The following is a 345,609-nucleotide window of genomic DNA, read 5'->3' on the forward strand; positions in this document are numbered from 1 at the left end:
GACGTCCACCATGGCAACGGTACCGAAGCCGCGCTGAGCAACGACCCTCGCGTGCTGATGTGCGGCTTCTTCCAGCACCCGTTCTACCCGCACAGCGGGACCGATCACCCGGCGCCGAACATGCTGAACCAGCCAGTGCCCGCCTACACGACCGGCAACGCGATCCGCGAGCTGGTGGAAAACGTCTGGCTGCCGCGCCTGCACGAGTTCAAGCCGCAACTGATCCTGATCTCCGCCGGCTTCGACGCCCACCGCGAAGACGACCTGGGCCAGATGGGCCTGGTCGAGGCGGACTATGCCTGGATTACGACGCAGCTGGTGACGGTGGCGCAGGCGCACGCCCAGGGGCGCGTCGTGAGCAGCCTGGAGGGTGGCTACAACCTGTCGGCGCTGGGCCGCAGCGTGACCGCGCACATCCGGGCGCTGGCGGGCATCTGACGCCTCGGCCGCGCCAGGCGGCCCGGATCCTGGCCGGTCTGCCGGGCCGGGCGGCAGAGATCCTGACCCTTCTGCCGGGCCGTATCCCCCCTTCAGGATCGTCCAGGCAAATGGCGGCATAATAAAGGGCTGATAAAGATTCTTTTGGTAATCCCCCGGGCGTTTGCTGCCGGGGCCCAACTCGAGAGGCCGCTTCATGAAGGTGCTGGTGCCAGTCAAGCGTGTGGTTGACTACAACGTCAAGGTACGCGTCAAGTCCGATCAATCGGGCGTGGACATCGCGAACGTCAAGATGTCGATGAACCCGTTCGACGAGATCGCCGTCGAAGAGGCCACGCGCCTCAAGGAAAAGGGCGTGGCGACCGAAGTCGTGGCCGTGTCTTGCGGCGTGACGCAAAGCCAGGAAACGCTGCGTACCGCCATGGCCATCGGCGCCGACCGCGCGATCCTGGTCGAATCGACCGTCGAACTGCAGCCGCTGGCTGTCGCCAAGCTGCTCAAGGCGCTGGTCGACAAGGAACAGCCGCAGCTGGTGATCCTGGGCAAGCAGGCGATCGACGACGATTCGAACCAGACCGGCCAGATGCTGGCGGCGCTGCTGGGCTGGCCGCAAGCCACGTTCGCCAGCAAGGTCGAAGTTGCCGACGGCAAGGCCACGGTCACCCGCGAAGTCGACGGTGGCCTGGAAACCCTGTCATTGACGCTGCCGGCCGTGATCACGACCGACCTGCGCCTGAATGAGCCGCGGTATGTCACGCTGCCCAACATCATGAAGGCCAAGAAGAAGCCGCTGGAAACCGTCAAGCCGGAAGACCTGGGCGTGGATGTGGCGCCGCGCCTGAAGACACTCAAGGTGTCCGAGCCGCCTGCGCGGCAGGCCGGTGTGAAGGTGGCCAACGTCGCGGCGTTGGTCGACAAGCTCAAGAACGAAGCCAAGGTGGTATGACAATCATGACAACGCTCGTCATTGCAGAACACGATAACGCCAGCATCAAGCCCGCCACGCTGAACGCCGTCACGGCGGCCGTCAAGATCGGCGGCGACATCCACGTGCTGATCGCCGGATCGGGCGCGCAGGCTGCCGCGGATGCCGCCGCGCAAGTGGCCGGTGTGACCAAGGTCCTGCTGGCCGACGCCCCGGCGTTTGCCGAAGGCCTGGCCGAAAACGTGGCCGAGCAGGTGCTCGCTGTTGCGGGCAGCAACCAGTACAGCCACCTGCTGTTCACTGCGACTGCCTACGGCAAGAACATTGCCCCGCGCGTGGCGGCCAAGCTGGACGTGGCCCAGGTGTCCGACATCATTGCCGTCGAATCGCCGGACACCTTCCAGCGTCCGATCTATGCCGGCAACGCGATTGCCACGGTGCAATCGGCCGATCCGGTCAAGGTGATTACCGTCCGGACCACCGCGTTCGACGGCGCGGCCGCCACCGGTGGCTCGGCCACGGTCGAAACGCTGTCGGCCGTGGGCGACGCCGGCAAGGCTGCCTTTGTGGGCCGTGAAGTCGCCAAGAGCGATCGTCCGGAACTGACCGCCGCCAAGGCGGTGGTCTCGGGTGGCCGCGGCATGGGCAACGCCGACAACTTCAAGCTGCTCGAGCCGCTGGCCGACAAGCTGGGCGCAGCCATGGGTGCATCGCGCGCCGCGGTGGACGCAGGCTACGCGCCGAACGACTGGCAGGTGGGCCAGACCGGCAAGATCGTGGCGCCGCAGCTGTATGTGGCCATCGGTATTTCGGGCGCCATCCAGCACCTGGCCGGCATGAAGGACTCCAAGGTCATCGTGGCGATCAACAAGGATGCCGAGGCGCCGATCTTTGGCGTGGCCGACTACGGTCTGGTCGCTGACCTGTTCACGGCCGTGCCGGAGCTGGTGCAGGCCCTGTAATGGCCCACGTGGATCGCGTCGCCTGACCCGATCCGCGCACGCTGCACGATCCCGCCGCCGGTCCATCGCCTTGGACCGGCGCGTTTGTTTTCAGCGCGTTTTTTTCTACCCGCCGGGCGGAGGATGAGCATGGCTTTTGTCGCACCGTTACGAGATATCCGCTTCGTTCTCAATGAGCTCGCGGGGCTCGACAAGGTGCGGCAGCTGCCCGGCGGCGACGACATCGCTCCGGAAATCGTCGATGCCGTCCTTGAAGAAAACGCGCGGCTGCTGCAGGACGCCGTCGCGCCGCTGAACCATCCGGCCGACCGCCAGCCCGCCACGCTGGCGGGCGGCGTGGTCACCACGTCCCCCGGCTTCAAGGCCGCCTTCCGCGAATTCGTGACCGGCGGCTGGCAAGGGCTGTCCCATCCAACGGAATTCGGCGGACAGGGACTGCCCAAGCTGCTGGCCACCCCGTGCGTCGAAAACCTGAATGCAGCCAGCCTGTCATTCGGGCTGTGTCCGCTGCTGACCGACGGCGCCATCGAAGTCCTGCTGACCGCCGGTACGCCTGCCCAGCGCGCCCTGTATGTGCCCAGGCTGGTGGATGGCACGTGGACCGGCACCATGAACCTGACCGAGCCGCAGGCCGGGTCCGATCTGTCGCAGGTGCGTACTCGTGCCGTGCCCCAGGGCGATGGCACCTATCGCCTGTTCGGGCAAAAAATCTACATCACCTATGGCGAGCATGACCTTGCCGAGAACATCGTGCACATGGTCCTTGCGCGGCTGCCCGATGCGCCGGAAGGCGTCAAGGGCATCTCGCTGTTCATGGTGCCGAAGTTCCTGGTCAACGACGACGGCTCGCTGGGTGCGCGCAACGACGTGTGGTGCGCATCGCTCGAGCACAAGCTGGGCATCAAGGCGAGCCCGACGGCCGTGCTGCTGTATGGCGACAACCAGGGTGACGTGGGCGCAGGCGCCGTGGGCACCTTGATCGGCACCGAACATCGCGGCCTGGAAACCATGTTCATCATGATGAACGCGGCCCGGTTTGCAGTGGGCGTGCAGGGCGTCGCGATCTCTGAGCGCGCCATGCAGCAGGCCGTGTCCTACGCGCGCGATCGTGTGCAGAGCCGCGCGGTGGAAGGGTCCGCCGGGCCGGTGGCGATCGTGCAGCACCCCGACGTGCGCCGCAACCTGATGACGATGCGGGCGCTGACGCAGGCGTCGCGCGCCATGGCCTACGTGGCGGCGGGCGCCTTCGATTTTGCGCACCGGCATCCGGATGCCGAGACGCGCCAGAAGAATCAGGCCTTGTATGAATACATGGTGCCGATCATCAAGGGCTTTGCCACCGAGATGGCCATCGAGGTCACCTCGACAGGGGTGCAGGTGCATGGCGGCATGGGCTTCATCGAAGAGACGGGCGCCGCGCAGCACTATCGCGACGCACGCATCCTGGCCATCTACGAAGGCACCACCGCCATCCAGGCCAATGACCTGGTCGGACGCAAGACCGTGCGCGACCAGGGCGCCGTGGCGCGCGGCGTGATCGCGGCGATGCGCGAGACCCATGCGGCCTTGCTCTCGACGCCGGCCACCGCGGCAGCCCATGCCGACCTGGCCGACCTGAGCGACATCGCTCGATTCCTGGCTACGGGCATTGCCGACCTGGAAGCCTGCGTGGACTATGTCGTCAGGCAGGCCAAGGCGCAGCCGCGCGAGGTCCACGCCGGCAGCGTGCCCTATCTGATGCTATCGGGCTACGTGCATGGCGGCTGGCAGATGGCGCGCGCCGCCGTGGTGTGCCGCGATCGCATGGCCGCCGGGGATCTCGAACCCTTCCTTACCGGCAAGCTGGCGACGGCCCGCTTCTATTGCTCTAACATCCTGCCTCGCGCCAGTGCCCTTCGCACGGCGATTCTTGAAGGCAGCGCAGGTGTGCTCGCCCTCGACCCGGACCAATTCTGATCATGCAACCCACCATTTATCACAACCCGGCCTGCGGCACCTCGCGGACCACGCTCGCGCTGCTGGAGTCGCTGGGCTACGAGCCCACGGTCATCGAATACCTGAAGACGCCGCCGTCGCGCGACACGCTGTCTGGCCTTGCCCGCCAGGGCGGCATGGAAGTCCGCGATCTGGTCCGCCAGAAAGAGGCGCTGTATGTCGAAATGGGCCTGAACGATCCGGCCGTGACCGATGAACAACTGCTCGATGCCATGGTGGACAACCCCATCCTGATCAACCGGCCTATCGTGTCGACCAAGCTGGGCGTGCGCCTGTGCCGCCCGGCCGAACTCGTGCGCGAGATCCTGCCCCCGCCCGAAGAGACGCCCGTCAACACCGAGGGTTGACGCCGCCTTTCACCTTCATCCTGCTGTCACGCAGCGCGCCCACACTCCCGAGACTTCAATTTCGGGAATGGTCATGGCCGACTCCACTGCTTTGTCACGCCGTCGTTTCTTCCGGCGTGTGGCCGCTGGCACCGCATCGGTGTCGGCGACCCTCAGTCTGGCTGCCTGTGGCGGCGGCGATGACGCCGATCCCGCGCTGGGTTTTACCCACGGGGTCGCCAGCGGCGATCCGCTGTCCAACCGTCTGGTGATCTGGACGCGCGCCGTGCCCGAGGGCAATGGCGAGGGTGACGTCTCTGTCGACTGGCAGGTTGCCACCGACGACGCGTTCACCGCGGTGGTCCGCTCCGGATCGGCCACCACCAATGCGTCCCGCGACTTCACCGTCAAGGTCGACGTGGACGGCTTGTCGCCCGCCACCGTCTACCGCTATCGCTTCCGCAAGGGCGATCGGACCTCGCCAGTTGGCAAGGGCAAGACGCTGCCGGTCGGCAAGGTCGATGCTGTCCGCCTTGCCGTGGTGTCGTGCTCCAACTACCCGGCCGGCTACTTCCATGTCTATGCCGAGGTCGCCAAGCGCACGGACCTGGATGCCGCCGTCCACCTGGGCGACTACATCTACGAATACGCCAGCACGGGCTACGCATCGGAAAAGGCAGTGGCCCTGGGCCGCGTGTCGGACCCCGCCAACGAAATCGTCGTGCTGGCCGACTACCGCCGCCGCTACGCGCAATACCGCAGCGACCCGGACCTGCAGAAGGCGCATGCCGCCCTGGCCTTCATTACCGTGTGGGACGACCACGAGATTACCAACGACACGTGGACGGACGGCGCCGAAAACCACCAGCCCGCCACCGAAGGCGACTTTGCCTTGCGCAAGGCCGCGGCCATCCGGGCGTACCACGAGTGGCTGCCCACCCGTGAACAGAGCCCGCTGAACAAGATCTACCGCAGCTTTGATTTTGGCGAGCTGATGTCGCTGCACATGCTCGACACGCGGGTCATTGCCCGGAACAAGCAGCTGGACTACAGCACCTACTTTCCGGCGCTGCTTGGCAATCCGGATCCGGTTGCGGGCGTGCAGGCCTTCTTGGCGCAATTTGCCGGTGACGTGTCCAAGGCCGACCGGCAACTGCTGGGCGCCGAGCAGACCACCTGGCTGCAGCAGCGCATGAGCGCGTCCAAAGCCACCTGGCAGGTGCTTGGACAGCAAGTGCTGATGGGCGCCGTGCAGATCCCCTTGCCGGTGCTGCTGGGCCTGCTCGAAGGCGCCGGACAGCTTGGCAACGTGCAGATCCCGGCCACCATCAAGCTGGACCCGGTCGCCTACCTGACCTTGCTGGGCCGCCAGGCCGCCGGGGATCCGACCCTGACCGCCGCGCAAAAGGCGCTGCTGTCCTTGCCGTCGATCCCCTACAACCTGGATTCCTGGGATGGGTATTGGGCCGCGCGCGAAACGGTATTTGAAATCGCGCGTGCGCTGGACAAAAACCTGGTCGTTCTGGCGGGCGATACCCACAACGCCTGGTCCAGCGATCTGCGGGTCGGCGCCGGCAGCTTTGCCGGAACGCCGGTGGGGGTGGAATTCGCGACCTCATCCGTCACGTCGCCGGGCTTCGAGGAATACCTGGGCGCCGGCTTCCCGGCCGACCAGCTGGCCTTTGCCTTGACCTCGCTGGCCAATCTCAACACCCTGGGCGCGGGCGTGCGGCTGGCCGGATCGCTCAAGTATGCCGAGACAGCCAAACGCGGCTATCTGGTCATGACCGTGACGGCAACAGAAGCCCGGTCGGACTGGTACGTGGTGGATACGGTGCAGGCCAAGACCTACCAGACGTCCTTGAACAAGAGCCTGCGGGCCTTGCCGGGGGCGGCAAACCGCAAGCTGGTCGCGGTTTGAGTCTGCCAGGCAGCACCTGAAACAACGGCCCGGACAACGTGATGTTGCCGGGCCGTTGTCATAGGTGTGCCGGAAAGGGGCACGCGCCTATCCGTCCATCAATGCCGCACTCCCAGCCGCGCCGCCGCTCCCTGGCCTTGTTCCCGACGGCTCTGCGACCATTCCATGACGGTCTTGAGCACCAGCGTCAGCAGCGCCATGCAGGCCAGCAGACCCGCGGCGGTGAACGCTCCCACGGTCTTGTAATCGTCGTTCAGCTGTTCCACCAGCAGCGGCAGGTTCACCGTCTGCCCGCGAATCGCGCCTGACACGACCGAGACCGCGCCGAACTCACCCACGGCGCGTGCATTGGTGATCACGACGCCATACAGCAGCGCCCACTTGATATTGGGCAGCGTGACACGCCGGAAGATCTGCCATCCGCCTGCGCCCAAGGTCAGCGCAGCCTGTTCTTCGTCGCTGCCTTGCGCCTGCATCAGCGGAATCAGGATGCGCGCAACGAACGGCGACGTGACGAAAATCGTGACCATGACGATGCCGGGCCACGCGAACATCAACTGGATGTCATGGGCCGAGAACCACGCGCCCAGGGCGCTTTCGCTGCCGTAGATCACCAGATAGCACAGGCCCGCGACCACCGGAGAGGTGGCATAGGGAATGTCGATCAGGGTGACCAGCAGCTTGCGTCCGCGAAATTCATAGTGCGTCACGCACCAGGCCAGCAGGATGCCAAACACCAGGTTGACCGGGACCGTGATCGCCGCGGTGAACAGCGTCAGCTGGATCGCGTGGACCATATCCGGATCCGCCAGGTTGTGCGCGACCGCCGCCCAGCCCGCACTGAAGGCCTTGGCAAAGATGATGACGAGCGGAAGAATCAGCAGCACCACGACGCAGACCAGGCCTGCCGCCACCAATGACCATTGTTGCCAACCACGAGGTTTCTGCATGGCTAGCCCCTGCGTTGCCAGGAAAGGAATCGGCCTTGCAGCAGCTGCAGCGTGAACAGCAGCACCAGCGAGGCCAGCAGCACCACCGACGCGATGGCGGCCGCCGACGGGTAATTGAATTCGGCCAGGCGCACGAAGATCATGAGTGACGTGATTTCGGTCTCGAAGGGCATGTTGCCCGCGATCAGGATCACCGCGCCGAATTCGCCCAGGCTGCGAATGAAGGCCTGCGATGCCCCGGTTACCAGGGCCGGCACCAGCGACGGCAGAATCACGCGCCAGAAGGTCTGCGCGCGTGTGGCGCCCAGCGTATGCGCGGCTTCTTCGTATTCCGGGCCGACGTCCTGCAGCACGGGCTGCACGGCGCGCACCACGAAAGGCAGGCTGGTGAAGATCATGGCGATCACGATGCCCGGAAAGGCGTAGGCGATCTTGATGTCGAACATCGCGAAGTACTGGCCTATCCAGCCGTTGGCGGCAAACAGCGCGGCCATGGTCAGGCCGGCCACCGCGGTCGGCAACGCAAAGGGCAGGTCGACCAGCGTGTCGATCAGCTTGCGTCCCGGGAAGTCATAGCGGGTGATGATCCAGGCCAGAAGCAGCCCCACCCCGGTCACGATGATGGTCGAGTACAGGGCGCCCAGTGCGGTTACCTTGTAGCTCGCCACCACCCGGGGGTCGGAAATGGCGCCCCAGAATTCCTGCCATGACATGCCGCTCGTATAGATGAACAGCGCCGACAGCGGCAGCAAAATGACCAGGCTCAAAAACAACACGCTCAGACCAAAGCTGAGCGTGAATCCCGGCAGCGTGGGATGCCGGGTAAAAAACACGGTTGATCGGGGCACCAGGTGTCCTATTCCTCGTCGGGCGTTGAAGTCCCGAGATTATCGTCCCTGAGCGAGCAGCTGGTCGAGAATGCCGTTCGAACCGAAGTGGGTCTTGGTGATGTTGTCCCACGAACCGAACAACTCTTCCGCGCGAAGCAGCTTGACGGCGGGGAACTGGCTTGCCGTCGCCTTCACGACCTCAGGGTTGTGGACACGATAATAAAACGTCGTGAGCTGTGTTTGGGCTTCCTTGGTGTAAAGATAGTTCAGGTAGGCCGTCGCTTCCTTGCGGGTGCCCTTGGCATCGACCACCTTGTCCACCACCGCCACCGGAAATTCAGCCAGGATGCTGACCGGGGGCACGACCACTTCGTAGCCTGCGCTCTTGAACTCGTTTTTGATGTTGTTGACTTCCGATTCGAAGCTCGGCAACACGTCGCCCTGCGCGCGTTCGGCAAAGCTGACGGTCGCGCCGCGGCCACCGGTGTCGAACACGGCAACGTTCTTGAGCAGCTTGCCCACGAACGCCTTGGTCTTGGCATCGTCACCCTTGGTCTGCTGGTTGGCGTACAGCCAGGCGGCCAGATAGGTGTAGCGGGCGTTGCCCGACGTCTTGGGGTTGGGGAACACCAGCTTCACGTCATCGCGCACCAGGTCGTCCCACGACTTGATGTTCTTGGGGTTGCCCTTGCGCACCAGGAAGGCGATGGTGCTGTAGAACGGCGAGCTGTTGTTGGCGAACTTCTTTTGCCAATCCTTGGCCAGCAGGTTGCGGTCGGCCAGGAAGTCGACGTCGGTGACCTGGTTGAAAGTGACCACGTCGGCCTTCAGGCCCTGCAGGATGGCCTGCGCCTGACGCGACGAGCCGCCATGCGACTGGTTGATGACCAGGGTTTCGCCGCTCTGGGCCTTGTAGGCGGCGATGAACTTCGGATTGACGGCTTCGAACAGTTCACGCGCCACATCATAGGAGCTGTTGAGCAGGGCTTTTTCCTGGGCGTGCGCCGTGCCGCCAGCAAAGGCGGCCACGGTGACGGCGCTCAACGCGATGAATTTCTTGAACATGAACTCGGGTTCCTTGATGGACTGCGAATGAATTGAAAATGAGGGGGAGAGAGGGGATATGGGTCAGTGCGAGCCCAGCGGCGGCACATGCCCGGCCAGCGGGGGCGTACGGCAGACGGCGACCGGGACACGCCAGCGCGCGCGGCGCCGCAGCGCGGCCAGCAGCTTCAGGCCCTGAGGCCAGTCGCCATACCCCGATGCAACGTTGATGTGGCCAGCGTCTTCCAGCACTTCAAGGCGGCTGCCCCACGCATCGGCAAAACGGCGGGCACGATCCAGCGAGCAATAGGGATCATTGGTGCTTGCCACGACCACGCTCGGGTAGGGCAGGGTATGCAGGGGCACCGGACGAAAACTGTGCAGGGTAGCGGGCGCCCCGGGCCGTTCCACATCGGCCGGCGCGACCAGCAATGCGCCGGCAACCTTGTCGCGAATGCCTAGTGGCAGATGCGCCACCGTCACGCAGCCCAGGCTGTGGGCAATCAGCAGCGGCGGGCGATTCGAGGCCTCGATCGCGGCCGACAGTTCAGCAACCCAGTCCGCCACGCGCGGCGTTTCCCAGTCGGCCTGCGCCACGCGGCTGGCGCGTGGCAGGCTGGCTTCCCAGACGCTTTGCCAGTGCTCGGGGCCGGAATTGCGCCAGCCAGGGACGATGAGGGGTTGTAGACGCATGGGGTGCATCATCCTCGTTGTCTTCATTACTTGGAACGAAGATTTACTCTTTTGTTTATTACTACAAGTTCTGTAGGCCGCTACCCCTTGCAAGCCGCCAAAACGCGCTGGCGGCCCTTTGCCTGGCATATCGATATGTGCAAGTATTGGTTCGCCGGCGCGCGTCCAGCCTCCAGAATTGCTTGCTGCGATCGCCCCGTTGCGACAGTCTTAACGACAAAACCATTACGTGGAGAACAACATGTCGACATTACGCCTCGGTGATACCGCCCCCGACTTCGAGCAGGACTCGTCCAAGGGCCGCATCACATTCCATGAGTATCTCGGCGACAGCTGGGGTGTGCTTTTTTCGCACCCCGCGGACTTCACCCCCGTGTGCACGACCGAGCTGGGCTACACGTCCAAGCTGGCGCAAGAGTTCGCCAAGCGCAACGTGAAGGTGCTGGCGCTGTCGGTGGACGAAGCCGCGTCGCACCAGAAGTGGATCGGCGACATCAACGAAACCCAGAACACCACCGTGGACTTTCCGATCCTGGCCGACGCCGATCGCAAGGTGTCCACGCTGTATGACATGATCCATCCCAACGCCAGCGCGACCGCCACGGTCCGTTCGGTGTTCGTGATCGACCCGGCCAAGAAGGTCCGCCTGACCATTACCTATCCGGCCAGCACCGGCCGCAATTTCGATGAGATCCTGCGCGTCATCGATTCGCTGCAGCTGACCGACCAGTACAGCGTCGCCACGCCGGTGAACTGGAAAGATGGCGAGGACGTGATCATCCTGCCGTCGATCCAGGATCCTGAAGTCATCAAGTCGAAGTTCCCGAAGGGTCACACGGTCGTCAAGCCTTACCTGCGCACGACACCACAACCCAACAAGTAATCGGTCGAATCCTGTTCCATGGCAGAGCGCCTCTCGACGGCTGGGCATTGTCCTGATAGGGTCACGGTCTTGTGCTTTGACCTCTCGCTTCACCACCCAATCTTCGATCAATAGGGATCTGCTGATGAACAACAACGACGACCTCGGCAAACTGATTTTGCGCCTGACGCTGGGCATCCTGATTCTGCTGCACGGCATCAACAAGGTATTCAACGGCGTCGGTGGCGCCGAGGGCATGCTTGCGTCGCACGGGCTGCCGGCTTTCGTGGCCTACGGTGCGTACGTGGGCGAAGTGCTGGCACCGATCCTTCTGATTTTGGGCATCTATGCCCGTGTTGGCGGCGTGCTGGTGGTCATCAACATGCTGTTCGCGATCTTTCTGGCGCATAGCGGCCAGCTGGGCACCATCACCAAGACAGGCGGCTGGGCGCTGGAACTCCAGGCCTTCTTCCTGTTCACGGGTCTGGCCATCGCCTTCCTGGGCGCAGGCCGCTACAGCATCGGTGGCAAGACGGGCAAGCTGAACTGAAGCAGGGTGGGCGGCCAGCGCCGCCTGCGTGAGTCGAAAGCCGGCGTTCGAAAGAACGCCGGCTTTTTATTTTCCTTTCATTGCCCTTTATTGCTCGCTACACGGCGTCGGGCGCCTGGCGCACGCCGGGGCACCGGGCAAGACCGCGGCGCGCACCAGGGCGGGCTTGGCCGGCTACCAGCTTGCGGTCTTCTTCCAGAGGTGGTGCCTTGTGCGCAGGTGATGTCCAGCGACCGTCTGCCCATGGCCTTATGTGCTCAGCGCATAAAGACAGGAATGTTCTAACGCACTCCTTCCATATGGTTTTAAGGAATAAACAATAAGCAAAGAGTTCGTTCCCTTGCTGCGCCGCGTCACCGATGATGTCGGCTCGACAATAAAAGCGGCGGAAGCGGCCGTCACGTGTCGCCCGGGGTGGCTGGCCAGGACCTTCGTGACCTTTCCCTTCTGGCGCGCGAGTCGTCGCCGCGTGAGCCTGCCGAACATCAAGTGGGGCCTGCTGTATGGCGTGATTCTGTGCAATGGGCGCGCCATGGGAGAATTCGAGGCGGTGTCGGTCGTCTCCGGACAGATCCGGGACGAGACCAACACCATCCCGTTGCACGTCGAGATTCTGTACAACGAACATGCCTGCCAGGCGTCCTTTGCGGTGGCCTCCATGCTGGCGCGGGTGACCCTGGTATTGAAATCATTGGTCGAGTGGCGATCGTCGCGGCAGGGCGCCCAGGCCGGCCTGCCCGCCGAGTACCCCGGTCCGGCCGCCAGCGCCGTGCCCGGCCCGGGCGCCGCCGCGGTTCGACCGCAGACCGTTGCCGCGTGAACGGCACAAGGATTCCTCATGAGTATCGAAGTCCGCAATCTGTCCAAAGCCTTCGGGTCCTTCAAGGCGCTCGACGACATTTCGCTGCATATCGAATCGGGCGAACTGGTCGCGCTGCTGGGCCCGTCCGGCTGTGGGAAGACCACACTGCTGCGCATCATCGCGGGTCTGGAAACGGCCGATCAGGGCAGCGTGCTGTTTTCGGGCGAAGACGCGACCGACGTGCACGTGCGTGAACGCCAGGTCGGTTTCGTGTTCCAGCACTACGCCCTGTTCCGGCACATGACCGTGTTCGAGAACGTGGCGTTCGGCCTGCGCGTCAAGCCGCGCAGCATCCGCCCGAGCGAAGCCGAGATCCGCGAGAAGGTCCATCGCCTGCTCAATCTGGTGCAGCTCGATTGGCTGTCGGATCGTTACCCGTCGCAACTGTCGGGCGGACAGCGTCAACGTATCGCGCTGGCGCGTGCATTGGCGGTTGAGCCCCGCGTCCTGCTGCTGGACGAGCCTTTCGGCGCACTGGACGCCAAGGTGCGCAAGGAACTGCGCCGCTGGTTGCGCCGCCTGCATGACGAACTGCATGTGGCCAGCGTGTTCGTGACGCACGACCAGGAAGAAGCCCTGGAAGTGGCCGACCGCGTGGTGCTGATGAACTCCGGCAAGATCGAACAGGTCGGCACGCCGCGTGAAGTGTGGGAACGGCCTGCCACGCCGTTCGTGTATGGCTTCCTGGGCGACGTGAACCAGTTCCATGGCCGCGCCCATGGCGGTGTGGTCGACGTCGAAGGCTATGCGCTCAAGACGCCGGAACACGCCACGGCGCAGGACGCGAAAGCCACGGCCTATGTGCGGCCGCACGAGTTCGACGTGCGCCGCGGCGCCGTGGGCGACGAAGGCATTGTCACGACGTTTTCGCGCGCGTATCTGTCGGGCCCCAGCGCCTATCTGGAACTGGTGCGCGATGGCCGCGACAACCCGATCGAAGTCGAAATTCCGGTTTCCGAATTCCAGCAACTCAATCCGCAGAACGGCGAAACGCTGGTCATCCGGCCACGCAACGCCCAGGTATTTTTGACATGAGCACGACATTGCATGAAAGTGGCGCGGCCGTAGGCAACGCGACAGGGACCTCGGCCCCCGCCGCGCCACGCTCGCCGGCCGCCGCCGATGCACGCTACGACACCCTGGTCGCGACCCTGCGCGAGATTGCCGCCGACCACCCTGACGTGGTGCTGGCGTCTTCGCTTGCCGCCGAAGACATGGTGCTGACCCATGCCATTTACGCCAATGACATTCCGATCGAGATCTTCACGCTCGACACCGGCCGGCTCAACCCCGAAACGCTGGGCATGATCGACACGATCACGGCCCATTACGGCAAGACGATCCGCGTGGTCCGCCCCGATCCGGCGGCGGTCGACCAGTACGTGACCGATTACGGCGCGAACGCCTTCTACGAAAGCGTGCCGCTGCGCAAGGCCTGTTGCGAGATCCGCAAGGTGGTGCCGCTGCGCGGCGCGCTGGCGGGGCACAGCGCGTGGATCACGGGGCAGCGGCGGGAACAGGCCGTGACTCGCGGTGACTTGCCCGAGCGGGAACACGACCCCGTGTTCGGCCTCGAAAAGTACAACCCCCTGGTGCTGTGGACGCAAGACGACGTGTGGCAGACGCTGCGCCGTCTGGGCGTGCCCACCAATCCCCTGCATGACCGGGGCTATCCGTCCATCGGGTGCGAACCCTGTACCCGCGCCATCCGCCCCGGCGAAGACCTGCGTGCCGGCCGCTGGTGGTGGGAGTCATCCGACTCCAAGGAATGCGGGCTGCATGCCGGCAATGTGTCGGCCATTCCCGTCTCTGTTGATTTCTCGAAGCGTTCAGGCTGAATCATGTCCATTACTCTGACCCCCACGCGCAGCCATCTCGACTGGCTGGAAGCGCAGGCCATCTTCATCATGCGTGAAGTGGCGGCCGAATGCGCCAAACCCGTGCTGCTGTTTTCCGGCGGCAAGGATTCCTGCGTGCTGCTGCGGCTGGCCGAAAAGGCCTTTCGCCCGGGCGCCTTTCCCTTTCCGATGATGCACATCGACACAGGGCATAACTTCGAAGAAGTCATCACCTTCCGCGACGCCCGCGCCGCGGAACTGAACGAGACCCTGATCGTGCGCAGCGTGGAAGATTCCATGAAGCGCGGATCGGTCGTGCTGCGCAAGGAAACCGATTCGCGCAATGCCGCACAGGCGGTGACGCTGCTCGAAGCGATCGAAGAATTCGGCTTTGACGCGTGCATTGGCGGTGCGCGCCGCGATGAAGAAAAGGCGCGCGCCAAGGAACGCATCTTTTCGTTCCGCGACGAGTTCGGCCAGTGGAACCCGAAGGCGCAGCGGCCCGAACTTTGGAGTCTGTACAACACGCGCGTCCACAAGGGCGAGAACATGCGGGTGTTCCCGATCTCGAACTGGACCGAGCTGGATGTGTGGCAATACATCGCCCGCGAAAACCTGGCGTTGCCGTCGATCTATTACGCGCATCAACGCGACGTGATCCGCCGCAAGGGTCTGCTGGTGCCCGTCACGCCGATCACGCCGCCGGCCGACGGCGAAACGATCGAGAACGTGACGGTGCGCTTTCGTACCGTGGGCGATATCTCGTGCACGTGCCCGGTTGCGTCCGATGCCGCCGATCCGTACGCGATCATTGCCGAGACGGCGGTGACCGACATTACCGAACGCGGCGCGACCCGCATGGACGACCAGACCTCCGAGGCCTCGATGGAGCGCCGCAAAAAAGAAGGCTATTTCTGATGAACGTGATGACCGATCCCGCATTCTTTTCAACGGAAGATACCGGTGTGCTGCGCCTGATCACGGCCGGCTCGGTGGACGACGGCAAGTCGACCCTGATCGGCCGCCTGCTGTACGACAGCAAAGGCATCTTTGCCGACCAGCTCGATGCGATGTCGCGTGCCAAGTACAAACGCACCGTGGGCGACACCATCGACCTGTCGCTGCTGACCGATGGCCTGGAAGCCGAACGCGAGCAGGGCATCACCATCGATGTCGCGTACCGCTATTTTTCGACACCCAAACGCAAGTTCATCATTGCCGATGCGCCGGGGCACGAGCAGTACACGCGCAACATGGTGACGGGCGCCTCGACGTCAGACGTGGCCATCATCCTGATCGACGCCACCCGCGTGATCGACGGGCAACTGCTGGCGCAGACGCGCCGCCACAGCATGCTGGTCAAACTGCTGGGCCTGCAGCATGTGGTTGTCGCCGTCAACAAAATGGACCTGGTGGGCTGGGATGCCGCCGTCTTCAACCGGATCCGCGAAGCCTATTCGGTATTCGCAGGCAAGCTGGGCATTGCGCATTTCCATGTGCTGCCGCTGTCGGCGCTGACCGGCGACAACGTCGTGACGCGGTCGGTCAACACGCCGTGGTTCGACGGTGAGCCTTTGCTGGCCCTGCTTGAATCGCTGGAAGTGCGCGAAGGCACCGATCACCATGCACTGCGTTTCCCCATCCAGATGGTGGCGCGTCATGGCGGCGATCGCGCGGACGACTTCCGTGGCTACATGGGCCAGGTCGCCAGCGGCACCTTGCGCCGTGGCGATCGTATCGTCGTGCAGCCGGCTGGTACCGAAGCCACCGTGAAAGACCTGGTGACCTTTGATGGGTCGGTCGACGTCGCGATTGCCGGTGATGCCGTCACCGTGGTGTTGAATGAAGACGTGGATGCGTCGCGGGGCGACGTGCTGTCCCATGTCGAAACCGCAGGCACGGTCACGCGTGAGTTCGACGCCGAGATCTGCTGGCTCGATACCCAGGCGCTGAACCCGGCCCGCAAGTACCTGCTCAAGCAAGGCACGCGGTTGACGTCGGCCAAGGTCAAGGCCGTGGTGTCACGCCGGGACATTCACGAACTGCTGGACGTGCAGGATGGCAATGTGTCGCTGTCCATGAATGACATTGGCCGCGTGGTGATCGCCACGCGCGATCCGCTGGTGGTCGATCTCTATGACGAGATCGCGACTACGGGCGCTTTCATCCTGATCGACGAGGCCACCCACCAGACGGCTGCGGCGGGCATGGTGCGCAAGGCCATTGCCGACTGACGGAGCCTGAGCCCCCGGGGGCTGCATGGTAAAAAGGGCTGGCGCGTAAGACCTGATGTGACGGGTCGCACGCGCCAGCCCTTGTCTTTTGTGTGGAGCGTTCTATCGTGGCTTTGCCCGTGGGAGAAATCCTGAGTCTTGCCAATGTGCTCGTCGACGTGTCCGGCAAGTTGATGAAGAGCTACAAGAACCGCAAGCGTATCGCGGCGCCCGATCCCAGTGCCGATCCGAAGGACCAGGTGCACAGCCTGGTCGAACAGCTGCATCAGCTGGAAGCCGTGCAGGAAAAGCAGGCCGAACTGATTCTTCAGCTGACTGAACAGATGCAGAGCGTGACCCAGGCCCTGGCGGTGCAGGACCAGCGCACGCGGCGCGCGAACTGGGCGCTGGTGGCCGCCCTTGTGGCGCTGGGAGTCAGCGTGGCGGCGTGGTGGATGACGAGGTAGCGGGCGGGGCGCAAGGCGCCGTCGACGACACTGCAGAAGTCGCCGCCGCGGACGCTGCAGGCGGCTCGGGCCGCAGCCACAACCAGCTGGCCACGATCACCATTACCCCTGTTCCAAGCGCCGCATACCCCCAGTGACTGGCGGTCGCGAACAGCAAGGCCGCACACAGCATCATCATCACGGTGCCGCTCCATTTGGCGCGGCGGCTGACCGAACGGTGCGCGCGCCAGTCGCGGATCATGGGGCCGAACAGGCGATGGCCTTCCAGCCATGCGGCCAGGCGCGGCGACCCGCGTGATGCCAGCGCCGCTGCCATCAGAATGAACACCGTAGTGGGCAGGCCCGGCACGAAGATGCCGATCACCCCCAAGGCCAGGCACAGCAGCGCGCCCACCAGCAACACGAAACGCACCACGGCATTCGGATGCGTCATGCGGGGCGCCGCGCCAGCGCGGAATCAGAGTCAGGATCAGGCATCGCGCCCGGTCTCTGGCCGCAGCCACTTCTGGAACAGCCGCGTCGGCATGGCGGGCGTGATCCACCACTTGCGCTGGATGTTGTCCCACTGCGCGCCGAGCTGCTTGGCGGCGTCTTTCTCATCGTAGGGCACGTCCAGATAGACTCGTGCGGCAAGTTGCGGTGGCACCGCGGGTGCGCGGGGCGTGGCCGCCGCAGCGGGCGGGGGCGGCGCTGCCCGCATCGGCGCGGCATGGGCTGCCGCTGTCCTGGCCGCCCGCACTGCCGACGCCGGCCGAGCTTCCAGCCGCATGGCCTGGACGTACGGATGGGCTTCGCCCGCCGGTGTGAACAGCGTCAAGCTATCACTGGCTCGGGTGATCGCCACATAAAACAGCCGCCGTTCTTCACCCGGCTCGGCGCGGGCATCGGGAAACTCGCCGCGCGCCAGCCAGGGCAGCAGCACATGCTTCCATTCCTTGCCCTTGGCATCGCGCACGGTCGACAGGGTCAGTCGCTGGGCATGTTTCTTCAACGCGCCCGACCGGGCCTGCGCCTTGTCCAGGGACGCCAGGAACTGACCGGCATCCAGCCCCGTGCGCGCCGCGTAGGCAATGAAGCCGGCGATGGACCGGCTGACGGCATCGGCCTGGTGTTGATGCACGAACAGCCGGCGCGTGGTGTCGGCAATGTTCAGGTGCGTCGCGGCGTGTGCCAGCAGGCGCCCCGCGTTCCAGTTGCCGCGCTCGGCAATCAGCGCATCGCACACGGCGGCGAACCGTTCGCGCCAGCGCCGCGTCACGGCATCGGGCGCGTACTCGCCATCGTCACTGCGCGTCAGCTGACCGCGATGAAAGTCGCGCAAGGTATCGGGCTGGCGGGCAATGGTGCGCTCGGCGTCGGTCCACTCGGCTTCCGAATAGCGCAGGCCGGCAAACATGCCCAGCGCCCGCAACACGCCGCGGACCTCGGCTGGCGCTGTCACCGGTGCGATCGTCCCCTGCACGATGTGCAGGATGCCGCGCAGCATCATGACTTCGACGCGGTGAAAGTAGCTGGAAAAACCCTCGGTCTGATACGGCACGCCATGTTCGATCAGCGTGTTTTCCAGTTCGATGCTCTGGTGGTGATCGCGCAGCAGCACCGCGCAATCGTTCCAGCGCGCGTCGGCCGACGCCTGGTTCAACTGCATCAGTGCATCCAGAGCTTTCATTGCGCCGTCGCCGTCGGCCTGCGCGTCATACGTCGTCACCCGCACGTCGGTGTCGGTGGCACGGGACGAGGTGAAAGGCTGGCCGGTCAGCGCGGCCGCGCCCGCGCTCAGCGTGGCGCCGCAGCGGAATGATGCGGTCAATGGCAGCCGCTCGGTGCCGGGGAACCGCGCCAGGAAGCCTTCTCCCATGTAGCGCGGATCGGCGCCATTCCAGGTGTGAATGACCTGCTCGCGGTCGCCCGCCGCAATGATGCGGGTGCCCGGGGTCGTCAGGTGCGCCAGCAGATCGACGTGGCCCGCGTTCGCATCGTGCCACTCGTCGGCCACGATCAGGGCGTGGCGGGGCAGTTCGGGGGATCCTGTCTCCACCGCCAGGATCCCCAGCGCGTCATACACCAGGTCCTGTTCGCTCTGGAATGCAAAGCTGCCGTAGTCCATGCAACGCGTGCGCTCGTAGTGACGGCAGATGGCGACCAGCCCGCGCGGCAGGTCCAGGCTTTCGGCGATCTCATTGTCGGGCTCGTCCTCGAAGCGCCGCATGGCCAGCGTGCCCTTCATGCGCGACATCTGGTTCAGCAGGATTTCGGCGTGCAGATTGCTCAGGTCGTAGCTGTAGTCGGGGTCGGCGTCCGGCGCTTCGGACGCGAGTTCAATCGCTTCGAACAGATAGGGGCGGACGGCTTCGGCCGATTCCAGGTACACCGAGGCCCCGTCGATGGCGCCGGTTTCCTGCCAATGATCCAGCAGGCTCTTTGCGTACGCGGGGTAGGTGGCGACCTGGACCTGCCGCGATGCGCTGGCCTGGGCAAGCCGCTGGCGAAACACCTGCTCGGCAGCGGGCGTGAACACCAGCACCAGAATGTCGCGCGCCGGCATGCCCTGGCGTTCACGATGGGCAACGCAGTGGGCGAGGGTGGTGGTCTTGCCCGAACCCGCCACGGCGCCGATCAGCAGGGCGCGTCCGGGGTGGCCGATGATCTGGCGTTGTTCGGGGGTCAGCAAAAGAGAGGCCATGCGCAGAAGTGTAATTCAGCCCCGGCGCAGGCGGCCCGGCGGTCGAGGCTCTCAGTCGGGCATCGGCAGGTCGTTGAAGTGCTTGAATTCCTGCAGCGAAAACGATGTCTGGACCTGCTTGACGCTGGGCAACCCGTGCAGTTTCTGCTGCAGCAATTCAGAATACGCATCCAGGTCTTTGGCCACGACCATCAGCAGGAAATCGGACGGGCCCGATACCCCATGAAACATCACGACTTCTGGGATCGCCTGGACGGCCTCGACAAATTGTGCCGAACACGCATCGTTCTGGAAGTCGATGCTGATGCTGACGAAGGCCACCACGCCATAGCCCAATGCGCGCCGGTTCAGGCGCGCGTGGTAACCGGCGATCAGGCCTGACGTTTCCATCTGGCGGATCCGTCGCCAGCAGGGCGACTGCGACAAGCCGGTCATTTGCGCCAGTTCCCCTGTGGTCAGCCGGGCATTCTGTTGAAGCGCGACCAGCAATTGCCGGTCGACGTCGTCGGTGGGTACTCGCATAGTCATCTCCGTCTGTCCGCGCCGTTTGAATAACTTATCCAATCAAGTGTAGCTTGCGGGTGCGATTGCGCAAAATAAGCGGATTCGTTGAATAGTGCAGATGGGTCATGCTACGATCCAGCGACGCCCGGCCAGGCCGCTCGCCTGCCGCTTTCTCCTGGCGTCGCCCCTTTTCCAGGAACGACGAGGTCACCATGAAGTTGAAGAATGCTGTCAAGACATTGACCTGTGGCGCCGCGGCGCTGGCGCTGCTGACCGCCGCGTCTGTCACGTTCGCGCAGTCGGCGCCGATCCGTATCCTCGTCGGTTTTCCGCCGGGCGGCAGCACCGACGTGATCGCGCGTCACCTGGCCGTCGGCATGCAGCATGAATTGAATCGCACCGTGGTGGTCGAAAACCGTGCCGGCGCGGGCGGCCAGATCGCCGCGCAGGCGCTCAAAGGTTCGCGTCCCGATGGCCAGACCCTGTTTTTGTCGAACAGCCATACCGTGTCGATGATCCCGCTGACGCTGCTCAATCCAGGCTTCGAAATCAAGGACTTCACACCGGTCGGACTGGTTGCGGTCAATCCCGACGTGTTTGCCATCAACCCCGCCGTGGTGGGCTCGCCGACCGCGGGCCTGCGCGAATTCGCAAGCTGGGCCAAGGCCAATCCGGGCAAGGGCAACGTAGGCGTACCGGCCCCTGCCAGCGCGCCTGACTTTGCCGTGGGTGTCATTGCCAATGCCCTGGGTACTGACCTGAAGTCGGTGCCCTACCGCGGCGACGGCCCCGTCGCCCAGGACCTGGTCGCCGGCCAGATCGCAGCTGGCATCGGTTCGGTCGGCGCCATGCTCCAGTTCGCCAAGGCAGGCAAAGTCCACATTGCGGCTGTCAATGGCACGCAGCGCCTCGCCCTGCTGCCCGACGTCCCGACCTACGCCGAGCAGGGCGTGACGGGCTATGAAGAAGTCATCTTCACAGCCATGTTCGCGCCGGCTGGCACGCCCGCCGAGACCGTGCAGGCCTACAACGCCGCCATCACCAAGATCGTCAAGTCGCCCGACTTCATTGAAAAGCTGAGCGCGCTCGGCATCTCGGCTCAGGCCAGCACGTCGGCCGAGCTGGGTGACCGCGTCGCCCGGACCAATCGCGCGTGGTCCACCATGGTCAAGAACGCCGGCTACAAACCGATGTGATGGGTTGGATGACCGTGCCGCTGAATGACGCCGAGCGCGAAAGCGAGTACTCGCCCAGTTCGTGCATTGGCGGCAACTACGCGCCGTTCCTGCAGGCGTATGCCGACCTGAGCGCCCAGGCGCTCGGCCGGCATGCCGTGCGGCGCGATCTGGCCTACGGCGTCGATGCGGCGCAGCGGCTGGACCTCTTCCTGCCCGCGCACGACGATGGCGCCGTGGCCGCCGCCGCCGCCCGTCCGGCCCTGCTCGTGTTCATCCACGGCGGGTACTGGCAGGAACTGTCCAAGGATCAGTCCTTGTTTGCTGCGCCGGGCGCCCTGGCGGCGGGGGCGGCGTTTGCCGCGCTGGACTACACGCTGGCGCCGCACGCCACCGTGCATGACATGGTCATCGAATGCCGCACGGCGCTGCGCTGGCTGCATGCGCACGCCGACGAATTCGGCTACGACGCGTCGCGTATCGTCGTGGCCGGCAGTTCGGCCGGCGCGCATCTGGCCGCAATGACGGGTCTGCGGTCCTGGGCCGACGACGCCGACTTGCCGGCGGGTGTCCCGTCGGCGGCGCTGCTGGTGTCGGGGGTGTATGACCTGGCGCCGCTGATCGGTACCTCGATCAACGATGCGTTGTCGCTCAGCCCGTCCGATATCCCGGCCATCAGCCCGCTGCACTTGTCTGCGCACGGCGCGCCGCCGGCCGTTGTCTGCTGGGGCGAGGTCGAGACCCGCGAATTCAAGCGTCAAAGCCAGGCGTATGCTGACGTGCTGGCAGCCGCCGGGTCCTTGACGAACCGCTTCGAGATTCCGGACCGCAATCATTTCGATGTCATCATCGACCTGACCACGCCCGGCACCTTGCTGGGGGATGCTTGCCTGTCCTGGTTGCGCGCGCCCCGCTGACGGCATGTGCGCCTACGCGCGCGCGGCCCAGTGCCGTCCCCGGACGGCGCTTTCCTTTGTGTTTGACGGATTTCCCATGAAAGAACAGTTGATCGAAGACCTGCGCGCCCTGTTGGGTGACGAGGCCGTCCTGACCGGAGACGCGGTGACCGGCCGCAGCGCGGGCGCCTTTCGGCCCGACGCGCTGACCGCCTATGCGCTGGTGCGCCCCAAGACCACCGTTGAGGTCGCCGAGGTCATGAAGCGGTGCGCGGCCGTCGGCCAGGCCGTGGTGACCCACGGTGGACTGACGGGACTCGTGCGCGGCGCCGATGCGTCGCCCGATGAATTGATCCTGTCGATGGAACGCATGACCCGCATCGAGGGGATCGACGTGGCCGGCCGCACCATGACGGTCGAAGCCGGGGTGACCCTGCAGCAGATCCAGGAAGCGGCCGCCGCCGTGGACCTGTACTACGGCGTGGACTACGGCGCGCGCGGCACGGCAACCATCGGCGGCGGCATTGCCACCAATGCGGGCGGCAACCGCGTGATCCGCTTCGGCATGACGCGCGCCTCGGTGCTGGGCCTGGAAGCCGTGCTGGCCGATGGCCGCGTGATCTCGTCGATGAACACCATGATGAAGAACAACTCGGGCTACGACCTGAAGCAGTTGTTCATCGGCAGCGAAGGCACCCTGGGCGTCGTGACGCGCGCGGTGATCCGTCTGCATGAAATGCCAGCCAGCCAGTGCACGGCGCTGGTGGCGGCCACCGACTTCGACGCCGTGGTGCGGCTGCTCAAGCACATGGACCGCAAGCTGGGCGGGCAACTGGCCGCCTTCGAACTGATGTGGCAGGCCTACTTCGATCTGGTCTCCACGCCGCCCGCCCAGGGCCGGTCGCCCTTTGCCGAACGCTATCCGTTCTATGTGCTGCTCGAATCGCTGGGCGCCGATCAGGAAGCCGACAGCGTGCGCTTCATGCAGGCGCTGGAAGACGCCATGGCCGACGGACTGATCGTCGACGCCACGGTGGCCCAGTCGCTGGACCAGCGCGACGCGCTCTGGCGCATGCGAGACAGCGTCGAAGAGATGTTCAAGTTCGGCAAGTCCTTCAACTACGACGTGTCCTTGCCCGTGTCCGAAATGCGGGCCTACGCCGACGGCGTGTCGGCCGCCGCCCAGGCCAACTGGCCGCAAGGCCGCTGCTGGATTTTTGGCCACATGGGCGACGGCAATCTGCATGTGTCGTTCTCGGTTGGCGACGGGTCGGACGCCACCAAGCACCGGATCGACGAGATCGTGTACGGCCCGTTGGCCGCCTTCCGTGGCGCCGTGTCGGCTGAACACGGCATCGGCCTCGACAAGCGCGCCTGGCTGGGCGTGTCGCGCACCGACGAAGAACTGGCGCTGATGCGGCAACTGAAGGACTTCCTGGATCCGCAGGGCCTGCTCAATCCTGGCAAGGTGGTCTGAAGGGCATCCGGGGCAGGGCGATTTTGTCCTGCCGGCACTTGCGGTTGGTACTGTATGGATATACAGTTCTTCCATGGACGACGCCCCCTTTTCCCCTGCTGATGCTTTCCCGCCCGATGTGGCCGAAGAACCTGCCTGGCAGCCGCTTCGGCCCCTGCCGTTCAAGGGGCGGGGCGCGGTCAGGAACGTGGAGCATCGTTTTGAAAACGACGCGCGCCAGGCTGCAGACGATGGGTGGGACAGCGGCTGGAACGGCGGTCGCGCCGACAGCGCCTGGGCCGGGCCGGGTGGCGGGAACACCGGTCGTGCCGATGGGGCAGGGCAGGCGCAGGCGGGCCGGCGAGTGGGTCCGGCTGCCGTGGCGGCCCGAGGGCCTGGAGCGCATGAAGTGCCTCAAGTGCCCGAAGCGCCTGAAGTGCAGGCTGCCCAGCCGTTTGACGATGCGCTGCCCCCGCTGCGCACCACCGTTACGGTGGAACGCGCCCGGCAGATCCTTTCGCGCAACGATTCGCCCGACATTCCTTTCGATCGCGCCATCAATCCCTACCGGGGCTGCGAGCACGGCTGCGTCTACTGTTTTGCGCGACCTACCCATGCCTATCTTGGGTGGTCGCCGGGCCTGGACTTCGAGACCCGGCTCATCGCCAAGGAAAACGCGGTGGATGCCCTGCGGCGCGAGTTGTCACGGCCGGGTTATCAGGTCGAGCCCATCAACATTGGCGCGGCCACCGACGCCTACCAGCCCATCGAACGGCAGTGGAAGCTGACCCGGGGGCTGCTCGAACTGCTGCTGGAAACACGGCACCCCGTCACGATCGTGACGAAGGGCGCGCTGCTGACGCGCGACGTCGACCTTCTGGCTGCGCTGGCCGAGCGCAACCTGGTGGCCGTGTACGTGTCGGTGCCCACGCTGGACCCCGATGTGGCGCGCAAGCTGGAACCGCGCGCGGCTGCGCCGCATCGGCGGATCGAGGCCGTGCGGACCCTGAGTTCCGTGGGCGTGCCGGTGGGGGTGTCGCTGGCGCCCGTCATTCCCTTCATTACCGACGACCAGATGGAACATGTGCTGGCCGCCGCCCAGGACGCCGGGGCGCGCACGGCGTTCTACACCATGTTGCGGCTGCCGTGGGAGGTCAAGACGATCTTCAGCGACTGGCTCGAGGCGCACTTTCCCGACCGGGCGGCGCGGGTGCTGCATCGGATCGAAGACCTGCGCGGCGGCAAGCAGAACGATCCGCGCTTTGGCACCCGGATGCGCGGCGAAGGCATCTGGGCGGAACTGTATGCGCAGCGTTTCGCGGCCGGCCTGCGCAAGGCCGGCATGGTGCGGGAACGGGTGGAACTGGATCGGACGGCGTTCGTGGCGCCTGCAAGGGCAGTCAGTGTGCGCGCGACCCGCAAGTCAGGTGTGGTTGGCCCGGCAGGCCCGGCGCCGCAATTGTCCTTGTTCGCATGACAGGCGCGGCTGGCGGCGTTCGCGTCCGCCCGCCGTGCTGCCGACCGGGCAGGCCGAGCCAGCATCGCCTGAAGAGAAGGGCGCCGTGGGTCAACGCATCGCCCTTTCACGCACGGCGCTTAAAAAAAGCGGCCTTCGAACACTGCCTGGAAGAACAGCGCGAGGCCCGTCACCAGAATGCTGCTGCCAACCGCCAGCGTGAAAATGGCCACGAGCACGGGCAGCCAGCCGGTGTGGCTGCGCCGCGTCTGGCCGGCGTTGTAGCGGGCATCGAACTTTTCGTCCGGGGTCAGGCACAGCACCAGCGCGTGGATGAAGCCGCCCACGACCGGGATCAGGAACAGGAAAAAGGCGGGCGAAAAATACCAGAATTCGGCGCGCAAGGCGGTGCCCACGGTCAGCAGCGAAAATGCGAGCACCAGCCAGGCGCGCGGCAGGCCCAGGTACCAGAGCTGGGCGCCGGTGCACCCAAGCACCGCAGCAAGCAGTCCGGCCACCGCCTTGTGCCGGAAGTGGCTGGCGGGACGCACGACAGGCGCGCCGCCCGCAGGCACGGCCGGCGAGGGGCCTGCCGAAGAACCGCTGTCCGCCGCATCGCCTGCCGGGAAACCGGCCGTTGAAGGGCCGGTGTTCTGAACGGTGGCGGCTGCGGCTGCGGAGCCCGCGGTGCCAGGTGGGCGCGACGCAGGGGTGGTGCTGGGCGAAATGTGGTGGGAATCCATCGGTGAACACCTTGATTTACAAGGACTTTACCTGATGCCGGCTTGCAGGTGGGGTCAGAGCACGCTATACTTTTCGGCTGTTTGCAAGTCAACCCTCTTTTTTAGGATTACCTACCATGGTGGTGATTCGTATGTCGCGCGGCGGTTCCAAGAAGCGCCCATTTTACAATCTGGTCGCTACGGATTCGCGCAACCGCCGTGACGGCCGTTTCATCGAACGCGTGGGTTTCTACAACCCGGTCGCTTCGGAAGGCGAAGAAAGCCTGCGTATCGCGCTTGACCGCGTCGAATACTGGAAGCAGAACGGCGCCCAGCTGTCGCCAGTCGTTGCCCGTCTGGTCAAGGGTTACGGCGAGAAGGTTGCTCCGGCAGCCTGAGTTTGAAGGCTTTGGGTCCGAAGGCTTTGGGTTCGAAGGCTTTGGGTTCGAAGGCTCTGGGTTTGAAGACCCCGGGTGTGAAAGCCTCGGGCGTAAAAGCCCTGGGTTGCCAGGTTCAGTGGCCGATGAATTGCGTCGGCCGGTTGATCCCAACGACCGCATGGCCGCTGCCGTCAGCGTGTGTACCCGCTGCGCCGCGGCTCCGGTCCTGGCTCGCGTTCAATCAGTGATCCATTCCCCGCTCAAGGTACGCCATGTCCGATGATCGTGACGCCGGCGCACCGACGCCAGACGCCACCGCACCTGCCGACCTGATCGAGGTCGGCCATATTGTGGAAGCGCTGGGGGTGCGAGGTGGGCTGAAGGTCCAACCGTACTCGTCGCAACCCGACACCCTGCTTGCGGCAAAAGTGTGGTGGCTGCGCAAGACGCCCAAGGGCGCTCAGCCGGTTGCGGGTGCGCAGGTTTTGAAAGTATCGGTACTGAACGCGAAACGGCACGGTGCAACCGTGTCGGCAACGTGGGCAGGTGTGAATGATCGCGATCAGGCGCAAGCCTGGCGCGGCTGGTCGGTCCTGGTGCCGCGCAGCCAGTTTCCGGCGCCTGCCGAGGGCGAGTTCTACTGGGTCGATCTGATTGGCTGCCAGTTGCTCGGCCTGGGTGAAGATGATCCGAAAACCGGCGAAGCGCCCAAGATCGTGTTGGGCAATGTGGTGGATGTGACCGACAACGGTGCGCATTCGATCCTGCGGGTCGAACGTGTGTCGCCCGATGACGCCACCCAGCCGCTGCTCGATGCGAAAGGCAAGGTCCAGGAAATCCTGGTGCCGTTCGTCGATGCGTTCATCCGCAACGTCGATCTGTCCGGCCGCGTGATCGACAGCGATTGGCCCGCGGATTTCTGACGTGAACGGCGGCGAGTCCCGCGACGCAATTCCAGGCGTCGCCGCCGACGTAGCGACGGAATCCCCGCTGTCACCGGCGGCAGGTTTGCGTTTCGATGTCGTCACGTTGTTCGGCCCGATGTTTTCGGCGGTGACCGAGCAGGGCGTGACGGGTCGGGCACATACGCAAAGCCGGTGGCGCCTGAATACGTGGAATCCTCGGGATTTCACGACCGATGTGCATCGCACGGTCGATGATCGCCCCTACGGTGGCGGTCCTGGCATGGTGATGCGGGTCGACCCGCTCGAAAAGGCGGTGGCGGCGATCCAGGCGGATCGGGCCTCCGCAGCAGTACCCGTGATCCTGATGTCGCCGCAAGGCCGACGTTTCGATCAGGCCCGCGCCCAGGCGCTGGCCGACAGTCCAGGCGCGATCCTGGTGTGCGGGCGGTATGAAGGCATCGACCAGCGATTCATCGACCGGTGGGTGACCGAAGAAATCTCGCTGGGCGACTTCGTGTTGTCAGGCGGGGAAATCGCCGCATTGGCGGTCGTGGATGCCACCGTGCGCTTGTTGCCGGGTGTGCTGAACGACGGCGAATCGGCAGTACAGGATTCGTTCAACGAACACCTGTCCGGCCTGCTGGATTGTCCGCATTACACCCGGCCGGAAGTGTTCGACGGCGTGCCAGTACCCGACGTGCTGATGTCGGGCCACCACGCCAACATCGTCGTATGGCGCCGGCGCCAGTCGCTGGAAGCCACGGCGCGCAAGCGGCCCGATCTGATCGTGGCGGCGCGCGAGCGGGGCTGGCTCAGCCGCGACGACGAAAAATTTCTGTCGAGCCTCACACGGCGCGACGGGAAACAAGATGGCAGGCGTTGACTTCGGTAAACGCCTGCCGGACGCAGATCTGCCGGGCATTGGCCCGGCGGGGTTTAACCCCATCCTCTGGAAGCGGTGGCACACGCCATAACACTTGGCCGCTTTGAATGATGGTTGACGGAGTAGTAAAGATGAATCTGATCCAGATCCTGGAACAAGAAGAAGTCGCCCGCTTGATGGAAAACAAGACCATCCCCGCATTCGCTCCTGGCGATACGGTTGTGGTCAACGTCAATGTGGTTGAAGGTACGCGCAAGCGCGTTCAGGCATACGAAGGCGTGGTCATCGCCCGTCGTAACCGTGGCCTGAATTCGTCGTTCATCGTTCGCAAGATTTCGTCTGGCGAAGGTGTCGAGCGTACGTTCCAGTTGTATGCACCTACCATTGCCTCGATCGAAGTCAAGCGTCGTGGCGATGTGCGTCGTGCCAAGCTGTACTACCTGCGCTTCCGCTCGGGCAAGTCGGCACGGATCAAGGAAAAGCTGGTTCGCAACAGCTCGGCGGCACAAGCCGCGGCAGCTGCAGCAGCCAAGGCGTCGGCGCAGTAATTCCGACGTCCGTCCTTGGACGCAGTGGTAAAAATGGCCTCCGGTTTCGGAGGCCATTTTTGTATCTGGCCCCCCCTTGGCGCTATGCGCCTCCCCCAGGGGCGACACCAGCGGACTGGCGGAGCCAGATCCGCGGTGTCCTGGTGGGGGTGCGCTAGTGCCCCAAGGTGTTCTGGGCTGTGCTGTGGCGCCGTTGTTGTCATATCTGCTTACGCGCTTTGGCGCGTTGCAGTCGTTTTGCGATAAGACTGCCGTATCCTTCTGCCATGTCCCGTTCCGACGCTTCCGACTCCTCCCTGTTCCCGCCGCCAGGCGGTGATGCCGGCACGGCGCCGGCGGCCGATCGCACGGTGACCTTGCCGGCGCGTCGCAAGCCACTTGGCCCCGGCTTTGATCCCGCTTCGCAGCCCTGGGAAATCAATCCCACCGGCCTGCAAGCCGTTCCACCCGACCGCCTGACGGCCATGGCCTTGCGAGCGCGGTTTGCCCGGCCGCCTGCCTGGACGCCCGAGTCCGCCGAGACCTGGTCCACCCGGTTTCCGGGGCCCGAGACCGGGCTGCGGCTGGCGTCGGTGCTGGTGCCGTTGGTGATGCGGCCAGCGGGCCTGCAGGTGATGCTGACCCAGCGCACCGCGCACCTGCACGATCACGCAGGGCAGGTGAGCTTTCCCGGCGGGCGCGTTGAAAAGACGGACGCGTCGGTCATTGCCGCCGCGCTGCGCGAGGCGCAAGAGGAAACCGGCCTGCCGCCCGGGAAGGTCGAGGTGATCGGGCAGTTGCCGGACTACGTGACCAGCACCGGCTACAACATCGTTCCGCTGGTGGGGCTGGTGCAGCCGGACTTCGATCCGGTTCCCAATCCCTTCGAGGTGGCCGAGGTCTTTGAGGTGCCGCTGGCTTTCCTGATGGATCCCGCCAATCACCGTGTGCACCGGGTGGCGTTGCCCCACAACGGCAGCCATACGTATTTTTCCATGCCCTATGGAAAGTATTTTGTGTGGGGCGCGACGGCGGGCATGCTGCACAATCTCTATCGTTTCCTCGACGCCTGACACCCGGTGCGCGGTCGGCCACCGCGTGGGGTGCGCAGGCCATCTCCCCGATCGACCCGATGCCCGCTAGAATCCGCCTATGAGCTTCTTTGCCCTTTTACTCGCCTTCCTCGCCGAACAGATCCGCCCCTTGCCACGCAACAATGCGGTGCACGAGGCTGCTCGAAGTCTGATCCGCTGGGCCGGTCATGCCCTGGACGCCGGGAACGCCAGTTACGCCGCGTTTGCCTGGGCGCTGGCTGTGGTGGTGCCCACATTGTTCGTGTGGGCGCTGGGCTCGCTGATGTGGGCCATTCATCCGATCTTTTCCTTGCTGTTCCACGTGCTGGTGCTGTGGTTCACGCTGGGCTTTCGTCAGTTCAGCCATTACTTCACCGAATTGCAGCTGGCGCTGGCGCGCGGCGATCTGCCGCTGGCCCGGCGGCATCTGCATGACTGGATGCGCAGCACCGACGAGACCTGGACCCGAGATACGCTGACCCTGCCGGAGATCTGCCGCACGGCGATCGAAGAGGGCGTGGTGGCATCGCACCGTAACGTGTATGGGGTGCTGTTCTGGTATGCCGTCCTGCCGGGTCCGGCGGGTGCGGCCTTGTACCGGCTGGCCGGCATGGCCCGTCACGAATGGGCAGCCCGGCCCGACGCCTTCGGCAACGCGGCGCGCCGTGCCTTTGCGGTACTGGACTGGATTCCTGCCCGCATGACGGCGATCGGGTTTGCGATTGTCGGCAACTTTGAAGAAGCCTTGTACGGCTGGCGCCAGCGCGCGGCCTTGTGGCCCGATCCGCAGCGGGGCATTGTCGTGGAAAGCGCGGCGGGCGCACTCGGCGTGCGGCTCACGCCGCTGCCGGCCAAACCGCTACTGCTGACCGCCACGGCGGTCTCGGCCACGGCGGTCCCGACCGCACCCTGGGGCACTTCTCCCGCCAGCACGCCTCCCGCCAGCACGCCCCCGGCCAGCACGCTCCCGCCTGACGCTGTGCCCCCGGTCGGCGGCGTGCCTCCCGACATGGCGTCGGCAGCGGCAGCGGCCACCGCAAGCGATGCAGGCGCAGCAAGTGACCTGCCGGATGACGCCGAGCGGCGCCTGCCGGATCCCCCGGCGCTCCATGCCGCGGTCGGTTTGCTCTGGCGGTCGGTCGTTCTGTGGATGTTCCTGCTATTACTGCTGTCGCTGGCGGGCTGGGCCACCTGACACCGTCGCCGGAACATGGCCATCTACGTTCCACTTGTCGGAAGGTAAATGAGAGTCAGCCCTGATCGTTTCGGCCCGTTACGCAACCGTGTGCGGAGCACGTCTCCAGATGTAATCGAAGGCGGCCGCGTGCCGCCTTCGTAATTCCTACCGAACCACACAGTGTGCCCGGTAAAGCCAGGTATCTGCATGCAACCCCCCGGCGCTGTCCGCCAGCGCCACACGGCAAGGGTCAGGACCTGTCTGAGATCCACCCCGTGTAAGGCTTTGCCCTGCTGGACAATTGAATGCGTGTGATTTGCATGCCGGGTGCAGGGAGGCGGAAGAGTTCGTTACAGCGCTCCAAGAGACGCAGGTATATCGTTGATCGGGTCAACACCTCATCTCTTGGAGCACAACATGGATATGCCAGTCAAGAACGACGCGACCCAACAGAACGGCTCGCAAGAAAAATTCCAGTTCGACCTTGAAGCCGTGCGCGCCAAGGCACGCCAGAACCTGGAATCCGGCGCGATCACGCAGGCGTACGCCGGCAACCGCGAAGAGATCATCAAGATCTTGAACGAAGCGCTCGCGACCGAGCTGGTCTGTGTGCTGCGCTACAAGCGCCACTATTTCATGGCCAAGGGCATCCATTCGGAAGCCGTGGCCGCCGAGTTTGCCGAGCATGCCTCGCAGGAACAGGAACACGCCGATTCGATCGCCGAGCGTATCGTTCAGCTGGGCGGCGAGCCCGACTTCAACCCGTCGACCCTGCTCGAGCGCAGCCATGCCCAGTACGTGCCGGGCAATTCGCTGCAGGACATGATTCGCGAAGACCTGGTGGCCGAGCGTATCGCCATCGACAGCTACAAGGCCATGGTCGACTACATCGGCGCCGATGATCCGACCACCCGCCGCATGCTGGAGCAGATCCTGGCCGTGGAAGAAGAGCACGCCGACGACATGTCGGACCTGCTGGAACTGAACTGAGCAGGCGCCGTACGGACCGCCGCCGGGCGGAATGCCATCGACCCTGGTCGATCGTGCATTGCGCCGGGTCGCCGGCGGTTCGGCCGAGAGGGTCAGGCGCTGACAGCAACGGCCGCCAGGGTGGCGGCCGGCAGATCGAAGGTGTAGCCCTGGCCAAAGTGCGCGCCAAGCGCCGCCAGGGTCTGTGCGGTTACAGGATTGTCGATTCGGGTGAATACGATCTGGGTCGCGACATGTTCAGCCGCCCGCAGTAATGGGGGTACCTGCTGCTCGAGCGGGCCCAGGGTGCGCACATCCACCTTCATTACGTCAGGCGCATACGCCTTGATCCGCGCCACGGCCAGGGCAGCGCCCGATGCCTGCAGCGCGATACCGAATCCATGATGGCGGTAATTACGGATCAGCTGACCTGCCAGGTCCGCGTCGTACGTTGCCGTGTCGGGCAGCTGCAGCACGATGGCATGGCCACCCCCTGAAAGCGCTTCCGGCTGGCCGGCAAGCCGCGGGATGGCGGTCGCTACCCCCATGGCGTCCAGCATGTCGCGGAAGGCATGGCCATGGTCTTGCACAATGGCGGCCAACAGGCGGCCATGCACGCGCAGGTGCAGCGGAACCCCGCTGCCTTCCTGGGACACATAATTGACGGTATGCACGACACGGCACAGGCGGTCCAGCCAGACCACCGTGGCGTCTTCGGCTGCGCGCGAAAACAGACCCCAGGGGCTGATCGTATCGCCCGACTGTCCGCGGGAGCGGGCATAGGCATCGTAGGCCACCACGGGCTGGGGCGCAGAAAAATCGGGGGCGACTGCGGCGCCCAGGCGCACGATGCGCTGGAAGCCGCTGGCCAGATCGAATTCGTAGAAGCGGCCCACGACCGTGCCGTCAGCTGTCATCCGCAGCGCCTTGCGCAGATCCGGGTAGTCGCGCAGGGCGTCAATCAGGGCTTGGGGAGAAGGTTGGGTCATCAATCGGTTCCGCGCGCGATGGCACAGTGCAACGCGCGCAGTGCAAGGCGCAAAGGTCGACAGGCTACGCGAGCCGGCTCGCCTGGCGAACGATCGATTTGGTTGAAGGATATAACTAGCGCGCAGGACCCGAAGCCCTGCGCGAGCCGGTCTGCGCACCCGCCTGGCGGCATGCCGGGCCGGTGCCCCGTGCCCCGGCCCCATTAATACCGCACGGCGCTCTCGTTTTCGGCCAGCACCCGCATGTACAGCGCATGGCGATATTCACTGATTTCGCCGTGCTTGAGCGCTTCCAGCACGCCACAACCCGGCTCATGCCGATGCGTGCAGTTGTAGAAGCGGCATTGCTCGGTAAACGGCTTGAATTCCGGAAAACCGTTGATGATGTCTTCGGGCGTCAGGTGCTGCAGGCCGAAGGCCTGGAAGCCGGGCGAGTCGATCAGGTCGCCGCCCGGAGCGAGGGCGTCGGGCAGGTGGTAGAGCCGGGTGCTGGTCGTGGTGTGGCGGCCGGCGCCCAGGGCGATCGAATGTTCCTGCGTCGGCGCCAGGGCTTCGGGAATCAATGCGTTCAGCAGGGTCGATTTGCCCATGCCGCTTTGCCCCAGCAGCAGGGTGGTGACACCTGCCAGGCGCGGCGCCAGCGTGGCGCGGGTGGCGTCGATATCGTGCGCGCTCAACTCGATCACCGGCACACCCAGCGCGGCGATGCGCGCCAGACGCTGGCGGGCGACCGGCAGCCGCGTCACCTTGTCCACCTTGTTCAGGATCACGCAGGGCGTGATGTTGGCGCTCCACGCGCCGACCAGGGCACGTCCGACCAGGTCGTCCGCAAAGTCGGGTTCGGTTGCCACGACGATCAGCAACTGATCGACGTTGGCGGCAAACTGCTTGGTGCGGAAATCGTCGGACCGGTACAGCAGGTTGCGGCGGGGCACGATGGTGTTGATCGCGCCTTCGGCCTTGCCCTCGATCGCGATGTCCACCACGTCACCCACGGCAGCGGCGCCGCGTTTGCCGCGCGGGTAGCACTGGCGGCGCGATCCATCGGGAAATTCCACCGTGTAATGGCGGCCGAAGGCTTCGACCACGCGTCCGCGAACGATGGTGGCGTCGGTGGGCCGGGCGGGCGCGGCAGCCTTGGGTCGGCTCACCGGGTGGCGCTCGCGACGCGGCAGGCGCGGGATGTCGAAAAGGGCAGACCTGTCATGCGGACTCCGGAGTGGGGATGGCGCCGTGCGCCAGGGGCGATGCCGCCCCGTGATCGATCAGCCGCCGGATCCGCACGCTGGCGGGCGGGTGGCTGTCGTAGAACGCCGAATGCACCGGATCGGGGGTCAGGGTCGCGGCGTTGTCGTCATAAAGTTTGACCAGCGCCGATACCAGGTCGTTGGCGTTGGCGTGTTCGGTCGCGTATCGGTCGGCTTCGAATTCATGCTTGCGCGAATACCAGCTGCCCAACGGCGTGAACGGGAAGCTGAACACCGGCGCCACCAGAAAGAACAGGATCAGGGCCAGAGCGCTGTTGCTGCCGGTCAAGGACGGCTCGACACCCAGGCCGGTGTAGAACCACACCTTGCTCGACAACCAGCCCAGCAGCGCAAAACCGGCCAGGGTCAGCGCAAAGCTGAAGACCAGGCGTTTGAGGATATGCCGGTGCGTGAAGTGGCCCAGTTCGTGGGCAAGCACGGCTTCGATTTCTTCGGGCAGCAGGCGGGCAAGCAGCGTGTCGAAGAACACGATGCGTTTGCCTTTGCCAAAGCCTGTGAAGTAGGCGTTGCCGTGCGCCGACCGCTTCGAGCCGTCCATGACGAACAGGCCGTTGAGCGAAAAGCCGCAACGTGTCGCGAGCCGGTCGATCCGGTCCACCAGCGTGTCGTCGGCCAGTGGCGTGAACGAGTTGAACATGGGCGCGATCACGGTCGGAAACAGCAGCAGCAGGGTGACGTTGAACACCATCCACACGCCCCAGGCCCACAGCCACCAGAGCGGCCCGGCGGTGCCCATCAACCAAAGGATCGCAGCGACCAGCGGCAGGCCCAGCGCCACCGACAGCACCAGCCCCTTGATGGCGTCGGCCACGAAGAGCCGCCAGGTCATGCGGTTGAAGCCGAAGCGGGCTTCGAGCCGGAACTGCCGCCACAGAGTGAAGGGCAGGCCAAGCAGGCCCAGCACGCCCGACACCAGCGCGATCAGCACCAGTTGCCGCGCGAAGTCGCCGTCCACCAGACGCGAGGCCAGCACGTCGAGCGCCTGCAGCCCGCCCAGCAAGGTGAGTGCGAGCAGCACCACGGCATCGAACACCACCGCGAACATGTCGAAACGGACGCGCGCGACCGTGTAATCGGCAGCGCGGGCATGGCTGTGAAGGCCGATGCGGCCGGCGAATTCGGCGGGGACGTCGCCGCGATGACGCACCACGTGGCGGGTCTGCCGGGTAGACAGCCAGAGCCTCAACGCAACGCCCAGCAGGAGCAGGAAGACGAACAGCAGGGTGAACACAGGCTTCGCTCAATCGAAAGTGGGGCACGCACGGGCATGCAGGGACAGGCACGTGGGCGCGGACAAACTGTATGTCGGGGCACAGGGCGCGAAAAGCCAGGGGCATCGCGCAATTGCTGCAGGCGTTCGCGGCGGCGTGTGAGAAAATCGCGGATTGCGTGGCGCACTGCGCCGCCGGCGACCGTCCGGCCGTGGTGCCTGTGACCTCAGGCCTCAGCCCCATGGCTTGGGCATCATGCCTTTGACGCCGCGCCGTCAACCTTTCGCCCGGAGTACCGATTATATGGCCTTGAACGAAAACCACCTGGTCTGGCTGGACATGGAAATGACCGGCCTGGATCCGGCAAAAGAACGCATCATCGAGGTGGCCGTGGTCGTGACCGACGCGCAGCTCGAGGTCGTGGCCGAAGGTCCGGTGCTGGCCATCCATCAATCCGACGAACTGCTCGACGCGATGGACGCCTGGAACAAGGGCACGCATGGCCGCAGCGGCCTGATCGAACGCGTCAAGGCGTCGACCGTGACCGAAGCCGATGCCGAAACGCAGTTGCTGGACTTCCTGTCGCAGTACGTGCCGCCGGGCAAGTCGCCCCTGTGCGGCAATACGATCAGCCAGGACCGCCGCTTCATGTTCAGCTACATGCCGCGTTTCGAGGCCTTCTTCCACTATCGCAACCTGGACGTCAGCACGCTCAAGGAACTGTGCCGCCGCTGGAAGCCCGAGATCTACAAGGGCTTTCAGAAAAAGAGTAAGCACGAAGCGCTGGCCGATATCTACGAGTCGATCGACGAGCTGAAGTACTACCGCGAGCACTTCCTGAAGGCCTGACGCCGGGTGGATCTTTTCCTGCGGATTGCCGGCATCATCACGCCGGTTTTCCTGATCGTGCTCGCGGGATGGTGGTACGGACGAACGCGCCATCCGGACATGGCGACCTTCAACCGGATCTGCCTGGAAGTGCTGACGCCGGCGCTGGTGTTTTCGGCGCTGGCCGCCAAGGACTTCGATATTCGCGGCCAGTGGCCGCTGATGCTGGCCGCGGTGGGCATGGTGGCGGGGTCGGGGCTGCTGTCGTGGCCGTTTGCCCGGCTGCTGGGGGTGCGGCCACGCGCCTTGCTGCCGCCCATGATGTTCATCAATTCCGGGAACATGGGCCTGCCGCTGGCCTTGCTGGCGCTGGGCCCGACCGGCATGGCGCCCGCTGTCGCCTTTTTCATCGTGACCAATACGCTGCACTTCTCGCTGGGGGTCAAGATCCTGAGCCGGGAAGCGTCGGTGCGGGTGCTGTTGCTGTCGCCCCTGATGATCGCGACGGCGCTGGGACTGGTGTTCGCATTCACCCGGATCCCGGTGTCGCCCTGGATCATGACCGGCCTGAAGATGCTGGGCGACGCGGCGATTCCGATGCTGCTGTTTTCGCTGGGCGTGCGCCTGACGCATATGTCGATGCGCGGCTGGCGGATCGGCATGGCCAGCGCGGTGCTGCGGCCGGCGATCGGCATTGCGCTGGCGTTCCCGCTGATGTGGCTGCTGCCGCTGGACAGCGTGCAGCGCACTCTGCTGTTCCTGTACGCGGCCCTGCCGCCCGCGGTGATCAACTATCTCTTTGCGGAGCAGTACAACGCCGAGCCCGACAAGGTCGCATCCATGGTCATGATCGGCAATGCGATGGCGGTGGTGTTCGTGCCGGTCGGGCTGTGGCTGGGGTTGCGGGCGGGGTGACGGTATAGCGGGTGAAGCGACGCGCAGCGGACTTACGCCGCCCCCCGCACCGCCAGCTTGCGCACGATGCGTTGATACCAGACCTGCAGCAGCGACCCCGAGATCAGCATGCTGAACGCCGCCATCAGCCACATGCTGCCTGCACCGGGGGGCGCGCCGGGCATGAAGCGGTCGACCACGCCGGCCAGCGATCCGGCGCCCGGCCCGAACGCCAGGTACCAGCCGCCGGTCAGGCCAATGCCCCACAGCGCGCCGGCCTGGATGCACATTGGAATCACGGCCACCTTGTAGGCGCGCAGCAGGTAGGCAGTCATGCATTGCAGGGCGTCGGCCAGGTGGAACAGCGTCAGCAGGTTCAGCAAGCCCAGCGCCACCAGGGCCACCTTCGGGTCGTTGGTGTAGGCCCCCACGATTGCCTGGCGCCCGACCAGCATCACCAATACGGTCAGCACCGCGCCCGTCATGGCCAGCCGCAGGCCGGTCGCGCCGATGCGCCGGGCGCGCGGGTAGTCACCGGCGCCAATCGCCTGCGCCGTCAATGCGCCCGTGGCCACGCCCAGCGCCATTGGCATCATGAAACAGACCGCCGCCAGGTTGGACATGATCTGGTGCCCGCCGGTTGCGAACACGCCTTCGCGCGCCACCAGCAAGGCCATGAACGTGAACGATGTGACTTCGATCAGGTAGGACGCGCCCATCGGCACGCCCAGGTGCAGCAGTTCGCCCAAGGCCTTCCAGTCGGGCCGGCCGATGCGCATTGAAAAGCGGCGGTAGAACGGGTCGCGCAGCAGGATCGCAGCGCTGATGCCGAGGCTGATCCAGTAGACCAGCGCGGTCGACAAACCCGCGCCGACGGCGCCCATGTCCGGCGCACCCAGGTTGCCGTAGATGAAGATCCAGTTGAAGATGAACTTGAGTCCGACCCCCAGCAGGTTGATCATCATCACGACCTTGGGGCGTGAGACGGCCGTGTTCAGGGCGTACACCGTCCGGAACACCAGGCCTGCCGGCAGCGCAATGGCCAGCATCATCAGGTAGCCGCTGACCTGGTCGCGCACCTCGGGCGACACGTCGCCCGACATCGACAGCCACACGTCCGGGAACATCATGGCCGTGGCGCCCAGGGCCGACAGTCCCAGTGCGAGCCACACGCCCTGGCCCCAGGTGTGCCCGATGCGGTCGAGCCGCCCGGCGCCAAAATGCTGCGCAATGATAGGGATGAGTGCGTGCAGCACGCCCATCAGTCCGACAAATACGGTGATGTAGATGGAGACCGCCAGGGCCATGGCGGCCAATGCCGTGGGCGATGCGTGCCCCGTCATGGCCGTGTCCAGCACGCCGAAGGCCATGCCGGCCCATTGGCCGACGAGCACCGGCCAGCCTTGCTGCAGGATCAGGCGGGCCGTGCGGCGGAAGGTGGCCGGGCCCGTCACGCCGGGGGCGGCAAGGCGGCCGGGCGAGGCGGGCGAGGCAGGTGAGGCAGGTGAGGCGGGCGACGCGGCTGCCGGGGCAGCCACCGCTTCCGCGGGTGCGGCGGCAGACGGTTCGACGATCGGGTCCGTACCCGACGGCGGCGTGGTCGAGGCGTTCATTTGCGTCCGCCGTTACCCGGCGCCGTTCTCAGGAGCATGAAGTACTCGCGTTCGTTGGCATTGCGGCGCGAGTCGGACGCACGACCGCCTTCCCACAGCACCGTGGCGCCCGCGTAATCGCCCTGACCGACGGCGTGCCACAGCGTGCTCGCATTGCCTTGCAACAGCAGCAGCGGGCAGTCCGCCGATCGTTCGAACAGCAGGCCGTCGAACACCGCAAACGACGCCCGCTGCGGCAGGCCCAGGCCCGCGCTGCGCACGCATTCGCCGCCGCGCGTGGCGCCGCCGCCCGTGCCGGTCGCGCGGCCGGTGCGGCCCGCGCCTGCCTTCCCGGCCGGTATTTCGGCCAGGGCGGCGGCCAGGCTGCCGGACACCTCGCGGTAGCTCTTGCTGTAATTGATCGACGGCAGCCACAGCGTCATCAGCAGCAGCCAGCTGACCACCACGCCGCCCGCCGACAGCACCGTGCCGCGCCACAGGCCGGTGGGCCGCTCGCGCAGGCGCCAGACGACCAGGGCGATCCACGCCAGGGTGCTGACGACGGCGATCGCCAAGGCGAGCAGGGACAATTCGGCTTCGTACCCGGGCGTCTGGCGCGCGATGTTGCGGGCAATCTTGGGCGGCACGCCGGTCATGATGGCGATCCAGCCCAGCCAGATCACGGCCAACGCAAACGAAAACACCATCACCGCAAACCAGTCCAGGGCGTTGATCAGCCCGCGCCGCAGCGTTGGCAGGGCCAGGGCGGCCAGCATGGCGCTGGGAATCACGAAGGCCAGGAACTCGGCGTCGAGCGGCGTGCGGGTGACCAGCAGCATCAGTGCCGCGCCGATCAGCATGGCCAGGGGAATCTGGATGTGCGGCGCGCCGACAAAGCCGCGCCAGCGCCAGATGGTCAGCAGCACCAGTGGCCAGGTCGGCCACAGGAACCACAGCAGATTGCGGAAGGCGGCGCTGGCGCCCGGCCCGGTCAGGATGCCAAGCACGCTGGCGTTCCAGCTCCACCAGCCGCGCATCCAGTAGGGATTGAGTTCCGACGCCGGGATCCACCACGCCAGCGAAATGGCCAGGGCGATCGGCAGGCTGAGCAGCGCCATCCACTTGACTGACGGCCGCAGCACGGCGCAGCGCCAGCCGGCCAGCATCACGCCGATCAGCAGCGGCGCCAGCGCCGGAAAGCCGCGCGACAGGAACGCGCCGCCCAGCGCGATGCCCAGCGTCACGGCGCCCCAGCGGGGGTGGTCCAGCATGCGGGTCAGCGAATAGAACGCAAAGGCCCCGAACGCCAGCGCGGCGGGTTCGGCCGATGTTTCATGGCTGCGCCACAGCACGCCCAGGGTGCCCACCAGCAGCAGCAAGGAGGCGTCGGCCAGCATGCGGCCATAGTCGCGCGCGCCGGGCTGGCCGCCAAAGGGCAGGGCCAGCGGCTGCGCTTCGGCGCGGCGGCCAAGCAGGTAAGCCCCGTACCAGAGGCTGGACGAGGTGATGCCGAACCAGATCAGATTGGGAATGCGGCTGGCGACGATGCCGCCGACCAGCGGCTGCAGCAGCATCATGGACAGCGCGCCCAGCCAGGTAGGCAGGGGACCTTCCTGGGTGACGGCGATGCCGGCCACTTCGGGCGTGAGCCACTGGCGCCAGTTGCCGTTCACGGCGGACCACATCTGCGCGTAGCCGATGACGTCTTCGGACTTCCACGGCTCGCGGGTGATCAGGCCCGCCAGGATGTAGATCAGGCACAGACCCAGCAAGCCCCAACGCGGCAGCTTGGTCGTCGCCGTGGCGGTGAGCCGGGCGGGATTGGGCTGATGAGAATCGGCGTAGCGCGCTGGGGAAGTGGACATAAAACCTGACCGATAAAGCATGTCGACGTGCGACGCACGCCGATGGTCCGGCCAGCGCGCGCGGTCTTGCTCAGGTGCGCGCTGCCGGGTGGCGGAGAAACGCCGCCCGCAAGTGGAAGGATCCACCGGTCGGGCGGAGCAAAAAAGGCAGCCGCGAGGCTGCCTTTTTCATTGAAACGCAGCGCAGGGCCGCGGTTTCATCGCCGTCCCGCAGACTTATTCGGCGGCGGGCTTGGTCTCGGCCACGACTGCAGCCGGCTTGACGGCCGACGTGTTCGCAAAACGTGCGCGGAACTTTTCAACGCGGCCCGTTTCAACGATACGCGTTTGCGCGCCGGTGTAGAACGGGTGCGATTCGGAAGTCACGTCGCACTTGAAGAGCGGGTAGGTCTTGCCTTCGAATTCGATCGACTCACGCGAGTTCAGGGTCGAACGGGTAATGAACTTGGCACCGGTTTGCAGGTCCTGGAACAGGACTTCGCGGTATTCGGGGTGAACGCCTGCTTTCATGGCATTTTCCTTGGGTTGTGCGGGTCGCCAGCCGGAAGAATGTTGCCGCAGGGTCGGCTGCGTGTACGCGGATCAGTGCTGATCGCGCCAGTGCCAACCCGGCAAACGTTCCAACAACGTGCCCAGTTTCGATAAGTAAGCCTTAGATTATCGCGGGAAAACGCGCCGGCTGCAACTGGCGGGGCGAAATGTTGTAGCACAGGGAGGTCAGGCTGTCGACGCGTGGGGAAGGGGGGCGCGTGACCGGCACGCGCCGGGTCACGACTCAGCGCGCCACGATCTCGGTGACGTCGCCCTGTTGTTCCAGCCGCACGGGCAGCATTCCGGGCAGCGCCGCGGCAAAATCCTTGAACTGTTTCACGCCATACGTGCCGTCCACTGTCAGGGCGCTCACGGCCGACTGGCGCACGACCAGCCCGGTGCGCCCGTAACGTTCGAACTCGGCCACCGCCCGAGCCAGCGGCGTGTTCTTGAACACGATCCGCCCCTGACGCCAGGCGGTGATCTCGCTGGCCGGCAGATTCGCGATCGTTCCGAGCCGACCCTTTTCGTCTGCTGTCAGCCGCTGACCGGCGCTCAGGTCGCGCGGCGCGTAGTCCTGGCCGCCGTCCTGGGAACTGGATGCCATCATCTCCGACGACGCGGTGCTCGTGACCTTGACGGTGCCGGCTTCCACCGAGATGACCGTTCTGCCGGCTTCCATGCCCGTCTTGGACTGGCCGACCGAATAGATCGCGTCCGTGCCTTCGACCTGCGCGGCGCCGGCCAGCACATAGAACGGCTGCTCGCGGTTTGGCTTGATGTCGAACGACGCGCGGCCTTCTTCGACCAGCATGACCCGCCGGTTGCTGTACAGCCGGGCGTTCACGCTGGTGGCGGTGTCCAGTTGCAGCACGGTCTTGTCGGCGTCCACATCGGCGTCGGGCAGGGTGACCGTGACCGTCTGCCCGCGGTCGGCCACGTAGTTCTGTGTGTAGCCTGGCGAACTGCGCCAGGTCTGCCAGCCTATCCAGCCGCCGCCCAGCATGCCGGCCACGACGGCAAACGCCGCCGCGCCGATCGCCAGGCGGGCGAGGGGGGAATTGGGACGATCGCTGTCGTCGCGGGAAGGGTTGGATACTGTCATGGGGCAATCTGCACGATGGAAGCTAGCCTGCCATCGTAGCGGAATAGACGTTCAGGCCGCCCCGACCCCGCAATCCGTCCACCGGGCCCCACCCCGCGCCCGGCTGCTGCCGGCTCAGTCCAGCTTGATGCCCGACGCCTTGACGATCTCGCCCCACTTGGCCGTCTCGGCATCACGGAACGTGGCGAATTCGGCCGCCGTGCCGCCCAGGGGCTCGCCGCCCGATGCCGCCAGCTCTTCGCGGAAGGCCGGGTTGGCCAGCACGTCGTTCAGCGTCTTGTTCAGCTTGGCGGATACGTCCGCCGGCAATCCCGGCGGCGCCACCAGGCCGAACCATGCGGTGGAGGAAAAGCCCTGAACGGTTTCCGCAATGGCCGGAATGTCGTTCAGTCCCTTGACCCGCTTCGGCGACGCTACGCCCAGGGCCCGCATGCGGTCGGCCTTGACGTAAGGCAGGGTGCTGGGCGAGTTGTCGAACATCACCAGGATCGTCCCGCCCATCAGGTCGGTCGCGGCGGGTGCGCTGCCGCGATACGGGATGTGCATCAGGTTGACGCCCGCCTTGGTCTTGAGCAGTTCCATGGTCAGGTGGCTGGTCGTGCCGTTGCCCTGCGAGCCGTACGACACCTTGCCAGGGTTGGCCTTGGTGTAGGCGATCAGCTCGGCCACGGTCTTGAAGGGCGCAGACGGATTGGCCACCAGCATGATAGGCACGGCGCACACCAGGGCGATCGGCGTAAAGCCGGTCACGGGGTTGTAGCCCGGGTCTTTGTACAGATGCTGGTTGATGCTGAGCGGACCGGCGGTCGACAGCAGCAGGGTGTAGCCGTCGGGCTGGGCCCGCGACACGGCCTGGGCGCCGATGTTGCCGCCAGCGCCCGGACGGTTTTCAACCACGATGGTCTGCTTGAGCTCGCTGCCCATGCGCGCGGCCAGCTGGCGCGCGATCAGGTCGGTGGTGCCGCCCGCGGGAAACGGGACGACCATCGTCACGGGTTTGTCGGGGAAAGCGGCCTGGGCCGTGTGCAGCATGCTGGCAAGCGCCAGCCCGGCGGCAAGGGCGCCAAGGCGGTGGGTCAAGGGCAAGGTCAACGAAGTCTCCTGGTGATGTTTTTTGTCGTTTTGGGAATGTCAGATCTCGAAGCCGTACAGCCGCGACGGGTTCTCGACCAGCATGCGGTGCTGCATGGCCGGATCGGGCGCCCACAGCGGGATCAGATCGACAATGTCGCCGTCGTTGGGCATGGGGCCGACGTGGATCGGGTGCGGCCAGTTGGTGCCCCAGATCATCCGGTCGGGCCGCGCCGCGATCACCGCGTGGATCAGGGGCAGCATGTCGCGGTGCGGATAGGGCTCGCTGGACAGGCGGTACAGGCTGGCCAGCTTCACCCAGCAGCGGCCGGTGGCCAGCAGATCCAGCACGGTCCTGAACGCCGGCGAGTCCACGCCTTCGTCGGCACGGATGCGCGCCAGGTGGTCCAGCACGTAATCGCAGGGCAGGGCGCGCAGGCGGTCGGCCACGTCGACCAGTTCCGACGACGCATGAAAGTGCAGCAGCAGATGCCAGCCCAGTTCCCTGGCCTCGTCGGCCAGGGCTTCCAGCGCATCGAAGCCGACGCCGCCCGACACCACCGTGGACATGCGGTAGCCGCGCACGCCCCGGTCGTGCAGGGCCTGGCGTTGCGCCAGCGGCATGCCCGGCGGCGTGACCAGAATCGCGCGGATCCTGCCGTCCAGCCGGTCCAGGGCATCCAGCGTGGCCGCGTTGTCGGTCCCGTGCGCGCCGCCATGCACGATCACGCCGCGATCGATGCGCAGGGTGTCCAGCAAGTCCACATACTGTTCCAGCGTGCAGTCTTCAGGCGTGTAGCTGCGCTCGGGCGACAACGGAAAGCGCGCCTGCGGCCCGAACACGTGGGCATGCGTGTCGACGGCATGGCGCGGCATGACGAAGGTGGGCGTGCGGGTGGCCCGGTCGGGGCCCTGGCAGGGTTTCATGGTGTGCCCTCAGTCGGTAAAGCGCATGGTGACGGCGCCCAGGTCGCTGTAGCGCGCCTCGATATGGTCGCCGGGGGCAACCGCGATGGCTTCGGTGATGGCGCCGGCCAGAATGAAGGTGCCCGCCTTGAGCGCAATGCCGCGCACGCCCAGCAGGTTCGCCAGCATGGCCACGCTTTCGGCCGAATTGCCCAGCACGGCATCGCCGGTGCCCGACGCGACGACCTCGCCATTCTTGACGATCTCCACCTTGATCGACGCCAGGTCCAGGCCCGCCACGGGCCGTGTCGTGGTCCCGGCCACGAAGCGCGCCGCTGACGTGTTGTCGGCCACCACGCTTTTCAGGTCGAAGCGGAAGTTTTCATAGCGCGAGTCGATGATCTCGACCGCCGGCAACACGTGATCGGTCGCGGCCAGCACGTCTTCCATGCGCACGCCGGGGCCGATCAGATCCTGCTTGAGCACAAAGGCGATTTCGGCTTCGACTTTGGGATGGATCAGGCGCGCGCAGGAAATGTCGCCGCCATCCTGCACCCGGCCGTAGTCGGTCAGGAAGCCATAGACGGGGTCTTCGACGCCCATCTGCTTCATTTTGGCGTACGACGTCAGGCCCATCTTCAGCCCGGCAATGGTGACGCCGGCCGCTTCTTTGCGGGCGCGCAGCGCGTCCTGGATGGCGTAGGCGTCATGCCAGTCCATTTCGGGATAGTCGTCGGTGATCTTGGCGATCGGGGCGGCGTCCAGTTCGGCGGTGTCGAGCCGCAGGGCAAGTTCGTCGACGATGTCGTTTTCAATGGCCATGGCGTGCTCAGTTGGGGGTAGGCGTGGAAGCGGAAGCACCTGCGGCCGCGCGTTCGCGGTCGATGATCTTGGCAATGAATTCGGCGCCGCGGTTGGCGGCGGACACGCCGCGGAACACGTAGGCCAGGTTCACCACGGACTGCAGTTCGGCCCAGGTGGCGCCGGCCTTGCGCGCGGCCACGCCATGCATGAAAGCGGCATCGCTCAGTTCGACGACCAGCATGCCGAACAGCATGAGTTGTGTCTGCTTGGGATCGAAGGCGGAGTTTTCGATGGCATGCGCACGCACCTTTTCCTGCATGTCGAGGATGGTCGGGTCGAGCGCGCCGGTCAGATGCAGGCGGGCTTCCACGCGCGGCGGAAGAAAGCCGATCATGTCGCGATAGCCGGCGGCGCGGTCTTCCAGGGTGGCGACGGTATCGGCATAGGGGCCGACGGCGTCGATGATGGGGGTGGGGTCGAGGCGGGCAGCAGCCATGGAAGCTCCAGGAGGCGGCGCGCAGGGCGCGGCGCAGGGAAAGAGAGGTCGGGGTGAGGGCGAGAACGCGTTCGGCGAGACGATCGAGCATCAGGTCGACGACAAGATCGAGGACCCGGTCGACGACACGATCGACCACCTGATCGATTCTATCGATGGAATCAGTTTAATCGATTCTTTTTGGTTTCATCGAAAAATTGGGCCGGGTTGCGGGGAAACGCTAGAATGGCGGTTGCAGGCGGCACCGCCCTGTGCCGATCTGTCAGACCCGATTTCCCGTCGTGCTTGCGTGCTTTGCCAAAGATGTTTCGCCTGATTTAATGACCGCTTCTTCACCTTCGTCGCCTGCCGCGACGGCCTCCGACGCCACGCCGCCGTCGGCGCCCCTTGCCGGGACGTCGCCCGCCGCAGCGCTTGCCACGTCTTCCGCCACGCTCACTACCACGCTGGCCGAGGCCCTGCGCGCATCGATTCTTGATGGCGTCCTGTTGCCTGACACCAAGTTGCGCCTGGACGATCTGCGGGAGCAATACGCCGTCAGTCTGAGCCCGCTGCGGGAAGCCCTGGCGCGGCTGGGCGCCGAAGGGTTGGTGGTGCCGACCGACAAGAAGGGGTACCGGGTTGCGCCCGTGTCAGCCGCCGACCTGGAGGAAGTCACCGCCTTGCGGGTCAATCTGGAGGTATGGGCGCTCGGCGAATCGATCCGCAAGGGGGATGACCGCTGGGAAGACGCCCTGGTGGCGACCCACCACCGGCTGACGCGGCTGGAAGGGGGCGACCGTAGCGGGGACCGCCTGATCGCCTGGGAAAAAGCGCATCGCGCCTATCACATCACCTTGTTTTCGGCCTGTGGGATGCCGGTGCTGCTGCGCTTTTGCAATACGCTGCACGACCTGAGCGACCGCTACCGCCGGCTGTTCCTGGCCCGCAAGGCGCCCGACCGCGACGTGCCGGGCGAGCACGCGGCCATCTACCAGGCGGCCCTGGCCCGCGACGCCGCAGGGGCCACCGAGATCCTGCGGCAGCACTTGCAGCGCACCGGGACCAACCTGCTGCGGGAACTGACGGGCCGCGAAGGCTGATCAGGTCACCGGGGCCGGGTTGAACAGCACCAGTGCGTTATGCAGCTTCCAGTGCTCGGCCCATGTCTTCTTGCGGCCGCTGGCCACGTCCAGCATGAACTGGAACATTTCCCAGCCCACGTCGGCAATCGTCTTTTCGCCCGTCGCGATCGTCCCGGCATTGATGTCCATCAGGTCGTGCCAGCGTTTGGCCAGGTCGGCGCGCGTGGCCACCTTGATCACCGGCACCTGCGCCAGGCCATACGGTGTGCCACGGCCGGTGGTAAACACATGCAGGTTCATGCCCGCGGCCAGTTGCAGCGTGCCACAGATGAAATCGCTGGCTGGCGTGGCCGCGTAGATTAGGCCTTTCTGCTTGACCTTTTCGCCTGGTGCGATCACGCCCGAAATGGGGGAGGTACCGCTCTTGACGATGGACCCCATCGCCTTCTCCACGATGTTCGACAGGCCGCCTTTCTTGTTGCCCGGCGTCGTGTTGGCGCTGCGGTCGACCCGGCCCTGGCTCAGGTAGGCGTCGTACCAGGCCATTTCGCGGATCATGGCTTCGGCCACTTCGGGCGTGCTGGCGCGGGCAGTGAGCTGGTCGATGCCGTCGCGCACTTCGGTCACTTCGGAAAACATGACCGTTGCACCCGCCCGCACCAGCAGATCGGTGCAGTAGCCGACTGCCGGATTGGCGGTGACGCCCGAAAACGCGTCGCTGCCGCCGCATTGCACCCCCACCACCAGTTCGCTGGCGGGTACGGTCTCGCGGCGGCGGGCGTTCAGGCGGGTCAGGTGGATTTCGGCCTGCCGCAAGATCGAATCGACCATCGACATGAAGCCCACGTGCGCGTCGTCCTGCAGACAGACCACGTCCAGGGGCGCTTCGGTGGCGTGCGAGTCCGTTCCCGTCAGCCGTGATTGCTCGACCACCGCGATCGATCCAGGCGGCAGCAGGCGTTCGGGCTGCAGCTTTTCACAGCCCAGGCTCACCACCATGACTTCGCCGCCAAAATTCGGATTCAGGCTGATGTTGCGCAGCGTGCGGATCGGGATGATGGCATCGGGCGCATCGATGGCCACGCCGCAGCCGTAGCCGTGTTCCAGGGCGACCACATCGTCCACATTCGGAAAGCGCGGCAGCAATTCGGCCTTGATGCGCTGGACCGCAAAATCGGTCACGCCGGCCACGCACTGCACGGTCTGCGTGATCGCCAGGATATTGCGCGTGCCGACCGACCCGTCCGGATTGCGATAGCCCTCGAAGGTATAGCCTTCAAGGGGCGGCGCGGGTTCGGGTTTGATGGTGGCGATCGGCAGGCCGGTCAGCTCGCGCGCGGCCGGCATGGCCAGCAGGCGTTCGTGCACCCACATGCCGGCTTTCAGGTCCTTGAGCGCATAGCCGATCACCACGTTGTAGCGGCGCACTTCGCCGCCTTCCGGGATGTCGACCAGTGCGACCTTGTGGGCCTGGGGCACCTTGTCGACCAGCGTCAGCCCCGATGGAAAGACGGTACCCGGCGGCAGGCCACCGTCATTCACCACGATTGCCACGTTGTCGCGCGGGTCCATGGTGATGCACAGGGGCACGGTGCCAAGGGTCGCTTGGGTGGAAAGGTCAGCCATGATGCGATGTCCGAAAGCGTAAATGCATAAGAAGGAAGGCAAAGGTGGCGCGCGAGCTGCGTCTCAGGCCGGCCGGGCCAGCCAAATCGGCCGACTGGACCCGTGCGCCCTGTTCAAGGGCGCACGCCGGTTTCGGCGGCCTCGCGGGTCCAGTGCTGCGCCTTCTCGCTCAGGCTCAGGCCCAGCCCCGGCCGCGTGGGCACGAGCATGCGGCCGCCCTGGATCTCCAGCCGTTCATTGAACAGCGGTTCCAGCCAGTCGAAGTGTTCCACCCAGGGCTCGGTCGGGTACACCGCGCCCAGGTGCACATGCAGTTCCATGGCAAAGTGCGGGCCCAGGCTCAGCCCCGCCTGCTCGGCCTGCGCCGCCACCTTCAGAAAAGGGGTAATGCCGCCCACGCGCGGCGCGTCGGGCATCAGGTAATCGGCCGCGCGATGGCGGATCAGCTCGCCATGTTCGGCGGCGCTGGTCAGCATTTCACCGGTGGCGATCGGCGTGTCGAAGGCTGCGGCGAGGGCCGCATGGCCTTCGAAGTCGTAGGCGTCCAGCGGTTCTTCGATCCAGATCAGGTTGAACTGTTCGAAGATGCGGCACATGCGCTGCGCGGTCGGCCGGTCCCATTGCTGGTTGGCGTCGACCATCAGCGGCACGTGGTCGCCAAGATGCTTGCGAACGGTCTCGACCCGCTTGATGTCGGCCGCCAGATCCGGCTGTCCGACCTTGAGCTTGATGCCGCCAATGCCGCGTTCCATCGATGCCTGCGCATTGACCACCAATTGGTCGATGGGGGTGTGCAGAAAGCCGCCCGAGGTGTTGTAGCACTGCACCGAACCGCGCTGCGAGCCCAGCAGTTTCGACAGGGGCAGTCCGGCGCGCCGCGCCTTCAGGTCGTACAGCGCCACATCAAACGCGCCAATGGCCTGCACGCCCATGCCGCTGCGACCCACCGACGCCCCCGCCCAGCACAGCTTGGTCCAGAGCCGGGCGATGTCGCTCGGATCTTCGCCAATCAGTGCCGGCGCGATTTCCTTGGCATGCGCAAACTGCCCCGGGCCGCCCGCCCGCTTGGCGTAGCTGAAGCCCAGGCCCCGATGCCCGTCCCGCGTTTCGATCTCGGCAAACAGCATGGCGATTTCGGTCATCGGCTTCTGGCGGCCGGTCAGCACCTTGGCGTCGCTGATCGGGTTGGCAAGCGGCAGATAACACGACGAGACACGCACCCAGGCGATGCGGTCGTCGTAGGCAGGGGAGTCAGAAGGCAAGGGCGAAGTCATGCAGATTCTTCCGTTAGCGGGGTCAGGTAGAGGCGGGCAGGGCGGTCATGGCGTCAGTTACGCAGCGCGGGCAACGCCGGGTGACTGACTCGACGCGGTCGTCCGACCTGGCGAGTCGGCGTGGTGCCTCGACGTCATTGCTCGACTCACTCGATCGAAATCTTGCCGGTCTCGATCACCTGCTTCCACCGCGTGTATTCCTTGCGCTGGAATTCGGCAAACTGGGCTGGGGTATTCGTGACCATCTCGAAACCGATGGACGTGAACTGCTCCTTGACCTTGGGATCGTTCAGCGCTTCGACAAAGGCAGCATGGGCCTTGTCGCGCACGGCGGGCGACAGGCCCTTGGGCGCGACGATGGCTTGCCACGATGTGACGTCCACGTTCTGGATGCCGGCTTCCGACAGGGTCGGCACGTCAGGCAACACGGCCGAACGCGTCGGGCTGGCAATCGCCAGCGCGCGCATCTTGCCACCCTTGATGTAGCCGACCACCGAATTGATGTTCTGGAACGAGGCATCGACCTGGCTGCCCATCAAGGCCAGGTGCGCAGGTGCGCCGCCCTTGTACGGAATGTGCGAGCCCGACGTGCCGGTCTGCTGCCAGAACAATTCGGTGGTCAGGTGATCGCTGGTGCCGTTGCCGGCCGACGCAAACGTCATCTTGCCGGGATTGGCCTTCTCGTACGCAATGATGTCGGCCACGCTTTTGTGCGGCGAATTGGTCGGCACGACCAGGATGTTCGGCGACTGCACCGCCACCGTGATCAGGTCGAAGTCCTTCATCGGGTCGTACTGCATGCCCTTGATCAGGTGCGGCGTGATCACCAGCGGCCCGAGCGACGTCACCAGGAAGGTATGGCCATCGGGCGCAGCGCGCTTCACGATGGCCGCGCCAATGGTGCCCGTGGCGCCTGCCTTGTTGTCCACCACGAACGTCTGCTTGAACTTTTCCGTCAGGATCGGGCTGATGGCACGGGCCACCTGGTCGGTCGACCCACCGGGCGGGAAGGGCACGACCAGCGTGATCGGCGTATCGGGCCAGGTGCTTGCCTGGGCGTGTGCATGGGACTGCGCGTGGACCGGTGCATGGGCGGTCAAGGCGGTCAGGCCAATGGCCAGGGCGCTCATCAAGAATTTCATAAGGTGTCTCCGGGTGACGCCGCGGGCGTCGTTGGCTTGGTCTTGTAGGTGGTGCGAATGGCGCAACGAGGGCGTTATGACAACGTTGTCATTTCTGCGAATGATATCGTTGTCATTTTTGCTGGTCAAGCTCGTGCGGCTAGGGGTTTTCGTCAGTCTGCCGCGCGTACGGCGCGTGCCCGTCTCCCCGTCCGGGTGCGCAAAACGACTTCTGGTAAGGTTCGCGCTTGTTTGCAGGCCTGCCTTGACCCTTGAATGCGATGACCCCCGTGACCCCATCCAAAGCCGCCACTCTTCATGACGTCGCCCGCGAGGCCGGGGTGTCGCTGATCACCGCGTCGCGCGCGCTGAGCAATCCCGGGGTCGTCTCGGCAAAGACCATCGCCAAGGTCCAGGCGGCGGTCGAGGCCACCGGCTACATCCCCAATTTGCTGGCCGGCGGCCTGAAGTCCAAACGCAGCTTGATGGTGGCGGGGGTGGTGCCGGCCCTGGCCGTCTCGCAATTCCTGCCTACCGTGCAGTCGCTGACCAACGAACTGGGCGCGGCCGGGTACCAGCTGCTGCTGGGGCAGACCAACTACGACGCCGAGGTCGAAGCCTCGGTGCTGAACACCATGATCGGCCGCCAGCCCGATGGCATCGTCATTACCGGTCTCGTGCAATCCGAAGCCGCGCGCGACAAGCTGCGCCGGTCCCGGATTCCTGTCGTGGAAACCTGGGACCTGTCCGACGAACCCATCGACAAGCTGGTGGGCTTTTCGCACCAGAAAGTCGGCGCCGCGGTCGGCAGCTACTTTTTGGAGAAGGGCTGGACCCATATCGGCATCGCCAGCGGCAGCGACCACCGCGCCCGCATGCGCCGTGACGGCTTCATCGCCGCCCTGGGCCGTGATGTGCCCACGGCCTTCGTGTCACCGCCCAGCAATCTGGAACGCGGCCGCCGGGCCCTGGCGGACCTGCTGGCGCTCGACCCCCGCCTTGACGCCGTCTGCTGCAGTTCAGACCAGCTGGCCCACGGCGTCATGGTCGAAGCCCAGGCGCGCGGCCTGCGCATTCCGCAAGACCTTGCCATCTGCGGCTTCGGCAACGCCGACTTCAGCGCGCACATGGTGCCCTCGATCACCACCGTCCACGTCGACGGCCCCGACATCGGCCGCCTGGCCGCCCGCCTCATCATCGACCACTGCCGTGGAGCGCCGATCGCGGAATCGATCATCGACGTGGGCTTCAGGATCGTGGAGCGGGAATCGACGGCCCGGTAAAGGAAATAAAACGGCAATAAAAAAGGCCACCCTTGCGGATGGCCTTGTCGACACGGCGCGGTCAGGCGCCGGGATCAGGCAATTACTTGCCTTGCTTCATCAGATCGAAGAACTCCGAGTTGTTCTTGGTCGAGCGCATCTTGTCGAGGATGAATTCCATCGACTGCACTTCGTCCATGTCGAAGATGAACTTGCGCAGGACCCAGACCTTGGCCAGCACGTCCGGCTTGATCAGCAGTTCTTCGCGGCGGGTGCCCGACTTGTTCAGGTTCATGGCCGGGTAGACACGCTTTTCGGCCAGGCGGCGTTCAAGGTGGACTTCGGAGTTGCCCGTGCCCTTGAATTCTTCATAGATCACGTCGTCCATGCGGCTGCCGGTTTCGATCAGCGCGGTGCCGATGATGGTCAGCGAGCCGCCTTCTTCGATGTTGCGCGCCGCGCCAAAGAAGCGCTTGGGGCGCTGCAGGGCGTTGGCGTCGACACCACCGGTCAGGACCTTGCCCGACGCAGGCACGACCGTGTTGTACGCGCGGGCCAGGCGGGTGATCGAGTCCAGCAGGATCACGACGTCTTTTTTCAGTTCGACCAGGCGCTTGGCCTTTTCGATGACCATTTCGGCGACCTGCACGTGACGCGTGGCGGGTTCGTCGAACGTCGAGGCGACCACTTCGCCGCGCACCGAGCGCTGCATTTCGGTCACTTCTTCCGGACGCTCGTCGATCATCAGCACGATCATGGTGATGTCGGGGTGGTTGGACGTGATGGCGTGCGCAATGTGCTGCATCATCACCGTCTTGCCGGACTTCGGGCTGGCGACCAGCAGGCCGCGCTGGCCTTTGCCGATCGGCGAGAAGATGTCCATGATCCGGCCGGTCAGGTTCTCTTCGCTCTTGATGTCGCGTTCGAGGCGCAGCGGCTTGTTCGGGTGCAGCGGCGTCAGGTTTTCAAACATGATGCGGTGCTTCATGCTTTCGGGCGCCTGGCCGTTCACCTTGTCGACCTTGACCAGGGCAAAGTAGCGCTCGCCGTCTTTGGGCGTGCGCACTTCGCCTTCGATCGAGTCGCCGGTGTGCAGATTGAAACGGCGGATCTGCGACGGCGAGATATAGATGTCGTCGGTACTGGCAAGGTAGGAAGTGTCGGGCGACCGCAGGAAGCCGAAGCCGTCGGGCAGCACTTCGAGTACGCCGTCGCCGAAAATCGGCTCACCTTGCTTCGCCCGGCGCTTCATGATGGCGAACATCAGTTCTTGCTTGCGCAGACGGCTCGCGTTCTCGATTTCGAGCGTGGCGGCCAGTTCAAGCAGCTGCGAAACGTGCTGCGCCTTGAGTTCGTTGAGATGCATCTCGGGTAAAGCTCCGGGAGGAGTTCTGGTAATGGTTCGCCCTGGGAGGGCATAGCGCGTCGCCTGCGCCACGGTGACCGGATCGGCTTGCAGCCGTTCCCCGGGAACCCGTGGGCGGGTGCGGATGTTTTCTTGGACTGGGTAGTCTGCCGGGGGTGATCCCCCGGCGGGAGGCCCCGGGCGAAAAGCCTCGGAGCTTCCTGGGGTCATACGTATATGCCGCGCCTGGGTAAGGCGCTCAAGTCCGTCGCGTCAGATGGCGCTGTCGATGAAGGCCGTCAGTTGGGACTTGGAAAGCGCGCCGACCTTGGTCGCGACGACCTGGCCGTCTTTGAACAGCATCAGCGTCGGGATGCCGCGGATGCCGTACTTGGCGGCCGTGGCGTTGTTGTCGTCGACGTTCAGCTTGGCAATGGTGATCTTGCCCTGATAGGTGCCCGCGGCTTCTTCAAGGATCGGGGCAATCATCTTGCAGGGACCACACCACTCGGCCCAGTAGTCTACAAGGACCGGACCCGATGCCTGGATTACGTCGGCATCGAAGCTGGAGTCGCTCACGTGCTTGATCGCGTCGCTCATGGTTTTCCTTCTGGGGGTGTGCGTGATGCGCCGGGGGTCGTTGCTGTCACGCGGTAAGAATGGATGGAGAGGGTTGCTTGTGGTCGTGAACTCAGGTTGCCGTGATCAGCTGCCTGAACTTCAGCTGCATGAACTTCAGCTGCCTGAACTCGGATTCCAGGTCATTGCGGGTGCGAACGTGCGCGGGCCTGACGGGATAACCCCGGGAGCACGTGGTGACTGCAGGTGCAAGACTGGGGAGGGGCAGGTGGGCGCCGGAATCGGTCGCGGCGAAGAGCCCGAGATGCCTTAATGGTAACCGTAAAAAAGCGGTTTTTCAAAGCGACGGCGGCAACGCCCGACAAATTGTCGTCTTTGGCAGGCAAGGGCAGGGAAAATGCGCGGGGGCAGCGTTGGGAATCCGCCACGGCGCGGGCCCGAAATGCCGGTTTGCCGACCTGCTACAATTCACCCCGGCGGGCCCCTTCGCATGGCGGAGCGGTGAACCTGGTCAGGTCGGGAACGAAGCAGCCACAGCTGTATCCCGTCAGTGCCGAAGTCAGGCTCGCCACCTCATTTCACGGACCTCTGCGTTATCGCAGCGGTCCGTTTTCATTTGGGGCCGGGCCGACTTTTTGCAAGTCGTGGGCGACGGTTGTGTTTTGCCCTTTTTGCCTCATCTTCACGCTGGCGCCCCGCCGTGCCTTGCCTGCACGCCGCCTGGCGCCTTGCTCCCCCCTCACTTCTTTCCCCGCGGCTACAATCCCTGCATGACTTATCTGGTGCTGGCTCGCAAATGGCGGCCGCGTTCGTTTGAAACGCTGGTCGGACAAGAACACGTAGTACGTGCGCTTTCGCACGCGCTCACCACGCAGCGGCTGCATCACGCCTGGCTGTTCACGGGCACGCGGGGCGTGGGCAAGACGACGCTGTCCCGGATCCTGGCCAAGTCGCTCAATTGCGAGACGGGCATCACGCCGACGCCGTGTGGCGTCTGCCGCGCCTGCACCGAGATCGATGCGGGGCGTTTCGTCGACTATCTGGAGCTCGACGCGGCGTCCAACCGCGGCGTCGACGAAATGACCCAGCTGCTGGAACAGGCGGTGTATTCGCCGACATCCGGCCGCTTCAAGGTCTACATGATCGACGAAGTCCACATGCTGACCGGGCACGCGTTCAACGCCATGCTCAAGACGCTGGAAGAGCCGCCGCCGCACGTCAAATTCATCCTGGCCACCACCGATCCGCAAAAGATTCCCGTGACGGTGCTGAGCCGCTGCCTGCAGTTCAACCTGAAGCAGATGCCGCCGGAATCGATCGTCGGCCACCTCGATCACGTGCTGCAGGAAGAGCAGATGCCCTTCGAGACCGGGGCGCTGCGGTTGATCGGCCAGGCCGCGCGCGGGTCGATGCGCGACGCGCTGTCCCTGACCGACCAGGCCATCGCGTACAGCGCGGGCAATCTTTCGGAAGAGGCCGTGCGCGGCATGCTGGGCACCATCGATCAGCGCCACCTGGTGCGCCTGCTCGACGCCGTGGCGTTGGCCGACGGCCCGGGCGTGGTGGCGGTGGCCGACGAATTGTCCTTGCGCAGCCTGTCGTATGCCGGCGCGCTGGCCGACCTGGCGGTGCTGCTGTCGCGCGTTGCGCTGGCGCAGCGGGTGTCGGGCACGGTGCCCGACGAAGATCCGCTGGCGGCCGATATCGCGCGCCTGGCGTCGACCCTGTCGCCTGATCACGTGCAGCTGTTCTATTCGGTGGCGGTGCACAGCCGCGCCGAACTGCCGCTGGCCCCCGATGAATATGCGGGCTTTGTGATGGCGTGCCTGCGGATGCTGGCGTTTACCGCCGAGCCCGGCGACACGCCGCCGCCCATGGCCACGCCATCCAAACCGGCCGCAACCCGCGCGGCGCCGCTGCGTTCGCCGTCGCCGGTGGCCGCGACGAGCGCGCCGGTCGCGCCTCGGAGTGGCGTGGCGACGTCGGGCGCGGCGTCCACGCCCGCAGCGGGCGTTTCGCCAGTGGCGGCTGCGCCTGCCGAACTGGCGCCAGCTGCTACGGCTGGATTGCCCTCGGCGGTGCCGGCTGGTCTGGCATCGCCTGCGGCTGAAGTTTCCGCCCCCGCCGCGGCGCCTGCGAAGCTGTCGCCCAGGGCGATGGCATTGCAAGCGGCCAACGCCGCGTTGCAGCGGTCCGCCGGGCCGGGTGGTTCGCGCGGCGCGTCGTCGCGGGCAGCCGCGGCAGCCAAGCCGGCTGAACCGGTAGTTGCGCCGGCTGTGAAAGCCGTCGATGTTGCTCCGGTTGCGCAGCGTGCCGCCGCCGTCGAGCCCGCTGCCGCAGCGGAACGTGCGACGACGGTAGAGCCCGTCACCCTAACCGAGCCTGCGACGGCAGGACAGCCGGTCACTGCAACCGAGCCTGTGACGGCAACGCAGCCTGGGCCGGCAACGCAGTCTGGGCCGGCAACACAGCCTGGGCCGGCAACACACCCCGCCGCCGCAACGCAGCCTGCTGCGGCCGTTGACCTTGCGGCTCCCGCCAAAACTGCTGCACCCGAAGCGGCCGTACCTGTCGAGCCCGCTGCGGCAGTCGAACCCGCTGCGGCAGTCGAACCTGCTGCGGCACCCCAGCCGACTCTCGCGCCAGCGCCCCAGCTGTCCGAAATGGACGCGTTCGAAGCCTATGCCTCGCAGGGTCCGGACGACGACTTCGACGGGTATTCGGGGGCGCCGCCGGAAGACGCCTACGACGATTACCCGACCACGGGCAAGACGACGGCAACGCGTCCGGCTGGCAATCGGGGCGCCGCGCCGCGCGGCGCAGGACCCGCGGCTTCAACTGCGCCGGGCCGAGCGGCCCCGCCAGCCCGCTCGCCTGCCGCTGCACGCGGCGGATCGCCGACGGCTGTGCCTGCCGCCCTGCGCAGCGCATCGCCCGCGGCCAGCCCCGCGCGCGATGCGGCGCCATCGCCCCCGGCCGCCCCAACGCGCGATGCGGCGCCGTCGCCGCGTGCCGCCACGGCATCCAACGACGCCGACAGCACGCTCCGCGCTGCCGACCGCAACACGCCTGTGGCGGGTGCACCGGCCGCCACGCCGTCCGATGCCCCCGCTGGCTCCATCACCCTGACCGAATCCTGGGCGACGCTTGCGGCCCGCCTGCCGCTGCGCGGCCTGGCGGCGCAGCTGGCGCAGCAAAGCGAATGGGTCGGTGTGGAGGGCGCGACGATCGTGTTGCGCGTCGCCACGCGTACGCTGTCGGAAGGGGCGGGCGTGGAACGCCTTCGCGTCGTCCTGGAAGCGCATTTCGGCACGGCCGTCAGGCTGCGGTTCGAGATCGGAAAAACCGGCGACAATACGGCCTATGCCGCCGCGGTGTCCGAGCGTCAGGCACGGCAGGTAGCGGCGGAACAGACCATTATGGCGGACCCCTTCGTACGGGATCTGCTCGACCAATTCGGTGGAAAAATCGTCCCGGACTCGATCCGTCCGGTGACCCCCGACACTCAACAAGGAACTCCATCATGATGAAAGGACAACTCGCCGGCCTGATGCGTCAAGCGCAGCAGATGCAGGAAAACATGAAGAAGGCCCAGGAAGCGCTGGCCGACATCCAGGTCGAAGGCGCCGCGGGCGGTGGTCTCGTCAAGGTCGTCGTGACCTGCCGCAATGACGTCAAGCGCGTCAGCATCGACCCCAGCCTGCTGTCCGAAGACAAGGAAATGCTGGAAGACCTCATCGCCGCCGCGTTCAACGACGCGCTGCGCAAGGCCGAGGCCACCAGCCAGGAAAAGATGGCGTCGGTCACGCAAGGCATGCCGCTGCCACCGGGCATGAAGCTGCCCTTCTGATTGCCGGACGCCGTTGATGGCTACTGACAGAACCTCCGGACCGGCGCCGCTGGCCATGCTGGTGGACGCGCTCAAGCGTCTGCCCGGCGTGGGCGTGAAGTCGGCCCAGCGCATGGCCTACCACCTGCTGCAGCACGACCCGCACGGGGCGCGCCAGCTGGGCCAGGCGCTGACCGACGCGGTACAGCGCCTGCGGCATTGCGCGCGCTGCAATACGTTTACCGAGTCGGAAATCTGCGAGACCTGTCAGAGCCCGCGCCGCGACCCGACGCTGCTGTGCATTGTCGAGACGCCGGCCGACCAGAACATGATCGAAGCCAGCCACAGCTACCAGGGGCTGTACTTCGTGTTGATGGGGCGCTTGTCGCCGCTGGAAGGCATCGGGCCGCGCGAAATCAGTTTCGACCGGCTGCTGGAGCGGGCCGCCGACGGCATCGTGAAAGAGGTGATCCTGGCGACCAATTTCACGACCGAAGGCGAAACGACGGCGCATTACCTGGCTGAACTGCTGCGGGCGCGCGGTCTGAACGTCACGCGCCTGGCGCGCGGCGTGCCTGCCGGCAGTGAACTCGAATACGTGGATGCCGGCACGATCGCATGGGCCCTGATGGACCGCCGCGCGTCGTGACGCTGTTCCCGTTCATTGAACCAGACCTCGACACCGACGTGTCGGCCACGGCCTCGGGCCAGGGAAGATTGCCATGACCATGGTGCTGTGGTGCGTGCTCATTGCCGGGATGCTGCATATCGTTTGTGCAGGCATCGCCAAGTACGGGGCCAAGGGCTTCGACAACAACAATCCGCGTCAGTGGATGGGCACGCTGGAAGGCTACCGCGCGCGGGCCGATGCGGCCCAGGCCAATACGCTGGAAGCCCTGCCGTTCTTTTTCATTGCGGTGGCGCTGGCGGTCTATACCAATGCGCCGCTCGGCACGTTGCAGATGCTGATGGTGGCGTGGCTGCTCGCCCGCGTCGCCTACATCTGGTTCTATATCCGCGACAAGGCCACGCTGCGATCGATCGTGTGGACCGTGGCGCTGGCGATCAATATCGGGATTCTGTTTTCGGGCCGTATCTGACCGCAACCTGAGCGCAATCGAAAAAGGCCGGATGGCGCGTTGAACGCCATCCGGCCTTTTTTCTTGAAGCGACCCGGCTTATGCGGTGGCGGCAGCCCCGAGCAACCCATCCAGCTTGCGCGCATCGGCCGCAAACGCGCGAATGCCTTCCGACAGTTTCTCGGTCGCCATGGCGTCTTCGTTCAGCATCGTACGGAAGGTGATCTCGTCCGCCGTGATGCGTTCCGGCTTGGCCTGGGCCGCGCGTTCCGGCGTCAGGCGCAGGGGCACGTCGCCCTCGGCCTGTTCCAGTTCGGCCAGCAGCTCGGTGCTGATGGTCAGCAGGTCGGACCCCGCCAATGCCGTGATCTGGCCCACGTTACGGAAACTCGCGCCCATGATTTCGGTCGGAATCCCGTAGGTCTTGTAGTACTCATAGATCCGGCTGACCGATTTGACGCCTGGATCGTCGATGCCGGCGTTGGCGGCTTCGTCCCAGTCCTTGCCGGCGCTTTTCTTGTACCAGTCGTAGATGCGGCCCACGAACGGCGAGATCAGCTGTGCTCCGGCGTCGGCGCAGGCGACGGCCTGCACCAGCGAGAACAGCAGGGTCATGTTGCAGCGGATCCCTTCGGCCTGCAGCACGCGGGCGGCCTGGATGCCTTCCCAGGTCGATGCGATCTTGATCAGCACGCGTTCGCGCGGAATGCCGGCGGCTTCGTACCAGGAAATGATGGTGCGGCCGCGCTCGACGGTGCCGCGGGTATCGAACGACAGGCGTGCATCGACTTCGGTCGATACTCTGCCGGGAACGATCTTCAGGATTTCGGTGCCAAACGAGACCAGCAGCCGGTCCATCACGTGCGTCAGCGACTCGTTGCGATAGTCGCGCACGGCACGGTCGAGCAGGGGGCGATAGGCCTCTTTCTGAACGGCTTTCAGGATCAGCGACGGGTTGGTCGTGGCGTCGGTCGGACGGAAGGCGCGCATGGATTCGAAGTCGCCCGTGTCGGCGACGACGACGGTATGCTGGCGCAAGGATTCAAGCTGGTTCAACTCATTTGCTCCGTTAGTAGGGGTGTCTGATGGGGTATACTTGTAAGGTTTAACGTTTTCATTTCACGCCTCCCCCCCTAGCGCGTATCTATTCCGCTGCAGCTCAACTTGGCCCCTCCTTGTGGAGGACCCCATGGGGGAGGACTCGACTCGGAGATCTTCTCTTGTTGCCGTCTCTCTTTCCCGAGACTACCCCCGCAATTCTGGCGCTTGCCGATGGCACGATCTTTCGTGGCATCTCGATTGGCGCGTCGGGACATACCGTGGGCGAAGTCGTCTTCAATACTGCGATTACCGGCTACCAGGAGATTGTTACCGATCCAAGCTACAGCCGGCAGATCGTGACGCTCACCTATCCACACATCGGCAATACCGGCGTGACGTCGGAAGACGATGAAGCTAGCAGAATACATGCGGCTGGACTGGTGGTGCGCGACTATTCATTGATGGTTTCGAATTTCCGTTCGGAACGCTCGCTGGGTGATTACCTGAAGGACCAGAACGTCGTCGGCATCGCCGGGATCGATACCCGCAAGCTGACGCGTATCCTGCGCGAGAAGGGCGCTCAGGCAGGCTGCATCCTGGTCGGCGACGACGCCGAGGAAGCGCTGCGCCTGGCGCGCGAATTCCCCGGGATGGCGGGCATGGATCTCGCCAAGGTCGTGACGGTCAAGGACAGCTACACCTGGTCGGACAGCGTCTGGAAACTGGGCGAAGGCCACAGCACGCCCGCACCCGGCAAGTTTCACGTGGTGGCGATGGACTTCGGCGTGAAGCGCAACATTCTGCGCCTGCTGGTGGAACATGGCTGCCGCGTCACGGTGGTGCCCGCGCAGACGTCGGCGGAAGAGGTGCTGGCCTTGAACCCCGACGGCCTGTTCCTGGCGAACGGCCCCGGCGATCCGGAACCGTGCGACTACGCCGTCGCGGTCACCAAAGAATTCCTTGAGCGCCAGAAGCCGGTGTTCGGCATCTGCCTGGGCCACCAGATCCTGGGCCTGGCGGTGGGCGCCAACACGCTCAAGATGAAGTTCGGTCATCACGGCGCGAACCACCCCGTGCACGACGTGATTTCGGGCCGGGTCTTCATCACCAGTCAGAACCACGGATTTGCCGTCGATCCGGCCACCTTGCCGCCCAACGTGCGTGTCACGCATGTGTCGCTCTTTGACGGGTCGCTGCAGGGGTTCGAGCTGACCGACCGGCCGGCGTTCTGCTTCCAGGGCCACCCGGAAGCCAGCCCCGGACCGCATGACATCGTCATGCTGTTCGAGCGCTTCGCCCAAATGATGCAACACAGCAAGCAACAAGGTTAAGGCGAGTTATGCCCAAGCGGACAGACATCAAAAGTATTCTCATCATCGGCGCCGGCCCGATCGTCATCGGTCAGGCCTGCGAATTCGACTACTCCGGCGCCCAGGCCTGCAAGGCACTGAAGGCCGAGGGCTACAAGGTCATCCTGGTCAACAGCAATCCGGCCACGATCATGACGGACCCGGAAACGGCCGACGTCACCTACATCGAGCCGATCACCTGGCAAGTCGTCGAAAAGATCATCGAGAAAGAACGTCCTGACGCGGTCCTGCCCACCATGGGCGGCCAGACCGCGCTCAACTGCGCGCTCGACCTCGACAAGCACGGCGTGCTTGCCAAGTACAACGTCGAACTCATCGGCGCGAACGCTCACGCCATCGAGAAGGCCGAAGACCGCCAGAAGTTCAAGGAAGCGATGAACAGCATCGGCCTGGAATCGGCACGCTCGGGCGTGGCGCATTCCATGGAAGAAGCCTGGGCCATGCAGCGCAAGATCGCGATCGAGGGCAACACGCTCGGCTTTCCGGTCGTGATCCGGCCCAGCTTCACGCTGGGCGGAACGGGCGGCGGCATTGCCTACAACGCCGAAGAATTCGAGACCATCTGCCGCGGCGGCCTGGAAGCGTCTCCGACCAGCGAACTGCTGATCGAAGAGTCGCTGCTCGGCTGGAAGGAATTCGAGATGGAAGTCGTGCGCGACAGCGCCGACAACTGCATCATCGTCTGCTCGATCGAAAACCTGGACCCCATGGGGATTCACACGGGTGATTCGATCACGGTGGCGCCGGCGCAGACCCTGACCGACAAAGAATATCAATTGATGCGCAACGCCTCGATCGCGGTGCTGCGCGAGATCGGCGTTGATACCGGTGGTTCGAACGTGCAGTTCGCGGTCAACCCGGCCAACGGCCGCATGATCGTGATCGAGATGAACCCGCGCGTGTCGCGCTCGTCCGCGCTGGCTTCCAAGGCGACGGGTTTCCCGATCGCCAAGATCGCGGCCAAGCTGGCCGTGGGCTACACGCTGGACGAACTGCGCAACGAGATCACCGGCGGCGCGACCCCGGCCTCGTTCGAGCCGACCATCGATTACGTCGTCACCAAGGTGCCGCGTTTCGCGTTTGAAAAATTCCCGCAAAGCGATTCCCACCTGACCACGCAGATGAAGTCGGTGGGCGAAGTGATGGCCATCGGCCGCACTTTCCAGGAATCGTTCCAGAAAGCCATGCGCGGCCTGGAAGTCGGCGTGGATGGCCTGAACCAGAAGACGACCGACCGCGAGCGGATCGAAGTCGAACTGGGCGAGCCGGGTCCGGAACGCATCTGGTTCGTGGGCGACGCGTTTGCCCAGGGCTTCTCGCTCGAAGAAGTGCAGACCCTGACGCACATCGACAACTGGTTCCTGTCGCAGATCAAGGAAATCGTCGACATCGAACTGGCGTTGGAAAAGAAGACGCTGGCCGATCTGGACCGCAACACCATCTGGCAACTGAAGCGCAAGGGTTTCTCGGATCGCCGCCTGGCCTATCTGCTGGACACGACCGAAACCGAAGTGCGCAAGCTGCGTCACCAGTACGACGTGCGCCCGGTGTACAAGCGCGTCGACACCTGCGCCGCCGAATTCGCAACCAATACCGCCTACATGTATTCGACCTATGAGGAAGAGTGCGAGGCGAACCCGACCGACAAGAAGAAGATCATCGTGCTGGGTGGCGGTCCGAACCGGATCGGCCAGGGCATCGAATTCGACTATTGCTGCGTCCATGCGGCCATGGCCCTGCGTGATGCGGGCTATGAAACCATCATGGTCAACTGCAATCCGGAAACCGTGTCGACCGACTACGACACGTCGGACCGCCTGTACTTCGAGCCGCTCACGTTGGAAGACGTGCTGGAAATCGTCGACAAGGAAAAGCCGGTCGGCATGATCGTCCAGTATGGCGGGCAGACGCCGCTCAAGCTGGCCAAGGCGCTGGAAGCCAACGGCGTGCCGATCATCGGCACCAGTCCCGAATCGATCGACATCGCCGAAGACCGCGAACGCTTCCAGAAGCTGCTGAACAAGCTGGGCCTGCTGCAACCGCCGAACCGTACCGCCCGCACCGAATCCGAAGCCCTGGCGCATGCCCAGGACATCGGCTATCCGCTGGTGGTGCGCCCAAGCTACGTGCTGGGCGGCCGCGCGATGGAAATCGTGCACGAACAGAAGGACCTGGAGCGCTACATGCGCGAAGCGGTCAAGGTCAGCAATGACTCGCCCGTGCTGCTGGATCGCTTCCTGAACGACGCGATCGAAGTGGACGTGGACTGCCTGTCCGATGGCAAGCGTGTCTTCATTGGCGGCGTGATGCAGCACATCGAACAGGCCGGCGTCCATTCGGGCGACTCGGCATGCTCGTTGCCGCCGTACTCGCTGTCGAACGAACTGATCGAAGAGATCAAACGGCAGACCGCCGTCATGGCGCGGGCGCTGAACGTGATCGGCCTGATGAACGTGCAGTTCGCGGTCCAGGGCGGCACCGTCTATGTGCTCGAAGTGAACCCGCGCGCCTCGCGCACAGTGCCCTTCGTGTCCAAGGCGACGTCGCTGCAACTGGCCAAGATCGGCGCGTTGGCCATGGCGGGCAAGAGCCTGGACGAGCAGGGCCTCGGCGCGGAAGTCGTGCCGCCGTACTTCTCGGTCAAGGAAGCCGTGTTCCCGTTCGTGAAGTTCCCGGGCGTCGACACCATTCTCGGCCCAGAGATGAAGTCGACCGGCGAAGTCATGGGCGTGGGCACCACCTTCGGTGAAGCCTTCGTCAAGTCGCAACTGGCTGCCAGCGTTCGCCTGCCCGAAAGCGGCACGGCATTCATCAGCGTCAAGAACGAAGACAAGGTCAAGGCCGTGACCGTGGCGCAGGGCCTGCACAAGCTGGGCTTCTCGCTGGTGGCCACGCGCGGTACGGCGGCGGCGATCGAAGCGGCCGGCGTGCCGGTGCGTATCGTCAACAAGGTGACCGAAGGCCGCCCGAACATCGTCGACATGGTCAAGAACGGGGATATCTCGCTGGTGATCAACACCGTCGAGGAACGCCGCAATGCCATCGCCGATTCGCGGGCGATTCGCGTGGCCGCCCTGGCTTCGCGCGTGACCTACTACACGACCATCGCGGGCGCCTGGGCTGCCGTGGAAGGCATGCAGTACATGCGTGAAGGTGGCGGTCTGCAGGTGTACTCGCTGCAGGAACTGCACGCAGGGCTCGACATTAAATAAACGTCGTTTTGCCCCCTGACAAAGGCCCCGCAAGGGGCTTTTGTCATTTGGGGCCCGGATTCCGAGTACTGGGACGAAACGCTGGTGCTGTAATCCGTAAAAGGTCCTGCCCGAGGGAAGTTTCGCGGGCGTGGCTGGAAAAACGACAAAGGCGCCGCAAGGCGCCTTTGTTTTGGGGGGAACCCCGCCCGTACGAAAGCCGCTGCTACGGTTGAGCGTGCCGCGCCCTACGGTCCGTCAGGGATAGGGAAGAATCCCGCATTCTTGGCCGGAACGCTTGCGTCATCCGCCAAGTTTCAGGACAATCTCTGTTGATCGCCCCGGTTCTGATCGAACCGGGGTTTTGTTTTTCCGTCCGCCGCCCGGCACGCCTCTGCATGAGCAGGTGTCTTCCCGGCCCGCGGACATCCACCAGAAAGTGAAGGAAGTAGAACATGGCTGCCATTCCGCTGACCGTGCGCGGTGCCGAGCGCCTGAAGCAGGAACTGCATCGTCTGAAGACGGTGGAGCGTCCTGCGGTGATCAACGCCATCTCCGAAGCGCGTGCCCAGGGCGACCTGTCCGAAAACGCCGAGTACGATGCCGCGAAAGAAAAGCAGGGCTTCATCGAAGGGCGAATCCAGGATCTGGAAAGCAAGCTGTCGAACGCACAACTGATCGACCCGACCGAACTCGACGCCGACGGCCGTATCGTCTTTGGCGCGACGGTCGACCTGGAAGACCTCGAATCGAACGAAAAAGTGACCTACCAGGTGGTAGGCGACGACGAGGCCGACATCCGCGTCAACATGATCTCGATCTCCAGCCCGATCGCGCGCGCGCTGATCGGCAAGTCCGAAGGCGACGTGGCTGAAGTGCAGGCGCCGTCAGGCGTGCGCGAGTACGAGATCCTGAACGTCCGTTATATCTGAGCCGATAGGGTTCGGGTCCACGCAGGTCGCCGCTTAGCCGGCGGCCAACCGCCGTGCGAACGCCGGCAACCCCGTGCATCGCAACGGGTCGTCAACAAAGATGAGGTCAGGGAAGAAAGTCCGCCCACCCCGCGTCACGGTCTGCCGTGCGGGGGAGGGCGGTCACGGCGCGCTTATCTGTCGCCGCGGGTCTTGCGGGGCGCGCCGCTGCGGGCGCCGGCGCGCAGCGACAGCGCGCTGCGGGCCGAACCTGGCTTGGTGAACGACGTCGCTTTCTTGCGGGCGGCGCCCAGCGTCGAAGTCAGGCCGCCATCGGTACGGCGTGGTGCGCTCTTGCGCGCGGCGCCACGGGCCGAACCGGCCTCGTCGTGCAGCGAAGGACGCGTCTTTTTCTCGGTCGCGCCCAGGTAACGTTCGCGGGCGGTGATGGGGCCGGTGGTGCGCTCGACCTTTTCGGTACGCTTGCGCTCGGGGGCGGGCTTGCCGGCCTGGGCCTGGCGTTTGGGCACGTGCGGCTCGCTGGCCTTGCGATGCGTATTCAGGCCAAGGGTCGACACGTCGAAACCGGCCTTCTTGTCCAGGAAGGCCTTGCCTTCCGGGTCGGATTCGGTCGGGCGATACAGAATCAGGATCTTGCCCAGGTGGTGAACCGGGGCGCAGGCAAGCTGGTCGCAGATCTGGTGCAGGATCTCTTCGCGGGCGGCGCGGTCTTCACCGCCGGCGCGCACCTTGATCAGGCCGTGGGCCGACAGGTTGCGGTCGATTTCCTGCAATACCGATGCCGACAGACCCTTGTCGCCCAGCAGGACGACGGGTTTGAGGGGATGGGCGGCGGCGCGCAGGGCGCTGCGTGTTTGGGATGTAATGTCAAGGACGGGCATGGCGCGATTGTACGGGACGGCGCGTCAGGACGCAGGATTCTTTGTCCGCAGTATGCTTGCGGGTGGGCGATTTCGCCAAATTAGTGGGTTTGAGCGCGGCGAACGCCATAAACGGGTCGCCGCCATAAAGAACAGATGGCAAAAAAGAACAAGTTTTCCACCGCCTGGCTGCACCAGCACATCAACGATCCGTATGTGAAGCAGGCGCAGCAGAAGGGATACCGCGCGCGGGCGGCTTTCAAGCTCACCGAGATCCTCGACACCGAAAAGCTGCTGCGGCCGGGCGATATCGTGGTCGACCTGGGCTCGGCACCCGGCAGTTGGTCGCAGGTGGTGCGCGAACGGCTGGTCGGACCGCAGGGCGTGTTGCGTGGACGCATCCTTGCGTTGGATATCCTCCCGATGGAGCCTGTCGCCGACGTCGAGTTTCTGCAGGGGGACTTTCGCGAAGATGCCGTTATGCAACAACTCGAAATGTTGCTGGGTAATCAGGTCGTAGACCTTGTAATTTCAGACATGGCCCCCAATCTTTCGGGAGTGGGCGTGGCCGACGCCGCCCGGATGGAACATGTATGCGACCTTGCCCGCGAGTTCGCGATTGCCCATCTGAAACCCGACGGTGCGTTGGTGGTAAAGGCCTTTCACGGTAGCGGGTTTTCCCAGATCGTGAAGAGCTTCAAGGATACTTTTCATCGGGTGGTCGAACGCAAGCCGAAAGCCTCGCGGTCGAACTCCTCCGAAACGTTCCTGGTTGGCCGGGGCTTGAAGGTCAGCCGGGTGCGAGCAGAGTAGAATTTGGCAATCTGTTTCAGGCAATCAGAGTCAGGCAATGAATTTCAACCGCCGGGTATGTTCCGGGCGGTTGGCCGGTCGGCAATACGAGTAGGAGATCGACCTTGAACAATATGTTCTCCAAAGTCGCGGTCTGGATGGTGATCGCGTTTGTTTTGTTCACGGTCTTCAAGCAATTTGAAGGCCGTGCTCGCCCGCAGGATACGGTGTCGTACTCCCAGTTCATGGAAGAGGCGAAGGCAGGTCGTATCCAGAAGGTCGACGTCCAGGGCGATATCCTGAACGTTACGCCGGCCGACGGCCGTCCCTACTCCATCACGTCTCCCGGCGACCTCTGGCTGGTGGGCGACCTGATGAAGTACGGCGTGCAGGTGTCCGGCAAGCCCAAGGAAGAGCCGTCTCTGCTGATGAGCCTGTTCGTCTCGTGGTTCCCGATGCTGCTGCTGATCGGCGTATGGATATTCTTCATGCGGCAGATGCAGGGTGGAGGACGCGGCGGCGCGTTCAATTTCGGCAAGTCGCGTGCGCGGATGCTGGACGAGAACACCAACTCGGTCACGTTTGCCGACGTGGCCGGCTGTGACGAAGCCAAGGAAGACGTGCAGGAACTGGTCGACTTCCTGCGCGACCCCACCAAGTTCCAGAAGCTGGGCGGCCGGATTCCCCGCGGCGTGCTGATGGTGGGCTCGCCAGGTACGGGCAAGACGCTGCTGGCTCGTGCCATTGCAGGCGAAGCCAAGGTGCCGTTCTTCAGCATTTCCGGCTCGGACTTCGTTGAAATGTTCGTCGGCGTGGGCGCGGCCCGTGTCCGCGACATGTTCGAAAATGCCAAGAAGCAGTCGCCTTGCATCATCTTCATCGACGAAATCGATGCGGTGGGTCGCCAGCGCGGCGCCGGCCTGGGTGGCGGCAACGACGAGCGCGAACAGACGCTGAACCAGATGCTGGTGGAAATGGACGGCTTCGAGACGAGCACGGGCATCATCGTGATCGCCGCGACGAACCGTCCGGACGTGCTGGACCCTGCACTGCTGCGTCCGGGCCGTTTCGACCGCCAGGTCGTGGTGCCGCTGCCCGATATTCGTGGCCGCGACCAGATCCTGAAGGTCCACATGCGCAAGGTGCCGGTCAATACCGACGTCGACGCAACGGTGCTGGCCCGTGGTACGCCTGGATTCTCGGGCGCCGACCTGGCCAACCTGGTGAACGAAGCCGCGCTGTTCGCAGCCCGCCGCAACGGCCGTACGGTCGAAATGTCGGACTTCGAAAAGGCCAAGGACAAGATCATCATGGGCGCCGAGCGCCGCTCGCTGGTCATGCCTGAAGAGGAACGCCGCAACACCGCGTACCACGAGTCGGGCCACGCGATCGTTGCCCGCATGCTGCCCAAGACCGATCCCGTGCACAAGGTCACCATCATTCCCCGTGGCCGTGCCCTGGGCGTGACGATGCAGCTGCCGGAAATCGACCGGTACAGCATGGACAAGGAGCGCATGCTCAACACCATCTCGGTGCTGTTCGGTGGCCGGATCGCCGAAGAAGTGTTCATGCACCAGATGACCACGGGCGCATCCAACGACTTCGAACGTGCCACGGCCATTGCCCGTGACATGGTGACGCGCTACGGCATGACCGACACGCTCGGCACCATGGTGTACGCCGAAAACGAAGGGGAAGTGTTCCTGGGTCGCAGCATCACCAAGACGACGCAGATGTCCGAGTCGACTATGCAAAAGGTCGATACCGAGATCCGCCGCATCATCGACGAGCAGTACGGCGTTGCGCGCAAGATCCTGGAAGACAACCGCGACAAGGTCGAAGTGATGACCAAGGCTCTGCTCGAATGGGAAACCATCGATATGGACCAGATCAACGACATCATCGAAGGCCGCCCACCGCGTCCGCCGAAGGTGACGGAGTCGAGCAACACGCCCACGCCGCCGACGACGCCCGGGGTCACCCCGAACGCGCACGCGCCGGCCTGATGTTCCTGCCCTGTGCATCGGTCGGGTCCTGCCTGAAAGGCTAGGCCGGACCGGTGCCACGGCAGTCAGCATGTCCTGCTACGGCCTATTGCGGATCTTCTGCAATAGGCCGTCGTCGTTTCAGCAGCTGCCGATCCGGCGGTACTGCGCGGCACGGCACTGCGCAGCACGGCACTGCCTTACCCTTCTTTCCCACTCCGTCCCTTTGCTGATCCACCTTCCGGAATGATCGATCTTCCCGCTTCTGCCTCCGTGCTCCACTGCGGCCGCTACGCCCTCGACCTCTCGCGCCCGCGTGTGATGGGCATCGTCAACCTGACGCCCGACTCGTTTTCCGACGGCGGGCGGCACGCCACGGTCGATGCGGGCGTCGCCCACGCGCGGCAACTGCTGGCCGAAGGCGCCGACATCCTGGACCTCGGGGGTGAATCGACGCGGCCCGGCGCGGCAGAGGTGGCGGAGGCTGACGAACTGGCCCGCGTTCTGCCGGTGATCGAGGCGCTGCGCGAATGTGGGGTGCCGCTGTCCATCGACACCGCCAAGCCGGCCGTGATGCGCGCGGCCCTGGCGGCCGGGGCCGACATGATCAACGACATCTGGGGGTTTCGGCAGCCGGGCGCGCTGGAAGCGGTCGCGGGCAGCGCGTGCGGCCTGTGCGCCATGCACATGCAGGGCGAGCCGCGCACCATGCAGGCCGCGCCCGAGTACGATGACGTCGTGGAAGACGTGCTGCGGTTCCTGCGGGACCAGGCCGCGCGGCTGGAAGCGGCCGGCGTGGCCCGGGGCCGGATCAGCCTGGATCCCGGTTTCGGGTTCGGCAAGACCGTGCCGCAGAACTATCGACTGCTGCGCGAACTGGACCGTATCGTCGCGCTCGGCTATCCGGTCCTCATCGGCGTCTCACGCAAAAGCATGATCGGTGCGGTGACCGGTAAGGCGGTGGAGGACCGAATGGCGGGGAGCGTGGCCGCTGCCCTGTCAGCCGTGCAGCGGGGGGCGAGAATCGTACGTGTGCACGATGTCGCTGCAACCGTGGATGCGCTAAAAATCTGGGGAACAGTGGAAACTGTCGCCACACCATAACTTCTGCACGCATCGCGCGCAGAACAGACGTTGCAGACGCTGCAAAGAATAAGGACGGCACATGGCGACGAGTCGCAAATATTTTGGTACCGACGGCATCCGCGGGGAAGTCGGCGGTCCGGTCATCAACGCGGAGTTCGCACTCCGGCTGGGGTATGCCGCCGGCCGCGTGCTGGCGCAGCGGGGGGCCAACGGCAAGCGGCCGGAAGTCCTGATCGGCAAGGACACGCGGATTTCCGGCTACATGCTGGAATCGGCGCTTGAAGCGGGCCTGTCGGCTGCGGGCGTGGACGTGTTGCTGGCGGGGCCGATGCCTACGCCCGCCGTCGCCTACCTGACACGCGCCTTGCGCCTGTCGGCGGGCATTGTCATCAGCGCCTCGCACAATCCGTATTTCGACAACGGCATCAAGTTCTTTTCGGACCGCGGCATGAAGCTCGCCGACGAGGTCGAACTGCGGATCGAAGAAGCCCTGGAGCAACCCGTGGGCTGCGAGCCGTCCGAAACCCTGGGCAAGGCGCGCCGCCTGTCGGACGCCAACGGCCGGTACATCGAATTCTGCAAGGGCAGCTTTCCGTCCGACCTGAGCCTGAACGGCTTGCGCATTGTCGTGGACGGTGCGCATGGCGCCGCCTACCAGATCGCGCCCAGTGTCTTCGAAGAACTGGGTGCGACGGTCATCGCCGTCGGCTGCAAGCCCGATGGCATGAACATCAATGCCGGCGTGGGCGCGACGCACGTCGAGGCCCTGGTGCGCGAGGTCAAGGCGCACCAGGCCGACCTGGGCATTGCGCTGGACGGTGACGCCGACCGGTTGCAAATGGTCGATGCCGACGGCCGGTCCTTCAATGGCGATGAGCTGCTGTATGTGATCGTGCGCGAACGGCTGTCGGCTGGCCCGGTCGCCGGGGTGGTCGGCACGCTCATGACCAATTATGCGTTCGAAAAGCAGATGGCCGCCCTGAATGTGGGCTTCGCTCGCGCCGCGGTGGGGGACCGGTACGTCATGGAACTGATGCAGGAACGCGGCTGGTTGTATGGCGGCGAGGCATCGGGCCATGTGATCTGTCTGGACCGCCACACGACCGGCGACGGCATCGTGGCGGCCCTGCAGGTGCTGGCCGCCATGCAGCGCGCCGGCAAGTCCCTGGCCGAGTTGCTGGAACCGCTGCGCCTGTTTCCGCAGAAGCTGGTCAACGTCCCGCTGGCCGAAGGCGTGGATTGGGCGTCGCACGCTGGTCTGGCGGCCGCCACCCGCGAGGCCGAGGCGCGTGTGGCCGGCCGCGGCCGCGTGCTGATCCGCGCGTCGGGCACCGAGCCCAAGCTGCGCCTGATGGTCGAAGCCGAAGACGAAGCCCTGGTGGATGATTGCCTGGCGCTGCTCGAGGGCAGCCTCAAGTGAGCCGGCGCACGCATTCGAACGACAACAAGGACCACAACAAGGACCACAACAAGGACGACAACAAGGACAAGGACGACGCCACCGGCGCCGGACGCAAGCCGGTCATCCTTCCGGGCGACACGGCCTGTCAAGGTCCGGTCACTCAATCGTCGCAGAATGAGGACCCTTTGTCCCTGATCGAAACGGATTCCATGAACTTGCTCCTTTGGCGCCACGCCGAGGCCGAAGACGGCCACGACGACATGCAGCGTGCCCTGACCAAACGCGGCCGCAAGCAGGCGGAGCTGGGCGCGGCCTGGCTGCGCCAGCACGCGCCCGCCGACCTCAAGGTGCTGGTCAGCCCGGCCGTGCGCACCCGGCAGACTGCCGATGCACTCAAGCTGGACTACACCGTGATGCCGGATCTGGCCCCGGATGCCGAGCCGGCCAACGTGCTGGCCGCATCGGGCTGGCCGTTTGCCTCGACGTCGGTGCTCGTCATCGGCCACCAGCCGACCCTGGGCCGGGTCGCCAGCACGCTGCTGGCGGGCGAGGACCTGCCCTGGACGCTCAAGAAGGGCGGCATCTGGTGGCTGGCCCGCCGTCAGCGGGACGAAGATTTCCAGGTCGTCGTGCGCGCCGTCGTCAATCCCGAACTGCTGTAAGCGCGCCGGGCGCCAGCCCGATGCGGCATCCTGATGCGGCATCCCCCCGCAGCATCCCCCCGCGGCCGTGGCGTTTTCACGGCCGCGTCACATCCCGGTCAAGGAACTGCAACGCAAACCCCCGACACTAGTTCAACTAGCCAAGGGGAGTGCGTACATGCTCGAGTTCAGCCGCATCGAAGCCCGTCGTCCGATTCCGGATGTCGCTCACCACCGTATTTCCGAACCTGCGCAGACCACGGGCTTTGCCGTGGGTCTGGCGCGGTCGTGGAGCGAGGTCGAGGCCGCGCAGCGACTACGCTATGAAGTCTTTACCGAAGACATGGGCGCCATCTTCCCGAACGCCGTGAACGGCGTCGACGAAGACCGTTTCGACGCCTGGTGTGAACACCTGATCGTGCGCGAACTGACGACCGGCCGCGTCGTCGGCACCTACCGCATCCTGGGCCCCAAGCAGGCCCGCCAGGCGGGCAATTACTACTCCGAATCCGAATTCGACCTGACGGGCCTGGCGTCCATCCGGTCTGAACTGGTCGAGTTCGGACGCTCGTGTACCCACCGCGATTACCGCAGCGGCGCCGTCATCATGCTGCTGTGGTCGGGGCTGGCCGAGTTCCTGCGCCGCGCCAACTACCGCTACGTGCTGGGCTGCGCCAGCGTCAGCCTGCGCGATGACGGTGCGACGGCGGCAGGGGTGTACCGGGCGGTGGCCGAGCAACTGGCCTTTCCCGGCCCCTTGCAGGTATCGCCCCTGCACCGCCTGCCAGTGGAACGGCTCGACGCCGATCTGCCGACACGGGTGCCGCCGCTGATCAAGGGCTATCTGAAACTGGGTGCCCGCGTGTGCGGCGAGCCTGCCTGGGATCCGGACTTCAACACCGCAGACTTTCCGATGCTGTTGTCGGTGGATACGATGGACGACCGCTATCGCCGCCACTTCAACCTGGCCCCGGGGGTCGCCCAGCCTTCGCAGCAGACCGCGAATTCAGCTGAGCTTCAGGTGCAAGCGTGACGACCTGGCGGCGGGTCCCGGCGCCGGGCCTCGCTCCCATGGGCCGGCGGGCGGCGCTGCGGCGTCAGCTGCGCCGCCAGTGGCGGCGCGCCGGACTGCGCTTCATGCGGCACACGACCGGCGGCCTGCGTTCAGAGCTCAAGCAGCTCGAACGTAAAGCCTACCTTGCTCCATTCTGACTCTTCGGCGCGAAGGGTAAAGTCGGTCAGCGGGTGATCCTTCAGCCAGCCGGCCTCGACCTTGACGGTGACCGACCGATCCCGCAAGGACACCGTGACCGGCAGGCTGTCCAGGTCTTCCCGGCGGCGGAACAGCACGGCGGCCAGGCGCAGGCACAGAATCGCCACCCACTGCGCGTCAGTGCGCACCAGCGATTGCAGCTTGCCGAGCTTGCCGAGGTGTCCCAGGGTCAGCAACGCCAGCTGGCGCTGGTCCTGCCGCGAAAACCCCGGCATGTCGGCGTTTTCCAGCACGTAGGCCGTGTGCTTGTGGTACGTGTTGTGAGCGATCGACAGGCCCAGTTCATGCAGGTCGGCCGCCCAGCCCAGCGCACTTTCCAGTTCTTCGAAGCCCGGCGTATTGGCCGGGACCAGGCTGGCGAACATGGCCAGCGCGGCCGTCTTGACGCGGGTGGCCTGGGCCACGTCGATCTCGTAGCGCACCATGAACTGGCGCACCGTGTCGTCGCGCTTGTCGGTTTCGGCGTCCCGGCCCAGCAGGTCGTACAGCACGCCCAGACGCAGCGCGCCGTCGGCCGTGTTCATCGAATCGATGCCCAGTTCGTCGAACACCGCGCTCATGATCGCCAGTCCGCCCGGCAGCACCGAATAGCGGTCCACCTTGGCGCCCAGCAACTGCGCCCGGTCAACCGTGCCCGCCTTGATCAGGCGTTCCTTGAGTTTGTCGAGGCCGCGGCGCGTGATGCCCTGGTCCGAAAACCCGGATTCGACCAGGATCGTGCCCAGCGCCTTGCCGGTGCCCGACGACCCGAAGGCTTCCTTCCAGCCGGTGCGCCGGTATTGCTTGGCGATCACTTCCAGTTCGCGGCGCGCGGCCAGTTCCGCCTGCTTCATGCCGTGGGCGTCGATCACGCCGTCGGGAAAGTAGGCGCGGCTGTAGCTGACACAGCCCATGTACAGCGATTCCATCAGTTCCGGTTCGAAGCCGTTGCCGATGATGAATTCGGTGGATCCGCCGCCGATGTCGACCACCAGGCGTTTTTCGGAAGAGGGCGGCAGCGAGTGCGCAACGCCCGAAAAGATCAGGCGGGCCTCTTCGCGGCCGGCGATGACCTCGATCGGAAAGCCCAGGGCGGCTTCGGCGCGTGGCAAAAAGTCCGACACGTTGCGCGCCACCCGGAAGGTATTGGTCGCGACGGCGCGCACGCGGTCCGGATGGAAGCTGCGCAGGCGTTCGCCGAATCGTTCCAGCACCGAAATCGCCCTATCGATGGCTTCGGGACCGAGCGTCTTGTCGGGGCCCAGGCCGGCCGCCAGGCGCACGGTTTCTTTCAACCGGTCGACCTGGTAGACCTGCGCCGTCTCGCCATCGCGCGCGATACGACCGATAAGGAGCCTGAAGCTGTTGGAGCCGAGGTCGACGGCGGCGAGCATGGAATTCATAGGGTGGGTAACCGGCAAGGTGACGTTCCCGGGGGATAGGGGCGGGAGCGCAAGATTAAGTGATTGCTGTGACAGGATCATGTCTTTGTCATAGGCTAGTCATCATTTTGACGCAAAATGGACCGCTGCTTCGGGGTGTGCCCGGAGCCAGCCTCTTTTCGGACCGTCTATGGCATCACGTTTGCCCGTCAACGAACTCTTCCTGAACCGTGAATTGGCACTGCTCAAATTCAACGAGCGGGTGCTGGCGCTGGCCGAAGACGAACGCACGCCCCTGCTCGAGCGCCTGCGTTTCGTCTGTATCGTCAGCTCCAACCTCGACGAGTTCTTTGAAATCCGGGTGGCCGCGCTGAACGAGCAGCTTAGCCAGAATCCGAGGGTAAAGGGGCTGGATGGCCGCACTCCCGAAGAAGTGTTTCAGACGGTGTCCGCCGGCGCCCATGCGCTGATCGACCGGCAATACGCCTTGCTCAACCAGGTGATCCTGCCCCGCTTGCAGGGCGAGGGCGTCATGCTGCACATGGCCCAGACCTGGACCGACGCGCAGCGGGAGTGGGCGCACGAGGTCTTCCAGATGGACGTGATGCCGCTGCTCACGCCGATCGGCCTGGATCCGGCCCACCCGTTTCCCCGCGTCTTCAACAAAAGCCTGAACTTTGCGGTGCAACTGACCGGCCGCGATGCCTTCGGCCGCAATGCCGCCATCGCGATCGTGCAGGCGCCGCGCGCGCTGCCGCGGCTGACGCAGATGCCGCCCGAGCTGTCGGGCCATCCGCATGGCTACGTCATGCTCACTTCCTTCATGCAGGCTTTTGTTGGCGACCTGTTCCCCGGCATGAAGGTCAACGGCTGCTACCAGTGGCGCGTCACCCGCAACAGTGACCTGTTTGTCGATGACGAAGAAATCACCAATCTGCGGCACGCCCTGCAAGGCGAATTGACGCAGCGCCACTTTGGCAACGGCGTGCGCCTGGAACTGGCGGACTCGACGCCGCCCGACCTGCAGCAGTTCCTGCTCAAGGAATTCTCTTTGCAGCCGCGTGACGCCTACCGCGTGGACGGCCCGGTCAACCTGTCGCGGCTGATGCAGCTCGTCGACCTGGTGGACCGCCCGGACCTGAAGTTCGCCGAATTCCGCGCCGCCGTGCCGCCGCCTTTTGACGAACGCTCGCTCACACCCGACGCCATGTTCCGGGCGATTTCCGAGCATGACCGCCTGTTGCACCACCCGTACGAGTCCTTCCAGCCCGTCATCGACTTTCTGACCGCGGCTGCCGCGGATCCTGCGGTGGTCGCCATCAAGCAGACCATCTACCGTACCGGCGAAGATTCCGAACTGATGCGCCTGCTGCTGGCTGCGGCCAAGTCAGGCAAGGAAGTGACGGTGGTCGTGGAGTTGATGGCGCGTTTTGACGAGCAGACCAACATCAACTGGGCGTCGCGCCTTGAAGAGGTCGGCGCGCACGTGGTGTACGGCGTGGTGGGGCACAAGACCCACGCCAAGATGGCGCTGGTGCTGCGCCATGAAAAGGGCCGCATCCGCCGCTACGGCCACCTGGGCACCGGCAATTACCATCCGCGCACCGCAAGGCTGTACACGGATTTCGGGATGTTCACGGCCGATCCGCGCATCTGCGAGGACATGGACCAGATCTTTGCGCAGCTGACTGGCCTGGGCGAGCAGCGCAAGCTCAAGGCGCTGCTGCAGGCCCCGTTCTCGCTCCATGAAACCATGGTGTCGATGATCCGGCGCGAAGTGCGGCATGCCAAGGCGGGCAAGAAAGCCAGGGTGATGGCCAAGATGAACTCGCTGCTTGAGCCGACCATTATTGAAGAGCTGTACAAGGCCAGCCAGGCCGGGGTGCAGGTCGACCTGGTGGTGCGCGGCGTGTGCACCCTGCGCGCCGGGGTGCCGGGCCTGTCCGACAACATTACCGTGCGTTCACTGGTTGGCCGATTCCTGGAGCATTCGCGGGTTTTCTATTTCCTGAACGACGGGCAGGAGGCGGTCTACTTGGCGTCGGCCGATTGGATGGACCGCAATTTCTTCCGGCGGGTCGAAGTCGCGTTTCCGGTGTTCGACCCCGCGCTGAAGAAGCGCGTGGTCGATGAGGCGTTCAATTTCGCATTGCGGGATACGCAGCTGGCATGGATCCAGCAGCCCGACGGCGATTACGTCCGGATCAAGAGCCGCCGCAAGCCCATGAACCTGCACACGCACCTGATGACGCAGATCGGCGGGCATGTGGCGGTGTCGGAATAGGGCAATGCGGCTGGGAAGCAACAGGCGCGGGTAACAGGCCCGGGGTACAGGCCCGTGGCACAGGCCCGTGGCACAGGCCTGGCGCCCGCGCCGGACGACTGGCTCAGGCCAAGGCAGGGTTTTCGCCTACGTCGTTCATGACTGTCACGGTCATGTCATATTGCCTGGGTATTCTGCATGAGTACGCTGTCTTTCCCCCACCCAACGCAGAGGGTCCTGCAATGTTCAAGCACGTATTCAAGCAAGTTTCGGTCGCTGTCGCTTTCGGTCTGGCATCTGTCGCCGTCCATGCAGCCGACATCACCGGCGCTGGCGCATCGTTCCCGTACCCCATCTACGCCAAGTGGGCGTCCGACTACAAGGCTGCCACGGGCAACACGGTCAACTATCAGTCCATCGGTTCGGGCGGCGGCCAGAAGCAGATCATCGCCAAGACTGTCGATTTCGGCGCCTCGGATGATCCGATGAGCGGTGCGGACCTCGACAAGAACGGCCTGCTCCAATTTCCCGCAGTGATCGGCGGCATCGTGCCGGTGGTCAACCTGCAAGGCATCACTCCGGGCCAACTGAAGTTCACCGGCGAACTGCTGGCAAACATCTACCTGGGCAAGGTCAAGAAGTGGAATGACCCGGCCATCGCCCAGCTGAACCCCGGCGTGACGCTGCCAGCCACCGACATCATCGTCGTCTACCGTTCGGACGGCTCGGGCACCACCTTCGGCTGGACCAACTACCTGTCGAAAGTCTCCGCCGACTGGAAGTCGACCGTCGGTGAAGGCAAGGCCGTGAAGTGGCCTGCTGGCCAGGGCGGCAAGGGCAACGAAGGCGTCGCCAACTACGTGAAGCAATTCGCCGGTTCGATCGGCTACGTCGAATACGCCTACGCCAAGCAGAACAAGCTGTCGCACGGCCAGGTGCAGAACAAGGACGGCAAGTTCGTCCAGCCGGAAGAAGAGGCATTTGCTGCCGCTGCCGCCGGCGCCGACTGGAAGAGCGCGCCAGGCATGGGCGTGATCCTGAACAACGAACCGGGCGCCAAGGCCTGGCCGATCACCAGCGCGACGTTCATCCTGGTCCACAAGACCCAGGACAAGCCCGCGCAGGCCGCCGAAGTCCTGAAGTTCTTCGACTGGGCGTTCAAGAACGGCAAGAAGTCGGCTTCGGAAATGGATTACGTGGCACTGCCTGACGCCGTGACCACCCAGATCCGCGGTCTGTGGAAGTCGGACATCAAGGACACGAGCGGCAAGGCCGTCTTCTAAGTTCTGGCTGTCAGCATGATCGGGAGCACTGTCCTGCACCTGGGGCGTGCTCCCGTGTCGTGTGTCCCACCTGCACGTCGTTTTACCCCTGCAACACCCCAGAATTCGTCCCTATTCATCTCCTTTGGGTGGCCGTTCCGGCATCTCATACCCTTGACGGGAAGCACCGATGAGCGCGGTCCTTGATAACATGCCCGGCGTACGCCGAGGAAACTCGGTCCCAGTAACTACCGGGAACACGCCCCCGATGAAGAAAAGCAACAACGCGTTGATGGATGCGCTGTTCAAGAACGTCACCCGACTCGCGGCCTTCCTGGTCCTGAGCCTGCTGGCCGCCATCCTCGTATCCCTTGTCTTCGGCAGTCAGATCACGCTGTCCAAGTACGGCCTGAACTTCCTGACCTCGTCCGAGTGGGACCCTGTCAATAACGAGTACGGCGCCCTGGTGCCTATCGTCGGCACCTTGCTGACCTCGTTCATTGCCCTGGTCATTGCCGTGCCGGTGTCCTTCGGCATCGCCATGTTCCTGACCGAACTGTCGCCGACCTGGTTGCGCCGCCCCCTGGGCACCGCGATCGAAATGCTGGCCGCGATCCCGTCGATCATCTACGGCATGTGGGGCCTGTTCGTCTTCGCCCCGCTGTTCCAGACCTATGTGCAGCCGACGCTGATCAACACGCTGGGCAACATCCCGGGCGCAGGCATCCTGTTCCAGGGTCCGGCCTTCGGTATCGGCGTGTTCACCGCCGGCATCATCCTCGCCGTCATGATCATCCCGTTCATTACCGCCGTGATGCGCGACGTGTTCGAACTGGTCCCGGCGCTCCTGAAGGAATCGGCCTACGGCCTGGGCGCAACGACCTGGGAAGTGGTGTCGCGAGTCGTACTGCCCTTCACGAGAGTGGGTGTGGTCGGCGGCATCATGCTGGGCCTGGGCCGGGCATTGGGCGAGACGATGGCCGTCACGTTCGTGATCGGCAACGCCTACCGGCTCTCGACCTCGGTGTTCGCACCGGGCAACTCGATCGCCTCGTCGCTCGCCAACGAGTTCGCCGAAGCGTCGGACGATGTCCACCTGTCCGCCCTGATCGAACTCGGTTTGATTCTGTTCCTCATCACGACCATCGTGCTGACCTTCTCCAGGCTCATGCTGTTGCGCCTGTCGAAGAGCGAAGGCATCAAGAGCTAAGCGACCATGATCCCGACCATTATCAACATGCAAAATCCGGTGTACCGTCGCCGGAGCACCACCAACAAGGTCATGCTCGCCCTGTCGGCGGCGGCCCTGATGTTCGGCCTGTTCTGGCTGTTCTGGATCATCCTGACGCTGCTCACCAAGGGCGCCAGCGCGATGGCCTTTACGCTGTTCACTGAAATCACGCCACCTCCCGGCCAGAACGGCGGGCTGATGAACGCGATCGTCGGCAGTGTCATGATGGCCGGCATGGGCACGCTGATCGGCACGCCGATCGGTATCCTGGCCGGCACCTACCTGGCTGAATTCGGCCAGCGCGGCTGGCTGGCGCCCGCCACGCGCTTCATCAATGACGTGCTGCTGTCGGCTCCGTCCATCGTGATCGGCCTGTTCATCTACACCGTGTATGTCGCCCAGGTGCGGCACTTCTCGGGATGGGCCGGCGCCCTGGCCCTGGCCGTGATCGTGATCCCGGTGGTCGTGCGCACCACCGACGACATGCTCAAGCTCGTGCCGAACAGCCTGCGTGAGGCCTGCGCCGCGCTGGGCTGCCCGCAGTGGAAGATGGTCACCATGGTCTGCTACCGCGCTGCCCGTTCGGGCATCGTGACCGGCATTCTCCTGGCCGTGGCCCGCATTTCGGGTGAGACCGCACCGCTGCTGTTCACCGCCCTCAACAACCAGTTCATGTCGTTGAACATGAATGGCCCGATGTCGAACCTGCCCGTCACGATCTTCCAGTTCGCGATGAGCCCGTTCGCCGACTGGCAACGCCTGGCCTGGGCCGGCGCGACGCTGATCACGCTGCTGGTGCTGGCGATCAACATCGCCGCCCGCATCATGTTCCGCAAGCAGGCAGCCTGAGCCCATGCCCGCCATTCACTCGACATCTTCGATCCAGACCCCTCGTAACGGACCCGCCATGGACATCCACACCTTGCCCGCCAAGCTCGAAGTCAAGAACCTGAACTTCTACTACGGCAAGTTCCACGCCCTGCGCAACGTTAACCTGACCATTCCGGAAAAGAAGGTCACCGCGTTCATCGGACCGTCGGGCTGCGGCAAATCGACCCTGCTCCGCACCTTCAACCGCATGTTCGAGCTTTATCCCGAACAGCGCGCCGAAGGCGAGATCAACATGGACGGCGAAAACCTGCTGACGTCCAACATGGACATCTCGCTGGTTCGCGCCAAGGTCGGCATGGTGTTCCAGAAGCCGACGCCGTTCCCCATGAGCATCTACGAAAACATTGCTTTCGGCGTGCGCCTGTTCGAGAACCTGAGCAAGGGCGAAATGGACGAGCGCGTGGAATGGGCCCTGACCAAGGCCGCGCTGTGGGAAGAAGCCAAGAACAAGCTGAACCAGAGCGGCCACAGCCTGTCGGGCGGCCAGCAGCAGCGTCTGTGCATCGCCCGCGGCATCGCCATCAAGCCGCAAGTGCTGCTGCTGGATGAGCCATGCTCGGCACTGGATCCGATCTCGACCGCCAAGATCGAAGAGCTGATCGCCGAACTGAAGGACGACTACACCGTCGTCATCGTGACCCACAACATGCAGCAGGCGGCACGTTGCTCGGACTTCACGGCCTACATGTACCTGGGCGAGCTGATCGAATTCGGCGTGACCGACCAGGTCTTCATCAAGCCGACCAAGAAGGCAACAGAAGACTACATTACCGGCCGCTTTGGCTGACTATCGGTTTTTGACAGTAGCGTGGCACGTTACTGTGCGCGGAACTTGCTTTTGCCCAGCTGCCAGTGCTATACTTTTTTTCTGCCTGAAAGGGTAGTGAAAAAAGTACGACCACTACGCGACTCGCCGAGCTTAATATGGCGGACGCAAAGTACTTCGGAGTGTAGCGCAGCCCGGTAGCGCATCTGCTTTGGGAGCAGAGGGTCCAAGGTTCGAATCCTTGTACTCCGACCAATTTGAAAGCCCGTCTTCTGAAAAGTCGACGGGCTTTCGTTCGTCTGGGCAGCAGATTCAGCACGACAGCGGCAGGACGGCTGAGTATCATCTCGGCCACCTCTTGCCCCCGTTGACTGCCACGCCATGACGCGCCCCGCGACGTCCACCCACCGCATGCCTCTGATGGACGCCATCAAGGCCGCCGGCTGCCTGGCCGTCGTCGCGCACCACCTGGCCTTTTACGGGCCGATGTCCGACGTGGCGTATCCGCTGTCGCAACCCTTGTTCGACGGGCTGTATGCGTATGGCCGGATGGCGGTGCAGGCCTTTCTGGTGGTGGCGGGGTTTTTGTGTGCGATGCAGCTGGGGCCGCAGGGCGGGGCGAGTGCGTCCACCTTTCCCTGGCGCGCCATCGGCAAACGCTATCTGCGCCTGGTCGTGCCGCTTGCCGCCGCCTTGACGCTGGCGATTGTCTGCAACGGCATCGCGCGGCGCTGGATGACGCATGAATCCATTTCGGCGGTGCCCAATCCCTGGCAGCTGTTCGCGCACGTGCTGTTTCTGCAAGACCTGGTGGATCAGGAGGCCTTGTCGGCGGGCGTCTGGTATCTGGCTGTCGATTTCCAGCTGTTCACGATGATGGCGCTGATGCTGGCGATCACCGCGCGGGCCGGGCTCCGCAGCATGGGTATGGTGGCGATTGCCGGGCTGACGTGGGCCTCGTTGATCGCGTTCAATCGCGACGATCTGTGGGACGAGACCGGTCTGTATTACCTGGCCTATTACGGCCTGGGCGCATTGGTGTTCTGGGCAACCGAACCGTCGGTGAGGCGCCCGCAGGTCTGGTTGGGGCTGCTGGCGGCCTGCGTGGTGGCGGCCTTGCTGGTGGACTACCGGGTGCGGATTGTCGTGGCCGCGGCGGTGGCGGGGCTGCTGGCCTGGGCCCGGTGGTCGGGCGGGCTGGCGCGCTGGCAAGTGCCCGACATCGTGTCCTGGCTCGGGCGCATTTCCTTTTCCATCTTTCTGGTGCACTTTCCGGTGTGCCTGGTGATCAACGCGGCCGTGTCACGCTTCCTGCCTGCCACGCCCCTGATCAACGCCTTGGGCCTGATCGCAGCATTCTTCTGCAGCATTGCGGCCGGCGCGGTGTTCTACCGGCTGGTCGAAGGGCGGCGGTTCAACGCGTGGGAGCAGGGCGGGGTGGTCGCCCTGTTCTTGGGGGTGGGGTTGGCCGCATGGAAACTCGGCTGGTAGAGCGGCACCGGACCGGACCCGCGCGGCAGCGGGCAGGCGATAACACTGCGCGCGACCTTCACGGTCACCGCCCCGGCAGGGTGATTTCGCTCACCCCCGGATGCACCCACCGCAAACATTCCCGCGTCGCATCGATGCACCCGCCGTCCTTGTACACGCCCTGCGGCTCGCGCAGCTTCAGCATCATCGAATAGATGCGCTCCACCGCCTGCGGGTCGGCCATCGTCTCGCGCACGCGTTCGTCCACGATGTCATCGTTCACGGCCAGCGACCCGTCCGGCTTGCGATAGGTCGCGTCCCGCCAGTGATAGATCTCCAGGCACTTGCGCTGCAAGGAAAATACCTTGGTCGGTGTCCAGAAATTGTTGAACAGGCCGTTGCCCAGGTAAAAGATCCAGGACCCTTCATAGCCTTCCACGTCCGATGAAAACGGATCGGGGTTGCGGAACCATAGCCGGTCGCCGGGCACGTAGAACTTGAGCGGCAGCGGCGCATCCATGGTCCCGTATTCACGCAGAAATACTTCGTGGAATTCACCGGACACAATCGCGCGCGTTTCCCATTGCCGCTGCAGATCCTCGGCAAGCTGCGGGTTGCAGACGGCCAGCTCGCGCGCCAGTCCGATCAGCGCGACGTATTCGGTGGCGCGGTAACAGGAAAACGACCATTTTCGTTCGCCATGATCGGGCTGGGTGGCCTTCTGCAAGGCCTCGCGCAGCGCCTTGCCGGGCTTGACGGTAAAGCCGCGCTCGTCGCTGTAGTCCCACCAGTCCATGGGCCGCTCGGCGTCGACCGTGTCAAAGGCCAGCACCGCTTGCCGCGCCGCTTCGACGATATACCGGCGGATGCGGATCGACGACAGCAGCTCGGGCACGTGCGGAAAGACAAAGGTGACGGGCGACGCCAGCATGGCCACGGCCACTTCGGTCTCGAGGTCCTGCGGACGGGCAAGGGTGTCCAGTCCCAGTTCATCATGCAAGCGGGTCGTGTCGTAGCCCGGTGTCCAGGCTTCGAACAGGTCGGGCCGCAAGGTCAGGCGCAGACCCGGCCGGTCGCTGTCCGACGCGTGCCGCAGCTCGGCGACCTCTTCCAGTCCGTGGACCCGCAACCAGTCCATCACGTCGTGTTCGGCCTCGGCGCGCGCTTGCGTGGTCCCGGCCAACACCAGGATGCCGCCGTCCGCCTGGACTGATCCGCCCTTGATATCCGTCATGCCCTGCTCCCCGCCACTAGCGATCGTTGTCGGTAGGTTGTAGTCAAGTTGCGCGCGATTTGCCAGCACGCAAATCTCACCGAGTCATGACAATTTTGTTCAAAAGGCAAAAGCGGGGATGGCCGCACACTGCCGATACAATGCCTTTCCACCGCCACGCTCACCTAGGGGCAGCCATGCGCGCCGATCTACAGTCACTGGACATCCATCACCTGACGGTGCTGAGTCTGCTCCTGCAGCACTGCAGCGTGACCAAGGTGGCCGAAAAGACGGGTCAGGCGCAGCCCGCAATCAGCCGGATGCTGGTCCGCCTGCGCAAGGTGACGGGCGACCCTCTGCTGGTGCGCAGCGGCATCCGCATGGTGCTGACGGAACGCGCGGTCGCGATGCGCGAACCGCTGCAGGAAATCCTGGCCCAGGTGGCGCGCATCGAAGTCGGCACCAATTTCGCGCCAGACCTGTCCGACAAGGAATTCCGGATCGCCTGCGCCGACTGCATTCCCACCTTGCTGCTGCCGCAAATCATCGCGCGGCTGACCAGCGCCGGGCGCCGCATCCGCGCGAAGCTGCGGCTGATCGATCCCGCCTTTGACGTGGCGCGCGCGCTGGAAGAAGGTGAGCTGGACCTGGTGATCAACAACAGCCCCAATCCGCGCGAAGACCTGCGCATCGGCCGCCTGTACACCGACGAAGTGGTCTGCATGATGCGATCCGGCCACCCGCTGGCAGGCGAGGCCCGTCTGTCATTGGCGCGCTACCTGAACATGCAACACCTGGCGCCACAACCCAGTTCGCTTCGCGAAATGGGACCGGTGGACGGCGAACTGGCCAAGGTGGGCTATCGCCGCGTGATCTCGGCCACCGTGCCCGAGTTCAATCTGGCGCCCTACGTGTTGCTGTCCACGGACCTAGTCTTTACCACCGGCCGCGTGTTTGCCGAGCACTACGCCAAGCTGCTGCCGGTCACGATCGTGCCGGCCCCGCTTGAATTTCCGCCGATGCGCTTCTATCAGCTGTGGCACGAACGCAATCACGCGAGCGATTCGAATCGCTGGCTGCGACAGCAGGTCAGCGATGCGGTGCGCGAATTGGTCGTTGATCCGCAGCATGGCGATCGCGGCATCCTGACCCCCGCAGTAGCCGCCGAGGCCTGACTCATACCACTTGCGTTATGTACTGTATGGTGGCCGCGAGGCTGCCGCCTTCCCCGGATGCCGCATAGACTGCCTTATCGGTCTCTTATGCCGGTGTGACATCAGGAAGCGCACCACGTCGGTGTGCACCACTTTGGGGAATGGCAATGTCTATACGTCGTTGGTGGCCCGTGGCAGTAGCCACGCTGTTGACCGCAGCAAATGCGCACGCCGCAGAAAAGCTCACCTTCCTCACCAGCTGGAAGGCCCAGGCAGAACACGGTGGCTACTACCAGGCACTGGCCAAGGGCCACTACCAGGCCTGTGGCATCGACGTGAACATCCGCCAGGGCGGCCCCGCCATCGATGGCAAACAGCTGTTCGTGGCCGGCGCCGTCGACATGATGATGGCCTCGTTCAGCGACACCGCCTTCCAGGTCAATGAAGCCGGCTTCGCGGGCAAGGCCGTGATGTCGTCGTTCCAGAAAAGCCCGCAGATCCTGATGACGCATGCCGGCAATGGCATCGAAAAAATGGAAGACATGCGCGGCAAGCCCGTCATGGTGTCGGCTTCGTCGCGCACCAGCTTCTGGCCCTTCCTGCGCAACAAGTTCGGCTTCACCGATGCCCAACTGCGCGCCTATACCGGCCAGCTCGCTCCGTGGCTGCTCGATCCCACCGGCATCCAGCAAGGCCTGCTGACCAACGAGCCGTATCGCGTGCAGACCGAAACGGGCAAGTCGCCCAAGACCTTCCTGCTGGCCGACTACGGCTATGAGGCCTACAGCTCGGTCGTGATCGCGAGCAAGAAGATGATCGACGAAAAGCCGCAGGTCGTGCAGTGCTTCGTGTCGGCCACCCGCAAGGGCTGGGAAGAGTTCTTCGTGGATCCCAAGCCGGCCATTGCCCTGATCAAGCAGAACAACCCCGAGAACACCGACGACCTGATCGCCTATGCCATCCGCACGATGAAGTCGGCTGGCATCGTCGAGTCCGCCGATACGGCCAAGGGCGGCATTGGCACCATGACCGACGCGCGCTGGAAATCGCACTTCGACATGCTGGCGTCGGCCGGCCTGATCTCGAAGACGCTGGACTACAAGAGTGCGTACACCCTGCAGTTCGTGAACGCGAAGTAAGAGGGAGCCTGCCATGATCGTGACGAAACAAGCCGTGCTGCGCCGCTTCTGGTATGCGGTGATGCCCGTGTCCTTGCTCGACGAAGGGCAGCAGGGATTCACGCTGCTGGGCGAAAAGATCGTGCTGTGGAAGACCGCCGAAGGCAAGATCGCCTGCCTGCAGGACCGGTGCTGCCACCGCACGGCCAAGCTGTCCCTGGGTTTCGTTGAGAACGACAACATTGTCTGCGGCTATCACGGCTGGACGTTCGACACGGCAGGCGCCTGCGTGCGCATTCCCCAGCGGCCCGATGAACCCATCTCTGCGAAACATTGCGTGAAGGCGTTTCGGGCCGAAGAAAAGTACGGCTATGTGTGGGTCGCGCTCGACGATCCGCTGACCGGCATTCCCGAGATCCCCGAAGCCGCGCTGCCGGGCTTTCGCCAGGTGCCCGAGTTCTACGAGCCCTGGAAAATCGGCGCCCTGCGCCTGATGGAAAATTCCTTCGACTCGGCGCATGTGGCCTATGTGCACCGCGAAACCTTTGGCGACGTGGCCCAGCCCGAAGTCGGCGCGCGTGAAGTCGAAGTCAGCGACTTCGGTTTCGATTCAGCCTACGACTCGCCGGTCGTGGTGCGCGGCGACACGGCGCAGAAAGCGGTAGTGACCGCCGATGGCCGCACGGTCCGTCACACCCACTCGACCTGGTACATGCCGTTTGCGCGCCGCACCGCCATTCGCTATCCCCATGGCCTGCAGCATGTGCTGATCACCTGTGCCACGCCCATGGACGATGGCAACACCATGGTCGTGCAGTGGGTCTATCGCAATGACACCGAAGCCGATGTGGCGTCGGCCGACGTGGTCGCCTTCGACCGCGCGGTCACGCTCGAAGATCAGTTGATCCTTGAAAGCTGCGAGCCCGATGTGCCGCTCTCGACGCAGGACGGCGAAGAACTGCACATGCCATCGGACCGTCCCGGCCTGATCATGCGCCGCATGCTGTCGCAACTGCTGCGCGAGCACGGCGAAACCGAACAGCGAGCCTTCGCATGAGCACACCTGCCAACAGCCTGCCCGGGGCCGCCGTGCGCGGCGTCGCGCCGCCTGCATCGGTCGCCGCTGGCGCCGCCGCCGCGTCATCGCCGTCGGGGGCCCTGCCTTCCACGCCGACCGGCACGGCCATCAAGGCCCCGTCCAAGTGGCGCACCCGCGCACCCAACATCCTGCTGCCGCTGATGACCGGCGTGGCCTTCCTGCTGCTGTGGGAATGGCTCGTCACCATCAACAACATTCCCAAGTTCGTCCTGCCATCGCCGTCGTTGATTTTCCAGACGCTGATTGCCGACCACGAGGCCCTGTTTCGCGCGCTGCGCTTCACGGCCGCGATCACGCTCAGCGCTTTCTTCCTGGCCTTGATCAGTGGCCTGGCCGTGGGTGTGCTGCTGACCCAGAGCCGTTCACTGGAACTGGCGTTCTGGCCGTACGCCGTGGTGCTGCAGGTCACGCCATCGATCGCCATCGCGCCGCTGATCATCATCTGGGTGGGCCTGGACCGCCTGTGGCTTGCACTGCTGTTGCTGGCGTGGATCGTGGCCTTCTTCCCGATCCTGTCGAACACGGCGATCGGGCTGAAGTCGGTCGATCATGGCCTGCGCAATGTGTTCGAGCTGTATGGCGCCTCGCGCTGGAAGCGCTTCCGTTATCTGCAGTTGCCGTCGGCCTTGCCCTACATCCTGGCAGGCGTGCGGATCTCAGCCGGCCTGTCGGTCATCGGCGCGGTCGTGGCCGAGTTCATGGCGGGCAGCGGGACCGCCACCGGCCTGGCGTGGACGATTGTGGAAAGCGGGAATCTGCTGAACATCCCGCGTATGTTCGCCGCCTTGCTGATGCTGTCGGTGTTCGGCATCGGCATCTGGTATGCGACGGCCTTTATCCAGTGGCTGCTGCTGCATCGCTGGCATGAAAGCGAAACCAAACAGGAGAATTGATCATGTCCGCCGCGACGTCCGCAGTAACGAGATCCGGCTTTCCCCGCCGCCAGTGGGTCGACATGACGACCGAGGAATTTGCGGCGCTGACGCCCGACACGGTCGCGGTGCTGCCCGTGGCCGCGATCGAGCAACACGGCCCGCACCTGCCGGTCTTCGTCGATGCCTGCATCAATGCCGGCGTGGTCGAACGCACGCTCAAACTCCTGCCCGATGACCTGCCCGTCACCTTCCTGCCGGCCCAGACTATCGGCAAGTCGAATGAACACCAGGCCTTTCCCGGCACGCTGACCCTGCGCGCCGAGACACTGATCCAGCTGTGGACCGACATTGCCGAAAGCGTGTATCGCGCCGGCATCCGCAAGCTGGTGCTGTTCAACTCGCATGGCGGGCAGCCGCAGGTCATGGACATCGTGGCGCGTGACCTGCGCGTGCGGCTCGACATGTTCGTGGTGACGGCGGCGACCTGGAGCTTTGGTTCCGTGCCCGATCAGTATCCGCCCGATGAAAAGACCTACGGCATCCATGGCGGGTCGAGCGAGACGTCGATGATGCTGGCGCTGCGGCCCGACCTGGTGCGACTGGACAAGGCGCAGGACTTCAAGCCGCTCGGTATTGAGCTTGCTCAGGAATATCGCTACCTGAATGCCGAAGGCCGGGTGGGCTTCGGCTGGCAGACGCAGGACCTGCACCCGGCCGGCGCCTGCGGCAACGCGCTCGACGCCGATGCCGAGCGTGGCAACGAGAGCCTGGATCATGCGGCGCGCGGCTTTGCGACGCTGCTGCAGGAAGTCCATCGTTATCCCCTGGAACGTATGAGGTCCCGCGCATGATCGCCGCCGTCCCCACGCTCGCCGCCGTGAACACGGCGGCCCCGCATGCTCCCCACGTCCCTGCCTCTACCAAGCCCCTGGTGCGGCTGCGCGGAGTCGACAAGGTCTATGCCAACGGCACGCTGGCCGTGCAGAACCTGAACCTGGATATCCGGGCCAACGAATTCATCAGCCTGCTCGGCCCGTCGGGCTGCGGCAAGTCCACCGCGCTGCGGATGATCGCGGGCCTGGGCGAACACAGCCGCGGCGAAATCGACTGGCCCACCGCCCGCTACGATGCGCGCGGCCGGCCCATTCGCGAGATTGGCTTCGTGTTCCAGGAGCCCACGCTGATGCCGTGGGCGACGGTGTTCGATAACGTCTACCTGCCCCTGATGTTGAAAGACATCCCACGCGCCGAAGTGGTTGACCGTGTCAACAGTACGCTCGACATGGTGGGGCTGCTCGGGTTCGCCAACTCGCATCCACGCGAATTGTCGGGCGGCATGAAGATGCGCGTGTCCATTGCCCGGGCGCTCGTCACGCAGCCCAAGCTGTTGTTGATGGATGAGCCCTTTGCCGCGCTGGATGAGATCACTCGCTCAAAATTGAACAACGACCTGCTCGACATCTGGCAGCGCGCGCAATGCACCGTGGTCTTCGTGACGCACAGCATCTACGAAAGCGTGTACTTGTCGAACCGCATCGTGGTGCTGGCCGCGCGGCCGGGCCGCATGATCGGTGAACTGGCCGTGGACACGCCGTACCCGCGCACCAATGATTTCCGGCTGACGCCCGAATACATCGCCCATTGCCGCGCGGTGTCCGACATGCTGGACCTTGCCATGTATGGCGCTGCGCCCGCAGCGACGCTTGCTTCGGATCATTCGCATGCCGGCTAAGTCTCTTCCGCTGGGTTCGTCATCGCGCAATCAATGGCAGGTGTCGCGCGAGTCGGCCAATCTGGTGCGGGTGCCCGCCGCGCCGCAGCCGGTCAGCTTCGACGCCACGCCGCAGTCGCTCACGATCGACCTGCGTCGCATGGCGATCGTCGTCGTCGACATGCAGAACGACTTCTGCCACCCGGATGGGTGGTTGGCATCGATCGGCGTGGATGTGGCGGCGGCGCGCACGCCCATCACGCCGCTGGCCACGCTGTTGCCGGCATTGCGCCAGGCCGACGTGCCGGTGGTGTGGGTGAATTGGGGCAACCGCCCCGACAAACTGAACCTGAGCCCGTCGCTGCTGCATGTCTACAAGCCGACAGGCGAGGGCGTCGGCCTGGGCGACCCCTTGCCATCCAATGGCGCGCCGGTCCTGCAGGCCGGATCATGGGCCGCCGCCGTGGTCGACGAACTGGCGCCGCAAGCCGGCGATGTCGAGGTGGCCAAGTACCGCATGAGCGGCTTCTGGGACACGCCGCTCGATTCGATCCTGCGCAACCTGGGCGTGACGACCTTGCTGTTTGCCGGCGTCAATGTCGACCAGTGTGTGCTGTGCACCCTGCAGGACGCGAATTTCCTGGGCTACGACTGCGTGCTGCTCGACGACTGCTCGGCCACCACGTCGCCGGCCTTCTGCGCCGATGCCACCCGCTACAACGTCAATCAATGTTTCGGCTTTGTCGCCGAGTCCACCGCCTTGCTGCAAGGGATGTCAGCATGAACGTGCCAGCAGCCATCAAGAAATCCATGGGGGCCTGCCCGGCCTTCCGTATCTCCAGCGGGGACACCAATTACTTTGCCCTGGTTTTCGACCGCGAAGGCGAAGACTGCGACCTTGTTGCCGTGGTCGAGATCTTCGAGCCCGGTGGCCGCACGCCGCCCAACGGCCACCTGCGCGCGCACGAAATGTTCTTTGTGCTGGAAGGTGAGGGCGATGCCTATGCCAATGGCGAATGCACGCGTATTGCCAAGGGCGATGCGCTGATGATCAAGCCGGGCACCGCGCACGCGATTGAAAACGTTGGTGCCGGCAAGCTGTATTGCCTGACGGTGATGGTGCCCGATGAAGACTTCGCGGCGCTGATCCGGTCTGGCATTCCAGTCAAGCTGCAGGAAGACGATCTGCGGGTGTTGGGCGGCTTGCGCTGAACGTCTGCAGGACTGCCGCCCATGCGGTGTCGCGCAGTTTTTGCCAGCCTCGGGAATTTTTTTCACGTCCATGACAGGGCGCTAACGCAACTTCCGCAGGCGTGAATGGCTTGGCATGAAGCGTGCATGAGGGGTGTCATGGATGACCTGCACCCGATCCCGAGCCAGCACGAGATTGCTGAGATCCCCGCCGACGCGGCCCTGCACTGCCAGGTAGGCGGGTTGACGTACGTCGATGACCGGCTGCCGGGCATCTCGCGCAAGATCGTGCGCAAGCACTTCCAGTACTTCGACCCGAACGGACAACGCATCACGGACCAGGCCGAGATCAAGCGCATCAACGCGCTGGTGATTCCGCCCGCGTACACGAATGTGTGGATCTGCCCGGACCCCGACGGCCACATCCAGGCCACGGGGCGCGACGCGCGCGGTCGCAAGCAGTACCGTTATCACCCCCGCTGGCACGAAGTGCGCGACGCGAACAAATACGAGCAGCTGTCCGAATTCGGGCATGCCCTGCCGCGCATCCGCAAGCACGTGGACGCCAGTCTGGCGAGCAGCGGCCTGTCGCAAGAAAAGGTCATGGCGGTGGTGGTCCGCTTGCTCGAAACCACGCTGATCCGCATTGGCACAAGCCGCTATGCCAAGGTCAACCGGTCCTACGGGTTGACGACCATGCGGCGCCAGCATGCGTCGGTGCAGGGCGGCCGTATCCGCTTCAAGTTTCGCGGCAAGAGCGGTGTCGAGCACGACGTCACGCTGACCGACCGGCGCGTCGCCAACATCGTCAAACGATGCATGGAAATTCCCGGCCACGACCTGTTCCACTACCGCGACGACGACGGCACGATCCGGCACATCGATTCTGGCACCGTCAACGCCTACCTGCGCGAGGTGGGCAAGGGCGAGTTCACGGCCAAGCACTTTCGCACGTGGGGCGGGTCGGTCATTGCGCTGGCGGCCCTGCAACGCATTCCCTTCACCAGTGCCGATGATGCCCGCAAGGTGGTGGTCGCGGTCATCAAGGACGTCGCCAAACGGCTTGGCAATACGCCTGCCGTGTGCCGGTCCTGCTATATCCATCCGGCCATCATCGACGCCTACCTGCGCGGCGACATGCCGCCTCCACCCAAGCTGGCCAGCCCCCGGGGCTTGAGCATCGATGAGCGCAGGCTTTTGCATTTTCTGGAAAGCACCCAGGCCCAAAGCTGATTCCGCCGCAGGTATGGAAGTTGCGATTGCTGAGCTGTACGACTCATCAATCGCATTGCCAACGGCAAGGAGAGCCATATGGGATCATCCCTGGAAGGTAGCAGCGTCGCCGTTCTGGTCATGGATAATTTCGAGCAGGTCGAGATGACCAGCCCGCGCCAGGCGCTGGAGGCTGCCGGCGCCAAAGTGGTCGTCATATCGAAAAAAGCGGGGCAGGTCACCGGCATGAATCACGACGTCAAGGCCAACAGTTTTCCGGTCGACCTGACATTTGACGATGCCGACCCCGATCAATTCGCCGCGGTGGTGTTGCCCGGTGGCGTATTCAACTCAGATTCGATCCGCACGGAAACCGGCGCGCAGCGCTTCGTGCAGAACATGCATGAACAGGGCAAGCCGATTGCCGTCATCTGCCATGGGGCATGGTTGCTGGTGTCGGCGGGACTGGTCGATGGCAAGAACATGACCAGCTGGCCGTCGCTGCAAGATGACATCCGCAATGCGGGTGGCGACTGGATGGACGAAGAAGTGGTGCTGGATGGCAACCTGATCAGCAGCCGCAAGCCGGACGACCTGCCCGCCTTCAATGCCAAGCTGATCGAAGCGCTGGGTGCGAGCCAGGCGCAGATTCCTGCTGCAGGGATGCCCACCTGATCGGTTGCCTGCCCGGGGGATACGATACAATTCGGCCCTTCCGCAGATCTGCCCTTAGCTCAGTTGGATAGAGCAACAGCCTTCTAAGCTGTGGGTCGGGGGTTCGATTCCCTCAGGGCAGGCCACCGACTTCCTGTTCCGCCACCGCGCCTTCGCGGTGGTGCGACCGAAAAAACCGCCACATCAACGCCGACGCATCCGGCCCCCGCCGCGCATGGAAACGATGCGCCGGGTCGCCGCCCGCCCAGGCGTGATCCAGCTGCGCGATCTCACACACCCGCACGACCGTTTTGTTGCCGCGCCGATAGTCCAGGCGGCGGTAGGCGTCGGGCGTCGACACGGCCAGGTCCGTCGCGACCGGCGCTTCGTTGTCCATCCCGTTCACATGCAGGAATTGCCGCGTCAATTGCTCGGCGTTCCGAGGTGCGACCACCGGATCCCGCATGCCTTGCAGGATCACCGCAGGAAGGGCGGCGTCGTGTTCCAGGTGCCCCGGGCGCGTATTGGCGCCCAGCACCCCTGCCAGCAAGGACAGCGGGTCACGCAGCGTGCCGCGCCGCATGGTGCTCAGCCCCGCCGACGTGCTGCTGGCCGCGCCCACCACCGCCCCCGAATGCATTCCCACTGCCGCGAACCGATGCGCATGCCGCAAGGCGACGAGCGCCGCCATGCCGGCGCCGGCGGACATGCCGGCCACATACCGTCGTTCAGGATCCAGTCGGTATTGCTGAGTTACGCTGTCCGCAAGGTTGGCGATGGCATCGGCTTCGGCCGCACCTGCACCGGCTTCAGGCTGGAACCAGCGCCAGCACCGGTGGGACTGGGCCCCGCGCGACTGCTGTGGATACAGCACGGCGAAGCCCTCGCGTTCTGCCAGCCGGTTCATGCGGGTCCCCGCCGCAAGGTCGCTCGCACTCTGGCTACAGCCATGGAGCATGACGACCAGCGGCAAGCCCACTGCGGGCCGGCTGGATGGCAGATAGACGAAATAGTCCAGGCGGCCGATCAGCTCGCCCTGCATGGGCGGGGTGGAAAACACACCCGCGACCCAGGTACCGGTGGCAGCCGCTGCCACCGGCGCAATGGGCACCGGACGCCGTGCGCTGCGTTGCAAGGGCGACCGGGCCAGCGTGCCGCTGCTGAGCGTGCCCTGACTGGCTTCCGCGGCCGTGCGTTTGCGCAAAGTCGTCGGGGCAATGCTGGCCTTCGTCGCGGTGGGCTTGGGCACGCTGGCCTTGAGCGCCTTGGCGTTGGCGGCCGCGGTCTTTGTCGCCGTGGTCGTGGCGAGCTTCATGGCACGACGTTGCAGCCGCGCAATGCCGGTCGCGGCGTCGAGCATCAGTCGTGTCAGTGAGCGGCTTCTTCTGGCCATGGAGATTCCCGGGGGTCGGCACAAGGTGGCCTGATTGGTATTGTCGGCTATCTGCTGCCGGATGGTGCACTGCGGTGACCAACGGACACCTTGCCGCATCCGCGCCACGGCGGGCACAAAGTCGTAAGGATTTATCTTGATGGGCAGCGTCGTATCGACATGTCACGATCGCTGTTCCAGTCATCCGGGGGCCTTGCCCCCAAGGTGGTGATCAATCACCGCCGGCGGCATGGGATTCAGGCGGGCCACTCCGGGCCGCCAGTCGCACGCCGCGTTTGAAAGGAGTCAACCATGTCACATGGCGCAGGCGAAAGCTACAAGGGGTATTTCATCAAGACCGTGGCCAGGCCAGTCAATCCCCACAGTTCGGTCTCAGTGCTGTTCGAAGGCTCGGCCAGCGTGTCGCAAGACCCCGCCGCAAGCTACGAGGACATCGTCCCCGAAGCGCATCTGGGTGAAGACCAGGTCTTTGGCACCGAATTCGAAGCGCACCGCCACGCGGAACGCGCGGCGCGCAAGTTCATCGATGGTCTGAGGCAGGAAGCGAGAAGCGCCTGACGACAGGTGGCTGACGACAGGCGGCTGACCACAAGAACCTGACCACAAGCGCCTGACGCGTGCGATGCGCGGCGCACGCGGCTGCTTGCGGCACGCAGGCGGCAGGTGCTCGTGCGACACTTTTTGGGCCGCCAACCAGCCCCGATCCAGCATTTCCCATCCTGGGAGTTTCCCTAGGGTGGATTACCGGAAACTTCGGCGCGACCAAGCTTTTGCTCCGGAAATCTCGCAAGCAACGGCTGCATGGACGACGCCTTCGCCCTGCATTATCTGCATAGTCGCGCTACTTTTCACGCGTGGACTCGGTAAATTGCGCCACCTGCGGGTAAATTATGCGCGCCAAAATGCGGCGACTAGGGAAAACACGAAGGTTTCGGTGCCATCCTTGGGATAAGTCCTGGAAAATCAAGCACTTGGATTCATCGCAAATACCACTGCACGCGGCTAATTAAAAAAAGCGAAAAGCCCTTGAGGTTTTTCACAAACATTGTTGTACAGTAGCGGTACGCAAACGCAAACCGGTTGACGAGAAGGGCTTCGAGCCCCATAGTCAACTGGCAAGATTTTCAAGTGACGCGGTTTTGTTCAGTGTGGTTGCCTTTAACGGTACTTCAGTTGGCCTATTGCCCTTCCTTGATTTCTTCTTGCGGTTCCGAGCATTTGCTCACCTAAACTCCAAGGAAGTACAGCATGGCCACAGGCATCGTTAAATGGTTCAACGACGACAAAGGTTTCGGGTTCATCATGCCCGATGACGGCGGCAAAGACCTTTTCGCCCACTTTTCGGAAATTCAAGCAGAAGGTCGCAAGACTCTGCTGGAAAACCAAAAGGTGAGCTTTGAGGCGACCCAAGGTCCTAAGGGCCCGCAAGCCTCGAAGATCCGCCCGCTGTAAGCATTAGCTGCCAGCCCTGCGCTGTCGGCACTGGTCCCTAGGGTCCAGTCGCTCTACAAGTCGTCGGTCCAAAAAGCTCCTCCGGGAGCTTTTTGTTATTGTGTGCGGGGCAGATGTCTCGATGCCGGACGCTGGGCAAATTTGAGTGTTCCGCATTGCCAAGTTCCCAAAAATTAGCTAGAATGCACTTCTTCGCTGCTCAAGCCTGCTTGGGCAAATAAAGCGTGAGGCAGTAAGTAGTGCAGAGTTATCAGTAAAGCAGTTGGTAGTAAGCAGTACGTGTTGACAGCGGTGGCTGTAGCTCAGTTGGTAGAGTCCCGGATTGTGATTCCGGTTGTCGTGGGTTCGAGCCCCATCAGTCACCCCAGTTTCTTCAAGCGTACCGTTCTCAGCAGTCCTCAGGCCGATCGGCCACCTCCCGCGTTTCGCTTTCACCATTCCCCTCTTTGTAAATCACCCCGTTGCCGGCTGTGTACGTCCTGCGTGTCTCCATGCTTGCCGAGCGCCAAAGCTGCCATCGCTGGTAAATAACACTGCAGATCAAGCCGCCATCGCGCCTGGAATACGGGCAATGCCTGCCGCCCTGGCGCGGTTGTGTCCGAAGGTTGCGGCAAGTGCAAAAGGGCGCAGGCGCGCCTGCACGCCGCCATCGAAGTGGTTAAGATGGCGCCTGCGTTGACGGGCCGTCCGTCAGCGGCTCGCGCTGACGATTCCATTCCGGTTTCGGGGGCGCGAATGCGCTGCACTGCAGCGTTCCAACGCGGTGCGACAGGTATGGATCTTGCATTTTCCTTGCGCGCGCCCGCCGCGGCGTGTCATTCGAGGAGATGGGATTTGAATCAGGCTTTGCCCCGCCGTGTGCTGATTGTCGACAATTATGTCAGCGCCGCGGAAGCGCTCGCGGAAGCGTGCAGCGATCATCATGATGTGCGTTTCGTTGGCGGCGGATCGGCTGCAATGGAAATGGCGCTGTCGTGGCGTCCCCGCGTGATGGTCCTGGATATCGACATGCCGGCTCCCAACGGGCTGGATGTCGCGACCATGATCCGAGAGACCTCTCATCTCGATCCCATCATGTTGATCGCCGTGACCGGGCGCGACGCCGCGTTTGACCGGGAAGAAGCCCTTGCGCACGGCTTCGACAGTTATCTGACGAAGCCGGTGGATGTCGATCTGCTGCTGACGCTGATCGCGGGTGCGGAGTAGGCTGGGGCCGGGCGAATAGCCGGGCAGGGAATGGCGCGATGAGCGCCGTTTACAGCGCTGCGGCCTTGGCGGGCAGCTTGTTCGCCGCGGGCGCGGCGGCCGGAGCGGGGGCATCGAGCCTTGCGCGGCCGTTGGGCAGCACCGGAGCGACTTCGGGCCGGATGACGGTCAGGTTGTTCTGCATCATGTAGTCGTTCATTTCGCGCCAGCCCAGAAAGATTGCGGCCTTGGGCATGTTGGGATTGAACGTATAACAATCTTCGAGTGCGCGGCCGGCCTGGCGGCAGGCGCCGCCGATGGCCTTGCCTTCGGCTTCCTTGCGGGCTTCGAGTTTCGACACAGGTTGCAGGCCGACATAGTCGCAACCGGCGAGGCCGCCCAGGACGGCCAGCAGCACGCCCTGGTGCAGCGGGCGTACGATGGAACGCAGGATGGAAGTCTGGGACATGGCTAAGGCGGATATCGATGTCGTCATAGGGGCTTTATCGGACGCCATAGCGTGGAACTGTAGGGCCGCCTTCTCTAAACTTGTGCCAACCCTTGCCGATAAGTGAGTGATGCACCGTCATATCCCTCCTCACCTGCCCGCCGACGGCGCGCCAGGCAGCCTGACTCTCGAAGACTGGGACGCCCTTGCGCGTTCCGGCCTGTTTGCCGGTACCACCGCCGAACAACGGCTGCTGGTCGAACCGTTCGCGTGCACGCGGCACCTGGCCCACGGGGCCTTCCTGCTGCAGCCGGGCGAAGCCAACAGCAACATCTACGTGCTGGTCGAAGGGCAACTGGGCGCCTACCGCGACGCGGCCACGCAGCGCATGCTGGCCCGGTTTGTTCCAGGTGATGCGGTGGGCGAGCACGCCCTGATCGGTCAGGACGGCGGCACGGTGTACGTAGCGGCGCAGTGGCCGTCGCGGCTGGTCGTCCTGGATGCGGCCGCGCTGCGCACGGTGATCGACGCCGTGCCGCGCGTGGCCATCAACGTGCTGGACATGTTGAGCGAGCGGCTGCGGGCCATGAACCTGCGCCTGGAACCCGAAGAGCAAGCCGAGTCCATGGATTTCATGGCGAAGCACGACGCCGTGACGGGACTGCACAACCGCCGCTGGATGTCGGACGCCTTCCAGTCCGAGATCGCGCAGTCGCAGCAGGTCGGGCAACTGCTGCACCTGATGCTGATGGATATCGACCACTTCGACCGTTTCAATCAGGCGCTGGGGCGCAACGCAGGGGACGCCATCCTGCGCCAGCTGGCCGATCTGATCCGGCAAGTGCTGCCCGGGATCGAGACCCTGGTGCGCGTGTCGGGCGACCGCTTCGCGGCGCTGCTGTCCGACGTCACCCTGAATGAAGCCGTGGCGGCGTGCGACCGCCTCCGCAATCACATTGCGGGCCGTCAGTTTGCCTTGCGGGGTCACATCGCCACGCAGATCACCGTGTCGATCGGCATCACGCCCGCGGGCAATGACCTGGATACGGCGCTGTCCAACGCTGCGATTGCACTGTCACGGGCCAAGGAACGCGGTCGCAACCTGGTGGAGTCCTTTCCCACCTAGCCTCCGGGCGGCCCGATGGCCGCTGCCGGTGTATCCTTCGGGTCGGCTTCCAGCGGGGGGAGCAGGGCGCTGCCGCGCCCTCTTGCCGCACCAATCTCTACAGGGTCACCGTGGTATCAGATTCCTCATCGACCGGGGCGCCGGCCTCGGCCGCGCTCGCGGCGGTGCGTCGCGCACCGCAGTTCGTGGTGCTCGACGCCTGCGTGCTCATGTCGTCCATCCTGCGCCCTGTGCTGCTGGACGTCGCCGACGCCGGTTTTTTCCAGCCGGTCTGGAGTGCCCGCATCGGCCACGAATGGCGGCGCAACGCCGCCCGCATCTGGGCGGTGGCGCCCGAGCAGCTCGATGCCCAATGGGCGGAGATGACCGAGCGCTTTCCCGCGGCTGACCCGGGCGATCTGACTGCCTACGAGGCGGGCCTGCGCTATAGCGATGAAAAGGATTGGCACGTGATTGCCGCCGGACTGGCAAGCCGGGCGCGCAGCACGAGCCAGATGACGCCCGAGGTGCGGGTGCTGACCTGGAACCTGAAAGACTTCAACAAGGGCGAATTGAAGCGCCAGGGCCTGACGGCGTGGGACCCGGACCGTCAGCTGTCGGCCTGGCTCGAGCAGTCGCCCGAGCGCATGCTGCCGCTGCTGCTGACCGTGCGCACGCACGCGTTGGCGCGTGGTCGCGACGAGCCGATTGCCCAGACCCTGAAGCGCGAACGGCTGTTCCGCTGCGGGCGCCTTCTGGCCGCGATGGAAGGAGTGGCGGCATGACGCTCGTCTATATCGTGATGGCGACCCTGGTCAGTGGTGTGGTGTCGGCCCTGGTGGCCGGCTGGCTCGGCTTCCGGTATTTTTCGCGTTTTCTGCATGAGATGGTCAGCTTTTCGGTCGGCGTCCTGCTGTCCGTTGCGCTGCTGCACACGCTGCCCGAAGCGTTCGAGTCCGAGGCCGACACGCGCACCCTGTTTGCGTTGCTGCTGGGCGGCCTGCTGATCTTTTTCATGCTCGAAAAAGTGGCGCTGCTGCGGCACAACCATCACCACGAACACGATGGGCACCATCACCCGGCGGGGCACGATGCACACGAAGCCGGACGGGGCGGAATGGCCGTGCTGGTGGGTGACGGCCTGCACAACTTCTGCGACGGCATCCTGATCGCCGCCGCATTCCTGGCCGACCCCAAGCTGGGTGTGCTGACGGCCCTGTCGATCGCTGCGCACGAAGTGCCGCAGGAACTGGGCGATTTCATCATCCTGGTCAATGCCGGCCTGACCCGCAAACGTGCCCTGCTCTTCAACGTCTTGTCCAGCATGATGGCGATTCTGGGGGGCGTGCTGGGCTATTTCCTGCTGGAAAGCTCGCAGGCCCTGCTGCCTTACGTGCTGGTGGTGGCCGCCAGCAGCTTCATCTACATTGCCGTGGCCGACCTGATGCCGCAGATGCAGAAGCGGACCAGCCTGCGCGACAGCCTTCCGCAGTTCGTGCTGGTCGGGGCGGGCGTGGCCATCGTCTACACCTTGACGGTCCTGTTCCACGCGCATTGAGCAGGGGCAGGGCAGGTGCAGCGGCCCCTGGCCCCACCTGACCCTGGCCCACCTGGCCCTAGGCAGCCGGCGCTTCTTCTTCCGGACGCACCCGCGTCGTCAACAATTCTCCGTGGTGCTCCAGCACCGGGTAGGCTGCTGCGGCCACCAGGTGCGTGTTGACTCGCCGCAGGTCGCGCAGCACGTCCAGGTGCATCCCGCTCGTTTCCGAACTGTCGATACGACCGGCGCGCAGACGCGCAAAGTGGGCGTGGGTCGCTTCGGTTTCCATGATCCGGAAGACATCCTTTTCGGCTGCCAGCATGCGGGCGGCGCGGGCGTCGTCGGTCATGAACAAGGACCCGGCCAGCTGCAGGTTGGTGGCCAGGCGATCCAGCATGGCTGTCATCTCGGCCTGCCCCTCGGGCGAAAACCGCAGGCCGCGCTTGAGCCGTTTGGTGGCCTGGGCCAGCAGGTTCTTTTCGATCACGTCGCCGGCATGTTCCATATTCGTGATGAAGGTGATGATTTCGCTTGCCCGGCGCCGGTCGTCCGCCGTCATCTCGTCCGGATCCAGCGCCGACACATAGGTCTTGATCGCGGTGTTCAGGCGGTCCAGCACGTCGTCCTGGCGCTTGCCCTCGGCGATCCGGTTGCGGTCACCCTTTACGAACGCATCGCGCGTAAAGGCCAGCATGCTCTGCAGGGTGTCGGCCATGCGCAGCGCCTCGCGGGCGGCGTGGCCCAGTGCCACGATGGGCATCTCGCGGGCCGCGCTATCCAGGTAGCGCGGGCGGCCGGGGTCGGACGGATCGTCATTGGCCGGCAGCCACCGCCTCAGCAATTTTGCGTAAGGCGTGAGCAAAGGCAGGCACAGCACGGCCAGGCCGACGTTGAACAGGGTGTGGAAGTTGGCGACCGCGCGCGCATGGCCGCCCCCAAGCCCGCTCACCCATGGCTGGATGACGTCCAGCAAGGACAGGACGGCCACGGCGCCCACGCCGCGCACCACGAAGTTGCCGAGGGGCAACCGGCGGGCAACCGGATCGTCCTTGGCCGACCCTTCCAGCAGCGGGTTGATGGCCGTGCCCAGGTTGGCGCCAAGCACCAGCGCAAACGCCGTATCGGGCGGCACGATACCCTGCGTGGCAAGCGACATCACCAGCACCACGACCGCGACGCTGGAATGCGCCGCCCAGGCCAGTACTGCCGCAATCACCATGGCCAGCCCGGTCTGCGACGCCAGGGCACGCAGGCCGGTGCGCAGCGCAGGCAGGTCGCGGTAAGGCTCGAGCAGGCCTACCAACAGGTGCAATGACATCAGCAGCAGGCCCAGGCCGATCATCACGCGGCCCAGGTCGCGCGTCATGCTGGCTTGGCTGCGGCGGAACATGACGACGCCGATCAGCACCAGAATGGGCGCGACGGGCGAGATGTCGAAGGACAGCAATTGCACGATCAGCGTCGTGCCTACGTTGGCGCCCAGCATCGCGCCCAGGGCCGGGACCAGGCCCACCAGGCCGCTGGCCGCAAAGCCCGCCACCATCAGGCCCGTGGCCGTGCTGCTCTGCAGGATGGCGGTGACGCCCATGCCTGCAAAAAATCCGTAGAAACGGTTGGCCAGCGCAATCCCCAGCGCCGTGCGCAGGCGGGGCCCGAAGGCGCGCTGGATGCCGGTCTGGACCATGTGGACGCCCCACAGCAGCAGCGCCACATAGCCCGCCAGGTCGAGCAAGGTAATCAGAATAGTCATTGAACCGTCAATCGGCGCGCACCGGGCGCGCCGTCATCACTCCTTGAAGATCTTTGCGGCTGGCGCAGACCCTGCGCTCAGGCGCAGGCCGCACCACCTCGCGCGCGCATCAATGCATGTACCAGCCGTGGCTGACCACGAAGGACTGCCCCGTAAAGGCCGCCGACGGGAAAGTCGCCAGGAACAGCACCGTGTCGGTCACGTCCTGCAGCGTCGTGAATTCGCCGTCGACCGTGTTGCCCAGCATGACCTTGCTGATGACTTCTGCCTCGCTGATGCCAAGGCTCGCGGCCTGTTCGGGAATCTGCTTGTCCACCAGCGGCGTGCGCACGAAGCCCGGGCAGACGACGTGGGATCGCACGTTGTGCGGGGCGCCTTCCTTGGCCAGCACCCGGTTCAGGCCAAGCAGGCCGTGCTTGGCGGTCACGTAGGCCGACTTGAGGGGCGATGCGAGGTGGGAGTGGACCGAGCCCGTGTAGATCACGATGCCGCCGCGGTTGTCTTTGTACATGTGCTTCAGGGCCGCCTTGGTCGTCAGGAAGGCGCCATCGACATGGATGGCCATGACTTTCTTCCAGTCCGAGTACGCGAACTCGTGGATGGGCGCCACGACCTGGATGCCGGCGTTCGAGATCAGGATGTCGATGCTGCCATAGGCATCGACCACCTGCTGCGTCCCGGCTTCGACGGCTGCTTCATCGGTGACGTCGATCGCCACGCCCATGGCCTTGCCGCCCGCGGCTTCCAGTTCCGCCGCCACGGCCTGCGCCGCGGCAAGATTGATGTCGGCGATGGCAACGGCCGCACCGGCCTTGCTCAGCCCGATCGCGATGTCCTTGCCGATACCGCTGGCGCCGCCGGTCACGATGGCGACTTTTCCCTGGAGCTGCATGGTGTGTTCCTTGGTGAGGAGGTTGAAGAGGGGTACCGAGGGTGCCGCGGCGCGGTGCTGCCGGGCGCCCGCGCAAGACGAGCCCGCCGGCGGGTTCAGTCCGCCAGCGCCTCGGCCACGAGCGCGTAGCTGCGCACCCGCGATGCGTGGTCGTGAATGGTGGACGTAATGACGAGTTCCTCGGCATGCGTCGCGGCCGCCAGGGCCCCGAGCGATTCGCGCAGCTGGTCGGGGGTGCCGATGTGGATGCGGCTGCGGTTGTACTGGCGCAGGCCTTCTTCCTGGGCGGTGTATCGATAGGCCAGGGCCTCTTCCACGCTGGGCACCGGTTCGCCGCGCCGGCCGCTGCGGGTGCGCATCATCGTCAGGTCGGCCGTGGCGGCCAGGCGCGTGGCGTCTTCTTGCGTCTCGGCGCAGACCACCGACACGCCCAGCATGGCCTTGGGGTATTGCCCCAGGGCCGACGCGCGGAAGCGGTCGCGGTACAGGTGCATGGCTTCTTGCGCATGTTCCGACACGATGTGATGGGCATAAACAAAGCCCAGGCCGTTGGCGGCTGCAACCTGCGCGCCGTAGGTGCTCGACCCCAGGATCCAGATCGGCGGGCAGGCCACGCCCATGGGCGCGGCGCGCACGCGGGCATGCGGATGGCCTTCGGGCATCACGTCCTTCAGATAGCCCACCAGGTCGGCCAGCTGCTGCGGAAAGTTGTCGCTGTCATCGGCATTGCGCCGCAAGGCGCTGGCCGTGATGGGGTCGGTGCCTGGCGCACGCCCCAGACCCAGATCGATCCGGGTCGGGAACATGGCTTCGAGCATGCGGAACAGTTCGGCTACTTTCAGCGGGCTGTGATTGGGCAGCATGATGCCGCCCGAGCCCACCCGCAGCGTTGTCGTGGCAGCGGCCACGCGCGCAATCAGCAGTTCAGGCGCCGAGCAGGCCAGCATCGCGGTGTTGTGATGCTCGGCGAACCAGTAGCGGTGATACCCGAAGGTTTCGACCGCCTGGGCCAGTGCAATGCTGTTGGCGATGGCATCGGACGGCGTGAACCCCGATGGCACGGGGCACAGATCGAGTACGGAAAGCTTGAGCGACATGAGGCAGTGCCATTCGACGGGGATGCAGAGAGTGTGAACCCGCTGTGGTTTTCCCGCAACCCGAGAGCCGTGTCAGGGCGTTGCGCCGATCGCCACCGGCCGGCCGGGGTCGGCGCACCACTCGCTCCACGATCCGGGATAGAGCGCAGACCCGTTCAGCCCGGCGTGTTCCATGGCGAGGATGTTGTGGCAAGCCGAGACGCCCGACCCGCATTGATGGATCACCTGGTCTGCCGGCACTTGGCCTAGCAGGGCCGCGAATTCCTGTTGCAGGACGGCGGCCGGCTTGAACGTGCCGTCGGGCTGCAGGTTTTCCTGGAAGGGCCGATTCAAGGCGCCCGGAATGTGGCCCGCCACCGGGTCCAGCGGCTCCGTCTCGCCGCGGTAGCGAGCGCCCGCACGCGCATCCACGACCGTGGCAGCGCGGGTGCGCAGATTGGCCAGCATGTCTTGCGTGCTGACGGTGGGGCCCAGGGGCGGCTGTGCAGGGGCAGACGACATCAGGGATTGCGCGCCAGCTTGCTCCGCGGTCGTGCCCGCGCTGCCCGGCATGGCAGGGCCGGCCGTCATCTGCTGTTGCTGCTGGACTGCGCTGTCGGCGTGGGCGATCGCGTCATCGTTCACAGGACCGCTGTCGACCGGGAAGCCGCCTGCCTCCCACCCTTTGAAGCCACCATCGAGCACCGCCACGCCGGCATGACCCAGCCAGCGCAGCATCCACCAGAAGCGGCCCGCGGATTGCCCGGTGTGGTCATCGTGCACGATCACCTGGGTATCGGGGCTGATGCCCAGCTGCGCGACCAGTTTGCGGAACGTATCGGGATCGGGAAGAGGATGCCGCCCGTTCTGGCCGGTATGCCGGCCGGCCAGCTGGGTGTCCAGGTCGACGAAGCGGGCGCCGGGGATACGCGAGCGCGCGTGCGCGTCGCGTCCGTGGGCCGGGTTCATGAGGTCGTGGCGGCTGTCGATGACGAGCCAGTTCGGCTGGCCCAGATGGGCGGCCAGTTCCTTGGCGGAAATCAGGGTGGTGAACATGACGCTTCCTTGGCGGGAGGAGGTGAGAGCCGGGCGCGTCGATGCGTGCCTATCTGGACGCGGCCGACACTGCCATCGTACGCCAGGTCGACACCAGCCCCGCCGCGGCGATCAGGACAATGCCTAACCACGCGAAGCCATCGGGCGAATCGTGCCAGAACAAAAAGCCCAGCAGCACCGAAAACGGAATCGTGGCGTACTGCAGGACGGCCGACAGCGCGGCGGACCCCTGGCTGAATGCCCGCGTCATGGCGAACTGGCCAAACAGGCCGCTCAACCCCACGCCCAGCAGCAGCGCCCAGCCGCCCCAGGTTGGCGCCACCCAGCCGGTGGCCGCGGTGGCCGCCCCGCCGGTCAGCACGGTGCTGAGCGAGAAGAACAGCACGATGCGCCATTCGGCTTCCCCCGCGCGGCCCAGGCTGCGCACCTGCATGACGGCCAGCGCGGTGGCGCCGCCGGCCAGCAGGCCGAGCAGCGAAGCCAGCCACTGGGCGTTGTCGACGTCGGGCCGCAGGATGGCGATCACGCCCACGAAGCCCAGCGCCACCGCGAACAGCCGCAGGCGGTCTTCGCGCAAACTGCCCTGGAACATCATCCAGGCCGCGATGAACAGGGGGGAGGTGTAATTGAGCGTGATGGCGGTGGCCAGGGGCAGCCGCGACATGGCGTAGAACGAGAGGCAGATCGACGCCACGCCCGCGATGTTGCGCATGACGTGGGACCGCCAGGTGGTCGGAATGATGGGCTTGCCTGCCCACAGCGCCCAGCCCAGGATGCCGACGGCGGTAGGAACGCCGCGAAACAGAATGATCTGCGAAAGCGGAACTTCGGTCGACACCAGTTTGACGAACATGGACATGATCGCGAACATCAGGGAGGCGAACAACATCCAGAGTGCTTGCATTGGCGTAGGCGGAAAAAAAGGCGTGGAGCGGAGGCGTGTGACGATTGTAGCCCTGTACGAGGGTATCTACGGGGGAACCCCAGGATGCTTATGTCCGGGCTCCGGCTCTTGAACCTTGCGCGACCGTTACCATATACGTCTGTGACGGGCGGGCGCTGCGGGGCGCTGGCCCGATTGATCGAAGGTTCTCGGAGAATTTACCCCTCATGAAACGCATTGTGCTTTTCATCATGACCAACATCGCCGTCATGCTCGTGCTGACGGCGACCCTGAGTATTCTGGGTGTCGGCCGCTTCATGGACGCCAACGGCCTGAATATCCAGTCGCTGGCCATTTTCTCGCTGGTGGTCGGTTTCACCGGCGCCATCATCTCGCTGCTTCTGAGCAAGAAGATGGCGCTCTGGAGCACGGGCGCCCGGGTGCTGGATCCGAACGCGCCGGTGAATCGCGAAGAGATCTGGCTGCTCGACACCGTCAACCAGCTGGCTGACCGGGCCGGTATCGGCCGGCCGACCGTTGCCATCTATGAAGGCGAACCCAATGCCTTTGCAACAGGCGCGTTCAAGAACGAGGCGCTGGTGGCCGTGTCGACCGGGCTGCTGCGCGGCATGACCGAAGAAGAAGTGTCCGCCGTGCTGGCGCACGAAGTCGCGCACATTGCCAACGGCGACATGGTCACGCTGACCCTGATCCAGGGCGTCGTGAACACTTTCGTCGTGTTCCTGGCGCGGGTGGTCGGTTACTTCGTCGACCGCGTGCTGCTCAAGAACGAGCGTGGGGGTGGCATCGGCTACTTTGCGACGGTGATCGTCTGTGAACTGGCCTTCGGCATCGTGGCGTCGATCATCGTGGCCTGGTTCTCGCGCCAGCGTGAGTTCCGTGCCGATGCCGGCTCGGCCCACCTGCTGGGATCGCGTGAACCGATGATCCGGGCCCTGGCCCGCCTCGGGAACATGGCTCCTGGCGAATTGCCCAAGAACTTCCAGGCGTCGGGTATCTCGAGCGGCGGCGCGATCTCGGCTATATTCGCCTCGCATCCGCCGATCGAGGATCGCATCCGCGCCCTTATGGCGGGCGGACAGCCTCGCTGATCGGTTACTTCGCCCGGGCAGGCATGCCCGGGCGTTGCACTGCCAGGCCCCGCGTGTCGGGGCCTGATCGTTTTCAGGGCGCCTTGATCACCTGGGCGCTTCGGGATCCGCCGGTATGCTTCGCCGTTGGTCCTCGCCGTTGTTCCTCGCCCTTGTTCCTCTCACCCTTGTTCCTTGCCGCGGTCCCGTGCCATTGCCCCCGGTTCCGCACCACCGTCCCCCTCAGGTTGCCCAGCATGACCGCCACATCCCCGACACCTTCCCGTACCGAAGCCCGCGATGCCAGCGAAGCCCGCGACGATGCGAACCGCCAGCCCGTGGACGACTTCCTGGCGCTGGCCCGGCAGGCGCTGGCGGACGGCACCGTGGTGACCTTGGTGCTGGCCGGGTACCGGGGGGACGGCGACCTGAAACGGGTGCAGGCGCGCGCGGTCGTGTTGAAGGACCTGCCCATGCTGTCGCTGCTGTACCGGCACGCGACGAAGGACATCACCAAGAACTTTCCGGTCGAAGAGGGGCTGCAGACGCTGCGCGCCCTGCTGGGCAGCGACTTTCGCAACGCGCAACTGACCACCCGCACGCAGGATATCCAGCTGGCCTTCAGCAAGAAAGGGAAGGCCACCTTGCGGGTCGGTAAGGCGCAGCAGACAGGTGCAGGCGCGGCAGAAGGGGAAAACACGGAGCCGTCCACCACCGGCCACAACCGCGAAAAGCACCGCTACCTGGACCTGGACCGGCCTTTCCTGGTCGAGCTGGGCGTGACCGATCGCGACCATAAGCTCGTGCCGGCCATGTCGCGCAAATGGAAGCAGATCAACAAGTTCATCGAAGTGTTCGCGGCAGCCTTGTCGGCGTCGCCCGCGGCGGCTTCCCGCGAGGGATCCGGCCCGATCCGCGTTGCCGATTTTGGCTCGGGCAAGGGCTATCTGACCTTCGCCATCCATGACTACCTGCAAGGCGTGCTGGGCAGACCGACGCAGGTGACCGGGGTCGAACTGCGTCAGGAACTCGTCGACCTGTGCAATGGCGCGATCGAACGCCTGGGGCTGCAAGGTCTGAACTTTGACGCTGGCGACGTGCGCAGCTATGCGCCACAGCCGCTCGACGTCATGATCGCGCTGCATGCCTGCGATATCGCGACCGACTACGCGATCCACATGGGCATACGCGCAGGCGCGTCGGTCATCATGTGTTCCCCGTGCTGCCACAAGGAAGTGCGGCCGCAATTGCTCAGTCCGCATCCGCTGCGGCCCATCCTGCAGCATGGCGTCCACCTGGGTCAGGAAGCCGAAATGCTCACGGATGGCATCCGGGCGCTGCTGCTGGATGCCGCAGGCTACGACACGCAGGTGTTCGAGTTCATTTCGCTGGAACATACCAACAAGAACAAGATGATCCTGGCCGTCAAACGCGCCACGCCCAAGCCGCCCGAACCGGTGCTGGCGCAGATCGACGAGATCAAGCGCTTCTACGGTATCAAGGCGCAGTGCCTGGAAACCCTGTTGAAAGCCGACGCCCTGGTCTGAGGAGGCCGCATGCCTGCCGAACGTATCGTAGTGAACGCGCCTGACGGCGCCTGCCCGGCGTATGTAGTCAGTCCCGCTGAGGGCTCCGCAGCCGCTGCGCCTTGGCCTGCGGTTATTTTCTACGGCGATGCAGGTGGCCTTCGGCCGGCCATGGTCGAGATGGCCGACACGGTGGCCGCCGCGGGCTATCTGGTGCTGGTGCCCGACGTGTACTACCGCGTCGGGCCCTACACACCCCTGGTGCCCAAGGAAGTGTTTGCAGGTGACGTCGGCGCCGTTCTCGGGCCGCTGATGAGCACCACCGGCAACGACAAGGCGGCCGGCGACACCGAGGCGTTTCTGGCGTGGCTGGATGCGCGAGAGGACGTGCGCAAGGGCAAGGTCGGGGCGGTGGGCTTTTGTATGTGCGGTGGCATGGCCCTGTCCGCCGCGGCAGCATGGCCGGACCGTTTCGGTGCGGTGGCGAGCTTTCACGGTGGCAATCTTGCGTCCGATGACCCCGCCAGCCCGCACCTGCGCGTGGGCGCCATACAGGGCGACGTTTATATTGCCAGCGCCGAACGGGACGAGTTCTATCCCCCGGCCATGGCGGCGCGATTCGAAGCTGCGTTGAATGAGGCTGGCGTGACCTATACGGCTGAAGAATATGCAGGCGCATCGCACGGCTGGATGGTCCCGGACTTTCCGGTATATGACGCAAACTGCGCAGAACGCGGATGGACAGCGCTGATAGCGTTGTTCGATCGAACACTCAAGCCATCATGATGAAGCCGGAATGAAAAACGGCCCCGTCGGAGGACCGACGGGGCCGTTCTGCAAACTACCGAGCGCCAGCAGCGGCACGGCGTGCCACTGCCAGAGTCAGGTGCCGATTAACGGCCCTTGACGCGCAGGTCGTTCTTGACGCTTTCCACGCCTTCAACCGAGCGGGTGACCGCGACGGCACGAGCGATCTGCTCGCTGGAATCCACGAAGCCCGACAGTTGGACCGTCTTGCGGAACGTCTCGACGTTGATGTCAACGGAGCGGATGTCCTTCGTTTCCAGCAGCTTGGCCTTCACTTTTGCGGTGATGGCGGCGTCAGCCGAGTATTCGCCAGCGGATTGCTGCGTGCGGGTCTGTGCGCAACCGGCCATCACAGTCGAAGTACCGATAATGCCAGCGATCAAAAGGGTACGGAAGTTCATGGTTGATTCTCCTTGGTAATGCTTATTTTCGAAATACGCCGCCGAGCAGCGACAATACTGCGAGGACGATGAATATAAAGAACAGAATCTTGGCGATGGAGGCGGCGCCGGCAGCGATACCGCCAAAGCCCAGGACTGCCGCGATTATCGCGATAATGAAGAAGACGACAGCATAATGCAGCATGTTCCCTCCCACCTTACTCATACCGGACCAGGGCGGATACTGAACCCGCTTGATTCTGGTACTTCCCCAATTACATGGCTGCGCCAAGGTTTCGTACAGAACGACCCGCTTCCAGGTCGGTGATCTTCAACTGCCATGCGGCTTTTGAAAAATTATCAAACCCTGAAGCGATGTGTAAAAGTTACGCTGCGGCCCGGGTTTTGGCAAGGCGGCTGTGTGTGGATTTGTAATGGCCTATCGCCCGGATTCCATTAAACCGTCGCAAAAGCCGCGCCCGGGCGACGTTACGACCTGACACCGGTTCGATATACCTGCGTAAACCAGAAAAAAAGGCGTCCGTTGTTTCGGACGCCTTTGCGACGGTTGGTCAGGAAAGTTACTGATCTGCTAGAGATTTTCCGGTTCGTTCATGGCAGAGCGATACCACTCATGGAAATGCTGCATGCCGTCTTCCATGGGCGATTGATACGGACCGACCTCGTTCGTGCCGCGTTCGAGCAGGATGCGGCGGCCTGCATCCATGCGCTCGGCGATCTCGTCGTCTTCCACGGCCGTTTCCATATAGGCAGCCTGCTGGGCCTCGACGAACTCGCGCTCGAAGTGGACGATGTCTTCGGGGTAATAGAACTCGACGATGTTCACGGTCTCTTGCGGGCCCTTGGGATACAGCGTCGACAGCACGAGCGTGTGCGGGTACAGCTCGATCATGTGGGTCGGGAAATGCGTGACCCAGATGGCGCCGAAGTCAGGCGGCTCGCCATTGCGGTATTCCAGCACCTTGTCGTGCCAGCGCTGATAGACCGTCGAGCCGGGGTGTTCGAGGTCCTGGTGCACCCCGACCTTCTGCAAACTGTAGAAGTCGTTGAATTCCCAGCTCAGGTCATCGCACGTCACGAAGCGGCCGAGTCCGGGATGGAAGGGGCCGACGTGATAGTCCTCAAGGTAGACCTCGATGAAGGTCTTCCAGTTGTAGTGGCAGACGTGCGTTTCCACCCGGTCGAGCACATAGTCGGACAGGTCGAATTCCGGGCGGCCAAGCAAGGCGGATAGTTCGCGACCCGCGTGCCGGTCACCCAGGCGCGGGGCCTCGAACAAGGACCCGTTCCAGTCCTGCAGCGCGAACCGTTCCAGGTTCAGGCACGGGTTTTCGCCGAACAGCGGCGCGCCGATCAGCTTGCCTTGCCCGTTGTACGTCCAGCGATGCAGCGGGCAGACAATATTGCCGGTGACGCCCAGATTGCCGGTACTGGGCGCGTCGGCATACCGCCGGGCGCCCTCGCTGCCCACGGATCCCTTGCCCAGCATGACCGCCTGCCGGTGACGGCAGACATTGGAGACGAGTTCGACACCGTGCTGGTTGCGCACCAGCACGCGGCCATCGTTTTCCTGAGAGAGGGTCCGGTAATCACCGACTTCCGGGAGATTGTTCCGATGCCCGACGTAGTTGGGCGACCGGTTGAAAATGGACTGCATTTCGCGCTTGAAGCGCGCGTCATCAAAATAGGCACTGACAGGAAGCTGCGCTCGGCTCGCTGCCACGTGTTCCACGCGACCGATATCGGTCATGACTTCCCTCCGCGTGAGTGGTAGAGCCGGCCTCAACAAGGGATCCCCCCCTTACGCAACCTGGGGAGGCATGGTGGTATTCCCGTGTGTGTTGTACCGGCGCGAAGAAAATGATCTGGCCGATCAAGCTTGGTATTGTACCCAGTCCTTGTCTATAAGTCCGGCAGCCGGCTTTTTCAAGGGCGCACGTGGACGCATCTGCTCACACGCCTGAGCGGACCCGATCAATTACAATTGCGGGTTCGACTCTCCATGAGTTTGCAGGAGGCTTAATGGCCGAAAGTTTGGACCCCCTCGCAGGGGACGCCGTGCCGATGGATTCGGGCGCTGCCGCGGGCGAAACGAAGGACGCTGCGCCGGGCAAGGACGCTGCAAAGCCCGCCGCAAAGGCCGCCGCGCGCAAGGCCGCTGCCGCCGCGCCTGCGCTGCCGCAGGATTTCGAGACGGCGCTGGCCGAGCTCGAAGGACTGGTCGCGCGCATGGAAGACGGCTCCCTGCCGCTTGAAGCGTCGCTGCTGTCGTACAAGCGCGGCGTGGACCTGGTGCGAGTGTGCCAGGAGCGCTTGGCGCGCGCCGAAAACCAGGTCAAGGTCCTGGAAGGCGAACTGCTTCGTCCAATCGAAGACAGCGAGGATTGAGCACGATGAAGGCGGATTTCCAGACGTGGATGGGCACCTGCGGCGAACGGGTCGAGATGGCCCTGGCGCGGGTGCTGCCACCGGCTGAACTGGCCCCGACCCGCTTGCATGAAGCCATGCGGTATGCGGCGCTGGGCGGCGGCAAGCGCGTGCGGCCCATGCTGGTGTACGCGGCGGGCGAAGCCTGCGGCGCCACCCCTGCAGCCGACATGGCGCTCGACGGCGCAGCGGCCGCGGTCGAATTCATCCACGTGTATTCCCTGGTCCACGACGACATGCCCTGCATGGACGACGACGCGCTGCGGCGCGGCCGTCCGACGGTGCATGTCCAGTACGACGAAGCCTGCGCGCTGCTGGTCGGCGACGCCCTGCAGACGCTGGCGTTCGATGTGCTGTCCCAACTGCCGCTTGCGCCGGCCCTGACGGTGCAGGCCATACAGGTCCTGTCGCAGGCGTCCGGCAGCGCGGGCATGGCGGGGGGCCAGGCGATCGATCTCATGAACGTCGGGCAGCAGCTCTCGCTGGCCGAACTCGAAGGCATGCACCGCCTGAAAACGGGTGCCTTGCTGCGCGCAAGCGCCGCCCTGGGCGGCATCGTCACGGCTGCCACGTCGGAACAGCGCCGGGCGCTCGACGCCTATACGCACGCCGTCGGCCTGGCCTTCCAGGTCGTCGATGACATCCTGGATGTGACCGCCGATTCAGGCCAGCTTGGCAAGACGGCCGGCAAGGATGCCGCCGCCGACAAGCCTACCTACGTGTCGCACCTTGGGCTGGACGAGGCCCGCAGCCTGGCCGAAAGCCTTCGGCAGCAGGCGCATGCCGCTTTGGCACCCTTCAATGGAGCGGCCCAGCGCCTCGCGGAGCTGGCTGACTTCATCGTGCTGCGCGACCGATAACGGAGACATCGCCAACCATGTCCACAGATCTGCTCAATCGTATCCAGTCGCCCGCCGACCTTCGCGCGCTCGACCGCCGTGACCTGACGCAAGTGGCCGACGAGCTGCGTGCCTTCGTCCTCGAGTCGGTGTCGCGCACGGGCGGCCACCTGTCGTCCAATCTCGGCACGGTCGAACTGACGATTGCCCTGCATTATGTTTTCGACACGCCTCATGACCGCATCGTGTGGGACGTGGGTCACCAGACCTATCCGCACAAGATCCTGACCGGCCGCCGTGACAGTATGGCCACGCTGCGGCAGGCGGGCGGCATTTCAGGCTTTCCGAAGCGGACGGAATCCGAGTACGACGCGTTCGGCACGGCCCATTCGTCGACCTCGATCTCGGCGGCGCTCGGCATGGCAGTCGCGTCACGCAATGCAGGCATGGACCGGCAGCACATTGCCGTGATCGGCGACGGATCGATGTCGGCCGGCATGGCCTTCGAAGCGCTGAACAACGGCGGCGTCACGTCCGACATCAACCTGCTGGTGATCCTGAACGACAACGATATGTCGATCTCGCCGCCGGTCGGGGCGCTGAACCGCTACCTGGCGCGTCTGATGTCGGGGCGCTTCTACGCGGCTGCCAAGAATGTCAGCAAGGCCGTGCTGGCGCACGTGCCGCCGGTGCTTGAACTGGCGCGCCGCCTGGAAGAGCATGCCAAGGGCATGGTCACGCCGGCCACGCTGTTCGAAGAACTGGGCTTCAACTATGTCGGCCCGATCGACGGGCACGACCTGGAATCGCTGGTGCCGACGCTGCAGAACATGCGCAAGCTGACCGGCCCGCGCTTTTTGCACGTGGTGACGCGCAAGGGGCAGGGCTACAAGCTGGCCGAAGCGGATCCGGTGCTGTATCACGGCCCTGGCAAGTTCGACCCGGCTGTCGGCATCCGCAAGCCCGGCACGCCGCCCAAGCAGACCTTTACCCAGGTATTTGGCGACTGGCTGTGCGATACCGCCGCGGCCGACATCCGCCTGGTCGGCATCACGCCTGCCATGCGCGAAGGCAGCGGCATGGTCGAGTTCGAACAGCGCTTTCCGAACCGGTACTTCGACGTCGGCATCGCGGAACAGCATGCCGTCACGTTCGCGGCCGGGATCGCCTGCGAAGGGCAAAAGCCCGTGGTTGCGATCTATTCGACCTTCCTGCAGCGCGGTTACGACCAGCTGGTGCACGACGTCGCGCTGCAGAACCTGGATGTCACGTTCGCGCTCGACCGTGCCGGTCTGGTCGGCGCCGACGGGGCAACCCACGCCGGCAATTACGACATTGCCTTCCTGCGCTGCATCCCGAACATGGTGATCGCCACGCCGTCCGACGAAGCGGAGTGCCGCCTGCTGCTGTCCACCTGTTACGAACACATCGGCCCATCGTCGGTGCGCTATCCGCGCGGCGCGGGCCGGGGCGCGATGCCTGCCAGGACGCTGGACACCGTGCCGGTCGGCAAGGGCGTCGTGCGCCGCGAGTCGTCCTCGGCGGCGGCGGACCGTGGCGTCGTCATCCTGGCCTTCGGCACGTTGCTGGTGCCCGCCATGGCGGCCGCCGACGCGCTCGACGCCACCGTGGTCGACATGCGTTTCGTCAAGCCGCTGGACCGCGATCTGGTGCTGGAACTGGCAGCCCGGCATGCGGCGATCGTCACCATCGAAGAAGGCTGCCTGATGGGCGGCGCAGGCAGCGCCGTGACCGAGGCGCTGAATGCGGCGGGGGTGACCATGCCGGTGCTGCAATTGGGATTGCCCGATCAGTTCGTCGATCATGGTGACCAGGCCACCTTGCTCGCCGGACTGGGGCTGGACGCGAAGGGGATCGAGGCGTCGATCCGTACGCGGTTCGCGAAGGTGCTCGCCGTGCCGGCTACCGCTGCAGCCCCGCAGGCCAAGGTGGCAGCCGCCTGACGGGTGGTGGTTCGGCTGGCTTGTTTCGGTCGCGCCATGCACAACGGCCCGGTATCACGTCGATACCGGGCCGTTTTTTATCGGGCCGTCTTGTCGCGGCCGTCAGGGTGGCGGCGTATTGGTCGTTGAATGGGTCGTTGATTGGGTCGTTGATTGGCTCGTCAACGTGGCGCGCCGGTCAGTCGCGAAAGTTTTCGTAGCCCAGCGGCAGATCGGTCACTTCTTTCTTCAGCAAGGCGATCGCGGTCTGCAGGTCGTCGCGTTTGGCGCCCTGGATACGGACCGTGTCGCCCTGGATGCTGGCCTGCACCTTGATCTTGCTGGCCTTGATCTGGGCCACGATCTTTTTGGCGGCGTCTTGCGGCACGCCGTCCCGGACGGTCAGGACCTGCTTGACCTTGTCACCGCCGATCTTCTCGACCTTGCCGTGGTCCAGGAAACGCACGTCCACATTGCGTTTGGTCATCTTGCCCAGCAGCACGTCCAGCACCTGGCCCAGCTGGAAATCGCTGTCGGCATACAGGGTCACTTCCTTGTCCGCATGCTCCACCTTGGCGGCCGAGCCCTTGAAATCGAAACGCGTGCCGATTTCCTTCATGCTCTGGTCGACGGCATTTTTCAGCTCGACCTGGTTGGGTTTGCAAACGACATCGAATGTAGGCATCTTTGGCTCCCTTGGCTTCTTCTTGGCGGCGTGGCGCGAATCGGCATTCGCCGCGATACCCGCAATTGTAGTCAAGTAAGATGGACGGTCGCGGCGCCAGCGCTTCCCGGCCCCGGTATCTTTGATCGTCATCCCTAGAATCGCCCGTGACCTCGTCCTTTCCCCCGCCCGCACCGCAGAATCTTTCCGCCTTCAACACCTTCGGCCTTGCCAGTCGCGCCGCCGCCTACGTACGTCTGGATGACCCCGCGCAGCTGCCGGCCCTGGCCTCGCTGGCCGGCACCTACCCGTCGCTGTTCGTGCTGGGCGGCGGCAGCAACGTCGTGCTGCCAGCTACGGTCTCGGGCCTGGTCGCGCACATCGCCACCCGCGGCATTCGCCGTCTCGTTGACAAGGACGGCAGTCGGATCGTCGAAGCTGCCGCTGGCGAAAACTGGCACGACTTCGTTACCTTCTGCACTGGCCAGGGCTGGGATGGTCTGGAAAACCTGGCGCTGATCCCGGGCACCGTGGGTGCGTCGCCGGTCCAGAATATCGGCGCGTACGGCGTCGAACTGATGGACCGTTTCGACAGCCTGACCGCCTATGACCTGCAGACCCGGCAGTGGGTCGACATGGACGCGGCCGCCTGCGGCTTCGCCTATCGCGACAGCCGCTTCAAGGCCGAACCCGGCCGCTGGATCGTCAGCGCCGTGCGCTTTCGCCTGCCGCTTGCGTGGCAGCCGGTCATCGACTATCCCGACCTGCAGCGTCACCCCCGCCTGGCCGCCACGACGCCCACCGCCCGCGCCATCTTCGACGCCGTCTGCGAAATCCGCCGCAACAAGCTGCCTGATCCCGCCGTGATTGGCAACGCCGGCAGCTTCTTCAAGAACCCGGTCGTACCGGCCGGTCAGTACGCGGAACTCAAGGCGCTCTTTCCCGAGCTGGTCGCCTACGCCCAGCCCGACGGGCAATGGAAACTGGCCGCCGGCTGGCTGATCGATCAATGCGGATGGAAAGGGCGCGACCTGGGCCGCGCCGGTGTCCATGCCCGCCAGGCCCTGGTGCTGGTGAACCGGGGCGGGGCGCAAGCGGCCGATATCCTGGCGCTGGCCGAGGCGATCAGGAAGGACGTGGCCTTGCGCTATGGCGTGCAGCTGGAAGCCGAGCCGGTGGTGGTCGGCGGCGGGCAGTAAGCAAGCCCGGCCGGCAAGGCGTGCCGGCAGGGCGCGGCGGCAATTACGGTAGATCGCCCGGCTCACGCCGCGCGGTGCCCGACAGGTGACGGCGTATCGAGCGCGCCCAGGCACATGACTGCCCGCGGCAGATCGGCAATCGAGTCCACGACCAGATGCGCGCCGGCGGCGTACAACCGCGCCGCCGCCTTTTCACGCACAGCGCTGAGCGCTTCGGGCGAGAGTGCGTCCAGTTCCTCCAGGGTCAGCCCCGCTTCGTTGCCTGACAGGGCCAGGCCGACGCACCACATGCCGGCGTTGCGTCCTTCTTCGATCCCCGGCGCGGTGTCGTCGACCTTGATGCACTTGCGCACGTCGCCCACGCCCAAGGCCAGCACGTTGGCCAATGCCATGTAGGGACCGGGGCGGCCGCCTGCAGGCAGGTCATCGCCCGCCACGGCGTGGTCGGGGGCAATGCCTTGCGCGGCGGCGAGCGGAAGCAATACGTCGAGCACCTGGCGTGGGTAGCCCGAACACGACCCGATCTTGAGTCCCTGGTCGCGCAGCCACGCCAGGGTGGCGACGGCGCCCGGGATCGGTGCGGAATAGTCGCCCACCTTCTCGATCTGCATGGGCATGAAGCGGTGGTAGATGGCGTCGATATCAGCGTCTGTCGCAGCCCGGCCGCACTGCGCCCGCCATTGCGTGGCGATGGCAGGTGTCTGCAGCAGCGTCCGGATATGGTCGCGTTTGGACAGGCCCATGGGGCCGCGCGCCTGGTCCAGCGTGACCATGATGCCGAAGGCGGCAAAGGCTTCGACGAAGATCTGCGTGGGCGCAAGCGACCCGACATCGACCAGGGTGCCCGCCCAGTCGAAGATGACGGCGTCGAAGCGCCCAGGGGGCAGGGAAGGAAGCAGGGCGGATTGAGGCATGGCGTGAGGCTTTCAAATAAGGAGGAATGAGGACGTGAATTGGAAGGGCGGGAAGCTCGGGCGCATGGGGCGAGGGCCATGAAGCGCATCGGCAGGAAGCCAAGGGGCGCTTGAAGCTTGGCCCCAGGTCAGGCGGCCGTGATGAAGTTGCGGCCGCGCGGGCCGCGCAGCGCGTCGTCGATGCGGTGATGCCAGTCGCCGGCGCTGATGCCGTAGTGCTGCGGGTCGGTGCTGACGCCGACGCTTTCCAGGAAGGCGGTCAGGCCGGCGATGGCGGTGGGCCCGTCATGCGTGTGGAAGATGGCGCACAGATGCAGGTCGACATCGGCGTCGTGGCCGAGCGCCATGGTCATGATGCGGGGCAGGCTGAAGGAACACGCAATGCCATGCGCCACGCCATGTTCCAGGGTGATGTCGTACGACAGCGAATGCGCAAGCGCCGTGCGGGTGTTCGAAAAGGCCAGTCCGGCCTGCAGGGCAGCGGTCGCCAGGTGGTCCCGCAGGTCGACCCGACCGGGCGACGCCAGCAGTTCGGGCAGGACCTGCACGATGCGCCGCGCCGCGGTCACAGCCAGCGCCATGGATACCGGATTGCGATTGACGTTCCAGATCGACTCCAGCGCATGCGACAGCGCGTCCAGGCCGCTGGCCACGGTGGCGGCCCGGGGCAGGGTCGTCATCAGGGTGGCGTCGATGACGGCGGCTTCGGGCCAGGTCCAGGGCAGGTGCAGCGACAGCTTGCGGCCGCTGGCGTGGTCCCACACGGTGGCCCAGGGCGTGACTTCGCTGCCAGTGCCGGCGGTGGTCGGAACGGCGATCAGCTGCCGGTGACCCTGGCTGGGGGGAAGGGCGCCGCCCTGCATGGCGGCCAGCAGCGCGTCGAAGCGCCCGCCTTGCGTGCGGGTCAGCATGACTTTGGCGCAATCGATGGCGCTGCCGCCACCGAGTGCGATGACGCATTCCGCATCCGGGTGATCGCGCCACAGCCGCTCGTACATCGGCGCCAGCCAGGCGACATCGGGATTGGGCGCGATGCCGGTTTCGACGGCGACCAGCCGGTCCTGCAGCAGGGTGCGCAGTCTGTCGACCAGGCCCAGGGCGACGGCTTCAGGAAAGGCGATCAGGATGGCGCGGCGTTGGCCGAGCAAATCGGGAAGCGCCTGGAGCGCGCCTGCACCGGCATGCACGTCGACAGGATTGTGATAAGACCACATGGAAAGAGCTCGCAAAGACCCGCTGCGAGGGTTCGTGTGAACCCGCAGGCATCGGAAAAAAGGGGGGCGCCGGGAAGGCGGGGAACGAGGTGGCCGAAGGTGGCGGCGGGTGGCGGCATGTGCCGCCGCCGTACTGGCCGCCCGATTGGTTGACCGGACCGGCCGACCTGACCCGACGACACAATCGGCCGACCTGATGCACAGACCTGATCAGCCGATCTGTTCAGCCAATACCGTCAGCCGTGCCGGCCGTTGTGCTGGATACGGTGCCGCAGCCGGTTCGAGACCGCATCCGCCGCAATGACCATGACGGTGATCACGATGATGCAGGTCGCGGTTTCCTGATATCGAAACAGTTTCAGGCTGCTGACCAGTTCGAAGCCCAGGCCGCCGGCGCCGACCATGCCGAGCACCGTGGCGGATCGCAGATTGACTTCGAAGCGATACAGCACGACGGCGATCCAGGCGGTGATCACCTGCGGCAGCACGGCAAACACGATGACCTGCAGCGGCCGGGCGCCCGTGGCGCGCAGCGCTTCGACCGGTCCCTGGTCGATCTCTTCGATCGCCTCGGCAAAGAACTTGCCGAGCATGCCGGCGCCGTGCAGCGCCAGGGCCAGAACTCCCGGGAAAGGGCCCAGCCCCACCGCCGATACGAACACCAGGGCCAGAATCAGTTCGTTGATGCTGCGCACGATATTCATGCCCTGACGTGTGATGCGGTAAGCCCAGCGGTTGCTCTGCAGATTGCGCGCCGCCAGGAAAGACAGCGGGACCGCCGGCACCACCGCCAGCAAGGTGCCCCAGATGGCGATCTGTATCGTCTCGATGGCAGGCGCCCATAACCGGCCCAGAATGCTCCAGTCAGGCGGCATGGTGCGTCCGGCAAAATCCAGGATCTGCGGCAGGCCGGATGCCAGTTCACCCCAGCTCAGCTGCGCTCCGCCGGCGCTCCACTGCAACGCCCATACGGCGGCGGCGACGGCGATGCCCAGGGTCAGCCAGGATTGTGTCGAACGCGGGCTGGGCCCGGTCCAGGTATAGGACGTGGTGTCGCTTCTCATGATCCCTCCGCCAGCGCGGGAGTGAATGGCACGGCGTGCGCCCCGCGTGCGGGTTGCGCGGCGGTCTGCGGCGCGGATTGATAGATCCGTGCAATGTCGGCGTCGCCCAGCGAGGCCGAATCGCCGTTGAAGACCACGCGGCCATGCGCCAGACCCACAATCCGGTCGGCGAATTCACGCGCGTAGTCCACCTGGTGAAGATTGCAGACCACCGTAATGCCGAGGTCGCGCGACGCATCACGCAGATACTGCAGCACCCGGCGCGCCGAATGCGGGTCCAGGCTGGCGACCGGTTCGTCCGCCAGGATCACTTGCGGGCGCTGCGCCAGGGCGCGGGCAATGCCGACGCGTTGCATCTGCCCGCCAGACAGCGAATCGGTGCGCGCATGCGCCTTCTGCTCCAGCCCCACCCGGGCCAGGCATTCCTGGGCCAGGGCAATGTCGCTGCGCCGGAACAGGTGCAGGATCGAGGCCAGCGTGGACACGGAACCCAGCCGGCCGGTCAGCACGTTCTTGAGCGCCGTCAGCCGCGGCACCACGTGGTGGTGCTGGAAAATCATGGCGACCTGGCGGCGCAAGGCAGCCGGATCCGGACAGCACACGGCATCCAGGTCGCCCATGCGCAGTTCGCCTGAATCGGCCACGGTCAGCCGGTTCATGCATCGCAGCAGGGTGGATTTGCCGGCGCCCGATTCGCCCAGCACCACCAGGAATTCGCCCGCCGCGGCATCCAGATCAACGCCGCGCAGCACGGCGTTGTCGCCATAGTGTTTGGTCAGTGCGCGGATGCGGATCACTTCATGCTCCTGAGGTCCAGCTTGAGCACCTTGGCCGTGTCGCGCACCACGTCATAGGCGGCGTCGCTCGTGGGCTGGAAGCCGTTCAGCACGCCCTGGTCACCCCACGGAAGATCCTTGACGTTGGCCAGCGCCTGCTGCAGCTTGGCCTTGAGCGCCGGGTCCAGATCCTTGCGCCACACCATCGGCGATTCAGGAATGGGGTCCGACGACCACACGACCTGGATATCGTCGCTCTTGACCTGGCCCTTTGCGATCGCGCTGGCCAGAATGCGGTCCGCGACGGCAGCCGCATCCACTTTCTTGTTGGCGACGGCCAGGATGCTGGCGTCGTGCGAGCCCGAAAAAATCACGCGGCCAAAGAATTTGTCGGGGTCGATGCCCGTGCGCATCAGGCCTGCCTTGGGAAACAGGTGGCCCGACGCGGACGTGGGATCGACGAACGCAAAGTTGCGGCCCTTCAGGTCTGCGGGCTTGGAAATGCCGCTGTCCTTGCGCGCGATGATGACGCTTTTGTAGGCGCTTTGCCCCGTCTTCTTGGTGACGGCGACGGCAAACGCCTCGACGTTGGCCATCGAACTGGCCAGCACGTACGAAAAGGGGCCAAGGTAGGCGACGTCGAGTTTTTTGGAGCGCAGCGCTTCGATCACGCCGTTGTAGTCCGTGGCCACGAAAGGCTTGACCGGCATGCCCATCTGGTCGCGCAACTGGTCGAGCACCTGGCGGCTGCTCTCGATCATCGCCTGCGAGTCTTCGGCGGGAATCAGTCCGATGGACAGCGCGTCGGCGGCAAGCGCGGGCGCCGGCGCGGTGGCCACCCCGATCAGCAGCAGGGCAGCGGCAAGGCGGCGGGTCATGGGAAGCAGGCGGGTCATCGTGGTCTCGTCGGTGTCTGTTGGCGTGTCGACAAGGCTACGGACCGCGTGTGACACGGCGATATCAAGACAATCACAAATTTGTCATCGATCCATTGATAGGATCTATGGATGACCACCGCCCGCATCCGCGCCTTCCTTGCCGTTGCCCAGCATGGCAGCTTCAGTGCGGCCGCCCGCGCCGTCGGGCTGAGCCAGCCGACCCTGACAACCCAAGTCCAGGCGCTGGAACGCCTGCATGACGTCCAGCTTTTTCATCGCCGGGGCCACCAGGTCCACATGACCAGCGTCGGACAGCGGCTGTTGCCGATCGCCCGCCAACTGGCCAGCCTGGAAGCCGACGCCTACAACCTGCTGCATGACAGCGGCGAATTGAATGGGGGCGACCTGAAGCTGGGCGCGGTGGGCCCGTTTCATGTGATCGAGATGGTGGCGGCCTACCGGCAGCGCTACCCGCGGGTGGACGTGTCGATCCGCATGGGCAATTCCTCTGCCGTGTTCAACGACCTGCAGACCTACGCGGTGGATATCGGCGTGCTGGCGCGTTTCCATGACGCCGAAGGCTACAGCGCGACGCCCTATGCCCGTCATGCGCTGATCCTGTTCGTGCACCGTGACCACGCCTGGAGCGGCCGGCGATCGGTGCCGCTGGACGCCCTGCATGGTCAGCCGCTATTGCAGCGGGAAGAAGGATCGAGCACGCGCCGCGCGCTGGGCGACGCCATGGCGGCGGCCGGGGTGGTGCCTCGAATCGTCATGGAAATCGGCAGCCGGGAAGCGCTGCGCGAAGCGGCGGCGCGCGGCATTGGTATCGGCGCCGTGTCCGAAGCGGAGTTCATTCCCGACGAGCGGCTGGTGCCGCTGCGGATCGATGGTGACCCGGCGGTGACCGAAACCTATCTGTATTGCCTGGAAGAGCGCAGGCAGACCCGCATCCTGCGCTCGTTCTTCGAAGTGGTAGGCCCGCTGCACCGCAAGGGTGCGATGTAGGCGGGAGGCACCCGGCGGCCCGCGTGCTTACGCCGCCATCGCGTACCGCTGAACGAACCCTTGCAGCATCTGCTGCGCGTGCGGCGTGGGTTGCAGTTCCGCCCGCAAGGTCGGGACGTCGAAGCCTTCTGCGCCCAGCTTGGGTTCGTAGTGGTTCAGGTAGGTGGTCATCACGCCCGTGCAGAACTCGGGGTGATATTGCGTCGACAGCATGTGTTCGTTGTAGCGCACGATCTGATGCGGATCGTGCGACGACCTGGCCAGCACCTGCGCGCCCGGGGGCAGTTGCAGCACGCTTTGCTGGTGGATGAGGTGGGCGTAGAAGCGGCTGGGCAGATCGCCGATCAGCGGGTCGCCCTGGGCGCCTTCCAGCAGTTCGACGGCCTGGGTGCCGACTTCGCGGCCTTGCGGGTGGTAGCCGACCTTGCCGCCCAGTGCGTGCGCGATCAGCTGGTGGCCGTAGCAGATGCCCAGAATGGGCAGGCTGACGGCAACGGCGCCGCGGATCCAGGCCGCGGTGCGTTCGCTCCAGTCGGCGCCATCGGTCACCATGGCGGGCGACCCGGTGATCAGTGCTGCACAGTACCGCTCGGGCGCTTCCAGCGTCTCGCCCTCGTGGACGGCAACGACGCGGATCTCAGCGTCCGACAAGCCCGCCGCGTTGCGGATCATCTGGCTGAAATTGCCGTGACGCGTGTGGATGGCGTCGGGCGGAAGCCCGGTCTGGATGATGACGATGGGAAGGCGCACTGCCTGGGACATCTCGACCACCTGTTGGCACATGGAAAATCGGCTGGCACGGACAATTCGGTGTCCATGCACCATCAAACCTGAATATTCGGGAATGCAAAAGCGGGACGGCACAAGGTGTCTGCACAATCCAACGCCCCATACACAATCGGCGGCCCCGAAGGGCCGCCGATTGACGTTGCCCTGAGCGGGGCGGTGACGCGGTAGAACGGACGATCAGCCCCGCTGGCGGCGGGCGTTTTCGGCGATGCGCATGCGCAGCGCGTTCAACTTGATGAAGCCGCCGGCGTCGGCCTGGTTGTAGGCGCCGCCGTCATCGTCGAACGTCGCGATGGTCTGATCGAACAGCGTGTTCTTCGAGTCGCGCGCGACGGTATACACGTTGCCCTTGTACAGCTTGACCCGCACCCAGCCGTTCACGGCCGCCTGCGTATGGTCGATCAGGATCTGCAAGGCCTTGCGCTCGGGGCTCCACCAGTAGCCGTTATAGATCAGGCTGGCGTAGCGAGGCATCAGGTCGTCCTTCAGGTGGGCGACTTCGCGGTCCAGCGTGATCGATTCGATGGCACGATGGGCGCGGAGCATGATGGTGCCCCCCGGGGTTTCGTAGCAGCCGCGCGACTTCATGCCGACGTAGCGGTTTTCGACCAGGTCCAGACGGCCGATGCCGTGCTTGCCGCCGATCTCGTTCAGCGCGGTCAGCACTTCGGCAGGCGTCATGCGCTTGCCGTTCAGGCCGACGATGTCGCCGCCTTCGTATTCGATGTCCAGGTACTCGGCCGCATCGGGCGCTTCTTCAGGCGACACCGTCCAGCGCCACATGGCGGCTTCGGCTTCGGCCTTGGGGTCTTCGAGGTGGCGACCTTCGTAGCTGATGTGCAGCAGGTTCGCGTCCATGGAGTAGGGCGCGCCGCCTTGCTTGTGCTTCATGTCGATGGCGATACCGGCCGCTTCGGCGTAGGCCAGCAGCTTTTCGCGCGACAGCAGGTCCCATTCGCGCCAGGGGGCGATCACCTTGATGCCCGGTTCCAGCGCGTAATAGCCCAGTTCGAAACGCACCTGGTCATTGCCCTTGCCGGTCGCGCCATGCGACACGGTGTCGGCGCCGACCTGGCGGGCGATTTCGATCTGGCGCTTGGCGATCAGCGGCCGAGCGATCGAGGTACCCAGCAGGTACTCACCTTCGTAGACGGTGTTGGCGCGGAACATGGGATACACGAAGTCGCGCACGAACTCTTCACGCAGGTCGTCGATGAAGATGTTCTCGGGCTTGATGCCGAATTTGATGGCTTTGGCGCGTGCAGGCTCGACTTCTTCACCCTGGCCGATGTCGGCGGTGAAGGTGACGATTTCGCAGTTGTAGGTATCCTGCAGCCACTTGAGGATGACAGAGGTGTCGAGGCCGCCAGAGTAGGCGAGGACGACCTTATTTACTTCGCTCATTGATATTCCCAGACATGGACGTGAGCGCCGCGCAGGGGAGGGGCGCGGTGCGGCTAAGCGGCCGGTCGAGGTCACCGAGGTGCATGCGGCTGCTGACAGCCTGACATACGCCCGGGATCAAACAATCGCCCCCCGGCGTAAACAGGGCGATCGTTGATTGTACTCAAGCGATGCGGGTGCGGGGCCGGATCACAGTCTTAATTGTGCAATGAACAACAATTCGGGCTTGCCCGGGGGTGGGCAAGGCCATCAGGAAGGGCGGGCTGTTGAGACGGCTGGTGCGTCGGCCGCGCCCCGGCTGCTGCGTGCGTGGGGTTTCCTGCCGGCCCGGTCCCCGATCAGTCCAGTCTGCCCAGCAGCAGGAATTCCATCAGGGCCTTCTGGACATGGAGGCGGTTTTCGGCCTCGTCCCAGACCACGCTTTGCGGGCCGTCGATGACGTCGGCGGTGACTTCTTCACCCCGGTGCGCCGGCAGGCAGTGCATGAAGATGGCGTCGGGATCGGCCACGTTCATCATGTCGGTATCGACGCACCAGTCGGCAAAGGCCTCGCGCCGCTCTTCGTTTTCGGCTTCAAACCCCATGCTGGTCCAGACGTCGGTCGTGACCAGGTGCGCGCCCTTGCAGGCGTCCATGGGATCGGTGAACTGCTTGAGCCGTTCGGTGGTGATCAGGCCGGCGCGTTCGGGTTCGACTTCGTATCCGGGCGGCGTGGACACGTTCAGGTTGAAGTCGAGCAGTTCGGCGGCCTGCAGCCACGTGTTGCACATATTGTTCGAATCGCCGATCCACGCGACCGTCTTGCCCTGGATCGGGCCGGAATGCTCGATGTAGGTGAAGATGTCGGCCAGGATCTGGCACGGATGGAATTCGTTGGTCAGCCCGTTGATGACTGGCACGCGCGAAAATTGCGCGAAACGTTCGATCTTGGTCTGCTCGTAGGTGCGGATCATGACGATGTCGACCATGCGCGAGATGACCTGCGCCGAGTCTTCGACCGGTTCGGAACGGCCGAGCTGCGAGTCGCCCGTCGTCAGGTGGATGACCGAGCCGCCCAGCTGATACATGCCGGCTTCAAACGACACCCGGGTGCGGGTGCTGGCCTTCTCGAAGACCATGGCCAGGGTACGGTCGTGCAGGGTCAGGTGCGGTTCGTAGTTCTTGAACTTGCGCTTGATGAGCGCGGCGCGGTCGAACAGGTAGTCGAGGTCGCTGCGGTCGAAGTCGGTGAATTCAAGAAAGTGACGGATGGGCGCGGTGTTCTTGCCCTTGGCTGTCAGGCCGATGTTGGCCGGGACTGCGGTGCCGGATGGTGCGGTGCCGGGTGTTGCGGAAGGGGACTGCTGGGTAGGTACGGTCATGCGGCGCCTCCGACGGAACTGCCGAATCAGCGGGCAGGGGCACAGGTGTACCGCGCGGGCTATCGACTCATCGGCTTCGTTTTCACGGGAAGCCGACATGATACCCGACGGCGCAGGGCAATCCCATGACGGGCGTGGGTGTTTTGGTCCTGGCGTGGCCGGGCACGGGGCCTTCGGCAAAGCCGCAGGCGGGTTTCGGGCTGGCAATACGGTACAATCCCTGACTGCCTCGTTCGAGGTCGTCCCCTCATTTCCCCTGTTGATCAATGGCTGACAGCGTTAGGCGTTTCATTATCCAAGGCAAGACTTCCAGCGGCAGCACGTTCCGTCCAAGCGACTGGGCCGAGCGTCTGGCGGGGGTCATGTCGGCATTCCGGCCGCCTGGCAGCGTCGCCAACCACCTGACCTATTCTCCGTACGTCGTGCCCAGGCACATCGACGGGGTCAAGTGCGTGGTGGTCGATCCCCGCCTGCGGGATCTGGAGCCGCTCGCCTGGCAGTTCGTGATCGACTTTGCCCGCGACAACGACCTGACGACAGTGGAAGCGTATGTGGACAAGCCGCCGGTAAAGTGAACGGGCGGGGCGGTCTGTGCGGCCGAAAAGAAAAAAGCTACGCCGCGGCGTAGCTTTTTTTCGTCATGCTTTCTTCGTCCTGCGTTGCTGCATTCTGCGTTTCTGCGTCCGGCACCGGTGCGGCCTGCGCGCACAAACGCCCAGCGGGCAACCGCATGACTGCTGGTTGCCCGCCGGGCGTGGATACAAGCTCACTGCAAAAGCTCACTGCAAAAGCATCACTGCAGGAGCTTTACCGCAAGTACTTCACCGCAACTTCAAGCGTTGCCGGCTGACTGAGTCGTGCCGGCAGGCCAGAACCTCAGGCCATTGCCTTGACGGCGGAGGCCAGGCGGCTCTTGTGGCGCGATGCCTTGTTCTTGTGAATGATTTGCTTGTCCGCAATGCGGTCGATCACGCTGGTGGTCTTTTGATAGACCTCGGTGGCCGCAGCCTTGTCACCGGCTTCGATGGCCTGGCGAACGCGTTTGATCGAGGTGCGCAGCATCGAGCGCAGGCTGGAGTTGTGCTTGTTGCGAACGACAGCTTGACGTGCGCGCTTGCGTGCTTGGGCGGTATTTGCCATGAGAATTCCGTATCGAGTAAGGCGAAGACATGTCTTGCAGCAAACGGTCTGGCGGGCCAAGTACCCTGAAGTACGGCAGAGCACGGCACGCGCCAGCAAGGCACCGGACAGGAGCTTCGCGAAGCCAAAGACTATAGCGGCAAATGCCCGTAAAATCAAGCCGACGCATCTCCACCACAACTGCCGCGCCTGCTCGCGGATCGAAAGGCTTTTATGAATCTGCTACGCGCGGCAGCGACCGTCAGTAGTTATACCCTGTTGTCCCGCGTGACCGGCTTGATCCGCGATGTGTTGATTGCCCGGGCCTTTGGCGCCGGAAGCATTACCGACGCGTTCTGGGTGGCCTTCCGGATTCCCAACCTGTTGCGTCGGCTGTTTGCCGAAGGCGCATTTGCGCAGGCCTTCGTTCCCATTCTTGGCGAAACCAAGTCCACCCGGACCACGGAAGAGGCGCGGGTGCTGCTCGACCGGGTTGCGTCCCTGCTGACCTTCGTGCTGATCGGCGTGACGCTGGTCGGCATCATTGCCGCGCCCCTGGTGGTCAGCGCCATGGGCAGCGGCCTGCGAGGCGCCGACCGCGCGTCGGATTTCGACGCGGCGGTGTGGATGACACGGGTAATGTTTCCGTACATCACCTGCATGTCGCTGGTGGCGTTTGCGTCGGGCGTGCTGAACACCTGGCGCCACTTTGCCGTGCCGGCGATCACCCCGGTGCTGCTGAACCTGTCGATGATCGCGGCCAGCATTTTCCTGGCTCCCCGGCTGGACACGCCGATCTACGCGCTGGCCATTGGCGTGGTGATCGGTGGCGTGCTCCAGCTGGCGGTGCAGTTTACGGCCCTGGCCCGGCTGGGCCTGAAGCCACGGATCTCGTTCCGCCTGAAAACCGCGTGGGCCGATCCAACCGTCAAGCGCATCATGCGGCAGATGCTGCCCGCAACGGTGGGCGTGTCGGTCGCGCAGCTGTCCTTGTTGATCAACACCAATATCGCCACGTGGCTCGCGCCCGGCAGCGTGACCTGGCTGTCGTTCGCCGACCGCCTCATGGAATTTCCGACCGCCCTGCTGGGCGCGGCGCTGAGCACGGTGCTGCTGCCCAGCCTGTCGCAGGCGCACGCCGCCGGCCGCAAGGAAGACTACAGCGCGCTGCTGGATTGGGGCCTGCGGCTGACGTTGCTGCTGGGTCTGCCGGCGGGGCTGGGACTGGCGCTGATGTCGGAAGGGCTGGTGAGCACGCTGTTCCACTACGGCGCGTTCAACGCGTCCGACGTGGCCCAGACGCGCATGGCGGTGATCGCGTACGCCGTGGGCCTGCTGGGCCTGCTGGCGGTCAAGATCCTGGCGCCGGGCTTCTACGCGCGGCAAGACATCCGCACGCCGGTCAAGATCGCGCTGGCCGTGCTGGTCGCGACGCAGTGCCTGAACCTGATCTTCGTGCCCTACCTGCACCATGCCGGCCTGGCGCTGTCGATCGGGCTGGGCGCCTGCATCAACGCGCTGGCCCTGCTGACCGGCCTGCGCCGCCGCGGCGTCTACGTGCCGTCGAAAGGGTGGGGCCCCTTCTTCATCAAACTGCTCGTCGCCCTCGCCGTCATGGGCGCCGCCCTGGCCGGCGCCAACACCTTCATCGACTGGCTCGCCCTGCAGCAACACGCATGGCTGCGCGTAGGCCTCCTGCTGGCCATGGTCTCAGGCGCGGGCGTGGTGTATTTCGCCGTGCTGTTCACCCTGGGCTTCCGCCCCAACCAATTCAAGAAAGGTGGAACGCCGTTGGCCTGAACGGTACGCAAAAGCCAAACTGCCCCGCAGTCCAACCGAAACCGTGGCCACCAAGCGCAAGTCGCAAAGCGACGAGCCGATCAGACAAGGGACACAGCGGAACCGGCTTGACTCAAACCATAGAACCTCCGCCGGTCCGCCAGTGTCGCCCCTGGGGGAGGCGCGAAGCGCCCAGGGGGGGGCAACACTCCCCGCCTACAGCATGCCCACCATCAGCAACGCGACGATATTGATGATCTTGATCAACGGGTTGATCGCCGGACCTGCCGTGTCCTTGTAGGGATCGCCCACGGTATCGCCGGTCACCGCGGCCTTGTGCGCCTCGGACCCCTTGCCGCCGTGGTGGCCTTCTTCGATATATTTCTTGGCGTTGTCCCACGCGCCGCCGCCGGTGCACATCGATACGGCCAGGAAGAAGCCGGTCACGATGGCGCCCATCAGCATGCCGCCCACCGCCATCCGCGCGGCTTCCGGTCCCATCAGCACCCGGATCACGATCGCCAGCAGAATGGGTGCGAAGATGGGCAGGGCAGACGGGATCATCATTTCCTTGATGGCCGCCTTGGTCAGCATGTCGACTGCCTTGCCGTATTCGGGCTTGGCGGTGCCTTCCATGATCCCCGGAATCTCACGGAACTGGCGGCGCACTTCCACCACCACCGCGCCGGCCGACCGGCCGACGGCTTCCATCGCCATGGCCGCGAAAAGGAAGGGCAGCAGGCCGCCGATCAACAGGCCAACGATCACCGCCGGTTCGGCCAGTGAAAACTCCACGGCCTTGCCTGCGGCTTCCAGGCCGTGCGTGAAGTCGGCAAACAGCACCAGCGCCGCCAGTCCGGCCGATCCGATCGCATAGCCCTTGGTGACGGCCTTGGTGGTATTGCCGACGGCATCCAGGGGATCGGTCACGGCGCGCACCGACTCGGGCAACTGGGCCATTTCGGCAATGCCGCCCGCGTTGTCGGTAATGGGGCCGTAGGCATCCAGCGCGACGATGATGCCGGCCATCGACAGCATGGACGTGGCCGCGATCGCAATGCCGTACAGGCCGGCCAGGGCATAGGAGGCGATGATCGCCAGGCACACCAGGATCACCGGGGCGGCGGTCGACTTCATGGACACGGCCAGTCCGGCAATCACGTTGGTGCCGTGGCCGGTGGTGGATGCCTGCGCCACCGCGCGCACGGGGCCGTATTCGGTGCCGGTGTAGTACTCGGTCACCCACACCAGCAAGCCGGTCAGCACCAGGCCGACCACCGTGCTGCCGAACAGCCGCAGCAGGCTTTCAGTGTCGCCCAGCGCGCTGCCTTGGAACACCAGCGCGGTGATCGGATAGAAGGCCACCAGCGCCAGTACGCCGGCCACGATCAGCCCGCGGTACAGCGCCGCCATGATGCGTTTGCCCGGCCGCATCTTGACCGCGGCGCAGCCGACAATCGATGCAATGATCGAAAAGCCACCCAGCGCCAGGGGATACAGCACGGCTTCCAGGGGCGCTTCGACAATCACCAGCGACCCCAGCAGCATGGTGGCGATCAGCGTGACGGCATACGTTTCGAACAGATCGGCGGCCATGCCGGCACAATCGCCGACGTTGTCCCCCACGTTGTCGGCGATGACGGCAGGATTGCGGGGGTCGTCTTCCGGAATGCCGGCTTCGACCTTGCCCACCAGGTCGGCGCCCACGTCGGCGCCTTTGGTGAAGATGCCGCCACCCAGCCGCGCAAAGATGGAAATCAGCGACGCGCCAAAGGCCAGGCCGATCAGCGGCCGCAAGGCGTCATGCAGGCTGGTGATCTCGGGCGAGACGGGCCGCGTCAGCAGCCACCACAAGCTGGCCGCAATGCCGATGATGCCCAGCCCCACCACCAGCATGCCGGTCACCGCCCCGCCGCGGAACGCGATGGCCAGGGCCGGATCCAGTCCACGGGTGGCCGCCTGGGCCGTCCGCACGTTGGTGCGCACCGAGATGTTCATGCCGATGAAGCCCGCTGCCCCGGACAACACGGCGCCGACCAGGAAGCCGACTGCGCAGGCCCAGCCCAGACCCGGCACCAGGCCGATGATCAGGAACAGGACCACGCCGACGACGGCGATGGTGGTGTATTGGCGGTTGAGGTAGGCCTGCGCGCCTTGCTGGATGGCAGCGGCGATTTCCTGCATTCGGGGATTGCCGGCGTCTTGCCTGAGAATCCAGCGGATGGAATAAGCCCCGTACAGGACGGCAAGAATGCCGCAAAGCAGCGGAAACGCGAGACCCCAGGCCATATGACTCCTCCTTGTTGTTGTCACTGCCTATCCGCGGAAGACCGCGGAGCACATCAAACCAACAACCGTCGAGGGCCCGCGTGGGGCCGGGCCGGCGCGGCGCGCCAGCCTGAATCAAGAAGGGCAGCGCTTTCGCGCTGCCCTGGAAGTCACTGCATGAGGTGCCGGCTTATTTCACCGCCTCGAACAGTTTCGTCTTGATGTCGTCCACGCTTCCCACGCCAGCAATCTTGCGATACTGCGGTGCGCCGGGCTCGCCCGAGTCGGCCCATTGCGAGTAGTAGTCGATCAAGGGCCGGGTCTGGTCGCGATAGACCGCCAGGCGCTTGCGCACGGTGTCTTCCTTGTCGTCGTCGCGCTGGACGAGCGGCTCGCCGGTCACGTCATCGACGTTCTCGACCTTGGGCGGGTTGAACCGGGTGTGATAGGTCCGGCCGCTGGACAGGTGCACGCGGCGGCCGCTCATGCGTTCGATGATTTCGTTTTCGGGCACGTCGACTTCAACCACGTAGTCGATCGCCACGCCGGCCTGCTTCATGGCGTCGGCCTGCGGAATCGTGCGGGGAAAGCCGTCGAAAAGGTAGCCCTTGGCGCAGTCGGCCTCGAGCAGACGGTCCTTGACGAGGCCGATGATGATGTCGTCCGACACCAGGCCACCCGCGTCCATGACTTTCTTGGCCTCGATTCCCAAAGGCGTGCCTGCCTTGACGGCGGCCCGCAGCATGTCGCCGGTAGAGATCTGGGGAATGCCGAATCGTTCCTTGAGAAACGCGGCCTGAGTGCCTTTGCCGGCGCCGGGCGCTCCGAGCAAGATTAGACGCATTGATGCTTCCTGGTGGTGTTTGAATAATGGCTGACCGGATCACTGCGATCGGGCGAGGCCCTCGTTACAAGGGCAATGCTCGTCATTTTAGTTCGAATGCACGCAGTGAAACAGCATTGTGCGAATGGTGCAGAGAAGTGATGGTCAAAAGCTGCGATCGATGCATGTCGATCGCCCCCCAGCCCTGGACGCTCTCGTGCCCAAAAATCCTGTCCAAAACTTACCTTACGCTGAAGGGCCGGTCAAATCCCTGGACTACGGAGAGACCCGTAGATCGCCGGGCTGCGCCACCAGAACGCGCACCTGATCCAGGTCGGCCTGGGTGTCGACGCCGGGCGCGGGCGCGTGCTCGGTCAGGTGCACCTGGATCGAAAACCCGTGTTCCATGGCGCGCAGCTGTTCCAGCGATTCCCAGCGTTCCAGCGCGCCTTGCGACAGGGCGGGAAATCGGCGCAGGAAACCGGCGCGGTATGCATAGAGGCCAATGTGGCGCAGTGCGGGCAGGCCGGGCGCAAGCACCTGCTCGCCGCTCGCGAGTGCGTCACGGGCCCACGGGATCGGCGCGCGCGAAAAATACAGGGCGCGGCCATGCGTGTCGCAGACCACTTTGACCATGTTCGGATTGAACAGCTCGTCAGCTGATTGCAGCGGATGGGCGGCGGTGGCGATGGCGGCCGACGGGTGGCGGGCAAGCGCCTGGGCCACGTCGGCGACCAGCGTGGGGGAAATCAGCGGTTCGTCGCCCTGGATGTTGACGACGATGTGGTCGTCTGCCAGCCCGAGCTGCACACAGACTTCGGCCAGGCGGTCGGTGCCGGTGGGATGGTCCTCGCGCGTCATGAGGGCGCGAAAGCCGTGTGCTTCGACGGCCTTGGCAATCTCGGCGTCGTCGGTTGCGACGACCACGTCGGCGGCGCCGCTGGCGCGCGCCTTTTCGGCCACCCAGACGACCATGGGCTTGCCGCCGATGTCGGCGAGCATCTTGCCGGGCAGCCGCGTGGAACGGGCGCGGGCCGGGATCACAGCGAGAAAATTCATGGCGGAAGCATCAGCCTTAGGGGAAACATGGGCGCCGGGCCGTGAGCCAACCAGCCCGGGCCGGGGCGGGTCAAGGCAGGGCTGCGATGTCGGCTTCGTTGAGCACGCGCGCTTCGGATTCCAGCATGACGGGAATGCCGTCACGGATCGGGAAGGCCAGGCGCTGGGCCTTGCTCACCAGTTCCTGGCGGGTGCGGTCGTAGTGCAGCGGTCCTTTGCTGAGCGGGCAGACGAGGATGTCAAGCAGGCGTGTGTCCATGGAGTCGGGTATCCAGCCAGTCGAAGAATGTGGGATCGGACAGGTGCGCCGATACGGAAACCGCCCAGATGCGCGGATCGTTCAGATGCCCGCATTTTACGGCGTCCTTGTCGGTCACGAGCAGCAGGTCGACCGCCATATCCGAAAAAGGCGAGGTGGCGTAGTCGAAATGGTCGGGCAAGGCACGGGTGACGACGGGATCGATGCCGGCCTGGCGCAGGGTGGCAAAGAATCGGTCGGGGTGGCCGATGCCGGCGGCGGCGCCGATGCGGAGCGGCGCGGCAGCGTGGGGGTCGCCGGGGCGGGCGGAATGGACTCGGTGGTCGGGATGGGCTGCGCTGCCGGGATGGCCTGCGTCGCCTGGATGGCCTGCGTCATGGGAGTGCTCTGCGCTGTCGCGATGGCCTGCGTCGCCGGAATGGCCCGTCAGCCAGGTCAGCGGGCGGATCTCGCCATCGGTCACGCGGCGCAGGTGCGTCGCCACCAGACGCATGGTCATCCGGCGGGGTCGCGGAGCGGCGGCGTTGGCGCCCGGCAGGGTCGGCGATCCGGTGGGCGCGGGCAGGGACGGAGCGATGTCTGCAGGCGTGCCGGTTTCAGCCGCAGCCCCCGCCGCAGCCTCCGCCGCAGCCGCGGCCGCGGTGCCCGTCAGATTCGTCACGATCACGTCCACCGTGTTCTGCCGCGACGCCGGCTCCCGCAGCGGGCCGGCGGGCAGCAGGCGGCCATTGCCCACGCCCCGCGCGTCCTGCACGATCACCTCGACATCGCGCGCCAATGCCAGATGCTGCAGGCCGTCGTCCGACACGATCACATCGACCAGGGGAAAGTCGCGCCGAAGCGCCTGAGCGGCGAGCGCCCGGCGGGGATGCACCGCGACAGGAACGCTCGCTTCGCGAGCGATCAGGGCGGGTTCGTCGCCGAACAGGGCCGCATCCAGCGGGCCCTGGCCGGTGCGAGGCGTATTCGCGGATTCTTTCTCGAAGGGCAGGGCGCCATACCCGCGGCTGATCACACCCGGCGTCCAGCCGCGGGCGCGCAGGCCTTCCAGGGTGGCCAGCAGGAAAGGGGTCTTGCCGGTGCCGCCGACATACAGGTTGCCGATCACGATCACCGGCACGTCGATCCGGGTCGCCTGCTTCCAGCCCCTGCGGTAGGCGGTGCGTTTGCCGGCGACGACGGCGCCGGTCAGCCACGACAGGGGGGTCAGCAGTGACGCCAGCCACCCGCCGGTCTGCCACTGTCGCTGCAGCAGGTCTTTCATCGGCCGTTCATGACGCGCAGAAGCGCCGGACGCCCGGCGGCCGTCGCGATGGCCCGCAAGCCAGCTCCCCCGCCCACCCCATCAGCGCTTGGCGCCCGCGTTCGTGCGCGTGGTGAAGCCGACGCGTGCGATACCGGCCAGGCGGGCGGCCTCCATGGCGTTGACCACCGACTGGTGCGTGGCGCCCGCGTCGGCGTCGATCACCAGCGACGGCTCCGTGCGCCCCTGGACCGCGGCGCGCAAGGCCTGCGACAGCGTCTCGGCATCGCGGTACTGCAGCGCGCGGCCGTTCAGCGCATAGCGTCCGTCGGCGGCGACCGTGACGGTCACCTGCGGCGGCGCGGCGCGGGTTTCATTGCTGGCGGTGGGCAGCGTGATCGACAGCTGGCTGAACTTCGAAAACGAAGTCGAGGCCGCCAGGAAGATCATGATCACCAGCAGCACGTCGATCAGCGGGATCAGGTTGATCTCGGGATCCTCGATGTGGCGTCTTCTGCGAAAATTCATGGCACGTCGCCTTGCGTCAGGCCGAGCAGCGGCAGGTCACTCGTCATGCAGGGTGTCCACCAGGCGGATCGCCGCCTGCTCCAGGTCGTGCAGGTAGTCTTCGATGCGGGTGCGCAGGTAGCGATAGAAAACCATGGCCGGGATGGCAATGAAGATGCCAAAGCCCGTGTTGTACAGTGCCACCGAGATGCCCCTGGCCAGGGTCGACGGATCGTTGCCTACCGGCGAATAGGCCCCGAAGATGTCGATCATGCCGACCACGGTGCCGAACAGTCCCATCAGCGGCGCCACCGCGGCGATGGTGCCGATGGCGCCCACATGGCGGCCGAGGTCGTGGGCCACCGAATGGCCGGTGGCTTCCAGGGCTTCCTGCGTCGCGGACCGCGAGCGATTGCGATGGCGCAGGCCAGTTGCCAGGATGCGTCCCAGCGGGGAACTGGCGTCGAGCTTGTCGATGATGTCGGGCGTGATGCGCTTTTTCTGCACCAGCCCGATCACGTCCTCCAGGACGGCGGGAGGAAGGACACGCGTGCGACGCAGCGCGAGCAGGCGTTCGACGATCAGGGTCAGGGCGAGGAAAGACGTGGCGATGAGCGGCCAGATCGGCCAGCCCGCGTCGCGAATGATGGCGAGCAAAGATGCTCTCCTTATGCAGTGAAGGCGAGAATGTACGGCCCGGCGGGGCCCGATAGCAAGCTGACCACCGTCTGAAAGTATCCACAGATTCTGTGGATAATGGTGTGCACAAGTCGGCTCCCGGCCTGGAACCATGCGGCTCCAGCTAGGGTGCCTGCGTTGTGGGCTATGGGCGCCATGCATAAATTTTCAATGAAATCAAAAGCTTATTCGGTTGGGACAGGGCGTATGACAGAGAAATTACTTGACAACCACGACTGGCGCGCCTGTGGACAGGTTCTCGCCCGGAAAGCCTCATGAGCGCTACGTTTGCGGGCGCACACGACGGAATGTCGCGGGAAATTCTCACAATCTCTCAGCTCAACCGCGCGGTCGCGAGCTTGCTGGAACGCAGCATCCCCCTGATGTGGGTGCGCGGCGAGGTCTCGAACTTCACGGCGGCGGCCTCGGGCCATTGGTATTTCACCCTGAAAGACGGCACCGCCGCGGCCCGGGGCGTCATGTTCCGCGGCCGGGCCAGCCTGGTGGGCTTTACGCCCCGCAATGGCGACCAGATCGAGGTTCGTTGCAAGGTGTCGCTGTACGAGCCGCGCGGCGATTACCAGTTGCAGGTCGAGGCCATGCGCCGCGCCGGGCAGGGTGACCTGTTCGAGGCGTTCGTGCGCCTGAAGGAAAAGCTGTCGGCCGAAGGGTTGTTCGACGCGGACCGCAAGCGGGTACCGGTGGCGCTGCCCCAGGCGATCGGGGTGATCACGTCGCTGCAGGCGGCGGCGCTGCGCGATGTGCTGACGGCGCTGGCGCGCCGCGCGCCGCACGTGCCGGTGATCGTGTACCCGGCCCCCGTCCAGGGCGACGAGGCGGCCGGCCGGCTGGTGCAGGCCATCGTGACCGCCAACCGCCGCAAGGAAGTCGACACCCTGTTGCTGGTGCGGGGCGGCGGGAGCATCGAGGATCTCTGGAGCTTCAACAACGAAGCGCTGGCGCGGGCGATCCACGACAGCGACATCACGATCATCTGCGGCGTGGGCCATGAAACCGATTTCACCATCGCCGATTTCGTGGCCGACCTGCGCGCGCCGACGCCGACAGCGGCCGCGGAGCTGGCCTGCCTGCCGCAGTCGCAGTGGCTGGCGCGGGTCGCCCAGGCCGCATCGACCCTGACCCGCCTGCAACAGCGCCGGCTGGAACGGATGGCCCAGCGGGTGGACCGGCTGGCCGGCCAGTTGGTCTCGCCCCGTCAGCGGCTGGAACGCCAGCGTGAACGCCTGGCAACCCTGTCGCGTGACCTGTCGGGCGCCTGGCGCCATCTGCAGCGTGACCGCGCCGGTCACGTGGCGCTGCTGCGCCAGCGGCTGACGACCGAACTGCCAGACCCCGGCGCCTGCCAGGTGCAGGTGCGCGAACTGGGCCGTCGGCTGCGTCTGGCGGAAGCGGCCTACCTGTCGCGCCTGGCTGCGCGCGTCGACGGCCGGCTGGACCAGTTGCGCGCCCTGGGGCCGCAGCAGACCCTGGCGCGAGGCTACGCCATTGCCCGCGACGGCCGTGGCCGCATCGTGCGCGAAGCCGCCGCCCTGCAAGTGGGCGAGACGGTCGACCTGCACTTTTCCGAAGGGTCAGCCAAGGCGAAAGTGGCGCAGATCGCGCCCGACCTGCCGCTCGGTTAGGATCTTTTTGCCCAGCCTTAACCATTCGTCACGCGGGGGCATGACCCCTTTACGCGACAGTTGCCGATAAAATGCGGCGCTGTACCCCCTTGCTGTACCCCAAACACCACACAGGAGCTCTCAGATGGAACATACCCTTCCGCCGTTGCCATATCCCATGGATGCTCTGGCGCCGCACATCTCCAAGGAAACCCTGGAGTTCCACTACGGCAAGCACCACCAGACCTACGTCACGAACCTGAACAACCTGATCAAGGGCACCGAGTTCGAAAACGCGTCGCTCGAAGACATCATCAAGAAGTCGTCGGGTGGCGTGTTCAACAACGCCGCGCAGGTCTGGAACCACACGTTCTACTGGAACAGCCTGTCGCCCAACGGCGGCGGTGATGCATCGGGCGCCCTGGGCGACGCCATCAAGGCAAAGTGGGGCGATCTGGCCGCATTCAAGGAAGCCTTCAACAAGTCCGCCGCCGGCAACTTCGGTTCGGGCTGGACCTGGCTGGTGAAGAAGGCCGACGGTTCGGTTGATATCGTCAACACCAGCAACGCCGCGACGCCGCTGACCACGTCCGACGTGCCGCTGCTGACCTGTGATGTGTGGGAACACGCCTACTACATCGACTACCGCAATGCCCGTCCCAAGTACCTGGAAAACTTCTGGGCGCTGGTGAACTGGGACTTCGCGGCCAAGAACCTCGGCTGATTCCAGGGGCGATGCATGACTGACGCCGGAACGGGAAGCCTTCCTTCCGGCGCACGAAGCGACGCGCGGTGCATGGACCTTGCCTCTGGCAGTGTCCGCGCGCCGCGCTTTTTTTTGCGCTTGGTTGGTTTGCGCTCGTGTGGTTCCCACCCGAGCTTTTCGTACTCCTGACAGGCAGGACATTTCCGTGGCGCCACGCCGTTTCGATCCGCTGCGCACCCGCGCGCGCGGCACCCTTCGCCGCAAGCATCGGCAGATGCGGCGCGTTTCCCACAAAACCTTCCGGTATGCCCTGGTGCTGTGCGGCGCCGCGCTGGTCGCCTTGCTGTCACTCGCGTTTGCGTGGATGGCCGAAGTCGCACTGGCGTGGAATACGCGGTGGACCACGGCCGCGCCGTGGGCTGCGCTGATTGTGCTGCCCTGCGCGCTGGCGGCGATCCGCTGGCTGACGCTGCGGCTGGCGCCCTATGCACGCGGCAGCGGCATCCCGCAGGTGATCGCGTCCACCACCTTGCCGGTCGAAACCGGGCAAGCCGGGCTGGTGTCGCTGCGGCAGGCGCTGTGGAAGATTCCGTTGACTGCCGCCGCCTTGCTGGCGGGCGCATCGGTGGGCCGCGAAGGGCCGTCGGTGCAGGTCGGTGCGGCCGCCATGCTGGCCTGGGGCCGGTACTGGCAGGCCCGGGCGGGCGTGCGGCTGGGCTTTCGCGCGCATGAACTGGTGGCCGCGGGCGCGGCCGGCGGGCTGGCGGCGGCGTTCAACACACCGCTTGCCGGGGTGGTGTTCGCGATTGAAGAACTGGGCCGTGGGGCCGGCGTGCGGTGGGATCGGCTGGCGCTGTCCGGCGTGCTCTGTTCGGGGTTCATCGCGCTGGCCATCGCCGGCAACAACCCGTATTTCCACATTGACGATCCCATGCAATGGGCAAGCGCGGCCTGGGGCTGGACCCTGGCCTGCGCCCTGGTGAATGGAGTGCTCGGCGGCCTGTTCGCGGCCACCCTGATCCGGGGCCCGGCGGGCGTGGTGCCGACGGCCTGGCGTGCGTGGGTCGTGGCGCACCCGGTGCGGCTGGCGTTCGTGTGCGGCATCGTGGTGGCCGTGCTGGGATGGCTGACGCATGGCGAAACCTACGGCACGGGTTATGAGGCGTCGGCGGCCTTGCTCAATGGTCATCCGATCGAATCGCCGGGCTTCGGCATCGCCAAATGGGTGGCTACCGTCGCTTCGTACTTTGCGGGCATTCCCGGCGGCATCTTCACCCCCGCGCTGGCGATCGGCGCCGGCATCGGCGAGCACCTGGTGCAACTGGCCGGCCCGGTGGCCGACCCCCGCACCCTAGCATTGCTCTCGATGGCCGCCTTCCTGGCCGCCGCGACGCAAGCCCCGATCACCGCCAGCGTGATCGTGATGGAGATGACGCGCAGCCAGGACCTGATGTTCCAACTGCTGGTCGCCACCTTGCTCGCATCCCTGGTGTCGCGGCAATTCTGCCCCCGGCCCTTCTACCATGCGGTGGCGCTGCGTTTTCGCAAAGAAGCCATTGCCGATGCGCCGCGAGCGTCAAGCCCATAACTGTAAGTTATTGCTCGCGGCGCTTTCCAAACGCCCGGCTTTGCGCCTTAATACGCCTGGGGAAATTGGGCACATTGGTGCCGACCGGGGAGACGTATGGGCTGGAAAGCAGGCAGGACGGCGGCCGTGGCCGTCGTATGCGGAGTGGTCGTGGCCGCGGCGGGGGCCGCGTGGTGGTGGAACGGGTCGCGATCGGGGGATGACGGCGGGACCGCCACCGTGGTCGAGGGCGGAGCCAGCAGCGATACCTTCGTGGCCCTGGATTGCAAGGCCCGCCTGTTCGACGAATCACCCGCCCTGGCCGTGACGTTTTCCCAGCCCGTGGACCAACGCCAGCGTTTTGACAACTATCTGCAGGTGTCCGACCTGGGCGCGTTCAACGCGGCCGATGCCGATACCGCAGCCGTGTCCGGCAAACCTGTCGCGACCGACGAAGTCGCCGCAGGCAATGTCGCCAAGGGCAGCTGGGTGGTCGGTGACAACCCCCGCGTCGTGTACTTCCCGGCCATCCAGCCCCAGCGCAAATACAAGATCGGCATCAGCAGCGGGCTGAAGAACGCGTCGGGCCAGACACTCGACAGCCTGAGCACGTGCGAAGTGGCCAGTGAAGCCATGCCGCCGTCCTTCTATTTCGCCAGCAAGGGCGTGGTGCTGCCCGCCGGCCAGAACGGCGGATTGCCGGTCGTGACCGTGAACACGCCGGAAGTGGACGTCCAGTTCCTGCGGGTCGATGCCGCCAATCTGCCGACCTTCTATGAAAGCGCGCTGGGCGTGCGGGGCCCGGCCAAAGTCGCCGAAGCCGATGCCAATGCCGACGTGGACGCGGGCTCCGAGTACGACAACGATTACGGCGGTAACACCGGGCTGAAGGGCACCGTCAGCCTGTGGGATCTGGATCGCCTGAAGTCCATGTCGCGCAGCGTCTACCAGGGCCGCTTCCTGGCCGATGCCACGCCCAACCGGCGGCATGTCACGTTCCTGCCAGTGGAAACCATCAAGGAATTGAAAGAGCCCGGCATCTACGTGGCCGTCATGACGCAGCCGGGGCGCTTTCGCGACGAGTACCAGGTCACGTACTTCTACGTGACTGACGTGGGCCTGCATGCGCGCCGGTATCCGAATCAGCTGGACGCGTTTGCCACGTCACTGAAAAGCGGCAAGGCGGTGGGCGATGTGGAATTCGAATTGCTTGATGGCCAGGCCAAATCGCTGGGCAAGGCCAAGGCCGACGGGCAGGGTCATGCCGTATTCACGGGCGATGTCGACGCCGCGCGGGTGCTGCTGGGCCGCCGTGGCAATGAGATGTCCGTGGTGGCGCTGCAGGAACCTGCGCTGGACCTGTCGGAATTCGACGTGGGCGGCTATCCGTCGCGCAACAACAAGCTGTTCGTGTATGCGGGCCGCGACTTGTACCGGCCGGGTGAACGCTTCGACGTCTCGGTGCTGGCGCGCAATCCCGATGGCGCGCCGGTCGCGGCCATGCCGCTGACCGCCACCCTGAAGCGCCCCGATGGCCGCGTGATGCAGACGGCCGTGTGGCGCCCGCAATCCAACCTGCCTGGATATGTGCAACAGCCGATCGTGCTGCCTGCCGATGCGCAGACCGGCAGCTGGCTGCTTGAAGTGCGGCTGGATCCGGCCGCCCGCAGCGCCGACGCCTCGTGGAAATTCCAGGTCGAAGAATTCCTGCCCGAACGCATGAAGCTGGACCTGCAGTCGCGCCAGCAAATCCTGTCGCCGGGTGAACAACTGAAGGTGCAGGTGCGGGGCGACTATCTGTACGGATCGCCTGCCGCGGGCAACCGCGTGCTGGGTGTGGTGTCGGTGCAGCGCGACCGGCAGGCCCTGCCGACGCAATTGCCGGGCTTCATCTTTGGCGACTTTGCCGATGACAGCCGCAAGCAGCGCAAGGACCTGGAAGAAACCGAGCTGGACGAACATGGCGCCGTGACGTTGACGGTGCCGCTGGATGTGGACGGCACGCATTCGCCCATGAAAGTGAAGACCAGCGTGAGCCTGCTGGAGTCCGGCGGGCGGCCCGTGGTGCGATCGATCGATCGCACCGTGTGGCCGGCCAAGGCGCTGATTGCCGTGCGGCCGATGTTCGACCGCGACGTGGCGCGCGAAGGCGCCCTGGCCGAATTCGAAGCCGTGCGGGTGGATGCCGCCGGCAAGTTCGTGCCGCTGGACAGTGCGCAGCTGCGTCTGTACCGCGAGGAGCGTCAATACTACTGGCGCTTCGATGACCAGCGCGGCTGGAACAGTGGCTTTACCGAAAACGAAGACCTGATCGATTCGCGGACGATTGCGCTGCGCGATCGCATCAAGCTGGGCCTGCCGGTCAAGTATGGCCGCTATCGCCTGGAGATCAGCGACCCGGACACCGGCGAGACGATGCGCTATCGCTTCTATGCCGGCTGGGGCGCGCAAGATGCCGAAGACATGGGCAACCGCCCGGACCGCGTGCAGCTGAAGCTGGACAAGGCGCCGGTGCGGGAGGGCGACGATGTGACGTTGACCATCACGCCGCCGCATGACGGCGAAGCCTTGATCGCGGTCGAAGGCGACAAGGTCTTGTGGTCGGAGCGCACCTCGGTCAAGGCGTCGGGAAGCACCATCACGATTCCGGTCGGCAAGGACTGGAAGCGGCATGACCTGTACGTGTCGGTGGCCGTGTTCCGGCCTGGCAGCGAAGGCGATCGGGTCACGCCCGCGCGTGCGCTGGGCCTGATCCATCTGCCGCTGGCGCGCGATGATCGCAAGTTGTCGGTCGCGCTGACGGCGCCGCCCAAGGTCCTGCCCGAAAAACGCACGACCGTGAAGGTCAAGGTGGGCAACCTGGACAAGCGCGCGTCCGAAGCGGCCGATCAGTCGGCGTACGTGACGGTATCCGCCGTGGACCTGGGCATCCTCAACATCACGCGGTATACCTCGCCGGATCCGTTCGATTTCTTCTTCGGCAAACACCGCTACGCACCGGAATTGCTGGACCTGTACGGCAAGCTGATCGAAAAGATGGACGGCACGCAGGGCAAGCTGAAGTGGGGCGGTGACGCAGCGTCGCGTGATACCCGCAGCCTGCCGACCAAGGTGCGGCTGGTCGATCTGTTCAGCGGGCCGGTCAAGCTCGACGCCAACGGGGAAGCGAACGTGCCGCTCGACCTGCCCGACTTCAACGGCACGTTGCGCATCATGGCCACGGCCTTCACGCAGGACCGTTACGGCAACGCGCAGGCCGACATGGTCGTGGCCGCACCCATCGTGGCCGAGCTGTCCACGCCGCGATTCATCAGCCCGGGAGACGACGTCACCCTGGCGCTGGACGTGACCAACCTGAGCGGCGGGCCACAGAATCTGTCGATCCGGCTGGAAGGGCTGGACCCGGTACGCGTTCGCGACGGCGCGCGCACGGTCAGCCTGGCCGACAAGCAACGCACCACGCTGCGTTTTGGCGCCGAAGCCACGGGCGCCTATGGTCTGGGGCGCCTGCGTCTGGTGGTGGACGGCGCACCGGCGGCGGGGTCGACCGAACCGCTGCACATCGTGCGCGAATCGCTGCTGCAGGTGCAGCCTGCCGTGCCGGCGGAACGTGAAGTCAAGCGCGCCCGCATCGAACCGGGCGACAGTTTCCGGCTCGAGCCGACCTGGACTTCGCGCTTCTACAACGAGTCGGTGACCGTGGGCATGTCGGTCTCGAACCGGCCGCCGTTCAACATCGGCCGCCTGGTGCAGGGCCTGCTGGACTATCCCTATGGGTGCCTGGAGCAGACCGCCAGCGCCGCCTACCCGCACGTGTTCATCGACGAAGCGCAGGCCAAGGCGTATGGCCTGACGCCGCGCACGCGCGCCGAACGCGAACGCATGCTGGAAGGCGCGATTGCGCGGATCGCCGGACAGCAGAAGGCATCGGGCGGCTTTACGCTCTGGGGCGATGGCGCGCAGGAGGTCTGGCTGAGCGCTTACGTGACCGGCTTCCTGCAGGACGCGCGCAGCAACGGCTTCAACGTGCCCGACACCATGGCTCGGCGCGGCCAGGAATGGCTGCTGGCGCAACTGCAGCAGGGTGTGGCGAACATTCCGGCGCTGCCTGCCAATCTGCAGAAGGACCTGGCCGTGGGCACACGCCTGCGCGACACCGACTATGACTCGCTGCGCAACGGCCATCGCCGCTTTGCCGAACTGGCCAACGCGGCGTATGTGCTGGCCCGTGACCAGAAGGCGCCGCTATCGACCCTGCGCGTGCTGCACGACAGCTTCCGCAATCGCGCGCGGTCACCGCTGCCCTTGGTGCATCTGGCCGTGGCATTGAAGCTGATGGGCGATGAAGCGCGGTCCAAGGTGGCGCTGGACGACGCCATGGCGCGACCCTATGGCATTGACGCCGGGCGCGGGGGTGGGTATGGCGAATGGCTGGGGGACTACGGATCGCCGGTGCGAGACATGGCCATGAGTTATGCGCTGATGGCGCAGAACAACCTGACCCACCCGCGCCGCGAAGTCATGCTGAACGACCTGGCCGGACGCCTGGCAGGGCGTCCCTACCTGTCGACGCAGGAGCAGCTGGCGCTGTTCCTGGCGGCCCGCGCAGCCGGTGGCCAGAACGACGCGCCCTGGACCGCGGTGCTGCGCAACGGCGCCCAGGACGAGACCCTGACGTCGCGGACCAGCGAATCGCGTACGGTGGCGGGCAACCAGCTGCAGCAGGGCGTCGAGGTCATCAACCAGGGCACCGGTGTGCTGTTTGTCGAGGCCGACATCCAGGGCTATCCGACAGCGCCGGCCGAACCCAAGTCCAATGGCGTGCGCATCGTGCGGACCTGGTACGAGTCCGATGGCAAAGCGTGGACGGGCCGCAGCCTGAAGACCGGCGATACCCTGATCGTCAAGCTGGATGCCACGGCGGACCGGCGCATTGAAGACGGTCTGATCGTCGATCGCGTGCCGGCCGGCTTCGAGGTCGAAAACCTGAACCTGACGCAGGGCGCCGGGCTGGAGAACTGGTCGATCGGCGGCAAGGACGTTGCCGAAGCCTTGAACGATCCGGCCATCAAGCACCGTGAATACCGCGATGACCGCTACGTGGCCGCCGTGCGTATCCAGGGCACCGTCACGGTGTTCTACAAGGTTCGTGTGGTGACGCCCGGACGCTTCGTGGTGCCGGCGCCGGTGGTCGAGGACATGTACCGGCCGGATGTGCGCGGGGTGGGCACGCAGAGCGCCGGCCTGGTGATCCAGGACCCGCGCGCCGCGGCGGGCGGCGCGCGCTAAGGCGCCGGGGAAGGCCATGCGCCGCCCGACCCGCGTCGTCCTGGCCATGGGCCTGGCATCCGTCATCGGCTTGCTGGGACTGGACCTGGCCTTCCCGCTGCCGCGCGCCGCGCTCGCGCGGCCTGACGGGGGGCTGGTCGTCACGGCCGAAGACGGCACCCCGCTGCGCACCTATCCCAGCGCGGACGGCGTGTGGCGCTATCCGGTGGCGGCTGACCAGGTATCGCCGCTGTATTACGACGCCTTGCTCACCTTTGAAGACCGCTGGTTCTATTGGCACCCGGGCGTCAACCCGGTAGCCATGGCGCGTGCGGCCTGGCAGTGGGCACGCAGCGGACGGGTCGTGTCGGGCGGGTCGACGTTGACGATGCAGGTGGCCCGCATGGTCGATCCGCGCCTGCATTATGGCGACCGCAGCCTGCGCGGCAAGCTGCGGCAGGTGCTGCGCGCGCTGCAGCTGGAATGGCATTTGTCCAAGGCGCAGATCCTGGCGCTGTACCTGAACCACGCGCCCATGGGCGGGATCGTCGAAGGCGTCGAAATGGCGAGCCGCGCGTACCTGGGCAAGCCGTCTTCGCAACTGAGCCATGCCGAAGCCGCGCTGCTGACGGCGCTGCCCCAGGCGCCTTCCCGCCTGCGCCCCGACCGCGCGCCCGCTGCCGCTCAGGCCGCGCGCGACAAGGTGCTGGATCGCCTGCGGGATCTGCATACCTGGGACGCCGCCACGGTGGCTGACGCGCGCATCGAACAGGTGATCGTGCAGCCGCTGCGTGCACGTTGGCTGGCGCCGCTGGCGGCGGAGCGGCTGCGGCAAAACACACGGGCCGTGGTTCGGGAGTCCGCGCGAGCCGCCGTGACCCGTACGTCGGCGCAAGCCGTGACACGTGCGTCAGCGCAGGCCGCCGACGCGGCGCCTGGCTTGCCGCGCCCGGCCGCGTCGTTGCCCGGAACAGCCCGCACCGTCGTCCGCTCCACCCTCGACATCGAACTGCAATCCGCCGTCGAAACCATGCTGCTGGACCGCGTCGACGCCTTGCCGCCCAAGGTATCGATGGCCGTGCTGGTCATGGACAACGACACTCTGGCCACCAAGGTCTACGCCGGATCGGCCGATTTTTCAGACCGCCGCCGCGCAGCCCACGTGGACATGGTGCGTGGGGTGCGCTCGCCGGGGTCCACGCTCAAGCCCTTTCTGTATGCGATGGCATTGGACGACGGGCTGATCCATTCCGAAAGCCTGCTGGTGGACGCGCCGCAGTCCTTTGGCGGCTATCGGCCCGGCAATTTCCAGGCGGCGTTTTCCGGTCCTGTAAGTGTGTCGGACGCCCTTCAACGATCCCTGAACGTCCCCGCCGTCGACTTGCTGGATCGGGTCGGCCCGGCGCGGTTCGCGTCCAATCTGCGCGCAGCCGGGCTGCGGCTGCGCATGGGGACGGGGGTCGCGCCCAACCTGAGCCTGATCCTGGGCGGCGGGGGCACGACGCTGGAAGAACTGGTCGCTGCCTACCGCGCGCTGGCACGCGGCGGGATGGCCGGCCAGCCCCGCCTGGAGCCCGACGCGCCCCGTGTCGAGGCGCGCATCATGAGCCCCGGGGCGGCATTCATCGTGCGCGAGATCCTGGAAAACGGAGGCCACCCGGACCGCCCGTTCTACGACGGTCCGCGCGGGCTGGCCTGGAAGACCGGCACCAGTTTCGGCTTTCGGGACGCGTGGGCGGTGGGGGTCACCGACGGCTTCACGATCGGAGTGTGGGTGGGCCGGCCCGACGGCACGCCCAATCCCGGCTTTTTCGGCGCCAACGTGGCCGCGCCGCTGCTGCAGGATATCGTCGCAGCCTTGCCCGCGCCGCCCCCTGCGCCCCGCAGGCCGCCGGCCGAGGTGTCGCAGGTATCGATCTGCTGGCCCCTTGGCCTCGCGGCATCGGTCACGCCGCCCGCGCAGTGCCAGATCCGCCGCCAGGCCTGGGCGCTGGATGGCGCCGTGCCGCCCACCTTGCCGGACCGGGTGGCGCCGGCCGGCCCGATCGAGACCCTGTGGGTGTCGCCCGTGACCGGTCACCGCACCCGGCCCAACTGCAGCGTGCCAGGCGAACCGATGCAGGTGGCGCGGTGGCCGACCTATCTGCAGCCCTGGCTGGAATCTGGCCTGCTGGCCGCCTATGCCCCGCCACCGTGGGATCCGGCCTGCCGCGCGGCGGACGCCCGGTCGGGCCTGCGGATCGAGGGCGTGGACACTGGCGCGCAGCTGCTGCCGGTGCCCGGCGGCCGTGACATCACCGTAGGGGTGCGGGCACTGGGCGGCAGCGGCACGGTGTGGTGGCTGCTGGATGGCCAGCCCCAGCAGCAGTCGCCCGGAACCGCCGGCGTCACCTTCAAACTCAGGGAAAACGGCAAGCACGCCGTGACCGCCATGGACGAAGCGGGGCGCTACGATAGCGTGTCCTTCACGGTGCGCGGACTGCCGGGGACCGCGGCCTCCAGCAAATAGCCGAGCGCGTTCGGGCTTGCGCTGACTTGTGGCGCTGCCAGATAAGCAGGATAATGTTTATTATCCGAACAAAAGTTCGTGTAAAGAACATTTGCGGACTGATAGGGCTTACCTTTCGAACTTTCTGCGGACCCTGAACCGTCCGCGTATCGAACATTTCTATTCGGTCCGCATCGACTTCTGACGCAACCAGGCGCGTCCGCCAGGCCTTTCCGGTCCCGGCGCCGCGCGGAGACATTCATGATCAACAAAATCGTTGCTTCGGTCGCCGAAGCCTTGGCAGACGTCAAAGACGGCTCCACCATCCTGATCGGCGGCTTCGGCACGGCTGGCCTGCCCAACGCCCTCATCGACGGGCTGATCGAGCAGGGCGCCAAAGACCTCGTCGTGGTGAACAACAACGCCGGCAATGGCTATACCGGCCTGGCCGCCCTGCTCAAGACCGAACGCGTCCGCAAGGTCATCTGCTCTTTCCCGCGCCAGTCCGACTCGTGGGTGTTCGACGAGCTGTACCGCGCCGGCAAGCTGGAACTGGAACTGGTGCCCCAGGGCAACCTGGCCGAGCGCATCCGCGCGGCCGGCGCCGGCATTGGCGGCTTCTTCAGCCCCACGGGCGCCGGCACGCTGCTGGCCGAGGGGAAGGAAACGCGCGTCATCAACGGCCGTGAATACGTGCTGGAAAGCCCGATCTTTGGCGATGTCGCGCTGATCTCGGCCGACCGCGGCGACCGCTGGGGCAACCTGACCTATAACAAGACGGCGCGCAACTTCGGCCCGATCATGGCAACGGCGTCCAAGCTGGCCATCGCGCAGGTGCGCCAGGTCGTCGAACTGGGCGAGCTCGATCCCGAAGCCGTGGTCACGCCCGGCATCTTCGTCAAGCGTGTGGTGCAGGTTGCCGCGCAAGCCCCCCAACCCGTCGCCGCATAAGGTAGCCGCCATGAACAAATTGAATCGAGACCAGATCGCCGCGCGTGTCGCCCGCGACATCCCCGAAGGCGCGTACGTGAACCTGGGCATCGGCCTGCCCACCCTGGTCGCCAACCACCTGCCGGCCGACCGCGAAGTGCTGCTGCACACCGAAAACGGCCTGCTCGGCATGGGCCCCGCGCCCGCCAAGGGCGAAGAAGACTGGGACCTGATCAACGCCGGCAAGCAGCCCGTCACGACGCTGCCCGGCGCGGCCTTCTTCCACCACGCCGACTCGTTCGGCATGATGCGCGGTGGCCATCTGGATATCTGCGTCCTGGGCGCTTTCCAGGTGTCGGTCAAGGGTGACCTGGCGAACTGGCACACCGGCGCGCCCGACGCGATTCCCGCCGTGGGCGGCGCCATGGACCTGGCGATCGGCGCCAAGGACGTCTTCGTGATGATGGACCTGCTGACCAAGACCGGCGAAAGCAAACTGGTTGCCGCCTGCACTTATCCGTTGACCGGCGTCGCCTGCGTGAGCCGGGTGTACTCCGACATGGCGGTGTTCGACATCACCTCCGATGGCGTGCGCGTGATCGATCGGGTGGACGGCCTGTCGTTCGACGAACTGCAGCGCCTGTGCAACGTGCCGCTCCTGAAGGACTGATCGTGGACGCCTTCGTCTACACCGGCATTGCGTCCCGCGTCGTGTTTGGCGCGGGGTCCCTGCAGCACCTCGAACGCGAGATCGAGCTGCTGGGCGCTCGCCGGGCGCTGGTCCTGTGCACCCCGGGCCAGCGCGAGCAGGCGGAGCGCGTTGCCGCGATCATCGGCGATCGCGCGGCAGGCATCTTCGACCAGGCCGTCATGCATGTGCCGATCGAATCGGCACGTGAAGCACGCGCCGAAGCGCAGCGGCTGGGCGCAGATTGCGCGATTGCCATCGGCGGCGGGTCCACCACGGGCCTGGGCAAGGCGATCGCGCTGGATTCGGGCCTGCCCATCCTGGCGATCCCGACCACCTACGCCGGGTCGGAAATGACGCCGATCTACGGCATTACCGAAGCCGGTCTGAAAAAGACAGGCAAGGACCTGCGCGTGCTGCCGCGCACCGTGATCTACGATCCGGAACTGACGATCGGCCTGCCCATCGGCCTGTCGATCACCAGCGGCCTGAACGCCATGGCGCACGCAGCCGAAGGCCTGTACGCGCAAGACACCAATCCCATCATGGGCCTGCTGGCCGAAGAAGGCCTGCGCGCCATGGCCCGTGCCTTGCCCGCGCTCAAGGCGGACCCCGCCGACATCACCGCGCGCAGCGACGCGCTGTATGGCGCGTGGCTGTGCGGCACGGTGCTGGGCAACGTCGGCATGGCCCTGCATCACAAGCTGTGCCACACGCTGGGCGGCAGTTTCAACCTGCCGCACGCCGAGGTGCACACCGTGGTGTTGCCGCATGCCATGGCCTACAACACCCGCGCCGTGCCGGACGTCATGGCGCGCATCGGCCGGGCGATCGGTTCGCCCGATGACGCGGCGGGTGGACTGTTCGACCTGGCGCAATCGCAGGGCGCTCCCGTCGCCCTGCGCGACATCGGCATGAACGAAGCCGATCTCGACCGCGCCGCCGACATTGCCGTCGGCAACCCGTATTGGAATCCCCGGCCCATCGAACGGGCCGCGCTGCGCCAGTTATTGCAGGACGCGTGGGAAGGCAAGCGGCCCAAGGGCTAAGCTGATATGCACGCGACGATCGCCTTCCTAGTTGAAAATAGCCACTAGTCAAAACATCAGGGACACATCATGAGTTCACACGCTTTTATTTGCGATGCCATCCGTACTCCCTTCGGTCGTTACGGCGGCGCGCTGTCGTCGGTCCGCGCCGACGACCTCGGTGCGATCCCGATCAAGGCCTTGATGGAACGCAATCCCGGCCTGGACTGGGCTGCCATCACCGATGTCATCTACGGCTGCGCGAACCAGGCAGGCGAAGACAACCGCAACGTGGCCCGCATGTCGGCGCTCCTGGCCGGCCTGCCGATTGAAGTGCCCGGATCGACCGTGAACCGCCTGTGCGGCTCGGGCCTGGATGCCCTGGGTACCGCCGCGCGCGCCATCCGCGCCGGTGAAGCCGGCCTGATGATCGCCGGTGGCGTGGAAAGCATGAGCCGCGCCCCCTTCGTGATGGGCAAAGCCGAGACCGCCTTTTCGCGCAACGCCGCGATCTATGACACGACCATCGGCTGGCGTTTCGTCAACAAGGCAATGAAAGAGATGTACGGCGTCGACGCCATGCCGGAAACCGGAGAGAACGTCGCGACCGACTACAAGATCGAACGCGAAGCGCAGGACCGCATGGCCTTTGCAAGCCAGAGCAAGGCCGCTGCGGCGCAGCGCGCCGGCTTCTTCGATGCCGAAATCACGCCAGTGACGATCAAGCAGAAGAAGGGTGATCCGATCGTCGTGTCCAAAGACGAACATCCTCGCGAAACCAGCATGGAAGCGCTGGCCAAGCTCAAGGGCGTCGTGCGCCCGGATGGCACCGTTACCGCAGGCAATGCGTCGGGCGTGAACGACGGCGCCTGCGCCTTGCTGCTGGCGTCCGAAACCGAAGCCGCGCGCCAGAACCTGACGCCCAAGGCCCGGGTTGTCGGCATGGCCACCGCGGGCGTTCCGCCGCGCGTGATGGGGATCGGCCCGGCGCCGGCCACGCAAAAGGTGCTGGCGCTGACCGGCCTGACGCTGGACCAGATGGACGTGATCGAACTGAACGAAGCCTTCGCCTCGCAAGGCCTGGCCGTGCTGCGCATGCTGGGTCTGGCCGATGACGACGCCCGTGTGAATCCGAACGGCGGCGCGATTGCGCTGGGTCATCCGCTTGGCGCCAGCGGCGCCCGTCTGGCGACCACCGCGGTCAACCAGCTGCACCGCACCAACGGCCGCTACGCGCTGTGCACGATGTGCATCGGCGTTGGCCAGGGTATCGCGGTCATCCTCGAACGCGTGTAAGAAGGGCAGGGCGAGTCGCCCTGTGCAAGCAATGCCCAGGTGCGGTCGACCTGGGCATTGTTTTGCCTGCAATGTGGAGGATCGATCGAGGGTGGATCAGGTCGACCACTTCCGTCCGAATTCCATCGCATCGAAATGCCCCACCAGGAAGTCGATGAAGCATCGCGTCTTGGCGGGCAGATACTGACGGTTGGGATAGGCCAGGTTGATGCTCAATCGCGGCAGGTCCCAGTCGTCCAGAACGGGCACCAGCCGCCCAGCCACGATCTCGTCGTAGATGATGTATTTGGGCTGCACCAGAATGCCCAGGCCATCCAGGGCGGCCGCCACCAGTACCTGTCCTTCGTTCGATTCCAGCAGGCCTTTGACGGTGATGGCCGCGACGGCGGAAGGGGGCGAATCCATCGCCGCCCCCGGACCCCGCCGCGTGAACCGCAATTCGTCGTACCGGTTCGCATACGTGTACAGCAGCAGCCGATGGCGGGCCAGGTCCTGCACCGCCTGCGGCGTGCCGTACTGGTCCAGGTAGCGCGGTGACGCGGCCAGCACACGCCGGGTCTCGGCCAGCCGGCGTATCGTCAACGTCGAATCCGCTTCCCCTTCGCGGGTCCGGATCGCCAGATCGATCCCGTTTTCGATCAGGTCGTAATACCGGTTCGACGTCACCAGGTGCACGTTGACTTGCGGATAGCGCTGCGTGAATGCGGGCAGGATGGGTGCAATGTGCCGCATCGCAAACGACACCGAGGCGGTGATGCGCAGGTCGCCCGTCGGGTTCACGGCCGTCGCGTTCGCCATCGACTCGGCATCCTGCATGTCGGCCAGAATGCTCTTGCAGCGTTGGTAGAACGCTTCGCCCACTTCGGTCAGGTACAGCCGGCGCGTATTGCGTTCGACCAGCCGGGCGGCCACGCGCTGTTCCAGCGTGCTCAAGTGCCGGCTCGCCGCGGCGTTCGACAGCCCCACCGCTTCGGCCGCGCGTGTCAGGCTGCCTTGCTCCGCGATCTGCACGAACAGTTCCATTTCCCGCCAACGATCCATACCCGGTCTGCTGCCTTTTATTGTGGGGTGGGACACCGATTGTTTGTCAGGGCGGCTTATAATTTTTGGCTACGACTTCTTCCGTATGCCCAACCAGGATTCGCCATGCCCGCCAACGCTTCCCGCATTTCGCAAGACGCACTCGACCAGTTGTTCATGTCGGCCCGCACGCACAACGGCTGGCTCGACACGCCGGTGTCCGACGACAAACTGAAGGAAGTCTACGACATCGCGAAAATGGGAGCGACGTCGATGAACACCCAGCCGATGCGCCTGGTGTTCGTGCGGTCGCCCGAAGCGCGCGAGCGTCTGTCCACCATGGTCAGTCCGGGCAACGTCGACAAGGTGCGCCAGGCGCCGGTCATCGTGATCTTTGCGAACGACACCAAGTTCTACGAATACATGCCCAAGATCTGGTTCCGCGAAGGCGCCAAGGAAATGTTCGAAGGCAATCCGGCCATGGCTGCGGCCACCGCGACACGCAACGCGACCCTGCAGGCGGCCTACTTCATGATCGCCGCCCGCGCGGTGGGCCTGGACTGCGGTCCCATGAGCGGCTTTGACATCCCGAAGGTCAACGCCGAATACTTTGCCGATGGCCGCTACCAGGCCAACTTCATCTGCGCGCTGGGCTTTGGCGACGAAACGAAGCTGTTCGAGCGTCAGCCCCGCCTGTCGTTCGAAGAAGTGTCGACACTGCTGTAAGCGGCGTCGGCACGCAGCGCTGCCGTCAAGCGCAGCGTTGCAACCAGCAAAAAGGGACGCCGCGGCGTCCCTTTTTGCTGGGCCGTGTTGCCGAGCTATTCCTTGGCGATCCCGGCCTTGCTCCGCACCTCGTCCCACCGGTTGATTTCCGCAACCAGATGCTGATTCAGCGCCTGCGGTGTCGACGCCTGCGCCAGGCACGCCGATGACAGCATCTGCTGCTTGACGGCGTCCGATGACAGCACCGTGGTCAGCGCGCGGTTCATTTTTTCGACCACCGGGGCGGGCGTGCCGGCCGGGAAAGCCAGCGCATACCAGGTCGTGACGTCAAAGCCTTGCACGCCCGACTCGATCGCCGTTGGCGTGGTCGGCAGGCCGCCGAAGCGGGTGGGCGACGTGACCGCCAGGGCCTTCAGTTCGCCACTGCGGATATGGCCCAGCAGCGGCGAGGCGACTTCCACCAGCATGTCCACTTCGCCCCCCAGCACGGCCGCGACGGCGTTGGGGGTGCCCTTGTACGGAATGTGCTGGATGTCGGCGCCACTGATCTGCCGCAGCAATTCCGCCGCGAAATGCTGCGTGCTGCCGACACCTACGCTCGCGTAATTGAGCTTGCCGGGGGACGCCTTCGCCATGGACAGGAAGGCGGGCAGATCGCCCGCCGTATTTTTCTTGCCCACCGCCACCACCAGCGGTTGCGCGCACAACGTCGACACCGGCGCAAAGTCCTTGACCGCGTCGAAGGGCAACTGCTTGTACATGGCGGCCGACACGGCGTGGCCATTGTTCATCACGAACACGGTATGCCCGTCGGGCGCTGCCCGCGCCACGGTATTTGCCGCCAGCGTGCCGCCCGCCCCCGGCTTGTTCTCGATGACGACGGCCTGACCCAGTTGCTCGGCCAGCGGCTGCGCGACCATCCGCGCAATGATGTCCGTGCCACCGCCCGGCCCGAAGCCGACCAGCATGCGGATGGGCCGCGTTGGCCATTCCTGGGCCTGCGCCGCAGGGGCAAGGGTGATGAGTGCGGGAAAGGCAAGCGCAAGCGCGGACAGCAGCGCGCCGCCTGGACGCCGGGTGATGGGGTGCATGGTTGTCTCCGTGGCCCCGATCTGTGCGGGGCTCGTGTTGGAAGTGCACAAGGTGAAAGAACGTGGGTAACGCAATCAACGTGCGTACACGTCAGTCCGGTCGTGGACGCACCAGGCAAAACGATAGGGCCGCGGGCGACCCTTCAGGGAAAGTCCCATCAGGGTAATCAGTAAGACAGCCTGACTATCTCGGCAAAAAAGGGGGCGGTCTGAACCCGCCACCGCATTACCGATTCAAGGAGTCTGCCCCACCTCGCCCGGGTCCTGCATGACGACTACGGCCGCGCCGATCCTTCCAGCCAGGCCTTGCCGCGCTGATACAGCGCTTCGACTTCCGGCCCTTTCAAGCCCGGCATCGTCGTTTTCACATCCATGCCGATCCCGACCTGCAGGTAGGCCAGGTGACGATACCCTTCGGCAAAGCGCGACAGCAGTTCCGGATCCAGCTTGAGGGTCGCGGACGGATCCACGGCGTCCATGCGATCCTTTTCGTAGATCGGCTGGCGCTCGACCACGCCCCACTTGCCGGCGCGTTTTTCCACGAAGTCATAGAAGCGGCCCGTGCACACCACGTCGACCAGCACGTCGTGCACCTTGGCCCGCTGCGAGATCGTCATCTTGGTCTGCACGACCGCGCGATCCCCCGCGCGATCGATGGTCGATCCCCCCAGGAAGTGCAGGATGTTGACGCCGCGGTCCATGCCTTCGCGGCTCTGCTTGATGAATTCGGTGGCCGACGCCTGGCACCACGTCGCGTTCATGCGCCCGTCGTCGTGCCAGACGGTGGCAAAGCGTTCCCAGTCGCCGGCATCGCGCCAGAGCGCCCAGTTTTCGATCAGTTCGCGTATCGCGAGTTTTTCCTCGTCGTACATGATGTCTCCTTGTTGTGAGGTGGGGCAGGGTAAGTCTGGTTGTCGGGGTCAGTTCTTGGGGTTCACTTCTTGGGGTTCAGCACGAAATCGAAGTCCAGCGTGTAGAAGGGCGTGGCGCTGTCGGTGCCGGCCGGCGTGCGACCCGGTTCGTGGCGCACCCACTGCGCGATCAGCGATGAGCGTACCCCGAACACGGCATCCGAATCGAGATACTGATCGCCATCACGGAACACATGCGTGACCAGGGTTTCGTAGCCGTCGGCCTGGATCATGAAGTGCAGATGGGCCGGGCGCCAGGGGTGGCGATTGAGCGCGCTCAACATGCAGCCGACCGGGCCGTCATGGGGGATGGGATAGGCCTCAGCCAGGATAGACGTGAAATAAAAGCCGCCGTCGTCTTGCGTGTACAGAGTGCCGCGTGCGCGGTGGCCGTGATCGCCCTTGTATTGCACGTCGTAGTTGCCATCGGCGTCGGCCTGCCAGACTTCCAGCTTGGCATGCGGGATCGCCTCGTCCTTCGTGCCCTTGACCGTGCCGCGCACAAAACAGGGTTCGCCGTGCGCGCCGTTGGCGATGTCGTCACCATTTTCGTAATCGGGCGACCCTTCCACGAAAAAAGGGCCGAATACCGTGGCCTCGGTGCAGGACGGGGGTTTGCGATGGTTCATCGCGGTCACCAAAGTCGACAGGCCCAGCGTGTCGGACAGCAGGATGAATTCCTGGCGCTTGTCGTCGGTAATGTGGCCGACCTGGGTCAGGAACTCGATGCCTTGCACCCACTCCGCCTCGGTCAGTTTCACCTCGCGCGCAAAGCTGTGCAAGTGCTGCACGAGGCTGGTCATGATCTCTTTCAGGCGGGGACTGGGCGCGTCCACATGGCGCGCCAGCACGGCCTGGGTAATGGTGTCTTCATTGAGGTTGCGCAAGTCGGTCTCCGTCGTCTGTGGCGTGGCCTACTGTAGACGGGCCGGCAACGCGGAGAAACCGATAAGCTGGAAAAGACTTTTGCGCTCCATGGAACGCCGGACGGGCAGCGATGCCCCGACGCCGGGCGCCGTCCATTCACACCCTCAACGCACGCCCGGAATGCCTTCGATCTTGGTGCCGGCCTTGATGCCCCGCCGCGCGAACCATCCTTTGTCCATTTCCAGTGCGTACAGCACCGGCTTGACGGCGCAGTGGCTGTCTTCGGTCTTGGGCGCCATGTCTTCGATATTGGCGACCGTGCCGTCCGCGGCAATGAAGGCCACCGATAGCGGGATCAAAGTATTGCGCATCCACATGCATTGCGTGGCGGGCGCATCGAAAATGAACAGCATGCCGGCGTTGGGCGCCAGCTGCTCGCGGAACATGAGGCCGCGTTCGCGGGCCGCCGGCACCGCCGCCACTTCGGCCTGGATCAGGTGCATGCCTGCGCGCAATTGCTGCACCGGCATGCCCTGCGCCCAGGCCAGCGCCGGCAGCAGCACGGCAGCCGTTGCCAGGCCCGCTGCCGCGCCAAGGCGGGTTGCGAACCGGCGGAACGAAAAGGGTAGGGTGGACGGCATGCGGTGAACGGTCGAGGTCATGATCAGCATTGCTAGGACAGGTTTGGACGGATCGGCTAGCCGGGGCCGGCATGTCGGTACATCGGGCGACCGCCGGTCATCGGGTGATCGCAGCGTAGCATGGCGTATCGCCCGGCAGGCTGACGGCAAGCTGTCTTGGCGACGGCGCGTAATGGTTTGAATATGCTCAATAACCCTGTTGCGCACGAGGCCAAAAAAAATGCTGCGCGGCATCACACGACGCCGCCACAGGCTTGCGACGGGAGTAATATGAATGAAACTCCCTACCGAAATGTGCAGCCCGCTGGCGTCGTTTTCCTGCTGACACAGCCGTTGCACGTGGGATCCGGCAGGTTGTAAGAACGCTGGATGACCAGGGCCGTAATCCGTTATTAATAGCGTGAGGGGTTGATATGGCTTCGATCAACACCACATGACTTTCAAGCTGTCGCCGCGGCCTCGAACCGTTTGCACTAGCCCGGAATGGGGCGGCAAGGTGACTGGCAGGGTACTTTCGAGTGGATAGAATAGGCGCATGAGCACCGGGTTCGATTCTCATCCGAATCAGACAACGCTGCTCGAGCGGGAAACTTCCAAGACAAAACCACCTCCAATGTTCACGGTGGTACTGTTGAACGACGATTTCACGCCGATGGAGTTCGTTGTGCTGGTACTGGAGAAGTTTTTTAGCAAAGGGCGCGAGCAAGCCACGCAAATCATGCTCAAGGTACACCTCGAGGGCCGGGGCGTGTGCGGCGTTTATGCGCGCGATATCGCCAAGACCAAAATCGATCAGGTGAGCCGGTTTGCGCGGCAGAACCAGCATCCGCTTCAGTGCATCATGGAGGAAGCGTGATTTCTCAAGAATTGGAAGTTAGTCTTCACATGGCATTTGTCGAGGCCCGTCAGGCCCGGCATGAGTTCATCACAGTGGAGCATCTGTTGCTTTCCCTGCTCGACAATCCGTCGGCAGCGGAAGTATTGCGGGCCTGCGCCGCCAACGTCGACGACCTCAGGCGCAATCTGCGTAACTTCGTCAACGACAACACGCCCGTCATTCCGGGCACCGAAGACGCTGACACCCAGCCGACGCTCGGCTTCCAGCGCGTGATTCAACGCGCCATCATGCATGTCCAGAGTACGGGCAATGGCAAGAAGGAAGTGTCCGGGTCGAACGTGCTTGTCGCGATCTTCGGCGAAAAAGACTCGCATGCCGTGTATTACCTGCACCAGCAGGGCATCACGCGCCTCGACGTCGTCAATTTCATGTCCCACGGCATTACCAAGCAGCCCCAGCTCGAAGCGGCCAACACGCCCAAGGAGCCGGAAGCTGAAGCGGAAGCCGAGGCCAAGCAGTCGCCGCTCGACCAGTACACCCAGAATCTGAACGCCGCCGCCAAGGCCGGCAAGATCGATCCGCTGATCGGGCGCGACAACGAGCTCGAACGCGTGATCCAGATCCTGTGCCGTCGGCGCAAGAACAACCCGCTGCTGGTGGGCGAGGCTGGCGTCGGCAAGACCGCGATCGCCGAAGGCCTGGCATGGCGCATCACCGAAGGCACGGTGCCCGAAGTGCTGGCCGACGCGTGCGTGTATTCGCTCGACATGGGCGCGCTGCTGGCGGGCACCAAGTATCGCGGCGACTTCGAGCAACGCCTGAAGGCGGTGCTCAAGCAGCTCAAGGAAAGCCCCCGGTCCATCCTGTTCATCGACGAGATTCATACGCTCATCGGTGCGGGCGCGGCCTCGGGCGGAACGCTGGACGCATCCAATCTGCTCAAGCCGGCCCTGTCATCGGGTCAGCTCAAATGCCTGGGCGCGACCACGTACACCGAATACCGCGGCATCTTCGAAAAAGACCACGCGCTGTCGCGTCGTTTCCAGAAGGTGGATGTGAACGAACCGACTGTCGAGCAGACCGTGCAGATTCTGCGTGGCCTGAAGCAGAAGTTCGAAGACCACCACGGCGTCAAGTATTCGTCGGCGGCGCTGTCGGCGGCTGCGGAACTGTCGTCCAAGTTCATCAACGACCGTCACCTGCCTGATAAGGCCATCGACGTGATCGACGAAGCAGGCGCTGCCCAGCGCATCCTGCCCAAGTCGCGTCAGAAGAAGGTGATCGGCAAGTCCGAGATCGAAGACATCGTGTCCAAAATCGCCCGGATTCCTCCGCAGTCGGTGTCGAGCGACGATCGCAGCAAGCTGGCGACCCTCGAGCGGGACCTGAAGGCGGTGGTGTTCGGTCAGGATGCGGCCATCGATGCGCTGTCGGCATCGATCAAGATGGCGCGTTCGGGCCTGGGCAAGCCGGAAAAGCCGATAGGTTCGTTCCTGTTCTCGGGTCCGACCGGGGTGGGCAAGACCGAAGTCGCGCGTCAACTGGCGTTTATCCTGGGTATCGAACTGCTGCGTTTCGATATGTCGGAATACATGGAACGTCATGCGGTGTCGCGTCTGATCGGCGCGCCGCCCGGATACGTCGGCTTCGACCAGGGTGGTCTGCTGACCGAGGCCGTCGCCAAGAAGCCGCATTGCGTGCTGCTGCTCGACGAAATCGAAAAGGCGCACCCGGAAGTCTTCAACATCCTGCTGCAGGTGATGGACCACGGGACGCTGACCGACAACAACGGCCGCAAGGCGGACTTCCGCAACGTCATCATCATCATGACGACGAACGCAGGGGCCGAGGCGCTGCAGAAGAACGTGATCGGCTTCACCAACACGCGTCAGCTCGGCGACGAGATGGCGGACATCAAGCGCATGTTCACGCCTGAGTTCCGCAACCGTCTGGATGCCACGATCTCGTTCACCGCGCTGAACCAGGACATCATCCTGCGCGTGGTCGACAAGTTCCTGATGGAGCTCGAAGAGCAATTGCACGAGAAGCGTGTCGAGGTCATCTTTACCGATGCCCTGCGTGCGCACCTCGGCAAGAAGGGCTTCGATCCCCTGATGGGCGCCCGACCCATGCAGCGTCTCATCCAGGACGCGATCCGTCGCGCGCTGGCCGACGAGCTGCTCTTCGGCCGACTCGTCAACGGTGGCAAGGTGACCGTGGACGTGGACGACAAGGACACTGTCCAGCTGACCTTTGGCGAGGAATCGCCTAAGGCCAAGCCGCAGCCGGCGGTCGAACTGACCGACTGATCACGCTGTGACATGGTGATGAAAAGGGGTGCCGGACTTTGCTCTGGCGCCCCTTTTTGCATCCGGCGCGTCGCACTCTGTGCGACCAGAGCAACACTTGCCGGGACTTTTGCTCGAAAATGGGTTACTATCGTTGCACTGCATCAATTACGTCACCGCCCTGTTCACAAATACGGGCACCGACGTGACCTCCATGCAGCCGATCGGGGGCGACAACCGCCACCCGAAAACTGCATCGTCTCTGACCCCGTCTTTCCCTTCGCTTAGCGCGCACGGTGATATCGGTCGGCGCCGATGATCCGTCCGAAGCGGTAACTAAGATCCGCCTTCGGCAGCGTAGCGCCAGCTTTCCAGGCTTGCTCGTTCGAACGCTTCAGCACAACGGCTGAAGCGCATATGTGTGTGCGTTTTGCACGGCACATCCGGACCGGCTTGTGTGTCGAGTTGCGCAGCGTTTATCGCAACGAAAGGAAATTGAATGTCTTTTGAATCATTGGGTTTGGCTCCTGCTCTGGTCAGCGCGTGCGCTGAAGCTGGTTTTACCGAACCCACGACCGTGCAGGCTCAGGCGATTCCCCTGGCCCTGGCAGGTCACGATCTGATGGTGTCGTCGCAAACGGGTAGCGGCAAGACCGCCGCCTTCATGCTGCCGGCCCTGCATCGCCAACTGGCTGGCTCGCCGCTGCGCGCCGCCGGTGTCCGTATTCTGGTGTTGACGCCTACCCGCGAACTGGCACAGCAAGTGTCGGACGCTACCCGTGTGTTCGGCAAGGCCCTGGGCTGGCTCAAGACGACGACCGTCGTCGGCGGCATGCCTTACGGCGCGCAATTGAAAGCCCTGTCGCGTCGCGTTGACGTGCTGGTGGCAACGCCTGGCCGTCTGCTCGACCACGTGCAATCGGGTCGTGTGAACCTGGCCGAAGTGGAAACGCTGGTGCTGGACGAAGCCGACCGCATGCTGGACATGGGCTTCATCGATGACATCGAAGCCATCGTGGCCAAGACCCCGGCTACCCGCCAGACGCTGCTGTTCTCGGCAACGCTGGATGGCACGATCGCCAAGCTGGCCTCGCGCATGATGCGTGACCCGCAGCGTATCGAAGTCGCTGGCCAGAAGGAAAAGCACGCCAACATCACGCAAACGCTGCTGTATGCGGATGACATGGGCCACAAGACGCGTCTGCTAGACCACCTGCTGCGCGACACCACGCTCGGACAGGCCATCGTCTTCACGTCGACCAAGCGTGCTGCCGATGAACTGGCGAATGATCTGGCCGACCAGGGCTTCTCGGCCGCTGCACTTCATGGCGACATGAACCAGCGCCAACGTACCCGTACGCTGGGCATGATGCAGCGTGGTCAGGTGCAAGTGCTGGTGGCAACCGATGTGGCTGCTCGCGGCATCGATGTCCAGGGCATCACGCACGTCATCAACTTCGACCTGCCAATGCAAGCTGAAGACTACACCCACCGTATCGGCCGTACTGGCCGCGCCGGTCGCGATGGTGTCGCCTTCACGCTGGCCACGCATGCCGAACGCCACAAGATCCGTACGATCGAACGCTACACCGAGCAATCGGTGCCAGTGAGCACGATCGCCGGTCTTGAGCCACAGCGCGCACCGCGTCCAGGCAGCGACCGTCCTTCGTCGGGCCCGCGTCGCAGCGGTCCTGGCGCCAAGCCGGGCTGGAAGCCAGGCTTCTCGCGTGACCGTGGTGCATCGGCTGGCGCCGGTTTCCGCAACGAGCCACCCCGTCCGCAAGGCGAGCGTTCGTTCTCGGCAGACCGTCCTGCACGTACCTGGGCCGATCGTCCAGTGACTGCTGGCCAGACCGAGCGTCCGCGTACCCCGCGGCCAGAAGGCGAGCGCCGTGAGTTCCGTGCCGACGGTGCTGCTGCACCCCGTCGTTTCGACTCGCGCCGCAAGGCTGCGTAAGGTTCCAGGCAGCGCGTCTTCGGACGCGTGATCCAGGAATGAAAAATCCCCCACCGTTCGCGGTGGGGGATTTTTTTTTGCCCGGCGCCGTTCAGGTGCCTGGTGACCGCGGAAGGGTAGACTATGCAGCCGGGTGTCATCCAAGGCGCAAGCCGGGTGCCCCCCTTTCGTAGCAAGGAGTCCTTCGCCCCATGCATTGTCTGGTCATCGAAGATGAAGTCGATACCTCGCGGTATATCTGCAACGGCCTGCACGAAAGCGGCCATACGGCCGTGGCCTGCCGCGACGGCGCCGATGGCCTGCAAAAGGCGCTGCACGAAACCTGGGACGTGATCGTCCTGGACCGGATGCTGCCCGATGACGTGGACGGCCTGTCGATCCTGACCACGCTGCGCGGCATCGGCAACACCACGCCGGTGCTGATCCTGAGCGCACTGGCCGGCCTGGATGACCGCGTGCGCGGATTGCGCGGCGGCTGCGACGATTACCTTACCAAGCCTTTTGCGTTTTCCGAACTGGCGGCGCGGCTGGAGGCGTTGTATCGCCGGTCGCGGTCGCGCGACGACATCCGCGAACTGAAGATCGCCGACCTGAAGGTGGACCTGACCCGGCGCACGGTGGAACGCGACGGCAAGCCCATCGCGCTGCAGCCACGAGAATTCCGCCTGCTGGTCTATCTGCTGCTCAATCAGGGCGAGGTGGTCACACGCACCATGCTGCTCGAGGCCGTGTGGGATTACCGCTTCGATCCGCAGACCAATGTGATCGACGTGCAGATCAGCCGGCTGCGCAACAAGATCGACAATGGCTTCACGACGCCGCTGATCCATACGGTGCGCGGCGTGGGGTATTCGATTTCGGCCGACCGGTGAACGTCACCCCTTCCAAGCAGCGGGGCAGCACGCCCGGACCGCTGACGTGGCTGCGCCAGCTGTGGGCGTCGGTCGCGTTTCGCCTGGCGCTGGGGTATGGCGTATCGGTCATGCTGTTCATGCTGGTGATCCTGTCGGTGCTGTATGTGCAGACGATCGGCGTGCTGCAGAACCGGATCGATCGCCAGTTGCGGTCGACGTCGACCCGGCTGATCACCCATTTCGAGGCCGACGGGCGCGAGAAGATCCTGTCCGAAATCGCCGATGCGCTGACCGACGGACAGAACACCGATACCGAAGCCTTTCTGTTGACCGATGCCCGGGGCCGCAAGATCGCGGGCAACATCGCCGCGTCGGCCGACCTGCTCAGGCCGACCAGTGGCGTCATCGACAAGGTCTTTGTGCGCGATGGGCGGGCGGCGTACGGACGCGTGCTGTCCATGCCTTTGCCCGACGGCGGCCGCCTGGTCGTCGGGCGCGACATGCAGGACCAGAAAGACCTGGAACAACTGGTGGGCAACGCCTTGCTGGGCGCAAGCCTGGTCGCCGTTCTGCTGGCCATTGTTGGTGCGATCGTGTTCCGGGAACAGCTGGAATCCCGGGTGGGGGCGATCCGTCGCACGGCGGCGCAGATCGAGGCCGGGGACCTGACCCGGCGCATTCCGCTGTCGGGGAAGGAAGACGAATTCGCGCGCCTGGGCAATGACATCAACCTCATGCTGGACCGGATCGAGATCCTGATGGAGGGCGTCCGCCACGTGTCCAATACCATCGCGCACAACCTGCGCACGCCGCTGTCCCGGATCCGCTCCAAGCTCGATGTGGCCAACCGGCCGGGCGCCACCGTCGACCAGGTCCAGAACGCGGCGACCTTCGCCATTCGCGAGATCGAAGAATTGACAGTGGTGTTCGACAAGCTGCTGCAGATTGCCGAGGCCGAATCCGGCGCCCGGCGGCAGATTTTCCAGCCGCTCTCGCTCAGTGACATCGTGGGCGACGTGGTTGAACTGTACGAACCGGTGGCCGAAGAAAAGGACGTGCGCTTTTCGACCGAACTCGCCGAGGGCGCCGTCGCCGATGGCGACCGGGACCTGCTGGCAAGCGCAATCGCCAACCTGATCGACAACGCCATCAAGTACGCCGGCAGCCCGGCGGAAGTGTCCGTGCGCACGCTGCAGACGCCTGACTCGGTATCCGTCGTGGTGCAGGACAACGGGCCCGGCATTGCCGCGGCCGAGCGCGTCAAGATCGGCACCCGCTTCTTTCGGCTGAATGCCGCGGTGCCCGGTTATGGCCTGGGGCTGGCCAGTGTGATGGCCATCGCCCACCTGCATCACGCCACTTTCAAGCTGGACGATGCCGGTCCGGGGTTGGTGGCAACCCTGACCTTCAAGCGCGACACAACAACATGACCAAACGGTAATACTGTTTCCCCCGGCCTGTGGATACCATCGCGTGTGCCCTGCAGAGTGGCGCCCGAGCGCGTGGCGAATGCCCGCATCGAATCGATAGTCGTTATCCGCAAAAGGGTTTTCATGCCGGTGCCATTTTTCGTTCCAACGATCGTCCTTGCGGCGGCCTTGTCCGGGTTGATGGCCGGCTGTTCCGAGAAGCCGGCGCCCCCGCCGGCGGTCCAGGCCGAACCGGCGCAGCCCCCCTTGAAGCCCGGCCAGGTGCGGGTCAAGGCGGCCTCGCTCAAGTACATGGATATCCAGGAACTGTCGCAGGCCGGGGCCGGGCGCGTCGTGTGGGCGCCTGCCCGGATGGTGTTCCGCGACGAGATGGTGTCCGAAGTGGCTTCGCCGGTGGCAGGCCGATTGGTCGACGTCTCGGCCAAGGTGGGCGACACGGTCAAGGTAGGCACACCGCTCGCATCGATCTCCAGCCCGGAAGCCTCGCGCATCCGCGGCGACTATCAGACCGCGGTCGTTGAACTGCGCGTGGCCGAGGCCGAGGTGCGACGTCAGCAGATGATGACGGAAAAGGGCATCGGCATTGCGTCCGAGCTGTTCGTGGCCCAGGCCAGGTTGCAGGAAGCCCGTCATGCGGTCGATACCGCATCGCGCGCATCGGCCTATCTGGGCAATGGCGGCAGCGACGTCATCCAGCTGCGCTCGCCGCGCGCGGGCGTGGTCATTGCACGTACGGCCGTCCCGGGGTCTTCCGTCACGTCGGACACTGGCTCGCTGTTCACGGTCGGCGATCCGACTGCCTTGTGGATCACGGCCGACGTGTTTGAAAACGATCTGCGCGGCGTGCGTGAAGGCGCCCCCGTGCGTGTCGAAATGCCATCGCTGGACCAGCCCGTGACGGGCAAGGTGCAGCGCGTCGGCTCGTCGCTCAATGCCCAGACGCGCCGCGCGACGGTGTTCGTGTCGCTCGATCAGCCCAATCCCACGCTGCGTGCCGGCATGCTGGCGCGCGTCGGCATCACCACGACGGCGCCCGCCGGCATGTCGGTGCCGATCAATGCGGTGCTGATCAAGGACGGTCAGCGGTCGATCGTGTTCGTGCAGGTGGCCGAGACCACCTTCGAGGCACGGACGGTCACGCTCGGCCAGCCTTCCAATGGCTTCATCCCGGTCCTCAGCGGACTCAATCCCGGTGAAAAAGTGGTCGTGAAGGGCGGTCTGCTGCTCGACGGCTCGGCCAATCAACTGCTGTAACGGGATCTTTTCATGCGTTCTCTCATTGCGCTGGTCGTCCACCGCCGTCTTGCCGCGGTGGCCGCTACCCTGGTGCTGGCCGCCTATGGCGTCTTTGCCTACCTGAACACCGCCATCGAGGCCTACCCGGACGTGACCAACGTCCAGGTCGGCATCATCTCGCTCGCCCCGGGGCTTGCCCCCGAAGAAGTCGAACGCCAGGTCACCTTTCCGCTCGAACGCGAGCTGAACGGTACGCCGGGGCTTTTATCGCTGAGGTCGGAAAGTTATTTCGGCCTGTCGATGATCACCATGGTGTTCAACGACAAGACGCGCAGTTTCGATGCGCGCGTGCAGGTCACGCAGCGCCTGCCGTCGGCCAATCTGCCCGACGGCGTCACGCCCGAGATGTCGCCCGACAACACGCCACTGGGCAAGATCTATTACTACCGCCTGAACAGCGATCGCCACACGCTGGCCCAGCTGCGCTCGGAACAGGAGTGGACAGTCGCGCGTGTGCTCAAGCAGATCCAGGGCGTGGCCGACGTGGTCAGCGTGGGCGGCTTCGTCAAGGAATTCCATGTCGAAGTGGATCCGGCCAAGCTGATCGCGCATGGCCTGACGCTCGATGAGGTCGTCGATGCGATCGGCAAGTCCAACCAGAACGTGGGCGGCGGCTTGCTGCGCCGGGGCGAGCAATCGCTCATCATCCGCGGCATCGGCTTGCTCAAGACGCCGCGGGATATCGAAACCGTGGTGCTCTCGACGCACAACAACACCCCCGTGCGCGTGGCCGATGTGGCCCAGGTGGTGCAGTCCTACACGCCGCGCCAGGGCTCGGTCGGCATGGATGACGAAGACGATATCGTCCAGGGCATCGTGCTGCTCAAGCGCGATGAAAACCCGACCAAAGTGCTGGACCAGGTCCACCTGAAAGTGGAACAGATCAACAAGTCCATGCTGCCTGCCGGCATGGTGATCCAGCCCAGTTACGACCGCTCGAACCTGGTCGGGCACACGCTCAACACGGTCTATCACAACCTGTTTTTTGGCGCGACCCTGATCATTGGCTTGCTGTGGCTGTTCCTGCGCAGCCTGCGCGGATCGCTGATCGTGGCCGTGGTGATTCCGCTGTCGCTGCTGGTCGCGTTCATCGGCCTGTATCTGATGAAGCTGCCGGCCAACCTGATCTCGATGGGGGCGATCGACTTCGGCATCATCGTGGACGGCGCGGTGGTGCTGACCGAGGCCATCATCCACAAGGCGCGCTTGCGCAAGCCGACCACCCAGCGCGACATGTATGCGCTGATCATCGACGCCGCGGTGTCGGTGGCGCGCCCGACGCTGTTCGCCATGGCCATCGTGATCGCGGCGTTGATACCGGTGTTCTCGCTCGAAAGCATCGAAGGCCGGATCTTTCGTCCGCTGGCGCTGACCTACACCTTCGCGTTGATCGGCGCACTGGTCTTTGCATTGACGCTGGTCCCGGCCCTGTGCGCCATCTTCCTGCGTCCCAAGGACGTGGCGGCGCCCGAACCCAAGGTGTTCCTGCGCATGCACCACGGTTTTTCCGGCTGGATGTCGCGCATTCTGGGAAGTCGGGGCGCCAAGCAGAAGGTCATTGGTGTTGCCGTGATCATGCTGCTGCTGGCGGGTTATTCCGCCAGTCACCTGGGTACGGAATTCCTGCCGGAACTGGACGAGGGCGATGCCTACGTGCTGGTCCAGATGCCGCCATCGATCTCCCTGCAGAAGGGCCAGGAGCTGCTGCGCATCATCCGCATGCGGCTGAAGGCGCCGCCCGAAGTCATCGCGGTCACCAGCGAGCAGGGCCGTCCGGAAGACGGGACCGACAACGAAACCATCAACGTCGCCAAGGTGCTGGTGCGCCTGAAGCCGCGCGATCAATGGCGCAAGGGGCTGGACAAGGACACGCTGGTGGCCGAGATGCGGGAGTCGCTGTCCGACCTGCCGGGCGTGCAGTTCAACTTTGCGCAGCCCATCCGCGACAGCGTCGAAGAGTCGACTTCGGGTGCGCGGGGCCAGGTGGTGCTCAAGCTGTTCGGCCAGGACATTGACACCATGCGCGGCATCCTGCAGCAGACCAAGGCAGCGGTCGCCGACATCCCTGGCGTCGTGGACCTTGACCTGTACCGCGATGCCCCGGCGCCGCAGTTGCACATCGAATTCAATCGTGAAGCCCTGGCCCGCTATGGCATTGCCATGACGGTGGCCGACACCGCGGTGGAAACCGCGCTGGCCGGCAAGGTGGTCACGGCGGTCTGGGAAGGCGAACGCAGTGTGCCGGTGCGCGTGCGCCTGCCGTTCGCCAACCGCATGGACGAGGCCCGCATCCGCGAAATCCTGGTGGCCACGCCCGATGGCAACTATGTGCCCCTGGGCGCGATCGCGTCGGTTGGCTTCAAGGTCGGCAATGCGTCGATCTTCCGTGAAGGCAATTCGCGCTACATGGCGCTCAAGTTCAACGTGTCGGGCCGGGACATCGGGTCGGTGGTGAAAGACACGTTCGAAGTGTTCGATCGCGACATCAAGCTGCCGGAAGGCTACATCGCGCAGTGGGGCGGTCAGTGGGAAAACCAGCAGCGTGCCGCGGCGCGCCTGAAGGTGGTGATCCCGCTGTCGCTGCTCGTGGTGTTCGTGCTGTTGTTCAGCGCGCTGGGCAGCGCGCGCAGCGCCCTGCTGATCCTGCTGACGGCGCCGTTCGCGATGATCGGCGGCGTGCTCGCCCTGCATCTGACCGGCATCGACCTGTCGATCAGCGCGGCCATCGGCTTCATTGCACTGCTGGGTCAGGTGGCCCTGGCCGGCCTGCTGGTGCTCAGTGCGGTCGAAGACTTGCGGCGGGACGGCGTCGCGATGATTCCTGCGTTGATCGAAGGGACCGCTGAACGCATGCGCTCGATCCTGATGGTGACCTGCCTGGGCTTGCTGGGACTGCTGCCGATGGCGCTGTCCACGGGCGTGGGCAGCGAAACGCAGCGCCCGTTCGCGTCGGTGGTGGTCGGCGGCATGGCCGTGCTGCCGCTGATTGCCCTGTTCGTCCTGCCGGTGCTGTATGCCTGGTTCGGACCCAAACGTATGTTGACCGCCGAGCAGCAGGACGAGCTCGACGTGAATGAGGAAACCCGTCATGCATAAGTCCCTGCCCACGCTGATGATGGCGTTGGCACTGCCGCTGTCGCTGCCCGCGGCGATGGCCCAGACCCTGTCCACGCCCCGTGCGGCCACGTCGCCGTCGATGCCGTCGTCGTCCATGCCTTCGTCATCGGTGCCGTCGTCGTCGAACTCGGCGTCGCCGGCCGCGCCAGGTTCCATGCCGAATGTGCCGGCCCCCCAGTACGCGCCACCGCCCACCATGTCCGAGCCGGCCTACGGCACGACAGCCCTGGGCTACGTCGGACCGTCGGCCCGGTCGGCGCCGCTGACGGCGGACATCACGCTGCAGCAGCTGCTTGATCTGGTCAAGACCTACAGCCCGTCACTGGCGGCCGAACGCAGCACCGTCGCCATGGCCGAAGCGGACCTGATGGCGGCGCAGACCTACACCAATCCGGGCGTCAGCTTCACGACCAAACGGGGCGAGCAGGAAACCACGCTGTTCCAGGACGTGCCGATCTTTGGCCAGCGCGGCAAGCGGATCGAGGCTGCGCAAAGCGGCATCGAAGCGGCCCGCGCCAAGCTGCGGCTGGTGTATGCCAATGCCTTGCAGGACGCCGCCCGCGACTTCATGTCGCTGCTGGTCGCGCAAGAGCGCGAAAAGCGCTGGATCGACGCGCGGCAGGACCTGGAATCGGCGGCGCGCATCGTGTCGGGCCAGGTCGAAGCGGGCTCACGCAGCCAGTACGACCTGACGCGCCTGGACATCGAACGCGCACAGCTCGATGCGCAACTGGCGCAGGCGCAGGGGCAGACGTATGAAGCGTCGGCGCGTGTCGCGGCCGACGTGGGCGAGCCGGCCTGGCGTCCGCGTGCAGCCGGCGCCATCGTGCCGCGCTGGGCGTCCCTGAACTTCGATGCCATGTGGCCGCAGGCCCAGACCCGCCTGCCCTCGGTGCGCGCGGCGCTGGCGCAGCAGACCTTCGCCGAAAAGATCCTGGAGTCGGAACGCCGCGAAGCCTATCCCGTGCCGACGCTGTCGGTGGGCCGGGTGAACAACCGTCAGGAAGGCAACAGCAACACCTTCGGTATCTCGATGGGCATTCCGCTGTTCGACCGCAACCAGGGGCCCATCGCGCGCGCCGTGGCGGAAGCCCAGGGCCAGCAACTGCGCGCCCGCGCCGTGATCCTGGCCGCCGAAGGCGAACTGCGCCGCGCCACCGACCAGTTGAATCGCCGTCAGCAACTGACAGAACGGTTCGAGAAAGAAGGCCTGGCCATGACGCCGCGTCTGCGGCAGATGGCGCAGGACTCGTACACGCTGGGCCGGGGCGGCGTCCTGGAACTGGTGGATGCGATCCAGGCGATTGCAGAAAAGAAGAACACCTATCTCGACCTGATCGAGGCGGCCTTGCAGGCCGAAGTGGACGTGCGGGTGGCCTCGGGTGAGCTGGGGGCGGATCTGGAGTGATCCCGGGCGCCGGTGATGGTGGCCGGCGGTCATGAAAAAAGCCTCGCGGTGATGTGCCGCGAGGCTTTTTTTTAGCAGATGCGGCGCGCGCAGCGCCGTGTCGGGAAGCTGCAGCGCCGCGGAGCCAACCCTTACGCGCGGCCCAGCTCGCCGTCCACCAGACGCCACAGTCCCAGCGGGTTGCCGTCTTTCAACGAGGCATCCAGCAGTTCCTGCGGCAGGTTCTGGTAGCAGACCGGACGCAGGAAGCGTTCGATGGCGGTTGCGCCCACCGACGTCGTGCGGCTGTCGGACGTGGCCGGGAAGGGGCCGCCGTGCACCATTGCATACGAGACTTCCACACCGGTCGGGAAACCGTTGACCAGTACGCGGCCGGCCTTGCGTTCCAGCACGCGCAGCAGGGCGCCGGCCGCGGCGTAGTCGGCCGGGTCGATCTGCAGCGTGGCCGTCAGCTGACCCGAGACGTGTTCCGCCACCGCGCGCATTTCAGCGTCGTCGGCGCACACCACCAGCAACGAGGCCGGGCCGAAGACTTCTTCCTGCAGTTGCGGGCTTTTCAGGAAGGTGGCGGCCGTGGTTTCAAATACGGCAGCCTGCGCGTCATGCGGGCCGCTGGCGGCCACGCCCATGCCGATCTGCGAGACGCCGCTGGCTGCAGCCAGCTCGTTCACGCCATGGCGATAGGCCTGGTGGATGCCTGGGGTCAGCATGGTGCCCGCAGCCTTGGCCGTGACGGCCTCGGTCACGGCGGTCTTGAACTGGGCCAGCGCCGGGCTGTCGACAGCGATGACCAGACCGGGGTTGGTGCAGAACTGGCCCACGCCCATCGTCAGCGAATCGATGAAGCCGCGCGCGATGTCGCCGCCACGGTTCGTCAACGCCGCGGACATCAGGAACATCGGGTTGATGCTGCTCATTTCGGCATACACCGGGATGGGTTCCGGACGGGCCGCGGCGGTGCGGCACAGCGCCAGGCCACCGCCTCGCGAGCCGGTAAAGCCCACGGCCTTGATGGCCGGGTGATTCACCAACGCCTGGCCGATCTCGATGCCTGCGCCGACCACCAGCGAGAACACGCCTTCGGGCATGTCGCACGCAATGGCGGCCTTCTGGATGGCGCGGCCGACCAGCTCGGACGTGCCGAGGTGAGCGGGGTGCGCCTTGGCCACGACCGGGCAGCCGGCAGCCAGCGCCGACGCCGTGTCGCCACCGGCGACCGAAAACGCCAGCGGGAAATTGCTGGCGCCAAACACGGCGACCGGGCCCAGCGCGATCTTGCGCATGCGCATGTCGGGCCGTGGCGGCGCGCGGTCGGGCAGGGCGGTATCCAGCGTCGCGTCGACCCAGCGGCCGTCGCGCACCAGCTTGGCGAACAGGCGCAGCTGGCCGGTCGTGCGGCCGCGTTCGCCCTGCAGGCGAGCGGTCGGCAGGCCGGACTCGAGCGCTGCGCGTTCGATCAGCACGTCGCCGATGGCTTCGATCTCGGTCGCGATGGTTTCAAGGAAGGCCGCGCGCGCTTCGGGCGTGGTCTCGCGATAGGTGTCGAACGCCTGGGCAGCCAGGTCGCACGCCTGCTGGACTTCGGCTTCGCCGCCCCCGCCGAACGGAGGATCGATCTCTTCGCCGGTCGCGGCCTGGATGGCTCGCAAGGTGGCAGTCGAACCGCGAACGGTGGTGCGGCCGATGAGCATGTCGCCGGTAATCGTGGTCATGGGGTCTCCTGGTGTCGGAAAAGGGGGCAGGTCGAAGGGGGCAGGTCGAAGGGGGGCAGGTCAGGCAATCGGTGTCTGCAGCTGGCCGTCGGCAAAATACTGCTTCAGGTTGCTGATCACAAGATCGCCCATCGCCTTGCGGGTCTCAAAAGTGCCACTGGCGATATGCGGCAGCAGCACCACGTTGTCGAGTGTCATCAGGGCTTGCGGCACGCGCGGTTCGAATTCGAACACGTCAAGGCCGGCGCCGCCCAGGCGCTTGTCGGTCAGCGCGGCCACCAGGGCGGCTTCATCCACCACCGTGCCGCGCGCAATGTTGATCAGAAAGCCTTTGGGACCCAGGGCGGCCAGCACGTCGGCCGACACCAGGTGGCGAGTGGGCGGGCCGCCGGCAACCGCCACGACCAGGAAATCGCACCACTCGGCCAGGGCTATCAGCGACGGTTCATGCTGCCATGGCACATCCTGGACGGGGCTGCGGCTATGGTAGCGCACGTCCATCTCGAACCCCGACGACCGGCGCGCGATGGCCTGGCCAATGCGGCCCAGGCCCAGGATGCCCAGGCGCTTGCGCGCGACCTGCGTCTGCAGCGCGAAGGCGCCCTTGGGCCAGTCGCCGCGCCGCACGAACCGGTCGGCCGCCGACATGCCGCGCGCGACGTCGATCACCAGGCCGAAGGCCACGTCAGCCACACAATCGTTCAGCACGTCAGGCGTGTTGCTGGCCACGATGCCGCGGCGCTTCAGCGCGTCCACGTCCAGCAGTTCATACCCCACGCCAAAGCTGGACACCACCTTGAGATTGGGCAGGGCATCGATCAGCTTGGCGTCCATGCCCACCCGCGCCGACGTGACGGCGCCGGTGAAGGTGCTGCCGTGCCGTTCAAGAAAAGCCGGAACGTCCGCTTCCTTGGCAAGCAGGTGAACAGGAAAGGTCGCTGCCAGTTCGGCCTCGAGTTCCGGGGCAAGACGGCCGATCTGCAGAAGGGAGGGTGTCATGAGGGGTCAGCGATCCGGAAAGAGGATTCAGGTAGATGTACGATGTCTGTCAAGTGTAGGCGAAAATGGGCAGGCGCGTGGCGAGCGCGCGGGACTATCGGACAAATGCAGGAGGTTGTTCCGGCTCTGCCCGATAGCCACCTCAGCCTTTGCCGGTGCTGCCGAAGCCGCCCGTGCCCCGATCCGTCGCTTCAAATTCGTCGACTTCTTCGAAGTGCACATGGAGCACTGGAACGATGACCATCTGGGCCATGCGGTCCAGGGGTTCCAGCACGAAGGGCGTGTCGCTGCGGTTCCAGGCCGACACCATCAACGGGCCCTGATAGTCGGAGTCGATCAGGCCGACCAGGTTGCCCAGCACGATGCCGTGCTTGTGGCCCAGCCCCGAGCGCGGCAGGATCATGGCGGCATAGCCCGGATCGGCAATGTGCACCGCCAGGCCGGTCGGGACCAGGACGGTCTGGCCCGGCGCCAGGGTCAACGGTGTGTCGATGCTGGCGCGCAGGTCCACCCCTGCCGATCCGGGGGTGGCGTGGGCGGGCAGGCAGTCACGCATGCGGGGGTCGAGAATCTTGACGGCGATTGTTTTCATGGTCGGGACATCACGCCGGCGGCGTAAACAAGAACAGAGGATGAAAGAAGGGACAAGACAGAAACCGCAGCGTGATCCGGCAACGACGCGGGCAATAGGGGTTTGGCGGCGAAGGCAATTACCCCGCATCCGCTCTGGCTGTCGCCAGTATCGGCCGCGGACCCGGGCCCGCAGACCGATCCACGCCGGCAGCCTTCAAGCCCGCGTCCGGCGCGATCCGGGGGGCGTGGGTACGTGCCCGCCGTTGTCCTTGGCGTCGCGGCTCACGGCCAGCGGCGGGAAAGTCTGCAAGGGCTGCTGGCTGCTCGCCCGCATTCTTCCCAGGCCCCGCTTGATCAGGAACCGCGCAATCAGCGCCGGCACCAGGATCTGCACGACGTGGTAGGGCTGCGCGCCCTGGTCGTTGAACATGGACGTGATCAGGGCGATTGCGGCCCACAGGCCGAAAGCACCGCCCAGCGCCGTCTGCACCAGGCCCTGGCCGGCGTTCGTGCGCTGGGCGGCCAACGTGGTGGTCGAGGCCGGTTCGCTGATCCCCGCGGGCAATGTGTCGGACGTCGGGACCGGCGCGACCAGCGCCGATGGCATGCCGGTTCCGGTCGAATGCTGCTCGCCGGGGCTTAGCGTGCCTTTCTGGAAGCCGGGAATCCCCATGCGAGCGCGCACGCCGCCGCTGCCGGTTTTGAGCAGCCGCTGTTCGCCAGGCGTGCCGGTGCCACGGTTGATCACGCGGTCGATATAGCCTGCGTAGTCGCCGTTGGGCGGTTCGCCGTCGAAAGGCATGTCGTTCTCCGGAGCGTTAGGGAAGGGGCGAGGGGGGGAGCGAAAGCAGTCCGGCAGGCGACCCCGGACGTGGCCGCAAGGCCGCCCCCGAGGGCAGCCGCCGGGCCACCTGCGCGATCAGTTCGCGTGCCGCAGCCAGCTTGGACTGCCGGGGCAGCGGATGGCGGCCCTGATCGTCATAGAGTATCAAAGTCGTGTCGTCGGCACCCAGGGCGTCCTGCGCCAGGTTGCCGACCAGCAGCGGTATGCCCTTGCGCTGGCGCTTCTCGGTCGCGTGCTGGTCAAGATGTTCGGTTTCTGCCGCAAAGCCGACGCAATACGGGCCATCGGGCAGGGCGGCCACCGTGGCCAGGATGTCGGGGTTTTGCACAAAGGTCAGGGTGGGCGGCTCGCCGGCCGTCTTCTTGATCTTTTGCGCGCTGGCCTCGGCCACGCGCCAGTCGGCCACCGCGGCCACGGCAATGAACACGTCGGCGCGCGCGGTTTCGGCCATCACGGCGGCCATCATGTCACGCGCGCTGTGCGCATCGATCCGCAGCACGCCGCGCGGGGCGGTCAGGGCGGTCGGGCCGGACACCAGGGTCACGTCCGCCCCGGCTTCGCGCGCGGCGCGGGCAATCGCATAGCCCATCTTGCCCGACGACACATTGGTCAGCACGCGCACCGGGTCGATCGGTTCGGCGGTCGGTCCGGCGGTGACCAGCACCCGCACGCCTTGCAGCGGCTTGGGCTGGAAGAAAGCGATCAGTTCCTGCAGGACGTCGTGCGGTTCCATCATGCGGCCCGAGCCGGTCTCGCCGCAGGCCTGGTCGCCATCGACCGGACCGAACAGCACGACGCCATCGGCCCGCAGTTGCGCCGCATTGCGCTGCGTGGCCGGGTTGCCCCACATCTCGCGGTTCATGGCCGGCACCATCAGCAAGGGGCAGGCACGCGCCACGCAGAGCGTGGCCAGCAGATCGTCCGCAAAACCGTGCGCCACGCGCGCCATGAAGTTGGTGCTGGCCGGGACCACCAGAATGGCATCGGCGCCCCGGCTCAGGTCGATATGCGCCATGTTGTTCGGCACGCGTGGGTCCCAGGGATCCACGAACACCGGCCGGCCCGACAGCGCCTGCATGGTGACCGGCGTGATGAATCTGGTGGCGGCGTCTGTCATCACGACATCGACCGTCGCGCCTTCATCCATCATGCGGCGGACCAGTTCGGCCGTCTTGTAGGCCGCGATGCCGCCGGTCATTCCCACAACGATGCGCTTGCCGGTCAGGTCTGCCATCACGTTTTCCTTAACGCGCCTTGCGCACGCGCAACAGTTCGTCGAGCACCAGCAGCACGGCGCCCACGGTGATCGCCGCATCGGCCACGTTGAAGGCGGGAAAGAAGCTCTGGTTCCAGTACACCAGGAAGAAGTCGATCACGTGCCCGTGGATCATGCGATCGATCACATTGCCGAGCGCGCCGCCAAGAATCAGCGCCAGCGCCCACGCAAACATCTTCTGGTGACCGTGCCGCACCAGCATGAACACGATCACGCAGGCGACCACCAGGCCAAGCACCGTAAAGAACCACCGCTGCCAGCCCGCCGCGCCCGCCAGGAAGCTGAATGCCGCCCCCTTGTTGTACAGCAGGGTCAGGTCGAACATCGGCACGACAGGCAGGCGCTCGCCATAGGAAAACGTCCGGTTGACCAAGGTCTTGGTCAACTGGTCGATCACGATGATCAGGCCCGCAATCAGCAGCCAGAGGGTCGGGTTGTTGCGGCCCGCCGCGCCGGCCTTGCGCGCGCCAGCGGCGTTGCCCGATCTGGCCGACGCCGTCTTTACCGCCTTGACGGTCGCCATTACGCTGCCACCCGCGGTTCGCCCGGGCCTTCCAGGTTGGACACGCAGCGGCCGCAGATCTCGGGCAGCTGGGGGTCCGACCCGACGTCTTCGCGCCAGTGCCAGCACCGCTCGCACTTGGTGGCCGACGAGGGCGTGACCGCCACGCGCAGGTCGCTGTTGGCGTTGCCTTCCGGATCCGCGTGCACGGTGGCGCGCGACACGATCAGCACAAAGCGCAGGTCGTCGCCCAGGCTGCTCAGGATCGCATGGTCGTCAGGGTTCGCATACAGGTCGATCTCGGCCTGCAAGGACGAACCGATGTTCCCCGCCGTGCGGACTTCTTCCAGCTTGCGCGTCACGTCGGCGCGCAGTTGGCGGATGCGCTGCCACTTCGCGACCAGGGCCTCGCTGTCGGCCTGCGCCGGAACCACGTGGTAGGTCTCGGTAAAGATGGTGACCGCTTCGGGCTTGACCAGCGCCCACGCTTCTTCAGCCGTGAACGACAGGATCGGCGCCATCAGTTTGAGCAGCGTCTGCGTGATGTGCCACAGCGCCGTCTGCGCCGACCGGCGCGCCACGCTGTCCACCCCCGTCGTGTACAGACGGTCCTTCAGGATATCGAGATAGAACGACCCGAGGTCTTCCGAGCAGAAGGCCAGCAGACGCGCGGTGGCCGGATGGAATTCATACCGGCCGTACAGCGCGTCGACTTCGCTTTGCATCGACGCCGTCAGCGCCAGCGCATACCGGTCGATCTCGAACAGATCGGCGTCGGCCACGGCCTGCGTCGTCACGTCGAAATCGCTGACGTTGGCCAGCAGGAAACGCAGGGTGTTGCGGATGCGGCGATAGCTTTCCACCACGCGCTTCAGGATCTCGTCGGAGATCGACAATTCGCCCGAATAGTCGGTGGTGGCGACCCACAGACGCAGGATTTCGGCGCCCAGCGAGCCCGACACCTTTTGCGGCACAACCGTGTTGCCGATCGACTTGCTCATTTTGCGGCCCTGGCCATCGACCACGAAGCCGTGCGTGAGCAGGGCCTTGTACGGCGGCGTGCCATTGAGCATGCAACTGGTCAGCAAGGACGAATGGAACCAGCCGCGATGCTGGTCCGACCCTTCCAGGTACAGGTCGGCCGGGAACGCCAGCTGGTCGGCATGCGAGCCGCGCATGACGGTCTGGTGCGTGGTGCCTGAGTCGAACCACACGTCCAGCGTGTCGCGGTTCTTTTCGTAGCTGTCGGCCTCGTCACCCAGCAGGTCGCGAAGGTCCAGCGACTGCCAGGCTTCGATGCCGCCCGCGTCGATCAATTTGGCGACGGCCTCGATCAGTTCCGGCGTGCGCGGATGCAGCGCGCCGGTTTCCTTGTGCACGAAGAACGCCATCGGCACGCCCCACTGGCGCTGCCGCGACAGGGTCCAGTCTGGCCGGTTCGCGATCATTGCGTGCAGGCGCGCCTTGCCCCAGGCCGGGAAGAACTGCGTGTGCTCGATGCCGGCCAGCGCGCGTTCGCGCAGGGTGCCGCGCATCGACAGTGCCGACGGCGCGTCCGGCGTGTCGGCAGCCGCGGCGTTCCGGCTCTCGGCATGGCCATCGTCATGCGCGTCATGCGGCTGCACGTCCATCCCGGCAAACCACTGGCTGGTCGCGCGAAAGATGATCGGCGTCTTGTGACGCCAGCAGTGCATGTAGCTGTGCTTGTATTTTTCGACCTTCATCAGCGTGCCGGCCGCTTCCAGCGCTTCGACGATGCGGGGGTTGGCGTCCCAGATCTTCTGGCCGCCGAACAGCGGCAGCGATGCCGCGTACTGACCATCGGCCATGACCGGGCTGATGATGTCGCTGTCCTTGATGCCGTTGGCCTTGCAGATGATGAAGTCGTCCACGCCATAGGCGGGCGCGGCGTGCACGATGCCCGTGCCGGTATCGAGCGTGACGTAGTCGGCCAGATACACGGTCGACACGCGCTCGTAACCCTTGGCGGCCTTGGCCAGCGGGTGATGGAAGGTCATGTGGTCCAGCGCGGCGCCCTTGCAGGTCGCGACCACATCGCCTTCGATGTCCCAGGCCTTCAGGCAGTCTTCGACCCGTTCTTCGGCCAGGATCAGCATCGTGCCGTAGGGGCCGGCCAGGCGCGTACGAACCAGTGCGTAGCTGAACTCGGGATGCAGGTTCAGGGCCTGGTTGGACGGCAAGGTCCATGGTGTCGTCGTCCAGATGACGATGGCGCCGTCTTCGATGTCGCTTTCGCCCGCCAGGCCAAAGGCCTTGGCCAGGCCCGCCTTGTCGGCGAACGGGAAGGCCACGTCCACCGCCGGATCGACCTTGTCCGCGTATTCCACTTCGGCTTCGGCCAGGGCCGAGCCGCAGTCGAAACACCAGTTCACGGGCTTCAGGCCACGGAACACGAAACCCTTTTCAAGGATGGTGCCGAGGGCGCGCAGTTCGTCGGCCTCGTTCCGGTAGTTCATGGTCAGGTACGGGTTGTCCCAGTCACCCAGCACGCCCAGGCGCTTGAAGTCTTCCTTCTGGCGGGCGACCTGTTCGGTCGCGTACGCGCGCGCCTTGGCCTGCACCTCGGCCACCGGCAGGCCCTTGCCGAACTGCTTTTCGATCTGGATCTCGATCGGCATGCCATGGCAGTCCCAGCCCGGCACATAGGGCGCATCAAAGCCTGCCAGCGTGCGGCTCTTGACGATGATGTCCTTCAGGATCTTGTTGACGGCGTGGCCAATATGGATGTCGCCGTTCGCGTAGGGCGGGCCGTCATGCAGCACGAAACGGGGGCGTCCGGCGCAGGCTGCGCGGATGGCCTGGTACACACGTTTTTCTTCCCAGGCCTTGACCCACTGCGGCTCGCGTTTGGCGAGATCGCCGCGCATCGGGAAGGGGGTATCGGGCAGGTTGAGGCTTTTCTTGTAGTCCATGGAAACACACAAAATCGCACATCAGCCCCGTACGCGGGGCGGGCACTATCGACTGGGCGGGAAGATGAACGCGGCAGTGGTACGCCGCGCCACCGGTTCAAATTCGATCGGTGGCGGCGTTCGCCGGAGGGATCTGGCCAAGGAAGTCTGCGTCGAAGAATGCACGGGCCAGGCGCGCGTCGTTCTCGATCGCTGCCGTCAGGGTCGGCAGATCGACGTATTTTTCTTCATCGCGCAGTTTTTTCAGGAATTCCACCTGGACGAGTTTACCGTAAGCGTTTCCACTGAAATCGAAGACATGGACTTCGAGCAGCACGCGTCCGCTGTCGTCGACGGTGGGGCGCACGCCCAGGCTCGCGACCGCCGGCAGCGGCGCCGGGCCCAGTCCATGCACCTGCACCACGAAGATGCCCGACAGCGCCGGGCAGTTGTGCGAGATGCGCAGGTTCAGCGTGGGAAAGCCCAGCGTGCGCCCCAGCTTCTGGCCATGGATCACATGACCGCTCACGCTGTAGGGGTGGCCGAGCAGGGTGGTGGCGCGGTCCAGATCGCCCACGGCCAGGGCGGTACGGATGGCCGAACTGGAAATGCGCTGCCCGGCTTCCATGACGGATCCGATGGATTCGACTTCAAAGCCATGGCGCGCCGCGTTCTCGCGCAGCAGGGCCAGGTCGCCACTGCGGTGCGCGCCAAAGCGGAAGTCATCGCCGATCAGCAGCCACTTGACCTGCAGGCCATCGAGCAGCAGATGGTCGATGAAGGTCTGCGCCGGCATCGATGCCAGAAGGGCATTGAAGCGCTGCACCACCACCCGCTGCATGCCGGCTCGGCCCAGGGCGCAGAGCTGATCGCGCAGGCCGGCGATGCGGGTGGGCGCGAGTTCGGGGCGGCGATGGTAATTGGCGAAGTATTCGCGCGGGTGCGGTTCGAACGTCATGACCGTGGGGACCAGGCCCCGCGCGTCGGCCGCGGCCTTGACGTTGGCAAGCATGGCCTGGTGGCCGCGGTGAACGCCGTCGAAGTTCCCGATCGTGAGCGCGCACGGCTGCCGCAGCGACGGCGGCGGCAAGCCCCGGAAGATGCGCAGGGTGGGCTGGGTGGCCGCGGACCCGGCGGTTGGCAGGGCGGCGGCGGTCGGGACTGGGTTCAAACCGGATTCACGAATGGGCTGGGCAAGAGTTCGATTCTACGACGGCCAGCGCCGCGACTCCATGCGAACGTGGCGCGGACACGTCGGTCAAGGCAGGACAAAAACGTCCTAAAACGTTGAATTATAGGAGTTTTTTGCTTGGGCACAGGGGCCCCGATGCTATAATCCGCCCATGCAAGCACCCTTATTTTCTTCATCACGGCCTTGCCGGTTCGTGATCCTGATTTCCGGGCGTGGCAGCAACATGCAAGCCATTGCCGACGCCTGCCTTACCCGCGGATTGCCCGCCCAGGTCGTTGGCGTGATCGCCAACCGCGCCCAGGCTTCCGGCCTCGAATGGGCTGCCTCCCGGGGCATTCCGACGCGCGTCGTGTCCCACCAGGGGCATGCCGACCGCGCATCGTTCGACGCCGCGCTGGCGCAGGAAATCGACGCCTTGTCGCCCGACTACGTGCTGCTGGCCGGTTTCATGCGCATCCTGACCGACGGTTTCGTCGATCATTATGCAGGCCGGTTGATCAACATCCACCCGTCGCTGCTGCCGCTGTTCCCGGGCCTGGCCACGCATCGGCAGGCGCTTGACGCAGGCGTGCAGGTGCATGGCTGCACGGTGCACGTGGTCACGCCGCAGCTCGATCACGGTCCGATCATTGCCCAGGGGATCGTGCCGGTCGAAGCCGGCGATACCCCCGACACCCTGTCGAACCGGGTGCTGCAGGTCGAACACCAGGTCTACCCGGCGGTGGCCCAGTGGCTGGCCGAAGGCCGCGTGCAGATCGACGGCGACCGCGTCAGCGTCGCTGGCGTGACCCGGCGGCTGTTCGAAGCCGGCGTGGCATCGGAAGCTGCAAGGTCGGCTGTTGCTGTGGCGACGCCGGCGCCTTCCGTAGCGACGCCGGCTGCTCCCGCGACCGCTGCTGCTCCGGCCTGCGTGGCCGCTCCGGTGGCCATTGCTGGCCACGTGATCGCCAGTTCCGCCGACATTCCCCATTTACCGGTTGCCACTTCGGCAACCTTGCGAGAAACAGTATGAAGCCAGCGCGGCCCTCCGCCCCCCGTCCCTCGTCCAAATCGCGTCCGGCCTCGCCGCTGCGCCGGCCCAAGGCCGCCGCGCCGCAGGGCCGCGGGGACGCCGAAGCACCGCGCCACGAGGGCGCCGCGCCAGGCGGCCGGGGCATCGACCGCCGCTCCGAGCGACGCGACACCAACCGAGGCACGCCGTCGGCCGACACGCGCGGCCCGCGCATGGATCGCCCGGGTAGCCCCGGCGCCGACCAGGGCCAGCGTGATGCCTGGCCGCCCGCGCCGCGTGGCAACCGTCCGGCGGCGCGCGCCGAGGGCGATCGGGCCCCACGCAATGAAGGCGATCGCGGTCCCCGTGGCGACAGCGAACGTGCTCCCCGCGCCGAGAGCGATCGCGCTCCCCGGGCCGACAGCACCCGCACGCCGCGCGACCGCATGGCCGGCGCCGAAGGCACGATGCGCCCGCGCACCCCGTCGCACCCGATCAACGTCCGCATCGAACAGGTGCGGGAGGCGCTGGGCGAAATCCTGCAGTGGTCCGGCCCGGCCGACCTGACGCTCTCGCGCTACTTCCGCAACAATCCCAAGCTGGGCATGCGCGATCGCGGCACGGTGGCCGAAGCCATCTACGACGTGCTGCGCCATCTGCGCCGCTACCGCCAGGTGGCCGAAGGCGGCCGTGGCGCCGCGACGCGCCGCCTGGCCATCCTGGGCCTGGCCTCGGTGCTTGGCCCCGAACAGGTCCGGCCGGTCCTGGGCGAAGAAGAGTCCGACTGGCTGGGCCGCGTGCTGCGCATCTCGCCGGCGTCCTTGCCGCGCGAAGTGCGCCTGAGCGTGCCCGACTGGCTGTCCGAAGCGCTTGAGATCGAGCCCGACAGCGAACGCCTGCTGATGGCGCTGAACCGCGCGGCGCCGCTCGACATCCGCATCAATCCCATGAAGATCGACCGCGACACCATCCTGGCCGAACTGCGCGCCGGGGTGGAAGACGCCGAGGTCGAGCCAACGCCGTATTCGCCTTTCGGCATCCGCCTGCAGGGCCGCCCGGCGCTCAATCGCTGGTCCCGGTTCGAAGATGGCAGCATCGAAGTCCAGGACGAAGGCAGCCAGTTGCTGGGTCTGCTGGTCGCGCCCCGCCGCGGTGAAATGGTCATCGACTTCTGCGCTGGCGCGGGCGGCAAGACCTTGTTGCTCGGCGCCCTGATGCGCTCCACCGGCCGCCTGTATGCGCTGGACGTATCGCAGGCCCGCCTGACGCGTTTCAAGCCCCGCATGGCGCGCAGCGGCCTGTCCAACGTCGTGCCTATCGTCATCGCCAATGAAAACGATGCGCGCGTGAAGCGCCTGGCGCGCAAGGCGCATCGTGTGCTGGTCGATGCGCCTTGCAGCGGCACCGGTACGCTGCGCCGCAATCCCGACCTGAAATGGCGCCAGACGCCCGAGTCCGTGTCCGAGCTGTGCGTCATGCAGCGAAGCATCCTGACGGCAGCGTCGCGCTGCGTGGCCCCCGGCGGCCGCCTGGTCTACGCAACCTGCAGCATCCTGCGGGTAGAAAACGAAGACCAGGCCGACGCCTTCCTGGCGGCCAATCCCGACTTTGAACTGCTGTCCGCGTCCGACGTGCTGGGCGACCGTGTCACCGGCCTGAACCTGACCGGGCCGTATTTGAAGCTCCGTACGGATATCCATGGCACCGACGGCTTTTTTGCCGCGGTGTTCCAGCGCAAGGCGACTGCCACGCCCCCCAAGGCCGACGCCGAAGCGGCGGCGGTGCCCGAAGCGATGACCGACATGGCGATCGATCCGGCCGATGATGCATTGCCGCCACAGGTTGCGCTGGACGGTACGGAAGAGCAGCCTGTGTAGGATCTACCCGGCCCGCCCGGGCGTCAGCGTCGCGAGGTAGACACATGCGCCGCGAAGCTGGCCCCGGGACCTCAAAAAGAGGGTGTGACCCCGCCCAAGTCACGGTATCTTTGACGCCGCAACACCTTGGATATATTTCAGGGCTGTGTCAGGAATCGGGGGTTCGGGTGGAACCCTTTAAGGGAAAATCCTGTCCAACCGGATGGCTTTTCGAGTGACTGACGCCGTGTAGGGTCAGCTACAGTAAGTGCTCTTCCCTTGCCGGGAAGGGTCATTGAGCGTTCCGCTACGAGCCCGGAGCGCGGGAAGTGCGAGTGAGGCTTGTTGTTCAGCGAAGGCGTCTATCCGATGCCCGGCTGGCGGGGCATACCTTGCCCCTTGTGCCGACGGTGATGCTTCCGCCTGGCCTGTGAGGTTTTATGGATTGGTTGCTTTCGTTTCTGTCCAACGGCGTGCTTGACGCCGCATGGTGGCAGATTCTGATTTTTGCTCTGGCTGTCACCCACGTGACGATCCTGAGCGTCACGATTTACCTGCATCGCTGCCAGGCGCATCGCGGCCTGGATCTGCACCCCGCAGTTTCCCATTTTTTCCGATTCTGGCTTTGGCTGACCACGGGCATGGTCACCAAGGAATGGGTCGCCATCCACCGCAAGCACCATGCGCGCTGCGAGCGCGACGGCGATCCGCATTCGCCCATGGTGTTCGGCATCGGCAAGGTGTTCTTTGAAGGCGCCGAGCTGTATCGCGCCGAATCGAAGGTTGACGAAACGATGGCCAAGTTTGGCCATGGCACGCCCAATGACTGGGTCGAGCGCAATCTGTATTCGCGCTTCCAGTGGCAGGGCGCGGGCCTGATGATGATCATCGACGTGACGTTGTTCGGCGCGATCGGCCTGACCATCTGGGCCGTCCAGATGATCTGGATTCCTTTCTGGGCAGCCGGCGTCGTCAACGGCATTGGCCACTTCTGGGGCTACCGCAACTACGCCAGCCCCGACGCCAGCCGCAATGTCTTCCCATGGGGATTCATCATCGGCGGTGAAGAACTGCACAACAACCACCACGCTTATGCCTCATCGGCAAAGTTTTCCAGCAAGTGGTACGAAATCGACGTGGGCTGGGGCTGGATCCGCGCATTTGAAATCCTGGGCCTGGCCAAGGTCAAGAAGGTCGCGCCCAAGCTGCGCCTGGACGAAGCCAAGCCGGCCATCGACCAGGAAACGCTGCAGGCGGTCATTACGCATCGCTACGAAATCATGGCGCGTTATGCGGATCTGCTCAAGCACGCCGCGCACGACGAGATCCAGCGCCTGAAGTCGTCCAAGGCGGCAACGGCGGCGTGGCATCCCCTCAAGCGCACGCGCAGTTTCCTGCATCTGGCCGATGACGAATCGCTGCCGCCGGCGCATCGTACCGAAGTGGCATCGGTGCTGGCGCAACACCATTCGCTGGCGACGCTGGTCCAGATGCGCCGCGAGCTGTCGTCGATCTGGGAACGGTCGACTGCGTCAAGCGAGCAATTGTTGAAAGACCTGCAGGATTGGTGCAATCGCGCGCAGCAAAGTGGGATCGCGCGGCTGGAAGAGTTCTCGGCCCGGCTTCGGAGCTATGCAGCCTGACCAGGACGTTTTTTCATAAGTAGTCCTAGCGCATTAAGGGGAGCCGTCAGGCTCCCTTTTTTTCTGTCCTACGCTAGGGAAACGCGGTCGCGCTCGGCGTTGAGTGGCGCGCTTGCGAATTCAGCCGGGTTCGTCATCGTGCACCTGCCGACGCGGTGGCGCAGCGCCCGCATAGGGCGCTGCATCGGCCCCGCGGGGTGTTTTGACGAGGTCGGGTACGCCCCTTGCTAGTTCTTCATCAATAGCGGTAATCGCATTCATCCCAATGCCGTTAAACATGTAAGAGGTTGACCATGAGATCCAATGTCGTGCCGATTCCCGTCAAGGACTTCAGTGAGCAATTTGTCGCAACGCGGCAGATGGCTATCGATGCCTATGTGCACTGGCGCAGCCAGGGTCCGGAAAAACACGATATGACCGCCCATACGCTGGCGGCCGGTTTGCTGGAGTCCATGAAGGGTGCTCCAGAAGCCGAAAAGGAAGAACTGCTGGCCTTCGTGCTGAGCGAACTCTTCGAAACCATCGAATAAGTGCATTTTGGCAATTGCGCGCATGGGCATTCAGCTCGTGGGTGGCGCATTGCCAGTCAGGCGGCCTGTGACGCATCGCCGCGGCAACGCGCGCGTTTGGCCGTATGTCGGGCGCTGCAGTTCAGGCGCCGCATTACCCAGGAGAATCACGATGACCAAGACACTGAAACTGATTTGCGCAACGACTGCCATGGCGGCCAGCATGGCGGCGGGCGGCGTGTTCGCACAAAGCAATCCGCCTGCCGGCGCTGACTCGAAAGGTCGCACGCCGCCGGTCGTATCGCCGCAGCGCGCGGAATCGGGCGGCGTACGTGACCCCGCAGCCGCAAATACCAATCGCAATACCGCAACGCCCAGCGGCAATGTGGCTGGCGTCGGGCAGGGTGCAACCGGTCAGCGTGGCACCACGCAGCTCGACACGCGCAAAGGCCAGGAAAAGGTCACGCGCGACGCCAAGTAAGCGGGTACCGACAGGCTCGCTGTAGCGTTCCGGCAGGCAAGGCCTGTCGGTGCAGTTCCGCCAGGTTCTCGAGAGTTGCGGTTCAGCCAGGTTCGGAAGGCGTCCGCTCTGCAGCCGGAACGACAACGTCGCGAGAACGAAAAAAATGCCCCGAGGGGCATTTTTTTGGCCCTGGCATGAAGCCTGGGCCGGAAACGATTGAGCAGCGTGCTGTATCCGCTGACCACCGCCTGAAGGAGGCGACCAGAGAACCGGCTGGCTTACTTCAGCTTCGTTTCTTTGTAGTCCACGTGCTTACGAGCGACCGGATCAAACTTCTTGATCAGCATCTTCTCGGGCGTCGTGCGCTTGTTCTTGGTGGTGGTGTAGAAATGCCCGGTTCCAGCGGTGGATTCGAGCTTGATCTTTTCGCGTGCGCCTTTGGCCATGATCTCTTCCTATTAGCGTGGAATTAAGCGGCTTCGCCGCGGGCGCGCAGTTCAACCAGGACGGATTCGATACCGTTCTTGTCGATCGTACGCAGTGCGTTCGTGCTGACGCGCAGGCGGACAAAGCGGTTTTCGCTTTCAACCCAGAAACGGCGCGATTGCAGGTTAGGCAAAAAGCGACGCTTGGTCTTGTTGTTCGCGTGCGAAACGTTATTGCCCGACATCGGGCGCTTACCGGTAACTTGACATACTCGTGCCATAGCGACACCTCTTCTATTTCGTGGAATTCGTGATACGGACAGGGCTGCGCCTAACGGGGCATCCGGCATGCCGGGCGGGTAAGCACCCGCCCGGCGTGGACGTGAACACTGACCACTGCTGGGCGGATAAGCATGCCGGGCTTGCACGGCTGACTTGCCGTTGGCTGCACTCAACACGCCGTAAAGCTCACGAGCATAGCATGGAAAAACCAATGCAATCAAGCGCTTGTGCCGCTGCATCAAGGGGAACGCCACAGTTTACATTGCGCCGCGTTCCGCCAGGGACGTCGTGGCGGTGCCGGCGACGATGATGTGATCGAGCAGCCGGATGTCGACCAGCGCCAGCGCGTTCTTGACGTGCTGCGTCAGGCGTTCGTCGGCCGGGCTGGGCTCAGGATTGCCTGACGGATGGTTGTGCGTCAGGATGACCGAGGCGGCATGCACCCGCAGCGCCTCGCGCACGATCTCGCGCGGATAGACCATGGTCTGGCCCAGCGTGCCTTCCGACAGCGTCGTGACCTGGATCAGCCGGTTGCGCATATCCAGATAGAGCGCCAGGCAGCATTCGATCTGCCGGTGCGCCAGGGCCATCGAACAATATTGTTTGACGGCGGACGGGTGGGTGAGCACGTCTTCGCGCTGCAGGGTCTCGGCCACTTCGCGCCGCGCCAGTTCCAGGATGGCCTGCAGCTGCCCCACCTTGACCTCGCCCAGTCCGTCGATCGTTCGCAGGTCGTCGCGCGAGGCGGCAAACAGCCCCCGCAGACCATTGAAGCGCGCAAGCAGCTGCCTGCCCAGTTCGATGGCGTTGCAGCCGGCGGTGCCTGTACGCAACAGCACGGCAAGCAGTTCGGCGTCGGTCAGGACCGACGGGCCGTGGCGCTGCAGGCGTTCGCGCGGGCGTTCATCGAGAGGGACAGCGTGTTGCAGCGAGGTGGACGAAGCCATGATGGGTCCTGCCGATAGCGGGTTTCTGGAAGAAGGATGACGAGGCGGCAACACCACGCCGGTCCTGTGCCCAAACAAGGTAAAATCGACGTTTTGCCGCATCGTTCCTGTGTGGCGCACTCGTATCGATACGGTGACATACCTTGAGTTCTGCCTCCTCCGATTCGTCCTTGCTCATCCGTGAGGACTCCTACGTAACCCTGCACTACCGCATCTCGCTGGCCTCCGGCCCCGGCGAAGGCGAAGTGTTTGCCGATACGTTCACGGGCCGTCCGGCCACGCTGCAACTGGGCGCAGGGCAATGGGCGCCAGGCATGGAAGGCCCCCTGGTCGGTCATGCCGAAGGCGAGCGCTTCAGTTATACGCTCGCGCCAGTGCATGCCTATGGCGACCGGAATCCCGAATTGATCCAGCGCGTCACGCTTGCCATGCTGCGCGAACACGCCGGCGACGAGAACTTCGAGCCGGGCGACCTGGTCGAATTCCAGGCCCCGAACGGCGCGAAATACTCCGGCATCTTCAAAGAGAAGGACGCCACGACCGCGGTGTTCGATTTCAACCATCCGCTTGCCGGCCATGCCCTGCAGATCGACGTGGCCATCCTGGGAGTGATGTAGATGACTGGTGTTGAGACGACCGTGGCAGACGCCCCGGCCAGCGCCGACGGCCTGGTGGCGCGCGAAACGCGCCGCGCCGTGCCCGTCGACGTGGTGCTTGCGCAGCCGCGCGGCTTTTGCGCCGGCGTGGATCGCGCGATCGACATCGTCGAGCGCGCCCTGGAACTGTTCGGCGCGCCGATATATGTCCGCCACGAGATCGTCCACAACCGGTATGTCGTGGAAGACCTGCGCAACAAGGGCGCCATCTTCATCGACGACCTGGAACTCGCGCCGCCCGGGTCCACGGTGGTGTTCTCGGCCCATGGCGTGCCCAAGGCCGTCCGCCGCGAAGCCGACGGCCGCGAACTGAAAGTGTTTGACGCCACCTGCCCGCTGGTGACCAAGGTGCACGTGGAAGTCGCCAAGATGCGCGCCGCCGGCAACGAGATTGTCATGATCGGCCACAAGGGCCATCCTGAAGTCGAAGGCACCCTGGGCCAGTCCGAAGGCGGCATGTACCTGGTCGAAACGGTCGAAGACGTGCTGGCGCTGCAGGTGACCGATCCGACGCGGCTGGCGTATGTCACGCAGACCACGCTGTCGGTGGATGACGCGGCCGAAGTTGCCAACGCCCTGAAGGCGCGCTTTCCGGGCATCGTCGAGCCCAAGCGCAGCGACATCTGTTATGCCACCCAGAACCGCCAGGATGCCGTCAAGATCATGGCGCCCGAATGCGATCTGGTGCTGGTGGTGGGCAGCGTCAACAGTTCCAATTCGAACCGGCTGCGTGAAGTGGCCGAGCGCAAGGGCGCCATGTCCTTCCTGATCGACGGTCCGCAAGACATCGATCCGTCATGGCTGACCAACCGCAGCCGCGTCGGCGTGACGGCAGGAGCCTCGGCGCCGGAATTGCTGGTGCAGCAGGTGATCGCGCGGCTCAAGGAACTGGGCGCCGTGTCGGTCCGGACCATGGACGGCGCGGAAGAGGGCGTGTCCTTCCCGCTGCCCAAAGGCCTGTCGCGCAAGGTGGACCTGACTTAGGGCATGCGGGGATCCGAACGTGGCCTACACAAAGAAAATCTGCACCCCTTGAATTTCATCTGATTTCTTTGCTAGAATTGCGGGCTACGCTACAGAGCAGCAAAGCTGGATCGGCAACGCCGGTTCATGTCGTGCCTCTGGCAGCGGGTGGTACAAGCCGATGTAGCTCAGTTGGTAGAGCAGCGCATTCGTAATGCGAAGGTCGTCAGTTCGATTCCGATCATCGGCACCAATCTGAAAGACGAAGATCGAGTCTGCTCGATCGGCGGATTTCTTGAAGCCCCGCAGTATTGACCCAGGTTAAGCCTTGGTCGGTGCTGCGGGGCTTTTTCTTGCCTGCAGAATGAGTCGGTTCGGCCGCATCGGCAGACGGGTCGGCCGGGTCCGCCAGCTTGCTCAACGCACCAGGTTGTACAGGATCCGTACGGTCGCCAGCACCAGGCCGTCGTTGATCATCCACGACACGATCAACTCCAGCACCACCGCCAGCGCCACCGACGCCAGCAGGGGCAGCAAGCGCGCCACCCAGAATCCGATCATGACGAAGCCGGTGTCCGCCAAGGAATTCAGGATGCTGTCGCCGTCATAGTCGGGCGCGGCGTTGGCGGCGTTGTCCATGAGCTGAATCACCCACGGTGTGTTCTCCATCACTTCCCAGACCGTGCTACTGAACACCGCCAGCAGTGCCAGATCAGCCACGCGCCACGTCGGCCGCAACCACCGAAAACCCCGCGACAGGGCGATCCCGAAAATGAGGTGCAACAACGAGTAGGGGTCCGCCACCTGCTGGGAATTCTGAGCGGCGTCCGATCCGGTTTGCCAGAGCGACACCACGCCGCACGGGCAGATGGCGCTGCGGCCCACCAGCACGAGCCACAGCACGTGGATCGCGAGCAGAAAGGGGATCAGGAATTTGCCGAACGGCTTGGCGGGAGTTAAGACTTGGTCGGAGGGATAGGCCACGCGTCGGCTCTCAGGACATCGATGGCTGTGCCTGCGCAAGCAAGGTGCCTAGCCGAGAGCAAGAATAGGGCAGGGCGGCCGATACGCTGCAACGACCTGGCGACGACAGGCCCGGGACCCGCAAGAACGCGTCAGGCGTCCAACGTCAGTTCTGCTCCGGCCGGTAGTCCTGTTCGATGGCAGCCCGCCTTCCGTGCCGGAACCACCAGGCGGCCGTCGCTACACCGGCCAGGTAGGCAAGGATGGCAAAGGCCATCAACATCAAGGGATTCATGATTGACGGGTGGAAGATCATCGGATCCAGGGCCGACATGGCAGCTCCTTCAAGACAGTTGGCACAGTTTCGCCAAATGTCACAGATGCGCCCATCGGCGAAAGGGCCCAAAGGAGTAGCAAGATGCGCCCTAGTCCTGATGTCGGAGCCTGTCGTAGGCCGGTCCGTGCAGTTCGGGGTGTAGCCTCATCCGGGTTACCCCTGCGGCAGGGGTCGTTGCCAGTGCGCGGGTTCCCCCTGCATCCACCTTGCATCCACCCTTGATCAGCTTCCTTGCCTGACTGACAGCACGTCCAGCACGGAGGTTTGCTGCTTGATCGATCCCAGGACAATGTTCGACTGGATATCACGCACGCCCGGCGCGCGGTACAGCCGGTTGACGATGAAGTCCGAGTAATGGCTTACATCGCGCGTGCGTACCACCAGCATGTAATTGGCGCCGCCTGTCACGATGCGGGCCGACACGACTTCCGGCCAATCCTGCAGGGCCGACACGAACGTCTCGTGCCAGTTGGGGACTTCGTGGCGCATGGACACGTGGACGACGGCTTCGACTTCCAGGCCGAGCTTGACCGGATCGAGCACGCATTGATAGCCGCTGATGACGCCTGCGTCTTCGAGCAGCTTGACGCGCCGCAGGCAGGCCGAGGGCGAGAGCGCAATACGCGCCGCCAGGTCCTGGTTGCTGATGCGGCCTTCGGCCTGCAGGCACTCAAGGATGCGAAGATCGATCTTGTCGAGATTTGGTCGCATGAATCGTCCTTTCAAGTGCGTTGCACGAAATATCCTGCGGTTATTGGATGATAAACGCCGCATGAACGCCAGCACATTCGATGCGCCCTTCTATAAGATGGAGTCATGTTGCTGCACTGCAGATGTCATTGCCGCAAGCGATCCGCCCCACTGTTGCAGACCCCGTCACCCCGTCACCCCGTCACCCCCGACACCGAGACCGCCATGTCCTGTCCCTACCAAGCGCCGGCAGCCGATACGCCCGCGTGGCACGATGCCCAGATGAAGTTCGACAAATCGATGAGCTACGGCGACTACCTGTCGCTGGACGAACTGCTCAGCGCGCAGCATCCGATTTCGACGCATCACGACGAAATGCTGTTCATCGTGCAGCATCAGACCAGCGAACTCTGGATGAAGCTTGCCTTGCACGAATTGATGGCGGCGCGGGACTACATCCGGTCGGACCGGGTCGAACCGGCACTCAAAGTCCTGGCGCGGGTGTCGCGGATCATGGAACAACTGGTGCAGGCGTGGACGGTGCTGTCGACGCTCACCCCTTCGGAATATTCCGAATTCCGCGACGTGCTGGGCGCGTCGTCGGGATTCCAGTCCTACCAGTACCGGCAGATCGAATTCATCCTGGGCAACAAGAACCCGGCCATGACGCAGCCGCACGAACATCATGCCGAGCGCAACGCGCTGGTGGTGGCCGCGCTCAACGCGCCGTCGATCTACGACGAGATCATTGCGTTGATGGCGCGCCGCGGCCTGCCGATCGACGCCGGCCGCCTGGAGCGTGACTGGACGCAGCCGACCACGTCGGACGTGTCGGTCGAGCTGGCCTGGTTGACGGTGTATCGGGACACGCACGGCTGGTGGGACGTCTATGCGCTGGGCGAAAAGCTCATCGACCTGGAAGATGCCTTCCGCCAGTGGCGCTTTCGTCACGTCACCACCGTGGAACGCGTGATCGGCTTCAAGCGCGGCACGGGCGGCACCGCGGGCGTCAGCTACCTGCGCAAGATGCTCGATGTCGTGCTGTTTCCCGAGCTGTGGCACGTACGCACCGCGTTGTAAGTCCGCTCTGACAAGACCGTGTTCCAACTCGGCCATATTGACTTAGACTACCCGGCAAACCGCCAAGGAAATTACCGTGTTCAAGCATATCCCCTCCTACCCGGGAGACCCCATCCTGTCCTTGATGCACACGTTCATGAAGGACGACCGCCCGCACAAGGCCAACCTCAGCATCGGGCTGTACTACGACGAAGCGGGCAAGATCCCGGTGCTGAAAAGCGTCGAGACGGCGCAGCAGCGCATCGATCAGTCGGTGCCGCACGTGTACCTGCCGATGGAAGGCGACAACACGTATCGCCGCCTGATCGCCGAGACGGTGTTCGGCGCCGATCACGCGGTGGTCAAGGAGCAGCGCGTCGCGACCATCCATACGCTGGGCGGATCGGGTGCGCTGAAGGTCGGCGCGGATTTCCTGAAGGCGTACTTTCCTGACAGCGAACTGTGGATCAGCGATCCGACCTGGGAAAATCACTACAACATCCTGGGCGGCGCGGGCCTGGTGATGCATACCTTCCCGTACTACGACCCGGCCACCAACGGCATTCGCTTCGACGAGATGATGGCGGCGTTGGAAAAGCTGCCGGCGCGCGCCATCGTGTTGCTGCAGCCGTGCTGCCACAACCCGACCGGGATCGATCCCACGCGTGAACAGTGGACGGCCATTGCCGACGTCCTGCTTCGCCGCAACGTGATCCCGTTCTTCGACATGGCATACCAGGGTTTTGGTGACGACCTGGACGAAGACGCCTGGGTGGTGCGGCACATGGCGGCGCAGGGCGCGGCCATGCTGGTCGGCAATTCGTTTTCCAAGAACATGTCCTTGTATGGCGAGCGCGTAGGCGGCCTGTCGGTCGTGTGCGGCACGTCGGCCGAAGCCGGCCAGGTGCTGGGCCAGCTGCAAGCCACCGTGCGCAAGAACTATTCGAGCCCGCCGCTGTTCGGCAGCCGGGTGGTCAGCGGCGTGCTGGGCGATCCGGCACTGCGCGCCATGTGGGCCGACGAAGTCACGCAGATGCGCAAGCGTATCCACGAGATGCGTGCGGCACTGCGCAGCGGTCTGAAGGCCCGCCTGCCGGATCTGGACGTCGAATACTTCGTCACCCAGCGCGGCATGTTCAGCTACACCGGCCTGGGTTCGCAGCAAGTCGACACGCTGCGCGACGAGTATGGCGTGTACCTGATCAAGTCGGGTCGCATGTGCGTGGCCGGCCTGAGCCACGGCAACCTCGAACTGGTGGCCGACTCGATGGCCAAGGTGATGCAGCCGTCAGCCTCGCGCTGATCGGCGGCCTGCGCGTCCGCGCCCGCTGGCGCGCAGGCTGTTGCTGCAACAACGTTCTCCTTGAAGGACCGGGTGGCGCGCCGCTACAATCCGAACCAGATATCGAACCAGTGCGTTCCGCAATCTGGTTCCTTACGTAAGCGTTAACGTCAGCCAACGCATCTTGTCAGGCATTGCGCATGTCATGCACGCTGCATGGCGTCCGTCATCGCCCGTTTGGATGCGACTATTCATGATGATGCTTACCGCGCGGCTCTCCGCCGCGTTGCGCGCGTGTCTTCCCCTTCCTTTCCTTTCTGACCCTGCCGGCCAGGCCATGCGCCAGGGTGATGCCCCATGACTGCACCCCCTCGCTCCCCCGCGGCCGAACTGACGCCGCTTGTCCTCATCGTCCTGGCCGGCTTCCTGTCAATCGGCATTCCCCTTCCGGCCCTGGCCCTGTATGTGAACGGCACCCTGGGATTCAACGCGGTGACAGTGGGGTGGGTGGTCGGCATCCAGGCGTTCGCCACCATCCTGACGCGTCAGGTCGCCGGCGCCTATTGCGACCGGCATGGGCCGCGCAAGTCGGTGCTCCTGGGGCTGCCCCTCGCCTCGCTGGCGGCGCTGTTCTATCTGGCGTCTCCCTTCATGCCCACGCCGGTGGCCAGTCTGGTCGTGCTGATCCTGGGCCGTCTCATCATGGGGCCGGCCGAAAGCCTGTATCTGACCGGCACCATGACCTGGGGCATCGGGCGCGTGGGTCCGCAGCGCACCGGCATGGTTATGGCCTGGCAGGGCATCGCCATGTTCGCCGCACTCGGGATGGGCGCGCCGATCGGCGTGGCCGTGCAGCAGCACTGGGGCTTTGCGGGTATCGCGGCCATTACCTTTGTGCTGCCGCTGGTGGGCTGGGCGATTGCCACGCGCATGGCGCCACTGGCCGCGCGGGCGGCCAGCGCCATCCGCCTGTCTTTCTTCAGCGTGATCGGACTCATCTGGCGCTATGGTCTGGCGCTGGCCTTTGCCGCCATGCCTTTTGCGATCATCACCAGCTTTCTGGTGCTGATGTACGGCACGCGCAACTGGGAAGGCGCGGGCTTTGCCATTGCCGGCTTTGCCGCGGGGTATGTCGCCGTCCGCCTGTTCCTGGCGCACCTTCCCGACAAGATGGGGGGAATGACCGTGGGCGCGGTGTCGGTGGCGATCGAAATGGCTGGGCAGTTGCTGCTGTGGCAGGCCGATACCGCCACGCTCGCGTTCCTGGGCACCTTGTTGACCGGTATCGGCTTTTCGCTGGTGTTTCCGTCGATGGGCGTCGAGGCCATGGCGCGCGTCCCGGCGCATGCCCGGGGCGTTGCCGTGGGCAGCTTCCTGGCCTTCGTCGACGTGGCGTCGGGTCTGACCGGACCGGTGGTGGGACTGGTGATCGGGCTGTACGGCTATCAGGCCAGCTTCATCGCGGGCGCCGCGGCGTGCGCCATCGCCATCCTGTTGATGGCGTCAGGCCGCCGCCGGGTGCCTGTTTCTTGATCAACCCCCCGCAAGCCCAATGGGATTGCGGGTTTCGCGGGGTTGTCCTGCCGCTTTCCCCATGCTTGTCCACACTGGCGCTGGATAACTTTTCCGGACGCTGCGGCATGGCTCAAGTTCGGCCCCGTGGCAGCCGTTATCCTTCGTACATGGTTGAGAAAGTGGCTTCATCCATCGCGCCCGGTTGCGTATCGGCCAGGGGTGCCGTGCGACGGGGCAAGGTGCCTCGAATCGGGTCAGGGGCGTCATACGCCAGCATTGACGCGGTCCGCAGCCACTTGCTCGACCACTGTCCCCAAGCTTGTCCACACAATTCGGGGATAACCCTGAACGCCTGCCAGGCAAGGCGCGCGTTTGTTGTGGTTCAAGCTCGAAGCCGGGAAAAAACGCGCTTTCGGACCGCCCACAGCCCATTTGCCCGATTTGAGGCAGGGGCTCGCAACCCCAGTCGCCATGCGGGTTTCAAGGGCTTATCCGTCGCCTATCCCATGGCTTGTCCACATTCCATGGGGATAAGTCACCAGACACGGCGCGGTGCCCCCAAGTTTTACAGGAATGTCGGATGCTGCATGCGGTAGAAGGTCGGAAAGTAAAGGGTAGGGAGGCAGGGGAGCGGGATCATCAGGACCGTTGGCGGGTTCGCGGTGAAGTGCGGACGCTGCGCCAGGTCAGGTTGCGCACCCTGCTGGGTAGCTTGGTCATTGTCGTGGTCGCCGACCTGGTGGACCTGATTGCCAATCTGATTTTTGCGCCCTGGCAGATCGTCCGGTCAGCCATCCAGACCACGCTGATCGCGGGGCCGCTGGCGGGGTATGTCATCTACACCCATGCCCGTGCCAACCTGCGGCTCTATGAGATGAAGACATATCTGGCGCTGCTGAGCACCACCGATCCGCTGACCGGTCTCTTGAACCGCCGCGCCTTTTTCGACCGCGCCCGGGCCGTGGCCGACAGCCGGCAGCCGCACATGCTGGTGTTGGTGGACGTGGACCGGTTCAAGACCGTCAATGACCGCTTCGGCCACCCGACGGGCGACGCCGTCATCCAGCGCGTCAGCCGGCTCATGAAGGCGCATTTCCATGCTGATGCGCCGCTGGCGCGTATCGGTGGCGAAGAATTTTCAGCCATGCTGCTGACCGGGACACTGGAGGAGGTCAGGGCCAGCGCCGACGCCTTTTGCGCTGCCGTGGCGACCGAGCCCTTCGAGGCAGGCGGCACGGGTTTCCAGGTGACGGTGAGCGTGGGCCTGGCGTCGTTTGCACCCGGCCGGACTGCCGATGACGTGTATGCACTGGCCGACGTGCAGCTCTACCGGGCGAAGCAGGGTGGCGGAAATCGCGTGGCCTGGGAAGGGCGCACGACGGCCTGCTAGGGAACATGATCATTGAGCTGGGTGTGGCGACGGGCCTACGATACCGATCCCATCGCGCGTCGGCACAGGCGGGCGATATTCCACAGCCGCGCGCCGTTTCCGGCGCCATCCCCCGGAGACCGCTTTCATGATCATCAGGACCGAGCAGGACGTGACGCAGGCCGTGCTGGATGAACTCGACCGCGCGACCGACCCCCGCTTCAAGGAGATCATGCAGACCGCCGTCCGGCATCTGCATGCCTTCATTCGCGAGGCACGGCTGACGGAAGCGGAATTCCAGCAGGCCTGCGCGGTCATCGCGCGGGTGGGGCAGGCGACGACGGCATCCCACAACGAGGTGGTGCTGGCCGCGGGGTCGTTGGGTGTGTCCTCGCTGGTGTGCCTGCTGAACAATGGCGGGCAGGCGGTGACCGAGATGCCGGAAGACCGGCCGCCCACCGGGGTCCATGGCGCACCGCAAGCGCCGGGCGGCACGACGGCCAACCTGCTGGGTCCCTTCTGGCGGATGGGCTCGCCGCCGACTGATTCAGGCGCGTCCATCGTCCGGTCGCCCACGCCGGGCGATCCGATCTTTGTGGAAGCCTGGGTGAAGGATCCGGCAGGGCGGCCGGTGGCGGGCGCCGAAGTGGACGTCTGGCATAGCTCGAACGAAGGCTTCTACGAAAACCAGGATCCGGCGCAAGCCGACATGAACCTGCGCGGCAAATTCGTGACCGACGCTGACGGCCGCATTGCCTTTCGCAGCGTCAAGCCGGCGGGGTATCCCATCCCGGTCAGCGGACCCGTGGGGGAGCTGTTGCGTGCGCAGGGCCGGCACAACATGCGGCCGGCGCACATCCACTTCCTGATCTTCAAGGAAGGCTACAAGACGCAGTTTTCGCAAATCTATTCCAGCGACGATCCCAATCTGGATACCGATGTGCAATTCGGGGTGACGCAAGCGCTGGTCGGGCACTACGAGCCGCACCCTGCCGGGACCGCGCCGGCAGCCGATGTGACCGGGCCCTGGTACTCGCTCACGCAGACGTTCGTGATCGAACCGGGTGTGGCCAAGCTGCCCCGGCCGCCCATCAGCGCCAAGGCGGACGGGCCGCGGCCGACGCTGACGGTGCTGGCAAGGACCTGACCGGCGGCTCGCGCCGGTCGCCCGCAGCCTGCCCAGTCAGGACAGGAAAGCGGAACCGGCGCGGACAGGAACTGGATGGGTCGGCCCGGGAACAGTCTTTGCAACCTGCTCTTCCATCCAGTCCAGGAGGGCGCTCATGCATCCCGCACCATCCGTCGAACCAGGCAGTGACGACGACGGCGTCCGCGACGTGGTCACGCAGGGCGATGAGTACCTGCGGCCACGCCAGGAACAAGCCAAGGACCGGGCATTGGACCCGACGCAAACCACGGGCGGCGCGCCGGCGCCTGGCGAGGCGGACCTGCCTGCACTGACGCCAACCTCCACGGAAGCTGGTTTCGCCCGATCGGCCACGGCGGCCGCATCGGCGGCGTCCACATCCCGGGCATCGACATCCGCTGCGCCGACAGCCAGTACTTCGAGAGCCACTACCTCGACGCCGGATACGCCGACGTCCCATCCGTCCAAGGAGACACCATGACCGATAACGCATCGCAAGGCACCCCGAACAGCAACGACGTCAAGGACACCGCCGACGACACGCTGGCCCGTTCCGGATCGCAGGGCAAGGGTGTGCACGCGCCCAAGGAAGGCGAGCAGATCGTGAGTCGCAGCGCCGATCCGGGCCAAAGCAGCTACGGTGGTTTTTCGGGGGAAGATACGACCAAACAGACCCAGGAAGTCGAGGCCGACGCAGAAAAATCCGCGACGTCAAAGGGCGATACAGCGCGCTCTGCGGTCGGTAAGAAGGACTAAGCCCTCCGGGAATGGCATGGGCGGCACGCAAGTTGCTGGGACACCTTGGCGAGGGTCCACCCATGAGCCACCCTCTGGAGAGAACTGTCATGCAAGCCACCATCGATATCCCAGTCCAGAAAATCGAACAGTACTACTTGAAAGCCCGTGTCCATGAGCTGCCCGAGGCACGCTATCGCGGTGTTGTCGAAGCCGGCGCCCGGTCTGCGCGTGGCATCGACAGCCGCCTGCACTATTGCCCGTTGGTACGCGCCACGTGGTCGGATGCGATCCGTGATGCCGAAACCCTCGCGGCCAAGCTCAAGGCCACCGAGTGCACGGATGCGGAATGCAGTGTCTTTTCTGCACGCGGCACGACCGCTTTTGATACGTTCATGAACGTACTGGCGGCCACCAAGCCGGTGGAAGTGCCCAAGCTGGTCAGCAGCACGACCGCCAAACGCACGCCCAAGCGCCAGTCGGCGCCCAAGCTTGCCCCCGTGCCGACGCGCCCGGTGGAAGAGAAGGCTTCCGTGGTGCATTTGCGTCGCCACGCCTGATGGTGAGCCAGGAAGGATGCGGCGTCCGGTCCGCCCGGATGCCGCCTTCTTCCGCTGTCGTCGTGATGTCTAGAAGATGGACAGGCGGGTACGCGCCACGAACATCTCCAGCGCCTTGCGCCCAAGGTGCGAGTTGCCGCTGTCATCGATCGCGGGCGACCACACGCACAGGCTGAGCGTTTCGGGTACGACGGCAACAATGCCGCCGCCCACGCCACTTTTGCAGGGCAATCCCACCAGGAAAGCGAATTCCCCGGCCGAATCGTAGGTGCCGCAGGTCAGCATCAATGCGTTCAGACGCCGCGCCTGCCGCTCGCTGACCACGGCCTTGCCTCGGTAAGGATGCGCGCCGTCGCGGCACAGGTAGCCGGCCGCGCGCGCCAGTTGCACGCAAGACATCTGGATGGCGCACTGGTTGAAATAGACATCCAGCACCTGTGCCACGTTGTTGTCGAACTTGTCGAAACTCTTCATGAAGTTGGCGACCGCAACGTTGCGGTACCCGTTCGCCGCTTCGGACTGCGCGACTTCCTGATCGATCGCGACCTGGTCGCCGCACAGGCTGGAAATGAACTCGACAATGTCGGCCTTTGCATGCGACTGCGTTGCCGACACCAGCCGGTCCGCCACGGCGATCGCGCCAGCGTTGATGAAGGGATTGCGCGGCACGCCTTCTTCGCGTTCCAGCTGCACCAGGGAATTGAACGGGTTGCCCGAGGGTTCACGCCCGATACGATCCCACACCTTGTCGCCGACACGCTGCAGGGCAAGCGTCAATGAAAACAGCTTGGAAATACTCTGGATGGAAAAAGCATCGGTGCTGTCGCCGCTGGCCGCTTCGAATCCGTCGCAGGTGCGCAGCGCAATCCCGAATCGGTCCGCCGGCACCCGTGCCAGGGCCGGAATGTAATCCGCCACCTTGCCTTCTTTTCCCAGTTCGGGGCGAAGGGCGTCGGTGATGTCGTCAAGGATGGCTTGGTAATCCAGTGGCATGAGTTGCTCTTGTTGTGGTGAAGGTAAGAAAGGGGCATCGCCCGTGCTAGATTCCCGGATCGATTGTAGGGGGTGAAGGATGAAGCACGGGTGGATAAAGGCAAGCTTCGGCTTGGCCGGCGTGCTGCTGCTGGCCGCTGGCACGGGCGCCTGCGTGGCGATCGACGAGCGCAAGTCCGTGACGCCGGCGCCGCGTTGCCCGATGGGGCATCAGGACAAGCGCGATTGCATGCCCGATAGCGGCCGCGGCCTGTGCACGAAAGCCAAACGCAGCGATTGCTGACGCGGGCTTTCCTGCACGCTGCAACGCGGCCGCGGGCCGGCCTCAGTGGGTCACTGTGGAAGCCAGCAGGTCTTCGATCTTGACCGGCAGGTCGCGCACCCGGACACCGGTTGCGTGGTAGACCGCCGCGGTCACCGCCGCCGCAAAACCCGCCAACCCGATCTCGCCGATGCCCCGTGCGCCGATTTCGTTCAGCGCCAGGTCGGGAAAATCCAGGAATTCCACATCGATGGTCGGCGCATCGGCATGCGTCGTCATCACGTAGTCGGCCAGGTTGCTGTTGATGGGCGCACCATTGCGGCGGTCGTAATGGGTCTGCTCGAACAACGCCATCCCGACCCCCATGATCACCGCGCCTTCGATCTGGTTGCGGCCGGTGCGCGGGTTGATGATCTTGCCCGCATCGATCACGGTCAGCACGCGGTTCACGCGTAGGCGCGCAATCTCGGGCTGCCAGGTCACTTCAACAAAATGCGCGCCGTACGAATGGATGGACCGCTTGTCGTCGTCCTTGTCCTTGCTGCTCGGCTCCGAGCTGCCGTCGCCGGATACGAAGGCCACGTTCTCTTTGGCCAGCAGGTCTTCAAAGCGCAAGCCCTGCTGCGCGGGCTGGTCCTTGCGGTGCACCCATCCGCCGGTAAACGCCAGCTGATCGGCATCGACACCGGACAGCGGCGAGTGCTCGCCCTTGCTGGCCAGGCTCAGCAGATTCTCGATCGCGGCCTTGGCGCTTTTCGAGACCGAAGGCACCAGCGAACCGGTGGCCATGGACCCGCCCGACATCGGCCCCGCGGGCAACGCGCTGTCGCCGATCTGCACGTGAATGTCGGCAATGTCCATGCCGGTCATGTCGGCCACCATCTGCGCCAGCACGGTGTACGTTCCGGTGCCGATGTCTTGCGTGGCGCAGGCCACGCGTACGCGGCCATCCCCCAGGAAGGTCACCGTGCTTTCGGCGGCAAGCCGCTTGGCCATCCACGATGCGCCCGCCATGCCCCAGCCAACGATCATGCCGTCGCGCCGCATGGAACCGACCTCGGGCGTGCGTTCGGCCCAGCCAAAGGACTTTGCGCCGCGGGTCAGGCATTCCGTGTAGTGACGGGTCGAGAAGGGCACACCCTTGCCCTCGTCGATCTCGGGTTCGTTCATCAGTCGAAATTGAACAGGATCAAGATTGAGCTTGATCGCCATTTCGTCCATGGCCGATTCCAGCGCGTACAGGCCGGGCACCGCGCCCGGGCCGCGCATGGACGTGTTGGGCGCGATGTCGCGGCGGGCGAATGCGGCGGTCGCACGCAGGTTGGGCACGCTGTAGAAATAGCCGGTCGCCTCGCCGCAGTTCTCCTTGCTCTTGTCCAGGCGCGACACATGGAACACGTAGTCGTGCTGCAAGGAGGTCAGCTTGCCGTCTTTCGTCGCCGACAGGCGCATGCGCTGCTGGGTATTGGTGCGATGGCCCACGGTCTGGAACATCATCTTGCGCGTGATCTCGATCTTGACCGGACGGCGCAGCTGGCGCGCCGCCGCGGCCGCCAGCACCGAATGCGTCCAGGGCCACAGCTTGCCGCCAAAGCCCGACCCCAGATATTCCGTCACGACCCGCACGTTTTCGGGTTCGACCCCCAGCATCTGCACCATGACGGCCTGGTGGTTCATGATGGCTTGCGTGGTCTCATACAGCGTGTAGCGGGTGCCGTCGAACACGGCCACCGACGCATGCAGTTCGATGGGGTTGTGCGTTTCCGGCGGCGTGGTGTAGACCGCGTCCAGCGTGACGTCGCCTGCGGCAAAGACGGCCTCGGGGTCGCCCCGTTCGGTGTCCACGCTGGGCTCGTCGTCGGGGGTGAGCTCCAGGCTGACGTCGGGCTGTTCCTCGTCATAGCTCACCTTGACGGCACGCGCCGCGGCGGTGGCATGCTCGAAGGTATCGGCTACCACCAACGCGACGTATTGGCCGTAGTAGGTGACCTTGTCATCGCTGAGCGGCGGACGGTATTCGTCAATCGACGCGCCGCTGGCCGGCGACACCCGGTACAGCGGGCCGATGTTGTCGGTCGTGAAAATGGTGTGCACGCCCGGCATGCCTTGGGCGATGCTGCTGTCGATCTGGCTCACCCGTCCGGTGGCGATCGTGGCTGTGACCGGGACGCCAACGAGCATGCCGTCAAAGTGATGGTCGGACGTGTACTGCGCCGTGCCGCTGACTTTCAGGGGACCTTCAACGCGGCTGAGCGCGGCGCCGATCAGGGGACTGCGGGGGGAAGTTGCGGTCGTCATGGATGGGTGTCCTTGTTCGCGCCGTTCAGGCAGGCTGCGTCGCGGTAATGAGTGCGTTGATCAGGCAGCGTTTGCCAAGTTCGACCTTGAAGCCGTTCTCGCTCTGCGGGCGCGCATCTTCCATCGCCAGTGCGGCGGCTTCGGAAAAGCTGGCCAGCGTGGCGGGCTTGCCAGCCAGGAAGTCTTCGACTTCGGGCAGCCGCCATGGAATGGCGCCCACGCCGCCCATGGCAATGCGGATGTCCTTGATCGCGCCCTGATCGGTGCTGGCGACGATGGCGGTCGATGCCAGTGCAAATTCGTACGACGCCCGATCGCGCAGCTTCAGGTACAAGGACCGCGCGCCAGCCACGGGCCGGGGCAGCGTGACGTGCGTGATCAGCTCGCCCGGTTGCAGCACGTGTTCGATGTGCGGCGTGTCCCCCGGCAGCACGAAGAAATCATCGAGCGGCACCTCGCGTTCGCCGCCTTGTCCCTGGATGTGGACGATCGCGTCAAGCGCCATCAGGGCGACGTTCATGTCCGATGGATTCGACGCGATGCAATGCGAGCTGGTGCCCAGAATGGCCAGGTTGCGGTTGTACCCGTCGATGGCTGAACAGCCCGAACCCGGCTCGCGCTTGTTGCAGGCCATGACCGGATCGCGGAAGTACACGCAGCGGGTGCGTTGCAGCAGGTTGCCGGCGGTGGTGGCCTTGTTGCGCAGCTGCGCCGATGCGCCGGCCAGCAGGGCTTCGGACAGCACGGCGTAATCGCGCTTGATGCGTTCGTCATGCGCCAGGTCGCTGTTGCGCACGGTCGCGCCGATCCGCAGCCCGCCGTCGGGAGTCTCGCCGATGGTTGCCAATGGCAACTGGTTGATGTCGATCAGTTGCGACGGTGTCTCGACATCGAGCTTCATCAGGTCGACCAGCGTGGTGCCGCCGGCCAGGTAGCGGGCGCCCGAGGCAATGGCTTGCTCCACGGAGCTTGCACGGCTGAGTTGGAAGGGATGCATGGCGGCTCCTCAGGCTTTGCGGACGTGCTGGATGGCCGCCACGATGTTGGTGTAGGCGCCGCAGCGGCAGATGTTGCCGCTCATGGCTTCCTTGACGTCGGCATCCGAAGCGCCGCAGGGCTCTTTCATGAGCGCGACGCCCGACATGATCTGTCCGGACGTGCAGTAGCCACATTGATAGCCGTCATGGTCCACGAAGGCCTGCTGCATGGGATGCAGGGCGTCCGGGGTGCCAAGGCCTTCGATCGTGGTGATGGCGTCGCCATCGTGCACGGCGGCCAGGCTCAGGCAGCTGTTGATCCGGCGGCCATCGACAAGCACCGTACAGGCGCCGCACTGGCCATGGTCGCAGCCCTTCTTGGTCCCGGTCAAAAACAGGTGATCCCGCAGCGCTTCCAGCAGGGTGGTGCGCGAGTCAAGATCGAGGTCGCAATCGGTGCCGTTGACCGTGAAAGCCACGGGCATCATGGAGATCGCCTCGGGGTTGCGGTCCGTATCGGCCACGGCAGTCGCGTCGTCCTGGAATGGCGTGCCTGCGGCAGCTTGCGCGGCGGCGTTCGGGGCAAGGGCGGCAGCGTCGTCCGCGCGATGGTCTAGCGTCATGGGGAGTCCTTGAAGAATGGCGCGATCCCTGCAGGATCGTGGCGCGCGCGCGGGGAGACACACCGGCGCAGGAGTCCCGACCATTCAGCAAGAAGCGCGCCCGATGAGCTGAAGGAAGCATCGCGTGACGCGTCACATTGTGGTCAACTCCGTGGGTTGACTGAATGCCTGCCCGGAGCTTTGGATGAACCGCCTAATCGTAGGTATTACCGGCGCCTCTGGCGTGATCTACGGTATCCGCACACTCGAAATGCTCAAGTCGCTGGGCACCGTCGAATCGCACCTGATCATGTCGCCATCGGCGGCCCGCACCATCGTTGAAGAGACCGACTACACGGCCGAGTACGTGCGCAGCCTGGCGCACGAAGTCCACAGCTTCAAGGACATCGGTGCGTCGGTCGCCAGCGGTTCGTTCAAGACAGAAGGCATGCTGGTCGCGCCGTGTTCGATCAAGACGCTGAGCGGCATCGCCAACTGCTATGCCGACGAACTGATCGTGCGGGCGGCCGACGTCTGTCTGAAAGAGCGCCGGCGCGTGGTGCTGATGCTGCGCGAAACACCGCTGCACGCCGGCCACATTGCGCTGATGGACCAGGCCACGCGCAGCGGTGCCATCATCATGCCGCCGGTGCCCGCCTTCTATCACCGCCCCAAGACGCTGGACGACATGGTCACCCAGACGGTCGGACGCGCGCTCGATCTGTTCGGCATCGAAACCCACCGCGTCAAACGGTGGAAAGAGTCCGACGAGGACTGACCGGCACCTGTTCATCCATCCAGTACAATCGGGGCTGCCGCGGGGCGCTGTTGCCGCGCGCGCTCATGCATCGAGGGTCGGTTTTGGATTATGTCGTCGCCGTGCGCGCACTGTGCGAATTCACCGCCAAGGCGGGGGATCTGGATGTGCGCTTCACCCCCTCGCCTTCCGCACAGGAAGGCGTGGCCGGGCACACGCTGGTCGCTTCCCGGCGGCCGGATCACTACGAGTCCGAGATCACGCTGACCGGCGCCTACGAGCACCTGCGGGTGCGCGGCCGCGCCGATGGCTATGATCCCGTGACCAACCAGCTCGAAGAGGTCAAGACCTTTCGCGGACACCTGGACCGCATGCCGGCCAATCACCGCGCGCTGCATTGGGCGCAGGCCAAGGTGTACGGCTGGCTGCTGTGCCAGGATCGCGGGCTGGCATCGATCGACGTCGCGCTGGTGTACTTCGACATCGGCACGCAAGAAGAAACGGTGCTGGTCGAGACGCACAGCGCCGAGGACCTGAAAGCCTTCTTCGAACTGCAGTGCGAACGATTCATCGGCTGGTCGGAACAGGAAGTGATGCATCGCGAGGCGCGGGACGCCGCCTGCGGGGCCCTGGCCTTTCCGCATGGCGACTTCCGGCCGGGGCAACGCCAGCTGGCCGAGGCGGTGTACCGGTCGGCCAGCCAGGGGTGCGCCGTCATGGCGCAGGCGCCCACCGGCATTGGCAAGACGGTCGGCACCCTGTTCCCGCTGCTCAAGGCCTGCCCGTCGCAAGGCATCGACAAGGTGTTCTTCCTGACGGCCAAGACGTCGGGGCGCAGCATGGCGCTGGACGCCCTGGACCTGATCGCCCGCAGCGACGATGCACCGCCTTTGCGTGTGCTGGAACTGGTGGCGCGCAAGAAGGCCTGCGAGCATCCGGACAAGGCCTGCCATGGGGAGGCCTGTCCGCTGGCCAAAGGCTTCTACGACCGGGTGGCCGATGCCCGCGCCGACGCGGTGTCGATTGCGCGGCTGGATCGCGAATCGCTGCGTGACATCGCCCTGCAGCACGAGGTCTGCCCCTACTACCTGAGCCAGGACCTGGCGCGGTGGGCCGACGTCATCATTGGCGATTACAACTACTACTACGACAGCAACGCCATGCTGTTCGGCCTGACCCTGGCCAACCAATGGAAAGTCAGTGTGCTGGTTGATGAAGCGCACAACCTGGTCGACCGCGGCCGCAAGATGTATTCGGCGGAACTGTCCCAGGCAGGCCTGAAAGACATTCGCCTGTACGCGCCGCCCACGCTCAAGAAGCCGCTGGAAAAGTTGAATCGCATCTGGAACGAGGTCAACCGCGAGCAGACCGAGACCTACACGGCGTACGACGCGGTGCCGGCCAAGTGGCTGATCGCCCTGCAGCAGGCCGTCACAGCGGTGGGGGAAGAACTGACCGAGCGGCCGGCCGGGGTGGACGAAGCGTTGCAGCAGTTCTATTTCGATGCGCTGCGCTTTCAGCGGATTGCCGACAGCTTCGGCGCGCATTCCCTGTTCGACATCACGCTGATCGAACCTGTCTCGGCGCAACCGAAGGCGCCCACGTCGGTCATGAACCTGCGCAATGTGGTGCCGGCCAGTTTCCTGGCGCCGCGTTTTGCGGCAGCGCGGTCCACGGCCTTGTTCTCGGCCACGCTCAGCCCCCATCACTTCTATCAGGAAACGCTGGGGCTGCCCAAGGCCACGCCGTGGATCGACGTGGCCTCGCCCTTCGTGGCCGAGCAGTTGTCGGTGCAGGTGGTGGGGAACATATCGACCCGCTATCAGCATCGGGACCGCTCGCTCGACCCCATCGTGACCCTCATGGCCCGGCAGTATCACGAACGTCCGGGCAACTACCTGGCCTTCTTCAGCAGCTTCGACTATCTGCAGAAGGTGCTGGCGCTGTTCCAGTCGCGGCATCCCGATATCGAGGTGTGGTCGCAATCGCGCGGCATGGACGAAGCGGCGCAGACCGGCTTTCTGGCGCGCTTTGCGCCCGACTCGCGCGGCATCGGGTTCGCGGTGCTGGGCGGCTCGTTTTCCGAAGGCGTGGACCTGCCGGGCAGCCGCTTGATTGGCGCTTTCATCGCCACGCTGGGCCTGCCGCAGATCAACGACGTGAACCAGCAGATGCGGGCGCGGGTGGACGCGCTGGGCAAGTCGGGCTATGACACCATCTATCTGTATCCGGGCCTGCAGAAAGTCGTGCAGGCGGCGGGCCGGGTGATCCGTACCCAGACCGACACCGGCGTGGTCTATCTGATCGACGATCGGTTTGCCCGGGCCGAAGTGCGCGACCTGCTGCCCGCATGGTGGCAGGTCCGGACGCAGGACCATTCCCCCAAGGAGAAGACATGGACGTAGGCATGGCCGGAAAGACGGCGCTGGTGACGGGCGCGAGCCAGGGCATCGGGCGGGCGATCGCATTGGGTCTGGGCGCGCAGGGCGCGCATGTGGCGCTGGTGGCGCGCCGGCGCCCGCTGCTGGACGAGGTGTCGGCAGCCATCGTGGCGTCGGGCGGCCCGGCGCCGCACATCATCGAAGCGGACCTGTATGCGGACGACGCGGCCGACCGTATCCATGCGGATGCGCGTGCCGCGCTGGGTCCCATCGACATCCTGATGAATGCCGGCGGCGGGAGCCGGCCGATCGACTTCGACGCCACCCGCGAACAGTGGATGGAGGGCATGACGCTCAATTTCTTCCGCCTGCGCGAGCTGACGCACGCCGTCGTGCCCGAGATGCGAGCGCGCAAGTACGGGCGCATCATCAACATCACCGGCACGTCGGAACCGCGCGGCTTGAACGCCGCGTTCAGCGCGAAGGCCGCCGTGCATATCTGGGCCAAGGGCCTGTCGCGGCTGGTGGCGGCCGACGGCGTCACGGTCAACTGCATCCAGCCCGGCCGGATCCGCAGTGAACAGATCAAGAAGCGCTATCCGACCCTGGAAGACGAACTGGCCTTTGCGCAGGAAGAGATTCCGGCAGGGCGCTTTGGCGAATCCGAGGAGCTGGCCAACCTGGCGATCTTTCTGGGATCGCCCCTGGCAAGCTATGTGAACGGGACGGTCATTCCGGTCGATGGCGGGATGTACCGCCACGCGTTCTGAGCCTTCCGGACCCGCTGCGCAGGTGACCGGCCCGGCCGGTCACTTCCCGCGCCGTCCCACTCCCGCGATCTCGTGAAAGGCGCGTTCCTGCATGGACACGTCCTTGCCGGTGCGCGAGATCAGCCACATGGCCGACTTGGCTTCCGGCTCGCGCAGCGGCCGGAAGGTCACCCCGCTGGCTTCAATGCTGCGGAACGATTCGGGCACGAGCGCGATGCCCAGCCCCGATGCCACCAGCCCGACGATCGTTGCCGCCGTGCGCGCTTCCTGCACCACACGCGGCGCAAAGCCGGCCCGCTGGCATAGCGCCATGATCTGCAGATAGACGCCGGTGCCGCCGTCGCTGGGATACATCACGAACGCTTCGTCGTTCAGTGCACTGACGGAAAACGGACGCAGGCTGTCGGCGCGCGGATGCTGCGGGGGCAGGGCGGCGACCAGCGCATCCTGGAACAGGCGCGTGGCGTGCAGAAAGTCCGGCAGGTCGGGCGCTTCGGTGCCCCGGATGAAGGCGATGTCGAGCCGCCGTTCCAGCATGGCCGTCAGTTGTTCCTGCGTCGTCAGTTCTTCGATCCGCAGGTGCACGCCCGGCAGCCGCTGGCGATAGGCCAGGATCAGCTGCGGAATGACCTGGGTCAGCGCGGCGCCGCTGGTAAAGCCCACCCGCAGTTCACCGATTTCGCCACGTTGCACCCGGGCCACGATGCTGGCCGCGCGGTCGGCCTGCGCGAGCAGCGCGCGGGCTTCGGGCAACAGGGCCTGGCCCGCGGGTGTCAGGTCCACATGGCGGTTGCTGCGCTCGAACAGCCGGGCGCCCAGTTCCTCTTCCAGTACGCGGATCTGGTGGCTCAGCGGCGGCTGCGACATGTTCAGGCGCACGGCGGCGCGGCCGAAATGCAGGGTCTCGGCCAGAACGACAAAGTAGCGAATGCGGCGCAGATCCATCATACCTATCGTGTATCAATCTTGAATGAAACGATATTAGACGTAGATGGCGCCACGGCGCACGATATCGGTGTCGATCACGTATGCCGGTAGCACCGGACAGGCCAGGAATGAACGCGCAACAGGTGGGTGCAGGGGTGGTGGGGGCTCGGGAGGCAGCAGCAGGTGCGCCGGTCGCAGGCACGGCAGCAAGGCATTGCCGAGCGGAAGACGTTTCATCCGCGCCCCGGATCGAGCACGGCACGGCCGCCTTTATCCGCACCAATTGCGCCATCTTTGCGTCGGGGCTTGCCACGTTTGCCTTGCTGTATTGTGTGCAGCCGCTCATGCCGGTGCTGTCGGACACCTTCCATGTCGGCGCCACCGGCGCCAGCCTGTCGTTGTCACTGACAACCGCTTTTCTGGCCGTCTCGATCCTGATCGCAGGCGCGCTGTCAGAGACCTGGGGCCGCAAGCCCATGATGGTCGGGGCGTTGCTGCTGTCGTCGATGCTGACCCTGGTCAGCGCGTCGCTGCACCATTGGGAATCCTTTCTGGTGGCGCGCGCGCTTTTGGGCATCGCGCTCAGCGGCTTGCCGGCAGTGGCCATGGCCTATGTGGCCGAAGAGATGCATCCCCGTTCCCTGGGCCTGGCCATGGGGCTGTACGTGGCGGGGTCGGGCCTGGGCGGCATGGCCGGGCGGCTGCTGGTTGGTGTGATCACCGACCTGTCGGACTGGCGGATGGCGCTGGTCAGCATGGGGCTCATTGGCCTGGTGTGCGCCGCGATCCTGTGGCGTTGCCTGCCGGCCTCGCGCCATTTCGTTGCGCGGCCCTTGCGTTTTGCGCCGCTGTTCCAGACCTATGCCAGCCACCTGCGCAGCGCCACCCTGCGCTGGCTGTTCGTGATCAGCTTCCTGCTCATGGGCAGCTTCGTGACCCTGTACAACTACGTGGGCTACAAGCTGGCCGCCCCGCCGTTTTCCCTGACGCATACGCAGATCGGCCTGGTGTTCAGTGTGTATCTGTGCGGCGTGGTCAGCTCGGCCTGCATGGGATCGGTGTCGCAGCGGGTGGGCCGGCCGCGCATGTTGCCGATTACCTTCGGCGTCATGTTGATCGGCGCATTGCTGACCTGCGCCGGGGCGGTGTGGGCGGTGGTCCTGGGCATCGCGCTGATGACCATCGGTTTTTTTGGCACCCACGCGGTGGCCAGTGCCTGGGTCAGCGCGCAGGCCCCGGTCGGGCGGGCGCAGGCGGCGTCGCTGTATCTGTTCACCTACTACCTGGGGTCGAGCGTGCTAGGGTCGCTCGGCGGCGTGTTCTGGACGTGGCGCGGCTGGCCGGGGGTGGTGGCCATGATCGTGGTGTTGCTGGTGGCGGGCGTGGGTGCGGCGTGGCGGCTGCGGAAGCAGGCGGGCTGAAGTACGCCGGCTGAAGTACGCCGGCTGAAGTACGCCGGCTGAAGTACGCCGGCTGGAGCACGCCGCCGGAAGCAGGCGACCCGAGGCCGGCTGGCTCATCCGTCCTGCCCCGGCAAAGACCGACGTAAACTCAGCGGTGTCATCCCTTCTCCGTCCTAGAACGGCCCCATCGATGCACAGCACACCATCGACATCGCCGTCGGCCAATGGCACCGCCGCGGCGTGGATTGACGCCCATGACTGGGCGGCCACGCCCCTCGGGCCACGAGACACCTGGCCTCCTGCACTGCGCCATGCGCTCGACCTCATTCTTGCCTCGCCGCAGGCCATGTGCGTCGCCTGGGGCGATGCCCTGATACTGATCCCGAATGACGCCTTTACGCCCCTGCTGGGCCGTGACCCGGGGGCCGTGCTCGGCCGCCCCTTGCAGGTCGCGTTGCCCGGGGTCTGGCCTACGCTGAACGGTCCGGTGGATGACGCACGGGCAGGCCGCCCCCAGCGCTTCAAGGATGTGCCCATTCTTCTTGAGCGGCACGAAGGACCGGCTCAGACATGGTGGAGCTTTTCGCTGTCGCGGCTCAGTGACGACACCGGCCACGCGGCCGGGGTGATGTGCATCGCGCAGGAAACGACGGAACACGTCGAAGCCTTGCGCGCGCTGCGCGAAAGCGAACAGCGCCTTGATGCCCTGGTCCGGTCATCGTCCGAAGTGCGCTTCCTGATCAGTGCGGACTGGCAACGCTTGCACGAACTGAAGGGAGGCGACTTCATTCCCGACACGGGCGCCAACAACGACAACTGGCTGAACGATTACATTCCGCCCGACGGGCAGGATGCGGTGCGTGCCGAGATCGAACGGGCGATCCGGACGCAGTCGACCTATGCCATCGAGCATCCGGTGCGGCGTGTCGATGGCAGGGTGGGGTGGGCGCAGGTGCGCGCCGTGCCGCTGATCGATAACGACGGGGTCATCACCGCTTGGTTGGGCGCGGCCTCGGACATCACGGACCGCAAGGAGGCCGAGGCGGCGCAGCGCGACAGCGAGGCCCGCCTGCGCGACCTGAACGCGACGCTCGAGGATCAGGTGGCGGAGCGCACACGCAAGCTGCGCCTGTACAGCGACGTGGTCGAAGCCAGCACGTCGCTGATCTGCATTTTTGATGCGACGCGCCGGTATGTGGCGTTCAACCCGGCCTATGCCGACGCCTGCCTGCAGTGGGTCGGCGCGGTGCCGGAAGTCGGGCAACCGGTGCCGGACGGCTTCCCGGCTGACCAGGCCGCGCCCTTGCACGACGCCATGACCCGGACACTGGCCGGCGAGTCCTTCAGCATGGCGATGGAGCTCGGCCTGGCAGCGCACACGCAGCGCAGTTACGAGCTCTTGTTCACGCCGCTGCGCGACGAGTCGGACGCGGTCATCGGCGGCTTCTATTTCGGCCACGACGTCACCGACAGGATCCGCTCGCAGATCGAACTGGAGTCGACGCATACCGCGCTGCGCCAGGCGCAAAAGCTGGAAGCGGTCGGCCAGCTGACCGGCGGCGTCGCCCACGATTTCAACAATCTGCTGACGGTCATCAAGTCGTCCAGCGACCTGCTCAAGCGGCCCGATCTGCCTGCCGACCGGCGCGCGCGATTCATCGACGCGATCTCCGAAACCGTGGACCGGGCATCGCGCCTGACCGGCCAGCTCCTGGCCTTTTCGCGGCGCCAGGCGCTCAAGCCGACGGTCTTTTCGGCGTGCGACAGTGTCCGATCCCTGGCCGACATGCTCGAGACCCTTGCGGGTGGGCGGATACGGGTGATCGTTGAGCTGTCGGACACGCCCTGCCATGTGTTTGTCGATCCCAACCAGTTCGACACGGCGCTCGTCAACATGGCCGTGAATGCCCGCGACGCCATCGAAGGCAACGGGCAGATCGTGATCCGCGTGGCCCCGTGCAACGCCATTCCGGCCGTGCGTCTGCACACACGGCTTGCCGGGCAGTTCGTGGCGGTGTCGATCGCGGACACGGGATCCGGCATTGCGGCCGACAGCCTGGACACGATCTTCGAGCCCTTCTACACGACCAAGGAAGTGGGCAAGGGGACTGGCCTGGGGCTGTCGCAAGTGTTCGGATTTGCGAAACAGTCGGGCGGGGAAATCATCGCGACCAGCCGGGAGGGTGAAGGCGCGACCTTCACGCTGTACCTGCCCCGCGTGGCGGCAGAAGCGCAAGCCGACGCCGGCCGCGTCGCGCCCGCCCTGACCGAAGCGCTTGCCGACGGGCATGACACCCGTGTGCTGGTGGTCGAAGACAATGCCGAGGTGGGCACGTCGTGCATCACGGCGCTGGTCGAGCTGGGCTACCGCCCGACGCTGTCCACCCGCGCCGAGGATGCCCTGGCCCTGCTGCAGGACCGGCCCGACGATTTCGACGTGGTGTTTTCAGACGTGCTGATGCCCGGCATGAACGGCATTGAGCTGGCCAAGCTCATCCGCGCGCGGCATCCTTTCCTGCCGGTGCTGCTGACGTCGGGCTACAGCGCCGTCCTGGCGCAGCATGGCAGTTACGGCTTTGACCTGCTGCAAAAGCCATATGCCATCGAGCAGCTGTCGCAGGCCTTGGCCAACGCGGTTCGAAGCACTCCGCAACGTCTTTGATCGCGGTTTCGGTTTACAGTTGAGACCTCGCGGGACACCCGCGACGATCACGATGGAGGATCAAGGGTTGCGCACACCACGCAGCCCTTTTTCTTTGTGGAGGAAACCCAGAACGCATGAAACATACGTGGCAATTTTTCCGGGCGGGTGGCGTGGATCAGGTGCTGATCCGGTCGGGCGCCGATATCGCGCACCTTGAAGAACTGGATCAGAAACTGTGGGTGGCGCTGGCCTGCCCGACGCGTGGCATCGAGTTCGATTCGCGCACGCTGGACCTGATCGATACGGACAAGGATGGCCGCATCCGTCCGCCTGAAATCCTGGCGGCATGCAAATGGGCGGTGGCCCAGGTCAAGGACCCCGAGATCCTGGCAGAGGGCGGCGACAGTCTGCCCATCGACGCCCTGGCCAACGACGGCACCGACGGTCCGCAACTGGCGGAAGAAGCGCGCCGCATTGCCGATCTGCTGGGCCGCGCCGACGGCGAACCCATCAACCTGGCCGATGTGACCGACCGCAGCAAGCTGCTCGCGGCCATGCGCTTCAATGGCGATGGTGTCGTGACCGTCAAGACGTCGGACGATCCGGACGTGCAGAAGACGATCCAGCAGATCCTGGATACGCAGGGCGGGGTCAAGGACTACAGCGACGTGATCGGCGTGGACAAGGCGATGGCCGAGGCGTTTTTTGCGCAGGTCGACAAACTGCGCACCTGGCATGGCGCCGTCAGTGGCGACGACACCGTCATGCCGCTGGGCGACGCGACCAAGGCCGCGGCCGACGCCGTGGCCGCGGTGCGCGCCAAGATCGACGATTATTTCACGCGCTGCCGGCTGGCGGCCTACGACGCGCGCGCGGTGCAGGCGCTGAACCCGTCGATCGAAACCTATCAGCATCTGGGCGCCCAGGCCTTGTCGCTGTCGTCACCCGAGGTGGCCGACCTGCCGCTGGCACCGGTCCATCCGGGACGCCCGCTGCCGCTGTCGGGCGAGCTCAACCCCGCGTGGTACTCAAAATTGAGCACGCTCAAGGAAAAGGCGGTCGCGCCGATGCTGGGCGAGTCGGTCGACGGGTTGACCGAGACGGCCTGGCGCGCGCTGGTCGACCGGCTCGAACCCTATGTGACCTGGACCGCCACGCGGCCCGAGACGCGCCTGGACGCGCTGAGCCTGGCCGACATCATGCGTATCGATGCCGACGCCCAGGCCGCCGTGCTGTCGCTGATCGAGCAAGACGCCCGGATGGGCCCGCACAACGCGCGCATCGGCGACCTGGAAAAGCTGCTGCGCTTCAAGCGCGACCTGCTGCATCTGCTGAACAATTTCGTGTCCTTCAGCGAGTTCTATCGCCGCAAGGGCGCCATCTTCCAGGCCGGCACGCTGTACCTGGACGCACGCAGCTGCGAGCTGACGGTGGACGTGGCCGATGCGGCCAAACATGCGCAACTGGCCGGGCTGGCCAAGGCCTGCCTGGCCTATTGCACCTGCACGCGCCAGGGTCAGAAGAAGACCATCGTGGCGGCCTTTACGGCGGGCGATGTGGACTTTCTGTTCGTGGGCCGCAACGGCATTTTCTATGACCGGGACGGCAAGGACTGGGACGCCACCATCACCAAGCTGATCGAAAATCCGACCAGCATTGGCCAGGCCATCTTTTCACCGTACAAGAAATTCCTGCGCATGATCGAAGAGCAGGTGGCCAAGCGCGCGGCCGCCAGTGACGCGGCGGCGCAGAAGCACCTGGGCGCGCTGGCCGCTGACGTGGCCACGGCCGACAAGACCAAGCCCGCCGCCACGCCGGCCACGCCGCCCGCGCCCTTGGGGTTCGGCACCAAGGTCGATGTCGGCACCGTAGCTGCCCTGGGGGTGGCGCTGGGCAGCATCAGTGCAGTGGCAGTCGGCATCTTCGGCAAGTTTGTCGACCTGGGGGGCTGGATACCCGTGGCGGTGATCGGCATTCTGGTGGCCATTTCCGGGCCGAGCGTGCTGATCGCCTGGCTGAAACTGCGGCAGCGCAGCCTGGGCCCGATCCTGGATGCCAGCGGCTGGGCGATCAACGGGCGCATGCGGATCAATGTGAAGCTGGGCGGGTCCTTGTCGCAGACGGCGCATGTGCCACGCAACGCGGCGCACCGCTTCAACGATCCGTTTGCCGACCGGCATGGCAAGGCCTATGCAATCGCGGGCGTGCTGGCGCTGATCGTGGCGCTGGCGCTGGCCTGGCGGCTGGACTTTCTGAATGGCGTGCTGCCGGTATCGATGCGGCATCAGAGCACGCCGGAACCCGTGCCGGTGGTGGTGACGCCGGCGGCCCGCGGCGCGACGACGGGTACCGGTGCGGCGGTCGCGCCCGCAGCGCCTGCACCTGCACCCGCACCTGCACCTGCACCCGCACCTGCACCCGCAGCCCCCGTCGCCCCCGCCACCGCCTCCTGATCCCCACCGGGACAACGCTGTCCTGCCCGCGCCCGCCGTGCAAGGCGGGCGCACTTACAATGCGGGCTGCGAGAATCAACGACGAAGTGAGCAGTTCATGACCGATATTCCCGAATCGCCCGATCTGGACGAGGACGACAGCGCCGAAGGTGAAGCGCCGATCCATGAAGCGCGCCTGTGGCGCGACGTGGGCTGGACCGCGCGTGTCATCAAGAATGAAGACGACGATGGCTGGGCCGTTGCGATGACCAAGTCAGGCGAAGTCGAGCCTGCACTGGTCGGCCCGTGGACCATGGGCCGCGACAAGAAGAACCCCAAGCCGCTCGATACATCGGCCTTCAACACCCTGGTCAAGACGGCGGCCGAAGTGCTGCGCCGGCACGAACAGCAGTTGCACGCGCAGATGCACAAGCAGATCACCGTCAACACCGACACCGGCCGCGTGACCGTCATGCTCGATATCGTGCCCGACGAGTACGACCCCTACGCCACGCTGGCGGCCGTGGATGAATACGGCGACACCCTGGCCAGCGTCCGCACGTCCCCCACGTTCAAGCTGAACATGACCAGCGCGACGGCGTGGATCGCCAACGACTACCGCAAGCCGGGGCAGTAGGCGGGAAGGTCGACAACACGAAGCGCCGCCGCGCCGCCGCCTAGGCCGCTGGCGGCGCCATCAGGCTGTCCGCCACGATGGCGCCCAGCTGCTGCAGGCTGAAGGGCTTCTGCAGCACGCGGTGCGCACCGATGGCGCCCGACGGCATCGGCAACTCGGCATAGCCGGTCGCCATCACCACCGGCAGGGCAGGGAAGTCCTTGCGGGCTTCCACGATCACCTCGGCGCCATTCATGCCGGGCATCGCAAAGTCCACCATCAACAGGTCGGGCACTTCGGCGCGCAGCATGTCCAGGCCGATCTGGCCCGATTCCGCCTGCAGCACGTGTAGCCCAGCACCTGCAGGGACTCGACGATCAAGGCGCGCACGTCGGCGTCGTCGTCGATCACCAGGACCTTGGCGGCGGGCGCCGAGCCCGAGGTATCCGCGCGGTTGTCGCTTGCCTCGACGGATTCGTCGGCCGCGCTCGGCAGCCAGATTTCGACCGACGTGCCCCGGTTGCGCTCGCTCAGGATCCGGGCGATCCCGCCCGACTGGCGCGCAATGCCATACACCTGGCTCAGTCCCAGGCCGGTGCCCTTGCCGACAGGCTTGGTCGTAAAGAACGGATCGAATACCTTGGTGATCAGTTCCGGCGGGATGCCAGTGCCGGAATCGCGTACCGTGATCACGACGTAGCGGCCGGGCAGCAGATCGCCGCCTTCCGCCGTGCGCGCTTCGGCACGCACTTCCAGCGATCCGCCTTGCGGCATGGCGTCGCGCGCGTTGATCACCAGGTTCAGGATGGCCAGTTCGAGCTGGTTCTGGTCGGCCTTGGCCGGGGGCAGGTCGGGGTCGAACTGCGTGCGCATCGGAACGCGTGATCCCAATGCCGTGGTCATCAGGTCGCTCATGCCCTCGATCAGCGCGGGCACGTTGGTCGGCCGCAGATCCAGGTTCTGTCCGCGCGCAAAGGCCAGCAGTTGCGCCGTCAGCTTGGCGCCGCGCGCCACCGCCCGCTTGGCGTTCTCGGCATAACGCAGCACCTGCTCGTCTTTGGCCTTGATGCGGATCAGGTCGACGTTGCCAACAATCGAATTGAGCAGGTTGTTGAAGTCATGTGCAATGCCGCCGGTCAGCTGACCGACGGCTTCCATCTTCTGCAATTGCACCAGTGCCGACTGGCTGCGTTCGCGTTCTGCGACTTCGGTGGTCAGGCGATCGTTGGCGCGCGCCAGTTCGTGCGTGCGCTCCAGGATCCGCCGCTCCAGCGACTCGTTCAGGTCATGCAGTTCGCCGCGGCTGGTCTGCAAGGCCTGCTCGGCCAGGCGGCGCTCGGTCACGTCTTGCGTGACCCCGGCAATGCTCTCGACGTTGCCCTGCTCGTCCAGCACGGCGCGGCCACGCATCTCGATCCAGTGCGCCGACCCATCGGGCCAGGAAATCAGGCACGCGCAGTCAAAGTCAGTGCTTTCTCCACGCGCCAGTTCCACGGCCGCTTCCAGCGACGCACGCGCCTGGTCGTGCACGGCGCCGATCAGCTCGTCATAGGCAAAGGACTCGTGCGGCTGGCGGCCGAAGTCGGCCTTGCAGTCGTCGGACGCGAACAGCTTCATGTCGGACAGCCGGATGCGCCAGGCGCCCAGCCGACCTGCCTTGAGCGCCAGACGCAGATTGCGTTCGGCTTCGAGCCGCTCGATCAGCTGCGCGCGCGCAACGTACTGGCGCCGCCGCCCGCGCAGGCTGGAGAGCACCGCGTGGCACAGCGTTTTGGCATGCAGGGGCCGTTCCAGAATCAGCAGGTTGCCCAGCGGATCGAGTGCGCCGGCGGAATTGCGGCGCGCGCGTGCCCTATCGGTCGACGACAGGACAATGAACGGGAAGTCGGACCAGGCCGGCTGCTGCGACAGCCATCCGGACACCACGGCGATGCCTTCGGGCGTCAGCGCTTCTTCTGCGATCAGCGCGCAGCCTGCGCCGGCCGATAGTTCGCGCATCAGTTCGGCCAGGTCGACGCAGATCCGGGCGCCAATGTGCACCTGTTCCACGACCTGCGCCACGACCGCGGCATCACGGCCGCGCGGCGCCAGGATCAGCGCGAGTTCTTCCTGCTGCATCAATTGTTGTCGGAAATATCGGGATCGAGCAGGGCGACCGTGCCGCGGTAGGTCGGCACGCCCGACAGGACGCCCTCGAAGTCGGTCAGGGCTTCCCCGATACGGATACCGGTGCCCGGCGCGACGCGGAATTCGCGGATCATCCGGCCATGCGCGCTGGTACGACTCTTGAGCGCCGAGATGGCGGTCAGGATCTCGCCTTGTGCTTCGAAAAAACGGAACAGCAATACCGCATCGCTCAGATAGCTGAGGTCGATGTCGGACCGGATCTCGCCGATGAAGCCATGCTGGCCCAGGATCAGGATCGTCGTCACGCCGCGCTGGTTTAGGTAGGCCAGCAGTTCATGCATGTGCAGCATGAGGAAACGTTCGCCGGGCATGGCCTGGATGTAGGCATTCAGGCTGTCGATGACCAGCATCTTCGCGCCGTCGGTTTCCACCGCATGGCGCACGGCCGAAGAGAATTCGCCCGGCGACAACTCGGCCGGATCGACCTGCCGCATTTCGAGCGCGCCGCTGTCGAGATAGGGCTGCAGGTCCATGCCCAGCAACCTGGATCGTGTCAGCAGGGTGCCGACGCCCTCGTCGAACAGGTAATACACGACCCGGCCGCCACGTTCCAGGGCCGTCAGGACGCAGCGGATGGCGGTCGTGGTCTTGCCGGCGCCCGACGGCCCGCTCAATAGCGTGTTGGTGCCAGGGACGAGGCCGCCGCCGATCAGATCGTCCAGCGCGGGCACGCCGGTGGACAGCGGATCGGACACGAAATTGTTGTGATGCTCCGCTGCGACCAGCCGTGGGTAGACGATCATGCCGCCGCGTTGCAGCCGGATGTCGTGGTAGCCGCCATCGAACTGGATGCCCCGCATCTTGATGACGCGCACGCGCCGCCGTTCCGGCCCGAACTCCTGCACGTACTGGTCCAGGCTCATGACGCCATGCGCGATGCTGTGCAACTGCAGATCGCCGGGCTCGGACGTCTTGTCGTCCAGCAGCAAGACCGTGCACTCCCGATTGGCAAAGAAATGCTTGAGCGCAAGGATCTGCCGGCGGTAGCGCAGCGGGCTCTGGGCCAGCAGCCGCATTTCAGAGAGGCTGTCGAACACGATCAGGGCGGGGCCCAGTTCTTCAACCCGCGCCATGACGTTGCGCGTCGTCTCGTTCAACTCCATGTCGGCCGGGTGCAGGATGGACTGCCCCGAGTCCAGGTCCAGGCCCGCCTCATTCACCAGTTCATACACGTCGATGCCATCGAGCGACCAGTCGTGCGTCGCGGCGGCAGCCACCAATTCCTGTTGCGTCTCGGACAGCGTGATGTACAGGCAGCGGTCACCGCGCGCCACGCCCGCCCGCAGGAACTGCAGCGCCACCGTGGTCTTGCCCGTCCCCGGCGTGCCTTCAAGCAGGTACAGGCGGTTAGGCGTAAGGCCGCCCCGAAGCACCGTATCCAGGCCAGCAATGCCGGTCGACAGTCTCGGCGTGGTGGTCGGTTGCGGGGCGGTGTTGTGGAAGGAGAAGATCGGGGGCATACGTGACGGGCGCGCTCGGGCAAATGAGAGCGGACGCTCTCCACATGGCATTGTGCCAGAGCACTTTTGCTGTCATGAACAGATACACGTCGTGTTGCGTTATGTCACCTTGTCTTACTGTTGAGTTAACCGGAAGCGGGCGGGTGGCTCACCGAAACACAGCCCCCGCCGCACGCGTAGCGGCGCGCGCCACGACGGCGCGCCAGAACGCTTCGGCAGCTGCCGCCCCTGCCGCGCGGTGCCGAAACAGGCGGATGCCGATGGGCAAATGCCACTCCGCACCGCCGGCATCCACCAGCCGGCCGGCGGCCAGTTCTTCCTGCATCAGGCTTTGCGGCAGCCAGGCGATGCCACGGCCATCAAGCGCCATCGACTTGAGCACGGTTGCCAGATGCGCCGTGAAGACGGGTTCGGCGCCAGCCGCGTCCAGCGCCGCCTGCCGCTGATCGCGCACGATGCGTCCCAGGCCGGATTCCGGGGTATAGGCCAGCAAGGGTACCCGTGCGCGGCTGCGGCGCGACAGGGTGTGCCGCGGCTTGCCTTGCGCGGTGGCGGCCACGACCGGCATCAGGACATCGGTGCCGACTTCGGTACTCGTGAAGTCGGCATCGGGCAACCGCACCGGCAGATGCGGATGGGCGTGGCACAGCATGAATTGCGCGCGGCCCTGCAGCATCAGCGACTCGCATTGCGGCATGACGTCCGACACCAGCTGGATCGGACCAATGGGTGCATGCGATTCGAGTCCGCGCAACCACGTGGGCAGGAAGGTCAGCGATAGCGCGTGGGTGGCGACAAAACGCAGCGTGGAGGAACTGGCGTCGGCCACGGCCCGCGCTTCGTCGGGCACCCGCGCAACGCGCGCGGTGATCTCTTCGGCCACGCCGCGAAACCACTCGCCGGCGTCGGTCAGCGTGACCGGATGGGTGCTGCGGTCGAACAGGTCGACGCCCAGCCAGGTTTCGAGGGCGCGGATGCGGCGGCTGAACGCGGGCTGCGTCATGTGGCAGTCGCGCGCAGCGCGCGAAAAGTTGCCGCTGGCCGCCAGCGTCAGGAAATCGTTCAACCACGTGAAATTCATCATCGATGCTTTGACGGCATAAAGGCAGAGAAAACGGGCATTGGACGCATCCGGCAGGGCGCGCGAAGATGCGTGCACTGCTTCTGACGGTGTCGATGCGACCCGGCGCAGTACTTATACACCGAGCGCTGCCGTGCAATCTGCCTGCGGCGCGCTCTTTCCAGCAGGACGCCACCATGAAAATCGTCGATATCCGCGAAGCCACCAAGCCGATCAAGTCGGACATCCGGAACGCCTACATCAACTTCTCGAAGATGACCCTGAGCCTGGTCGCGGTGGTCACCGATGTGATCCGCGATGGCAAGCCGGTGATCGGTTACGGGTTCAACTCCAACGGCCGTTATGGTCAGGGCTCGTTGATGCGCGAGCGGTTCCTGCCGCGCATCCTGGAAGCCGATCCGGCCAGCCTGCTCGACGACGAACGCGACAACCTGGATCCGCACAAGATCTGGGCCACCATGATGACCGACGAAAAGCCGGGCGGCCATGGTGAACGGTCCGTGGCCGTGGGCACGATCGACATGGCCGTGTGGGATGCCGTCGCCAAGATCGAAGGCAAGCCGCTGTACCAGCTGCTGGCCGAACGGTATGGCAACGGCGAAGCCAATCGCAAGGTGTACGTGTATGCCGCCGGCGGCTACTACTGGCCCGGCCAGGGCATCGAAGGCCTGGAGCGCGAAATGCGCAGCTACCTGGACCGCGGCTATTCGGTGGTCAAGAAAAAGATCGGCGGCGCATCGCTGTCCGAAGACCGCAAGCGCATTGAAGCCGTGCTGCGTCTGCTCGGCCCGGGCCAGAAACTGGCGGTGGATGCCAACGGCCGCTTCGACCTGAAGACCGCAGTCGAGTACGCCAAGGCGCTGTCCGACTACGACCTGTTCTGGTACGAAGAAGCGGGCGATCCGCTGGACTACGCGCTGCAGGCCGAACTCGCGCCGCACTATGCCGGGTCGATGGCGACGGGTGAAAACCTGTTCTCGATGCAGGATGCGCGCAACCTGATCCGGTATGGCGGCATGCGTCCTGATCGCGACTATCTGCAGTTCGACTGCGCGTTGAGCTATGGCCTGGTCGAATACCTGCGCACGCTGGATATGTTGAAGGAACATGGCTGGTCGCCCTCGCGCTGTGTGCCGCATGGCGGGCACCAGATGTCGCTTGCGATCGCGGCCGGCCTCGGCCTGGGCGGCAACGAGTCCTACCCGGATCTGTTCCAGCCCTACGGCGGCTTCCCCGACGGCGTGAAGGTGGTGGACAGCTATGTCACGCTGCCGGAACTGCCGGGCATCGGCTTCGAAGGCAAGGCCGACCTGTATGCCGAGATGAAGGCGCTGGCGAGCTGATGTTGGCACGCTGATGGGGTAAGTCGATGTCTTGCGTAGGCATGCAGGCATCGCATCTCAGTCTTCCCTGATCGCCGGCGAATGAAAAGCGCCAGTCCCGGTGTTGCGGACTGGCGCTTTTGTATTCCCGGACAAGGCAGGCTGGAAGCGCCGCGTGGCGCCTTCCGCTGCCACGCCTTCCTTATCCCTTCAGGTGCGTATCGAAGAACGCGATCGTGCGCGACCAGGCCAGCTTGGCGGCCTCCGCGTCAAAGCGCGGCGTCGTGTCGTTGTTGAAGCCGTGCTGCGTGCCCGGGTACTGGAAGGCGGTGTACTTCACACCGGCCGCGTCCAGCGCGGCGGCGTACGTGGGCCACGATGCATTGATCCGTTCGTCGACCGCGGCAAAGTGCATCAGCAGCGGCGTCTTCACCTTGGCGGCGCCTTCGGCGGCCGGCACGTTGCCGTAGAAAGGGACCGCGGCGTTCAGGTCGGGCAGGCGCGTGGCCAGGGTCTGCACCATGCCGCCGCCATAGCAGAAGCCGACCGCGCCGACCTTGCCGTTGGTGTTCTGGTAGCTGCGCAGGAAGTTGGCCGCCGCCACGAAGTCTTCGGTGGCTTTGGTCTGGTCGAGCTTGGCGAACAGTTCGCGGGCCTTGTCTTCGTCACCGGGATAGCCGCCCAGGGTCGTCAGGGCATCCGGCGCAAACGCCAGGTAGCCGTCGAGCGCCAAGCGGCGCGCGATGTCTTCGATATGGGGGTTCAGGCCGCGGTTCTCATGGATCACCAGCACGGCCGGCAGCGGGCCACTGGCTTGCGCTGGCCAGGCCACGTAGGCCTTGACGGTGCCGGTGCCGTTGGGCGACGGGTAGTCCACTTTCTGGGTGCGGATGCGATGATCGTCCGGACGGATCTGCTGGGCCTCGGCGAACTTGGGGCTCAGGGCCGTCAGCAGCATCCCGGCCGTCATGCCGCCCACCGCAAACTTCTGCGCCTTGCTGAGAAAACCGCGGCGGTCTATCGCGCCGTGCACATAGGCATCAAACAGAATGAGCAGTTCCTGGTCGAAATCCTTGGCTGTCTTGAGTTCCATGGTGCGTTCCTGAAAAGGCAGGGAGTCTGCGGTTGACGTCATCGGGCGACCGGTGCTGCAACGCGCAGCTGGCAATCGCGGCCCACCCGTTCCGCCGCCGACAATAGACCGAAAGACCGAATCCCTCTACCGCTTTCTCAAAGCGTTTCAAATGGATGAGCCCATCACAGCGGCGCCAGCAGCCCTTGCACGCCTTCATCCAGACCGCGCACGGGCGTGGCCTTGGCCAGCGACATCCACACACCAAAGGGCAGGGCGGTGCGCCGGGGTTTGGGCGCGCGCCGGGCCACGACAGGCTGATCGCCTTCCATGAGGATCACGCCGCATTCGGGCGGGACTTCCGAAGGGTCGCCAATCGGCCGCCCCTTCGCGTCATTGCCGAGTACGTACCAGCACTCGCCCAGGTCGCAGTAGGCGCCGCGCTTGGCAGCGATCTTCAGGTCGCCCAGCAGGTCGGCGCGGCGCACCTTGATCTCGTGCACCACCGGTTCGACATAGGTCTCGACCGTCGTGTTGCGGATCGAGAAGACATCGGGCTTGGCGATACACCACACCGGCGGCGCTTCGGGCGTAGCGCCCGGCACCTGGGCACGCAAGCTGATGCCGCGCCACGCGATGCGGCCGGCACGCAGCATGTCGCGCGCGATCAGTTCGACCAGGGCTTCATGGGACGACATGGCGCTGCGATTGCGGACGGCCTGCGCGGCGATCATGGCGATGCCGGCGTCGGTGACACGCACGGTTTCCGGGGCATCGCGGCTCACGACCCGTTCGAGCAGACCGGCGGCCAGCAATTCGATTTCGACGATGTCCTGGCAGGGCCAGCCCGCCGAGCGGTACATCTCGCGCAGGCGGCGCGCGTGGGATTTCCCCAGGGTGACTTCAGGCATGCAGGCAGCGCGGCGCCGGGCTGGCGCGATCGGGAGAGAAGCAGGAATTGTAGCCCCGCGGCGGGCGGGGTCCCCATGCTAGAGTGTGCCCACTTCTGACGAAGCGTCCCCGTGGACCGGCTGCCTGCCGCACGGGATCCGGATGGCCGCGCACTGCGCCTGGCTGCCGACCGACGCGGGCCGCAGACCGGTGCGTCCATGTTCTATGACCTGCTCACCCTGATCCACGTCGCCTCCATCATCGTGTGGGTGGGCGGCATGGCCTTCGCGCATCTGGCCCTGCGGCCGGCCGTGGCCACCCTCGAGCCGCCGGTGCGCCTGCGGTTGATGGAAGACGTGCTGCGGCGTTTCTTTCTGCTCGCGGGCGTTGCGGTGCTGCTGGCGGTGGGGTCGGGCCTGGGCATGGTCGGGCTGGCCGCGGCGCAAGTGGCCGAGACCGGCGGGCGTTTTCGCATGCCGCTGGCCTGGAACCTGATGGGCACCTTCGGCATCATCATGGCGCTGATTTTCGGCCACATCCGTTTTGCGCTGTTCGGCCGCCTGCGCCGTGCGGTGGCCGCGTCCGACTGGAAGGCCGGCGGCGTCGCCATGGCGTCGATCCGCAAGTGGGTCGGCATCAATCTGCTGATCGGGACCGGTGTGGTGATCATCGCCTTTCTGGGGTGACGGCGCGGCGGGTCGGTGGGCCCGCTGCTTCATGTGGGGCGGTCGCCGCTTTGCTTCAGCCTTACTTCAGATAGGAACGCAGTGCACTGACGACCTCTTCCAGGTCAGCCTGCCGCTGCGCCGGTGACACATCGTCGGCGCCCAGATGTTCCCGCAAATGCCCCTCCAGCACCTCGGCCATCAGACCGCTGACCGCACCGCGCACCGCCGCGATCTGCTGCAGCACGGCGGCGCATTCCGTTTCCTGTTCCAGCGCGGCTTCGAGCGACTGCACCTGCCCCTTGATGCGGCGCACGCGTGCGAGCAGTTTTTTCTTGTCGTGAATGGTGTGCGGCATGTCGGGCTCGGCTGGGCGATGGGCGGAGGGAGGCCTGCGGTGGACAGCAGGGTGATCGGTAGGGGGTGAACGGTGCGGTGAACAGCAAGGTGAACACTGGGGTGAAGGGCGGAGTCAGCAGGTGGTTGAACAGCAGCCTGAACCATACCGCGATCCAGCAGCCCCGCAACCATGAGTACTATACTGGGGTAGAGTATATTGCGCGTCGATCGCGTCGCTTGGCGCGCGTCTACCGGACCCCGTCATGACCCTGCCCACGCCTGCTTCCGATCCCGCCGTCCCGTCGGCTTCCCGCCCGTCCTCGATGTCCGCGGCCTCGGCGTCGTATACCCACAGTCACGTCTTCGACGAGGGCAATCCGCTGGCTGAGTCGCGCACCGCCTGGGCGGCCGGCATCACGGCAGTCATGATGGTGGTCGAGATCACCGCCGGCTGGCTCTACCAGTCCATGGCGCTGCTGGCCGACGGCTGGCACATGAGTTCACACGCCTTGGCGCTGGGGCTGTCGGTGGCGGTGTATGCCTATGCCCGCAAGCATGCCCAGGACCGCCGCTTCACCTTCGGCACGTGGAAGGTGGAAGTGCTGGGCGGCTACACCAGCGCCGTCCTGTTGATGGGTGTGGCCGTCTACATGGCCTGGCAGTCGGTGGACCGCCTGATGTCACCGGTGGCGATCGACTACAACCGGGCGATTGCGGTCGGGGCGGTCGGCCTATTGGTGAACCTTGTCTGCGCCTGGCTGTTGAAGGACGCGCATGGGCATGATCACGGACATGATCACGGCCATGGGCATGGTCACGGCCATAGCCACGGGCATGGACAGAATCACGACCACCTGGATCACAACGACCATCACGACCACACCGACCTCAACCTGCGGGCCGCCTACCTGCACGTCGTCGCCGACGCGGCCACCTCCGTGCTTGCCATCATCGCTCTGTTCGGCGGCAAGTGGTGGGGCGCGGTATGGCTGGATCCGCTCATGGGCATTGCCGGTGCGGTGCTGGTCGCGGTGTGGGCGTGGGGTCTGCTGCGGCAGTCGGGGCGGGTGCTGCTCGATGCCAATGGCGATGCGCCCGTGGCCGACGAGATCCGCGACGCGGTGGCCGCCTTGCCGGTCAAGGCAGCGATCACCGACCTGCATGTCTGGCAGGTCGGCAAGGGCAAATTCGCATGCATCGTTGGCGTCGTGGCCGATCAGCCCCTGGCGCCCGACGTCGTGCGCCGCGCCATCGGCATCCATGAAGAACTGGTGCACATCACGGTCGAAGTGAACCTGCGTTCCGCCGACCCACAGGATCCTGCCACAGACGGTCCTGCGAAGCACGATCCCGTCAATGGCAACCGGGCGCCCTCGCCAGCAGCCTGACCAACGCCGGGTCGCCGGTTAGCGCCCCGTCCCCTGCAGCGCCTGTGCCCGCTCCGCGGCCAGCTTGAGCCGGTCGCTCATCGGCATGCCGGCATTGGCCAGGATGCGATCGATTTCGGGATAGCGCCCATTGCCCCGCACGGCGTCTTCGTCCAGAAAGCCGATGATCGTGATGTAGGCGGCGACATCCGCTTCGGCCACGATGCCCTGGGTCGCGGCCCGCGCCACCCACGATGCCGTGCGCGCATAGCGCTGCCGTTCGCCCATGCCCGCATACAACTCCGGAAAGAAGCGATCGACATACCCGACGAACTCCAGCACCTCGCGCCGTGTCCGCGCCAAGCGCGCATCGGCGACGGGCATCAGCGTGGCGCGCAGCTGTTGCGCGCGCGCCTGGGCCTGGGTGCGCTGGCGTGCCGTCAGCCTCCCGTCCACGGCCTGCTGGCGCACGCCCGCTTGCGGGTGTCCGTATTCGGTGGCGATGGCCAGCCAGGCCCAGGCGGTGATGGGATCCTTGCGCGCTTCGGCCTGGGTGCCGAGCATGTACTGCGCGGCCGCGTAGCCGTGCTGCGCCGACCGCAGCATCCAGGTCTGCGCCTGGCGCGTATTGCGCGACACGCCGGCGCCCGTGATGTAGGCATTGGCCAGGCCGAACTCGGCGCAGGCGTTGTCGGTCAGCGCCCCCTGCCGCAGGTAGCGGACCGCCTTGACCGGGTCCGGATCGATGCCGCGCCGGTCGCTGTGCAGCGCCGCCAGATAGCACAGCGCCTGGTCGTCGCCCTTGGTCGCGGCCAGCGTCAGGCAGGTCGATGCCTTGGCCAGGCTGGCCGGCATGCGTTCCTGGAAAAGTTCGTGGCCGCGCCCGAACAGCAGGTCGGCATCGACGCGCGCGTCGCACTGCACGACGTCGACATAAGGCGGGGGTGGCGCAGCCGGCACGGCGGCGGCCGCCGCCGCCACGGGCGCGGCAACCGGATCGGCTTCGGGGGCAGGCGCGGTCGATGGCGCGGGCAAAGGCGCGCAGCCTGCCATCAGCAGAACGAGCAGTCCGGCGGTGCAACGGCGCACGGCGCATCGCAGCGGGACCCGGCGGGCGCTGGGGGTGGTCCACATGGGCAGCTCCTGTCAGTGCAGACTAGCGCGGGAATGTACACCACGAGCCGCCGTCCGTCCGGACACGGTGTGCGAAAACGACCTGAGCGATTGCGTGTCCGCCCGTCTGGGCGCGGCGGGCCGGCTGGTGCGCGACATGACGACCCTGGTGGTTTCCGGACGCAAGCCTGCCGACATCGGTTAACCTCTTCGACCGCCATCCGGAGACGCACGTATGCCCAAACTGCCACACTTTTCGACCACCCCGATCGCCGATGCCGTGATCGAATCCGGTGACATCCGCGCCGATCGCTGGATCATCGGAGAAGGAACCGACAGCCAGTTCGAATACCTGGTGCATCTTGGCCAGCCGCGCTTCGCGTGCAAGGTCGATGTGGACGACGATGCGAAGGTCAGCAAGCTCTTCAATATCGAACTCGAAGCGGGTGAACGCCTGTATGACTTCGTGTGGCTGGACGGCAAGGCGCCCGACCCCGCCGACCTGAAAACCCTGGCCCATGCAGCGTCCGCGGCGCTCGAGCGCAACGCCCGCAAGCTGGGATACTGACATCGGCGCCCCTGGCAGCCGTCCCGGCGCACGCAACGCGCCGAGCTGCCCGCGAGGGCGCTGGCTACAATGCCCGCTGTAAGTCAATGAGGTTACCGAATGGCTAAGCGAGGCCGCCCCTGCAGTTTCGATCGCGACGACGCCTTGCGCCGCGCGCTCGATGTGTTCTGGGACATGGGCTACGAAGGCGCCACCATGACCGCCCTGAAGGACGCCATGGGCGGCATTTGCGCGCCCAGCGTCTATGCGGCCTACGGCTCGAAAGAAGCCTTGTTCCGTTCGGCGCTTGCGCTGTACCACGCGCAGGAATCGGAAGCCTTGTGGCAGGGGCTGGACACGTCACCGGTGCGCGACGCCATCGGCGGCCTGCTGCGCACCGCCGCGCTGCGCTACTCGACGCCGGGCAAGCCGCCCGGTTGCCTGGTGGACCTGAGCACGCTCAACTTTTCCCCGGCCAACAAGGCGATCGAAACAACCCTGCACGACTTGCGGGTCGACGTTGCCCGCACGATCGAGGCCAGGTTGTGCCGCGCGCGCGACGACGGTGAACTTGGCGTCAAGGCCGATCCGGTTGCCGTCGCAGCGTTCTACACGACGGTGTTGCAGGGTCTGTCGATCCAGGCACGGGATGGCGCGAGCCGTGAACGCCTGCTGTCCATTGTCGATGGCGCAATGACGGCATGGGACTGCCTGGTCGGGAACTGACAGCGCACCGGGAGCTCCAAGCGGTTTGAACGATCGATGGAAGCTATCGGCTTCCGGCGGCTGATTTCTATAACGTATGGTATAAATACCTTCATCCCCGCCGCCACCGCCCGCAACCAGGAGCCAAGATGAAGACCCTTGCAGAAACCGCTTTTTCGGTGCTCGACCTTGCGCCGATCCGCGATGACGGCACGCCTGCCGACGCGCTGCACAATTCGCTGAGCCTTGCCCGGCACGTCGAAGCGCTGGACTTCACCCGCTTCTGGCTCGCCGAACACCACAATATGGATGGCATCGCCAGCGCCGCGACGTCAGTCGTGATCGGTTATGTCGCCAGTGGCACCACCCGCATCCGGGTGGGCTCGGGCGGCGTGATGCTGCCCAACCATCCCCCTCTGGTGGTGGCCGAAAACTTCGGCACGCTGGCCACGCTGTACCCGGGCCGCATCGACCTGGGCCTGGGCCGCGCGCCGGGCGCCGATCAATACACCATGCGGGCACTGCGCCGGGACAGCGGCAGCAATGGCGAGGATTTTCCCGAACAGGTGGCCGAGCTTCAACAGCTGCTGGGCCCGCGCTATGCCGGCCAGCGGCTGCTGGCCATGCCGGGGTCGGACACCAACGTGCCGATCTGGCTGCTGGGATCGAGCCTGTTCAGCGCGCAACTGGCCGCGCGCGAAGGGCTGCCTTATGCCTTCGCGTCGCACTTTGCGCCGCGCTTCCTGCATGACGCCATCCGCCTGTACCGCGACAACTTCCAGCCGTCCGCCGTGCTGGACAAGCCTTATGTCGCCATTGGCGTGCCGCTGGTCGCCGCCGATACCGACGCCGAAGCGACCTTCCTTGCCACCACGGCCTATCAGCGGGTGTTGTCCTTGATGCGCGGCGAAAGCCTGCGGATGAAGCCCCCTGTCGCCAACATGGCCGGGCTGTGGCAACCGCAGGAACAGCAGGCGGTGAAGAACTTCTTCGACATGGCTGTCGTGGGCGGTCCCGACACGGTGCGCGCGCGTCTGAAGGCCATCCTGGAAAAGACCCAGGCGGACGAGATGATCTTTACCTGCGACATGTACGACCATGCCAAGCGCCTGCATGCGTTCGACATTGCCGCGGCCGCGCGGACTGCCGGTTAAACGGCGGCCTAGGCCTTCAGCCCGGGCAAGGCGCCCGGCGCTGCGGCGCTGACCGCCTCGATCGCCTGCATCATCTGCAGCGTGGCCGGCGACAGCGCCGCGTCCCGCCGCCACGTCAGCCCGATGGGCCGCAGCACATCGGGCAACTCCAGCGGCAGGACCGCCAGCAGGCCCAGATCGCGATAGTGATCGGCCACCACCTTCGACAGGATCCCCAACGCATCGCTCGACTGCAGATAGGTCAGGATGACGTGCGTCGACAGCGTCTCGATGGTGTTGCTCGGGATCGCGACACCATGCTGCTGCAAGGCGCTTTCCAGCGGCTCGCGGGGCAATGACCCGACGGGCGGCAATACCCAGGGAAAGGCCGACAGGTCGCTCCAGCGCAGGCGCTTGCGCCGCGCAAGCGGATGCGCGGCGCCCACGACCACCGTGCTCGACCCTTCGAACAAGGGCTTTTCACTGAGGTCGTCCGAGCTTTGCCGATGGCTTAGCAACCGCCCGACGATCAGGTCGATCGCGCCCCGCCGCAGTTCCGGCAGCAGCGTTTCCATTGCGCCTTCATGCACCAGCACGGTCGTGCCCGGCGTGCGCTGCTTGAGCAGCGCCAGCGCCTTCGGCACCACGGCCGGCGCCATGGCGGGCAGGGCGCCCAGGGTCGTCTTGCCCGATGCGCCCGAGAGCAGGGCGCGCAGCTCATCGCGCGCCTGCGCCAGGCTGCTCAGCACCACGCGCGCCTGACGGATCAGGCACTCGCCATAGATGTTGGGATTGACGCCGCGCGCCGTGCGCTCGAACAGGCGGATGCCCAGGCCCTTTTCCAGTTCGCCCAGCGCCAGCGACACCGCCGGCTGGCTGATGTTCAGGCTGGCGGCGACCTTGCCCAGATTGCGCAGGTCATCCAGGGCAACCAGCAACTGCAGGTGCCGGGGTTTCAGATTGGCGCGGATATACCAGTCGAGTTGGGCCATGGGTCACCTTGGGACGAATCGAAGGACAGCGAGATATTAGCGTTTGCTTATGGCACGCGTGTAAATACTCAATTGTCTGCTTATGGACGCCGGCGCACTATCCGGCCATCGCGTTTTTGCGCACATTCAGCAGGCAGGTCCGCCATGGCGTCATCCCATTCTCCAGCCCTTATCGATATCCATCCTCACGTCATCAGCGACGACGCGGCGCGCTACCCGCTGGCCCCGCTGACCGGCGAACAATCGGCCTGGTCGCGCGAGCGCCCGGTGTCTTTCGAACGCATGCTTTCCTGCATGGACGAGGCCGGCGTCAGCAAATCGGCGCTCGTGCAAGCCTCTACCTGCTACGGACATGACAACAGTTATGTGGCTGCCGCGGTGGCCGCCCACCCGGACCGTTTTGCCGGTGTGTTCTCGATTGACCTGATGGCGGCCGATGGCGTGGCGGCGATCAAGCACTGGCGCGAACAGGGCTTGAGCGGCATGCGTGTGTTCATCGCCGGCCACACCACGGCCGCATCGGTTCGGCTGGACGATCCGCGCGGTTTCGACGCCTGGGCCTATGCGGAACAGCACGACATTCCCGTGGCCGTGCAGTTGCGCGCTCCCGGCCTGCCGCAGCTCGAAACCCTGCTGACGCGCTTTCCTGGCGTGCGGATCGTGCTGGATCACTTTGCCCGCCCGACCCTGAGCGACGGCGCGCCCTACGCCGCCGCGGCGTCGCTGTTCGACCTGGCGCGCTTTCCGAATTTGTATGTGAAGTACACGACGCACAACGTGCGCGAATCGGCCGAAGGTGCGTCCACGCCGCAGGCCTTCCTGCGCAAGGCGGTGGACACCTTTGGCGCATCGCGCATGGCCTGGGGCTCGAACTTCCCGGCGTCTGCCGGCAGCCTGGCGGATCTGGTGGCCGAAGCCAAAGCGGCAGCCAGCGAGCTGACGGCGGATGAACAGACCGCCATCTTTTCGGGCACGGCAATCAGCCTGTATCCGGAACTGGGCGCAGCAGGGGGTCAGGCATCATGAGCACGCCTGCACAGAACGGCGCGCCCGCAACCCGACTGCCTCTGGCGACGCTGCTTGGCAACTACGCCGGCACCCAGGGCATTCGCAGCGGCGCCCTCACGTCCGACCTGATCGACCTGCAGATTGCCGACGTCAAAGTGTCCAACCGCGCCTTTCCGCGCGTCGTGCGCACCCGCGAATTCCAGGTGGCCGAATTGGCGCTGGTCACGTTCTTCCAGGCGCGGGCCTACGGCCGGCCGCTGGTGCTCATGCCTGCCGTGATCGGCGCCGGCCGCACTCAGCATCAATGCCTGGTCTACAACGCGGAACGGGGTCCGGTCACGCTGGCCAATCTGGCCGGCAAGCGGATCGGCATCCGTGCGCATTCCCAGACCACCGTGGCATGGATCCGCGGCTTCCTGCAGAACGACTATGGCGTGGATCTGGACGCCGTCCAGTGGGTCACCTTCGAAGGCGCCCATGTGGCCGAATTCGATGATCCCCCGGAACTGGAACGCGCGGCCGATGGCAAGGTGCTGGTCGACATGCTGTTCGCGGGAGAACTCGATGCAGCCATCATCGGATCGGGCATGCCCGACGACGCGCGCCTGCAGCCCGTGATCCCCGATCCCTATGGCGAGGCCAGGGCCTGGAGCGAACGCACCGGCGCCATCCCGATCAATCACATGGTCGCCATCGATTCGGAACTCGCCACGAGCCGTCCGGACGTCGTGCGCGAGGTCTACCGCATGCTGCGCGAGAGCAAGCGCCTGGCCGACGAAAAGAAGCCGGGCGGCCCCGACCTGACGCCCTTTGGCCTGGACGCCAACCGCAAATCGCTGGACGTGCTGCTGGAGTACAGCTGGCAGCAACGCCTGATTCCCCGCCGCCTGTCGGTGGACGAACTGTTCGACGACACCACCCGCATCTTGGGCGCCTAGCCCGCTGCGACGGGCTACCCCTTCACGCTGCGACGGGCTGTCCACCCCAATCAAAACCAGGAGACTTCATGAAACGTTTTATCAGTACCGTGCTCGCGCTTGCCGCGACCTTCATCGCGCTGCCCGCCAGCGCCCAGATCGGCGGCCAGGTGTCGCGCATTGTCGTGCCCTTTGCCGCTGGCGGCGCGCGCGAACTGCTGGCCCGCAGCTTCTATACCGAACTGGGTGAGGCGTTGGGCCGCACCATGATCATCGAAAGCCGGCCGGGTGCGGGCGGCGCGATCGGCACCACCAACGTGGCCCGCGCCGAACCCGATGGCAAGACGCTGCTGATGGCGGCGTCCAGCCATTTCGTGACGGCCTCGCTGGCGGCCAAGCCTTCCTACGATCCGGTCAAGGACTTCGTTCCCGTCGCCAACATCGGCACGCAAAACTACGTGCTCATGATCGGCGCGGGCGTCCCGGCCAAGAACATCGCCGAGTTCGTCGCCTATGCCCAAAAAAATCCTGGCAAGCTGAACTACGGATCGGCGGGCATCGGCAGCTCGACCCATCTGGCCATGGCCTACTTCCTGAACGTCGCTGGCGCCGACATGCTGCACGTGCCGTACAAGTCCACGCAAGAAGCGGCCAACGAAGTCGCCGCCGGCCGTACCCAGGCCGTGATCGTGCCGAACGCCGGCATCGGCGCCTACGTGCAGGATGCCCGTCTGCGCATCATCGGCGTCACGTCCAAGAAACGGTCGGCCCTGCTGCCTGACGTACCCACCGTGGCCGAAGGCGGCTTGCCGTCCTATGCGTTCGAATCGTGGTTCGGCCTGCTGGCCCCGGCCGGCACGCCCAAGGCCATCGTCGACCAGATCAATGCCGCCACCGCCAAGGTCCTGGCGTCGGACGTGATCAAGCAGCGTCTGGCCAGCCAGGGCGTGACGCCGGATGCGATGAGCGCCGATGCCTTCAACAAGCTGTTCCTGGCCGACCGCACCTTGATGGCAAAAGTCGTGAAGGACTCGGGCCTGACGCCGGAGTAAGGGCAGGGCGCGCCGCGGGGCAGACCCCGCCGCGCGGCTTTCATCCTGGGACACAACGGCCGGCAACGGCCGTTTTTTTTGGTGGAGCCGACAGGTTGCAAGGCGTCATGACCGGCCATGACATGGCGCGCTCCGCAGTTCCCCCCATGCGAATGGCAACTGCGAATCGTTCGCATTTGTGATATTCTTTTGGTCTTCCTGGCGAGGCGTGCGCGCCAACCTGCGGAAGAGCCGATCCCAAGAATGAGCCGACCCCACGAATGAGCGCCACATTGTCCTGGAATTCGCCCGCCCCTGGCGGGCTGCGTGCCGGCGCTGGCTTGACCGTGCTTGCGCTGCACGCCGCTGTCATCGGGGCGCTGGCAATGACCCGTCCCGAACCGCTGCCCGTCAAGCCGACCGAAACGGTCGAAGTGCGTTTCGTCGAACTGGCGCCGGTCGTGCAGGCCGTCAAGGCGCCGCCCGCACCCACGCCGCCGGCTCCCGTGCCGGAGGTCAAGCCCGAGCCGCCCAAGCCCAAGCCGGAACCTCCCAAGCCGGTGCCCAAGCCGGTGCCCAAGCCCGTTCCCAAGCCGGTGCCCAAGCCTTTGCCCAAGCCGGAACCGCGTCCCGAACCGCCGCCCGTGTCGGAAAGTGCGATCTCCACGCCGCCCGCACCGCCGGTCGAAGCCGCACCGCCGGCACCCGCTCCAACGCCGCAGGCCCCCCCCAGCGGGCGTCCCGACGCCGCCGAACGTGCCGCGTCGCCGTCGGCCCCGGTGTCGAACGAACCGCGCCTGATCGGCCAGATCGACTACGCCGGCGCACCGCCCACGCCGGTCTACCCGCGCGTGTCGCAGCGGATGCGCGAAGAAGGCATCGTGGTCGTGCGGGTGCTGATCAACCCGCGTGGCCGGGTCGATCGCGCCACCGTGCAGAAGTCTTCGGGTTTTTCACGCCTTGACGAAGCGGCTGTCGATGCCGCCCGTCAGGCCGCTTTCCGTCCGTATACCGAAAACGGCGTCGCGTTCGCGGCGCTCGCCGACATTCCGTTCAACTTCAAAGTCAAGGACTGACATGAACGACACCCCTAGCCTGGGCTTTGCGCACTTCATTTCCCAGACCGATGGTCTGGGGAAGGCCCTGTTCATCATTCTGGTGCTGATGTCCCTGGCGACCTGGTACCTGATCGTCGTCAAGGCGATCGCGGGCCTGCGCACCCGCCGCGCCAGCGACAAATTCGTCCAGCACTTCTGGAACGCCACGTCGCTCGAAGCCGTAGACCGCGAGATCACCACCCACGGCGTCAACGATCCGTTCTCGCACCTGACCAGCCACGCCATCTACGCCCGCCGCCACCACGCGCAGTACGGCGTGTCCAAGCTCGAAGAAGCCGGCAGCCAGACCGATTTCGTCACGCGCACCATGCGCAAGGTCATCGACGAAGAAACCGCCAAGCTCGAAAACGGCCTGTCCATCCTGGCGTCGGTCGGCTCGACTGCGCCGTTCGTGGGCCTGTTCGGCACGGTATGGGGCGTGTACCACGCGCTGGTCGCCATCGGGCAGGGCGGCGGCGCCACCATCGACCGCATCGCCGGTCCGGTGGGCGAAGCGCTGATCATGACGGGCCTGGGCCTGGCCGTTGCGATTCCCGCCGTGCTCGCCTACAACTACTTCGTGCGCAGCAACCGCGTGCTGCTGGCTCGCCTCGACGCCTTCGCACATGATCTGTTCGCCTTCCTGACCACCGGCCAGCAGGTCGTCAACGACGGCAACATCCGTTCGTTGAAGACCCCCAAGCCGCCGGCCCAGAACTAACCGGAGACATCCATGGCTTTTGGCAGCTTCAACGGCGGCGGCAACAACGGCGCGCCGATGTCCGAAATCAACATGGTGCCGTTGATCGACGTGATGCTGGTGCTGCTGGTGATCTTCATCATCACGGCGCCACTGCTGTCGCACGCGGTCCGCATCGATGTGCCGCAGGCCACGTCGGCGCCCTCGCAGGTCGATCCGATCACGATCGACCTGGCCATCAATGCCGACGGCGAGCTCTACTGGAACGACGGCAAGATCGACATGGGCATGTTGTCCGAGCGTTTCCAGGTCGCCGCCAAGCAGGATCCGCAGCCGGAACTGCAACTGCGCGCCGACAAGGCCACGCGCTACGAAGTGCTGGCGCAGGTCATGGCCGACGCATCGCGCGCGGGCATGAAGCGGATCGGATTCGTCAGTACGCCGGACCCCAAGCCGGTCAAGTAAACGCAGGGCAGAAGCGCGGCGCTGGCTTGATCAGCGCCGGAACGGGATCGCAGGGGACGCACCTTGCGGTCCCGTTTTGCATTGGCGCATGCGCGATGCAGACCGCGGGGATCGGCGCGCGCGATGCCGTCCAGACTGATTCATTGCCATTTCGTAATACAGCCGGTCGGGCGCTGGCATTCGTCGTCGCATGGGTTTACCCTTGGCGTCTTTCCTCCATGGGACGCGCGGCCTCCCGGCGTCTAGCAACATGCGTGTATTGGTAATCGAAGACGACGTGACCCTGGGTGGGGCACTGAGCGAATTCCTGACCGACCAGGGCTATGCCGTGGATCTGCTCACCAGTGGCGAACGAGCGTCGGGCGCACTGAGCAGCCAGACCTACGACCTGGTGCTGCTCGACCTGAACCTGCCGGGCGAAGACGGCCTGACCGTGCTGCGCCGCCTGCGCGCCAACGAAAATTCCGTGCCTGTGCTGATCCTGACGGCACGCGATGCGTTGGAAGATCGTGTGGCCGGCCTCGATGCTGGCGCCGACGACTACGTCACCAAGCCCTTTGAACTGCCCGAGCTCGCCGCCCGCGTGCGCGCGCTGATCCGCCGCCGTGCCGGGCAGGTCAGCCCGATCATGGAAGCCGGCTCGCTCAGCTTCGACACCGTCGGCCGCGAACTGCGCGTCAACGGCGAAAGGGTCGCCCTGTCGGTTCGCGAACTGTCGGTGCTCGAAATGCTGATGACGCGCCTTGGCCGTGTCGTCACCAAACGCCAGATCGTCAACTCCCTGTCTGCCTGGGACGCCGACTTCAGCGAAAACGCGGTCGAAGTCTATGTGTACCGTCTGCGCAAGCGCCTGGAAGGCGCCGGCGTGAATATCCAGACGGTGCGGGGCTTTGGCTATCTGCTGGAACTCGATGCGCCTCCTGCGGCCTAGGCCGGCCGGCGCGCCGCGCGCCGCTGGTTTGCACCGCCGCTCGCTTGCATGGCATCTGCTGGCACGTCTGCTGCCGGCCGTGCTGCTGCTTGCGATGATGGACACGGTCGCCACCTACGTCATCACCCGCAAGCTCAGTTCGCAGTCCTATGACCGCGCGCTGGTGGACACGGCGCGTGCGCTGGCCCGGCAGGTGACCATGACGCCCCAGGGGCCGCAGCTGGACATCACCTGGAACTCAACCCGCTTCCTCGACGTCGATCCCGACGAACGCCTGTACTTCAAGGTGCTGGCGAACGGGGTGGTGCTCGGCGGCCGGCCCGAGCTGGCGGCGCCGCCAGCAAGCGACGCCCTGCGGCACGAAGAAGACATGGCGGCCAACGAACCGGTCACGTCCGCGGTGGAAATGATCAACAACGCCCGGCCCACCGTCTACGACACCACGATCGACGGGTTGCCGGTGCGCGCCGCCACGCTGCGCTTCCAGCTCGATGGCGTTCCCGTCGACGTCGTGATGGCCGAAACCTTGAACACACGCAGCCGCTTCATCGAAGAAGTGCTGTCCGTGCTGGTCGCGGGCCAGTTGCTGCTGGTGGCGCTGCTGGGCTTCGTGATCGTGACCGGGGTGCGGTCGGGGCTGGACTCGGTCAGCCGTCTGTCGGATGAGATCGAAACCCGCAGCATCGACGACCTCCAGCCTATCGCCGTCGATGACGTGCCAACCGAAATCACGCCGCTGATCGCCAAGACGAATTCGCTGCTGGCCCGGCTCGACGAAGCCGTCGCGTCCCAGCGGCGCTTTATTGGCCATGCCGCGCATCAGCTGCGCACGCCGCTGGCCGGACTGAAGCTGGAATCGGAACTGATGCTGTCGCGCACCTTGCCCGACGACATTCGCCAGCGCGCCGAACGCATCAAGGGGGCGGCCGACCGCATGATCCGGGTGGGCGAGCAATTGCTGGTGCTGGCGCGCATCGACGCCAACGTGCGTCCCCAGGACAGCTTCAACCGCATCGACCTGGTCGAGCTGGCGCAGGAATGCGGCGCCCGCTGGATTCCGGCCGCGCGCCAGGCACAGGTTGAACTCGCGCTGGCCGCGCCCGACGAACCCATCTGGATCGATGGCGACGCCGTGCTGCTGGATCAGTTGCTGGGCAACCTGATCGATAACGCCATCCGCTACCGACAAGGGCCGGGCAGCATCGTGCTGCGCGTGCAGGACGCGCCGCCGAGCCTGATCGTGGAAGACGATGGCCCGGGTATCGGTGCAAGCGAAAGGGAACGCGTGTTCGACCCCTTCTATCGGGGGCAGGGGTCGGTAGCGGGCGGGTCGGGCCTGGGGCTGGCGATCGTAAAGGAAATCGCCCAGTCGCACGGTGCCCATTGGGACCTGCGCAGCCGCCCCGAGTTTGATGGGACGCGAGTCAGCCTGGTGTTTCCCGGGCCGCGGATCGGGACGCATCTGACGAGGATGGCGCGCACCGGGGCCGCGGCTTAGGGGAACGACGGCTTGGGGAACGACGGCTTGGGGAACGACGGCTTCGAGGCACGACGGCTTGGCGGCCACGGCATGGGGGCCACGGCTTGCCGCCGCGCCCTGCGGTTTTACGGCCGGATCGCGGTCTTGAAGTAGGGGATCGGAATGCCGACGATACGCTCGATCGGCCCCGCCATGAGTCCCAGCGCCAGCCACAGTAGCAACATGCCCGCCAGCAGCGTAATCGCGAAACCCAACGCGAAAATATTCAGCTGCGGCGCGCTGCGCGAGACGAAGCCCAATGCGATGTTCAACGCCAGGACCGCGGCCAGCACCGGCAATGCAATCTGCACGCCCGCGGCAAACACGATGGTGCCCAGCCCTGCCAGCTTCATCCAGTCCAGGCCCGACAAGGGCGAGGGAGCAATGGGCAGCACCGTAAAGCTGTCGGCAAGCGTCATCAGCAAGGTCAGGTGCCCGTCGGTCGACAGGAACACCAGCATGGCGCACATCATCAGGAAGGTCGACAGCAGCGGCGACGGGGCATTGCGCTGCGGATCCAGGAACGACGCAAAGCCGAGCCCCATCTGCAGACCGATCAGGTCACCCGCCATTTCGAACGCGCCGAAAATGGCGCGCAAGCCAAAACCCATCGATACGCCGACGATGATCTGCTGGAACAGCAGCAGCAATCCCGTTGCCGAAAACGCATCGACCACCGGTGCCTGCGTCAGCGGCGCAACCAGAATCGTGATCAGCACCGCCAGGCCGATCTTGGCCCGCTGCGGCACGGCGCGATGGCCGAAAATCGGCGCCGTCTGGATCAGCGCAAGAATACGGATGAAAGGCCACAGCAGCGACGCGATCGCTGCCTGCACCTCGGCATCGGTAAAGCTGATCACGACGCGCCGCCTAGCCCAGCATGAACGGGATGTTGCCGAACAGACGCTTGATATAGTCGGTCATCATCGTGATCATCCACGGCCCCGCAATGACTGCCGTCATGAAGATGGCGATCAGCTTGGGCACGAAGGCCAGCGTCATCTCGTTGATCTGCGTCGCGGCCTGCAGCACGCTGATGACCAGGCCGACCGCCAGCGCCGCCAGCAGCAACGGTGCGGACAGATACAGGGCAACCATGATTGCGTCCTGAGCTAGGGTCAGGACGCCGGCGGAATTATTCATGACAAAATCGCTTTGAAGCAGGGCGGAAAACAGGGTGGCGAGGGTGCTCGGGAAGAGCGATGCGCGTGGGGACGGGCGCCGGCCCCCCTTGCGCCACCGGCATCACGTGGCAAAGCTCGCCACCAGGCTGCCGATCAACAGATTCCATCCGTCGGCCAGCACGAACAGCATCAGCTTGAACGGCAAGGAAATCAGCACGGGTGACAGCATCATCATGCCCATGGACATGAGCACGCTGGACACCACCAGGTCGATCACAAGAAAGGGAAGAAAGACCATGAAGCCGATCTGAAAGGCGGTCTTCAATTCGCTGGTGACAAACGCGGGCACGACCACGCGCAGCGGCAACTGCGCCGCCTCGGTCACGGGCTCGGTCCGCGACAGCCGGATGAACAGCGCCAGATCGGACTCGCGCGTCTGCTTCAGCATGAAATCCTTGAGCGGACCCTGTGCCTTGTCCAGCGCTTCCGGGAATCCCAGCTCGCCCCGCTCGAACGGCTGATAGGCGTCGACATACACCTTGTCGAGCGTGGGCGTCATGATGAAAAACGTCATGAACAGCGCCAGCCCGATCAACACCTGGTTGGGCGGCGAGCCTTGCAGACCCAGCGCACTGCGCAGCAACGACAGCACGATGATGATCCGCGTGAAGCCGGTCATCATCAGCAGCACGGCCGGCAGGAAAGTCAGCGCCGACAGGACCAGCAGCGTCTGCAACGACAGCGACCACGTCGTGCCACCACCGGGCGCCGAACTGCTGGTCAGCGCCGGAATCCCGGCTTGCTGAGCCAGGGCGGCTGCGGTGGGCAGCAGGGCAAGCGCGAGCGCCAGACCGAGCGCCCGCGTCAGACTGCTTCGAGCATTCATGATGACTTCTTGCGCATGCGATCAAGCAGCGCCGCAAAATTCGGGACGGGTGCGCCAGCGCCCGCACCAGCACCCGCACCAGGGCCATTGGCCGGCGTGGCGATGTCTCCGCGCGGCATGACGGCCAGGGGCCGCACGCTGCCGGCGGCCACGCCCGCAACGATCCACTGGTCGCCCACCTCGATCAGCACCACCCGCTCGCGCGGGCCGACCATCAGCTGTCCGCGCAACTGCATGGGCGCCTGGAATGCGCCCATCGGCCGCTGCAAGCGGCGAAAACACCAGGCGCATGCCAGAATCAGCGCCAGCACCAGGGCCAGCGCCAACACCGTCTGCAGCAAAGAAGAAGGACCCGGCACCACGATTACCGGTTCAGACGGCGCAGGCGCTCGGACGGCGTCACGATGTCGGTCAGGCGAATGCCGAACTTGTCGTTCACCACCACGACTTCGCCCTGGGCGATCAGGCAGCCGTTGACCATCACGTCCATCGGCTCACCCGCCAGGCCGTCGAGTTCGACGACCGAACCCTGCGCCAGTTGCAGGATCTGCTTGATCGGAATGCGCGTGCGGCCCAGTTCCACGGTCAACGTGACCGGGATGTCCATGATGATTTCGATGTCGTTGGGCGTCGGCGAACCGGCCGGCGCCGTGGACGCGAACTCCTCGAACAATTCGTCGGCCAGTCGTGCCGGCTCGGCGGCCGCCGCGGCTTGCGACTGCTCGGCCATCGCGGCCGCCCAGTCCATGTCCGCAGACGTGTCGATGTCGGGCGAATCGCTGCCCGGTGCTTCAGTTGCCATGTTCATCTCCGATGGTGTTATCCGCTTGCAAGGTCGCCAGGACCTTGCCGATACGCACCGCGTACTGCCCATTGCTCACGCCGACTTTGCAGTCGAAGATGGGGACGCCGTCGACGTAGGCGGGAATGGTGGGAGCGATGTCTACAGGAATGACATCGCCAACTTTCATGGACAGCAGATCGCGCAGCAGCAGGTCCGTCTCGGTCAGGTTCACGACCATTTCCACGTCGGCCAGCTGGATCTGCTTGGACAGCATGCGCAGCCAGCGTTTGTCAGGCTCCATCTGGTCGCCCTGGACCGGGCTGTACAGCGCGTCGCGAATGGGTTCGACCGATGCATACGGAAAGCAGACGTGCAGGTCGCCGCCCGACGAACCGAATTCGATCGAAAACGACGCGCAGACGACGATCTCGGACGGCGTCGCGATGTTGGCGAACTGCGTGTGCATTTCGGCGCGCTGGTATTCGAACTGCATGGGATGGACGGCGGCCCACGCCTTGGCGTACTCGTCGAGCACGACACCCAGCATCCGCTGGATGATGCGTTGTTCGGTCAACGTGAAGTCGCGGCCTTCGACACGCGTGTGATAGCGGCCATCGCCACCGAACAGGTTGTCGATCACCGAAAAGACCAGGCGCGGTTCGAATACGAACAGGGCGTTGCCGCGCAGGGGCTTGAGCGAAACGATGTTCAGGTTGGTCGGCACGACCAGATTGCGCAGGAACTCGCTGTACTTGACGAGCTTGACCGGTCCGACCGATACCTCGGGATTGCGGCGCATGAAGTTGAACAGCCCGGTGCGCAGCAGGCGGCCGAAACGGTCATGGATGATCTCGAGCGACGGCATGCGCCCGCGAACGATCCGCTCCTGCTTGGCAAGGTTGTACGGACGTATCCCGTCTTCCGGGATATCGTCAGTGGCCTTGTCCTCTTGTTCGCCGGTGACGCCACGCAGTAGCGCATCGACTTCGTCTTGTGAAAGAAATTCACCAGCCATGGCTGAGGCTCCGCGATGCCGAACGCAAGGAATGAGTCGAAAGGTGCACGCAAACCGCCGGCGTTACTGGATGACGAAGCTGGAGAAGTGCACGGCGAACACGTCGCCCCGGAACTCGGGGGCGATACGCGTGCGCGCGATGTCGAGGATCTGCTGGGCAAGCTTGCGCTTGCCGTCCAGCGTCAACAGCTCTTCCGCATTCTTGGCGGTGAGCATCAACAGGATGTCGCTGCGGACCGGCGGAACGACGACCTTGAGCGCGGTCTCAGCCTTGGAATCCTTGACCTCGACCATGACGGCGATCTGTGCGAACCGTTCGCGCTCGCGGTCTGCCAGGTTGGCCGTGAACATATCGAGCGCAGCAAACACATGCTTGGACGCGTCGGACCTTTCGGGCGTCTTCTTGGCTTGCGCGGCCTGCGCCTGGGGATCGGGTTCGTCGCCAAAGCTGTAGGCTTCGAGCTGCTTGTTCCGGATCAGGAAGAATGCCGCGGCCGCCGCAATGGCAACCAGAAGCAGGACCAGGCCAACGACGAGCAGCAGGGTCTTGCGGCGTTTTGGGGGAACAGTGGCCTCGGCCATGGAACGTCTCGCTGGGTAAGAATGACGCACCGAATGCAGGTGCGAGCTTGGATTATGGGATTGCCCGTCAGGGGCAATCCGTCGAACAGGTAACGAAACCCGGGGTTATCTCTTGGAACGGCTTATCAGGCGTACACGTTCAACAGACCGTTGTCGCGGCGGAGCGTGGCCGGCGTTGCGGCATCGCCTGCAAGGCCTGCTGCAGCGCCAGTTGTGGCGGCCGACGTCAGGTCAGCGGCTGCCGCATCGCTGTTGTTCTGCCGACGATCCCCGTTGCCGAAATCCGCCAGCATCTGCCGCTGTTGTTGTTCGCTTCCGACAGACGCATCACCCAGGGTCATGCCGCCTGCAGCCAGCGCGTCACGCAAGCCGCCTAGCGAGGCCTCGAGTGCCTGCCGTGTCTGCTCGTGGGCGCTGCCGAACATCACCGATGCCGTGTCGCCATCCATGCGGACATGGATGGTGATCGGGCCGAGCGCATCCGGCGTTACGCGCAGTTCGGCGTTCTGCAGGCCGTTGCCCGTCATCCAGCGCAGGGCCTCGTCCAGACGACCTTGCAGCGCTTGTCCATGCAGCGAGGCCGGTGCGCCCGGGACGCCCGGCGTATCGGTGCGGCTGCTTGCCGCGGTGGGGTGTGCGCCCACGCCATGCGTCGGCAGCGGCGTGCCCGCGGCGTCGGCCGCAGCAAGCGCTGCGGCGCTTGCGTCCGCGCTGCCCGATGCGCCGGGCGCGCCGGCGGCTCCCATCGCCCCGCCTGCCCCGCCGGACGCGGCATCGCCACCCAACGCGGCGCTGGCGGCTGCTACCGCAGACGCTGCCGCGTTCGCGACATTGGCTGCTGCCGTGGCGGCTGCTGCCACGGCGGCAAAGCCGGGAACCATGTCGGCGCCACGAAGCAGCGCGCCCGCCGCACCCTTGACCAGGCCGGTTGCCGCGTCGGTCGCGAGGTCTGCAACACCGCCCCAACCGTCCTTGGACGACGCGGTCACGCCATCGGCGCGCCGGCCCTGTCCGCCGGACACCATCGACGAGAGACGATCAAGCACATCGGCATCCGTGGCGGCCTGGCCGTTCAGACCTGCCAGCGACAGCACGCCATCGGCAGCCGTCGCCGACGGGTCGACCGGCTTGCCATCGAGGCCCGGCAGGGCCGTCGCGACGCCTGCGTTCATGGCCGCAGTCAACCCCGCAGGGCCACCTGTACCGGCTCCCCCCTGGCCGGGCACCGCGCCGGGAAACCCGGGATGGGCATGTCCCATCATCGCGGCAAACTGTGCGAGCCACTGAGCATCGCCCGGACCGGCCGGCGCATTGGCCGTCTCGGCCGGGGCGCCATCGTCTGCCGCGGCAGCACTGCGGTCCTTCGGTGCGGTCTCGCGGGCGCGCGCCGCCGCACGAGCCGCGGCGGCCTGCGATTGGGCCGCGCGGTCCATGGCCGCGTTGAAACTCTCGTCCTTGGTCGGCTGGGCGTTGCGAGACGGCGGCGGTGCAAACAGCGCGTTCCCGGCCGAGACCGGCGCGGATGCGTTGGACGCGCCGCTCACAGCGAGAACCCGCTGGCGGTGCCGTACGCCTTGCGGCTGGCGAACTCGTCGATCTGCTTCTGTATCTTCTTGGCTTCGGAAGACGACTTGCGATCCGTCTCGCGCTTGGCCAGGATCTCGAACGACTTCACCTTGCGTTCTTCTTCAAAGAAGGCGTCCCGGGTCTGCTGCAGCAAGCGGGCGCACCGGTCCACTTCCAGCCGTTGCTGCTCCACCGCTTCCGACAGTTGCTGGATGAAGCGCGAGTAGTTGCTGACACGCGTGCCATCGATGCCCGTGCCCGCCTGCGTGCGCATCCGCAGTTCGTAATCGGCGCGATAGCTTTCGATCAGGACCTGCCGTTCGCACGCATGCTTGTGTGCCGCGGCGCTTCGGGCGAAGTCCTGGGCGGCCTTGTTCTTGCGTTCGACGGCGAGTTCGATCAACGTGTGCAGGGTGGCGCTGGAAGCCATGATGCGTTTCTCTCTTGCGTGGGCCGGCTCAGGTCTGGCCGCCGAACTGGTCGGCGATCAGGGCGAGTTCCGCGCAGCTTTCGGGGTAGGGCGCTTGTGCCTGGATCCCTTGCTGCAAAAATTGACTGATGGTGCCGTGCGCGGCAATCGCACGGTCAAGCTCCGGATCGCTGCCCGGGATGTACGCGCCCACCTGGATCAGGTCGCGCGAACGCTGGTACCGCGAAAACAACTTCTTGATGGTGCGTGCGCCTTGCTGCTGGCGCGCGTCGACAATGTTGTGCATCGCCCGCGAAATCGACTGCTCGATGTCGATGGCCGGGTAGTGGCCGGTGTCGGCCAGCGCTCGGTCCAGCACGATGTGACCGTCCAGGATGGCTCGCGCCGAATCGGCGATCGGATCCTGCTGGTCATCGCCCTCGGTCAGCACCGTGTAGAACGCGGTGATCGAACCCTTGCCGTGCGTGCCATTGCCGGCGCGTTCGACCAGCGCGGGCAGCTTTGCAAACACCGACGGCGGATAGCCTTTGGTGGCCGGCGGCTCGCCGATGGCCAACGCGATTTCGCGCTGCGCCATCGCATAGCGCGTCAGCGAATCCATGATCAGCAGGACGTTCTTGCCTTCATCGCGAAAGTGCTCGGCCAGGACTGTGGCGTAGGCTGCGCCCTGCAGCCGCATCAGCGGAGCCGCATCGGCCGGGGCGGCCACCACCACGGATCGCGCCAGCCCTTCGGCGCCAAGAATATGGTCGATGAATTCCTTGACCTCGCGGCCCCGTTCGCCGATCAGGCCCACCACGGTCACATCGGCTTCGGTAAACCGCGCCATCATGCCCAGCAGCACGCTCTTGCCGACGCCCGACCCGGCGAACAGCCCCATCCGCTGGCCGCGGCCCACGGTCAACATCGCGTTGATCGCTCGCACGCCCACATCCAGCGGTCGCTCGATAGGCTGGCGTTCGATCGGATTGATCGATCGCGCCGCCAGGGGCGCGCGATGGGCGGAATGGATCGGGCCGAGCCGGTCCAACGGCCGACCGGCGCCGTCGACAACCCGGCCCAGCAGCGCTTCGCCAACGGGCAGATGCTTGGTCCGTTCCTCGGGCATGTCCGCATCGTTCGGGAAGGGCTCGCCTTCTCCGGCATAGACCGGCGCATGCCGCGCCACTTCCAGCGGCATTACCAGCGCGCCGGCGGTCAATCCATGCACTTCGGTCGACGGCATCAGGAAGACCCGCTCGCCGTTGAAACCCACGACTTCCGCTTCGGCTGCCAGCACGTCGTTCTGATAGATCAGGCAGGTGCTTCCCACCGCCAGCTTCAGGCCGACGGCCTCCATCACCAGGCCGGCGACGCGCGTGAGTCGGCCGTGCACGGCGAGCGGACTCGCGCGCTCCACCCGCTTCTGGCAGGAGGACAGGAAACGGCCTAGGCGAACCGCGGCGTCAGGCATCGTCCGCATCCTCGTCGTGGTCCTTGCCGTCCGCGTCGGTCACCCAGCGCGCGCGGGATCCCAGCGTCGCAACAACGCGCTTCCAGCGCGTTTCGACCGTGCCATCGACCGCCGACTGCTGGGTCGAGATACGGCAACCGCCCGCATCGATCCGGCTGTCTTCGATCAGCTTCCACTGACCCAGCGTCAGCTCTTCACCCAGGTGCGCACGGACCAACTGGATATCGTTAGGATTGAGCAACAGCTGCTTGCCGGTTTCTCCGCCAGTCAGCTGCGCAAAGGCATCACGCACCACCGACAGCACCACGTTGCTGTCCGTACTCAATTCGCGGCGCACCACCTGCCGCGCCACCGCCATCGTCAGTTCCAGCAGGGCCGGTGCCAGCGTGTGCTCGAACGTCTCGAAGACGGCGCCCGCGCTGTCGGCCAGGATCCGCAGCCGCTCCGTCTCGTCGTGCGCAGCAGAGGCGCCGCTGTCGTAGCCGGCGGCATAACCCTCGTCGAAGGCTTCCTTGCGGATGCGTTCCACTTCGGCCGGATCAACCGCTGGCTTGGGGGCAGGAACCGGAGCGGGCGCCGCGGCGGTCGGGCGCAGGGGCTCGACCGGGCGCGCCCGCGCAGCCAGAGCGTTGGCGGCCAACCGCTCCGCGGCGATCTTCTCGGCCAAGGTTTGCGGGCGGCGGCGATACTGGCCTTCCGAGCCGGCCGGGAAAGCTTTGAGTTTCCAGACGGGCAGGTCCTCGCCTTCGTCGGCCGACAGGATGCGCCCGCGATGCAGCAGCCGGTCAGACATACTGTTCTTCGCCTACGCCATCGATGACCAGATCGCCGGATTCGGCCAGGCGACGCGCCACCTTGAGGATTTCCTTCTGCTGCGCTTCGACTTCCGAAATGCGGGCAGGGCCGCGCGTTTCGAGGTCGTCGCGCAACTGCTGCGCCGCACGGGTCGGCATGCAGCGGAATATCTTGTCGCGCAGCTCGTTGCTGGCGCCCTTGAGCGCCATGACCAGCGAGTCGGGCGTGACTTCGCGCAGCAGCATCTGCATGCCGCGATCATCGGCCTCGAGCAGGTTGTCGAACGTGAACATCTCGTCGATGATGCGTTGGGCAAGCTCGGTATCCACCGATCGCACCGACGCAATGATCTGATTCTCGTTCGTCGTGCCGACGTAGTTGAGGATGTCGGCCGCGGTCTTGATGCCGCCCAGCTTGCGCCGCTTGATCTGTTCGTTGCCCGACAGCATCTTGAGCAACACGTCGTTCAGTTCGCGCAGGGCCGCCGGCTGGATACCGTCCAGCGTGGCAATGCGCAGCAGCACGTCCGAGCGCACGCGTTCGGTCAGATTGTTCAGCACTGCAGCAGACTGGTCGGGTTCCAGGTGCACCAGGATCGACGCGATGATCTGGGGATGCTCGTGGCGGATCAGTTCGGCCACGCCCGTAGGATCCATCCACTTCAGGCTTTCAATACCCGACGTATCGCCGGTGTGCAGAATGCGATCCAGCAGGAAGCCGGCCTTGTCCGTGCCCAGTGCACGATTGAGCACGTTGCGCAGGTAGGCGTCCGAATCCGTGCCGATGCCGGTGTGATCGCTGATGTCTTCTTCGAAGCGGGCCAGCACCGAGTCCATGTCTTCCCGGGCGATGCCCTGCATGCCTGCCATGGCCGTGCCGAGCTTCTGCACCTCGCGCGGCGCGAGGTACTTGAGCACAGCTGCGGCTTCCTCCTCGCCCAGCGAGAGCAGGAGGATGGCGCCGTCGGTCACACCTTGATCGACACTGGAGGAGGGGGTCAGCATGGCGATGATAGGGCTCGCTTGAAAAGTCGCGGAATCAGGGTGGCGGGCGTCATGGCGCGGACTGCGGGTCGTTCACCCACTGGCGGATCACGTTGGCGACCACTTGCGGGTTGTCGCGGGCAAAACGCCGCACGCGTTCGAGCGGATCTTCACCGGCCTCGACCTCGCCGGTCGCCCCGGCTTCGGGCGGCAGATTCAGGCCATAGTTCGGCACGACAGGCTCGGGCGGCGGGGGAGGCGCCGTCATCTGGCGCACCGCTGGGCGGATCACCCCCAGAATCAGGTACAGGACGGCAATCGCCACGATCAGGCCGATACCGATCTCGCGCGCCAGGCCGATCACTTCCGATTGCTGCCAGAACGCCACGTCTTCCGGCTTGTCGAGCGCGTTTTCGTTGAAGGGAATGTTGATGACAGACACCGAGTCGCGCCGATCGGGACTGAAGCCGACCGCGTCATTCACGAGCGCCTTGATCTGCGCCAGTTCCTCGGGGGACAAGGCGGAATTCTGTACAGCGCCATTGATCGTGCTGCTGCGGTGGTTCACCACTACGGCGGTGGAGATGCGGCGGATGCGGCCGACAGGTTCGCGCACATAGCGGACCGTTTTGTCGACTTCGTAGTTGGTGGTGTCGGCGCGCTTGATGCTCTCCGGCAGCGGCGCATTCGGACGGGCAGGCGTGGCCGTGGGGTTGGTGGCCGCATTGCCCGTGATGGGCGCCGTGGCGACACCCGGAGGCGTGTTCGACAGCGAGCCCGGCACGCCGCCGTTCTGGACTGGCACCGGGTCATGGGATTCGGAGGACTGCCGGCTGCGGATCGCCGCCTGAGTTGCGTCGGTATTGGGTTTGTAGATCTCGTCCGTCTGCTCGGCGCGGCTGAAGTCCAGGTCGATCGCGACCTGTGCCCGCACGTTCTGTGCACCGACGATCGGCGTGAGCAGGTCGGCAATGCGCCGGGTGTACTGCTGCTCCATCGCGCGCAGGTATTCCATCTGGCTGGAGTCGAGGCCGGAGCCGGTCATTTCGCCGGACGAAAGCAGGGCGCCCGTCTGGTCCACCACGCTGACGGCGCTGGTTGCCATTTCCGGCACCGATGACGCCACCAGATGCACGATGCCGGCAACCTGCGCGCGTTCCAGCAGCCGGCCTGGATACATCTGCACCAGCACCGAGGCTGTCGGGCGGTTCTGCTCGCGGATGAAGATGCTCGGTTTGGGGATGGCCAGGTGGACACGCGCCGACTTCACCGATCCCAGGCTTTGAATCGAGCGCGACAGCTCGCCTTCCAGCGCGCGCTGGTAGTTGACCTGTTCCTGGAATTGCGTGAGACCCATGCGGCTGTTGTCCATCAGCTCGAAGCCGACGTTGCCGGCGCGGGGCAGGCCCTGCGACGCGAGGCCAAGGCGGATTTCATGCACGCGTTCCGGCGGCACCATGATGGCGCTGCCGTTGTCGGTCATCTTGTAGGGAATCTTCTGGGCCTGCAGCGCTGTCAGGATGGCACCGCCGTCCTGGTCGGACAGACCGCTGAACAACACGCGATAGGCGGGCTCCCGCGTCCAGAGCAACGTTGCGGCAATGATCGCGACCAGCAGCGGGATCCCGATCAGCAATGCCATCCGGTTGCGATTCGACAGGCGGCCCAGGGCCTCCTGAAAGGGGTTCGTCCGCACCGGCGAGGGAGCGTTGAGAGGGGGGTCGAGAGCGTCTGCCATGAGTGATGCGGAAATGCCTGGGTAGCTGTGCGGATGCCTGGAATGCCTGTGCCGGATGGCGCGCAGGCACGGGCGCTGACCCATTCCTGAATACATGCATTACATGATGCAAATTGTCACAAGCAAGTGTCGAATAGACGCAGGATTACCCCCCACTTCTCCTGCTCTTCCCCCAAGGGCGCCGCTTATCATTGCCGCATCTTTCCACCGCCGGGCATCCACCATGGACCGCATCCAGAACGTCTTGTCCTCCACGCTTGCCGCATCGGAAGGCGCGTCCACCGGCATGGCGCGGGCCGCGCAAATGCTTGGCCGCCCCGACGCCCTGATCGGCGGCGGCGCTGCAGAAGGCCCCGCGCCCAGCTTCTCGAACATCCTGTCCAGCGCGATCCAGTCAGTCGCCTCGGCGCAGACCGACTCCAAGGTGTTGCAAACGGGCTACCAGATGGGCGACCCGGAAGTCGGCCTTGAACAGACCATGATCGCCATGAACAAGGCGAGCCTCTCGTTCCAGATGCTTACCCAGGCACGCAACAAGGTCGTCCAGGCTTATACCGACGTCATGAACATGCCCGTGTAAACGTGGCAACCGCGCCACGTTTGTGGATGTTGCTCGCGCGGCACAACCGCGGCACAACATGTGATGCGCGCTTTGCTGTTGATTTCCTGCTTACATGACCTCCCTCGCCGCCAACTCTGTTGCTGCCTCACCACGCGATTGCGCGGGCGGCGTCACCTTGTATCGATATCACCTGTCGGGGCACTCGCACCGCGTCCAACTATTCCTGTCGCTGCTCGACGTGCCCTGCCGCATCGTCGACATCGACCTGTTCAAGGGTGAGCATCGGCAGGCCGATTTCCTCGCCCTGAATCCGTTCGGCCAAGTGCCGGTACTGATAGACGACGGTGTCGTCCTTGCCGACTCCAGTGCGATCCTGGTGTATCTGGCCAGCCGGTACGCCACGGGGTCGACGTGGTATCCCGGCGACGCCATCACGCGGGGCCGCATCCAGCGCTGGCTGTCTGTGGCTGCCGGACCACTCCTTGCCGGGCCGGCAATGGCCAGGCGGATCCGCTTGGTCGGCCTGGACCAGGACCCGACCGCCGCGGTTGCCGCCGCACACCAACTTCTGGCGGTCCTTGAACATCAATTGAAGGCGTGGCCGTTTCTCGCAGGCGACAACGTCAGCATCGCCGACATTGCGTTGTATACCTATGTGGCGCAATCACCGGAAGGCGGCGTGATGCTGGATGGTTATCCGTCGGTCGTTGCGTGGTTGCGACAGATCGAGGCGTTGCCTGGCTTTGTGGCGATGGCAGGCGCCGTGCACGCTTAGGTTGCTGCGCAGGTGCAAGGGGGCCGACACGGCGTCCGGACTGGAAAACAACGTCAGCAGGGATCCAGTGGCCTGTGCCCGCCTACGGGTTCAGGGTTCAGCGCGATCGAATAAGTGTGACCGGATCAGCCTGACCGGATCAGCGTGACCGGATCAACGGGGCGGACGTCCGACTGAGGACGTCGGAGTCGTGCTGTCAGCGCCATGCGCGGTCGAATTTGCCCGGTTGGCGCCTGCCGCAGCGCCGACGGGATTGCCCACCGGCAGGTCGCCAGCCACCCGCGCGCCCGCGCGCTCATCCTGCCGGTACACCCACGCCAGGACTTCGGCCACGGCCACATACAGCGATGGAGGAATGCGTGCGTCCAGATCCACTTTCATCAGCAGATCGATCAGTTCCCGCGAGCTGTGCACGAACACGCCGGCGTCACGCGCCTGTTTGAGTATTGCGTCGGCCACCAGCCCGCTGCCTTTGGCCACGACCACCGGCGTCTTGCGTTCGCGCTCATAGCGCAACGCGACGGCCAGGTGGCGTTTGGGATCGGCCGTGTTCTCGCCCTCGAGCGGCGGGCCGTTGCCCAGGCCATGCGACGTCTCGTGCGGCACGCTCATGACCGCTCCACCGTCGAGCGGCCCGCTGGCGCGACGTTCAGGCCTGTCATCTGCAGCCCGCGCGCATCGAGCGAGGTCTGGAGTTCGGCCGAGGTCGACGTCAATGCCGCCTGCAGGTCGCGCAGGGCCTGGCCTTTGGTGGTCTTTCCGTCAGGGCGCACGGTCACATTGGCCTGAGTGCCCGCCAGCGCCACGTCCAGCTCAAGCTTGCCAAGGTTCGGGGCGTCAATCTGAATCTTGACCCGCCAGGACAAGGGGATGTCATCGGAACGAGGGCCGTTGTCGTCGGGTTCGATTTCCAGCGAGAACGGTCGCCCTTCCCACGAACCCAGCAATCCCATGCGTCCGGTTTCGAGCAGGGCAATCTGATCCTGCACAATGGGCCGCACATCCGCCGGAATCGCGCCCAGCGCTGCCTGCAAGCCCTTGGCCGCGCTTTGTTCCGGCGTGGATGGCACCGGCGTCATGTCGGTCGTCTTGCCCGCGGCATCCGGCTTGGCAGGTAAGCCCGGCGACAGCGCTGCTTGCGGCTCGGCGCGCAATGCATCCAGCGAGCGCCGGCCTTCCTGCCATTCCTGCAGATGCGATTCGTAGAACAGGCCGGAATGTTCCACGGCGTGCTGGATCTTCTGCGCCGACGCCGTGGTATCAGTCTGTCGATCAAGCGCCAACGGGGCAAGCGGGACGAGCCGCTGTGGGCTGTCCGGCGCCGATGCCAGGGCGGACAGCAACCGCGCGGATCCGCTTAGTTGAACGTTGACCTCGCTCGACGCTGTCTTGAGTTCGGCCAATGCGGGCAGGGTCACCGGCGCAATGCCGACCCGCCGGATGCCAGTGACGGGATCGATATCGGGCGCGCCCGCCATGTCGCCGGCAGCGCCACCAGCGCCGGCCGCCGCCGGGTCGCCAGACGGTGCACCCCCACGCACTCGCGCCGTCGCGGGGCCGCCCTGGGCGAACTCGCGGGAGTCCAGCAGCCGCAGAATGACGTTCGCCCCTTCCGCAAGCGCCTGGCGCGTGTTGATCAGATAGGACTTTCCGCCGATGTCGACCAGCGCTTCAGACTCGCTGTTGGCCTGCAGCACCGTCGCACGCACCAGGCCCGCCGGTTGTGACGCCGGGGGTGTCCGGCCCGATGACACGTCCACCGGGCTGCCCTTGCCGCCTGGGCCGCTGGCAAGCTTGGCAAGGATCGCCTCACGGGCGTCCTCGCGATACCGTTCCCACGACTGGACCGACGTGGCAGGACTGACCGGCCGCGCGCTGCGCGCGTCAGTTACCACAGTCGTCTCGCGAAATGTCGCGCCATCGGCAGCCTGTCAATAAAAGGGAAGGGGTTCAACGGAAGGAATGCGTTCGCATCCGTCCATGGGCGGGTCTGAGGATTCTATCGAGTTCTGCGAGCCGTGGCTGCGCCAGTCCACGGATTGCGGCATCGTCAGCCAGCACCTTGCGCACCAACCGCATGCATTCGAGTCGTTCTGCCTCGTCGATCGGAACGAGTTTGGCGTGCTTCAGGAAGTCGATCAGCTGCCCGCAGGACTGCTCGCCGGCCGTCACGGCGTCCCAATCGCCTCGTTCGGCGGCGTCCAGCATGGCTGAACTGATTTCGGCAAATCCCTCGTAAACGGACTGGAGGGTCGTCTCGGAGCCCCTTGGCGGGGTGTCGGGCGCTGCGGCGTGCACTGCGAGATTGGGCGACATAAAGGACCTGGAAAAGGACCATGAGAGGCGAGCGAGCGCCGTAGTGGGTAAGCGCGAGCCGGGATAAAGGGGCAAGGAACCGGTAGTTCGGATACTGTGCGGTCCGTCGTATCGACGTTCTGCGGGTCAGCAGGACGTCAACGACTGTCCGTGGCCGCCATTACGAAAAAGACCGTACGCATATCCGCGTAAGGAGCGTCGCGCGAACTGCTCCCCCAGGGTGGCCTGCGTGCGAAGGAATTACGCTGCTGCGTGCGCGCCGGGCTCGATGGCTACCCAACTGCTGCGCAAGCCATCGATCATGTCCGCGATCTCTTCAAGGGGAGCCGCATCGTTGTCGGTGCTGCCCTGCAGAATGCGTCGGCACATGTAGTCGTACAGGCGGTCCAGCTGAAGGGCAAGGTCTCCGCCAGACTTGTGGTCGAGGCTGGCGCGCAGGCCTTCATCAATGATGCGCGCGGCGCGCGACACCGCTTTGGCACGACCGATGGGATCGTTCGCGGTGATGCAGCCGATGGCCAGACGGAGGGACTCGAGAGCCCCGTCGTACAGCATCAGAATCAGTTCGTGTGGCGTGGATACCGATACCCCGGTCTCGACCCCGACGCTGGCATACGCCCGCGCGCCAAAATTTGCGAATCCCGACAAAGTGATCTCCTGCGCGAGGATGCCAGTCGGAGTCGGAAGGCCCGACCCTTGCACCGTATCGCGTTACAAGGGTATTAACGGCTGGACACAAATATCCTAAAGGAGGAAATGAGGGGATTAATCCTGCCGTTTCCGGCTTTGACGCGTCAGCCGTTCCGCATCGACGCCAGGGACTCCAGCTGCTGGGTCAGGAAGTTCTGAGTGCCTTGCATGCCGGTCACGAGCTTGTCCAGCGCGGCGAAACGGGCGCGATAGCCAGCCTCGATCTGCACAAGGCGATCTTCCAGGGCCTTCTGCTGGGACTGGAGCGCCTTGGTGGTGACCCCAAGACCGTCGACGCGTGTCTGGATCGACCCGGTCTTGTCGACCATCGTATTGATGGCGTCGACGAACCGCTTGGACAAGCCGACCGATCCCGCGCCGTTGGGCTCGTCAGCAAAGAGGTTGGCCACGCCGGCCGGATCGGCCGCCATGGCTTTGTCGAACATGGCGGCGTCGAGCTTGAGCGTGCCATCTTTCTGAAACGCGACCCCCAGGGAGCCAAACGACGTATACGGACCGGTAGCCCCCGCGACCGGCGCGAATAGTTGCTCACGCAGCTTCGCTGTCACATCGCGCACAATGCTGTCGCCAGCAAGAGGACCGTTGCTCGACGACGTGGTGCCTGCTGTGGGACTTGGGTTGTTGACGGACAGCTGCTTGGCCGTGTTCAGGAGGGCGTTATACGCCGTGACCATGCCTTGCACCGATGACTTGACGCTTGCCAGGTCCTGGGACACCGTGACTTTGGTCGTGCCTGTCTTTGTCAGCGTCAAGGTCAGCCCGTCGATGGCATCGCTGACGATATTGTCGGGCTTCGTGATTGCCAGTCCATCGAGAAGGATCTTGGCGTCGCCTGCGGCCTGCAGCCGTGCCATCCCGGTTGCTGCCGACCCTTGCGAATAATTGGGGGCAGAGCTCGGGTTGTAGTCGAACATGGACAGCGAGGCGTCCGCGGGGGTGGTGCCGTCGGGCAGTCCCTGGATCTGGAAAGACTTTTCGGCGCCGGTGCGGCTGCTGCTGAAGACCAGGCGCGAGCCATTGCCGTCATTGACGAGGCTGGCCGTAATGCCGGTGCCGGCCTTGTTGATCGCGTCACGCACGCCCGACAGCGAGTTGTTCTCGCTGGTAATGGTGACCGTTTGAGTAGGCAGATCGGCGTCGGCGCTGAACGTGCCGTTCGTGGCCTTGCCGAAGGTGAACGACAGCTGACCGGTCGTCACCTTGGCGTCGGCTGACGCCAGCGAGCCGCTCACGGCCTTTTCCTGCTGCGCAAGCTGAAGCACTTCAAGCGATACGGAACCTTTGGCTGCCTTGTTCGTGGCCGTGACGGTGGCAACGTCCTTTTCGGACACCGTGGCGGCGCCACTGTTGAAATTGCTGTCCGTCAGCTTGAGCAACGCTTCGCGAAGCGATGTCATCGAGCCGCTGAGTTGGCCGAGCGCCGACACCTTGGCAGTGGTCGACGCCTCTTTCGCCTGCAGCTTCCTGAGCGGGATGGCCTCCGCGTTCATCAGGTTGGTGACCAGAGTTTCGAGGGGCAGGCCTGAGCCGGTCCCCAAATTGACGCCTACGGTTGCCATGGTGAATTCCTTGCGTTTCGGTTGCCGTCGATTGCGTTCAAGCCTTGCCCTGCAGCAGCAGGCCCTGGAGCTTGTCGAGCGACCGGCTGATTTCCAGTGCTTCGACCGACGGAATCTGGCGGATCACGTCTTGCGTCGTGGTGTCGACGATCTTGACGACAACGGTGCCGTTGTCTTCGTCGATCGAAAACAGAAGGTTGTTTGCCGCCATCGGTATGTACTGATTGAACGTGTCGACTACGTCTTGCAGCTTTTCAACATCGGGTATTTGAGACGTGACCGGCAGTGCCAGTTCGGGCACAGCGTTCGGCGGCTGCAGGGCCACGGCATCGGCCGCCGCCGGCCGGCTGGTGCCGGCAACACGATTATCGACTGGGTATCCAACAGGATTGATGCTCATGTGTGCTCCGGTGCGTTGTCGTCGCGTCGGGCCTGTTCAGATAGCCCCATCGTCGTCCATGTTTGATTAACGGTTTACCGACGGAAATCTTGAGCACGGCACGCACTCTTACGCATCGCGGGCTTCCTGGCCTTACGACCGCTGCGCGCAGGGACCCGATCGCGGCGCTTGGACGAACGACAACGGCCCACATGTCGCCATGTGGGCCGTTGTGCCAACCTTGCGACGGACCGTCGAATGCCCGGTCCGGTCAGGTCACTTCCGAATCAACCGCGCAGGAGCGTCAGCACGTTGTTCGGCAGCGAGTTGGCCTGGGCCAGCATCGCGGTACCGGCTTGCGACAGGATCTGCGCGCGGGTCAGCGACGCGGTTTCTGCAGCAAAGTCGGTGTCCTGGATCCGGCTGCGCGAGGCAGACAGGTTCTCGGACGTCGTTTCCAGGCTCGAAACCACCGAGCTGAAGCGGTTCTGGATCGCGCCCAGGTCAGCACGAGCTTCGTTCACGCTCTTCAGTGCGGCGTCCATAGCCAGGATGGCGTTGTCGGCACCGTCGACGGTCGAGATGTCGAGGTTAGCGAAGCCGACTTGCGCCGTGCCCTTGGCGAACGTGGTGGAACCCGCAATGTTCGTGCCGCCGGCAGCAGAGGTACCTGCAACCAGACCGGTTTCCTTGAGCATGTCGGCAGCCGCGGCAGTACCGCCCACAACCACGTCGCCCTTGGCTGACGTCAGCTTCAGGCGACCTGCGTCGACCGTGGCCGTTACGTTGGTCTCAGCCGACAGGTTGTTGATGGCGCTGGCAACGGTGCTCAGACGCGATGCTGCGTTGCTGGTTGCGCCGATCGGGCCGATGTTCTTGCCGTTGATGGTGATGCCGCCGCCTGCGATAGCTGCGAAGTCGCTCTTTGCTGGCGTTGCCGCCTTGACCGTCAGCGTGCCGGCGAAGTTGTCGCCCGTGATCGAGAACTCGCTTTTGCCCGAGTTCGAGAAGGTGATGACTTCGGCGCCTGCACCGCCTGTTACGGCAGCGGTCAGCCCGGGAATGCCGGCTGCGCCCAGCTTGGTGTTGATTTCAGCGACCATCGCAGTGCGAGCGGTGGCGTTGTCGGTGCCGGCGGTAACGGCGGCCAGGTCGATTGCGGTGCCGTTGACGGTGATTTTGCTGGCAGCGTAGTCGAATGTCGTCGCGTCAGGCGCCGTCAATGCGGCGGCGCTCAGCGTTGCCGTGCCGCTGACAGCAGCAGTAGGCGTACCAACAGGAGCCACGCCACCCACTGCAGCGGCCGTGTCCTTGCTGGTCCACGAACCCAGGGCGTTCACGTTGGCGTTGGCGATGCCGTTGATGCTGATGGTCTGGCCCTGGTTGGCGCCGACCTGGAACGCCTTGCTGGTGAAGCTGCCGTCGATCAGGCTGGTGCCGTTGAAGGACGTGTCCTTGGCCACGCGGCCGATTTCGGAAGACAGCTGCGCAACTTCTTTCTGCAGTGCGGCGCGGTCGTCGGCCGAGTTCGTCGCGTTGGCGGACTGAACCGACAGTTCACGGATACGTTGCAGGTTGGTGCCGATCTGCTGGAGCGCGCCTTCAGCGGTCTGGGCCAGCGAGATACCGTCGTTCGAGTTGCGAACGGCCTGGTTCAGACCCTTGATCTGCGTGGACATGCGCTCGGAGATGGCCAGGCCAGCTGCGTCGTCCTTCGCGCTGTTGATGCGCAGGCCGGTCGACAGGCGTTGCAGCGACGTCGTGGTCGCCGATTGCGACGAGTTCAGATTGCGCTGAGCGTTGAGCGAAGCGATGTTGGTATTGATGACTTGTGCCATGACGTATCTCCCTGGAGGTTAGTCATATTTCAGTTTCGGGACCGATGCCCGCTTTATGCATTCGTTGTGTGGAAAAGTCCACTTCACGATTTGCCCGTTCGGCCTTGCAATCTGCCAGTACCTTCGGGTCGTCCGTTCGGTACCGGTAGATCGTCGCTGCACATCGCGGCGCGGCCTGGATGATGCAATTAACGGGGGGGCGTTTTGAAACTTTAGGCGGGGAGCGAATTTAAACTTTAAAAAAAGCCCTAAAGTTTTTTGAATTCGCGCAGATCACGCATTGACGCGGGTTTCAAGACCATGAATACCGTCGCAAAAATACGTATTAGAAAATGGCCGATCCACGTTGCGTGGCGGCCGGACATCAGTCCGGGGTGTCGAGCGTGAAATAAAACGTGGCGCCGAGGCCTGGCGCGCTTTCCGCCCACACCTGTCCGCCGTGGCGTCCTATCACGCGTTTGACGGTGGCCAAGCCAATTCCTGTGCCGGGAAACTCCGCTTCGCGGTGGAACCGCTGGAAGGCGCCGAACATCCGGTCTGCATGCTTCATGTCGAAACCTGCCCCGTTGTCACGGACGAAATACACGGGAAAGCTGCCGCGCACGAAACACCCGAACTGAATTCGAGGATGCTCGACTCGCCCGGTGAATTTCCATGCATTGCTCAGAAGATTGACCAGCGCCGCGCGCATCAGCCCTGGATCGCAATCCGCATACGTCGGACTCGGCAGCACAATCTTTACGTGGCGGCCCGGATCCTGCGCGGCAAGACCACACAGGATTTCTTCCACCATCTGCGTCAGGTCGACCTGGGCACGAAGCAGGCCGCCCTGATTGACGCGTGCCAGCTGCAGAAGGTCACCAATAAGACCGTTCATCCGTTCGGCGTTGGCCGCGATCTGCTGAACATATTCAGCACCGGTCGGCCCCAGTTGCTCGGCAAAGTTTTCCTGCAACAGACCAAGAAACCCACCGATATTGCTCAGGGGTGCCCGCAGGTCATGGGAGACGGAATAGGAAAATGCTTCCAGTTCTTCATTCGTGACGCTCAATTGCTGGGTTCGCTGGGCTACCCGCTTTTCGAGCCCTTCCTGCACGCGCCTTGCGGATTCCTGCTGCTCCATATGCTGCGTCACGTCTTGTGCATACCCCGCAACTCCCATGGGTTCGCCGGTCTCGTCAAGCAGGCAATTCATGTGGATTTCAAACCACCGAGGTTCTCCCCGTACTGGCCATATCTGTTCAAATCGTTTTGGCGCGCGATTTTCAAGCAATTGCTTATGTCGCAATGCATACAGTCGGGCGAGGGCAGGGGGCATGACCTCGTCGACTGACCGCCCAATACACTCGTCCGCACGACGGCCCACCAGTTTGGCGTAGGTGTCCGTGACAAAGCTGTAGCGACCTGAAAGATCAACGATCCAGGTGGCTGCAGGCATCGATTTGAAGAGGGCTTCAAGCATGCCTTGCTTCATTTCCGGTGGGGCAGAGGATTCAGCCGCAGGCGGCCGGGCGAGTTCCCGCATCGATATCGTATTTAATTGAAACAATTGAAACTTATTGTGTCGGATTAATTCCTACACCGCCAAGCTAATTAGGTAGACGTAAGGAGTATCCCTCTTCTACTTCATCGGATTGATGAAAGAGCCGATAATTTGCTCTATGTCCACCGCTCCAGTTTGGATGGTAGCGCAGTGGCGTAAGCCGCAGTACTAGTTGTGATGGACATTTCCATTTAGGGAACACGATGAACGCCAGTTTTGAAATCGCCGATGCTGTCAGCCTCAACGCTGGCGCTGTGCCGGAGTCTTCCGCGATGTCGCGATTGAACGCGGAAATTCGTGACGCCAATCTGACGTATCTGTTGCTTGCACAACAAATGCTGCGCATTGATCGCGCTGAAGCGCTGTTTCGTTTGGGCCTTTCGTCCGAAGTCGGCGACCTGGTCGAATCGTTAACAACCGCCCAATTGATCAAAATCGCGTCGACAACCATGTTGCTGGCCCGATTCCGCTTTGACGACTCCCTGGTCTGGAATCTTCTGGCCACTCCCAAGCGCGACGACGCTCCCTCTCGCATGCACGCCGCCATCCTGATGGCGAGCCGCACCGCGGCGGCTGCCTGATCGCCAGGCAAGTTCAGCTCGCCATTCGTGCCGTCGTGCCGTCCAGCGGATTGCCATCATGCCCATGAAGCTTGGTGTGGAGACACTTCCGGCTGTCGGCATGTCTGAGCGCTGCTCGCGCGGCTTGTCGCATGCATCCGCAGCGACCGATGTCTCTACGACCGTTGGATTGACGGCCGTGACGGCATCAAACCGCGCCCATCTTCCTTCCGTAAGTCAGGATCTGCCATGACACGCGCTAAAAGCGTCTTGTCCGAAGCTCGCCAGATCGAGATCGCGTGCGAGCTTATCCAGCTCGACGCACGTCTCCAGGTGCTGGAATCCGAAGTGACGCTCTCGCGCGAGCGTCTGCTGCGTCTTTATCGTGAAATCAAGGGCAAGTCGCCGCCAAAGGGCATGCTGCCCTTTTCGACCGACTGGTTCATGACCTGGCAGCCGAACATTCATGCGTCGCTGTTCATGAACATCTACAAGCATCAGTGCGGGCTGCCCGAGCTGGCGCCGGTGGAATCGTTGATCCGCGCCTACCGGTTGTACCGCGAGCAGGTCCTGCAGCTCGGCATGCCCGAAGTCCTGTCGATCACGCGCGCCTGGCGCCTGACGCGCTTCTTCGATGCCGGCATGCTTGGCATGACGCGCTGCACCAGTTGCAGCGGTGAATTCGTCACCCACAGTTTCGAGCTTGCACACCAGTATGTGTGTGGCCTTTGCCACATGCCGTCGCGTGCGGGCAAGACGCGTCAGTCAGGGACCCTGTCCGACGCCGACGTGTCGGTCGAAGCGTAAAGCGTCAATTACTCGAATATGCGTGTAACGCACTCAAGATTCCTGTCAGCCTGCCGAAAACGGGACTAGGACTTCGCGCGGCTTGTGGCGAGGGATTTTTAGGAGTGCGAGCGCATGCTCGTCATCATTGGCTACATCATCGTTGCGGTGTCGGTACTGGGCGGCTTCGCGCTGCACGGCGGTTCGTTGGGCGCGCTTTTCCAGCCCTTCGAACTTCTGATCATCGCGGGTGCGGCCCTGGGCGCATTTGTCTGTGGTAATTCCAGCAAGGTGGTCAAGGCCACGCTCCTGTCGCTCCCCACGACTCTCCATGGTTCGAAGTTCAGCAAGCAGCGCTACCTCGACCTTCTGGCCCTGTTGTACGAAATCCTGAACCGTGTGCGCCGCGAAGGCCTCATGTCGATTGAAGCCGACGTCGAAGAACCGGCCAACAGTCCCCTGTTCCAGAAATACCCGACCCTGCTGGCCGATCACCACCTCATGGAGTTCGTGACCGATTACCTGCGCCTGATGGTCAGCGGCAACCTGAATCCGCTTGAACTCGAAGCCCTCATGGATCAGGAAATCGACACGCACCACCACGAAGCCCTGATTCCCGCGGGCGCTATCCAACGCATTGCCGACGGCCTGCCGGCATTCGGCATCGTCGCCGCCGTCATGGGCGTGGTCAACGTGATGGGTTCCGTCGGCGAACCGCCCGCCATCCTTGGCGGGAAGATCGGCGCCGCGCTGGTTGGCACGTTCGTCGGCATTCTCCTGGCCTACGGCGTTGTCGGGCCACTTGCTTCTGTCATCGAGCAGAAGGCCAGCGAAAACGGCAAGCAATTCGAATGCATCAAGGTGGCCTTGCTGGCCAGCCTGAACGGTTATGCCCCCGCCCTTGCCGTCGAGTTTGGTCGCAAGGTCCTGTTTTCCACCGAGCGCCCCACCTTCGCCGAGCTGGAAGACACCGTCCGAGGAAAGTCGGCGGCCTGACGGCAGCCGACAGATCGAGCCGAGACCGCCATGCCAGCCAAAGAAGGCGTTGCGCCCATCATCATCCGACGCGCTCGCAAGCGTCCGCATGCCGCCCACCACGGCGGCATGTGGAAGATTGCGTATGCCGACTTCGTGACGGCAATGATGGCGTTCTTTCTTCTCATGTGGTTGCTCACTACCAGCGCTGAGGCAGACCTGAAGGGTATCGCCACCTATTTCCAGACGCCGATCAAGCTGACGGTCTCGTCGGGCAAGGTGGCCGGCGACCCGGCCACGATCATGAATGCAGGCGGCCGGGACATGACCCGCCCGGTGGGGCACAACCGCACCGCCGACGCCGATCTCGAGCGTCGCGAACGGCGGCAGCTCGAATCGTTCAAGACGCAGCTTGAAAGCCTGGTGGCGGGGCAGGCGACCTTGAAGCAGTTCAAGGACCAGATTCTGATGGACATCACCGACGAAGGGCTGCGGATCCAGATCATCGACGAAAAGAATCGCCCCATGTTCGACACCGGAAAGACGGTGCTCAAGGACTACAGCAAGATCATTTTGTCCGAACTGGCGCGCGCGCTGAATGGCGTGCCCAACAAGCTGTCGATCTCCGGACATACCGACGCCACGGCGTATGCAGGTGGCGATGCCGGCTACAGCAATTGGGAACTGTCAGCCGATCGCGCCAATGCCGCGCGCCGCGCCATGTTGTCCGCCGGAATGGATCCGAGCAAGGCGCTGCGGGTCGTCGGCCTGTCCGATTCAGCCCCGTTTACCGAGGTTGACCCTCGCGCTCCGCAGAATCGGCGCATCAGTATCGTGGTGCTGAATAAACGCAGTGAAGAATTCCTCAAGAAAGGTGGGGTTTCGGCCGATGTTCCAGCCATCCCCGACGCACTGGAAGTTGAAGGGGCACCCTGGCGCGTCTCAGCGTCCACGGACGCACGTTAATCATATTTAGGCCGGGGTGACCCGGTCGGTTTGGAGGAAGATCATGGGTGCCGGTGATAATCGGTTGATGGATATGGTCGACGAAAAGGCGCGGCTGGCAGGTTCCAACAAGATGGAACTGCTGCTGTTTTCGTTGGGCGGCAATGAGGTATTCGGCATCAATGTGTTCAAGGTTCGCGAGGTCTGCGAAACCATTGCTATCACCAAGACGCCGAATGTCCCGCGTGGTGTGGAAGGCATCATTTCGCTGCGTGGCGCGATCCTGCCGGTCATCGACCTGGCAACTGCCATCAACATGCAGATCGACGCGCCGCGCACCAAGCTGTTGATCACGGAATTCTCCAGCCACACGCAGGCATTCCTCGTGGCCGATGTGGACCGCATCGTTCGTGTGGACTGGGAAAAGGTCAAGTCGCCCCAGTCGATGCCGACCAGCAACATGACGTTCATGACGGCGCTGACCGAGCTTGCCGACGGCAAGCTGGTCTCGATCCTGGACGTGGAACAAATCCTGGCGTCGGTGATCGGCGAAGACAAGGTCCCTGCCGAAATCCTGCCGGTCGATGCCGATATCAAGTCGAACGTCTTCTTTGCCGACGATTCGATGCTGGCGCGCAAGAAGATCACCGAAGTGCTCGACCGCATGGGCTTGCCGCACCAGCACGCCATTAATGGCGCCGAGGCATGGGACAAGCTCAAGGGCATCGCCGCTCGCTGTGACGCCGAAAAGATTCCGCTGGACCTGTCGCTGGGCATGATCCTGGTCGACGCCGAAATGCCGGAAATGGACGGTTATGTGCTGACACGGCACATCAAGTCCGATTCGCGTTTCGCAGGTATTCCGGTTGTCATGCATTCGTCGCTGTCTTCTGTCGCGAACAAGAAGCTCGGTCAGCAGGTCGGCGTTGACGCCTACGTGGCCAAGTTCCACCCGACCGAGCTGTCCACTATGATCGCCGCTCAACTTACCCACGTAAAGGCTAGAAAGGGAGCAAATGAAGCCTGACGATCTCAAGTTCCTCATCGTCGACGACTTCTCGACGATGCGGCGAATTGTCCGCAACCTCCTGAAAGAGTTGGGATACAACAACGCCGACGAGGCCGAAGACGGCCAGATCGCGTTGGGTAAGCTGCGCACCGGAATCTACAATTTCGTTGTCAGCGATATCAACATGCCCAACATGAACGGCTTCGAGCTGCTCCGGGAGATTCGCGCCGATGACAATCTCAAGAAATTGCCTGTCCTGTTGGTGACGGCAGAGGCCAAGAAAGAAGACATCGTCCTCGCAGCGCAGATTGGCGCGAACGGCTACATCGTGAAGCCGTTCACCAAGGCAACGCTTGAAGACAAACTGACAAAAATCGTCCAGAAAATGAACGGGAGCGCGTGATGGCCAACGCCCGCGACAATGAAGACCTCGAAGCGTTGTTCGATCAGATCTCGTCCGAGACCCTTGCACGTATCAACGACGAGAGCGCCCCCGCGGCAGCGGTCACTGCGCCTGTTGCGCCGGTTGCCGTGGCAGCGCCAGCTTCTGGCCACGCAGCCAGCAGCGTCACCAACAACGCAGCCGGCGGTCACACCGGTGAGCCGGGCGACGCCGAGCAGGCCGAGTTCTATCAACGCGTGGGCGCGCTGACGCGTCAGTTGCACGACGCGCTGCGCGAGTTGGGGTACCACCAGAAGGTCGAGCAGGCGGTCAATTCGCTGCCCGACACCCGTCAACGACTGGACTACATCGCTCGCTTGACGGGCCAGGCCGCGGAACGCGCGCTGTCCAATGTTGAGAAGGGCCAGGACATCCAGTCGCGGGTCGAAGCCGATGCGTCGACGCTCGATGCGCAGTGGAACAAGCTTTACGCGCGCACCTTGTCGGTCGACGAGTTCAAGCAGGTTGCGGGCGACACGCATGCCTACCTGCGTCGCTCGGCTCAGGATTCGCAGGCTACCCAAGCCTTGCTGACCGACATCATGATGGCGCAGGATTTCCATGACCTGACAGGTCAGGTCATTCAGAAAGTGCTCAAGCTGGCCCAGGACTTCGAAGAACAACTGGTCATGCTGCTGATTGAAAGCACCCCCGCAGACAAGCGTCCGAGCGCCCATGGCGAATGGATGAACGGTCCCGTGGTCGACACATCAGGCCGTGACGATATCGTCACGGACCAGGCCCAGGTCGATGACCTGCTGGAAAGCCTGGGTTTTTGAGCGAGAAGATAGTGTCCGCCTTTGCCGAAATGCAGGATTTGCTGTCAGATTTCCTGACGGAAGCGTCCGATCTGCTCGATGACGTCGATATCGGTCTGCTCGAGCTCGAACAACGTCCCCACGATACGGGGCTGTTGAATCAGGTCTTCCGAGGATTCCATACCGTCAAGGGTGGCGCGGGGTTCCTCGACGCGACGCCGCTGGTCGAACTGTGTCACCGCGGTGAAAACCTGCTCGACCTGCTGCGCAGTCATGTGCTCGTGATCACGCCGGAAATCATGGATCTGATCCTTGCGGCGACCGGCGAGGTCCGCCGCATGTTCGGCGAGATGGAGCGGGGAACGATGCCCGAGTCCGCGCCGCAAGCCCTCCTGCTGGCCCTAGAAGCGGCAGCACGGGGCGAAACGGTCGATACCAGTGCGCTGCGCGGCATCGTGTCCGAAAGCATCGAGCCGCATATGGCTCCGGTCATGGCGCTGGATCAGAACGAACCGGATTGGCTGGGCTTTTACCGCGCAGCGTTCGGCGAACCGCCGGCACGGGCAGGGCAGGTGGATGGCGCGGGCGGTCAGGTTTCGGTCGCGGCACCCGGTCCGGCGTCCGCCGCCGCGGGCACGCCAGCCAGCGTCGCCACCGCCAAGCAGCCTGCCAAGCCCTATCGCACCGACATGCTGGCGCCTCCCGCAGCATCGGCCGTTGCCAAGGACTCGACCATCCGTGTCGACACCGCGCGGTTCGACCAGATCCTGAACCTGTCGGGCGAAATCGGCCTGACCAAGAACCGCCTGAGCTGCCTGCGCGATGCTCTCGTGGCCAATCGCGCCGACGATGACATCACCGAAACGCTGGACGTCGTCTTCAGCCAGCTGGACACGCTGGTGTCCGATCTGCAATCGGCGGTGATGATGGCCCGGATGCAGCCGGTCGGTCGGGTGTTCCAGAAGTATTCCCGCCTGGCGCGAGACCTGGCGCGGCAACTGGAAAAGGATGTCGAGCTCGTCATCACGGGCGGCGAAACGGAAGTCGACAAGACCATCCTGGACGAGTTGAATGACCCGCTGGTCCACCTGATCCGCAACGCGGTCGACCACGGCATCGAAACGATGGTGGAACGCCGGTCGGTCGGCAAGTCGCCACGCGGCAAGCTGCACCTGTCGGCGCGGCAGACGGGCGATTCGATCGTGATCGAAGTGTCCGACGACGGACGCGGCATGGATCCGGAACATATCCGGCGCAAGGCGGTAGAGAAGGGCGTGATCAGTGCCGAAGAAGCGTCGCTCCTCGACCACTCGCAATGCCTGAAGCTCATTTTCCTGCCAGGTTTCTCGACCCGGGCGGAAGTCAGCGATCTGTCGGGCCGCGGCGTCGGCATGGACGTCGTCAAGACGAACATCGAAAAGCTCAAGGGCCAGATCGACCTGCAATCGTCGCCGGGCATGGGCTCACACATTGTTGTGTCGTTGCCACTCACCCTGGCGATCTTGCCGGTCCTGATGCTCAAACTGGTCGACCAGCCCTACGCCATTCCTCTTTCCGCCGTGCGCGAAATCATTCCACTGCGTCAGGAAGAGATGCACAACATCGGCAATGCGCAGGCGTTGACCATCCGGGGTGAAGTCTTGCCCGTGATCGACCTGGCCGTGCTGCTGGGTCGTGCCCGGAAGACGCCGCCGACCTTGGCCGTCGTGCTGGCCTACGGCGAGCGGCAACTGGTCCTTGGCGTGGATGGTTTCATCGGCCAGGACGAGGTCATGATCAAGCCGCTCGAAGGCATCCATCCAAAAGGTGTCGCTGGCGCAACGCTTTCGGGCGACGGCACACTCGTTCTCGTGCTCGAAATGAAGCAACTTCTCGACGGTCTGTTCTGACGTCAACCCGCGCCGGGCCGCGGCCTGCAAGGGCGCGGGGCCGGTCGCGGCGTCTTGCGGGTCTGCAAGCCGTTCGGCTTCCAAGATAAGCCCCGGTTTCCGCTGTCTGTTCAACGTTTTGCCTGTTACGCGTAACGGAAATAATGCGTTACGTCTTGAAGGATTAATCCCACGGCTCTCGTGTCGTGGCTTCCTTCAAGCCGTTATCAGGCATTCCGGAAGACCGTGTCAGACAGCAGCGAAAGCGACAACGAAAAGCCCCTAGCCCCCTCCCAACGGCGGCTGGATCAGGCACGCGAGAACGGCCAGGTCGTTCGATCGCGCGACCTGTCGGGGGCAATGTCCACGTTCGCCTGCGTGTGCGCCGTGGTCGTGGCCGGCGGCCACATCTCCGAGCAGGCGATGGGCTGGATGAAGTCGTCGTTCGTCACGGCGGCAAGCATGGCGTCCACGACGCAAGATGATGCCGTCCTCGTCAATGCCGTCTACGAACTGATTGGCGCCGGCCTGTTGGTAACGGCGCCCGTCATGGTGGCAGGCATGCTCGCCGGGGTGGTCGGATCCGTGGCGCTTGGCGGCTTCCTGCTGTCCGGCAAGGCACTCACCCCCGATTTTTCCCGTTTGTCGCCCCTGAAGGGCCTCGGCCGCATTTTCTCGATGGCAGGCCTGGGTGAACTGGGCAAGTCCATCCTCAAGGTCGTGGTGCTGGGCGGCATTGCGGGCGCGCTGGTGTGGCAGGGCGTGCAGGAATGGCTCGCCCTGATGTCGCCGTCGCAGCCCCAGGCGCTGCTTACCCTTGGCAGTCTTCTGTCCAGCCACTCGCTCGCCATGGCCGGGGCGCTGTTCATCATTGCAGCGGCCGATGTCCCGCTGCAGTGGTGGAAGCACCACAAGCAGCTTCGCATGACGCTGGAAGAGGCCAAGCAGGAAAACAAGGAAACCGAAGGCGATCCGCAGGTCAAGGGCAAGATCCGGCAGCTGCAGCGTGAACGTGCACGCGCGCGCATGATGCAGGCCGTGCCGACCGCCGACGTCGTCGTGACCAACCCCACGCGTTACGCGGTCGCGCTGAAGTATGACGATCGCCGCATGGGCGCCCCCCGCGTCGTTGCCAAGGGCACCGACGACGTGGCGGCACGGATTCGCGAGATCGCGGCCCAGCACCGGGTGTTGCGCGTCGAAAGCCCGCAACTGGCGCGCGCCTTGCACAAATACGCCGAGATCGAACAGGAAGTGCCGACCGCGCTGTATCGCGCCGTCGCGCAGGTGCTTGCTTACGTCTACCAGGTGCGGGATCACGTACGCGGCCCGATGCCTGAACTGCAGCCCGTCGAAGTGCCCGAGGGCTGGGACCCGTTGGACGGTCACACGCCAGTTGATCTGCGGGGCCGTCGATGACCACGCGCTCGATCAAGGTAGGCGGCCTGGTGTTCAGCACCACGCAGCTGCGCGAAATGGGCATGCCGGCGTTCATTCTGCTGGTGCTCGGGATGATGCTGCTCCCGCTGCCGCCCTGGATGCTGGACCTGCTGTTCACCTTCAACATCGCCATTTCCTTGCTCGTGCTGCTGGTGTCGACGTACACCAAGCGCCCGCTGGACTTTGCCGTCTTCCCGACTGTCATCCTGGTGACGACGCTGCTGCGCCTGTCACTCAACGTGGCATCATCGCGTGTCGTGCTGCTGCACGGGCACACCGGTCCGGACGCTGCCGGCAAGGTGATCGAGGCGTTCGCGACATTCCTTGTCGGAGGCAATTTCGCCGTCGGCGTGGTCGTGTTCCTGGTGCTGGTGATCATCAACTTTGTGGTGGTGACCAAGGGCGCGGGCCGGATCGCTGAAGTGTCGGCGCGATTCACGTTGGACGCGATGCCCGGCAAGCAGATGGCCATTGACGCTGACCTGAACGCAGGGCTGATCAACGAAGCCGCTGCGCGACAGCGTCGCTCGGACGTGTCGCGAGAAGCCGACTTCTACGGCGCCATGGACGGTGCGTCCAAGTTCGTGCGCGGCGATGCCATCGCCGGCATCATGATTCTGTTCGTCAACATCATTGGCGGGTTGCTGATCGGCGTCACCCAGCATGACCTGAGCTTTGCCGAAGCGGGTCGCAATTATGTGCTGCTGTCGATCGGCGACGGTCTGGTGGCCCAGGTGCCGGCGCTGCTGGTGTCGATCGCCGCAGGCTTGATCGTCTCGCGGGTTGGCGAGGGTGAGGACATCGGTACCGAGGTGGGCCGGCAGTTGCTGGGCACGCCACAGGCCCTCGCATTGTCGGCCGGCATCATTGGCATGCTGGGCATGATCCCCGGTATGCCGAATCTGGCGTTCCTGTTGCTTGCAGGCTGCATGGGTGCTCTGGCATGGAAGCTGGCGCGCACACGCGCCGATGCCCAGGCCGCTGCCGTCGCCCCCGTGGTTCCCAATGAACCGGCTGAAGCGCAGGAAGCCAGCTGGGACGACGTCAGCCACGTCGATACCGTGGGCTTCGAGGTGGGCTATCGCCTGATTCCCCTGGTCGACAAGACGGGTGACGGCGATCTGCTCAAACGTATCAAGGCGCTGCGCAAGAAGTTCGCGCAAGACGTCGGCTTTCTCCCTGCGGCCGTGCACATCCGCGACAACCTGGAATTGCGCCCGGGTGGCTATCGCATCACCCTGAAAGGCGTGACGATTGGCGAAGGCGAGGTCCAGACCAATTGCTCGCTGGCCATCAACCCCGGCCGCGTCACACGTGAAGTGCAGGGCACGCCGACCCGCGATCCCGCATTCGGTCTGCCCGCGTTGTGGATCGATGCGGCCAGTCGCGAGCAGGCACAGGCGGCTGGCTATACGGTGGTCGACGTCAGCACCGTGGTTGCGACGCACCTGTCGCATCTGCTGCATGCGCACGCGGCTGAACTGCTGGGCCGCGGCGAACTGCAGGCGCTGGTCGATCACTTCACGCGCGCTAATCCCAAGATTCTTGAAGACCTGGTTCCAAAGCTGATGTCGATGGCAAGCCTGCAGCGCGTGCTGCAGTCCCTGCTTGACGAAGGCGTGCATATCCGCGACTTCCGCAGCATTGTCGAGACCCTGTCCGAACACGCGGTTCGCACGCAAGACCCGGCCGAGCTTACGGGCGCTGTCCGTGTCGCCCTGGGCCGCGCAATCACGCAGGGCATTTTCGGTTCGACCGGCGACGCCGAAGTGCTGGCGCTGGATCCCGAACTCGAACGCATCCTGCAGAACACCAGCGTCCGGCCGGGCGAACTCGGCGCCATTGAGCCGATGCTGGCCGAGCGCCTGTTGCACGAGGCGTCTGCCGCTGTCGACAAGATGGACGCGCTTGGCAAGCCTGCCGCGCTGCTGGTGCCTGACCGCCTTCGCCTGGGCCTTGCCCGATTGTTTCGCCGAACCGTGCCCCGCCTGAAGATTCTCGCGCATTCCGAAATCCCGGAGTCGCGACTGATTCGCGTGGCCATGACGCTGGGTGGGCGCTAGCCATGCCCGACCGCGTTTGCTCCATTACCGCTGTAGCTGGAAACTGACCCATGACATTCCGTAAATTCGTTGCTGCCTCGACCCGCGACTGCCTGCGCCTGATGCGCGAGGCGCTGGGTCCCGATGCGATGATCGTGTCCACGCGCCGCACGGCCGGCGGGGTGGAGGTGATCGGTACGCGGGGCGAGCCAGCGCCGGAGGCCCCCACGCCGGCACCGGCGCCTGCCCATGTGCAGACGCGGACTCCGCAGTACGAACCCTCGCCGCTGGCTGCGACCAATCTGTGGGATGCCATGGAAGACGAGCCCGTGCGCCTGTCGCCGGCTGCGCGGGTGCTGGCCGAGCATGACCGGCCAGAAGGCTATCCACCCGAGCCGGCCGATCTGCCGCTGGCTCGGTGGCCCCAACTTGCAGAGCGCCAGATTCCGCACGTGGTTCGCTCGGCTCGCAACGAATACGCCAGCCACGCGCAACCCGCCCCGGCTGTTGAGGAACCTCGCGGCATGCCTTCGCATCGTCCCGGCCCGCCGTCGGCGTCGGCACCGTCGGAATCCGAACGCAAGATGCGTGAAAGCATGGGCCTTCCCCGCGCAATCGACCTCCCGACCGCAGAGGCAAGCGCCCGCGCGCAGGCGTCGGCCACGACGCGTCTGGATGATGGCGACCGCGCGGCCCTGGCTTCCGAAGTGTCAGAACCGATCATGAGCGAAATGCGCTCGATGCGCGGCTGGCTCGAGCACCAGATGGATGCGCTGGCATGGCGCGATTCGACGCAGCGCGATCCGTCGCGCCGCACGCTGTGGCGCAAGATGGTCGACGGCGGATTCACGCCCGAACTCGCTCGCACGGTAGTGACCCATCTGCCTGAAGGCATGACCGAAGACCGTGCAGACGATTGGCTCGCAACCGTGTTGACGCGCAACCTGGCCACGGTCGATCCGATCGACACGATGGTGGAACGCGGTGGCCGTTTTGCCATCGTTGGCCCGACCGGTGTCGGCAAGACGACGACCACGGCCAAGATCGCCGCCCACTGCGTCGTGAAGTATGGCGCGGCGGCCCTCGGCCTCATCACGACCGACCAGCACCGCATTGGCGCGGTCGATCAGTTGCACACCTTTGGCCAGATCCTTGGTGTGGAGGTCTATGCCGCGCGGGGGGCGTCCGATCTGGAAGCCATCCTGGCGGGCATGGGCGACCGCCGTCTCGTGCTGGTCGATACCGCCGGCATGAGCCAGCGCGACGACAGCATGACGGATCACCTGCGCGCGTTGAATGTGTCGGGCGTGAAGCGGATTCTGGTCATGCCCGGCGGCACGCATGCCGAGCAGGCCGAAGACATCGTCCAGGCCTACAGCGCGGGTGGTCTGGCCGGACTGATCATGTCCAAGCTCGACGAAGCGGTGCGGGTGGGTGGCGTGCTGGATGCGGCGATCCGTCATCGAGTGCAACTGCAATTCGTGACGAACGGCCAGCGCGTTCCCGATGATCTGCACGTGCCCAATGCACCGGTACTGGTCCACCGCGCCTTGCGTCCGCGGCATTCGCCCGTGTTTGCACTGAATGCCAATGAACTCGACTGGGCATGCATGCCCTCGGCGGCAGGCGCAGCCCTGCACGCAGCGAGCGTTTGATGACCGGGATGCACGACGTCGGCCCCGGCCCGACTTTATCTGGTGACGCGTATGTATACCCGTGAAGGCGTGCTCGATCGCCAGGACAATATCGAGCAGTACATTCCGATGGTCCGCCGTATGGCCCATCATCTGGTCGCGCGGCTGCCTGCCAGCGTACAGATCGAAGACCTGATGCAGGCCGGCATGATGGGGCTGCTCGACGCCCTGGGCCGGTTCGAAGAAGGCCTGGGCGCCCAGTTCGAGACCTACGCGACGCAGCGGATCAAGGGTTCGATGCTGGACGAACTTCGCCGTGGCGACTGGCTGCCGCGCAGCGTTCGCCAGACCCAGCGCAAGATCGAAGGCGCCATGCAGCGCGCCGAGCACAAGCTCGGCCGCGGCGCGTCCGACGCCGAAATGGCGACCGAGATGGAAGTGCCGTTGACGCAGTACCAGGAGATGCTGGCGGATGCGCGCGGCGCGCAACTGTTCTATTACGAAGACATGGACAGTGGCGAGGACAGCGACAACTACCTCGACCGCCATGTCGTCGACCGGACAGGGGATCCGCATCAACGACTGTCGGATCGTCGGTTCCGTGAAGCGATCGTCACCGGCATCGAGCGTCTGCCCGAACGCGAGAAGCTCGTGATGGGCCTGTACTACGAACAGGAGATGAACTTCAAGGAAATCGCGGTGGTGCTGGGCGTGACGGAATCACGAATCTGTCAGTTGCATTCGCAGGCGGTTGCGCGTCTGCGCACCAAGCTCAAGGATTGGGGCAAATAGCCGCCAGGCAGTAAAAGAGAAGCAATGAAAAAAGCGCCTTGAGCAGTCAGGCGCGTTTTTATAACAATCAGCTCAGTGCCAGGTGTCGGTATCGCTATGGGGACTCGCCATCAGTACCGCGCGCCCAATCCCAACTGACCATTGTTGGCGTACGACAGATCCGCACCACTGGCGTGCGCCAGGAACGCCAGGCGGCTGGTGGCGGACGCGGCCTGGAGATCAGACAGTTCCGCACCGATTTTGGAATCCTGAGCGGCGGCTTCAAGGCGCACCCTGAAGGCTTCGCGAATGGCAGGCGAGCAATGTTCCAGCTGCACAAGCGCCTTGGGCATGGCTTGCTGCAACGCCAGCGTGGCATCGGCCAGCTTGCGGCTGGCAAGCTGGATACTATCCGCGTCGCGGGTGTGCACCAGTCCAGTCAGCGTTGCACTTGCCGCGGCAAAGCGGTCCAGCAGCACGGAAAAAGCGTCCAGCGTCATCAACGTCCCAATGTGTCTCGTTCAATTTCCAGCATCTTGTCTGCCACGGCTTCGGCATTCACTTGGAATTCGCCGTTCTTGATTGCCGTTTTGATGCGTTCGACATTTTCCAGATTCACCGGCGCCTGTCCGGCGCTGGTGCCGGCAAGCCGGCTCGACAGCTTCGAAAGGTGCACCGATTCGCTTGTGGCCGAGTTCGGCGCAGCGCTGGCTTGCGTCCGGGCCTCGGTGGGCTCGTTGCGTGTCAGGTTGACTGGCGGCGAACCCTTTTGTGTGATTTTCACCATGTAACTCCGTCCAGGCGTGTCCGGGAAGAGGACTGAATGTCCAGCTTCGGACGATATCTAGCCTTATCGGCTCGTCATGCCGAAACTTTAGCACCGGCCCGGAAGCGAAGTTACAGGTTGACCTCGATCTCGCGATCGTCACGCATGGTGCCCGCCACGGTGCGCCCTGATTCCAGCTGCACGCGCGTGGACTGCCCCGGCGTTGCCTGCTGTAACAGCTTGCCGGCCGCCTTGATCATGAAACCGGGGCCGATCAACACCACTTGCACCGGCTCACCCGATGCCATGCGCGCACCGGATTGCAGTGCATCGGGCGGAATGGGTTCCCCGGCGCGCGCCTGCCGCACGATGCGTGAGCCAGCCAGTGCCTTGTCGTCGGTCACGACGCCGCGCGGCCAGGCGGCCATGTTGACGTCGCTATAAGTCCAATCGCCCGGTTGCACGACGGAACCCGGCGCCATGGGGCGCACGAAGATCGGTACCGAAACGAACAGCGCCACGTCGACAGGGACTCTGACTTGCCAGTTGGGCGTCGCACATCGAAGCCCGATGTACGTTTTTCCCCACACCCGTGTACCGGGAGGAAGGAAAACCTCGGGCTGGCACGGGGCGCGGGCAAGGCGATCTTCGAGCACTGATCCCAGCGAGATCTCGATCCGGGCGCCCAGGGCCTGGGCTTGCGCTTCGACGCGCTCGCGCAGCATCTGCTCGGCCTGTGCCGCCGGGCCACTGGCTTGCAACGGCGCAGCGGTGCGGGTTGCCGGCGCGGGCGCTGCTGCGTTCACCCCTGCACTCCACGCCAGGGCGAGGGCAGCAAGAAGGAGAGGGAGGCGTGTCATCAAGGCATTCCGGTTCATCAGGGATGAAGCACTCTACCGCGCGCCCCAATCAGCCATGTTGAAAACAGCACTGAAAAAAGAGGCTTACTCCGGGTTTAGTCCTCAACCCCACCCCGAATAATGGTTACGTCTGGAAAAGTTTCCGCCCCCCTATCCCACCCGATCGTGGAGTCCTCGTGATCAGCCGTCTAAGTGATGAACTGCGTTTCAACGCACAATCGCTCGAATTGCGCGCGCAGCGCCAGGAAGTGCTATCCGCCAATCTGGCCAATGCTGAAACGCCGAACTTCAAGGCACAGGACTTCAACTTCAGCGACGCATTGCGATCCGCGACGGGCGCGGGCAACGGGCCCTCCGTGGCGCCCGTCAACATGGCCACCACCAATTCTCGCCACTTGAGCGGCGACGCCAGTGCGGGCATCCCGGTTGCCTTGCAATACCGCACCCCCACCCAGGCTGCCATCGATGGCAACACGGTCGATCCGGACCTGGAACGCACCCAGTTCACCGACAACGCCATGCGGTATGACGCGTCGCTGCGCATGCTGAATGGTCAGATCCAGACTTTGCAGCGCGCCATTCAAGGCAACTAAGGAAACCGACGATGTCCCTCAACAAGGCATTTGAAATCGCCGGGTCGGCGCTGACTGCGAACAGCCAGCGCCTGAACACCGTGGCCAGCAATATGGCCAACGCCGAAAGCGTCAGCGGTCCCGACGGCGAGGTCTATCGCGCTCGCAAAGTGGTGTTCGAGTCCTACCTCGTGCCCGGCGCCGCCACGGGTGGGCAGGGTGTCCGGGTCCGCGAAGTCATGACGGATCCTGCACCGGCCAAGCGGCTCTACGACCCGCAGCACCCCATGGCCGATGGCGAGGGCTATATCAGCATGCCCAACGTCGAGATCGTTGACGAAATGGTCGACATGATTGCCGCGTCGCGCGCCTACCAGACCAACGTCGAAGTCATGAACACCGCAAAGACTCTGATGCAAAAAACACTGTCGCTAGGCAGCTAAGGACCCACCATGGCCGTTTCGAACGTTTCCAACGTCAGCAGTACCGATAACCAGTCGACCTCCAGTCTTGCCGCCACCAGCGCCAAGGAACTGTCCGATCGTTTCCTGACGATGCTGACCGCGCAAATGCGCAATCAAGATCCGCTGAACCCGCTCGACAACGCGCAACTGACCTCGCAAATGGCGCAGATCAGCACTGTCACCGGGATCAGCCAGCTGAACACGACCATGCAGTGGCTCGGCTACAGCATGGGTTCGCTCCAGGCCACGCAGGCAACGTCGCTCATCGGCCGTCAGGTACTGGCTACCGGCAATACTCTCACGCTCGATGAGGGCAAGGGCACGGTCGGCTACACCGTGGCTGCCGATGCCGACAAAGCCACGCTGCAGGTCTACGACAAGGACAAGAATGTGGTTGCCACATTGCCGCTCGAAGGCAACACCGTGGGTACGCATACCTTCGAATGGGACGGCAAGACGGCCGATGGCAAGAAGGTGGCCGACGGCGCCTACACCTTCGACGTGCTGCTGGAACAAGGCGACAAATCCGCCAAGGCGGCGACGCTGGACGTCAAGGAGATCGCCGCTGTGCGTCCGTCCTCCAACGGAACAGTCGTGCTCGATTCCAAGGGCGCCTCGATCGACCTCGCCGACGTCTACCAGGTCTGGTAAGCCAAGATTTTCCATCCGATCATGCCCAGGTGCGCCGCAGGCGGCGACCGGCAACTCTTACTCTCGCAAGGCACATCATGAGCTTTCAACAAGCATTGAGCGGACTGAACGCCGCCGCAAAGAACCTGGACGTGATCGGCAACAACGTTGCCAACGCGAACACGATCGGCTTCAAGGGCGGGCGTGCCGAGTTTGCCGACGTCTATGCAGCAAGCGTAGTCTCGTCCACGGCGTCGCAATCCGGCATCGGCACGAAAGTGGCCGCCGTCACGCAGCAGTTCACGCAAGGCAGCATCACCACCACCAGCAATCCCTATGACGTCGCCATCTCCGGCAACGGCTTTTTCCGCATGGATAACCAGGGCGCGACGGTGTACACCCGCAACGGGCAGTTTCATCGCGACGACTCCGGGTATCTTGTGAACGCGGAAGGGCTCAAGTTGACCGGCTACTCCGTCAATAACAACGGCCAGGTCGTCACCGCACAGCCACAGCCTTTGCAACTGGTCGTCAACTCGATCGAAGCCAAGGCCACCACCAAGGCGACGCAAAGCGTGATTCTCGACTCGCGCAAGCCGGCGATTGCCGACAACGTTGCGTTCGACAAGAACAACTCGGACACCTTTACCGACGCGAACTCGATGAGCCTGTACGACTCGCTCGGTAATTCGCATCTGCTGTCGGTGTATTACCGCAAGACCGACCCCGGCCAGTGGGACACCTATTACTCGTTCGACGGTGGCGCCGCGCAAAAGATGTCCAGCATGGAGTTCAACACCAGCGGCCAGCTCCAGTCGATCGACGGGAATCCGGACAAGCTGCAACCGACGATCACGATCCCGGCTGCCGACATGACCACGGGCGCTGCCGACCTGACGTTCACCTACGACATGACGAAAACGACCCAGACCGGCCAGGCCTTCAGCACGAACACCCAGACGCAGGATGGCTACTCATCCGGCCGCCTGACCGGCTTCAGCATCGACGAAACCGGCTCCCTGCTCGCCAGCTACTCCAACCAGCAGTCGCGGGTGCAGGGACAGATCGCCCTTGGCATGTTCAACAACCCCACGGGCCTTGCCTCGATTGGCGGCAACAACTTTGCCGAAACCGCCGCATCGGGCACGCCGCGCCTGGGTTCCCCGGGCAGCAGCGACTTTGGTACGGTGCGCTCGGGCGCGCTTGAAGAAGCCAACATCGACCTGACGGCCGAGCTGGTGAACATGATCACTGCACAGCGCGGCTACCAGGCCAACGCACAAACGATCAAGACGCAAGACTCGATCATGCAGACCATCGTCAACTTGCGTTAACCCAAGCCAGGAAACGCCCCTTCATGGACCGCGCCCTTTTCATTGCTGCCACCGGTGCGCGCGAACTCATGCGCCGCCAGGATGTGCAGACGAACAATCTGTCCAACGCCATGACGCCCGGGTTCCGCGCCGAAGTGGCGGCACAGCGCACCGCGCCGGTGATCGGTGGTGCCGGACTGCCGACGCGCGCCTATGCCGTCGAGTCCACACCGGGTGCGGATCTGGCGCCCGGCGCAATGATCGCAACCGGCCGTACGCTCGACGTCGCGGTGCAGGGCGAAGGCTGGTTTGTGGTGCGATCCAACGACGGTACGGAAGCCTTCACACGCTCAGGCAGTTTCCAGCAGTCTGCAGACGGCGCCCTGGTCGACAACGCGGGGCGTCCGGTCATTGGATCCAACAACCAGCCCGTGGTCCTGCCGGTCAACAGCCGGGTCGAGATCAACGAAGACGGATCCATTTCGTCGATTCCGAACGACGACCGCATTCAGGCAGCCATCGTGGGGGATTTGAAACTGGTCAATCCGCCGGCGGCCAGCGTGACGCGTGGCGGTGACGGCCTGTTCCGGCTGACGGCGGGGGGTGTCGCGCCAAATGTCGACGGCGTGCGGGTGGCGGGCGGCATGCTCGAAGGCAGCAACGTCAACTCGGTCGAAACCATGGTCACCATGATTTCGGCGGCGCGCCATTTCGACATGCAAGTGCAAATGATGCAGAAGACCGATCAGAACCAGCAGGCCGCGACACAGATCCTGTCTTTGAGCTAAACGCGCGGCAAGCTGACCGCGCTTATCGGCGGGTCGGCTGTTGCCTTGGTCCGGGTTCGACCCGGATCGTCGCAAGCAACGTCTTAACGAACATTCCGCGGCCCGTATCCGGGCGGCGGCAAGAAAGAACATGGGTGGCGCGGGCTGCCCTCAAGGAAAGTCATCATGATGCGTGCCCTCTGGATTGCCAAGACCGGTCTCGATTCACAGCAGACCCAACTGGACGTCATTTCGAACAACCTGGCCAACGTCAGCACGAACGGCTTCAAGCGTTCGCGCGCCGTGTTCGAAGACCTGCTGTACCAGACGATTCGTCCGGCAGGCACGCAGGCAACGCAACTGAACCAGGTGCCTGCGGGGTTGACCGTCGGCACGGGCTCACGGCCGATCGCTACCGTCCGCAACTTCACACAGGGCGCGCTGCAGCAGACCTCCAGCAGTACCGACGTGGCCATCAACGGACAGGGCTTTTTCCAGGTCCAGATGCCTGACGGCACGCTTGCCTATACCCGTGACGGCAGCTTCCAGGTCGATGGTCAGGGCCAGCTGGTCACCAGCAACGGCTTTGTCGTGGACCCGGGCATCGTGCTGCCGCAGGGCGCCAAGGAACTGGCGATTGGCCAGGATGGCACGGTCAGCGCAGTCGTGGCGGGGCAGGTGCAACCGGTGCAGCTGGGCCAGATCCAGGTCGCGACCTTCATCAACCCGGTGGGCCTGTCGCCGCTTGGCCAGAACCTCTTTGGCGAAACCGCTGCATCGGGCGTGCCGACGGTCAACGTACCGGGCGAAAACGGTGCGGGCATGCTCAATCAGGGCTATGCCGAAGCGTCCAACGTCAACGTGGTCGAAGAGCTCGTCGGCATGATCCAGACCCAGCGTGCGTACGAAATCAACTCGCGCGCCATTTCCACCGCCGACCAGATGCTGTCGCGCATTGCGCAGCTGTAAGCGCGATCACGAGGTTCGTATGACCAAGGTTGTTGTCTTCCGGGCGCCGCTGCGCCGGATTCTGTTGGGCGTTGCCGCGATGGGATCGCTGCTGGCCGCGTTGGGCGGTTGCGCCGTTCCCAAGATCGACATCGCCGGGCCGACCACCGCACGGCCCGTCGACCCGATCGCCATGAGCGCGGCGCGTCGGCCAACGGGGGGCATTTATGCTTCCGCGCCGGGCTATCGCCCGCTGTTCGAAGACGTGCGTGCCCGCGACGTGGGCGACACCCTGGTGGTGAAGCTCGAAGAGCGCATCAACTCCACGCAGAGCAACAACACGTCAACGCAGCGCACCGCATCGGCTCGCGCCAGCGTTCCCTTGCTGGCGAAACTGCCGGGCGGCGGACTGCTGCGGGGTCTTGGCATCGAAGCGGACAGCGACAACAAGTTCAACGCCAAGGGCGCGACTGGCGCGTCCAACATCCTGTCCGGCACCGTGGCAGTGACCGTGACCGAAGTGCTGCCAAATGGCAACCTGGTCGTGGCTGGCGAAAAGCAGATCGGCACCAATCGCGAGACCGAGCGCGTGCGCTTCTCGGGGGTCGTGAACCCGACCAACATCGTGGGCGGCAACACCGTCAGTTCTACCCAGGTGGCAGACGCCCGGATCGAATATCGCGGCCAGGGCGCCATCGACGATGCGCAGACCGTGGGCTGGCTGTCGCGCTTCTTCTTCTCTGTGTTGCCGTTCTGATGTCTTCTTTCATCTCCTCCTTGCTGCGTGCGCAGCGGACCCCTTGGGCGGCACGCGCCAGCATGTCTCGTCTGGTTGGGGCGTTGGTGCTCGGCGCCCTGTCGCTGGTGCTTGCCGCGGGTCCGGCGCAGGCGGCGCGCATCAAAGACCTGGCGACGCTGCAGGGCGTCCGCAGCAACCAGTTGGTCGGCTACGGTCTTGTCGTCGGCCTGGATGGTACGGGCGACCAGACGACCCAGACGCCGTTCACCACCCAGTCCCTGATGTCCATGCTGTCCAACCTGGGCATCAACGTGCCGCCAGGAACGCGGCTTCAACTGAAGAACGTGGCAGCCGTCATGGTCACGGCGTCCCTGCCTGCGTTCGCGCAGCCGGGTCAGCAACTCGACATCACGGTCAGTTCCATGGGCAATGCGAAGTCGCTGCGGGGCGGCACGCTGCTGCTGACACCGCTGAAAGGCCTGGACGGCCAGGTGTATGCCATGGGGCAGGGCAACCTGTCGGTTGGTGGTGCAGGCGCATCGGCGGCCGGCAGCCGCGCGCAGATCAATCATCTGAGCGCCGGCCGCATCCCGGGCGGTGCGACCGTCGAGCGCGAAGTCGCGACGCCTTTTGCCGATGACAGCATGCTGCGGCTCGAACTGACCACTGCGGACTTTTCGACCGCACGTGCGGTCGTCGAGGCGATCAACAAGTTCTTTGGCAGTTCGGTCGCGCGTGCTCTGGATGGACGGGTGATCGAACTGGCATCACCGGGTACGCCCAACTCGCGGGTGACGTTCATGTCGCAGATCGAAGACATCGAAGTCAACGGCAGCCGCGCTCCGGCACGTGTTGTCATCAACGCGCGTACCGGGTCCGTCGTGATGAACCAGAGCGTGCGCCTGAGCCCGGTCGCAGTGGCACACGGCAATCTGAGCGTCACGGTATCGACCACGCCGCAGGTCAGTCAACCGGCCCCCTTTGGCGCCGGCCAGACCGTGGTGACCGAACGCGCCGACATCGAGATCCGCCAGGGCGGCGGACCGATCATGCACCTGGATGGCGGGGCGCAGTTGTCCGAGGTGGTGAAGGCCTTGAACATGCTGGGCGCAACGCCGCAAGACCTCATTTCCATCCTGCAGGCATTGAAGACGGCAGGCGCACTGACGGCGGACCTGGAGATCATCTGATGGCAAAGCTGGATGCGGGAACCTCGGCCGGAATGGCAATCGACGCGCGGTCGCTCGACGCGCTCAAGGTGCAATCGCGTACCGACCCGAAGGCGTCCGCACGGACCGCCGCGCGTCAGTTTGAAGCCCATTTTGCACAGACGCTGCTGAGCCAGATGCGCCAGACGTCATTTGCAGGGGAAGGCGGCATTGCGGAGGCGTTCAACAGCCCGGCAACGCAGAACTGGCGCGGCATGCTCGATCAGCAGATGGCCCAGACACTGTCCGGCGTGCCGACCAAGCGTCCCGACGGCTCCACGTCGCCGGCACCTGAACACAGCGGGCTTGGACTGGCAGACGTGATCGAAAAGCAGATGACGCGCAGCACCGTGTCGGCCGACTCGGTTGCCCGCGCGAATCTTCCGCTGTCGATGTCGACACTCAGTCTGGCCCGTTCGCGCGCCAGCCTGCAAGGCCAGGGCCAGCAGGTCGACCCAGGCGCTGCGCTGAACCTGAACGGGGCGCGCCGCATCCAGAATGGCAGCTTTTCCAGCGCATCAGCCAGCAATGGGGCAAGTGCTGGCGCAACTCCTGGCGCAACACCTGGTGCAAGCACCGGCGCGGTCCTGTCCGACAGCATTCGACGTTACACCGGGCAGACGCAGCAACGCGCCGGCACCGTGCCGGGTGCGAGCGCTGCCAAGGCCGCCCGATCCACTCCTGAAACCGCCACGGTGGCTGGCTCGCCTGAAGACGTGCGTGCCAATTTCCTGGCGAAATATATGCCCGCGGCGCGCAGGGCCGAAGAGGCGACTGGCATCCCGGCCGTATATATCCTCGGGCAGGCGGCGCTGGAGTCGGGCTGGGGCAAACATGAGATCCGGAGCGCCGACGGTCAACGCAGCCACAATCTGTTCGGCGTGAAAGCCATGGGCTGGTCGGGCCGTGTGGCGGAAACCCGCACCACCGAATACACCGATGGCAAGGCCGAGCGCGTGTCCGCGAAATTCCGGGCGTACGACTCCTACGAAGACGCATTCGAGGATTATGCGCGCATGTTGTCGACCAATCCTCGCTACACCAATGCGTTGAAGGGCAGTCGCAGCGCCGAGCAGTTCGCGCAGGGACTGCAGCGCGCCGGCTACGCGACCGACCCGCGTTATGCCGAAAAACTGTCCAGCACGATCCGCCGCGCCATGAAGGTCGTGGTCTGATCCGAGCCGGGTCCGGCAGGTCGGCTCAAGATTTTGCCCGGGCAACCGTTAATCAAAGGAACGGGCGAAACCGCTCCAGGCACTTCGCATAGGCATCTGCTGATATGGCAACCAGTATCCTGAACATCGCGCTTACCGGACTCAAGGCGGCCCAGGCCGGCATGTCCGTGACTGCGAACAACATCACCAACTCGGACACGGTCGGGTATTCGCGCCAGACACTGGTGCAGAACGCCTCGTTCTCCAATTTTTCCGGGTCGGGATACTTCGGGCAGGGCGTGGACGTGGTTACGGTGACGCGCGCGTACAACGCGTTCCTGACCGCACAGACCACGCAAGGCGCCTCGTCGCTCAGCTACCTCAACACCTATTCCGACCAGATGACTGGCCTGATGAACCGGATGGGTACGGTCGACACGGGCATTACCAATTCGCTGAACACCATGTACGAGGCCATGAGCAATCTTGGCCAGCGTCCCAGCGAATCGGCGCCGCGGCAAGCCGCGTTGACCGCGGCGCAGTCCGCATCGGCGCGCTTTCGCAGCATCAGCGACGACTTGAGCAGCCTGCGCAATGGCACCAATCAGCAGATCTCGGCGACCACGGTCAAGATCAACGAACTGGTCCAGTCCATCGCCACCTATAACGACAAGATCAATGTCGCCATGGGCGCCACCGGCAACGGCCATTCGCCCAACGAACTGCTGGACCAGCGCGAACAGGTGTTGCGCGAACTGGGCAAACTGACATCGATCAGCTTCAGCACGCAAGAAAACTCGATTAACGTGAACCTGAGCAGCGGCCAGCCGCTGGTTGTCGGAACCGTCGCTTCGGAATTCGCCTTCCAGTCCGACGCCAACTCGCTTGCCGGCGGCACGCTGACCCTGATGCGTTCCGGCAAGGAAACGCCGCTGCGCGAGTCGGACCTGGAAGGGGGGGCGCTAGGCGCGCTGGTTCAATTCCGCGACAAGGAACTGAACAACGCCCAGGCCCAACTCGGCAAGATCGCCATCGCGATGGCTGCCGGCTATAACCAGCAACAGCAGTTTGGTATTGACGCCAAAGGGGATGCCGGCACGCCGATGTTCACCATTGGCGCACCGCTGGCCATACCTGGCCGCAACAACTCCGGCGACGGCTCGATATCGATCAGCGTGACTGACATCCGCTCATTGACAGGCGACGACTATCAGGTCACCCGCAACGGCAGCGATTATGTGGTGACCCGCGGTGGCACCGGCGCGGTCGTTGGCACCTACGACTCCCTGCCGCAGAAATTTGAAGGCCTGCAGATTGGCCTAATGTCCGGCGACCTAGCCGATGGCGACTCGTTCACCGTCAGCGTGGCGCGGGAAGCGGCAGGCGGTCTGCAAGTGCTGGTCAGCGATCCGAACAAGATTGCTACCGCGTCCCCAATGGAACTCAAGACTTCGGCTGCGAACAAAGGTACGGGCGTCATCGGTCATCTGCATTCGGTCGAAGCGGACACGGTCGATTACGGCAGTTCCGTGAACGTGGTCTTTACCGACGGCAGCAAGTACGAACTGCGCAATAGCGCCGGCGCGGTCCTCGGCGCTGGCGTGCTGACCCCGCCAAAGTCCGAAATCGCCTTGAATGGCTGGTCATTCGACATGACAGGAACGCCTTCCGCCGGTGACACCTTTACGGTTGCCGCGTCTCGCGGCGACCCCTCGGGCGACAACCGCAACGCGTTGGCCATGGCCGCGCTGGGCACGACCAAGCTGCTGGACGGCAATACCCTGACCGACAAGTACGCCTCATTGGTTGCGCAGGTTGGAACGCGTGCCAGCGCGATCAACGTGAGCAAGACGGCGCAGCAGGCAGCCTTCACGCAATCCATCAACGAAGAACAGTCGAACGCAGGCGTGAACACTGACGAAGAAGGCGCGTCCTTGATCCGCTACCAGCAGGCGTACGCAGCTGCAGGCAAGATCCTGGCAATGTCGTCGCAGCTGTTCGACGAACTGATCACGTCGCTGCGTTGACGGCCGGTCAGTCCACAGCTCGCCCGTTAACCGTTTGACTCGCATCCCCACGCATCCAGAGACTTCCCATGAGAATCAGCTCCGCCCAGTTGCATGAAGCCAGCGTTCGCGCCATGACTACCCAGCAAGCGTCCCTCGTCAAGGTGGCGCAACAGGTGGCGGAAGGGCGCCGTGTGCTGACGCCGGCGGATGATCCCATCGCCTCGAGCCGCGAAGTGGCGCTGGACGCCAGCCTTCGCTCGTCCGAGCAGATGCAGAAGAATCAGGCCGACGTAAAGGGGCAACTGGAGCAGGCCGAGAATTACCTGGGCCAGGGAAGCACGCTGCTGTCGGCTTTCAAGTCGTCGATCGTCAAGGCGGGCAGCGGTATTTTGAGCGCATCGGACCGGGCGTCGGTCGTTGCGGACATGACCAGCCTGCGCGACCAGATGATGTCCCTGGCCAACACGCAGGACGAAAGCGGCAACTTCGTTTTTGCAGGATTCAAGCGCGATTCCCAGCCTTTCACACGCACCACTGACGGCGTCGTCTACGGTGGCGATAGCGGCATCCGGCAAAGCCAGATCGGGCCCAATCGTTTCGTCGACGCGAACTTCTCGGGTGCGTACGTGTTCGATACGGCCATTACCGGCAAGGCCGGGGTCGTTGCGACCGCAGGCGAGGCGAACACGGGCGGTCTGCTGCTCACCGGCAGCACGATCAACGACAAGACCGTCTGGGGCAACGAGAAGGCCCTTGGGCCGTTCAACGTGTCGTTCGGCGCCGACGGTGCGTACACGGTGACCGACGGCGAAGGTGAGCCCTATGCCGCCGGAACGCTGACAGCAGGCGCTGCCACGCTGGACGTCGCCGGTGTGCGCCTGTCGTTCAGCGGCGCGCCCAAGGCGGGCGACACGCTCAGCGTGTCCACCTCGAGCAGCCAGAGCATTTTCGACACCATGGACCAGGCCATCGCCGCGCTGAGCATGCCTGAATCGTCGCAGGAATCCGCACGTCGCGGCAACGCGCTGTTCGCGCTGTCGGCGAACATCGACGGCGGGCTGGACCGGATGCTGGAAGCCCGCACGTCGCTTGGCAGCCGGCTGAACGAGGTCGAAGCAGCATTGTCGTCAGACAGCGCACGAAGCGACGCGCTGACTGAAGAGATGGCTCGCGTCACAGGGGCGGACGCAGCCACGCAAGTCGAGCTGGCAACCGAACTCGCCCAGCGCAAGTTCAGCGTCGAGGCTGCCCAACTGACTTACACTAAGATCTCTCAACTAAGCATTTTCAACTACCTCTGATCCCAGCTGCCGGTGTGAGCCACGCCCCCCGGCACGGACCGCAGGGGCATACTCAGAGGCGCCATGCAGCAGGACCTGTTCAACATCTTGGTCGTGGATGATGAGCCGCTCAATCTGGCCATCATTTCCGAGCACTTGTCGGACCCCCGATACCGATTGAAGGCCGCCAGCGATGGCATCCAGGCCTGGGACATGCTGCAGCATGGCGGCGTGCCCTTCGACATTGTCGTGCTCGACCGCATGATGCCCGGGATCAACGGCATCGAATTGCTCGAGCGGATGAAGTCGGACCCTCGTTTCGCCGACATTCCCGTCATCATGCAGACCGCGGCGTCGCGCCAGCATGAGGTCCTGGAGGGCTTCACGAAGGGGGCCCACTACTACCTCACCAAACCCTATGAACACGCGATCCTGGTGGCTGTGGTGTCGGCTGCGATCGATGTTCGCGCGCGGCAGAAGCAGCTCAAGCGCCAGCTGACCGATGCGCAGGAAATCTTCTCCAACGTCCAGCGTGCCCAGTTCACATTTTCGACCCTGTCGGAAGCACGCCAGCTTGCGTCGTTCCTGGCCAAGCTGTGCCCGAATCCCGAGGCTGTCGTGGTCGGCCTGGCGGAGCTCATGATCAATGCGATCGAGCACGGCAATCTTGAACTGGGATATGCCGAGAAGGGCCGCTTGAGCGTGGAGGGCGGTTGGGCGCAGGAAATCGAGCGCCGCCTGACGATGCCAAAGTACGCGCACCGCATCGCGCAAGCGACGTTCCGGCGGCTGCCAGACCGGCTGGTGTTCCACATCCTGGATGAGGGCCCGGGCTTTGACTGGCCGTCGTTCCTGGAGATGTCGCCAGACCGTGCGTTCGATTCACACGGCCGCGGCATCGCCATGGCCAACATGCTGGCGTTCGACAATCTGTCGTATCTGCGGGAAGGGCGGGAGGCGGTCTGTACGGTGCTGCATTCCGACACGACCGGTACGGCGCTGGACAAGGCGGGCGGCGGAAAGTACTACACAAGCCGCATGGGCGACTGACACAACCGTCGTGGCCGCTGTCTGACAGCAGGCATGGTCCAAATTGTAGGCGCCAAAAACCAAAGGCGCCGTCATCTCGACGGCGCCTTGCACCTTCAACCCACCCGGCGGTAAGGCTGAGCCTCAGTCCACCAGCCGGTGCTTCAGCGCGTAGTGCGTCAGCTCGGAGTTGTTCTTCAGCTTCATCTTCTCGAGCAGGCGCGCGCGGTACACCGACACGGTCTTGGGCGACAGCGACATGGCCTCGGCGATCTGCGTGAGCGTACGGCCCGATGCGATCATGGCCATCGTCTGGTATTCGCGGTCGGACAGGGTCTCGTGCACCGGGCGCTCGTCACCCTGGCTCAGGTGCGTGGCGAGCTGTTCAGCGAGTTCGGGCGTGATGTACTTCTTGCCGCGCGCAACGGTGCGAATCGCTTCGATGACCGTTTCAGGCGGCGAGTTCTTGTGCAGATAACCCGCTGCGCCGGCCTTGACGCTACGCACCGCGTACTGGTCTTCGGGATACATGCTGAGCATGAGCACGGCGGTCTTGGGCCAGCGCTCGCGCACCTGCTTGAGGGCGTCGAGGCCACTCTTGCCGGGCATGGAGATGTCCATCAGCACGACGTCGGCTTCGGTCTTGCGCAACACGTCGAGCAATTCGCCGCATTCGCCGGCTTCTCCGACGACACTGATGCCGCCTTCTGTCTGAGCGATTTGACGAAGGCCGGAGCGAACGATGGCGTGGTCGTCAACGATAACCAGGCGAATCATTCGGCGCCTGCATTGGGCTTGGGATCTTTGGAATGTGCGGCCATGGATGGATCCTGACTGTGTAGCGGTATAGATATCATTAGTGTAGTTCCTTTGGATGAGGCTGCGCTGCCACTATCCGCTTCCGGTGTTCCACTTATGTCCATCCAGCCACCCAAACCATGGATGCGTTCCATCATGCCGCGCAACCCGAAAGACGTCTGTTTTCGCAGGGCATCGGGGGCCAGACCGACTCCGTTATCGCGCACTTCCAACGTCATGCTGGTGTCGTCTGCAAACAACTCTATGTTCACGCGCGTGGCCTGCGCGTGCTTGAAAATGTTGGTCAACGCTTCCTGGAAGATGCGGAAGACGGCAGTGGATTGCTCCAGACCGAGCGACAGGTCTTCCTGATTGGTGTTCACCTTCACTTCGATACCGGAGTGCTGCGAGAAATCGCGGGCCTGCCATTCGATGGCGGCAACGATGCCGAAATCCAACACCGGTGGCCGCATCGCGCGCGCAATACGCGAAATCGCCACGCCCAGAGACGCGACCATCTGCTCGGCTTCTTCCAGTAATTGCGCCGTAGCAGGTTCACTGGATCGCCGGCGTGCAAGCGCCAGGTCCGCGCGAATCCGCGTCACCAGGGCACCCAGATCATCGTGGATTTCGCGGGCAAGCTCGGCGCGTTCGTTTTCGCGAACAAGTTCAGTGTGGCGCGACAGCTCGCGCAGTTGCTGTTCGGACCGGCTCAGTTCGGCCTGTGCACGCGCCAGATGCGTCACGTCCGACAGCGACACCACACAGCCTGCCGGCGGCCGGCCGCTCAGCGGACTGGCCGAGACCAGCAGCTCGCGGCGTTCGCCGCGCGCCTGCATGCCAAAGGGGAGGCCGGTCAGCGGGAATCCGCCCAGCGCCGGCATGATCAGGGTCAGCAGGCGTTCGGTATCGCCCGGGTCGGGCAAGGTGAATTGCTTGGTCAGGACTTCGGTGTGCGACATCCCGGTCAGTTCTTCGATCGCCGGACTCCACATCGTTACCTGCAGGTTTCGTGCAACCGCAAACAGCGCCACCGGCGTCGCCGAGAAAATCGCGTTCAACTGATCGTGCGCGGATTCGAGCGCGGTTTCGGCGCGCATGCGCTGGTCGCGGCTGCGCACTTCGCGCAGGCTGCGTTCGAGGGCAGGCGGCAGCCGGCGCAGGTTGTTCTTCATGACGTAGTCGTCGGCGCCCGAACGCATGGCGTCGACCGCGGCTTCTTCGCCGATGGCGCCCGACACGATCAGGAAGGGGCCCGAAAAGCCGATGTCCTTGGCGACCGCCAGCGCGCGTTTCCCACTGAACGTCGGCAAAGAATGGTCGCTGACGATCGCGTGCCACTGCGCGGTGCTGAGGGCCTCGCGCATGTCCTGCTCGGTCTCGACGCGGCGCGCGGAGATCGTCAGGCCAGCATTGGCCAGCACTGCCCGCATCAGCGAGAAGTCGGAGGGGGAGTCCTCGACGAACAGTACGCACAACGGCGTGGCATCTCGGCCATCAGCGTCGTCCGGACCGGGCAGGGTGGGTGGCGTAGCCATCATGGTGTGAAGAACCTGGTATTGAGTGCTCACGCCGCACCGGCAGTCAGGCGTGTCATCGGATTTGCAGCAATTTGATGGGCTGCTCTCAATAAGCGTGGGCCTACTGCCGATAAGCTCTGCAATGATAGCGTGCGACGATATCACGCGGCGCAGCCGCGCGGGCGTCGCCCCTCTTTTTAAGGACCACCGTGATCCCCAGAAGCCCCACTTCCACACTCGTACAGGGCCTGGCCGCGCTCGGCGAGTCCGCCGGGGCCACCGAATTTGCGTTCGATACCGCGGATTTCGACAAGGTTCGATTGCTGCTCAAGCAACATACCGGCATTTCGCTGTCCGAAGCCAAACGCAGCATGGTCTACAGCCGCCTGGCGCGCCGCCTGCGGGCGACCGGTGCGTCGACCTTCCGCGCCTACCTGGACGCGCTGCGCAGCGGTTCGCCGGAATGGGAGCAGTTCGTCAATGCGCTGACGACCAATCTGACGTATTTTTACCGCGAAAGCCATCATTTCCAGATGCTGGCCGACTACTTCAAGCAGCGCGCCCGGCCCGGGCAGACGCTGCAGATCTGGTGCGCCGCGGCGTCGACCGGTGAAGAAGTCTGGACAATTGCGCTGACCGCGGCAGAGTCCTTCGGCACGCTGACGCCGCCGATCCAGATCATTGCGACCGACCTGGATACCCATGTGCTCGATCAGGCACGCAAAGGCGTCTATCGCGAAGACCAGATCGCCAAGGTGCCCGAAGCGCAGGTGCGACGATATTTCGTGCAAGGACCGCCGGGCACCTACACCGTGCGGCCCGAGTTGCGCGCGCTGGTCACTTTCCGCCAGCTGAATCTGCTGGACCCGGTGTGGTCGGTGCGCGGGCCATTCGACGCGATCTTCTGCCGCAATGTGCTCATCTACTTCGACCGCGTGACGCAATTGAAGGTGGTGTCCCGCATGGCGCCCCTGATGCCGCCCGATGCGCTGCTGTTCGTCGGGCATTCCGAGAACTTTTCGCACGGTCAGCAGGCGTTCGTGTTGCAGGGCAAGACGGTCTACGCGCGGGCGCGCCAGTCCGCCGCAGCCACCTGATCGCCTGGATCCGGCCATGACCGAGCACCCCGCGCCTACGTGTGCCACCCTTGCCGCCGCGCATGCCGGCCGGTACGACCGCCGCCTGATCATCGCGATCGGCGCGTCGACCGGCGGCACCGAAGCCATTCGCGACGTGCTCATGCACTTGCCCGCTGGCCTGCCGCCCATCGTCATCACGCAGCACATGCCGCCGGGCTTTACCCGCAGCTTTGCCGACCGGCTCAACAAATATTCGGCCGTGCACGTCAAAGAAGCCGAGCACGAAGAACGCCTGCTGGCCGGCTGGGCCTATGTGGCGCCCGGGCATGCGCATCTTGCCGTACGCCACGCGCTGTTTGGCTATAGCGCCGTGCTTTCCGAAGACGAGCCGGTGAACCGGCACCGCCCGTCGGTCGAGGTGCTCTTCTTGTCTGTCGCGAAGATGGCGGGGCAGGCCGCTGTGTCGGTCATGTTGACCGGCATGGGCAAGGATGGCGCGCGCGCCATGGTGACCCTGCGCGAGGCAGGGGGCTACAACCTGGCGCAGGACCAGGCCACCAGCGTGGTGTTTGGCATGCCGCGCGAGGCCATTGCGATGGGCGCCGTGCACGAAGTGGTGGCCCTGCCGCAGATCGCGCAACGCATCCTGGTGGCTGTAGAAGCCAGGCAGCGGCTGCTGGCGCCCTGAATCAACCGCTTACTTCAAGCCCAGCACGTCCTGCATGTCGAACAGGCCTTGTGCCTGGTCGGCCAGGAAGCGGGCGGCGCGCACGCTGCCTTCGGCATACGTGGCGCGGCTGCTGGACCGGTGCGTGACCTCGATGCGTTCGCCCGGGCCGCAGAAGAACACGGTGTGATCGCCCACAACGTCGCCGCCGCGCGCCGCGGAAAAGCCGATGGTGCCCGCCTGGCGCGCGCCGGTGTCGCCATGACGCGCCCACGTCGCGACCTCGGCCAGGGGCTTGCCCCAGGCGTCGCCCACCGTTTCGCCCATCTTGAGCGCGGTGCCTGATGGCGCATCGACCTTGTGCTTGTGGTGCAGGTCGAATACTTCCACGTCGTAGTCGTCTTTCAGGATGCGCGCGGCAATGTCCAGCAACTTGAGCGTCACGTTCACGCCGATGCTCATGTTGGGCGCGAACACGACGCCGACCTGCTCGGCTGCCTTGGCGATCGCGGCCTTGCCGGCATCATCGAAGCCGGTGGTTCCGATCACCAGCTTCACGCCGTGGCGCGCGCACGCATCCAGGTGGTCCAGGGTGGCATGGGGCCGTGTGAAGTCGATCAGGCAATCCGCATTGGCCAGTGCGTCGAGGTCGGACGTCACGATCACCCCGCTGTCGCGGCCGGTAAAGGCCGTGGCGTCGGTGCCGATGCTTTTGCTGCCGGCATGACCCAGCGCGACCGTCAGCGTCATGTCAGGCGCTGCGGTCACGGCTTCGATCAGCATGCGGCCCATGCGCCCGCTGGCGCCTGCAATGGCAATCCGCATCGTCAGTTCCTTGCCGGCGTCGGCATCGGAACCGAGCTGGGGTCCAGGCTGGTGGGGGGTGGCGTGCCGTCCAGCGTCTCACCCTGCGGCACCGTTTCCGGACCGGGGTTGGCGGCTGTGTTCGACCGGAAGACCGGGGTGGCCGCTTCACGACGCGTGTCGGTCTTCTGGAAGGGCTGGCGGGCGGGCTGCTTGTCGCCGTTCCAGCGGTCCAGCTTGTCGTTCACGAAGTAGACGGTGAAGACGCGCTCTTCGGTCGGGCCGTTACCCGGAATGAACAGATAGGGATAATCCCAGCGTTCGCCACGGAAAATGCTGGTCAGCGTTGGCGTGCCCAGGGCGAAACGCACCTGTTCGCGCGTCATGCCCTGGCGCAGCATGTCGACCTGCGACTGCGTGAGCCAGTTGCCCTGCTGGATGTCGGCCTTGTACGGCTTGATGAAGCCCGGCACGTAATTGTTCACACTGCTGCATCCGGCCAGGGCCATGACGGCAGCCATGCTGGCAAGCTTCCAGCGCACGGGAAGCGCGCGGCGGGAATCAGGGGCGGCCGGCAGCGTGGCGCGGGCGGGCGAGCGAAATAGGTAAATCAGAGCGTTTGGCACAGATGCGCAACTCGTCTTGACTGGGGAAACCGTTATCATAAAGGCTGAACGAAGTAACAGGCTGCGAAAGGACCACCATGACTGACCAGAACGAACTCAAAAGCATCGGCCTGAAGGCGACGTTTCCTCGATTGAAGATCCTTGATGTGTTCCGCAAGGCCGAAACGCGCCACATGAGCGCAGAAGACGTTTACCGGGCGTTGATCGGTGAAAACGTCGAAATCGGACTGGCCACCGTCTATCGCGTGCTGACCCAGTTCGAGCAGGCTGGCCTGCTCAGCCGCAGCCAGTTCGACAGCGGCAAGGCCGTGTTCGAGCTCAACGAAGGCGAGCATCACGACCACCTGATCTGCACCAACTGCGGCCGCGTGGAAGAGTTTTTCGATTCGGAAATCGAAAAGCGGCAGCAAAAGATTGCCAAGGACCACAATTTCACGCTGACCGGGCACGCCCTGTCGCTGTACGGCATCTGCCAGCGTTGCACCAAGGCCCGCTGATCCCGACGCGTTGCGCCTGACACCGTCGGCGCGTACCTGGCGTCGGCTCATGCGGCTGGCCTGTCGACTGCCCGAGCCCGCCGCGGCATCCTGAAATACCGCATCCTCAAGTACCGCCTCCAAACCTCCCGCACCCGGACCCACCGCATCCCGCCCACCGCTCACAGCTAATTGTTGCCCAGCATCTCGCGAGCGTGTTTGCGGGTGGTCGCGGTGATCTCGATACCGCCCAGCATCCGGGCGATCTCATCGATCCGTCCGGTACGGTTCAGCAGATGCACCCCCGACACCGTGCTGGTGCCCGACTGCCGCTTTTCCACCTCGTAGTGCACGTTGCCGCATGCCGCCACTTGCGGCAGGTGGGTCACGCACAACACCTGGTGGAAATTGCCCAGTTCGCGCAGAAGGCGCCCAACGACTTCGGCCACCGCGCCGCCCACGCCCGTATCGACCTCGTCGAATATCAAGGTCGGGACGCGCGCCGCCCGGCTGGCAATCACCGACAGCGCCAGGGAAATCCGGGCCAGTTCGCCGCCCGATGCCACCTTGGCCAGGGCCCGAGGCGTGGTGCCTGCATGCCCGGCCACCCGAAATTCGACCAGGTCAGCGCCCGCCGCGCCGGGTTCACCGGCCTGGACCACGGCTTCGAACTTGCCGCCGCTCATGGCCAGGGTCTGCATGGCCTGGGTGACCTGTTTTGACAGGGACGCGGCAGCCTTGTGGCGTGCCGCGCTCAGTTCCTTGGCCAGGGCGTCGTAGGCCGCGCGCGCCGCCTCGGCCCGTGCACGCAGCGCCTGCACGTCTTCCGATTCCTTGAGCGTGTCCAGCTGGGCCAGCAGTGTCTGATGCCGCTCCGGCAATTCGTCCGGCGTCAGCCGGAACTTGCGCGCCGTTTCGAACACGGCCTGCAGGCGGGCTTCGACAATGGACAGCCGCTGCGGATCGACCTCGAGCCGGGCCAGGTAGCTGTTCAGGTCGGATACGGCTTCCTGCAGCGCGATGCGCGCCGATTCCAGTGCTTCGGACACGGGCGTCAGCGCCGAGTCGTGATTGGCCAGCTGGGCGATGCGCTGCGACGCGGCTGCCAGTCGCGTATGCGCCGCGTCATCGTCTTCTTCCAGGGCGGCAATGGTCTGGCTTGCGCCGTCGATCAGCGATTGCGCATGCGCCAGCCGGGTATGTTCGGCCTGCAGTTCTTCCCACTCGTCGGCGGCCAGCGCGAGGCGGTCCAGTTCGTCGGCCTGCCATTGCAGCCGCTCGCGTTCCTGCTGCAGGCTTTCAGCATCGCGTTCCACCGTTTCGAGCCGGCGGGCCACATCGCGCCAGGCCTTCCAAGCGTCGGCAACGCCGCGCCGCAGGCTGGCATGGTCACCATGACCGTCGAGCAGGTCGCGTTGGGAATCGGCTTTGAGCAGGCTCTGATGGGCATGTTGCCCATGGATATCGACCAGTTGCTCGCCCAGTTCGCGCAACTGCGTCAGGGTGGCCGGCATGCCGTTGATGAAACTGCGGCTGCGGCCCTGGCTGTCGATCAGGCGGCGCAGCACCAGGCTGTCGCCATCCAGCGCGTGGTCGGCCAGCCAGCCGGTCAGGGTATCGGGCACGTCGAAGACGGCGCTGATTTCGGCGCGGGTCGCGCCTTCGCGCAGTACCGAGGCATCGGCACGTTCGCCCAGCGCAAGGGCCAGGGCGTCGATCAGAATCGACTTGCCTGCGCCGGTCTCGCCAGAGAACACGGTAAATCCGGGGCCAAATTCGACCTCGGTATGGTCGACAATCACAAAGTCATTGATGTGCAGCGCGCGCAGCATACGGGAGAAGGCCAGTAAAGATCGGGTCAGTCGACTGCTGCGCCGGAAATCTGGTTCCAGTGCAACTTTCGTCGCAAAGTGGAAAAGTAACTGTATCCGGCGGGATGAAGGAAGCGGATGGTATGTTCTGCACGTCTCACTACGATCCGGTCGCCTACCTTCAATGACGACCAGCTCTGCATGTCGAAGTGAACGCTTGCACTCTCGTCACGCCCGCCCTGCGCACGGGTCAGCGTGATTTCGATCGTACAGTGGTCGGGGATCGTGATCGGCCGGTTCGACAGCGCCTGCGGCGCGACCGGCACGAGCACCAGGCCGCGCAGCGACGGGTGCAGGATGGGGCCGTTGGCCGACAGGGCGTACGCGGTGGACCCGGTGGGGGTGGCGATGATCAGGCCGTCAGCGCGCTGCTTGGACATATACAAGCCGTCCACCTGCACCGTGACTTCGATCATGCCGCCCAGCCCGGCCCGGCTCAGTACCACGTCATTCAGCGCCAGCGCCGAAATCATGGTGGTTTCGCCGCGGATCACGCTCGAATCGAGCAGGATGCGCTCTTCGGACTCGAAATTGCCTTCCAGCATGCCGGCGATGGCTTCTTCGGCCGATTCGAGCGGGATGTCGGTAATGAAGCCCAGACGGCCATGGTTGATGCCGACCAGCGGGACATTCCATGGCGCCAGTTGCCGGGCCAGGCCCAGCATGGTGCCGTCGCCGCCCATGACGATCGCGAGCGAGGCGCGCTGCCCGATCTCGTCGACCGTGGCGGACGGGTAGTCAGTCAGGCCGATATTGACCGCGGTTTCGGCTTCAAACAACACTTCGCGGCCACTGGCCTGAAGCATGCGCGCAAGGGCCCGCAGCGGCCCGGCGATGCCGGTGTCATGGTATTTGCCAACGAGGGCGACGATGGGAAAATGCATGCTTGAGATTATATGGGTGAAGGTGACCGGCGAGCGGGGAAAAAGCGTCCGGCCCGGCCCGACCGTCATTACAATAGCGGATATGGACGATCGCGCACGCACGCTACTCAAGGCGCTCATAGAGCGTTACATCACTGACGGCCAGCCCGTCGGTTCGCGCACCTTGTCGAAAGTCTTCGATCTGTCGCCGGCCACGATTCGCAACGTCATGGCCGACCTGGAAGACCATGGGCTCATTCACAGTCCGCACACCTCGGCAGGGCGGGTTCCCACGCCCCGGGGTTACCGGGTGTTCGTGGATTCGCTGTTGACGGTCCGGCCCTATGAGGCGTCCGAAGAAAACCGCATCCAGACGCTGCTTCCCGCTGCCGACCCGCAACGGGTCATTGCATCAGCTGCCTCGCTGCTGTCCAACCTGTCGCAATTTGCAGGGGTCGTCATGGCCCCCAAGCGCACGCAAATGTTCCGGCAGATCGAATTCATCCGGCTGTCCGACAAAAGGGTGCTGCTGATCATTGTCACGCCCGAAGGGGACGTGCAGAACCGCATCCTGTTCGCTCAGCGGGACTACTCGTCCACCGAACTGACCGAAGCCGCCAACTTTTTCAACCAGCATTTCGGCGGCAAGTCGTTCGACGACGTGCGGCTGACGCTGCAGCGCGACCTGGGCAAGCTGCGCGAGGACATCTCCCGCCTGATGCAGCAGGCGGTGGACGCCAGCACCGAGGTGGCGGCCGACAATTCCGATTCCGTGGTCATCTCGGGCGAACTCAACCTGCTGGGCGTGTCTGACCTGGGCGCCGACCTGGACAAGCTGCGCAAGATGTTCGGCCTGTTCGAAAAGAAAACCGATCTGATGCAGCTGCTCGACATTTCCAGCCGCGCGCAGGGTGTCCAGATCTACATTGGCGGCGACTCGCAACTGGTGCCGGTCGAGGAACTGAGCGTGATCACCGCGCCCTATGGGGTCGACGGCAAGATCGTGGGGACCCTGGGTGTCATCGGCCCGACGCGGATGTCGTACGATCGCGTCATCCCGATCGTCGACATCACGGCGCGCCTGCTCTCCAACGCGCTCAGCCAACACTAGGACACGCATGCGTTTTCTTCCCGAACCGCCCCATCGTCATGGTGCGGTCGTCCACGGCGCGGCTGCCAAGACCGGCGTGCTGCTGGTCAATCTCGGCACGCCCGACGCGCCGAATCCCAAGGCGGTCCGCCGCTTCCTGGCCGAATTCCTGTCCGATCCGCGTGTCATCGAAATCCCCCGGCCGATCTGGTGGGTGATCCTGAACGGCATCATTCTGAATGTGCGCCCGAAGGATGCAGCGGCGCGCTATGCGTCGGTGTGGATGGCCGAAGGCTCGCCGCTCATGGTGTGGAGCCGGCGTCAGACGGCGGCGGTGGATGCGGCGCTGGCCGCGCGCGGTCACGCGGTGGAAGTCGTGCTGGGCATGCGGTATGGCAACCCGTCGCTGGCCAGCGCCATGCAGACCCTGCGCGAACGCGGCTGCGACCGCATCCTGGTGCTGCCGCTGTATCCGCAATATTCGGCCAGCACGACCGCCACGGTGTCGGACGCCATCAATGCCCAACTGGCACGCACCCGCAACGCGCCCGAACTGCGATTCGTGAAGCATTTTCATGACGACCCTGGGTACATTGCGTCGCTGGCGGCGCGGGTCAACGCGTTCTGGGAACACCATGGCCGCGGCCAGAAACTGGTGCTGAGCTTTCACGGCCTGCCGCGCCGGTCGCTCGACCTGGGCGATCCGTACTTCTGCGAATGCCAGAAGACCGGCCGCCTGCTGAGCGCTGCGCTCGGCCTGACCCCGGACCAGGTGGAAATCACCTTCCAGAGCCGGTTCGGCGCGGCCGAATGGCTGCAGCCCTACACCGAGCCGACCCTCAAAGAGCTCGCCAAGAACGGCGTCACGTCCGTCGACGTGTTCTGTCCGGGATTCGTGGGTGATTGCATCGAAACGCTGGAAGAAATGGCGCAGGAAGCGCGCGACGCCTTCCTCGCGGCCGGCGGCACGCAGTATCGCTACATTCCCGCGATCAACGATTCAGCGCCCTGGATCGATGCGTTGACGTCGCTGGTCGAACGCCACCTGCAAGGCTGGCCGACCAAAGCGGCGCGTTCGCCCGACATGGCGGCCGCCGAGGCACGCGAATTGCAGATTCAGCGTGAACATGCCCTTGAACTTGGCGCAACCGACTGAATATGTGTTCGGGCATGCTGGCATTTCCAGTCTGGAACACACATACGTATGGAAGAACTGCGGATCGATAAGTGGCTCTGGGCCGCGCGTTTCTACAAGACGCGCACGCTCGCCCAGGCTGCCGTGGAAAACGGCCAGGTCAAAGTGGCGGGCGATCGCGTGAAACCCTCGCGTTCGGTGCGGCCTGGCGACATCCTGCAGATCCGGGCAGGGCAGCAGGACTGGGAAGTCCTGGTCCGGGGCATCGCCGCCCTGCGCGGCCCGGCCGTCTTTGCGCGCACCCTGTACGACGAAACGCCTGACGGCATGAAAAAACGGCTCACCGCCATCGAATTGAACCGTCAGGCCCGTGACCCTTCGGTCGAGCTGAGGGGACGGCCTACCAAGGCGGACCGTCGCCGCCTGGATCGCTTCCGCCACGGCGAAGAGTGAACTTTCTTGTGCCTGCCGCGTCGCGGCAGGCTTGAAATGCCGATCCTTACCCCCATCTGTGGCATATCGCGAAAGCAAGTGCCTGATATTTCTCGACTTTTTTCATTGGAGGACTTCGATGTCTGCTGAGCAGTCGCCTGGCGACCAACCTACCCAGCGCGCCCCGCAGGAAGACGCTTTTTCCGTGCCCGAGGGCAATGCCGGGACCCCGCAAGACTCGCCCGCGGTCGAGACCGATCCTGTTGCCGACCTCCAGGCGCAGCTCGCTGCCGCCCAGGCTCAGGCCCAGGAACACTACGACGCCTTGCTGCGTGCACGTGCCGACGCGGAAAACGCGCGCCGTCGCGCTCAGGACGATGTGGCCAAGGCCCACAAATTCAGTATCGAATCGTTCGCCGAAAGCATGGTGCCGGTGCGGGACAGCCTCGAAGCGGCGCTGGCCCAGCAAGGCCAGACCGTCGAATCGTTGCGTGAAGGCGTGGACATCACGCTCAAGCAACTGACCGCCGCGTTCGAACGCAACAAGCTGATGATCATCCAGCCGGAAGCCGGCGCCAAGTTCGATCCGCATCATCACCAGGCGATTGCGTCGGTGCCGTCGGATCAGCCGGCAAACACGATCCTGCAGGTGCTCCAGAAGGGCTACCTGATTGCCGATCGTGTGCTGCGCCCGGCTTTGGTAACGGTGGCTGCCGCGAAGTAAGCGGACTGCCGACGCCAGGACCTGTCACATCCACCAGCCCGCATTCGGCACCAGGAACCGTCGTGTCCGCCCCGTTCGATCCGTCCGGGATCTTTGCCACCTTCGACATGAAGGCGGTCGACACCGGAACGTTCGATGACGAGTTGAATGCGCCGGGCAACGATCTGCGCTGCGTGTTTTTCTGGGGCAAGGATTGCTTCAACTGCGACATCTTCAAAAAGACCGCGTTGAGTCAGGTGGATGCGATCCGGGCCTTGGGCCTGACCTGGTTCCATGCCGATGTGTACGCCGATGAGCCGCTGGGGCGGCGCTTCGGTTTGCACGGCGTGCCGGCCTTCGTCCTGTTCCGCAACGGCAAGCGCCTGGGGCGGGTGACAGGATGGCCCGGACTGGGACAGTTTTCAGCGGCGATCGGCAGGTTGAATGCGGCCCATGCGGCGGCAAGCGATGCGGCGCCAGCGGTTGGCAAGTGAACGCTGGCACATCGGGCACCACCCGATAAAACAAATTGATGGAGGGCATTGAAAATTCCTCCAGACCACCTATTTAGTGTGCAAGCAAAGTTTTTCTGATTTTTTTCAGGAACAAGGATTATGGGCAAAATCATTGGTATCGACCTTGGAACCACCAACAGCTGCGTAGCTGTCTATGATGGCAACCAAGTCAAAATTATCGAAAACGCCGAAGGCACCCGTACGACTCCGTCCATCGTCGCCTATATGGAAGACGGTGAGACGCTGGTCGGCGCACCTGCCAAGCGTCAGGCGGTGACGAATCCGCAGAACACCCTTTACGCCGTCAAGCGCCTGATTGGCCGCAAGTTCGACGAAAAGGCCGTCCAGAAAGACATCGAACTGATGCCTTACAAGATCATCAAGGCAGACAACAACGACGCCTGGGTGCAGGTTCGCGATCGCAAGCTCGCGCCGCCTCAAGTGTCGGCCGAAGTGCTGCGCAAGATGAAGAAGACCGCCGAAGACTACCTGGGCGAAGAAGTGACGGAAGCGGTCATTACTGTGCCGGCCTACTTCAACGACAGCCAGCGTCAGGCAACTAAAGACGCCGGCCGTATCGCCGGCCTGGACGTCAAGCGCATCATCAACGAACCGACGGCAGCAGCCTTGGCGTTCGGCCTCGACAAGACTGAAAAGGGTGATCGCAAGATCGCCGTGTATGACCTGGGTGGCGGCACGTTCGACGTGTCGATCATCGAAATCGCCGACGTCGACGGCGAAAAGCAGTTCGAAGTGCTGTCGACCAACGGCGACACCTTCCTGGGTGGTGAAGACTTCGACCAGGTCATCATCAACTACATCATTACCGAGTTCAAGAAAGAGCAGGGCGTCGACCTGTCGAAAGACGTGCTGGCTCTGCAACGCCTGAAGGAAGGCGCGGAAAAGGCGAAGATCGAACTGTCGTCGGCTGCGCAAACCGAAGTGAACCTGCCGTACATCACGGCCGACGCATCGGGTCCGAAGCACTTGAACCTGAAGATCAGCCGCGCCAAGCTGGAGTCGCTGGTCGAGGAACTGATCGCCCGCACGATGGAACCGTGCCGTATCGCGATCAAGGACGCTGGCGTCAAAGTGTCCGAGATCGATGACGTGATCCTGGTCGGCGGCATGACCCGCATGCCCAAGGTGCAGGAAAAGGTCAAAGAGTTCTTCGGCAAGGAACCCCGCAAGGATGTGAACCCCGACGAAGCCGTGGCCGCTGGCGCCGCGATCCAGGGTTCCGTGCTGTCGGGCGACCGCAAGGACGTGCTGCTGCTGGACGTGACGCCGCTGTCGCTGGGGATCGAAACCCTGGGCGGCGTGATGACCAAGATGATCAAGAAGAACACCACGATTCCTACCAAGTTTTCGCAAGTGTTCTCGACCGCTGACGACAATCAGCCGGCCGTGACCATCAAGGTGTTCCAGGGCGAGCGCGAAATCGCGGCTGGCAATAAGGGCCTGGGTGAGTTCAACCTTGAAGGCATTCCGCCATCGGCGCGGGGTACGCCGCAGATCGAAGTCACGTTCGACATCGATGCCAACGGCATTCTGCACGTGTCGGCCAAGGACAAGGGCACCGGCAAAGAGAACAAGATCACGATCAAGGCCAACTCCGGCCTGACCGAGGAAGAAGTTCAGCGCATGGTGCAGGACGCCGAGGCCAACGCTGAAGAAGACAAGAAGGTGGCCGAGCTTGCGCAGTCGCGCAATCAGGCCGACGCGCTGGTGCACGCCACCCGCAAGTCCCTGACCGAGTACGGCGACAAGATCGAAGCGTCTGAAAAGGACGCGATCGAAGCCGCGATCAAGGACCTGGAAGAAACGTTGAAGGACGGCGACAAGGCCGCCATCGACGCCAAGGTGGAAACGCTGTCGACGGTCTCGCAGAAGCTGGGCGAGAAGATGTATGCCGACATGCAGGCCCAGGCTGGCGAAGCCGGTGGTGCCGAGGGTGGCGACACCCCGGGTGCCTCGGGCAAGCCCGCCGACGACAATGTCGTCGATGCGGACTTCAAGGAAGTGAAGCGCGACAAGTAATCGCGTCTTGAGCGGGAGGAGCCGGCTTGCCGGCGCCTCCCGTTTTGTCGTTTCCGAAAGGGAAAGACAAGGGAGTGTTCCTTGGGGTGCTCCCCATAGGGCCAGGCACGATGCCGGCCCTATGGAGAACGCCCCTTATTGATACCAGGGTCCTGCCTGTCGCGGGACCTGGTTGTAAACAGATTGGTTACCACAGGCTCCAACGCACCATGGCAAAACGCGATTTTTACGACGTCCTCGGTCTGGCACGCAACGCGTCCGACGAAGAGATCAAGAAGTCCTACCGCAAACTGGCCATGAAATACCATCCGGACCGCAATCCGGATAACAAAGAGGCCGAAGAAAAGTTCAAGGAGGCCAAGCACGCCTACGAAGTGCTGTCCGATGCTGAAAAGCGCGATGCGTATGACCGGTATGGGCATGCGGGCGTCGACGCCGCGGCAGCGGGCGGCATGGGCGGTAACCCGGGCGGGTTTGCCGATGCCTTCGGCGACATCTTTGGCGAGATCTTTGGTGGTGGCCGCCAGCGCGCGGGTGGTGGCGGATCGCAGATGTACCGCGGCGCCGACCTGAAATACGGCCTGGAAATCACGCTGGAACAGGCCGCCAACGGCTTCGACACCGAAATCCGTGTGCCGAGCTGGGAAAACTGCGAGGTGTGTCACGGCTCGGGCGCCAAGCCCGGCACCGAACCCAAGACCTGCCACACCTGCGGCGGCGCGGGCGCGGTGCGCATGCAGCAGGGCTTTTTCAGCGTGCAGCAAAGCTGCCCGACCTGCCATGGCACCGGCAAGGTGATTCCTGATCCCTGCTCGACATGCGATGGCGCGGGCAAGGTTCGCCGCAACAAGACGCTGCAGGTCAAGGTGCCGGCCGGTATCGATGACGGCATGCGTATCCGGTCGTCGGGCAATGGCGAGCCGGGCGTCAATGGCGGTCCGTCGGGCGACCTGTATGTGGAAATCCACATCAAGCAGCACGCCATCTTCCAGCGTGACGGCGACGACTTGCATTGCGAATTGACGATTCCGTTCACGACCGCGGCATTGGGTGGCGAACTGGAAGTGCCGACGCTGGGTGGTCGCGCGGAGATCACGATCCCGGAAGGCACCCAGTCGGGCAAGGTGTTCCGTTTGCGTGGCAAGGGCATACGCGGCGTGCGCGCCAGCTATCCGGGCGATTTGTACTGCCATGTCGTGCTCGAGACGCCGGTGCGCCTGACCGACAAGCAGCGGCAGTTGCTGCGCGACTTTGAAGCGTCGCTGACGGAAGGGGGCGAGAAGCACTCGCCGCAGAGCAAGTCGTGGACAGACCGGGTGAAGGAATTCTTCAGCTGATCGACCGCCTCCACCAAGAAAAACGCCCACTGGTGCAAGCCGGTGGGCGTTTTTTTTATCCTCGTGCTGCGGGCAGTCGATTCAATGCCCGCCCCCCAGATACGCGGCCACCACCGCCGGATCATGCCGCAGCCGTTCCGCCGTTCCGTGTACCGAGATCCGGCCGTTTTCCAGCACGTAGCCATAGTCCGCCACTTGCAGTGCCGCGGCGGCAAATTGCTCCACCAGCAGCATCGTCACGCCTTCGCTTTTCAGCCTGGCAATGATGCGGAACACCTCTTCGACCAGGATGGGAGCCAGGCCCATCGAAGGTTCATCGAGCAGCACTACGTCAGGGTTGAGCATGATCGCGCGGGCCATCGCCAGCATCTGCTGTTCGCCCCCCGACAGCGTGCCGGCCAGTTGCGTGCGCCGCTCTTTCAGGCGGGGGAAGAGTTCCATCGCCCGTTCCAGGTCGGCTTTGACGTCGCCCTTGGGCCGTCCGCCGGTCAGCCGGGGAAAGGCGCCGAGCAGCAGATTGTCGTTGACCGAACTGCGCGGGAAGACGCGCCGGCCTTCGGGGGAGTGAGCCAGGCCCAGCCGCGCAATGTGATGCGAGGCCATGCCGTCGACCCGCGTCCCGTTCAACGAGATGCTGCCGCTGGTGGGCTGGATCATGCCGCTGATGGCGCGCATGGTGGTGGTCTTGCCGGCGCCGTTGGAACCGATCAGCGTGACCACCTTGGCCTTCGGGACGTCGATGTCGATGCCGTGCAGCACCTTGACCTTGCCGTATCCCGCTTCGAGATTCCTGATGGACAACATGGTGTCTCCTTGGTGCTGAATGCTGGTTGCCTGACTGCGGGTTGCCTGACTGCTGGATGCCTGAGTACGCACAAGAAACCGGTCCGCCTCAGGCCGCCGCGGCGGTAGGGGCGCCGCCCAGGTAGGCTTCGATCACCTTGGGATCGGACTGCACCTGCCGTGGCAGGCCTTCGGCAATCTTCTGGCCGAAGTCCAGCACCGACACCACGTCGCACACGCCCATCACTACGTCCATGTGATGCTCGATCAGGATCAGCGTAATGCCGTGATCGCGGATCTTGCGGATGATGGCAAGCAGTTCGACGATGTCGGGCGCGGTCAGCCCCGCAGCGGGTTCATCGAGCAGCAGCAGTTGCGGATCCAGCGCCAGGGCGCGCGCAATTTCCAGCAGCCGTTGTTTGCCGTAGGGCAGGTTGCGGGCTTCTTCCAGCGCGAAGTCCGCCAGGCCGACAAACGCCAGCAGCGCCATGCCCCGTTTGCGGGCAGCCGCCTCTTCGCGCTGCCACGAACCCGTGCGCAGCATGATGCCCGGCAAGGCCGTGTTGAAGGTGTGATGCAGGCCCACCAGGACGTTGTCCAGTGCCGTCATCTCGCCGAACAGCTGCACGTTCTGGAAGGTGCGCGCGATACCCGACAAGGCAATGTCGGAGGGCGTCCGGCCCGCCAGCGACCGGCCCGCGAAGGTCACGCTGCCGGCGGTAGGCGTATAGATGCCGGTCAGCACGTTCATCATCGTGCTTTTGCCCGATCCGTTCGGTCCGATCAGGCCGTGGATGGTGCCGCGGCGGATTTTCAGGTCCACCTGGTTCAGCGCTTTCAGGCCGCCGAATTTCATCAGGACCTGACTGGCGTCGAGCAGGCCGGCATCGGCAGCGGCCCCCGCGGCGTTACCTTGCGCCGCCGGCGCGCGTGCAATCGCCAGGCTGGCTTCCGCTTCGGGCAGCGGCGTTGCCGCGGCTCGCTCCGCGCGTTTGTGCGCAAAGAACGTGTTGCGCACGAATCCCACGATACCGTCAGGCAGGTAGTACACAACGAACAGGATCATCACGCCAAAGATCGTCAGCCGCCAGTCGGTGACCGCGTCCAGCCAGAACGCAAAACCGGCCAGTGCGACGGTGCCGATCACCGGCAGCATCACGCGTTGAGGCGTGGTGCGCTTTTGCGCCAGCAGATAGCCCGCGCCCAGCACCACCAGCAGTGCGACCGCGACTGCCACCATCCGGAACGTTCCAATATCGTCCAGCATCTTGGGCAGCATCACGATGATGGTGGCGCCCAGCAACGGCCCGATACGGGTCTTGCGTCCGCCCATGATCACGGCCAGCAGGAACAGGATGGTCAGTTCGAAGTTATAGGTGTTGGGCGAGATGTATTGCTCGGAGTACGAATACAGCGACCCCGCCAGGCCTGCGAAGCCTGCGCTGATCACGAAGGCATACACCTTGTACCGGTACACCGACACGCCCATGCAATCGGACGCGATCGGACTGTCCCGCAGCGCCTCGAACGACCGGCCCAGATACGACTTGAGGATGCGGTGCACGGCCAGCAGCGCCAGTACCATCAGCGCGGCCACGATCCAGAAGTATTCCGTCTTGTTGACCAGATGGGTGCCGAACATCGGCTTGGACAGCTTGATGCCCAGCGGGCCTTCGGTCAGGAAGGTCATCTCGTTGATCAGGATCTGGATGATGGTGCCGAACGCAAGGGTCACCATCGCCAGGTAGGGTCCCGTTACGCGCAACGCAGGCAGCGCCAGCACCGCGCCGAACACGGCCGTCACGGCGATGGCGGCCGGCACGGTGATCCAGATCGGCATGCCGAGTTGGAACACCAGCACGCCGGCTGTGTAGGACCCGATGCCGAACAGGCCGGCATGGCCCAGAGACACCTGTCCGGTATAGCCCACCACGATGTCGAGCCCGAACAGCAGGATCGCGTAGATCATGATGGTCTCGACCAGATGCTGGTAGTACGGGTTGGTCACCGCCAGCGGGAACAGCGCCAGGCAGACGATGCCCAGCACCGATAGTGCGATATGCAAAGGTTTCATCGTCATACCTTCTTGATGGCAGTCTTGCCGAACAGGCCGGCCGGCTTGAGCGCGAGCACCAGCAGCAACAGCACGAGTCCGGGCACGTCCTTGTAGCCCGTGGACAGGTAGAACCCGGTGGTCGTCTCGGCGATGCCCAGCACCAGTCCGCCCACGATCACGCCCATGCCGCTTGAAAGCCCGCCGATGATGGCGACCGCAAACGCCTTGAGGCCGAGCACCGCGCCCATGGTCGCGCCCGTCAGGGTCAGAGGAGCGATCAGCACGCCCGCAAATGCCGCCGTCATGGACGACAGTGCATACGAAAACGTGATGACGCGGCTGGTGTCGATGCCCATGAGGCCTGCCGCCGCCCGATCGTCGGACGTCGCCACCACGGCCTTGCCGTAGATCGACTTGCGGTTGAAGATTTCGACCGCCAGCATGAGCGCCAGGGCGCCGACCACCACCAGCAGTTCCATGGGCAGCACGTTGGCGCCCAGCACCTTGATCGGCGCTTCGGGCAGGGGTGAGGGGAAACGCAGGTCATCGCGGCCCCACACGTTTTCAGCCACGTTCTTGAAGATGATGCCAAGCGCGATGGTGGCCATGATCCAGCCGAATTCCGACCGGGTCTTGATCGCCGGCCGCACGCCGACACGTTCGACCAGCGCGCCTTGCGCCAGGCCGAACAGGCACACCAGGGGGATCATCAGCCAGTAATTGACGCCGAGTCCGACCAGCGTCAGGCCGACAAGTGCGCCCAGCATCAGCGCCTCGCCCTGGCCGAAATTCAGGGTGCCGGATGTCGCGAACGTGACCTGGTAGCCAAACGCGATCACCGCGTAGATCATGCCAAGCGCCACGCCGCTGTAGATCAGCTGTATGAAGATTTCCATCTGGGATCCCGAGCAGAAAACCGGCTTTCCCGGCGCAGGCCGGAAAAGCCGTGGAGACAGCCGGCGCCGCAGGGCGCCGAGTCCAGGTCAGGCGCCGGACGGCGCCTGATTGCACGTGCCAGCCTTACTTGGCCAGGGCGGCGCTTTCTTTCTTGCGCGCGGTGGCGCCCGACTTCATGTCGCTCTCGTAGGCATAGACGACGCGTCCGCCCTTGACCTCGCCGATCACGGTCAGGTTGGCCGTGATGGCGTCATGGTCGTCGTGCGAGAACGGCTTTTCGTACGTCATCACCACGCCTTCGACCGGCGTCTGCAGGTTTTCGAGCGCTTCACGCAGCTTGACGCCGTCGGTGCTCTTGGCCTGGTTGATCGCGGCGGCCAGCAGATAGACCGAGTCATAGCCCTGCGCGGCGGACACCGGCGAGTCGATGCGATTGTTCTTGGGCTTGAAGGTCTTGAGGTAGTTGTCGATGAAGGCCTTGCGCTTGGGCGTGTTCGGTTCCTGGATGAAGGTTTGCGGCATGCGAGCGCCTTCGCCGTTGGTGCCCGAGTTGTCGATGTAGTTGGCCATCGACAGGGTCCAGCTGCCGATCAGCGGCACTTTCCAGCCCAGCTTGGTCATGCCGTTGGCGATCTGCGCCAGTTCGGGGCCGATGCCATAGGTCAGCACCGCTTCTGCCCCGGCCGATTTGGCCTTGAGCAGTTGCGCGGTCATGTCCACGTCCTTGATGTTGAATTTTTCAACGGCGACCGGCTTCATGCCTTTGGCGGTCAGGGCCTTTTCCAGATCCTCGCGGCCCAGCTGGCCGTAGTTGGTGGAGTCGGCCAGGATTGCGACCTTCTTGAAGCCGCGCTTGGTGACGGCTTCTTCCACGATCATCGGCGCCTGGATGGTGTCATGCGCGGCGTTGCGAAAGACATAGTTGTCGGGATGCTCGGGCTTCTTGAACTGGTGCGTGATCACGCTGCCGGTCGCCACGTTGTTGATGACCGGAATCTTGGCGTCCTGGAAGAAGCGCTGCGAGGCCAGGGCAACACCGGTGTTGATGTAGCCCAGCATGGCCACGACCTGTTCCTTGTTGATCATCTCTTGCGCGATCTGCACGCCGCGTTCGTTCTTGGCTTCGTCGTCGCGTTCCACCAGCTGCAGTTGACGGCCCATGACGCCGCCGGCCTTGTTGATCTCGGTCGTTGCCAAGCGGACGCCGTCCCGCATGCTGACTCCCATGGACGACGAGCCGCCCGTGAAGGGCCCCGACACGCCGATCTTGATCGGGTCGGCGGCTTGGGCGAACGAGGCGGTCAAAGACAGTGCAAGGATGCCGGCGAGTTTTTGTAATGGGAAAGTCATGGTGTCTCCTGAGGTGCAGCGGAAGTAGCGGACTGAGGCAGTACGGACCGAATCAAGCAACAGCGGGTCAAGCAAAACCAGGGCAAGGCCAGGGCAAGGCAGGCAGGGCAGGGCCGGGATGGATCAGGCCGCCGTGCGGGTGTCGTTCCACAGCACGTCGCCCGTCACGTCGCGCACGTCGCGCGTGCCGGTCAGCGCCATGGCGACGTCCAGTTCCTTGCGGATGATGTCGAGCGTGGCCGTCACGCCGGCTTCGCCAAGCGCGCCGAGGCCATACAGGAATGCGCGTCCGATCAGGCAGGACTTGGCGCCAAGCGCCAGCGCGCGCAGCACGTCCTGGCCGGAGCGGATGCCGCCGTCGAACATGATCTCGACCCGGTCGCCCACGGCCGCCGCGATCGACGGCAAGGCAGCGATGGACGAGGGCGCGCCATCGAGCTGGCGGCCGCCATGGTTCGACACCACGATGGCGTCGGCGCCGCTGTCGGCCGCGAGTCGCGCGTCCTCGACATTGAGCACGCCTTTCAGAATCAGCTTGCCGGGCCACAGGCGCCGCACCCAGGCGACGTCGTTCCAGTTCAAGGAAGGGTCGAACTGGCCCGCGATCCATTCGGACAGGGTCTTGAGATTGCCAGCCTTGGCCAGTTGCGCTTCGAGGTTCCCGAAGCTTTTGCGCTTGCCCATCATCACGCCCCACGCCCATGACGGCTTGGTCGCGATGTCGAGTGCATTGGCGAGCGTCAGGCGTGGCGGGACCGCCAGGCCGTTCTTGATGTCACGGTGGCGCTGGCCCTGGATCTGCAGGTCCAGCGTGAGCACGAGGGCGGAACAATTGGCCGCGATCGCGCGTTCGATCAGCGACTGCGAAAAGGCGCGGTCGCGCATCACATAGAGCTGGAACCAGAAGGGCTGGGTGACGGCGTCGCGAACGTCTTCGATCGAGCAGATCGACATGGTGCTGAGGCAGAAGGGCACGCCGGCGCGTTCGGCCGCGCGGGCGGCCAGGATTTCGCCATCGCCATGCATGATGCCGGTCAGGCCGGTCGGCGCCAGGCCCACCGGCATGCTGACGGGCTGGCCGAGCATGGTGCTGGCAAGATTGCGCGAGGAAACGTCGACCATGACGCGCTGGCGCAGGCGCAGCGCCGCCAGGTCGGAGCAGTTGGCGTGCAGTGTGACTTCATCGTACGAACCACTGTCGACGTAGTCGAAGATGGCGCGCGCCACACGGCGCTTTGCCATCGTTCGCAGATCCCCGACGTTCGTGATTGCCTGCATCCCCGTCCCCTCTATTTTTGTTATGAGAGAGCCATGCTATCGAGGTAGAGCATGTGTTGCGCAGAATATCATTCCGCATGAGCCTGGAAAATGTTTCCGCCTCGGGGTTAGTACGTGCTGGTTTGCCCGTTGCGGGTTAACGAGGTCAGCCAGGTCGCGAACAGATCGACGACCTCGTCGGCGGGCTGCGAGGCATCGCGGCACAGGTAGTAGTCGGACGCCGACGGCACGGTAATGTCGAACAGCCGGACCAGCTTGCCTTCGTCCAGCCACTGGCGCACCAGGCAGTCCCGCGCCAGGCCGACGCCCATGCCGGCGCGTGCGGCTTCGAGCATCATGCCGAGGTCGAACATGCGCACGCCGCCTTCGGGTTCGGTGCTGTCGCTCACGCCAGCGGCAAGCAGCCACGGCCTCCACGGTTCCAGCGGGCAGCGCAGCAGGGTGGCCTGGCGAATGTCCGCGGGGCTGCGCAGGCCCGGGTGGGCCGCCAGGTAGTCCGGCGAACACACCGCAAACACGGGGTCATGCGTCAGGCGCTGCGAGATCAGGCCCGTGAAACTGCCGGTGCCAAAACGGATCTGCAGGTCCGCATAGGGCGGTCCGACCTCCAGGTAGGGGATCGACAGCAGCAATTCGATTTCCACTTCGGGATGCCGTTCGGTAAAGCCCGCAAGTTGGGGCACCAGGATCTGCCGCGCGAAGGTGGGCGTGGAGACAATCCGCAGGGGGTCGCGCCGTCGCACCGCGCGCTGATGCAGCGATGCGTTCGACAGCAATTCAAGCGCGCTGCGGACCTGCTCCAGATATTCCTTGCCCGCCAGGCTCAGGTCCAGCCCGCGACCGCGCCGCACGAACAGGCTCACGCCCAACTGCGCTTCGAGTGCGACGACCCGTTTGCCCACCGCGCTGGCGGTGATGCAGAGCGCCTCGCTCGCCCGTTCGAAGGACCCCAGGCGGGCTGCCGCTTCAAAGGCCTGGATGCCGGCAAGCGGAGGAAGCCGGACGTCTTTCCCGGTCGGACTGTGCATGCGAAGGTCCTGCGCTGGCAGCGGTGGCAATCAAGCAGTATAGGTTCTGCCGGACACCAAAAAACAAGGCGCGCAGTGGGGGATTTCCCGCTGCGCGCCTTGCGTCATGGTGGTTCAGACGATGCTGCCGGCGGCCTTGTGCAAGCCGCCGCTGGATGGCTACTTGGTCCGGAAGTCTCCGGCCGCGGCCGAACTGAACGCCTCGGGCTTGAGGTATTTACGCAGGACCGAATTGACCTGGTCGGTCGTCAATGCCTGCATCTTGCGGTCAAGCTCGGCCGAAAACGCGAACGTACGTCCCAGCTCCAGGTACTCGGCCCAGGTGCGCACCACGGCACGGTCCTGCGCGCGGGTCAGCTTGCGCAGGCTCATGATCGACGCGATCCCATCCTTGACCTCGGCATCGGTAAATCCGTCTTTCGCGGCACGCGCCAGTTCTTCCTTGATCGCGGTTTCCAGCTTGGCGCGATTGCTGGGCGCGTAGATGGCGTACACGGTCCAGTCGGCAGAAGGCTCGTACAGCGAGACATTCAATGCGCTGCGAACGTTGTACGACAGGCCTTCCTTTTCCCGCACGCGCGTCCAGAGCCGCGACGTTTCGGACATGCCGAGCAGGTAGTTGGCGACATACAGCGCCGGGTAGTCGGCGTGGGTGTCCTGCACCGGCATCGGCATCGTGGCGGCGTAGAACGCGTTGGCCTTGTCGGGCAACGGCAAGTCGAACTGCTTGGGCTCGACGGGGTGGAAGGGATCCGACACACGCGTGTACGACGGCGCCGTCTTCCAGCCTTCCAGACCCTTGGTCAACGACTGTTCGACCGCCTTGCCATCGAAGTCACCGACGGCGACGAAGCGGACTTTGCCGGCGCCGTAGAACTGGTTGTAGAACGCAACCAGATCCTCGCGCTTCAGGCCATTGATGGCCGCGGCCTTTTCTTCGAAGGTCTGCACATAACGCACGTCACCCGCCGGCCAAGGATTGCCGTGGCGGGCCAGCGTGCGGCGCGCGACTTCATCGGGTTCCTGGCGATCGTCTTCGATCGACGCAAGTTCGCCGCGCTGGTACTCGTCAAGCTGCGATTCCGGGAAGCTGGCGTTGCGCAGGATGTCCATGGCCAGCGCCACGGCAGGCGCCAGGTTGTCGCGGGTCGTGGTGATATTGACGCTCAGGTCGGTGCCGCTGCCGCTAAAGCTGACATCGGTGCGCAAGGCGTCGAACTTGTCGTCGATCTGCTGGCGCGTCAGGGTCGGCGTGCCCCGATACACCAGCGCCGATACGGCGCGCGATACGTCCATCTTGCCTTTCAGGCTGTCGGCGTCGCCGAACTGCAGCGACAGCCGGGCGTTGACGACGCGGCCGCGGGTGGACTTTTCCAGCAGGGCAAGCTGCACCGGGCCGTTAGGCAGGTCCAGCGTCTTGCGCTGCGTGCGGGCGTCCAGATTGGCGGGTGTCGGATCGAAGGCTTCGGCTTGCGCGTAGTCCTTGTCACCCGTATAGCCGTCCAGTTCCTTCTGCAAATCGAAGGTCGCCACGGCGGGCGCGCGTTGCGGCGCGTCGGTCGGCACGTAGGCGCCCAGCGTCCGGTTGGACTGCAGCAGGTAATTTTCGGCCACGCGCTGGACGTCGGCCAGCTTGATCGCGCGGACGCGGTCGCGGGCCAGGAAGAAGGTGCGCCAATCGCCGATCGCAATCGATTCCGACAAGGACACGCCGACCTTTTGCGGATCGCTGTAGGCGGCGTCCCAGTCCTTCAGCCACTTGGTGCGCGCGCGCTCCAGCTCTTCTTCGGTGATGGGCTCGGTCTTGATCGATTCCAGCGTCTTGAGCATGGCGTCGCGGGCGGCGTCTTGTTGCGCGGTGCTGGCCAGTTGGGCCCCGAACATGACGGTGCCGGGATCGTGCGAATCGAAGGTAAAGCCGAAGGTGGCGGCGGCCAGACGCGATTCCACCAGACTCTTGTACAGGCGGCCCGACGGGTTGTCGCCCAGGATCCCCGACAGCAGGTCGACGGCGGTAGCGTCCGGATGGCTCCCTTGCGGCACGTGGTACAGCGCGGCCACCAGCGGCGTGCCGCCGGTGCGGCGCAAGGTGATGCTGCGTTCGCCGTCCTGCACCGGTTCTACGGTGTACAGCGGCGGCAGGGCGCGCTTGGGCTTGGGCAGCTTGCCGAAGGTGCGCGAAATCGACGTCAATGTCTTGGCCGGATCAAAGGCACCCGACACGATCAGCACGGCGTTGTCGGGCTGATAGTAGGTGCGATAGAAGGCCTGCAGACGGCTGATGTCGACGTTCTCGACATCCGATCGCGCGCCGATGGTGGACTTGCCGTAGTTATGCCATTGGTAGGCCACGGCGTTCATCTTGCTCATGAGAATGCGGAAGGGATTGTTCTCGCCGCTTTCCATCTCATTGCGGACCACGGTCATCTCGGTGTCCAGGTCCTTGCGCGCGATCAATGAATTGATCATCGCGTCGGCCTGCCAGCCCAGATACCAGTCCAGGTTGTCTTCGTTCGCGGCAAAGCTGGCGAAGTAGTTGGTGCGGTCGGTCCAGGTGCTGCCGTTGGCGCGCAGGCCACGGCGCGAAAACTCGCCCAGTGCATTGCGCAGCGTGGGCGTGCCCTTGAACAGCATGTGTTCCAGCAGGTGGGCCATGCCGGTTTCACCATAGTTCTCATGGCGTGAGCCCACCATGTAGGTCATGTTGACCGTGGTGGTCGGCTTGGAGGCATCGGGCGCGAGCAGCACGCGCAGGCCGTTCTGCAAGCGGTATTCGGTAATGCCTTCGACAGACGTCACGCGCGTCATGCCCTTGGGCAGCGCCGGCCCGGACTGGGCGGCCAGCACGCTGGGCGCGGTGAACACGGCGGCAGGCACGACCACGGCCGCGGCAGCAAGCCGCAGCAGTGTCAAGGAAGCCAGGTGGCGGGAAGCAAAATGACGCGATGACGATGCACTCATGGATGCCCGATAGAAAGGTGAAAAGAAAGGTTGGAGTCGAGGCGGCCGGTTTGGTTCGACGCGATCACTTCGACAACAGCCGCATGGCCTGCTCGAGGCCGCCGAGCGTCACACCGAACATGCGGTTCTGCATCAGCTTGCGGATGATGTCGATGGATTGCCGGTAGGGCCACAGGCTTTCCGGTTCCGGATTGAGCCAGATGCTTTTTGGAAAGGCCGACGCCACCCGCTGCAGCCAGACCGCGCCCGCCTCGGGATTGTTGAATTCGACGGAGCCGCCCGGCTGCAGGATCTCGTAGGGGCTCATGGTGGCGTCGCCCACGAAGATCACGCGCCAGTCGGCGTTATACGTGCGCAGCACGTCCCAGGTCGGAATGCGTTCGGCATGACGTCGCCGGTTGTCGCGCCACACGAAGTCGTACAGGCAGTTGTGGAAGTAATAGACCTCCAGGTGCTTGAACTCGCTGCGCGCCGCCGAAAACAATTCTTCGATCCGCGCGATGTGGCCGTCCATGGTGCCGCCCACATCCAGCAGCATCAGCACCTTCACCGCATTGTGCCGCTCGGGCACCATGCGGATGTCCAGGTAGCCGGCATTGCGGGCGGTCTGCCGGATGGTGTCATCCAGGTCCAGTTCCATGTCGGCGCCCTGGCGCGCAAAGCGCCGCAACCTGCGCAGCGCCACCTTGATGTTGCGCGTGCCTATCTCGACGGTGTCGTCATAGTCCTTGTAGCTGCGCTGATCCCACGCCTTGACCGCCGTACGGTTGCCTGACGACTGGTCGCCAATGCGGATGCCTTCGGGGTGATAGCCGCCACTGCCGAAGGGCGAGGTGCCGCCCGTGCCTATCCACTTGCTGCCGCCTTCGTGGCGTTCCTTCTGCTCCTTCAGGCGCTTCTGGAATTCGTCCATCAGCTTGTCCCAGCCCAGCTTTTCAATCGCGGCCTTGTCTTCGGGCGACAGGTCGCGCGCCAGATTGCGCAGCATCCATTCGAGCGGAATGTCCTTGCCTGGCGGGAAGGCGGCGTCGATGGCGCGGGTGTAGCTTGCGAAGGCCAGATCGTACCGGTCGAAGAGGGTCTCATCCTTGACCAGCACGATGCGCGCGAGCAGATAGAACTCGTCGAGCGACGGCGGAATCACCTGGGCCTTGAGCGCTTCGAGCAGCCCCAGGAACTCGCGTATCGACACCGGCAGCTGGTGCTTGCGCAGGTGGTAGAAGAAGTCGATCAGCATGCCATCCCCTCCGGCGTCTGGGCGTCTGGGCGTCTGGGTTGACGGGTCTCAGCGGCGGCCCGATCGCGCCATGGCGACCAGCCGTTCGAACAGGTGCACGTCCTGCTCGTTTTTCAGCAGGGCGCCATGCAGCGGCGGCACGATCGCGTCGCGGTCCTGGCTGCGCAGGGCCTCTGGCGGAATGTCTTCGGCCAGCAGCAGCTTCAGCCAGTCCAGCAGTTCGGACGTGGACGGCTTTTTCTTGAGGCCGGGAACGTCGCGCAGCTGATAAAACGTGGCCAGCGCGGCTTCAAGCAGCGACTTCTTCAGGCCCGGAAAGTGCACGTCGACAATGGCCTGCATGGTGGCTTCGTCGGGAAAGCGGATGTAGTGAAAGAAGCAGCGGCGCAGGAAGGCGTCGGGCAGGTCCTTTTCGTTGTTCGACGTGATGATCACCAGCGGACGATGCACCGCGCGCACCATCTGCTGCGTCTCGTACACAAAGAACTCCATGCGATCCAGTTCGCGCAGCAGATCGTTCGGGAACTCGATGTCGGCCTTGTCGATCTCGTCGATCAGCAGGACCACGGGCTCGTTGGCGGTGAAGGCCTGCCAGAGCACGCCGCGCACGATGTAGTTGTCGATGACGCGGACGCGTTCGTCGCCCAGCTGCGAATCGCGCAGCCGCGACACGGCGTCGTACTCGTACAGGCCCTGGTGCGCCTTGGAAGTCGACTTGATGTGCCACTGCAACAGCGGCCGGTTCAGCGCGCGCGCCACTTCTTCGGCCAGCATGGTCTTGCCGGTGCCAGGCTCGCCCTTGATCAGCAGCGGCCGCTGCAGCGTCAGCGCCGCGTTGACCGCCAGTGTCAGGTCCTGCGTGGCGACATAACTGTCGGTACCGGCAAAACGGGGAGAAGGGGCGTCGGCTTTCTGCGGCGTCTGGTCAGGCATGGAATCCGTCCGTAAGGAAAGGCATGGCGGGGAAGGCAAGGCGGTCACGGCGTGCCGTGCAGGGCAGACATGAGCATAGCGGATCGGCGCGAGAGGCCGCTCGCGTGGCGTCCGGACATCGCATCCGGCCGCTCTGCACTGGGCGGGATGGCGGATAAAGCAGTGGAGTGATGTATCATCCGGCGTTATAAAGTAGAAAGGCATAAGCAGCTTCCGAGCCATGACGCGACAGCGGCACGGGCGGGGGCCGCGGGCACCTCGGGGGGGATACCTTGGCGCCGCCATAGATAGAGACTGCCGGGAGCGAGACCGCCGCGTCGATCGGGTTTTCCGCCGCCGGCTCGCAGGATTCCCAGCCTGCCGCTCCTGACCACAGGCATTGCCGACATCCCAGCGCCCCGTAGCCGTCAGCGTTGTCCAGCCAAGGCCGTTAGCGGGATTTACATCGATTCTGATAGAGCCGTCGAATGAAGTTCAGCATAACGAGCGTGTTGGGAGCAGGGCGGTCGCCACTGCGCAATGGCCACGGATGGTCCGCCGTCGCAAAGCGGGCGCTGCCTGTCGCGCTGGCATGGGCCGCCTGTGCGATGGCGGGACCGGCTGCGGCCCAGGCGCCCGCCGCGCCCGTGGCCGGCAATGCCGACGCCGCCCGCCAGAAGGTGTCGATGTGCATCGGGTGCCACGGCATCAAGGGCTACCGCGCCAGCTTTCCCGAGGTCTACAGCGTTCCGATGATTGCCGGGCAGAACGCCAAATACATCGAAGCCGCCCTGAAGGAATACGCATCGGGCGCGCGCACGCATCCGTCGATGGTGGGTATTGCCAAGAGCCTGTCCGATCAGGACATCGCCGACGTGGCGGCTTACTACTCGACCCTGAAATGAGACCCGGCATCATGACTTTCCTTACCCCCCTCATCAAGTCGCTGTCCCTGGGCGCCGCGGGCGCGGCCCTGGCCATCCTGTCGACCGGCGCGCAAGCGGCGGGCAGCGTGGCTGCCGGCAAGGCCGTGTTTGAACGCGTGAACTGTGCGTCCTGCCATGGCGCGGATGCCAAGACGTCGATCGACCCCAGCTACCCGCAACTGGCCGGCCAGCATCCGGATTACCTCAAGCATGCCTTGAAGGCCTACCAGCGCGGCCAGAGCAACGCTGCGCCCAGCGCCAACGTGCGCAAGAACGCCATCATGGGCGCATTCGCGGTCCAGCTGTCCGACAAGGACATCGAAGACGTGTCGGCCTACCTGGCCAGCCTGCCGGGCAACCTGGCGGTGCGCAGGTAACTTCCGACGTCGGATCTGCCAGCAACGTCGGCAGACGGGATCGGTAAGAAAGGAGCCTGCGGGCTCCTTTTTCCATGGCCTGGCGCGGCGCGCTGCCCAGGCACGCCATTGTCGAGCCGGGAATGGTCCTTGCGCCATCGTTCTCAGGACTGTGAAGCATCCGGGCTCCTAGAGTGTTCCGGACCCTTCGATAACCCAGGAGAACACCATGACGCAGAAAACCACGACCCTGACCCCCGAAGAGTCGGCCATTGCCAATCGCGACCTGAAAGGCCAGACGGCCGGTTCGACGGTAAGCACCGCGCCGGTAACCGGAACGGTACCTGCAGGAACGACTCCCGTGGGAACCACGCCAGTGGGTACAAACCCCGTGGGTACGACGCCGGCCGGGGCGAATCACCCCAAGACGCATGCCAGCGCCGAGCCGGGTGACCCGAACATCGAAGAAGACGCGACCCTGCCTCACGCGGGCTCGCCCTTCAAGGACATCAACCGCGGCAACCGCAGTTCGATGGACGAGTAAGCTGCAGGCGCCTTGATAGCGCCTCGTGAAAAAGTCCCCGCCGGCGTTGCGCTGGCGGGGACTTTTTTTTATTGCAGCGTCAAAGAAAGGAAGCGTGTCGCCGCCAGAACAGCCCGACGTCGCGCGACGCCGCCCGCTACTTCGCTTCCGCAGGCCGGATCCCGAACGCCATCGACACCGCGGTGGCAAGCGCCACCGACGGCACGGATACGTGGCTCTCGTTATCGAAGGTGCGGTGCATGGCCACCAGGTTGCGCGACGACAGTTCTTCGAGCCGCTCCGCCAGTTCCCGGGTGCTGTCGACCATGCGCCGACGCCCCCGGCGCCATTCCAGGTTGCCGGTTTCGGTGGCCGACCCGCGCAGTTCGCGTTGCAGCAGGGTCTGTTCGCCTTCCCCCACGCCGATCAGCAGCCGTGTCTCGCGCGGCAGGGCGGTGGCGTTCACCTTGCGGGTAAAGGCCTGCTCTTCCTTTTCGATGAACCGGTTGTTCCACCAGATCGACGGGCTGGACGCCACGTAGGTCGAAAACGCCTGCGGCCGCGTATACAGCGTGTGCAGCACGAACAGGCCGCCGTAGGAATGCCCGAACAGCGTCTGGCGGGTGCGATCGATCTGGAAGCGGCGTTCGATCCGCGGCTTCAGGTCGGATTCGATGAAGTCCAGGAAGGGGTCCGCGCCGCCGTATTCCACGACAGGGTAGGGCGTGCCATCCAGGCGCATCTCGGGCGGGCCAGGCGGCGCCTTGGGCGTGAAGTCATATTCGCGCCGGCTGCGGTCGGGATAGCCGATCGCCACGATCACGCCGGCTTCCAGCGGGCAGGGGTAAGCGCACACCTGGTTGCGCAGCATGTCGGTCGCCATTGCGAAGTAATGGCTGCCGTCCAGCACGTACATGACGGGCCAGCCCGCCGCAGGCGCCTTGCCCTCCGGCCACGAAACCATGATCCGGTAGTGCTGCGCAGACTTGGTGGTGACGGTCTCGACCATCGAGCGCGGCACGGTATAGGGCGCGTCGTCGGCAGGCGCGGCATGCACTTGCAGCGCCAGGAGCGACCCGCAGGCTAGCAGCAGGAAACGGTGGATCGTCGGAAGCATGGGGGCGGGGATCCTGGTGCGCACGCCGGTCAACGGCTGGCGCGTTGCTTGATGAGATCGATATAGGCTTCCGTATCGAGCGGCGTGCCCAGGCGCTGCGACTCCCACACCACCTGGCCCAGGCATTCCATGACTTCATGGGCGGCCTGGTGCGCATCGGTGCGCTGGGCGAGCGCCTGGTAGGCCGCGCGAATGCCCGGAGGATGGTCGATCGACAACTGCTCGGCAATGGCCAGATGCATCGACAGGTGCAGGAAGGGGTTGGTGCGGCCGGCGTCGACGCTGTAGTCGGCAGTCAGCGCCTCGACGTTTTCGAGGTCACCGTGGTATTCGGGGTGCTCGAGGATCCAGTCGAGCGCCTGGGCTTCTAGCGGCGTGAGAATTTCATTGGCGCGTTGCTTGCGCCACGCATCCACGAAAAACTGCCGAACCTGATCGCGAGAGGGATTGAACATGATCGATATATTGTACTGGTTGGTGGGTTCACAAGGCGTGTCCAGTGCCTGCTCTCCCTCGTAAGGACGGGGCCAACGTGGCGCTGGCGCCATGAATACGCGATAATCCTCGCCTGCGCGCCGCCGGCCTTCGCCAGCAGTGCTTCAAATGTCCGCTCGGAAAGACAAACGCATGTCCTATCAGCACATCCACGTCCCGGCAGAAGGCCAGAAAATCACCGTCAACGCGGATCGCACGCTGACCGTGCCGGACCAGCCCATCATCGCGTACATCGAGGGCGACGGCACCGGCGTCGATATCACGCCGGTCATGATCAAGGTGGTCGATGCCGCGGTGGCCAAGGCCTACGGCGGCGCCCGCAGCATCCACTGGATGGAGATCTATGCCGGCCGCAAGGCCACCGCGCTGTACGGCGATGGCGTCTGGCTGCCCGACGAAACCGTCGACGCGCTGCGTGACGTGGCTGTCGCCATCAAGGGTCCGCTGGCCACGCCGCCTACCGGCGCCTACCGGTCGCTGAACGTGGCGCTGCGTCAGAAGCTGGACCTGTATGTGTGCCTGCGTCCGGTGCGCTACCTGCGGGGCGTGCCGTCGCCGCTTACCCGTCCGGAAAAGACCAATATGGTCATCTTCCGCGAAAACTCCGAAGACACGTATGCCGGCATCGAATACGCGGCCGACACGCCCGACGCGCAGGCGCTGATCGAATACCTGCAGTCCCGGCTGGGCGCGAGCAACATCCGCTTTCCGGAATCGTCGGGCATCGGCATCAAGCCGGTGTCCCGCCAAGGCACGGAACGGCTGGTGCGCCGCGCGATCCAGTATGCGCTGGACCACGACCGCCGGTCGGTCACGCTGGTGCACAAGGGCAACATCATGCGATTTACCGAAGGGGCGTTCCGCGACTGGGGCTACGCCCTGGCCAAGGCGGAATTTGGCGCCGAGGTGATCGACAGCGGGCCGTTCTGCCGCATTCGCAACCCGCGCACGGGCCGCGACCTGATCGTCAAGGACTGCCTGATGGACAGCTTTTCGCAATTGATGGTGACCCGCCCCGTGGAATTCGACGTCATCGCGACCCTGAACCTGAACGGCGACTACCTGTCGTCCGCGCTGGCCGCGCAGGTGGGCGGGGCGAACATCGCGCCGGGCGCGAACATGAGTGATTCGGTTGCCGTGTTCGAAGCCACGCACGGCACCTCGGCCAAATACGCCGGGAAGGATTACGTCAATCCCGGCTCGGAAATCCTGTCGGCCGAAATGATGTTGCGGCACCTGGGATGGGGTGAAGCCGCCGACCTCATCATCCGGTCCATGGAACGCTGCATTCTCGACAAACGGGTCACGTACGACTTCGCGCGCCAGATGGAAGGCGCGACGCAGGTGTCGTGCTCCGGCTTTGGGGCTTCGATGATCGAACGGATGTAAGCCCGGTTCAGGTGGGCATCGGGCATGCGTAAAAATTACATGCAAGCATGTATATTCTTATGCATGCCGTCGTTGGTGCAAGTTAAAGAATGCCGAAGATCTTGAGCAGGATCAACAAACCAAACGGCACGCCAAGCAGCCACAGAATGATCATCTTCATAGGGAATCTACCGATTTCGAGTGAGTGGAAGCTCATCAATGCAAGATGGATGCCAGACGCGCCGCAAGCAGGCATTGGTTTTGCTAAAGCATGAGACGGCCGTGGGCTGTGTCCAAGGAATCACTACATGTTTACTACGCTAGAAGCGTCGGCGCGCTCCACTGCGGGCGGCGACACGGGACCGGCATTGGCCCTGTCGCGGTCCCGGCTGGTTGACCGAGCCCCGGCGCCTCAGGTGTCGGCCCAACTGCCGGAAATGTCAGCCGACGCCATGCGCGCCGCTGAACTGCGGGCCGGGCTGCTGAAGCGATCCGCCACGATCGATCCCAAGTTCCTCTATGACACCCAGGGCTGTGTGCTGTTCAACGCGATATGCGAGCTGGACGAGTACTACCCCACGCGCACCGAGCGGGCCGTTTTCGAGATGTACCGCACGGATATCGCGTCGCACGTGCCCAAGGCCGCTCAGTGGATCGACCTGGGCTGCGGCGATTGCGCCAAGTCGCGCACCTGGCTGGAACATGTCGACGCCAGCCGCTTCATCGGCGTGGACATCGCAGCGGAATGGATCGAGCAGTCCGTCGCGGCAGTGGGCCGCCGCTTTCCCGACATCGAATGCCTGGCACAAGGCGCTGACTTCACGCGCGGCTTCGACATGCATGCCTTGCTGGGCGATGTCGAAGCCCGGCCACCGCTGTTTTTCTACCCGGGCTCGTCGATCGGCAATTTTGCGCCGGACTCGGCCGTGACCATGCTGGAATCCGTCCGGAGCCACCTGGGCAGCCGGGGCGGCCTCCTGGTCTGCGTCGATCTGCGCAAGGATCCCGCAATTATGAAGCGCGCTTACGCCGACGGGCTTGGCGTGACGGCAGCGTTCAACAAGAACGTGCTGCGCGTCGCCAACAAGCTGCTGGGTAGCGATTTTCGGACCGAAAACTTCTCGCACCAGGCTCGCTTTGACGAGGTCCGCGGCTGCATCGAAATGCGCCTTGTGGCCAACAGCAAGCAGTTCGTGCGCCTGGGGGGCGAGATTCGGACCTTCGAAGAGGGCGAGCCCATCGTGACCGAGCACTCGTACAAGTACACCCCCGAACAGTTCGTGACCGTACTGCAGCGCGCGGGATTCACGCGCCACAAGATGTGGACCGACCCGCAGTCGTGGTTCGGTGTGTTCCTGGCGAGCGCATGAGCGCATTGCCCCAGCCTTTGCAGACGGGCGTGCGCCAGGAACGCCTGCTTGCCCGGGCGCGTGAAGTCAGCGCAGCGACATTGCACTTGCTTGACGGGCTGAGCCCGGAAGATTGCATGCTGCAATCGATGCAGGATGCCAGTCCGCTCAAATGGCATGTGGGTCACGTCACCTGGTTCTTCGAAACCTTCCTGCTCGAGAACGGCCGCGCCGAATTCGCACCGTTCGACCCCGCCTTTCGTGAGCTGTTCAACTCCTACTACGTAGGTGTGGGCGCCCGCCATCCGCGCGGCGAGCGAGGCATGCTGTCACGCCCGCCGCTGGAGCGCGTGCTGGCCTACCAGTATTCGGTGCATCATCAGCTGTTCGAATGGATGGCGTCGACGCCGTTGTCGGACGACGCCCTCGACTTGATCGAACTCGGCATCCATCATCAGCAGCAGCATCAGGAACTGATGGTGACGGACCTGAAGCATCACTTTTCCCGCAATCCTGCCTACCCGGCCTATCGGCCGGAGCAGGGCGTCGCCCGCGAGGCCGCCGCCATCGGCATCGCGTCCGCGGCCACTGTGCAACGTCCGCCTGCGTCCATCAAGGCGCCGCTCCGGTTCATCGACATGCCCGGCGGCCTGGTGGAGATCGGCAGTCAGGGCGAGGGCTTCTCGTTCGACAACGAGCGGCCCCGTCACCCCTATTGGTTGCAGCCGTACGCCCTGGCCAGCCGGCCGGTCAACAACGCCGACTATCTGGCTTTCATGCTCGATGGTGGCTATGCATCTCCTGAATGGTGGCTGTCCGAGGGGTGGGACGTGTGCCAGCGCGAAGAGTGGCAGGCGCCCTTGTATTGGGTCCGGCGAGATGCCACGTGGCTGGCGTTTACGGCACAGGGCCTGTCGCCGATCGATGGCAATGCGCCGGTCTGCCACCTGAGCTATTTCGAGGCCGATGCGTTTGCCCGGTGGGCAGGGGCGCGCCTTCCTACCGAGCAGGAGTGGGAAGCAGCGGCGGCGCAAGTCGATCCGGCGACGGCCGCGGGGGACTTTGCCGAAGACAACCATTTCCACCCGCGTGCGTTGTCGGCCGCAGACACCGATGTTTCCACAGGCTTCCAGGGACTGTATGGTGGCGTCTGGGAATGGACCCAGAGTGCCTACCTTCCGTATCCCGGCTTCCGGATTGCCGAGGGCGCCGTCGGCGAGTACAACGGCAAGTTCATGATCAATCAGATGGTGCTGCGTGGCGGCTCGTGCGCCACGCCCCGCAGTCACATTCGCGGCACCTATCGCAATTTCTTTCCCACCAGCGCGCGTTGGCAGTTCTCCGGACTGCGGCTGGCGCGCTGATTCCGGGCGACGCCGCTGGCAGGTGCGCCAGACGGGTCGTCCGATGTCCTCCTTCCCCGATTCTTGGAATGTTTACTGATGTCCTTTACGCCTGCCTCTTCTGATTCCGCAACCGGCTTGCGGGTCCTGGTGGTTGACGACCATATGGACGCGGCCGAAGCGCTCGGCATCCTGCTCGAGGTGTTCGGTCACGACGTCAAGACGAGCTTCGACGGCCAGCAGGCGGTCGAGACCATCGTTGCCTGGCGACCCGATCTCGTGCTCATGGACCTGTCTTTGCCGCTCATGGACGGGTACGAAGCCGGCAGACGTATCCAGGCCCATGTCGCGGCGCATCCTGACTTTCCGCTGCCCTACATGGCTGCCTTGTCGGGCTTCAGCGGCGACGCCGAACGCGAGCGCACCGCGCAGTGCGGCTACACGCGCCACCTGGTCAAGCCGGTCGGACCGGATCAACTGAAAGCGGTGATTGCCGAGGCGGCGCGCCACCGGGATGCGCGCGGCGCGACGCCGGCAGGATGAGCTGGTACGGAGCTTGCAACCTGCTTGTCGTACCGACTGCTGCAGGCAGCAGCCTGCAGCTGAATTCCTGATCATTGCAAGGCGAATCACATGACTGACGACAAACCCAATACCAAAGCGCAGCCCGGCAATACCGTCACGCAAGACCACAAGGGCGACGCCCGTCCCAAGCTGCCGCACGAACACGACGAATCGGATCACAGCCAGCAGAGCGATCCGCGCGGCATCATGAAGCAGGCGTATGACGATGTGCAGTCGGGCCAGGAAGACACCGACCTGCACGGCTCGCGGGGTCAGCGCCAGGACACGGTTCCGCCCAATGAGCCGACCAAGGACTGACGTTCTTGCGGGCGTGCTGAAGCGCCCGCTTTATCGGGCGCGGGCGCGGCGGCCACCCGACGTTTCGACATCCTGGCCGAGCACCGCGCCGCAGTTGGCGTCGCGTCCATAGCCGGTATCAACCAGCGGCACAAGCCCGGTCGCCATGGATACTCCCGAAATGCCCGATGCGCCTGGCAGGCCGGGCGCGACCGACCCCATGGCAACGGCCCGGTCTGCCCGGACATCGGGATAGGCGAAGGTACCCATGATCGCGATCGGCGATCGCGCGACGGCAGGCGCCGCCTCCTTGACAGTTTCCTTGACGCCCTCGCGCGTCGTCTCCCTGACAACCTCTTTCACGACCGGCACCAGTCGCAAGTCCAGCCGTTCGTCGGCGAACGTCACCGTGCCCTGACCACCCAGACGCGCATCCGGCGTGTCGATCATCAAGGTCTGCGTGCGGGCCACCCCTTTCTGCACATCAAACGCGGCGACCGCGCAGCGCAGTACCGTCCGCTTTTCCGGCCCGATCAGATGCAACAGGGCGGGGCCGGTATCGACCACCAGACCATCAGTCACCAGGTTCGACAGATTGCCGCCGGCCAGCACCAGGCCGAACGCACCATTGGCGCTGCCCAGCATGTCGCGCAGCGTGTCGCCTGATCCGGTCAGCCGGATATCGGCGCCCATCATCCCGTCGCTGCGTTTCAGGCTGCCAGCATCGGCAAACATGCGGCCATAGCGCGCCTTCTGCAGCGTCCCGGTCACGGCGGCCTGGGCGGGCGTCGACCGCGCATCGAAGGTGACCTTGGCCGAGAACTGTCCGCCTGCGTAACCGACCGTGAAGGGTGACAGGGTCAGCTGTCCCTGATCGATCAGCGCGCGCCCGGCAACGCTCTCGAACGACCATGTCGTGCCAGACCGCAGCACGGCCATGTCCACCTTCAGATCCGCGTCATTGGCGCGCAGCCGCGCCACGTCGAATTGCCATTCAGGCAGGACGCGGCGATCCGGTTCCGGCTTGCCACGTGGCGTGGCCGCCACCCGGGCAGATCCGCTCCGGGTGGATCCGCTCCGGTTGGCAGCGCCCGCAGGCGCCGATTTCTTGGCGGTCGTTGTCGTTCTTGCCGCCGTCGTTCTTGCCGCTGTGGTGCGCGGGCGATCGATGACAGCAGGCACCACCGGCGTCCAGCCAAACAGGGGTGCAACGTCCTGTATGTCGAACACGCGGCTGTGGACGTCGCCCGTCAGCTTGGGGCGCGCCCCACCGCGCGGGTCCCACGCCAGGTCGCCCGTCAGGTCGCTGCGCCCCAGTGACGCGGCAAACTGTGTCGCGTCCCATTTGCCTTGCGTGCGGGCCAGCCGGCCGCGGTAGGCAAACGGAGGCGTATTGGGGAACGCAATGCCAACAAAAGGCGCCAGGTTGGCCAGGGTAGGACCGGACAGGTCCACCGTGGCATCCAGACCCAGGTCCCCCAGCAGGTTCTGCATCGTGCCTTCGGCCTTGAGCCGGGTGGCGCCGACGCGCCCGTCGATACGGAAGGGGAAGGGGGTTTCGGCTTCGCGCAGCGAAATCACCGGGCCGGTTGCGAATTTGCCCTGGTAGCGCGCTGTCCCGTAGTAGCCGTTGAATTCGGCTTGCATGGTGTGCCCCTTCGCATCGGGCTTGCGCAGCGTCGTGGTCCGGATGTCAGCCGTCAGATCGAGCTGGCGATCGTCATAATCGATCAGCGCGTTATCGAGCACCAGGGCTTCGACGTCCACGTCGTTGCGTTCACGACCTGGCAGGGTCCAGTTATTGGCGCCGTTCCTGGCGCGTGCAAGGTAGACCTCGCCTCCGCGCAGCGCCAGTTGTTCGATCAGGATCTGTTTGTGCAGCGCGCGCCACGTCGACAGATGCACTTCGGCAATGTCGAGGGCGACCATCTGCGGCTGGCGGGAATCGGGCACGTTGCCGATACGCAAGCCTTCGAAGTTGAGACGGGTGGTGAAAGGGCGCAAGGCCATGTGAAAGCCGGTCAACGTGACCGGCCTTCCCAGTTGCTCGCTGGCATAACGTTCAATCGGGTACCGCAGGAACCGCCAATCGATTGCCATCGCAATACCAACGATGACCACGGGAGCGGCGACGAGTGTCGCAACAACTTTTCTAACCGACATCCATTGCCGTCCGTTGCGGGGCTTCCGCGTTGATGATGCTCAGAGTTGTTTGCGCAACTCCGCGGGAGGCACTTTCATGAGTCCACGGTACTTGGTGACCGTGCGGCGGGCGACCACCACTCCCTGGTCCGCAAGCATTTTAGTCAAAGATACGTCGGAAAGCGGATCTTCGCGGTTCTCGCTCGCAATCATGTCTTTTAACAACGCTCTGACCGCGGCCGCCGAGCATTTACCGCCGGTATCGGTTGCCAATTCGCGCGAGAAGAAGTGCTTGAACTCAAAGACGCCGCGGGGCGTCGCCATGTACTTGTTGCCGGTCGCACGCGAGACGGTCGACTCGTGCAGATTCAGTTCTTCGGCCACTTTGCGCAGCACGAGCGGTCGCATGGCGATTTCGCCGTAGTCGAAAAAGGTTTTCTGGTGCGCGACGATGGCTTCGGCGACCCGCTGGATCGTCGTGAAACGCTGCTCGACATTTTTCATCAGCCAGCGCGCTTCCTGCAGTTCCTGCGCCATCGGCGCCCGGTCGCCGCAGCGGGCGCGGCGGAACAGGTTGGCATAGGCGTGGTGCAGACGGGCACGGGGCATCACGGCCGGATTGGTCGCAATCACCCAGCGGCCCTTCACCTTGCGCACGATCACATCGGGAATCACGTGGTCGGTGGTCTGGCGGGAATAGCGGGTTCCCGGCTTGGGATCCAGGCTGCGGATCAGCTTGGTCGCAGCGATCAACTCGGATTCGTCGCAGCTCAGGCGGCGCTTCATCTCCGCAGTTTCACGGCGGGCCAGCAGATCCAGATGCTGCGTCACGATCCGGCGTGCCAGCTCGCGGCCCGGCGTGTCGGCGCCCAGCGCATCGATCTGCAGCTTCAGGCATTCGCCCAGATTGCGCGCGCCAATCCCCGGGCCATCGAGCTGCTGCACCAGCGTCAGGGCGACCATCCATTCTTCTTCGCTCGGTTCCGGATCGAAATCCAGGACGTCCGACAGCTCGGAGAAGTCCTGGCGCAGGTAGCCGTCGTCATCCAGAGCTTCGATCACGATCTCGGCCAGGGCGCGATCGCGGTCGTTCAGCCGATACCCGCACAGTTCGCGGCGCAGGTGATCGCGCAGGTCCAGCGTGGCATTGGTCCACTCACCGATGTCGTGGGCTTCGTCGTCATTGCTCGACCCGCGCTCGCCGGCGTATTCCGAGCCATAGCTTCCCAGATCGGATTCGATGGACGTGTCGTTGGTGGCAGAATAGGGGGCTTCGTCAGCCTCGGATGCGCTCGATGTGGGCACCTCGGTCAGGCTGTGGTCCTGCGACACAGGCATGCCATCCGCGTCCGTCTCGAGGGCGACTTCGTCGTCTTCCTCCAAGAAGGGATTCGAGGCCAGTGCCTGCTGTAGTTCCTGTGTGAATTCGAGCGCGGACATCTGCAGAAGCTTGACGGATTGCTGCAGCCGCGGCGTAAGCGACAACTGCTGCCGCGCACGCATATCGTAGGTGGCTTGTACCACGTTGGATCTCCCAGATGAACGGTGCCCAGGCGGGCGATAACAGACTACCGTCCTCTTGTTTGCAAGCTTCGTGCCACTTTTCAGATCCGCATGAACAGGGCATCTCCAGCCCAAGTGGTCGATTTCAGCCAGGATTTTCGCCGGTAAGTTTTACGTGAAATGTAATGAGGAACGCGGCTTGCTGTCAGGTTGCGGCCGACACGCCGCACCAGCTTGCGCGGGAGGGGCCGGCCCCGGTTGGCATGAGCTTTGCTCTGCGTGCTCATCCATACCTTCCGGTTCGTCCGCCATAACAATGACATTGACAGGTCGAGTCGTGATCGCCGCCGCTTGCGTGGTCAGCCTGTCGCATTGCGCGACACTGCCTGACCCCGAGCCTGCGACGCAAAGGTGAACCAGGGCGTGGCCGCCGCGATCATGGTCGATGACGTCGGGACCCTGAACGTTCCCAAGACCCTGTTGATCGCATGCGCGCCGGTGGCGTGCAGGTCGCCGTGTTCAACCCCGTCATAGGGGTCGTTCCGGCGCTTTGGCAGCGGCAAGTCGTCCGCACAAAAGGCGCGCGATGAAGAAGCCAGGTGTGCGGGCAAGCCCACGGCGTCCACCGCGCCATGGCGTGACACGCATCTCGAAATCCGTGGGCCTGCCGTGGCGAACATCAAAATCCATCCACATCACGATGGCCTACTTTGTCCCCGACCCAGCGTTTCTCAAGGCCCTACAATGACGTGGCGCTGTCCCGGCAGGTCACGCTGGCGCAGTGGCACAAGCGGCCCGTCAAGGACCGCGTCATGGAATTCATCTCGCGCTTTGGTGAACGCTGGCTGTAGCGCGTGTGTGTGCCAGGGTGTCACGCATGAAAAAGCCCGCACTGGTTGCGGGCTTTATTTGGTGCGGGCGTTTCTTCAAACGGCCTTTTCTTGAAGCGGGCTTTTTTTGAATCCGGTGCTGCGGCTTATTCGACCGACCCGCCGCCCGAGCCATCGGGCTTGTAGCTTTCAAGGCGGTTGTAGAGCGTCTTCAGGCTGATGCCAAGGGTGCTTGCCGCCTGGCGCTTGTCGCCATCGAAATGGGCCAGCGTCGCCAGGATGATTTCGCGCTGCGCATCGAGCAGTGGCGTGCCGATCCACACATCCAGGAAACCTTCGCGGCGCACCGCGCGCTTGTTGCGCGGCGGCTGGGTCGGGCCCGGCAGTTCTACCACCTTGTCGGCCATGATGAAGGCACGATGCACGGTGTTCTTCAACTCCCGCACATTGCCGTTCCACGAATGCTGGCCCAACGCTTCCAGCGCGCGCTTGGAAAACACCTTGCTGGTTTTCTCGGCGGCGTTGAACTGGTCCAGGAACCGCTGCGCCAACAGCTCGATGTCGCCCTGGCGTTCGCGCAAGGGGGGCACGCGTATCGGAAACACGGCCAGGCGGTACAGCAGGTCTTCCCGGAACCGGCCGTCCTTGACGGCCACCTGCGGGTCGCGGTTCGTTGCGGCAATCACGCGAACGTCCACTTCAATCTGCTCGGTACCGCCCACGCGATGGAAGGTGCCGGTTTCGAGCACCCGCAGCAGCTTGATCTGCATGTCGGGCGCCATCTCGGTGATTTCGTCCAGGAAAATCGTGCCGCCGCTGGCATGCTCGAAGTACCCGATGTGCTGGTGGATCGCACCCGTGAAGCTGCCTTTTTCGTGACCGAACAGTTCCCCTTCAATCAGCGATGCCGGAATTGCGCCGCAGTTGACCGGAATGAAGGCCTTGGCGTTACGCTGGCTCTTGTCATGGACGGTCTTGGCGATCAATTCCTTGCCGGTCCCGCTGTCGCCGACGATCAGGACGGACAGGGCTGTCTTGGCAACCTTGTCGATCTGCCGGTACAGGTTCTGCATGACCGGCGAGTTGCCATACAGCAGCCCATACGGCTGGGGAATGGCATTGGTCCCGGCCTGCGCGGCGCGCGCTGTCCCACTCCTCGGCTTAATCGACGCTGGCGCAGCATCAGCCGGAAGATTAATGGTTGGATTGGAAACATCGCCTGATTGCATCGGGTCCCTGCTAGGTCAGTATGGATTTATGCATTGATCGTACCCCGTTTGATCAGTGCCTCAAACGCGCTCCCGGTTACGGTCCGCCCGTGTTGGTAACCAATCCGTGCAAGGCTTGCTCGGTCGGGAGAAATTATACGAAAGCGTGTAAATTTTACGTTGCGCGCAATTTGCGCGGCGTGGCCATGCTGGGAAGATCCGCAGATTCTGCCGGGCCGTAGCTTGGCGAATTCACGTTCCTGCCCATTGGCACGGAAGATGCATATCAACATCAACTGCGGTACCGAGTCGGTGCTCGCAGGGCCTTGCGCGGTCAGGCCGGAGTTGCTCCGGCAAGCCTCCCAGGGCGTTGGCGGCGGGGATGTTCATTTTTATTAACGGTGCTTGTTGCACGACCTCCCGGACTGTCCGGTCCAGGTCGAGCCTTCGTCGTACACAAGGAGAAAGTCATGGTTGCCAATGCAATTGATGTGTCTTCCAAGAAAGAAAAGATCGCCAGCAACTTTCGCGGCCTGGTTGAAGGTGCGGAAGACCTGCTGCGCTCCACCGCAGCGGCGACCGGTACGGAAGTTGACAGCGCACGCAGCAAGCTGAACGCACAGCTGAGCCGTGCCAAGGGCCTCTACAGCGACCTGGAAACATCGGCCATCGACTCGTACAAGGAAGTGTCGGAAACCACCGACGCCTACGTGCGTGAGAACCCCTGGCGCGCTGTCGGCATTGCTGCCGCAGTCGGCGTTCTGGTCAGCCTGGTTGCGCTGCGCCGTTAAGCCGCACTAGGCATAATGCGGACCCTGCACCGCCTTTCGCTGCCCTGCGTCCTGCACGCAGATCGGGAAACGCGAGGCAGTCCGTGCATGAAGCGGGCCGTCACCGGTCTGCCGCATCCGGCAACGTGCCCGATGCGGCGGCAGGTGCGGCCCGGGAATCGTTAGGAGACCCGGTTTCTTGCTATCGTTTCGACGGTTTGAATGGGAAGTAGGTGGTACGCGCGCGTGGCGGATCGGACCCTGTTATAAGGGTAGCGAAGGTTCCCAGCGCGCGTTTTTACAGGTTATCGGAGTTTGCTCGCATGCCGCACGTATTGATCGTTGATGATGAACCGAACACGCGGGCCGCGCTCGCCGAAATCATCGCTGACGAGGGATTCACCACCGCCGTCGCCGGCGACCTGCGCGAAGCCCGGATCCAGATCGTGCGGCAGGCGCCCGACGTAGTGCTGACCGACCTGAAGCTGCCCGATGGCACCGGCATGGACCTGTTCAAGGAACTGGAGCCGGGCATCCCGGTGGAAGTGATTCTGATCACGGGCCACGCCAGCGTGGAAAGTGCGGTGGACGCGCTGCGCCTGGGCGCGGCCGATTACCTGGTCAAACCGATCAACATGCAGCGCCTCAAGGCGATCCTGGACCGTATCCCGCGTTCGGGCGACCTCAAGGCCGAGATCGGCTCGCTGCGCGGCGAACTGCGCCGGTATGGCCGCTTTGGCCGCATGCTCGGCAATTCCGCAGCCATGCAGCAGTTCTACGACCAGATCAACAAGGTGGCGCCCACCGAGGCAACCGTGCTTCTGATCGGTGAAAGTGGTACGGGCAAGGAACTGGCAGCCCAGACGGTGCACGAGCTCAGCCTGCGCCGCAAGCGGCCTTTCCTGGCGGTCAACTGCGGCGCGATCTCGCCCAACCTGATCGAAAGCGAAATGTTCGGTCACGAGCGCGGCAGCTTCACCGGCGCCGAACGCCAGCACAAGGGATATTTCGAACGCTCGAACGGCGGCACGCTGTTCCTCGACGAAATCACTGAAATGCCGATCGAACTGCAGGTCAAGTTGCTGCGGGTGCTCGAAACGGGCCTGTTCATGCGGGTCGGCACGAACCAGGAAATCGAAAGCGACGTCCGCATCGTGGCCGCGACCAACCGCAACCCGATGGAAGCGGTGGCCGAAGGCAAGCTGCGTGAAGATCTGTACCACCGCCTGAATGTGTTCCCGCTGCAGCTTCCGCCCTTGCGCGATCGCGGCAAGGATTCCGAGTTGCTGGCGCAGAGTTTCCTGGACGATCTGAACGCGCAGCACGGCACGACCAAGACCTTCGCGCCCGAGATGCTCGCGAACCTGTCGGCGCATTCCTGGCCGGGCAACGTCCGCGAATTGAAGAACTACGTGCAGCGCGCGTTCATCATGGCCGATGAAGGGCTGATCAGCCCGTTTGCAGCGCCCATGCAGCTGGCCACGTCGAAGGCGCCCGCAGAAACGATCATCACGATCCCGGTGGGTATGTCTCTTGCGGAAGCAGATCGTCAGCTGATCTTTGCGACGCTCGAGCAATGCGCGGGTGTCAAAAAGCACGCGGCCGAAGTCTTGGGCATCAGCCTGAAGACGCTATACAACCGCCTTGAAGAATATTCGGCTTCCGACGCGCTCGACGAATAGGCGCGTGGGGGGCAAGCGGCCACAACGACAAGGAGCCAACATGCAGGATCTGCACATGCACACCACCCCCCCGGTACCTCCCGTCAACGATCCCCCGGTCGACCCGATCGGTGATCCGCCAGGCGGCCCGGTCGGCGATCCCCCGCCCAACAATCCCGAGCCTGTCGAGCCCCCGCAGATCCCGCCTGCGCCGGTTCCTCCGCAAGGCTGACCTCCCGCCTTGCCGCTTCCTGACCAGCGCCCGCTGAACGGCACGTTTCGTGCTGTACAGCGGGCACAATGCTAATAAGGAAAACACCATGTCCCTGATTGTCGCTGCTCGATTCGACTCGTTTCCCGAGGCCGAAGCCGCTGGCCGTATGCTGTTCCAGAAAGGCTTCAAGGAAGAAGACGTGTCGATTTTCTTCGTGAACCCGGCCGGTCAACACGCCCGTCACGCCGTGGGTGGCGATCAGGCTGCAAGCGAGGGCGCCAAGGATGCGCACAAAGGCGCGATCATCGGCGCGGCAACGATTGCCGTGCTGGGCGCGGTTTTGGGCGCCGCGGTGTGGATGGTGTCGGGCATCCCGCTGTGGGCACTGATCATCTTCGTTGCAGTGGGTGCCTACATTGGCTCGCTGGGCGGCGCCATGGTGGCGACCAAACAGAACAGCAAGCGGCCCGCGCGCCCCGGTCAGGACATCGGCATGCGCCGCGCGGGCGTGCTGACGTCGGTGCGCGTCGTGCCCGATACCGAAACGCTGGCTTCGCAGATTCTGCTGCAGGCGGGCGGCAAGGATATCGAGCGTGCCGGCGGTCAGTGGAAGAACGGCGACTGGGTGGACTTCGATGCGACCAACACCCCAGTCCTGAGCGACAAGGTGCCCGCCAAGGCCACCGAGTAAGTCAGGCGAAACGACCCGGTGCGGTATGGCACGGACCGGTCTTCGTTCCAATGACGAATCGGCCGATCGGTTCGCCAGAGTTGAAAAAAAGCGCCTTCTTTTAGGCGCCTTTTCCATGTCAGACGTTGTCGTTCTCATCGTCATCCGGAATCGCATCGCCGATCCGGTCGCCGACATTGCCCTGACTGATTTCCTGTTCGTCCACGCCTTCACCCGGGATGGGTTCGATCGAGTCTGGCAGCAGATCATCGCCTTCTTCTTCGATCGAAATGTCCACCGAAGGACGATCGCCCGCTCCGCCCGAGTCGGAGTCGCTGTCACCTTGCGGCAAGCCCGCACGATCACTGCCGGTATCCGAACTGTCGCTCGGTCCAAGATCGCTGTTGGTATGGCCCGGCGGGAAGCCCATTGCTTCTGCGCCATCGTTAAGTAGGGTGCTGTTCGCCATGTTCGACTCCTGAGAAAAAAGGCCGCTGTGAGCGGCCTGAATGGAATGCGATCGTTCTTGTCGTTGAAGTCTGACCCCTGGCGGGATCAGACGTTCAGGCAATTACATGTTGTAGGTTGTCTTGGCCTGCTTCTGGCACATGTCCTTGGCGTCGCCGGACATGGCGTCACATTTTTCCTTGGCAACCTTGTAGTCAGCTTCGCGCTTTTCCTTGTTGGCATCGGCACGGACGTCGCCAGTCTTGGCAGCGGCCTTGTTGTCCACTTCAGCCTTGGTACGCTTGGCCTTGGCTTCCTTCTCGCACACGTCTTGATTGTTGCCCTTCATCGGCTTGCACAGTTCCATGGCGGACTTGTACTCAGCTTCGATCTGCTTGTCGCGCATCTTGTATGCGTCGTCAGCAGCGTGCGCGCCGACGGAGAATGCAGCGCAGGACAGCAGGGCGATGGTCAGGGTGGTTTTTATGGTTTTCATAGGGCTCTCCTAGCTTCAATAGACGGGTACATCGGGTGACCGTAATCACTCCCGGTGCATCCTTATCCTTGCAAGCCCCATGCCATGCTGCGCAGGCTTGATACAGCGCCCTTTGCAGCGCGACGTTGTAAAGCGGGTGTGCATCCGATGTAAAAAAAGCGAATGCTTGTACCTGTTGTGTATAAAGCGGCAAAAGCATGGGGTGGTCGGGCGGGCCGGGCCGGCGTGTCGATTGGACGGCTCGGCTCAAGTGGGCCAACAGGCGGCGTGGATCATGCAGCCGGATGGCGCAGTCTTGCTCACGCAGGCCGGGTCTTGCTGCGGTAATCGCACAGATCGACGATGCCGCATTCCGGGCACTTCGGTGTCCTCGCGACGCACACATAGCGCCCGTGCAGGATCAGCCAGTGGTGGGCATCCATCAGGTACTGGCGGGGCACGAATTTCAACAGCTTGGCTTCGACCTCGACGACGTTCTTGCCCGGGGCCAGCCCCGTCCGGTTGCTGACCCGGAAGATGTGGGTGTCGACCGCCATCGCCACTTGCCGGAACGCCGTGTTCAGGACCACGTTGGCGGTCTTGCGGCCCACGCCCGGCAGCGCCTCCAGCGATGCGCGGTCCGCCGGCACCTCGCCGCCGTGGCGCTCGATCAGCTGCCGACAGGTCGCCAGGACATTCTTCGTCTTGGTCTTCCAGAGATTGATGGTGCGCACGTGTTCGCCCAGCGTCTCCTCGCCCAGGGCCAGAATCCCTTCAGGTGTGCCATGGTCGGGAAAGAAGCGGCGCGTGGCAATATTCACCGACTTGTCGGTGGCCTGCGCCGACAGGATGACGGCGATCAGCAACTGGAACGGCGTTGTGTACTCCAGCTCGGTCTGCGGCGTGGGATTGGCCGCGCTCAGGCGGCGAAAGATCTCTTGGCGCTTGGTGTTATTCATTGCAGAAGGAAAAGAAAGAGGGCCGGTGAAGCCAGGCGGTGCCGCAGGAATACGCTTGCCTGCACCTGAAAGGCCCGATCACCCGGCTCGGCGCGCGCGAGCCCGTGCCAGCGCCGCGGCCAGAATGGCCTGCTTGCGGGCTTCGGCGCTGTCGGGGGAGGGCGCGGCAGCACTGTCCGCAAGCGGAACAGCTAGCGGAACGGGGGCCGTTGCGGAGGTGGTTTGAGTGCCGGATGCGGGCCCGGACCGAATGCCGGCAACAGTCGAGTCGGATGCCGGCTCCGCGATCGTTTGGTCAAAGGCCGGCGCTCCCGTCGGCGCGCCTGTTGACGCGGCCAGCGGCATTGCGTTGGGCGTCGCCTCAGGCGTCCCATCGGAGATCCCATCGGAGATCCCATGGCGCGCCGGCGACCCAGCCCCAAGGTGGCTGCGGTCGTCGTCCTGCGTCAGCCTCGCCTGCCGCAGGGTGTACCGCCGCCGTGCATCGGCTGCGTCCTGGTCCGTCCAGGCACGCGCCGGCGCCACTGGCTCCATGTGGATGCAATCGACCGGACAGGGTGCGACACAGAGGTCACAGCCCGTACAGGCCGACGGCAGGATGATGTGCATACGTTTGTTGGCACCGACGATGGCGTCCACCGGACAGGCCTGGATGCACAGCGTGCAGCCAATACAGTGCTGCTCGTCGATGCGGGCGACCCGAAGGGGCCCGGGAAGTCCCCGTTCCGCATCGAGCGGGACGATGGGCCGGTCCAGCAAGGCTGCCAGCGCGGCGACGCCGGCATCCCCGCCAGGCGGGCAGCGGTCGATGCCCGCCGCACCCCCGGCGATCGCTTCCGCATACGGCCTGCAACCGTCGAACCCGCATTTGGTGCATTGGGTTTGAGGGAGCAGGGCGTCGATACGGTCAGCGAGGTCGTGCACGGAAAAAAGCGTCAGGCCGAGTCGCGTTCGTGCTGGCGAATGAACGCGGCAATCTTCGGTTCGATGATGGTGCGCCAGCGGCGGCCCGAGAAAATGCCGTAGTGGCCACAATCCTTGGCGGTGAAGTGTTCCTTGTCCGCGGCAGGAATGCCCGAGCACAGGTCCTGGGCTGCCTGCGTCTGGCCGGAACCGGAAATGTCATCCAGCTCGCCTTCGATGGTCAACAGCGCCACGGACGTGATGTCCGCGGGCTTGACGCGCTCGCCGGCAACGTCCCACGTGCCTCGGGGCAGGGCGGCTTCCTGGAACACCGTCTTGATGGTGTCCAGGTAGTACTCGGCCGGCATATCCAGCACGGCGTTGTACTCGTCGTAGAACTTGCGATGCAGTTCCGCGTCTTCGTCGTCGCCCTTGATCAGGTCCAGATAGAAGTCGTAGTGCGACTTCGCATGGCGATCCGTATTCATGGCAACGAACCCGGCATGCTGAAGGAAGCCGGGGTAGACCTTGCGGCCGGCGCCCGGAAAGCGCGGCGGAACACGATGGATCAATTGGTTTTCGAACCACGAATAGGGCTTGGTCGTGGCCAGCGTGTTGACCTGGGTCGGCGATTTGCGGGGATCGATCGGGCCGCCCATCATGATCATGGTGCGCGGCAGGGCGGGATCGTTCTCGGTCGACATCAACGAGATCGCGGCCAGCACCGGTACGGTCGGCTGGCACACCGAAATCACATGGACATCCGGACCCAGTGCACGGATAAAGTCGCGCACATACAGCACATAGTCGTCCAGATGGAACGGGCCAGCCGAAGCAGGCACCATCCGCGCATCGACCCAGTCCGTCACATAGACGTCGTGCGAAGGCAGCAAGGCGCGAACGGTATCGCGCAGCAGCGTTGCATGGTGACCCGACAGCGGCGCAACCAGCAGGACTTTGGGGTCCTTGCGCGCCGCGCCAGCATCCTTGCCGACGCTGCGGTGGACGGCGCCGCGCTCGAAATGGACAAGATTACAGAAGGGCTTCTGGACGGCGTTCGATTCGGTCACCGGGACCTCGACGCCGTCGATCGTTGTGGTGGGCAGGTCCCAGGCCGGCTTTTCGTAGTCCTTGCCAAGCCGATACAGCAGCTCGTAGCCCGCAGCGATCCGGCGCGACACGGGGGTGTACGCGAGCGGGCTGAACGGATTGGAGAAAAGTTGTGCGCTGGCGTCGGCGAAGCTCGCAAACGGGGTCAACAGCGCGCGCTGCATTTCGTGGAGTTGGTACAGCATGGATGCTCCGGGACTGCAATATGACTGACGATTATTGCTCTGCCATAGGGATCGTGCAATGCACAATGCACACAGGCGGTGCAACTACCAGTAGTTCTCGACGGCCAGGTTGCCGGGCTTGCCCCGGCGTGAGGCAGCAAATCCCCGGGTCGCCAGCAAGTGGCGTAAATCGGACACCATTTCGGGATTACCGCACAACATCACCCGTCCCCGCACCGGGTCGAGCGGCACGCCGGCGCGGCGTTCGAGCTCGCCATTCTCGATCAAGGTCGTGATGCGCCCATTCAGTGCACCCGGCACGCTTTCGCGCGTGATCGATGGCAGGTAGATGAGTTTGCCGGGGCTGGCGGCAACCATCTCACCAAAGTAGGGATGATCGGCCAGTCCTTCAATGGTTTCGCGGTAGGCAAGCTCTTCGGCCGTGCGCACGCTGTGCACCACGATCAGATGCTCGTAGTCGTCCCATACCTGCAAGTCCAACAATACGGAGATGAACGGCGCAAGCCCCGTACCTGAGCTCAACATCCACAGGTCCTTGCCGGTCGGAAAGGCCGCCGTCGTCAGGAAACCGAAGGCAGTCTTGTCCACATAGATCGTGTCGCCTTCGCCCAGCTTTTCGAGTTCGCTGGTGAACTCACCGCCGTCGACCACGATGGAAAAGAACTCCAGGTGTTCATCATAGGGTGCCGAAACAATGGAATACGCCCGCCAGACAATTGTGCTGCCCGAACCATCGGCCGCACCGGGATCCGTCTTGGCCACGCCCAGCCGGGCGAACTGACCCGGCGCGAAACGAAATCCCTGGTCCCGGGTCGTCCGGAACGAAAACAGCTTGCCGGGCACCCAGGTCTTGACCCAGGTCACGGTCTCGGCGGTGTATTTGTCGGCACTCATGCAGGCGGCTTAGCGCTCCAGCAGCGGCAGCTTGTTGGGCTTGTCCTTCCACTCGTCCGCATCGTCCAGCGGCTTTTTGGTACGGGTGATGCTGGGCCAGCTCTTGGACAGCTCGGCGTTGATCTCGATGAAATGCAACTGGTCCTGCGGAAGGTCTTCTTCGGCCAGGATGGCATTGGCCGGGCATTCCGGGATACAGACGGCGCAGTCGATGCACTCATCCGGATCGATGATCAGGAAGTTGGGACCCTCGCGAAAGCAATCCACAGGGCACACGTCCACGCAATCGGTGTATTTGCACTTGATGCAGTTTTCAGTGACGACGTGGGTCATTCGAAGCTCCGCGGCACGCGGCGTGCCGTTGAAAAAATTGGGTTAGCCAGTGATTTTACCGGACTCGGGCGGTTTCGCCTGCATAACCCCTTGGCGCGTCCGGTCTACGCGTACCCGGAACACCACGACGGGGGTCTGCAAGGCTGCTCCGTCATACGGGTAAGCAGCGTATTCAGCCGTAATCGAGTGCTTCCCCAGGGCGATTGCGTGCTTGCAACTGTCCGTATGCGCGGGAAACGCGGCGCGCGCTGTGCTATGTTGACCGGCTCACAGGCTTGCCTGGGAGTTGCTTACCAAATCGACCGGCTGACATCCTCAGCTTGATTATCCGGAGACTGCACGATGCGAACCTCTTTGAGCGCGCTGCGCAAGAAGCTCGCCAATGGCCGCAAACTATCGATGTTGACGTGTTATGACGCGGGCTTTGCCCGCGTGTTCGACGAAGCCGGCATCGATACCCTGCTTATCGGGGATTCCCTTGGCATGGTTGTCCAAGGACGCGACTCCACGCTACCCGTCACGGTGCAGGACATCGCGTATCACACCGGTTGCGTCGTTCGCGGTGCGGCGAACGCGTTCGTGCTGGCCGACATGCCCTTCGGCAGCTACCAGGAAAGTCCTGCTCAAGCCTTGCACAATGCCGTGATCCTGATGCAGGCCGGCGCGCAGATGGTCAAGCTCGAAGGCGGCGCCGAAATCGCACCTACCATCGAACTCCTGACCCGCAGCGGCATTCCGGTGTGCGGGCACATCGGCTTGATGCCATCCCATGTGCACGCGCTGGGGGGCTTTCGGGTGCAGGGCAAGGAAACGGCCGACGCCGACCGGATCGTGGCCGACGCGCAGGCTGTTGAAGCCGCCGGCGCGGCCATGCTGGTCATCGAAGCCGTGCCCGACGCCGTTGCACGACGCGTGTGCAATGACACCACGCTGCTGACCATCGGCATCGGCGCCAGCGCTGCCTGCGATGGCCAGGTGCTCGTGCTGCACGACATGCTGGGCCTCACGCGCAGCCCTGCCAAGTTCGTGAAGAACTACATGGTGGATGTGTCGGGTGGCGGCGACGCCGTCCTGCAGGCGGCGCGCCGGTACGCCCGGGAAGTCGAAAGCGGCGTCTTTCCTGGCGCAGAACACGTCTACGGCCTGACCTCCGGGTCTGTCGCCGGTCTTTATGGCAGCTCGCCCAACCCTGAAGCGGCGACACCCGGAGCGGCACCATGATCATCACTTCTCTGCTCGACACCGACCTCTACAAGTTCACGATGATGCAGGTCGTCCTGCATCAGTTCCCCGCCGCGCAGGTGCAGTACAAATACAAGTGCCGCACGCAGGGGGTCGACCTTCAGCCCTATGTGGACGAGATCCGCGACGAAGTGCGGCAGCTCTGCGCGCTGCGCTTCACCGACGAAGAACTCGACTACCTGGGCAGCATGCGCTTCATCAAGAGCGACTTTGTCGACTTCCTGCGGCTCTTCCATCTGCCCGAACGCTGCATCTCGATCGAAAAGTCCGCCAGTCCCGGCGAGCTCGACATCATGGTCGAAGGCCCGTGGCTGCACACGATCCTGTTCGAGATCCCGGTCCTGTCGATCGTGAACGAGGTGTACTTTCGCAATACCCAGCTCGCGCCGGCCTACGAAGAAGGTCGCGCACGGCTGCAGAGCAAGGTGCAACTGGTCCGCAGCGACCCCGACCTCAAGGAATTCCGGGTGGCCGATTACGGCACGCGCCGCCGGTTTTCCAAGCGCTGGCACGAAGAAGTCATGGTCACGCTGCGCGACACGCTCAAGGAAAACTTCGCGGGCACCAGCAACGTGTACTTCGCCATGAAGCACGGCCTGACGCCGCTCGGCACCATGGCGCACGAATACCTGCAGGCCTGCCAGGCGCTCGGCCCGCGGCTGCGCGACTCGCAAACCTACGGCTTCGAAGTCTGGGCGCGCGAATACCGGGGCGACCTGGGTATTGCGCTGTCCGACGTCTACGGCATGAGCGCCTTCCTGCGCGACTTCGACATGTATTTCTGCAAGCTGTTCGACGGCGCGCGCCATGATTCGGGCGACCCTTTCCAATGGGGGGAACGCCTGATCGCCCACTACCGCCAGAATCGTGTGGACCCCCGCACGAAAACGCTGGTGTTCTCCGACGGCCTGACCTTCCCGCTGGCAATCGAACTGGCCAAACGTTTCGCCGGCCGTTGCATCACGGCGTTCGGTATCGGCACCAACCTGACCAACGACCTCAGCTATCAACCGCTCCAGGTCGTGATGAAGATGGTCCGGTGCAACGGCCAGCCTGTGGCCAAGGTGTCCGACACCCCCGAAAAAACGATGTGCGACGACAAGGCCTATCTGGCCTATCTGCGGCAGGTCTTCGAAATTCCGGCAGAATGAAAAAAGCCAGGCGGTCCGACAGGACGCCTGGCTTTTTTACGTGTGCTGCCGGTGGGTTGCCTGGATTGCAGTCTGCCTGATCACCGGCAAGACGACCCTGCAGGCCTACAGCGACTCGCGCTTCACCAGTTTGACCGGGCGCACGGTGGCAGCCGGATCCACCCTGGCAGAAGGCATGGTGGCTGCGTCCGACGACGTCCCGCAGTTGTCGCACGTTCCGCAACCGCTGCCGCAGCCTCCCGCATCGACCTTCCGCGCCGCCCACCGGTGGCCGACCGACTGCATCCACGCAGGGTGGCCGCCCCGTGCCATCCAGTCGCCAGCGCGCTGTTTCAGCCGCGCATGCGTCTTGGGCATCATCCGCCGGAATGCGCCCAGCGCGCATGCCAGCACGACCAGGCCGACGATCAGGCTCTCGAAGGTCGAATACGCAGTCATGTCAGCATCCTTGTGACGTGATAGGTGATGAAGGAGGCAATGTAGGCCAGCGCAAACAGATAGACCGTTGCGATGCCTACCCACTTCCAGGAGGCCGTTTCACGGCGGATCACCGCCAGCGTCGACAGGCACTGCGGCGCGAAGATGAACCACGCCAGCAGCGAAAAGGCCGTCGCCAGTTCCCATTGTGCGGCAATCAGCGGCGTCAGCGTGGTTGCCGCGTCATCAGCCGCGCCCGACAGGGCATACACCGTGGCCAGCGCGCCCACCGCCACCTCGCGTGCGGCCAGACCCGGCACCAGCGCAATCGAGATCTGCCAGTTGAAGCCGATCGGCTCGAAAATCGTCTGCAATGCACTGCCGATACGGCCGGCAAAGCTGTACTCGATCGCCGGACCCACGGCGCCTTCGGGCGGCGACGGGAAGGTCGACAGGAACCAGATCAGCACCGTCAGCGTCAGGATCACGCCGCCCACCCGGGTCAGGAAGATCCGCGCCCGTTCCACCAGCCCCACGAACAGATCGCGGGCGTGCGGCACGCGGTACGACGGCAGTTCCAGGAGCAGCGAGTGCTCACGCGTGTCGCGGCGGAACAGCTTCATGACCCACGCCACCACCAGTGCGCTGACGATACCGGCCACATACAGCACGAACAGCGTGACGCCTTGCAGATTGAAGATGCCCAACACCGTGTCGGCCGGAACGAACGCGCCGATCAGCAGGGCATAGACCGGCAGGCGGGCCGAACATGTCATCAGCGGCGCCACCATGATGGTGGCCAGCCGTTCGCGCGTGTCCTGGATGCTGCGGGTCGCCATGATGCCGGGAATGGCGCAGGCGAAACTCGACAGCAGCGGAATGAACGAGCGACCGGTCAGGCCGGCGCCGATCATCATGCGATCGAGCAGAAAGGCCGCCCGCGGCAGGTAGCCCGATTCTTCAAGGATAAGGATGAAGAAGAACAGGATCAGGATCTGCGGCAGGAACACCAGCACGCTGCCCACGCCGGCGATCAGTCCGTCCACGATCAGGCTGTGCAACAGGCCTTCCGGCATCAGGTTGCCCACCTGCTCGCCCAGCCAGCCGATGCCCGATTCGATGCCGCCCATGACGGGTTCGGCCCACGAGAACACGGCCTGGAACATCAGGAACATGACGGCAGCCAGGATCACCAGGCCCAGCACCGGGTGCAGCACCCAGCGATCGACGGCGTCATCGATCGCAGCGGTGCGGCGTGGCACGGTCACGGCGGCCTTCAGCAGCCGGTTGACCTCGGCGTGCAGGTCGGCGCCTTCCGGCAGCGCGGGCGGAATCGCCGGGACGCCCTCGTCGATGCGCGATAGCAGGCTCGAAGCTCCGTCATGCTTGACCGCCACCGTTTCCACGATGGTCATGCCCAACTGTTCCTGCAAGGTGGCACGGTCGATCACGATGCCGCGCCGCGCGGCCGCATCGCTCATGTTCAGCGCCATCACCATTGGCAGGCCCAGCCGCTGCAGTTCAAGCACGAAGCGCAGGTGCAGCCGCAGGTTGGTTGCGTCCACCACCGCCACCAGCATGTCCGGACGGGCTTCGCCCGCGCGCAAGCCCATACAGATGTCCCGCGTGACGGCCTCGTCTGGGCTGACTGCATGCAGGCTGTAAGCGCCCGGCAGATCCAGAATGCTCAGCGTATGGCCCGACGGTGTGGTCAGACGGCCTTCCTTGCGCTCAACCGTCACGCCGGCGTAGTTGGCGACTTTCTGGCGGCTGCCCGTCAGCAGGTTGAAGAGGGCGGTCTTGCCGCAGTTGGGATTGCCGACCAGCGCGATGCGTTGGGCGGACAGAACTTGTGTCGTCATGAGTGGAAATCAGCCTGCAGCAAGGGGTTCGACCACAAGGGGTTCGACCAGTACGCGCGCCGCTTCGGCGCGGCGCAGGGCAAAGCGTGTGAACCCGATCTGGATCAACAGCGGGTCGGCGCCAATCGGGCCTCGGGCGACGATGCGCACAGGCTCCCCCGCCACAAAACCAAGGTCCCGCAAGCGGGTGGCGATGGGATCCGGCAGCCCCACGTCCTCCACCGTATTCACGGCCGCCTGTTGGCCGTACGGCAGGTCGGAGAGACGAATGGTCATGGGCGCACCTGTTCCTTTAATGAAAATGATTGTTAATTATAAAAGTTTTCCGAGTCGGGGGCGTGGCAGCCGAATCGGTGGCCGCAAAGCCCGCTGCATGGCCGCATCGGGCAGGTTTGGACGGGCACCCGGGCACGCTCTGGATGGCGTAAAGGCGCCCGTGCGTGCAGCCTGCGGCAGGATCGTGCCATCATTCGCCTGCCTATCTACAGTCGCATAAGAGGAGTTCCGATGTCGCGTCCCGTGGTTGCTTTCACCCGTCAGTACTTTCCCGACACCGCCGCGCCATTGGCCGACCGTGCAGACCTGCGTTTGAGCCCGGCTGACGAGGCGCTCGATGCCGCCGGGATTCTGCGTCATGTCGCGGGCTGTGGTGCCGCGGTCGCTACCACGGGCTGTCCCTTCAACGCCTCCGTCATCGACCAGCTTCCCGAACTGCGCCTGATTGCGAATGTGGGGGTGGGCTACAACAACATCGACGTCGTCGCCGCCACCCGCCGCGGCATCATGGTGACCAACACGCCCGACGTGTTGACGGAATCGACCGCCGACATGGCCTGGGCACTGCTCCTGGCAGCGGGCCGCCGTATCGGTGATTCAGAACGGTGGTTGCGCGACGGTCAATGGAACCGCTGGGCCATCGACCTCTGGCTGGGCGCCGACCTGCATGGCACCACGCTGGGCATTGTCGGCATGGGACGCATCGGCCGTGCGATCGCCCGGCGTGCCAAAGGGTTCGGCATGAACGTGATCTATCACAACCGCCGTGCCCTGCCGCCAGGGGAAGACGAAGGTGCGCGCTGGGCAGACAAGGCCGAACTCTTGTCCACGGCAGACCACGTCATCCTGGTGGTGCCGTACTCGGCCGACACCCATCACATCATCGGCGCCGCCGAACTGGCCGCCATGAAACCCACGGCGGTCCTGGTCAACATCGGACGCGGTGGATTGGTTGACGACGTGGCGCTGGCGCAGGCTCTCCAATCCGGGCAGATCGCATCGGCCGGCCTGGACGTGTTCGAAAACGAGCCGCGCATTCACCCAGACCTGCTGGCAGCGCCCAACGCCGTCCTGACGCCGCACATTGGCAGCGCCACCTTCCGCACCCGCCGCGCGATGTGCGACCTGGCGGTGGCCAACGTGACGGACTGGCTTGACGGCAAGCCGCCACGCACGCTGGTGAACAAAGACGTGCTGCCCGCCTGAGTTGCGGACAGGGCAGGCCGGAGGGGCAGGACGGAGGGGCAGGGCAGGGCGGCAGCGCCGGACAACGAGGCAGGGCGGCGAGGCAGGGCGGCGAGGCGGGACGGCGAGGCAGGGCAGGCCGGCCGGCGCAGGGTAGTACGCGCGGGGCTCCTTTGAGAGTGGCCCAGCCGGTCCTGCGTCAGACGGGCGGGTCAATCCTTCAATGAGTCATACAGCGCGACGTATTCTTCCATCGCCTGTTCGCGGCTCTTGCCCGCCTGCGTCTGCCAGGCATCCCACTTGGCTCGGGCAACAAAATCCGTCATGCCCGGACGCTCGCCCGTCACGTCCCCCTGACTGCCTTGCTTGTAGAGGGAGTACATCTTGAGCAGCGTCATGTTGTCGGGGCGCTCCGACAAGGTCTTGCTCGCGGCAACCGCGTCGTTGAATCGTGTCGTCAGATCGCTCATGGTGTTTCCTGTCAGATGATGGGGGAGAGCTCCACCCTACCGAATTCCCGTGGCACTGTCCAAGCACCATGGACCGGGCGGTGATCGGGCAGCAAAGGTCGGACGGCCTCGATGCCGTGTACCGCAGGAATGGCGTGGATGCCATCGATGCCGTGCCGCGTGTCATAGAGTAGGGCGCACCAGCGTGGACTTGCCGAACAGGCTGCTCAGCAAGTCGACCGCCAGCAGCGCGGTGCGATTCTGGACGTCGCGTGCCGGATTGATCTCGACCACATCCAACGATCCCAGCCGCCCGCAATCTGCAATCATCTCCATGCAGAGCTGCGCTTCGCGGTAGGTGACCCCTCCGAGCACAGGCGTGCCAACGCCCGGCGCAATATCGGGGTCAAGAAAATCGACGTCGAAGCTCACATGCAGATGGGTGTTCTCATCGAGTCCTTCCAGTGCACGTTCTACCGTCGCTCGCATGCCGACCTCATCGATGTAGCGCATGTCGTAAACCGTCAGTCCCGTCTGGTTCACGAACTGCTTTTCACCTTCGTCGACGCTGCGAATGCCCACCTGCCGCACCTCGGTCGCCAGGATGGCCGGTTGCCGGTCCGACAGCGAGATCAGTTCCATCGGTCCATGTCCGCACAGGCAGGCGACTGGCATGCCGTGGATGTTGCCGCTTGGCGTCATGGCAGACGTATTGAAGTCGGTATGGGCGTCGAGCCAGAGCACCCGCAGGCGTTTGCCTCGTCGGCGGCAATCCTGCGCTACCGCGCTGATCGATCCGATCGCCAGCGAGTGGTCGCCCCCAAGCACCACCGGCAAGGCGTTGCGCGAGAGGCTCCCCAGCACGGCATGGAACAAGAGGGCGTTCCAGGCGTGCACTTCGCCAAGATGACGATAGCCGTTGGCGGCCGGTTGTCTTGGATTCAGCGGCCCGACCAGGTCGCCGCAGTCCACGACATGAAACCCCAGCAAGCGCAGTGCGGTGTCCAGGTCGGCAACACGCAGGGCATCGGGCCCCATGGACGTTCCGCGCACGCCCGCGCCCACATCGGTCGGTGCGCCAATGAGTTCAATGACAGGCAAACTGGACAGACGACTCATGAACAAGGTGCTCCTGAAACTCGCTACGCCAAGGCGACGCGATGGAAGAACAGTGACTGCGCTGCAAGCGCCGGGCCAAGCAGCAACGGCCTCGCTCACCAGCAAAGGGCACACCCGGCGTTGCACCCATACGCGGTGCGGAGTCGCAACGCACGCGCCACGTCCTGTCGGCGCCGATGCTGACCACTGATGCCCTGCAGGGCCCTGTGGCCGGACCAACGTGTGACCGACCGGGGCTTTCTGACCGGGCCCCTATATAGTTAACAGGCTAATTTAGAGGTGGCACCGCGGTAGGTAGCATCGTGGTGGACAGTGACTCGAACCGATACGCCATTGCCCGAGCACCGTCCTGCGCGGCCATGCATCGCTTTTCAATCGAGCCAGGCCCTTGGCTTTCCTGATGATCGGAATGAACGCTTATCGTATCGGTCAATCAAGCACGCGCGTGCCCCAGTGCCAAGAAATATCCATGAGGACTCTCCATGATGACGACTTCCGCGGTGTCCGATCCGGCTCGCTCCTTTGATCCCATGCCGGCTGCCGAACTGCTCCTGAGTACATGGCGCAGCCACGGCGTCCTGGACGCGTTGCCAGAAGCGAGCCGCCCGGCCACGCTGGACGAGGGGTATGCCGTCCAGGACGCTGTGGCACAACTGCGAGGTGAACCGCTCGCGGGGTGGAAGCTGGGTGTCGGTAGCATCGGCGCGATGCGGCAGGCGAGGCTGGCCAGGCCGCTGATCGGCCGGGTGTATGAGTCGCTCGTGTATGCGCCCGGAGATGTGGTGCCCTTGCCGACCGATCGTCCGATCACAGTGGAATGCGAGATCGCGTTTGTGCTGGGTCAGGACATTGTTCCTCACGAGGCGCCGAGTCGCTTGTCCGACGCGGTGGGCGCTACCCGAGTGACGTTCGAGCTCGTGCTGTCCCGATTCCAGAATCGCCGTGCGGTGGGTTGGCCAAGTTTCGTCGCGGACGGGGTCGGTTTCGGCGCATTGGTGGTGGGACCTGAAGTGGAAACCGACCGGATCGACCAGGTTGCACAAGGCCTGTCGGTCATGGCTGACGGTGTCGTGCGGGCCCGTGTCGCGACGGGAGACGATGTCACGTCACCTTGGGAATCGTTTGCCGCGCTGATTGCCCATGCAAGTGAGCGGGGTGTCATGCTCAATAAAGGCCAGATCATCACCACCGGCGCGTGCGCAATACCCTTCGATATTGGCTGCGGGTCGACGGATCTTGAAGCCCGGTTTGACGGCAAGGTATTCGCAGTCCGGGTCGACACTTTATTGTGATCCGACCGACTTGCAGGCCAGAAAATAACCGTGCTATATTTCAGGGCTCGACGGAACAAACGCAACGCGATCTGCCCAGGCAGCAGCGGTGCAGCGGGTTCTGAAGAGCAGTGGTTTGGTGGTGAAGATGTCTAGCAGTTGGATGTTTCGACAGTTTGACAAGCGTAAAAAACTTCTTCA

323 protein-coding genes, 4 tRNA genes, 1 other RNA gene and 5 pseudogenes (1 of these 333 cut by a window edge) are annotated in these 345,609 nt (G+C 64.6%); 189 read left to right on the forward strand and 144 right to left on the reverse strand.

The features are described 5' to 3' along the window. From IE116_RS23535 to IE116_RS23560, 6 genes are all read left to right on the forward strand, one after another. On the forward strand, positions 1–438 hold the 3' portion of the coding sequence (locus tag IE116_RS23535) for a histone deacetylase family protein (RefSeq protein ID WP_189616085.1). Its footprint begins 486 nt before the window's first position; only the last 438 of its 924 coding nucleotides appear in the window; its start codon lies off the left edge, out of view; it ends in the stop codon at positions 436–438. A gap of 196 nt (positions 439–634) precedes the next feature. Then, positions 635–1,384, forward strand: coding sequence for an electron transfer flavoprotein subunit beta/FixA family protein (locus tag IE116_RS23540; RefSeq protein WP_189616086.1), 750 nt, complete (start codon positions 635–637; stop codon positions 1,382–1,384). Positions 1,385–1,389: 5 nt separating this feature from the next. Continuing rightward, complete coding sequence (locus tag IE116_RS23545) at positions 1,390–2,325, forward strand: electron transfer flavoprotein subunit alpha/FixB family protein (protein WP_189616088.1); 936 nt, start codon at positions 1,390–1,392, stop codon at positions 2,323–2,325. 129 nt (positions 2,326–2,454) lie between these two features. Next, entirely contained in the window at positions 2,455–4,281 is a 1,827-nt protein-coding gene (locus IE116_RS23550; RefSeq protein ID WP_189616089.1) for an acyl-CoA dehydrogenase, read from the forward strand. A 2-nt stretch (positions 4,282–4,283) separates the two neighbouring features. Further along, positions 4,284–4,667, forward strand: coding sequence for an arsenate reductase (glutaredoxin) (gene arsC / locus IE116_RS23555; RefSeq protein WP_189616090.1), 384 nt, complete (start codon positions 4,284–4,286; stop codon positions 4,665–4,667). A 73-nt stretch (positions 4,668–4,740) separates the two neighbouring features. Continuing rightward, entirely contained in the window at positions 4,741–6,567 is a 1,827-nt protein-coding gene (locus tag IE116_RS23560) for an alkaline phosphatase D family protein (protein WP_189616091.1), read from the forward strand. 98 nt (positions 6,568–6,665) lie between these two features. Here IE116_RS23560 and cysW read toward each other — a convergent pair whose 3' ends face one another. The 4 genes from cysW to IE116_RS23580 all read right to left on the reverse strand — a co-directional run bounded on the left by cysW (position 6,666) and on the right by IE116_RS23580 (position 10,084). After that, positions 6,666–7,517: a sulfate ABC transporter permease subunit CysW gene (gene cysW, locus IE116_RS23565; protein ID WP_189616092.1), complete on the reverse strand. Its 852-nt coding sequence runs from the start codon at positions 7,515–7,517 to the stop codon at positions 6,666–6,668. A 2-nt stretch (positions 7,518–7,519) separates the two neighbouring features. Next, positions 7,520–8,365, reverse strand: a complete 846-nt coding sequence (gene cysT / locus IE116_RS23570; protein ID WP_189616093.1) for a sulfate ABC transporter permease subunit CysT — start codon at positions 8,363–8,365, stop codon at positions 7,520–7,522. A gap of 39 nt (positions 8,366–8,404) precedes the next feature. After that, entirely contained in the window at positions 8,405–9,412 is a 1,008-nt protein-coding gene (cysP, locus tag IE116_RS23575) for a thiosulfate ABC transporter substrate-binding protein CysP (protein WP_189616094.1), read from the reverse strand. A gap of 63 nt (positions 9,413–9,475) precedes the next feature. Next, on the reverse strand, positions 9,476–10,084 hold the full coding sequence (locus IE116_RS23580; RefSeq protein WP_189616095.1) for an RBBP9/YdeN family alpha/beta hydrolase: 609 nt from the start codon (positions 10,082–10,084) through the stop codon (positions 9,476–9,478). Positions 10,085–10,325: 241 nt separating this feature from the next. Here IE116_RS23580 and IE116_RS23585 point away from each other — a divergent pair, with 241 nt between their 5' ends. The 8 genes and pseudogenes from IE116_RS23585 (at position 10,326) to IE116_RS23620 (ending at position 16,876) form a co-directional block, all read left to right on the forward strand. Next, entirely contained in the window at positions 10,326–10,967 is a 642-nt protein-coding gene (locus IE116_RS23585) for a peroxiredoxin (RefSeq protein ID WP_189616097.1), read from the forward strand. Between the two features lie 124 nt (positions 10,968–11,091). Next, complete coding sequence (locus tag IE116_RS23590) at positions 11,092–11,496, forward strand: DoxX family protein (protein WP_189616099.1); 405 nt, start codon at positions 11,092–11,094, stop codon at positions 11,494–11,496. Between the two features lie 319 nt (positions 11,497–11,815). Further along, positions 11,816–12,316, forward strand: a pseudogene (locus tag IE116_RS23595) (ABC transporter permease family protein); the annotation flags it as partial. A gap of 18 nt (positions 12,317–12,334) precedes the next feature. Beyond that, the gene (locus tag IE116_RS23600) at positions 12,335–13,393 is read left to right on the forward strand and encodes a sulfate/molybdate ABC transporter ATP-binding protein (RefSeq protein WP_189616100.1); all 1,059 of its coding nucleotides are present in this window, start codon (positions 12,335–12,337) and stop codon (positions 13,391–13,393) included. Further along, the gene (locus IE116_RS23605; protein WP_189616102.1) at positions 13,390–14,196 is read left to right on the forward strand and encodes a phosphoadenylyl-sulfate reductase; all 807 of its coding nucleotides are present in this window, start codon (positions 13,390–13,392) and stop codon (positions 14,194–14,196) included. The genes IE116_RS23600 and IE116_RS23605 overlap by 4 nt, the downstream gene beginning before the upstream one ends. Positions 14,197–14,199: 3 nt before the next feature. Then, a complete protein-coding gene (cysD, locus tag IE116_RS23610; RefSeq protein ID WP_373303098.1) occupies positions 14,200–15,114 on the forward strand; it encodes a sulfate adenylyltransferase subunit CysD in 915 nt (304 codons plus the stop codon). Next, entirely contained in the window at positions 15,114–16,430 is a 1,317-nt protein-coding gene (locus IE116_RS23615; RefSeq protein ID WP_189616104.1) for a sulfate adenylyltransferase subunit 1, read from the forward strand. The genes cysD and IE116_RS23615 overlap by 1 nt, the downstream gene beginning before the upstream one ends. Before the next feature lie 107 nt (positions 16,431–16,537). After that, positions 16,538–16,876, forward strand: coding sequence for a hypothetical protein (locus tag IE116_RS23620; RefSeq protein WP_189616107.1), 339 nt, complete (start codon positions 16,538–16,540; stop codon positions 16,874–16,876). Here the strand turns inward: IE116_RS23620 and IE116_RS23625 are convergent. The 3 genes from IE116_RS23625 to IE116_RS23635 are packed head-to-tail and all read right to left on the reverse strand — an operon-like array spanning position 16,845 to position 20,081. Beyond that, entirely contained in the window at positions 16,845–17,309 is a 465-nt protein-coding gene (locus IE116_RS23625; RefSeq protein ID WP_189616109.1) for a YbaN family protein, read from the reverse strand. The two genes, IE116_RS23620 and IE116_RS23625, sit on opposite strands and share 32 nt — an antisense overlap. 36 nt (positions 17,310–17,345) lie before the next feature. Then, positions 17,346–19,559, reverse strand: a complete 2,214-nt coding sequence (locus IE116_RS23630; RefSeq protein ID WP_189616110.1) for an ATP-dependent helicase — start codon at positions 19,557–19,559, stop codon at positions 17,346–17,348. Positions 19,560–19,610: 51 nt separating this feature from the next. Beyond that, positions 19,611–20,081 carry an Lrp/AsnC family transcriptional regulator gene (locus tag IE116_RS23635; protein WP_189616609.1) on the reverse strand — a complete coding sequence of 157 codons (471 nt, stop codon included), beginning with the start codon at positions 20,079–20,081 and terminating at the stop codon, positions 19,611–19,613. A gap of 194 nt (positions 20,082–20,275) precedes the next feature. Here IE116_RS23635 and IE116_RS23640 point away from each other — a divergent pair, with 194 nt between their 5' ends. The 4 genes from IE116_RS23640 (at position 20,276) to IE116_RS23655 (ending at position 25,067) form a co-directional block, all read left to right on the forward strand. Then, the gene (locus IE116_RS23640) at positions 20,276–21,259 is read left to right on the forward strand and encodes a tripartite tricarboxylate transporter substrate-binding protein (RefSeq protein ID WP_189616111.1); all 984 of its coding nucleotides are present in this window, start codon (positions 20,276–20,278) and stop codon (positions 21,257–21,259) included. 8 nt (positions 21,260–21,267) lie between these two features. Further along, positions 21,268–22,155 (forward strand): alpha/beta hydrolase, encoded by an 888-nt coding sequence (locus IE116_RS23645; protein WP_189616112.1) that lies wholly within the window; start codon positions 21,268–21,270, stop codon positions 22,153–22,155. Between the two features lie 76 nt (positions 22,156–22,231). Continuing rightward, positions 22,232–23,611 (forward strand): FAD-binding oxidoreductase, encoded by a 1,380-nt coding sequence (locus IE116_RS23650; protein ID WP_189616114.1) that lies wholly within the window; start codon positions 22,232–22,234, stop codon positions 23,609–23,611. 73 nt (positions 23,612–23,684) lie between these two features. Next, positions 23,685–25,067 carry a PA0069 family radical SAM protein gene (locus tag IE116_RS23655; RefSeq protein ID WP_189616115.1) on the forward strand — a complete coding sequence of 461 codons (1,383 nt, stop codon included), beginning with the start codon at positions 23,685–23,687 and terminating at the stop codon, positions 25,065–25,067. 119 nt (positions 25,068–25,186) lie between these two features. On the opposite strand, the gene IE116_RS23660 is transcribed toward IE116_RS23655, so the two are convergent. Then, the gene (locus IE116_RS23660) at positions 25,187–25,789 is read right to left on the reverse strand and encodes a TM2 domain-containing protein (protein ID WP_229828857.1); all 603 of its coding nucleotides are present in this window, start codon (positions 25,787–25,789) and stop codon (positions 25,187–25,189) included. Between the two features lie 116 nt (positions 25,790–25,905). On the opposite strand from IE116_RS23660, the gene rpsP reads away from it, so the two are divergent. The 7 genes from rpsP (at position 25,906) to IE116_RS23695 (ending at position 31,703) form a co-directional block, all read left to right on the forward strand. Further along, positions 25,906–26,166, forward strand: a complete 261-nt coding sequence (rpsP, locus tag IE116_RS23665) for a 30S ribosomal protein S16 (RefSeq protein ID WP_179590513.1) — start codon at positions 25,906–25,908, stop codon at positions 26,164–26,166. A gap of 254 nt (positions 26,167–26,420) precedes the next feature. Next, positions 26,421–27,071, forward strand: a complete 651-nt coding sequence (rimM, locus tag IE116_RS23670; RefSeq protein WP_189616117.1) for a ribosome maturation factor RimM — start codon at positions 26,421–26,423, stop codon at positions 27,069–27,071. A gap of 85 nt (positions 27,072–27,156) precedes the next feature. Beyond that, positions 27,157–27,936, forward strand: a complete 780-nt coding sequence (trmD, locus tag IE116_RS23675; protein WP_189616613.1) for a tRNA (guanosine(37)-N1)-methyltransferase TrmD — start codon at positions 27,157–27,159, stop codon at positions 27,934–27,936. 131 nt (positions 27,937–28,067) lie between these two features. Beyond that, positions 28,068–28,484, forward strand: coding sequence for a 50S ribosomal protein L19 (gene rplS / locus IE116_RS23680; protein WP_179590509.1), 417 nt, complete (start codon positions 28,068–28,070; stop codon positions 28,482–28,484). Between the two features lie 266 nt (positions 28,485–28,750). Further along, complete coding sequence (locus IE116_RS23685; protein ID WP_189616119.1) at positions 28,751–29,536, forward strand: CoA pyrophosphatase; 786 nt, start codon at positions 28,751–28,753, stop codon at positions 29,534–29,536. Positions 29,537–29,615: 79 nt separating this feature from the next. Next, positions 29,616–30,731, forward strand: a complete 1,116-nt coding sequence (locus IE116_RS23690; protein WP_189616122.1) for a CobD/CbiB family protein — start codon at positions 29,616–29,618, stop codon at positions 30,729–30,731. A gap of 405 nt (positions 30,732–31,136) precedes the next feature. Then, positions 31,137–31,703, forward strand: a complete 567-nt coding sequence (locus IE116_RS23695; protein ID WP_189616615.1) for a ferritin-like domain-containing protein — start codon at positions 31,137–31,139, stop codon at positions 31,701–31,703. A gap of 92 nt (positions 31,704–31,795) precedes the next feature. Here IE116_RS23695 and IE116_RS23700 read toward each other — a convergent pair whose 3' ends face one another. From IE116_RS23700 to IE116_RS23710, 3 genes are all read right to left on the reverse strand, one after another. Further along, positions 31,796–32,671 (reverse strand): EAL domain-containing protein, encoded by an 876-nt coding sequence (locus IE116_RS23700; RefSeq protein WP_189616124.1) that lies wholly within the window; start codon positions 32,669–32,671, stop codon positions 31,796–31,798. 203 nt (positions 32,672–32,874) lie between these two features. Continuing rightward, a complete protein-coding gene (gene rsgA / locus IE116_RS23705) occupies positions 32,875–33,822 on the reverse strand; it encodes a ribosome small subunit-dependent GTPase A (RefSeq protein ID WP_189616126.1) in 948 nt (315 codons plus the stop codon). A 52-nt stretch (positions 33,823–33,874) separates the two neighbouring features. Then, positions 33,875–35,170, reverse strand: coding sequence for a M48 family metallopeptidase (locus IE116_RS23710; protein WP_189616128.1), 1,296 nt, complete (start codon positions 35,168–35,170; stop codon positions 33,875–33,877). Positions 35,171–35,453: 283 nt separating this feature from the next. Here IE116_RS23710 and orn point away from each other — a divergent pair, with 283 nt between their 5' ends. After that, positions 35,454–35,999, forward strand: coding sequence for an oligoribonuclease (gene orn, locus IE116_RS23715; protein WP_179590497.1), 546 nt, complete (start codon positions 35,454–35,456; stop codon positions 35,997–35,999). A gap of 6 nt (positions 36,000–36,005) precedes the next feature. Then, positions 36,006–36,893, forward strand: a complete 888-nt coding sequence (locus IE116_RS23720) for an AEC family transporter (protein WP_229828860.1) — start codon at positions 36,006–36,008, stop codon at positions 36,891–36,893. Positions 36,894–36,925: 32 nt separating this feature from the next. Here the strand turns inward: IE116_RS23720 and IE116_RS23725 are convergent, their stop codons facing one another. The 8 genes from IE116_RS23725 to IE116_RS23760 all read right to left on the reverse strand — a co-directional run bounded on the left by IE116_RS23725 (position 36,926) and on the right by IE116_RS23760 (position 45,242). After that, positions 36,926–38,485 (reverse strand): MATE family efflux transporter, encoded by a 1,560-nt coding sequence (locus IE116_RS23725; RefSeq protein WP_229828863.1) that lies wholly within the window; start codon positions 38,483–38,485, stop codon positions 36,926–36,928. Continuing rightward, positions 38,482–40,329 carry an ArnT family glycosyltransferase gene (locus tag IE116_RS23730; protein WP_189616130.1) on the reverse strand — a complete coding sequence of 616 codons (1,848 nt, stop codon included), beginning with the start codon at positions 40,327–40,329 and terminating at the stop codon, positions 38,482–38,484. Before IE116_RS23730 ends, IE116_RS23725 begins: the two co-directional genes overlap by 4 nt. Positions 40,330–40,545: 216 nt before the next feature. After that, positions 40,546–40,839, reverse strand: a complete 294-nt coding sequence (locus IE116_RS23735; protein ID WP_189616132.1) for a type B 50S ribosomal protein L31 — start codon at positions 40,837–40,839, stop codon at positions 40,546–40,548. A gap of 265 nt (positions 40,840–41,104) precedes the next feature. After that, positions 41,105–41,965 carry a FecR family protein gene (locus IE116_RS23740; protein WP_189616134.1) on the reverse strand — a complete coding sequence of 287 codons (861 nt, stop codon included), beginning with the start codon at positions 41,963–41,965 and terminating at the stop codon, positions 41,105–41,107. Positions 41,966–42,079: 114 nt separating this feature from the next. Continuing rightward, positions 42,080–43,057, reverse strand: a complete 978-nt coding sequence (locus IE116_RS23745) for a Bug family tripartite tricarboxylate transporter substrate binding protein (RefSeq protein ID WP_229828867.1) — start codon at positions 43,055–43,057, stop codon at positions 42,080–42,082. A gap of 39 nt (positions 43,058–43,096) precedes the next feature. Then, positions 43,097–43,963 carry an amidohydrolase family protein gene (locus tag IE116_RS23750; RefSeq protein ID WP_189616136.1) on the reverse strand — a complete coding sequence of 289 codons (867 nt, stop codon included), beginning with the start codon at positions 43,961–43,963 and terminating at the stop codon, positions 43,097–43,099. A 9-nt stretch (positions 43,964–43,972) separates the two neighbouring features. Continuing rightward, positions 43,973–44,764: a 2-oxo-3-hexenedioate decarboxylase gene (dmpH, locus tag IE116_RS23755; RefSeq protein WP_189616138.1), complete on the reverse strand. Its 792-nt coding sequence runs from the start codon at positions 44,762–44,764 to the stop codon at positions 43,973–43,975. A 7-nt stretch (positions 44,765–44,771) separates the two neighbouring features. Continuing rightward, the gene (locus tag IE116_RS23760; RefSeq protein WP_189616140.1) at positions 44,772–45,242 is read right to left on the reverse strand and encodes a carboxymuconolactone decarboxylase family protein; all 471 of its coding nucleotides are present in this window, start codon (positions 45,240–45,242) and stop codon (positions 44,772–44,774) included. Between IE116_RS23760 and IE116_RS23765 the strand changes: the two genes are divergently transcribed. After that, a complete protein-coding gene (locus IE116_RS23765) occupies positions 45,241–45,558 on the forward strand; it encodes a hypothetical protein (protein WP_189616142.1) in 318 nt (105 codons plus the stop codon). The two genes, IE116_RS23760 and IE116_RS23765, sit on opposite strands and share 2 nt — an antisense overlap. 4 nt (positions 45,559–45,562) lie before the next feature. Next, positions 45,563–46,324, forward strand: coding sequence for a GntR family transcriptional regulator (locus tag IE116_RS23770; protein ID WP_189616144.1), 762 nt, complete (start codon positions 45,563–45,565; stop codon positions 46,322–46,324). Here the strand turns inward: IE116_RS23770 and garD are convergent, their stop codons facing one another. The 3 genes from garD to IE116_RS23785 all read right to left on the reverse strand — a co-directional run bounded on the left by garD (position 46,325) and on the right by IE116_RS23785 (position 50,348). Next, on the reverse strand, positions 46,325–47,932 hold the full coding sequence (garD, locus tag IE116_RS23775) for a galactarate dehydratase (protein WP_373303100.1): 1,608 nt from the start codon (positions 47,930–47,932) through the stop codon (positions 46,325–46,327). Between the two features lie 113 nt (positions 47,933–48,045). After that, on the reverse strand, positions 48,046–49,206 hold the full coding sequence (locus IE116_RS23780; RefSeq protein ID WP_189616146.1) for an L-talarate/galactarate dehydratase: 1,161 nt from the start codon (positions 49,204–49,206) through the stop codon (positions 48,046–48,048). Between the two features lie 146 nt (positions 49,207–49,352). Next, positions 49,353–50,348: a Bug family tripartite tricarboxylate transporter substrate binding protein gene (locus tag IE116_RS23785; protein WP_189616148.1), complete on the reverse strand. Its 996-nt coding sequence runs from the start codon at positions 50,346–50,348 to the stop codon at positions 49,353–49,355. Positions 50,349–50,608: 260 nt separating this feature from the next. Here IE116_RS23785 and IE116_RS23790 point away from each other — a divergent pair, with 260 nt between their 5' ends. After that, positions 50,609–51,610 carry a LacI family DNA-binding transcriptional regulator gene (locus tag IE116_RS23790; RefSeq protein ID WP_189616150.1) on the forward strand — a complete coding sequence of 334 codons (1,002 nt, stop codon included), beginning with the start codon at positions 50,609–50,611 and terminating at the stop codon, positions 51,608–51,610. Between the two features lie 82 nt (positions 51,611–51,692). Here the strand turns inward: IE116_RS23790 and rho are convergent, their stop codons facing one another. Further along, entirely contained in the window at positions 51,693–52,955 is a 1,263-nt protein-coding gene (rho, locus tag IE116_RS23795; RefSeq protein WP_179590470.1) for a transcription termination factor Rho, read from the reverse strand. Positions 52,956–53,207: 252 nt separating this feature from the next. Continuing rightward, positions 53,208–53,534, reverse strand: a complete 327-nt coding sequence (trxA, locus tag IE116_RS23800; protein WP_179590468.1) for a thioredoxin TrxA — start codon at positions 53,532–53,534, stop codon at positions 53,208–53,210. A gap of 454 nt (positions 53,535–53,988) precedes the next feature. On the opposite strand from trxA, the gene ffs reads away from it, so the two are divergent. The 5 genes from ffs to IE116_RS23825 all read left to right on the forward strand — a co-directional run bounded on the left by ffs (position 53,989) and on the right by IE116_RS23825 (position 58,442). Continuing rightward, positions 53,989–54,086, forward strand: an RNA gene (gene ffs / locus IE116_RS23805) — signal recognition particle sRNA small type. Positions 54,087–54,283: 197 nt separating this feature from the next. After that, on the forward strand, positions 54,284–57,040 hold the full coding sequence (dnaX, locus tag IE116_RS23810) for a DNA polymerase III subunit gamma/tau (protein WP_189616152.1): 2,757 nt from the start codon (positions 54,284–54,286) through the stop codon (positions 57,038–57,040). Continuing rightward, positions 57,037–57,363, forward strand: a complete 327-nt coding sequence (locus IE116_RS23815; protein WP_179590464.1) for a YbaB/EbfC family nucleoid-associated protein — start codon at positions 57,037–57,039, stop codon at positions 57,361–57,363. Before dnaX ends, IE116_RS23815 begins: the two co-directional genes overlap by 4 nt. A gap of 16 nt (positions 57,364–57,379) precedes the next feature. Then, positions 57,380–57,991, forward strand: a complete 612-nt coding sequence (gene recR, locus IE116_RS23820) for a recombination mediator RecR (RefSeq protein ID WP_189616154.1) — start codon at positions 57,380–57,382, stop codon at positions 57,989–57,991. 73 nt (positions 57,992–58,064) lie between these two features. Beyond that, complete coding sequence (locus tag IE116_RS23825) at positions 58,065–58,442, forward strand: MAPEG family protein (protein WP_189616156.1); 378 nt, start codon at positions 58,065–58,067, stop codon at positions 58,440–58,442. Between the two features lie 78 nt (positions 58,443–58,520). Here the strand turns inward: IE116_RS23825 and tal are convergent, their stop codons facing one another. Beyond that, positions 58,521–59,477 (reverse strand): transaldolase, encoded by a 957-nt coding sequence (tal, locus tag IE116_RS23830; RefSeq protein WP_189616158.1) that lies wholly within the window; start codon positions 59,475–59,477, stop codon positions 58,521–58,523. Positions 59,478–59,641: 164 nt separating this feature from the next. On the opposite strand from tal, the gene carA reads away from it, so the two are divergent. From carA to greA, 3 genes are all read left to right on the forward strand, one after another. Beyond that, positions 59,642–60,793, forward strand: a complete 1,152-nt coding sequence (gene carA / locus IE116_RS23835) for a glutamine-hydrolyzing carbamoyl-phosphate synthase small subunit (protein ID WP_189616160.1) — start codon at positions 59,642–59,644, stop codon at positions 60,791–60,793. A gap of 8 nt (positions 60,794–60,801) precedes the next feature. After that, the gene (gene carB / locus IE116_RS23840) at positions 60,802–64,044 is read left to right on the forward strand and encodes a carbamoyl-phosphate synthase large subunit (RefSeq protein ID WP_189616162.1); all 3,243 of its coding nucleotides are present in this window, start codon (positions 60,802–60,804) and stop codon (positions 64,042–64,044) included. 434 nt (positions 64,045–64,478) lie between these two features. Next, positions 64,479–64,955, forward strand: a complete 477-nt coding sequence (greA, locus tag IE116_RS23845; protein WP_189616164.1) for a transcription elongation factor GreA — start codon at positions 64,479–64,481, stop codon at positions 64,953–64,955. A 173-nt stretch (positions 64,956–65,128) separates the two neighbouring features. Here the strand turns inward: greA and IE116_RS23850 are convergent, their stop codons facing one another. Continuing rightward, positions 65,129–65,836, reverse strand: coding sequence for a YhbY family RNA-binding protein (locus tag IE116_RS23850; RefSeq protein ID WP_189616165.1), 708 nt, complete (start codon positions 65,834–65,836; stop codon positions 65,129–65,131). A 135-nt stretch (positions 65,837–65,971) separates the two neighbouring features. Here IE116_RS23850 and IE116_RS23855 point away from each other — a divergent pair, with 135 nt between their 5' ends. The 6 genes from IE116_RS23855 to IE116_RS23880 all read left to right on the forward strand — a co-directional run bounded on the left by IE116_RS23855 (position 65,972) and on the right by IE116_RS23880 (position 72,754). Beyond that, positions 65,972–66,628 (forward strand): RlmE family RNA methyltransferase, encoded by a 657-nt coding sequence (locus tag IE116_RS23855; protein WP_189616167.1) that lies wholly within the window; start codon positions 65,972–65,974, stop codon positions 66,626–66,628. A gap of 104 nt (positions 66,629–66,732) precedes the next feature. Continuing rightward, a complete protein-coding gene (ftsH, locus tag IE116_RS23860; RefSeq protein WP_189616169.1) occupies positions 66,733–68,613 on the forward strand; it encodes an ATP-dependent zinc metalloprotease FtsH in 1,881 nt (626 codons plus the stop codon). Positions 68,614–68,838: 225 nt separating this feature from the next. Beyond that, positions 68,839–69,696, forward strand: coding sequence for a dihydropteroate synthase (gene folP / locus IE116_RS23865; RefSeq protein ID WP_189616171.1), 858 nt, complete (start codon positions 68,839–68,841; stop codon positions 69,694–69,696). Between the two features lie 61 nt (positions 69,697–69,757). After that, positions 69,758–71,098: a phosphoglucosamine mutase gene (gene glmM, locus IE116_RS23870; RefSeq protein ID WP_189616173.1), complete on the forward strand. Its 1,341-nt coding sequence runs from the start codon at positions 69,758–69,760 to the stop codon at positions 71,096–71,098. Between the two features lie 191 nt (positions 71,099–71,289). Then, complete coding sequence (locus IE116_RS23875; RefSeq protein WP_189616624.1) at positions 71,290–71,742, forward strand: SixA phosphatase family protein; 453 nt, start codon at positions 71,290–71,292, stop codon at positions 71,740–71,742. Positions 71,743–71,899: 157 nt separating this feature from the next. Next, positions 71,900–72,754, forward strand: a complete 855-nt coding sequence (locus IE116_RS23880; protein WP_189616175.1) for a GNAT family N-acetyltransferase — start codon at positions 71,900–71,902, stop codon at positions 72,752–72,754. 131 nt (positions 72,755–72,885) lie between these two features. On the opposite strand, the gene ppx is transcribed toward IE116_RS23880, so the two are convergent. Next, entirely contained in the window at positions 72,886–74,376 is a 1,491-nt protein-coding gene (gene ppx, locus IE116_RS23885; RefSeq protein WP_189616177.1) for an exopolyphosphatase, read from the reverse strand. 169 nt (positions 74,377–74,545) lie between these two features. Here ppx and ppk1 point away from each other — a divergent pair, with 169 nt between their 5' ends. The 7 genes from ppk1 (at position 74,546) to IE116_RS23920 (ending at position 82,259) form a co-directional block, all read left to right on the forward strand. Continuing rightward, positions 74,546–76,639 carry a polyphosphate kinase 1 gene (gene ppk1, locus IE116_RS23890; RefSeq protein ID WP_189616179.1) on the forward strand — a complete coding sequence of 698 codons (2,094 nt, stop codon included), beginning with the start codon at positions 74,546–74,548 and terminating at the stop codon, positions 76,637–76,639. A 221-nt stretch (positions 76,640–76,860) separates the two neighbouring features. Next, positions 76,861–77,901, forward strand: a complete 1,041-nt coding sequence (gene pstS / locus IE116_RS23895) for a phosphate ABC transporter substrate-binding protein PstS (protein ID WP_189616180.1) — start codon at positions 76,861–76,863, stop codon at positions 77,899–77,901. A 169-nt stretch (positions 77,902–78,070) separates the two neighbouring features. Continuing rightward, entirely contained in the window at positions 78,071–79,090 is a 1,020-nt protein-coding gene (pstC, locus tag IE116_RS23900) for a phosphate ABC transporter permease subunit PstC (protein WP_189616181.1), read from the forward strand. A gap of 6 nt (positions 79,091–79,096) precedes the next feature. Continuing rightward, positions 79,097–79,960: a phosphate ABC transporter permease PstA gene (gene pstA, locus IE116_RS23905; protein ID WP_189616182.1), complete on the forward strand. Its 864-nt coding sequence runs from the start codon at positions 79,097–79,099 to the stop codon at positions 79,958–79,960. 58 nt (positions 79,961–80,018) lie between these two features. Then, positions 80,019–80,789 carry a phosphate ABC transporter ATP-binding protein PstB gene (gene pstB, locus IE116_RS23910; RefSeq protein WP_189616184.1) on the forward strand — a complete coding sequence of 257 codons (771 nt, stop codon included), beginning with the start codon at positions 80,019–80,021 and terminating at the stop codon, positions 80,787–80,789. Positions 80,790–80,946: 157 nt separating this feature from the next. Then, positions 80,947–81,023 (forward strand) — tRNA-Pro (locus IE116_RS23915). Between the two features lie 126 nt (positions 81,024–81,149). Continuing rightward, positions 81,150–82,259, forward strand: a complete 1,110-nt coding sequence (locus IE116_RS23920) for an acyltransferase family protein (RefSeq protein WP_189616186.1) — start codon at positions 81,150–81,152, stop codon at positions 82,257–82,259. A gap of 64 nt (positions 82,260–82,323) precedes the next feature. Here the strand turns inward: IE116_RS23920 and IE116_RS23925 are convergent, their stop codons facing one another. Then, positions 82,324–83,472, reverse strand: a complete 1,149-nt coding sequence (locus tag IE116_RS23925) for a TGL-type protein-glutamine gamma-glutamyltransferase (protein ID WP_189616188.1) — start codon at positions 83,470–83,472, stop codon at positions 82,324–82,326. Between the two features lie 176 nt (positions 83,473–83,648). On the opposite strand from IE116_RS23925, the gene IE116_RS23930 reads away from it, so the two are divergent. The 11 genes from IE116_RS23930 to IE116_RS23980 all read left to right on the forward strand — a co-directional run bounded on the left by IE116_RS23930 (position 83,649) and on the right by IE116_RS23980 (position 92,611). Beyond that, positions 83,649–84,626, forward strand: a complete 978-nt coding sequence (locus IE116_RS23930; protein ID WP_189616190.1) for a LysR family transcriptional regulator — start codon at positions 83,649–83,651, stop codon at positions 84,624–84,626. Between the two features lie 146 nt (positions 84,627–84,772). Beyond that, on the forward strand, positions 84,773–85,744 hold the full coding sequence (locus IE116_RS23935; RefSeq protein ID WP_189616192.1) for an ABC transporter substrate-binding protein: 972 nt from the start codon (positions 84,773–84,775) through the stop codon (positions 85,742–85,744). A gap of 13 nt (positions 85,745–85,757) precedes the next feature. After that, positions 85,758–86,780, forward strand: coding sequence for an aromatic ring-hydroxylating dioxygenase subunit alpha (locus tag IE116_RS23940; RefSeq protein ID WP_189616194.1), 1,023 nt, complete (start codon positions 85,758–85,760; stop codon positions 86,778–86,780). Further along, positions 86,777–87,715: an ABC transporter permease gene (locus IE116_RS23945; protein ID WP_189616196.1), complete on the forward strand. Its 939-nt coding sequence runs from the start codon at positions 86,777–86,779 to the stop codon at positions 87,713–87,715. The genes IE116_RS23940 and IE116_RS23945 overlap by 4 nt, the downstream gene beginning before the upstream one ends. A gap of 2 nt (positions 87,716–87,717) precedes the next feature. Further along, positions 87,718–88,548 (forward strand): creatininase family protein, encoded by an 831-nt coding sequence (locus IE116_RS23950; RefSeq protein ID WP_189616198.1) that lies wholly within the window; start codon positions 87,718–87,720, stop codon positions 88,546–88,548. Continuing rightward, on the forward strand, positions 88,545–89,429 hold the full coding sequence (locus tag IE116_RS23955; protein WP_189616200.1) for an ABC transporter ATP-binding protein: 885 nt from the start codon (positions 88,545–88,547) through the stop codon (positions 89,427–89,429). Before IE116_RS23950 ends, IE116_RS23955 begins: the two co-directional genes overlap by 4 nt. After that, positions 89,419–90,192 (forward strand): cysteine hydrolase family protein, encoded by a 774-nt coding sequence (locus IE116_RS23960; protein ID WP_189616202.1) that lies wholly within the window; start codon positions 89,419–89,421, stop codon positions 90,190–90,192. The genes IE116_RS23955 and IE116_RS23960 overlap by 11 nt, the downstream gene beginning before the upstream one ends. Further along, positions 90,189–90,620 (forward strand): cupin domain-containing protein, encoded by a 432-nt coding sequence (locus IE116_RS23965; protein WP_189616204.1) that lies wholly within the window; start codon positions 90,189–90,191, stop codon positions 90,618–90,620. Before IE116_RS23960 ends, IE116_RS23965 begins: the two co-directional genes overlap by 4 nt. 138 nt (positions 90,621–90,758) lie before the next feature. Next, a complete protein-coding gene (locus IE116_RS23970; protein WP_189616206.1) occupies positions 90,759–91,832 on the forward strand; it encodes a DNA topoisomerase IB in 1,074 nt (357 codons plus the stop codon). A gap of 78 nt (positions 91,833–91,910) precedes the next feature. Continuing rightward, positions 91,911–92,486 (forward strand): type 1 glutamine amidotransferase domain-containing protein, encoded by a 576-nt coding sequence (locus IE116_RS23975; protein ID WP_189616208.1) that lies wholly within the window; start codon positions 91,911–91,913, stop codon positions 92,484–92,486. A gap of 48 nt (positions 92,487–92,534) precedes the next feature. Beyond that, a tRNA-Arg gene (locus tag IE116_RS23980) sits at positions 92,535–92,611 on the forward strand. Here IE116_RS23980 and IE116_RS23985 read toward each other — a convergent pair. Continuing rightward, complete coding sequence (locus tag IE116_RS23985; RefSeq protein WP_229828869.1) at positions 92,599–93,858, reverse strand: extracellular catalytic domain type 1 short-chain-length polyhydroxyalkanoate depolymerase; 1,260 nt, start codon at positions 93,856–93,858, stop codon at positions 92,599–92,601. The genes IE116_RS23980 and IE116_RS23985 overlap by 13 nt on opposite strands. A 291-nt stretch (positions 93,859–94,149) precedes the next feature. Here IE116_RS23985 and IE116_RS23990 point away from each other — a divergent pair, with 291 nt between their 5' ends. From IE116_RS23990 to IE116_RS24005, 4 genes are all read left to right on the forward strand, one after another. Then, on the forward strand, positions 94,150–94,416 hold the full coding sequence (locus tag IE116_RS23990; RefSeq protein WP_189616210.1) for a hypothetical protein: 267 nt from the start codon (positions 94,150–94,152) through the stop codon (positions 94,414–94,416). Between the two features lie 690 nt (positions 94,417–95,106). Next, on the forward strand, positions 95,107–95,310 hold the full coding sequence (locus IE116_RS23995) for a cold-shock protein (RefSeq protein ID WP_179590344.1): 204 nt from the start codon (positions 95,107–95,109) through the stop codon (positions 95,308–95,310). Positions 95,311–95,601: 291 nt separating this feature from the next. Then, positions 95,602–95,677 (forward strand) — tRNA-His (locus tag IE116_RS24000). Positions 95,678–95,904: 227 nt separating this feature from the next. After that, the gene (locus tag IE116_RS24005; protein WP_189616213.1) at positions 95,905–96,516 is read left to right on the forward strand and encodes a response regulator; all 612 of its coding nucleotides are present in this window, start codon (positions 95,905–95,907) and stop codon (positions 96,514–96,516) included. A gap of 49 nt (positions 96,517–96,565) precedes the next feature. Here the strand turns inward: IE116_RS24005 and IE116_RS24010 are convergent, their stop codons facing one another. After that, positions 96,566–96,964, reverse strand: coding sequence for a hypothetical protein (locus IE116_RS24010; protein ID WP_189616214.1), 399 nt, complete (start codon positions 96,962–96,964; stop codon positions 96,566–96,568). A gap of 109 nt (positions 96,965–97,073) precedes the next feature. Here IE116_RS24010 and IE116_RS24015 point away from each other — a divergent pair, with 109 nt between their 5' ends. From IE116_RS24015 to IE116_RS24025, 3 genes are all read left to right on the forward strand, one after another. After that, on the forward strand, positions 97,074–98,069 hold the full coding sequence (locus IE116_RS24015) for a GGDEF domain-containing protein (protein WP_189616216.1): 996 nt from the start codon (positions 97,074–97,076) through the stop codon (positions 98,067–98,069). 209 nt (positions 98,070–98,278) lie between these two features. Continuing rightward, positions 98,279–98,833, forward strand: coding sequence for a PIN domain-containing protein (locus IE116_RS24020; protein WP_229828904.1), 555 nt, complete (start codon positions 98,279–98,281; stop codon positions 98,831–98,833). Then, positions 98,830–99,606: a ZIP family metal transporter gene (locus IE116_RS24025; protein WP_189616219.1), complete on the forward strand. Its 777-nt coding sequence runs from the start codon at positions 98,830–98,832 to the stop codon at positions 99,604–99,606. The genes IE116_RS24020 and IE116_RS24025 overlap by 4 nt, the downstream gene beginning before the upstream one ends. A gap of 58 nt (positions 99,607–99,664) precedes the next feature. On the opposite strand, the gene IE116_RS24030 is transcribed toward IE116_RS24025, so the two are convergent. From IE116_RS24030 to IE116_RS24050, 5 genes are all read right to left on the reverse strand, one after another. Then, the gene (locus tag IE116_RS24030) at positions 99,665–101,338 is read right to left on the reverse strand and encodes a Na/Pi cotransporter family protein (protein WP_189616221.1); all 1,674 of its coding nucleotides are present in this window, start codon (positions 101,336–101,338) and stop codon (positions 99,665–99,667) included. A gap of 109 nt (positions 101,339–101,447) precedes the next feature. After that, positions 101,448–102,230 (reverse strand): 3-hydroxybutyrate dehydrogenase, encoded by a 783-nt coding sequence (locus IE116_RS24035; protein ID WP_189616222.1) that lies wholly within the window; start codon positions 102,228–102,230, stop codon positions 101,448–101,450. Positions 102,231–102,325: 95 nt separating this feature from the next. Next, complete coding sequence (locus tag IE116_RS24040; RefSeq protein WP_189616224.1) at positions 102,326–103,327, reverse strand: LLM class flavin-dependent oxidoreductase; 1,002 nt, start codon at positions 103,325–103,327, stop codon at positions 102,326–102,328. Positions 103,328–103,399: 72 nt separating this feature from the next. Then, positions 103,400–104,362, reverse strand: coding sequence for a sulfurtransferase (locus IE116_RS24045; protein WP_189616226.1), 963 nt, complete (start codon positions 104,360–104,362; stop codon positions 103,400–103,402). A 49-nt stretch (positions 104,363–104,411) separates the two neighbouring features. Further along, a complete protein-coding gene (locus IE116_RS24050; RefSeq protein WP_189616228.1) occupies positions 104,412–105,266 on the reverse strand; it encodes a DMT family transporter in 855 nt (284 codons plus the stop codon). 206 nt (positions 105,267–105,472) lie between these two features. Here IE116_RS24050 and htpX point away from each other — a divergent pair, with 206 nt between their 5' ends. The 3 genes from htpX to IE116_RS24065 all read left to right on the forward strand — a co-directional run bounded on the left by htpX (position 105,473) and on the right by IE116_RS24065 (position 108,648). Next, complete coding sequence (gene htpX / locus IE116_RS24055) at positions 105,473–106,357, forward strand: protease HtpX (RefSeq protein WP_189616230.1); 885 nt, start codon at positions 105,473–105,475, stop codon at positions 106,355–106,357. 236 nt (positions 106,358–106,593) lie between these two features. Continuing rightward, entirely contained in the window at positions 106,594–107,883 is a 1,290-nt protein-coding gene (locus IE116_RS24060) for a class I SAM-dependent methyltransferase (RefSeq protein WP_189616232.1), read from the forward strand. A 9-nt stretch (positions 107,884–107,892) separates the two neighbouring features. After that, complete coding sequence (locus tag IE116_RS24065) at positions 107,893–108,648, forward strand: dienelactone hydrolase family protein (protein ID WP_189616234.1); 756 nt, start codon at positions 107,893–107,895, stop codon at positions 108,646–108,648. Positions 108,649–108,755: 107 nt separating this feature from the next. Here IE116_RS24065 and IE116_RS24070 read toward each other — a convergent pair whose 3' ends face one another. From IE116_RS24070 to IE116_RS24080, 3 genes are all read right to left on the reverse strand, one after another. After that, positions 108,756–109,070 (reverse strand): BON domain-containing protein, encoded by a 315-nt coding sequence (locus IE116_RS24070; RefSeq protein WP_189616235.1) that lies wholly within the window; start codon positions 109,068–109,070, stop codon positions 108,756–108,758. A 22-nt stretch (positions 109,071–109,092) separates the two neighbouring features. After that, complete coding sequence (locus tag IE116_RS24075) at positions 109,093–109,254, reverse strand: DUF1328 domain-containing protein (protein WP_179590317.1); 162 nt, start codon at positions 109,252–109,254, stop codon at positions 109,093–109,095. A 387-nt stretch (positions 109,255–109,641) separates the two neighbouring features. Next, positions 109,642–110,820 (reverse strand): aromatic ring-hydroxylating oxygenase subunit alpha, encoded by a 1,179-nt coding sequence (locus IE116_RS24080; protein ID WP_189616237.1) that lies wholly within the window; start codon positions 110,818–110,820, stop codon positions 109,642–109,644. A 425-nt stretch (positions 110,821–111,245) separates the two neighbouring features. Here IE116_RS24080 and IE116_RS24085 point away from each other — a divergent pair, with 425 nt between their 5' ends. Genes IE116_RS24085 through dxs form a run of 3 tightly spaced genes read left to right on the forward strand, consistent with a single transcriptional unit; the run spans position 111,246 to position 114,300 of the window. Then, positions 111,246–111,458, forward strand: coding sequence for an exodeoxyribonuclease VII small subunit (locus IE116_RS24085; RefSeq protein ID WP_229828906.1), 213 nt, complete (start codon positions 111,246–111,248; stop codon positions 111,456–111,458). A 5-nt stretch (positions 111,459–111,463) separates the two neighbouring features. After that, on the forward strand, positions 111,464–112,357 hold the full coding sequence (locus IE116_RS24090; protein WP_189616239.1) for a polyprenyl synthetase family protein: 894 nt from the start codon (positions 111,464–111,466) through the stop codon (positions 112,355–112,357). Between the two features lie 17 nt (positions 112,358–112,374). Then, on the forward strand, positions 112,375–114,300 hold the full coding sequence (gene dxs / locus IE116_RS24095; RefSeq protein WP_189616241.1) for a 1-deoxy-D-xylulose-5-phosphate synthase: 1,926 nt from the start codon (positions 112,375–112,377) through the stop codon (positions 114,298–114,300). A 178-nt stretch (positions 114,301–114,478) separates the two neighbouring features. Here dxs and IE116_RS24100 read toward each other — a convergent pair whose 3' ends face one another. Next, entirely contained in the window at positions 114,479–114,964 is a 486-nt protein-coding gene (locus IE116_RS24100; protein WP_189616242.1) for a YajQ family cyclic di-GMP-binding protein, read from the reverse strand. Between the two features lie 146 nt (positions 114,965–115,110). Here IE116_RS24100 and murB point away from each other — a divergent pair, with 146 nt between their 5' ends. Beyond that, on the forward strand, positions 115,111–116,142 hold the full coding sequence (murB, locus tag IE116_RS24105; protein WP_189616244.1) for a UDP-N-acetylmuramate dehydrogenase: 1,032 nt from the start codon (positions 115,111–115,113) through the stop codon (positions 116,140–116,142). Positions 116,143–116,204: 62 nt separating this feature from the next. Here the strand turns inward: murB and phnX are convergent, their stop codons facing one another. The 5 genes from phnX to phnD form a co-directional block, all read right to left on the reverse strand. Continuing rightward, entirely contained in the window at positions 116,205–117,056 is an 852-nt protein-coding gene (gene phnX / locus IE116_RS24110) for a phosphonoacetaldehyde hydrolase (RefSeq protein WP_189616246.1), read from the reverse strand. Positions 117,057–117,184: 128 nt separating this feature from the next. Further along, complete coding sequence (psrA, locus tag IE116_RS24115; RefSeq protein ID WP_189616247.1) at positions 117,185–118,270, reverse strand: iron-containing alcohol dehydrogenase PsrA; 1,086 nt, start codon at positions 118,268–118,270, stop codon at positions 117,185–117,187. A gap of 236 nt (positions 118,271–118,506) precedes the next feature. Next, positions 118,507–119,334, reverse strand: coding sequence for a phosphonate ABC transporter, permease protein PhnE (gene phnE, locus IE116_RS24120; protein WP_189616249.1), 828 nt, complete (start codon positions 119,332–119,334; stop codon positions 118,507–118,509). Next, on the reverse strand, positions 119,331–120,131 hold the full coding sequence (gene phnC, locus IE116_RS24125; RefSeq protein WP_189616251.1) for a phosphonate ABC transporter ATP-binding protein: 801 nt from the start codon (positions 120,129–120,131) through the stop codon (positions 119,331–119,333). The genes phnE and phnC overlap by 4 nt, the downstream gene beginning before the upstream one ends. Further along, on the reverse strand, positions 120,128–120,988 hold the full coding sequence (gene phnD / locus IE116_RS24130) for a phosphonate ABC transporter substrate-binding protein (RefSeq protein WP_189616632.1): 861 nt from the start codon (positions 120,986–120,988) through the stop codon (positions 120,128–120,130). Before phnD ends, phnC begins: the two co-directional genes overlap by 4 nt. A 129-nt stretch (positions 120,989–121,117) precedes the next feature. Between phnD and IE116_RS24135 the strand changes: the two genes are divergently transcribed. Continuing rightward, positions 121,118–121,996, forward strand: coding sequence for a LysR substrate-binding domain-containing protein (locus tag IE116_RS24135; RefSeq protein ID WP_189616253.1), 879 nt, complete (start codon positions 121,118–121,120; stop codon positions 121,994–121,996). Positions 121,997–122,023: 27 nt separating this feature from the next. Here the strand turns inward: IE116_RS24135 and IE116_RS24140 are convergent, their stop codons facing one another. The 3 genes from IE116_RS24140 to argF form a co-directional block, all read right to left on the reverse strand. After that, on the reverse strand, positions 122,024–122,758 hold the full coding sequence (locus IE116_RS24140) for a glutamine amidotransferase (RefSeq protein WP_189616255.1): 735 nt from the start codon (positions 122,756–122,758) through the stop codon (positions 122,024–122,026). A 204-nt stretch (positions 122,759–122,962) separates the two neighbouring features. After that, positions 122,963–124,189, reverse strand: a complete 1,227-nt coding sequence (locus tag IE116_RS24145) for an argininosuccinate synthase (protein WP_189616257.1) — start codon at positions 124,187–124,189, stop codon at positions 122,963–122,965. A 338-nt stretch (positions 124,190–124,527) separates the two neighbouring features. Continuing rightward, complete coding sequence (argF, locus tag IE116_RS24150; RefSeq protein WP_189616259.1) at positions 124,528–125,550, reverse strand: ornithine carbamoyltransferase; 1,023 nt, start codon at positions 125,548–125,550, stop codon at positions 124,528–124,530. Between the two features lie 266 nt (positions 125,551–125,816). On the opposite strand from argF, the gene IE116_RS24155 reads away from it, so the two are divergent. Beyond that, positions 125,817–126,125, forward strand: a complete 309-nt coding sequence (locus IE116_RS24155) for a DUF3579 domain-containing protein (protein WP_189616261.1) — start codon at positions 125,817–125,819, stop codon at positions 126,123–126,125. Between the two features lie 301 nt (positions 126,126–126,426). Here IE116_RS24155 and rpsT read toward each other — a convergent pair whose 3' ends face one another. Beyond that, on the reverse strand, positions 126,427–126,690 hold the full coding sequence (gene rpsT, locus IE116_RS24160; RefSeq protein WP_189616263.1) for a 30S ribosomal protein S20: 264 nt from the start codon (positions 126,688–126,690) through the stop codon (positions 126,427–126,429). Positions 126,691–126,903: 213 nt separating this feature from the next. On the opposite strand from rpsT, the gene murJ reads away from it, so the two are divergent. Further along, on the forward strand, positions 126,904–128,469 hold the full coding sequence (gene murJ / locus IE116_RS24165; protein ID WP_189616265.1) for a murein biosynthesis integral membrane protein MurJ: 1,566 nt from the start codon (positions 126,904–126,906) through the stop codon (positions 128,467–128,469). 195 nt (positions 128,470–128,664) lie between these two features. Here murJ and IE116_RS24170 read toward each other — a convergent pair whose 3' ends face one another. The 7 genes from IE116_RS24170 to IE116_RS24200 form a co-directional block, all read right to left on the reverse strand. Beyond that, positions 128,665–130,737: a sodium-translocating pyrophosphatase gene (locus tag IE116_RS24170; RefSeq protein ID WP_189616267.1), complete on the reverse strand. Its 2,073-nt coding sequence runs from the start codon at positions 130,735–130,737 to the stop codon at positions 128,665–128,667. A gap of 169 nt (positions 130,738–130,906) precedes the next feature. Then, positions 130,907–131,560: an adenylate kinase gene (gene adk, locus IE116_RS24175; protein ID WP_189616269.1), complete on the reverse strand. Its 654-nt coding sequence runs from the start codon at positions 131,558–131,560 to the stop codon at positions 130,907–130,909. Positions 131,561–131,815: 255 nt separating this feature from the next. Further along, positions 131,816–132,598, reverse strand: coding sequence for a 3-deoxy-manno-octulosonate cytidylyltransferase (gene kdsB / locus IE116_RS24180; RefSeq protein ID WP_189616271.1), 783 nt, complete (start codon positions 132,596–132,598; stop codon positions 131,816–131,818). Positions 132,599–132,668: 70 nt separating this feature from the next. Next, positions 132,669–132,857 (reverse strand): Trm112 family protein, encoded by a 189-nt coding sequence (locus IE116_RS24185; protein ID WP_189616273.1) that lies wholly within the window; start codon positions 132,855–132,857, stop codon positions 132,669–132,671. After that, on the reverse strand, positions 132,838–134,121 hold the full coding sequence (lpxK, locus tag IE116_RS24190) for a tetraacyldisaccharide 4'-kinase (RefSeq protein ID WP_189616275.1): 1,284 nt from the start codon (positions 134,119–134,121) through the stop codon (positions 132,838–132,840). The genes IE116_RS24185 and lpxK overlap by 20 nt, the downstream gene beginning before the upstream one ends. Before the next feature lie 81 nt (positions 134,122–134,202). Further along, positions 134,203–134,628: an ExbD/TolR family protein gene (locus IE116_RS24195; protein ID WP_189616277.1), complete on the reverse strand. Its 426-nt coding sequence runs from the start codon at positions 134,626–134,628 to the stop codon at positions 134,203–134,205. Positions 134,629–134,664: 36 nt separating this feature from the next. Beyond that, positions 134,665–135,264, reverse strand: coding sequence for a MotA/TolQ/ExbB proton channel family protein (locus tag IE116_RS24200; protein WP_189616279.1), 600 nt, complete (start codon positions 135,262–135,264; stop codon positions 134,665–134,667). Positions 135,265–135,560: 296 nt separating this feature from the next. On the opposite strand from IE116_RS24200, the gene xseA reads away from it, so the two are divergent. The 9 genes from xseA to pcaF all read left to right on the forward strand — a co-directional run bounded on the left by xseA (position 135,561) and on the right by pcaF (position 150,878). Beyond that, the gene (gene xseA, locus IE116_RS24205) at positions 135,561–136,928 is read left to right on the forward strand and encodes an exodeoxyribonuclease VII large subunit (RefSeq protein WP_189616281.1); all 1,368 of its coding nucleotides are present in this window, start codon (positions 135,561–135,563) and stop codon (positions 136,926–136,928) included. Positions 136,929–137,052: 124 nt separating this feature from the next. After that, positions 137,053–137,631 carry a superoxide dismutase [Fe] gene (gene sodB, locus IE116_RS24210; RefSeq protein ID WP_189616283.1) on the forward strand — a complete coding sequence of 193 codons (579 nt, stop codon included), beginning with the start codon at positions 137,053–137,055 and terminating at the stop codon, positions 137,629–137,631. Positions 137,632–137,812: 181 nt separating this feature from the next. After that, complete coding sequence (locus tag IE116_RS24215; RefSeq protein WP_373303110.1) at positions 137,813–139,201, forward strand: chloride channel protein; 1,389 nt, start codon at positions 137,813–137,815, stop codon at positions 139,199–139,201. 96 nt (positions 139,202–139,297) lie between these two features. Next, on the forward strand, positions 139,298–144,469 hold the full coding sequence (locus tag IE116_RS24220; protein WP_189616285.1) for an alpha-2-macroglobulin family protein: 5,172 nt from the start codon (positions 139,298–139,300) through the stop codon (positions 144,467–144,469). 16 nt (positions 144,470–144,485) lie between these two features. After that, positions 144,486–146,957 (forward strand): penicillin-binding protein 1C, encoded by a 2,472-nt coding sequence (locus tag IE116_RS24225; protein WP_189616287.1) that lies wholly within the window; start codon positions 144,486–144,488, stop codon positions 146,955–146,957. Between the two features lie 240 nt (positions 146,958–147,197). Continuing rightward, positions 147,198–147,887, forward strand: coding sequence for a 3-oxoacid CoA-transferase subunit A (locus tag IE116_RS24230; RefSeq protein ID WP_189616289.1), 690 nt, complete (start codon positions 147,198–147,200; stop codon positions 147,885–147,887). A 10-nt stretch (positions 147,888–147,897) separates the two neighbouring features. Beyond that, on the forward strand, positions 147,898–148,536 hold the full coding sequence (locus tag IE116_RS24235) for a 3-oxoacid CoA-transferase subunit B (RefSeq protein ID WP_189616291.1): 639 nt from the start codon (positions 147,898–147,900) through the stop codon (positions 148,534–148,536). Positions 148,537–148,538: 2 nt separating this feature from the next. Continuing rightward, positions 148,539–149,603 carry a maleylacetate reductase gene (locus IE116_RS24240; RefSeq protein WP_189616293.1) on the forward strand — a complete coding sequence of 355 codons (1,065 nt, stop codon included), beginning with the start codon at positions 148,539–148,541 and terminating at the stop codon, positions 149,601–149,603. A gap of 69 nt (positions 149,604–149,672) precedes the next feature. Continuing rightward, a complete protein-coding gene (gene pcaF, locus IE116_RS24245) occupies positions 149,673–150,878 on the forward strand; it encodes a 3-oxoadipyl-CoA thiolase (protein WP_189616295.1) in 1,206 nt (401 codons plus the stop codon). A 96-nt stretch (positions 150,879–150,974) separates the two neighbouring features. Here the strand turns inward: pcaF and IE116_RS24250 are convergent, their stop codons facing one another. Continuing rightward, positions 150,975–151,919: a LysR family transcriptional regulator gene (locus IE116_RS24250; RefSeq protein ID WP_189616296.1), complete on the reverse strand. Its 945-nt coding sequence runs from the start codon at positions 151,917–151,919 to the stop codon at positions 150,975–150,977. A gap of 105 nt (positions 151,920–152,024) precedes the next feature. Here IE116_RS24250 and IE116_RS24255 point away from each other — a divergent pair, with 105 nt between their 5' ends. Then, entirely contained in the window at positions 152,025–152,624 is a 600-nt protein-coding gene (locus IE116_RS24255; protein ID WP_189616298.1) for a malonic semialdehyde reductase, read from the forward strand. Between the two features lie 95 nt (positions 152,625–152,719). Here the strand turns inward: IE116_RS24255 and IE116_RS24260 are convergent, their stop codons facing one another. The 4 genes from IE116_RS24260 to IE116_RS24275 form a co-directional block, all read right to left on the reverse strand. Continuing rightward, positions 152,720–153,715 (reverse strand): Bug family tripartite tricarboxylate transporter substrate binding protein, encoded by a 996-nt coding sequence (locus IE116_RS24260; protein WP_189616300.1) that lies wholly within the window; start codon positions 153,713–153,715, stop codon positions 152,720–152,722. A gap of 275 nt (positions 153,716–153,990) precedes the next feature. Further along, the gene (locus IE116_RS24265; RefSeq protein WP_179590235.1) at positions 153,991–154,587 is read right to left on the reverse strand and encodes a nuclear transport factor 2 family protein; all 597 of its coding nucleotides are present in this window, start codon (positions 154,585–154,587) and stop codon (positions 153,991–153,993) included. Between the two features lie 62 nt (positions 154,588–154,649). Next, positions 154,650–155,513, reverse strand: a complete 864-nt coding sequence (locus IE116_RS24270) for an intradiol ring-cleavage dioxygenase (RefSeq protein ID WP_189616302.1) — start codon at positions 155,511–155,513, stop codon at positions 154,650–154,652. 144 nt (positions 155,514–155,657) lie between these two features. Beyond that, positions 155,658–156,155, reverse strand: a complete 498-nt coding sequence (locus IE116_RS24275) for a DUF192 domain-containing protein (protein ID WP_373303103.1) — start codon at positions 156,153–156,155, stop codon at positions 155,658–155,660. A 514-nt stretch (positions 156,156–156,669) separates the two neighbouring features. Between IE116_RS24275 and clpS the strand changes: the two genes are divergently transcribed. From clpS to IE116_RS24315, 8 genes are all read left to right on the forward strand, one after another. Beyond that, complete coding sequence (gene clpS / locus IE116_RS24280; RefSeq protein ID WP_179590230.1) at positions 156,670–156,990, forward strand: ATP-dependent Clp protease adapter ClpS; 321 nt, start codon at positions 156,670–156,672, stop codon at positions 156,988–156,990. Then, positions 156,987–159,281 (forward strand): ATP-dependent Clp protease ATP-binding subunit ClpA, encoded by a 2,295-nt coding sequence (gene clpA, locus IE116_RS24285; RefSeq protein ID WP_189616304.1) that lies wholly within the window; start codon positions 156,987–156,989, stop codon positions 159,279–159,281. Before clpS ends, clpA begins: the two co-directional genes overlap by 4 nt. Before the next feature lie 478 nt (positions 159,282–159,759). Continuing rightward, complete coding sequence (locus IE116_RS24290) at positions 159,760–161,217, forward strand: DEAD/DEAH box helicase (protein WP_189616306.1); 1,458 nt, start codon at positions 159,760–159,762, stop codon at positions 161,215–161,217. 191 nt (positions 161,218–161,408) lie between these two features. After that, complete coding sequence (locus IE116_RS24295; RefSeq protein WP_189616307.1) at positions 161,409–162,089, forward strand: response regulator transcription factor; 681 nt, start codon at positions 161,409–161,411, stop codon at positions 162,087–162,089. Further along, positions 162,086–163,501, forward strand: a complete 1,416-nt coding sequence (locus IE116_RS24300; RefSeq protein ID WP_229828882.1) for a sensor histidine kinase — start codon at positions 162,086–162,088, stop codon at positions 163,499–163,501. The genes IE116_RS24295 and IE116_RS24300 overlap by 4 nt, the downstream gene beginning before the upstream one ends. Positions 163,502–163,624: 123 nt before the next feature. After that, positions 163,625–164,755 carry an efflux RND transporter periplasmic adaptor subunit gene (locus IE116_RS24305; RefSeq protein WP_189616309.1) on the forward strand — a complete coding sequence of 377 codons (1,131 nt, stop codon included), beginning with the start codon at positions 163,625–163,627 and terminating at the stop codon, positions 164,753–164,755. 12 nt (positions 164,756–164,767) lie between these two features. Next, positions 164,768–167,893 (forward strand): efflux RND transporter permease subunit, encoded by a 3,126-nt coding sequence (locus IE116_RS24310; RefSeq protein WP_189616311.1) that lies wholly within the window; start codon positions 164,768–164,770, stop codon positions 167,891–167,893. Beyond that, positions 167,886–169,322, forward strand: coding sequence for a TolC family protein (locus tag IE116_RS24315; protein ID WP_189616313.1), 1,437 nt, complete (start codon positions 167,886–167,888; stop codon positions 169,320–169,322). The genes IE116_RS24310 and IE116_RS24315 overlap by 8 nt, the downstream gene beginning before the upstream one ends. Before the next feature lie 131 nt (positions 169,323–169,453). On the opposite strand, the gene IE116_RS24320 is transcribed toward IE116_RS24315, so the two are convergent. From IE116_RS24320 to IE116_RS24355, 8 genes are all read right to left on the reverse strand, one after another. Continuing rightward, positions 169,454–171,034: an aldehyde dehydrogenase (NADP(+)) gene (locus tag IE116_RS24320; protein ID WP_189616314.1), complete on the reverse strand. Its 1,581-nt coding sequence runs from the start codon at positions 171,032–171,034 to the stop codon at positions 169,454–169,456. Positions 171,035–171,094: 60 nt separating this feature from the next. After that, the gene (locus IE116_RS24325; protein ID WP_189616315.1) at positions 171,095–172,033 is read right to left on the reverse strand and encodes a 2-hydroxyacid dehydrogenase; all 939 of its coding nucleotides are present in this window, start codon (positions 172,031–172,033) and stop codon (positions 171,095–171,097) included. A 142-nt stretch (positions 172,034–172,175) separates the two neighbouring features. Beyond that, entirely contained in the window at positions 172,176–172,625 is a 450-nt protein-coding gene (gene dut, locus IE116_RS24330) for a dUTP diphosphatase (RefSeq protein ID WP_189616316.1), read from the reverse strand. Positions 172,626–172,820: 195 nt separating this feature from the next. After that, positions 172,821–173,408 carry a hypothetical protein gene (locus IE116_RS24335; protein WP_189616317.1) on the reverse strand — a complete coding sequence of 196 codons (588 nt, stop codon included), beginning with the start codon at positions 173,406–173,408 and terminating at the stop codon, positions 172,821–172,823. A 16-nt stretch (positions 173,409–173,424) separates the two neighbouring features. Further along, complete coding sequence (gene coaBC, locus IE116_RS24340) at positions 173,425–174,684, reverse strand: bifunctional phosphopantothenoylcysteine decarboxylase/phosphopantothenate--cysteine ligase CoaBC (protein ID WP_189616318.1); 1,260 nt, start codon at positions 174,682–174,684, stop codon at positions 173,425–173,427. A 10-nt stretch (positions 174,685–174,694) separates the two neighbouring features. Then, positions 174,695–175,249: a signal peptidase II gene (gene lspA / locus IE116_RS24345; RefSeq protein WP_189616320.1), complete on the reverse strand. Its 555-nt coding sequence runs from the start codon at positions 175,247–175,249 to the stop codon at positions 174,695–174,697. Then, the gene (gene ileS / locus IE116_RS24350; protein WP_189616322.1) at positions 175,249–178,161 is read right to left on the reverse strand and encodes an isoleucine--tRNA ligase; all 2,913 of its coding nucleotides are present in this window, start codon (positions 178,159–178,161) and stop codon (positions 175,249–175,251) included. Before ileS ends, lspA begins: the two co-directional genes overlap by 1 nt. Before the next feature lie 97 nt (positions 178,162–178,258). Next, on the reverse strand, positions 178,259–179,248 hold the full coding sequence (locus tag IE116_RS24355) for a bifunctional riboflavin kinase/FAD synthetase (protein ID WP_189616640.1): 990 nt from the start codon (positions 179,246–179,248) through the stop codon (positions 178,259–178,261). A gap of 235 nt (positions 179,249–179,483) precedes the next feature. Here IE116_RS24355 and purN point away from each other — a divergent pair. The 5 genes and pseudogenes from purN to IE116_RS24380 all read left to right on the forward strand — a co-directional run. Further along, positions 179,484–180,134 (forward strand): annotated as a pseudogene (gene purN / locus IE116_RS24360) (phosphoribosylglycinamide formyltransferase); the annotation flags it as partial. Positions 180,135–180,790: 656 nt separating this feature from the next. After that, entirely contained in the window at positions 180,791–182,200 is a 1,410-nt protein-coding gene (locus IE116_RS24365; protein WP_229828911.1) for an RsmB/NOP family class I SAM-dependent RNA methyltransferase, read from the forward strand. 419 nt (positions 182,201–182,619) lie between these two features. Then, entirely contained in the window at positions 182,620–183,822 is a 1,203-nt protein-coding gene (locus IE116_RS24370) for a DesA family fatty acid desaturase (RefSeq protein WP_189616325.1), read from the forward strand. Between the two features lie 293 nt (positions 183,823–184,115). Then, a complete protein-coding gene (locus IE116_RS24375; RefSeq protein WP_179590198.1) occupies positions 184,116–184,352 on the forward strand; it encodes a hypothetical protein in 237 nt (78 codons plus the stop codon). Positions 184,353–184,503: 151 nt separating this feature from the next. Beyond that, entirely contained in the window at positions 184,504–184,812 is a 309-nt protein-coding gene (locus IE116_RS24380; RefSeq protein ID WP_189616327.1) for a hypothetical protein, read from the forward strand. A 260-nt stretch (positions 184,813–185,072) separates the two neighbouring features. Here IE116_RS24380 and rpmG read toward each other — a convergent pair whose 3' ends face one another. The 3 genes from rpmG to radC all read right to left on the reverse strand — a co-directional run bounded on the left by rpmG (position 185,073) and on the right by radC (position 186,448). Further along, positions 185,073–185,240, reverse strand: a complete 168-nt coding sequence (gene rpmG / locus IE116_RS24385) for a 50S ribosomal protein L33 (protein WP_179590194.1) — start codon at positions 185,238–185,240, stop codon at positions 185,073–185,075. 23 nt (positions 185,241–185,263) lie between these two features. Then, on the reverse strand, positions 185,264–185,500 hold the full coding sequence (gene rpmB, locus IE116_RS24390; protein ID WP_179590781.1) for a 50S ribosomal protein L28: 237 nt from the start codon (positions 185,498–185,500) through the stop codon (positions 185,264–185,266). A gap of 258 nt (positions 185,501–185,758) precedes the next feature. Continuing rightward, positions 185,759–186,448 carry a RadC family protein gene (gene radC, locus IE116_RS24395; RefSeq protein WP_189616328.1) on the reverse strand — a complete coding sequence of 230 codons (690 nt, stop codon included), beginning with the start codon at positions 186,446–186,448 and terminating at the stop codon, positions 185,759–185,761. Between the two features lie 143 nt (positions 186,449–186,591). On the opposite strand from radC, the gene IE116_RS24400 reads away from it, so the two are divergent. The 3 genes from IE116_RS24400 to IE116_RS24410 all read left to right on the forward strand — a co-directional run bounded on the left by IE116_RS24400 (position 186,592) and on the right by IE116_RS24410 (position 188,320). Further along, positions 186,592–187,065: an FKBP-type peptidyl-prolyl cis-trans isomerase gene (locus tag IE116_RS24400; RefSeq protein WP_189616330.1), complete on the forward strand. Its 474-nt coding sequence runs from the start codon at positions 186,592–186,594 to the stop codon at positions 187,063–187,065. 54 nt (positions 187,066–187,119) lie between these two features. Then, positions 187,120–188,088, forward strand: a complete 969-nt coding sequence (gene ispH / locus IE116_RS24405; RefSeq protein ID WP_229828913.1) for a 4-hydroxy-3-methylbut-2-enyl diphosphate reductase — start codon at positions 187,120–187,122, stop codon at positions 188,086–188,088. A 156-nt stretch (positions 188,089–188,244) separates the two neighbouring features. Further along, positions 188,245–188,320: transfer RNA gene (locus IE116_RS24410), tRNA-Thr, on the forward strand. A gap of 164 nt (positions 188,321–188,484) precedes the next feature. Here the strand turns inward: IE116_RS24410 and IE116_RS24415 are convergent. The 3 genes from IE116_RS24415 to IE116_RS24425 all read right to left on the reverse strand — a co-directional run bounded on the left by IE116_RS24415 (position 188,485) and on the right by IE116_RS24425 (position 190,078). Further along, positions 188,485–189,051, reverse strand: a complete 567-nt coding sequence (locus IE116_RS24415; protein ID WP_189616335.1) for a DUF2585 family protein — start codon at positions 189,049–189,051, stop codon at positions 188,485–188,487. Between the two features lie 145 nt (positions 189,052–189,196). Further along, positions 189,197–189,364, reverse strand: a complete 168-nt coding sequence (locus IE116_RS24420) for a hypothetical protein (RefSeq protein WP_189616337.1) — start codon at positions 189,362–189,364, stop codon at positions 189,197–189,199. 225 nt (positions 189,365–189,589) lie between these two features. Further along, the gene (locus IE116_RS24425) at positions 189,590–190,078 is read right to left on the reverse strand and encodes an Lrp/AsnC family transcriptional regulator (protein WP_189616340.1); all 489 of its coding nucleotides are present in this window, start codon (positions 190,076–190,078) and stop codon (positions 189,590–189,592) included. A 204-nt stretch (positions 190,079–190,282) separates the two neighbouring features. Here IE116_RS24425 and kynA point away from each other — a divergent pair, with 204 nt between their 5' ends. The 8 genes from kynA (at position 190,283) to IE116_RS24465 (ending at position 197,724) form a co-directional block, all read left to right on the forward strand. Continuing rightward, complete coding sequence (gene kynA / locus IE116_RS24430) at positions 190,283–191,137, forward strand: tryptophan 2,3-dioxygenase (RefSeq protein ID WP_189616342.1); 855 nt, start codon at positions 190,283–190,285, stop codon at positions 191,135–191,137. 76 nt (positions 191,138–191,213) lie between these two features. Then, positions 191,214–192,419 carry an amino acid aminotransferase gene (locus IE116_RS24435; protein WP_189616344.1) on the forward strand — a complete coding sequence of 402 codons (1,206 nt, stop codon included), beginning with the start codon at positions 191,214–191,216 and terminating at the stop codon, positions 192,417–192,419. A gap of 336 nt (positions 192,420–192,755) precedes the next feature. Beyond that, a complete protein-coding gene (locus tag IE116_RS24440) occupies positions 192,756–193,931 on the forward strand; it encodes an MFS transporter (RefSeq protein WP_189616346.1) in 1,176 nt (391 codons plus the stop codon). A gap of 649 nt (positions 193,932–194,580) precedes the next feature. After that, the gene (locus tag IE116_RS24445) at positions 194,581–195,303 is read left to right on the forward strand and encodes a GGDEF domain-containing protein (RefSeq protein ID WP_189616348.1); all 723 of its coding nucleotides are present in this window, start codon (positions 194,581–194,583) and stop codon (positions 195,301–195,303) included. 127 nt (positions 195,304–195,430) lie between these two features. Continuing rightward, positions 195,431–196,429, forward strand: a complete 999-nt coding sequence (locus tag IE116_RS24450; protein ID WP_189616350.1) for a dioxygenase family protein — start codon at positions 195,431–195,433, stop codon at positions 196,427–196,429. A 136-nt stretch (positions 196,430–196,565) separates the two neighbouring features. Then, positions 196,566–196,910 (forward strand): hypothetical protein, encoded by a 345-nt coding sequence (locus IE116_RS24455; RefSeq protein WP_189616353.1) that lies wholly within the window; start codon positions 196,566–196,568, stop codon positions 196,908–196,910. Further along, the gene (locus IE116_RS24460) at positions 196,907–197,185 is read left to right on the forward strand and encodes a hypothetical protein (RefSeq protein ID WP_189616354.1); all 279 of its coding nucleotides are present in this window, start codon (positions 196,907–196,909) and stop codon (positions 197,183–197,185) included. Before IE116_RS24455 ends, IE116_RS24460 begins: the two co-directional genes overlap by 4 nt. Before the next feature lie 89 nt (positions 197,186–197,274). After that, a complete protein-coding gene (locus tag IE116_RS24465; protein ID WP_189616356.1) occupies positions 197,275–197,724 on the forward strand; it encodes a hypothetical protein in 450 nt (149 codons plus the stop codon). A 69-nt stretch (positions 197,725–197,793) separates the two neighbouring features. Here IE116_RS24465 and IE116_RS24470 read toward each other — a convergent pair whose 3' ends face one another. Next, positions 197,794–198,717 carry a glutaminase gene (locus IE116_RS24470; protein ID WP_189616358.1) on the reverse strand — a complete coding sequence of 308 codons (924 nt, stop codon included), beginning with the start codon at positions 198,715–198,717 and terminating at the stop codon, positions 197,794–197,796. A gap of 79 nt (positions 198,718–198,796) precedes the next feature. Between IE116_RS24470 and IE116_RS24475 the strand changes: the two genes are divergently transcribed. Next, positions 198,797–199,000, forward strand: coding sequence for a hypothetical protein (locus tag IE116_RS24475; protein ID WP_189616360.1), 204 nt, complete (start codon positions 198,797–198,799; stop codon positions 198,998–199,000). A 42-nt stretch (positions 199,001–199,042) separates the two neighbouring features. Here IE116_RS24475 and IE116_RS24480 read toward each other — a convergent pair whose 3' ends face one another. The 3 genes from IE116_RS24480 to IE116_RS24490 are packed head-to-tail and all read right to left on the reverse strand — an operon-like array spanning position 199,043 to position 202,742. Continuing rightward, entirely contained in the window at positions 199,043–201,277 is a 2,235-nt protein-coding gene (locus tag IE116_RS24480) for a xanthine dehydrogenase family protein molybdopterin-binding subunit (RefSeq protein WP_189616363.1), read from the reverse strand. A gap of 25 nt (positions 201,278–201,302) precedes the next feature. Beyond that, positions 201,303–202,274, reverse strand: a complete 972-nt coding sequence (locus IE116_RS24485; protein WP_189616365.1) for an FAD binding domain-containing protein — start codon at positions 202,272–202,274, stop codon at positions 201,303–201,305. A gap of 9 nt (positions 202,275–202,283) precedes the next feature. Next, entirely contained in the window at positions 202,284–202,742 is a 459-nt protein-coding gene (locus tag IE116_RS24490; protein ID WP_229828915.1) for a (2Fe-2S)-binding protein, read from the reverse strand. 319 nt (positions 202,743–203,061) lie between these two features. On the opposite strand from IE116_RS24490, the gene IE116_RS24495 reads away from it, so the two are divergent. From IE116_RS24495 to IE116_RS24505, 3 genes are all read left to right on the forward strand, one after another. Beyond that, a complete protein-coding gene (locus IE116_RS24495) occupies positions 203,062–203,634 on the forward strand; it encodes a UbiX family flavin prenyltransferase (RefSeq protein ID WP_179590154.1) in 573 nt (190 codons plus the stop codon). 83 nt (positions 203,635–203,717) lie between these two features. Continuing rightward, positions 203,718–206,018, forward strand: coding sequence for an ATP-dependent DNA helicase (locus IE116_RS24500; protein ID WP_189616368.1), 2,301 nt, complete (start codon positions 203,718–203,720; stop codon positions 206,016–206,018). Next, positions 206,009–206,764 carry an SDR family oxidoreductase gene (locus IE116_RS24505; protein ID WP_189616369.1) on the forward strand — a complete coding sequence of 252 codons (756 nt, stop codon included), beginning with the start codon at positions 206,009–206,011 and terminating at the stop codon, positions 206,762–206,764. Before IE116_RS24500 ends, IE116_RS24505 begins: the two co-directional genes overlap by 10 nt. A 39-nt stretch (positions 206,765–206,803) precedes the next feature. On the opposite strand, the gene IE116_RS24510 is transcribed toward IE116_RS24505, so the two are convergent. Then, positions 206,804–207,712 carry a LysR substrate-binding domain-containing protein gene (locus tag IE116_RS24510; protein WP_229828885.1) on the reverse strand — a complete coding sequence of 303 codons (909 nt, stop codon included), beginning with the start codon at positions 207,710–207,712 and terminating at the stop codon, positions 206,804–206,806. A 107-nt stretch (positions 207,713–207,819) separates the two neighbouring features. Here IE116_RS24510 and IE116_RS24515 point away from each other — a divergent pair, with 107 nt between their 5' ends. From IE116_RS24515 to IE116_RS24530, 4 genes are all read left to right on the forward strand, one after another. Continuing rightward, the gene (locus IE116_RS24515; protein WP_189616370.1) at positions 207,820–209,112 is read left to right on the forward strand and encodes an MFS transporter; all 1,293 of its coding nucleotides are present in this window, start codon (positions 207,820–207,822) and stop codon (positions 209,110–209,112) included. A 172-nt stretch (positions 209,113–209,284) separates the two neighbouring features. Further along, positions 209,285–211,756, forward strand: a complete 2,472-nt coding sequence (locus IE116_RS24520) for a PAS domain-containing protein (protein WP_189616371.1) — start codon at positions 209,285–209,287, stop codon at positions 211,754–211,756. A gap of 116 nt (positions 211,757–211,872) precedes the next feature. Continuing rightward, positions 211,873–214,191, forward strand: a complete 2,319-nt coding sequence (locus tag IE116_RS24525) for a hypothetical protein (protein ID WP_189616372.1) — start codon at positions 211,873–211,875, stop codon at positions 214,189–214,191. A gap of 97 nt (positions 214,192–214,288) precedes the next feature. Next, positions 214,289–214,807, forward strand: coding sequence for a hypothetical protein (locus IE116_RS24530; protein ID WP_189616374.1), 519 nt, complete (start codon positions 214,289–214,291; stop codon positions 214,805–214,807). 40 nt (positions 214,808–214,847) lie between these two features. Here the strand turns inward: IE116_RS24530 and IE116_RS24535 are convergent, their stop codons facing one another. The 4 genes from IE116_RS24535 to IE116_RS24550 form a co-directional block, all read right to left on the reverse strand. Then, entirely contained in the window at positions 214,848–215,096 is a 249-nt protein-coding gene (locus tag IE116_RS24535; protein WP_229828887.1) for a response regulator, read from the reverse strand. Beyond that, complete coding sequence (locus IE116_RS24540) at positions 215,066–216,904, reverse strand: PAS domain-containing hybrid sensor histidine kinase/response regulator family protein (RefSeq protein ID WP_189616378.1); 1,839 nt, start codon at positions 216,902–216,904, stop codon at positions 215,066–215,068. Before IE116_RS24540 ends, IE116_RS24535 begins: the two co-directional genes overlap by 31 nt. Continuing rightward, entirely contained in the window at positions 216,904–218,433 is a 1,530-nt protein-coding gene (locus tag IE116_RS24545; protein WP_189616380.1) for an ATPase domain-containing protein, read from the reverse strand. The genes IE116_RS24540 and IE116_RS24545 overlap by 1 nt, the downstream gene beginning before the upstream one ends. Before the next feature lie 148 nt (positions 218,434–218,581). Further along, positions 218,582–219,517, reverse strand: a complete 936-nt coding sequence (locus tag IE116_RS24550) for a LysR substrate-binding domain-containing protein (RefSeq protein ID WP_308428271.1) — start codon at positions 219,515–219,517, stop codon at positions 218,582–218,584. 173 nt (positions 219,518–219,690) lie between these two features. Between IE116_RS24550 and IE116_RS24555 the strand changes: the two genes are divergently transcribed. Continuing rightward, on the forward strand, positions 219,691–220,857 hold the full coding sequence (locus IE116_RS24555; protein WP_189616382.1) for a mandelate racemase/muconate lactonizing enzyme family protein: 1,167 nt from the start codon (positions 219,691–219,693) through the stop codon (positions 220,855–220,857). 181 nt (positions 220,858–221,038) lie between these two features. On the opposite strand, the gene IE116_RS24560 is transcribed toward IE116_RS24555, so the two are convergent. Continuing rightward, on the reverse strand, positions 221,039–221,929 hold the full coding sequence (locus IE116_RS24560; RefSeq protein WP_189616384.1) for a dienelactone hydrolase family protein: 891 nt from the start codon (positions 221,927–221,929) through the stop codon (positions 221,039–221,041). A gap of 164 nt (positions 221,930–222,093) precedes the next feature. Next, a complete protein-coding gene (locus IE116_RS24565; RefSeq protein WP_189616385.1) occupies positions 222,094–222,819 on the reverse strand; it encodes a hypothetical protein in 726 nt (241 codons plus the stop codon). Between the two features lie 111 nt (positions 222,820–222,930). Between IE116_RS24565 and IE116_RS24570 the strand changes: the two genes are divergently transcribed. Next, positions 222,931–223,485: a CopD family protein gene (locus IE116_RS24570; protein ID WP_308428272.1), complete on the forward strand. Its 555-nt coding sequence runs from the start codon at positions 222,931–222,933 to the stop codon at positions 223,483–223,485. A 61-nt stretch (positions 223,486–223,546) separates the two neighbouring features. Here IE116_RS24570 and IE116_RS24575 read toward each other — a convergent pair whose 3' ends face one another. Beyond that, entirely contained in the window at positions 223,547–223,822 is a 276-nt protein-coding gene (locus tag IE116_RS24575; RefSeq protein WP_189616387.1) for a metal/formaldehyde-sensitive transcriptional repressor, read from the reverse strand. Positions 223,823–224,066: 244 nt separating this feature from the next. On the opposite strand from IE116_RS24575, the gene dmeF reads away from it, so the two are divergent. Beyond that, entirely contained in the window at positions 224,067–225,191 is a 1,125-nt protein-coding gene (gene dmeF / locus IE116_RS24580) for a CDF family Co(II)/Ni(II) efflux transporter DmeF (protein WP_373303105.1), read from the forward strand. Between the two features lie 18 nt (positions 225,192–225,209). On the opposite strand, the gene IE116_RS24585 is transcribed toward dmeF, so the two are convergent. Beyond that, positions 225,210–226,304, reverse strand: coding sequence for a tetratricopeptide repeat protein (locus IE116_RS24585; RefSeq protein WP_189616389.1), 1,095 nt, complete (start codon positions 226,302–226,304; stop codon positions 225,210–225,212). Positions 226,305–226,518: 214 nt separating this feature from the next. Between IE116_RS24585 and IE116_RS24590 the strand changes: the two genes are divergently transcribed. From IE116_RS24590 to IE116_RS24600, 3 genes are all read left to right on the forward strand, one after another. Further along, the gene (locus tag IE116_RS24590) at positions 226,519–226,851 is read left to right on the forward strand and encodes a hypothetical protein (RefSeq protein WP_189616391.1); all 333 of its coding nucleotides are present in this window, start codon (positions 226,519–226,521) and stop codon (positions 226,849–226,851) included. 99 nt (positions 226,852–226,950) lie between these two features. Then, positions 226,951–227,556: a TetR/AcrR family transcriptional regulator gene (locus tag IE116_RS24595; RefSeq protein ID WP_189616393.1), complete on the forward strand. Its 606-nt coding sequence runs from the start codon at positions 226,951–226,953 to the stop codon at positions 227,554–227,556. 128 nt (positions 227,557–227,684) lie between these two features. After that, complete coding sequence (locus tag IE116_RS24600; RefSeq protein ID WP_189616395.1) at positions 227,685–228,689, forward strand: LLM class flavin-dependent oxidoreductase; 1,005 nt, start codon at positions 227,685–227,687, stop codon at positions 228,687–228,689. Positions 228,690–228,697: 8 nt separating this feature from the next. Here the strand turns inward: IE116_RS24600 and IE116_RS24605 are convergent, their stop codons facing one another. Continuing rightward, positions 228,698–229,660, reverse strand: a complete 963-nt coding sequence (locus IE116_RS24605; protein WP_189616398.1) for a LysR family transcriptional regulator — start codon at positions 229,658–229,660, stop codon at positions 228,698–228,700. Between the two features lie 144 nt (positions 229,661–229,804). On the opposite strand from IE116_RS24605, the gene IE116_RS24610 reads away from it, so the two are divergent. The 9 genes and pseudogenes from IE116_RS24610 to IE116_RS24645 all read left to right on the forward strand — a co-directional run. Next, positions 229,805–230,686 carry an amidohydrolase family protein gene (locus tag IE116_RS24610; RefSeq protein WP_189616399.1) on the forward strand — a complete coding sequence of 294 codons (882 nt, stop codon included), beginning with the start codon at positions 229,805–229,807 and terminating at the stop codon, positions 230,684–230,686. After that, a complete protein-coding gene (locus IE116_RS24615; protein WP_189616401.1) occupies positions 230,683–231,606 on the forward strand; it encodes a substrate-binding domain-containing protein in 924 nt (307 codons plus the stop codon). Before IE116_RS24610 ends, IE116_RS24615 begins: the two co-directional genes overlap by 4 nt. A 68-nt stretch (positions 231,607–231,674) precedes the next feature. After that, positions 231,675–232,637, forward strand: a complete 963-nt coding sequence (locus IE116_RS24620) for a tripartite tricarboxylate transporter substrate binding protein (RefSeq protein WP_189616404.1) — start codon at positions 231,675–231,677, stop codon at positions 232,635–232,637. Between the two features lie 260 nt (positions 232,638–232,897). Continuing rightward, a complete protein-coding gene (locus IE116_RS24625) occupies positions 232,898–233,692 on the forward strand; it encodes an energy transducer TonB (RefSeq protein WP_189616405.1) in 795 nt (264 codons plus the stop codon). After that, positions 233,595–234,434 (forward strand): MotA/TolQ/ExbB proton channel family protein, encoded by an 840-nt coding sequence (locus IE116_RS24630; protein ID WP_189616407.1) that lies wholly within the window; start codon positions 233,595–233,597, stop codon positions 234,432–234,434. Before IE116_RS24625 ends, IE116_RS24630 begins: the two co-directional genes overlap by 98 nt. A 12-nt stretch (positions 234,435–234,446) precedes the next feature. Continuing rightward, positions 234,447–234,878: an ExbD/TolR family protein gene (locus IE116_RS24635; protein ID WP_189616409.1), complete on the forward strand. Its 432-nt coding sequence runs from the start codon at positions 234,447–234,449 to the stop codon at positions 234,876–234,878. Between the two features lie 250 nt (positions 234,879–235,128). Then, on the forward strand, positions 235,129–235,809 hold the full coding sequence (locus IE116_RS24640) for a response regulator (RefSeq protein ID WP_189616411.1): 681 nt from the start codon (positions 235,129–235,131) through the stop codon (positions 235,807–235,809). Positions 235,810–235,903: 94 nt separating this feature from the next. After that, positions 235,904–236,353: pseudogene (locus IE116_RS26020) on the forward strand (sensor histidine kinase N-terminal domain-containing protein); the annotation flags it as partial. A gap of 3 nt (positions 236,354–236,356) precedes the next feature. Then, positions 236,357–237,307, forward strand: a pseudogene (locus IE116_RS24645) (sensor histidine kinase); the annotation flags it as partial. Positions 237,308–237,414: 107 nt separating this feature from the next. Here the strand turns inward: IE116_RS24645 and fliR are convergent. From fliR to fliF, 13 genes are all read right to left on the reverse strand, one after another. Then, positions 237,415–238,188: a flagellar biosynthetic protein FliR gene (gene fliR, locus IE116_RS24650; protein ID WP_189616412.1), complete on the reverse strand. Its 774-nt coding sequence runs from the start codon at positions 238,186–238,188 to the stop codon at positions 237,415–237,417. Between the two features lie 10 nt (positions 238,189–238,198). After that, positions 238,199–238,471, reverse strand: a complete 273-nt coding sequence (gene fliQ / locus IE116_RS24655) for a flagellar biosynthesis protein FliQ (RefSeq protein ID WP_189616415.1) — start codon at positions 238,469–238,471, stop codon at positions 238,199–238,201. A 102-nt stretch (positions 238,472–238,573) separates the two neighbouring features. After that, positions 238,574–239,338 (reverse strand): flagellar type III secretion system pore protein FliP, encoded by a 765-nt coding sequence (gene fliP, locus IE116_RS24660; protein ID WP_308428273.1) that lies wholly within the window; start codon positions 239,336–239,338, stop codon positions 238,574–238,576. Continuing rightward, complete coding sequence (gene fliO / locus IE116_RS24665) at positions 239,335–239,697, reverse strand: flagellar biosynthetic protein FliO (RefSeq protein ID WP_189616416.1); 363 nt, start codon at positions 239,695–239,697, stop codon at positions 239,335–239,337. The genes fliP and fliO overlap by 4 nt, the downstream gene beginning before the upstream one ends. Before the next feature lie 5 nt (positions 239,698–239,702). Then, on the reverse strand, positions 239,703–240,140 hold the full coding sequence (gene fliN, locus IE116_RS24670; RefSeq protein ID WP_229828889.1) for a flagellar motor switch protein FliN: 438 nt from the start codon (positions 240,138–240,140) through the stop codon (positions 239,703–239,705). Beyond that, a complete protein-coding gene (fliM, locus tag IE116_RS24675; RefSeq protein ID WP_189616421.1) occupies positions 240,130–241,137 on the reverse strand; it encodes a flagellar motor switch protein FliM in 1,008 nt (335 codons plus the stop codon). Before fliM ends, fliN begins: the two co-directional genes overlap by 11 nt. A gap of 63 nt (positions 241,138–241,200) precedes the next feature. After that, on the reverse strand, positions 241,201–241,719 hold the full coding sequence (locus IE116_RS24680) for a flagellar basal body-associated FliL family protein (RefSeq protein ID WP_189616424.1): 519 nt from the start codon (positions 241,717–241,719) through the stop codon (positions 241,201–241,203). A 125-nt stretch (positions 241,720–241,844) separates the two neighbouring features. After that, positions 241,845–243,263: a flagellar hook-length control protein FliK gene (locus tag IE116_RS24685; RefSeq protein WP_189616426.1), complete on the reverse strand. Its 1,419-nt coding sequence runs from the start codon at positions 243,261–243,263 to the stop codon at positions 241,845–241,847. After that, a complete protein-coding gene (gene fliJ / locus IE116_RS24690; protein WP_189616428.1) occupies positions 243,260–243,715 on the reverse strand; it encodes a flagellar export protein FliJ in 456 nt (151 codons plus the stop codon). The genes IE116_RS24685 and fliJ overlap by 4 nt, the downstream gene beginning before the upstream one ends. A 28-nt stretch (positions 243,716–243,743) precedes the next feature. After that, positions 243,744–245,168 (reverse strand): flagellar protein export ATPase FliI, encoded by a 1,425-nt coding sequence (gene fliI, locus IE116_RS24695; protein WP_189616430.1) that lies wholly within the window; start codon positions 245,166–245,168, stop codon positions 243,744–243,746. Continuing rightward, positions 245,161–245,961 carry a flagellar assembly protein FliH gene (locus IE116_RS24700; protein ID WP_189616433.1) on the reverse strand — a complete coding sequence of 267 codons (801 nt, stop codon included), beginning with the start codon at positions 245,959–245,961 and terminating at the stop codon, positions 245,161–245,163. Before IE116_RS24700 ends, fliI begins: the two co-directional genes overlap by 8 nt. Further along, complete coding sequence (fliG, locus tag IE116_RS24705) at positions 245,954–246,967, reverse strand: flagellar motor switch protein FliG (protein ID WP_189616435.1); 1,014 nt, start codon at positions 246,965–246,967, stop codon at positions 245,954–245,956. The genes IE116_RS24700 and fliG overlap by 8 nt, the downstream gene beginning before the upstream one ends. Before the next feature lie 49 nt (positions 246,968–247,016). Next, positions 247,017–248,684 (reverse strand): flagellar basal-body MS-ring/collar protein FliF, encoded by a 1,668-nt coding sequence (gene fliF / locus IE116_RS24710; protein ID WP_189616437.1) that lies wholly within the window; start codon positions 248,682–248,684, stop codon positions 247,017–247,019. Between the two features lie 223 nt (positions 248,685–248,907). Between fliF and fliE the strand changes: the two genes are divergently transcribed. Both fliE and IE116_RS24720 read left to right on the forward strand, forming a co-directional pair. After that, on the forward strand, positions 248,908–249,264 hold the full coding sequence (gene fliE / locus IE116_RS24715) for a flagellar hook-basal body complex protein FliE (protein WP_189616439.1): 357 nt from the start codon (positions 248,908–248,910) through the stop codon (positions 249,262–249,264). Positions 249,265–249,358: 94 nt separating this feature from the next. Continuing rightward, positions 249,359–250,021 carry a glutathione S-transferase family protein gene (locus tag IE116_RS24720; protein ID WP_189616441.1) on the forward strand — a complete coding sequence of 221 codons (663 nt, stop codon included), beginning with the start codon at positions 249,359–249,361 and terminating at the stop codon, positions 250,019–250,021. Between the two features lie 153 nt (positions 250,022–250,174). Here IE116_RS24720 and IE116_RS24725 read toward each other — a convergent pair whose 3' ends face one another. The 8 genes from IE116_RS24725 to IE116_RS24760 all read right to left on the reverse strand — a co-directional run bounded on the left by IE116_RS24725 (position 250,175) and on the right by IE116_RS24760 (position 258,286). Next, positions 250,175–250,633, reverse strand: a complete 459-nt coding sequence (locus IE116_RS24725; protein ID WP_189616443.1) for an EscU/YscU/HrcU family type III secretion system export apparatus switch protein — start codon at positions 250,631–250,633, stop codon at positions 250,175–250,177. Further along, entirely contained in the window at positions 250,630–251,916 is a 1,287-nt protein-coding gene (fliK, locus tag IE116_RS24730; RefSeq protein WP_189616445.1) for a flagellar hook-length control protein FliK, read from the reverse strand. The genes IE116_RS24725 and fliK overlap by 4 nt, the downstream gene beginning before the upstream one ends. A gap of 55 nt (positions 251,917–251,971) precedes the next feature. Further along, positions 251,972–252,337: a flagellar protein FliT gene (locus IE116_RS24735; protein WP_189616447.1), complete on the reverse strand. Its 366-nt coding sequence runs from the start codon at positions 252,335–252,337 to the stop codon at positions 251,972–251,974. Positions 252,338–252,577: 240 nt separating this feature from the next. Beyond that, positions 252,578–252,985 (reverse strand): flagellar export chaperone FliS, encoded by a 408-nt coding sequence (gene fliS / locus IE116_RS24740; RefSeq protein ID WP_189616449.1) that lies wholly within the window; start codon positions 252,983–252,985, stop codon positions 252,578–252,580. A 146-nt stretch (positions 252,986–253,131) separates the two neighbouring features. Beyond that, on the reverse strand, positions 253,132–254,607 hold the full coding sequence (gene fliD, locus IE116_RS24745; protein ID WP_189616451.1) for a flagellar filament capping protein FliD: 1,476 nt from the start codon (positions 254,605–254,607) through the stop codon (positions 253,132–253,134). A 37-nt stretch (positions 254,608–254,644) separates the two neighbouring features. Beyond that, positions 254,645–255,007, reverse strand: coding sequence for a flagellar protein FlaG (locus IE116_RS24750; protein ID WP_189616453.1), 363 nt, complete (start codon positions 255,005–255,007; stop codon positions 254,645–254,647). 266 nt (positions 255,008–255,273) lie between these two features. Further along, positions 255,274–256,824, reverse strand: coding sequence for a flagellin (locus IE116_RS24755; RefSeq protein WP_189616454.1), 1,551 nt, complete (start codon positions 256,822–256,824; stop codon positions 255,274–255,276). Between the two features lie 364 nt (positions 256,825–257,188). Next, on the reverse strand, positions 257,189–258,286 hold the full coding sequence (locus IE116_RS24760; RefSeq protein WP_189616456.1) for a sensor histidine kinase: 1,098 nt from the start codon (positions 258,284–258,286) through the stop codon (positions 257,189–257,191). A gap of 353 nt (positions 258,287–258,639) precedes the next feature. Here IE116_RS24760 and flhD point away from each other — a divergent pair, with 353 nt between their 5' ends. The 12 genes from flhD to IE116_RS24820 all read left to right on the forward strand — a co-directional run bounded on the left by flhD (position 258,640) and on the right by IE116_RS24820 (position 271,618). Continuing rightward, entirely contained in the window at positions 258,640–258,948 is a 309-nt protein-coding gene (gene flhD / locus IE116_RS24765; RefSeq protein WP_179590768.1) for a flagellar transcriptional regulator FlhD, read from the forward strand. A gap of 228 nt (positions 258,949–259,176) precedes the next feature. Further along, positions 259,177–259,734: a flagellar transcriptional regulator FlhC gene (gene flhC / locus IE116_RS24770; RefSeq protein ID WP_189616458.1), complete on the forward strand. Its 558-nt coding sequence runs from the start codon at positions 259,177–259,179 to the stop codon at positions 259,732–259,734. 114 nt (positions 259,735–259,848) lie between these two features. Continuing rightward, positions 259,849–260,709 carry a flagellar motor stator protein MotA gene (gene motA, locus IE116_RS24775; RefSeq protein WP_189616460.1) on the forward strand — a complete coding sequence of 287 codons (861 nt, stop codon included), beginning with the start codon at positions 259,849–259,851 and terminating at the stop codon, positions 260,707–260,709. 30 nt (positions 260,710–260,739) lie between these two features. Next, positions 260,740–261,654: a flagellar motor protein MotB gene (motB, locus tag IE116_RS24780; RefSeq protein ID WP_189616461.1), complete on the forward strand. Its 915-nt coding sequence runs from the start codon at positions 260,740–260,742 to the stop codon at positions 261,652–261,654. A gap of 43 nt (positions 261,655–261,697) precedes the next feature. Further along, positions 261,698–262,660, forward strand: a complete 963-nt coding sequence (locus IE116_RS24785; RefSeq protein ID WP_189616462.1) for a chemotaxis protein — start codon at positions 261,698–261,700, stop codon at positions 262,658–262,660. Further along, positions 262,650–263,045, forward strand: coding sequence for a chemotaxis response regulator CheY (gene cheY / locus IE116_RS24790; RefSeq protein ID WP_189616463.1), 396 nt, complete (start codon positions 262,650–262,652; stop codon positions 263,043–263,045). The genes IE116_RS24785 and cheY overlap by 11 nt, the downstream gene beginning before the upstream one ends. Beyond that, positions 263,045–263,863 (forward strand): protein phosphatase CheZ, encoded by an 819-nt coding sequence (gene cheZ / locus IE116_RS24795; RefSeq protein ID WP_189616464.1) that lies wholly within the window; start codon positions 263,045–263,047, stop codon positions 263,861–263,863. Before cheY ends, cheZ begins: the two co-directional genes overlap by 1 nt. Beyond that, positions 263,860–265,731, forward strand: coding sequence for a chemotaxis protein CheA (locus IE116_RS24800; protein ID WP_229828891.1), 1,872 nt, complete (start codon positions 263,860–263,862; stop codon positions 265,729–265,731). Before cheZ ends, IE116_RS24800 begins: the two co-directional genes overlap by 4 nt. Before the next feature lie 225 nt (positions 265,732–265,956). Beyond that, complete coding sequence (flhB, locus tag IE116_RS24805) at positions 265,957–267,129, forward strand: flagellar biosynthesis protein FlhB (RefSeq protein WP_189616465.1); 1,173 nt, start codon at positions 265,957–265,959, stop codon at positions 267,127–267,129. Beyond that, positions 267,126–269,213: a flagellar biosynthesis protein FlhA gene (flhA, locus tag IE116_RS24810; protein ID WP_189616467.1), complete on the forward strand. Its 2,088-nt coding sequence runs from the start codon at positions 267,126–267,128 to the stop codon at positions 269,211–269,213. The genes flhB and flhA overlap by 4 nt, the downstream gene beginning before the upstream one ends. 50 nt (positions 269,214–269,263) lie before the next feature. Beyond that, a complete protein-coding gene (gene flhF / locus IE116_RS24815; protein ID WP_189616468.1) occupies positions 269,264–270,847 on the forward strand; it encodes a flagellar biosynthesis GTPase FlhF in 1,584 nt (527 codons plus the stop codon). 51 nt (positions 270,848–270,898) lie between these two features. Then, the gene (locus IE116_RS24820; RefSeq protein WP_189616471.1) at positions 270,899–271,618 is read left to right on the forward strand and encodes an RNA polymerase sigma factor FliA; all 720 of its coding nucleotides are present in this window, start codon (positions 270,899–270,901) and stop codon (positions 271,616–271,618) included. 110 nt (positions 271,619–271,728) lie between these two features. Here the strand turns inward: IE116_RS24820 and IE116_RS24825 are convergent, their stop codons facing one another. From IE116_RS24825 to flgA, 3 genes are all read right to left on the reverse strand, one after another. After that, positions 271,729–272,097 carry a hypothetical protein gene (locus IE116_RS24825; RefSeq protein ID WP_189616473.1) on the reverse strand — a complete coding sequence of 123 codons (369 nt, stop codon included), beginning with the start codon at positions 272,095–272,097 and terminating at the stop codon, positions 271,729–271,731. Continuing rightward, positions 272,097–272,384, reverse strand: coding sequence for a flagellar biosynthesis anti-sigma factor FlgM (gene flgM, locus IE116_RS24830; RefSeq protein ID WP_189616475.1), 288 nt, complete (start codon positions 272,382–272,384; stop codon positions 272,097–272,099). Before flgM ends, IE116_RS24825 begins: the two co-directional genes overlap by 1 nt. 110 nt (positions 272,385–272,494) lie before the next feature. Beyond that, on the reverse strand, positions 272,495–273,223 hold the full coding sequence (gene flgA / locus IE116_RS24835; protein WP_189616477.1) for a flagellar basal body P-ring formation chaperone FlgA: 729 nt from the start codon (positions 273,221–273,223) through the stop codon (positions 272,495–272,497). A 176-nt stretch (positions 273,224–273,399) separates the two neighbouring features. Here flgA and flgB point away from each other — a divergent pair, with 176 nt between their 5' ends. From flgB to IE116_RS24895, 12 genes are all read left to right on the forward strand, one after another. Beyond that, positions 273,400–273,816: a flagellar basal body rod protein FlgB gene (gene flgB / locus IE116_RS24840; protein ID WP_189616479.1), complete on the forward strand. Its 417-nt coding sequence runs from the start codon at positions 273,400–273,402 to the stop codon at positions 273,814–273,816. An 11-nt stretch (positions 273,817–273,827) separates the two neighbouring features. After that, the gene (gene flgC / locus IE116_RS24845) at positions 273,828–274,238 is read left to right on the forward strand and encodes a flagellar basal body rod protein FlgC (protein ID WP_189616481.1); all 411 of its coding nucleotides are present in this window, start codon (positions 273,828–273,830) and stop codon (positions 274,236–274,238) included. Between the two features lie 9 nt (positions 274,239–274,247). Next, positions 274,248–274,910 (forward strand): flagellar hook assembly protein FlgD, encoded by a 663-nt coding sequence (locus tag IE116_RS24850; RefSeq protein ID WP_189616483.1) that lies wholly within the window; start codon positions 274,248–274,250, stop codon positions 274,908–274,910. Between the two features lie 77 nt (positions 274,911–274,987). Then, positions 274,988–276,223, forward strand: a complete 1,236-nt coding sequence (flgE, locus tag IE116_RS24855; protein ID WP_189616485.1) for a flagellar hook protein FlgE — start codon at positions 274,988–274,990, stop codon at positions 276,221–276,223. 23 nt (positions 276,224–276,246) lie between these two features. Further along, positions 276,247–276,990, forward strand: coding sequence for a flagellar basal body rod protein FlgF (locus tag IE116_RS24860; protein WP_189616487.1), 744 nt, complete (start codon positions 276,247–276,249; stop codon positions 276,988–276,990). A gap of 165 nt (positions 276,991–277,155) precedes the next feature. After that, positions 277,156–277,938 carry a flagellar basal-body rod protein FlgG gene (flgG, locus tag IE116_RS24865; protein WP_179590018.1) on the forward strand — a complete coding sequence of 261 codons (783 nt, stop codon included), beginning with the start codon at positions 277,156–277,158 and terminating at the stop codon, positions 277,936–277,938. A 19-nt stretch (positions 277,939–277,957) separates the two neighbouring features. Then, positions 277,958–278,674 carry a flagellar basal body L-ring protein FlgH gene (locus tag IE116_RS24870; RefSeq protein WP_189616488.1) on the forward strand — a complete coding sequence of 239 codons (717 nt, stop codon included), beginning with the start codon at positions 277,958–277,960 and terminating at the stop codon, positions 278,672–278,674. A 62-nt stretch (positions 278,675–278,736) separates the two neighbouring features. Beyond that, complete coding sequence (locus tag IE116_RS24875) at positions 278,737–279,846, forward strand: flagellar basal body P-ring protein FlgI (RefSeq protein WP_189616490.1); 1,110 nt, start codon at positions 278,737–278,739, stop codon at positions 279,844–279,846. Continuing rightward, a complete protein-coding gene (flgJ, locus tag IE116_RS24880) occupies positions 279,846–281,039 on the forward strand; it encodes a flagellar assembly peptidoglycan hydrolase FlgJ (protein WP_189616492.1) in 1,194 nt (397 codons plus the stop codon). The genes IE116_RS24875 and flgJ overlap by 1 nt, the downstream gene beginning before the upstream one ends. Before the next feature lie 104 nt (positions 281,040–281,143). Further along, positions 281,144–283,045, forward strand: a complete 1,902-nt coding sequence (flgK, locus tag IE116_RS24885; RefSeq protein WP_189616494.1) for a flagellar hook-associated protein FlgK — start codon at positions 281,144–281,146, stop codon at positions 283,043–283,045. Positions 283,046–283,113: 68 nt separating this feature from the next. After that, positions 283,114–284,328 (forward strand): flagellar hook-associated protein FlgL, encoded by a 1,215-nt coding sequence (flgL, locus tag IE116_RS24890; protein WP_189616495.1) that lies wholly within the window; start codon positions 283,114–283,116, stop codon positions 284,326–284,328. Between the two features lie 63 nt (positions 284,329–284,391). Continuing rightward, positions 284,392–285,357 (forward strand): response regulator, encoded by a 966-nt coding sequence (locus IE116_RS24895; protein WP_189616497.1) that lies wholly within the window; start codon positions 284,392–284,394, stop codon positions 285,355–285,357. A 123-nt stretch (positions 285,358–285,480) separates the two neighbouring features. On the opposite strand, the gene IE116_RS24900 is transcribed toward IE116_RS24895, so the two are convergent. Both IE116_RS24900 and IE116_RS24905 read right to left on the reverse strand, forming a co-directional pair. Beyond that, positions 285,481–286,113: a response regulator gene (locus IE116_RS24900; protein ID WP_189616499.1), complete on the reverse strand. Its 633-nt coding sequence runs from the start codon at positions 286,111–286,113 to the stop codon at positions 285,481–285,483. Beyond that, entirely contained in the window at positions 286,110–287,675 is a 1,566-nt protein-coding gene (locus tag IE116_RS24905; protein ID WP_189616501.1) for a sensor histidine kinase, read from the reverse strand. Before IE116_RS24905 ends, IE116_RS24900 begins: the two co-directional genes overlap by 4 nt. Before the next feature lie 191 nt (positions 287,676–287,866). Between IE116_RS24905 and IE116_RS24910 the strand changes: the two genes are divergently transcribed. Continuing rightward, positions 287,867–288,751, forward strand: coding sequence for a CheR family methyltransferase (locus tag IE116_RS24910; protein WP_229828921.1), 885 nt, complete (start codon positions 287,867–287,869; stop codon positions 288,749–288,751). A gap of 16 nt (positions 288,752–288,767) precedes the next feature. Further along, a complete protein-coding gene (locus IE116_RS24915; protein WP_308428274.1) occupies positions 288,768–289,421 on the forward strand; it encodes a CheB methylesterase domain-containing protein in 654 nt (217 codons plus the stop codon). 9 nt (positions 289,422–289,430) lie between these two features. Here IE116_RS24915 and dapB read toward each other — a convergent pair whose 3' ends face one another. Then, the gene (dapB, locus tag IE116_RS24920) at positions 289,431–290,225 is read right to left on the reverse strand and encodes a 4-hydroxy-tetrahydrodipicolinate reductase (protein WP_189616504.1); all 795 of its coding nucleotides are present in this window, start codon (positions 290,223–290,225) and stop codon (positions 289,431–289,433) included. A 2-nt stretch (positions 290,226–290,227) separates the two neighbouring features. Next, positions 290,228–290,725 (reverse strand): outer membrane protein assembly factor BamE, encoded by a 498-nt coding sequence (locus IE116_RS24925; RefSeq protein WP_189616506.1) that lies wholly within the window; start codon positions 290,723–290,725, stop codon positions 290,228–290,230. A gap of 182 nt (positions 290,726–290,907) precedes the next feature. Here IE116_RS24925 and fur point away from each other — a divergent pair, with 182 nt between their 5' ends. Then, entirely contained in the window at positions 290,908–291,327 is a 420-nt protein-coding gene (fur, locus tag IE116_RS24930; protein ID WP_179589997.1) for a ferric iron uptake transcriptional regulator, read from the forward strand. A gap of 167 nt (positions 291,328–291,494) precedes the next feature. Here fur and recN read toward each other — a convergent pair whose 3' ends face one another. After that, positions 291,495–293,138: a DNA repair protein RecN gene (recN, locus tag IE116_RS24935; protein WP_189616508.1), complete on the reverse strand. Its 1,644-nt coding sequence runs from the start codon at positions 293,136–293,138 to the stop codon at positions 291,495–291,497. Between the two features lie 26 nt (positions 293,139–293,164). After that, the gene (locus IE116_RS24940) at positions 293,165–294,061 is read right to left on the reverse strand and encodes an NAD kinase (RefSeq protein WP_189616510.1); all 897 of its coding nucleotides are present in this window, start codon (positions 294,059–294,061) and stop codon (positions 293,165–293,167) included. An 82-nt stretch (positions 294,062–294,143) separates the two neighbouring features. Between IE116_RS24940 and hrcA the strand changes: the two genes are divergently transcribed. The 7 genes from hrcA to dnaJ all read left to right on the forward strand — a co-directional run bounded on the left by hrcA (position 294,144) and on the right by dnaJ (position 301,292). Continuing rightward, positions 294,144–295,151, forward strand: coding sequence for a heat-inducible transcriptional repressor HrcA (gene hrcA, locus IE116_RS24945; protein WP_189616659.1), 1,008 nt, complete (start codon positions 294,144–294,146; stop codon positions 295,149–295,151). A 7-nt stretch (positions 295,152–295,158) separates the two neighbouring features. After that, positions 295,159–296,286: a ferrochelatase gene (hemH, locus tag IE116_RS24950; RefSeq protein ID WP_189616512.1), complete on the forward strand. Its 1,128-nt coding sequence runs from the start codon at positions 295,159–295,161 to the stop codon at positions 296,284–296,286. Between the two features lie 48 nt (positions 296,287–296,334). Next, positions 296,335–296,718: an RNA-binding S4 domain-containing protein gene (locus IE116_RS24955; RefSeq protein WP_189616514.1), complete on the forward strand. Its 384-nt coding sequence runs from the start codon at positions 296,335–296,337 to the stop codon at positions 296,716–296,718. Between the two features lie 118 nt (positions 296,719–296,836). Continuing rightward, on the forward strand, positions 296,837–297,421 hold the full coding sequence (gene grpE, locus IE116_RS24960; protein ID WP_189616516.1) for a nucleotide exchange factor GrpE: 585 nt from the start codon (positions 296,837–296,839) through the stop codon (positions 297,419–297,421). Positions 297,422–297,528: 107 nt separating this feature from the next. After that, the gene (locus IE116_RS24965) at positions 297,529–297,894 is read left to right on the forward strand and encodes a thioredoxin family protein (RefSeq protein WP_189616661.1); all 366 of its coding nucleotides are present in this window, start codon (positions 297,529–297,531) and stop codon (positions 297,892–297,894) included. 120 nt (positions 297,895–298,014) lie between these two features. After that, the gene (gene dnaK / locus IE116_RS24970; protein ID WP_189616518.1) at positions 298,015–299,955 is read left to right on the forward strand and encodes a molecular chaperone DnaK; all 1,941 of its coding nucleotides are present in this window, start codon (positions 298,015–298,017) and stop codon (positions 299,953–299,955) included. A 209-nt stretch (positions 299,956–300,164) separates the two neighbouring features. Next, complete coding sequence (gene dnaJ / locus IE116_RS24975; protein ID WP_189616520.1) at positions 300,165–301,292, forward strand: molecular chaperone DnaJ; 1,128 nt, start codon at positions 300,165–300,167, stop codon at positions 301,290–301,292. 81 nt (positions 301,293–301,373) lie between these two features. Here the strand turns inward: dnaJ and IE116_RS24980 are convergent, their stop codons facing one another. The 9 genes from IE116_RS24980 to IE116_RS25020 form a co-directional block, all read right to left on the reverse strand. Next, positions 301,374–302,096, reverse strand: coding sequence for an ABC transporter ATP-binding protein (locus tag IE116_RS24980; protein ID WP_189616522.1), 723 nt, complete (start codon positions 302,094–302,096; stop codon positions 301,374–301,376). Between the two features lie 88 nt (positions 302,097–302,184). Continuing rightward, on the reverse strand, positions 302,185–304,149 hold the full coding sequence (locus tag IE116_RS24985; protein ID WP_189616523.1) for a branched-chain amino acid ABC transporter ATP-binding protein/permease: 1,965 nt from the start codon (positions 304,147–304,149) through the stop codon (positions 302,185–302,187). 2 nt (positions 304,150–304,151) lie between these two features. Further along, positions 304,152–305,027 (reverse strand): branched-chain amino acid ABC transporter permease, encoded by an 876-nt coding sequence (locus tag IE116_RS24990; RefSeq protein WP_189616525.1) that lies wholly within the window; start codon positions 305,025–305,027, stop codon positions 304,152–304,154. A 124-nt stretch (positions 305,028–305,151) separates the two neighbouring features. Then, positions 305,152–306,378: an ABC transporter substrate-binding protein gene (locus IE116_RS24995; protein ID WP_189616527.1), complete on the reverse strand. Its 1,227-nt coding sequence runs from the start codon at positions 306,376–306,378 to the stop codon at positions 305,152–305,154. 123 nt (positions 306,379–306,501) lie between these two features. After that, positions 306,502–307,656 (reverse strand): alpha-hydroxy acid oxidase, encoded by a 1,155-nt coding sequence (locus IE116_RS25000; RefSeq protein WP_189616529.1) that lies wholly within the window; start codon positions 307,654–307,656, stop codon positions 306,502–306,504. Positions 307,657–307,763: 107 nt separating this feature from the next. Beyond that, the gene (locus IE116_RS25005) at positions 307,764–308,684 is read right to left on the reverse strand and encodes a LysR substrate-binding domain-containing protein (RefSeq protein ID WP_189616531.1); all 921 of its coding nucleotides are present in this window, start codon (positions 308,682–308,684) and stop codon (positions 307,764–307,766) included. A 159-nt stretch (positions 308,685–308,843) separates the two neighbouring features. After that, on the reverse strand, positions 308,844–311,645 hold the full coding sequence (locus tag IE116_RS25010) for a M16 family metallopeptidase (RefSeq protein ID WP_189616533.1): 2,802 nt from the start codon (positions 311,643–311,645) through the stop codon (positions 308,844–308,846). Between the two features lie 64 nt (positions 311,646–311,709). Continuing rightward, positions 311,710–312,882: a vWA domain-containing protein gene (locus tag IE116_RS25015; RefSeq protein WP_189616534.1), complete on the reverse strand. Its 1,173-nt coding sequence runs from the start codon at positions 312,880–312,882 to the stop codon at positions 311,710–311,712. A 48-nt stretch (positions 312,883–312,930) separates the two neighbouring features. Continuing rightward, entirely contained in the window at positions 312,931–313,815 is an 885-nt protein-coding gene (locus IE116_RS25020) for an AAA family ATPase (RefSeq protein WP_189616537.1), read from the reverse strand. Positions 313,816–314,402: 587 nt separating this feature from the next. Between IE116_RS25020 and IE116_RS25025 the strand changes: the two genes are divergently transcribed. From IE116_RS25025 to IE116_RS25035, 3 genes are all read left to right on the forward strand, one after another. Continuing rightward, positions 314,403–314,699, forward strand: a complete 297-nt coding sequence (locus tag IE116_RS25025) for a c-type cytochrome (RefSeq protein WP_229828923.1) — start codon at positions 314,403–314,405, stop codon at positions 314,697–314,699. A 32-nt stretch (positions 314,700–314,731) separates the two neighbouring features. Continuing rightward, on the forward strand, positions 314,732–315,097 hold the full coding sequence (locus IE116_RS25030; protein WP_373303112.1) for a c-type cytochrome: 366 nt from the start codon (positions 314,732–314,734) through the stop codon (positions 315,095–315,097). Between the two features lie 208 nt (positions 315,098–315,305). After that, the gene (locus IE116_RS25035; RefSeq protein ID WP_189616542.1) at positions 315,306–315,620 is read left to right on the forward strand and encodes a hypothetical protein; all 315 of its coding nucleotides are present in this window, start codon (positions 315,306–315,308) and stop codon (positions 315,618–315,620) included. 136 nt (positions 315,621–315,756) lie between these two features. On the opposite strand, the gene IE116_RS25040 is transcribed toward IE116_RS25035, so the two are convergent. Beyond that, on the reverse strand, positions 315,757–316,716 hold the full coding sequence (locus IE116_RS25040; RefSeq protein ID WP_189616543.1) for an alpha/beta hydrolase: 960 nt from the start codon (positions 316,714–316,716) through the stop codon (positions 315,757–315,759). A 29-nt stretch (positions 316,717–316,745) separates the two neighbouring features. After that, on the reverse strand, positions 316,746–317,171 hold the full coding sequence (locus tag IE116_RS25045) for a DUF1841 family protein (RefSeq protein WP_189616544.1): 426 nt from the start codon (positions 317,169–317,171) through the stop codon (positions 316,746–316,748). Between the two features lie 172 nt (positions 317,172–317,343). On the opposite strand from IE116_RS25045, the gene icd reads away from it, so the two are divergent. The 5 genes from icd (at position 317,344) to IE116_RS25070 (ending at position 322,153) form a co-directional block, all read left to right on the forward strand. After that, on the forward strand, positions 317,344–318,600 hold the full coding sequence (gene icd / locus IE116_RS25050) for an NADP-dependent isocitrate dehydrogenase (RefSeq protein ID WP_189616545.1): 1,257 nt from the start codon (positions 317,344–317,346) through the stop codon (positions 318,598–318,600). 287 nt (positions 318,601–318,887) lie between these two features. After that, positions 318,888–319,949, forward strand: coding sequence for an L-histidine N(alpha)-methyltransferase (gene egtD / locus IE116_RS25055; RefSeq protein ID WP_189616546.1), 1,062 nt, complete (start codon positions 318,888–318,890; stop codon positions 319,947–319,949). Beyond that, positions 319,946–321,292: an ergothioneine biosynthesis protein EgtB gene (egtB, locus tag IE116_RS25060; protein WP_189616547.1), complete on the forward strand. Its 1,347-nt coding sequence runs from the start codon at positions 319,946–319,948 to the stop codon at positions 321,290–321,292. The genes egtD and egtB overlap by 4 nt, the downstream gene beginning before the upstream one ends. A 78-nt stretch (positions 321,293–321,370) precedes the next feature. Continuing rightward, complete coding sequence (locus tag IE116_RS25065) at positions 321,371–321,814, forward strand: response regulator (RefSeq protein WP_189616548.1); 444 nt, start codon at positions 321,371–321,373, stop codon at positions 321,812–321,814. 90 nt (positions 321,815–321,904) lie between these two features. Further along, positions 321,905–322,153, forward strand: coding sequence for a hypothetical protein (locus tag IE116_RS25070; protein ID WP_189616549.1), 249 nt, complete (start codon positions 321,905–321,907; stop codon positions 322,151–322,153). Between the two features lie 30 nt (positions 322,154–322,183). Here IE116_RS25070 and IE116_RS25075 read toward each other — a convergent pair whose 3' ends face one another. Together IE116_RS25075 and IE116_RS25080 are read right to left on the reverse strand one after the other, a co-directional pair. Beyond that, positions 322,184–324,295, reverse strand: coding sequence for an AsmA family protein (locus tag IE116_RS25075; protein WP_189616550.1), 2,112 nt, complete (start codon positions 324,293–324,295; stop codon positions 322,184–322,186). 39 nt (positions 324,296–324,334) lie between these two features. Further along, positions 324,335–325,798 carry an RNA polymerase factor sigma-54 gene (locus tag IE116_RS25080; RefSeq protein WP_268249251.1) on the reverse strand — a complete coding sequence of 488 codons (1,464 nt, stop codon included), beginning with the start codon at positions 325,796–325,798 and terminating at the stop codon, positions 324,335–324,337. A 689-nt stretch (positions 325,799–326,487) separates the two neighbouring features. Between IE116_RS25080 and IE116_RS25085 the strand changes: the two genes are divergently transcribed. Next, complete coding sequence (locus tag IE116_RS25085) at positions 326,488–326,628, forward strand: hypothetical protein (protein WP_189616552.1); 141 nt, start codon at positions 326,488–326,490, stop codon at positions 326,626–326,628. Between the two features lie 125 nt (positions 326,629–326,753). Here the strand turns inward: IE116_RS25085 and IE116_RS25090 are convergent, their stop codons facing one another. Further along, the gene (locus IE116_RS25090; protein ID WP_189616554.1) at positions 326,754–327,836 is read right to left on the reverse strand and encodes a sigma-54 interaction domain-containing protein; all 1,083 of its coding nucleotides are present in this window, start codon (positions 327,834–327,836) and stop codon (positions 326,754–326,756) included. A 449-nt stretch (positions 327,837–328,285) separates the two neighbouring features. Between IE116_RS25090 and IE116_RS25095 the strand changes: the two genes are divergently transcribed. The 4 genes from IE116_RS25095 to IE116_RS25110 all read left to right on the forward strand — a co-directional run bounded on the left by IE116_RS25095 (position 328,286) and on the right by IE116_RS25110 (position 331,151). Then, positions 328,286–328,606, forward strand: coding sequence for an ElaB/YgaM/YqjD family protein (locus tag IE116_RS25095; RefSeq protein WP_189616556.1), 321 nt, complete (start codon positions 328,286–328,288; stop codon positions 328,604–328,606). A 302-nt stretch (positions 328,607–328,908) separates the two neighbouring features. After that, positions 328,909–330,267: a sigma-54-dependent transcriptional regulator gene (locus IE116_RS25100; protein ID WP_189616558.1), complete on the forward strand. Its 1,359-nt coding sequence runs from the start codon at positions 328,909–328,911 to the stop codon at positions 330,265–330,267. Positions 330,268–330,322: 55 nt separating this feature from the next. Beyond that, complete coding sequence (locus IE116_RS25105; protein ID WP_189616560.1) at positions 330,323–330,478, forward strand: hypothetical protein; 156 nt, start codon at positions 330,323–330,325, stop codon at positions 330,476–330,478. A gap of 88 nt (positions 330,479–330,566) precedes the next feature. After that, positions 330,567–331,151, forward strand: coding sequence for a hypothetical protein (locus IE116_RS25110; RefSeq protein ID WP_189616562.1), 585 nt, complete (start codon positions 330,567–330,569; stop codon positions 331,149–331,151). A 118-nt stretch (positions 331,152–331,269) separates the two neighbouring features. Here the strand turns inward: IE116_RS25110 and IE116_RS25115 are convergent, their stop codons facing one another. The 7 genes and pseudogenes from IE116_RS25115 to fdxA form a co-directional block, all read right to left on the reverse strand. Continuing rightward, positions 331,270–331,599 (reverse strand): hypothetical protein, encoded by a 330-nt coding sequence (locus tag IE116_RS25115; RefSeq protein WP_189616564.1) that lies wholly within the window; start codon positions 331,597–331,599, stop codon positions 331,270–331,272. Between the two features lie 102 nt (positions 331,600–331,701). Then, positions 331,702–332,073 carry a hypothetical protein gene (locus IE116_RS25120; protein ID WP_179589926.1) on the reverse strand — a complete coding sequence of 124 codons (372 nt, stop codon included), beginning with the start codon at positions 332,071–332,073 and terminating at the stop codon, positions 331,702–331,704. 299 nt (positions 332,074–332,372) lie between these two features. Then, positions 332,373–333,011, reverse strand: a complete 639-nt coding sequence (gene nth / locus IE116_RS25125) for an endonuclease III (protein WP_189616566.1) — start codon at positions 333,009–333,011, stop codon at positions 332,373–332,375. A gap of 446 nt (positions 333,012–333,457) precedes the next feature. Next, positions 333,458–333,950, reverse strand: a pseudogene (locus IE116_RS26025) (RnfABCDGE type electron transport complex subunit B); the annotation flags it as partial. Continuing rightward, positions 333,947–335,209, reverse strand: coding sequence for a polyhydroxyalkanoate depolymerase (locus tag IE116_RS25135; RefSeq protein WP_189616571.1), 1,263 nt, complete (start codon positions 335,207–335,209; stop codon positions 333,947–333,949). The pseudogene IE116_RS26025 and the gene IE116_RS25135, both read right to left, overlap by 4 nt. Before the next feature lie 84 nt (positions 335,210–335,293). Then, on the reverse strand, positions 335,294–336,103 hold the full coding sequence (locus IE116_RS25140; RefSeq protein WP_189616572.1) for a ferredoxin--NADP reductase: 810 nt from the start codon (positions 336,101–336,103) through the stop codon (positions 335,294–335,296). 9 nt (positions 336,104–336,112) lie between these two features. Next, positions 336,113–336,436 (reverse strand): ferredoxin FdxA, encoded by a 324-nt coding sequence (gene fdxA, locus IE116_RS25145; RefSeq protein ID WP_179589916.1) that lies wholly within the window; start codon positions 336,434–336,436, stop codon positions 336,113–336,115. Between the two features lie 342 nt (positions 336,437–336,778). On the opposite strand from fdxA, the gene panB reads away from it, so the two are divergent. Continuing rightward, the gene (panB, locus tag IE116_RS25150; RefSeq protein WP_189616574.1) at positions 336,779–337,657 is read left to right on the forward strand and encodes a 3-methyl-2-oxobutanoate hydroxymethyltransferase; all 879 of its coding nucleotides are present in this window, start codon (positions 336,779–336,781) and stop codon (positions 337,655–337,657) included. After that, entirely contained in the window at positions 337,654–338,829 is a 1,176-nt protein-coding gene (gene pncB / locus IE116_RS25155) for a nicotinate phosphoribosyltransferase (RefSeq protein WP_189616576.1), read from the forward strand. The genes panB and pncB overlap by 4 nt, the downstream gene beginning before the upstream one ends. Positions 338,830–338,934: 105 nt before the next feature. Here the strand turns inward: pncB and IE116_RS25160 are convergent, their stop codons facing one another. Genes IE116_RS25160 through IE116_RS25170 form a run of 3 tightly spaced genes read right to left on the reverse strand, consistent with a single transcriptional unit; the run spans position 338,935 to position 341,378 of the window. Beyond that, positions 338,935–339,267 (reverse strand): DUF6587 family protein, encoded by a 333-nt coding sequence (locus IE116_RS25160; RefSeq protein WP_189616577.1) that lies wholly within the window; start codon positions 339,265–339,267, stop codon positions 338,935–338,937. Next, positions 339,264–341,108 carry a ferrous iron transporter B gene (gene feoB, locus IE116_RS25165; RefSeq protein ID WP_189616579.1) on the reverse strand — a complete coding sequence of 615 codons (1,845 nt, stop codon included), beginning with the start codon at positions 341,106–341,108 and terminating at the stop codon, positions 339,264–339,266. Before feoB ends, IE116_RS25160 begins: the two co-directional genes overlap by 4 nt. A gap of 9 nt (positions 341,109–341,117) precedes the next feature. Further along, positions 341,118–341,378 (reverse strand): FeoA family protein, encoded by a 261-nt coding sequence (locus tag IE116_RS25170; protein WP_189616665.1) that lies wholly within the window; start codon positions 341,376–341,378, stop codon positions 341,118–341,120. Positions 341,379–341,615: 237 nt separating this feature from the next. Between IE116_RS25170 and IE116_RS25175 the strand changes: the two genes are divergently transcribed. Further along, a complete protein-coding gene (locus tag IE116_RS25175; protein WP_189616583.1) occupies positions 341,616–342,590 on the forward strand; it encodes a 2-hydroxyacid dehydrogenase in 975 nt (324 codons plus the stop codon). 191 nt (positions 342,591–342,781) lie between these two features. Here the strand turns inward: IE116_RS25175 and IE116_RS25180 are convergent, their stop codons facing one another. Both IE116_RS25180 and rocF read right to left on the reverse strand, forming a co-directional pair. Continuing rightward, positions 342,782–343,039 carry an acyl-CoA-binding protein gene (locus tag IE116_RS25180; RefSeq protein WP_189616584.1) on the reverse strand — a complete coding sequence of 86 codons (258 nt, stop codon included), beginning with the start codon at positions 343,037–343,039 and terminating at the stop codon, positions 342,782–342,784. A 162-nt stretch (positions 343,040–343,201) separates the two neighbouring features. Continuing rightward, a complete protein-coding gene (gene rocF / locus IE116_RS25185) occupies positions 343,202–344,137 on the reverse strand; it encodes an arginase (RefSeq protein WP_189616586.1) in 936 nt (311 codons plus the stop codon). A 482-nt stretch (positions 344,138–344,619) separates the two neighbouring features. On the opposite strand from rocF, the gene IE116_RS25190 reads away from it, so the two are divergent. Continuing rightward, positions 344,620–345,429, forward strand: coding sequence for a 2-keto-4-pentenoate hydratase (locus tag IE116_RS25190; protein WP_189616588.1), 810 nt, complete (start codon positions 344,620–344,622; stop codon positions 345,427–345,429). Positions 345,430–345,609: the final 180 nt, after the last annotated feature.

This window comes from Pigmentiphaga litoralis, assembly GCF_014651835.1.
In the GTDB taxonomy this organism is placed as follows: domain Bacteria; phylum Pseudomonadota; class Gammaproteobacteria; order Burkholderiales; family Burkholderiaceae_B; genus Pigmentiphaga; species Pigmentiphaga litoralis.

Coding starts and splice junctions, on each gene's coding strand:
- IE116_RS24520 (WP_189616371.1), top strand. CDS start 209,285: ATGCACAGCACACCATCGACATCGCCGTCGGCCAATGGCACCGCCGCG.
- IE116_RS24635 (WP_189616409.1), top strand. CDS start 234,447: ATGGCTTTTGGCAGCTTCAACGGCGGCGGCAACAACGGCGCGCCGATG.
- IE116_RS24075 (WP_179590317.1), bottom strand. CDS start 109,254: ATGCTGCATTATGCTGTCGTCTTCTTCATTATCGCGATAATCGCGGCA.
- IE116_RS23695 (WP_189616615.1), top strand. CDS start 31,137: ATGCCAGTCAAGAACGACGCGACCCAACAGAACGGCTCGCAAGAAAAA.
- IE116_RS23790 (WP_189616150.1), top strand. CDS start 50,609: ATGACCCCCGTGACCCCATCCAAAGCCGCCACTCTTCATGACGTCGCC.
- IE116_RS23990 (WP_189616210.1), top strand. CDS start 94,150: ATGTCACATGGCGCAGGCGAAAGCTACAAGGGGTATTTCATCAAGACC.
- cysD (WP_373303098.1), top strand. CDS start 14,200: ATGTCCATTACTCTGACCCCCACGCGCAGCCATCTCGACTGGCTGGAA.
- IE116_RS24465 (WP_189616356.1), top strand. CDS start 197,275: ATGCAAGCCACCATCGATATCCCAGTCCAGAAAATCGAACAGTACTAC.
- IE116_RS25135 (WP_189616571.1), bottom strand. CDS start 335,209: ATGCTGTACCAACTCCACGAAATGCAGCGCGCGCTGTTGACCCCGTTT.
- IE116_RS23600 (WP_189616100.1), top strand. CDS start 12,335: ATGAGTATCGAAGTCCGCAATCTGTCCAAAGCCTTCGGGTCCTTCAAG.
- IE116_RS24145 (WP_189616257.1), bottom strand. CDS start 124,189: ATGAGCGAAGTAAATAAGGTCGTCCTCGCCTACTCTGGCGGCCTCGAC.
- IE116_RS23935 (WP_189616192.1), top strand. CDS start 84,773: ATGTCTATACGTCGTTGGTGGCCCGTGGCAGTAGCCACGCTGTTGACC.
- flgL (WP_189616495.1), top strand. CDS start 283,114: ATGAGAATCAGCTCCGCCCAGTTGCATGAAGCCAGCGTTCGCGCCATG.
- flgE (WP_189616485.1), top strand. CDS start 274,988: ATGAGCTTTCAACAAGCATTGAGCGGACTGAACGCCGCCGCAAAGAAC.
- IE116_RS24925 (WP_189616506.1), bottom strand. CDS start 290,725: ATGGCTGCCGTCATGGCCCTGGCCGGATGCAGCAGTGTGAACAATTAC.
- IE116_RS23590 (WP_189616099.1), top strand. CDS start 11,092: ATGAACAACAACGACGACCTCGGCAAACTGATTTTGCGCCTGACGCTG.
- rpmG (WP_179590194.1), bottom strand. CDS start 185,240: ATGGCCAAAGGCGCACGCGAAAAGATCAAGCTCGAATCCACCGCTGGA.
- carB (WP_189616162.1), top strand. CDS start 60,802: ATGCCCAAGCGGACAGACATCAAAAGTATTCTCATCATCGGCGCCGGC.
- dxs (WP_189616241.1), top strand. CDS start 112,375: ATGTCCACAGATCTGCTCAATCGTATCCAGTCGCCCGCCGACCTTCGC.
- rplS (WP_179590509.1), top strand. CDS start 28,068: ATGAATCTGATCCAGATCCTGGAACAAGAAGAAGTCGCCCGCTTGATG.
- IE116_RS24335 (WP_189616317.1), bottom strand. CDS start 173,408: ATGCCTTTCGACGGCGAACCGCCCAACGGCGACTACGCAGGCTATATC.
- IE116_RS25180 (WP_189616584.1), bottom strand. CDS start 343,039: ATGAGCGATCTGACGACACGATTCAACGACGCGGTTGCCGCGAGCAAG.
- IE116_RS24565 (WP_189616385.1), bottom strand. CDS start 222,819: ATGCCTGAAGTCACCCTGGGGAAATCCCACGCGCGCCGCCTGCGCGAG.
- hrcA (WP_189616659.1), top strand. CDS start 294,144: ATGGACGATCGCGCACGCACGCTACTCAAGGCGCTCATAGAGCGTTAC.
- arsC (WP_189616090.1), top strand. CDS start 4,284: ATGCAACCCACCATTTATCACAACCCGGCCTGCGGCACCTCGCGGACC.
- IE116_RS23640 (WP_189616111.1), top strand. CDS start 20,276: ATGAAGTTGAAGAATGCTGTCAAGACATTGACCTGTGGCGCCGCGGCG.
- IE116_RS23780 (WP_189616146.1), bottom strand. CDS start 49,206: ATGACTTCGCCCTTGCCTTCTGACTCCCCTGCCTACGACGACCGCATC.
- fliD (WP_189616451.1), bottom strand. CDS start 254,607: ATGGCAACCGTAGGCGTCAATTTGGGGACCGGCTCAGGCCTGCCCCTC.
- IE116_RS24030 (WP_189616221.1), bottom strand. CDS start 101,338: ATGACTATTCTGATTACCTTGCTCGACCTGGCGGGCTATGTGGCGCTG.
- flgC (WP_189616481.1), top strand. CDS start 273,828: ATGTCCCTCAACAAGGCATTTGAAATCGCCGGGTCGGCGCTGACTGCG.
- IE116_RS24025 (WP_189616219.1), top strand. CDS start 98,830: ATGACGCTCGTCTATATCGTGATGGCGACCCTGGTCAGTGGTGTGGTG.
- flhF (WP_189616468.1), top strand. CDS start 269,264: ATGACATTCCGTAAATTCGTTGCTGCCTCGACCCGCGACTGCCTGCGC.
- IE116_RS24610 (WP_189616399.1), top strand. CDS start 229,805: ATGGCGTCATCCCATTCTCCAGCCCTTATCGATATCCATCCTCACGTC.
- IE116_RS23875 (WP_189616624.1), top strand. CDS start 71,290: ATGAACTTGCTCCTTTGGCGCCACGCCGAGGCCGAAGACGGCCACGAC.
- IE116_RS23815 (WP_179590464.1), top strand. CDS start 57,037: ATGATGAAAGGACAACTCGCCGGCCTGATGCGTCAAGCGCAGCAGATG.
- fliF (WP_189616437.1), bottom strand. CDS start 248,684: ATGGCAGACGCTCTCGACCCCCCTCTCAACGCTCCCTCGCCGGTGCGG.
- IE116_RS24065 (WP_189616234.1), top strand. CDS start 107,893: ATGCCTGCCGAACGTATCGTAGTGAACGCGCCTGACGGCGCCTGCCCG.
- adk (WP_189616269.1), bottom strand. CDS start 131,560: ATGCGTCTAATCTTGCTCGGAGCGCCCGGCGCCGGCAAAGGCACTCAG.
- IE116_RS24475 (WP_189616360.1), top strand. CDS start 198,797: ATGAAGCACGGGTGGATAAAGGCAAGCTTCGGCTTGGCCGGCGTGCTG.
- IE116_RS25070 (WP_189616549.1), top strand. CDS start 321,905: ATGACTGACGACAAACCCAATACCAAAGCGCAGCCCGGCAATACCGTC.
- IE116_RS23725 (WP_229828863.1), bottom strand. CDS start 38,485: ATGAACGCCTCGACCACGCCGCCGTCGGGTACGGACCCGATCGTCGAA.
- kynA (WP_189616342.1), top strand. CDS start 190,283: ATGTCCTGTCCCTACCAAGCGCCGGCAGCCGATACGCCCGCGTGGCAC.
- fdxA (WP_179589916.1), bottom strand. CDS start 336,436: ATGACCCACGTCGTCACTGAAAACTGCATCAAGTGCAAATACACCGAT.
- IE116_RS25160 (WP_189616577.1), bottom strand. CDS start 339,267: ATGACTGCGTATTCGACCTTCGAGAGCCTGATCGTCGGCCTGGTCGTG.
- folP (WP_189616171.1), top strand. CDS start 68,839: ATGATCGATCTTCCCGCTTCTGCCTCCGTGCTCCACTGCGGCCGCTAC.
- argF (WP_189616259.1), bottom strand. CDS start 125,550: ATGACCGTACCTACCCAGCAGTCCCCTTCCGCAACACCCGGCACCGCA.
- kdsB (WP_189616271.1), bottom strand. CDS start 132,598: ATGAATTTTCTCGCTGTGATCCCGGCCCGCGCCCGTTCCACGCGGCTG.
- IE116_RS23855 (WP_189616167.1), top strand. CDS start 65,972: ATGGCAAAAAAGAACAAGTTTTCCACCGCCTGGCTGCACCAGCACATC.
- IE116_RS25020 (WP_189616537.1), bottom strand. CDS start 313,815: ATGCCTGACCAGACGCCGCAGAAAGCCGACGCCCCTTCTCCCCGTTTT.
- IE116_RS23850 (WP_189616165.1), bottom strand. CDS start 65,836: ATGCCCGTCCTTGACATTACATCCCAAACACGCAGCGCCCTGCGCGCC.
- IE116_RS23740 (WP_189616134.1), bottom strand. CDS start 41,965: ATGACAGTATCCAACCCTTCCCGCGACGACAGCGATCGTCCCAATTCC.
- IE116_RS24090 (WP_189616239.1), top strand. CDS start 111,464: ATGAAGGCGGATTTCCAGACGTGGATGGGCACCTGCGGCGAACGGGTC.
- IE116_RS24700 (WP_189616433.1), bottom strand. CDS start 245,961: ATGTCTGACCGGCTGCTGCATCGCGGGCGCATCCTGTCGGCCGACGAA.
- pstB (WP_189616184.1), top strand. CDS start 80,019: ATGGACATCCACACCTTGCCCGCCAAGCTCGAAGTCAAGAACCTGAAC.
- murJ (WP_189616265.1), top strand. CDS start 126,904: ATGAATCTGCTACGCGCGGCAGCGACCGTCAGTAGTTATACCCTGTTG.
- flgM (WP_189616475.1), bottom strand. CDS start 272,384: ATGGTGAAAATCACACAAAAGGGTTCGCCGCCAGTCAACCTGACACGC.
- IE116_RS24425 (WP_189616340.1), bottom strand. CDS start 190,078: ATGCGACCAAATCTCGACAAGATCGATCTTCGCATCCTTGAGTGCCTG.
- IE116_RS24460 (WP_189616354.1), top strand. CDS start 196,907: ATGACCGATAACGCATCGCAAGGCACCCCGAACAGCAACGACGTCAAG.
- htpX (WP_189616230.1), top strand. CDS start 105,473: ATGAAACGCATTGTGCTTTTCATCATGACCAACATCGCCGTCATGCTC.
- IE116_RS25065 (WP_189616548.1), top strand. CDS start 321,371: ATGTCCTTTACGCCTGCCTCTTCTGATTCCGCAACCGGCTTGCGGGTC.
- IE116_RS24600 (WP_189616395.1), top strand. CDS start 227,685: ATGAAGACCCTTGCAGAAACCGCTTTTTCGGTGCTCGACCTTGCGCCG.
- IE116_RS24380 (WP_189616327.1), top strand. CDS start 184,504: ATGACCAAGACACTGAAACTGATTTGCGCAACGACTGCCATGGCGGCC.
- IE116_RS24630 (WP_189616407.1), top strand. CDS start 233,595: ATGCCGCCCGTCAGGCCGCTTTCCGTCCGTATACCGAAAACGGCGTCG.
- recN (WP_189616508.1), bottom strand. CDS start 293,138: ATGCTGCGCGCGCTGCACATCAATGACTTTGTGATTGTCGACCATACC.
- IE116_RS24720 (WP_189616441.1), top strand. CDS start 249,359: ATGACCTCCCTCGCCGCCAACTCTGTTGCTGCCTCACCACGCGATTGC.
- IE116_RS24550 (WP_308428271.1), bottom strand. CDS start 219,517: ATGATGAATTTCACGTGGTTGAACGATTTCCTGACGCTGGCGGCCAGC.
- dmeF (WP_373303105.1), top strand. CDS start 224,067: ATGACCCTGCCCACGCCTGCTTCCGATCCCGCCGTCCCGTCGGCTTCC.
- IE116_RS24940 (WP_189616510.1), bottom strand. CDS start 294,061: ATGCATTTTCCCATCGTCGCCCTCGTTGGCAAATACCATGACACCGGC.
- IE116_RS24530 (WP_189616374.1), top strand. CDS start 214,289: ATGACCGATATTCCCGAATCGCCCGATCTGGACGAGGACGACAGCGCC.
- IE116_RS24315 (WP_189616313.1), top strand. CDS start 167,886: ATGCATAAGTCCCTGCCCACGCTGATGATGGCGTTGGCACTGCCGCTG.
- IE116_RS23760 (WP_189616140.1), bottom strand. CDS start 45,242: ATGGCTGCTGCCCGCCTCGACCCCACCCCCATCATCGACGCCGTCGGC.
- hemH (WP_189616512.1), top strand. CDS start 295,159: ATGCGTTTTCTTCCCGAACCGCCCCATCGTCATGGTGCGGTCGTCCAC.
- IE116_RS24870 (WP_189616488.1), top strand. CDS start 277,958: ATGACCAAGGTTGTTGTCTTCCGGGCGCCGCTGCGCCGGATTCTGTTG.
- IE116_RS24100 (WP_189616242.1), bottom strand. CDS start 114,964: ATGCCTACATTCGATGTCGTTTGCAAACCCAACCAGGTCGAGCTGAAA.
- lpxK (WP_189616275.1), bottom strand. CDS start 134,121: ATGAAAGACCTGCTGCAGCGACAGTGGCAGACCGGCGGGTGGCTGGCG.
- rpsT (WP_189616263.1), bottom strand. CDS start 126,690: ATGGCAAATACCGCCCAAGCACGCAAGCGCGCACGTCAAGCTGTCGTT.
- IE116_RS23995 (WP_179590344.1), top strand. CDS start 95,107: ATGGCCACAGGCATCGTTAAATGGTTCAACGACGACAAAGGTTTCGGG.
- IE116_RS24545 (WP_189616380.1), bottom strand. CDS start 218,433: ATGCCCCCGATCTTCTCCTTCCACAACACCGCCCCGCAACCGACCACC.
- lspA (WP_189616320.1), bottom strand. CDS start 175,249: ATGGCGACCGTCAAGGCGGTAAAGACGGCGTCGGCCAGATCGGGCAAC.
- IE116_RS23560 (WP_189616091.1), top strand. CDS start 4,741: ATGGCCGACTCCACTGCTTTGTCACGCCGTCGTTTCTTCCGGCGTGTG.
- IE116_RS24620 (WP_189616404.1), top strand. CDS start 231,675: ATGAAACGTTTTATCAGTACCGTGCTCGCGCTTGCCGCGACCTTCATC.
- fliN (WP_229828889.1), bottom strand. CDS start 240,140: ATGGCAACTGAAGCACCGGGCAGCGATTCGCCCGACATCGACACGTCT.
- IE116_RS23660 (WP_229828857.1), bottom strand. CDS start 25,789: ATGGATTCCCACCACATTTCGCCCAGCACCACCCCTGCGTCGCGCCCA.
- IE116_RS24750 (WP_189616453.1), bottom strand. CDS start 255,007: ATGAGCATCAATCCTGTTGGATACCCAGTCGATAATCGTGTTGCCGGC.
- fliQ (WP_189616415.1), bottom strand. CDS start 238,471: ATGAATAATTCCGCCGGCGTCCTGACCCTAGCTCAGGACGCAATCATG.
- trxA (WP_179590468.1), bottom strand. CDS start 53,534: ATGAGCGACGCGATCAAGCACGTGAGCGACTCCAGCTTCGATGCCGAC.
- IE116_RS24760 (WP_189616456.1), bottom strand. CDS start 258,286: ATGCTTGAAGCCCTCTTCAAATCGATGCCTGCAGCCACCTGGATCGTT.
- IE116_RS25040 (WP_189616543.1), bottom strand. CDS start 316,716: ATGCTTCCGACGATCCACCGTTTCCTGCTGCTAGCCTGCGGGTCGCTC.
- IE116_RS24035 (WP_189616222.1), bottom strand. CDS start 102,230: ATGCAGCTCCAGGGAAAAGTCGCCATCGTGACCGGCGGCGCCAGCGGT.
- egtD (WP_189616546.1), top strand. CDS start 318,888: ATGTTTACTACGCTAGAAGCGTCGGCGCGCTCCACTGCGGGCGGCGAC.
- IE116_RS24915 (WP_308428274.1), top strand. CDS start 288,768: ATGACCGAGCACCCCGCGCCTACGTGTGCCACCCTTGCCGCCGCGCAT.
- rocF (WP_189616586.1), bottom strand. CDS start 344,137: ATGAGTCGTCTGTCCAGTTTGCCTGTCATTGAACTCATTGGCGCACCG.
- IE116_RS24185 (WP_189616273.1), bottom strand. CDS start 132,857: ATGGACACACGCCTGCTTGACATCCTCGTCTGCCCGCTCAGCAAAGGA.
- IE116_RS24860 (WP_189616487.1), top strand. CDS start 276,247: ATGGACCGCGCCCTTTTCATTGCTGCCACCGGTGCGCGCGAACTCATG.
- IE116_RS24505 (WP_189616369.1), top strand. CDS start 206,009: ATGGACGTAGGCATGGCCGGAAAGACGGCGCTGGTGACGGGCGCGAGC.
- IE116_RS25175 (WP_189616583.1), top strand. CDS start 341,616: ATGTCGCGTCCCGTGGTTGCTTTCACCCGTCAGTACTTTCCCGACACC.
- IE116_RS24535 (WP_229828887.1), bottom strand. CDS start 215,096: ATGCTGCGCGCCGAAGTGCCCGACCTGTTGATGGTGGACTTTGCGATG.
- IE116_RS23930 (WP_189616190.1), top strand. CDS start 83,649: ATGCGCGCCGATCTACAGTCACTGGACATCCATCACCTGACGGTGCTG.
- IE116_RS25090 (WP_189616554.1), bottom strand. CDS start 327,836: ATGCAATCAGGCGATGTTTCCAATCCAACCATTAATCTTCCGGCTGAT.
- feoB (WP_189616579.1), bottom strand. CDS start 341,108: ATGACGACACAAGTTCTGTCCGCCCAACGCATCGCGCTGGTCGGCAAT.
- IE116_RS24625 (WP_189616405.1), top strand. CDS start 232,898: ATGAGCGCCACATTGTCCTGGAATTCGCCCGCCCCTGGCGGGCTGCGT.
- cysW (WP_189616092.1), bottom strand. CDS start 7,517: ATGCAGAAACCTCGTGGTTGGCAACAATGGTCATTGGTGGCGGCAGGC.
- IE116_RS24080 (WP_189616237.1), bottom strand. CDS start 110,820: ATGACCGATATCGGTCGCGTGGAACACGTGGCAGCGAGCCGAGCGCAG.
- IE116_RS23945 (WP_189616196.1), top strand. CDS start 86,777: ATGAGCACACCTGCCAACAGCCTGCCCGGGGCCGCCGTGCGCGGCGTC.
- IE116_RS24015 (WP_189616216.1), top strand. CDS start 97,074: ATGCACCGTCATATCCCTCCTCACCTGCCCGCCGACGGCGCGCCAGGC.
- dnaX (WP_189616152.1), top strand. CDS start 54,284: ATGACTTATCTGGTGCTGGCTCGCAAATGGCGGCCGCGTTCGTTTGAA.
- IE116_RS23880 (WP_189616175.1), top strand. CDS start 71,900: ATGCTCGAGTTCAGCCGCATCGAAGCCCGTCGTCCGATTCCGGATGTC.
- IE116_RS24955 (WP_189616514.1), top strand. CDS start 296,335: ATGGAAGAACTGCGGATCGATAAGTGGCTCTGGGCCGCGCGTTTCTAC.
- IE116_RS23785 (WP_189616148.1), bottom strand. CDS start 50,348: ATGAAATTCTTGATGAGCGCCCTGGCCATTGGCCTGACCGCCTTGACC.
- IE116_RS24440 (WP_189616346.1), top strand. CDS start 192,756: ATGACTGCACCCCCTCGCTCCCCCGCGGCCGAACTGACGCCGCTTGTC.
- IE116_RS23690 (WP_189616122.1), top strand. CDS start 29,616: ATGAGCTTCTTTGCCCTTTTACTCGCCTTCCTCGCCGAACAGATCCGC.
- dmpH (WP_189616138.1), bottom strand. CDS start 44,764: ATGGCCATTGAAAACGACATCGTCGACGAACTTGCCCTGCGGCTCGAC.
- IE116_RS24735 (WP_189616447.1), bottom strand. CDS start 252,337: ATGTCGCCCAATCTCGCAGTGCACGCCGCAGCGCCCGACACCCCGCCA.
- IE116_RS24560 (WP_189616384.1), bottom strand. CDS start 221,929: ATGGAACTCAAGACAGCCAAGGATTTCGACCAGGAACTGCTCATTCTG.
- IE116_RS23635 (WP_189616609.1), bottom strand. CDS start 20,081: ATGCGAGTACCCACCGACGACGTCGACCGGCAATTGCTGGTCGCGCTT.
- IE116_RS24725 (WP_189616443.1), bottom strand. CDS start 250,633: ATGAGCGTGCCGCACGAGACGTCGCATGGCCTGGGCAACGGCCCGCCG.
- IE116_RS23950 (WP_189616198.1), top strand. CDS start 87,718: ATGTCCGCCGCGACGTCCGCAGTAACGAGATCCGGCTTTCCCCGCCGC.
- IE116_RS24980 (WP_189616522.1), bottom strand. CDS start 302,096: ATGTTGTCCATCAGGAATCTCGAAGCGGGATACGGCAAGGTCAAGGTG.
- IE116_RS24295 (WP_189616307.1), top strand. CDS start 161,409: ATGCATTGTCTGGTCATCGAAGATGAAGTCGATACCTCGCGGTATATC.
- IE116_RS24275 (WP_373303103.1), bottom strand. CDS start 156,155: ATGACCTCGACCGTTCACCGCATGCCGTCCACCCTACCCTTTTCGTTC.
- cysP (WP_189616094.1), bottom strand. CDS start 9,412: ATGTTCAAGAAATTCATCGCGTTGAGCGCCGTCACCGTGGCCGCCTTT.
- IE116_RS24680 (WP_189616424.1), bottom strand. CDS start 241,719: ATGGCCGAGGCCACTGTTCCCCCAAAACGCCGCAAGACCCTGCTGCTC.
- IE116_RS23770 (WP_189616144.1), top strand. CDS start 45,563: ATGACCGCTTCTTCACCTTCGTCGCCTGCCGCGACGGCCTCCGACGCC.
- pncB (WP_189616576.1), top strand. CDS start 337,654: ATGATCATCACTTCTCTGCTCGACACCGACCTCTACAAGTTCACGATG.
- IE116_RS24050 (WP_189616228.1), bottom strand. CDS start 105,266: ATGCAAGCACTCTGGATGTTGTTCGCCTCCCTGATGTTCGCGATCATG.
- rpsP (WP_179590513.1), top strand. CDS start 25,906: ATGGTGGTGATTCGTATGTCGCGCGGCGGTTCCAAGAAGCGCCCATTT.
- IE116_RS23730 (WP_189616130.1), bottom strand. CDS start 40,329: ATGTCCACTTCCCCAGCGCGCTACGCCGATTCTCATCAGCCCAATCCC.
- IE116_RS24555 (WP_189616382.1), top strand. CDS start 219,691: ATGAAAATCGTCGATATCCGCGAAGCCACCAAGCCGATCAAGTCGGAC.
- IE116_RS25110 (WP_189616562.1), top strand. CDS start 330,567: ATGTCCCTGATTGTCGCTGCTCGATTCGACTCGTTTCCCGAGGCCGAA.
- IE116_RS24990 (WP_189616525.1), bottom strand. CDS start 305,027: ATGGAAATCTTCATACAGCTGATCTACAGCGGCGTGGCGCTTGGCATG.
- IE116_RS24640 (WP_189616411.1), top strand. CDS start 235,129: ATGCGTGTATTGGTAATCGAAGACGACGTGACCCTGGGTGGGGCACTG.
- IE116_RS24310 (WP_189616311.1), top strand. CDS start 164,768: ATGCGTTCTCTCATTGCGCTGGTCGTCCACCGCCGTCTTGCCGCGGTG.
- IE116_RS24305 (WP_189616309.1), top strand. CDS start 163,625: ATGCCGGTGCCATTTTTCGTTCCAACGATCGTCCTTGCGGCGGCCTTG.
- IE116_RS23585 (WP_189616097.1), top strand. CDS start 10,326: ATGTCGACATTACGCCTCGGTGATACCGCCCCCGACTTCGAGCAGGAC.
- IE116_RS24325 (WP_189616315.1), bottom strand. CDS start 172,033: ATGACACCCTCCCTTCTGCAGATCGGCCGTCTTGCCCCGGAACTCGAG.
- IE116_RS25190 (WP_189616588.1), top strand. CDS start 344,620: ATGATGACGACTTCCGCGGTGTCCGATCCGGCTCGCTCCTTTGATCCC.
- IE116_RS24785 (WP_189616462.1), top strand. CDS start 261,698: ATGGGTGCCGGTGATAATCGGTTGATGGATATGGTCGACGAAAAGGCG.
- IE116_RS24155 (WP_189616261.1), top strand. CDS start 125,817: ATGGCTGACAGCGTTAGGCGTTTCATTATCCAAGGCAAGACTTCCAGC.
- IE116_RS23750 (WP_189616136.1), bottom strand. CDS start 43,963: ATGAAACCCTGCCAGGGCCCCGACCGGGCCACCCGCACGCCCACCTTC.
- IE116_RS24235 (WP_189616291.1), top strand. CDS start 147,898: ATGAACAAATTGAATCGAGACCAGATCGCCGCGCGTGTCGCCCGCGAC.
- IE116_RS23920 (WP_189616186.1), top strand. CDS start 81,150: ATGACGCGCCCCGCGACGTCCACCCACCGCATGCCTCTGATGGACGCC.
- IE116_RS23940 (WP_189616194.1), top strand. CDS start 85,758: ATGATCGTGACGAAACAAGCCGTGCTGCGCCGCTTCTGGTATGCGGTG.
- IE116_RS23735 (WP_189616132.1), bottom strand. CDS start 40,839: ATGAAAGCAGGCGTTCACCCCGAATACCGCGAAGTCCTGTTCCAGGAC.
- IE116_RS24895 (WP_189616497.1), top strand. CDS start 284,392: ATGCAGCAGGACCTGTTCAACATCTTGGTCGTGGATGATGAGCCGCTC.
- pstS (WP_189616180.1), top strand. CDS start 76,861: ATGTTCAAGCACGTATTCAAGCAAGTTTCGGTCGCTGTCGCTTTCGGT.
- IE116_RS25115 (WP_189616564.1), bottom strand. CDS start 331,599: ATGGCGAACAGCACCCTACTTAACGATGGCGCAGAAGCAATGGGCTTC.
- fliG (WP_189616435.1), bottom strand. CDS start 246,967: ATGCTGACCCCCTCCTCCAGTGTCGATCAAGGTGTGACCGACGGCGCC.
- IE116_RS24995 (WP_189616527.1), bottom strand. CDS start 306,378: ATGACTTTCCCATTACAAAAACTCGCCGGCATCCTTGCACTGTCTTTG.
- fliJ (WP_189616428.1), bottom strand. CDS start 243,715: ATGGCTTCCAGCGCCACCCTGCACACGTTGATCGAACTCGCCGTCGAA.
- IE116_RS25035 (WP_189616542.1), top strand. CDS start 315,306: ATGACGCAGAAAACCACGACCCTGACCCCCGAAGAGTCGGCCATTGCC.
- ppx (WP_189616177.1), bottom strand. CDS start 74,376: ATGAATTCCATGCTCGCCGCCGTCGACCTCGGCTCCAACAGCTTCAGG.
- IE116_RS23630 (WP_189616110.1), bottom strand. CDS start 19,559: ATGGCCTCTCTTTTGCTGACCCCCGAACAACGCCAGATCATCGGCCAC.
- IE116_RS24590 (WP_189616391.1), top strand. CDS start 226,519: ATGCCCAAACTGCCACACTTTTCGACCACCCCGATCGCCGATGCCGTG.
- IE116_RS24510 (WP_229828885.1), bottom strand. CDS start 207,712: ATGATGGATCTGCGCCGCATTCGCTACTTTGTCGTTCTGGCCGAGACC.
- IE116_RS25015 (WP_189616534.1), bottom strand. CDS start 312,882: ATGCTGATCGACTTCTTCTACCACCTGCGCAAGCACCAGCTGCCGGTG.
- IE116_RS24040 (WP_189616224.1), bottom strand. CDS start 103,327: ATGTCGCTCAAGCTTTCCGTACTCGATCTGTGCCCCGTGCCATCGGGG.
- IE116_RS25010 (WP_189616533.1), bottom strand. CDS start 311,645: ATGAGTGCATCGTCATCGCGTCATTTTGCTTCCCGCCACCTGGCTTCC.
- IE116_RS24595 (WP_189616393.1), top strand. CDS start 226,951: ATGGCTAAGCGAGGCCGCCCCTGCAGTTTCGATCGCGACGACGCCTTG.
- IE116_RS24070 (WP_189616235.1), bottom strand. CDS start 109,070: ATGAACTTCCGTACCCTTTTGATCGCTGGCATTATCGGTACTTCGACT.
- IE116_RS23970 (WP_189616206.1), top strand. CDS start 90,759: ATGGATGACCTGCACCCGATCCCGAGCCAGCACGAGATTGCTGAGATC.
- IE116_RS25005 (WP_189616531.1), bottom strand. CDS start 308,684: ATGCACAGTCCGACCGGGAAAGACGTCCGGCTTCCTCCGCTTGCCGGC.
- IE116_RS23550 (WP_189616089.1), top strand. CDS start 2,455: ATGGCTTTTGTCGCACCGTTACGAGATATCCGCTTCGTTCTCAATGAG.
- dnaK (WP_189616518.1), top strand. CDS start 298,015: ATGGGCAAAATCATTGGTATCGACCTTGGAACCACCAACAGCTGCGTA.
- fliI (WP_189616430.1), bottom strand. CDS start 245,168: ATGCCTGACGCCGCGGTTCGCCTAGGCCGTTTCCTGTCCTCCTGCCAG.
- IE116_RS24195 (WP_189616277.1), bottom strand. CDS start 134,628: ATGAATTTTCGCAGAAGACGCCACATCGAGGATCCCGAGATCAACCTG.
- IE116_RS24585 (WP_189616389.1), bottom strand. CDS start 226,304: ATGTGGACCACCCCCAGCGCCCGCCGGGTCCCGCTGCGATGCGCCGTG.
- greA (WP_189616164.1), top strand. CDS start 64,479: ATGGCTGCCATTCCGCTGACCGTGCGCGGTGCCGAGCGCCTGAAGCAG.
- IE116_RS23645 (WP_189616112.1), top strand. CDS start 21,268: ATGACCGTGCCGCTGAATGACGCCGAGCGCGAAAGCGAGTACTCGCCC.
- IE116_RS24615 (WP_189616401.1), top strand. CDS start 230,683: ATGAGCACGCCTGCACAGAACGGCGCGCCCGCAACCCGACTGCCTCTG.
- IE116_RS23960 (WP_189616202.1), top strand. CDS start 89,419: ATGCCGGCTAAGTCTCTTCCGCTGGGTTCGTCATCGCGCAATCAATGG.
- IE116_RS24255 (WP_189616298.1), top strand. CDS start 152,025: ATGCCCGCCAACGCTTCCCGCATTTCGCAAGACGCACTCGACCAGTTG.
- IE116_RS24875 (WP_189616490.1), top strand. CDS start 278,737: ATGTCTCGTCTGGTTGGGGCGTTGGTGCTCGGCGCCCTGTCGCTGGTG.
- IE116_RS24850 (WP_189616483.1), top strand. CDS start 274,248: ATGGCCGTTTCGAACGTTTCCAACGTCAGCAGTACCGATAACCAGTCG.
- IE116_RS25095 (WP_189616556.1), top strand. CDS start 328,286: ATGGTTGCCAATGCAATTGATGTGTCTTCCAAGAAAGAAAAGATCGCC.
- IE116_RS24455 (WP_189616353.1), top strand. CDS start 196,566: ATGCATCCCGCACCATCCGTCGAACCAGGCAGTGACGACGACGGCGTC.
- IE116_RS23955 (WP_189616200.1), top strand. CDS start 88,545: ATGATCGCCGCCGTCCCCACGCTCGCCGCCGTGAACACGGCGGCCCCG.
- IE116_RS24230 (WP_189616289.1), top strand. CDS start 147,198: ATGATCAACAAAATCGTTGCTTCGGTCGCCGAAGCCTTGGCAGACGTC.
- IE116_RS23965 (WP_189616204.1), top strand. CDS start 90,189: ATGAACGTGCCAGCAGCCATCAAGAAATCCATGGGGGCCTGCCCGGCC.
- psrA (WP_189616247.1), bottom strand. CDS start 118,270: ATGTGGTCTTATCACAATCCTGTCGACGTGCATGCCGGTGCAGGCGCG.
- IE116_RS24490 (WP_229828915.1), bottom strand. CDS start 202,742: ATGATGCCCGTGGCTTTCACGGTCAACGGCACCGATTGCGACCTCGAT.
- IE116_RS24820 (WP_189616471.1), top strand. CDS start 270,899: ATGTATACCCGTGAAGGCGTGCTCGATCGCCAGGACAATATCGAGCAG.
- rimM (WP_189616117.1), top strand. CDS start 26,421: ATGTCCGATGATCGTGACGCCGGCGCACCGACGCCAGACGCCACCGCA.
- xseA (WP_189616281.1), top strand. CDS start 135,561: ATGAGCGCTACGTTTGCGGGCGCACACGACGGAATGTCGCGGGAAATT.
- IE116_RS24140 (WP_189616255.1), bottom strand. CDS start 122,758: ATGTCCCAGGCAGTGCGCCTTCCCATCGTCATCATCCAGACCGGGCTT.
- recR (WP_189616154.1), top strand. CDS start 57,380: ATGGCTACTGACAGAACCTCCGGACCGGCGCCGCTGGCCATGCTGGTG.
- IE116_RS25100 (WP_189616558.1), top strand. CDS start 328,909: ATGCCGCACGTATTGATCGTTGATGATGAACCGAACACGCGGGCCGCG.
- pstC (WP_189616181.1), top strand. CDS start 78,071: ATGAGCGCGGTCCTTGATAACATGCCCGGCGTACGCCGAGGAAACTCG.
- IE116_RS24605 (WP_189616398.1), bottom strand. CDS start 229,660: ATGGCCCAACTCGACTGGTATATCCGCGCCAATCTGAAACCCCGGCAC.
- IE116_RS25000 (WP_189616529.1), bottom strand. CDS start 307,656: ATGCAGGCAATCACGAACGTCGGGGATCTGCGAACGATGGCAAAGCGC.
- fliE (WP_189616439.1), top strand. CDS start 248,908: ATGGACCGCATCCAGAACGTCTTGTCCTCCACGCTTGCCGCATCGGAA.
- fliM (WP_189616421.1), bottom strand. CDS start 241,137: ATGGCTGGTGAATTTCTTTCACAAGACGAAGTCGATGCGCTACTGCGT.
- IE116_RS24225 (WP_189616287.1), top strand. CDS start 144,486: ATGCGCCGCCCGACCCGCGTCGTCCTGGCCATGGGCCTGGCATCCGTC.
- IE116_RS24965 (WP_189616661.1), top strand. CDS start 297,529: ATGAAGGCGGTCGACACCGGAACGTTCGATGACGAGTTGAATGCGCCG.
- IE116_RS23580 (WP_189616095.1), bottom strand. CDS start 10,084: ATGCGTCTACAACCCCTCATCGTCCCTGGCTGGCGCAATTCCGGCCCC.
- pcaF (WP_189616295.1), top strand. CDS start 149,673: ATGAGTTCACACGCTTTTATTTGCGATGCCATCCGTACTCCCTTCGGT.
- IE116_RS24515 (WP_189616370.1), top strand. CDS start 207,820: ATGAACGCGCAACAGGTGGGTGCAGGGGTGGTGGGGGCTCGGGAGGCA.
- icd (WP_189616545.1), top strand. CDS start 317,344: ATGTCCTATCAGCACATCCACGTCCCGGCAGAAGGCCAGAAAATCACC.
- IE116_RS24250 (WP_189616296.1), bottom strand. CDS start 151,919: ATGGATCGTTGGCGGGAAATGGAACTGTTCGTGCAGATCGCGGAGCAA.
- IE116_RS24900 (WP_189616499.1), bottom strand. CDS start 286,113: ATGATTCGCCTGGTTATCGTTGACGACCACGCCATCGTTCGCTCCGGC.
- IE116_RS24575 (WP_189616387.1), bottom strand. CDS start 223,822: ATGCCGCACACCATTCACGACAAGAAAAAACTGCTCGCACGCGTGCGC.
- IE116_RS24485 (WP_189616365.1), bottom strand. CDS start 202,274: ATGCATCCCTTCCAACTCAGCCGTGCAAGCTCCGTGGAGCAAGCCATT.
- ileS (WP_189616322.1), bottom strand. CDS start 178,161: ATGGACTACAAGAAAAGCCTCAACCTGCCCGATACCCCCTTCCCGATG.
- IE116_RS24470 (WP_189616358.1), bottom strand. CDS start 198,717: ATGCCACTGGATTACCAAGCCATCCTTGACGACATCACCGACGCCCTT.
- flgK (WP_189616494.1), top strand. CDS start 281,144: ATGGCAACCAGTATCCTGAACATCGCGCTTACCGGACTCAAGGCGGCC.
- IE116_RS24020 (WP_229828904.1), top strand. CDS start 98,279: ATGTCGTCCATCCTGCGCCCTGTGCTGCTGGACGTCGCCGACGCCGGT.
- phnX (WP_189616246.1), bottom strand. CDS start 117,056: ATGCCTCAATCCGCCCTGCTTCCTTCCCTGCCCCCTGGGCGCTTCGAC.
- nth (WP_189616566.1), bottom strand. CDS start 333,011: ATGAATAACACCAAGCGCCAAGAGATCTTTCGCCGCCTGAGCGCGGCC.
- panB (WP_189616574.1), top strand. CDS start 336,779: ATGCGAACCTCTTTGAGCGCGCTGCGCAAGAAGCTCGCCAATGGCCGC.
- IE116_RS25075 (WP_189616550.1), bottom strand. CDS start 324,295: ATGTCGGTTAGAAAAGTTGTTGCGACACTCGTCGCCGCTCCCGTGGTC.
- IE116_RS23625 (WP_189616109.1), bottom strand. CDS start 17,309: ATGACGCATCCGAATGCCGTGGTGCGTTTCGTGTTGCTGGTGGGCGCG.
- IE116_RS24525 (WP_189616372.1), top strand. CDS start 211,873: ATGAAACATACGTGGCAATTTTTCCGGGCGGGTGGCGTGGATCAGGTG.
- IE116_RS24170 (WP_189616267.1), bottom strand. CDS start 130,737: ATGGCCTGGGGTCTCGCGTTTCCGCTGCTTTGCGGCATTCTTGCCGTC.
- IE116_RS24060 (WP_189616232.1), top strand. CDS start 106,594: ATGACCGCCACATCCCCGACACCTTCCCGTACCGAAGCCCGCGATGCC.
- IE116_RS24905 (WP_189616501.1), bottom strand. CDS start 287,675: ATGATGGCTACGCCACCCACCCTGCCCGGTCCGGACGACGCTGATGGC.
- phnD (WP_189616632.1), bottom strand. CDS start 120,988: ATGACCCGCCGCCTTGCCGCTGCCCTGCTGCTGATCGGGGTGGCCACC.
- radC (WP_189616328.1), bottom strand. CDS start 186,448: ATGGCTTCGTCCACCTCGCTGCAACACGCTGTCCCTCTCGATGAACGC.
- IE116_RS24045 (WP_189616226.1), bottom strand. CDS start 104,362: ATGTTCACCACCCTGATTTCCGCCAAGGAACTGGCCGCCCATCTGGGC.
- egtB (WP_189616547.1), top strand. CDS start 319,946: ATGAGCGCATTGCCCCAGCCTTTGCAGACGGGCGTGCGCCAGGAACGC.
- IE116_RS23700 (WP_189616124.1), bottom strand. CDS start 32,671: ATGACCCAACCTTCTCCCCAAGCCCTGATTGACGCCCTGCGCGACTAC.
- IE116_RS24540 (WP_189616378.1), bottom strand. CDS start 216,904: ATGCAGCAGGAAGAACTCGCGCTGATCCTGGCGCCGCGCGGCCGTGAT.
- rho (WP_179590470.1), bottom strand. CDS start 52,955: ATGCATCTCAACGAACTCAAGGCGCAGCACGTTTCGCAGCTGCTTGAA.
- flhA (WP_189616467.1), top strand. CDS start 267,126: ATGACCACGCGCTCGATCAAGGTAGGCGGCCTGGTGTTCAGCACCACG.
- IE116_RS25140 (WP_189616572.1), bottom strand. CDS start 336,103: ATGAGTGCCGACAAATACACCGCCGAGACCGTGACCTGGGTCAAGACC.
- grpE (WP_189616516.1), top strand. CDS start 296,837: ATGTCTGCTGAGCAGTCGCCTGGCGACCAACCTACCCAGCGCGCCCCG.
- flhC (WP_189616458.1), top strand. CDS start 259,177: ATGACACGCGCTAAAAGCGTCTTGTCCGAAGCTCGCCAGATCGAGATC.
- cheZ (WP_189616464.1), top strand. CDS start 263,045: ATGGCCAACGCCCGCGACAATGAAGACCTCGAAGCGTTGTTCGATCAG.
- IE116_RS24370 (WP_189616325.1), top strand. CDS start 182,620: ATGGATTGGTTGCTTTCGTTTCTGTCCAACGGCGTGCTTGACGCCGCA.
- fliP (WP_308428273.1), bottom strand. CDS start 239,338: ATGAATGCTCGAAGCAGTCTGACGCGGGCGCTCGGTCTGGCGCTCGCG.
- IE116_RS24265 (WP_179590235.1), bottom strand. CDS start 154,587: ATGTACGACGAGGAAAAACTCGCGATACGCGAACTGATCGAAAACTGG.
- IE116_RS24290 (WP_189616306.1), top strand. CDS start 159,760: ATGTCTTTTGAATCATTGGGTTTGGCTCCTGCTCTGGTCAGCGCGTGC.
- dapB (WP_189616504.1), bottom strand. CDS start 290,225: ATGCGGATTGCCATTGCAGGCGCCAGCGGGCGCATGGGCCGCATGCTG.
- IE116_RS24450 (WP_189616350.1), top strand. CDS start 195,431: ATGATCATCAGGACCGAGCAGGACGTGACGCAGGCCGTGCTGGATGAA.
- IE116_RS24825 (WP_189616473.1), bottom strand. CDS start 272,097: ATGACGCTGGACGCTTTTTCCGTGCTGCTGGACCGCTTTGCCGCGGCA.
- IE116_RS24495 (WP_179590154.1), top strand. CDS start 203,062: ATGAACCGCCTAATCGTAGGTATTACCGGCGCCTCTGGCGTGATCTAC.
- IE116_RS23540 (WP_189616086.1), top strand. CDS start 635: ATGAAGGTGCTGGTGCCAGTCAAGCGTGTGGTTGACTACAACGTCAAG.
- sodB (WP_189616283.1), top strand. CDS start 137,053: ATGGAACATACCCTTCCGCCGTTGCCATATCCCATGGATGCTCTGGCG.
- flgA (WP_189616477.1), bottom strand. CDS start 273,223: ATGACACGCCTCCCTCTCCTTCTTGCTGCCCTCGCCCTGGCGTGGAGT.
- dnaJ (WP_189616520.1), top strand. CDS start 300,165: ATGGCAAAACGCGATTTTTACGACGTCCTCGGTCTGGCACGCAACGCG.
- IE116_RS24480 (WP_189616363.1), bottom strand. CDS start 201,277: ATGACGACCGCAACTTCCCCCCGCAGTCCCCTGATCGGCGCCGCGCTC.
- flgG (WP_179590018.1), top strand. CDS start 277,156: ATGATGCGTGCCCTCTGGATTGCCAAGACCGGTCTCGATTCACAGCAG.
- rpmB (WP_179590781.1), bottom strand. CDS start 185,500: ATGGCACGAGTATGTCAAGTTACCGGTAAGCGCCCGATGTCGGGCAAT.
- IE116_RS23985 (WP_229828869.1), bottom strand. CDS start 93,858: ATGGCCAGAAGAAGCCGCTCACTGACACGACTGATGCTCGACGCCGCG.
- ppk1 (WP_189616179.1), top strand. CDS start 74,546: ATGGCATCACGTTTGCCCGTCAACGAACTCTTCCTGAACCGTGAATTG.
- IE116_RS23545 (WP_189616088.1), top strand. CDS start 1,390: ATGACAACGCTCGTCATTGCAGAACACGATAACGCCAGCATCAAGCCC.
- fur (WP_179589997.1), top strand. CDS start 290,908: ATGACTGACCAGAACGAACTCAAAAGCATCGGCCTGAAGGCGACGTTT.
- clpS (WP_179590230.1), top strand. CDS start 156,670: ATGAGCACCGGGTTCGATTCTCATCCGAATCAGACAACGCTGCTCGAG.
- cheY (WP_189616463.1), top strand. CDS start 262,650: ATGAAGCCTGACGATCTCAAGTTCCTCATCGTCGACGACTTCTCGACG.
- IE116_RS23975 (WP_189616208.1), top strand. CDS start 91,911: ATGGGATCATCCCTGGAAGGTAGCAGCGTCGCCGTTCTGGTCATGGAT.
- IE116_RS24375 (WP_179590198.1), top strand. CDS start 184,116: ATGAGATCCAATGTCGTGCCGATTCCCGTCAAGGACTTCAGTGAGCAA.
- IE116_RS24365 (WP_229828911.1), top strand. CDS start 180,791: ATGCGCCCGCGCACCCCGTCGCACCCGATCAACGTCCGCATCGAACAG.
- glmM (WP_189616173.1), top strand. CDS start 69,758: ATGGCGACGAGTCGCAAATATTTTGGTACCGACGGCATCCGCGGGGAA.
- IE116_RS24985 (WP_189616523.1), bottom strand. CDS start 304,149: ATGAAACCTTTGCATATCGCACTATCGGTGCTGGGCATCGTCTGCCTG.
- IE116_RS25120 (WP_179589926.1), bottom strand. CDS start 332,073: ATGAAAACCATAAAAACCACCCTGACCATCGCCCTGCTGTCCTGCGCT.
- IE116_RS24320 (WP_189616314.1), bottom strand. CDS start 171,034: ATGACCACGATTACCGGCGACATGCTCATCGGCCGCACCACCGTTCGC.
- IE116_RS23765 (WP_189616142.1), top strand. CDS start 45,241: ATGGAAGCTCCAGGAGGCGGCGCGCAGGGCGCGGCGCAGGGAAAGAGA.
- pstA (WP_189616182.1), top strand. CDS start 79,097: ATGATCCCGACCATTATCAACATGCAAAATCCGGTGTACCGTCGCCGG.
- motA (WP_189616460.1), top strand. CDS start 259,849: ATGCTCGTCATCATTGGCTACATCATCGTTGCGGTGTCGGTACTGGGC.
- coaBC (WP_189616318.1), bottom strand. CDS start 174,684: ATGGCAGACCTGACCGGCAAGCGCATCGTTGTGGGAATGACCGGCGGC.
- IE116_RS23925 (WP_189616188.1), bottom strand. CDS start 83,472: ATGACGGATATCAAGGGCGGATCAGTCCAGGCGGACGGCGGCATCCTG.
- IE116_RS24010 (WP_189616214.1), bottom strand. CDS start 96,964: ATGTCCCAGACTTCCATCCTGCGTTCCATCGTACGCCCGCTGCACCAG.
- orn (WP_179590497.1), top strand. CDS start 35,454: ATGGCCTTGAACGAAAACCACCTGGTCTGGCTGGACATGGAAATGACC.
- IE116_RS23825 (WP_189616156.1), top strand. CDS start 58,065: ATGACCATGGTGCTGTGGTGCGTGCTCATTGCCGGGATGCTGCATATC.
- IE116_RS24260 (WP_189616300.1), bottom strand. CDS start 153,715: ATGCACCCCATCACCCGGCGTCCAGGCGGCGCGCTGCTGTCCGCGCTT.
- IE116_RS25105 (WP_189616560.1), top strand. CDS start 330,323: ATGCACACCACCCCCCCGGTACCTCCCGTCAACGATCCCCCGGTCGAC.
- IE116_RS23605 (WP_189616102.1), top strand. CDS start 13,390: ATGAGCACGACATTGCATGAAAGTGGCGCGGCCGTAGGCAACGCGACA.
- IE116_RS24135 (WP_189616253.1), top strand. CDS start 121,118: ATGACCACCGCCCGCATCCGCGCCTTCCTTGCCGTTGCCCAGCATGGC.
- flhD (WP_179590768.1), top strand. CDS start 258,640: ATGTCGCGATTGAACGCGGAAATTCGTGACGCCAATCTGACGTATCTG.
- IE116_RS24755 (WP_189616454.1), bottom strand. CDS start 256,824: ATGGCACAAGTCATCAATACCAACATCGCTTCGCTCAACGCTCAGCGC.
- IE116_RS23655 (WP_189616115.1), top strand. CDS start 23,685: ATGGACGACGCCCCCTTTTCCCCTGCTGATGCTTTCCCGCCCGATGTG.
- IE116_RS24220 (WP_189616285.1), top strand. CDS start 139,298: ATGGGCTGGAAAGCAGGCAGGACGGCGGCCGTGGCCGTCGTATGCGGA.
- IE116_RS23650 (WP_189616114.1), top strand. CDS start 22,232: ATGAAAGAACAGTTGATCGAAGACCTGCGCGCCCTGTTGGGTGACGAG.
- phnE (WP_189616249.1), bottom strand. CDS start 119,334: ATGAGAAGCGACACCACGTCCTATACCTGGACCGGGCCCAGCCCGCGT.
- IE116_RS25045 (WP_189616544.1), bottom strand. CDS start 317,171: ATGTTCAATCCCTCTCGCGATCAGGTTCGGCAGTTTTTCGTGGATGCG.
- dut (WP_189616316.1), bottom strand. CDS start 172,625: ATGAAAACAATCGCCGTCAAGATTCTCGACCCCCGCATGCGTGACTGC.
- IE116_RS23615 (WP_189616104.1), top strand. CDS start 15,114: ATGAACGTGATGACCGATCCCGCATTCTTTTCAACGGAAGATACCGGT.
- IE116_RS23685 (WP_189616119.1), top strand. CDS start 28,751: ATGTCCCGTTCCGACGCTTCCGACTCCTCCCTGTTCCCGCCGCCAGGC.
- motB (WP_189616461.1), top strand. CDS start 260,740: ATGCCAGCCAAAGAAGGCGTTGCGCCCATCATCATCCGACGCGCTCGC.
- garD (WP_373303100.1), bottom strand. CDS start 47,932: ATGGCTGACCTTTCCACCCAAGCGACCCTTGGCACCGTGCCCCTGTGC.
- IE116_RS25025 (WP_229828923.1), top strand. CDS start 314,403: ATGGCGGGACCGGCTGCGGCCCAGGCGCCCGCCGCGCCCGTGGCCGGC.
- flgJ (WP_189616492.1), top strand. CDS start 279,846: ATGGCAAAGCTGGATGCGGGAACCTCGGCCGGAATGGCAATCGACGCG.
- IE116_RS24420 (WP_189616337.1), bottom strand. CDS start 189,364: ATGTCGGCCCTGGATCCGATGATCTTCCACCCGTCAATCATGAATCCC.